Consider the following 461373-nt stretch of genomic DNA (forward strand, 5'->3'; position numbering starts at 1 on the left):
CAACGGCCGCTACGCGGAAAGCAGCTACGCCCTGCCCAAGGAAGCCAAGCTGGGCGAATACACGCTGTATCTGGAACGCAAAGGCGCGCGCGGCCCGGACGACAAGGACAAACCGTCCAGCCCGGAGCTGGACGGCTACTCGCTGCGCAGCGGCAACTTCCGAGTGGAGGAATTCCGCCTGCCCACCATGACTGGCCGCGTGTCGACGGTGAAGAACGCCGGCATCGCACCCAAGCAGTTGCCGCTCAACGTATCCCTGTCCTGGGGCAACGGCGGCCCGGCCAAGGGCTGGCCGGTGGAAGTCAGCGCCATGCTGGCCGACGCCTACCAGCGCATCAAGGGCTATGAGGATTACAGCTTCTCGCCGCCGCAGCGCCAACGCGACCAGGCCGAATCCTCGCTGGACGGCAAAGTGCTGCTGGACAAGGCCGCGCTGCAACTGGACGCCAACGGCAACGGCAAGACCACGCTGGACAAGCTGCCCAAGCTGGACCGCCGCTATGACCTGGTCACCGAGGCCGCCTACCGCGACCCCAACGGCGAAGTGCAAACCTTGACCCGCCGCATTCCCCTGTGGCCGGCCGGCCTGCAAGTGGGCATCAGCGTGGACAGTTGGATCACCGCCGGCCGCGCCTTGCAGCTCAAGGCCGTGGTGCTGGACACCGCCGGCAAGCCGCTGGCCGGCAAGAACGTCAAAATCAGCCTGCGCGAACACCGCTACCTGTCCAGCCGCAAGCGGCTGGTGGGCGGCTTCTACGCCTGGGACCACAACGAAGAGACCGACGACAAGGGCAAGGTGTGCAGCGGCAGCACGGACGGCCGCGGCCTGATGTTCTGCGAAGTCAATCTCAAGGACGCCGGCGACATGGAGCTAATCGCCGAAGCCGCCGACGACAACGGCAACCTGGCGCAAAGCTCGCAATCCGTCTGGGTCAGCAAGCACGACGAGCTGTGGTTCGACGTGGACAACAACGACCGCATCGACATCCTGCCGGAAAAAATCAGCTACGCCCCCGGCGAAACCGCCCGTTTCCAGGTGCGCATGCCCTTCCGCAAAGCCACCGCCTGGCTGGCGATTGAACGCGAAGGCGTGATCGAAACCCGTGTGGTGGAGTTGGAAGGCAAGAACCCGGTGATCGAACTCAAGATAGAACCGGGCTGGACGCCCAACGTCTACGTTTCGGTGCTGGCGGTACGCGGTCGCGTGCGCGAAGTGCCTTGGTACTCCTTCTTCACCTGGGGCTGGAAAACGCCGGGCGAGTGGTGGGACGCCTATTGGAACGAAGGCGGCGACTACACCCCGCCCACCAGCATGGTGGACCTGTCGCGTCCGGCCTTCAAATACGGCATTGCCGAAATCCAGGTGGGTGACGCCGCCAAACGGCTGGATGTGACCGTGAGCCCGGCGCGCAAGAACTACGGCATCCGCGAAACGGCCGAAGTGGCCATTCAGGTCAAGCTGCCCGGCGGCAAGCCGGCGCCGGCGGGCACCGAAGTGGCCTTCGCCGCGGTGGATGAAGCGCTGCTGGAACTGCAGCCCAACCGCAGCTGGGAACTAATGCAGGCCATGTACCAGCGCCACAGCTACGGCGTGGAAACCGCCACCGCCCAGCTGGAAGTGGTGGGCAAGCGGCATTACGGCCGCAAGTCGCTGCCGCCGGGCGGCGGCGGCGGCAAGGCGCCCACCCGCGAGCTGCTGGACACCCTGCTGCTGTGGCAGCCGCGCGTGGTGCTGGACGCCAATGGCAGCGCCCGCGTCAAAGTGCCGATCAACGACGCGCTGACCCGCTTCCGCCTGGTGGCGGTGGCCGATGTGGGCAATGACCTGTTCGGCACCGGCGAAGCCGGTTTCAACGTCACCCAGGACCTGCAACTGAGCTCCGGCATCCCGCCGCTGGCGCGCGAAGGCGACCAGTTCAGCGCCAGCGTCACCGTGCGCAACGGCGGCGACAAGCCTCTCAAGGTCAAGGTTCAGGCCGGCGCGCCCGGCCTGCCGGCGCTGCCGCCGCAGGAAGTCAGCCTGCCGGTGGGCGAGGCGCGGCTGTTGAGCTGGCCGGTGACAGTGCCCAACGACGTCAAGGAACTGAAATGGAGCTTCAGCGCTCAGCAAGTGGACGGCAAGGCCGCCGACAAGCTGGCTGTGCGCCAGGAAATCGAACCGGCGGTGCCCATCACCGTGGAGCAAGCCACGCTGCAGCGCGTGGCGCCGGAGCTCGGCATCCCCGTCGCCTTGCCGCCGGGCGCCCTGCCCGGCCGCGGCGGCATCCGCGTCAGCCTGCAGGCCAAACTGGGCAATGAACTACCCGGTGTGCGCCGCTGGTTCCAGGACTACCCCTATGTCTGCCTAGAACAGCGCAGCTCGGTGGCGCTGGGCCTGGCCGACGCCAAGCGTTGGGATCAATTGATGAGCGAACTGCCGCTATACCTGGACGGCAGTGGCCTGGCCGCCTACTTCCCGCTGGCCGAAGGCGCGCCGGACCGCGGCAGCGACATCCTCAGCAGCTACCTTCTGGCCGCCGCCCACGAAGCCGGCGTTTCCATCCCCGAAGCCCAGCGCGCGCGGCTGCTGGACGGCCTTTCCGCCTTCGTCGAAGGCCGGCTCAAACGCGATCTGCCGCTGGGCCGCCAGGACGCCGACGCCCGCCGTCTGAACGCGATGGATGCGCTGGCGCGTTACGGCCGCTTCCGTCCGGCCATGCTGGACGTGCTGGACCTCAACCCGCAGAAAATGAGTACCGCCATGTTAGTGGACTGGCTGGCGCTGCTTAACCGCGCCGCCGACATCCCGCAGCGCGCCGCGCGGGTGAGCGAGGCGGAAAACCTGCTGCGCGCAAGGCTCACCTACCAGGGCACCCGCATGGGCTTCAGCACCGAGGCCAGCGACAACGCCTGGTGGCTGATGGGCAACGCTGACGTCAACGCCGCCAAGCTGCTGCTGGCTGTGCGCAAGCTGCCTGGCTGGCAGGCGGACATGCCCCGCCTGCTCACCGGCCTGCTGGGCCGACAGCAAAAAGGCCATTGGGGCACCACCACCTCTAATCTATGGGGCAGCCTGGCTGTCGCGCAATTCTCGCGTCAGTTCGAAACCACGCCGGTCAGCGGCCAGACCAGCGCCGCGCTGGGCAGCACCAAGCTGAACCTGGCCTGGCCGCAGGACGGCGTCAAGGCGCTGGGCCTGCTGCCCTGGCCTGCTGCCGGCGGCAGCCTGCAGCTCAAACACGCCGGCGGCGGCGCTCCATGGGCCACGGTCCAGGCCGAGGCCGCCATTGCGCTCAAGGCTCCGCGCTACGCCGGCTACAGCATCAAGAAAACGCTAAGCCCGGTCAGCCAGAAAACCAACGGCCAGTACCAACCCGGCGATGTGGTCAAGGTCACGCTGGAGATCCAGGCGCAAAGCGATATGACCTGGGTGGTGGTCAACGACCCGATCCCAGCCGGCGCCACCATCCTGGGTTCCGGCCTGGGCCGGGATTCGGCGATCGACGCCAAGGCGGACAAGGACGGCGACCCCGCCGACTATGTGGAGCGCCGCTTCTCCGGCTACCGCGCCTACTACGGCTACGTGCCGCGCGGCAGTCTTAAAACCAGCTACACCATGCGTCTGAACAACCCCGGCGTCTTCAAGCTGCCGCCGACGCGGGTGGAAGCGCTGTACGCGCCTGACGTGTTCGGCATGTTGCCCAACCCGGCATTCAAGATAGTCGATGGCAAATAGAGCGGGATGGACCTGGCTGGCGGCTCTGGCTTTCAGCGCCGCCGCCGCGCCGGGGCTGGCTCAGCCCAGTTTTCAGCAGGTTAAAGCGGAGTGGCGTCCGTCGGACGTTGTGGTACTGGACCGCAACGGCCAACCCATGCAGCGACTGCGAGTGGACAAACAAGGCCGGCGGCTGGACTGGGTGGGCCTGGCGGACACCTCGCCGGCTTTCCGCCACGCGCTGGTGGTATCGGAAGACCAGCGCTTCTACCAGCACAGCGGCGTGGACTGGTCCGGCGTGGCCGCCGCGGCCTGGGGCAATTTGTGGAACACCCGCACCCGCGGCGCCTCCACGCTGACCATGCAACTGGCCGGTCTACTGGATAGTGATCTCAAGGTGGGCCGCAACGGCCGCAGCCTGTGGCAGAAGATGGGCCAGGGCTGGTCCGCCGCTTGGCTGGAAACCCATTGGAGCAAGGCTCAGATCCTGGAGGCCTACCTCAATCTGGTGGGCTTCCGCGGCGAACTGGTGGGCTTGTCCGCGCTGTCCGCCACCTTGTTCGGCAAGATGCCGGCCGGCCTTAACCTGGAAGAATCCGCCATCGCGGTGGCGCTAATCCGCGCGCCCAACGCCGCGCCGGACAAAGTGGCCACCCGCGCCTGCCGCATCCTGCAAGACATGCGCCGCCAGCCCAACTGCGCGGCGCTGGCGGTGCGTGCGCGCCAAGCGCTGGCGCAAAGCCGCGCCGCCAATCCGCTGGCCGAGCAGGACGCGCCCCACTTCGCCCAAAAACTGCTGCAGCGTCAGCCGCTGGCGGCCGGCAGCCGCATCGGCTCCACACTGGACCTGGGCCTGCAACGCTACGCGGCGTCGGTGCTGCGCCGGCACCTGGCCGCGCTGGCGCAGCGCAATGTGCAGGACGGCGCGCTGGTGGTGCTGGACAACGCCAGCGGCGACATCCTGGCCTGGGTGGGCTCCAGCGGCCGCGGCCTGTCCAGCGCGGCGGAAGTGGATGGCGTCACCTCGCTGCGCCAGGCCGGTTCCACGCTCAAGCCCTTCCTCTATCAACTGGCGCTGGAACGCCATTACCTGAGCGCCGCCTCCTTGCTGGGCGACAGCCCGCTGGACCTGCAAACCGGTTCCGGCCTTTACGCGCCGCAAAACTACGCCAAGGACTTCAAGGGCCTGGTGTCGGCGCGCACCGCGCTGGCCTCCTCCCTCAATGTGCCTGCGGTGCGCGCCATCGAAATGGTGGGCCCCAACGCACTGCGCGACCGCCTGTACCGGCTGGGCCTGAGCAGCCTGCAACAGGACGGAGATTACTACGGCTACAGCCTGGCGCTGGGCGCCGCCGACATCCGCCTGCTGGAACTGGCCAACGCCTACCGCACCCTGGCCAACCAGGGCCTGGCCAGCCCGACCCGCTGGACGCTGGCGGACCCCAAACCCAAGCCGCAGCGTCTGCTGAACGCCGCCAGCAGCTTCATCATCGCCGACATCCTGTCCGACCGCACCGCCCGCGCGCGCACCTTCGGCCTGGAAAGCGCGCTATCCACCCGCTACTGGAGCGCGGTCAAGACCGGCACCAGCAAGGACATGCGCGACAACTGGGCGGTGGGCTTTTCCCGCCAGCGCACCGTGGCGGTGTGGGTGGGCAACGCCGCCGGCGAGCCGATGTGGGACGTGTCCGGCATGCACGGCGCTGCGCCGGTGTGGCAGGCGGTGCTGGACCGTGCCCAACAGGGCGCGCCGGCCTCCCTGCCGCCGACTCCGCCGCCCGGCGTGGTGAGGCAGAACGTGCGCTACGAGGGCGATGTCGAGGCCAGCCGTCGCGAATGGTTCCTGGCCGGCACCGAGCGCGCGCTGATCGTGCCGGAACGCGGCGGCGCCGCCAGCCAGACGCCGGGCATCGCCGCGCCAGTGGACGGCAGCGTCTACGCGTTGGACCCGGACATCCCGCCGGCCAACCAGCGCCTGCTGCTGCGCGCGCGCGGCGTGGCCCGCCCGCAATGGTGGCTGAACGGCAAACGCCTGGGCTCCGGCGCCAACCTGCCCTGGTTCCCCTGGCCCGGCCGCCACGCGCTGGAACTGCGTGACGCCAAAGGTCTAGTGGTGGAGAAAATCCGCTTTGAAGTGCGCGGCGCCGTGATTACCCCTGGCCAGAAGACCGGTAAAATGGGCTCTGCCGCCAAAAAATAGCAGCAAACATTGCTCCATGCCATAAACATAAACGGCAGATCGTTTTTACCTCAACGACAAGGAGCAACACATGAAGTATCCATTCGAAAACCTGGCCCTGTCCGGCGGCGGCGTCTGGGGCATCGCCTATCTGGGCATGCTGGAGGAACTGGAGAAGGCCGGCGCGCTGGGCCAAATCCAGCGCGTGGTCGGCGCCTCCGCCGGCGCCATTTCCTCCATGCTGATCAGCTTTCAGCTCAGCGCGGCCAAAACCAAGGAGCTGGCGGACACCCTGGACTACCGCAAAGTCCCGCAAAAGACCACCGAGCCGCGCTCGGTGCAACTGGACGCCGCCTACCACGCCTTCCAGACCCATGCGCCGGGCATCACACCTGAAGACTTCATCTGCCTGCTTCGGCTGATCAACAAGAAGGGCTGGTACTCCAGCGAATATTTCTACGGCTGGCTGCAAGGCGTCGTCGCCAGCCAGTTCAAGGACGGACGGCCGGGCAAGAAATACACCTTCGCCGACTTCGCCAACCCCGCACTGCACAAGAACGAACAAGCCTTCCGCCAGCTCCATGTGATCGGCTGCGACGCCAACACTCACCAGGCCAAGGTGTTCTCCACCGAACTAACCCCGGAGGTGGAAGTGGCCGAGGCAGTACGCATTTCCATGTCCATCCCCTTCTTCTTCGAGGCGCAGAACTTCATCTACCCCCCGGAAGAGAAAGCCGACGTGTTCGTGGATGGCGGCACCATCTGGAACTACCCGATCAACTTCTTCGACGACAAACATCGGCCGGAGGCCACCTTAGGCGCCCGTTTCGATTCGCAAGAAAGCAAGCCGTCCCGCAACAAGGACAACAATCTGCTCCAGCACATCAAGGACATCACCCAAAGCGCCTGGCAGGCGCAAAACCTGAATTATCAGCACTCGCCGCTGGATCAGAAGCGCAGCATCAGCATAGACACCGGCTGCATCGACGCCACTGAATTCAACATCAGCCCCAACGACGACGACTATCAGCGGCTCTACCTGGCCGGCAGGGCCGCTACCTGCGCCTTCCTCTCGCGCTGCGAGCGCTAAGAACGAGTCTACGATCTCGCGAGCCTGAGCGAGACAAGGCGAAAACGGCTGAGAAAGCGGAATGTACGCGTGGTACATGAGCATTTCGAAGCGGTACTCACCGTGCGTGCAGCAGAAACAGGCTCTCAGCCGGTCCCCCGCGCCCATGGCTCTTGAGCGCGGGGGTATTCGCTCACTCCGCAGCCAGCAAGCGCCAGCGCTGATTCGCGCCGCCGTGACAGGCCCATTGAATCAGCTGCTGGCCGGCCTGGACCGAGCTGTTGGCGACATCCACGCATTTGCCAGCCTGCGCGCCCACCAGGCTATAACTTCCCGCGCCGTCCGCCTTCAGGCTGAAACGCTGATTGGCCAGACCGCTGCACGGCCACTGAATCAACTTGCCCCCGTCCTGCTTGGAGCCGCCCTCCACGTCCAGGCATTGCCGGGAATGCGCGGCCGTCAATTGATAGCCGTCCCCGTTGGCTGCCAACTGCCATACCTGGCTCTGACCAGTCGCCGTTTGCTGGACAACCGCCGTTCCGGAGGCCGCGCTATTACCCTTGACCGTCAGCCACAAGCCGCTGCTCAAGGACTGCAACCGGTAAGACTTGCCCAGCTGCGGCCCAACGGCGTTGCTGTCTATGACTTTGGCCGCGCGCGCGTCGCTGCGGTCCAACACGTCGGTCAGCGTCAAGCTCACCTGCAGCTTGGCCGGCGTCGTTGCTCCCGCCGGCAGCTTCAAGCTGGCCGTGCGGCGCTCGCCGGAGATTTCGCCGCCTTGGGCCAAGGTCTTGCCGCTGACCGCGTCTCCGACGCTGAGCTGGTATTTGAACTGCGGCGCCCCATAAGGGCTGGTTTGCCAGCTCACCGTCACCACGCGCGCGGCGGCGTCGTATGCGGCGTTCAGTTGATCGATCTTGGCAGGGTCCGCTTCCGGCGCGGCAGGGCGCCGGGCAGTGGAAATGAGCGGCGATTGAAACCCTGCTAGCGGCGCGCCCTGCTGCATCACGAAGCGCCCCAGCGCGGACACCGCATGCTGCTTGGCCTGCGCAGGCGTCAATTCTGTGACGGTGGGCGTGGCTCGGTTAATCGCCTGCCAGCCCTGCGTGCCGCGCGCCCATACATCGTAGTACTCGGCGGTGCGGGTCACCTCCTTGGCCTGACCGCTCCAGTTCTCGATGAAGCTGTTGGCGGACTGAGCCGCGAAATCGACATTGGCCACCGGGAAATCAAAAGTGGCGTGATGGGTCCAAACCCGCGTGGCCGCGTCCCGCGTCCACATGCCAAAGTAAGTGTGGCCGTTTTGCTGCCAGTTGCGCACCAAGGACGTCACCGGCTGGCCCAGCGTCCACTTGGTCTGCAAATCGAAATATTTCAGCCCCTCGCCCTCGCCGCCAAAGCGCTCCACCTTGGCGCCGGGCTTGGCATACACAGCGCGAATGGGCACGCCATGCACCGACACCGGGTCCCAAATCGAAAAGATATAGGCCGGCGCGCCGTTGTTGTGGCTCTGAATGCCGGTGTAGCCGCCCGCATCGCGGCCGCCGTTCCAGCCCAGTGTTTCGTAATACGTGTGCTGGTGGGTATTCAATACCTTCACCGTCATCATCAGGATGTCGGCGGAAACGTTGGGGTAATTGAGATGGGCGGAACCCGTGCCGGCCAGCGCCGACGCAACGGGAATACAGGACAGGACCAAGCCGGCGACGCCGCGGCTGAATGAGTACATGGCAACACCTCTATTCAATGAAGGGAAACCAAGGCCGGCCGCATACGACAACGGCCTGCCGCCAAAACACTTAATAAGTGAGTGAACGACAGGCCGCCCGGTTCCGCCTCCACGGCGGAATGGCACTATTTACACAAGCTCAACGCTGGATCAGATAGCGTATCGTCGGGCCGTCCTGCTGGATTTCCAGCACGGTGTAGCCATGGTTCTTGGCATCCAGCGGGATGTTGTTGATGGACTGCGGGCAATCGGTCACCACTTCCAGAATTTCTCCCGGCTGCAGCTGCGGCATCGCCTCCAGCGTGGCCACCGCCGGATAAGGGCAAGGCTCGCCCATCATGTCCAAACGGTAATTCGGGGTATAACTCTGCTTGCTCATGCCGCCTCCTTGCTGAATCTAGCCGCCTGCGCCTTATTGGCGAAGAAGCGCTTTTCCCACCACATTACCGCCAGCATCGCCAGCGCCAACATTCCGTAAGTCAACACCAGGCCGCCTTGCGGGCCAAACACCGCCAGCAGGTTCACCTTGGCGTAATCAGTCGCCACCGCCGGCGCAATATCGTCCCACCACGCCGCCAGCAAGGTGGCGCCGACGATATTGCCCAGCCCCACCCACCAGTAATGCACCTGGCCCTCCACCGCGCGATACATCCAGCCGGTTTCGCAGCCGCCGGCCAGAACGATGCCGAAGCCGAACAACACACCGCCTATCACCGCGTTGGGGCCTGCCCACAGGATCTTGGGCGGCACGCCCAACTGCACATAGCTGTACACGCCGATCACGCTCACCGCCATGCCGGCAATGATGGCCTTGGCCATCTGGGTGCGTCCGGTCAGCCACAGGTCGCGGAAGGCCGAGGTAAAGCACACCTGCGCGCGCTCGATGATCAAGCCGAAAGCCAGACCGAACAAGGCCGCCAGCCCCAGCTTGGGCATGGAGAAGGTGCGGGCCAGCGCCCACAGCGTGAAGGCGACGAAAATCAGCATGCCCAGGCGGAAGCGCCGCCGCGCCTGATCCTCGCGCTGCTGCAAGGGCTGCGGCGCGTTCACCTTCTGCAGCTTCACCGGAATGCGGAACACCGGCAGCATGGTCACGCGCGCGCCAAACCAGGAACCCGCCGCCGTGGCCAGCGCAAACAACCAGGCATGCAGGGAAAACTGCGGAATGCCAGTGAAGAAGGCCGCCAGATTGCAGCCCATGGCCAAGCGAGCGCCAAAACCGGCGATCAGGCCGCCCAACACCGCCTGCGCGATGCGGATACGATGATGCGGCATGCGCAGCTTGACGTTGTTGGCCCACAAGGCAGCGGACAAACAGCCGGCGAACATGCCGATGATCATCATGCCGTCCACTCGGTCCAGCGGCGTGCCTTCAAGATGGATCACCTTGAAATAACCCCAGGTTTCCGGATGAAAGCCAAACAACTGCAAGACGTGGCCGCCCCAACGCGTGAACTCCCCGGTCACCGCCCAGAAAGTGCCGGTAATGCCGAAATAATAAGCGGACAATACCCCAGCGGCGATCACCGCCGGGACCGGCGCCCAGAAGCGCACCAAGTATTGCGTCTTGAAATCCTGCCAAGTCATGGCTCAGGCGTCTCCCAATAAAAAAACCTGCTCGCAAGCAGGGTCAAAAGCACAAGGCTGGCATTGTAAAACAACACGCCGGCCTTTTCAGACGTGAATTGTCGCACCGGGCCGCCATCCGCGGCAAACCTTATATAGAACCGGCTCATGATTGGATACGCATCGACAACCCGTAAATGATTTCAATTAAAACCAAATTCCTTTGGCATCAAAGTCTTTGTGCCAAGCAGTAAAAACACATAGAATAAGCTCGCTTTTTAATAATAACTATCAACAGCTATCGCGTAAGCCACGATGCCGCCGCTACGGCGCCTGAACACTTACTCGCAAACCTTCGCCAGATAGAGCCCTGAACCCATGGACTTAAGCACCCTGCTCGCCAGCTTCGCCTCCGCCTTCAACCAAGACCAACGCCTGCTCACCCTCAGCCTGGGCGACGGCAGCGTGGCGGCCGAGCAACTACTGCCCCTGAGCCTGGCCGGCGAAGAAGGCGTGTCCCGGCCCTACGCCTACCTGCTCACCTGTCTGTCCCCGGACGGGGCCATCGAACTCAAGACCCTGCTCGGCCTGCCGGCCCGCATCGGCATCCTCGACGCCGCCGGCGCCGAGTCCTTGCGTTGTGGCGTGGTCTCCAAAGTGGAAAGCCTGGGCTCGGACGGCGGTTTCAGCCGCTATCAGCTCACCATCGAGCCGCCGTTCGCGCTGCTGCGTCATCGCGTCAGCTCGCGGGTGTTCCAGGACCTGACGGTGCCGGACATCGTCAAACAGATTCTGGCCGAGCATCAGCAGGCCAACCCGGTGTTCGCCCGGGTGCAGACGCTGGAATTCAAGACCGGCGCGGCGTCCCCGCGCAGCTACTGTCTGCAATACCGCGAATCAGATTACGACTTCATCGTGCGGCTGCTGCACGAAGAGGGCTATGCCTGGCGTTTCGATCACCTCGACGGTGACACTCCCCAGGTGCAACTGGTCGCCTTCGACGACCCCTACAGCCTGCCGCCGGCCAGTGTGGCGCGGGTGCGCTTCCACCGCAGCGACGCCACCGAGGCCGAAGACGGCCTGACCGAGTGGAACGCCCAGCGCCAGATCGTGCCCGGCGCGGTGGCGCTGGCCAGCTTCGACTACCAGCCGGTGCAAACTCAGCACAGCGGCGACGACAGCCGCATTGATCAAGGCCAGAACGGCAAGGCGCTGCAGTCTTCTTTGCACGACTACGACCCGCAATCGCTGTACTACGCCGGCGACGCCGACCAGCTCAGCCACTACGCCCAACTGCGCCAACAAGCGCATGACCTCAAGGCCAAGCAATTCAGCGGCGGCGGCAGCGTGCGCGGCCTGGCCGCCGGCCAATGGTTCCGCCTGGACGACCACCCGGCCCACGACGGCGACAGCAGCGAACAGCGCGAATTCGTCGTCACCCGCCAAACCCTGAGCGCGCGCAACAACCTGCCGGCGGACCTCAAAGCGCTGGCGGGAGAGAAAGACGCCCAACCCTTCCGCGCCGAGTTCGACGCCCAACGCCGCGGCGTGCCGCTGACCCCGGCCTACGCCCACACCGAGCTGGCCAAGCCCAAATCCCGCGGCGTGCAGACCGCCACCGTGGTGGGGCCGCAAGGAGAGGAAGTCCACACAGACCAGCACGGCCGCATCAAGGTGCAATTCCACTGGCAACGGCCGGACGAACACCCGAGCATCGGCGCCAACCTGGACGACACATCCTCCTGCTGGCTGCGCGTGGTCATGCCCAGCGCCGGCGCCGGCTGGGGCCACCAATTCATCCCGCGCATCGGCCAGGAAGTGCTGGTCGATTTCATCGAAGGCGACATCGACCGCCCGGTGATCACCGGCGTGCTCTACAACGGCAGCCACCCGCCGCCGGACTTCAGCGGCGCCGGCGCCTTGCCGGCCAACAAAACCCTGTCCGGCATCAAATCCAAAGAACACCAGGGCGGCCAGTACAACGAACTGCTGTTCGACGACACCCCCGGTGAAGTCAGAACCAAGCTATCGAGTGAACCGGGCAAAACCCAACTCAACCAGGGCTTCCTCACCCACCCGCGCAGCAACGGCAAGGCCGAGCCGCGCGGCGACGGCTTCGAACTCAGAACCGACCAGCACGGCGCCATCCGCGCCGGCCACGGCCTGCTGCTGAGCACCGAAGCGCAGAACGGCGCGTCCGGCAAACAGCTGGCGCGCGAACAGGCGCAAAGCCAGCTGGACGCGGCCCTGGCCCTGAGCCAAAGCCTGGGCGACACCGCCACTGGCCAGCAGGCCGACACCATGGAAACCGGGCCGGAAGGCATAGGCGACGACAATAAGCGGGAAGGCAAGCAGCTGATCGGTCATCTGCAGCATCAGCAAGCGGCGCTGAAAGCGTGGGAGGCGGAAACCAATACCGACAAAGAAGGTAAAACCGGCCAGGACATCTCCGGCCGCCAGCCCTTGCTCATCCTGTCCGCGCCGGCCGGCATCGCCAGCCTGAGCCAACAGAGCCACACCCTGGCCGCGGAAACCAATCTGGACCTGGTGGCGCAGCGGGACACCAACCAAACCAGCGGCCGGCGCTGGATTCACAACGTCGGCGACAAGATCAGCCTGTTTGTCACCGGCCTGCAAGACAAGATCGCGCTGAAGCTGATTGCCGCCAAGGGCAAAATTCAAATGCAGGCGCAAAGCGACACTATCGAAGTGACCGCGGACAAGGACGTGACCATCACCTCCTGCAAGGAACGCATCGTCATCACCGCCAAGGAGGAGATCCTGGTCACCGCCGGCGGCGGCTACATCCGGCTCAAGGGCGGCGATATTGAAGTGCACTGCCCCGGCACCGTGACGGTGAAAGGCGCCAGCCACAACCTCAGCGGCCCCACCAGCCTGAACGCGCCCTTGCCCAAATTCAACAAAGGCTGCGAGCAAGCGCTGGACAGCGCCGCCGCCACCCAATCCGCTACCGTGCGCCTGGGGTAAGCCATGCAAACATCCAATCAACACGCCGCCATTCTGCGGCAGTTGCAAGCCCGCCAGCAGGCCGGCGCGCAACTATTGCTGGCCTTGGACGCACCCAGCCGCCCGCTGGCGGGAGCCGAGGCCGAACTGGACGCTCAAGTCCGGCAGCAAGGCCTGCCCGTGCCGCTGAAACACACGCAACTGGACCCGGCGCGCCAGCCGGCCTGGCTGCCGCTGATCGCTGGCGCGCCGGCGCTGGCCGACAGCATCGCCCAGGCGCAGGCGGAAACCGAGCCGGACGCGCTGACGCAGGGGCAAGGCCGGCGCGTGGCCGGCTGGCTGGAAATCGCCGGCTCCGCCAAATTGGCAGCCGCCCATATCGGCCGGCAAATGATACGTCGCACGCCCAATGGCGAAACCCATCTCTTGCGCCTGCACGACCCGGCGGTAAGCTGGGCGCTGTGGCCGCTGTTGAACGCCGCGCAGCAGCGCGGCCTATTGGGCTCGGTCAGCCGCTGGTGGCTGTTGGACCCAGCCGGCGAACTCATTTGCCTGGAGCCGACGCAAACTGTCGCGGGCGCGCCGCGCCCGCTCTCGCGCTGGGAACCCGACCTGTGGGAAGACATCGCGCGCATCGGCCCGCTCAACCGCGCGCTGCTGGCCTGGCGCGAGCTAGCGCCGGAGTGCGACGACGGCAAGCTGGAAAGCGCGCGCCTGCACGCCTTCACCGCCTTGCGCCATGCCAGCGCGCTAGGCTTTGACGACGAGGAGGACTTGTCCCGCTTCGCCCTGCACGCCATCACCGTTCATCCCCGTTTCTATCTGCACCCCCGCGTGCAAGCGCTGCTGGCGGGGCGCGAGGCGGACGACTTCTACAGCGGGCTGACGGATTCGCTCAGCGAAACGGACTGGGCGGCCATCGCCGCCAGCGCCTGAGCGCAGCCAACATCACGCACCCCATATCCCGGACCACAGCCAATCATGAGCCAACTGTGTAAAGCCTGTCAGGCCAGCGGCCTGCCCATCATGCCGGTACGCTACGCGCCGGTGCCCAAAACGGTAAAAGCCACCCTGCCCGCCTGGGCCTGTGCCGACAAAGTCAAAGACATCGCGCTGGACGCGGACTTCCATTACGCGCTGCGCACCCTGCGCGCCGGCTTCGTCTACTTGTTTTATGCTAAGCACGCGCGTGGCTCCAATCTATGGGAATGCTATAGCGTCACCGAAGACGGCGTTCTGCTGAAACAGCCCTCGCCCAAGGCGGCGAAAGCGGCCGGGGAAAGCGTGGTTTGCAGCACCGCCGGCCACAGCAATAGCCGGCTGCACCACCTGATCATCGAACAGCCGGAAAAATGCGGCCCGACTTGGATCGCCTTCAGCGAATACAAATGGGGTGACCTGACACTGCAGCGCTACGCCCAGGACGCCAAGCTGCGCGCCGCCCGCATGCAGGCGATAGACCCCAAGGCCATGGCCACCGGCAGCTCCAACGCCCACGGCACCACCGCCAGCAAGGCCGCGATCGAAGCGGTGATGGAATACCACCCTGGCTACCAGCCCGCCCAACTGGCCTACAACCCCAAGACCGAAGCCTTCAGCAAGGAAGACGGCAGCTACGACAAGGCCCGGGTGGACAAAAACTATACACGCTACCCCATCCACGCGCGCCGCGGCAAGGCCGAGGAAAGCCTGCAATTCATGCAGGCGCGCGCCAAGAAAAGCGGCGGCAGCAATACCCCGCACATCCTGGCGTTGTGGGACGCCATCGGCACCGCCCAGGAGCTTAACGGCTATGTCAACGACAGCGCCGGCCTGGCATTGCTATTTGCCGAGGAACGCGGCTTCCAATTGCACACAATCCAGGCATTGGAAAACATCCGGCAATCACTGAGCGCCCAGGCCCAGGAAGGTCAGGAGAAATTCCAGGACGACATGATGCGGCGCGATACCTCCACCTGGTACAACCCGGCCGTTATGGCTCAGCGTCGCTCCGCCATCGCCAAACTGCAAGACCCGGTGCTGAAGCGCCAGCGCCTGGAAGTGTGCAACCTGCTAGACCAATGGGCTGGCTGGCAAATCCCGGCCTCTATCGCGCCCAACGAACTGGACGCCATCGATCTGCGCCGCGTCCCAGAACCGCAACGCAGCCAGCAGATTGCCGCGCTCAAAGCCAAGGTGGCCGCCTTCCGAAGCAAACGCGGCGAAAACTACGACAATAACATCGAACAAGCTGGCGACCGCAGCTGGCCCAAATATCGCAAGAAAATCGACCCGGACCGCCTGTCCAACTTCCAGAAATTCCAAAACGAGCTGGACACCGCCATCCGCGAGCGCCAGAACAAAACCGTGGGCGCCCTGCTGCGCTGGCTGCAAGCGCCCTTGTTCCTGGATACGCTGGAGGACTACCACGACGCCGATCCCAAGGACGGCATCGAGTTCGAAGCCGTCATCGGCCACGCCATCAGCGGCATCAACGTCACCATCAGCGGGCAGGCCAAACTGGAAGCCTGGGCCAAGGACGTGGCGATAGCGCGCAACAATGTGCTTTATCGCGCTCTGGCGCTCAATCAGAAGAAAATAGCAACCGAGCTGAAAACCGCGCTGAAGGACGCCAAGCAGAACCAGGACACGCCGTATAGCGACGCGGCGGTGCACACCATAGAAACCACCAAGAACTATTTCCAGAAGCTGCTGGACATGTACAAGGAAAATGCCGCCTTGTACGAGAACAACCTTGAAGCCCGCAGCCCCCAAGGCAAAACCGCCTTCGGGGTCAGCCTCCTCACCGCGCGCACCGGGCAGATAGACCACGTAATCGTTACCGCCGGCAACTCCATCATCAAGGCCTTCGCTCCAGCCGCCGGCCGCGCCGGCGCAGCCCTAAAACTGGACAAGGCCGAGATCTATCTGGGCGAAAAGCTGCTGCAAATGGTGTTGGCTTGCCGCGCGCTGGTCAGCACCGCCGACATCAAGGCCTTGGTGGCCGCCGAGTATGCGGATTTCCGCCAACGCGCAGACCTCAACAGGAAAAAAGAGCCAAGCCAACGCACCAAGAACAAACGCTTGCAAAAAGCATTGCGCAAAGAGGCTGAATACCGCCGGACTCAGGGGGCCAAACTGCAGCAGGCCTACAATAAGCTGCGGGTGGAGAAGCCCAAAGACCATCTGTCCGTGGTCAAGGACGCCCGCCTGACTCTGCTCGTGATGATGATAGAAGGGGTCTACCTGGGACGTTTGTTGCTGCAAAACGAGAAGGACGGCGCTGTCTACGCCAGCCTGGCCGCCTCTGGCCTGGCCTTGACGGCCCAGGCCATCGATATCATGAGCCTGCCCCTGAGCAAGGTCATGCAGGGCGGCGAGCAAGCCCGCAGCATACAGCGCCTAAAACTGATGGGCGGTTTGTTGATGGCTGCAGCGAATGGAATCGGAGTCATTCAAGATGCACAGGGAGCAGAAAGCGCCTACAAGAAGGGACAAAATTCAATAGCCTATCTTTACACATTTAAGGCATTTATTGGATTTGCCGGACTAAGCGTATCTGCCCTATCAACATTCACCTATGCAGCGCCTATAGTTATGCGAGTAAGCAGCAATGTTGCGATTGCAGAAACTTCTGCAATCATTGGAGCACGGGCTACCGCAATACTGGCGAGCCGCATCATCTTCATGACTGTAGGAAGTTGGATCACATTAACTGTTTTTGTTGTACAAGGTATCATTTGGGCATTAGAGGAGGATGATCTACAGATATGGATCAGCCAAACACCATTTGGTGTTGATCACAAAAATCCCAAAGCACCAAACAATATTACCAACCTAACTCAGTCTTTGGACAAAATCCTCACCAAGCCAAAGACAGCTGAACAAGTTTAGGATAAATCATCATGCTTGTAGATAGCACTATCAACCACAACCCAGACACTGGGCTAAGTAAAATCAGCGGAAAAATTTCCCACTACAGAAAAACCAGAGACCTAGCCAACTTCTTTTTTACCGACCATGATCGCAGCATCATGGGTTTAGCCGCCATAGCAGGGGCTCTAGCTGGCGCAGCTGGCATGGCGGCAAACACGGCTAGAGATGCAGCAAATCTACGCGAAGAGGCTGACTATGTTGAAATGAACGTTGATGGCCAGCTGGCGAAAGGCTGGGTCTGGTTTAGCCCCTTTCAAGCAGGAGATGAAGTAGAAGTCATTGGAACACAACAGGAGGGTTATTTTGAAATTATCGCCATCTTAAGGCCAAAAGATCGGATCATTGCACTCTACCCCCATTGTTCCAGAGGGAAAAATTCACATATAAAAAATATTATAAAATGGTGGGCGCTCTCTGTATCTTTTATGTTATGGATCGCATTCCCGGCCTTCCTCTTTATTGTCGACCTCTTTATCTCATCTGAGCTGTTTAAATCGCTCATCAACTTTAATTACATATACATCGGCATTGCTTCCTATGCATTATTTGGGATATATTCATTTGTGACTGGAAAAAAATTCATGATGTTTGTCAAAGCCGCAACACAAGTTTTTAAAACAATGAAACTTCCAGACCCCGATAACACGGACTTACCCAAGCTCACTAAACGTAAACCAGGTGATCCTGGCGCATTCGGCGTGATGTATTTCAACTACTAAGCCCCAGATATGGCTGCGTCATCACCCAACAGCTTAGCGCCCCTTACCTCCTCTACAGAGCTAGGCAAAATCCGCGGTAAAATTTCCCGCTACAAAAAAACGCGAGAGATGGCCAACTTCTTCTTCACCGACCGCGACCGCAACATCATGAGCCTGTCAGCCATTGCAGGAGCCTTGGCAGGAGCTGCTGGCATCGCGGCCAATACCGCCAGGGATGCAACCAACTTACGCGAGCAGGCCGACTACGTTGAGATGGAAGTTAATGGGCACCCCGCAAAAGGCTGGGTATGGTTTAGCCCATTTAAAAATGGAGATGAAGTAGAACTAATCGGTACATTCCAAGAGGGCTACTTTGAAATCATCGCCATTGCGAGACCTCAAGACTGCACCATTGCCTTATACCCACATTGCTCTCGCGGCAAAAAATCTCACATCACCACCATCAACAAGTGGTGGTTTCTAGCAACAACTTTCTTGGCGACCATATTTATCCCGATATTATTTACAATATTTGATCTTATCGGGGGAAAGAGAAACTGTTCTCTTTTTTTGGAGCAGAGTATTTGTATGCGACTATATTTATGTATTATCTATTCCTAGGAACATACTCGCTCGTCACTGGAAGAAAATTTATGATGTACGTGCACGCGGCCACGCAGGTTTTTAAAGCATTAGGATTGCCAGACCCCGACAATATCGACCTCCCCAAACGCACAAAGCGCAAACCAGGTGACCCTGGTGCATTTGGCGTAATGTATTTCAACTACTGAACCCAATCTAGACGGGCATGACGTCCATTACTCCCTCACAACCATGGAATATACCGGCTTATATCAAAAATACGCCATCAACCGCCCCTTGACCCGTTTAGAGCTTGAGCACGCTCTGAACATCCACCAAAAACTGGATTTACCACTGGCTTATCAGTTGGCCGTAATCAGGATCAACAGCACTTATCTAGAACTGGTGGACAAGTATTTCCGCTGGAAGGGCGTGATGAGTAGCGTGCTGCTGGCCATCTTCTACATCGTTCCCATAGGCTGCGCTACTATCGCGCTGGATTTCATCCTGATTGCCAGCGGCGCCAGTACCAGTCCCTATTATTCCCAGCAACAAGCCTGGACCCAGGCGGTGTTGCTGCTGCTGTTTGGCCCCGGCTTGATAGGCAGCATCTTGATCTGGCTGTTAAGAAAAGAGGCCTTCGCGCTGACCCACTACCCGATCCGTCTAAACAGGAAATCCAGGAAAATATTCGCGTTCCAACCCGGAGGAAAGATCGTGGAGTTTGACTGGGACCACAGTTTTTTTGCCTGGGTCTGGGCAAAAGCAATACCTGGGAGATTCAGGCCCACAAGCTGGATGCGGAAGGCAAGGTGTCCGCCACTTTCGCCTTCTCAGAGTTGGCGGTAGGGGCGAAAGACCGGGAGCTGCTGAAACAGCATTGGGAGTTCATCCGCCGCTATATGGAGGATGGCCCCGCCAGCGTCATCCAGGAAGTCAAAGCTTGCCTGCCGATTGCTAAGCAAAGAGAAGCATTTTGGTTTGGTGTGCAGCGCAATGATTTTTATGTAAACACCATGCCCTTGTCGGTGAGGCTGGCGTTTTTATTGATTTATATAGCTACCTATCCTGATAGATGGCTTGCAATGCGAACAAGTAACATCCCTGTCTGGCCCGAGAGTGTGGAAAAGCAATGCCTAGTCCCCCCTGACGACCCCTATTATCGCGATGCCTCAATGAACCCATGAACCTATACAATCTTTTAAACATTAATGGCTAAACAAAAAAACATAAGGCCATCGCCAAACGCGCCTTCCAAGGCGGCAATATTTTTTTCATGGCTGATGGTTCCCTCTGCTCTGGCCATGACCTATAAGGCGAGTCATTCAAACGTCAAAACCTCATGGACCATAGCCTCAGTCTACCTCGCCATCGCCATAGTTCTCACAGGAGTTAATCTCTGGGTCATGAAGGCTCAGAAAAAAACCATTGTCGCCAGAGCTATTTCCTTCGTTACACTCGCTCTATCAGCGCTGCTTTTTCCCAGCATTTTCATTATTTCCGCCTACTACATTGGCAGACCCTCCCTGTCCGCCATGGCTTGCTGGTTTTTGTTTTTACTCATTCCCATTAATAGCCTTAAGATCCACATTCAAAAGTTTAACGAAGCCGTCATACTGACCACCAGCGAGTTTTCTAAAAAGGGGGCGCGTCTATTTTTCTCATTGTCAACACCATTACTGATCGCAAAGCCTTTTTTATCAATAAGCTAAGCCAGAGCGGGCCAAGTATCGCGATGCAGCTTATATTTTTTGTCTCGATACTATCCGGGTTTTTATTAAGAAACTATCACCCTACCGCTTCCTCACATCTTGTTGCATTAGGGATGTCTTTTGCCTCCGCCCTGATTATGGAAGGCTTATTCGCCGCCTTGTTTTACTGCGTAGTGTTCATTTCCGCTCAGAATAAGCTCGCTTGCCGCATACCCCCACTTTTTCATTCCCCCAAACAAGAAAAACAGCTACTCAAGAACGTGGCCCTGGCTCACTTCAAGATGAGGCCCTGAACAGGCTTCAAGGCCGCCCGTCATCTCATCGTCACCATTCCGTCATTCGCCGCGCCTAAGCTGAGTTGTATTCCATCATGTCGGCCGCGCGCCATGAACCACACCATTACCCAGCAGCAATACGGCTCGGACCAGGCCGGGCTGATCTGCGGCTTTCGTTTTCATCCGGATTGCGCCGGCGAAGAGATCGATTCCGCTCAGGCGCAAGCCTGGCTGCGCGCGCCGCCGGACGGCGACGCCTTTCTATGGCTGCATTTCAATCTGGCCAATGCCGCCAGCGAGCGCTGGCTGCGCGCGGCCTTGCCGCTGCAGGAGGATTTCTTCGAGGCCTTGCGCGGCGGTTCCAACTCTACCCGCATCGAGTTGCTGGATCTGGCCTTGCTGGCGGTGATCAACGATGTGGCCTTCAGCTTTGGTCTAGCCTCGTCGGACATCGCCACCCTGTGGGCGCATGCGCAGCCGCGGGTGCTGATCACCGCCCGCGTCAAACCGCTGCATTCGGTGGACCGGCTGCGCGCGGCGGTGCGCGGCGGCGCGGTTTTCCGTTCGCCGGCGGCCTTGCTGGTGCATTTGCTGCAGAACCAGGCGGATGCGCTGGCGGGCATCGTGCGGACCAGCGGCGCGCAAGTGGATGTGCTGGAGGACCGGCTGCTGGCGCAAAGGCTGGACGATCAGCGCGCGCAGTTGGCGGCGATGCGCCGCTCGCTGGTGCGCTTGCAGCGCCTGCTGGCGCCGGAGCCCAGCGCGCTGTTCCGCCTGCTGAACCGGCCGCCGGCCTGGCTGGACGCCGCCGATGCGCAGGCGCTGCGCCAGTCGTCGGAGGAGTTCGCGCTGACGCTGAACGACCTGTCAGCGCTGGTGGAGCGCATCAAGCTCTTGCAGGAAGAGCTGGCCGCGCGCCTGAACGAGCAAAGCAACCGCACCCTGTTCACGCTGACCTTGGTGACGGTGCTGGCGCTCCCCATCAATATCGTCGCCGGCTTCTTTGGCATGAATGTGGGCGGCGTGCCCTTGGCCAATCACCCGCACGGTTTCTGGGTGCTGGTGCTGCTGGTGGCCAGTTTCAGCCTGCTGGCCGGCTGGTGGGCGTTCCGCCGTCAGCGCGGCGTGTAGGCTTCGCGGCCGCGGTTCCGTCCGGCGGCGCGAACAGCCGCTGGCATAGAAAATCGACAAAGACGCGCAGCTTGGGCGACAGCTGGCGGCTGGATGGCCATACCACGTGAAACAGGCCGGTCTGGTTCAGGTAAGGCGCCAATACGGTTTGCAGCCGGCCGGCGGCCAGCGCGTCGCGCACGATGAAATCCGGCAGGTAAGCCAGGCCCTGGTCCTGGCTGGCGGCGCAGATCAGCGCCTCGATATTGTTGCAGCTCATGGCACTGCTGGGCGGCCAGTCCTGACCGGACGGCGTGCCGTCCAGCGCCCAGGTTTGCAGCTTGCCGGTACTGGGAAAGCGGTAGCGCAGGCAGGCGTGCTGTGCCAGCTCCTCCGGGCTTTGCGGCGTGCCGCGCTCACGCAGATAGCCAGGCGAGCCCACCACCAGCAGGCGGAACGGTCCCAGCGGCCGCGCCATCAGCCGGGAATCCGCCAGCGGACCGCTGCGCACCACCGCGTCCCAGCCCTCTTCTATCACGTCCACCATGCGGTCCGAAAAGTCCAGATCCAGCTCCACTTCCGGATAGCGCTGCATGAAGTCCGGCAAGATGGGCAGCAGCATCCGATAGCCTATCACCGGCAGGCTGACCCGCAGCTTGCCGCGCGGCGTGGCGCGGCTTTGCGCCAATTCGGCCTCGGCGTCGTCAATGTCGTCCAGAATGCGGCGGCAGCGTTCGTAGAACAGCTCGCCCTCCGCCGTCAGCCGCACGTGGCGGGTGCTGCGCTGGAACAGCCGCACGCCCAGCTTCTCTTCCAACCGCGCCACGCTCTTGCCCACGGCGGACGAGGACACCCCCAGCGCGCGGCCGGCGCCGACGAAGCTTTGCGCCTCGGCGGCGCGCACAAAGGCGGCCAAGCCGCTCAAACTATCCATGAAACGCCCTTATTGCGGAGTTTTTGTCCGCCTAGTTTGGACGAATAGCCTATTTTTCGTCAATTGCCGCCAAATTATCATGTTTTCGCCCAATGACCATCCGTATCCGCCCGCAAGCAGCGCGCGGGCGCTTGTCCCACTCTTTGAAAAGGCGAACTCATGCAGCTTTCCAAACCGGCGCCCTCCCAAGGCGCCCATCTTCTAACCCTGGCCGCCGTATGCCTAGCCGCCTTGACCATGCCGCTCAGCTTCACCGGCCCGGCGCTGGCGCTGACGGCGATAGGCCGTGAGCTGGGCGGCGACGCGCTGGCGCTAACCTGGGTCACCAACGCGTTCATGCTCACCTTCGGCGGCAGCCTGATGGCGGCCGGCGCGCTGGCCGATCAATACGGCCGCAAGCGGGTGTTTCTGCTGGGCGTCGGTTTGTTCTCGCTGTCCTCGCTGGGCTTGTTCCTGGTGGGCAGCCTGCTATGGCTGGATATATGGCGCGCGGTCCAGGGCCTGGGCGCGGCGCTGTCCTTCGCCAGCGGACTGGCGGCGCTGGCGCAAAGCTTCGCCGGCGCGGCGCGCACGCGCGCCTTCAGCCTGATAGGCACCACCTTCGGCATCGGCCTGGCCTTCGGCCCTTTGCTGTGCGGTCTTCTGATTCAGGCCTTGGGCTGGCGCGCGATTTTCGCGCTGGCCGGCTTGGTGGGGCTGCTCGCCTTGGGGCTGGCCGCTTATTGCATGCGTGAATCGCGCGATCCGCAGGCCACTGGCCTGGATTGGCCGGGCGCGCTCAGCTTCACGCTGGCGCTGAGCCTGCTGACTTACGGCGCGCTGGCCGCGCCGGAGCGGGGCTGGAACAGCCCGCTGGTGATTGGCCTGCTGCTGGGGTCCGCGGCGGCGTTCTGGCTATTCGTGACGCTGGAGCGCCGCGCGGCGCGCCCGATGCTGGACCTGAGCCTGTTCCGTTACCCGCGCTTCGTTGGCGTCCAATGCCTGGCCGCCGCGCCGGCTTACGCCTTTGTGGTGTTGCTGGTGCTGTTGCCGCTGCGTCTGGTGGCCGCGGAGGGCGTTAGCGAGGCGGAGGCCGGCCGGGTGATGCTGGCCTTGTCCGCGCCCATGCTGGCGCTGCCGTTGTGCGCGGCCTGGCTGACGCGCTGGTTTTCTGCTGCGGCTTTGTCCGCCGGCGGCTTGCTGCTGTGCGCGCTGGGGTTGTGGTGGCTGAGCCGTTACCCGCAACTGTCCGCGTTGCAGCAGACGCTGTGGCCCTTGGTGCTGATAGGCGTGGGCATCAGTCTGCCCTGGGGCCTGATGGATGGCCTGGCTGTCAGCGTGGTGCCCAAGGAGCGCGCCGGCATGGCCGCCGGGATTTTCAGCACCACGCGGGTGGCGGGCGAAGGCATTGCGCTGGCCCTGGTGGGCGCGCTGCTGGCGGCGCTGCTGCAACAGCGGCTGGCCGCTGTGTCCACGGTGGAGCCGCAGACTCTGGCCGCGGCCGCCAGCCAGGGCGCCTTGGGCAAACTGTCCGCCACCGGCAAGCTGTTGCCCGGCCTGTCGCCGGAAACCTTAAGCCAGAGCTACGCCGCCGCTTTCCAGCGGCTGTTGACGGTGCTGTCCGGCCTCACCGTGCTCAGCGCATTGGTGGTGGCGCTGTTCCTGCGCGGCGCCGGCCAGGCGCAAGCGGAGCAGACGGCCACGGATCCGGCGCTGGATTCCGCCGGCTCTTGAGCGCGGGCGCCGGTTTGCTCGCCCATGAACCGGCGCTCAGAACGTGTTTACGATCTCGCGAGCCAAGGCGAGACAAGGCGAAAATGGCTGAAGAAGCGGAGTGTGCAAGTGGCGCATGAGCATTCTGAAACGGTACTCCCCGTGCCACGTCTCACAACGCTCAGCGGTTCGTAAACAGGTTCTCAGGCCATTTCATTGACAATGGCGATGGAAAACCCGTCCCAACCCTTGACGCCTACCGTCTGCAGCGCGGTTGCGGTCAGCCGCGGCTCGGCGCCCATGTCTTCCAGGAAACGGCGTACGCCGCGCACGCTGGGGTCCTGGCTGACCACATTGGCCACCGCGCCGCCGCGCGCCACATTGTCGCCGACGATGGCGGCGCCGGGCCGCGCCAGCCTCAAGGCCCACTCCAGATAAGCCGGATTATTGGGCTTGTCGGCGTCGATGAAGATCAGGTCGAAGGGTTCGCCCCCGGCCAGCAGCGGCAGGCTGTCCAGCGCCGGCCCTTCGCGCAGCTCAACCTTCTCCGCCACGCCGGCGGCGGTCAGATTAGCCCGCGCCGTGTCCGCATGCGCGGGATTGGCTTCCAGCGTCACCACCCTACCGCCGGGCGGCAGCGCACGCGCCAGCCAGATGGTGCTATAGCCGCCCAGGGTGCCAATCTCCAGCACCCGCTTCGCCTGCATCAAACGCGCCAGGATGTGCAGAAAGCGCCCTTGCAGCGGCGACACGTCCTGCGCCGGCAGGCCGGCGGCGGCGTTGGCCGACAAGGCGCTGTTCAAGGCGCTGTCCTCTACCTGCAGCGCCGCGGTGTAATAGCGGTCCAGGCCGCTCCATTCTGCTTGCATCGGCTTCTCCTCTCGCAGCCGCCCTGGGCGATGGCCCGTCTTGGCCGCGCATGGTTGAAGCCACATGATAAGCGCATTGCGGGCTCAAGCAACGCCGAGCCTGTCATTGCGCCCAGGGGGTTTTCCCTCATGGGAAAGGCTATGACCGATATCAAGGCGACGAGGATCGGCTAGTCCTGGAGCAAGGGCGCGCAGGCGCGCAATTGCGCGCGCAGCCAATCATGGGCGGCGCTGCGGCCGTGCCGGGCGTGACTATAGACCTTGAGGGTGTAGGACGGAATATCGAAAGGCGCGGGGTGGACGACGATGGGCGCGGCCTGGCTCAAGGCCTCAGCCGCCAGCCGCGGCAGGGTCATGACCCAGTCTGACTCCGCGATGATGAAAGGCGCGGCCAGCACCGACGGCAGTTGCAGCGCCACGTCGCGGCGCAGGCCCCGCCGCTCCAGCGCCCGATCGATGCCGCCGCGGGTTTCGCCCCACGGCGTCACCACCACGTGGCGCGCCGCCAGGTATTGCTCCAGGCTGAGGCTGCCGCGAATGTCGGGGTGGGCGCGGCTGACGATGGCCACGTAGCGGTCCTCCAGCCAATCGAAGCTTTCGATCCCGGCAGCGGGTTCCGCGATGTCTTCTACATAGCCCAGGGCGAAGTCGATGCGTCCAGCGGCCAGATCCTCGGCGGACTCGCGGCCGCGCGAGTGCACCAGCTTGAATCGCAGCCGCGGCGCGGCCCGCTGCAAACCCGCCAGCAGGCGCGGCATCACCGCGAAGGCGGTGTAGTCGGTCACCGCCATCACGAAGGCGCGCTCGCTGCGTTCCGGCTGAAAGCCGCCGGCCTGAGCCAGCCCTTGCGACAGCGTTTCCAGCGCGGCGCTCACCGCGCCGGCCAGCCGCTCGGCGTAGGCCGTGGGCTGCATCGCATTGCCGATGCGGACGAAGAGATCGTCGCCCAAGGCGGCCCGCAGCCGCGCCAGCGCGTGGCTGAACGCGGACGGACTCATCGCCAGTTCGTCGGCGGCGGCGCTGACCGAGCGCTGGCGCAGCAGCGCGTCGAAGACCAGCAGCAGGTTGAGATCCAAACGGCGCAGATCGGAATGCAAAATGTTCATCATGAATTGAAAACAATGCAGCACATGCAGTTTGTCTTGGCCGTAGTATAGCGGTTTATCCGTTCACTACGATTCAGGCCCTGCCCATGTCCATCCACATCCGTCCCGCCCAGGCCCAAGACACCGGGCTGATTCTGCGCTTTATCAAGGAGCTGGCCGTTTACGAACGCGCCGGCGATCAGGTTGCCGCCACCGAGGCCGGCATCGTCGCCAGTCTGTTTGGCGCGGACAGCCCGGCGCGGGCGTTGATCTGCGAAGTGGACGGCGAGCCGGCCGGCTACGCCGTCTACTTCTTCAGCTACTCCACCTGGCAAGCCAAGAAGGGGCTGTACCTGGAGGATCTGTATATTTCGCCGCGGCAGCGCGGCGGCGGCGCCGGCAAGCTGATGCTGCGCCGCCTGGCACAGCTGGCGGTGGAGCAAGGCTGTGGCCGCTTTGAATGGAGCGTGCTGGACTGGAACCAGCCGGCCATCGATTTCTACCTGTCCATCGGCGCCAAGCCGCAGGCGGAATGGGTGCGCTACCGGATGGACGGCGCCGCCCTCTCCGACTTCGCCTCCGGCTAAATCTGCCCAATAGAACGCCTTTAGCTCTCGCGAGCAAGAGCGAGGCAAGGCGTTCTACGCGAAGCAGACCGTGAACGGGTTCTCAGCCGCTTACCGCCAGCACGGAGCAACCGGCGCCGCCCGCGCGGCTGACCCGGATCTGCACCGGGATGCGCTCCTTCAGCGCCTCCACATGACTGATCACGCCTATGGTTTTGCCGCCGGCATTGAGCGCGTCCAAAGCGTCCAGCGCCAGTTCCAGCGTTTCGCCGTCCAGGGTGCCGAAGCCTTCGTCCAGAAACAGGGAATCGATCGAGGTTTTGTGACTGGCCAGGTCGGATAGCGCCAGTGCCAGCGCCAGGCTGACCAGGAAACTTTCCCCGCCGGAGAGGGTACGGGTGTCCCGCGCCGCATCAGCCTGCCAGCTGTCTACAATTTCCAACTCCAACTCGCCGTCTGCGCGGCGGCGCAGCCAATAGCGGCCGTGCAGCCGGCTCAAATGGCGGTTGGCCAGCGTGACCAGATGCTCCAACGTCAGGCCTTGAGCAAAGCGGCGGTATTTGTCGCCGGCGGCGGAGCCGATCAAGCCGTTCAGCCGCTGCCAGACATCCGCCTCGTCGCGCAGGCCGTCGATGCGGGCAAACAGCTCTCGCTGGCCGTCACGGCGCGCGGCATCGTTGTTCAGCAAGGCGCGCAAGGCCCCGTCCTCGCCGGCCAGGCGTTGCCTCTCGGCGTCCAGCGCCTCCATTCGCTGGCGCAGCTCCGGCTCTGGTTGGTCTGAAACGTTTTCCCGCTCCAGCGTTTCCAGCCGTTCCGCTGCCTGCTGCCGCAACGCCGCAGCGCGTAGCCGCTCCTGTTCCAGTTGTCGGCTCAATGCGCCCAAACGCTCGCGCTCCTCCTCCGGCAAGGCCGCCGCCAGGAAGGCGGCGGCGTCCGCAAACGGGCTGGCGTCCAAGGTCCTGTCCCAAGCCTGCTCCGCCTCCTCCGCGCGTTGCCGTTGGCGCACGGCGTCGCTTTCCGTCCGTTCCAGCGCACCCCGATTCCGGGCCAAGCTCCGCGCCAGCGCCTCGCAATCCGCGACGGCGGCCAGCCAAGCGGCCTCGACGTCGGCATCGTCCGGCAAGGGCGCGCCGTCCGGCAGCTCCAGCTTCCGCCAACGCGCTTCCCAATCCGCAACGCGTTCGCCGGCCAACCGATGCGCGGCGGCCTGGACCTTCGCGTCTGCCTCCCCTTGCCGGCGGGCCTGCTCCAAATCCTTCCAGGCTTGCCAGTCGGCGGCGCGCTGTTCCAGCCAGCCCGCCTCCCGTCCGGATTCCGGCGCAACAAATCCCGCGGCGACGATGTCGGCGTCGCGCCCATCGGCCAGTTCCCGCAACTCGGCCTCGCGCTGCGCAAGCTCGCCCCGCAGCGTGTGCAGGCTTTGCTCCAGATTCTGCAGACCTTGTTGTTGCAACACCCGCTCCTGGCTCAGCGCCTGGACGGCCTCGCTCTGACGCCGCGCGTCCCCGCGCGCCTGTTCCAGCGCCGCTTCCGCCTGTTCCGCGGCGCGCAGCGCGCTTTCCTGCCGCTGTTGCAGCCGCTCGGCATCCTGGCTGACTTGTTCCAGCCTGGGCCCGCTCCAGTCCCCGTCCGTCAGCCCCCAGGGCGCGCCCTCGCTCAGCCATTGCTCAGCCAAACGCTCGCGGCGCGCTTGCTCCTGTTCCGTCGATTCATCCAACTGCCGCAGCCGCGCTTCGTCTCGCGCCAGTTGCGCCGCGGCCTGCTGGCCTTGTTCGCGCAGGGCTTCAAGCGCGGCCTCCTTGGCGTTCAAAGCCGCCTCGGCGGCGCCGATGTCCAGGGACTGATAAGCGGCCACCGCCGGGTGCTCGCTGGCGCCGCACAACGGGCAGGGTTCGCCCGGCCGCAAAGCGGCCCGGTGCTGCTCCAGGCTGAGAATACGCCGTTCCTGTTCCAGCAACCGCCGTTTGTCCGCCGCTTGCTCCTGCGCCTGTCGATAATCGGCGCGCAGCCGCTGCAAGTCCGCGTCATGGCGGGCATGTTCGGCTTCCAGCGCAGCCCTCTCCTCGCGCCGGCCGGCCAGCCGCGCTTCCAGCGGCTTCAGTTCGGCGGCCAACGTCGCCAGGCCGCGCAAAACCGTGGTTTGCCGCAGCGTAATCTGCCATTGCTCGCGCCATTCGGCCAGGCTGCGGCCGTCCAGCGCCGCGCGCCCGTTCTCTTCCACCCGCCGCAGCTGGTCGGCGGCCTCGAGGCCTCGCCGCTCCTGCGCCTCGACTTCCGCGCTCAAGGCCGCCAGATCCCGCCGCTGGCGCAGTGTTTGCGCGTCCAATTCCGCAATGCGCGCGGCGCAGCCGTCGCGCTGTTGGCGCAACCGTTCCTGTTGTTCGAAGCCGGCGCGCCAGCGTTCCAGCAGTTCGCCCAAACAAGCGTGATGCCCCAGACGCCGGGCGGCCGCCTCTTGCTCATCCGCCACGGCCTTGAGCGCGTCCAGACGCGCGCCTTCAGTCCGCTCCAACCGACGGGCCAGGCTCAAGGCTCGCCAGTGGCCGGCCTGCCAGTCGGTGTTCAACGCCGCTTGTTCTTGCCGCAGCGCCTGGCTCTCCGCCTCCAGACGCCGCAGTTCCGCCCGCGCCTGTTCCATTTCGCGCCACTGCGGCTGGATGCGCCGCGCCGGTTCGTCGCCACGCAAACGCGCCAGCTCCGGCTCCGCCTGCGCTTCTCGCTCGCAGGCTTCCCGCCATTCGCCGTCGGCTTTCGCGCTCTGACGCCGCGCCTGCTCAAGAGCTTCGCGCCACTGCCACTGCTTGCGCGCCAATTCCCAATCCGCCTGCGCCTGGCGCGAGGCCGCGCCAAGCTCGGCCAGCCTCGCTTCCATTTCCTCACGCTGCTCCGGCGCCAACAGTTCCACCCCGTCGGCGCGCGCCTGCCATTGCTCCAGGGTTTGACGGGCATCGCGGGCGCGTTCAAACACCTGTTGCGAGATCAACCCGTAGATTTCGCTGCCGGTCAGTTCCTCCAGCAATTCGGCCCGCGCATTGGAGTCGGCATTGAGGAAGGCGGCAAAGCCGCCTTGCGCCAACAACATGGATTTGGTGAAGCGCTCGTAATCCAGCCCGGTGATGGCTTCGATGCGCTTGAGCTTGTCCGCCACCTGGCTGCTGAGGATCTCGCCGTCGGCTTCGGCCAGCTCCACCTTGGGCGCCTGCAGCGCGCCGTCCGGCTTGTCGCGCGCGCGGCGCTGACTCCAGAAGGCGCGGTAACGCCGGCCTTTGACTTCGAACTCCACCTCCGCCAGGCAGTCCGCGGTGTGCCGGCTCATGATGTCGTTGCTGCCCTGGGTCACGGCGTCCAGCCGCGGCGTCTTGTGGTAAAGCGCCAGGCAGATGGCGTCCAGCAATGTGGATTTGCCGGCGCCGGTGGGGCCGGTGATGGCGAAGAGCCCGCTGCCGGCGAAGGGTTCGGCGCTGAAGTCCAGCTTCCACTCTCCTTGCAGCGAATTGAGGTTTTTCAGGCGCAGGGTCAAGATTTTCATGCCTGTTCCTCCTGCAGCGAGGCCAGGATTTCGCGGTAGCGCAAGCGCAATTGCTCCTGTAACGGCGGCTCCAGCGTTTCCAGCGCCAGCCGGCGCTCGAACACGTCCAGCGGCGTCAGCTCTGCCAGGGTTTCGCCGGCGGTCGAGGCTAGTCCTGAGGCGGCCTGCCCGCGCTCGCGCCGCACGCGCAACAGCTCTAGCGGCAGTTCCGCGCACATTGCCTGCGCGCGGGCGGACAGGTCGCTCAAGTAGTCGTCGGCGCTCACCACGACTTCCAGCCACACCGGCCGTTCGGCGGAGCCGGCTTCAACCGCCTCGGCCAACAGCGCCGGCAGCTGCGCCAGGCTGCCGCGCACCGAACGCAAGGGCTGGAAGCAAGGCACCTCCAGCGGCGTCACGCCGCGCAAGCCCTGGGCGTCCAGCTCCACCAAGAGCACCTCCTTGCCCTGGCCGGCTTCGTCGAAGCTCAGCGGGATGGGAGAGCCGCTGTAACGAATATGTTCGTGGCCGCCCACTTTCTGAGGCCGGTGGATGTGGCCGAGGGCAATGTAGTCAGCAGGCGGGAAGGCGTTGCTGGGGAAGGCCTCCAGCGCGCCAACGTAGATCTCGCGAACGGATTCGCTGGCGTTGGCGCCCACCGTGGTCAGATGGCCGCTGGCAATAATGGGCAGCGGCCGGCCCAGCCGCTCGCGCAGGCGGAGCGCCTGCCCGTACACCTGCTGGTAGCGCTCTCGGATGGCGTCCTGCAAGGATTGCTGCTTTTGCTCCGCGCTCTGGCCCGCCTGGCTGCGCAACACGTCGCGCGGGCGGATATAGGGCAGCGCGCACAGCAACGCGCCCGGTTCGCCGTCTCGGCGTTTGAGGATCAACACTTGTTCTGCAGGGTCTTCGCTCAGGGCCGGCACCACGCAAGCGGACAGATAGGACAGCAGCGCGCGGCTTTCCGCCAGCGTGGCCACGGAGTCGTGGTTGCCGCCCAACAGCACCAGTTGCACGCCGGCACGGTGAGCCTGGGCGATCAGGCCGTTGTAGAGCTCGCGCGCATAGCTGGGCGGCGCGCCAGTGTCGAAGATGTCTCCGGCCACCAGCACGGCATCGGCCTGGCGACTTTCCGCCTGCTCCAGCAGCCAGTGGATGAAGGCCTGGTGCTCCGCCAGGCGGGTTTTGCCGATGAAATGCTGGCCCAGGTGCCAGTCCGAGGTGTGGAGAATGCGCATGCCGGCCGCTCAATGGAATCAATGCCCGGCAGTTTACCCGCTTGCCGGGCCTCGTCCAGCCCTGGGCCTCGGCTCAGTCGCCCCACTTGAGGCTGAGACCCAGCCCCTGGCAGTTTCTATCGTCCGGCGCGCAATTGCTGCTGCGGGTGTGCAGCTGCAACGCGCTGTCCGCGCACTGCGGCGCATAGGGGTCCTGGTCGCAGTGCTTTGCGCTGCCCATGGGCGAGCGCGGAGCGGGAATGTGGCTGCGTTCCGCGTTCTTGGGCTCGCAATAGGCGTAGCCGGGATGGCTTTGGCAATCCACGGGCGTCTTGGGCTCCTGCTTGCTTTGCAGCGCCTGGTCCGCCAGCCTGCGGGTTTGTTCGGACGGCGGATAGCTGAAGCGCTTGCTGTCATACCCCTGGCTCCAGCCCGGCAGCGGCTTGACCGCCGGGCTGGGCGCTTCGGTCGGAGCCGGTTTGAGATCCAGGTCCAGCGCCAGGCTGGGGCCTGCCAGGCCCAGCGCGGCCAGCAGCAGACCAAGGGTAAGGGTGGGAGATGCTCTCATTGGAACCTTTCCCCGTTCCGCGATATTGATTTCCCGCGCCATAGGCGCGACGGGAACGGTGTGAATGAAGACAGGGGACGGGCAAGCAGAATAGAGCCATGAAACACCGCCAAGTTCCGCCCGAGCGCGCGATCCATACACACAGACGCCATGCTGTAGGCATGGACAGCGACAGCCATCGCGCCCAGAATGCCGCTGATTCTTCAACTACCCTTGCCCAGCGCCATGCATCAAGCCGAATCCTTAGCCCTGCTGCGCCGCATTGATCGGCGCGTGCGTCAACAGTTGGCGCCGCAGGCGGCCGCCATCGACCAACAAGCGCTCTACCCCCAGGCCATGCTGCGCGGCCTGGGCGAGGACGGCGCCTACGCCGCCCTGTTGCCCGCCGAGCAAGGCGGCAGCGGCCTGGGCCTGGCCACGCTGATGGCCTCAATCTCCGAGGTGGGCGCGGCGTGCGGCAGCACCGCCTTCCTCGCCTGGTGTCAAAGCGCTTGCGTCTACTTGCTGCGCCATGCCGCGCCGCGGGAGGAGTTGAGCGCGATGCTGTCCGAGCTGGCCGCCGGCCGCAGGCTGGGCGGCCCCGGCCTGTCCAACGCCATCAAACACCTTGCCGGCCTGGAAGCTATGCGCTTGCGCGCCGAGCTCTGCCCTCGGGGGTATCGGATCAGCGGAGAACTGCCGTGGGTGTCCAACCTAGGCGCCGGCCATCTGTTCGTCGCGGCGGCAAGCTGCTCCGACGGCGGCAAACTGGTTTTCCTCGCAGACTGCGATGCCCCAGGGGTACGGTTGAACGCCGGCCCGCCCATCGCTGGCATGAGCGGTACCCGCACCTTGTGCGTGAAGCTGGATCAGGTGTTGATTCCTTCGGAACGCGTACTGGCAGAACCGGCGGCCTTCGTCGGCTTCATCCGCCGCGTGCGCCCCGGCTTCGTACTGGCTCAAGCGGCGGTAGGCCTGGGCATCGTGCAGGGTTGTCTGGACGACATCCAGGCCGCCAACCTGCGCGATGGCGAGCAAAACCGCTGGTTGGATCATTCTTATGAGGAGTTGGCGGCGGAACTGGCCGCGCTGTGGCGCGAGGCAAAAACGCTGGCGCCGCTGGCGGAGGCGGGCCAGGCCGCGCCTCCTCGCGTGTTGCGGCTGCGCGCAGAGGTCAGCGAACTATGCCTGCGCGCGGCGATGTCGGCCCAATTGCACGCCGGCGCCGCCGGCTATTTGCTGTCGAGCCCGGCGCAACGCCGGCTGCGCGAAGCCAGCTTCATCGCCATCGTGACGCCTACGCTGAAGCAGCTGCGCCGCGAGATTCACCACGCGGAACAGCCGCAGCCGGCTTAGAACTGGTTCAATGTCAGCCGCACATCGACGGCGCAGGCTTTGCGCTCAAAATGTTGGGTTGGCGCTTAGAACCTGTTCATAGTCTCGCGAGCAAGAGCGAGACAAGGCGAAAACCAGCGAAAAAGCGGAATGGCCAATTGGTACATGAGCATTTTGAGCTTGTACTCACCGTGCAACGCTTCACGAAGCGCAGCAGACTTTGAACAGTTTCTTAGTGGCGCAGGTAAGCAAACAGCGCCACCAATGCGATACAAGCGATCAGCGCCGCATGCAGCAAAACTTCCTCTTGCCGGGCGCTGAGCCTCCATTTGGCCTGGCGCTTGGCGCCAGCCAAGGATATATGAGGCGAAAAATGCTGATAAAACGCGTTGGGACTTCGATCCGCGGAGTCGGAATGGCCGCTTTTCATGAGAAATAACTCTGAAGTTGTCGGGTGTAAGCAATTTTACACCCGCCACTCTATGCTTTTTACATTTTTTTCACAAGCTCGGCTTGCCGACAGCCCGTCCAGCGCTTTATTCGCAGCCGGACTGACCCAGGTCAAACACCAACACCGCCCGCCTGGAAGCCCGCCAGCACATTCACCGCGTTGACGCCGATGTCGTCCACCATATAGCCCCCCTCCATCACAAACAAGGTCGGCAGACCCAGTTCGGCTATGCGCGCTCCCAAACGCAGGAAGTCCTCGCTCTCCAGACGGAACTGACTGATCGGATCATCCTTGAAGGTGTCCACGCCCAACGAGACCACCAGCGCATCCGGCGCATAGGCGGCTATCCGACCGCAAGCATGGTTCAAGGCTTCGCTGTAGGCCGGCCAACCGGTGCCATGCGGCAGCGGGTAATTGTGATTGAAGCCCAGGCCGGAACCCGCCCCGGTTTCGTCGCGATGGCCGGAAAAATACGGATAGGAATATTTGGGATCGCCGTGCAGGGACAGGAACATCACGTCCTCACGCTGGTAGAAAATGCTCTGCCCTCCGTTGCCGTGATGGTAATCCACATCCAGCAAAGCCACCTTGCCGGCACCGCCGTCCAGGCAGGACTGCGCGGCGATCGCCGCATTGTTCAGATAGCAATAACCGCCCATATACTCCGCCGCCGCGTGATGGCCGGGCGGCCTGCACAAGGCGAAGGCGCTTCTCTCGCCTGCCAGTAAAGCATCCATTCCGGTCAAGGCTACGTCGGCGCTGGCGCGCGCCGCTTTCCAGGTTCCCGCGGTGATCGCCACCCCGGCGTCCATCGCGTAAAAACCCAATTTGCCATCGATAAACTCCGGCTCGATATCGCCGCGCAGATCGCGCACCGGCCAAATCAACGGCAGCGCATCATGGCTGCGCCCGCTTGCTGTCCACTCATCCCAGGCCCGCTCCAAAAAACGAACATAGCGCGGGCTGTGAACCCGGGCGTAGCGCGCGCTGTCGTATTCACGCGGCGCGGCCACCGGGCCCAGCCCCGTCGCCCTCACGCGCGCCAAGATGGTATCCGCCCGCCCCGGTTGCTCAAAACAAGGCATCAACACCCCATCCTTCAACTCGCAACCGTGATGCAGATGGTGCGCGTCACTGTAAATTGTCAGCATCGTCAGCCCTCCTTGCTTGCTTTTCGAATAAATAAGGAAAGACCCAGTATGCGCCGCGGCCGCTGGAATAGTTTTGCTTTTACGCCGCCTCAGGCGCTAATCTGGAGCAAGAAATCAACGATATTGTCGGAAATTGAGTATGAACAGACTCAAAAATTCACTAGATGAAACGGATCTAACTCTTCTAAGGCTGTTGCAACAGGATGGCGCCATGTCCAATCCCAAGCTGGCCGAGCGGCTATCCCTCAGCGTAACTCCATGCTGGCGCCGCCTGAAACGGCTGGAGGAAGCCGGCTACATCAAGGACTATCAGGCCAATCTGGACCGCCGCAAACTGGGCTACGACGTACTGGCCTTCGTCCGGCTCAGCTTCGGAGAACACGCCGATGATGCCCCCAACCGCTTTGAAGATCAGATGCGAGAGCGCCCGGAAGTGCTGTCCTGCCACAAAATCACCGGCGACGCCGACTACCTGCTGCAAGTAGTCGCGCCCAATCTGGACGCGTACAGCGACTTCATCGAGACCGTGTTGCGCCGCACGCCGGGCCTGCACTCCATCCATTCCAGCCTGGCGCTGCGCGAAGTCAAAGCCGGCAGCCGGCTCCCCATCTAACAAGGAGAACCGCCCATGATTACCGTCCATCACTTGAACAACTCCCGCTCGCAACGCGTGCTCTGGCTGCTGGAGGAGTTGAATCTTCACTACCAAATTCAACACTACCAGCGCGATCCGTACACCTGCTTGCTCCGCCGGAACTCAAGGCGATACATCCGCTGGGCAAGTCTCCGGTGATCAGCGACGGCGAACTGAGCTTGGCCGAGTCTGGCGCCATCGTCGAATACCTAGTGGACACCTACGGCTCAGGACGGCTCAAACCCGCCTCAGCCGCGCCGGAACACAGCGATTACCTGTTTTGGCTACATCACGCCGAAGGCTCGCTGATGCCGCCGCTGGTGATGAGCCTGGTGTTCTCGCGCTTGGACCAGCCGCCGGTGCCTTGGCTGCTGCGGGCATTGGCGCGCAAATTGGCAGACGGCGTCCGCCACGCCTATTTGAAGCCTCAATTGGATGCGCTGTTGAGTCATGCCGACCGCAGCCTGGCTCGCAACGGCTGGTTTGCCGGCCCCGTTTTCAGCGCCGCCGACATCCAGATGAGTTTTCCGCTGGAGGCGGCGCGCGCGCGCGGCCTTCTGACGCAAGAGCATCCTCATGTGCTGGACTTCCTGCAACGCATCCACGCCCGCCCGGCTTATCAAATCGCGCTGGAAAAAGGCGGACCTTACGCTTACGGCGCCGATTGAAGGCGTGATATTAATTAACGTCAAAGCCAGAGAATATCTCCAACATGGGCCGGCTTGCTCAAGACAATGCAGCCCGCGTTTTCATTTCCCTCCATGCTCACGGCTTATTTAGTGTTGCGGCGCACACAAAAATGTAAAAAAGTCTGATTAAGGATTGCCTATCCTCTCAAAGCCCCCTATAATCCGGGCATCTCAAATACTGCAAAGGTTCATCGTGGACAACGACGGAAGTAGTCGATCTTGTATCGCAACGCCGTCTTGCAGGATTTAGCAGAACCTTTTCTCTGCCACATCCTGCAATGACAGGGTGTGGTGTCTAAAAATTCGGCAACAACGCACATCAGCGGCGCGCCTATTGCGCAGTCCAGTGCGAGCCGGAACCCAGGCCAAACGGCCTCCCATTTCAGACATCCCCAGATTCGCGCCGCACGGGCGGTTTGCCGCCTCATTGCGCACGGATTCCCTTTGACGGCGCTTGCCTTCGGATCTTCGTCGCGTCCTCCTTGCATCGCCAACGGGAGGAATCATCATGCGCTTGATCACCAAACTGGCAGCCTTGCTGCGCCCAGGCAAAACCATCGCCCCGGCCGCCGTTTATCAGTTGAACATTTTTTGCGTCCATGCGGACCTGACCATGCTGCGCGTACAAGCAGCCAAACAGCTGCACGCCCGCGGCCTGGAAGTGGAACGCATCGCCCTGACCGCCGGCGACAACGACCTGGCCTGTTTGAGCGTGCTGTTCGCTTGCCCCGATGTGGCTAGCCGTTGCCTGAATCAGCTCGCCGCGCATTTTTGCCAGCTGCCGCAGGTGAACCGAGTTCACTGGGCGCGCCACGCACAGCGCCCGCGCGTGCCCAATCGCGCCTTTTTGCTGGCCCAACGTGCCCACTTGGCACACTGACCAGCCCCAATTCTTTCCGGGCGCGGGCAAATCCGCGCGCATTCTTGAAACGCACACGCTGCCAGCCAGCAGGAGGTTCTGATGTTGATTGAAGACCCTGAACCGCGACCGCGCCGGCCTTTGGCGTATTGCTGATCTGAGCCTCTCCCTTATTGCGACAGCGGGACCGGCCAATTAGCCGCCGCCGACCATCGCAATCGACCCTTGAATATATTTTCATTTCTGCGTCTATAAAACACAGAAAGGGAATAATGCTGTCTGTCGCATTTTCAAAATGAAAATGAGGGAGTGAAACATGCGCCACAATAAACTGGCTTGGTTATTTAATTATCTCGCGCGCACCCCAAGCAAACGCCAAGACGAAACCAGCTGCCATCTGAATGTGATTTGCGACATCCCGGTGATTACCGCGCTGCGCAAACAATTATTCTGGGAAATGCACACTCTGGGCCTGACGGCGACCCACGTCACCATCACACCCGCCTCCGCCGCAGGACAAGCCTGCCTGAGCGTACGGCTGGATTGCCCTGTGGCCCTGCGCCGCGCCTTCAACGAAATGGCGCTGCGCCTGAGCAAAATACCGGAAATCCATCGAGTGCGCTGGGGCCGTCGCAAGCCGGAGACGCGGGCAACGCCCCGTCGCTGGGCGGCCAGCGCCTGAGCATTCGATCAATGTCCGCCGCGCTGTTGCGCGCCGTTTAACCCTCTTCGCCACGAAAGGCCAGCCATGTCTGAAGAACCGGAACCCCGATCTTGCAGACCCGAGGCCGCCCGCACCGCCTGATCTCCCCCGCCTGACGGCGGCGAGATAGGCTCGCGCGCCTCGCCACCGTCAAACACAACCCTGTCATTGCCTGCATGCCGTAAGGCAGGGACCGGCACGTCCTCACACGACGGAAGCCGGATTGCAAGGAGATCGCCATGAACGACATCATCCGCCACAACATCCGGCCGCAGCGTTATCAGCTGTCGGTCATCTGCCCCACGCAAGCGGTGAAGGCCGCCCGCCGGGAAATCCGTGCCGCCGCGCAAGGGCACGGGCTGAAAGTGTCCAGCTGGAACGAAACCCTGCTGGTGGGCGAGTGCCAGGCCTCCGGCGCGCCCGCCAACTGGATGCTGGCCACGGAGTTCCGCTCCCGCAGCGACGCCTCCATGCACTTTCTCGAGGCCATCATGCAAAGGCTAGGCAATCTGCCGCTGGCCCGGGTCCGACTGGACATTTTGCCCGGTCAGGTCCGGCCAGAGTGGTCCGCCGGGGTCCGCCCTCTGGCTCAACCCTGATTCATCGTCCCACGCCGGCCTCCGCTCTTCCGCGGCGGCGCGGGATTTTCAAGCTCCCATTTCTTACAAGGAAACACCATGACTGACGACAGTTACCCGCGACCGCCCGCCCTGCACACACAGACAACAACGCAGGCGGGCGCCCACCTCGAACCTAGAACACCCGCAACACCCCCCGTGCTGCGTCCGCCAGATATCCGGCCGGCCTGAAAAGCCCCAGCCGTACTGCGCGGGACACGCGCGCAGGAGACGAAACAATGACGAAACACACTAGCAGCCGACACAAGCTGAAAGGCTATGTAGCCACCCCTAGCGCAAAACAGGAAAAACCGGTCATCCGCGCGGTACAGGAAGCCGACAGCTCCGTAGAAGAAACCCTGCAACGCGTACGCGGCCACCAAGACGGCCTGACCATGGCGGAGGCGCATCAGCGCTACGCCCAGTTCGGCCCCAACGAAGTGGCTCACGACAAGGCGCCGCACCCGCTGATTCAACTGGCGCAAGCCTTCAAGAACCCCTTTGTCGTCGTCCTGATGGTGCTTGCCGCCATCAGCTATTTCACCGACGTCTATTTCGCCACCCCAGGCGACGAAGAGTGGACCGGCATCATCATCTTGCTAACCATGGTGGGCATCAGCGGCCTGCTGCGGTTCTGGCAGGAATTCCGCTCCGCCAAGGCGGCGGAAAAGCTCAAATCGCTGGTGCGCAATACGGCCACCGTACAGCGCCGCCCGGCCAACGGCAGCAGCCCCATTCGCCAGGAAATCGCGATGAGCGAACTGGTGGTCGGCGACATCGTCCACCTGCAAGCCGGCGACATGATCCCCGCCGACATCAAGTTGCTGGAGTCCCGCGACTTGTTCATCAGCCAGGCAGTGCTGACCGGCGAAGCGCTGCCGGTGGAAAAGTACGACACCCTGGGCGCGGTGGCGGAGAAGTCCGCCAACGGTCAAGCCAATGGCGATACGGACCTGCTAGACCTGCCCAATATCTGCTTCATGGGCACTAATGTGGTCAGCGGCAAGGCCTCCGCTCTCGTAGTGGCCACCGGCACCGATACCTATTTCGGCTCGCTGGCCCGCAGCGTGGTCAGCCACAAACGCGTGGAAACCAGCTTCGACCGCGGCGTCAGCAGCGTATCCTGGCTGCTGATCCGCTTCATGCTGGTGATGGTGCCCGTGGTATTCATGATCAACGGCTTGACCAAGGGCGACTGGATGTCCGCCCTCACCTTCGCGCTGGCGGTGGCCGTGGGCCTGACCCCGGAAATGCTGCCCATGATCGTGTCCGCCAACCTGGCCAAGGGCGCGGTGGCGATGGCGCGGCGCAAGGTTGTGGTCAAACGCCTGAACTCGGTGCAGAACTTCGGCGCAATGGACGTGCTGTGCACCGACAAGACCGGCACCCTGACCCAGGACAAGATCATCCTGGAGCACCATTACAATATCCATGGGCTCAAAGACGAGGGCGTGCTGCAACTGGCCTGGCTGAACAGCTTCCACCAGAGTGGCATGAAGAACCTGATGGATATTGCCGTGGTGGAACACGCCGACGAACTGGGTGACCGCGTCAAACCCAGCGGCTACAGCAAGGTCGACGAAATGCCGTTTGATTTCGTGCGCCGCCGGCTGTCGGTGATCGTGGAAAACCAGCGCGGCCGCCAGTTGATGATCTCCAAGGGCGCGGTGGAAGAAATGCTGGCCGTCTCCAGCCATGTTCAGGACGGCGAACAGATCAAACCGCTGACCGCCGAGGAGCGCGCCGCCCTGCTCAAGCGCAGCCAGGACTATAACGCCGAGGGCTATCGCGTGTTGCTGGTCGCCACCCGCGACATTCCGGCAGAAGAAGCCAAGCGCAACTACAAAACCAATGACGAAGCCCAATTGGTGGTACGCGGCTTCCTGACCTTCCTCGACCCGCCGAAGGACTCCGCGGCTCCGGCCATCCGCGCGCTGAAGGAATACGGCGTGGCGGTCAAAGTCCTGACTGGCGACAACCCCATCATCACCGCCAAAGTATGCCGCGACGTTGGCCTCAGCCCCGGCGTGCCCTTGGTAGGCAAAGACATCGAGGCGATGGACGATGTGGCGCTGTGCAGCGCGGTCAAACACACCACTATCTTCGCCAAACTGACCCCGCTGCAAAAGTCCCGCGTGGTCAAAGCCCTGCAGGCCAACGGCCACACCGTGGGCTTCCTGGGCGACGGCATCAACGATGCGCCGGCGCTGCGCGACGCCGACGTCGGCATCTCGGTGGACAGCGGCGCGGACATCGCCAAGGAAACCGCGGACATCATCCTGCTGGAAAAGAGCCTGATGGTGCTGGAAGAAGGCGTGATCAAGGGCCGGGAAACCTTCGGCAATATTCTCAAGTACCTGAACATGACCGCCAGCTCCAACTTCGGCAACGTGTTCTCGGTGCTGGTTGCCTCGGCCTGGCTGCCGTGGGAGCCGATGCTGGCGATGCATCTCTTGATCCAGAACCTGATCTACGACGTATCGCAGATGGTCCTGCCGTGGGACAAGATGGATCCGGAGTTCCTGAAAAAACCGCGCAAGTGGGAAGCCAACAACATCAAGCGCTTCATGCTGTGGTTGGGGCCCACCTCCTCGGTATTCGACATCACCACCTACACGCTGATGTGGACGGTGTTCGGCGCCGGCGCGGCCTACTACGCCGGCCTGGCCCACGGCGTCAGCGACGGCGGCGCCAACATCATGCACTCCGGCTGGTTCATCGAAGGCCTGGTCTCGCAAACCCTGGTGGTGCACATGCTGCGCACGCGCAAGATCCCCTTCCTGCAAAGCACCGCCTCGCTGCCGGTCATGCTGTCCACCTCGGTGGCCATCGCCATCGGTTGCTACCTGCCGTTCTCGTCGCTGGCGGAAAGCATTGGCTTCATCAAGCTGGACACCAGCTACTTCTGGTGGTTGCTGGCCACCATGATGGGTTATATGACGCTGACTCAAATCGTCAAAACCATTTACATCAAACGCTACGGCCGCTGGTTCTAAGAACGCGCTTACGATCGCGAACAGGCTCTAAGCGCCTTGACCTCGTAACTCCAGCCCCGCTCTCGCGGGGCTTTTTTACGCCGTCTCCCGCCATTCCCAGCGTCTTGCCACACTGGCACAATCCCTTATCCCCACCATAAGGAAACCCCATGCGCCTCCCCTCCCTGCGCCGCGCCCAGCAATGCTTTAAAAGCCTGCTCGCGCTTTCCATCGCCTTGTTCGGCTTGCTGGCCGCCAGCGGCAACATTCTGGACTACGACAGCAACTGGCAGTTTGTCCGCCACGTGCTGGCCATGGACAGCATGGAACCCTGGTTTAACGGCCAAGCGCTGAAAGGCCGCGCCGTCACTCACCCGGGCTGGCAGCAAGCCGCTTACCTGGCCATCATCGCCGGCGAACTGGCCTTCGGCTTGATATGCGCCTGGGGCGGCGGCGCCATGCTGCGCGGCGCGCTCTGCGGACGCGAGGAAGCTTATCTGCGAGGCAAGACGCTGTTCACGCTGGGCTGCATTCCGGCGCTGCTGGTCTGGTACACCGGTTTTGCGGTGATAGGCGGCGAATACTTCGCCATGTGGGCCAGTCAATGGAACGGCCAGATGAAGGCCTACGCCTTCATCGGCTTCATCCTGCTAAGCCTGGCCTACCTGTCGCAGCCGGAAGCCGCTGAGCGCTAGCCCTCCCGGCAACGGCGGCGGCCCTCGTATATCATGAACCATGCCGACTCCCCCATACGCGCCATGATGTCCCGCCGCCTAACCCTGCCCGCCCGCATCAGCCGCTGGCTGTTGATCGGCGTCGCCGCGCTGCTGCCGCTGGCCGTCATCACCCCCATTGTCTATTGGCAGGAAAGCAACCGGCTGCGGCAGCAGGCCACCTTGCAAACAGGCCAAGCGGAAAGCATGCTGGACTTGATGCTGGACTATGCGGCTCAGGCCGCCGACAGCGTGGCCCCGCTCACCAACCAGCCATGTCCGCAAATAGAACAGGCGCTGCGCAAACAAGTCACCGTGGTGCCCTTCATCCGCAGCGTCACGCTGGAGCGCGGCGGCATTCTCTACTGCTCCTCGTTGTTCGGGGTCTACCACAGACAGATCTCCTCGCCGGACAAACCCCGCCCGGAAACCGAGCTGCGCCTGAAGTCCGGCAACGAGCTGACCCCGGGCCGTCCGCTGATCATTTACCGCAAGCAATCGGGGCCGACGGCGATCTACATCGCCATTGACGGCGTGCACCTGCAATTCAGCCTGGACATGGCCAGCGACTACAGCCCGGTTTACATGCGCGTGGGGCCGCTCTGGATAGGGCCGGATCACGCGGTACACCCCAACCCCAGCCCGCCCTTCGACCTGCTTACGATAGAACGCGCCTCCTCCCGCCATCCCTATACCCTGATTAGCGGCTTCAACCGCCGCGACCTGTACCACCAGATGGCCAGCAGCTATGAACTGGTCTTCCTCAGCATGGCTGCGCTGGGGCTGGCGCTGGCCGCGGCCCTGCGCTGGCAGCTAAGCCGGCCGGCGTCGCCCACCGTCGAACTGCAACGCGCGCTGGACAACGGGGAATTCGAGCCCTTTTTACAACCAGTGGTGCGTTCCGACGGGCTGGGCTGGCAAGGCGCGGAAGCGCTGATGCGCTGGCGTCACCCGCGGGATGGACTGATCCGGCCGGACCTGTTTATTCCACGCGCCGAGGATTGCGGCATGATCGTGCCGATGACGCGTCAAATGATGCGCCAGTTGGCGCGTACCCTGGGACGGAGCCGACTGCCGCCTCAGTTCCATCTGGGCATCAACATCACCGCCGCGCACCTGCGGGACGACGCCTTACTGGCGGACTGCCGACAGTTTCTCGCCCACTTCCCGCCTGGGGAACTGAATCTGGTACTGGAACTGACGGAGAGGGAGATACTGGAGCCCACCCCCGAAGCCTGCGAACGGCTGGCTCGGCTGCGGGAACTAGGTGTGAAGATAGCGATAGACGATTTTGGCACAGGCCACTCCAGCCTGATCTATCTACAACAGCTGCCGCTGGACTGCATCAAGATAGACAAGAGCTTCACCGCCAGCATCGGCGCGGACGCGCCGTCCAGCCACATCGTCGACAGCGTGACCGAGCTGGCGCACAAATTGGAACTGGAAATCGTGGCGGAAGGGGTGGAGACCGAAGCCCAACGCGCCTACCTGACCCGTCTGGACGTGGGCTGGCTGCAAGGCTATCTGTTTGCGCGGCCAATGCCGCTACGCGAGTTCCTGCTGCGTCCGGAACTGGACGCCGCGCGCGCGGCGGCGTCCGACACCGGTCCGGCGCTTTAGCGGCGGCTCTCCTTGCAGTCGTCCAGCAAGGCCTTGTCGGTGATTTCGTCACGCAACGAACCTTCCGGCCCCTTGGTCCACCAGCTGTATTGCTCGGCCGCGTATTTGGCGCCGGAACCGGACACCACATTGCTCAACAACATGGTCTTGCCCTTGATCGGCAATACCGCGAAACTCTGCCCGTTTTTGACGTTGTAATACTTGACCGTCAACTTGGCGCCATCGGCGCAAACGTAGCGGACGACCTGCCGCTGACCAGCCGGGATATCCGGCAAGGTCAGCGGCTTGGCCAGCGCGGCGGCGCTGCTCAAGGTCAGTACGGCGAACAAGATGGATTTCATGTTTTAACTCCTAGAATGACGGACTGCGGCTTGCTCTTGGCAAATGGGGATAGACCGGGCTCCCTCGGTTTTGTTCTGCGCAGTTCAGCGGGCGCCCGCCTCCGCCAGCAAGGCGGCAACGCCGGTCAGCCCTCGGCGGCGAGCATGCTGCAAGGCGGTTACGCCGTCGCGATCCGCCAGATTCAGATCCGCCTTGGCCGCGATCAGTTGCCGGACGATGTCGCGATGCTGCGCGCTGTCCGTTCCCAAAATCGCCACTTCCAGCAAGCAGGTCCAACCCAGCCGGTTCACGTGATCAAGCTTGACCCCGGCTGCAATCAATTGCCGCGCCGCTTCCGCGTGCCCTCGCTCGCAGGCGGGGATCAACGCCGTGCCCTGATAACGGTTGGTGCTGGCCAAGTCCGCGCCGTGCCGCAACGTCATGCTCAGGATGTCATTCCTGCCCTGAGCGCCGGCCAACAGATAGGGGCTGTCCTGCTGTTTATCCTTGGCGTTCACATCCGCGCCGCCCTCAATCAACAAGCGCGCCGCCTCCGGATGATTGCCCCAAGTCGCCAGCAGCAAGGGCGTGCGCTGACTGGCATCGCGGACATCCACCGGCGCGCCCGCGCGCAACAAGCGCCGCACTTCAGGCGCGTCTCCGCGTCCGGCCGCCGCCAGCAAGGCTTGGCCGCTGCCGGCTCCTGCGGGGATGGAGACGGCCAAAACCGTCGATAACAGGATTTTAGCTTGCCAATGCATTGCCCTCTCCTCGCTCCTTGCAAACGATTCAAATGGAAGCGCCACCGTAGCATGGCATGCCGCGCCAAGCCAGCCGGACAAAAACAAAGCCCGCCGACCGGCGGGCTATGACAGAACTGCAGCGAAAACTCAGCCGTGCATGCGGGCGAAGTCCTGCATGAAGTTGGCCAGCGATTTGACGCCCTCTATCGGCATCGCGTTGTAGATGGAGGCGCGAATGCCACCCACCGCGCGATGTCCCTTCAGCTGGATCAAGCCGTTTTTGCGCGCTTCCAGCAGGAAGGTTTCTTCCAGCCCCTCATCCTTGAGCCGGAACACCACGTTCATCCGCGAACGGAACGGCGCGTCGATATGGGTGTGATAGAAGCCCTCGCTGGACTCGATCACATGATTGAGCAGGCCGGCCTTCTCCTCGTTGCGGGTGGCGATGGATTTGACGCCGCCTTGCTCCTTCAACCATTTGAACACCAGGCCGGAGATGTAGATCGGAAAGGTGGGCGGAGTGTTGTACATCGAGTCGGCGTCGGCGTGGACCTGGTAATTGAGCATGGTGGGCAGATCGGCGCGGGCCTTGCCCAGCAGATCCTCGCGCACAATCAGCACCACCAGGCCGGACGGGCCGATATTCTTTTGCGCGCCGGCGTAGATCAGACCAAACTGGCTGACGTCCACTTCCCTGGACAGGAAGTCCGAGGACATGTCGCAAACCAGCGGCACGTCCGGCAGGCTTTGCGGCACGAAGGGGAATTGCAAGCCGCCTATGGTCTCGTTGGAGGTGTAGTGCAGATAAGCCGCCTTGGGGTCGCGCTGCCAGCCGGCTTCGTCCGGCACGTAGGCGAAGTTGCGGTCCTCGCTGCTGGCCGCCACATTGACCTTGGCGTAGCGACGCGCTTCTTTGATCGCCAGCTTGGACCAGTGGCCGGTATTGACGATATCCACGCTGTCGCGCTCGCCCAGCAAGTTAAGCGGCACCTGGGCGAACTGCTGCGATGCGCCCCCCTGCAGGAACAGCACTTTGTAGTTGGCGGGAATGCCCATCAACCCACGCAGGTCGTGCTCAGCGTCATGGATGATTTCCATGAATTCCTTGCCGCGATGGCTCATTTCCATCACGCACATGCCGGAGCCGTGCCAATCCAGCATTTCGCTTTGCGCTTCGGCCAGCACCTGATGAGGCAGCACGGCGGGGCCGGCGGAGAAGTTGTACACTTTGGCCATGTTCATCCTCTATTTGCGTTGACAGCCCTTGGCGCCCGCACCGGCGAACTCCGGGCCTTGGTATGCGAAGGCCCGATCGCTAAGCGCCGGGCCTTTGTTATAGTTTACTGACTGAGCAGGAAGTGGGCTCTCGCCACGGCAACCGGCTTTCGCCGGTCTTCTTGCCAGGCTTCGATCAGCACATTGGCCACCCGCTTGCCCTGCTTGGTGATCTCGCACTTGGCGTACAAGGTTTGCGGCCGGCCCGGGCGCAGATAGTCCAGCGAGAAGTCGACGATCTTAGGCGTTTCCTGCGACTCCCGTATCCACATTAGATGCAGCATTGCCGCGCTTTCCAGAAAACCGCCGATCAGCCCGCCGTGCAATGCCGGCAGAGCGGTATTGCCGACATTGCGCTCGGAGAACGGCAACTGGAACAGCAACTCGCCGGCGTCGTCCTCGCCCAATTCCACCCCCATCAGCTTGATGTAGGGCAGCTCGTCCACGATGAGCGCATAGGCTTTTTGATCGCGCAAGGCGTTGAAACGTTCCATGAAGCGGCTCATGCGGCGGCCTCCGGCAGCATCGGCGTCCGGCTGGATTCCCGCATGAAGGTGGCCACGCCGTGGGCGATCGGATCGCTGGGCGATTCGTGATAACACACGGCGCGGGTAAAGGCGATCTGGCTGGCCAGGCGATAGCATTCCGCTCGGCAGAAGATAGGCTTTCCCGGCGTGGCCGCCCTCAGATAGTCGATGCGCAGATCCAGCGTGGCGATGGTTTCCAGCTCAGGCAGATGCGCCATCACCGCCACCGCGCTGCAGGTATCCACCAGCGAGGTGATCACCCCACCGTGCAAAGTGCCGGTGACCGGGTTGCCGACCAGATCCTCGCGCCAGTCCACCTTCAAAGTGGGCCGGCGTCCCTCGGTTCCGATGTATTGGAAACCCAGAGTGCGACAGTGCGGAAAGGAGACGAAAAGCTGGCTCATCGCCTCCAGCACTTCGGGATTGGCCGGCGTTGGAATCATGCCTCGCCGCCCTCATCCGCGGCCTCGACGCCGTCCTCGCCTTCCAGCGCCTCCGTCTCGTCGTCGCTATCGCCCTCGGCCACTTTTTCCAGGCCGATCAGCTGCTCGCCTTCGTCCAGATTGATCAGGCGCACACCCTGAGCGGAACGGCCGGTTTCGCGCACTTCGGACACCTTGGTGCGGATCAGCACGCCGCCGGTGGTGATCAGCATCACATCGTCGGTTTCTTCCACCAGGCTGGCGGCCACCAGCTTGAGGCCGGTTTTGTCGGTCAGATCCATGGCGATCACGCCCTGGGTGCCGCGGCTGGTCAGACGGAAATCGCCAATGCGGGTGCGTTTGCCGTAGCCGCCGTTGCTGGCGGTCAGCACCATCTGGTCTTCGGAATTGGTCACCAGCAGGGAAATCAGCTTCTGGCCTTCGCCCAGCTTCATGCCGCGAACGCCTCTGGAAGTGCGTCCCATCGGCCGTACCTGGCTTTCGCTGAAGCGGACCGACTTGCCGGCGTCGGAGAACAACATGACCTGGTCGCCCTCAAGCGGCAGACCATCCTCGATCAGTTCGCCTTCGCCTGCGATGTCCTCCTCGACGATGGCCTCGTCATCTTCATCGCCCTGGCCTGCCACGCTCTTGCCGCAGGTCAGCGCCACGCCCACCAGGTAATTGCCCTCGTCCAGATTGATGGCGATGATGCCCGCCGCGCGCGGCTTGGAGAAGGCGCGCAACGGCGTCTTCTTCACCGTGCCGTCGGCGGTGGCCATGAACACGTACTGGTCGTCGCGGAACTCCTTGACCGGCAGCAGCGCGTTGATCTTCTCGCCCTCTTCCAGTGGCAACACGTTGACCATGGGCTTGCCGCGGCTTTGACGGCCGCCCTGCGGCAGGTCGTAGACCTTGCGCCAGTAGCAGCGGCCGCGGCTGGAGAAGCACAGTACGAAGTCGTGGGTATTGGCCACGAACAGAGTGTCGATGAAATCGTCGTCCTTGGTGGCCGCCGCCTGCTTGCCTCGGCCGCCGCGGCGCTGGGCGCTGTAGTCGTCGATGGGCTGGGCCTTGATGTAGCCGGTGTGGGAAATGGTCACCACCATGTCCTGCGGGGTGATCAGGTCCTCGATATTGATATCGCCGCCGAAAGGTTCGATCTCAGAGCGGCGCGCGTCGCCGAACTGGGCTTTAACAGCGGACAACTCATCGCTGATGATCTGGTTGATGCGTTCCGGCTTGGCCAGGATGTCCAGCAAGTCCAGAATCACCGCCATGATGTCGCGGTATTCGGCGACGATCTTGTCCTGCTCCAGGCCGGTGAGGCGCTGCAAGCGCATTTCCAGGATGGCCTGGGCCTGGGCGTCGGACAAACGGTAGCCGTTGGCCTTGAGGCCGAACTCTTCCGCCAGCCCGTCTGGACGCGCCTTGTCCTGATCGACGCGGGACAGCATTTCCTCCACCAGAGGCGAGCGCCATTCGCGGTCCATCAGCGCGATCTTGGCTTGCGGCGGAGTTTCCGAGGCTTTGATCAACGCGATGATTTCATCGACGTTGGACAGCGCCACGGCCAAGCCTTCCAGGATATGGCCGCGTTCGCGCGCCTTGCGCAGTTCGAAGATGGTGCGTCGGGTCACCACCTCGCGACGGTGACGCAGGAACTCCACCAGGATCTGCTTCAGGTTCAGCAAGCGCGGCTGGCCGTCCACCAGCGCCACCATATTGATGCCGAAGCTGTCCTGCAGCTGGGTCATCTTGTACAGGTGATTGAGCACCACTTCCGGCATTTCGCCGCGCTTGAGCTCGATCACCACGCGCATGCCGGACTTGTCGGATTCGTCGCGCAGGTCGGAAATACCTTCGATCTGCTTGTCGCGCACCAACTCGCCGATGCGCTCCAGCAGACGCGCTTTGTTCACCTGATACGGGATCTCGTCGACGATGATGGCCTGGCGATCGCCCTTGCCGATGTCTTCGAAATGAACGCGCGCGCGCATGATCACGCGGCCGCGGCCGGTGCGATAGCCTTCCTTGACGCCGGCGGTGCCGTAGATGATGCCGGCGGTGGGGAAGTCCGGCGCCGGAATGATGTCGATCAGCTCGTCAATGGTCAGTTCGCTGTTGGCCAGCAAGGCCAGGCAGGCGTCCACCACCTCGTTGAGGTTGTGCGGCGGAATATTGGTGGCCATGCCCACGGCGATGCCGGAGGCGCCGTTGATCAGCAGATTGGGGATTTTGGCCGGAAGGATCAACGGCTCGTGCTCGGAGCCGTCGTAGTTGGGACCGAAGTCCACGGTTTCCTTCTCGATGTCGGCCAGAAGCTCATGGGCGATGCGCGCCATGCGGATCTCGGTGTAACGCATCGCGGCGGCGTTGTCGCCGTCCACCGAACCGAAGTTGCCCTGACCATCCACCAAGGGGTAACGCAGCGAAAAGTCCTGCGCCATGCGCACAATGGTGTCGTACACCGCGGTGTCGCCGTGCGGGTGGTATTTACCGATCACATCGCCAACGATACGCGCCGATTTCTTGTACGCGCGGTTCCAGTCGTTGGACAGCTCGTGCATGGCGTACAGCACCCGACGGTGCACCGGCTTCAGGCCATCGCGCACATCAGGCAAGGCGCGGCCCACGATCACGCTCATCGCGTAATCCAGATAAGAGCGGCGCATCTCCTCTTCGAGGCTGATGGGGATGGTTTCCTTGGCGAACAGGTTATCGGTCATAGTTTCTTGATTCGTAAGGATGAACAGGCCGCCCTGCGATTGCGGGTGCATTCACGCGCCCGCCACAGGGCGGCCAGCATAGGTAATGACAACTCGTATTCTATCACGAAACGGTCATCTCCAACCGACTTCCGTCAGTCCGGGCCGGGCTCTCCCGCTCCTTCCTCGCCCTCGTCTTCCATCGCGCCCAGTTTAAGATGCTGCTGTAGTTGCTTGTTATTGCGCACCCCCAGCTTGCGCAGACGCTCGGCGCTGGCCACCAGATTGCCGCGGCCTCCGGACAGCTGCTTCATCGCGTCGCCAAAACTGTCGCGAGCCACGTCCAACTGCTTACCCAGTTTTTCCAGATTGGCGGCGAAGCCGACGAATTTGTCGTACATCGCCCCGCCCTGGCGGGCGATCTCCTGCGCGTTTTGATTCTGGTATTCGTAGCGCCAGATGCTGGCCACTGTGCGCAGCGTCGCCAGCAAGGTACTGGGGCCGACGATCATGATGCGGCGCTCGAAAGCCTCGTTGAACAAACTCATATCCTGCTGCACCGCCAACAGGTAGGCAGGCTCCACCGGAATGAACATGAACACGAAGTCCAGGGTGTTCAAACGATACAAGTCCTGGTAACGCTTTTCCGACAGCGTGCGGATGTGGTTGCGGATGGCCGCGACATGGGCCTTCATTTCCGTCGCCCGTTCCGCCTCGCCCTCTGCGGCGGTGTAGCGCACATAGGCGTTCAGCGATACCTTGGAATCCACCACCAGCTGCTTGCCTTCCGGCAGGTCTATCACCACGTCGGGCTGATAGCGGCGGTTGCCGCCTTCGCCGGCCACCACGTCGGACACTTGCACCCGGTACTCGCGATCCTTCTGCAGGCCGGAGGTTTCCAGCACCCGTTCCAGCACCATCTCGCCCCAAGAGCCCTGCGCCTTGCTGCTGGCGCCGGTCAAGGCCTTGGTCAGCGCGATGGCGTCGTCGCCCAGCCGGCTATTGAGTTCTTGCAAGCGCTTGAGCTCCGCCTCCAGCGACAAGCGCCCCTGACTGTCTTTTTCATAACTGTCCTGCACCAGCTTGCCGAAATCTTGCAGCCGCTGCTGCAAGGGCCCGAGCAGATGACCGAGGTTCTGCTGATTCTGCTCGGTGAAACGCTTGGCCTTCTCTTCCAGGATGTCCCCGGCCAGCGCCTTGAACTGCCCAGCCATGCTTTCGCGCGCCTCGGTCAACAAGGCCAGCTTCTCGGCGTTCTGGCCGCGCTCCTGCTCCAACAGCGTCATCAGCTCCTGCTCGCGGGCAGTGAACCGGGTCAACTCCGTGTTCAGTTGCTCCAGCCGTTCCGCCTGCCTGCTACGCTGCTGACGCATATCCTCCAGTTGCTTGACATGCTCCTGCATCGCCGACCAATAGGCGGCCGCCTGCTGTTGGGCCTCCGCCAACTTCCCTTCCTTATGCCGCGCCTCCTGCAACAACTCCTTGCTGCTTTCCAGCTGCGCCGTCAGCGTAGCCAGACGCTGCATCCAATCCTGTAATTCCGATTCGCGCCTGCGTGCGTCCACAATCCTGGCGGCGGCCCAGCCCCCCAAACCAGCGACTAGCGCAGCCAATATCGCTACCAACGGCATGCTCATTACCGCGCTCTCCATAAATGAATCAAGGCGGCGCCCCAGAACAACAATGCCAGAACGAGAAACACGCCGAATAGTTGCAAGGGCTGGCGCCAATTGCCCTCGGCCGAGGTGAACCACACACAAACGCCGAAAGCTGTGACAAGAACGCCGCCCCCCCATTTAAGCGCCGCGCCGAACCGCCCCCTACTCAGCAAACCCCAGGCCATCAGCAAAAGCAGAATAGCCAGCACCAACGGCCAAGCCAGGAAGGCAAGCATCCACACCAATTCCCAAAGGGCTAGACCGCTAAACACCCAGCCCCTCCCTCTCCAAACCCACCGCCGACCAATGCTGCAAATACACTTGCAACTCCTTGCGGCCCTGCCATTCATTAGCGATCAACTGATACACCGCGTCGACATTGTCCGGCAGCCATTCCACCTGATTGAACAACATGGCGTCGAACTCCTCTCCGTCGCGCGCCAAGCGCAGCTTCAAGTGCTTGTCGCCAACCACGCGCTGGCTCATCACCGCGAAACGGTCGTGGAAGTAAGGTACGGGGAAGCCCTGGCCCCACACCTCGGCCGCCAATTGCTCGGCGAAGACCAGGTTCAATTCGCGCGGAGCCAGGCTGCCGTCGGTTTCTATGGTGCGGGTCAGATGGCGCTCTTCCAACAACTCGCGCGCCACTGCCTCGAAGGCGTGCTGGAACTCGTCAAAGCGCGTCTGTTGCAGGCTAAGGCCGGCCGCCATCGCGTGGCCGCCGAACTTGAGAATCAGGCCGGGATGCCGCTTGAACACCAAGTCCAGCGCGTCGCGCAGATGGAAGCCGGGAATCGAGCGGCCGGAGCCCTTGATCTCGCCGTTGTCTCCGGGCGCGAACACGATGGCCGGCCGATGGAAGCGCTCCTTGAGCCGGGAGGCGACGATGCCGACCACGCCCTGATGCCAGTCGTCGCGGAACAGAGTCAGCGTGTAGCGGTTGTCGGCATCGATGCCGGACAACGCCGCCAGCGCCTCGTCCTGCATGCCGTGCTCTATGCTGCGCCGTTCGCGGTTGAGCTGGTCCAGCTGTTGCGCCAGCCGCATCGCCTGTTCCTCATTGGCGGCCAGCAGGCAGGCGATGCCCAGGCTCATATCGTCCAGCCGGCCGGCGGCGTTCAAACGCGGGCCCAGCGTGAACCCCAGGTCAAAAGTGTTGGCCTTGTAATGCGCGCGGCCGGCGACGCGGAACAAAGCGGCGATGCCTGGCGCCATGCGGCCGGCGCGCATGCGCTTGAGGCCGTTTTCCACCAAGGTGCGATTGTTCTGATCCAGCCGCACCACGTCGGCCACCGTGCCCAGCGCCACGTAGTCCAGCAGCTCTCCCAGATTGGGCTGACTACGCTCGTCAAACACTCCGCGCCGGCGCATTTCGGCGCGCAGCGCCAGCAGCACGTAGAACATCACCCCCACACCGGCCAGGTTCTTGGACGGAAATTCGCAGCCGGGCTGATTGGGGTTGACGATCAAGGCCTCCGGCAACACGTCGCCGGGCAGGTGGTGGTCGGTGACCAGCACTTCAATGCCGAGCGCCTTGGCGGCGAGCACGCCGTCCACGCTGGCGATGCCGTTGTCCACGGTGACAATGATGTCCGGGTTTTGACGCGCGGCCAGTTCAACGATCTCCGGCGTCAGGCCGTAACCGTACTCGAAGCGATTTGGCACGATGAAGTCAACGCGCGCGCCCAGCATGGACAAGCCCTTGACCGCCACCGCGCAGGCGGTGGCGCCGTCGGCGTCGTAATCCGCCACCACCAACAGGCGTTGACGGCCGGCGATGGCGTCGGCCAGGCGCTCCGCCATCGGCTGGATGTTTTTCAGGTTTTGATAGGGCAGCAGCGCCTTGAGGCCGTAATCCAGCTCGGCGCAGTCGCAAATGCCGCGCGCGGCGTACAGCCTCGCCATCAACGGGCTCAAGCCCTGACGCAGCAATTGTTCATGAGTATCGGCGGGAATGCTTCGGGAAACGATTTGGGACATGTTTTCTCAATACAAGGCGGACAACGGCAGCGGCCGCTTCCAGAATTTCCACAGGTCGTTGCGGCGCACCTTCAGTTCCAGCCCGCCGTGACCGTGCGTGCGCAAGACCAGGCTATCGATCCGGCCCTGACGCAGCGCCCGCAACAAGGGAGCGAACCAGTCGCGCTCCAGTCGTTGCAACGCTTCGCGCCAGCCCCAGGCGTCGCGGTACTGCGCCGCGGCCTGCAAGGTGTCCAGCGCCACCAGGCAGTCGCGGACGCAGGCCTGCTCGACGAAGCCGGCGAAGTCGTAAGGCGCCGGCAGGCACGACGCGCCGGCCTCGGCCGCGATCCAGCCCAACCAGTCCTCGTCGGCGAACACCTGTTCCGCCGGCGCGCGCCAGCCCGGCTCTACGCCGCCGCCCCACAGCCATAAGCTGTTGACGCCGAGTTCCCCGCGCGCCTCGCGCTCATCGTTCAGCGGATGGGCGTACAGCAGCATCTGCAACTCGTTCAGCAAGCGGCTCCAGTCCAGGCCGCGCTCGCCCTGCGGCAAATGCGCGTTAATGTCCTCGCCCACCACATCCGGCAGCGGGCTGAAGCTGGCCGCCGCGGGCGCGTCCAGCTGCAACAGCCAACGGCCCGGCTCCAGCGGATGGATGCGCCAGCCGTCATCGGCGAAATGGCGATTCGCCGCGTCGGCCAAGGTCTCGGCTTCGGCCTGGCTCAAGCTCATCACGCCGACATCAGCCAGCAAGGCGCGGTCGCGATCCACGCGCACATGCACCGGATCGGCCAGCAGCCAGTCCCCTTGTTCCGCCGGCAAGCCGGCCTGGCGCGCCCGAAGCCTCGCCAGGCCGCCCACGGAGCCGCGCCACGGCGCGGTCAAGAGTTCGCTCAGCGTCGCCGGTCCGGCGGCGCGTTCTCCCTGGCCCAACAAGCGCTGCAGGGCGGGAAGTTCCAGCCCCTTGCACACATCGGCGCCGTCGTGGCCGTCCAGCCAAAGCAGACCGGGCAACAACAATGTCAATTTCATTTATCGCTACACTTGGATGACGAGATCGAAGTAATATCAAAGCCTTGCAAAAACGCCCTGGCATGGGCGCCCGACAAAATCAGGCGGATAGCATCCGGAATCGCGGCTATAATTTACAGTTTGCACAGGAACTTATGCCGCGCAAGCTCCCCAAATGTTGAGACGCGGCCGCAAGGCCTGTGATTGGCAAATACGGAATTTACAAAGGTTGGCCCAAGGCCAGCCTTAATTATTGTGAACGATGGATTATCGCAAACTGCTACATATCCCGCAAAAATGCTTCCACAAGCTGATGAACCACCATCTGAGCTTGATCGGCGCGGCGGCCTCCCTGCCCTTGTTCGGCATGGCCACCGCCTTCGCCGTGGCTCAGAACGGCGCCCAGCCCGCCAAGCCGGAAGTTTTGCAAAAAGAAGTGACCGAGCAGCTGACCCTGCCGGCTTTTTCCTTCAATGAGAGCGCCACCCGTTACTGGCGCGACGAGGCGATCAAGCGCGGCGACACCATCGCCCGCGTGCTGAACCGGCTGGGCATTCGCGACAGCGAAGCCAACCGCTTTCTGCACTCCAGCCCCCTGTCCAAGGACCTCCTCAAGCTGAAGACCGGCGCCACCCTGTCGGTGCAAACCAACGACCTGGGCGAACTGTTCGGCCTGCGTTTTCTCAATGACGACGAAAACGGCGAGCAAGTGCTGGTGGCCATCGAAAAGGTCAACGGCGAATGGCAGGCCAGCGCCGACCCGATCGCCACCGAAGCGGTGCAGACGGTGCGCTCGCTGCTGATCACCCGCTCGGTCGGCGCCGCGCTGGCCAAAGCCCAAGTGCCGCGCGACATCCGCGCCCAGTTGACGGAAATCTTCGCCGATCAATTCAACATCAACTCTCTGGGCAAGGGCGACCGCATCAATCTGGTGTACGAAACCCTGCTCTACAACGGCGCGCCCATCGCCGCCGGCAACCTGCTGGCGGTGGAAATTCAACGCTCCGGCAAGCTTCACCAAGCCTTCTACTTTGCCCACGACAGCGAGTCCGGCGCCTATTACGACGCGCTGGGCAAGCCCATCAAACAGGGCTTCAGCCATCAGCCGGTGGCCAACGCACGCATCAGCTCCGGCTTCGGCTTCCGCAAGCACCCGATACTGCGCTCCTTGCGCCTGCATTCCGGCGTGGACTACGCCGCCGCCAGCGGCACTCCCATCATTGCCCCTGCCGACGGCACCATGGTCAAGGTGGAACGCCAAAACGGCTATGGCAATATGGTGGAAATCCGCCACAATCAAAAAATGACCACGCTGTACGCGCACATGAGCCGCTTCGCCCCTGGCGCCCGTTCCGGCAAAAGCGTCAAGGCCGGCGAGGTGATAGGCTACGTCGGCAGCACCGGCCGCTCCACCGGCCCCCATCTGCACTTTGAGGTGCGGATCAACGGCCAGGCGGTGGACCCGGCCACCAACGCCTTGCCGACGCCGGGCCTGAGCGCCACTCAGCTGGCCGAATTCAAATCCGGCAACCAGGCGCTGACCGCGCACCTGAAACTACTGCGCGAACTGCCCACCAACATCGCATTGCTAGACTGATGAATCAACGCTTGATCGGACTGATGTCCGGCACCAGCCTGGACGGCGTCGACGCCGTGCTGGTGCGCTTCAACGAACAAGGCGCGCTCCGCGTCGAAGCCGACTACTTCGTCGCCTACCCGCCGCGACTGCGCGAACAGGCGCTGGCGCTGCAGGCCATCGGCGACAATGAGCTGGATCGCGCCGCCCGGCTGGCCAATGAGTTGGCCGAGCTCTACGCCCAGGCGGTTAACGGCCTTCTGGCCGCTGAAGAGCTGAAGCCGGCAGACATCGCAGCCGTCGCCAGCCACGGCCAAACCATACGCCACGCCCCGGACGCCGGCTACACCTGGCAAATAGGCAATATGGCCCGCCTTGCCGAGCTGACCCACATCGATGTGATCGCCGATTTCCGCAGCCGCGACCTGGCCGCCGGCGGCCAGGGCGCGCCTCTGGTGCCCGCCTTCCATCAGGCGGTGTTTGGCGCGCCGGAGCAAAACCGGGTGATTCTCAACATCGGCGGCATCAGCAACCTGACCCGCCTTCACCCAAACCAAGCGGTGATCGGCTTCGACTGCGGTCCCGGCAATATGCTGATGGACGCCTGGTGCCTACGCCATCAAGGCCATCCTTACGATGCCGACGGCCAATGGGCAAGCCAGGGCGTGGTGGAGTCTTCTCTGCTGCAGGCGCTACTGGACGAACCCTTCTTTCGTCAGCCCCCGCCCAAAAGCACCGGTCGCGACCTGTTCGACTTGCCCTGGCTGGAGCAAAAACTGCTGGGCCGCCATGTGCCCGCCGTCGACGTGCAAGCCACGCTGCTGGAGCTGAGCGCGCGCGGCATCGCTCAGGCCATCACCCTGCATTGCCCGGCAAACCAGGCTATCTTCGTCTGCGGCGGCGGGGCGCGCAACGGCGCGCTGATGCGTCGCCTGAGCGCCTTGCTGCCGGAACAACACATCGCCGGCACCGCCGCGCTGGGCTTGCCCGAACACCAAGTGGAGGCCGCCGCCTTCGCCTGGCTGGGCTGGCGCTTCCTGCGCCGCCTCGCCGGCAACCTGCCGGAAGTGACCGGCGCCGCCGGCGAACGCGTACTCGGCGCGCTATACCCCAAATAAGCGCCTCAAAGCCTGTTCTAAAGCCTTGCGTGTCAACACAACAGACTTTGATACACAGTCTCTAAAGGGAACGCCATCAAGACTTGTCAGCAAAGCTGAATACATTCCGACACGCTTAAACGAGGCGTGTCAGGCTATAATCAGCGACAGTCATAGCCGAACATGAGAAAAATGCGACTTTTCAAGCGCAAAGCCGTAGTCAAAAACAGCCAGACCCCGTTGCCGCCGCAGCTGGCCTCGCTGCTGCGCGAGGCGTGGTGGTTGCTGATGGCCGTATTGGCCGTCTACCTGGTGCTGGTGCTGGCAAGCTACTCCCCGCAAGACCCCTCCTGGTCCCATAGCTCCTCAGATCCCACCGTGCGCAATTACGGCGGCGCTTTCGGCGCTTGGCTGTCCGATATGTTGCTCTACGTATTCGGCTTGTCGGCCTGGTGGCTGGTGGTGTTCTGCTTGGTGGCCATCGCCTGGGGCTATCAGCGCATGGAAACACTGGGCTTCAAGCTCAACCCCATCACCGTCGCCGCCATCGGCGGCTTTCTGCTGCTGCTGTTTTCCAGCGCCAGCATAGAGGCCATCATCCTGGCGGAAAAAGCGCTCAATCTGCCCCTGTCCGCCGGTGGCATGCTGGGGCATTTCATCGGCCTCGGCATCGCCCACGGCCTGGGCCTATCTGGCGCCTACCTCTTGCTCAGCGTGCTCGCCGCCATCGGTTTTTCCCTGTTCACCGGCCTGTCTTGGCTCGACATCATGGAGCGGCTGGGCGGCGCGCTGGAAGACGGCGCCTTGAAACTGTGGCACAACTGGCAGGCGCGCAAAGATCGCGAAATCGGCAAAGAGATCGCGCAAAAGCGCGAAGCCAAGATCACCACCGAGAAAAAGAAGAACGAGGAGAAAATCCCGCTGCGGATCGAGCCTCCAGTGCTGGACGTGCCGCTGTCCACCAAGGCCCAAAAGCCAGTGCAGCAATCCTTGTTCGCCGACCCCAAGGACGGCGCGCTGCCCGGCCTGACACTGCTGGAAGCGCCCAAGGAACAACAGGAACCGGTGTCGCAGGACACGGTGGAATACACTTCGCGGCTGATCGAACGCAAGCTGGCCGATTTCGGGGTTGACGTCAAAGTGGTGGCGGCCTATCCCGGCCCGGTGATTACTCGCTACGAGGTGGAACCGGCGGTGGGCGTAAAGGGCGCTCAGGTCGTCAATTTGATGAAGGATCTGGCGCGCGCGCTGTCACTGGTTTCCATCCGGGTGGTGGAAACCATTCCCGGCAAAACCTACATGGGCCTGGAACTCCCCAACCCCAAACGCCAGATCGTGCGCCTCTCGGAAATCGTCGGCTCCGACGGCTACCAGAACATGGCTTCCAAGCTGACCATGGCCTTGGGCAAGGACATCGCCGGACAACCCGTGTCCGCCGACCTCGCCAAGATGCCGCACGTGCTGGTGGCCGGCACCACCGGCTCCGGCAAATCAGTGGCCATCAACGCGATGATCTTGTCGCTGCTGTACAAGTCCACGCCCAAGGAAGTGCGGCTGATCATGGTCGACCCAAAAATGCTGGAGCTGTCGATCTATGAAGGCATTCCTCACCTGCTGGCCCCGGTGGTCACCGACATGAAACAAGCCGCCAACGCGCTGAACTGGTGCGTGGCGGAGATGGAGCGCCGCTACAAGCTGATGTCCAAGCTGGGCGTACGCAACCTGGCCGGGTTCAACCAAAAGATCAAGGACGCGGACAAGGCCGGCGAAAAGATCCCCAACCCCTTCAGCCTGAGCCCGGAAACCCCGGAGCCGCTTGACACCCTGCCTTTGATCGTGGTGGTGATAGACGAGCTGGCCGATCTAATGATGGTGGCCGGCAAGAAGATAGAAGAACTGATCGCGCGCTTGGCGCAGAAGGCCCGCGCCGCCGGCATCCACCTGATCCTGGCCACTCAGCGGCCGTCCGTGGACGTGATCACCGGCCTGATCAAGGCCAATATCCCGACGCGAATCGCCTTCCAGGTGTCCAGCAAGATAGACAGCCGCACCATTCTGGATCAGATGGGCGCGGAAACCCTGCTCGGTCAAGGCGATATGCTCTATCTGCCGCCGGGCACCGGCTATCCGGTCCGGGTCCATGGCGCCTTCGTCGCCGACGAAGAAGTCCACCATGTGGTGGAGTTCCTGAAAAGCACCGGCGGCCCGGACTATGTGGAAGGCATTCTCACCGGCCAGAGCGACAGCGAAGACGGTTCGCCCTCCGGCCTTGACGGCGAGGCGAACGGCGAAGCCGACCCGCTTTACGACGAAGCCGTCGCCATTGTGCTCAAGACGCGCAAGGCGTCGATCTCCTCTGTGCAGCGCCATCTGCGCATAGGCTACAACCGCGCCGCGCGACTGATTGAGCAGATGGAATCCGCCGGCCTGGTTTCGGCGATGGAAAGCAACGGCAACCGCGCAGTGCTGGCGCCGTCCCGCGAAGACTAAGAACAGTTTACGATCTCGCGAGCTGAGGCGAGACAAGGTGAAAACCGCTGAGAAAGCGGAGTGTGCACACGGTACATGAGCATTCCGGATGGCGCACTCACCGAGCCTCGTTTCACGACGCGCGGCAGATCGCAAACAGGTCTTAAGATCACCCGGCCGCTGCCCCCCTAAAAACCCAACCGGGCGCAACGCCGCCCGGCACCAACCAAGAGGTCACGCATGGCGGATTTCAAGCCCGAACCCCCTTTTCGCCACGATTACACGCCCAAAACCGGTGTGCTGCTGATGAATCTGGGCACGCCGCAAGCCCCCACCGCCAAGGCTCTGCGCCCCTACCTGAAAGAGTTTCTTTCCGACCGCCGCGTGATCGAAATCCCGCGCGCGCTCTGGTGGCTGATCCTCAACGGCGTCATCCTGAACACCCGCCCCGCCCAATCCGCCAAAAAATACGCGGCGATCTGGGAGAAGGACGGTTCGCCGCTTTATACCCACACCCGCAAGCAGGCTGCGTTAATCAAAGGCCAGTTGGGTGAAATGGGGCTGCGCGACTTAGTCGTGGATTTCGCCATGCGCTACGGCGAACCCTCGGTGGAAAGCGTGATCGCCCGCATGCGAGAACAAGGCGTGGAACGTCTGCTGGTGGTGCCTTTGTATCCTCAATACGCGGCCTCCTCCAGCGCCACTGCGCTGGATCAGGTATTCCGCTCCCTGATGAAACTGCGCAATATGCCGGAGCTGCGCACCGTTCGTCATTTTCACGACGATCCCGGCTATATCCGCGCGCTGGCGGAACAAGTGCGCTCGCATTGGCGCCAACAAGGTCGCGGCGACAAATTGGTGATGAGCTTTCACGGCGTCCCCCGGTTCACCCGCGACAAAGGCGACCCTTATCACTGTGAATGCCAGAAAACCGGCCGCTTATTGGCGGAAGAATTGGGCTTGTCGCAACAGGAATACCAAGTGTGCTTCCAAAGCCGATTCGGTCGCGCGGAATGGCTGCAGCCTTATACCAGCGAAGTATTGACTCAACTAGGCAAGGAGAAGACCGGCAAGCTGGATATTCTCTGCCCCGGCTTTATCGCCGACTGCCTGGAAACGCTGGAGGAAATCGCGATGGAAGGCAAGGAAACCTTCCTCAGCCACGGGGGCGGCGAATATCGATACATTTCGTGTTTGAACGAAAACCCGCAATGGATTCTCGCAATCTCGACTATGATCAAAAAGAATCTGTCGGGATGGTGCGAAGCGCCGGAGGAAAACGCCCTGCTGCGCCAGCAGCGAGCCCAGACGTTGGGCGCCAAGGCCTGAAACAAGACTGCCGGCAAAAATCCGAACAAGTCTTTTAAATTCAAAAACTTGAAATACAAGAAACGCCCCCTGGCAATTATTCCAGGGGGCGTTTGCGCTTTAGACACACCATTGGCGAAGAAGTTTACAAATAGTTGCATCCCTCCCCGGTTTTGACATTGACACTCGCGCAAACAGCTACCCATAATCAAACGCAACCAACGGTCATTTCACCAAAATGCCGTTGGCCACAAAGAGATGACTAGAGTCTACAGAATAGAGAATCAGGGGATACATCACATGAACAAATATGTCCGCCTCAGCGTCATTGCCGCTGCCGCCATGACCCTGGCCGCCTGCGGCAAGCAGGAGCAACCAGCCGCCAATCAGGCGGCTTCGGCCCCGGCTCAAGCCGCTGGCGACGGCGCCGTCGTCAAGATCGGCCAGGTATCGCCGATGTCCGGTCCCATTTCCCATTTGGGCAAGGACAACGAGTACGGCGCCAAACTGGCCATCGCCGATCTGAACGCCGCCGGCGTGGAGATAGGCGGGAAGAAGCTCAAATTCGAACTGGTGTCGGAAGACGACCAAGGCGACCCGAAAATCGGCACCCAAGTGGCGCAGCGCCTGGTTGACGCCGGCGTCGCCGGCGTGGTGGGGCACTTGAACTCCGGCACCACCATCCCCGCGTCCAAGATTTACTCCGACGCGGGCATTCCTCAGATCTCTCCCTCCGCCACCAACCCGGACTACACCAAGCAAGGCTTCAAGACCACCTTCCGCGTGATCGCCAACGACGTGCAGCAAGGCCGCGCGTTGGGCGAATTCGCCGCCACCGGGCTGAAGGCGAAGAAGATCGCCATCATTGACGACCGCACGGCTTATGGCCAAGGCCTCGCCGATCAGTTCGAGGCAGCGGTCAAGGGCAAGGGCGCCGAAGTGGTGAAACGCGAGTTCACCACCAACACCGCCACCGACTTCAACGCCATCCTGACCTCGATCAAGGCCAGCAAGCCGGACCTGATTTTCTACGGCGGCATGGACGCGCAAGCCGGCCCCTTGGCCAAGCAGATGCAGCGCCTGGGCCTCAAGGCCAAACTGATGGGCGGCGACGGCTGGCAGACGCCGGAATTCATCAAACTGGCCGGCGAGGCCTCCGACGGGCAATACGCGTCCAGCTGCGGTGTGCCGCGCGACAAGATGCCCGGCTTCGCGGCGTTCAACGATAAGTTCAAGAAGCAGTTCAACACCGAGGTGCAGATCTACGCGCCGTATGAATACGACGCGGTAATGGTGCTGGTGGACGCGATGAAGCGCGCCAAATCCACCGACCCCAAGACCTATCTGCCCGAAGTGGGCAAGACCGGCTACACCGGCGTGACCGGCAAGATCGCCTTTGACGACAAGGGCGATATCAAGAACGGCGCCGTCACCGTGTATCAGGTCAAGGGCGGCAAGTGGGAAGTGGTGTCCACCGTCGGCGGCGAAGCCGCCGCCGCGCCGGCCGCCAGCGCCGCTCAGTAAGCGCTGCCGAACCCGCTTGACTCAAAAAGAGGCGCTCCGCGCCTCTTTTTCTTTGCCCGCCGCCAACGACAATGGCGCCCGCAGGCGCCATTGCGAACAGACAACCCGCGCTCAGTCGCGGAACTGCGCCGCGTGGCCGGTCAGGATGGCCATGCCGGCCTTTTGGATATCCTCGGAGATCAGCATCGCCGCGTTCCAGCTCGCCACATAATTAAGGCCGTCCGCCACCGAATGGTCGCGGCTGTAGTTAAGCACTTCCTTGCAGCCGCGCATCGCCAGCGGCGACTTGCCGGCGATCAGCCGCGCCGACTCCAGCACCGCTTCCAGCACCGCGGCCGCATCCGGCAGCACGCGGTTGACCAGACGCATCGCCAGCGCCTCTTCCGCGGCCACGTCGCGGCCGGTCAACGCCAGTTCGCGCGCCATGCCCTCGCCCACCACGCGGGGCAGCCGCTGTAGCGACCCCACGTCCGCCACCATGCCCACGTCGATTTCCCGCACCGAGAACACCGCGTCCGCGGCGGCGAAGCGGAAATCCGCGGCCAGCGCGATATCCAGTCCGCCCCCGACGCAAGCGCCGTGCACCGCCGCGATCACCGGCTTGCGGCAATGTTCCAGGCTATTGACGCAGTCCTGCAGCTCCAGAATCAGCCTACGCAGCTTTTCGCGCTTGCGCGCCTCGCAATCGTCGGCGATCTCCGCCTGCACGCCCATCAGCATGCCCAGGTCGATGCCGGAACAGAAATGCCTGCCCTCGCCGGCCAGCACGCCCACGCGCGCCTCGGGAGTGTCGTCCAGCCACTCGAAAGCGGTGCGCAAATCCCGCCACATTTGCCGGTTCAGGGCATTGGCCTTATCCGCGCGGTTAAGACGAATCAGCGCCACATGTTCGTTCAGTTCGATCCGCATCGTTTCCAGATTGATCATGCCGCCGCTCCTTGTTCCGGGCGCTTCTTGGGAATCCACGCCCACAGCATTTCGCATTCGATCGGCGATTCGCCGGATTCGTCGGTGACAAGCACCGGCACCAGCACCTCGCCCTTTTCCGTGTCGTGCATCAGTTGGATCTGTTCCGCGTTCAGGCTGGCCACCGCACGCATATCGCCTTGCGAGCGACGCACGTAGTTGACCTTCATCGACTTAAGCAGCATCAGCTTATCGTCCGGCATGTTCATGCCGACGACAAAGCCGGTTGAAGTCTCCGCCAGCAAGGCCATCGCCGCGGCGTGCACGCCGCGAATGTGGTTCTGCACCTTCTTGCGGTTGCGGATGGACACCGTCAAACGCTGATGGCCCACTTCCTCGAAACGCAGGCCGGCCGTGGATAGAAACGGCACGATCTTGCCGAACATCATACTCAATACGGTGCTGCGCATTCCCGCCGGCAACTTGCCCACTTTGTCGGCAATACGGCTCATGCTGTTTTTCTTGTACTCCATGTAGCGCCCCTCTGTTGTTGTCGTGATTCCGGCACTCAATGCCCGTCCAGCCCCAGCACCGAGCGCACCTGCTGCTTGATGGTCTCCAGCGCGTGCTGGTCGATGCGCGCCAGTTGCAGCGCGCCTTGCAAGGCGGAAAACAACATCATGCCAATTGCTTCCGGCGTGCCGGCGTAACGCATCTGACCGCAGGCCGCCCCCCGCCGGGTGATGTCCACCGCCCATAGCCGCATCTCGTCGATGAAGGCCGCCGCCTCTTGCTGCATGTCTTCCGGCAGCGTCAGGAACTCCGTGCTGAGAATGCCACTGGGACAGATCTGCCGATGCTGCAGGTAATAGCTGTCGCTCAAGCCGAAGTAGGCCTCCAGCTGCGCCCGGGGATCCAGCTCCGCCTGCTGGTCGATGAAGCGTTGGAAACGCCGGCGGTAACGCTGGATCAAGGCCACGCCCAGATCGCTTTTCTTGGGAAAGTGATAATGAATGGCGGCATTGCGCACGCCCAGCTCCGAGCTGATGTGCTGGTAGCTGAAAGCGTTGAAGCCCCGGCTGAGCAGCAACTGCTCGGCGATGTCCAGAATGCGCTTGCGGGTGTCGGTCTTGGGATCGGAGCTTTGAGTCATGCGAAGCACTCTACTTACTGGTCAGTAAGGTGTCAATTGCGTGATTTTGCAAGCAAAGCTGGAAACTGAATCAATCGTCCCCATCTCTAAATCCCAATGCCGATTCCACGCGCCTCGAAGCAGGCGCTCGCGCCGCGCCGGAAAATCCAGCCGCTTGCGCCTACCATTAAGGTCGTAGGCCGGAGTCGCGCCCCCCACCACTCACTTTCATCCAAACCAGCACCCTAGATGAGCGAAAACATTCAGTCCCCCAGCCTGGAACAGGCCTTGCGCCAGATCAGCCAAGCGCCGGCCCAGCTCGACGCCCTGTCCGCCCTGCTGCAGTGCCTGCGCCCCGACGACGCCGGCAAACCGCAACAAGCGGTGGTCAATCTGCAAGCGCTGTCCTATCTGCTGGAGCACCATTCCGATTACCGCGCGGCCTTGCGCAAGGCCTTGCTGCAATTGCTGACCGAAACCCGGCAGATTCCGCTGTATACCGAATGCGGCATCCTGGCCAACGAAGGTTTCGGCTCCACCTTGCTGCGCCGCGTCGGCGAGCGCATCCTGCCCATGCCTTATAAGGCGGATTCGCTGCAAGACCGCTTCAGCCGGCTGTTCAGCTGGAAACAAGACTACATTTGGCTGGCGGCCATCCCCAACGCCACCTGGCACGCGCTGTGGCGGGCGATGGCCTGGCAGGAGAACGACAACGCCGATGGCTGGCAGCAGACCCGGCTGCAATTGTTGGAGTCGGTGCAAGTGCTGTCGGCCCAGATCACCGCCATCGGCCTGGAGCCGGAGCTGGTGCGCATCAATCCGGACATCGAGCGCTTCGAATCCCCTTTTCTCAACCTGAACGCCGAGGTTCAGCGCTATGTCGACGGCTACCGCCGCGATCTGGTGGAGGGCCTGCCGCGCGCCGAGGACGACAAGCACGTGCTGGTGCTGCTGGACCAGTGTGAAAGCATTCTCAACAAGGTGCGCAAGAATGCGCGGCGCTTCGGCATCTCGGTCAACCTCACCTACCACGGCCTGCGGCTGGCGCAGAGCATCGCCCGCATCCGCGCGCTGCTGGCGATACTGGACCCGGAACACGACCCGTCCGCAGAGCCGCATTTGTTCCAGCTCATCGTGACCTTCGCGCGCGCGGAGAACCGCAAATACAGCCTGCGCGATCTGTTCAAGTCCAATGTGGAGCTGCTGGCGCTGCAAGTCACCGAGCACGCCGGCCGCCACGGCGAGCACTATATCGCCGAGAGCCGCCAGGAGTGGTCAACCATGGCCAAGGCGGCGATGGGCGCCGGCCTGATCGTCGGCTTCATGGCGCTGATCAAGCTGATGCTCAGCCGCGGCCATTTGCCCCCGCTGTGGGAAGGCATCGCCTTCGGCCTCAATTACGCCATAGGCTTCATCATCGTGCAGATCCTACACCTCACCATTGCCACCAAGCAGCCGGCGATGACCGCCGCCCGCATCGCCGCGGTGCTGCATGAAAACCACGGCCAGAAGAAGCAGCTGGAAGACCTGGCCGACTTGGTGGTCAAAGTGATGCGCACTCAGTTCGTCGCCATCCTCGGCAACGTGTTGCTGGCCATCCCCACCGCCGGCCTGATCGCCTTCGCCTGGCAAGCCGCCTTTGGCGCGCCGGTGGTGAACGTGGCCAAGGCGCAAAGCCTGCTGCACGATATCGACCCCATTCACAGCCTAGCGCTGCCGCACGCCGCCATTGCCGGCGTCTTCCTGTTTCTGTCCGGCCTGATCGCCGGCTACTACGACAACAAGGCGATCTACCGCCGCATCCCGGAACGCATCGCCTCCCACGCCGGCCTGAAGCGGTTGCTGGGCGAGCACCGCGCCTGGAAGCTGGGCAGCTATATCGAGCACAATCTAGGCGCGTTGGCAGGCAACTTTTACTTTGGCATGTTCCTGGGCCTGACCGGCACCATAGGCTTCATCCTCGGCCTGCCCATCGACATCCGCCACATCACCTTTTCCGCCGCAAACCTGGCCTTCGCCACCGTGGCGCAGGACTTCCAATTGCCCTTGGCCACCGTGCTGCTGGGCTGCGCCGGCGTGGCGCTGATCGGCCTGACCAACCTGGCGGTCAGCTTCTCGCTGGCGCTGTGGGTGGCGCTGCGCTCGCGCAAGCTGTCCGGCAGCCTGCTGTGGCCTCTTGTGCCCATGCTGTTCAAACGCTTCCTCAACGCGCCGCTGTCCTTCTTCCTGCCGCCCAAGAGCCCTCCGCCGGAAGACGGGGGCGAAACCGGCGAAGCCGCCGAACTCAAGAACGGTTCGTGACGGCTCGAGCCGCGGCGACGTCAACCCGCCGCCGCGGCCCGCGTTATGACGGAAACCGCCCCGCCGGCTCATTCACGCGCGCCGCGCTAAAGTCCGGATGGGAATGGTCGATAAGGTTTCATCAACGCGCAGCGCGCCGCCTTCTACAATGGAAGTTGCGGCGCAAGCTCGCGCCGGCCTGGCAGCCGGAGGCTCAACCGTGACGGACGCATTACGACAATAAAACTCTTGAATCTCTAGCATTGCAGCGCGCCCATGGCAGCGGATCGCGCGGGGAGAAGTCGTCATGGCATCCATTACCACCAGCGTTGGGCCGCTGGACGTTCAAAGCATCGTCAGCCAACTGATGTCGATTGAGTCCCGGCCGCTGGCCCAAAGCCAAAGCCGGGTCAGCAACTATCAGTCCCAGCTCAGCTCCATCGGTCAGATCAGCTCGGCGCTGTCCGCCTTGCAGACCTCGGTCACCGCCATGGCCTCGGGCAGTTTCCTGCAACAATTCCAGGTCACCTCCACCGACAACACCATCGCCACCGCCAGTGCCACCTCCGGCGGCGTGGCCGGCAATTACGCGCTTAACGTCACCCAACTGGCACAGCCGCGGCAACTGGTGTTCGACCAAACATCCGGCGGACAAGCCATCACCGACCAGAACGCGGCGCTGGCCGGCGCCCCCAGCGCACTGAGCTTCACCGTCAACGGCACCACCAGCACGGTGCAATTGGGCCAGAACGGCTCCACCATCTCGCTCTCCTCAATCGCCGACAACATCAACAGCGCCGGCATCGGCGTCAACGCATCGGTGGTGCAGTACAACAACCATTACTCGCTGGTGCTGGCCTCCTCGCAATCCGGCCCCGCCAACGCCTTCAGCATTTCCGCCGGCGGCAGCGATAGCGGCGGCACCTCGGGCAACACCCTGGCCGGCCTGGGCCAGAGCAGCGCGGCCGCCAGCGAATCCGCGGCCGCTCAGGACGCGTTGCTGACCGTCAACGGTGTCAACGTGTCCAGCAGCAGCAACACCCTGAGCAATGTGATCAACGGCGCCTCCGTCAACCTCAACAAGCTGGGCCAGGTAACACTGAACATGAGCCAGAACACCGCCAATGTCACCTCGACGCTGCAAAGCTTCGTCAGCGCTTACAATCAGGTGATAAGCGCCAGCAATTCCGCACTGGGCGGCAGCATGAAGAACAATAGCGATGTGATCGGCCTGCAAGAGCAATTAGCCGGCCTGCTCAGCACCCCGGTGCCAGGCGTCAACGCCACCTCCTCTTACGCTTACCTGGCCCAGGTCGGCATCACCCAGCAGGCGGACGGCACGCTGAAACTGGACTCCACAGCCTTCACCTCCGCGCTAAAAGCCGACCCCGGCGCCGTGGCCAATCTGTTTGGCAATGCCAAGAACAACGGCTACGCCAACACCTTCAATACCGCCATCAATAACCTGCTGGGGCCCAACGGCATGATCACCACCGAACAAGGCGACATCAACACCAAGATCAGCGACGAGAACAATCTCCAGTCCCAGCTCAACAACCAGTTGGCCAATGAGAAAAGCTCGCTCCTGCACCAGTACACCTCGCTGAACAGCGAACTGTCCGCCATGCAGCAGTCCACTTCCAGCCTGGCCAATCTGCTTGCCTAAGGACCTGTTCATAGTCTGCTGCGCTTCAGCGATACGGCGTTAAAAACAAGCTCAAAACGCTCAAGTACCACTTGTGCATTCCGCTTTCTCAGCCGTTTTCGCCTTGTCTCGCTCTAGCTCGCGAGATCGCAAATAGGCTCTATGAGCCTGTTCAAAGTGCATCACGACGGCGGCGCTCAGCATCGTCGCCGCGTTTGCCGTATACTGGCGCAACTCACGCAGCCTAGCGCTGTCGAACCTCGTTTGCACCAGCCCTTACCGGCCCCGGACTCAATGACTGCCCGCATTCAATACTCTCGTCGCCAACTACTCCAGATGGGCGCGCTCAGCGCCGGCCTTGGCCTCTTGCAAGGATGTCGCACCATGGTTGACCAATCGCTTCCCGCGCCGGCCGCCGCCGGCAGCAGCCTCTATTTCACCGCCTGCTCCGGCCCGCTGCCGGACGCGCGCCAAAAACAGCAAGCCGTGGAGCGGCTGCGCTTGGCCGGTTACCAGCTTGAAAACGTCCAGGCCTTGGACCGCCGCTACCAGCGCTTCGCCGGCAGCGACGCGCAAAGGCTGGGCGACCTCAATCAGCTGATCTCGCGCCGCCGCGCGCCGCAGTTGCTGGTGGCCGGCCGTGGCGGCTACGGCGCCACGCGGCTGCTGCCTCATATCGACTACGGCCGGCTCTGCCCGCTGCTGCGTGAATCCGGCAGCCAACTGATCGGCTACAGCGACTTCACCGCCATCCAGCTGGCCTTGCTGGCCAAGGGCGGCCTGGGCAGCTTCGCCGGCCCCATGGTCAGCGACTTTGGAGCCAAGCAGCTCAGCGCCTTCACGCTGAATGAGTTCTTGACCACCACCACCACGCCCAACCGCCAACTGCGCGTCGACACGCCGCAACGCCACAACGCCAGCGGCGAAGGCATTTTCTGGGGCGGCAACCTCAGCGTGCTCAGCAGCCTGGTCGGCACCCCCTACCTGCCGGAGATCAAAGGCGGTCTGCTGTTCCTGGAGGATGTCGCCGAACAGCCCTACCGCATTGAGCGCATGCTGCAGCAATTGCATCTCGCCGGCGTGCTGGCTAAACAACGCGCCATTTTCATCGGCGATTTCAATATGAACCGCCAAGTCGACATTTACGACCCCGGCTACACCCTGGACGCGGTATTGGAAGAAATCCGCCGTCTGACCGGCGTTCCGGTGCTGACAGGCATTCCTTTTGGTCATGTCCACGACAAGACCACGCTGCCTCTGGGCTTCCCCGCCCGCTTCAGCGCGGACGGCGGCGGCCTGACGCTGCAGTTCTTCGACTACCCGGTGACACCGGCAAATCCGCAGCAAAAAGAACTGCTTAGTACCGCCTCGCCGCTCTAGCGCGCACTCGGCCGCCGCCGCGCGCGCGCGGCGCGCCTTGACGCTCCGGCAAGACTAGGGCAAGTTTTTTGACTTGCCCGCCATTCTTCGCCAGGAGTCCCGCATGTCCCTTCGTTCCCCGCTGTTGACCGGCGCGCCGCTCATTGTCGGACTGTTGGCCGCCGCGCCGCTCAGCGCCGCCGAGCACGGCTATCAAACCCCGCCCGCGGAGCTGCAAGCGCTAGTGGACGCGCCGCGCCCTCCCTTGCAAAGCCTGGGGCCCAAACGCCGGAACTTGCTGCAAATCCATCGCCCCGGCCTGCCCGGCATCGCCGACGTCGCTCAGCCTGAACTCAAACTGGCCGGCTTGCGCCTGAATCCCTCGATGCGCGCCGCCAGCCGTTTCGACTTTGGCAACGCGCTGACCCTGCTGGATGTGAAACAAGGCCGTGCCCGCACGGTGCGCGGCCTCCCGGCCGGCGCCCGCATCGCCGATACCGCTTGGTCCGCCGACGAAAGCCGAGTGGCCTTCAGCCTATGGGGCGTCAAGGGCGTGGAGCTGTGGCTGCTGGATGTCGCCGACGCCCGCGCCCGCCGGCTGGGCGATTTCCACCTCAACGCCGCCACCGGCTCCGGCTTCGCCTGGTTCGGCGAACAATTGCTGATCAAGCGCGTGCCCGCGAAGCAAGGCCCCGCGCCGCAGCAACCCCAAGCGCCCAGCGGCCCCAACATCCAGCAAAGCGAAGGCGGCATCCTGTCCCAAACCCGGACCTATCCCGATCTGCTCAAGACCCCGTACGACGCCGACTTGCTCGACTATCAACTGCAAAGCCAATTGGCGCTGGTCGGCCTGGACGGCAAGCTCAGTACGATCGGTCAACCGGACCGCTATCTCAGCGTCAGCGGCTCTCCCAATCGCCAATACCTGCTGGCCACCCGCCTGCAGCGCCCCTACTCCGGCCTGGTGCCGATATCCCGCTTCCCTAAACGCATCGATGTGCTGGACCGGCATGGCCGTATTGCGCACACCGTGACTCAGCGGCCGCTGCTGGAACGCATGCCGTCCGGCAACGACGCGGTGGAGGCTGGTCCGCGCGAAATCGCCTGGCGCGCCGACGCTCCAGCCTCTCTGTTTTGGGTTGAGGCGCTGGACGGAGGCGACCCCGGCCGCGCAGCAACCGAACGCGACGCGCTCTATTTGCAAGCCGCGCCGTTTCAACAAGCCCCGCGGCTGCTGCTGCGGCTAGCCAGCCGCTTCGCCGACGTCCGCTGGGGCCGCAGCGACCTGGCTCTGGTGCGCGAGCACTGGTGGAAAACCCGTGAACTGAAAGTCTGGCGCGCGCGCCCGGATCAGGATGTCGCGCCGGAGTTGTTGAGCAGCCGCAAATCGGAAGACCGCTACAGCGACCCAGGCGAGGCGGCCATGGTCAGCAACGCTAACGGCCAATCCGTGCTGCAAACCACGCCGGACGGCAAGTCCGTCTATCTGCTGGGCGAAGGCGCCGGCCCCGACGGCGACCGCCCCTTCGTCGACCGCTACGCTCTAGCCGATAAACGCGCCACGCGGCTATGGCAATCGCAAGCGCCCTGGTTTGAACAGCCGGCCGCACTGCTGGACGACGCCGGCCAAGAGCTTCTGCTTAGCCGCGAATCCGTCGACCAGCCGCCCAATCTCTACCGTCTGACGCTGGGGCACGCCGCCGAACCGCTGGCGCTAACGCATATGCCGCACCCAACACCACAGCTGAAAAACGTCTCCAAAAAGCAGCTGCGCTACCAACGCGCCGATGGAGTGAAGCTGACCGCCACCCTCTACCTGCCGCCCGGCTACGAGGCCAAACGCGATGGTCCGCTGCCGCTGCTGATGTGGGCCTATCCCACCGAGTTCAAAACAGCCGCCGCAGCCAGCCAGGTGACGGAGTCCCCTTACCGTTTCAACCGCGTCAGCTATTGGGGGCCGCTGGCCATGCTGGCGCGCGGCTACGCGGTGATGGACGACCCGGGCATGCCCATCGTCGGCGAAGGCGACAAAGAGCCGAACGACAGCTACCTGCCGCAACTGAAAATGAACGCCCAGGCCGCCGTGGACGAAGTGGTTCGACTGGGCGTGGCCGACCCGGCCCGCATCGCCGTCGGCGGCCATTCCTACGGCGCCTTCATGACCGCCAACCTGCTGGCTCACACCCGGCTGTTCCATGCCGGCATCGCCCGCTCCGGCGCCTACAATCGCACGCTGACACCCTTTGGCTTCCAATCGGAGGAACGCAATTTCTGGCAGGCCAAAGAGGTCTACCAAGCCATGTCGCCGTTTAACTTCGCCAATCAGATCAAAGACCCGCTCTTGCTGATTCATGGCGAGATGGACAATAACCCCGGCACCTTCCCGCTACAGAGCGAACGGCTGTATCAAGCGCTGCAGGGGCTAGGCGCCACGGCGCGGCTGGTCACCCTGCCGGCGGAGAGCCACGGCTACCGCGCGCGCGAATCCATACTGCACATGCTGTGGGAGCAGGACCGCTGGCTGGAGCGATACCTGGGCCGCGCCGGCACCGCGCGGAGGCCATCCTAAGTACCCGGTTCAAAGTCTCGGAACGAGACATGGCGAAAACCGCAGAAAAGGCGAAATGCACATGGGGTACATGCGCATTTCGCAAGGAGCACTCGCCGCGCCACGTCTTACGATGCGCCGCGGACTTCAAGCCGCTAACCAAACCTCGCGGAGAACCTGAGCCTAGGCGCGCGGACGCAGGCAACGACAAAGAGGCGCAAGGGAGGATCAGATGTTTGCTTAGCGGGTCCTAGAACCTGTTTACGATCTGCTGCGCATCAGCGATACGGCGTTGAAAACCGCTTCAGAATGCTCATGTACCACTGCACACTCCGCTTCTTCGGCCATTCGCCTTGTCTCGCCTTAGCTCGCGAGATCGTAAACAGACGCTTAGAACAGGTTCTAAGCGACCAGGCCGCGCGCGGCTTGCGCGGCCATCGCCAACCCAACCAGCAACATCAAACCGGCAGATAGATAGGGCGCGCGCCGCGCCCATTCGCCCAGCCCGCCAAAGCGGGCACTCGCCTGACGCACGCCCCAGGCCGCCAACACTCCAACGCTGACCAGCGCCAAGGCCAGACCCAGGCTGAACGCAGCCACCATGGTAGCCCCCAGGGAAAAGTGCTTCAGGTGCAGGCATAGCAGCAAAATAGTCACCGAGGCCGGGCACGGTATCAAGCCCCCAGTCAGGCCAAACAACGCAATCTGAGCGTTGCCAACCTCCTTGCCAGCAAAGCGCCGCTGAATCTGTTCCGCGTGCGCGCGTTCGTGCGCGTCTTGATAAACGGGCAGCGCCGCCGACGCGCGACGCGCTCGTTGTGTCGACCCCGCGCCCTCCGCCCGACGGTAGGGCCCGGCGCGCTCGGCGCCGCCCATTGCCTCCAGCTGCAAAGGGTAGCGATGAGCGTGACCGCCGTGACTCAAGAGCAAAGCGCTTACAAACGCTCCAGCGGGCAAACACGGGCTGAGCAGATACTCCCCCTCAGTTTCAAAACCTAGCACTCCTTGCTCTTCGCCGCGCCGCCAAGCCAGCGACAAGCCACGTCCATCAGGCTTCAGCCGTCGCAAACCGGTGTCGTACTGGTACAAGGCCACGCGCAGCCCCTCCTCACGCATGGACAGCGCCTCCATCAAGCCATGGCCGGTGTTTATCATGCGGCCGCCCTGAGGCGGCTTCAGCATGGCCCGAGCGGCTAGATTGTCTCGCCAAGTACGCCATAGCATCCAGGCTGCCACCACCATGACCACGACAGCCGAAAACAGCATCAGATAAGGCTCCGCCTGCTCGGCAATCAACTGATTCCCGTACTTGAGCGCCAGCGCAGCCAGCAGCCAAACGATCAGCGAATGCGACAAGGCCGCGCACAGGCCAAGCAGCACGGCCTGGCCGATGCTGCCGCGGATAGCAATGATGAAAGAAGCCATCATGGTCTTGGAATGCCCGGGCTCCAGCCCGTGCAGCGCCCCCAGCAGGATGGCGGAAGGAATGAACAACCAGAGATTAATACTTCCTTGTTGAATCAGCTCGGCGATTGGCGGCATCTTCAGCCTTCTTTTACAATACGTTCATGCCGGCCTCCCCGCTCTCGGAGGGACAAACCGGCGACACCGCAGCAAAGCTGCGCCCATATACTATACCCCAGTATATTATCAACAATAAGGGACGTCCACTCGCATGCCGCATACCGTGAAAGACAAGAAGAAGTTATTGACCCGCGTCCGGCGCATCAAAGGCCAGGCGGAAGCGTTGGAACGCGCACTGGAACAGGAAGTTGATTGCTCGGCGATTCTGCAACAAATCGCCGCAGTACGTGGCGCTGTCAATGGACTGATGATGGAAGTGATCGAGGGCCATCTGCGCGAGCACCTTGGCCCGGAGGCTGTCGACCCCGCACAGCGCGGCAAAGACTTGGAACAGGTGACGAGTGTGCTGCGCTCCTACCTGAAATAAGAGCTCCTAAGAGCCTGTTCAAAGTCTCGCGAGCAAGGGCGAGACAAGGCGAAAACGAGCGAAAAAGCGGAATGGTCACGTGGTACATGAGCATTTTGAGCTTATGCTCACCGTACAACGCCCCACGAAGCGCGGCAGACTTTGAACAGGTTCTAAGCGCGCAAAAAAATAGGGAGGGCTAAGCCCTCCCACCAAGTCTTGTAGCCAGGAGTGTTACAAGAAATCCTGCGCCGCCGGCCGTTGGCCGGCGCGCGAATAACAATCTCGCTTACTTCCAGTTCTGCGGAAGCTTGTAGCCAGCGTATTTCTGCTTGGCGAAAGCCTTGAACTCCGGCGAGTTGTAAGCCGCCACCACGTCCTTGGCCCAGGGCTTGCTCAAGTCAGCCGTGCGCACCGCGCCCCAGTTGACATAGGCGTAGCTCTTCTCCTGATAGACCGCCTCGGTCAGCTTAATGCCGGAACTGGTGGCGTAGTTGCCGTTGATCACCGAGAAGTCGACATCACTGCGCGAACGCGGCAATTGTGCGGCCTCCAGCGGAATAATCTTGACCTTCTTCACATTGACGGCGATGTCGCGCTCGGAAGCGGTCAAGGGGTTGATGCCCGGCTTCAGCTTGACCCAGCCCAGATCGGCCAGCATCACCAGTGCGCGGGCAAAGTTGGACGGATCATTGGGGGCAGCCACGGTGGAACCCACTTTGACGTCTTTCAGCGCCTTGATCTTGCCAGCGTAAATGCCCAGCGGCGCGGTCGGCACTTGGAAAGCCTCTTTCAGGCTCAATTTGTGCTCTTTGACGAAGTTGTCCAGATAGGGCTTGTGCTGGAACACATTCACATCCAGCGCGCCTTCCTGCAAAGCCAGGTTCGGGCGGACATAGTCGGTGAACTCCACCAGCTTGACCTTGTAGCCCTGCTTTTCCAGAATCGGTTTGATCGACTGCTTGACCATGTCGCCGAAATCGCCGACGGTAGTGCCAATCACGATGTCCTTCTTGGCCGGGTCCGCCGCCAGCGCCGCGCCCGCCGCCGCCAATCCCAATACCGAAGCCGCCACTGCCTTGATCACGAATCTACGCATTTTTTTCTCCTGCTTTGTCCATTGATAGGTAAAAGGTCCACCATGCCGGCGCCAAGCGCCGGCGAATGTCAACGTTTGTCGAGCTTGGCCGCCAGCCGGTTGCCCAGCAGTTGGATGATCTGTACCAGCACCACCAGCATCAGCACCATGGCCACCATCACATCGGTCTGATAACGGTAGTAGCCATAGCGGATGGCCAAGTCGCCAATGCCGCCGCCGCCCACCACCCCCGCCACCGCGGTATAGCTCAGGAAGCTGATGGTGAGGATGGTCAGACTGGAAATCAGGCCGGAGCGCGCCTCGTTGAGCAGCACCTTGCAAATGATCTGCAGCGGGCTGGCGCCCATCGCTTCGGCCGCCTCCACCACTCCGCGAGGAATCTCGCGCAGCGTCTGCTCGACCAGACGACCAAAATACGGAATCGCGGCGAAGGCCAGCGGCACCGAAGCCGCCACCGGACCGATGGTGCTGCCCACCAGCGCCCGCGTCAGCGGCACCAACGACACCATCAGAATGATGAAGGGGAAGGAACGCACCAGGTTCACCACCCAGCCCAACACGCCGTTCAACGCGCGGTTGGCGAACTGCTGGCCCGGCTGGGTCAGGTAGAGCACGATGCCCAGCGGGCCGCCCAGCAAGACGGCCGCGCTCAGGCCTATGCCCAGCATCACCAGCGTTTCCTGGAAGGCCTGCCAGATTTCCGGCCCCATGCTCGTCAGGTTTTGCAATGCTTCGTTCAGGGTTGCGGCATCCATTACGCGGCCTCCAGCAGCGAGCGCGCCAGATCGGAATCCGCCGCCACTTCGTTATCCGACACATCCACCACTTCCACCACTCGGCCGGCGTCCAAAGCCGCCGCGCGATGGCAGATCGCCCGCACCACGCCCATCTCATGAGTGACGATGACGATAGTGACGCCAAAGCGTTGATTAATGTCTTTCAGGCACTCCAACACGGCTTGAGTGGTTTTCGGGTCCAGCGCCGATGTGGGCTCATCGGCCAGAATCACCTTGGGGCTGGGCGCCAGGGCGCGGGCAATGCCGACGCGCTGCTTCTGACCGCCGGACAATTGGGCCGGGTAGTGGTTGGCGCGGTCCAGCAAGCCCACCACTTCCAGACATTCGTTGACGCGCTTGTCTATGTCCGCCTTAGCCCAGCCCGCCACTTCCAGCGGGAAGGCGACATTGCCGGCCACGGTGCGGTTGGCCATCAAATTGAACTGCTGGAACACCATGCCGATATTCTGGCGCGCGCGACGCAAAGCCTTGGCGGACAAGCTGGTCAGGTCTTCGCCATCGACGATGACCGCGCCGTGGTCCGGGCGCTCCAGTAAATTGATCAGGCGCAGCAAAGTGGACTTGCCGGCGCCGGAAAAGCCGATCAGTCCGAAGACTTCGCCCGGACGAATGGTAAGAGAGGTGTCCGTGACCGCGTCGAACCAGCCACCCTCGGGATGACGGAAACGCTTACGAACATTTTGCAGATGAATCATTCCAAACACTCCAAAAACACAAGGCCCGCCAATGAACTTGGCGGGCCTTGCATGGGAATCTTCGGAATCACTGCTGAATCGAGATTACTGTAAGCAGATGCTGGTTTGTTTCCTGGGTCTGCTTACCCACGCTTTAGCTGTTTTACGCCCGCAAGCTGTGTTCAAATCGGCGACTAAATTTGTTTATGATTGAACATCTTTTTTCGTTTTCAGTCAATAGCCCCGCCCCAAAAAACATTGAAATTGTCTCATCCAGTTCAAAAAAACGTCTCTCTTAGCGGGAATAGCTATAAACAAATCAGCGCAAAACATATGAAAAACCGCCGCCAGCAAGCGCTGACGGCGGCGATGAGACAACTCCAACACGGGTTTATTGAGCGTCGGACAAACCCTGCTTGCCCATCGTCACGCTGTACTTCTGACGCAGCGTGTCGAGATAGCTGGACAACTGAGCGTTGGCGTTCATCTCGCCCAAAATGGCGCTCAGTTGGCCGCGTTCGGCCTCGCTGGCCGCCGGCGCAGGAATCACCTTGTCGATGCGATAGAGCGCGTATTCTCCGTTATCACGCTTGGCGCCGGCGAAGGCCGGCAGCTTGCCCGCCTGAGCGGCGAACACGGCGCGCGCGTCGGCAATCGGCAACCCGGCCGGATCGCGGCGCAGCAGGGTCTTGGATTCGCCCCAGGCCTTGCCATCGCCCTTGCCCGCCTTCAGCTCAGCCAACAGGGCCTGGCCCTTCTTCTCGGCCAGCTTGGCGCCTTCCTTGGCCACCAGTTCGGCCTTGATTACATCGCGCACTTCGTCCATCGACTGCTGACGTTCCGGCTGATGCTCGGCCACGCGCACTACCAACAGGCGGTTGTTGCCGATATCCACTGGCTCGCTATTGTGTTTCTTCTTCAGCACGTCCTCGCTGAACGCCGCTTCAAGCACCTTGGGGCTGTTGAGCAGAGGGTCCGCCGCCGGCTTGCCGCGGCTCAGCCAATCCGAATGCTGCGGCTGCAGCTTCAGTTGCTCCTGCAGAGCCTTCAATGAGTCGCCCTGCTGGTAAGCCAGCTCGGTCAGCTTGTCGGCCTGGCTGCGGAACAGGCTGCCCGCCTGCTGACGCTGCAGCTTCTCGGAGATAGCCGCCTTCACTTCGGCGAAGTCCTGCGCCTTGACCTCGTCCAGCTTGATGATGTGATAACCGAACTCGGTCTCGATCACTTCGCTGATCTGGCCCGGCTTCATCCGGAACACCGCGTCGTCGAAAGGCTTCACCATCATGCCATGGCCGAAGAAGCCCAGATCGCCGCCATTGGCCGCGGAACCCGGGTCTTGCGACTTGGCCTTGGCCAACTCCGCGAAACGAGCCGGATTGGCGCGAACATCCTTCAACAACGCCTCGGCTTCCGCCTTGATCTTGGCCTTCTGCTCCGGCTTGGCGTCCTTGGCCACCGTCAGCAAGATGTGAGAAGCACGGCGCTGCTCATTGCTGAACTCGGCCTTGTGTTCTTCGTAGTACTTCTGCAGCTCGGCGTCGCTGGGCTTGACGCCTTGAGCCAACGCGTCCTGGGACAGCAGCACATAATCGAGCTTGACCCGCTCCGGCACGCGGAAACGCTTCAAATTAGCGTCGTAGAAGGCCTTGAGCGATGCTTCGTCGGTTTTGACTTCAGCGGCGAAGTCCGCCGGCTTCAACAGCAAGGAACGCACTTCGCGGCCCTCGCCCAACAGGCCGGCCAAGCGATTGACCACCGTGCCCGCGACGAACTCGGTTCCGGCGATGCCGGTCAGCTGGCTTTGCAGCACGAGGTCGCGTTTGACCTGGGTTTCGAATGCCTCAGGCGACGGGTAGCGGTTTTGCAGGAACTCGCGATAACGTTCCGGGCTGAACTTGCCGTTGTCCTGGAAGGCGGGAATGGAGGCAATGACTTTGCGCAACTGCTCGGGGCTGACGGTGACGCCGCGGTCGTGTGCGTCGGACAGCAGCAGCTCTTGACGAATCAGGTTTTCCAGCGCGGCCTGACGGCTGGCCGGATCGGTGGGCTGGCCTTCCAAGGCTCGATCCAGATCGCGCTTGTAAATCTTGGAGGAACCTACCTTGGCGAGATAAGGGTCGTCGGAAGCTGCTTCATAGCTGCCCACGCCGAAGCCCACGAAGGTCAACGCAACAGCTCCCAATACAACCTGAATGAAGACTTTATTGTTCTGGACAAACTCGAACATGGCGATTGGCTTGAGCCACCCTTGTCAAAAAAAAAGGTGAACGCTGAATTTCGTTCACCTTTTTGTGAGTTCTGGCGGAGCGGACGGGACTCGAACCCGCGACCCCCGGCGTGACAGGCCGGTATTCTAACCAACTGAACTACCGCTCCGGACTGTGGTGGGCGTTGACGGAGTCGAACCGCCGACATTCTGCTTGTAAGGCAGACGCTCTACCAACTGAGCTAAACGCCCCTCGAAACACCTTGCCAGCCGCTAGGGGCTGCCAAGGCCGCTAATTATAGCGCGTCTTTCAGTGCCTTGCCAGCACGGAACTTCGGCGAACGAGCTGCCGGGATCTTGATGGTGGCGCCGGTCTTCGGGTTGCGGCCGCTGCGTTCAGCGCGTTCGCCAACGTAGAAGGTGCCGAAGCCCACCAGGGTCACGGTGTCGCCCTTTTTCAGAGCGTCGGTTACAGCGGCCACCATGCCGTCCAGCGCCTTGGCGGCGGCGGCTTTGGAGATATCGGCCTCAGCGGCAATAGCGTCAATCAGTTCAGACTTGTTCACGTAAGTCCCCTTTCGTCGTTCTCGGTCTACGTAATTCGGATAAAAACCGCTTGCTTTATAGCAAGGGCGAAATCCTTGTGTCAAGCGGCTTTGACGGGCATTTTGCCATTTCGCAAACACGCTGGAAAGCCGCTTGCACACAAGTTATTCAACGTTCGGCTAAGGCCATGATTCTTAATGCTTCATCACGGACACGCCTTGCGCCGCTTCCTGCGTCGCTCGCAACTCCTCCGCCGGCTTGTCCTCCTCCGGCAAAGGCTCCGGCTGCCGCTCCAACGCCAAGGTCAAGACCTCGTCTATCCACTTAACGGCATGGATTTCGATTTTATGCTTGATATTGGCGGGAATTTCAACCAAATCTTTTTCATTGCCTTTGGGGATCAACACATGCTTGATCCCGCCGCGGTGAGCGGCCAGCAGCTTCTCCTTCAGGCCACCGATGGGCAACACCTCGCCTCGCAGCGTGATCTCGCCGGTCATCGCCACGTCGGCGCGCACCGGAATGCCTGTCAGGATGGACACCAGGGCCGTGGTCATCGCAATGCCGGCGCTTGGCCCGTCTTTGGGCGTCGCGCCTTCCGGCACGTGGATGTGCATATCGCTCTTCTCGTAGAAGTCCGGCTTGATGCCCAGCGAACGCGCGCGGCTACGCACCACGCTCATCGCCGCCGTGATGGACTCCTGCATCACCTCGCCCAGTTGGCCGGTGCGGATGATGTTGCCCTTGCCCGGCAGCGACACCGCCTCGATGGTCAACAGTTCGCCGCCCACCTCGGTCCAGGCCAGCCCGGTAACCTGGCCGATGCGATTCTCGTCCTCGGCAATGCCGTAGTCGAAGCGACGCACGCCCAGGTATTTGTCCAGATTGCGGCCGCTGACCGTCACCTTGGCCGCCTTGCCCGCCTTCAGCGAGGCGCTGGTCACCACCTTGCGGCAGATCTTGGCGATCTCGCGGTCCAGACTGCGCACGCCGGCCTCACGGGTGTAATAGCGCACGATGTCGCGCAGCGCGGACTCCTGCACCGCCAGTTCGCCCTCCTGCACGCCGTTGGCCTTCATTTGCTTGGGCAGCAGGTATTTGGTGGCGATATTGACCTTCTCGTCCTCGGTGTAGCCGGCCAGGCGGATGATCTCCATCCGGTCCAGCAGCGCCGGCGGAATGTTCAGCGAGTTGGCAGTGGCCACGAACATCACGTCGGACAAGTCGAATTCGACTTCGGCGTAGTGATCGATGAAGGAATGGTTCTGCTCCGGGTCCAGCACCTCCAACAGCGCCGACGACGGATCGCCGCGGAAATCCGCGCCCATCTTGTCCACTTCGTCCAGCAGGAACAACGGGTTTTTCACCGCCACCTTGCTCATGTTCTGCAGCACCTTGCCCGGCATGGAGCCGATATAGGTACGGCGATGGCCGCGGATCTCGGACTCGTCGCGCACCCCGCCCAGCGCCATGCGCACGAACTTGCGGTTGGTGGCGCGCGCCAGGGACTGACCCAGCGAGGTCTTGCCCACGCCCGGCGGCCCCACCAGGCACAGGATGGGCGCCTTGAGCTTGTCGACGCGCTGTTGCACCGCCAGATACTCCAGGATGCGTTCCTTGACCTTTTCCAGACCGAAGTGATCCTCGTCCAGCACTTCCTCGGCCTTGGCCACGTCCTTGCTGATCTTGGTTTTCTTCTTCCACGGCAGTTCGAGCAGGGTGTCGATGTAATTGCGCACCACGGTGGCTTCGGCCGACATCGGCGACATCATGCGCAGCTTTTTGAGCTCGGACATCGCCTTCTCGCGGCCTTCCTTGCTCATGCCTGCGGCTTTGATCTTGTTTTCCAGCTCGTCGAGGTCGCTGACCTCGTCCATTTCGCCGAGCTCTTTCTGAATCGCCTTCACTTGCTCGTTCAGGTAGTACTCGCGCTGGCTCTTTTCCATCTGCCGCTTGACGCGGCCGCGGATGCGCTTTTCCACCTGGAGAATGTCGATCTCCCCTTCCAGCTGAGACATCAGGTGTTCGAGGCGCTGCTGCACATCGAACATCTCCAGCACTTCCTGCTTCTGCTCCAGCTTCAGCGGCAGGTGGGCGATGATGGTGTCGGCCATGCGGCCGGCGCGGTCAATGCCGGCCAGCGAGTTCAAGACCTCCGGCGGAATTTTCTTGTTCAGTTTGACGTACTGCTCAAACTGGGCAAGCAGCGCGCGGCGCATTGCCTCGGTCTCGGTCGATTCTTCGGCTTCCGGGCTCAGCGGCTTGAAGGCGCCGACAAAGCACTCGTTTTCCTCGCCTACGGATTCGATCATCGCGCGCTGACGGCCTTCGACCAGCACCTTGACGGTGCCGTCCGGCAGCTTGAGCATCTGCAACACCGAAGCGATGGTGCCGACTGGGTACAGATCGTCGGCGGACGGTTCGTCCTTGGAGGCGGAACGCTGCGCCACCAAGAGGATTTGCTTGCCCTCGTCCATCGCCAGCTCCAGCGCTCGAATGGACTTGGCGCGGCCGACGAACAGCGGGATGACCATATGGGGGAAGACCACCACATCGCGCAATGGCAGCAATGGCAGCGTGGATTCTTCTTTGAGTTCTGCGGGTTGCGGCATATCACCTAACCTTGCTTGTGAAACAATGCTTGGGAGATGGGGGGCGGACAGTAAAATTCAACACCCCCATACTAAATCAGATTTCCGGCTCTACAAATAAAAAACCGCCCGGTTTGGGCGGTCTCCGGATTCGCGGCGAACAATCAGGCCGATTGCGCCTTGTCGTCCTTGTCGCGATAGATGAACAACGGCTTGTCGCCCTTGTCGATAACCTTTTCATCCACCACCACTTTTTCCACATCGGCCATGGACGGCAGCTCGTACATGGTGTCGAGCAACGCCCGTTCCAAAATGGAGCGCAAGCCGCGCGCGCCGGTCTTGCGGATCAGCGCCTGCTTGGCGATCACGCGCAAGGCGGACGGACGAACCTCCAGCTCCACCGACTCCATCGAGAACAGCTTCTGATACTGCTTGATCAGCGCGTTCTTCGGCTGGGTCAGGATGGTGACCAGCGCTTCCTCGTCCAGCTCCTCCAGCGTTGCCGCCACCGGCAGCCGGCCGATCAGTTCAGGAATAAGACCGAAACGGATCAGATCCTGAGGCTCCACCTCCTGGAACAACACGGACAAGCTCTTGCCATCGTCCTTGGAGCTGATGTCGGCGCCGAAACCAATGCCGCCCTTCTCCGAGCGCTGGCGAATAATCTTCTCCAGGCCGTCGAAAGCGCCGCCGCAAATGAACAGGATGTTGGTGGTGTCCACCTGAATGAATTCCTGATTCGGATGCTTGCGGCCGCCCTGCGGCGGAATCGAGGCAACGGTGCCCTCAATCAGCTTCAGCAGCGCCTGCTGCACGCCCTCGCCCGACACGTCGCGGGTGATGGACGGGTTTTCCGACTTGCGCGAGATCTTGTCGATCTCGTCGATGTAGACAATGCCGCGCTGGGCCTTGTCCACGTCGTAATCGCATTTTTGCAGCAGTTTCTGGATGATGTGCTCGACATCCTCGCCCACGTAACCCGCTTCGGTCAGCGTGGTGGCGTCGGCGATGACGAAGGGCACGTCCAGCAGACGGGCCAGCGACTGGGCGAGCAAGGTCTTGCCGGAGCCGGTCGGGCCGATCAGCAAGATATTGCTCTTGGCCAGCTCGACATCGTTCTTGCTTGCCGGGCTGCTCAGGCGTTTGTAGTGGTTGTACACCGCCACCGACAGGGTTTTCTTGGCGAAATCCTGACCAATGATGTACTGGTCGAGATCCGCGCGGATTTCCTGAGGCGTGGGCAGCGGACTGTCTTCGGGGGCGGACGCGGCATCGCCGACGCCCTTCTCCAGCTCCTCGCGAATGATGTCGTTGCACAACTCGACGCATTCGTTGCAGATGAAGACCTGCGGCCCGGCGATCAGGCGCTGGACTTCATGCTGGCTCTTGCCGCAGAAAGAGCAGTAGAGAAGCTTTTCATTGCTGTTCTTGTCAGCCATTGGCGGATTCCATCACTCCTTAAGCTTTCACGTCCTTGTGGGACGTCAGCACTTTGTCGATCAAGCCGTAGGCCTGTGCCTCGTCGGCGGACATGAAGTTGTCGCGCTCGGTGTCGGCCATCACCCGCTCCAGCGGTTGACCGCTGTGCTTGGCCAACAGCTCGTTCATCTTGGCCTTGACCTTGACCAGTTCGCGAGCGTGGATCTCGATATCGGTGACCTGGCCGGACAGACCGCCGCCGTACAGCAGCGGCTGGTGAATCATCACCCGGCTGTTGGCCAGCGCGAAGCGCTTGCCCGGCGCGCCGGCGGCGAGCAGGAAGGCGCCCATGCTGGCGGCCTGGCCGATACACAAGGTGGAAACATCCGGCTTGATGAAGTTCATCGTGTCGTAAATGGACATGCCCGCGGTAATCGACCCACCCGGCGAGTTGATGTAGAAGTGAATATCCTTGTCCGGATTTTCCGATTCAAGGAACAACATCTGCGCCACAACCAGGTTGGCCGACTCATCCGTGACGGGGCCCACCAGGAAAACGATGCGCTCCTTCAGCAGACGCGAGTAGATATCATACGCGCGCTCGCCGCGGCCGCTTTGTTCCACCACCATGGGCACCAGGCCCAGACCTTGAGGTTCCATCATCGATTTCATCGGCCACTCCAGCTGTTATCAGGCGTTGTTGCCCATCAGGGCGTCGAAGGACAGTTCTTTCTCTACAACATTGGCCTTGGACAGCACAAATTCAACCACATTGTCTTCCAGCACCATGGAAGTCGGGCCTTCCAGGCGGTCCGGGCTGGCGTAGTACCAGGTCAGCACTTCAGCCGGATCTTCGTAGCTGTCGGCAAACTCGGTGATCATGGCCTTGACCTGCTCCGGCTTGGCTTCCAGCTTGTTGGATTCCACGACTTCAGACAGGATCAGGCCCAGAGCCACGCGGCGCTCGGCTTGTTGAGCGAACAGCTCCGGCGGGAACGGCATGTCCTTGACGTTCATGCCGCGTTGCTGCATGTCGCGACGGGCTTGCTCGACCAGACGGCCGATTTCCAGGCTGACCAGGGCTTTCGGCAGTTCGATCTCGGTGGAGTCCAAGAGCACCTGCATCACGTTTTCCTTGGTGCGGGCCTGCAGGCGGCGCTTCACTTCGCGCTCCACGTTCTTGCGGATTTCAGCGCGCATTTTCTCTACGTCGCCGTCGGCAATGCCCAGCTGCTTGGCGAACTCTTCGTTCACTTCCGGCAGCACGGCTTCGGCCACATTCTTCAGCAGGATTTCGAACACGGCGGTTTTGCCGGCCACGTCCTTGCCGTGGTAGTCCTCGGGGAAGCTCACTTCCACGCTCTTGATGTCGCCTTCCTTCATGCCGGCAACGCCCGCTTCAAACTCGGCCAGCATCTGGCCCTGACCCAGCACGAACGGGAAGTTCTCGGAGGAACCGCCTTCGAAGGCCACGCCGTCGATGGCGCCCTTGAAGTCGATGATCACGCGGTCGCCGGTAGCGGCTTCGCGCTCAACGCGGTTGTAGCGAGTGCGCTGTTTGCGCAGGATATCGATGGTTTTCTCGATTTCGGCGTCAGTCACCGGGGTCAGCGGCTTTTCCACTTCCTTGCCGGCCAGTTCGCCCAGCTTCACCTCCGGGTAAACCTCGAAAGTGGCTGCGAACTTGAAGTTTTCCTTGTCGTCGCCAGCGGCTACCGGCTCGAAACGCGGGTAACCTGCGACACGCAGCTTCTGCTCGCTCACGGCGGAGTAGAAACCCTGTTGAACCTGCTCACCCATCACTTCTTCACGCACCTGGGCGCCGTAGTTCATTTCCACGATCTTCAACGGAGCCTTGCCCGGGCGGAAACCTTGAATCTTGGCGTTGCGGGCCACGCGCTTCAGGCGCTCGGCCACTTGCGTGTCGATAGCCGCCATCGGCAGGGCGATATTCATGCGGCGCTCAAGATTGCTCAATGTTTCCAGCTGTACTTGCATGTTAAATCCTTAAGTGTGTGACAGGTTTAGTCATCTGGGACGGTACGACGCCACGGATCGGCAGACTCGAAGGACATTGCCTCACCTTAGACTGGCGCTGCGTGGAGTTACACCACGCACCCAACGCGAAAGCGGACAGTATAGCACGCGGCCGGCGCTGGCAAGTAGCCGCCACGCGGCCGCGGCGGGCCAAGCGGACCCAGCCCCGCCACGAATTCCGGCATGAGGACGGCCCGAGAAACGGCAAGCTTTTGAATCAACGCGTGAATGCGCAAATGATTTTGACCTGGACCAAGCCCGGCCAATAGGACGGCCTGGACGGGCGATAAAGGATTTCAATCAGCAATGTTGAATATTCCAATCACGCCGGCGCTTAACCTTGCCTCGCCGCTCTTGTATATTGTCAGCCGAAACGGTCGCCGCCGCGCAGGCGCGGCCGACGCCGGCGGGCGTCAGGAGCTTGGATTCCGCCGGCTTGGCTCCATACTTCAGTACTGAACGGCGCGTTCTCGGCTCCAAGCACTCCGCCCCGGACCGTCGCCATCGGTTCTCTTACCGCTTCTCACACAGGAAAACATCATGACCACGACTCGCCACAGCCCCCTGCTGATTCTTGGCTCCGGCCCCGCCGGCTACACCGCCGCTGTTTACGCGGCGCGCGCCAACCTGAAGCCGGTGCTGATCACTGGCCTGGCGCAAGGCGGCCAGCTGATGACCACCACCGATGTGGACAACTGGCCCGCGGACGCCGCCGGCGTGATGGGCCCGGAATTGATGCAGCGCTTTCAGCAACACGCCGAGCGCTTCGGCACCGAAATCCTGTTCGACCACATCCACACCACGCATCTGCACGAAAAACCGATCCGTTTGGTGGGCGATGCCGGCGAATACACTTGCGACGCGCTGATCATCTCCACCGGCGCTTCGGCCAAATACCTGGGCCTGGCGTCAGAAGAAGCCTTCAAGGGCAAGGGCGTGTCCGCCTGCGCCACCTGCGACGGTTTCTTCTACCGCAACCAGGACGTGGCGGTGATCGGCGGCGGCAACACCGCCGTGGAAGAGGCGCTGTACCTGGCCAATATCGCCAAGCACGTCACCCTGATCCACCGCCGCGACACCTTCCGCGCAGAGAAAATCCTGATCGACAAACTGATGGACCGCGTCAAGGAAGGCAAGATCAGCCTGAAGCTGAACGCCACTCTGGACGAAGTGCTGGGCGACGACTCCGGCGTCACCGGCCTGCGCCTGAAATCGATGCAGGACGGCGCCACTGAAGAAATCAAGGTGATGGGCCTGTTTGTCGCCATCGGCCACCAACCCAACACTGAAATCTTCAAAGGCCAGCTGGAAATGGACGCTACCGGCTACCTGATCACCAAGAGCGGCCGCGAAGGCAACGCCACCGCCACCAGCGTGGCGGGCGTATTCGCCGCCGGCGACGTGCAGGACCATATCTACCGCCAGGCGGTGACCAGCGCGGCCTCCGGCTGCCAGGCCGCCCTGGACGCGGAACGCTATCTGGACAGCCTGAAGTAAACGCTTGAAAGCCTTCAAGAAAGCCTTGCAAGGCATGCGCCAGCAGGTGCGCGACTCCCGCGCGCCTGCTGGCGTTTCCGTTTCCGCCGCGCCGCAGGCCGAGCCGGAGCCGGATTTCCGCCAGCTGTTTCGCGACGTCAAGCCCATGAAGCCGGATGGCCGTCACGCCAGCCCCCGCCCCAAGCCCAGCCCGCATCCGCGCCGCCGCCATCAGCACGGCCAAGCGTCGGAAGCAGTGCAGCAGGCCTTGTTGCAGCACATGGTGGGCTGGTTCGAACCCGCCGAGGTCGACGCCCATTTCGCCCGACCCGGCATGCCTTCGGCCACGCTGAAGAAGCTGCGCGCTGGTTTCTGGCCGGTGACGCGTCAGCTCGACTTGCACGGCTGCGACCGCTATCAGGCACAGGACGCGCTGGCATTGTTCCTGCACCAGGCGCGCCGACACGGCCCCTGTGTGCGGGTGATACACGGCAAGGGCTTCGGCTCCAACGGCCAGCCAGTTCTCAAACGCATGGTGCGCGCCTGGCTCAAGCACCACCCCGACGTGCTGGCCTTCTGCGAGGCCGGCGAAACCATGGGCGGCGCCGGCGCGCTTCTGCTGCTGCTGCGGCGCGAACACGCGCCGTGAAAATTTCGTTACCCATTCCCATTGTCTAACCGGGCGGGAATCCGCTAATCTCAAAACAAGGCGGACGCACCACCCAGTTCCACCACAGGAGTTACTGCATGTCCGGCACTGCTTGCCCCGACTTCACCCTGCCCGGCACCGCCGGCGTCACGTTTCAGTTGTCCTCCAGCCCCAAGCCGCTGGTGATCTACTTCTACCCCAAAGACAACACTCCCGGTTGCACCAATGAAAGCATGGACTTCCGCGACCTCCATGCCGAATTCGCCGCCGCCGGGGCCGCCATCGTCGGCATTTCCCGCGACAGTCTGAAATCCCATGAAAATTTCAAGGCCAAGCTGGAGCTGCCGTTTGAACTGCTGTCCGACACAGAGGAGACCGTCTGCAATTTGTTTGGCGTCATCAAGATGAAGAATATGTATGGCAAACAAGTCAGAGGCATTGAACGCAGCACCTTCGTGATTGACGGGAACGGTGACATCGCGCGCGAATGGCGCGGCGTCAAAGTGCCCGGACACGCCGCGGCGGTGCTGGACTTCGTTAAGACGCTCTAAAAACCGCGTCGGGGCGGCCGGCCACCGGCCCGCCCCGCGATAAAACCAGGGGATCATTATGGCCAGCCGCAAAAAAATCAGCGCCAGCAAGCTGTTTGTTCTCGACACCAACGTGCTGCTGCACGACCCCACCTGCTTGTATCGTTTCGAAGAACACGATGTGTTCATCCCCATCATCACGCTGGAAGAATTGGACACCCACAAGAAGGGCATGTCCGAAGTGGCGCGCAATGCGCGCCAAGCCAGCCGTTTCCTCGATGAGATCGTCAGCGGCGCCGAAGCCAAAATCGAATCCGGCATTCCGCTGAAGAACGCCAGCCGCGACGCCGCCACCGGCAAGCTGATCCTGCAGACTCAGGCGATACACAGCGTGCTGCCGCCGTCGCTGCCGGTGGGCAAGGCCGACAATCAGATCCTCGGCATCGTGATGGCGCTGAAGGAACTGCAGCAGGGCCGCTCGGTAATCCTGGTATCCAAAGACATCAATATGCGCATCAAGGCCCGCGCGCTGGGCCTGGACGCGGAAGACTATTTCAACGACAAGGTACTGGAAGACACCGACCTGCTGTACACCGGCACCCGGGAGATTGACGAGAGCTTCTGGGAGCGCAACGGCAAGGACATGAAATCCTGGCAGGAACAAGGCCGCAGCTACTACCAGGTCAAAGGCCCGGACGGCCAGAATCTCTACGTCAATCAGATGCTGTGGCAGGAAGGCGCCCAGCCGCTGCAGGCGCGAGTGACTCAGGTGGAAGGCAAGACCGCGGTGCTGCAGACGCTGAAGGACTACAGCCACCACAAAAACAATGTCTGGGGCATCACCGCGCGCAATCGAGAGCAGAACTTCGCCCTCAATCTGCTGATGGATCCTGAGGTGGACTTCATCACGCTGCTGGGTCAGGCCGGCACCGGCAAGACGCTGCTGACGCTGGCCGCCGGCCTGGCGATGACGCTGGAACAGAAGCTGTACTCCGAAATCATCATGACCCGGGTCACCGTGCCGGTGGGCGAGGACATCGGCTTCCTGCCGGGCACCGAAGAGGAAAAAATGGCGCCGTGGATGGGCGCGCTGGAGGACAATCTGGACGTGCTCAACAAGAGCGATGACGACGGCGGCGACTGGGGCCGCGCCGCGACGCGCGATCTGATTCGCTCCCGCATCAAGGTCAAATCGCTGAACTTCATGCGCGGCCGCACCTTCCTCAACAAATACCTGATCATAGACGAGGCTCAGAACCTGACGCCCAAGCAAATGAAGACGCTGATCACCCGCGCCGGCCCCGGCACCAAGGTGGTCTGCCTGGGCAATATCTCTCAGATCGACACCCCCTACCTGACCGAGGGCAGCTCCGGCCTGACTTATGTGGTGGACCGCTTCAAGGGCTGGGGCCATTCCGGCCATATCACACTGCAACGCGGCGAGCGCTCGCGGCTGGCCGACCACGCAGCAGAAGTACTATGATGCACCCCCGCCTGGAGCTGCTCCATCAAGCCCCAGCCACAACGGCGGCGCGCCATGCGCCGCCGTTGTTGTTCATTCACGGCGCCTTCTGCGGCGCTTGGTGCTGGCGGGAAAACTTCATGCCCTGGTTCGCCCGGCAAGGTTACGATTGCTGGGCACTAAGCTTGGAAGGCCACGGCGGCAGCGAGGGCCGGGACTACCTGGCCGCCATCGGCATCGACGACTATGTGCGCAATCTGGACTTCGCGCTCAAACAGTTGCCGGCCGCGCCAGTGATGGTGGGCCACTCCATGGGCGGCTATGTGGTGCAGCAATATCTGAGCCGCCACAAGCTTCCGGGCGCGGCCTTGCTGGCCTCGGTGCCGCCCACCGGCCTGGCCTCTTCCAGCCTGAGGCTGCTGACGCAGGCGCCCGCACTGTTTCTCAAGCTCAATATGTACCAGCACGGCCTGTACGACCCGGAGTTCATCGAACTAAAAGACATGCTGCTATCGCCGGACGCGCCCGAATCGGCCGTGGAGCTGCTGATCAGCCGTTGCCAACAGGAAAGTCAGCGCGCATTAATGGACATGACCCTGGTCAACCCGCTGACCAACCGGCCGCTGACGAGGCTGCCGGCGCTGGTGCTGGGCGCGGCGGAAGACCGGCTGGTGGGGCCTGAGGACGTGGTGGCCACCGCGCGCCGCCTGGACGTGGCGGCGGACATCCTGCCCCATCTTGGTCACATGATGATGCTGGACACCCGCTGGGAGAGCGTGGCCGAATGGCTGGCAAACTGGCTGGAACGCCAATTCCCCGAGGATTGGGATCAGGCGCTCAGCGCTTGAACGCCCACAATCCGTAATAAAAAAAGCGGCCAAGGCCGCTTTTTCAGTTCCCGCGCCGGATCAGGCGCGGGTATCGATGTTCTGCCCCAGATGGGCGGGATTGCTGGCCTGGGCCTGCGCCATATTATCGGACGCGCCCTGCACCAGGCTCAAAGCCGACTGCGCCGACGCCGACATGGCTTTTTTCAATGCGTAGATCTGGAGGCTGTTGGATACGCCTTGCCCGCTGATCTGACTCAATCCATCCATACTTTGCCTCCCTTTGAAACACGCACAATGCGCATGGCTATAGTCTAGACGCATTGCCTCAGGCTGTCATCGCAGAATTTAGTCTTTTGTATCCAATACACTACAGCGCCGAGCACGCCTCGCCATTTCCGCGCACAACCATCGCTCCCCTCATTCTCCCCCATCCATGCGCTTGCACAGCCTATACCTGATCGATTTCCCGCTCATCCATCCAAGCGTTTCACTGGCGTTCCGCGATGACTCGCCGCTCATGCAAGTGAATGAAGAACAAGAACAGCCGGTCGCCATACTGCCTCAGCGCGGCCGGCGTGATCACCGTCTCATCTGCCCGCGACTATCTCCATGGGAAGTGCGCCGCCCTTGACCCGCGACATGCCAAAGCAGTAATATCGGACAAATGTTTGCAAAACGGACAAATGTTTGATGACAGAGCGGGAACAACAAATCCTCGCCCTGCTGCGCCGCGATCCGCTGATTCCGCAGCAGGAGCTGGCGGATCAGCTGGGCATCAGCCGCTCGGCAGTGGCTGGGCATATCATGAATCTGGCGCAGAAGGGTCACATCCGCGGCAAGGGTTACATCCTGGCCGAGCAGCGCTATGTCGCCGCCGTCGGCGGCGCCAATATGGACATTGTCGGCAGCGCCGCCGCCGCGCTGCGCCACGGCGACTCCAATCCCGGCCAGGTACGCTGTTCGCCCGGCGGCGTGGCTCGCAACGTAGCGGAAAATCTGGCGCGCTTGGGCGCCGACTGCCGGCTAGTTTCGGTGGTGGGCGACGATATCCACGGCCGCTCGCTGTTAGAAGCCACCCAGCGCGCCGGCGTCGACGTCCGCGGCTGTCTGACGCTGCCGGACGCGGCCACTTCCACCTATCTGTCCATCCAGCAGGCCGACGGCGACATGGCGCTGGCCATCAACGATATGGACATCCTCAACCGGCTGACACCGGAACGCCTGCAAGCGCAACGCGATCTGGTGCGCCATGCGGGCGCGGTGGTGGCGGACACCAATCTGAGCGCAGACGCGCTCGCTTGGCTGATAGCCGAAAGCGGCGAGAAGCCGCTATTTGTCGACCCGGTATCCGCGTTCAAGGCGGAACGCATTCGACCCTGGCTGTCTCGCATACATACGCTCAAACCCAATCGCCTGGAAGCCGCCGCCCTGTCCGGCCTGCCGCTGGAGCGGGCGGAACACGCGCCGGATGCGGCGCGCTGGTTCCATGGCCAAGGCGTACGCCGTGTGGTGCTGAGCATGGCCGGCGCCGGCATCTATTACAGCGGCGAAGCCGGCGACGGCTGGCTGGACGCGCCGGACTGCGCCATCGTCAACACCACCGGCTCCGGCGACGCGCTGATGGCCGGCCTGGTCTGGGGCTGGCTCAATGAATTGTCGCTGGCGGACAGCGTGCGCTTTGCCCGCGGCTGCGCCGCGCTGACACTGTCCTGCGCCGCCACCAACAACCCTTCTCTGTCGCGCGCGGCAGTGGATGCCTATCTGAACGCCTGATCTCGTCATCAACAAGGAGCACGCAATGCACAACGCCCATCTCGATATCCACCCCGAAGTAGCCGCGGCACTGGCCGCCAACCGCCCGGTAGTGGCCCTGGAATCCACCATCATCTCCCACGGCATGCCCTATCCGCAGAACGTGGAAACCGCGCTGCAAGTGGAAGCGGAAATCCGCGCCCACGGCGCGGTGCCGGCCACTATCGCCATCATCGACGGCCGCTTGAAAGCGGGCCTGAGCGCGGAGGAGATCGAATACCTGGGCAAGGGCGGCCGCGACATCGCCAAGGTCAGCCGCCGCGACCTGCCCTTCATCGTCGCCGGCAAGCGCAGCGGCGCCACCACGGTAGCCTCCACCATGATCATCGCCGCAATGGCCGGCATCCGCGTGTTCGCAACCGGCGGCATCGGCGGCGTGCACCGCGGCGCCGAACGCAGCTTCGACGTTTCCGCCGACCTTCAGGAACTGGCGCAAACCCCGGTAGCCGTGGTCTGCGCCGGCGCCAAGTCCATCCTGGACCTGGGCCTGACGCTGGAATACCTGGAAACCCACGGCGTGCCGGTCATCGGCCACCGCTGCGACCACCTCCCGGCCTTCTTCACCCGCGACAGCGCCTTCAAACTGGATCACCGTCTGGACGAAGCCGCCGACATCGCCGCCGCAATGCAGGCCAAGTGGAGCCTGGAGCTGCGCGGCGGCATGGTGGTGGCCAACCCGATTCCGGAGCAGTACGCGATGCCGCGCGACAAGATAGACGCCGCCATCGAGCAGGCCTTGCGCGAAGCCGAGGAGCAAGGGGTAGCCGGCAAGGAGTCCACCCCCTTCCTGCTGGCCCGCGTCTGCGAGCTGACCGGCGGCAACAGCCTGGCCGCCAACATCCAGTTAGTGCTGAACAACGCCCGCCTGGCCTCCGCTATCGCCGCGCGCTACTGCGAGATGAACGCAGGCTAAGCACCTGCCAAGAGCGGCTAACAAACCCCTGATGCTGTGTTGCGCCGACTTGCCGTACTCAAGTACCGCCTGCGTCGGCGCGCCTTGCCTCAGCCGTAAAACTGATTTTTGTTAGCCGCTTTAAATGGCCAGCTTGACGACAACGCGGATTGGGGCTGTAATCCCATGCCCCAATCCTTGCCGCCGCCATGAACGCCATCCTCCCCAATGCGACTATCGACGTCTGGCGCGCCCGCCTGATCGACCTGCTGCAACAACAGCCGGGCGACGACGACGGCGCCCACGACCTGAACCATTTTCACCGTGTCTGGGCCTGCGCCCGGCAGTTGCTGGACGCCCACCCCGCCGCTGACGCGCTGACCGTGCTGGCCGCCTGCTATCTGCACGATCTGGTCAACTTGCCGAAGAACCACCCAGAGCGCCACCTGGCCTCGCGCCAGGCCGCCGCGCGCGCCCGCGCGCTGCTGGCCGCCAGCGATTTTCCGGCGGACCGGCTGGACGGTGTCGCCCACGCCATCGAGGCGCACAGTTTCAGCGCCGCCATACCGCCGCAAAGCCTGGAGGCCCGCATCGTGCAGGACGCCGACCGCATGGACGCGCTGGGCGCCGTCGGCTTGGCGCGGCTGTTCTATACCGCCGGGCGCATGGACTCCGCGCTGGCCCACCCTCTGGACCCGCTGGGCGAGGCCCGCGAACTGGACGACCGCCGCTGGGCGCTGGATCACATCGAGGTCAAACTCGCCAAATTGCCGGCCATGATGCAAACAGAAGCCGGCAGAAAAATGGCGGAACTGCGGCTGCAATGGTTGCGCGACTTCCGCCGGCAATTTTGCCAGGAATGGCTAACCGGCTAGCCCAGACGGCGCCGAACTCGGTAAGCCATTGATAGTCAAATCAAAACAATTCTAGCTTTGAAACTATCAACTCAATGACAAAACCATGGGCATGGCGCAAAATAAACGCACCCCACCCCCGAGTTCAAGCATGATTCTGAAGCTGCAAAGCAATACCCATGGCCGAGACTGGGCGGTTGGCGACATTCACGGATGCTTCCGCCAATTGTCGCGCTTGCTGAAAATGGCCGCGTTCAATCCCGAATGCGATCGTCTGCTGTCGGTTGGCGACATGATAGATCGCGGCGCCGACAGCGCAGCAGTGCTGGAGTGGCTGGCGCAACCCTGGTTCTATGCGGTGCGCGGCAATCACGAGCAACTGGCGATTGACTCGCTGCTGGGGGACAAGCAAGCCGAAGTCCGCCATGTGAACAACGGAGGCTCCTGGTTGCTGACGCTGCCGGCCCCTCAGCGGCAAGCCTGCCTGACTGCTTTTCAGCGCCTGCCATACGCCATTGAAGTTACCGATGCGGACGGCGGCAAGATCGGCGTGCTGCACGCCGACTGCCCGGACAACGACTGGGAAGCGCTGACTTCCGGCCTGGAGAACGGCACCCTGCCGGAGACCAGCCGCAACGTCACGCTATGGTCTCGAGAACGCGCGCGCCACGGCCGCGGCGGCGTCGTGCGCGGGGTGGACCTGCTGCTGGTGGGCCATACCCCGCAAACCAGCGCCACCCGCTTTGACAATGTGCTGAACCTGGATACCGGCGCCGTCTACGGCGGCAAACTGACTCTATTCTGCCTGAACGACTTCGTCGAACTGTCTCTGCCCAGTGAAGACGACGCTCTGCTAGGTTTCCACCTGCACGAATAGCGCGACGGTGGCGCGCCGCGGCCGGGATGGCTAGAATGCGGCGCTCTGTCTTTTATCCCAGGAGTTCAAGATGGCCAGCAAGAAAGCCGCGACCAAGCCCCAGGCGCAGCAACGCCAGCAACAGGACAAGCGCTGGAACGCCGCGGAACAGGCCTGTCGCGAAATCATGAGCTTGCTGGAGGCTTTGGAGCCCAGCTTGGCCGCACAGCAAACCTCGGCCCAATACGCGCAGATGGCGGCCGTATACTACAAGAAAATCCGGAATGGCCGGGTGATGTCGCCCGGCGACTTCAATCTGGCCGCCGATGTCGCCGCCAGCGCCCGCCGCGCCTTGCAGGCCTTGGCCCCAAAGCTGGACTTTGCTCCCTTGCCGCAAGCGGCCGACTGCCAGCGCATGCTGACGCTGGCCGACGGCGTCTTGGCGGCGATGAGCGAATTGAAGGCTGCCGGCCGCCGCCAGCCCTGAGCCTGTTCAAGACCCCACCACCGGCACGCGGCAGACTCTGAACAGATTCTCAGGCCTCGTCGGCCGCCGGCTGCTCGGTCTGCTGCAAGCGCCACATCTCAGCGTAGCGGCCGCCGCGCTCCAACAGTTCCCGGTGCGCGCCCTGCTCCAACACACGCCCGGCCTCCATCACCAGGATCTGGTCGGCGTCGACAATGGTCGACAACCGGTGGGCGATGATCAAAGTGGTGCGGTTGGCGGAGATCTCCGCCAGCTCGCGCTGGATCGCCTTCTCGGTCCTGGAGTCCAGCGCACTGGTGGCCTCGTCGAAAATCAGAATGGGCGGGTTCTTCAGAATAGTGCGCGCAATCGCCACCCTTTGCTTTTCCCCGCCGGACAGCTTTAGCCCTCGCTCGCCCACCATTGTGTCGTAACCATCCGGCAGACCGCTGACAAAGTCATGGATATGCGCGGATTTGGCCGCCTCTATCACCTCTTCGCGGCTGGCTCCCGGCCGGCCGTAAGCGATGTTGTAATACACTGTGTCGTTGAACAGCACGGTATCCTGCGGCACGATGCCGATATGGGCGCGCAGGCTGTCCTGAGTCAGTTCGCGAATGTCGCGGCCGTTGACCAGAATCCGCCCCTGTCCAACGTCGTAATAGCGGAACAGCAAGCGCGACAGCGTGGATTTGCCGGCGCCGCTGGCGCCGACCACAGCCAGCGTCTTGCCGGCCGGAATCTCGAAACTGACTTCGCTTAGAATCCGGCGCTTGCTTTCATAAGCGAAACCCACCTGCTCGAAGCGCACCCCGGCCGCCCGCGCGGCCAAGACCTCAGCCCCTGGCGCGTCCGCCACCTCCTCGTTGGCGCTCAGCAGCGCGAACATGCGCTCGATGTCGGCCAGAGAATGCTTGATCTCGCGATAGACAAAACCCAGGAAGTTCAAGGGCGCGTACAACTGGGTAATGAAAGTGGCCACCAGCACCACGTCCCCCACCGTCATCCTCCCGGCCACGACCTCGCGCGCGGACAACACCATGATCAAAGTGACGCCGCTGGCGATGATCAGGCCCTGGCCGGCGTTGAGCATGGACAGAGATACCTGGTTCTTGATCGCGGAAGCCTCCCAGGCCGCCAGATTCTTGTCGTAGCGCTCCGCCTCATAGCCTTCGTTGTTGAAGTATTTCACCGTCTCGTAATTCAGCAGCGCGTCGATTGCCTTGGCGTTGGCCTTGGAATCCAGATCGTTCATGCTGCGGCGGTAAACGGTGCGCCACTCTGTCACCACCAGAGTGAACGCAATGTAGACGGCGATGGTGCCGAAAGTCACCAACGCGAACGGCCAGGCGTAACGGTGTAGAAGAATGGCGGTGACCATGCCGATTTCCAGCAGCGTGGGCAGGATGTTGAACACGGTGAAATTGAGCAGAAAGCCTATGCCCTTGGTGCCGCGTTCGATGTCGCGGCTCATGCCGCCGGTCTGGCGCTCCAGGTGAAACCGCAACGACAGCCGCAGCAGATGCTGAAACACGCCGCCAGCCACGCTGCGCACCGCGCCCTGTATCACCCTAGCGAACACCGCGTCGCGCAGTTCCCCCAGCACGCTGGACAACAAGCGGGCGCAGCCATAGCCGGTCAGCGCCAACACCGGCAACGCCAAGAGGGTGGCCGGCACCGAAAGTTGATCAACGATGTCTTTCAGATACAAGGGCACACTGACCGCGGCCACCTTGGCCAGCACCATACAGGATAGCGCCAGCAGCACCCGCCACTTGAACACCCACAAATAGGGCAAAAGCGTTTTGAGGGTGGCGACATCGTTTCGGCGGCTAGGAGCCGGGCCGGAATGGGTAAAGCGCATATTCGGGATTGCCTGTTGGGTCAAGCTGTTCCAAAGTGAGAGTTGAGCTGTTTTGCAAACATCATCAACGCTCGCCAGGGGGCGCGGACATGTGGATATTATTGCTGGAAGCGGCGATTGCCGGCGGATTGGCCACCTTCATCGTCTGGTGGACCTGGCCAAGGGAAAAATAACGCCGCCGGCTTTGTGAAGCCCCGGCGCCGGTTCAAAGTCTAGCGAGATGGAGCGAAGCAAAGCGTTGAGGCTGACGGAAACGGCATGGTCAAGCGACGCATGAGCATGCCGGCTCCGGCTTCAACGCCGCGTCGCCAACGCGCAGCGGACATGGAACGGACCATCAATGCAGCACGCGCGGCGCCACCAGGTTCATCTCGGGGATTTCGGCCTCGAAACGCTTGCCGTCGTCGGCCAGGAACTGATAGCTGCCCTTCATTGAGCCGTAGGGCGTTTTCAGATGGGTGGCGCTGGAATAGTCGAAAGACTGCCCCGGCTCGATGCGCGGCTGCTCGCCCACCACGCCCATGCCCCGCACTTCCTGCACCTGCTCGTTGGCGTCGGCGATGATCCAGTGGCGGCTGACCAGTTGCGCCGGTTCGCTGCCGGTGTTGGTGATGCGGATGCGATAGCCGAACACATAGATGTCGTTGGCCATATTGGACTGTTCTTCGATGTAATGCGGTTCGGCTTCCACTTCGACACGGTAGGTTTTTTCCGCCATGTTCAGCGCTCCTTTTGTTGTTTGTGCTTCATTTTATCCCGCCGGGACGCTTTTGGCGCGGTAGAATGTGGCCATCCCGTGTTCATCCTTGCCCAAAGCAACGCCCTATGCGCACTTTCCGTATCGCTCCCAGCATTCTTTCCGCCGATTTTTCCTGTCTTGGTCAAGAGGTTCGCGATGTCATCGCCGCCGGCGCAGACATCATCCATTTCGATGTGATGGACAACCACTACGTGCCCAACCTGACCATAGGGCCTATGGTGTGCGAAGCCATCCGCCCGCACAGCGCCGCGCCCATCGACGTCCATCTGATGGTGAAGCCGGTGGACAGCCTGGCCGCCGCCTTCGCCAAAGCCGGCGCGGACATCATCACCTTCCACCCGGAAGCCTCCGAGCACGTGGACCGCACGCTGGGCCTGATCAAGGACGCCGGCTGCAAAGCCGGCCTGGTGTTCAATCCGGCCACCTCGCTGTCCTATTTGGATCACGTGATGGATAAGATAGACATGGTGCTGATCATGTCGGTGAACCCGGGCTTCGGCGGGCAGAAATTCATCCCGCACGCGCTGGACAAGGTGCGCGAGGCGCGCCGCCGCATTGATGAATACACCGCCAAGCACGGCGGCGAAATCTGGCTGGAAGTGGACGGCGGCATCAAGGCCGACAATATCCGCGCGGTGGCCGAGGCCGGCGCCGACACCTTCGTCGCCGGCTCCGCCATCTACGGCCAGGACAACTATAAAACCGTGATCGACGCGATGCGCGCCGAGCTGGCCCAGCTTAGCTGAAGCCGCCCCCCTTCCCAGGAGCACAGAATATGCATGCCTTCATCGTGACCGGCGCTTCCCGCGGCCTAGGCTTGGCGTTGACCGAAGCCCTGCTTGCCGACGGCTACCGCGTCGCCGGCCTGGCGCGCGGCGCCGTGGACGCGCTGGCCCCGCTGGCGCGCCGCTATCCGGAACGCCTGATCGCCCTTGACGTCGATCTCTCCGACGCCGCCGCGGTGGCCCCGGCCATCGCCGCCGCGGTAGAACAACTGAAACCGGCCGATTGCGCCAGCCTCAACCTGATCAACAACGCCGGCGTGGTCACCCCCATTGCCCAAGCCGGCCATTACCCGGCCGAGGACGTGGTACGCGCCTTGGCGATCAACCTGGCGGCGCCGATGCTGGCCACCGACGCGCTGCTGCGCGCCAGCGCCAGCCTTAAAGCTCGCCGCCGCATCCTCAACATTTCCTCCGGCGCCGCCGCCAAGCCCTATCCGGGCTGGAGCGTGTATTGCACCACCAAGGCCGGGCTGGACCACTTCAGCCGCAGCGTGGCCGCTGAGCAGGCTGGCCAGGACAATGCCGCGCAAATCGTCTCGCTCTACCCCGGCGTGGTGGACACCGACATGCAGGCCAGCATCCGCGGCAGCGACGCCAAACAGTTTCCGCAAAAAGCACGTTTCGACGCGCTGAAAGCCGACGGCGAACTGAGCACCCCGGCCGCCGCCGCGCGCCGCATCGTCGACCACCTGCTGTCGCCGGCCTTTGGCCTGCAAGCCGTGGTGGATATCCGCAACCTGGGCTAAAGCCTGCTCACGATCTGCCGCGCAAACGCGCGCGGCAAGCACCAAACAGCGGCCAAGGCCGCCGCACTGAAACGCATATGAACCTGAAACACATCAAAGCCGTCGCCTTCGATCTGGACGGCACCCTGGTAGATTCCATCCCAGATCTGGCCGCCGCCGCCAACGCCATGCGTGAGCACCTGGACCTGCCGCCGCTGCCGGCCCTGCGCATTCAAGAACATGTCGGCGACGGCATCGCCAGCCTGGTCCACCGCGCGCTGACCAATGAACGCGACGGCCAGGCCGATGCCGCGCTGTGGGAACGCGGCTATGTTTTCTTCATTCAGTACTACCGCGAACACCTGAGCGACCGCACCACCGTCTACCCCGGCGTTAGCGAGGGCCTGGGCCTGCTGCGCGCGCTGCAATTCCCGCTGGCGGTGGTGACCAACAAATCCGAGCGGCTGGCGCTGCCGTTGCTGGAGCAGCTTGGCCTGCGCGACCACTTCAGTCTGGTCATCGGCGGCGACACCCTGGCGGAAAAGAAACCGTCGGCGCTGCCGCTGCAACATGTATGCCAGGTACTGGGCATCGCACCGGAGCAGATGGCGATGGTGGGCGACTCCGCCAACGATGTGCTGGCCGCTCGCAACGGCGGCTGCGCCGCCATCGCCGTCAGCTACGGCTACGCCGACGCGGCGAGCCTGGGCGCCGACTTGATAGTGGCTAATATTGCCGAACTATACGATTTGATGAAGAATAGCTGATCAGCTGATAATTTCTTTTATGGATGACGTCTTCATGAAAAAGCAAGGATACCGGCGTGGATGCCGATGGCGTCGCTCAATGCCTGTTTAACAAGCCGCATTCGACCTCACCACGACCACAAAAGCGCAGGACCCGCCATGACCCATGAAGAATTCAACCGCCTGGCCGCCGCCGGCTACAACCGCATCCCGGTCAGTCTGGAGTTGTTCGCCGACCTCGACACCCCCATGTCGGTCTATCTGAAGCTGGCCAACCAACCCTATTCCTATCTGTTGGAATCCGTCGTCGGCGGCGAACGCTTCGGCCGCTATTCCTTCATCGGCCTGCCCTCCACCACCCGGCTGCGGGTCAGCGGCCAACAGGTACAGGTGGAATACGGCGACAAGGTCATCGAGCGCCACAACGGCGACCCGCTGGCCTTCATTGAAGCCTTCCAACAGCGCTTCCACACCCCGCCTCAACCCGGCCTGCCGCGCTTCACCGGCGGCCTAGTGGGCTATTTCGGCTACGACACCATCCGCCATATCGAAAAACGCCTGGCGGTGACCAGCAAGCCCGATACCATAGGTACGCCGGACATGCTGCTGATGGTGTCAGAGGAGTTGGCGGTGGTGGACAACCTGTCCGGCAAGCTTTATCTGATCGTCTACGCCGACCCGGAAGTGCCCAACGCTCTGCTCAAAGCCGAAGCGCGGCTGGCGCAACTGCGCGCCCGCCTGCGCGCGCCGCTGGAAGCGCCCTTGTCCTTGCCCGGCCAAAGCACGCAATCGGCGTCCGAATACGGCGAACAGGCCTTCAAGGACGCGGTGTCCGCCTGCAAGCGCTACATTCAGGACGGCGACATCATGCAGGTGGTTTTGTCGCAGCGCATGCAGATGCCGTTCGCGGAGTCCCCGCTCAGCCTCTACCGCGCGCTGCGCAGCCTGAACCCATCGCCCTATATGTTTCTTTATCATTTCGACGACTTCCACGTGGTGGGCGCCTCGCCGGAAATCCTGGTCCGCCGCGAGCAAGACACCGTCACCGTGCGTCCTATCGCCGGCACTCGCCCGCGCGGTCAAACCCGCGAGCAGGACGAGGCGCTGGCCGCGGAACTGCTGGCCGACCCCAAGGAAATCGCCGAGCATGTGATGCTGATGGACCTGGGCCGCAACGACGTGGGCCGCGTCGCCGCCACCGGCAGCGTGCGCGTCACCGACAATATGGCTATCGAACGCTATTCCCACGTGATGCACATCGTGTCCAGCGTGGAAGGCAAGGTTGGCCCGGAAGTGTCGAACATCGATGTGCTCAAGGCCACTTTTCCGGCGGGAACCCTGTCCGGCGCGCCCAAGGTGCGGGCGATGGAAATCATCGATCAGTTCGAACCCAGCAAGCGCGGCATCTACGGCGGCGCGGTCGGCTATCTCGGCTTCAACGGGGACATGGACCTGTGCATCGCCATCCGCACCGCGGTGTTGAAGAACCGCATGCTCTACGTGCAAGCCGGCGCCGGCATCGTCGCCGATTCCTCGCCGGAAATGGAGTGGCAGGAAACCCAGAACAAGGCGCGCGCGGTGCTGCGCGCCGCGGCGCTGGCCCAGCAGGGGCTGGACGCCTGAGCCAAACGGCCCGCCAAGGCGGGCCGTTTTAGCTGGCGCTAAGCAATGAAGCCATGCTCCACCACCCACGTCCTGCCGACTTCAGGAGCGAAACTCTGAGCCAGCCCACCACCTTACGCCCTGTCCAGCTCGCGGACCTCGCCTTCCTCCTAGCTCTGCGCCGCGCCAGCATGGGCCCGCACCTGCAAGCGGCGAACATGCCCAGCGATGAAGACGCGCACCTGAGCCGCATCCACTACGGCCTCCAACATGCCCAAATCATCATGGAGGGCGAGCGGGACATAGGCCTGCTCAAAGTCGCGCGCCAGCCTGCCGCCTGGCAGTTGATCCAGCTACAATTACTGCCGGACCGGCAAGGCCACGGCCTGGGCTCACAATTACTACGCGGCTTGCAGCGCGAGGCTGAACATGCCGGAGCCGCTTTGGAACTCCGCGTGCTGGAGCGCAACCCGGCGCGGCGGCTCTACCTGCGCCTGGGATTTGTCGACATCCAACACGCCGACGGCGAATTCCTGATGCGCTGGAGCGCCAGCCCGGCCTAGGCCGCCGGCCACAACACCGGAAACCAATCCTCGCGCAGCCTCTGGCCCGGCTGCATGCCATGATCCGGATAAGGCGGCGAGGTGCGGCCCGGGCGCTCGACGTAGCGCGCATCGTCGCCCAGCCAGCGCAATGACAAGGCTCGCCGCCTACCGCCGCCGGGATTGCCCCGCGCGCCGTGCACAGTGCGGAAGTCGAACAGCACCGCGTCGCCGGGTTCCAAAGCCCATTCCAGCACCTCCATGCCCGGCTCGCGATCCGGGTCCGGCGCGTCTCGATATCGGCGCGCGTCGCCTTGATAAAAACTGGATTCATCTTTCCAGCGCAGCGGCCGCACCCACTCCTGCCAGCGGTGCGAACCAGCGATCAAGCGCAGCGTCGCCTCGCTCACCGGGTCCACCGGAATCCAGAAACTGACAGTCTGCTCGCCGTCGACAAAGTAATACGGGATGTCCTGATGCCAAGGCGTGGGTTTGTGCGTGCCCGGCTCTTTGACCAGCACATGTTCATGGAAGAATTGCGCGGTGGCCGAGCGCATCAGCGCGGCGGCGCCGGCCGCGGCCGGCGATTCCGTGACCACCGCCTGGAATTCAGGAATCCGCCGCCAGTTGCAATAGTCCTCAAAGAAGGAACCCGGCTCGCCGGCGGCCACCACATTGCCGGCGTACGGCCCCGGAGCGCGCAAATTGCGCTCGATGCCGGCGGCGATGACATCGACCCAATCGCGGAACAGCCCGCGCAGGCAAACCGCTCCGTCGCGCTGGAAGGCGGCGATGTCGTCGGCGGAAATCTCGGGACAGGCAAGCATGGCGTTCTCCTCTTTCCAGGGTTCAAAGTCTGTCACGCCTCGTGAAGCGTTGCACGGCGAGTACAAGCTCATTTTTCGCTCGTTCTCGCCTTGTCTCGCCCTCGCTCGCGAAACGTTGAACAGGCTCTAAATGCGTGTGGGCGCCGCCGCTGCGGGCGCTTGTCCTCACTATCGCCGCAAACCCATGCCAAAATAAAATAATATGTTTTGATTATCCTCCTCGGAAAAAGCGATGAAGTTGACCCTGCGCCAATTGCGCTACGCGCTGGCCGTGGCCCGCCACGGTGGCATCAGCGCGGCGGCCGAGAGGCTGAACGTGTCTCAACCTGCCGTGTCCGCCGCCGTTGGCGAGCTGGAAAACACCCTGGGACAAGCGCTGTTTGTCCGCACCCGCGGCGCCGGAATGGCGACGACGCCGTTTGGCAGGCAGGCCTTGGCGCAAGCGCGACGGACCGTGGAAGCCGCAATGGCGCTGGAGGGGCTGGCCAATGGCGCGGACGCGCTGGCCGGGGAGTTGGCGCTAGGCTGCTTCGAGGACTTGGCGCCCTACTGCTTGCCGCCTGTGTTGCGCGCGCTGCGCGAACGTCACCCCTCTCTACGCGTGGAGGTGCGTGAATGCGGGTTCGACCTGATCGGTCCACAGCTGCTTCAGGGCGGGCTGGACGCCGCCATCAGCTATGATCTGGCGCTGCCACCCACGCTGGCCTTGACCGAACTGCGCACGCTGGCGCCCCACGCGCTGCTGGCGGTTGACCACCCGCTGGCGCAAACCGAAAAGGTGATGTTGAAGGAGCTGTGCGAATGGCCGCTGCTGCTGACCGAACAGGCGCACAGCGGCCCGCACTTTCTGGACTTGCTGCGCATGCACGGGTTGCGACCGGCGCGGCTGGAGTCGGTCCGCAGTTTTGAACTACAGCGCGGCATGGTGGCCCACGGTCTGGGCGTGGCCATCGCTTACACCCGGCCCAGCGGCGACCACAGTTACGACGGCCGGCCACTGACGCTGCGGCCCATCGCCGAACCGTTGCCGGAGCAACGCATTGTGCTGGCCTGCCTGCGCGAGCGGGCGGAGACGCCGGCCATTGCCGCGCTGCGTGAACGCGCGCTGGACTGGTTCTCGGCCAGGCCCGCTTTTGGGGTCGGCGCGGCCGGCAACGATACATGACAAGACATTTAAAGGCGGTGTTCACTCTGTCGCGTGACCGCGAAGCGCGGCAGATCAAAAACAGGTTCTCGGAACGTGTTTACGATATCGCGAGCTAAGGTGAGACAGGGCGAAAACGGCTGAGAAAGCGGAGTGTACACACGGTACATGAGCATTTCGAAGCCGTATTCACCGTGTAACGCTCCACGACGCGCAGCAGATCGTAAACAGGTTCTCAGCCAGCCTGGGCCTGCAAGTACTGACTTATCTTGGCGGCGCTGATCTTCTGCATGCCGCACAATTGGCTGTGATCGGCCAGCCGCGCGCCGTAGCGGCGGCTGAGCTCGCCCTGCAAATGGCACAACAGTTGCGCGGCCATTTCCGCGTCGGCCAGCGCGCGGTGGGCGCGGCCGGTGTCCGGTAAGCTCAGCCAGCGCGCCAAAGTGCCCAGCTTGTGGTCCGGCGCCTGCGGCAGCACCCGGCGCGACAACAACAGGGTGCAGGCGAAGTCCTGCTTGCGCGCCAGACCCAGTTGGGACAGCTCGTAATCCCAAAACTTGCGGTCGAAACTGGCGTTGTGAGCGGCCAGCGGCGTGTCGCCGACGAAGCGCGCCGCTTCGGCCATCGCTACCGCCGGCGGCGGCGCGTCGCGCAACATCGCGTTGCTGATGCCTGTCAGGCGCTCGATCATCGGCGGAATCCACACGCCGGCGTTGATCAGGCTTTGATAGCGGCCGACGATGCGGCCGTCCTCCAGCAGCGCCACGCCGATTTCGGTGGCGCGGCAATCGCGCCCCGGAGACGCGCCGTTGGTTTCGAAGTCGATGACGGCGATGCGTCTACTCATTTCAGCGCCGCCCGCGCCGCCTCTTCCGGGCTCAGGCCATCGTAGTACTGATCGGTGTACCACTCCGCCTGTTCCTCGATATGCTCCTGCGCCTCCGCCACGGTGGCGCCGGCCGCCACCAGGTGAGTCTCCACCTCGGCGCACCATTCCAGCAGCGCGCGGGTTTCCTCGTCCAACTCGTCTTGTTTTTGCTTCTTGGCCATGGCCGTATCCTCACATCGCTTCCGCGTGCCGAAAACTGCGCATTCTACCCGCGCAGGCGGCAGCGGCCAAACCGCTCACACCCGCATATGGCGGATGGATTCGCTCAGCTCGCCGAAATGGCCGCGCAGTTGCACCAATTCGTCTTGCACTTGTCCCACCGAACGGCTGGTAATGCCGGCGTGCTGGGTTACTTCGTCGACGTTGGCCAGGATCTGCGCCCCGGCCGCCTTCTGGTTATCCAGCAGCCGGGAGATATTGCGGATGCGCTCCTCCGCTACGCCGGCCTGGCTGCCGATCTGATCCACCATGCCGCCCAGCTGCTTCACCAGTTCCACGCCCTGCTCCACCTGGCCCACACCGTTTTCCATGCTGCTGACCACTTGCTCCGAGGTGGCCTGCAACTGGGAAATGACGTTGACGATGTCCGCCGTCGCCTGTGCGGTGCGCTCCGCCAGCGCGCGCACCTCGTCCGCCACCACGGCGAAGCCGCGGCCGGATTCGCCTGCGCGCGCGGCTTCGATGGCCGCGTTCAAGGCCAGAAGGTTGGTCTGATCGGCAATACCGCGGATTGCATCCACCATGCCCCCTATCTTACGGATGTCGCCCTCCAGCAATTGCACACTGTTAGCGCTGTGATGAATGGTTTCGGCCAGGTTGCCAATATTGCCCACGGTCTGCTGCACCGCCTTGCTGCCTTCGCTTGAGCATTGCCCCACTTCGCCGGCGATGCGCAAAGTGCTGTCGGCATGCTCGGCCACGCTGGCCAGATGGTCGGCTAGTTGCTGAATGGCGCCGGCCATGGACTGCGCCGAATCGGTTTGCAACCGGCTGGCCTGTTCCACGCTTTGGGTGAGTTGGGCGATCTCGTCGACCGACTCCCCAAGCGCGCCTGAGGTCTGGCCCACTTTGCCCACAATGCCCTGTAGGGTGTCCATCAGGGTATTGAATTCTCCAATGGCGGCACCCAGCTCATTACGCCGCCCCACATGAGCGCGGATGGACAAATCGCCGCTGCGTTCGATACGTTGAGCCGCATCCTTGAAACGCTCGATAGGCGGCAGCACCGATCGCGCCACCCACCAGCACAGCAGGGCCATCAGCAAAGCCGCGGCCAGCGCCGCCACAATGATTATCACGGCGGCCACGCCCACCTGCGCCACCGTGCTGTCATTCTGCCGGCGCGAACCGCTGTCGATGGCGTCAGCCAGTTTTTCCATCTTGTCCTCCAGCAGCGCGAAATCCTGCTGGAAGTCCTTCAGCTTGGCCGCGGCCTGCTCCGGCTGGTCAAAGCCAGCGGCTACGATGGCGGCGGCCGCTCCGGTATAGCGTTCCACCACCGGCAGAATTTGCTGCAGCAAGGAACGGGCCTCGGGATCACTGATCTTGTCCTGGTTTTCCTTCATCGCACCGAGAAAGCGCTTGCTGTGCTCGTCCACGTCCTTGCGGATTTCGGCCAGCGCGGCGCGATCGCCATTTTTCTGCGCCAACATCAGCGCCAGAACATCGCCGTGCACCGCGTCGTGCATCATGTCGGCATCCATCTGTCGCCGCACCTCGCCCTGGCTGTCCAGCAATTCATTGATACTGCGCACCAAGTGCACTGTACTTTGGTAGCCAACCGCGCCGATCAGCAGGCAGGATACCACTACGCCGAAAGCCAGCAGCTGCAGCTGCACCCGAATCGTCAAGCCTTGCATAGCGGTCCCCTTGCCTTAGCGCTCATGTCTATAGCATTAACACTAATACATTCCCAAGATTCCGCCGAAGCCGTTGCTGCCGGCTACAGATCCACCTTGCCGCGCAGGGACTTGACTTCGCCGCGCCGCGTCTTGCCGGCCAGCCGGCGCTGCTTGGAGCCGTAAGTGGGTTTGGTCGCGCGGCGCGCCTTGGGAGTGTGGCTGGCGGCGTCGACCCAGGCTTGCAGGCGCTGAAGCGCGTCCGCGCGGTTCAATTCCTGGGTGCGGTGCTGCTGGGCCTTGATCACCAGCACGCCCTCTTTGTTCAGGCGCTGGTCCGGCAAGGCCAGCAGCCGCTCCCGCAGCCATTCCGGCAGGGAGGAGGCCCGCACGTCGAAGCGCAGATGCACCGCCGACGACACTTTGTTGACGTTTTGCCCGCCCGCGCCTTGCGCGCGCATCGCGCTGAATTCCACTTCGCGCTCGCTGATCGGATACCGCGGCTTATCCATGATGCAAACCAACAATCAAAAGAAATAATTGTAGCGCACGCGCCGCATCCCTTGGCATGGGGCGGCGTTTTATTTCAGAGTGAAATTGTATGAATATCAATAGACTGCTATTGTCGTCGGCTTGCCTGGCCGATACCCTGCCGGACGCTCTTTGCCCATAGAACACGATGTCACTTTTTCTCGACCCTCGGACTACACTGGCTTGCACCGCCGGCTACAGCCTGGTCATCTCCCTGGTCACTTTCCTGTTCTGGCAGCGCAGCCAGCGCCAACCCGCGGTGCTGGCGCTCGCCATCGGCGGGTTGCTGGACGCGGCGGCCGGCCTGCTCTACCTTGCGCCGCTGGATCTGGACCCGGCCTTGATTTCCATCAGCGCCAAGCTGCTGATCCAGTTGGCGGCGCTGCACGTTCTGATCAGCATTGAGCGTTTTTACAAGCACTCCAGCCACTACAGCCTGCCCTTGGGCCTGGCCCTGGTCTTCATTCCCCTGCTGCTGTTCATCCACGAAGGCCTGGCGCATTCGGCACTGGCCCGCCACGCCATCTTTTCGCTGGGCGCCTGTCTGCTATGGGGCTTGATCGCCTGGCGGCTGTGGCAGGCGGAACAGGACTCTCCCCGCGCCGGCAAATCGCTGGCCTCGGCGCTGGCGATGCTGACCCTGCTGCTGGAGCTGGCGCGGCTGGCGCTGGCGCTATCCGCCATACAACCGGACATCGAAGTCGCCGGACAGCGTCAGAACCTGCTGCTGCTGATGACACAGTGGTCCGGCTACGGCGTGGTGGTATGCCAACTCTATCTGGTGTACGAGCGGGCGATGGATCAGTTGTTGCAGCAATCACGCAGCGACAGCCTGACCCGCTTGCTGAACCGGCGCAGCTTCGATGAAGAGGCGGTGGCCGCCTTCCGTCTGGCCCAGCGCGAGCGGCGGGCTCTGTCCTTGATCGTGCTGGATCTAGACCATTTCAAAAGCATCAACGACCGTCACGGTCACCTGGCCGGCGACCAGGCGCTGACCGCGCTGGCCGACTGCCTGCGACGCCAAGCGCGTCAAACGGATCTGATCGGCCGCCACGGCGGCGAGGAGTTCTGCATTCTGCTGCCGGATACCGGCAGAGAGCAGGCGGGCCAGGTGGCGGAGCGGCTGCGCGCCGCCATCGCCCGCATTGAACTGCCGCTGCCGGACGCCGGCGCGCAGCTGCGCTTCACCGCCAGCTTGGGCGTGGCCTGTCTGAACAGCAGCCACGCTTCGCTGGAAAGCCTGTTCTGCGAGGCCGACGCCATGCTGTACCAAGCCAAGCACCACGGCCGCGACAAAGTGATGCTGTCTGCGCTGCCGGCCGCCGCGGCTTGATTCAAGACCGGGCGGACTGCGCCAAACCCTCGCACACCGGCTTTTGCGGATCGCCGGCCGGCAGCTTGCCGCACACCTCGTCCAGCTGTCCGGCCAAGCGCGCCAGCGTCGCCGCCTGCTGTTGCTGCCGGCCCCAGGCCTTGAGCCGGTTTACGGCTTTTTCCAGCGAGCGCCGGTTGCGTTCGTAGAAGGCGCTGGGCGTGCTGCCCGCTTCCTTGAAGATTGCGCTGGCGGTGCTCTCTATTCGTTTTTCATCCCCCGGCGCCAACTCAATCGCCCCGCTCAAATAGCTGACGCCCCATTGCAGACGCGTAGCCGGGCCGTTGGCGGCTTCGTAGGCCTGGCGATACCAGTCCAGCGCCGCGGCCTTGTCGCCTCGCTGCTTAGCGTTGGAAGCCAGGATCAGCATATGGTAATAAGGCGCGTGCGAACGGCCCAGCTCCGCCTTGAGCAGCGCGTCGGATTCGTCCAGCCAGCCCGCTTGCGTCAACAGATCTGCGCCTGCGGTGATGACCGCTTGGCGTTCGTAGGGATTTCCGGTGGCTTTGTCCGCCGCCGCCACTCGCTGTTTTACCTCCTCGCGCAAGGCGCGCGGCAATTCGCCCTTGGGCTGGTTCAAGCGAGCCAACGCCAACCGCGACGACAATGCGCCCAGGCGATCCGCGGTGGACAAGCCCGCGTCCACGGCCAGTTTGTCCAAAGCGGCGTCCCATTGCGCCGCCAGCGCCAAACGCTCAGGCCCCTCCGCGCTCAAGGCCTTGACGATGTCGGCGGCGCTGTTGATCAAGATGTCGGCGTTGACGCGCGGCTGGGCCAAGGCTGCGCGCGCGACTGCCAGCCCTTGCGCGCGCTCCGTCACCGGCGTCTCCTCGCCGGCCGCGGCGGCCAGCGCTTTCAACTTCAACCGCAAGGCAGTGGCCGTCGGCCGGGCCGGAACCTTGTCCGCCAGCCACGCCAAAGTCGCCGCCACTTGTTTCTCCGGCACGATCTGCGCCTGATCCGTGTCCCAGGAATAGTCCGCCAGCAATTGCCAGTCCCCATCCGCCAACACATCGCCGGCCAGGGCAGACTGCAGCAAGACTTTCACCGGCCGCGCCGCCGCCAGGCCCAGTTCCAGCGTGCGCAGATAACGCTCCGGGTCCACCTCGCCCGGCAGGCGGGTGATCTCCGCGCCGTCCGGCCGAAACAGAATCATGGTTGGATAGCCGCGCACTTTGAACTCGCTGCCCAGCTTTTGCGCGTCCGGGCTGTCGCCGTCCAGGTAAACCGGCACGAACTGGCGAGTGCGGGCGATGAAATCCTGGCGGTTGAAAATGGTGGCCTTGACCTGGTTGCACGGCGGGCACCATACCGCGCCCCAGTACAGGAACAACGGCTTGTTTTCCGATTTTGCCTTGGCAAAAGCGGCCGGAACGTCGCCCTGCAGCCAGGCAATGCCGGGAGGCAGCGCGTGGCCGTCCGCAGGGGCGGAGGCGGCTTCTGCCGGCAGCGCCAGGCTGGCGGCGACAAAGGCCAGCGAGATCAAGGTAAGCTTCATCGCAGAATTCTCTTATGGTTGGGTTGTCGAACCATGCTAACGCAATTATTCGAACGTAATAAAGTGCGATCGCTTCTGTGCTTAGCGATAAAAAATCCAATGTCGCGTTTCCACTGCGCGACACCGCCCCTTTCGCCGCAAGGACACCACGCATGACGACTCCCCCCGCTTACTGGCTTGGCCCTCTATTGCTGGAAAACGGCTTCGAACGCGACGCCGCCGGCCAAGTCGTCTCCACCGCCGCCCGCCGCGCCCATCTGCTGATCGCCGACGGACGCATCGCCGAAATGCGCTTCGACTCCCCTCCTGACGACGGCCGGCCGCGACGCGACGCATGCGGCTGGCTGGCGCTGCCGGCCTTCGCCGACATGCACATCCACCTGGACAAAGGTCATTACGGCGGCCCCTGGCGCGCCGCGACCCCCTTCATCAGCGTGGCTGAGCGCATCCGCGAGGAACAGGGCTTTCTGCTCGATTTCCTGCCGGACACCCGGCGCCGCGCCGAAGCGCTGCTGGACCTGATTGCAGCCAGCGGCGTCGCCTTCGCCCGCGTGCACTGCAATGTGGACCCGGTGGCCGGCCTCGCCACCATGGAGCAAGTTCGCCTGGCGCTGGACAGCCGCCGGCATTGGCTGGATTACGAACTGGTGGCCTTTCCGCAACACGGCCTGCTGGCCGGCGACACGATCAAACTGATGGACCAAGCGCTGGCCTCCGGCTTCGACGTGGTTGGCGGAGTGGACCCGGCCAGCGTGGACGGCGACATCGAACGCTCGCTCAACGCCACGCTGGAGCTGGCGGTCAAACACGGCGCGCCGGTGGACTTGCATCTGCATGATCGCGGCGAACTGGGCGCCTACACGCTGGAACGCCTGGCGCGGCTGAGCGAATCCGCCGGCCTGGCCGGCCGAGTCAGCGTCAGCCACGCCTACTGCCTGGGAGAACTGGAGCCGAGCCGGCTGGATCAGGTGTGCGCGGCGCTGGCCGCCAGCGGCATCGCCATCGTGTCGGCCGCGCCCATCGATGTGCCCATGCCGCCGCCGCAAGCCCTGGCCGCGCACGGCATTCCGCTGAGCCTGGGTAACGACAACATCAACGACCACTGGACGCCGTACAACAGCGGCAGCATCGTCGAGCGCGCCAGCCGCTTGGGCGAACGCCACGGATGGAACGACGAATACGCGCTGAGCCGCGCGCTGCGCCATATCACCCGCGGACTGTCGCCGCTGGACGACGCCGGCCGCCGCGTATGGCCGCAGGTCGGCGACGCCGCCAACCTGACACTGGTGGACGCCTGTTGCTCCGCCGAGCTGATCGCCCGCCGCAAACCGGTGCGCGGGGTGCTTCGCTGCGGCCGGCCCGGCTGGTGGGCCGAGGGCTAGGCCCGGCCTAGCTTCGCCGCCTGAAAAGCGGTTAGAACCTGTGTACGATCTTTCGTCCGTGCTTTGAAACACGGCTTGATACACAGGAAGCCACGTATCCGACGCGCCCCAGGCCTCTTCAAACCTGCCGTCGGGTGGCAGGCCCAGGTCTTAAGCGGCTGCCCTGTTTGAGCGATTTGACGGCGGATTCAGCCTTGGGTCATGACCCCTCTCGAAAAGATCGTGAACAGGCTCTTACAGCAACTCCAGCGCCATCGCGGTGGCCTCGCCGCCGCCTATGCACAAACTGGCCACGCCGCGCTTGCCGCCGCGCTGGCGCAACACCGACAGCAGGGTGATGATGATGCGCGCGCCGGAGGCGCCGATGGGATGGCCCAGCGCGCAGGCGCCGCCATGCACGTTGACCTTGTCGTGCGGCAGGCCCAAGTCGTGCATCGCCGCCATCGTCACTACGGCGAAGGCTTCGTTGATCTCGTAGAGATCCACATCGCCGGCGCTCCAGCTCGCCTGGGCCAGCAGCTTGCGGATCGCTTCCACCGGCGCGGTGGTGAACCAGCCTGGTTCCTGAGCGTGGGTGGCGTGACCCACGATGCGGGCCAGCGGACGCAAGCCGCGGCGCGCCGCCTCCTCCGCCGTCATCAACACCAGCGCGGCGGCGCCGTCGGAAATGGAGCTGGCGTTGGCCGGCGTCACCGTGCCGTCCTTCTTGAACGCCGGCTTCAGCGTCGGGATCTTGTCGACGTTGGCCTTCAAGGGCTGCTCGTCGGTATCCACCACCTGCTCTCCCCCGCGGCCGCTCACCGTCACCGGAGTGATTTCATCGCGGAACAGGCCGTCGCGGATCGCCGCCTGAGCACGATTCAGCGAGGCGATGGCGAAAGCGTCCTGAGCCTCGCGGCTAAAGCCGTACTTCTCGGCGCACCATTCGGCGAACACCCCCATCAACTTGCCCTTGTCGTAAGCGTCCTCCAAGCCGTCCAGGAACATGTGGTCCTTGATCTCGCCATGGCCCAGCCGCAAGCCGGCCCGCGCCTTGGTCATCAGATAGGGCGCGTTGCTCATGCTCTCCATGCCGCCGGCCACCATCACCCGCGCGCTGCCTGCGCGCAGCAGATCATGGGCCAGCATGGCCGCCTTCATGCCGGAACCGCACATTTTGTTGACCGTGGTGCAGTTCACCGCCAGCGGCAGGCCGGCGCCCAGCGCCGCCTGGCGCGCCGGCGCTTGGCCCTGGCCGGCCGGCAACACGCAGCCGACGATGGCTTCGTCGATGTCCGCCGCAGGCACGCCCGCGCGCTCCACCGCGGCCTGGATCGCCGCCGCGCCCAGCTCCGCCGCCGTCTTGGCCGCCAAAGCGCCCTGGAAGCCGCCCATGGCGGTGCGCGCCATGCCCACGATCACGATGTCTTGCTGTTGCATTGCTTACTCCTCATGTCGATTGCCGGGCATCCGTGCCGCGCCTGTCCAGCGTTTTCTCGCACTGATGCCGTAATTGGGAAATTTCGCTCAATACCACCTTGATGTCTTCCATCTGCTCCAGCAACTGCTGTTCCTTGCGCTGCAGGATGCGGATGAATTCGTGCAGCTGAGGCGCGTCGTCGCTGGCCGCGTCGTACAGCGCGAAGAGCTCGCGGATTTCCTGCAGGGACAGGCCGATGCGCTTGCCGCGCAGGATCAGCATCAGCCGCACCCGGTCGCGCCGGCTGTAGATGCGGCGCTGCCCCGCCCGCAGCGGTTCCAGCAGTTGCTGATCTTCGTAAAAGCGGATGGCGCGCGTGGTCACGTCGAACTCCTGCGCCAACTCGGTAATGCTGTAAGTCTGCTCCGCCATCTCCCTCTCCCGCCCTCCCCGGCGCCGCCGGACCATTCGCGCAACATTCGCCGTTGCGCTTGTCATTGTTGATTGACGTTAACGTAAACGTCAAGCTATCTTGAATACAGCATAGAGCAAATAGTCGAGGAAACAACATGCAAGCCAAAATCGCAGTGGTGGGCGCCGGCACCATGGGCAACGGCATCGCCCAGGTCTTCGCCGCCCATGGTTACGAAGTGCGCCTGGCCGACGTCAGCCAGGCCGCCCTGGACAAGGGCCTGGCCGCCGTCGCCTCCAGCCTGGCGCGGCTGGTGAAGAAAGGCCAGTTGGCCGAAGCCGATGTCCCCGCCATTCTCGCCCGCATCCAGACCACGACCCGCCTTGCCGACCTGGCCGACCGCGATCTGGTGGTGGAAGCCGCCACCGAGAACGCCGCCGTCAAGGAAAGCATCTTCCGCGAGCTGGCCGCCGTGGTGCGCCCGGACGCGGTGCTGGCGTCCAACACCTCTTCGATTTCGCTAACCCGCATCGCCAGTTGGGTCAGCCAGCCGGAACGCGTGGTGGGCATGCACTTCATGAACCCGGTGCCCGTGATGCAGTTGGTGGAGATCATCCGCGCGCTGCAAACCGGCGACGCCGCTTACCGGCTGGTCTATGAATTGAGCCAGGCCTTGGGCAAAACCCCGGTCACGGTCAAGGACGCCGCCGGCTTCGTCTCCAACCGGGTGCTGATGCCGATGATCAACGAGGCCGCTTTCACGCTATACGAAAACCTGGCCAGCGCCGAGGACATCGATACCGTGATGAAGCTGGGCATGAACCACCCCATCGGCCCGCTGGCCTTGGCGGACCTGATCGGCCTGGATACCTGCTTGTCCATCATGGACATCCTCTACACCGAATTCCGCGACAGCAAATACCGCGCCTGCCCGCTGCTGGCCCAGCTGGTGCAGGCCGGTCACCTCGGCCGCAAGAGCGGCAAGGGTTTTTACAGCTACGCCTGAGCCGGCGCCGTCGGCAACGGGCTTTCATCAAGATCAGACGGAGGCAGCACCATGACCCAGGCAGTCCCCACCATCAAATTGCTGATAGGCGGCGAATTCGTCGAATCCCGCAGCGCCGAATGGCGGAACGTCGTCAACCCGGCCACCCAGGAGGTACTGGCGCGGGTGCCGATGGCCACCCAGGACGAAGTCGACGCCGCCGTCAGCGCCGCCAAGACGGCCTTCGCCAGTTGGAAGAAAACCGCCATCGGCGCGCGCGCGCGCATTTTCCTGAAGTATCAACAGTTGATCCGCGAGCACATGAAGGAACTGGCGGCGCTGCTGACCGCCGAGCAAGGCAAGACTCTGGCCGACGCCGAGGGCGACATCTTCCGCGGCCTGGAAGTGGTGGAGCACGCGTCCGCCATCGGCAATCTGCAACTGGGCGAATACGCGGAGAACGTCGCCGGCGGCGTGGACACCTACACCGTGCTGCAACCGCTGGGCGTCTGCGCAGGCATCACCCCGTTCAACTTCCCGGCGATGATTCCGTTGTGGATGTTCCCGATGGCCATCGCCACCGGCAACACCTTTGTGCTCAAACCCTCGGAACAAGACCCTATGGTGACCATGCGCCTGGTGGAGCTGGCGCTGGAAGCCGGCATCCCGCCCGGCGTGCTCAATGTGGTGCACGGCGGCGAACATGTGGTCAACGCCCTGTGCGACCACCGCGACATCAAGGCGGTGTCCTTTGTCGGCTCCACCAAGGTGGGCACCCATGTGCACCATCGTGCCAGCCTCAACGGCAAGCGCACCCAATGCATGATGGGCGCCAAGAACCACGCCATCGTGTTGCCGGACGCCAATAAGGAACAGGCGCTGAACCAGTTGGCCGGGGCCGCTTTCGGCGCCGCCGGCCAGCGCTGCATGGCGCTGTCGGTGGCGGTGCTGGTGGGCGAGGCCCAACAGTGGATTCCGGAACTGGTGGCCAAGGCGCGCGGCCTGAGCGTGGGCGCCGGCAAGGACAACCCGGACCTGGGCCCGCTGATCTCCTGCGCCGCCCGCGAGCGCGTGGCCGGCCTGATCGCCCGCGGCGTGGAAGAAGGCGCGCGTCTGGAGCTGGACGGCCGCGATATCCAGGTGGCCGGCTACGAGCGCGGCAACTTCGTCGGCCCCACCATCTTCTCCGGCGTCAAACCGGAAATGAGCATCTACCACCAGGAAATCTTCGGCCCGGTACTGTGCCTGATGGCGGCGGACTCGCTGGACGACGCCATCGCCATCGTCAACGCCAACCCCAACGGCAACGGCACCGCGGTGTTCACTCAGAGCGGCGCGGCGGCGCGCAAATTCCAGGAGGAGATCGACGTCGGCCAGGTGGGCATCAACGTGCCCATCCCCGTTCCGGTGCCGCTGTTCAGCTTCACCGGTTCGCGCGGCTCCAAGCTGGGCGACCTCGGCCCTTACGGCAAACAGGTCGTGCTGTTCTACACCCAGACCAAAACCGTCACCAGCCGCTGGTTCGACGACGCCGCCAGCGGCGGCAAGGTCAACACCACCATTTCGCTGCGCTAACCGGGAGCCCGCCATGGATTTCGCACTGACTGAAGAACAGATCGCTTTTCAGGACAGCGCCCGCGACTTCGCCGCCAGCGAACTCGCGCCGCGCGCCGCCGAATGGGACGAAGAGGAAATCTTTCCGCTGGAGGTGATCCGCCGCAGCGGCGAGATGGGCTTTCTCGGCCTGTACACCCCCGAAGCCTACGGCGGTCTGGGCCTGCCGCGGCTGGACTCCGCCATCATCTTCGAAGAGCTGGCCGCCGGCTGCACTTCCACCGCCGCCTATCTGACCATCCACAATATGGTGGCCTGGATGATAGCCAGCTTCGGCAGCCCGGAGCTGGCTCAGCGCTGGGTGCCGCCCATGGTCAGCGGCGAACTGCTGGGCAGCTACTGTCTGACCGAGCCCGGCGCCGGCTCCGACGCCGCCTCGCTGAAGACCCGCGCCGAGCGCAAGGGCGACCATTACGTGCTCAACGGCTCCAAGATGTTCATCTCCGGCGCCGGCAGCACCCAGGTGCTGGTGGTGATGGCGCGCACCGGCGGCCCCGGACCCAAAGGCGTGTCCGCCTTCGTTGTACCGGCGGACGCGGCCGGGGTGCAATACGGCAAGAAAGAGAAAAAAATGGGCTGGAACAGCCAGCCCACCCGCGCCATCACCTTCGACAATGTGGAAATCCCCGCATCCAACCGGCTGGGCGAGGAAGGCCAAGGCTTCGCTTTCGCGATGAAGGGACTGGACGGCGGCCGCATCAACATCGCCACCTGCGCGGTGGGCACCGCTCAAGCTGCGTTGGCCGCCGCCCAGCGCTATGTGCAGGAGCGCCAGCAATTCGGCCAGCCGCTGGCCGAGCTGCAAAGCGTGCAGTTCCGGCTGGCGGACATGCTGACCGAACTGGTGGCCGCGCGGCAGATGGTGCGGCTGGCGGCGTGGAAACTGGACCAGGCCAGCCCGGACGCCAGCGCTTATTGCGCCATGGCAAAGCGGCTGGCCACCGATTTGAGTTTCAATGTGGCCAACAACGCGCTGCAACTGTTCGGCGGCTACGGCTATCTGAAGGACTTCCCGCTGGAACGCCACGTGCGCGATCTGCGCGTGCACCAGATCCTGGAAGGCACCAATGAAGTGATGCGGATGATCGTGGCGCGCAAACTATTGCAAGACGGCGCGCTGGAAACACTGCGCTGATCGAAGCCGGAAAATCCAAGATGCGGCCTTGCGCCGCCTTGCCTCAGCCGCTTCGCTGGATTTTCCCGGCCTCGCTCAATCAAAACCGAATCCATAAAGGCAAACGCCATGAACAACTACTCCCACCTGAACGTGGAAAAACGCGGCCACACCGTCGTGGTCACCATAGACAATCCGCCGGCCAACACCTGGAACCGAGATAGCCTGAGCGCGCTGAAACGACTGGTGGCGGACCTGAACGCCGACCGCGACATCTACGCGCTGGTGATCACCGGCCAGGGCGAAAAATTCTTCTCCGCCGGCGCCGATCTCAATCTGTTCGCGGACGGCGACAAAAAGGTGGCCACGGAAATGACCATGCTGTTCGGGGAGGCCTTCGAGGCGCTGTCCGCCTTCCGCGGCGTCAGCATCGCCGCCGTCAACGGCTATGCGATGGGCGGCGGCCTGGAGTGCGCGCTGGCCTGCGACATCCGCATCGCCGAGGAGCAGGCGCAAATGGCGCTGCCTGAAGCCGGGGTCGGCCTGCTACCCTGCGCCGGCGGCACCCAGAACCTGCCCTGGCAGGTGGGCGAAGGCTGGGCCAAACGCATGATTCTGTGCGGCGAGCGCATCGACGCGCGCACCGCCGAGCGCATCGGCCTGGTGGAAGAAGTGGTGGCCAAAGGCCAGGCGCTGGACGCCGCGCTCACGCTGGCGGCAAAAGTCGACCGCCAATCGCCATCGTCGGTGGCGGTGTGCAAGCAGCTGGTGCAACGCGCGCGGCTGCAGCCGCCGGCTCACAATCTGATCCACGAACGCGAAGGCTTCATCAAGCTGTTCGACACGCAGGATCAGGGCGAAGGCACCCGTGCCTTCCTGGAAAAACGCGCCCCTCAGTGGAAGAACGCCTGACCTTCACCCAAGGACGAATCCGCCATGTCCCACCTGGTACTGTTTGAAGAACTGCCGGTCCGCGGCGGCCAGCGCATCGCCATCGCCACGCTGAACGCGGAAAAATCGCTGAACGCGCTGACGCTGGAGATGATACGGCTGCTGGACGCGCGCTTGAACGCCTGGGAGAACGACGACGCCGTGGTGGCCGTGCTATTGCGCGGCGCCGGCGACAAGGCCTTCTGCGCCGGCGGCGACGTGCGATCGCTGCGCGCCGCGCTGCTGGAAGACGGCGACGTCTATCCCAACCCGCACGCCGTCGCCTTCTTCAGCGAGGAATATCGGCTCGATTATCACATCCACCGCTACCGCAAGCCGCTGATCGTCTGGGGCGGCGGCATCGTGATGGGCGGCGGCCTGGGCCTGATGGCCGGCGCCAGCCACCGCGTGGCCACCCCGGCCACCCGCATCGCCATGCCGGAAATCACCATCGGCCTATACCCGGACGTGGCCGGCAGCTGGTTCCTGCAACGGATGCCGGCCAAGCTCGGCCTGTTCCTCGGCCTGACCGGCGCGCCGCTGAACGCCGGCGACGCGCTGCTGTGCAATCTGGCCGACCACGTGCTGCCTGCCGACGGCCAGCCGGCCTTGCTGACGGCGCTGCGCGAACTGGCCTGGGAACAACCGGCGGAACGCCACCACGGCCTGGTCAGCGCCTTGCTTAACGAGATGGAACGCGGCGTGGCGTTGCCGGAAGCCAACGCCGGCCGCAACCTGCTGGCGGTTCACCAACTGATGAACCGCGGCAGCCTGGACGCGGTGGCCGCCGCGCTGCACGACACCGCCTTCGAAGACCCGTGGCTGGCCGCGGCCGCCAAGAGCTTTACCCACGGCTGCCCCAGCTCCGCCGCGGTGTGTTGGGAAATCTTCCAGCGCGCCAAACACCTATCCTTGGCCGAGGTCCTGCGCATGGAACTGGCGCTGTCGGTCAACTTCTGCGCCAAGCCGGACTTCCGCGAAGGCGTGCGCGCGCTGCTGGTGGACAAGGACCGGGCGCCGCAATGGCACTACCGCGAGCTGGCCGACATCCCTCCAAGCTGGGTGGACAGCCATTTCGATTCGCCGTGGACGACGGCCGAACACCCGCTGGCCGCGCTCCAATAACAATAGAGGAGACAGAATATGCAAACCATCGCCTTCATTGGCCTGGGCAATATGGGCGGGCCGATGGCCGCCAATCTGCTGAAACACGGTTATAAGCTGAACGTCTTCGACCTGTCCGCCGACGCGCTGGCCAAGTTGGCCGCCGCCGGCGCGCGCTCGGCCTCCTCCGCCGCCGACGCCGTTCGCGGCGCCGACGCGGTGATTTCCATGCTCCCGGCCGGCCGCCACGTGGAAGGCTTGTACCTGGGCGAGTCCGGCCTGTTCTCGCAACTGCCGGCCGGCACCCTGGTGGTGGACTGCAGCACCATAGACGCCGCCACCGCGCGCAAAGTGGCCGCCGCGGCCGACGCCGCCGGCCTCAAAATGCTGGACGCGCCGGTGTCCGGCGGCACCGCCGGCGCCGCGGCCGGCACGCTCACCTTCATCGTCGGCGGCGCCGCCGCCGAGCTGGAACGGGCGCGGCCCTTGCTGCAAGCCATGGGCAAGAACATCTTCCACGCCGGCGCCGCCGGCGCCGGCCAAACCGCCAAGATCTGCAACAATATGCTCTTGGGAATCCTGATGGCCGGCACCGCCGAGGCGCTGGCGCTGGGCGTGAAAAACGGGCTGGACCCCAAAGTGTTGTCCGATATCATCAGCCAGAGCTCCGGCCGCAATTGGGCCACCGAGCTATACAACCCCTGGCCCGGCGTGATGGAGAACGCGCCGGCCAGCAGAGGCTACAGCGGCGGCTTCATGACCGAACTGATGCTGAAAGACCTGGGACTGGCCGAGGAAACCGCGCTACACAGCCACGCGGCCAATCCGCTGGGCTCCTTGGCGCGCAATCTGTACGAGGAGCACGCGCAAGCCGGCTTCGGCAAGCTGGATTTCTCCAGCATCCTCAAGCACTTCCACCCGCTGGATTGAGTTAGACCGCGCGGCCCCTAAGCTGGTGGCCGCCGTGGACCACGCTTAACTGTCCTGAGAACCTGTTTACGATCTCGCGAGCTAGAGCGAGGCAAGGCGAAAACGGCTGAGAAAGCGGAATGCACACAGGGTACATGAGCATTTCTGAAGACGTACTCACTGGGTAGCGCTGCACGACGCGCAGCAGATCGTAAACAGGTTCTGGAAAACTTGGCCCAAGGCCGTAATGGGTCAGTGCTTGGCCAAGCCAAAGAAGCGTCTGATCTTGTCCACCAGTTCCGCCCGTTGCGGCAAGCCGTTGCCCTCTTGCCAATCCTGCGGCAGCTTGCGAGTTCGTTCCGCCAGCCGCTCCGCCAGAATCGACGAAATCGCCTCCGCCAACTCCTTGCGCGAGCTCAGAATCGCCTGAAAAGCTTCTTTATCCAGCCGCAGGCACTCCACATTGGAACGCGCGATCACGGTGCCGCTGCGCGCCTCTCCGGTCATCAAGCCCATTTCGCCGAAGAAGTTGCCGCCCTCCAGCACGTCCACCAGCTTTCGGCTGCCGTCCGGCAGATTCACCCACACTTCCACCTCGCCGTTGAGCATGATGTAGAGCCAGTGCGCCACCGCGCCCTGGTGCATGATGATGTCGCCGGTGACGAAGGGGGTGAACTTGAGTTGATCGGCCAGTACCACCAGCTCCTCGTCGTTGAGGCTGGACAGCAGTTCCACCTTGCGCAACGCCTGCACCCGTTCTTCCAGGTGCTTCTTCATGCGCGCTTCCATGTACTTTTCATTGTCCTTGATGGTCAGCACATTGTAGTGCGGCGAGGACATTTTCAGATTATGGCGGCGCAAGGCGGCGTCGATATGGGTGCGCACCACGGAATCAGTCAGATCGTCGGCTGCGAGGTCGGTCAGCCAGTAACGCACTGCGTACTTGCTATAGCCGTTCTCGAAACCCATCAGAATGCAGTTGGGCTCCGGCGACAAGGCCACGCCGGGCAACTGGGCCTCGCGCAAGGAGCGTTCCACCACGGTGATGATCTGATTGGGCAAGGTATCCCAGTTAATGTTGAACCACACCCAGCGCCGCCATTGCAACGGCGCGCCCTGGTGCTTGCCCAGGATGGCGAACTGCCCCTTCATCAGCTGGCTGTTGGGAATCACCACGGTTTCCCAGTTGCGGGTTTCCACCAAGGTGGCGCGCCAGTTGATTTCCACCACCCGCCCGGACAGCTCGCCGGACTTGATCCAGTCTCCCACCTCCACCGAATTGTCCAGTTGCAGCGACAGGCCGGCCAGAATATTGCCCAGCGTATCCTGCATGGAGAACGCCAGCACGCCAGTGATCACCGCCGAAGTGGTGACGATGTGGCTCAGATCCAGGCCAGCCAGACGCAGCAGCGCCAACCCCCAGCCCACGCAGCCCAGCACCAGCAGGATGTCCTCCAGAATGCGCGGCGGATGCAGGCGGAGCAAGGGCAGGAACAGCCGCATCAACATCATCGCCCATAGCCGGATCAAGGCCAGTCCCAGTACGATGACGGCCACCTGCTTGATCCACTCCGCCACCGCCTGGCCGTCCTGAGGCCCCAGATTGATCGCCACCAAGGCTAGGGCGGCGGCCAACAAAGAGCGCAGCGTCGATTTGCGGGTTTCCGGCCGCAGCAGGTAGAGCAAGGCGGCGCAGGCGGCGGTCAACGCCACAAACAGCGTCAAGCTGTCGTGCCACGCCTGAGGGATCAGCTTTTCCAGCCAGCTAACCGTCGGGGCCGTATCCATGCCGCCTCCGCGATGAAGTCTTGATGGGAAACCGCCGATGGCGGCGCCGCTGCGGCAGGGAACAAAGAGGAAACAACAGGCCGGCCGCTTTTCATTGATAGTCCATCGCGGCGGATAAAAAAAATCCCTCCCGTATAGGGAGGGCTGCAAGGTATCGGGGAAGTGTAATCGCCGGAGCTGGGGAGCCGCCGGAATCACAGCGCCCTGCTATACCAGTGCAGCGCGCAATTGAATGCTACACATTCCCATAGCATTTAGATATGAGTACATTTACTTAGCAAGCATGTCTCGCAGTACAGGCTCCACTTCGTCCGGCGTGGTCAGCCTGCGGATGCGCTCAAACAAGGCGCCGGCCTCCGGCCAGGTTCGTTTCAGTTGCCCCAGCCATTGCTTGGTGCGCGCCACCGGGTAGCGTCCATCCTCGGACTGGACGCGGCCCTGCAGGAACAAGTCCAGCACCCAGGGCTGCATCTCGTTCCAGGGCATGGGTTCGACACCGTCCTGGCGCTTGATGCGCAAAGCCAGGTCCGGGCAGGCAACCAGGCCCCGCCCTATCATCACCGTGTCGCAGCCGCTTTGCTCGCGGATGGCGCGGTAATCGTCCAGCGTCCACACTTCGCCGTTGGCCACCACGGGCACCGCCACGCTCTCGCGGATGCGGGCGATCCAGTCCCAGTGCGCCGGCGGGCGGTAGCCCTCCACCTTGGTGCGGCCATGCACCGCCAGTTCCTGCGCGCCGCCGGCCTCCAACGCCCGCGCGCACTCCAGCGCCCGGCTCTTGTCTTCATAGCCCAGCCGCATCTTGGCGGTAACCGGTATTTCGGCTGGCACCGCCGCGCGCACCGCTTGCACGATCTGGAACAGCAGTTCAGGGTCGTTAAGCAAAACGGCGCCGCCGCGATGGCGGTTGACAGTGGGAGCCGGACAGCCGAAATTCAGATCTATGCCCGGCGCGCCCAGGCTGGCGGCCTTGGCCGCGTTCTCGGCCAGGCAAACCGGGTCCGAACCCAGCAATTGCACTCGTACCGTAACGCCGGCGCGGGTCTTGCCGCCGCGCGCCAGCTCCGGCGCCAGCCGCATGAAGGTGCGGGAGGGCAAAAGCGCCGAGGTGACGCGGACAAACTCGGTCACGCACAGATCAATGCCGCCCACCCGGGTCAGCACATCGCGCATCGCCTCGTCCACCAGGCCCTCCATCGGGGCAAGAACCAATTTCATTGCAAACATCGCCGGAAAAAAGGCGAATATTGTACCGCAAAGCGGGGAAAGGCATTCAATGCAAATCGCTATTCGCCAGGCCGACGCGGAGTCCGTCGGCTCATGGCTGCCCTTATTTCTGGCCTATCTCGATTTTTATCGGACAACGCAGCCGGCGGAGGCCTGCGCCGCCTTTCTGGAACAGCGGCTGCGCAAGGGCGAAGCGGTGGTTTTCCTGGCCGAAGACGCGGCCGGCGTCCAAGGCTTCGCCCTGCTCTATCCTGGTTTCTCCTCGCTAGACTTGCGTCCGCACTGGTTGCTGCACGACTTGTTCGTATCGCCGGCCTCTCGCGGAGGCGGCGTCGGCCAATTATTGCTGGAACATTGCCAGCGCCATGTCGCCGCGCTGGGCGGCGGCGTCACGCTGCAAACCGCGCACGACAACCTGAACGCGCAGCGGCTGTATGAACGATCAGGGTTTAAACTGGATACCGAATTCAGAGTCTATGAATGGAGCGAGCCCTCGTCGTCAGCGCCGGCCGCGCCTTGACGCGCCGCCAAGCGCTGCGGCATCCTTCGCCCCCTTGATGACATTGCCCATTGGAGCCGACATGAAACAGCACCGCGTCATTTTCGATACGGACCCCGGCCTGGACGATGCGGTCGCCATCCTGTTCCTGCTGGGCGCGCGCGCTGACATCGAGCTCTTGGGGCTGACCACGGTGGCCGGCAACGTCGGCGTGGAACTGACCACCCGCAACGCCCGCATGGTCTGCGAATGGGCCGGACGCGGCGACGTGCCCGTCTACGCCGGCGCAGACCGGCCGCTGGTCCAGCCCTACCAGGGCGCCGAACATGTGCATGGCGCCAGCGGCCTGGACGGCGCGCCGTTGCACGAACCCGTGATGCCGGTGCGCTCAGAGCATGCGGTGGACTTCATCATCGACACGCTGCGCCGCGAACCTCCGGGCAGCGTCACCCTTTGCCCGGTGGGGCCATTGAGCAATATCGCGCTGGCCCTGCGCCGGGCGCCGGACATCGCCGCGCGCATTGGCCGCATCGTACTCATGGGCGGCGGCTATTTCGCCGGCGGCAATATGACCCCAGCGGCGGAGTTCAACATTCATACCGATCCGCACGCGGCGGACATTGTGTTGCGCAGCGGCGCGCCCATCGTCATGTTGCCGCTGGATGTCACCCACCAGGCAACCACCACTCCGGCGCGCGTGGCGCTGCTGCGCGACCTCCCCAACCGCTGCGGGCCGCTGGCGGCCTCGCTGCTGACGTCTCTGGAGCGCTACGACGTGCAAAAGCTGGGCCAGGACGGCGCGCCGGTGCACGACCCCTGCGTGATCGCCTACCTGCTGCGCCCCGATCTGTTCCGCGGCCGCATCGTCAACGTGGTAGTGGAACTGGCCGGCCACTACACCACCGGAGCCACCGTGGTGGACTGGCACGGAGAATCCGGCCGCGAGCCCAACGCGCTCTACCTGACCGAGGTGGACGCCGACGGCCTGTTCCAACTGATGGCCGAGGCCCTCGCCCATCTGCCGTAAACCCAAGGAGGCCCCATGAAAATCGCTCCCGGCATTTATCGCCATTACAAAGGACCGCTCTACGAAGTATTGGGTACCGCCACCCACTCCGAAACCGGTGAACTGCTGGTGATGTACCGCGCGCTTTACGGCGAGTTCGGCCTGTGGGCGCGCCCGGCCGGCATGTTCGAGGAAAGCGTCGCTCACGAGGGCCAGACCCTGCCGCGTTTCGCCTTGGTCAAAGCCTTCTGAGCGCCGCGATGCGCATTTTCCGCACCGATCAATTTCCGCTGCCGCTACCGCCCGGCCATCGCTTCCCCGCGCAAAAATACGCGCTGCTGGCGCAGGCGGTGGCGAGGTTCGCCGCCGAAGCAATGGACGCCGCGCCGGCGGCCAGCCGCTACGAGTTGGCGCAGGCCCACGACGACGCCTATCTGGACAAGGTGTTCAACGGCGCGCTCAGCGCCGCCGAGCAGCGCGAGATCGGCTTGCCCTGGAGCCCGCAACTGCTGGAACGCAGCCGTCGCTCGGTGGGCGCCACCATCGCCGCCGCCCGCTGGGCGCTGGCGCGCGGCTGCGGCGTCAACCTGGCCGGCGGCACCCACCACGCCGGCCGCGCGATGGGCAGCGGATTTTGCGTGTTCAACGACATCGCCGTGGCCGCGCGGCTGATGCTGGACGAAGGCCTGGCCCGACGCGCGCTGGTAATAGACCTGGACGTGCACCAGGGCGACGGCACCGCCGCCATCACGCGCGGCGACGACCGCATCTTCACCTTCTCCATGCACGGCGCCGGCAACTTTCCCTTCCGCCGCGAAGCCAGCAACCTGGACATAGAACTGCCGGACGGCGCCAGCGACGAAGCCTATCTCGCCATTCTGGCCGAGCAACTGCCGCGCCTGTTCGCCACGGACCCGGACCTGGTGTTCTACCTGGCCGGCGCCGACCCCTACGCCGGCGACCGCCTGGGCAAGCTGGCGCTAAGCTTCGACGGCCTGGCCGCACGAGACCGCATGGTGCTGGAAGCCTGTCGTCAGGCCAAGGCCGCTGTCGCCGTCGTCATGGGCGGCGGCTACGCGGTGCCAATTGAGGACACCGTGGCGATCCAGACCGAAACCGTGCGCCTGGCTTGGCAAATTTTCGGCGCCGAGGGACAGATCCCTCTCCCCGACACGACTCATACTCATCCCACCCGTCAATGGAGCCAAACATGAAAACCGCAACCTTCGCAGGCGGCTGCTTCTGGTGCATCGAAAGCGCCTACAACCGCTTGGCCGGCGTCCACAGCGCCATTTCCGGCTATACCGGCGGCCCCGGCGCCAACCCCAGTTACAAGGAAGTCTGCGGCGGCCGCAGCGGCCACGTGGAAGCGGTGCAGATCCGCTACGACCCGGCCCAGATCGATTACGACACCCTGCTGCGCGCCTTCTTCGCGTTGCACGACCCCACCACCCTCAACCGCCAGGGCAACGACGTCGGCCCCCAATACGCGTCGGTGCTGTTTTACCACGACGAAGAACAGCGTCAGGCGGCGGAACGAAAGCTGGCGGACCTGGCCGGCGACTACCCGGCGCCCATCGTCACTCGGCTGGAGGCAGCGGCGCCTTTTTATCCGGCGGAAGACTATCACCAGCAATACTTTGATCAACATGGCCACGAGCCCTATTGCCAGATGGTTGTAGCGCCAAAATTGGCCAAGTTTCAGCAACATTTTTCTGTTTACTTGAAGAAATAAGCCACACCCTGCCAGGGGCGAACCCAGCTCCCGGCTTGGTTCGCGCGCCCCGGGCATCGCCGCTATAATCCGGCACAGTAGCGGCGATGCCCAGATTGGCTGCGCGCCGGACGAACCCAACCTCCCCATGGCAGACAAGCACAGCATCATCACTGCATTCCGCACCGCCTTCACCCGTCACCTGGACCTGTTGCGCACCGCCTCCCCCCGCGGACGCCTGGCCTGCGCCGTGTTGTGGCTGCTCACCTTCGCCCTGTTGCTGGGCCAATCGGTGGCGCTGGACCTCAATCAGCAGCATCAGGAACACCAACAGGTGCACAGCCTGATTCTCTCCGGCCTGCAGACCCGCCTGCAGGAAAGCGAGATGCTGCAACAAAGCGTGGTCGACATCGTCGATCAGGAAAACAGCCTGCGTGAAGCGCGCATCCGCCTATTGGTGGAGTCTCTGGCGCGCGAACAGCCTCAGCTCTACTTCATCGGCTACCAGCCGCTGGTCAGCCACGCTTACCGCCGCGAATTCGAACGCATGCGCAGCCAGCTGCAAGGCCAGCCCTACCGCATCCGCGACTACCAGCACCAGCAGGACAACGCCTGGGACCAGCAACAAGCCTGGCGGCTGGCGGCTAAACGGCCGCGCTACCTGCCGCTGAGCATGGCCGAGCCCGGCCTGGCCTCCGACGATTGGCGCGAAATGGGCCTGGACCTGCTGGCCGACACCGTGCTGGCGCCCACCGTCCACCGCGCGATGGGTCAGGGCGAGGCGGTATCCCCGGTGCTGCGCCTCAACAACGGCAAGCAGGCCCTGGCTTTCTTCTCCGCCATCTACAATACCGAAGCCCCCTCGCCAGTGCCGCTGGTGCGCAGCGAGCAGACCGCGGGCATGGTGGTGCAGGTGCTGGCGCTGGACAAGCTGGTCAGCCTGACCCCCAATATGGCGACGCGCTACAGCGTGGCCTTACAGCGCAAGGACAGCGCGCCCAGCGGCTACGACCCGCTCATCTACCGCCATCAGCAACAGGACCAGCCCGGCTGGCTGGCGCAATGGCTGCTGCCGGCCCTGGAAATCCGCAAGAGCCTGGACACGCCCTACCTGCCCTATGAACTGACGGTGCGCCGCCAGCTCAGTTTCGACCGCACCGCTCCGCTGGAACTCCTGCTCAGCGCCGTCTTCTCCATGGTGCCGGCCTACCTGTTGCTGGTCATCCTGGCGCTGCGGGCGCAAAACCGCCAGGCGCAGGAACAGGCGCAAGACAAGCTCCACCGCGAGCGCGAATACGCGATGGTGGCGCTCAGCGGCATCAGCGACGCTGTGATCAGCATCGACATCGACCTGAGCATCCGCTACCTCAACCCGGCGGCGGAAACCCTGCTTGGCCTCAAAGCCCGGGACGCCGCGCAACGCAAGCTGCATCAAGTGGTGAGGCTCAACTACGAGTTTGCGCGCCAGGTAGAGGAGGATCCGGTGCACAAGGCCATCCAGCGCCGCGAAACCGTGCTGCTGGCGCAAAACTGCTATCTGATGCGCAGCGACGGCGAAAAACTGCTGATCGAAGGCTCGGTTTCCCCGCTGCCTGGCCGCGACGGCCGGCTGATGGGCGCGGTGCTGACCTTCCGCGATACCGCGCCGATCCGCCGCCGCATGCTGGCCGCGCTGGAAGCCAGCGAAACCCGCCTGCGCCAGCACGAAATGGAGCTGGCCCGCGTCGCCCGCATCAACACCATGGGCGAGATGGCCTCCGGCATCGCACACGAGATCAACCAACCGCTGTCCGCCATCATGAGCTACTGCCAGGCCGGCCTCAGCCTGCTGGAAGACGAAGAGCCGGACATGGCCATGCTGCGCCGCGCGCTGGATTCCTCCGTCACCCAAGCCAGCCGCGCCGGTCAAATCATCCAGCGCCTGCGCGAATTCGTGATCAAAAAAACCCAGCAATTCACCCCCATTGATCTGAACCAGGTGGTGGACAATGCGCTCAACCTGCTGGAATACGAACTAAAAACCCACGATATTCATATTGAGCAGAATATTTGCCATGATCTGCCCTTGGTCTACGCTGACAACATACAACTGGAACAAGTGGTGCTGAACCTGATGCGCAACGCGCTGGACGCCATGGAAACCGTCGCCCCCTGGGGGCGGCTCAGCATCGCCACTAGCCTGAACGGCCGCTGGATCCGGCTCAGCATAGGCGACAACGGCGCCGGCATCGCGCCGGAATTGCTGGATCGCATCTTCGCGCCCTTCTTCAGCACCAAAGCCAGCGGCATGGGATTGGGCCTGGCCATCTGCCAGACTGCCATAGAAGCGTTTGGCGGCAAGCTGAGCGCACGCAACAAATCAACCGGCGGCGCGGAATTCATCATTGAACTGCCGCAAAGGGACGCGCCGCCGTCAACGGGGTAACCGGCAGGAGTCAAAAACACAATGCAAAACACCACGCCAACCGTCTACATCGTCGACGACGATCCGGCCGTACTGGATTCGCTGGCCATGCTCATCGCCGCGCAAGGCATGCGCACCGTCACCTTCCCCAACGCGATGGAATTTCTCGCCCACTACGGCGGCAACGACATCGCCTGCCTGGTGCTGGACATCCGCATGCCGCAAATCAACGGCCTGGCGCTGCAGGAGCAACTGATCAATAAAAACGTGACCTTGCCCATCGTTTTCATCACCGGCCACGGCGACATCGAACAATGCCGCCGCGCCTTCCAAACCGGCGCCATCGACTTTCTGACCAAGCCGATAGACCAAGCGCGGCTGATCGAAAGCCTGCGCAAGGGCATACGCCTCAGCATCCTGCAACACCGCAAGGAAGAAGAAACCCAGGAAGTGATGGGCCTGCTCGCCCGCATCAGCGGCCGCGAGCGCGAAGTGCTGGAACTGGTGGCGGACGGCATGTCCAGCAAGGAAATCGCCCGGGTGCTGGACCTGTCTCCGCGCACCATAGAAGTACATAGGGCCAACCTGTTCAACAAACTCGGTGTAGACTCTCTGGCGGACCTGGTGCGCTTCTACCTGAAAGCGCTGGAAGCCACCGGCAAGAAACCCAACGACGACAGTTTTTTGAACGATACGCCCACCCCTTACTGAAACAACGCCATGGAACGACTGTTCAAACACGTCTGCCTGGTGGCGCGGCACAGCAAGCCCGCCATCGTCGAATCCCTGCGCCGGCTGGCCGACCACCTGTCCGCCTCCGGCGCCACCGTGCTGATCGACAAAGACAGCGCCACCCAGCAAGAAGCCGGCCCGCACGCGCTGATAGACCGCAACGACATGGGCAAGCTGGCCGACATCGTCATTGTGCTGGGCGGCGACGGCACCATGCTGTCCATCGCCCGGCTGCTGGCCCCCTATCGGGTGCCGCTGATCGGCATCAACCAGGGGCGGCTGGGCTTCATGACCGATATCCCGCTGCACGAGATGTTGGACTCGGTGGACGCCATCCTGCGCGGCGATTTCGTGCCGGAAGACCGCATCCTGCTGCAAGCCGCGGTGATACGCGAAGACGCGGAGGTGGCCAACGCGCTGGCGTTCAACGACGTGGTGTTCAGCCGCGGCGCGATGGGCTCGATGATAGAATTCGAAGTCTTCATCGATAACCAGTTCGTCTACAGCCAACGCTCGGACGGCCTCATCGTCTCCACCCCCACCGGCTCCACCGCCTACTCGCTGGCCTCCGGCGGCCCCATCCTGCACCCCACGCTGCAGGCCATCGCCTTGGTCCCCATCTGCCCGCAATCGCTGAGCAACCGCCCCATCGCGGTCAATGACTCCTGCGAAGTGGAATTCATGCTCACCCGCGGCCTGGACGCGCGCGTGCACTTCGACGGCCAATCCCATTGCGACCTGATGGAAATGGACCGCGTGCTGATCCGCCGCTACCGCAACCCGCTGCGCATCCTGCATCCAGTGGGTTACAACTACTACGACATGCTGCGCCACAAGCTCCACTGGGGCGAGCGCCTGCTCTGACACCTGACGCGAACACCCATGCTCCTATCGCTGACTGTTAAAGACTTCGTCATCGTCGACAGCATCTCGCTGGACTTCCAAGCCGGCTTCACCGTGCTCACCGGCGAAACCGGCGCCGGCAAGTCCATACTGCTGGACGCCTTGAGCCTGCTGCTGGGCGACCGCGCAGAAGGCGCCCAAGTGCGCGAAGGCGCCGAACGCGCCGAGATCACCGCCGAATTCGACACCCGCGGCCGCCCGGAAATCGACGCATGGCTGGAAGAAAACGGCCTCAACGGCGACGACGACGTGCTCCTGCTGCGCCGGCTGCTGGATAAATCCGGTCGCTCGCGCAGCTTCGTCAACGGCCAGGCCGCCACCCTTAGCCAACTCAAGCAGCTGGGCGAATTTTTGGTCGACATCCACGGCCAGCACGCCCACCAGTCGCTGATGAAAGCCGACGCCCAGCGCCAGCTGCTGGATGCCTACGCCGGCTCCACCGCGCTGGCCCGCGACGTGCACAAAGCCTGGCAGGACTGGCAAGCCGCCCGCCGCGCCCGCGCCGACGCCGAACGGCTGTCGCGCGAATCCGAAGTCGAGCGCGAAAGGCTGAACTGGCAGATCAACGAACTGAGCGAACTCAATCTACAACCGGACGAATGGAGCGCGTTGAACCAAAGCCATTCCCGGCTGGCCAACGCCGCCGAACTGGCGCAAAGCGCACAGCTGGCGGTGGACACCCTGTCCGAGATGGACAACAGCTGCCTGACCATGCTGTCCCAGGTGCAAACCCGGCTCAGCAAGCTGGCCAACCTGGACCCGCGGCTGGCGGACACCCTGTCGCTGTTGGACTCCGTGGACGCCGAACTGCGCGAAGTGGTCTACAGCCTGCGCGACTACGCCAGCGACATCGACGAAAACCCCGGCCAGCTGGCCGAAGTGGAAAGCCGGCTCGACGCGCTGATGAGCATCGCGCGCAAATACCGGGTTCAGCCGCAAGACCTGCAGGAAAAACTGGACGACTGGCAGCAACAGCTGCAAGCACTGGAAGCCTCCGCCGACATCGAAGCGCTGTCCCTGGCGGAAACCTCCACCTTGGCGCGCTACCGCACGCAGGCCGAAGCGCTGTCCGGTAAACGCCGCCAAGCCGCCAGCGAGCTGTCCGCGCGCATCGGCGCGGAAATGCAGCACCTGGCGATGAGCGGCGCGCGCTTCGCCATCGAACTGGCGCCCCTGTCCGAGCCCAGCGCCCACGGCCTGGAATCCATCGAATACCTGGTGGCGGCCAACGCCGGCACCAGCCTGCGCCCGCTGGCCAAAGTGGCCTCCGGCGGCGAACTGTCCCGCATCAGCCTGGCCATGCAGGTGGTGATCAGCCAAGTGGCCAGCGTGCCCACGCTGATCTTCGACGAAGTGGACGTCGGCATCGGCGGCCGCGTCGCAGAAGTCATCGGCCACATGCTGCGCCAGCTGGGCCAGCGCTACCAAGTGCTGTGCATCACCCACCTGCCGCAAGTGGCCTCCTGCGGCAGTCACCACTGGCAGGTCAGCAAGAGCGAGCACAAAGGCCGGGTCAAGAGCCACATCGAACCGCTGGACAGCGAACAGCGGGTGCTGGAAATCGCCCGCATGCTGGGCGGCGTGGAGCTGACCCAGACCACGCGCGAGCACGCGGCGGAAATGCTGGCGTCAAATGCGCCGGCCCTCTAGTCAAAGCGGCTAAGACCCGCTAGAATTGCGCCCTCTTACCGAATCGGGAAGCGTGGCAGAGTGGTTTAATGCAACGGTCTTGAAAACCGTCGTGGGTGCGAGCCCACCGTGAGTTCGAATCTCACCGCTTCCGCCAAAACAATGGCCCAAGCAGATGCTTGGGCCATTGCCGTTTCAGAACCACCAGATCGTTGATTTCGCTGGCCACCCTGGCCTTGGCACACATGATCCGCCGTCGGCTACACTCAAAGAGCATTGCCTCGCCGGAGAACCCGATGTCCACGCCGCCGCGCCACCTCAGCGTCAGCATCGCCTGTCCTTTTGCCCGCGCCTACGCCTTGCTGGCGCCGCCGGAAAATTTTCCTCTGTGGGCGTCCGGCCTGGCCGGGGCCTTGCGCCGCGACGGCGATGGCTGGCTGGCGGAAACGCCTCACGGCGTGATGCCCTTGCGCTTTTCGCCGGCCAACGCCTACGGCGTGCTGGATCACTGGGTGTCGCCGCCCGGTCTGGCGGAAATCTACGTCCCCTTGCGCCTGCTGGCGCGGGACGAGGGTTGCGAGCTGCTGTTGACGCTGTTCCGCCAGCCGGGTATCGACGACGCGCAATTCGAAGCCGACGCCGACTGGGTGGCGCGCGATCTGGCCGCGGCCAAAGCCTGGCTGGAGCGGGACTGAGCGGCCGCGTTCAGTGCGCCGCCCGCGCCGCTTCGGCGGTGAAGCAGTGCAGCACGTGCCGGCCTATGCTGCCCGCCAGATATGTGCGCTCGGTACTCATAGAGGTCGGGACGGCGCTCCAGGCGGCGCGCCCACTCTGAAAACGTGTTTACGCTCTTGCAAGCAAGAGCGAGGCTTTGAACGGACTCATGAATATTATTCGGAACGCATGCAATGCGCAGTCTGTTTTCAGACCAAAGGGGCATGAAAAGTGAAAGTTCCGGCGCAAAAACCACACGGACAGCCACGAAAAACTTGGTTGCGGCTACCTTTTAGCGGCTTTGATCGAATACATCAGTTCATCGCCCTCCGCCAGTAAGGCCTCGATGGAGAAATGGCGCTCCGCGTCCAGCTCCACGATGCCGACGGAAAACGCCAGCGGATACGGCTGCCCGGAGCTGGCGTTGTAAGCGTCCAGATGGCGTGCGAATTTGGCCATCGCCGCCTGCGCCCGCTCCTGCCCGACATCGGACAGCAACACCACGAACTCGTCTCCGCCTAGCCGCGCCAGCAAGTCCGCGGATCGAAAAGAGCCATGCATCAGCTCAGCGAAGGCCGCCAGCGCCTGGTCGCCGGCGGCGTGACCGAAGCAATCGTTGATCGCCTTGAACTTGTCCAGGTCCATAAAAGCCAGGCTGACCGGCAGGTTTTGCCGCGCGCAGAAATTGAGGCTGTACTGCGCCAGCAGCCGGAAACCTCGCCGGTTGGAAAGGCCTGTCAGTTCATCCGTAGTGGCGGCCTGAAAGGCAATCAGTTCCGCCTCCACCATGCGCGCCAGATCGTGCAGCGCCTGTGCGTCGTCGTGATCGAACTCCCGCGGCTGGACATCGATCACACACAGAGTGCCCACCTTGGCACCGTTGGCGGCATGCAGCGGACAACCGGCGTAGAAACGGATATGCGGCGCGCCCGTCACCAGCGGATTGTCGGCGAAACGTTCGTCCGCCAAGGCGTCCGGGATGTAGAAGATGTCATCGCCCAGAATGGCGTGGCCGCAAAAGGAAATATCGCGCTCTGTTTCCACCGTCGACATGCCGACGCAGGACTTGAGCCACTGGCGGTTTTCGTCCACTAGGCTGACCAAGGCGATAGGCACCCGGAACAAGCGCTTGGCCATGCGGGTTAGCCGGTCGAAACGCTCCTCCGCCGCCGTGTCCAGCACGCCCAACGCGCGTAGGGTCGCCAAACGCTGCGGCTCGTCCGCCGGAATGTCCGGTGTCTTCATGCCCGCCTCCTGCACGTCGATTCGCCGCCGGGGCGGCCACACAATGATAATAGCATCACATGGCGCAAACCCAATGCAGGAGCCTGACGGACCTGCGGCTTAGAGCCGCTAACAAAACCTCGCAGAGAACCTGAGCCAAGGCGCGCCGACGCAGGCAGTACAAGTAGTACGACAAGGAGGCGCAACGCAGGATCAGGGGTTTGGTTAGCGGGTCTTAACGCGGACGCCAGCCGCTTTCCCTCAGCGCGCTCAGCAAGCGCTCGGCCTTAAGTCCATGCGCCGCGTGACCGTGGTTGCCCGTCAGATCTCCCGCCGCCAGCAAGGCGTTGACGATGGCCTCTTCCACCGCTTCCGCCGCCGCCTCGAACAAGGGCGACAGATGGTCCGCGTTCACCATTTCCACCGCGCAGGTCAACTCGCCCTTGCCGGCGTAATCGGTCATCGGCAAGCCCTGATTGCCAGTGGCGAAGGCCACGAAGATGTCGCCGCTGGAGTCCTCGGTGCCGCCGCCAGTGCGGGCGATGCCGATGCCGGCGCGCTGCGCCAGCCGCCGGCATTGATCCGGCAACAAGGGTGCGTCGGTGGCCAGCACCGCCACGATGGAACCCATGCCGGGCTGCGGCAGCCGTCCGGTTTCAAACGGCGAGGGAATCTCCATGCAACTCAGCTGGCGGCCTACCGGGTAGCCCTCCACCAATAGCGAGCTTCGCTTGCCATGATTGGCCTGCACCAACGCCCCCACGGTCCAGCCGCCCGCCTCCGCCGGCAGCCGCCGCGAGGCGGTGCCGATGCCGCCTTTGAATTCGTGGCAGATCATGCCGCTGCCGCCGCCCACGCTGCCCTCGGCAGGCAAGCCGCCGCTGGCCGCCTTTTGCGCGGCGCGCGCGTGCTCCGCCGTCACGTGGAAGCCGTTGATGTCGTTGAGCAGGCCGTCAAAGGTTTCCAGCACCACCGGCATGGTCCAATACAGCTGAGGCTCTCCGGCCACCGCCTCGCGCTCGCTGGCGATCAAGGCGTCTCGCACCACGCCCACGCTGTGGGTATTGGTCAGCGCGATCGGCGTGCTCAGCACGCCGGCCTCGCGCAGCCACTCCAGCCCGGTGGCGTCGCCGTTGCCGTTCAAGACATGCACGCCGGCAAAGCACGGCCTGCGCCGCGCCAAACCCGGCCGCGGCTCAATCACCGTGACCCCCGTGCGTGCGCGGCGGCCGTCGTCGAAATCCGCCCAGGCGGCGGCATGCCCCACCCGCACGCCGGGCACGTCCGTAATCGCGTTCAAGGGGCCGGGCTCGCCCTGGCCGATGCGAATGCCCAATGCCCTGGCTCGTTTCAACATAATCACCTCTCTTTCTGTTCTTCAACGATCAATACCGCGACGGGCTGCTTACGGCCCGCCAGCAAGAGCCCGGTCAGCGCGATGCCGCCGATAATCCACCAGTCGCGCGCCGGCGCGTCCCGCAGCACCGCCCACAACAGGGCCAGGCTGCCAACCGCCGCCAGCAAGGGCGGCCACGGCCAGCCCGGCATGCGGTAAGGGTGAGGGTGCAGGCCCAGGCGGCTGCGCAAGGCCGCCAGCGCCAGCAATAAGTAGTTCAGCATCAGGATGATTACGGTGAAGGAAGCCAGATCGCCCAAGCTGGAATGAAAGGTCAACAAGGCGGATGGGATGGCCAATGCCAGCGTGGCCACCCAGGGCGTGCCAAAGCGCGGATGGATGCGCTGCAGCGCCCGGCTCGCCGGCGCCGGCCATAAGCCGTCCCTGCCGCTGGAGTACAAAAAGCGGCCGCTTTGCACCACGATGGCGATGATGGCGTTGAATACCGATAAAAAGATGCCGCCGCTGATCACCCGCGCCAGCGTCGGGCTGCTCAAATGACTCAGCACGTAGTTGATGGGGTCAGCCTGCCGGCTCATCTCCGCCAGCGACGGCGCCCCCAGGATCAAGGCGGTCACCGGTATCAGCTCCACCAGTACCACGATGGACAGCGCAGCCAGCACCGCCCGCGCCACCGGCCGGCCGCTTTCTCGCATGTCCTCGGCAAAGTACACCGCCCCGCCAAAACCGTTGTAAGCGAACACGGCCGTCCCCACCATGGCGAAGATTGTCGCGGCGGACACCGCGCTCGGGCCGCCGTCGGCCCCCGCCTTTACCGGCTGCCACAGCACCGTCGCCGGCTGTTGCGCCTCGCTGAAACCCAGCCAGGCGATCAAGGCCAAGGCGGCCAGCTCCAGCAGCAGGAAGGAGCCGGTCAGCCAGGCGTTCAGCTTGATGTCCAGCACCGCGATGCCGAAGCACAGCACAATCATGGCCAGCGCCACTTCAGCGCCGTCCAGCCGGGTGCCCAGCGCGGAATTCAGATAGGGCGCGGCGCCGGTGGCCAGCACCGCGGGAATGAACAGCAGCAGACACAGAATCAGCAGATACATCTGCAGGCTGAGCGCTCGGCCGAACACCCGTTCGATGATCACGTATTCTCCGCCGGCGTTGGGGTGGGCCGCGCCCAGCTCGGCGTAGCAAAGCGCGAACGCGACGGCCAGCGCCGCCGCCAGCGCGAAGGCCAAAAAAGCCCCGCTGCCGGCGCCTTGCAGCGCAAACGGCGCAATCACGAAAATGGAACTGGCCGGCGTCACGCCGGATACGGTAATCAACACGACATCCGTCACGCTCAACGAGCGGCGCAATCCCGGACTGCTTGCTTCTTGGCTCATGCTGTTCTCCTCTTGTCGCTATGGTCTTGTAGTCAGACTTGCGGAAGACAGTGTATTTTGACGCGAGAAGGTGCCCAATCACCGTGATGGGTTACCCCAAGCGGGGATTGCCGGATGGAAGCTTTGTTGAAGGAACTGCCGCTGCACCATCATCTGGCTCAGCTGATGGCGCAAATTGGCCTGCCCGGGTTTTGGCGTCAGATGGTTTTGCTGTTGCGCGGCGGCGTGCCGCTGGACAATGCGCTGGCCGCCTGTTACCACACGGATGCGCCGCCGCGGATTCTGGAAGAGTGCGATTTTCAACATCAAGCCGCGGCGTCGCCGATGGCGCTTTACTGCCAGGGGCTGTACCTGCTGGACCCCTTCTATCAATACACCCAGCACCCCTTTGTCGACGGCATCCACCACTTACCCGACATCGCGCCGGACCACTTCCGTCAAAGCGAATATTTTCAACGCTACATGAGCGGCGAAGTCGGCGTGGACGAGGTTCAGGTGCTGCTGCGCGTCGATGCGGGACAGGTCTTGTCATTGTCGCTGGGCAAGGCCAGCGAGTTCGAGCCGGCCGACATCGGCAAGCTGCGCGTGATGCAGCCATGGCTGCTGTCCGCAATGCGGCGCCACTGGCAGTTGAGCTCCGCGCCCGCACCGCCTTCTGCCCGCCTGTCCGACCAACTGACTCAAACGCTGAGTCATTTTGGCCACGGCAAGCTGTCAGAGCGCGAAGCCGAGGTGGCGCGGCTGACGCTGTGCGGCCTGTCCAGCAAGGCCATCGCCCAGCAATTGGCCATTTCGCCGGAAACGGTCAAGGTGCACCGCCGCAATCTGTATCTGAAGCTCGGCGTGGCCAGCCACGCCGAGCTGTTCAATTGCTATATCGAGCAACTACGCGGCAGTGAAACTTAGGACCTGTTCACGATCTGCCGCGCGTTGTGAGACGTGACACGGTGAGTACCCCTTCGAAATGTTCATGTGTAGCGCTTGCACATTCCGCTTTCTCAGCGGTTTTCGCCTTGTCTCGCCCTAACTCGCGAGATCGTAAACACATTCTTAGATCCCGCTTAGTTTCCCAGCCACTTGGCCGACAAGCCGGCGAACTCGCCGTTTTGCAGTGTCTGGCTCAGCCACTGGTCCACCCAGGCTTTCCAGCGCCAGTCATTGGGCAGCAGATAGGCTTTTTGCGAAAAGTCGAACGGCTTGTCCGGGTGTACCGCACACAGCTCCGGGTGCAGCTTTTGCTGGTAACGGGTTTCCACCGCATCGGTCACCATCAGATCCGCCTTGCCGTCCATGATCTGCTTGAAAATGGTCACGTTGTCCGGATGCACGGTCAACGCGGCCGCCGGCAGGCGGGCGCGAGCGAACTTTTCATTAGTGCCGCCCGGGTTGACGATCAGTTTGACCTGAGGCTGGTTGATCTGGGCGATGGTCTGGAAACGCTGGACGTTTTCGCAGCGGGTGATCGGCGTCTTGCCGTCGTTCAGATAAGGCAAGGAGTACAGCGCCCTCTTCTGCCGCTCCAGATTGATCGACACCCCGCTCATCGCGATATCGAACTTGCCGGCAGCGTGGTCGCGCATCAGCGTCGGCCAGCTGGTGGCCACCAGCTCCAACTTGACGCCCAGCGCCCGCGCCAGGCTCTGGGCCATTTCGATATCCAGGCCGCGGTAGTCGCCGCCGGAATCGCGTTCGCTGAACGGGCGGTAGTCGCCGGTGGTGCCCACCCGCACGCTGCCGCGTTGCAGGATGTCGTCCAAGCGGTCCGCCAGCGCCGGCTGGCCCGCCATCAGGCTGCCCACCAACAGGCCGCCCAGCATTTGTTTTTGCTTCATCATGGTCGTTTTTTCTTGTGATGTTTACTCGGCGGGCGCTGCCAGCACCCGGCTCGAGCTATCTGCTGGCCCGCAGCAGATCATGAACAGATTCTCAATAAGCCAGCGGGAAGGCGAAGACTTCGCGCTGATAGGTTTCCACCACCACGCTGAACGGCGCGTTGTCGCTGCCGCGATACAGCACGGCGCGGTGTTGCAGCACTTGCTGGGCGATATCCAGCCCGGCGGCGGCGGTCTCCGAAGCAGCGGCTTTCATTTCCCAGCCAGCCGGCAACGGAGACCACAGCAGCTTGACCTCCTCGGTCTGCCTGCGGAAATTCAGCGCGGCTACCGCGCGGCCAAACGGCACATCGCTGCTGTCCAGCAGGCGGTTCATTTCCGCGCTCAGCTTGGAGGGCAGATACCAGTTATCGGCCTCGGACAGCACGTGTTCGCCGCAGGCCAATTGCACGCGGCGGTAGGCGATGCGTTCGCCCGGCCGCGCCTGCAACTGGGCTCGCACTTCCGCGCTGGCGTCCTTGTGGTCCGCCGGATTGCGCAAGGCGCGAATCTGGGCCGGCGACGCCATCCGGTGATCGGCGCACCACTGCTGCAAAGTGCGGGTGGCGCTGCTATTGCTCAGCAAGGTGGCGTTCAAGGTTTGCAACAGAGCCAGCGCCTTGACGCGGGTGTCGCGGCCATCCTGCCAGCCGGGATAGGACCAGGCCTCCGCCAAGACCGGTCCGGCGGTCAGCCACAAACAGCCTGCGGCCAGAAGCGTTTTTTTATGCATTGGGATTCCCAAGTCAATCATGGAGCGGAAAATAATAAAGCAAAAACTTTAAGTTTGATAGCAAGCGGTCGCTGAGCATTCTGTCTTCATTTGCGCGCCGCCCCGCCTGCTTCCCGGTGCGCTCCCGCCGCCCGCAACTGGGCGAGAAAAGCCGGCGCTTCCCGTTGCCGTTCCAGTTCCGCCCAGATTCTGCCCGGCAGGCCCGGCTCGCGGTACGCCAATTGGCGAGACAGTATCAGAAAATAAGGCTTCTCCTCCAAAGGCAGCCGGCAGCGCTCTATCGCCTCCGCCAGTTCGGGATGGTCGTGCAGAATCTGCTCCGCGCGCGGCGTTTGCAGCGCCGCGCCGCTTAAGCGCCGCAAGCGCAACATTTGCAGGATGGCCAGCGGATCGCGGTTGCTGTCGTCTATCGCCACCTGCTGCTTGCGCAGGAAAACACCGATGGAGAAATCGGTCTGCATGCCTATCGGCGCCATGCCGCTGGACAGACGCGCGCCGTCCCAGTCCACCGTGGTGCCCTTGAGCCGGTACAGGGAGTAAGTGGCGCTATGCAGCCGCTGGCTGGCGTCCGGCTCGCCATCCGACAACATGGGGTACACGCCCCATTGCAAGCGCTCGGGCAGGAAGCTGGCGGCGAAAGCGCCGTCCATCTTGCCTTGGCGCAGCATATTGATGCAGCGCCGCCACGGCATTGGATGCAGGGACAGCTCCCGTTTCAACCCGCTCTGCAGGTGTTTGATCAGTTGAATGTCCAGCCCGCCGCCGCGGCCGTCCAGCCAGGGATAGGAGGCCTGGTCCTCATAGCAGAGCAGCAAGGGCTCCGCCGCCGCCGCGCTCAGCGGCCAGGCCAGCGCCAACACCGCTCCCGCAAGACTTAATCCCCGCCTCTTCATTGCCTTGTCCATTAATGAGCGATGGTTCCTTTATCGCTCATGCCGCCGCCGCATGCCAAACCGCCTATTTCCGGGGCAAGACCTGCTGGCGCTCCAGCAAGTCGAAGATGCCTGGGCGCGCCGGCTCGCCATCGTAATACGGCGCGCTTTCCAATCGCCCCACTTGTTTCAGATGGCGCACCAGCACCTTGCCGCTATCCGGATACACGCAAACCTCGTGCGGGTCGTTGACGCCGATGCCGAGGTAGACCAGGTCTTGATCGAAGGGATTAGCGATCTGATGCGCGACGCCGGTGCCCGCAGGGCAGGAAATACAGTCTCCTGGACCGATTTCCTGCAGACTGTCGCCCAGGCGCAGCACTCCGCGCCCGGACAACACATAGAAGATTTCATCCTCGCGGGCATGGGAATGAAAGGGACAGCCCGCGCGCCCGGGCGGCAGGCGGGTCAGATTGGCGCCCAGCCGGCCGGGCAAGGCGTCCAGCGCCGGCGTCAACGGCTGATAGCTGCCGCCCCACCCATCCCCTTCCCGATAGTCCACGGCTTCCACCTGGTCGATATTGACCACATGCGACGGCTTGCTCATCTTGCGCTCCTTAAAACCGCTCACAAAACCCCTGACCCTGCGTTGAGCCTTCTTGTCGCACTCAAGGCCTGAGTCGGCGCGCCTTGGTGCAGGTCTCCGCGAGGTTTGCTTAGCGGCTCTTAGAACCTGTTCACGATCTGCTGCGCGTCGGCGATACGGCGTTGAAACCGTCCTCGAAATGCTCATGCACCACGCGTACATTCCGCTTTCTCAGCCGCTTTCGCCTTGTCTCGCTCTTGCTCGCAAGACTTTGAACAGGCTCTTAAAATGGCCCGCCGCCGGTAAATGTCATCATCATCCTGTAAATCCGTTCCGCCAGACAAGCGTCAATCCAATCCGCGCAGCAAATCCGTCATGGCTCGCACGGTTTCGACACAAGTTTCCATCCTGTCATACTCGTCCATGCCCGCCGCCCCCATGCTCACCCCGGCTTGGCGATAGCGCATCGCGCTGCTCACCCGGCTCCGAGCAGAGGCGTGGAATTCACGACAACCAGTGGCCCGCGCCAGCTCGGCCAACGTGTCCGGTCGCACGCCGCTGCCCGGCATCAGGATCAAGCGCTCTCCGGCCTGACGACGCAAGCGGCCGATCAAAGCCGCCCCTCGCAGCGCGTCCGGCGCCTGACCGGAGGTCAACACGCGCCGGCAGCCGCTGGCGATGACCTGCTCCAGCGCCAGTTCCGGATCTCGCGCCATATCGAAGGCGCGGTGGAAGGTGGTTGTCATCGGCCCCGCCAGCCGCACTAGCTCGCGCGTGCGCTCCACATCCACGTCGCCGTCCGCGGTCAACAAGCCCAGCACCACCCCGTCCGCGCCCAGTTCGCGGCAGGCCAGCACGTCGCGGCGCATGACTTCGAATTCGTCGTCGGCATACAGAAAATCACCGCCGCGCGGACGCACGATCACATGCAGGCCGATGTCCAGCCTCTGCCGCGCCAGTGCGATCATGCCCGGCGACGGCGTGACCCCTCCGGTTTCCAGGCTGGCGCATAATTCCACCCTGGCCGCCCCGCCCCGCGCGGCCGCCAGGCAGGACGCCAGCGAGCCGGCGCACACTTCCAACTGTCTATCTTGCGACAAAATATCCCCCTTGCCAGGCTGAATGCCTTGCGGATTTTGACCCGTTTCGCCGGCCGCGTTAAGCTGCGCGCTCGAGGTGACGCGAACGTAAGTCGATATGCTCTATTTTGAAGATTTGAAAGCGGGACAATTGTTCCACAGCCCCACCCACGTACTGAGCGAGGAAGAGCTGATCGGCTTCGCACGGCAGTATGATCCGCAGCATTTCCATACCAACCCGCAAAGCGCCGCGGACAGCCTGTTCGGCGGCCTGGCCGCCAGCGGCTGGCAGACCAGCAGCCTGAGCATGCGGCTAGTGACCCAGACCGAGCTTGGGAAGATGGCCAACGGCCTGATCGGCATGCAGATCGACAAGATGCGCTGGCCGCAGCCCACCCGCGCCGGCGACGCCTTGCGCGTCGCCGTGGAGGTGTTGGACAAGCGCCGCTCCAACAGCCAGCCTGGCTTCGGCGTGGTGAAAGTGCGCTGGACCACCCTCAATCAACGCGACGAGGTGGCCATGCAACTGGAGTGCTCGATCTGGGCGCAATGCCGCGCCCAGCCGCAAGAAGACGCGCCCCGTCCGACGACGCAGCACGCCTGAGCCGAGCAGCCCGGATCAGCGGCGAACCTGGATCAGCTCGGCGTTGCGCAAGGCCTGCAAGGTGTTGCCGCCGGCGTAGCTGATCGACGACTGCAGGTCTTCCTTCAGTTCGCGCAACAGCTTGCCGATGCTACCCTTGTACTCCACCAGGATTTTCTTGCCTTCGACGTTGACGTAGGCGCCCTTGTTGAACTGAGAGGCGCTGCCGAAGTATTCCTTGTAGTGTTTGCCGTTGATCTCAACGATCTCGCCGGCGGATTCGTCGTAACCGGCAAACAGCGAGCCCGCCATGACCATGCTGGCGCCGCAGGCCAGCGCCTTGGCGATATCGCCGTGCTCGACGATGCCGCCATCCGCGATCACCGGCACTTTGACCGCGGCCACGCAGTCCTGCACCGTGGAAATCATCGGACGATGGAAGCCGGTCTTGTTCTTGGTGATGCAGACGCGGCCGCCGGCGATGCCGGCCTTGATCGCATCGCAGCCCCAGCTTTCCAGGTCGCGCGCGGCCTCGGCGGTGGCGATGTTGCCGCCGATCAGGAAAGTATCGGGGAAGAGCTGCTTGATGTGCTTGATCATGCGCTCCGCCTTCACGCACCAGGCGTTGGCGATGTCGAGCGTCATGTACTCAGGGGTGAGCCCCGCTTGCTTGAGCGCGTCCAGTTGTTCGAGGGTGTCTTCGTTGACGCCTACGCTGATGGAGGCGAACAGACCTTTTTCCTGCATGGCGCGGGTGAAAGCCACCGCGTCCACATTGAAGCGGTGCATGGTGTAGAACCAGTTCTGAGCGGCGAAGAGCTCGCTGGTCTCGGCGCTGACCACCGACTTCATATTCGACGCGTAGACCGGCATGTCGAAACGGCGCGGGCCGAACTGCACCGAGGTGTCGCACTCCTTGCGGCTGTCCACTACGGTTTTTTTCGGCACCAGATAAACGTCGCCGTAATTGAGTTCTGTCTTGATCATGCGTGTGCTCCCAAAGCGGAAATAGAGTCAAAAAACGAGGGGCCCCAAATATAAACGGGAGCCCCGACGGCTCCCGTTTACAGTGTCCCCTGCGACGCCTCGTTTGGCTCGCACGCACTTACCGGCACACCTTACGCCGCCGGTTTCTTCACGTCAAGCCATTTTATTTCAGATCAAGACAAAACATTTCACTTGTCGCACCAGCTTTCGTCCCCCTCGCCCAGCCAGTTGAGCAGCGGCTGCCAGGCTTCTCGGTCGCGCTGGGTGCGCGACGGCGGCAGATCGAACAGGGACAGCCCGCTGGAAGCCGCCTGCACGTAAAGTTGGGTGTCGCGCAACCAGGTCAACACCGGCACTTCGTGGTCCGCCAGAAATTTCTCCAGCTCGCGCGCGGAGCGAGTGCGAGGGTCCACCCGCATGCCCACCACCGCCATAAAAGCCTTGTTCTTCCGAATGGCCTTCTCTTCCAGCAGTTGCTCGAAAAAAACCTCGCTCGCCCACATATCGAACGGCGACGGCTGAATGGGCACCAGGATGCGGCTTACCCGGGACACCAGCGCCGCCAGCTTCTTGCCGTGCAGGCCCGCCGCGCTGTCCAGCACCACCACCTCGGTGCCCTTGGGCGGCCGCGCGGCCTCGCCGGCCTTGACCTCCCAACCCGCGATGGAGGGCAGCGCAGCGTCGCGTTGCGCCAGCCAGCCCAGCGAGGATTGCTGCCGGTCCACATCGCCCAGCATCACGCGTTTGCCGCGCGCGGCGTAATAGCCGGCCAGATTGGTCGCCAAGGTCGATTTGCCGCTGCCGCCCTTGGGATTGGCTACCAATACCGATTGCACATCCGCCTCCTCTGCCGTTTGCGATGGGACACTATACCAGAGGGCGAGCGCTTGCCGCAGCCGGGCTATAGGCGTATGGTCGAAGCCCGGAAAAGGAGTCCGCATGCCGCAAAATTATGACGCTATTCTGCTCGACATGGATGGCTTGATGATAGATACCGAGAGAATTTCCATGGAGTCCTGGCGCCGAGCCGCCGACGAGCTGGACATGACGCTCAGCGATCAGCTGCTACTGGACATGGTGGGCCTGTCCATGCGCCGCTGCACCGAATTCCTCAGCGAAAAGCTGGGCAATCAAGACGACGCCGTCGCGCTGCAGAACGTGGGCCGCAGGCATTACTGGCAGATGCTGGAACATGAAGAGATTCCGCTGAAGCGCGGCATCGAGGCGCTGTTGGACTGGGCGCTCGCGCAGAGCCTGCCCCGCGCGGTGGCTACATCCACCCAGCGTCAACTGGCGGACATCAAGCTGGGCCGCACCGGGCTCTCGCGTTATTTCGACACTGTGGTGGCCGGCGACGAAGTGGCCCACACCAAGCCGGCGCCGGACGTCTACCTGGCCGCCGCGCGCAAGCTAGGCGTCGACCCTCAGCGCTGCTTAGTGCTTGAGGACTCGATTTACGGCCTGCACGCCGGCGTTGCCGCCGGCATGCGCGTGATTCTGGTGCCGGACCTGGTGGCCCCGCCAGCGGACCAGACCCATCACGCGCTGGCAGTGTGCCAAGACCTGCATCAGGCCCTGGACGTACTGCGCCAGCTGGCCTGACGTTTAGCGCCTGTTCAAGATCTGTTGCGCTGGCTCGCGCTTGCTCGCAAAGTCGTTGATGGGCGCCGGCGCCCGTTTTCTCAGCCGTGGCCGCGGATGCGCGCGATCAACTCATCGCGCACGTCCTCGGCCTGGTCGTTGCCCACCTGGCAAGTGCCGGCCGCCTCGTGTCCCCCGCCGCCGTACTGCAGCATCAGCGCGCCGACATTGGTGCGCGAAGTGCGGTTAATGATGGACTTGCCCACCGCGAACACCGTGTTCTGGCGATTGACGCCCCACAGCTGATGGATGGAGATATTGCAGTCCGGGAACAGCGCGTAAATCATGAAACGGTTGGTCGGGTGAATCACATCTTCATGCAGCAGATTCAACACCACCAGGTTGCCATAGACGCGGGAACAGCGCCGGATCTGCTCCTTGGCCAACGCCTCGTGTTTGGCGTATAACTCCACGCGCTCCTGCACATCCGGCAGGGCCAGGATCTGATCGATGCTGTGATCTCGGCAATAACGGATCAAGTCCAGCATCAACTGATAATTGCTGATGCGGAACTCCTTGAAGCGCCCCAGACCCGTGCGCGCGTCCATCAGGTAATTGAGCAGCACCCAGCCGGACGGGTGCAGCACTTCCTGCAGCGTGTACTGCGCGGAATCGGCCTTGTCCACCGCCTCCATCATCTCGTCGCTGATATTGGGAAACGCCTGCTTGCCGCCAAAGTGGTTGTACACCACCCGCGCCGCCGACGGCGCCTTGGGGTCTATCACATAATTGTCCGCGCTGGAGTTGCGCAGGGTTTCGGAAAGATGATGGTCGATGACCAGATGCGCCGCCGCCACGTACGGCAGGTTGGTGGTGATGTCGTTCTCGGTGATCTCCACCTTGCCGTCCTGCATGTCCTTGGGGTGGGCGAACTTGATCTCGTTGATCAGATTCAGCTCGTTGAGCAGCACCGCGCACACCAGTCCGTCGAAATCGCTGCGCGTCACCAGGCGATATTGCTGTTGCGACATGAGTTCCCTCTCTCCAGCTCGAAGGGCCGGCGCGGCCCCGCCCGCGCCGTACGGCGCCTCAGTCGACCGGCGACACCTCCAGCGCGCCGGCCATCCCGTCCGTCAACGCCGCCAGCAGGGCCTCCGCCTCGGCGAGAGGCAAGCTCAGCCTCAAGCTCACCCGCTCGCCGTAACTGGGGGCCGACACCGGCACCCCCAGCTCTTGGCATAAATGGCGCAGACGCGCCTCGCCGGCGAAATCCACCGTCGCCTCGTAATCTCCGCGCGGCACCACCGCCACCAGGCTGGCCGCGTCCATCGCGGCGTTAACAGCTTGAGTGTAGGCTCTGACCAAGCCGCCCGCACCCAATTTTATTCCTCCGAAATACCGCACCACCACCGCCAGCACATCGCAGACGCCCTTGTGCCTAAGCACGTTGTACATTGGCCGCGCAGCAGTGCCGGAAGGTTCGCCGTCGTCGTCCAGCATGGAGTCCGCGCCGCATAGCAAGACCGCGCAGTAATGACGCGCATCCGGCCATTGGGCGCGGATCTCCGCCAGCCGCGCCTGCGCCTCTTCCCGGCTGCTCACCGCTTGCACAATGCCGATGAAACGGCTCTTCTTGATTTCAACCTCGGCCTGCGCCAACGCTTGCAAATGGAACATTCCGTCCCTCTGGGTGTCTGAAGGGGTGGATTGTACCTCTATCGCCGGCAAAGCACCGGGGCAAGCACTACAATGAAAACGGGAATGCGCCTTGTTCACCTTAAAGGAGCCAAAGCCATGATCATCCTGCTCGTCGTGCTCGCTTCGCTGCTTGCCGTAGTCTGGGTCATGCTGGACAAATTCTGGCTGGATGACGAGGAAGAGGCTCGCCTGTCCCATTATCTGCCGGACAAAGATCATGTCTAAAGAACCGGTTTGATGTCCGCCGCGCTTCGGCAACGCGGCATTGAACCGACTCTTGAGAGCGCATTCGTTTTTGAGGAGCGCGCTCCCGCTCGCTTGTCATTCCGCGGCGATGGCATGAAAATGAGCGCATTAATTTGACAAGGGCATCGTCTTGCCGCTAACCGCCATCTGGATTGCCAGCGCGCTGATCGCGCTGATCGCCGAGTTCTACTCCGGCACCTTTTACCTGTTGGTCGTCGCCGTCGCCATGTTGTGCGGCGGCGTGTCCGCCTGGCTGGGCGCGCCCGAAGCCAGCCAATACGTGATCGCCAGCATCGCCGGCGTGGCCGGCGTGGCGCTGGTCTACGGCTACAAACGCCGACATCCGCCCCTCCCCGCCCAGCCGCGGGCCGACGACCCGGACCTGGGTCAGCCGGTGCAAATTCTCCACGCCCCCGCCTCCGGCCACGCCCGCGTGCAATACCGCGGCGCGGCCTGGGACGCCGCCCCGGTCGACGGCGCGCCGCTGGAAACCGGCGCCACCGCCTACATCGTCGGCCGCGACGGCAACCTGCTCAAAATCAGTTCAACCCAACCGGAACAATAAGACCCATGGAACTCCTGCCCCTGATCCTGCTCGCCGCCGTCATCGTCTTCGTGTTCAAATCACTGGCCGTGGTGCCGCAGCAGAACGCTTACATCGTCGAGCGCCTCGGCCGCTACCACGGCACGCTGGCTCCCGGCCTCAACATCATCATTCCCTTCATCGACCGCATCGCCTACAAGCACAGCCTGAAGGAAGTGCCACTGGACGTGCCCAGCCAGGTCTGCATCACCCGCGACAACACACAGCTGAAAGTGGACGGCATCCTCTACTTTCAGGTAACCGACGCCCAGCGCGCCTCTTACGGCACCAGCAACTTCATCATCGCCATCACCCAGTTGTCGCAAACCACGCTGCGCTCGGTGATCGGCAAGATGGAGCTGGACAAGACCTTTGAGGAACGCGACGAGATCAACCAGACCGTGGTGGCCGCGCTGGACGAAGCCGCCGTCAACTGGGGCGTGAAAGTGCTGCGCTACGAGATCAAGGACCTGGTACCGCCGCAGGACATCCTGCACGCGATGCAGGCGCAGATCACCGCGGAGCGGGAAAAGCGCGCGCGCATCGCCCAGTCCGAAGGCTTGAAGATGGAGCAGATCAACCTGGCCAACGGCTCGCGCGAAGCGGCGATCCAGAAATCCCAGGGCGAGATGCAAGCCACCATCAACAATTCCGAGGGGGACAAACAGGCCGCCATCAATAAAGCGCAGGGCGAGGCCGAGGCGCTGCGCCTAGTGGCGGACGCCACCGCCGACGCGATCAAGCGCGTGGCCAGCTCCATCCACACCGAGGGAGGTCTGGAAGCGGTCAACCTGAAAGTGGCGGAGCAATATGTCGCGGCCTTCGGCAAACTGGCCAAGGAAAACAACACCATCATCCTGCCTGCCAACGTGGCCGACGTAAGCTCGCTGGTGGCCAGCGCAATGAGCGTGGTCAAGCAAACCCAGCGCTGACGCTGCCTTGCAACAGGCTCGCCCAACGCGCGGACGCCGGGCGAGCCACCGTTTCGCATTGAACTCTTCAACCCTTGCCCGGCTTGAATATCCGCCGGGCCGCCCCCATAATCGTGCGCATGAAATTCTTCACTGACCTATTTCCCGTCGTCCTGTTCTTCGCCACTTACTGGCTGAGCCGCGACATGTTCATCGCCACCGGCGTCGCCATCGCCGCCACCACCTTGCTGGTGGGCTGGACCTGGCTGCGCCACCGCAAGGTCGACACCATGCAGTGGGTCAGCCTGGGCCTGATCGTGGTGCTGGGCGGAGCCACCCTGCTGTTGCACGACAAGCACTTCATCATGTGGAAGCCCACCGTGCTGTACTGGGTGATGGGCGCCGGCTTGCTGATCAGCGACTTCCTGGGCAAAAACGGCCTGAAGCTGATGATGGGCCAACAGTTGCAGCTCCCGGCGCCGGTATGGCGCAAACTGACTTGGGCCTGGGTGGGCTTCTTCGCCTTCATGGGCGCGCTCAATCTGTTCGTCGCCTATCGCTTCAGCGAAGACGTATGGGTCAATTTCAAGCTGTTTGGCGGCCTGGGCCTGATGCTGGCCTTCGTCATCGCCCAAAGCCTGTTCCTCTCCAAATACATTGAGGAAAAGAAATAATGCTTTACGCCATCATCGGCCAAGATCACGAAGACTCGCTGCCACGCCGGCTGGAAGCCCGTCCGGCCCATCTGGCGCGCTTGCAGGCGCTGCAGGACGCCGGCCGCCTGGTGCTGGCCGGCCCCTGTCCCGCCATCGACAGCGCCAGCCCCGGCCCCGCCGGTTTCAGCGGTAGCCTGATCGTCGCGGAGTTCGAATCACTGGATGCCGCCCAGGCCTGGGCCGACGCGGATCCCTATGTGGCGGCCGGCGTCTACGCCGGCGTCAGCGTCAAGCCCTTCCTCAAGGTATTGCCTCAATGAGCGCCACGGTTGAACTCCTCCGCGCCGCCTTGCAAGCCTTAACGCCGGAACACCTGGACATCCAGGACGACAGCGCGCTGCACGCCGGCCACGCCGGCGCGCGCGACGGCGGCGGACATTACACGCTTACCATTGTCAGCGCCCGCTTTCAGGGGCTGAGCCGCGTGCATCGCCACCGGCTGATCTACGAAACGCTGGGCGACTTGATGCAAACCAAGGTGCACGCTCTGGCCATCAGAGCGTTCACGCCTGAAGAAATCTGAATTGATTCCATCCAAGGGGTACCCCATGAAGCTTTCCCGCATCGCCGCCGTCGTGTTGGCCGCCACCATCGCCCTGCCCGCCGCCGCGGAATCCATCGCCGTGGTCAACGGCGTAGCCATCGACAAGAAAGAACTGGACGCCGCAGTCGCCAACATCGTGCAAAGCAGCGGCGGCAAGGCTCAGGACAATCCGGAATTGCGCGAGCAGTTGAAAACCTCGCTGATCACCCGCGAAGTCATCCTGCAGGAAGCGCGCAAGCGCCAGTTGGACAAGCAGCCGCTGTTCACCCAGCGCCTTGATGACATCCGCAATGAAATGCTGCGAGAAGCGCTGTTCGCCGACATCGCCAAACAAGCGCCGGTGAGCGACGCCCAGATCAAGAGCGTCTACGACAAGCTCGCCGCCCAACAGACCGGCAGCAAGGAAATCCACGCGCGCCAGATCACGCTGAAGAGCGAGGCCGACGCACAGAAAGTGATCGCCGATCTGAAAAAAGGCGCCAAGTTCGACGAACTGGTGAAAACCCGCTCTATCGACCCCAACGCCAAGCAAAGCAACGGCGAAATGGGCTGGGGCAACCTCAACCGCATGGACCCGCCGCTGGCCGCCGCGCTGAAAGACATCCGCAAAGGCCAGACCAGCAGCAAACCGTACCAGTCCCCGCTGGGCTGGCACGTGTTCAAGGTGGAAGACATTCGTGACGCCAAGCTTCCGTCGCTGGATGAGGCCAAGCCGCAAATCGGCCGCCAACTGCAAGAAGAAGCCATCGCCAAGGCAGTGGAAGACCTGCGCGCCAAGGCCAAGATCCAATAAACCAAACCTTCAGGACACCTAAGAATATGCGTAAACTCCTGCTGACCAGCGCCCTCGTCGCCGCCTTCGCCGGCAGCGCCATCGTGGTTGCCGGCCCGGTCGTCAACGGCCAGGCCATTTCCGACGCCCGCATCGACGCCGTGGTCAAGATGATGGAAGCCCAGGGCCAGCCGGCCAACCCGCAAGCGCGCGACATGGTCAAGGATCAACTGGTCACTGCCGAAGTGCTGCGCCAGGAAGCCGTGAAGAAGGGTCTGGACAAATCGCCGGAATTCGCCGCCGAACTGGCTAATATGCAGGCAATGGCGCTGGCCAACCGCCTGATCAAGGACTATGAAAAGTCCAACCCGGTCAGCGACGCCGACCTGAAAGCCGAATACGACAAGCTGGTGGCCAGCGTGCCGGAAACCAAGCAATACCACGCTCGCCACATCCTGGTGAAAACCGAAGCCGAAGCCAAGGCGGTGATCGACGCGCTGAAGAAAGGCAAGGCCTTCGACAAGCTGGCCAAGGAGAAATCCCAGGATCCGGGCAGCAAGGACAAGGGCGGCGATCTGGACTGGCAGGAAGCCGGCACCTTCGTAGCGCCGTTCTCCGAAGCCATGACCAAGCTGTCCAAGGGCGAAGTGACCGCCAAACCGGTGAAAACCGAGTTCGGCTGGCACGTGATCAAGCTGGACGACGCCCGCGTGCAACGCAATGTACCGGCGCTGGACGACATCCGCCCGCAACTGACCCAGCGCATCATGGGCGGCCGCGTGGAAAAGCTGATCGCCGAGCTCAAAGCCAAGGCGCAAATCCAGAAGTAAGCCGCGCGCCGCGGCAAAGCAGATCAAGCGGACCCCGGTCCGCTTTTTTCATATCTTTCGCATAATCCGCGCCGCCAGGCCGCGCCCCCACCCGCCTTGCCTTCGCCTGCTTCATGCCCATGGTTTTCCGCAAGGTAGCAAAAACGTCTCCAAAAATTTTATCCGCTGTCCTATAAGTAATTATTCACTTTTTGATCACTTCATAAATATATTAAATTGGAAGCACCACAATAAAGACACTACGGGACAAACTGATGAAAAACCTGCGCATTGGACAAAGACTCGCCCTCGCCTTCGGCGCGCTGATCGCCCTGGTGCTGATCATGAGTGTGGTCATGCTCAACGGACTCTCCTCCATCAGCGACGGCATGGAGGACATTACCGACAACCGGCTGGAGTCCCTGCTGATAGTCGCTCAGCTGGACCACCACTTGCAGCAGCAGCGCATCGGCGCGCGCGATCTGATCATTGAAACCGATCCAGCCAAGATGGCCGAGATCAAGGCGCAGACCGACCAAACCATCAAGGCCTTCAACAACGCCGAAAAAGCGCTGGAAGACCACTTCACCAAGTTTCCGCCCATGCCCGCTACCGCCGCCCTGCTCAAAGACGTGGGCCAGGCACAGGAAGCGCTGGACGCGCCCACTAAAAAGCTGATGGCGCTTGCAATGGCCAACCAGAACAAGGAGGCCGAAGCCTTCATGGTCAACCAGCACCGTCCGCTGATCCACCAATTGGAACAAAAGGTGGAAGCGCTGAGCAAGGCGCTGGCGGACCGCGCCCAAGACAGCCGCAAGGACGCGGAGGCCAGCGCCACCGCCGTGCGCGCCACCTCGCTGACCATCACCGCCATCTGCCTGGTCGCGGCCGCGCTGATAGGCTGGCTGCTGACCCGCTCCATCACCCTCCCGCTGAACAGCGCCGTAGAGGCCGCGCGCGAAGTGGCCGCCGGCAATCTGCGCATCGAGTTGAAGCCGGACGGCAAGGACGAACCCGCCCAGGTGATCGCCGCGCTGGCCGATATGCGCGAGCAGTTGGTGCAAGCCATCGGCAACGTCCAGCAAGGCGCGGAAGAAGCCAATAGCGTGGCCAGCCAATTGTCCGAATCCGCCGAGCAAGTGTTGACCGCTTCCCACCAGCAAAGCCAGGCCGCCGCCAGTTCCGCCGCCGCGGTGGAAGAACTGACCGTCAGCATCAGCCATGTGGCAGAAGCGGCCCAGGAAGTGCGTGAGCACGCGCAAACCAGCCTGGTCACCGCCAAGAACGGCACCGCCCAACTCAGCTTGCTGGTCAAGGAGGTCAACAATGTCGAAAAAGCCGTCAACGGCATTGCCGAAGCGGTGAAGAACTTCGTCGCCAACACCCGCAAGATCACCAGCATGACCAGCCAGGTGCGCGACATCGCCGACCAAACCAACTTGCTTGCGCTCAACGCCGCCATCGAAGCCGCGCGCGCTGGCGAACTGGGCCGCGGCTTCGCGGTGGTGGCCGACGAAGTGCGCGTACTGGCCGAACGCTCGGCTGAATCCGCCAAGGAAATCGACCAGGTCACTCATGTGCTGGGCACCCAGTCGGTGGAACTGGAAGACGCCATCACCAGCAGCCTTGCTTCGCTCAGCAGCAGCCAGGCCTTTGTCTCCACCGTGGAGAACGCCTTGCAGGAGGGCGAACAAGCGGTGGCCAAGTCCACCGACAGCACCGGCACCATCGTCAGCGCCGTGCAGGAGCAGAAGCTGGCCAGCACCGAAATCGCGCAGAACATGGAAAAAGTGGCGCAGATGGCAGAGGAAAATACCGCCATCGTCAGCAATGTGGCGGACAGCTCCCACTCCATGTCGGACATTGCCCAGCGCCTGCATCAAGCGGTGCGTTTCTTCCGCATCTGAACCGCCGCGCCGACCCAGTCGAAGCCGCCCTCCCGGGCGGCTTTTCATTTGCGCGCGCTCAGATTTTTTCGTCGAAGCCGAACACCGGCGTGCCCTTCTTCAATACCTCGCCGCGGAAAAAAGCTGGATATTTACGATACATGTACAGCATGACCAGCAAGCCCGTCAGCGCCACTGTCACGCCCAGAATGAACACCAGGCCCAGGCCGCCGATATGAGAACCGCTGCCGAAGGCCGGGTCCATGCTGTCCAGCGTGGTGCGAACCAGCGCGACGAACAGCAGGATGCCGCCCAAGCCCGGACACAGGCCGCGCAACAGGAAATGGCGTGCCGAAGTCAGCGCCTGCTTGCGGAAATACCAGACGCAGGCAAAGGCCGTCAGGCCGTAATAGAAGCACACCATCATGCCCAGCGCGGTAATGGTGTCGGACAGCACGTTCTCGCTCACCACCCGCATCACCGCATAAAACACAGAGGCCACCAGCGCAGACACCACGGTGGCGTAAGCCGGCGCCTTGAAGCGGGACTCCACCACCGCGTACTTGGCCGGCAAGGCCTGGTAATGGCCCATCGCCAGCATGGTGCGCGCCGGCGACATAAAGGTGGACTGCAAGGACGCGGCGGAGCTGGACATCACCGCCAGCGACAGCAAGATGGCCGCCGGCCCCATCACGGGCCCGGCCAGCGCGGTGAACACATTGGCCGCGATAGCCGGGTTGGCGAGACCGGTGGCGTCGGTGCCCACCCCGGCGAAGGACACCACCGCCGCGCTAATCAGCACATAAGAGCCCACCAGCAGCACCATCACCAGCGTGGCGGCCTTGCCGGATAGATTGGCGCGTTTGTCGCCCGTGGTTTCCTCGCTGATGGTCACCACCGTGTCCCAGCCCCAATAAGCGAAGATGGACACCGCCACCCCGGCGGCGAATTGGGAAAAGCTCTCCACCGCGAAGGGGTTGAACCAGCTCCACTCCACCGGTATGGAATACGGATGGCCGCCGTCGGCGGCGGCGCTGAACGCCGCCCAGGCAAACCAGGCCAGCACCAAGGCCTGGAACGACACCAACACATATTGCACCCGCTTGGTGGATTGCAGACCGCGACAGGAAATCCAGGTGGCCACGGCCATGAAGCTGAGGCAGGAGGCAATGTTCACCACCGCGTCGTCAGGCAGCGCTGCGATGTCCGGCCGCTCCAAGGCCTGTCCCAGCGCCAGATACATGAAGTCCACCGCCACCGCGGCGGTGTTGGACAGAACCAGCACCGTGGACACCACCAGCCCCCAGCCCGCGACCCAACCTATCCATGGCCCAAAAGCCCGCGTTGCCCAAGTGAAGGAGGTTCCGGCGTCCGGCATCTCGCGGTTCAGCTCGCGGTAACCTATGGCCACCAACAGCATGGGAATGAAACTGACGAAAAACACCGCCGGCATCTGCTTGCCCACCTGAGTGGCCGCGGGGCCCAGGGAGGCGGTCAGCGTGTACGCCGGCGCGCATACGGAAATCCCAATCACCACCAGTCCGAGAATGCCAATGGAACCGGCGGGCAAGCCCTTGGCGCTCAAGCCTCCCCCGTCCGGGGCCGGCAGCGCGTTGTCAACATTACGCATGGTGCATCTCCTTTGCTCCGGGACCCCGCCGCAACGTCGGCCCTCGCCTTGTTATCTTTGTCCGCGCCGGCACACAAGCACCGGCGCGAATGCGCGCGTCCCGCCGTGTCCGCCGGCCGGCCCCGCTTATGACAGGACCGCGCGCGTCAGGCGTGGTTGCATGGAGTACGCAGATAATTAACACAAAAACATCAAATGGCAAAAATAATAGACGCAACTCGCATGGGGCGATATGCTGGCTCGGCAAGATCCGGCCCGCGCCGGCGCCTTGCGCTAGAGCCGGGCTCACCGGCCACCGCATAAGAACCCGTTCAAAATCCGCGGCGCTTCGTGAAGCGTTGCACGGTGGGTACAAGCTCAAAATGCTCATGCACCCCTTGTGCACTCCGCTTTTTCGCTCGTTTTCGCCTTGTCTCGCCAGTGCTCGCGAGACTTTGAACAGGCTCTAAAAGAACCACGCAAAGAGAGAGAAGGAAGAGAATATGAATACCTGGAAGCACTGCCTACTAGCGCTCGGCCTCGCCGCGGGCGCCCATGCCCAAGCCAATACCGTCAACGTCTACAACTGGTCCGACTACATCGCCCCCACCACCGTGCCAGGCTTTAGCAAGCAAACCGGCGTCAAGGTCAATTACAACGTCTACGACAGCATGGAAACCCTCAACGCCAAGCTGATGACCGGCCGCTCCGGCTTCGATCTGGTGGTGCCGTCCAACAATGTGCTGGGCCTGGGCATCAAGGCCGGGCTGTTCCAGCCGCTGGACAAAACCAAGATCCCCAATTACAAGAACATAGACCCCGCGCTGCTGAAAATGATGGAAGTGTCGGACCCCGGCAATAAATACGCGGTGCCGTATTTCTGGGGCGTGATCACTCTGGGCATCAATGAGGAAAAGGTTAAAAAAGCGTTGGGCGGGAAGCTGCCGGCCAACGAATGGGACCTGCTGTTCAAACCGGAATATGTATCCAAGCTCAAATCCTGCGGTGTCAGTATCCTAGATTCCCCATCCGAATTCTTCCCGATGGCGCTGCACTACTTCGGCAAGGATCCGGGCAGCACCAAGGAGGCCGATTACCGCGCTATCATGCCCCAGCTCAACGCCATTCGCGCCAGCGTGACCCGCATTTCCTCTTCGGGCTACATCAACGATATGGCCAGCGGGGAAGTCTGTCTGGCCATGGGCTACGGCGGCGACCTCAACATCGCCAAGCGCCGCGCCGTGGACGCCAAGAACGGCGTCAAAGTGGTGCCGCTGATGCCCAAACAGGGCGTGGCCATCTGGGTGGACAGCATGGCCATCCCCAAAGACGCCAAGAACGTGGCCAATGCGCTGTCCTTCATCAACTACAGCCTGGATCCCAAGATCGCCGCGGACAACGCCAACACCGTGACCTTCGCCCCCGGCAGCCTGCCGGCGCGGCAGTTCGTCAACAAGCAGTACTTGAACGACCGCTCCATCTTCCCCAACGCCGAAGACTTGAAAAACAGTTTCATCCAAAAGAGCGTGGGTCAGGAAACCCTGCGCATCTACGGCCGCTTGTGGCAAAACTTCAAGCTGGGCCGCAGCTGAATCCACGCCGCGCCGCCAATGAACAACAGCCGCTTTGAGCGGCTGTTGTTCATTAAGCGCCGTTCAAAATACGGCGCTCAGGCCAGCAACTGCCTCAATACATAAGGCAGGATGCCGCCGTGTTGGTAGTAATCCACTTCCACCGGCGTGTCGATGCGCAGCAGCAAGGGCAGTTCACGTTCGCCTCCGGCGGCGTCGCGGATCAGCAGGCGCACCCGCTGCCGCGGCTCAATGCCGTCCTCCAGCCCGCGCAGCTCGAAGGTTTCGTCGCCCTTGAGGCCGGCTGCGCTGTCGCCGTCCAGGAACTGCAGCGGCAACACCCCCATGCCCACCAGGTTGGAGCGGTGGATGCGCTCGAAGCTCTTGGCCACCACCGCGCGCACGCCCAGCAGCCGCGTGCCCTTGGCGGCCCAGTCGCGGCTGGAGCCGGTGCCGTACTCCTCGCCGGCGAAGATCAGCGTCGGCGTGCCGGCGCGCACATAGGTCATCGCCGCATCGTAAATCGACATCTGCTCGCCCTCCGGCTGCAACAGGGTCAGGCCGCCTTCCACCGGCTTGCCGTCCGCATCCGGCGCCAGCATCAGATTGCGGATGCGCACGTTGGCGAATGTGCCGCGCATCATCACCTCGTGATGGCCGCGGCGCGAGCCGTAACTGTTGAAATCGCCGGGCGTGATGCCCTGCGCCTGCAGATACAGGCCGGCCGGCGAGCTGGGCTTGATCGAGCCGGCCGGGCTGATGTGGTCTGTGGTCACCGAATCGCCGAAGATTGCCAAGGCGCGCGCGCCGCGGATGGGCGGCTGCGCCGTGGGCTGCATCGCGAAATCCTGGAAGAACGGCGGCTCCGCGATATAGCTGGACGGCTCCCAACCGTAGACCTCGCCCACGCTGGCGGCGATGTCGTTCCACAAGGGGTTGCCGCTGGCGAAATCCTGGTACAGCCGGCGGTAAGTGGCCGCGTCCGTAGCTTGCAGCAAAGCCTCTCCCACTTCCTGCTGGCTGGGCCAGATATCGCGCAGGTACACCGGCTTGCCATCCACGCCAACGCCCAGCGGCTCATGTTCCAGATCGATGTCCACCCGGCCGGCGATGGCGAAGGCCACCACCAGCGGCGGACTCATCAGGAAGTTGGCTTTGATTGCCGGATGGATGCGCGCCTCGAAGTTGCGGTTGCCGGACAAGACCGAAGCGCAGATCAAATCCTGACCGCTGACCTCGTTCTCCAATTCCGGATCCAGCGGGCCGGCGTTGCCGATGCAAGTGGTGCAGCCGTAGGCGGCCACGCGGAAACCCAGTTGCTCCAGCGGCGCCAGCAAATGCGCCTTGCCCAGGTAGTCCGTCACCACCCGCGAGCCGGGAGCCAGCGAGGTCTTGATATGGCTGGCCACGCTCAGCCCTCGCGCCACCGCCTTTTGCGCCAGCAAGCCGGCGGCCAGCATCACCCCCGGGTTGGAGGTGTTGGTGCAGGAGGTGATCGCCGCGATCAGCACCGAGCCGTGGCGCAGCTTGCCGCTGAAACCGCCTGCCTCGTTCTTGCCGTAGCCGCCGGCCTTGGCCGGCTGATGCAAGAGCTCGGTGAAACGCGGCTTCAGCTCCGGCAAGGCGATGCGGTCCTGCGGACGGCGCGGCCCGGCCACGCTGGGCACCACCGTGGCCAGGTCCAGTTCCAACACGCTGCTGTAATCAATCTCGCCCTCTTGCGGCATGCCGAACATCTGCTGCGCCTGGAAATAGCGGCGGAACGCGTCCACCTCCGCTTCGCTGCGTCCGGTGGCGGTCAGATAGGCGGCGGTCTGCTCGTCCGGCGGGAAGAAACCCATGGTGGCGCCATACTCCGGCGCCATATTCGCCAGCGTAGCCCGGTCCTGCAAGGTCAACGAGGCCGCGCCTGCGCCGTAGAACTCCACGAACTTGCCCACCACCTGCGCCTTGCGCAGCAGCTCGGTGACGGTCAGCACCAAGTCGGTGGCGGTCACGCCCTCGCGCAGCCTGCCCTTCAAATGCACGCCCACCACGTCCGGCGTCAGGAAATACACCGGCTGGCCCAGCATGCCGGCTTCCGCCTCGATGCCGCCCACGCCCCAGCCCACTACACCCAGGCCGTTGATCATGGTGGTGTGCGAATCCGTGCCCACCAGGCTGTCCGGGTAATACACGCCGTCCTTGCTCAACACCCCGCGCGCCAGATATTCCAGGTTCACCTGATGCACGATGCCGATGCCCGGCGGCACGACCTTGAAGGTGTCGAAGGCCTGCATTCCCCATTTGATGAAACGGTAGCGCTCCGCGTTGCGGCGGAATTCCAGTTTCATGTTAAGGTCCAAAGCGTTGTTCTCGCGGAAGTGGTCGACTTGCACCGAGTGGTCCACCACCAGATCCACCGGCACCAGCGGCTCGATGCGCTTGGGCGGCTTGCCGAAGCGCTCGGCCACCGAGCGCATCGCCGCCAGATCGCACAGCAGCGGCACTCCGGTGAAATCCTGCAGCACGATGCGCGCCACCACAAAGGGGATCTCCTCGCTGCGCGGCGCCTGCGGCCGCCAGCCCGCCAACTGGCGCACATGTTCCTCGCCGACGCGCTGGCCGTCCAGATGGCGCAGCAAGGACTCCAGCACGATGCGCAGCGACACCGGCAGCCGGCTGACATCGCCGATACCCAGCTCCGCCAGGGCCGGCAGCGAATGAAATTGACAGGACTGGCCCGAGGCCAGGGTAAAGGAACGCAAAGTGGATTCGGAACGAAGCGACATGGTGGACTCCTGTTGAAAGCCAAGATGCAAGCCAAGAACCTGTTTACGATCTGCTGCGATTCGTCAGACGCGACACGGTGAGTACAGTGTCGAAACGCTCATGTACCCCATGTACGTGCCGCTTTCTCCGCTGTTTTCGTCTTGTCTCGCTTTTTCTCGCGAGATCGTCAACACGCTCTCAAAGGCCAAAACGATGGGAGCACCTCGAAAAGCGGCCAGTCCGAGGTGCTCCGCCTTGTATTCAGACCCTGAAACAGGTCAATGGTTCAGCCCTTGCCTTGCATTTGGCATACAATCGAAACCTCATTCCCGTGCGAAAGGCATGCCATGACACACAGAATAGAACACGATTCCTTCGGCGACATTGAAGTTCCGGCCAATGCGCTGTGGGGCGCGCAAACCCAGCGCTCGCTCGGCCACTTCGCCATCTCCAACGAAACCATGCCGCAAGAACTGATCCTGGCGCTGGCCCAAGTCAAGCGCGCTGCCGCGCTGACCAACCGCGAGCTGGGCAAGCTGCCGGCGAACAAGGCCGACGCCGTCGTCGCCGCCGCCGACGAAGTGCTGGCCGGCAAACACCCGGACGCTTTCCCCTTGTCGGTATGGCAAACCGGCTCCGGCACTCAAACCAATATGAACATGAACGAGGTGCTGGCCAACCGCGCCTCGGAACTGCTGGGCGGCGAGCGCGGCCCCGGTCGGCTCGTCCACCCCAACGACGACGTCAACCGCGGCCAATCCTCCAACGACATTTATCCCACCGCCATGCACGTGGCCGCCGCGCGCGCGGTGCATGACCGGCTGCTGCCGGCGCTGAGCCGGCTGCGCGCCGCGCTGGTGGACAAAGCGGCCGCCTTCGCCGACATCGTCAAGATCGGCCGCACCCATTTGCAGGACGCCACTCCGCTGACTTTGGGCCAGGAGCTGTCAGGCTGGGTGGATCAGCTGGAGCAAGCGGAACACGCCGTCCGCGCCGCGTTGCCCGGCCTCTACCAACTGGCCGTGGGGGGCACCGCCGTGGGCACCGGCCTCAACACCCACCCGGAGTTCGGCCCGCGCGTGGCGGCCGAACTCAACCGCGCTTGCGGCCTGCCCTTTGTCAGCGCCGGCAATAAATTCGCCGCGCTGGCCGGGCACGACGCGCTGGTGCACTCGCACGGCGCGCTCAAACAACTGGCCACCGCCTTGATCAAGATCGCCAACGACATCCGCTGGCTGGCGTCCGGCCCTCGCAGCGGCCTGGGCGAACTGCTGATTCCGGAAAACGAACCGGGCAGCTCCATCATGCCGGGCAAGGTCAACCCCACCCAGTGCGAGGCGATGACCATGCTGTGCTGCCAAGTGCTGGGCAACGACGTGGCGCTGTCCATCGGCGCCGCTTCCGGCAACTTCGAGTTGAACGTGTTCAAGCCGCTGATCGCGCACAACTTCCAGCAGAGCGTGCGCCTGCTCGCAGACGGCATGGACAGCCTCAACCATCATTGCGTGCGCGGCATGCAGGCAAACCGCCCTCGCATCGAGCAATTGCTGGAGCAATCGCTCATGCTGGTCACCGCGCTCAATCCGCACATCGGCTACGACAAGGCCGCCGCCATAGCCAAGCTGGCCCACGCCAACGGCGGCACCCTCAAGCAGGCGGCGCTGGAGCTGGGCTATGTGACAGCGGAGCAGTTTGACCAGTGGGTGGATCCGAAGGCGATGATCTAAGAACCTGTTTACGATCTTTAGAGCAGCAGGACGACGAAGGCTAAATGGATGAACTGCAAGCTGGTATTGAGTTTCCGCTCGCAGTTCATCCATTTAGCTGTAGAAGTTCAGATCAAGTCTGAACTTCTACACATCAGCAGGTACGTTACCCGCCCAATTGGCGCGCTTACTGGAGCAGTCGAGGCTGTTTGTGCTGCCACCACGCAGACCAGACCGACATTGCCCGCGAGTCGTGAAGAACAGGGCGCACAAATATCCAACGAAAAATGCCAGTCAGCGTTAACTGACTGGCATTACGCCTTGGCGGGCTTTTCATTGATTGCGCGGTCAGACAGGCCAAAAACCCAACACACCAATTACGCACCACTTTCCTCCAACTCAGCACTGCCCGCGCTATGATGCAAATCCACAACATCTGGTGGCCCGCGCCGCTCACTGCGCTGCGGCTTGTTTCAACAAGGTTTCTTGGCTACAGAATGAAATGTGTCGGCCGGCCAAAAAAAATCTCACGCCCCGCAAAGCCAGCAACCACGGGCTTTCGCCCGCCATCCTCTCCAAAACAGCCATTAAATCTTCCGCTGTCAAGACTTGTACTGCCCCATACTCAACACTAGAATTTGGGTGTTCCGCGAGCTACAAACAATACATATTGTGTTTACCCACAGCTCGCGCACAGCTTTTCAACAGATTTGTCCACAGCCGGCCTGCCCCATGGGAAACGCAGTAACGGAAGGACGCAACCACCCACCTTATCGAGGGCTACATGCAATTGACCACCTTTGAAGGGCAGACCGCCGCAGAACTCGGCCGCGCAGCCGCGCCCAAAGCCGATTTCAGCCAGTACAAAACCATCCGTCGCAACGGTGCGGTGGTGCCGTTCGAACCCGTCAAGATCTCCATCGCCATGACCAAAGCCTTCCTGGCGGTCATGGGCCACCAGGGCGCCACCTCCGCCAGCCTGCGCGAAAAAGTCGCCCAGCTGAGCGAACAAGTGGCCAGCGCCCTGATGCGCCGCAAGCCGGAAGGCGGAGCCATCCACATTGAAGACATCCAGGACCAGGTGGAACTGTCTCTGATGCGCTTTGGCGAGCATGATGTAGCCCGCGCCTACGTGCTGTACCGCGAACAGCGCTCCCAAGAGCGCGCCGCCCGCGGCGAAGCCCTGACCCAGGTGCAGATCAACGTGGTACGCAAAGACGGCCGCAAGCTGCCGCTGGACGTGGCCCGCCTGCGCGCCACCATCGAATCCGCCAGCCAAAACCTGGCAGGCATCGATATCGACGCCATCCTCAGCGAAACCCTGAAGAACATTTACGACGGCGTCAGCGAAGACGAAGTCAACAAATCCGCCATCCTGGCCGCCCGCTCCATGATTGAGCAGGACCCGGCTTACGATTACGTGACCGCCCGCCTGCTGCTGAACAACATCCGCCTGGAAATCCTGGGCGAAGCCGTCAGCCAGGAAGAAATGGCCAAGCAGTACGCGCTGTACTTCCCCACTTTCATCAAGAAAGGCATCGACGCCGAACTGCTGGATGAAAGACTGGGCGAATACGACCTGAAAAAAATGGGCGCCGCGCTGGACGCCAACCGCGACCTGAAGTTTGGCTACCTGGGCCTGCAAACCCTGTTCGACCGCTACTTCCTGCACGTGGACGGCACCCGCATCGAAATGCCGCAGGCCTTCTACATGCGCGTGGCCATGGGCCTGGCGTTGAACGAAGTGAACCGCGAAGAGCGCGCCATCGAGTTCTACAACGTGCTCTCCAGCTTCGACTTCATGTCGTCCACCCCCACCCTGTTCAACTCCGGCACCCGTCGCAGCCAGCTGTCCAGCTGCTACCTCACCACCATTGCCGACGACCTGGACGGCATCTACGAAGGCATCAAGGAAAACGCCCTGCTGTCCAAGTTTGCCGGCGGCCTGGGCAATGACTGGACCTCCGTGCGCGCCATGGGCTCCCACATCAAGGGCACCAACGGCAAATCCCAGGGCGTGGTGCCGTTCCTGAAAGTGGTCAACGACACCGCCGTGGCGGTGAACCAGGGCGGCAAGCGCAAAGGCGCCGTCTGCGCCTATCTGGAAACCTGGCACGCGGACATCGAAGAATTCCTGGAGCTGCGCAAGAACACCGGCGACGACCGCCGCCGCACCCACGACATGAACACCGCCAACTGGATTCCGGACCTGTTCATGAAGCGGGTGATGGAAGGCGCGGACTGGGCCCTGCTGTCCCCGTCCGAAGCCCCGGACCTGCACGACCTGTACGGCGCGGCCTTCGAGAAGCGCTACAAGGAATACGAAGCCATGGGCGAGCGCGGGGAGCTCAAGGTGTACAAGCGCATCCCGGCGCTGTCCCTGTGGCGCAAAATGCTGACCATGCTGTTTGAAACCGGCCACCCGTGGATGACCTTCAAGGACCCGTGCAACATCCGCAGCCCGCAGCAGCACATGGGCGTGGTGCACAGCTCCAACCTTTGCACCGAGATCACCCTCAACACCAATGAGGACGAAATCGCGGTCTGCAACCTGGGTTCCGTCAACCTGTCCGCCCACCTGAAGGCAGACGGCAGCCTGGACTCCGAAAAACTGCAGCGCACCATCCGCATCGCCCTGCGCATGCTGGACAACGTGATCGACATCAACTTCTACCCGGTGAAGAAGGCGCGCAACTCCAACCTGAAACACCGTCCGGTGGGCATGGGCATCATGGGCTTCCAGGACTGCCTGCACCAGAAGCGCGTGCCCTACGGCTCCGACGCCGCGGTGGAGTTTGCCGACGAATCCATGGAAATGGTGGCCTACTACGCTTACTGGGCTTCCACCGAACTGGCGGAAGAACGCGGCCGCTACCCGTCCTACAAGGGCAGCCTGTGGGACCGCGGCATCCTGCCGCACGACAGCATCAACCTGCTGGCGGCCGAACGCGGCGGCTTCCTGGAAGTAGACCGCAGCGAACGCATGGACTGGAACGCGCTGCGTGAACGCGTGAAAACCCACGGCATGCGCAACAGCAACTGCCTGGCCATCGCACCCACCGCCACCATCGCCAACATCATCGGCGTGTCGGCAAGCATCGAACCGACCTACCAGAACCTGTTCGTCAAATCCAACCTGTCCGGCGAATTCACCGTCACCAACGAATACCTGGTGCGCGACCTGAAAGCCGCCGGCCTGTGGGACGAAGTGATGGTGGCCGACCTCAAATACTTTGACGGCAGCCTGGGCCAGATCGACCGCGTGCCGGCCGAACTGAAAGCCATCTACGCCACCGCATTCGAGCTGGACCCGCGCTGGCTGGTGGAAGCGGCCTCCCGCCGTCAAAAGTGGATCGACCAGGCTCAGTCCCTGAACCTGTACATGGCGGGCGCTTCCGGCAAGAAACTGGACGAGCTGTACAAGCACGCCTGGTTGCGCGGCCTGAAAACCACCTACTACCTGCGCACCCTGGCCGCCACCAGCGCCGAGAAATCCACCGGGCGCGGCGGCGAACTGAACGCGGTGTCCAACAGCCACAGCCAACCGGCCGCGGCTCCGGAAGCCGTGGTGGACAACACCCCGGCCACCGACGCCAAGTTCTGCAGCATCGACAACCCGGATTGCGAGAGCTGCCAGTAAGGCGGAAGCAGCCATCCTGGCTTGAACGGCCGGCCCCTCGGGGCTGGTCTAGCCTGGCCCCGGCCAGGCTCCATCTCACAGCCCTCTGCCCGCAGCAGGCTGTGAAATGGCCCCACAATCCGGCCGCCCCACCCATTGGCCAGCCGCCTGCCCGTCCAGACGGCTGGCCAATGGGGAACGCAGCAACAAACCGCGCCAGACCGTAACGGCAGCGGACGCAGCACACATGCAAAACCAGGGGAAACCGGATGAATATAGAAGAATTTTTCAACAGCTACGCAGTGGGCTACAGCCAGCTGGACGTGCCCCAAGTGACCGCGCACTTCACCGTGCCCTTCACCGCCATCCATCAGGGAGACCTGAGCAGCTGGGACAACATGACATCGCTGCGCGACACCACCACCGCCTTGCTGGAGTGGTACCGCAGCCAGGGCTTCATCAGCGCCAGTCACCAACTGGACAGCGTGCTGAATTTTGGCGAAGACGCCGCCAGCGCCCGCGTGCGCTGGACCGTACAGCGCCAGGACCAGCCGGCCTGGGAATACTGCACCGGCTACCACCTGAAACGGGTGAACGGCCAGTGGAAGATTTACGGCCTGGTGCAGTACCAGGACGCGCCGCAGCAGTAAGAGCAGCTAACAAAAATCAGTTTCACGGCTGAGGCAAGGCGCGCCGACGCAGGCAGTACTTGAGTACGGCAAGTCGGCGCAACGCAGCATCAGGAATTTTGTTAGCCGCTCTAAATAGTGCCCAGCCTCAAGCCGCTTGCTCCCAGGCGGCTTCGGGATGGAAACGCCGGCCGGCCCGCGATGCGGACGGACGGAAACAGCTCAAGACCAAGCAAGCGAGCGCGGCGGGTGTTGAGCGGGTTCCAGGAAGACGAGGCCCACGGCCCCGCCGCCACCAGCAAGGCTTCAGCAGGAGGTCAGATGCAAGCGTTTGAAAATATCCGGATCAACGGGTTTTGCGAACAAAGAACCCACAACCCCGACAAGCAGTTTGTGCTGTTCAATATGTACCTGACGCTGAACCAGGCCCCGCCCTGCGAATGGAAGGACCTGTTCAACGAAGCCCGCCGCCTGCCGCGCCAGAAAGTGTGGCGCAAAGCCTGGGTGGAAGCGGACGCGCTGGTGGTGTACTGCCAGCCGGAAGAACTGCAGCAGCAAATAGAGCTGCTCAAGCAAGACATAGAACAAGCCAACCGGCAATACCGCCAGTTGCTGAAGCTGCGGCAGCCGCGCGGCAGCCAGGTGGAGCAGGAGGAAAGCAGCGAACGCCAGCTAATCCACCGCCTCAGCCAACAGCTGCGCTTCTGAAAGGACGCCGCTCATGAGCGCCACCGCATTCTGTATCGCCCGCCATGGCGAACATGGCAAAGACGCAGGCTACCGAAAACTAGGCAGCCTGCACGTGGACCTGGACCCGGTGCCGGCACTTGCCGCCGCGCCGCGCCAGATACAAATACTGCGCAAAAGCAGCCTGCCGCTCAGCCCCAGCCTGGCTGGCGACAAGCAGCCGCTGCCGCCCCAAATCACCGCGCCGGACGCGGAATAAATCCAAACAGGAGCCCTTAATGCTGAACTTTGACGACACCATCGAAACCAAACCGGCCGCCCCCTCCGCGGGCGCCATCGCCGCCGGCCGCGTCAACGTGGTGGACAAAAAAGTGATCAACGGCACCACCGACGTCAACCAACTCGTGCCCTTCAAACACAAATGGGCATGGGAAAAATATCTGGCCCAATGCGCCAACCACTGGATGCCGCAAGAAGTGAACATGCAGCGCGACATCGAACAGTGGAAAACCGGCCAGCTGACCGAAGACGAAATGCGCATCGTCAAGCGCAACCTCGGCTTCTTCGTGACCGCGGACTCCTTGGCAGCCAACAACATCGTGCTGGGCACCTACCGCCAGATCACCAGCCCGGAATGCCGCCAGTTCCTGCTGCGTCAGGCCTTTGACGAAGCCATCCACACCCACGCCTACCAATACATCGTGGAAAGCCTGGGCCTGGACGAAGGCGAAGTCTTCAACGCCTACAACGAAATCAAATCCATCCGCGACAAAGATGAATTCCTGATCCCCTTCATCGACGTACTGTGCGACCCGGCCTTCAAGACCGGCACGCTGGAAAACGACCAGAAGCTGCTCAAATCCCTGATCGTGTTTGCCTGCATCATGGAAGGCCTGTTCTTCTACGTGGGCTTTGTGCAAATCCTGGCGCTGGGCCGCCAGAACAAAATGACCGGCGCCGCGGAACAGTACCAGTACATCCTGCGCGACGAGTCCATGCACTGCAACTTTGGCATCGACCTGATCAACACCATCAAGCTGGAGCAACCGGAAATCTGGACCGAAAGCTTCAAGGCCGAGATCACCGAACTGTTCAAACACGCGGTGGAACTGGAATACGCTTACGCCGAAGACACCATGCCGCGCGGCGTGCTGGGCCTGAACGCCAGCATGTTCAAGGAATACCTGCGCTTCATCGCCAACCGCCGCATGCAGCAGATTGGCCTGGACCAGCTCTACCCCGGCGTGAACAACCCCTTCCCGTGGATGAGCGAAATGATCGACTTGAAGAAAGAGAAGAACTTCTTTGAGACGCGGGTTACGGAATATCAGACGGGTGGGGCGTTGAGCTGGGATTGATAGCTGTTGTCAGAAATCGGAAAGGTTGAAATTTTGTAGTCAAAATTTGCAATTTCCGATAGCCAAAGCATGAAATTCCGCTTGGCATCAAAAAAAGGGCCACAGTTGCAGGGCCTTTATCATGCGCTGGAGATGTAGACGACGCCGACACGCAGGAGGATTTATGGCATTGCATGGTGAACTTCCTAAAGGAATCCATCGTTTTATCAAGCTTCCATCGCAGGAGTTGGGTGAACTCTGGGATTCCATCGTCTTGAATCAGGCTATCAAGGACCAGTTGGTCGGCCAGGCCATTGTCAATTTCACCGTCCGCCAGTCGGTACCGCGTGATGTGCTGCCCCTGCACGGCACTATCTTGTTAGTTGGAGAGCCCGGCACCGGCAAAACGTCTCTTGCCAGAGGGCTGGCGCACAAATGCGCCGAATGCTTCTCTGGAGCACCGTTCACCCTGCTTGAGGTTGATCCTCATGCACTTGGTAGCGCGATGATGGGAAAGACACAAAAGGCGGTGTCGGACCTGTTTGGCCAGACCATCGCAGAAGCGGCCATGTCTGGTCCGACCATTGTGTTGCTCGACGAAGTCGAAACGCTGGCGGCTGATCGCAGCAAACTCAGCCTGAGCGCGAACCCGGTGGACATTCATCGCGCCACCGACGCCGTGCTGGTACAGCTGGACCTGCTGGCTGAAACGCATAAGAACCTACTCTTCATCGCGACCTCGAACTTTCCCCAAGCGGTGGATGAAGCATTCATGTCGCGTTGCGACCTGGTGCTGGAAATTCCACCACCGAACCCACAAGCCTGTGCGGAAATCCTCACTTTGTGCTTGAAAGGCTTAGGTGCGCAGTTCAGCGCCATTGGCAAGTTGCCGCAGGCAAGTGGCTTCGACTCATTGGTGCAAGAGGTCTACGGTCTGGACGGTCGGGCGATCCGCAAGGTCGTTGCCAGTGCGCTCACCTTGAGGAAGGACGTGGCGGTGAACCCCAATGGGTTGCTCATTCCCGATCTGCTACAGGCTGCAAAGGCCGCAAAGGCTGCGAAAGCCGTCTGGACGGAAGGGAAGCAATGAGCACTGTTGTAAGTCGAGTTGTGAGGAGTTCGCCCCACCGAAGCACCAGCGATACGTGGGCCTTCATTGTTGACCTGCTCACGCAAGGTAAGGATGGGGAGGCAAAAACAGAGCTGTTATCGGTGTCCGGCATCGCCAGTTCTGTCATCGCCGAACAGGCCCCGAAGGATGCCGCCATCGTTGTCACGTGTGAAGGGCCACGGACACGCGTCTACTGCTTGTATGACGACGATGCAATCGAAGGTGGCGATGCCAAAGAAGACGCGCTCGGTTATGAGGCCCTCAAGGGGCAGTGGGCCGTCTCGTTGCCATGCGCGAAAGACGACCTCGAATGGGTGCAGCGAACTCTGAAAGTCAAGAGCAGCCGTATCACCGCCCGTGACCAAGCGCAAAAGCTCGGTGAAGAAGCTGAGACGACCAAGGCCGCTGCCGGCGGCCTGACGTTGAACGTAGAAAGGTTCCTAAAGTCATGAGCTCGGTAGCCGTCTACTCCTACACCCAGTCGGTCACTTATGTAGCCGACAACATCCTCAAAAGCTTGAAAGACATCATTCGACTGAGCGGTCTTGACCCCTCAAAGCTGGTGGGAGAGTGGGAGGTCCTACTGCGCGGCATCAGTTCTTGGATCGAGTCCAAACATCTTGAAACGGTAAAGCTCGAAATCTATGACCCAAAGTCAGATGGGCTGATTACACGGTGGGACATCTCAGTTTCATACACCTGGGACATCTCCGCCGGCACCTTCTGGACCGACACCGACCAACTACGCTATGCCATCAAGAAGGCTGGGCTTGCCCCTTCCGAAGCTGCGTACCGTGTGGTTGTGACCAACAAGCCTGGCCGGCCTGATGTCACCGGTTGGAGTACGTGTAGCCTGCGATCTACGGACGGCATGGTCCGCCAAAGCCTGGGAACAACCATCGAACACGGCGGGTTGGGGGCCAACTCGGCCTACTGGAGGAAAGCGTAATGCTGACCATCGACGAAGCATTCCGGAAGTTCAAAAGCCGTTTGGAACTCAACGAAAAAGAGCAGAAGAACGCAACAGACCGGCATACGGAAATACGAACTTACGTGCGCACGAAGTTTAGCATCGACCGCGATTTTCTGACCGGTTCGTACGCGCGCTACACCAAGACCAAGCCATTGAAGGATATCGACATCTTCTTCGTGATGAAGGACTCGGAGAAGCACTACCGTGACAAGGCTGCGGGTGTAGTTCTTGATGACTACAAGAAAGCCCTTGTCGAAAAATATGGCGAACAAGCAGTTCGCCGCCAGAGCCGCTCTATCAACGTGGACTTTGGAGTGCAGATCCAAGACGAAGACAAGACAGACTACAAGGTGCTGAGTATTGACGTCGTTCCCGCCTTCGCCTGCGGTGACAACTACGAGATTCCAGACGGGGACACTGGTAAGTGGATCAAGACGAACCCTGAAAAACACGCCGAAAAAGCAACTCAGGCTCACCAGGCCTATGGCAACGAATGGAAGGGTCTGGTGCGCATGGCCAAGTATTGGAACAACAACCCCAAGCACGGTGAGAAGCCGGTGAAGCCCTCATTCCTCATTGAGGTCATGGCACTGCAATGCCTGTACGGTGGATGGGGTGGCCAATTCGATCGCGAAATGCAGAGTTTTTTTGCGACGATGGCCGATCGCGTCGGTGATGTTTGGAACGACCCTGCCGGCTTGGGCCCGCCGATTAGCAATTCGATGGACGCACAGCGGGTTGCTCGAGCAAAACAAGCATTGAACCAAGTTGTCGCTCAATCAAACGAGGCCATCCATCTTGTCCGACAGGGGCGCAACGGGGATGCGCTGCGAAAATGGAGAGAGATCTTCGGTCCGATGTTTCCACTGAGTTAAAAACCGATGACACAAGCCGTTGTCACGCGCCGGGATGGCGACGTTTTTCAGGCCCGGATGTTTTGGCTGCACGCTGCTCGACTCCTTGATGATGGGGGGCCTGTGGTGCGTGTCGGGTTTGAGTCCGGGCCTAGGGGATTCGACGACGTGTGGGTTGAATACGATCCTGCAAAAGCCCCTCAGGACCACCTAGGCAATTCAGTCATCATTGATCGCATGCAGTGCAAGTGGCATGCGACACCGGGAATGTTTACCCATGAGGATCTGACGCGTCCGGAATACATCAACGCCACCTCGACATCCATGTTGCAGCGCGCGTTGGCAGCCCACAGAGCAGACAGGGCGACAGGCCTTGTGTCTCGGCTGACTTTAGTGACCAACCACACCGCTAACCCCCAAGACACACTCTATCCCTACATCCGCTTAAAGCATCTCACCTTGGATGTAGGCGGCATCTTTGGCGGCAAGACTGCTCGCAGCGCCACAGGCAAGTTGCGCAAGCTCTGGCGGGAGCATTTGGCGGTTGACGATATCGAGCTCCGTTCTCTGTGCAATTGCCTGGGTTTCAATCTCACCCGCGATTCACTTGACGCACTGCGCAACTTGCTTGACGACGCATGCCGTGTCAATGGCCTTGTCCGCCCGGCATCGAACGCAAGTTCAATCATCTACGATTCGAACATCTTCGAGTGGGTCGGTCAGAAACGTATGGTTTTTGACCGCAAGACCTTCAAAGAGAAATGCGCTCAAGAGGGGTTGCTTGTAGAGAAATCGCACGGCAATAGGCAACTCTTTGGTGTAAAGACTTTTGAACACACACTGGATCGGTTAGAGAACCGCTGCGTGGACGTGCTTAACTTCCTTTCCGAGTTTGATGAGCGGACCATCCTCGATACCAACGCATGGCGGAATACGCTGCTCCCGCGACTTAAGGAGTTCTTGCTGCGGCTACCCGCTCCAGATGGCCGACTGCGACTAGCCATTGAAGCTCACGCCACCATGGCGTTTGCTGCTGGGGTCGTACTCGACACCAAGTCTGGCAGGGTCGTTGAACTAGAACAAAGGGCACCCGTTCTCAAAATTTGGGCTCCTGATGACCAGCTGCTACAGAACGACAGCCCAACATGGGCTTTCGAAGAGCATGAACTTGACCCCTCCGGCGAGGGGACAGCATGTGCCGTCAGCATCACAAGAGACACTGGGGGCGCGATCAGGCATTACTTGCAGGCAAATCAACTGAAGTTCAGGCGACTGTTGGTGGCCCAACCAACCTGCGGGCCTTCTGCTAGCGCTGTCATATCCGGTTCCCACGCAAACGCATTGGCCGAGCAGTTAGCTGCGCGGATCAAGCTAGACCGAGAGGCTAATGCCGCAGCAAGAGCAGAGCGATACCACTTGTTCATTTCTGCTCCTAACGCATTCACGTTCTACCTTGGGCGCCAAGCCGCTATGATGAAACCTTTAACGTTGTATGAGTTCGATTTTGGATACCAAGTCGATGGATCTTATAGACCTTCGCTCTCATATCCAGACATTGTCCCCACTGGCACAACGTCTGGCTCAGGGGCTTGACGCAAAGCGGCGCCGTACACTGCTTGCAACAACGGTGTTCGGCTCGGCTAGATGCTGAGTGGGGTACTTGTCGAGTCGTCGGACGAGCTGTCGGCATCGCCGGATTTGGTGGTGGGTTGGAATCGGACTGCTTGTCGGCATTGAGCCAGATTCAGTGGCGGAGTTGGGGGGGACTAAGAGCCGCTAACAAAACCTCTTGATGTCAGATGCGTATGCCCTCACCTGGCGAAGATGCAACGAAAAGTCGTCAGCCAGAAGCTTTGGAAGTCATTGCAGCCGCTACTCTCCCCGCCGCCGCGTTCCCGCCGGGGTGGGAGGCCGCGGCTGGATGATTTTGCTGCCCTCAACGGCATCTTGTTTGTTCTCACTACCGGCATTCCTTGGGAGGACCTCCCGCAGGAACTCGGTTTTGGCAGCGGGATGACCTGCTGGCGAAGGCTGCGGGATTGGCAAGCGCAAGGCATTTGGGACCGCCTACACCTGGCTCTGCTGATACAACTGCGCCAACACGATCAAATTGATTGGAGCCGGGCCAGCATTGATGGGGCTAGCGTTGCCAGCCCCCGGGGGGCCAAGAGACCGGCCCCAACCCCACCGATCGAGGTAAATGCGGCAGCAAACGGCACATCATCGTAGATCGCCGAGGTTTGCCATTGGCGCTGAGCATTACCGGCGCCAATCGGCACGACTCCATGGTCTTCGAAACTTTGGTCGATGCGATTCCTACCGTTCCTGGCTTGCCAGGACGGCCCAGACAAAAGCCTTACAAGCTGCATGCTGACAAAGGCTATGACTACCGCCGTTGTCGTGCACACCTGAGCCGACGCGGAATCTTGGTGCGAATTGCTCGGCGCGGGGTGGAAAGCAGCGAGAGATTGGGCCGCCACCGTTGGGTGGTGGAACGCACCCATTCTTGGCTAGCTGGCTTCGGCAAGTTGCGCATCCGCTTCGAACGGCGGCTGGATACGCATTACGCCTTGCTCAAGCTGGCTTTCTCATTGATATGTCTGCGATTTATCGACAGGTTTTGTTAGCGGGTCTAAGGCTTTTTGCAGCCGGGGAGCCCGTGCCGCATACAAATGCACCTGACGCACGGCTGGGCAGTCTGCTGGGCAACTACAAGAAATCAGAGGACCTTATTGGTGAGAACGGCTTGCTCAAGCAGCTCACCACGCTGCTGCTCAAGAAAGCGCTTGATGCCGAGATGGCCACCTCGGCCACACACAGTAAACATGGGCAGGAGCTCAACCCCGCCGGCAACACTCGTAACGGTAAGAGCGGCGCCCCCCCCAAGGGCGAGTTCGGCGAATTCCCTACCGAGGTGCCACGAAACCGCCAGGGCACCTTCGAGCCACAACTCATCCCCAAGAACCAGACTCGTTAGACCGGTTTCGACGACAAAGTCATCTCGCTTTACACCCGGGGCATGACTGTTCGGGAAATCCAGGTCCATCTGGAAGAGATGTACGGCACCGAAATATCATCCAGCCTGATTTCCTATATCACCGATGCTGTCAGCGAAGGGGTCAAAGCATGGCAGGCTCGCCCCCCCCCATGGGTTCGCTCTACGCGATCATCTACCTCTACTGTTTCCAAGTGGTGCGTGAGGGGCCATGCGCGTGAAGACCGTCTTTCTCGCCATAGGCATTACCCTGACTGGAGAGAAGGAGGTACTGGGGATGTGGCTGGCTCAGACGGAAGGAGCCAAGCTCTGGTTTCAGGTCGTGACCGAACTGCGTAACCGGGGCGTACAGGACATCTTTATCGCCTGCGTCGATGGCCTGAAGGGTTTTCCGGAAGCTATCGAAGCTGTCTTCCCGAAAGCGGCTACGCAGTTGTGCATGGTGCACATGGTGCGGCACAGCTTTAACTACGTATCGTTAAAGCAGCGTCCTGAAGCCGCCGATCTGAAGCGAATCTACCAATCGTCCACTCTCGACAAAGCAGAGCAAAGACTAGGCGAATTCAAGGCAAAGTGGGATGGGGAGTATCTGCCAATTGGCCAGTCCTGGCGGCGCAACTAGGCCCGGTTGACCATTCAGTTCGAGGAAGGCATTCCCACAGGCGTAACCCAAACCCCTTTTTCACAAAAATTAGGACAGGCCCAACTTAGACAAGTTAAATTTTTCTCAACGATATCCAGCGTGACTGGGTGTACGCTTTCGTGCCGTAATGAGGGGATAACCGTGGCTCAAGGACCAAGCCTCTAGTGTGAATGATTACTTTTCACCTGATGAAAAAATGGAATGCAACGCAGCAACCATGCGTTCCACCTCGTCAGCGCCAGCAGCTTGCGCGCTACGCATAATCTGACTTCGCATCTCCTCCACGGAGGGGCGGCCGTCGAAATCGAAGAAATCCTTCAGTTCCAGCTTCATAGCGTTGGCCAACCGCTCTAGCGTCTCAATGGCGGGGTAATGCGCGCCGCGCTCTATGCGGCTCAGCGATTTAGCGTCAATGCCCACCATCTCTGCCAAAGCATCTTGGGACAGACCTTTGCGCTTGCGCAAAATCTGAACTTGCCTGCCAATCTTGATTTTTGTGTCCACTTTTCTACTCTACGTGTACTTTCTCCTTATTTAATCAACGCACACTGTTTACAATAACCACGTACAGGGTAGAATTAATAAAAAAGTAAACCGAAAAATCACAAAGAGGCATACAATGACTCACTTCCGCAGTCCTGCCCCCCACCCCCCGCCATCCCAAACCCTGGCCGCCTGCGCTCTGGCCTTGAACTGCCTTGCCACCCTGCGTCACGCGCTTGACGCCTTCCAGTTCCACGCCACACAAACACTGCAGCCCCGTTTGGGGCATCTGGCCTGTGCCACCACCACGGTGCTGGACGACTTCGCCAGTCAGTTGCACAGCCTTTGCCCCGACGCCGCTCCATGCCCCCCGACCGATAGGTGTCCAACGCTGACTTGGGGACCGAAATGACGCCTTCCCTCTTTTTCTCCACTGCGACAAAACCGCCTCCAGCAGCCCCTCCTGCCGGGCGTCTGCCCCTGGCTGTTTCGAAACGATATATTTTTAACAAATTAAGTTGTATTTTTTGCCACCCAATGGTTCCATCCGCTGACGACAGGCCAAGCCGTCAGGTTTTTTTGTTTTCAGGATGCGCGCTATGAAAATCAGCAAAGTCTTGAACAACAATGCCGCCCTCGTGTTGGATGAACACCAGCATGAGCTGGTGGCCATGGGCTGCGGCCTGGGGTTTCAAAAGCGGCCGGGCGACGCGCTGGACCCTGCGCTGGTAGAAAAACTCTTCGCCTTGCAAAACCATGAGCTGATGTCCCGCTTGAGCGAAGTCTTGAGCGCCATCCCCACCGAGGTGATGGCGGTCTGCACCGACATCCTCAACCTGGCGAAAAATCAATTGGGCAGGCTGCCCGAGGAGGTTTACCTGGCTTTGCTGGATCACTGCCATTTCGCGCTTGAACGCCATCGTCAGGGCATTGCCCTCCACAACGCGCTGCAATGGGAAATGCGCAGGTTCTACCCGAAAGAATTCGCCATTGGCCTGCAAGCGCTGGCGCTGATAGAGCAGCGATTGGGACTGACCCTGCCGGAGGATGAGGCCGGTTTCATCGCCTGGCATTTGGCCAACGCCCAAATGAATAGCGAGGCTCCGGAGATGCAAGCCATTACCCAGCTGATGCAGCAGGTGCTGCGGATCGTCACCTATCAGCAAGGGCATGAGCTTGACCAGCAAGCGCTGAGCTACCACCGCTTCATTGCCCACCTGAAGTTTTTTGCGCAACGCGTGTTGTCCCAGCAGTCATTGCCTGCTGGAGACACCTGTTTGCATGCGGCGGTGAAGGCAAGCTACCCGCAAGCATGGCGCAGCGCGGAGAGCGTTGGTGCTTATGTTTGGGAGCAGCACCGGAAGGAGCTTGAGTTGGACGAGATGATGTTCCTCGCCATTCATATTAGCCGTCTATAAGCCTGATCTTTACTCACCGGCTGGTTTGACCAGTCGAGACATCAACAGGGTTGTTACTGTCTAGAACAGGCAAAACCTGGCCATGCCTCCCCCGTTTCGGGTAGGCGCGGTCAGGTTTTTTTTGAGCGTTTGCTAGCCATAGGGAGGAGAACCATGGACACACTTGCCAAACAAATCGTCGCGGGAGTGGGTGGCAAGGACAATATTCTGAGCCTGGTGCATTGCGCTACCCGGCTGCGCTTCAAGTTGCGCGATTCCGGGCGGGCCCAGGCGGAAACCTTGAACCGTCTGCCCGATATTCTGATGGTGCTGGAGAGCGGCGGGCAATTTCAGGTGGTGATCGGGAACCTGGTGGCTGAAGTCTACCAAGCCATTTGCCGGATCCTTGAACAGGACGACGAGGCTCCGCCAGCGGGCGAGACCAAGAAAGAGGGGCTGCTGAGCCGTTTCATTGACGTGGTCTCCGCTATTTTCACGCCCACCCTCGGCATCCTGGCCGCCTCCGGCATCCTGAAAGGCTTGTTATCGCTGGCGCTGGTGAATGAATGGTTGAGCGAGACCGGCGGCACCTATTTACTGTTGTTTGTGGCCAGCGATGCCCTGTTTTATTTCTTCCCCTTGGCCTTGGGGTATACCGCCGGCAAAAAGTTTGGCGGCAACCCTTTCACGGCAATGGCCCTGGGCGGCGCGCTCACTCACCCGCTCTCCATCGCGGCGTTTAATGCCGCTCAGCAGACTGGCGCGGCGTCCTTGGACTTTGTCGGCATTCCCATCGTTTTCATCAATTACAGTTCTTCGGTGATCCCCATCATTCTTGCCGCTTGGGCCAGCAGCCATCTTGAAGCCCGCTGCAAGCGGATCCTGCCCGCCGCCATCAAGAACTTCCTGACCCCGCTGCTGTGCTTGAGTCTGATCGTGCCCATGACTTTCCTGCTGATCGGACCAGCCGCCACCGGGCTAGGCCGCTTGCTGGCCAATGGTTTTCAAATCCTCTATGACTTGGCTCCGATGTTGGCCGGCGCGGCGCTGGGCGGCTTGTGGCAGGTGTTGGTGATCTTTGGCCTGCATTGGGGCCTGGTGCCGCTGATGTACAACAATTTGAGCCTGCTGGGCTATGACACCATGGGCGCGCTGTTGCTGCCGGCGGTAATGGGGCAAGTGGGCGCTACGCTGGGGGTTTTCTTGCGCACCCGCGATGCGCGCCTGAAATCATTGGCAGGCTCCGCGGTGAGCTCTGGGCTATTCGGCATTACCGAACCCGCCATCTACGGGGTGACGCTGCCGGCAAAACGTCCCTTCCTCTTTGGCTGCATCAGCGGCACCTTGGGCGGCTTGATCCTGGGTTACGCGCGCAGCAGCGTCTACTCGCCAAACCTGCCCAGCATTTTTACCTTCCCCCAAATCATCCCTCCCAGTGGCGTCGATTTCTCCGTCTGGGGCGCGATTGCCGGCAGCCTGCTGGCAGCCGGCCTCGCCGCCCTGCTCACCTTCTTTTTTGGCCTGCCCAAAGCCGAACCAGCCACAGCCGCCACGGCGGCGGATGAAGCGCCGGCCGCAGCTGAGGACCCCTCGTCTTATCAAATCCCTTTACCTATCCACGGTCAGGTTCAGCCGCTCAGCACGGTGTCGGACCCCGCTTTTGCCAGCGGCGTGCTGGGCAATGGCGTGGCCATCCTGCCGCACAGCGGCCGGGTGGTGGCGCCGTTTGGTGGTCAGGTCAAATCCCTGTTCCGCGCTTGCCACGCCTTGGCGCTCGTCGCCGACGACGGAACCGAAATGCTGATCCATGTCGGCATCAATACCGTCAAGCTCGATGGCCGCCACTTCCGTGCCCATGTGCGGACAGGCGACTCAATCGCGGCCGGCGATCTGCTGTTGGAGTTTGACCGCGCCGCGATTACCGAGGCCGGCTTCGATATGACCAGCCTGGTGCTGATCTGCAACCCCGGCTGCACGCAAGTGCGGCCCATTCCCACGGCCGAGGTGGAGGAGTTGGCTCCCCTGCTGGCCGTCAGCCGTTAACCACCGCAATCAGGAGATGAGAGATGACATTATTTCCCGCTGATTTTCTATGGGGCGGCGCCCTGGCCGCCAATCAGGCGGAAGGCGCTTACCTGGCCGATGGCAAAGGACTGTCCACCTCGGATGTGCTGCCGCAAGGCGTTTTTGGCCCCATCGTCGAGCGCGTGGCCGGCGACAGCGGCCTCAAGGACCAGGCCATCGATTTTTACCACCGCTATCCGGAGGACATCGCCCTGTTCGCTGAGATGGGTTTTAGCTGCCTGCGCGTGTCCATCGCCTGGAGCCGCATCTTCCCGCAAGGCGACGAGGACGAGCCCAACGAGGCCGGGCTGGCGTTTTATGATCGCCTGTTCGACGAGTTGACCAAGCACGGCATTCAGCCGCTGGTCACGCTGTCGCACTTCGAAATGCCTTACGCGCTGACTCAGCGTTACGGCGGCTGGGCCAGCCGCCAGACCATCGCCTTTTTCGAGCATTACGCCCGCACGGTGTTCACCCGCTATCGCGACAAGGTCAAATACTGGCTGACCTTCAATGAAATCAATATGGCGCTGCACGCGCCGTTTACCGGGGTCGGCCTGCCGCCGGGCAGCGACAAGCAAGCGGTTTACCAAGCCCTTCACCACCAGTTGGTGGCCAGCGCGCGCTCCGTTACAGCCTGCCATGAGCTAATCCCGGACGCCCGGATCGGCAATATGTTGTTGGGGGGCGTTCGTTACCCGCTAACGTGCCGGCCGGAAGACGTTCAGGAGGCCCTGCGGCAAAACCGAACATGGCAGTTTTTTGGCGATGTGCAGGCAAGGGGCGCTTACCCAGCCTATATGCGGCGTTTCTTTCGCGAGGCCGGCATTGAGTTGGACATCCGCGCGTCCGACCGAAAAGACCTGCGCGCCACCGTGGATTTCATCTCCTTCAGCTACTACATGTCCGGCTGCGCCAGCGCCGACCCAAGCTTGACGGAACAAGCCGGCGGCACGCTGGGCATGGTGCCCAACCCTCACTTGCCCAGTTCGGAATGGGGTTGGCAGATCGACCCGCAAGGCCTGCGTTATCTGCTCAACCTGCTCTACGACCGCTACCAGAAACCGCTGTTCATCGTGGAGAACGGTCTTGGCGCGCGCGACGAAGTAACGCCGGACGGCCGCATCCACGACCCCTACCGCATCCAGTACTTTAACGATCATCTGATCCAAGTGGCCGAGGCCCTGGACGACGGCGTCGAAATCCTCGGCTACACCAGCTGGGGGCCGATTGATCTGGTCAGCGCGTCCAAGGCGGAAATGTCCAAACGTTACGGCTTCATCCACGTCGATCTGGACGACCAGGGCCATGGCAGCCTGGAACGACGGCGCAAGGATAGCTTTTACTGGTATCGCGACGTGATCCGCAGCCGGGGGCAGACGCTGAAGCCGGCCGGCTAAGCCCAACTGCAAAAACCCCTAGGCCTGCCAGCGGCAGGCCACACCCACAACAGGCGCTGTCATAGGCCAGGGGCTGGTTTTGCCTGCGCCTATGCTGCCGCCTGAGTATCAGGAGACCAACATGCCTATCCTGTTCTCTACTACCGACCCGCGTTCCCTCCCGCTGGCCTTGGGCCTGACCATGGGCGTTTTGCTAAGCCCGGCCATCGCGCAAGCCGATAACGGCCGCGATGACATCCCCGCATGGGATGGCACGGTGCTTGGCTTCGAACCACAGGCCGGCGATTTGCTCAGTACCGATACCGGCATTCGCAACTGGCTGGAACGATATGGTTTTCGCTATCGCCTGGCCCACGTCAGCCAAACCGCCTACAACGCCAAAGGCGGTTACAACACGGACAAGAAAGCCGAATACATCGATCAGCTTTCGCTGACCTTCACCCAAAGCCTGGAAGCGCTGACCGGCATTCCCGATGCCGTGATTGAGGGCAATATCATCAACCGTAATCATGACAACAACCTGACCACCTCGCGGCTGCAAGACCCCCGTATCGGTTTTAACGACCTGGCACAGGAAAGCTGGGGCGGCCAGTCCATTACCCGGCTGGGCTGGCTGAATTTCAGGAGAAGCTTTCTTGACGGCAAGTTGCAGTGGCGGATAGGACTGATGAACAAGGTGCAGGACTTCGACCAGATCATTCCCTGCGACTTCCAGATGCTCAGCCTGTGCGGCGGCAAATCGGCGGACTCCGGCACCTGGTACAACTGGAACGTGCATTACTGGGGCAGCACCTTGCAGTACCGACTCACCCCGGAACTGACCCTCTTGACCGGCTTGCTGGAGCAAAACCCGCAAGCGCCGTCGCGCAGCCACGCCTGGAGCGTGTCCACCGACGGCAGCCGGGGCATTCTGCTGCCGCTGGAAGCCGAGTGGCGCACCCGGCGCTTCGGACTGCCGGGCATTTACAGCCTGGGTCTGCTGTACACCAATGCCAAGCAAACCGACCTCTACCTTGGCCAGTCCGGCGGCCCCGGCACCGTTGATCCAGCGGGCTATCGCCAGTACCGCAACACTTGGTTCCTGTATACCGGCTTCAACCAGCAACTGACTCGCCACGCCGATAGCGCCAACCGGGGCTTGAGCCTGGCCTGGAGCCTGGGTTTAGCGGAGCAGCGCAGCAATAAGTCCCGTTATTCCACTGCTCTGGCCCTGCGTTATCGTGGCCCTTTCGACGCTCGGCCAAACGACTGGCTGGCGCTAGGCGTAGCCAAAATGCAAGGCAGCTCCAATTTTCGCCGTAGCCAGAACTTCCTGAACCAGCAAAGCGGAGTCGAAGACTATAGCGATCCGCGTTATGCACCGTTGCTGGAGTCTTCCGTGAATGCCGAGCTGTACTACCGTTTCAAGGTGACCCCATGGCTGGAGTTACAACCCTTGATCCAGTATTGGGGACGCCCTGGCGGCATTGCCCAAACTTCCGACGCCTGGGTAGTGGGCCTAAAAACCGCTATCAACTTCTAATTCAAGTTGGTCAAGCCAAGGGAATACCGCGATGAATACTGCCTTGCCCGCCATGGAGCAATTAAAGCTGTTGAACCAGAAGCTGTTCGACGCCCAGGATCAGACCACATTGCCACACTTGGGCCAGCAATTGGCCCAACAATGCGAAGAGATGGACGCCAGCCTGATGCAAGGCTTGATCGACATCCGCGCAGCCCATATCAGTCTGCAAGCCATCCTGACTCTGCTGCAACGCCGAGACGAACCCTTGCTGTTGAGCAGCGAGGACGCCGCGGCACTGTTGGAGCCGGTGCTGCAACGCCTGTGTCAGGGCTTAAGTTGCATTAACCACTTGGTGTAGGCTGAGGCCCCAAGAAGCGCCCGCGCTCCTTGGGGCGCTGTACGTCAAGAACCGGCGCTGCGCAAACGCGGCCGCCTTAACGACTGCCGGCTTTTTTAAGCCCTTCGGCAATCATTCCCAGTTCATAAATGGACTTCACCGCTTTCATGAAGGGCATGCCCCACACATTGGCATGCGCGGCGCCATTGAATGGCTGCGCAAACACATACTCCTCTTGCATCATCACATTCCACACAATCCCGCCAAACCATGCTCAGTTATGAATCGGCGTATAGACACCATGCTTCAAGAGTTCGATTACGCCGCCCCGGCGCCAGCGGACATCCCTTCAAAACAAAGCTGCAGCATGTGCTTGATGATGTCTTCATCCTGGTATTTCCCGTACACGCGCAGGTACTCCACCGCTGGGTCACAGGTTCGAGAGTAGTAGCTGAAAAGGATGACATCCGTTGGCATCTCCGCCTTCAATTCACCTTGTTTCTTGGCCTGCTCAACGATGCCTTGCAAGGTCTTGTGCAATTTAATGACCCGACCAACGTAAGTCATGCTGCGCGTCAACATGCTGCGCACTTGCGGGCTAGCTGACGGCAAGAAGGGCAATCCGCCAGCCAGCCGCACCCTTAGCGCCCAGTCCAAGAGGTCTCGCAGGCGGGCCAGTGGGCTCAACCTTGAGTCTTGTCGCGCCAAATAGCGCAGGGCATCGTCCAGCAAACGGATCATCACCTCGGTGGCCAGCTCATCTTTGGATTTGAAATGCTTGTACAGGCTGGGTTTGGAAATACCCGCTTCGTTCGCCACATCGTCCATGGTCATGAGATCGAAGCCCTTGCTCGCCAGCATGCGCGTCGTCGCGTCCAACACCGCCTGTTCACGCAGCTTGAAAGCCTGATCTTTAAAGCTGAGCCTGCCCAAAATACCCATTGGTAACACCTTTTACTGATTGGTAGCATTTTTTCCAAACCGGTTATATCCTGAATATAAAGCACCGCCCAGCGGCTGCCAAGTTATCCCGCTCAACCCATACGCCCACAGGACGCATCGGTGAATACTCAGCAGCGACAACACATCGCCGTCATTGGCGCCGGCATCTCCGGTTTGGCCTGCGCGCACTTTTTGGCCCGCGGTCACAACATTACCCTATTCGAAGACGCCGATTACCTGGGCGGCCACGCCCATACCGTCGACATCACGATTGACGGCGTCCGCTTTGCCGTGGACACGGGCTTTCTGGTGTACAACGATCGCACCTACCCTAACCTGATCGCGCTATTTGCCGAGCTGGGCATCGTCAGCCACCCCAGCGACATGTCATTCAGCGTTTCACTGGACCAGGGCCAGCTGGAATGGGCGGGCAGTAATCTGGACACCGTGTTCGCCCAACGCCGCAATCTGTTGTCGCCCGGATTTTGGGGCATGCTGACCGACATTATCCGTTTCAACCGCGCGGCGCCCCGCAACCTGAAACGGGCCGTCGAATCACCGCTCACGCTGGGCCTGTTGCTTGAAGCGGACCGCTATGGCGCACGCTTCCGCGATCACTATCTGCTACCGATGGCCGCGGCCATCTGGTCCAGCCCCTGCCGCGATATCCTGTCCTTCCCCGCGGAAACCTTTCTGCGTTTCAGCCTCAACCACGGCCTCTTGCAGTTGAGCAACCGGCCGCAGTGGCGGACGGTGCGGGATGGCGCGCGCCAGTATGTGGAAAAAATAGCGGACGGGCTGGATGATATAAGGCTGTCCACCCCGGTACTGCGCGTCTGTCGGGAGGATGGTCAAGTGCGCGTGCAGACCGCGCATGGCGAGGAATGCTTCGACAGCGTGGTATTCGCCACCCACGCCCCTCAAACGCTGGCGCTGCTGGCCGATGCCGACGAGCGCGAACGGTCGCTGCTATCCGCGGTGCGCTACCAAGCCAATGAGGCCGTGCTGCACTCCGATGTCTCCTTGCTGCCGCGCAGCCCTCGCGCCTGGGCGGCCTGGAACTTCTTGGCCGAAGGGAAAGACGATGGACGCGCCGTGGGCGTGAGCTATCTGTTGAACCGATTACAGCCGCTACCGGTGGAAACCCCGGTGATGGTCACGCTTAATCCAACACAAGAGCCGGATCCGGCCAAGGTGCTGGGCCGCTACCATTACGAACACCCGCTGTTGGACAACGCCGCCATCGCCGCGCAAAAAGCGCTATCCAAAATCCAGGGGCGACGCGGCTGCTGGTTCACCGGCGCCTGGACGGGCTACGGCTTCCATGAGGATGGCCTGAAATCGGCTTTGCGCGTGGCACAGGATTTTGGCCTGGCACCCGCCTGGGCGAGGCTGTAAACATGAGCACAGCCTATCTGTTGACCGGACACGTGATGCACCATCGCCTACGCCCGGCCGCCAATCGCTTCGTCTACCCTGTGTTTTGCTTGCGGCTCAAGCTATCCGCGCTGGAAAACATGCGCGGGCCATGGTTTGGCGTGGACTGCCGCCGGCCGCTGTCGCTGCGCACACGCGACTACGGCCCCCGCGACGGCTCGCCGCTATTGCCCTGGATACGCGCGCGCCTGGACGAAGCCGGCCTTCCCTGCGATGGCGAGGTCTGGCTGCAAACCTTCCCGCGCGTGTTCGGCTACGTTTTCAACCCGGTTAATTTCTGGCACTGCCACAACGCCTCTGGCCAGTTGATCGCCGTGCTGGCCGAGGTGAACAACACCTTTGGCGAAAGACATAGCTACCTGCTCAGCCAAACCGACGGAGGGCCCATTAGCGCCTCCAGCCAGTTGGTCTGCCGCAAACTGCTGCATGTCTCCCCGTTTTGCCAAGTGGAAGGCCATTATCGATTCCGCTTCGTGGAACAAGCGGGCCGCGCGCTGACACGGATCGATTATCACGACGCCAACGGCGCTCTGCTTCACACCTCGATATCCGGCCGCTTGCGCGCCTTGAGCTCGGCCACAGCGGCGGCCGCCTTGCTGCGCCAGCCTCTGCTCACCCTGGGCGTCATCGCCCGCATTCACTGGCAGGCGCTGAAGCTTTGGCTAAAACGCGTACCCTTTTCCCGCAAACCCCATCCCCCCGCCACCGCCCTCAGCCGTGGCCAGGAGCTGAAACCATGAGCGCGAGCCAACCCCTCTCCTTGTCCCACCCCAAGTTTCCGGCGGCGGGGCGCGCGCTGCTCGCCATACTGGCTCAATTGCGCCACGGCAGCCTTAAAGTGGTCACGCCAGATGGCGAGACCTTATGGTTTGGCGCGGCCCAAACGCACGTCAGCGCGGAGTTGACGCTGCGGGACTGGCGCGCCTGCGCCCGCATCCTGTCCGGCGGCGACATCGGCTTTGCCGAGGCCTACCGCGACGGCTGGTTGGACTGCCCGGACCTGACAGGGCTGCTGCAACTGATGCTGCGCAATGAAGACGCCTTGCAATTGGGGGCGCTGGGCCGTTGGGCCGCGCGTTTGTGGCACAGGCTGCGCCATCTCCTGCGCGTCAACAGCCGCCGCGGCAGCCGCCGCAACATCCATGCCCATTACGATATTGGCAACGATTTTTACAAACTGTGGCTGGACCCCAGCTGGACTTACTCCAGCGCATGGTTCGACGGCGACTACAGCCAGCCCTTGGCCCAAGCGCAGGCGCGCAAGTACCAACGCATCTGCGAGCAGTTGCAGCTACGCCCCGGCATGCGGGTGCTGGAAATCGGCTGCGGCTGGGGAGGATTCGCCGAACACGCAGCCGGTCTCGGCGTCTCCGTGCACGGCATCACCATTTCGGATGCGCAACTGAGCTTCGCCCGCCGCCGCCTGGCCAAGGAACCGCTGGTCACACTGGAACACCGCGACTACCGCGACCTGAGCGGCCAATACGACGCCATCGTGTCGATCGAAATGTTCGAGGCGGTGGGCGAGCGCTACTGGCGCGGCTATTTCGACACCCTGCGCCGCTGCCTCAAGCCGGGCGGCCAAGCGCTGGCGCAAAGCATCACCATTGATGAATCCCGTTTCGAGGCCTACCGCGCCAGCACCGATTTCATCCAGGCCTTTATCTTCCCCGGCGGCATGCTTCCTAGCCGCGAGCGTTTTGAACGCGCGGCGCATCAAAGCGGACTGACTTGCCGCAAGCGCCTGGATTTCGGCGCGGACTACGCGGAAACGCTGCGCCGCTGGCGCGAGGCTTTCGAGACCCAACTGGACGCCGTTCGCGGCCAAGGTTTCGACGAGGCCTTCATTCGGCTGTGGCGGCTTTACCTGTGCTACTGCGAAGCGGGTTTCGATGCGGGACGCATCGGCGTGTCGCAGTTTCTGCTGCAAAGGGGGTAACCATGCGCGCCCCCCTCTGGCTCGCCGCCATGCTCCTGCTGGCTGGCTGCGCCGCTCCAACGGTTGGAGATTACGCCGCCAACCGCCCGCCGCTGGACCCCGGCCGGTTTTTCCTTGGCCAAACCAAGGCCTGGGGCATATACCAGGACCGGCAAGGCCGCCTGCTCAAGCGCTTCACCGTCGACATGGACGGCGAACGCCACGGCGACGAGTTGGTGTTGACCGAGCGCTTTCTTTACAGCGACGGCAGCCGACAACAACGCGTCTGGCGGCTCAAGCCCATCGGCCAGGGCCGCTGGCGCGGCCTGGCCGACGACGTGGAGGGAGAAGCCATTGGCGAGACGGCCGGCAACGCGCTGCGCTGGCGCTACACGCTGAAGTTGCCGGTGGAGGGCGAGGAATACCTGGTCCAGTTCGATGACTGGATGTTCCTGCAAGACGAGCGCAGCCTGCTCAACCGCGCGGTCATGAGCAAGTTTGGTTTCCGCTTGGGCGAGGTCACGCTGTTTTTCCACAAACCGGAGTCAGGATCATGACACTCCGCCTTAACCCTCGCATCGCCGATTGGCGCGCGCGCCGGGTATGGGTGATAGGCGCGTCCAGCGGCATCGGCGCGGCATTGGCCGACGAGCTGCTATCGGCCGGCGCCCAAGTCATCCTCTCCGCCCGACGCGCCGAGCCGATGCGCATGCTGGCGGCAGAGCGCCCAGGCGCACAAGTGGAAACGCTGGACGTGACCGATCCGGCCGCCTGGCGGGCCGCTTGGTCGCGCCTGGAAGCCGCCGGCGCGCAGCCCGACCTCGTGGTGTTCTGCGCGGCGGACTACCGTCCGCAAACCTGCCTGGATCTGCACGCCGATGAAACCCGCGGCCTGCTCGACACCAACCTGCTGGGCGTCTACCACGGCCTGGAAGTGGTGTTGCCGGCGCTGGCGGAGCAAGGCCGCGGCGGCGTGGCGCTGATCGCCAGCGTGGCGGGTTATGTCGGCCTGCCGGGCGCCGCGGTGTACGGCCCCGGCAAGGCGGCGCTGATCAATCTGGCGGAAATCCTCTACGCGGAACTCAAGCCGCATGGCGTGGCGGTTTATCTGATCAACCCCGGCTTCGTGGCCACACCGCTCACCGCCAAAAACGATTTTTCCATGCCGGCCCTGCTCACGCCGCGTCAGGCGGCTCGCGACATCATGCGCGGGCTGGCCAGCGGCGCGTTTGAAATTCACTTTCCGTGGCGCTTCACCTTATGGCTCAAACTACTGCGGCTGCTGCCTTACCGGCTGCGGCTGCCTTTGCTCGCGAGGTTGGCTCGACCATGAAACGCATCCCCACTCAAGCCGATTGGCAAGCTTTGCTCGACTGGTATCAAACGCTGACACCGCAAACCTTGCCGGACATCGCTCGCTTTTACACTGAAAACGCGCGCTTCAAGGACCCCTTCAACGACGTGCGCGGCGTGGCCAAAATCCAGGCGGTGTTTCACCACATGTTCAAGACGCTGGAACAGCCCCGCTTCACTGTCATCCACGCGCTACGGGATGGCGACCAGGCATTCATCACCTGGGATTTCGATTTTGCCTATGCCGGACGCAAGGTCAGCATTCACGGCGGCAGCCATTTCCAGTTCGATGCCGACGGCAAAATCATGCTGCACCGCGATTACTGGGACGCCGCCGAAGAATTGTTCGAGAAAATTCCCCTGCTTGGACTGCCGGTGGCCTGGCTGCGCAAAAAACTGAAGGTAGCGTGATGGCGCGGATATTCAAGGGGAATAAGGCGGCACTGCCATCCAAACGCTGCGCCGCCTGCGGCCACCCCATGAGCTGGCGCAAAAAATGGCGCAATAATTGGGATGCCGTCCAATACTGCTCAGAACGCTGCCGCCGTCAGAAGGACATGGCCCAATGACTCTCTTGCGGCTGATTCTGGGCGACCAGCTCAACCCCAACCATAGTTGGTTCACCGCCCCCGACCCCGAGGTGGTGCATGTGATGATGGAAATCCGCCAAGAGACGGATTACGTACGCCACCACGCGCAGAAAATCCTGGCCATCTTCGCCGCGATGCGTGATTTTGCAAGCCAACTGAAGGCCTTGGGGCATCGAGTGCGCTACATTGCCATCGACGACGGAAGCAACCGCCAATCGTTAATCGGCAATTTGGATGCGCTGATCCGCCACTACGGCGCGACGAGGGTGGAATACCAGGCTCCGGACGAATGGCGGCTGGACCATCAACTCGCCCGCTGGGGCGCGGATTTATCCATTCCATGCCACATGGCGGACAGCGAGCACTTCTACACCGCTCGCGGCGATGCCGCCGCGTTCTTCGGCGCGCGGCGGCAATGGAGGCAGGAGACCCTATATCGTCACCTGCGGCGCAAGCACGACATTTTGGTGGACGAGAACGGCGAACCCGCCGACGGGCGCTGGAATTTCGATGCCGAGAACCGTCAGCGCTGGTCCGGCAGCCCGCCGGAACCCAATGACTCTCGCCCTGAGCATGACCACCGCGGGCTGTGGCAAACCATAAACGACGCCGGCGTGAACAGTTTCGGTCAGCCTCAGGCCGAAGCGCTGCGCTGGCCGCTCAAGCGCGCCGAGGCGCAGGCCCTGCTGTGCGACTTCATCGAGCGGACGCTGCCGCACTTTGGCGCTTATCAGGACGCAATGAGCCGGCATGCGCGGCGCTTGTTTCACTCCCAGCTTTCCTTCGCCCTCAATGTAAAAATGCTCAATCCGCGCGAGGTGGTGGACGCCGCCATCGCCGCCTGGCGCGCAGGCCGCGCTCCACTGGCCGCGGTAGAGGGCTTTGTGCGGCAGATACTGGGCTGGCGCGAATACGTGCGAGGCGTCTATTGGGCCAAGATGCCCGGCTACCGCGACAATAACGCTCTGTCGCACAACCTGCCGCTGCCGCGCTGGTTCTGGGACGGCGAAACAGGCATGCGGTGTCTTGCTCACGCCATCGGCCAATCGCTGGAAGACGCCTACGCCCACCACATCCAGCGGCTGATGGTGATCGGTAATTTCGGACTGATAGCCGGGCTGTCGCCGCAGGAGCTGCATGAATGGTATTTGGGCGTCTACATCGACGCCTTCGAATGGGTGGAGTTGCCCAACACTCTGGGCATGAGCCAGTTCGCCGACGGCGGGCTGCTCGGCAGCAAGCCCTACGCCGGCAGCGCCGCTTATATCGGCCGCATGAGCGATTACTGCGCCGGCTGCCGCTACCAGCCCAAACTGCGCATTGGCCGGGACGCCTGTCCCTTCAATGCCCTGTACTGGAATTTTTTCCAGCGCCACCGTGCGCGGCTGGCGGCCAATCCGCGACTCAGCCTGGTCTATCGCCAGCTGGACAAGCTGCCGGATGCCGAACAAGCCGCTATCGCCGCTCACGCGGCGACGCTGCAAACCAATCTCGACACACTGTGAGTCTGATATGTTGAAAAAACCTTTGGTCCTGCTGGCTCTTACCCTATTGCCGCTCACCGGCTGCAACACTCTGCCGCCGCCGGACGTCACCCCAGTGCAAAGCTTCCAACTGGAACGCTATCAGGGGCGATGGTATGAAATCGCCCGCCTGGACCACCGTTTCGAACGGGGCCTGCAAGCGGTGAGCGCCGACTATAGCCGCAATACCGACGGCAGCATCCGCGTGGTCAACCGCGGCTTTGACACCGCCGCCGCCAGCTGGCGCGAAGCCGTGGGCAAGGCCTGGTTCAACGGCCCCGCCGACGTCGCCTCGCTGAAAGTGTCCTTCTTTGGCCCGTTCTACGGCGGCTACCACGTGGCGGAGCTGGACCCCGACTATCGCTGGGCGGTGGTGGTGGGACCCGACAAGAACTACTTGTGGCTGCTGTCGCGCGACAAGCAGCCCGCCCCCGAGGCCAAGACCGCTCTGCTGGCGGTGGCGGCCAAGTTGGGCATACCCGCGGAGAAGTTGATTTGGGTGAGTCAGAATCGTGGCGACAACTAGGCGGCTCAACCCGGAAAAATTGCTGCTGAGCAAGTGGACCGCCGCCGTGCCGCGCGACAAGGAAAAACACTTCCTGGTGGTGGCGCTGGGACGGCCCGCGCCCGACAGCCCGGTAGACACGGTGACGCTGGAGGCGGTGTACACCCGACGCCAGCAAACCGTGCCGTGGCAGGTTCTGCGCGACGACAAGCAATGGCGGCAAGGATGGAAATAAACGCCTAGTCGTAATCACCAGGTTGACGCTTGCCTCATGCCGGCAATCTTTTTATCTTTAGAGTGGCTAACAAAACGCAGTTTCACGCGTGAGCACCTGTTTACGATCTCGCGAGGCAAGGCGAAAACCGCTGCGAGCTTGTTCAAGGTCTGCTGCGCTTTGGCGATGCGGCGTTGAAAACGAGCTCAAAATGCTCATGCACCGTGTCACGTCTCACAACGCGCAGCAGATCGTAAACAGGTTCTCCGCCGCTCTTGATGTCTATCTTCGCGTCCATTGTCATGGAGTGTTGCCGTGGAGTTATTCGATACCTTGTCCGCTCAAATCCGCCATATGCGCCTGCCGCTATTCGCGGTCAGTCTCAGCGCGGTGCCCTTTCCCGATACCCCCTTGCTGTTGATGCTGCATTGGCATGGTTTCCGCCGCCCTGAGCCCGACCGCGGCCAAAATGGCGAGCCCTTGCTTCGGCAAGTGCCGGCATCGGCCTTGCAACTGACGCGCAGATGGGACGCCCTCTCCCTGATAGAAGAAGACATTCTGGACGCGGCCTGGCAGCTGGGCGCCTGGAACCTGCTGCGCGACGAGCGGCGCGGCTGCAACACCATAGGCGCGGCCGCGGGGGAAGAGCTGGCCTGCCGCCAGGCTTTCGGCGATCTGCCACCTATCGCTGGAGAGGAAAGTGTCTTGATGGAAGCGCCCGACGGCCCGGACCTGATGCGGCTGGCCTCCCGCCGAGGCTATGTTTCCTGGCAGTTCCGCCCTGTACACGGCGGGCTATGGCGCGACCTGGCCGAAGACGACACCCTGGGCGAGGAAGGCCTGCGCAAACCACCCTGCCCCCTTAGGCCGCGCGTCTGCCATGGAGGCAAGGCAAGCAGAACTGAGTACCGTTTTGGCCGTGTCGAGCGCATCATTTTGTAGTCTCGTTTTTTCTGCAAAAAACCTCTTGAAAAGTTTTTGGCCCGCCCTTACTTCGTCTTTGGTCAGCCGTACCGGCTGACTTTGACCGGTAAGCGTGGGCCATTTCGCGCCTGCCGCTCGGTCTTACCAACCGTTTCCAATGATCTGAATCGCACAGGAGATTGATATGCAAATCCGTCCTCTGCACGACCGGATTATCGTCAAGCGGATCGAGAAAGTCCGCCAGACTGCTTCCGGCATCGTCATTCCCGATAGCGCCGCTGAAAAACCGGAACAAGGCGAAGTTCTCGCCGTGGGCCCTGGCAAGCGTCTGCAAGACGGCACATTGTTGCCGATGCAGGTACAAGTGGGCGACCTGGTTCTGTTCGGCAAGTACGGCGGCCAGACCGTCAAGCTAAACGACCAGGAATACTTGGTGCTTCGCGAAGAAGATGTCTTCGGGGTCGTTGAAGACGCCCCTCAATCCGGCCGCAAGGCTGCCTGATTTCCTACAATCATCACAGGAGTTAAACCATGGCTGCGAAAGAAGTCCGCTTCCACGACAACGCCCGTGAGCGCATCGTCAACGGCGTCAATGTGCTGGCTAATGCCGTCAAAGTCACCCTGGGCCCGAAAGGCCGCAACGTACTGTTGGCGCGCAGTTTCGGCGCGCCGCACATCACCAAGGATGGCGTGTCGGTTGCCAAGGAAATCGAACTGAAGGACCCATTCGAGAACATGGGCGCCCAGATGGTAAAAGAAGTGGCGTCCAAAACCGCCGACGTGGCGGGCGACGGCACCACCACCGCCACTGTGCTGGCCCAAGCCATCGTGCAGGAAGGCATGAAGTACGTCGCTTCCGGCATGAATCCGATGGACCTGAAGCGCGGCATTGATAAAGCCGTCCAGGCCGTAGTGAAAGAGCTGCAAACCCTGTCCAAGCCGGTGACCAACAGCAAGGAAACCGCCCAAGTCGCCGCGCTGTCCGCCAACTCCGACGAGTCCATCGGCAAGATCATCGCGGATGCCATGGAGAAAGTGGGCAAGGAAGGCGTGATCACTGTGGAGGACGGCAAATCCTTGGACAACGAGTTGGCCGTCGTCGAGGGCATGCAGTTCGACCGCGGCTATCTGTCGCCCTACTTCATCACCAACCCGGAAAAACAGACCGCCGTTCTGGAAGACCCGCTGGTGCTGCTCTACGACAAGAAGATCAGCAATATCCGCGATTTGCTGCCGGTGCTGGAGCAAGTGGCCAAGGCCGGCAAGCCGCTGCTGATTGTAGCCGAAGACGTGGAAGGCGAAGCGCTGGCCACCCTGGTGGTGAACAGCATGCGCGGCATCCTGAAGGTGGCCGCCGTGAAGGCGCCTGGCTTTGGCGATCGCCGCAAGGCCATGCTGGAAGACATCGCCATCCTCACCGGCGGCACTGTCATTTCCGAGGAAACCGGGCTCACGCTGGAAAAAGCCGGCCTGCCGGAGTTGGGCAGCGCCAAACGCGTGGAAATCGGCAAGGAGAACACCACCATCATCGACGGCGCGGGAGACAAGGCCAAGATCGATGCTCGTGTTCAGACCATACGCGCCCAGATCGATGCGGCCACTAGCGACTATGACCGCGAGAAACTGCAAGAACGCGTGGCCAAGCTATCTGGCGGCGTGGCGGTCATCCGCATTGGCGCGGCCACCGAAGTGGAAATGAAAGAGAAGAAAGACCGCGTGGACGACGCACTGCACGCCACCCGCGCCGCAGTGGAAGAAGGCATCGTTGCCGGCGGCGGCGTCTCCCTGCTGCGTGCTCGAGCCCACATCAGCGGCTTGAAGGGCGACAACGCCGACCAGGATGCAGGCATCCAGATCGTGCTGCGCGCGCTGGAAGCGCCTCTGCGCGCTATCGCCGCCAATGCCGGCGACGAGCCCTCGGTGATCGTCAACAAGGTTCTGGAGGGCAAGGGCAGCCATGGCTACAACGCTGCCAGCGGCCAGTTTGGCGACTTGGTGGAAATGGGCGTGATCGACCCCACCAAGGTGACTCGCACCGCGTTACAAAACGCCGCTTCCATCGCCAGCCTGATCCTGACCACTGACGCCACCGTGGCCGAAGCGCCGAAGGACAGCAAGGAGAAAGTGCCGACCGAGTTGGATTATTGATCCGCTGACCTGGTCCTCTTCCATCATTTGCCCGCGCTCACGCGCGGGCTTTTTTATTCCCAAAATCTCAGTGCTACCGTGGGGTCTGATCGATATCTGCGCAGCTCGTATCGGCCAGCATGCCATCCCGCCCCTGCTGCCGCGCCTGTGTCAGGACTTAAGCCACATCAACAGTCTGCTTTAGAGCTGTATAACCATGCAGGGCATTGGTGCTATGTTGCCGCATGATCCTGGCCGCGCGGTATTTACCCCACTTCTCACCACTCCCACGCAAACCACCCAACTCCCGGCAAAAGCCAGACACCTCGCCACTGGCCCGCCATGAGTCGCGAATGAATACCAACAACCCGACATCATCTGCAGTGCTTCACTCGGCCCCCTGGCAAAGTCGCGTCCGAGTTAAGCCAAACCCTGCCCCACTGGTACGGCTGTAGCCGCCCCCCTCGTCGCGCGGAAACCTCCGCTACAGAGTCCGGGCTCTCGATGATCTGTTTGACGGCTGCTTCTTTGAATTCAGAGAGGAACGCCGTGTGCTCCTGAACCTCCACTCATGCCCATAGAGCAGGAATGCCTACGGAATCGGAAGAATCCACCTATGTTCACAAGCAGCGCAGAACACGGCGAGGCGCATCTTTTTAGGATAATTCCTATGTAGAAGCAAACAGCCCATTTCTACCATAGGGACTTTTATCGACGAGCCCCCAATGAAAATTCCTTCATCATTTATAGGCATATTTGCTGTAGACAAATCAATACAGGATCGGCCCAGCCACGCAGTCACATTCATCAGTGGACATTCTGTAGTTAACGACATCATGCCCCCCGAGAAACTTATCGCTCCCTCTGTTCTTCATCCTGTATTTCACGATGAATGCCATATGAGATTTTGGATAAACACACCAGGCATACCTGCCGCATCACAATAATCGCCCACCTCAAAAATGACAATGCAGTGCCAAATAATGGCATGAAAAACCATAGTCATTATCATTCACCGTTCGCAAACAAGGATTGGCAGATTGTGAGATGGGGTGACTTTTTTACATTACGGTCTACCCACGCCACAAACCCAATAAAAACGTGCGAAAACCTCCAACCCAATAACTCCAGTAACCAAAAAGAAAACGATATGAATAATATAAATGTAATGATAGTAGATGATCACCCATTGGAAAGCGCGCATGTTTGCCGCATTTTTCAGGACTGCGGCATTAACCAGACATTCAACGTCAACCACATATCAGATGCAATTAATATTATTAAGCGAGAGAATGTAGATTTATTGATATGCGATATTCTGATGCCCAATGGCGGCGGCGCAAAATTAATCTCACAGCTGCACAACCTATTGAAGCAACAAACCATATCTTCATTACCCATTCTTGTTTGGCTGAGTTCAATGAATAAAGTGCTACTGCACTCGCACACCCAATTGGCGTATGAGGCCAATTTTCGACACGTCAATTCAATAAGCAAGCCATTCAATAAGCAAAATTGCATGCACATTCTCTCGCATGTCAAAAATGTATTCAGCCTATCGTCCCGCTCTCCATCTGCACCAACAGCCTATGGCTTTAAGGAGCAGGAAATCATAGAGGCACTATTTTCTAAAAACAGCATTTCAATTGCCCTACAGCCTCAGGTTCGCCTCGCCGATCGAAAGATCGTTGGAGCGGAAGCTTTAGCACGCTGCCGGCATCCTATACTGGGCAATATCGCACCGGATGTATTTTTGCCCATCATTAACAAACTGGGGCTAGATCTACTTCTATTTTTCCACGTACTTAGTCGCATCATCGCCACTCAACAGGTGCTGGCGCGAAACGGAGTTTTTCTACCTATCGCAATCAACGCCTCCGCCAGCACCCTAATTTCTCCCAGCTTGACGGAAGAAATCATTAAACGCTGGGATCTGACAGGACTACCCAGATCACTGCTGGTAATTGAGTTGACCGAGAATGTTGAACTTGAACACGGCTTGGACCTGATGGTGGCTCTTAATCAGCTGCGTGCCAATGGCTTCGCCATTGCCTGTGATGACTACGGAATTGGCATATCAACCCTAAAGATTGTTTCCCGTATGCCATTCACCGAATTGAAACTTGACCGGGAATTTGTCGCAGCCATGCCACGCAGTGCCAAACACCGGGAAATAGTGCGCTCATCGATTTTATTGGGAAAAAAATTAAAACTAAAAATCATCGCGGAAGGCATTGAAGACGAGGCCTGCGCCGACTCTCTACTGAAAATGGGCTGTGAAATCGGCCAGGGCTTTGGCTTGCACTTTCCAATGCCACCAGAGAAATATTTAGAACACATCCTACATCAGCACGAGAAGCTAGAGGAAGTGGCAGAAGAATGTACAGAACTGGTGCATATCATGCACAGAATCGAATTTAAGAGCACCTGATTCAGATTTGTACCATATTGAAAGCACGAGGCGCAGCGAAACGCTTCTCGAGTCAGTCACTTTATGGCAATGTAATTTAAATTGACAAAAGCATGCGGAAAAAAATAAGTATAATCATACTAGATGATCATGATTTGATCCGGATTGGGTTAGAAGTAAAGTTAATGGCATACCCAGATCTGAAAATTACGGGAAGCTATGCGAGCAGCCAACAGCTACTGGCCGCATTGCGGGAATCTATACCAGATGTATTGTTGATGGATTTTACGCTGAGCGACAACGAGATAGATGGCTTGAATCTAATTCAATCCATCAGAGTGCGCTATCCCAGTTGCAAAATCCTCGTCCTCTCCGCCAGTGATCTACCCGGTACCATCAACATTATGCTAAAGGCTGGCGCACGAGGTTTTTTCAGCAAATCCCAACCCGTGGAAGCTTTGGCTGCCGCCATTCGCACCGTCAATGCCGGTCGCATCTATCTAACTCCACAGGTCATGAGCGAACTCAACATTCTGCTCTCCGACACCATCTTTAAAAAAGATGTTTCCACGCTAGTTAAAAAAGATGTTTCCGCTCTAGACCCTTTTGCCAAACTATCACCTCGCGAACGTGAGGTAGTAAGGTGCTGTCTGGACGGAATGGGCACTAAACAGATTGCGGAGAAGTTTTCACGCAGCATTAAAACCATCAGCACGCAAAAGCATGCTGCATTTCAAAAGCTGGGAATCCAAACTGATCAGGAGTTGTTTGTCCTGAATGCGAAGCTGAGGTGATGGTGCAAAAATACTACCGGGGTCTGTGCTTTATTCTACTGACTCAATTACAAGCCTGCGGAATAGATGGACTGCATACCAACCTCAATCAAGAAGAAAAAGACTGGATAGCCCAGCACAGGGAGGTCGAGGTTTACCTGCTCCGCACCACTCCGGTTCTCCGCAACAAAAGCGGAGAAGTACGTTTCCGCGGCATTGAATACTATTACCTGAAACACATCGAGCGTCAAACTGGGCTACGTTTCAAATTCACCCTCCAACCTTCAGCCAAGGAGTGGGTAACGACGCTTGCCAGCAGCAAGCCCCCCATGCTTGCCAGTGTCAATCAAGACACAATAAGCCAGCTTAGCCTGAATAAGAACTACTATTTCACTCAACCCTACTCCACGCAGTCATTGATGGTGATAAGCCGACGCAATCAAAAGCCCATCTATAATGCCAACGATCTACAAGGTCTGACTCTGGCTTTTATCTTCAACGACAACTCGCGCTCATGGATGGCACGCGATGGCCTAAATGTGAGTTTCTATCCCGTTGATACTTCGACCATGACTCTTCGCTCATTGGTTGACATGAAAGCAGATATTGCCCTAGTTCCAGAAACCTATGCACGCTTCATGCTCAATCACCGTTTCCCCGAACTCAAAAGCTCGGGGTCAATGCCTGGCTATTATGCAATCTATAGCTTTGGCATCAGTAAAAGTCAGCCGCTGCTGTACCGTATCATCCAGAAAACCATGGATAACATGACCGCGGATGACGTGGATGATGTTCGCACCGACTGGGAAAACGAAATTGCGACAAGACCTACCGCTTACACAGTGATGCGTACTTACGCTGGAGAGGGCGCCATACTATTACTCGCCTTTTTCTTGCTATTGTGGACCGTGCGTCGCGCCAATATTTTGATGCGCAAAGCACAAATGGGCGAGGAGGCAAAAAGCGAATTTCTTGCCGTGATTAGCCACGAAATCCGCACGCCAATGAATGCCATCATCGCTGCGGGTGAATTGCTGCATGCCATGCCAATGAGCGAGAAACAGCACCAGCTGGTTGTACAATCCAACTTGGCCGCAAATAGTCTACTGCAACTATTGAATAATATTTTGAGCACCTCACGGCTAGACGCCGGACAGGAAACGCTGGAACTGTCCTTTGTGGATGCTGGCAATATCCTAAATGGTCTCTCAACCTTGTATCGTCTGGCAGCCGAGACCAAGGGGCTGCAGATGCACTACGCAACCGAGCTACCCTCCTGTACGCTGCTACTGGATCCTTCTCATCTTCAGCGTGTGCTGCACAACCTTCTGTCCAACGCGATCAAATTCACAAAGCAAGGCAGCATTACTTTGCAAGCGTGTTTCCGCATGGATAGCGCGAAGCCAACGCACGGAATGCTCATCTGCCGGGTTAGCGACACCGGTATTGGCATTAAGGAGGAGGCTCAAAAAGCGGTATTTTCCCCATTTGTACAGGCGGACCCCAGCATCAATCGCCAGTTTGGCGGAAGCGGTTTGGGGCTGGCCATCAGCAAGCGCCTAGTCGAACTGATGAAGGGGCGGATTAGTCTATACAGCGACGGGCACTCCCGCACGACGTTCACCATTGAAATTCCAACGGAAATCGGTGGGCCTTTGAACAAGGAGCCTATCGTTCCCCTTGGTGAATTAAGTGGATCAGAGATCGGCTACAACCAACGAGTGTTGGTAATAGAGGACCATCCCGCCAATCAGCAGCTGATACGTGATCAACTGTTAGAGCTAGGCTGCGAGGTCTCCATTGCCAGCAACGGCATGAGCGGATTGTCAATCCTGCGTGAGCTATCGGACGTCAAGCTGATCCTGCTGGACTGCCACCTACCTGATGTGAATGGCTACGAGGTAGCGCAACGGATTCGAGCAGAAGAAAAAGCGGAGAACTTACCGTTGACTCCCATCATTGCCATTTCCGCCACCAATGATTATCAGCATCAGGAAAAATGCATGTCCAGCGGTATGAATGGCCTGCTGGTGAAACCGCTAAGGCTGGCTGATCTGCAAAAAATTCTTTCCATGTGGTTAACGGATGTTTCGGTAGAAAAAATAGCCAAACCGCCCTCCTCTTATGATGCCAACCTGTGGGATCTGTTCATCGAGTACAACGAGGCAGACTTTGCAGGTGTGGACTCCGCCATCAAACAACAGCAATGGGACGTTGCCCGCCAACACGCTCATCGAATTTACGGCTTGGCACTCAGCATGGACGTTCCTGAATTAGTCACTGTCGCCGGCAAGCTGGAACAGCTCCTAGTGGAACACCAAGTGGATGCCTTGGCTCCCGCCTTAGCTCAACTACGCGCCGCACTGGATGCCATTGCCAAGAACATCTCGGAGGGTGAAAGCTAGCCTTTCATTTCCTTGCCGGTGAAAGGCCTGCCAAATCATCGCTCACACCTACCGATAGTTAATCAGAAAAGTTGCCGTAGCATTGATCTGCCCCGGCGTCACCACCGGTTTGGTCTGACGCATGCGCGCATGAAAAGACAGCACGGTCTGCTTGGCATTCGACCTGATACCGGTATCCAGCCAGTTCGTGGTCAAATCATTCGCACGCAACAGCGTCTGTCTAGTATTGGCATTACTTTGCAACAGCTCCACAGCCACGCCGCTGGCGTTCCCTGCACCCGCTAAATTACCGATCAGATCTAGACTGGAGGAGTCGGCATAGTCGGTTGAGAAACCATAGTACACCCGGCCCGTGGTTGGCATTGACGGGCAATTGATGCTCACCGTAAACGGCACGCTGGGCATGACCGTATTCACCCCAGTGAAACGCTTCAGCGGGTATGACCCCAGATCCAGAACAGGTCGAGAAATGGAGACAGGATCGCATGGCGCGATCACTGAGCGTGTCGCGGACAAACGAAACAGCCCCAACAGCTGGCTGCCAGTAGAAGTGGCCCCCCAATTGGTATGCTGCATTCGCATGCTGACTCGATCGTAACCACCAAAATTGGCGGCGCTACCTGTATTCGCGTTCTTTTCCAGTTCCACCGTCACCACCATCGGCGTCAACGCTTTCAGCTTGTTGATGGTGACACTGTAAGTTCCTGGCGCCCCCACCGTGTTAGGGGCGCTGGGATTCAACGCCTCTCCCTGATCCCCCACAGTCACCGCATTGGGAATCAGGATCGTATTGCCGGGACTTTTCACCGACATCCACATTGAGCTATTACTGGTGTCATACCCGTAAACAAAGCGGACATTAACCGCATTGGATAGCGTTTCTATGAATCCCGACGAACCGCGTGGGTTCGGAGCTGTCCGATCCGCCATTACCAGCAACTGCAGGTCCCCCGGTTTTCGGCATAGCAAGATCACTTTGTCGCCATCAGTCATGCCGGTGGGAGCGGGCGCCGACCACTGCGCGGTTTGGAAGATACTGTACAGCGGCAAGCTATAAGGGATAGACACCGTGGATGGCATCTGCACCACATTGGTGGTATTGGAACCCTTCCAGGAACACTCCGCGAGGGCCGCGTGACAGCTACTTGAAACCAGCAGCAATAGTACGCCGGCAAGTTGATATCGGCCTATGCCTTTGTTTTGCGAACTATTCATCAATTCACCTTCTCTGGGGCGCAAATCGCTGAGGCAAGTGCTAATGCCCCACGGTTTTCGGCATGCGCCAAGTCATAATCCAGTACACAGCGCTGAGCGAGTTGCTCACCCCATTTGATCCTCAGCCGGCCATGGTCTGCGCTCGCCCGGAAATACGCGCGACTACCCTGCCCCACCACTCCGATAATCGCACCACCCTCATCTAAAACATCTGAGCCGATGGGCAGCGGGTTGCCCGAGGCCTGTTGAAGTTCCAGCAATACACTGCGACCACTCTGGGTTTCAAACTTAACGTGGACCACCGCGCCTCCCAAGGGGACCGCCATTTTGCTGGTCTGTTTCAGTTCAATCTCACTGCCCATGCCTTCCGGCGACAAGGCAACCTCATTCATCCGAAATGGAGTCAAGTACGGCACGATAGCGAATCCCCTGCTATCCACCTGCACATTGCGCGTATTCAGCACGCCGGCACCCGCGGCACCCGGCGCCTCGACAATGGCGAATGATTCACCCAGTGATTGCCCGAAAGAGAGCCCACCGCGATGCGCCACCACGCTGCCAGCCGCACCTGCCGAGTACTGCTTATAGCTACCGGACTGAGAGAGTGAGCCCTGTAAATTGACGCTACTGAACTGCTTCTGCGCATTCGCTCCCCAGTTGGACTGTCGACCTTGGCTGTCGTAGCCGGCGTAAGCCCCGAGCGTCACGCTATCGTCTTGCGGCAGGCTGCCATTCAAAGCGGTCTGTAGCGTAAAGTCCCCCCCATTGCTGCTTACGCTGCTGACACTGTTCAGCTTGGAGCCGGACGAATGGTCGAATGGAATCGTCACCCCAACGAATAATTGATTAGCCGCTTGATTGGCATCATTTAATGTTCGCCCAATACTGGCTGTAAAATTGTAGTGTTTATACGACCCAGAGTAGCCAAGCTGGTACTGTGTGCTCCTTCCAGAACCCGCCCACTGGGTTTGCGTGCTGCCTGAAAGGTAAAGCTGTCCGTTGCTACCCAAGGCCTGACTCATAGTGATATCAAAACGATTTTTCTGGCGGGGAAATTGCAAAGCCATATCTCTATTGGCGATAGAATCGTTGGCGTAAGCGAAGTCGCGCAAGGACAAATACCGTTCAGTGGAGTAACGGTATGCCGCCAGGGAAAAACTGGTGTCCGTCGCCGTGAGACGATAGCTGTGACTCAATTTAAAACTCATGCCACTGTAGGCTTCGCCATTCCATAACCGCGCTTGTGAACTAGTCACATCAGCCGAAATCGCCCCCAGAAAGGTATTCCAGCCCACCCCAAGCAAACCGGAGGCATAATTTTGGGCTAGTTGACCTGCCCCATAAGCGGTGACAAAGCTGTTCACTCCAACGCTATATGACAACTGAGCGAAATAGGGTTGGCTCCGTATGGAAGGGTCGCGCAACTGGCCTGCTGTCAGGCTGTAGCGACTCACCCCCTCACGCAACATATCTGGAACCGCTGAATATGGAATGGAGTAGACGCGCACCTTGCCGTCCGCCTCAGTGATTTCCACTTGCAAATCCCCGCCGTAACCAGTCGGGTACAAATCATCAAACTCAAACGGCCCAGGCGGCACCGAGGTCTCGAAGAGAAGATAGCTGCCCTGGCGAACAGCCACTTTCGCCTGGGTCATCGCAACTCCTCTCACCACCGGCGCGTAGCCCCGCTCCGAATCCGGCACCATGCGCTCGTCTCGGCTCAACTCCACGCCAGTGAACCCCACAGCATCAAAATATCGGCCGCTGGTGAAGGCTTGCCCAACAACATAGCGGCTCTGCCAATTTGGCAAACTACCTTGCAGATACGAGCGCACACTCTGCCAACGATGGTCGCCGTTCGAACGTCCCGTATAGCTCGCCTCAGAACGAAGCTGCATTCCCGCCAGATTGATGCCACCGGTCAGATTAAGATAATCACTGCGTGAGCTACCGCCACCTTGCAGTTCGGAATAGTAGGTATTCGCGCGGTAGTTGGCGAAGGCGACATTCAGACCAGTATCCCATTGCGACGGGTCCACATAACCACGGCTCCGCCTGGACAGCGCCATCTGTGGCAAGCTAAGGTTAAGCCTTTGCTGCGCGCTGTCATATTCGCTGCTAGCGTCAGGCCACAGCGAATTAATGGCTACACAGTCATCGGCTTTGCTGAACAGAGCCTTTTGATCCGCGTTGAATTTTTCTACCGCCACACCCAATGCCTGCAAAGTGCTTTGCGAAAAACAGGGATAGGCATTGCTCTGTCCTGGCTGCTTGACGAAAAGAATATCTCGAGTCTGCATGCCGACGTTGTTTACATAGAGTTCAACACGATGCAGGCCCGGTTCAATCGGGGTTTCCGTAGCGAACCGGCTGACGTCCACTTTATCGCTGCCAAACAGGAAAACATCATTAAATATGACGGCCTCTTGTTTATTTTCAGCCTGAGGCGGGGAATTCCGCGCGGAAGCATCACCACAAGCGAACACAATAAGACAGGCGGATATTTTACGGTGAGCAGGCTTCATCTTCCGGTCTTTCAATTCTTATTTTTATCCTGCAGCGTAAATATACTGAAAGCGTTCGCCCCAATATCGTTTATCAGGTTAAATTCCACTTTCTCCATATCCACGTTTCCAGGCACCTGCGAGGTGAAATGAAAGATACGCGTTTCTCCTGGACCCAACATATTGGTTTCCAAGCTGTGCCGCTTGCCCTTTGCCTGAACACTCGCATTCGCAAAAGACGCATAAAAGCCAGTAGGGTTAAGCACCTCCAAGGCGGTAGCCCCATTTTCTTTGACCAGCCGCCACTTCAGCTTGCCACCCAAATCTTTAGGCCCTTCGGCCAAGGCTATTGGACGAAAGAATACTTTCACGCGACTGCGCAATGCCAGTTGCAAGGTATTCTGTCCATTATCAATTTTTGGCTTGGGAGGTATTTCCAAAACATTCAAATAGAAAACCGATTCACGATCTTCCGGCAAGGCCTCTCCCGTATATTGCATACGTAAAACTTGCCCCTGCCGTGCAGACATGCGAAATACCGGCGGCGTAAGAATGAATGGCACCTTCTGCTCCGCAACTGCCTTTTCCACCCCATCATCCAGCCAAGCCTGAATCAATAAAGGGCTGTCGCTTTCATTGCTCAAGCGGACTAGTTGCTCCCGCTTTCCCGCATCATAAATGACACGGGTGCCATACAGCATGACGGCTGCCGTGGCAGAATTTGCGTGCAGAAAAAGCAGAATCAACCAGACGGCACCACTAAGAACTTTCATTTTCAAACCTCTCCGGACCTCACAAGCGCATTCCGCGCATACCTATTCCTTCCAACACAGATGTGTGGCGATCAATACCAATGTCAGCGAAAAGGCTGCCCAGCCTAATAGCGCGTGATGGCAGCCTCGGCTTACGCCGTGAAGCATCCGTTTAGATCATGGAAGCGCCTTATTCATACGCCAAGGTATAAGTCGCCGCAGCATTGGCAGTGCCCACCGAGGCCACTCCGGTGGCAACGTACCACGCGCTATAGCGCAGGGTGGCGCTGCCGCCGATGATGTCCTGATAAGAAGAGGTTGGCGGCGCTTGGCCAAACTTGTTCTCCGCGTCAGCCATATCGTAGATGGCGATCTGTACGTTCTTCGCCTGATTAACATCAGCGGTTAGCCCTAGTCTGCCCGTGCTCAAATCCGCGGTTCCTGATTCAAACTTGGCGGCAACCTTAGCCACGCCTTCCGTACACCCCGTCAGCGCAATCTCAAACCGTGTCTGGCCTGCACGCGCGCCCGGAGTTGCCAGCGCACTGGCAGGTACGTCGCCCATGTCGATAGTCAGATCAGGAGAGTTAATCACGCAGGTATTGGCTGTCACATTGCCGGTAAAGCTCATGTTCCCATCCGCGGCCAAGGCCAGACCGGGAACCATTGCGCCAGAAATCAATGCGAGAGCTACTGCCTTTTTCATATCGTTACCTTAAAAGTGTTGAACTCAATGCCAACCTGAACTCAGGAGGCAACAGACCAGACGCAATCGCTACCGGTTCTGCATAGGCGGATACTATCCAGACCCTTACTTTGGCCACATAGGATTAATCCTAAAAACAGCCCATGCCGCAGAGCCCGTTTGGGGCTGTCTTCGCCCCGGATATTCGTTCTGCGCTTGGTTTTCGGAGGGTTTTGTCCGCTAATTCCAATGACATACATGGAAGCTGCTTCTCTACACGAGAGGTGCACGAACCACTGGAAGTCGCTGGCTGTTGGCGCCACTTGGCCGTGGCGCTGGATTTGTTCGCTCGTCGGGTGACGAGCAGGGAGAGGGGTGGTCGGATACAGACTTCATCCACGCGCTTGAGCATGCGCATAGATAGCTTGGCGGTCCCAAGCCCGTGTTGCTTCATTTCGACCAAGGCGGCCAATACGGCAGCAAGAAACTCGACCAGCTATTTTGGCGTTATCAGATGAACCAGAGACCACCGCGCAATGGGATAACGGCGACTATTTGATGAGCGGATACAACTAGCGACGGCCCCTCCGTCGCAATGCCGGTTTGCCGCCGGCGGTCTAATCACCACCGGGATCTCGCTACAGCTCTTTTGCACCTAGATAACCGCCGCGCCTAACTTATAAGCCACAGAACCGGCTTCTTCAGTAAATTGGCTATTGCGAGGAGAACGACTGATATGGTCCGATAGCATTCCACCATACCGCCATGTCATGACCTTCTTCCTTGATCGATTTGCACGCCTAGACTGCTCCGTTGATAACGGATGAAGCGACCACTCAAATAGCTAGCCTGCGGAGGGCTTGATCGGCCGCGTGGAAGCACCGAAGAGAAAGAGCACGACCTAGAACTGGTGTCGGGCGCGCGCGGGACGCTGCGGGCGGCTCTCCTGCCTGCGCCCGATAAGCATTGCCCCCAGATACCACGCTGTCTTTATTGCGTACGGTGACCATCCCGAAAGGACGGTACGAAAGCTCCGTACATCGAATTATGAACAAAGGGTCCAAACAGCATGAAGCTCCTCGATCTGACGCGTTTCGATCTCAACCTTCTGGTTGTCCTTGAGGCGCTGTGGGCCGAAAGGCACGTCGGCCGTGCTGCCGCAAGGTTGCATTTGTCTCAATCTGCAACCAGTCACGCCTTATCGAGGTTGCGTACTGCCTTTGATGATCCGCTTTTCACTCGTAACCCACGTGGGATCGTGCCGACGCCTCTGACTATAGAGCTAATGCCAAGAGTGGCGGCGGCACTCGAGTCGGTCAGGCTCGTTGCCAGCCCACGCGGCCCGTTCGACCCAGGCCGTTTGCAAGCGACGCTCTCCGTAGCGGCTACCGATCATGCCATCTTGACCGTCATCGCCCCTGTTCTCGCCATGATCCAGGCCGCGGCACCGGACGTCGTACTGAAGCTCAGGCCGGCCGATCGCGAATCCGCCTTGCGCATGTTGGACGCCGGTGAACTCGATATCGTACTGGGGTCGGGCTCTTTTGCTCAGATCCCGCAGCGCTTTGATTGCCAGCTTGTTCATAAGGAGCGTTTTATCGGCATCGCACGCAAGGGTCATCCAGCTCTGATCAAGCGAGGCAAGACGCTGCACATGGATCTGGATGACTTCGCTCGCCTGCCTCACCTTCTGGTATCGCCGCGCGGCGATACACGGGGCGCTGTCGACGATGCTTTGGAGCGTCTCGGTCATACCCGCAAGGTGAGCGCCGTCTGCACGAGCTTTCTGGCTGTTCCGTTCATGGTAGGCGCTTCGGAATCGATTGCCGTTGTTGCCGAGCGGGTCGCAATACGGATGCAGGAGACCGCCCAGCTTAGCCTTTTTGAGCTGCCCTTGGCGCTACCAACTTGGGAGGTGCTCGTTATTCGAGCCCGCGGGCGCGCCAACGAGCCCTCCGTTGAGTGGATTACAAACATGATGATCGCCAGCTAGACATCGGCGGGGGCTTGCTGCGGCCGGTGCCGCGCCATGAATCTCGTGCATCGACATGATGCGTAGATGCCATTGGATCGAATGCCGTAGTCCTCCTAGAGTTGGGTCGTCGTTTATTCAACTCGCCAGAACACCCCATGAAAACTGAGCCCACCTTGGTCATGATCCCTTGCTTCGCAGGGGCCCCGTGGCAGCTTAACCAACTGACCTGCTTGCGGGGTCGCGCCATGCGCACCCTGCGCTTGCCGGACGATGTCTACGAACTGGAAACATTGGCCGATTTTATTATTGACCAGGTGAAGGACTTGGAGAGCTATGTCTTAGTTGGCGACTCCTACGGCGCAGTCTCCTCAATCGCGGTGGCGACGCAACAGCCGAAGGGCCTTAAAGGTCTGGTGATCTCTGGCGGTTTTGCAAAGAGTCCGATCACGTCGCCCTTGCTCAAGACGCTGGCAGCGCTTGCTCCATTCTTCCCCGGACCGTTTTACCGACTGATAACCCTTCGGGTTCACGCAGCGCAGCTGGCTTCATCGTTTGACAAGGAGGGGGAGATTCCCTGGTCTACCGGGAAGACTCGCGCCTTCTTCGTCAAGGAAACGCCTCACAAAGCCTACGTCAATCGCATGCGCTCAATCGAAAAGGCGGACTATACGGCACGGCTGAAGAAGATCAAGGTCCCCACGCTGATCCTGACGCCCGGGGAAGACAAGCTGATCGGCGAAGAGGCCGCGAAGATCCTCCTCAACGGCATAAAGGGCTCGCAGGAAGTCATCATGCCGCACACCGGCCACATGTTCAGGTTCTCGCATCCTGGCGCCTACTCGCTCGAGATCAGGAAATTTCTGGAACGGGCTTCGCTTTAAAGCGTATGTATATCCTGCGTTCCTAGGACTCAGTTCTGGTATGGATGATGGACTCGAAGCGCCGGGCTCCAAACGGGAAGCCTTCCGACACTATGGCGCCTGGAAAGAGCGTATCCAGGCGGCAAACGCCTCCGCCGGCATTGGCGAGGCGATGAAGAACCCCTGCGCATAATCACAGCCCATTTCGCGCAGGCTCTGCCAATCCGCAGCGGATTCCACGCCCTCCGCTACCACCAGCCGCCCCAGATCGTGCACAAGTTCGATGGTGGATTTCACGATCATGGCTGAGTCTTTGTCCTGGGACATGTTCATCACAAAGGACTGATCAATCTTGATGTAGTCCACCGGCAATTTTTGTAAATAGCTTAACGACGAGTAACCTGTGCCAAAATCGTCCACATACAGTGCGGCGCCGGCGCATCGCAGCTCTTGCAGCAAGGCCAGCGCCAACTCCGGATCCAGCATCATGGAGCTTTCCGTGATTTCCAGCTCCAACAAACCGGTGCGAATCGAACGCTGCTCCTGCCAAAGTCGCAGCTTGTCCGGCAAGGTGTCATCCTGCAGATTGCGCACCGACAGGTTCACCGCGATGGGCAGCATTAGCTGCTGCCGCTGCCAAACTTGGAGCAAATCCAGCGCCGCGGTCACGACCCACTCGGTCAACGGGTGGATTAGGCCGGATCGTTCGGCGATATCGATGAAGGCGCTGGGCGCCAACAAGCCGTGCCGCGGATGCTGCCAGCGCACCAGCGCCTCGGCGCCACAGACCTGGCCGTCGGCCAGGCTGACCTTGGGCTGCAGATAGAGTCGCAGTTCGCCCTGCACTATGGCGTGGCGTAGCTCTCTGGCCAACACCAGCCGCTCGGCTTGCGTCTCGGCCTTGCCCGGTTCGTACAAGTAATAAGCCACGCCTCGCTGCTTGGCCTGCTGTGTCGCCTTGTCCAGGTGACGCAGCAAATCGTGTACATTCCTCCCATGTTGAGGGAACAGCACCATTCCCACTCTTACGGCAACATCCAGCGTCAGCCCCGCCACTTCAAAAGCGGTAGTCATCGCCCAGTTGACCGCAGTGACCAATACCAGTGCCTCCTGTCCATCCGCGCCGGGAAGCAATACCGCAAATTCGTCGCCTCGCACGCGCGCGGCCAACGCGGCAGCCGGCAGGCAGGCCGTCAGGCGCGCGCCGAACTCACGCAAGATTTGATCTCCCTGAGCAAAACCAAGCACCTCATTGATTTCTCCCAGACGTTCGATATTGAATTGCAGCACGGCCAGCGTGCGGTCCTCCTGGCTTGCGTGCACAAGCTCCAACGTCAGCGCCTCTTCAAACTGCAGCATATTGGGCAAGCCAGTCAGTTGATCATGGCGCAGCATTTGCTGCATGGCGATGCGGGCCTGCTCTCGTTCCCTCTGCGCCCGCAAGGAGCCGATGCCGAATGCCAGGTCGGCACTGGCTTCGATCAGCAAGTCGATCTCGTCGTCGTCAAAGGTATCCGCCTGCCTGTCGTAAATGGTCAATGCGCCGATAACGCGGCCATCCACCTGCAACGGGCAAGCCAAGCCGGATGCCGCCCCATGCAGCAGGGCCCGCAGCGCCTCATACCGGATATCGCTTTGCATATCGCGCGCCAGTTGAACCTTACCGGTGCGCACCGCAGTGGGCGTGATGCTGATGCCGCCAGCAGCGTCCGCCCTGCCCAGAACGATGCCCGCCAGCTCAGTCAGCTCACCGGCAAAACCGCATTGAGCCATCGGCTGTATGCCTTGCGCATCTGCGTCGCCATACCAGATCACCGCCGTGCTATAACCGCCGGCCTCAACGATGGCCCTGCAACTGCTATCCAGCAATTGCTGCTCATCCTTGGCCCTCAGCATGGCGCGATTCCCCGCGCTCAGGGTGCGCAGGGCGCGGGAGACATGCTCTAGCTCATGCACTTGCCGCGATAGCTCGCTGTTCAGCTGCTGGATATGTTCCTCTGCCGCCTTGCGCTCGGTCACATCGATACCCAGCACATAATAACCAACGACCTCCTCCCGCTCGTTGCGCTTGGGCACATAGCGGATGTTCTGCCAAATCCCTGGAAAAGGCTGCCAATCATAGTTAAGCGGCTCGCCGGCCAGCACTTTGTCAATGCATGGACAGGCTATGGCATAACGTTCCGCCCCTAGAATCTCGCTTACTGCGTAGCCGGTGATGTCCGCATGCTGGGGGGCAAAGCGCAGCCGATACTGCTCATTGACATACACATAAAGGCGATCGACATTGACATAGGCGATCAGCACCGGCACGGCGCTGAGGATGGCGTCCAAATGCGCTTCGCTTTCGCGCAAGCGCAAGGATCGGTCCTGGACCCGCTCGGCAAGCAAGGCATTATGCGCAAGGATGGTCCGCCGGACATCCCGCTCCGCAGTGCAGTCGCGGAATACAACCACCACGCCGTTCACCAGGCCGCTGCTGGCCATAATCGGCGCTACGGTGTAGCTGATCGGACGCTGCTGGCCATCGCGCGCCACCAGTTCCCCATTCCAGGACTCCGGTATGTGCTGGGCCTGCGCCACCATTCTTGTCCCGCATGCGAACAAGTCGATAGACCGTTCGTCTTTATCCCGGCATACGGTTAATACGTGTGACAGCGGCAAACCGGCAGCCTCGGCGGCAGGCCAGCCTGTGAGGAATTCGGCTACCCGGTTGCAATGGGTCACCAAGCCACTGGCATTAACGGAGATTACCGCATCTCCAATCGAATGCAGCGTGGCGGCCAGGTTTTCCTCGCTGGAGGCAAGCGCTCTTCGGCTAATGCTGAGGGCCCGCCATTGCCGCCGCACCATGAAATAAGTCCCGCCCAACAACAAAAAGAGCGTGATGCCGCTCAGGCTGTTCCACCATATTTGCCACTGCTGTGAATGCTCGTAATCAACCAGCCGCCCCTCTAGCACGCGGTGCTCTTCATTGTCCATTTCGTCCAGTAAGCTATATACCTGCATGCGAGTGGAGCGTAGCGGCGCGCTCGTAGCGTAGGCGTTGGCGGCGGTTCCACCGTACTGACGGTACAAACGCTCCACCTCACGAGAGATCGCCACCCGCTGAGTGACAACCCTGCGCAGCGCCATCCACCGATCAAGCTGCCTGGGGTTGTCGCCGATTAGGGTGCGAATCTGCGTCAGCAACCGTTCGCGCGCCTCAATTGCCCTATCGCGCTCTTTTAGATTGGACTCATCACCTGTCAGGCGAAAATTCTGGGTGCTGATTTCCGCATGCACGGTAAAGCCGCGGATGTGCGCCAGCTTGTCCGCGACCATCACGCTGTTCGTCAGCCAGTGCGCTGCTTGCTTAGCGCTATCCACAACCTTCCAGATAGAAAACGACAACGTGGCTACAAACAACATGGAGACGGTAATGGCTACCCGCAGCTTGGCTTCAAATCGGTCTGGCAAGATATCCACTCCGGCATGCATACACCTATCGATATCTTCTATAGATAGTAAAGTTCACCCCGCTAAAACAAGACTCCGGGTAGAGGTTTTGGACGGCTCAGGCTCCCGTGGGCACCCCGGGTATCAGCCTTGGAGGCATTCACTCTCCACGGGCAAAATCTAGTCACTGTAGTTGCCAAAGCAGCGCTAGATTCCCGCATTGCGCGGGGCGGCGGATAGAATAACCTTCCTGCACAACGCTGGTGCGACAATGCCTGCATTGTCTATACCGGAGAAAAGCCCCTGCGGCTCATTGGCACAGCGTGAAGAAGCTATTGAAAATGGGGAGGTCATGCTCAGCTCGTTTTTCATTGACGCTTACCAGTCCTATTTGTTTTTGCCAACCAGATACAACTTGTGGCTGGTGGCGCTCTCCTTACTGGTAGCCATATTTACCTCCTGCTTGGCGCTGCAGATAGCCGGCCTGGCTCGCGAAGCCAGCGAGCGCTGGCTGCGCTGGGTCGCTCTGGCCACCGGCTCTTGCGCGATGGGCGGCGGCATATGGGCCATGCATTTTGTCGGCATGCTGGCCTTCAGCGTTTGCAGCACAATCCAGTACGCGCTGCTTCCCACTCTCTTGTCCATGCTGCCCGCCGTCGCCGCCTCGTTCATTGCCCTGCACTTGCTGTCTCAGCCCACAATCAACGGAAAACAGCTGTTGATCAGCGGAGTGCTGGTGGGAAGCGGCATCGGCACCATGCACTACTCCGGCATGGCGGCCATACGCATGACGCCGCTGCTGCGTTACGATCCCTTCTGGTTCGCCGTTTCCATCTTGCTCGCCGTGCTGCTAAGCACCTTGTCGCTGTGGATACGTTTTGGCCTGGACAATAAGAAAATCGGCAAGGGAGGGATGACGCTGCTCAGCGGCGGGGTCATGGGGGTCGCCATTGCGGGCATGCATTATTTCGGCATGGAGGCAGCCCGCTTCATCGGCACGCGGGACCCGGCTTTCCGCAGCCCCTTTGAAGACAATGCGGGCTTGGCGGTCGCCATCGCCATCACCGTGCTCATGCTTGGCAATATCGTCTTCGTGTGCAATGTGTTGTTGCGGTACCGCCCCTTGTATCAAAGAACGCTGAGCAACGAACTGAAGCTGCAAGCCACGTTCAACACCTCGCTGGACGGCATCATCACCTTCGACGAGAAAGGCGGCATCTTGAGCGCCAACCCCGCGGTGGAGCGGCTATTTGGCTGGAAGGTGGAAGAGTTGCTGGGCAAGAACATCAATTTGTTGATGCCGGAGCCGTACCACTCCAAACATGATCGCTTTCTTGCCGATTACATGGAAACCCAAATCGCGAAATTGATTGGCCAGGAACGCGAGGAGATGGCGCTCAAAAAGGACGGCAGCCAGTTCCCCATCCGCTTATCGATAGGCAAGGTATTGCTGCCCGAGCAGGTGATTTACGTCGGCTTCATCAGCGACATCAGCGCGCGTCACCGCATCCAGCAGGAGCTGGAAGAACGTGAAAGTCAGTTTCGCACCTTGATCGACAACATCCCCGGCGTCGCCTTTCGCAGCCACTTCCAGGAGCCGTGGAAAACCATATTCATCAACGAGAACATAGAAAAACTATGCGGCTGGCCAGCAAAATCCTTCTTGGACGGCCGCATTCAGTTACTGGACATCGTTCACCCGGATGACAAGGAAAGGGTGCGTGAAACCATTCGCTACGCTTTGGAGCAGCATCAGCTTTATGTCGTCGAATACCGCCTGCTCGGCCTGAATCAAGAAGAATGCTGGGTATTGGAAAGCGCCCGCGGCGTATACGACGACGACGGCGCGCTGCTGTTGATTGACGGGGTGATACTGGATATTTCGGAGAAAAAAGCGGCGGAGTTCGCTTTGATTGAAGCCAAAAACCGCGCGCTTTCGGCCGTTAAATCCAAAAGCGCCTTCCTGGCCAATATGAGCCATGAAATCCGAACGCCGATGAACGCCATCATCGGTTACACCGATTTATTGCAAGACACGGAGTTGGACGACAAGCAGAAAGGCATGCTCAAAACCGTCAACCACTCCGCCAAAAGCTTGCTGGGCCTGCTCAACGATGTTCTCGACACGGCAAAGCTGGAGCAAAACGCGCTGGAGTTGGAAGAAGCGCCCTTCTCTTTGCGCGAAGTGGCGGAACAGGTGATCGATATTCTGCAACTAAGCGCCAGCAAAAAGGGCATCTCCCTGCAGCTGAAATACCCGGACATTATCCAGCAGACCTTTATCGGCGACGCTTTCCGGGTGCGGCAGATCTTGATGAACCTGGTGGGCAACGCCATCAAGTTCACCGTTCAGGGCGGGGTCTGGCTGACGGTGTTGTCCACGGAAGAGAACGTGGTGATCATTATCCGGGACAGCGGCATTGGCATGAGCCAGGACACCCTTGCCAAGTTGTTCGAACCCTTTTCCCAAGCGGACGCCTCAACCACCCGCCGCTTTGGCGGCACCGGCCTGGGCACCACCATCGCCTTGCAGTTGACCCAGAAAACGGGCGGCCGGATAGAGGTGCAAAGCGCCCTCAACAAAGGCTCGGTCTTTCAGGTTTACCTTCCCCTGCGCCCGGCGCCGCTTGACGCCTTGCCCTGCCTGGAGCCGCAGGATGCGAAGCCCATGCCCGCCCCTCCGTCTCCCTTGAACATCCTGGTGGCCGATGACGATTTAATCAATTTGGACATCGTCACCATCCTGCTCAAAAAACACGGGCACCGGATTTACACCGCATCCAATGGGAAAGAAGTGATCAACGCGTGGCAGCACCATGATATAGACCTCATTCTGATGGACGTTCAAATGCCGGTGATGGACGGCATCACCGCCTGCAAGTTCATCCGTCAGGTGCACGCCGACAGCGACAAGCGCGCCACGCCCATCATCGCGTTGACGGCCGGGGCGTTTCAGGAGGACCGCGAAGCGGCCATGGCCGCCGGCATGGACGGGTTCATGACCAAGCCCATAGACGTTGTCCGGCTGCAGGATGAAATCGAACGCGTGATGAAGCGCATGGCGGGCTAGCCGCCGGCATTCCGCCGCCACTGCGCGGTCTCCCCGCCTGGCACCGGCTCACAAACCGCCCAGCGAGCCGTCGCGCAGGCTCTTGGCCATGGTTTTGGAAGTATGTAGAAAAGCCGCCACCGCCGGGCTGACGTGCTTCCGGCTGGGCACCGCCAGACCCACCGCGCGCTTGACCTTCGGCGCCAGCGGCTTTTTCACCACTCCGGGACACAACGCCAGCAAAGGCGCTGGCACCGCGAGATCGGCGACGATGGACACACCCGCCCCGTTTTCCACCATTTTGACGATGGTGATGATCTGGGCATAGCGATGCTTGACCATGGGCCGCAATCCGGCGTTTTCAAACAGTCTCTCAATCAGCGTGGTATTGCCCGCCAAGGTCATGATGAAAGGCATGTCGCACAAATCCGCCAGCTCCACCGCCGGCTGGCCGGCCAGCGGATGGTCTGCCGGAATCAGGGCCACGAACTGGTCCTCCACCAGCGGCAAGGTGTCGAAGCGCTCGTCCGGCAGCACCACGAAGCCCACGTCCACCCGGCGCTCGCTAACCCACTGCGCCACTTCGTCGTCCTCGCCCTCTTCCACGAACACGTCGATTTCCGGATAGGCGGCGCGGAACTGTTCGAGAATGCGCGGCAACAACAACAGCGACGATGTCGTGCCGAAGGAGCCGATGCGCAGCACGCCGCGGTTCAAGCCGCGCGCCGCCGACGCTTCCTGACGAATCGCCTCGGCCACGCCCAGCAGCTCGCGCACGCGCAACAACAGACTGTTTCCGGCCTCGGTAGCTTCTATGCCGGCCTGGCCGCGCGTCAGCAGCGTCAGCCCCCATTCCTTCTCCAACTGCTTGATCGCGTGCGATACCGCCGATTGGCTAATGCCCAATTTGTCCGCCGCCGCGGTAAAGCCGCCCAGCTCCGCCACCAGCGCAAAAATTTCCAACTGCGTAAAGGTCATGACCGTCTCACCCGCCCATGAGCAAAAGCTCATTTTTCCATGAATTGAAACAATCAATAGTATATACGCACCCACATAGCATCAGGAGGCCGGACGTCTTGCCCGGCGCCCACCATGACCCACCCAAGCTCTATCGCCATCGCCGCGCAGCCGGCGCGCGGGCACGCCGCTCTCAGACCGGCCCTGACTTTTAAACTGGCGCTGACCGCGCTGTTCTGGGGCGGCACCTTCATCGCCGGCAGAGTGCTGGCGCAGTCCATGCCCTTGATGACCGCCGCCTTCGGCCGCTTCCTGGTGGCCGCTCTGCTGCTGGTACTGGTGGCTTACAGGCTGGAAGGCGGGCTGCCGCGGCTGAATCGCTCTCAGATCGCCGTCACCGCGTTTCTGGGCTTCACCGGCATTTTTCTCTACAACGCCTGTTTCTTCGGCGCGCTGGCGCGCATACCCGCCGGCCGCACCGCCTTGTTCGTCAGCCTCAATCCCATCATGACCGCGCTGGCCGCTAGCCTGATTTTCCGGGAGCGTCTGGGTCTGCGCCGCTGGGCCGGCATCGGCGTGGCCTTGCTTGGCGCCATGGTGGTCATCACCCGCGGCGATCTTGCCGGCACAGTCCACGATTTCAGCCAGTCCTTCGGCGCCGGGGAGGCGCTGATGAGCCTGGCGGTGCTGAGCTGGGCGGCCTACACGCTGGGTTCGCGCAAAGCGATGGAAACCCTGAGCCCGATAGCGGCCACCACCTACGCCACCCTGTGGGGGCTGGCCTTCCTGTCCCTGGGCGCGGCCGGCGAAATCGGCTCCGTTCCGTGGGCTTCCTTTGGATGGCGGATCTGGCTGTCCATGCTCTACTTGGGCGCCATAGGCACCGTGGTGGGTTTCATCTGGTATTACCAGGGCATCCGGGAAATCGGCCCGTCGCGCGCCGCCGTGTTCACTAATCTGGTACCCGCCTTCGGCGTGATCTTGTCAGCGGGGCTGCTGGGGGAACCCATCTTGGCGTCCATGCTGGCGGGCGGCGCGCTGGCGGCGGCGGGCGTGTCCTTGACCAATCGAAAATGAGCGCCCGGCCGCCTCCGTTCGCGTCGGGCGCGGCCATCGGGCAAATCCTTAGTACGAATACCTAAGCCAAGGCATTTGACTTGCAAAACGAATAAAATCACATTGACAGTCAAAGTCGCGCTGCTAGGCTTCAATTCCCAAACCCCTTAGGGAGAAGCTCATGGCCAGCCCGCTCACTCTGCTGATGCCGGTCGTCCCCGGCACCAGCTTGCAAGCCATCGCCGCCACCTTGGCGGAATACCAGCCTAAATTGCATGAGGCGCTGACCTCCATCGGCACAGTCCATTACGCGCGCACCCTGCTGCTGGACCGCTCCGCCGCCAATTTGCAGCCCACCGGCCAAGCCGGCGACAACTACGTCATCGCGGTGATCACCGAATACGACGGCAACTTCGACGCCTACATCAACGACTTCGTCGCTCAGGTGGGCACCGTCTTCGACGCCTTGCTGCAATTCGTGGTGGGCGGCAAAGCGCTGACTCCGGTGGCCAATAATGTGGCGGCCTTCCAGGCCTTCGTCACCAAGAACGACGCCTCCCAGCAACCGCCCAACAACGGCGACGGCACTCAGAACGACAACGGTTTGTACCAGGCCTACCCGTACACCGTGCAGACCATACTCGCCGCGCTCGGATAACCCACCTTCGCCAGGCGCAGGCGGCCCCCGCTTGCGCCGCGCGCGGCCCGGTCCACGCCCGCCCTTGCTGAAAGGCCCGCCATGAACAGCCCCGTTCTCCAATACGACGATATCCAAGGCACGATTTTGCGCGGCTACCGCGTGGACCTGGCACGGCACTTCGTCCTGAGCATTCGCGATCCGGCCGCCGCCGGCCGCTTCATCCGCAAACTCGTGACCGGACAGGACGGCCTGCCGCGCGTCACCACCGCGGAACGCTGGCTGAAAAAACCCGGCTGCTTTCTGAACATCGGCTTCACCTGTCCCGGGCTGGCCGCGCTGGGCGTCGACGCGGAACAGTTGGCCAGCTTCGATCCGGCCTTCCAGTTGGGCGCCACCAGCGCGGCCTCCGCCAGCGCCGTCGGCGACGTGGGCGACAGCGCGCCGGCACAGTGGATAGGAGGCCTGGCCGATGGCGGCCGGGTGCATGTTTTGCTAAGCCTGTGGGTGGCCAAGGACCCGGCGCTGCTGGAAAGCCTCAGCGCGCGCCTGCGCCAGAGCTTCGACGGCGGTTTCAGCGAGCTGTCCGCCCACGACGCGCAAGCGCTGCCGGACAACCAGGTGCACTTCGGCTATCGCGACAGCATTGCCCAGCCCACCATCGCTGGCGCGCCGGCGCGCAAACGCCAAGCGCCGGATGATCAGGAGGTCGTCGCCACCGGGGAGTTTCTGCTGGGCTACCTCAACCAAAGCGGCGGCGTGTACTCGGTCAAGCCCGAACAGCTCAGCCGCAACGGCAGCTACGCCGCCTTCCGCATCCTGGAACAGGACGTGGCCGGCTTCGACGCGTTTCTGAACGAGTACGCGGCCAAGGCGGGCATAGACCCCGAGCTGCTGGCGGCCAAGGTCTGCGGACGCTGGCGCAACGGCAACCCGCTGACGCTGCGGCCGGACGAGGCCGGCGCCACCTTGCCCGCCGACCAATTAAACGACTTCAACTACGTCAACAGCCAACCGTCCCAGGACGACACCCTGGGCCTTAAATGCCCGATAGGCTCGCATATCCGCCGCAACAACCCTCGCAACGGCGCGGTGGTGGGCACAGACAGCGCGCATCACCGCATCGTGCGTAGGGCCATGCCTTACGGCCCGGCTTACGACCCGCTCCGCCCCACCCAGGCGGCGCGCGGGCTGATCGGCTACTTCATCAACGCCAGCCTGAGGAATCAGTTCGAATTTCTCAGCAGCCAGTGGAATCTGCTCAGCGACTTCGTCAAATCCGCAACCGAACCGGGCAACCCTGACGCCGGCAACGCGGTGTTCAATATCAGCGGGGAAGATGTGTTCCTAGGCGTCAACAACACTGCGGACAGCAGCTTCACGCTGGCCGCGCCCGGCCGCATGGGCAAGAACAACACCGTGCTGAAGGGCTTCTCGCGGATGGTCACCACCCGCGGCGGCGCATATTGCTTCTTCCCCGGCATCGGCGGCCTGCGCTATTTAGCGGACCTGGCCGCGCCCTGAAGCTTGGCCGGCCTGCCGTATTGCTCGCGGATAAAGTCCGTCATATGCGCGGCCAGGATCTGGTGCACCTCCTGACTGGGGTGCACCTCGTCGTGGAACAGGTGGCGGTGCGAGCTGTCCAGCGGCCTCGCGTCGCCTGTGAAGCCAAGCACGCGCGGCAGGTCGATATAGCCCTCGTGCTTATTGTGCATTGTGTCGTACTCCACCTGTTCCGCCAGCTCCATCAGGTCATTCAGTTTGGCGCTGATGTCGAAGAAACGGATAGTCACCCCGTCATTTATGCTGCTTGCCTGTAGCGTGTCCACCGCCTCGCCCAGCAGCCGGTTGTGCTCCTGCGACAATAACTTCAACTTGGCGGCCTCCTCTGACGGCTGCTTGCGTGCGTTCACGGTTTTCGACAAGTCCGGCGCGCCCACCACCAGAATGTCCTTCACCCCCTTGGCCAGCAGCTTGTCCACTTGCTGCTTATACGTCCGGATCACCTTGCCCACATCGGTCTTGCCGAAGGTCATATAGTCGTTGGAGCCCAACGCCAGCACCGCCATATCGCCCTGCTGGAAGTCATGCTTGTTGATCTGGCGCTCCATATGGGAAATGAACATGAAAACGGGGTTCCACTTGGAGTATTTGCCGGCTACCGCGCCGCCTTCGGCGTAGTTCACCAGCGGTTTGCCCAGGTAGGCCTTGGAGGCCAGGAAGTCCGGCCAGGCGAAGCCATTGGTGAAACGCCCTTCGTAATACTGACGCGATGAGGGCATCACCCCCAGGCTCTTGCTGAGCATGCGGCCTTCGGAATCAGACAGGCTGTCGCCTATCACCACCAGCCGCTGGATATGATCCAGGTGCTTGCCTTCTCCGGCTGCGCTCACCGGCGTCTTGCCCGACACCGCCTTGTTCTGTTCCAGCTGACTCTTCAGCGCCAACGCGAACAAGGCCTTCTTGTCGACACCGCCCGAATCCACCGAATCCACCCGTGACAGCGTGGCGGCATCATGCCGCCATTGCCGCAGCTGCTTGATCAAGTTGGAGGCCTCGGCAAGCCTTAGCTCTTCACGCTGGGCGCAGTTTCTGGGCACTAGCAATTTACCGGGGGGAGCGACTCTCATGGCGTGTGATTTCCTGTGCGTGATTCAGTGACGCACAGAGTGCCAAACATCAATGGCATGGTCTTGCGCAAAACGATCATGCCAAAGGCTTTAGCGCCATGAAACACGCCGTTCAACGGCCCTTGCCATGCTGAAACGCCAGTAGCTCGCGGACATAGCGCCGCTGTTCCAGCAGAAAAATCTGTATTCCCTGCCGCATCGCCACCGCCATCTCCGGGCGCTGCTGCGGCTTGCAGATATAGGTCCACAGGAAATCTTCCTGCGTATCGGGCTGGATATCCTCCATCTGCGCCTCCTCGAACGCCTGCTCGCTTGAGGCGCCGTCCACGTCGAACCGCACCGTCAGCGGCATCGCCAGCAAGCGCTGCTTGCAATGCACCTCGTACAGCGACTGCCGATAAGCGTAAGCCTCCACCGGCTTGCCGCGCTCGAAACGAGGCGCGCACAAGGCCCAGAACTTGACCGTGCCTTCGGGCGTTTCGGCAATGCTGTCGCTGTCGATGAACAAAGCGCCCTGATCGGGATTGAAATAAGTGAAATCCCAGCTTGAGGCATGGGCAGAGGAAACGAACAAGGCCAAAACAAACGCAATAACTCTCAACATTTTGATTCCCAATATTTTTCCAGCCGGCACGACTAAAGCCCCAGCGGCCCGGATCATACCAGTTCCTGTTTTTTCTTGGGAAATGCCGGACGCGGCCGCCCCTGCCGCTGGCGGGGCGGAGGGGAAAGCCTTCACACCTGTTCACGATCTGCTGCGCGTCGGCGATGCCGCGTTGAAAACGGCTTCGAAATGCTCATGTACCACGCGGACATTCCGCTGACGCGGACGCTGCGCGTCGCCGATCTACAGCCGCAATCCTTCAATGCCCGTTGGAAAAACCTGGGCAGGCTGGGCGCATATTACAGCTGGGGATTCACCCTGAAGACGGGCCGACAGGCCACAATGGACAAGCTGCTGGTCCTGCTCGAAAGCGCGGCCCACAGCACAACGCCGGCTCCGGCCACGACATCCACAGCGAAAGCCTGGCCCTGGATGAGCAAGGGCGGCCGGATGCGCCGGTGTTCGGAAGCATCATCGGCGCCACCCGCACCATGCGGGAACTGCAAATCAAACTGGACCCGGAACTGAAACGCGCCATCGTCTCCTGCTCGCTGCAAGGCAAGGCCTCGCCGGCCTTGATCAGCGCCTCTCCCTCTCTGGGCGAGCGGATGGAGAACAGGCTCTCAACGCCAATACACCCGCTTGGGCTTTTCCCACGCGCTCTTGGTCCACACCTTGACGCCGAAGCGGCGGGCCAGTTCCAACGCATGTTGCTTGTCCGCCGCAGCCAGCCGGTGGTAGCGCACCGGGATATCCTTGGAGCCGCAGCGCAATAACGTCATCCAGTGCGCTTTCCACAAATGACGCACCACCACCGCGCTGGGCGCCTGCCGGGTCAATACCCACTCGTCGCCCAATAGCATCACCCCGTCCACCTGCTCCACCGGCATCGAATGCCAGGCCTCGGCCACCGCCCGCCAGCCCACCAACAACAAGATGCCGGCGGCCATCACATAACCGGGAGTCTCCCTGCCGTCGCTTTCGCCACTGGCGATGAACAACAGAAAAAAACCCATCAATAACAGCGGGCTGTTCTTCAGCAACAAACCCGGCAGCAAGGTGCTCACATCCACCGCCGGGCGCACCAGCAAACGCGCGCCGGCGGCCTCCCGGCCTTGGTCCCGCTCATTATCGTCTTGCAAACCATCCCCCCTGTTCTGAAGCGCGCCCCAGACCGAGCCCCGATGCGGAAAGCCCGCATTCTACGATCAGCCCGTGCTCAGCAAGGCAAACAGCGACAGCGCCGCCTTGCCTTTGCTCAACATCACCGCGGCTCCGCCTCTGGCGCGGCTTACTGGTCCAACCAATCGTCCAGATGGCAGGACTCGCCAGAACGGATCGCCTCGATTTCCTCCACCCTCAAGGCCGGCTTGCCGTCCCGTTCCTCAAACTCGCCCAAGATCCGGGCCGAGGTTCTGGCCCTGTCGTCCAGCGCCTGCGGCGACACGCCCGGCCATTCCGTCAACGGCCGGCCTTCCCGGCTCAGCAGCAGATAGACAGGCTTGCCGATGCTGCAGCGAGTCAAGCGCATGGCCCCCTCGTTCATGCTCAACATGCCGATATAAATATCCGCCGCCATTGCGGCAAACGGCGTCAGCGCGCCCAAAACCGCCAGCATCACCTTTCGCGAAAACATGCTTGTCTCCTTGCGGCCGCCATTGGAGCGACGGCCAAAAAATCGATCGGCATGTTAACCGTTCCCTCGCGAATAGACCAGTCTCGCCGGGAGCGCGGCTAGCCGTCGCCGGCCGCTCTTGCTATATTGGCGGCCTTCCGTCCTAAGCCCACTCGCCGCCCATGACCCTCCCCGCCCGTTTCCTCTTCGCCAGCTTGGCTCTGGCTCTGACGGCCGGCTGCAAGCCGCAGGCGATGCAGGCCAGCTACCACTGCGCAGATGCCACCCGCTTTCACTTCAGCCGCCAGAGCCAGACGGTGGAGTTGATTCGCGGCGAACAGCGCTTTCAGGGTTATATGGATGAGCGCGGGCTCCTGACCTGGCCGCGCGGCAACACCGGTTTGCCACTGCCGGACAGCTTCTTCATCACCCGCAAGCAGCCGGACCAAATGAAGCTGTACGGCGGTTTCGCCGGCACCGGCCTCGCCTGCGAACTGGATAGATGACAGTTTCCCGTTTTGACGGCGCCCGATTGTCAACTCAAGCGGTAATCCGCCCCACACAAAGCACCGCACCCGGCCAGCTTCTGGTTCCGATCACGCCTATCCACATGGTTCTCAAGAACAGTTTCCATGCAACGACAGGTCATGCTGACGGCCCCGCCGCAGCGCAGCGGATCGTGAACAGGTTGAAAGCCGGCAGCCCCGCTCAGGGGCCGCTGCCCTCATCCGCGCCCCTTCCCCAACGCCAGCCTCCCCCCCGGAACCGCCGCTTTTCCTACAGCTTCGCCCTCAATGCTGCGCCGCCAACCAGGCCAGAGCAGCCTCCCTACCGTCAAACACGCGAAACTGCCGGCCCTGGCGCGCTTCGTTCAGGTACTCGCCAAATCTCTCCCCATAAGCGGCGCTGTCTGCGAACATGCCGGCCACGGCGAGGCGGTAGTTGACCAGCTTCTGGATGAACTCCCCGGCAAAACGGCTGCTCAAGTCAAAAAAGGCCGGCGGCAAGGCTTCTTCCGCCAGCAGCACGCACGGCGCGTCGTGCTCCGCGCATAGCGCCACCAGTTCCAGCGCCTGATCCAGGCTTTCCACGCCGGCACGGCATTCAATCCACCTTGCCTGTTTGACGGTCATCACTTGAGCTTGCATTTCCGCTGCCTCGCTTGCCGGAAAAGACAAATAATGCCAAATCAATATACGGTGCGGCAAGCGCCATTAGATCATTCATGCGGATTTTCAATATCGTGGTAGTACCTATATCGGCAGTCTGATCCTTAAACCATATTGATGTCTGTCCGACCGAAAAAGGAACGGGCCAGCGGCCTTCCCGTCCGGCCCGCCGCGGCGCGCACTCAATGCCAGCAAGGGGTCCTGCTCATGAATCATCTCAGCCATATCATCATGCCAGTCCTGCGGGATTTGCCCGCCTCCCACCTCAAACGCGAGCTGCTGGAAGCCTTTGAACGGCACGGCCGCCACTTTGAAGCAATCGAAGCCGGCTTTGCGCGCCTGACCGCCCAGCGGCAAAGTCCTGAGACCTTGCGCCGCTTTTTTCAAAGCTGGAGCCAGACCAACAATAGCGCGATGACGGTGGCCGGCATCAGCAACCGCATGACCTTGCTCATTCACACCGGCCGGCCGGTGGCGGACCGCGAAGCTTTATTGGCCGCCATGGTCTGCTTGAACCGCATCGTGGACGAGGATCTGGCGGTCACGCACAAGATTCTGCACGCCCAGATGTACTACAACATGGCCACGGGCATTGTCGGAGATGACCAGTGGCTGTCCCATGCCTACCTCCACCCCAGCGCCAAGGCCTTCAAGAGCTGGAAGGACCATCAGTCGCTGCGCGAGCCGGACCTGGCCATTGCGCTGCTGACCACGCTGACGCACGAGATCTACACTCACGGCGAAGTGGAGTTCATCCTGCCTTTGTTCCGCCGCTGGCTGACTCAAACCCTGGGCTTCGCCGAGCGCGACGCCACTCGTACGCTGGGCTGGATCAGCGTGCACTGCGGCCCCACCGAGAAAAACCACTTCTTTCACGCCATGAACGCCATCCGCCACTACGCGCGGGCCATGGCGCTGGATTTGGAACGCTATAGTCTGGACGGCATCGTCGGCGCTTACCTGGAGCAAAAGGCGGCGGTGCTGGAAACGGTGGCGCTGGACGTCGCGGTGGAAGCGCTGTGAGCGGAACCGAACCGCCGCTCTTGCGGCTGGCGGACCAGGCCGCCGCCGCGCCGCCCGCCTGGCCGCCGGGCACGCCGCCGCTATTCGCCCCGGAGCAGCTGGCGCGCGCCCGCGTGGAGGTATCCGCCGGCTATCTGAGCAGCCTGCATCGTCTGAGCGCGCTGCTGGACGCCGCGTTCCGGGCCATCGTCGGCCGCTATTTCCTGGACCCTCGCATCCGGGCGCTTTATCAGTTGCCCAAAGCGATGGAGGCGCTGCTGCTGCACGCTCACGGCCGGCCTTACCGCGTGGGATTTTACCGCCCGGACTTCATTTACGACCGCGGGGGCCTGCCGCGCATCTGCGAGGTGGGCGCGCGCTATCCAATGAACGGATGGATGATCAGCCACTGGCTGGGCCAGGCTGAGGGAGACGACGCCTTCTTGCAAACGCTGCGTCAATGGCACCCGCCCGGCTGCGTGGTGGCGCTTGTGCACGCCCGCGAGCCCGGCACCGAGATTTTTCTGCTGGCAGAAACGCTGCGGCGCGACGGCGCTCACTTTCTGTCCGCCCGGCCGGAAGCGCTCAGCGTCCGCAACGGCAAACTGTGGCTGAACGGCCGCGCAGTGGATCGCTGCATTCTGGAAATGGACCGTAGCGAACTGCCACTACTGCCGGACAAAGCGCTGGATCAGTTGCTGGATAGCGGCGCTTATTTCAACGACATCCGCACGCTGATCCTGGTGCACGACAAGCGTTCTCTGGCGGTCCTTAATCGGGAGGACATCATGCGGGACTGCCTGGACACCGATGATTACGCCGCCCTCCGGCCCTTTCTGATCCCCTCCTTCGCGCCGGCTTCGCAGGAGGAGGCCGAAGCCCTGTTGGCGCTTCCCGGCGATTTCATCGCCAAGCCCAGCAGCGGCGGACGCGGCCTGGGCTCGCTGGTGCGCTCCGCCTGCGGTGAAGCCGCCTGGCGCAAGCTGGTGCGGGAGCAATGGCCGCGGTACATGTTTCAAAACTATATTGAACAAAGCGAATTCGAGGACCCGGAAAGCCGACAGCTCATCCGGCTGGTGGGCATGCAGCTATGCCGCGACGCGGAAAGTTACGGCCCCGGCGTGTTTCGCGGTTCGGACGAGTTGATCATCAATCTGCACCAACGCCGCGGCAAGCTGTACTCCGCCGCCGCCGCGGCCTGAACCGGTTTGCACAGGGGGCTTCATGCGGCATTCCGTCATTATTCCGCTGTACAACAAACGAGCCTACATCGGTGAAACCATCGCCTCGCTGGCGGCGCAGGAGAAAGCGCCGCACGAGATCATCATCGTTGACGACGCCAGCACCGACGACAGCGCCGAGGCGGCGGAACACGCCTTGCGCCACCACGCTCAGGATTTAAGCCATACCCGCAGCGTGCTGCTGCGGCTGCCGCGCAACAGCGGCCCCGGCGCGGCGCGAAACGCAGGGCTGGCGCTGGCGGGCGGCGAACTAGTGAGCTTTCTGGACGCGGACGACTGCTACCGCCCGGACTGCCTGCGCTTGCTGGAGCAAAAAATGAACGAGCACCGGCTGGACCTGGCGGTGCTGGGCTATGACAGCGTGCCGCAGGAGGAGCGCTTCCCGCAACTGGACGCCCTGCGCGCGGAGTGGGAGCCCCTGGAGGACGAAGTTTTCCTGCTTCCGCGCCCGCTGCGCACCGCCGGCCATCCTGATTTTTTCATGGGCCGGGCCAGCAATGTGGCCGCGCGGCGGCAATGGCTGCTGACGCAGCGCTACGTGGCCGGCGCGCGCTTGAACGAGGGCATCGATTTCTGGTATCGGGTGCTGAAGGAGATTGTCGCGCACGGCGGGCGCGCCGGAGTGCTGTCCGCTCCGCTGATTCGCTTCCGCATTCTGGCGGACAGCCTGTCACACCGGCCGTGCCGGGATTGGCGGCTGCTGGCCACCCCGCCCACCGTGCTGCGCTATGCCGGCAGCCAGGACGCGGACGAGCTGCGCCTGGCTCGCATGCTGGCGCAGCGCTGGCTGGATTACGCGCAAGAATCGCTGCCGGACGCGGCGCAGCGGCGCGCCTTCCTAGCCCGCCATCGCCCGTTGCTGATCCAGCTGGGACTGCCGCAAACAGACGCGGCGAGGCTGCCGGCATGAACGCGCCGCTGACCCAGCCTTCCGCGCCGGCCCGTCAGCAAGCCTTGTTGCGAGAGTGTTTCGAGCTTGCCCGCGCCCATCCCTTCTATCAGACGCTCTACCGCGGCGTAGACTGCGCCGACGCCGCGCAGCCGCTGGAAAAAGCGGTTCTGCAAGCCGCGCTGGCGTCGTTTGCGCCGGAACGGGAAGCTTCCGGCCTCTATCTGGTGCGCTCCGGCGGCAGCACCCAGGCGGCGCTGACCTTCCCGGTGGATATCGCGGAAAACCTGGCCCAACGACAGGCGCTGGCGGACCGGCTGCGCGCCGACGGGGTGTTCGGCCCCGCCAGCATCGCCCTGAATCTGTTTGGCTACGCCAACCTCTACCGCACCGCCGCCATCGTCGACGATGTGCTGGAGCGCTGCCAGGCCACCACCCTGCCGATGAGCGCCCACGCCGCCGACGCCGACATCCTGGCCGCGGCGCGGCAGTTCCGCCCCAGCCATATATTGGGCACCCCGTCGCGGCTGGCGCTGTTCGCCGCCCACCTGGAGGCCGCGGATGAGCGTTTGGAGATTCCGCAACTGCTCTACGCCGGTGAAACCCTGCACGCATCCACTCTCGCGCGGCTGCGCGCCGCTTTGGGCGCGGGTCAGGTCTGGTCACTATACGGCGGCGCGGAAACCGGCATCTGGGCCTGGAGCGACGCCAGCCGCCGCCCCGGCCTGTTTCGGGTGCTGCCGCGGGTGGCGGTGGAGATCCTGCAGCCGGACAACGCCGGTTACGGCCGCATTGCAGTCAGCAACGCCTGGCGGCGGCGCTTTCCGGTGTTTCGCTACTGCGTGGGCGACATCGGCCGCTGGGTGGAGCGCGACGGTGAACGCTGGCTGGAATTGCGCGGTCGCGACGGCCGCTCCTTCCGCCTCAATGAAACCACTTACGAACTGGACGACTTCGCGAAGCTGGCCGGCGCGGAAGACGGCTTCCAGATCCAACTGGACCGCGACCCAAGCGGCCGCGAGCGGCTGACCCTGCTGCTGGCCGGCCCGCTGCCCGCCCCCGCGGAGGCGGCCTTGCGCTCGCGCCTGACGGCCTTGCTCGGCCAGGCGGACGCCTGCGCCGTCGCGCTCATACCGGCGACGCGAGCACAATGGCGGCTGGACCCCATCACCAGCAAAACGCCGCCCATCGTGGACCTGCGGGCCTGAACGCCTGTTCAACATCCACCGACTTCGAACAAGCTGCCCCCGGCGGACCGCCATCCCGGCCGTCCGCCGTCCTCGCCCGCCCCCTCACAAGGTCTGGAAATAGAAGCGGTAATCGCCCTGCCCGAACAGCATCGACATACTGGTCAGATTGCTGTTGGCCGGCGTGCCCACCAGGGTCAGGATGGGAATGGAGTCGTGACCATATTGATACGCCTGGGTCTGCGGGTTGTAGCCGAACTGGTAGAAGGTGTCCACGCTGCCCACCTTGAAGGCGTACAAGCGATAGGTGCTGCCGTCGAACAACATCGACCAACGGTGGAAATCCGTATCTCCCGGCGCGCCGGTGACGTTCAAAGTGGGAATGGAGTTATAGCCGTACTCATAGTGGTTGGTGGAACGGTTGAAGCCAAACTGGTACAGCACCGTGGGCGCGCCCAAACGCCGCAAATACAGCCGATACGTGCTGGTGCTGCCATCGTAGAGCATGGACACGCTGCTGGCGTCCGCGTCCGGCGGCGCGCCGGTGATCTTCAACTCCGGGATGGAGTGGAAGCCGAACTCGTACTTGGACGTGGCCGGATTGAACGCGGCCTGATACAGGGTATCCGCGCTGCTGCCCTTGAAGAAATACATCCGGTAGTACTCACCGTCGTTGAGCATGGTCCAACGCGCCCAATTGGTATCGTTGGGCATATTGGCAATCGCCATATTGGGAATGGACCCGCCATAGGCGAATTTGTAAGTGCTGGTATTGGGCACATAAGCAAACTGATTGACTGATGGCATGACACTTTCCTCCATAAAGGTAAGTCAGCTGCCCCAACGCCGGCGCAAAGCCGGCGTCCTCCATACGGCAACAGCAGCTGGCAAAACCTGCGCAAACGACAACGCGCCGCACCGCCTCAGGGCGCGGGCTTGCACGTTCAAGCGGGTTTTGCCAGCGGTTCTACCTCTTGCTCTGCATGTGATAGAGCATGAGTCTCTCCTCCTCTCCGTGCAGCGGCACGGGCGAAGCGGACGAACAAACAGCCACTAAGTCGTCAATCAGGGGCGGGCGCCTTGGCGCAGACGAGGCGGGGCCGATAATGGCGGCGATAGGGACTTCAACTAGCCAGTAATAGCACCTCAAAAACCGGGCACGCCTGTACTTTTGGACTAGACCGTCTCAATCGGTTACAGCCGTTACAGATTGCGCGCTATGCCGCCGGCTTCCGCCGCCCATAAAATGCATGCCATCGACAGCGCCGATGATGCGCAGCCTCACCCAAGGGAAGCACGATCAATGAGAACAAAGGGATTCATCAGCCTGGCCCTGGCCGCCCTGCCGGCCGCGAGCCTGGCCGCCATGCCCATCGCCCAACTAAACCAGCACGCCGAGCGCATCTTCAAAGACAGCCAGGCGGTGGGCATGGTAATGGTGGTGATAGACAAACAAGGCAGCCTGCAACGTTTTTACGGAGAAACCCGCCCCGGCAGCCGCCAGACGCCGGACGCCAACTCATTGCTCCGCATCGCCAGCCTGAGCAAACTGATGACCAGCGAAGTACTGGCGGCCATGGTGCTGGATCAGCGGCTCAAACTGGACGACCCGTTGCAAAAGTTCGCGCCGGCCGGCGCCCGGCCAGCCAAGGCCTTGGGCGGCCAGCCCATCACCTTGCTGCACCTGGCCACCCACACCAGCGGCTTGCCCCGCGAGTTGCCGGGCGTCAAACCGCGCGACACGCCCGTATTCGTCTGGCCCAATCAGCAACAGCGCTGGCGCTGGCTGGTCAAGACCAAGACCCGATTCGCGCCAGGACAGAGCGCCCAATACTCCAACCTGGCTTACGATTATCTAGCCGACGCGCTGGCAGTCGCTGCCGGCAAGCCCTATCCGACCTTGCTGCGCGACACCGTCACCGGGCCGCTGGCCATGCGCGACACCACCTTCAGCCCCAGCCCCGCCCAGTGCGCGCGCCTGCTGCGCGGCGTGGAAACTAGCCCCTGCGTCAATACCAGCGCCGCCATAGGCAGCGGCGGCGTCTATTCCACCGCCGCCGACATGCAACGCTGGCTGCAAGACTTGGTGCGGCCGCAGAACGAGCAACGCAAACGCCTGTATCAGCAAACCTTCCAGATGCGCTATCAGCGCGCCGAGCTGCGCAGCCTTACCGGCATGGACGTGCCCGGCAAGGCCGATGCGTTGGGTCTGGGCTGGGTGGCTCTGCGCGAACAGCCGAACGCCCAACCTTTCCTGCAAAAAACCGCCGGCGGCGGCGGCTTCTTCAGTTATGTCGCCATTGATCCTCAACGGCAGACGGCGGTATGGGTGGCGCTGACCCGCGGCAAACAGACGCGCTACCAGGCCATGAGCGACGGCGTCAATCAATTGCTGCTGGCACTGAACCGCTCCTGACCACCTGTTTACGATCTCTGCTGCGCGTCGGCGATACCGCGTTGAAAACGCCTTGTCTCGCTAGATCGTAAACAGACTCCAAGCCCTGGCCCAGACAAGCCGGAACGGCAGAGGCGGCGACCGCGGCCCGGCCTCCGTCGCGTCCGACGCGCCGTTCTTTCTCTTCCCATATCTTGATGGAGGCATCGTCATGCCCTTAATCAATCGCCGCATCCTGCCGCTGTTCTGCGCCGCACTATCCGCTCACGCTCTGGCAGCCGCGCCTTCGCCCCAGGCCGCCGTGGACGCGGAGATCCCGGCGCTGATGCGCAAAAACGGCATACCCGGCATGGCGGTGGGCCTCGCCGTCGACGGCGGCGTCCAGGTCTACAACTACGGCGTCGCTTCTAAAACCGACCAAAGGCCGGTGACGAGCGCCACGCTGTTCGAGATCGGCTCGCTCAGCAAAACCTTCACCGCCGCGCTAGCCAGCTACGCCCAGACCGAGGGCCGGCTCTCGCTGGCCGATCCCGTGACCCAGCACCTCCCGGCACAGAGCGGCGGCGGCCTGGAGCGGGTCACGCTGCTGAACCTGGGCACTCAGACCTCCGGCCTTCCCTTGTTCGTGCCGGACAACGTCGACAACGCCGGCCAGTTGCGGCGATTCATGCGGCGCTGGCGTCCCAAACAGCCAGTGGGCAGCCAACGGATCTATTCCAATATCGGCATCGGGGTCCTGGGCCAGATCGCCGCCGCCAGCATGCGCATGCCCTATGCGGCGGCGGTGGAAGGCAGACTCTTCGCCAAGCTGGGCATGGACAACAGCTTCGTCAACGTCCCTTTCCAGAGAATGCGCGACTACGCACAGGGCTACGACAAGAACGACCGGCCCGCGCGGCTGACTCCGGCCGTGTTGGCGGATGAAGCCTACGGCGTCAAGTCCAGCGCGGCAGACTTGGCCCGCTTCCTCAACGCCAATATGGGCCTGTTGCCCATGGCGCCCAAGCTGCAAGCCGCGCTCGAGGACACTCATATCGGCTACTACCGCGCCGGAGAATTGACCCAAAGCCTGATCTGGGAACAATATCCGTATCCGGTGGCCTTGCCCCGGCTGCTAAGCGGTAACTCTCCCGCCTACATCTATCAGGGCATGCCGGCACAGCGCCTGGATCCGCCGCTGCCGCCGCAACCGCGGGCCTTCATCAACAAGACGGGTTCCACCAACGGCTTTTCGGCTTACGCCGCCTATATCCCGGAAAAGCGGCTGGGCATCGTGCTATTGGCCAACAAGTCCTATCCGCTGGCCGAACGAGTGAGCGCAGCTTACCGCATCCTGGCTCGGCTGGACCGCGGGCTGGCGCCGGGCGCCCAACCATGAGCGTGCGATAGCCGGCGGTCTTGAGCGCGACGATGGATGCGACCAGCGGCGACAGAGAGGCAAACTCCTTGTGGCTCTTTTTATCGCCCCAAAACAAGATGCCGGTCACCACCGTGCCCACCACGCCAATCCCGGTATACGCGGTATCGACAATCGACATTTCCATGGTTTTCATCGCCAGATAGAGTAGGAATAAGGAGCTGCTCAGGCCCAGCGCATACAATGCGCAGCCTCTGGCATGGCGTTTCAACGCAATGTCCCGGACACCCACCACTGCCAGGATTTCAAGCACGCCCGCCGCTAACAGATAAAACTAATCCATATCAATCTTTCACTTGCTTGAGTTGCACCACTGAAAACAAGATCGCCGCGATCGCCAGCATCGCGGCCAGACGAACCGGCTTGCCGAACAGGGCGACAGCGGCGTGATGGCGACAACCGGCCGCTCTGATTGCGCCGCACTGACCGTGGGCGGATCGCCCAAGAGGCTCTGCGCGCAAACACCAAAGGCGTCCACAAGAGCGAGCAAAGGTTGGACGACATTCGCGCCGCGCTGCTCAAGGCATACGCCGGCGTGGCGCCACCAACGCCATGAGCCACCTCCCCATCTCGCCCTCCCTCATCCTCCGTTCAAGCCCTCCTCGCTTCGCGGCAAAGCCGGCTCGGAGATGCATCCACGTCCCTCTTTGCAACTTCCTTCGATTTATCCGACGCTTGAAAGCCCAGAGCCAGGTAATGGACATTCCATCCCTTCTTGCGAGTCCATATGCTATAAAACAGCAAAATATGATTGCTTCATAAACACGAAATCCGTTGATGGATGGAGCTTCGACATATGCAGCAAACGCCCGCCTCCGGCAACGACGCATTCGAATTTCTATCCACTCTGCCGCCCAGCCCGACGCAGCGTCGGATGGCGCTGGCCGCCATTCTGGTATCCATACTGGTGTTTCTCTGCGTGCTGCCTTTCACCAAATTGCCCCTGCCCAAAGTGCCCGCCTTCATTCCCGCGTATCAGGCGGCGATGGCGGTGTGCGATCTGGTCACCGCGGCGCTATTGTTCGGCCAATACGCGATCTTGCACGCCCGCGCCTTATTGGCCCTGGCCACGGCCTATCTATTCACCGCGCTGATGGCGGTGGCGCACGCGCTGACCTTTCCCGGCGTGTTCGCGCCGGGCGGCCTGCTGGGGGCCGGCCCGCAAACCACGGCCTGGATGTATATGTTCTGGCACGGCGGCTTTCCGCTGATGGTGCTGGCTTACGCGCTGCTAGCCCAACGCGACGACGGCCCAAAACGCTTTGCCAGCCCGCTGCCGGCGGTACTGGGCTGCGTCGCCGGCTCGCTGGCGCTGATGGTGGCGCTGACGGCGCTGGCTACGCTGGGCCACCCCTGGTTCCCCCCCATCATGCAGGGCAGCCGTTACACGCCCATCATGTTTGGCGTGGTGTCCGCCGTTTGGGGCTTCAGCGCGCTGGCCTTGCTGCTGTTGTTGCGGCGCTGGAAGCGCACCTTGCTTGATGTCTGGCTGGTGGTAGTCATGACGGCCTGGCTGTGCGATATCGCCTTGTCCGCCATGCTAAACGCCAGCCGCTTCGACCTGGGCTTTTACGCCGGCCGCGGCTACGGCCTGCTGTCCGCCAGCTTTGTGCTGATCATTCTGCTGCTGGAAAACGGCCTGCTCTACGCGCGCCTGGCGGACACCGCAGGGCAATTGCGCGTGGCCAAGCAGCAGGCGGAGCACGCCACTCAGGCCAAGTCGATGTTCCTGGCCAATATGAGCCACGAAATCCGCACGCCGATGAACGCCATCATCGGGATGTCTTATCTGGCCCTGAAAACCAAGCTCACCGGGCAGCAGCGCGACTACGTCAGCAAAATCCACAACGCCGGCACCTCGCTGCTGGGCATCGTCAACGACATTCTGGACTTTTCCAAAGTAGAAGCCGGCAAGCTGGAAATGGAAGCCGAACCGTTCTGGCTGGACGATATATTGGAGGCGGTGTCCCCGCTGGTGGCGCAAAAAGCAACCGACAAATCTCTGGAATTGCTGTTCGAAGTGGGCTCTGACGTGCCCAAAGGCCTGGTGGGCGACGCCTTGCGGCTCAGCCAAGTACTGATCAATTTGAGCAATAACGCGATCAAGTTCACGGACAAGGGCCAAGTGGCCATCATCATCCGCCGGCTGGAACAAGTGGGCGACAAGGTCCATCTGCGTTTTTGCGTGCACGACACCGGCATCGGCATGAGCGAGGAACAAGCTGCGCGGCTTTTTCAGCCTTTCAGCCAGGCAGACGGCTCCACCACGCGCCGCTTTGGCGGTACCGGCCTGGGGCTGACCATCGCCAAGCGGCTGGTGGAACTGATGGGGGGCTCGATCCGGGTGGAATCCGCGCCCGGCTGGGGCAGCCTGTTCATGTTCAACGTCTGGCTGGGCGTGTCCTCCGCCGTGGACACCCGCCGCCAGGGCCTGCCCCGAGAGATCAAGGGCTTGCGCGTGCTGGTGGTGGACGACAACGCGTCGGCGCGAGACATCTTGTCCGACCAACTGCGGTCTTTGGGCTTTTTCGCTCAAACCTGCGCCTCCGGGCCGGAGGCCGTGGCCGCGGTCGCTCAGGCCAATCTGGATCGGCCGTTCGACGCGGTTTTCGTGGACTGGATGATGCCGGGCATGAACGGGGTGGAAACCATCTCCCAGATTCGCAGCATCAGCCGCAGCATCAAGATCGTCCTGGCCACCGCCTTTGGCCGCGACGACGTTCGCGCCCAAGGCGAGCTGAGCGGCTGCGACGCGGTCCTGATCAAACCCGTCAGCCTGTCTTCGCTCTACGACGTGGTGCTGGCGATGTTCGGGCCCCATCATAACAAAGGCATAGTGGCGCTCACCGAGGAATTGCCGCGCCTGGACGGCGTGCGCCTGCTGTTGGTGGAAGACAACCTGGTGAATCAACAAATCGCCGTAGAGCTGCTGGGCGACGCGGGCGCGCTGGTGACCTTGGCCAATCACGGCGGCGAAGCGCTGGCCCGCCTGGCCGCAATGGGCCCGCAGGGCTTCGACGCGGTGCTGATGGATGTGCAAATGCCAGTGCTGGACGGCATATCGGCCACCCGGCAAATCAAGGCCGACCCGCGTTTTTCCTCCTTGCCGGTGCTGGCGATGACGGCAGACACGCTGTCGGAGGAGCGGGAAGAGTGCATGAACGCCGGCATGGACGACTACATCGCCAAGCCGATTGACCCGCATGCGATGTTCCAGACCTTGCTGCGCTGGGTCAAACCGATACCGCCGGGCACGGAGCTCCGTCACGCCGTCTCGTCCGCGCTGGCGCTGCCGGACATCCCCGGCCTGGATCAACAAGCCGGCTTGAAACGCGTAGCCGGAAAACGCGAACTCTACCTGCATCTGCTGCGCCAATTCGTCGCGGAAGAGGCGGACGCAGCCGCCCGCCTGTCCGCAGCGCTGGCAATTGGAGACTACGTCCAGGCCGAACGCACTGTGCATACGCTAAAAGGCGTCAGCGGCAATGTGGGATGCGTGCAACTTCAGGATGCCGCCACCGCGGTGGAACGCGATTTGCGCTCGCGCGGCGCCGTTCGGCTGGCCCCGCTGGAAAACGCTCTTGAACAGGTGATGACGGCGCTTCGCGCCTGTCTGGAGGCGGAAGACCGTTTATCCGGCGCCATCGCGCCGAATGCGGACGCGCCGGCCGGTCCGGCGCTGCTGCGGCGGCTGGCGGCCCTGCTGGCCGCGAGCGACGGCGACGCCCTGGAACTCTTCCTGCAACAGGCGCCGGTCCTGCGCACTCTACTCGCCCCGAATGAATTCGCCGATTTCGAAAAAGCGCTGAATCAGTTCGACTTCGTCAGCGCTCTGACCTTGCTTCGCCACGCCGCGGCTGCCCAGCGCATCCCTTTGCCGGAGGACATAAGATGACGGACTCCGCACCGGCTGCGCCGCGCCAGACTGTTCTGATCGTGGACGACATGCCGGAAAACCTCACTTTGCTTTACGGTTTGCTCAAAGACCAGTACCGAATCCAAATCGCCAACAGCGGCGAACGCGCGCTGGAACTGTTGGAGGCCGAAACACTGCCGGACCTGCTGCTGCTGGACATCATGATGCCCGGCATCGGCGGTTTTGAAACCTGCCGCCAGGTCAAGGCCAACCCACGCACCGCGCGGATACCGGTGATCTTTCTGACCTCAATGGGCGAAAATGAAAATGAACAAGCCGGCTTCGACGCCGGCGCGGTGGATTACATCATCAAACCCATCTCTCCTCCCATCGTGCTGGCCCGGGTCAAAACCCATCTGCGGCTCAAAGCCGCCGCGGACTTTCTGGAAGACAAGTCCGCTTTCCTGCAAAGAGAGGTGGAGCGCCGTACCCACGAAGTGCAAGTCGTCCAGGACGTCACCATCCTTGCCCTGGCCTCGCTGGCGGAAACCCGCGACCATGAAACGGGCAACCATCTGCGCCGGACGCAAAACTATGTTCTCGCCTTGTGCACGCAATTGCGCAACCACCCGCGCTTCCAAGCCGCGCTGGATGAGGAAACCATTCAAGAACTGTTCAAATCCGCGCCCTTGCACGATATCGGCAAGGTGGGCATTCCGGACCATATCCTGCTCAAGCCGGGCAAGTTGACGCCGGAAGAGTTCGAAATCATGAAAACCCACACCACGCTGGGGCGCGATACCATCGCCTCCGCGGAGAGGCTGCTGAACTCTCCCAGCAGTTTTCTGCGCCACGCCAAGGAAATCGCGTACAGCCATCAGGAGAAATGGGACGGCAGCGGCTACCCTCAAGGCCTTGCCGGGGACGACATCCCCGTCTCCGCCCGGCTAATGGCGGTGGCGGATGTTTACGACGCCTTGATTTCCCGCCGCGTCTACAAGCCACCCCTCCCCCATGAACAGGCAGTCTCCATCATCCGCGAAGGCTACGGCAGCCATTTCGACCCGGACATCGTCGCCGCCTTCCTGGCCCTGACGGAAACTTTCCGCGCCATTGCCGAGCGCTATACCGACTAAGCATGCCTAGCGAGCAAGCAAAAACGCGTCGACATTCACCCGACAATAAGAAAACAGTCCGCGTCGAATAAACGACAAGAACTGTTTTACATTCAAATCAAAGCGCCAAGGCCGCCATCAGCGCTTTTCATTCACGGGAGCGCCGCTTAGGAAAGCAGGGATTTAACGGTGCTGCTGGTTTTATGCTCCACCAGCAAAGGCTCCATGCTGTCTCTTTTAGTCACGTCCAGATCATGCTTGGAAATAATTTCCTTCAACTGACAAGCCAATTCCGACATGCTGTACGAGCCTGCCTCAATATCAATCAGCAGGCCATCCACCCGGCTGCGGCTCAAGCGGTTGCTTTTCCACTTGCGCTCAAACCCCCCGGCGGCGGCCAAGCTGGACAAAGCCGCGGCGATTGAAGTCAACACGGTGGAATAACCTTTGAGATCATGCCCTTGCACCTGCAGCAAGCCCCCCACCACCACGCTGCAAAGAATCGATCCGAAGATGGCCGTATGATGGGCGAAGCTCCAAAGCCGCTGACCTTTGCTAAACCAGTTTCGCCATCTCATGGCTTCCTGCCTGAGCGCCTCTTTATCCATCATATTTCCTCCTCGCTGAGAAGTACGCATTTGCGGCCAGTCATGAAGTCAACATAGTCAATCCAACTGAAGTTGCAAATGTTCACGCGTAAAAAGGCCATTAATTTGAAATTGGCCTCTCCACATTCAGCCCTGATGGAAAAACCCTTAAACACTAAAGTTTTTTGGAAAGCGCATTCCGCTCATGAAAACAGGATAAACGAAACCCGGAGCGTTTCAGTCCATTGCTCATCAATAAAACTATCAATCTAGACTACCGTCTTGGTTTCCGACAGCCTGACTTCGCCTTTTCTTTAAGACATTGGCTTGCGCAAGAGAAACGCTAAATCTGTTTCAAGCAGAGCCATATGACAGGCATCATCCCTAGCCGACCTGGCCTTCCTCCCCGCCCGACAGCGGTTGAATTCGTACAAAAAAGGCCGCGGAACTAGCCTTGCGCGCCCATTGTCTATATAATCTGAATTCTTATCTGGGGGCGACCTGGTTTCGACGAGGGTTGCGAAGCAGATGAGGGCATACCGGGATTTCAGTCACCCCGTAAAACACTGAGTTTATTTAGTCGCAAACGACGAAACTTACGCTCTGGCAGCCTAAGGGCTAGCTAGACACTACAACGGTTCGCAGATGGGCCGGGGGCGTCAAAACCCTGTAGTGTCACTTTACATCTGCTAGTGCTATGTCGGGTTACTTGGCATAGTGCGAAACAATAGGTAACTCGCCAAAGTCCAGCCTGTCCGTCGGCGTGGCAGCGGTTAAATCCAAATGACACGACTAAGTATGTAGAACTCACTGTAGAGGACTTTCGGACGCGGGTTCGATTCCCGCCGCCTCCACCACAACACCATTTCATGACGCGTCATGAAAACTTGAAAACCCCGATAGCTCACGGCTTTCGGGGTTTTTTGTCGGTTTGCGCCACCCTTTTCGCAATGCGCCCCAATACGCAGCCAATCTATAACCCTATCGTCCCTCCCCCCGCCTACGTCCAGCGCGTCAACGACAATTTCGGCCCCTCCGGCGCGCAACCCGAAGCGGTGGTGAAGCGCGCCGGCCAGGCACTTTACCGCGCCAAGGCCAATGGCCGGAACCAAGTTGCGCTGGACACAAAGAGCGGAGCACCTTGAAGCCCCCCCAGCCGATACCATGACAAAGACATCACAATCGGCGTAGACTGCCCTCCGCCTCCATTCCAAGGATGTGAACATGAAAGAGCAAACGCTATCCGCGAAATACCGTGTTGAGGTGGGACGCGGCGACACGGCCATGCCGGCCGGCATGGCCAAGGTGCTGGACATGCTGGGCGCCTCCATCCAGCCGCCGGCGAACAAAGCAATGGGCGTCGAAGAGGCCGATCCGGCGGCGGACGCAAGCAGAGAAACCAAGGTCGGCAAAGCACCCGCCGCGCCTTGAACGCCCCCGCCATCCCCGGCCCCCATGAAAAATGCCGCCGGCGCGAAGCGCGGGCGGCATGCTTGAGCCGGAAAGACCGGTTTACATCGAATCCAGCACCTTGATGCCCAACAGATCCAGACCGGTTTTCAGCGTCTTGGCGGTCAGCGCCGACAACTGCAGACGGCTGGCGCGGACGTCGCCCTCGCTCTTCAGGATGGGGCAAGCCTCGTAGAAACGCGAGAACAGCGTGGCGATGTTGTACAGATACTGGGACAAGTAGTGCGGATAGCAGCCGTCCACCACCGCCTGCAAGGTATCCTCAAACTGAGCCAACGCGGCGGCCAGGTGTTTCTCCGCCGGCTCGGTAATGACGATGGCGGCATTGGCGTCGTAGTCGCCGGCCTTGCGGAATACGCTTTGCACTCGGGTGTAAGCGTATTGCAGATAGGGCGCGGTATTGCCCTCGAAGGCCAACATGGTGTCCCAGTTGAAGATGTAATCGCTCATCCGGTTCTTGGACAAGTCGGCGTACTTGACCGCGCCGATGCCCACGGCCGCGGCGATCTCGCGGCGCTCGGCTTCCGGCAGGTCCGGATTCTTCTCCGACACCAGCGCGAACGCGCGCTCTTCGGCCTCCTGCAACAGCTCGATCAGCTTGACCGTGCCGCCGGAGCGGGTCTTGAACGGCTTGCCGTCGTCGCCCATCATCACGCCGAAACCGACATGTTCCAGCTTCATGCTGTCCGGCGCGAAACCGGCCTTGCGGCAGATGGAGAACATCTGGGCGAAGTGCTGGCTCTGGCGCGCGTCCACCACGTAGATCACGCGGTCAAGGTTCAGAGTTTTATGGCGATAGCGCACCGCGCCCAGATCGGTAGTGGTGTACAGATAGCCGCCATCCTTTTTCTGGATGATCACGCCCATGGGCTTGTCTTCCTGGGTGCGGAACTCTTCCAGGAACACGACTTGGGCGCCGTCGTCCTCGGTCAGCAGGCTGGCCGCGCGCAACTCCTCGACGATGACCGGCAGATCGTCGTTGTACGAGGATTCGCCGCGCACATGCTCGCGCTTGAGGCCGACGTTGAGCTTCTGGTACACCGCTTCGCAATGCTTCAGCGATACGTCGACGAACTGCTCCCACAGCTTGAGCACTTCCTGGTCGCCGCCTTGCAGCTTGACCACGTAGTCGCGGGCGCGGTTGGCGAAATCTTCGCTTTCGTCAAAACGCACTTTGGCGTTGCGATAGAAGGTTTCCAGATCGGACAGCTGCAGCTCGGCGTCGCCGGCGTGGCTGGTTTCCACCAGGTAGGCGGTCAGCATGCCGAACTGGGTGCCCCAGTCGCCCACGTGATTGGCGCGCACCACGTCGTGGCCGACAAATTCCATCACACGGGCCAGCGCGTCGCCGATGATGCTGGAACGCAGGTGGCCGACGTGCATTTCCTTGGCCAGGTTGGGCGAGGAGTACTCCACCATCACGCGCTGCGGCGCAACGCGATGGATGCCTAGCTTGTCGTCTTTCAGGGCGGCTTCGCTTCGTCGGGCAAGATATTCAGGGGCTAAATGAATATTGATGAAACCCGGACCGGCGATTTCCACCTTGTCGGCGATGCCGGCAAGATCCAGCGCGGCAACCACTTTCTGGGCCAGTTCGCGCGGGTTGGTCTTAAGCTGCTTGGCAGCGCCCATCACGCCGTTGGCTTGATAGTCGCCGAATTCCGGCTTGGACGCCGGCTGCACCACGGCGGGCGCGTCCGGCGCGCCGGCTGCCGCCAGGGCGGCCTGCACCCGTTGATTGATCAGTTGAAGAATAGTCATTAGAGCCCCAAGAATTGCCGCGAAAACGAAAATTAGTCTTCGCTTCTGAAAAAAACTACCTGTTGATTGTATTCCCGCTTGCCATCAGGGGCAATGCTTGCAGCCAAGCCGCATCGGTAAAATAAGCCTCAAACGACGACGTTTGGGATTTACTGCCAAGATCGGACTCAAAACCAGCGTGTTTCGCCCATGGCCGGCCGTTGAAAGACCTCCGGCGAGATATTCCATAGCGCTAGCGCGGCGGCAAGATCGTCCTGCGGGCGATCCAGCGGCTCGTCGGTAAGGATGAAGCTGCCCCAATGCACAGCCCAGGCGGCTCGCGCCCCGGTGTCCAGCAAAATTCGCACAGCCTCCTCCGGATTCACGTGCTGCGGGCTGAGAAACCAGCGCGGCTCGTAAGCGCCTATCGGCAACAAGGCCAGATCCACCAAGCCGATGCGTTCGCCTATCAGCCGGAACAGCTGGTCCTGATAACCGGTGTCGCCTGGATACCAGAACTGCAGCCCATCGCCGCGCACGGCGAAGCCGCCCCACAGCGCGCGGTTTTCGTCGCCGAACATCCAGCGCTTGCTCCAATGATGGGCCGGCGTCAATTCCGCTTCCACGCCGTCCAGACGGTAACACTGCCACCAGTCCAGCTCATGGATGTGCGACACAGGCACGCCAGCGCGCCGCAAGGTCGCCCCCACCCCCAGCGGCGCGGCGAAATGCGGGCAGCTTGCCGGCTGGCGCGCCAGCCGGCTGACGGTGTTGAAGTCGAGATGGTCGTAATGATTGTGGGTAATCAGCACCAGATCGATCGCCGGCAGTTCCTGCAAAGCCATCGGCGGCGGCAACTGCCGTTCCGGTCCCGCCCACTGGAGCGGCGAGGCCCGCTGCGACCAGATCGGATCGATCAATATGTTCTTGCCGCACAATTGGATGAAGCTGGTGGCATGGGCCACCCAGGTCAGCGACGGCCGGCCCCGGTTGGCGTTCAGCGCGGCCAAGTCCGGTTCTTGGCGCGGAATGCGTTCCAGCCGGTGACGCACCACCGGCATGCGGCGGCGCTGCCATTCCCAACGCAGCACGTCCAGCAGCCGCGGTTGCTGGAAAGGAAATAGATTGTGGTAGCCATCGGCCCCATGATGGGCTTGCCGCGGATCGGGCCGATAACGCGGTAGCGGCCAGCGGTCTTGCAGCCAGGGTTTCAATCGCGACATGACATGGCGGTAACGAGGAAGGGATGGGCATTGTCGCCCATGGCCGGGCAAAACAAAAGGCGGCCCGCGCCGGGCCGCCCGTCCTCGCTCCTAATCAGAAGCTGTACACCGCCTGCGCGCCCAACATATCGTTGCTGCGACGGAAGCGACCGTCGTTGCGCAGGAACACGTCCTGGCTGGCCCAGTCGTGCCGGTACTCGAACTTCAGCGTCAGTTGGTCCGTCGGATAGAACAACAAGTCCGCGGTCAAGGCCTGGCGATTGGCGCCCTTGCAGTCGGCCACGCCGCTGGCCACGCAAGCCTGCGACACGCCAAAGCCGTTGACGCCGTCGTAGCCGTTGGCATTGAGCGCGACGCCGCCGCCGCCGCCTCCGTTCTTGCTGTTGTTCAGGTAGTCGTAACGCAAGGTGGCGCCCATCTTGCCCAGGAGATCTGTCACCCATTTGCGGTGCCCAAGCAACGAGACCCCATACCATTGCGCCGCGCCGCCGTTCCAGGCGGCGTTCTGCTGCCGTCCGTAATCGAACTCGGCGTTGTACTGGATATCGTTCAAGGTGTAGCTGGCGTCGACTTCGGTATAGAAGTAATTGCTGTATGGGTCCTTGCTGACGCACTGGTAGCCAAAGCCGCTGTTGCCGGCCAGACAACCGTTGCTCACCGGAGCGGGATTGCTGGCGGACTGGGCGGCGCTGGTCAGCAGCGTCTGGCGGCCGGCGTTGAAGGACCAGCCCAGGTCCAGCGCACTGCTCCAGGTGTAGTCAACCCGGCCGGTGAGCGTGGGCGTGTTGTTGCTTTTGACGATGGGGTTGCCGGTATCGCCATTGCTGCCGGTGGAGGCCAGATTAGCATGAGTGCGGTATTGCTCATTGCCCAGCATGAACTTCCACGCCCAGTCGCCGTGCGCCCAGTTGAAGCCGGCGCCGACATAGGAGCCCGGCACGCTGAAGTCGTACAGCAGGCCGTGGGTCAGCGTGGTCATCTGGTTGGATTGCTGCATTTCATAACCGCCGAAGCTGTTGACCAGGCCGGCGGTCAACGACCAGGTGTCCGACAGCGGATAGGTGAACTGCGCGGTGTTGATAATGTTGTTGCCGCTGCCGCCATCCAGCAGGGTGTTGCCGGAACCGCGGTTGGGCATGATGCTGATTTCCGCGCTGGGGGCGGTGGGTCCCACGCCAAAGGTCTTCTTGATGTCGAGATAGACGTCGCCAAAGGTGCTGTTGCTGTAGGCATAGGTATTCTGATGATTCAGAAACTGGAAGCCGGAGCTATTGTTGGCGCGGTTGTAGATATAGGTTGGGTCCAGGTAGCCGGTGACGCTAAGTCCGGCCAGCGGGCCGTCGGTGGCGGCGTTGTTGAGCTTGTCCACCTTCAGCTCCATGCCGGCCACCCTCTCCTTCAGGTCTGCGTTGGCCTCGTCCGCCGGCGCCTTGGCCTCGGTCGCCGCGGCCACCGCTTGCTGCAAGGCCTGCATCTGGCTCTGCAGCGCTTGTAGTTGCGCCTTGAGCTTGGCGAGCTCGTCCGCCTTGGCATCGGCCAATGCCATGCCAGGCAGGCCGGCTATCAGCGCGCTGATCAGTATTCTCTTCATTTCCCACTCCCTTGTTGCATGACTTTGGATACAACATTCGAGAACCGCCTGCGCTCATCCACGGACGCTCCGGCGCGGCAACGCCGCGCCGGCATGCGTGTTTTATATTTTTATGCAACGCCAGGCTCAGGCCTGGGCAAAGGCCAGTTTCATCTCGCGCTCACGCTTGCGCTCCGCCATGCGCATATAGATGTTGGCCACCACCACCCCGGCCGACACCAGCACGATGAACAGCGTTGCCAGCGCGTTCATCTCCGGATTCAGCCCCAGGCGCACCCGCGAGAAGATCACCATGGGCAAGGTGGTGGAACCAGGGCCGGACAGGAAGGCGGTCAGCACCAGGTCGTCAAGCGACAGCGTGAACGACAGCAGCCAGCCCGACACCAGCGCCTGCGAGATCAGCGGCAGCGTGATCACGAAGAACACCTTCAGGGGACGCGCGCCCAGATCCATCGCCGCCTCTTCCAGCGACAGATTCAATTCGCGCACCCGCGACTGCACCACGATGGCGACATAGGACACACACAGCATCACGTGGCCTATCCAGATGGTGAACACGCCACGTCCTTCCGGCCAGCCGAAGGCCTGTTCCATCGCCACGAACAACAGCAGCAGCGAGATGCCCTGAATCACCTCGGGAATCACCAGCGGCGCGTTGATCATGCCGGCGAACAGGGTGAACATCCGGAAGCGCCCGAAGCGGGCCAGCACGAAGCCGGCCCAGGTGCCTATTACCACCGAGGCGGTAGCGGTCATCAGCGCGATCTTGACGCTGAGCCAGGCGGCGTTGATTAGCTCGTCGTCCTGCAACAGCGCGGCATACCACTTGGTGGAAAAGCCGGACCATACCGTCACCAGTTTGGACTCGTTGAAGGAGTACAACACCAGCAGCGCGATCGGCAGGTAGAGAAAGCCGTACCCCAGGCCCAGCACCAGGAAGGACAGCGTCTTGTTGGGCTTGATCATCTCGCGGCCTCCATATTCTTGACCTGGTAGTGCTGGAACAGCGCCATAGGCACCAGCAAGAGCAGCACCATCGCGCAGGTCACCGTCGCCGCCATCGGCCAATCCATATTGTTGAAGAACTCATCCCACATCACGCGGCCTATCATCAGCGTGTCGGAGCCGCCCAGCAGTTCCGGAATCACGTACTCCCCCACCGCCGGAATGAACACCAGCAGGCTGCCGGCGATGATGCCGTTCTTGGACAACGGCAAGGTCACTTGGACAAAGGCCTTCCACGGTCTGGCGCCCAGGTCGTAGGCCGCTTCCAGCAGCCGCAGGTCCATTTTCACCAGGTGGGCGTACAAGGGCATGATCATGAACGGCAGGTAGGAGAACACCATGCCGATATAGACCGCCCAGTTGGTGTGATAGAGCCGCAGCGGCGTATCGACCACGCCCAGCCACAGCAGGAACTGATTGAGGAAGCCGTCGTTTTTCAGGATGCCGATCCAGGCGTAGACGCGGATCAGGTAGGACGTCCAGAACGGCAGCATCACCATCATCATCAGAGTGTTGCGCGCGCTATCCGAAGCCCGGGCGATGTAATAAGCCATCGGATAGCCGATCAACAGACACAGCACGGTGGAGACGAAGGCCATCTTCACCGAACTGATATAGGTGGCGAAGTACAAATCGTCACCCAGCATGAACTTGTAATGGCCAATGTTCAGCGCAATGGTGAAAACATCGTTTTCCAGCTTGGTGAGCGGGGTGTAAGGCGGAATGCCCAGTTGTTGCTGCGAGAAGCTGATGCCCACCACCAGCAGGAAGGGCAGCAGGAAGAACACCAGCAAAAACAGGAACGGCATGCCGATGACGGTGGTTCTGCCCGACGGCAGCCAACGGCTTAGCTTAAGACTTTTCATGTCAGCACCACATGGCCGGTTTGATCCGGCTCGCTTGCATTGCTTTTGCGCCGTCCCCCAGGCCCGTCTTGGAAGCGGTTCAAAGTCCAGCCAGCTGGAGCGAGGCATGGCGCAAACAGCGGAGAAAACGAATGGGCATGGAGTGCATGGACATTTCGAATTCGGCGCTCGCCAAGTCGCAGCTCACTACGCGCAACAGAATTTGAACAACTTATAACGCGGGCTGCCGGTTGAACGGCCTCCTCTTGAACTCTTCTCCCGGATACCCACGGCCGCGGCGGCCGGACATCGCGCCTTCCCTCCTCCTGTCACATACGAACCGGCCGCGCGCGTGCCCGCCGGCCTGACTGGCCAGCGGCGCGCTTGCGCTCGGATAGACTCAGGACAGCCGCCGGCCCGGTTCAGGCTGGCGCGGCGGCGTTGTTGGATACCTGGCTCAGCGCCCTGTCTTCAACTGCGTCCACAAGCGGTTTTGCAGACGCATGATGTCGGATGGCAGGGGCTTGAGCAGGAACAGCGTTTTAACGACGGACTCCGGCGGATACACGCCCGGGTCGTTAGCGATTTCCGGCTTCACGTATTTGCGCGCGGCGGCGTTGGCGGTCGGGTAGAACACCTCATTGGTGATCGCGGCGTTGACTTCCGGCGACTGGATGTAGTTGATCCACTTAAGCGCGGCCTCGGGATGCGGCGCGTCCTTCGGCACCACCATCACGTCGAACCAGAGCGGCGCGCCGCTCTTGGGAATCACATAGGCCAGTTGGTACGGCCGCTTGGATTCCTGAGCGCGGTGCTTGGCGATGTTGACGTCGCCGGAAAAGCCCAGCGCCATACAGATGTCGCCGTTGGCGAGGTCGTTGATATAACCGGAGGAATTGAACTGGGTGATGTAGGGGCGGATTTTCTTCAGCGCTTCGAAAGCGGCCTGGTAGTCGGCGGGGTTCTTGCTGTTGGGGTCTTTGCCCAAGTGGTGCAAGGCGACGGCGAACACGTCGTTGGCCTGGTCCAGCACCGATACGCCGCAGCCCTTGAGCTTGGACACATATTTGGGATCAAACAGGATGTCCCAGCTGTCCAGCGGCGCGTCCTTGCCCAGCACCGCCTTGACCTTGGTCAGATTGTAGCCGAGACCGTCGGTGCCGTAAGCCCAGGGCACGCCGTGGGCGTTGGCCGGGTCGGCGTCCACGATCTTGGCCATCAGCGCCTTGTCCAGATTGGCCAGATTGGGCAGCTTGGACTTATCCAGCTTCTGGTAGATGCCGGCCTCGATCTGCTTGGCCATGAAGTTGGAGGTGGGCACCACGATGTCGTAACCGGCGCGGCCGGTCAGCATCTTGGCCTGCAAGGTGTCGTCGCTGTCATAGACGTCGTACTTAACCTTGATGCCGCTCTGTTTTTCAAATCCGGGAATGGTGGACTTGGCGATATAGTCCGACCAGTTGTAGACATTGAGCACCTTGTCTTCGGCTTGCGCCGCCGCGACCGGCAGCAACATCAGCAACGAACACAGCGCTTTGCGAACCAGCTTATTCTGCATGACAGGCTTCCTAATGGAACGGACCGCGCTGTCCGATGCCGGGCCTGCGGCCAGCGAGCATCGGGCGACCCGATAACGGCAACCTCAGCGCCACGCTTCCCGCCCGTTGCCGGGCCATGGCGCTGCTCCATTTCCCCCGGCCGCCTGGGCGGACCTGGGTCGAATGCGGCACGAGCTTGCGGCTGGCGGACCGGTTCCGGCGCCGCCCATCGCGTGCTGCTCATGCCAACTTACACCCCGCAGCGCGTCATGCCATCTGTCCGCGCGTAACGGTTTGCAACTTTCGAGGTGCTAAGGGTCGTGATTCAGGCCGTTGCGCCCCGCGTTCTAAGTGGCGGGTGTCGATAAACGGCCAGGGAAACCTGCATGCGAAGCCTGAGCCTCCATGCCGATGCGCGACCGCCAGGCGGCCATTGCTGCTCACATCGTCTCCTCTTGTCTCCACGCTCAGCGAATGTTTAATAAAATTTACATTTCTCTCTGATACGTCACTACTTTTTAACCATATTTTTTTATGCACGCAACTTTTATTGATCTTGCAGTGCAAAAAAATAAACACTTACGCCACACACCAATTCCAAACGTTCACTATTATCAACAATCCGAGGTGAAGTTCACCCAATCCACAGCACTCAAAACGCACGATCACGGCATAGAGTTGACCGAAAACGTCGCAATCACGAAAAAAAACAGGCGGCCATTAGCCGCCTGTCTTGCTCCATTGCTCCCTTCTGGGTCAGAACAGCCGCGCCAGCAGCGCTTTCTCCTTGCCCTGCATGCCGGGGATCTTGACCTGCATGCCGTTGCCGGCCGCCACGCTCACCGGCTGATCGTTGCGGGTCATCTGGGCCAGTTCGATGATCTGGTTGCCGCTGGGATGAATCACTTCGATGCGGTCGCCCACCGCGAAGCGGTTTTTCACCTCGATCAGCGCCCAGCCTTCGGCATCCACGGACAGCACGTCGCCCACGTATTGGCTCTGCTTGGCCTTGGAATGGCCGGTGATGTAATTCTGATATTCCTGCGTCTGGTGGCGCTCCAGGAAGCCCGGGGTGTAGCCGCGGTTGGCGAGGCCGTCCAACTCAGCCAGCAAGCCGAGGTCGAACGGGCGGCCGGCCACGGCGTCGTCGATGGCCTTGCGGTACACCTGAGCGGCGCGCGCCACGTAGTACAAGCTCTTGGTGCGGCCCTCGATCTTCAGCGAATCCACGCCGATCTTGGCCAGCTTCTCCACCTGCTCCACCGCGCGCAGGTCCTTGGAGTTCATGATGTAGGTGCCGTGCTCGTCTTCAATGATGGGCATCAGCTCGCCGGGGCGGCTGCCCTCTTCAATCAGATAGGTCTTGTCCGCCAACGGATGACGCTCGGCGCCGCCGCAGGAGGCGAAGCTCTGGTTGGCCTCTTCCAGGGCCTTGTTGAAGTCGAACTTGATGGTCTGCACATCGCCGGCATCATCGCCCTGGGTATCATGCACCTTGTAATCCCAGCGACAGGCGTTGGTGCAGGTGCCCTGGTTCGGGTCGCGATGGTTGAAATAGCCGGACAGCAGGCAGCGGCCGGAATAAGCGATGCACAGCGCGCCGTGCACAAACACTTCCAGTTCAATGTCAGGGCATTGCTGGCGAATCTCGGCGATTTCGTCCAGGCTCAGTTCGCGCGACAAAATGATGCGCGACACGCCCAGCTTCTGCCAGAACTTGACGCCCATGTAGTTGACGGTATTGGCCTGTACCGACAAATGGATGGGCACTTCCGGCCACTTCTCGCGCACCATCATGATCAGGCCTGGATCGGCCATGATCAGCGCGTCCGGCTTCATCGCGATCACCGGCTCCATATCGGCCATATAGGTCTTGATCTTGCTGTTGTGCGGCAGGATGTTGCTGGCGACAAAAAACAGTTTGCCGCGCGCGTGGGCTTCGTCTATGCCCTGCTTCAGCTCTTCCAGCTTGAAATCGTTATTACGGGCGCGCAGGCTGTAGCGCGGCTGGCCGGCGTAGACGGCGTCGGCGCCAAAGTCGTAGGCGGCGCGCATCTTGTCCAGCGTGCCGGCCGGCAGCAGAAGTTCCGGTGCTTTCATTGTTTATTCTGGTGGGGTTCGTTGAGCGTGGGCTCAGTGCAGCAAACAGGACATCGGCAACGGCTCGCGGTCCGGCTCGACAAAGCCTTTGCGCGCCGAATCGTCGTCCAGGCGCTCTGAAGAATAGTGTTGCAGGATCACCGCGCGGGGGTCGGCCAGCATGTCCGGGCAGTGGCTGGCGAACGCTTCCCAGTCTTCCAGCAACTGCGGCTGGCTGGCCATCCGGCTGTACAGAATCACCAGGATGGCCATGGTCAGGGTGTGGTGGTACTTCATCGCCGCGCCGTTCACCATGGCGAAACGGGACAGCGCGCGCGCGCAACGGGCGGCAGCCTCCGGCGCCGGGTATTGGCGACGATAGGCCCAGGCGGCGTACAGATGCGCGCGATGGTTGAAGTCGGATGCAGGCAGCGCGTTGGTTTCCAATTGGCGCAGGAATGCCTGATGGTCCATGACTCGGTTTCTCCGAAAATTCCAAAAAGCAAAGGCTCCACCCAATGTGGAGCCCTGACCCTTATCGATACGGGGGCGATTATGCGCGGCCTGCCGATGCCAGTCAAGTCCGTGCGTGGTCCGCAATCAACACTTTAAGCCGCTGTTTTAAAAATCCTTTTTTGGTTTAAGGTCTTTTCGCCAATGCCAGCAAAGCGCTGAACTGGCAGATCAAGGCCAGCAGCATCGCCAACGGACACAAAATGGCCAGCAACGGGCCCGGGCCGCCGTCAAAGCCGCGCCACAGGGCCGAGCTGAGCGCGAAGATCAAGGTGCTGAGCAGCAGCACCGTCATGGCGAAGCGCCGCTGCTTTTGCATCTTCTTAAACAAATTCAATAGCATGTTTCGTCGTTCCAGGTAAGGCCGCCGGCAGTCTAGCCGGCTGAAGCGGTGTCGTCTTCACACAAGGCGCGCAGCGCTTCCAGCTCCCTGGCTGAAAACCCCGCCCGCTCGCGAGCGGCCAGATTATAAGCCCCGCGGTAAAGCTGGACATCGTGGCGTCGCAGCAGTTCCTGAAAACAGGTCTCCGGCTCCAGGCCGCGCTGTCGGCACAGCCGGCCAAACCAAGCGTTGCCGATGCGCACATGCCCCACTTCCTCGCGCAAGATGATGTCCAGCACCGCTACGCTCGCGTGATCGCCGATGCCGGCCAGCCGACGCTGTATGCCCGGCGTCACGTCCAGGCCGCGGGCTTCCAACACTCTGGGCACCAGAGCCATGCGCGCCAGCGGATCGTAATCGGTCTTGCAGCTCATCGCCCACAAACCGTTGTGGGCCGGGAAATCCCCGTAGTCGTGCCCCAGTTCCCGCAGACGCCGCAGCAACAGGGAAAAGTGGCGCGCCTCTTCCGCTGCAACCTGCAGCCAATCGCTGACGAAAGCATCCGGCATCGCGCGGAACCGCCAAGCGGCGTCCAGCGCCAGGTTGACGGCGTTGAATTCGATGTGGGCGATGGCGTGGAGCAAGGCGGCATGCCCCTGGCGCGTGGACAGGCTGCGCTTGGGCACCTTGGACGGATGCACCAGCTCCGGCAGCGGAGGACGCCCAGCCTCGGGCAACGGGTATGGCGGCGGCGCATCCGCGCTGCGCGGCAGCGCGTCGACGCGCCAGCCGTGCAAGGCCTCAACCGCCAGCGCCATCTTGCGCTCAACGTCGCGGCACAGCAGCGCCGCTTCCAACTGTGGGTAAAGTGATGTCGGCTCGCTCATGGCTGGACATTTTAGCCGACCTTGGCGCGCCTCTGTACTTGTTCAAAGTCTAGCGAGCAAAGGCGAAGAACGACGGACAGAGCGGAGCGGGTAAAGCAGCTGTTCTCGATCTCGCGAGCTAAAGCGAGACAAGGCGAAAGCGAGTGAAAAAGCGGAATGTACGAGTGGTTGATGAGCATTTCGACACGCTACTCATCGCGCCATATCTGACGAAGCGCAACAAACGACAGACCCTCATGCCAAATTGGTTTCATTCTGCCGGGCCATCCAGGCGTCAAACTCGGCCAGCGCCGCGTCGAAGGCCGGCATCAGAGCCGTCACCTGCTCCAGCGACTGGGCCTTGCCCGCCTTTTCCACCGCCTCGGCGGCAGCGCCCAAGGCATTGACGCCCACCATGCGGCTGGCGCCCTTGACTCGGTGGGCGGCAAAGCTGACGCGGTCGCTCGAGCCTTCTGCGATGGCGCTGCGCAACTCGCCCACGTCCTCGGCGTTGCCTTGCTGGAAGTCTCGCAGGATCTCCAGCTCAACTTGCAGGTCGCCGTTGCTGTACACCTGCAGAACGGAGCGGTCCACCGGCCCGTCCTCAGGCCCTGCCGCGGCAGGCGGCGGAGGCGCGGCTTCCGGAACGCTTCCCGTCGTCGTCCATTTTTGCAGGGCAGCGGACAGCTCCGCGATCGACAACGGCTTGGTCAGAAAATCATCCATGCCCGCGTCACGGGTCTTGTCCAGCTCCTCCTTGGCGGCGTTGGCGGTGCAGGCGACGATGGGAATATGACCCCGCGCCGGCTCTTCTTGCTCCTGTGCGCGCACCAGCCGCGCCAGTTGATAACCGTCGATGCCCGGCATGTGGCAATCGGTCAGAATCATCGAGTAGCGGCCGGTTTGCCATTTGGCGAAGGCCTGCTCGCCGTCCTCGGCCCACTCCGCCGAATAGCCCAGCTTTTCCAGTTGCTTGAGCGTGAGCTTGCGGTTGGTCGGGTTGTCCTCGGCAAACAGAATGGGCAGCACGCTTTGCTCCGGAGAAGGCGCCGCGGTTTCGATCTCCTCTTCGCGCGGCGTCTCCGCCGGCACGTGAACCTGGGGCAGGCTGACCGGCGCCACCACCTGTTCCGACCACTCCGCTTCCAGCAACAAGCGCGCGCAACTGCCCTTGCCCAATTCGCTTTCCAGCTCCACGTGACCGCCCATCAGTCCGGCCAGCCGTCGGCAGATGGCAAGCCCCAGACCGGTGCCGCCAAAGCGCCGGGTAGTATCGGAGTCCGCCTGGGTGAAAGGCTGGAACAACCGGGACAAACTCTCCTCGGTCATACCGATGCCGCTGTCCTCCACTTCAAAACTGAGCGACTGATAATTGGCCATGGTGCTAAGCACCTTGACGCGGATGATCACGCCGCCCTGCGCGGTGAACTTGATCGCGTTGCTGATGAAGTTCTGCAGAATTTGCCGTAAGCGCAAGGGATCCAGCACCAGCGTCGGCGCCAGTTGATCATCCACTTCCAGCTGAAAATCCAAGCCCTTCTTATAAGCGTTTTCCTGATACAGGCTGCGAACGCTCTCCAAAAACGGCCGCATCGCCGTGGGCGCGGTGACAATCTCCAGTTTGTCGGCCTCGATCTTGGAGAAATCCAGAATATCGTCGATCAAACGCAATAACGTATGCGCGGAGTCGTGTATCGTGGCCACCGCGTCCCGCTGCTCGCCGTCCAGCCGGGTCATGTTCAACAACTCCAACATGCCCAGCACTCCGTTCATCGGCGTGCGGATCTCGTGGCTCATGGTGGCCAGGAAGGCGCTCTTGGCGCGGTTGGCGGCATTGGCCTGGTCTCGCGCCATGCGAAGCTCGAACTCGGCCATCTTGCGTTCGGTGATGTCCAGGCAGGCCAGGATCATCACCCCCTCCACCGTTTCCGTCGCCACCATCTGGCCTTCGAACAAGACCCAGATCGGGAGGCCGGCGCCGGTAAAACACTCCAGCTCACAATGAACGCGCGTACCTTGCCGCATTTGCTGCAAATGCTCGGTCAGCTCGATCCAGCCCTGATCCGAAGCCATCAACTCCATCAAGTGCATGCCAACCAGGCCGTAAACCCCAACATCGAAAATCATTTCCGCCGTTTGATTGGAGCGGGAAATCTGCAATTGCTCGTTCAGGCGCAGCAAGCCCACCGGGGACGAGGCGAACACCGCCTCCTCTTCCTGAAGCACGGTGCGCAACTGCGCTTCCGACACCTTGCGCCGCGCCTCCTCATCGTAAAATCCCAGAATATTGGCGTAAGCGCCGATCAGAGGCTGCATGCCTACGCCCAGCCGGTACACGTCCGGCTGTTGCATGCACACCGCGGCGGCGACATCGCCGCCCAGCATCACCGGCAGGGAAATCCAAGTGGATCGCTCGCTGAGCAGTTGGAACAATTGACTGAGCGGGGCGGCCGCATACGCCACTTCCGACAACGGCGGCAACTCCGGCGGCCATTGGCCGGCCTGCAAGCACAGGGACTGCCCGCCCTCGTCCAACGGCGACCAAGCCACCAGCAGACATTCTCGAGCGCCGGTGTGGTGGCAGAACACGCGATGCAGTTCTTCAAACACCTTGTCCCGCGGCTCTCGCGCCAACAGCATGCCTTCCACCACCGAAATCGCGGACAACAATTCGACGCTGCGCTCCAGCGTGGTTTCCGCCTGCCGTCTCTGCTGTTCGTTGCGCACCGTGAGCATGCGCCAGCCGTGGTCCCGGCTGTTGCTGAACTGGCTGAGGGAAATCGTCACATAGAAACGCTCGCCGTTGGCGGACAAGCCCTCCCCGGCCAATGCTACCGTTTCCTGATCGTTCAAGGCCTGGGTCAGATGCGCGGCCCCGCCCGGCACCTCCAGCAAGCTGTAGACCGACATGCCATGCAGCGCCGCCTGAGGATAAACGAACATTTTGCCGGCCCCGGCGTTGGCGATCTCGATCCGCCCGTTGCTATTGACGATCAGCACCGCGTCGCCGGAGGCGTCCAACATATGTTTCAAGGCGGACAGCGGCCGCAGCACCCGGCGCACCATGTAGTACAGCAACACCACCATCAGGCCAAGCGCCAACAAACCGAACAAGCCGTCGCGCACCATGCGGAACAAATTGACTCGCCGGCTCTCGTCAATACGATCGGCCGTCATCTGTTCCACCATGTCGAAGACGCGCTTCAACTCGCCGTCCAGTTCCGCCAAGCTGGCCCGAAAATTCGTGGCCTGACTAAAGGGCTGGGCTCCGTCGATCTGCTCAAGCTGCAGCTTGACCACTAACTGCAGCTTCAGCGTCAACGTGGCCAGATTGGTGAACTCGGCTTTCAATGCGTCGTCGCGCACCCCCAAAATCACTGGCCGCAGCTGCTCCACCATCAACATCGCGGAGCTTAGCCGGAAGGCCAGGTCGTCCTCGATGTCGCGGTTCATTCGATGTCCCAACTGCTCCCGCATGATCAACGCCACCACGTTGCCGCGCAATTGGCCGCCCAACTGCCACAAGCTTTGCTTGATCATCATCAGGCTGTTGAGGGTGGGGTCGCCCTGGCTTGCCAACTGCGCCGTGTCCGCGGCCAGAATGCCGCCGGCCTCGTTGCGCATCCGCGCCGTGACCAAATACAGCAAGTTGCTCAAAGACTCATTCTGAAAATCCGGACGGCGCAATTCCGCGTAAGACTCCTCTCGCAGCACTTTGAAATCGTGGGCCAGATTGCGCATGCGTGTCTGGCTGGAGGCATCCATCCCGGTCATGACGGGAATGGAGGCCAGCGCCACACTGAACTTGGCGTCCGTATTGCGGGCCAGCCAGCTTAGCTCTTCTCGCTGTTGCGGCGTAGGCGGGGATTTCGCCGTCAACAACAAGCGCAGCTTGCTGCTTTCCAGGTTTTCCGAGCTAACCGCCTGATACAAGGCGGAAATATCGCGGTTGAGTTCGGCCACGTGCCTGGCCGTGCGATAGGAGTCCCAGGACTCGTTCAACAAACGCAGAATGGCCATCGCCTGCAGCACGCCCAGCAACAGCACGATCAGGATGACCGCTCGGCGGATGGATTTGATATGGTCCTGGCGCGGCCTGGCGAACTTCATCGACGGCACTCAATGTTCTCGGGACGACTCGGCTTCGGTCTCGGAAATCTCCTCGACGAAAAGCCGCAACACGCCGTAGCGATCGCTGAAATCACGCAATACCGTGATCTGGTTGGCGGAAATGGCGGCGCCGCGCGGCAGCAACAAATGGCCGTGCTTGCTGAACAGATCCTGGGCCAGCACCGCCCCGGCCTTGACCGTCAGCAAGCTCACCGCCGTGCCCGACGGCGCCTCCGGCAACGCAGGAGCGTCGAACAGCCGGCCAAAGACCTTGCGGTCGTATTCGGTGCCGGTGGCCACGCCGTAGTAGCTGAACGGGTCGATTTCCGGCCGCTTGCGCTGCATTGCCGCCACAATCGCTTTCTCGACATCGGCAGGCTTAGGCGGTTTGACCACAAAGCCGTCGGCGTGGAGCTGACTGGCCAGCACCACATTGCTGCGGTCCGCATGGCCGGACAAAAACACGAAAGGCAGGTTGGAAGGATTCATGGTATGCCCGCAGCGCAATTCCTTGAGCAAGTCCATGCCGTTCATCGGCGCCATCTGCACATCGCACAGCACCAGGTCCACCATGCGGATGTCCAACAACCGCATCGACGCGGTGCCGTCCGCAGTTTGAAAAATGGCGTCCGAACGCATGCCCATGGTCTGCAAGGCCTGGCTGATCAATGAACGCACCAGGGTTTGATCGTCCACGACCAATATCCGCATCCGCGAAAAATCCACTGCCGCAACGCTCATCCCGCGCCTCCTTCCGCCGCCGCGGTTTCTTGGCTCCGCCGCAAATAGTCGCTTAACTCGTTTTCGCGTACCGGCAAGGCCATACAAGCGCCCTGCACGCGAGGACATCCCATCTCCTGAGCCAGCGCGACGTCCTCCTCCTCATCGACGCCGCTTACGGTAATCGCCCCCGGCGGCAAGCCGTAAATACGCAAAAAGCGCAACGCCTGCGGATCCGCTCCCAGCATGGTTCTTATCCATCGCAGGGATTCGATGGGGATGTTCACATGGTCGAACGGCAGCTTGAGCATATTGCTCTGGGTCAACGAGCCGGTGCCGAAGTGATCGGCGATCAGGCGAAACCCCAGATACTTGATCTTGGCGACGTTCTCGAAAGCCTGAGCCGGCGATTGCGGTCCCAGGCCTTCGGCCAACTCGAAGCCCAGCAAACGCGGCGGCACGCCTCGCTGCTGCAACAGGGAATGACAGTGATCAAACAGGTTTTCACTCTCCAGGCAGGCTTTGTCGATGCGGGCGTTGAAATCGCACTCCTCACCCAGCCCTTGCTGGCGCAAACCAGTCAGCAAATTGGCGATGCGCGCCACCAACTCCTCCAGCACCAGGGCGGAGATTCCCTTACGCCGCGCCAGCACATTGAACAGCCCCGCGCTCCACTCCACCCGCCCTTGCGGGCGGATCAGCGCCGTCACGTCGAAGCCTGCAAGCCGGTGGCCGGGCAGGCTCAAGACCGGCTCAAGCTCCAGCTTGAACTCCCCGGAACACACGTCGGCGAAAAAGCTCTCCACTTCCAGTTGCTGCACCTGATAGGCGCGCTCCAGATCGTTGAAGATACTGTTGAGCGCGGTGAGAAAGGATTCCGCCGAATACGGCTTGGATAGGAAACGGGTACTGCCTATGCCCAGGCTGCAGGCCATCTCGCTGATGGTGTTCAGAGTCTTGCCGTCATAGCCGGAGATGATCAGCAGCGCCGCCCGGTAACCAAGCAAGGCCACATGTTTGATGAAGTCGATGCCGTTCATGCCCGGCATGCCGATATCGGTGACAATCAGGTCGTAGCGGTTTTCTCCGATGCTGCGCAACGCCTCAGCCGGGTCGCTGAACTCATCGATGGCCACTTCGTAACGGCTAAAGAAGCTGGCCTGACGAGAAATCAATTTCCGCAATACCAACTGATCTTCAAGAATCAGAAACCGCTTTGCTGGCAAGCCCATGGGATCTCCCCCTTAGCATCGCGCGCGGGCACTCTGCCGGCCGGCCGCAACCCAATTAAAATACGACATTCGAGTAATATTGATATAGGTTGTTAAACCCGCGGCCACAACCACAGCTTGCAATCTTCTCCACCGGCGGGGTTCCGCTTGTGCAATTGCCGCCGTCGCCATGCATAATGAGAACATTGTCACGCCAGGAGGCACGCCATGCGGTTCCAGTCCAGCCAGCTCGGCCAAGTCGATATCGACGAGAGCACCGTCATCACTTTCCCGCGCGGCATTCCCGCGCTGGAAAACTGCACCCGTTTCAAGCTCTTTCACAACGCCACTCAGGCGCAGCCCCAGGTATTCTGGCTGCAATCGCTGGACGACCCTGGCGTCATCTTCAGCATCACCACGCCGGAAGCGCTGGACATCCGCTACGAGATCGAACTGGACGACGCCGAGGTGTCCGAACTGAAATTGCAACAGCCGCAGGATGTGGCCATCCTGCTCATGCTGAGCAATCAGGCCGACGAACAACATCCCGCCTTATCCACGATGAAGGCGAACATCCGCAATCCTCTGGTGATCAACCTGCAAAGCCGCACCGGCTTGCAAAAAATGGGGCTGCAGTGCGACATCCTGCTGCATAACCGCTGATGCCCGCCCCAACCCGCTGCGCCTGGTGCGGCGACGATCCCCTCTACGTCGCTTATCACGACGAGGAATGGGGATGTCCTGAACACGACGACCGCAAGCTGTTCGAGATGCTGATTCTGGAGGGCGCTCAGGCCGGCCTGTCCTGGATTACCATCCTGCGCAAGCGCGACGGCTACCGCCGCGCCTTTCACGGCTTTGACCCGGTGAAGGTGGCGGCGATGGACGACGGCGACGTTGAGCGCCTGATGCAGGACACCGGCATTGTGCGCAACAGGTTGAAGATCCAGAGCGCCATCCGCAACGCCAAGGTGTTTCTGCAGATGCAACAGCAACACGGCAGCTTCGCAGATTGGCTGTGGGGGCATGTGGACGGCCGGCCCATATTGCGCCGTCGCGACGACGAGAGGGTGCTCGCCAGCACCGAACTGTCCGACCGCATCAGCAAGGCGCTGAAGAAAGCCGGCATGAATTTCGTCGGCAGTACGGTGATCTACGCCTATCTGCAAGCCTGCGGCGTGGTCAATGACCATATGTCCGCCTGCTTCCGCCACCCTGATCGCGGCTGACGTCGCCGCGCAAAGAAAAAGCCCGGATAACCGGGCTTTTTTCATGAGCGGGACATGCTCAGGCGAAGCTCAGACGGCCGTCGCGCGCCTCCACCATAATGGTGGATTTCGGCGGGTACTCTCCTGCCAGGATGGCTTTGGCCAGCGGATTCTCCAACTCGGACTGGATAGCCCGCTTCAAGGGCCGCGCGCCGTAAACCGGATCGAAGCCGGCTTCGGACAACAGCGCCAACGCCTCCTCGCTGATCTGCAAATCCAGATCCAGCTTCGCCAGCCGGCCTTCCAGGCTCTTAAGCTGGATGCGGGCGATGGACTTGATATGCTGCTCGCCCAGGCCGTGGAACACCACCACCTCGTCGATGCGGTTGATGAACTCCGGCCGGAACTGGGTTTTCACCTCCGCCATCACCGCCAGCTTGATCACCTGGTAATCATCGGTGTCCATTGCCTGTATCTGCTGGCTGCCGATATTGGACGTCATCACCACTACCGTGTTCTTGAAATCCACAGTACGGCCCTGTCCGTCGGTCAAGCGGCCGTCGTCCAGCACTTGCAACAGGATGTTGAACACGTCCGGGTGCGCTTTTTCCACCTCGTCCAGCAGGATCACGCTATACGGCTTGCGTCGCACCTGCTCGGTCAGATAGCCGCCCTCCTCGTAGCCGACATAACCCGGCGGCGCGCCGATCAGCCGCGCCACCGAATGCTTCTCCATGTACTCGGACATGTCGATGCGGATCAGGTGGTCTTCGCTGTCGAACATGAATCCGGCCAATGCCTTGCACAGTTCGGTCTTGCCCACGCCGGTCGGCCCTAGGAACAGGAAGGAGCCGTAAGGCTTGTTGGGGTCGGCCAGGCCGGAACGGGAGCGGCGGATGGCGTCGGCCACCGCGCTGACCGCTTCGTCCTGCCCCACCACGCGCTGATGCAACACGTCCTCCATGCGCAGCAGCTTGTCGCGCTCGCCTTCCAGCATCTTGGACACGGGAATGCCGGTGGCGCGGCTGACCACTTCCGCGATCTCCTCCGCCCCCACCTGGGTGCGCAGCAAGCGATTGGGCTTGGCCTGCTCGCCGGCGCCGGCGGCCTCCGCGTCCTTCAGCCGCGCCTCCAGCTGCGGCAGCTTGCCATACTGCAGCTCCGCCAGCTTCTGCCAATCGCCCTTGCGCTTCAGGTCCTCCATTTCCACCTTGAGGCGCTCGATTTCCTCCTTGATGCTCTGCGAGCCCTGTTGCGCGGCTTTTTCCGCCTTCCAGATTTCGTCCAGATCCGCATAAGCGCGCGACAACTCGGCGATCTCGTCCTCGATCAACTTCAGCCGCTTTTGCGAGGCTTCGTCGCTTTCCTTGTTCACCGCCTCCCGCTCGATCTTCAGTTGAATCAGCCGGCGGTCCAGCCGGTCCATTTCCTCCGGCTTGGAATCCAGTTCCATCTTGATGCGGCTGGCGGCCTCGTCGATCAGGTCGATGGCCTTGTCAGGCAGGAAGCGATCGGTGATATAGCGCTGCGACAGCTCCGCCGCGGCGACAATGGCCGGGTCGGTGATGTCCACGCCGTGATGAATCTCATACTTTTCCTGCAAGCCGCGGAGGATGGCGATGGTGTCCTCCACCGACGGCTCGCCAACCAGTACTTTCTGGAAGCGGCGCTCCAGCGCCGCATCCTTTTCAATGTAACGACGATACTCGTCCAGCGTGGTCGCGCCGATGCAATGCAGTTCGCCGCGCGCCAGCGCCGGCTTCAGCATATTGCCCGCGTCCATCGCGCCGTCGGCCTTGCCCGCGCCCACCAGAGTGTGGATTTCGTCGATGAAGATCAGGGTCTGGCCATCGTCCTTAGACAGATCATTCAATACCGCTTTCAGCCGCTCCTCAAACTCGCCACGGAACTTGGCGCCGGCGATCAGCGCGGCCAGATCCAGCACCAGCAGGCGTTTGTTTTTCAGGCTTTCCGGCACTTCGCCGTTAACGATGCGCTGAGCCAGACCTTCGACGATGGCGGTCTTGCCGACGCCGGGTTCCCCGATCAACACCGGGTTGTTCTTGGTGCGCCGCTGCAAAACCTGGATCGCGCGGCGGATTTCGTCGTCACGGCCGATCACCGGGTCCAGCTTGCCCTGACGCGCGCGTTCGGTCAGATCTTGGGTGTACTTTTTCAAGGCTTCGCGCTGGCTCTCCGCATCCTGACTGGAGACGTTCTCGCCGCCGCGCACCGCGTCAATCGCAGCCTGAATCGCCGCTGGCTGGCCTCCATGCTCTTTCAACAGCCGAGCGGCCTCGCCCTTGTCCTGGCTCAACGCGGACAGGAACAGCTCGCTGGCGATGAACTCGTCGCCCAGCTTCATCGCGGCCTTATCACTCAGGTTCAACAGATTGGCCAAATCCCGCGACACGGTGATCTCGCCGCCGTTGCCCTGCACCCGCGGCAAACGCTGTAAAGATTGGTTTAGCGCGCCCTTCAGGCCGGGCACATTGACCCCGGCGCGCGCCAGCAGGCCGGCAATGCCGCCGTCGGCGTCGTCTAGCATGGCCAGCAGCAAATGCTGCGGCTCGATATAGGCATGGTCTTGAGACAGGGCCAGGCTCTGGGCATCCCCCAGCGCCTGCTGGAACTTGGTGGTCAGCTTGTCGAATCGCATGGAGTGGCTCCTTCGGAACGTTGATATGCACTATTTGGGCATGGCCAGTTGCTTTTCAAGCCTCTCTATTGTCGATCTTGAACCCAATTTTCAACTTGGCGTCACTGCCCCATGGCATTGCCGAAAAACTTAACTCATGCATTAAGAGCGGTATCCAGCCAGGCTATGACAAAAGGCCTCGAGTCTTGAGCCGCCCGCCCGATGACATCGCCTAACAAATTCTAAAACAGCCAATGCAGCGGGAAATATGGAGACTTCAACGGAGAAAACCCTGGCCTGGGGCTGGAATGGTCGCCCGGCAAGGCTAGCGCAGCGAGCGCACCACCGCGCTGACCACGCCCCAGATCTCCACACCGGCCTCCACCGGCAAATCGGCGCAGCCTGCTTGCGCGGCGCGCAAGCAGGCATGAGCTGGGCTCAGATGCAGCCGGCGCACCAGAAACTCGTCGCCCACCACCGCCACAACCACGTCGTTGTGGCGCGGCGGCGGCAGGCGATCGACGATCAACAGATCTCCGTCGAAAATGCCGGCCCCGGCCATGGCGTCGCCGGAAACGCGCACAAAGAAACTGGTGTCCGGATGCTGGATCAGAAAGTCGTTGAGATTGAGCGAACGCTCAAGATAGTCGTCGGCCGGCGACGGAAAGCCCGCCGCCACGCTGCCGTCGAACCACGAAACATGAGTGTCGCCGGCGGCGGGGCCGCGCGCGGCGCTTACCCGGCCCGGCGCAAGCCGGGCCAGTTCCGTCAAAGGCCGGTCGCGGGCAACCAGCGACGGGCTCTTCGGCTTTTCGTCGTTCATCTCGCGCCGCTCAGCGGACGATGACGCGAGCCTCGCCCGCGGCCAGCCTGCCGATCTTGGCGGCATAGCCGAAGCCGGCGCGTTGGAAGCGCACCAAAACCTCGTCCGCCTGCTCCGGCGCCACCGCGGCCAGCAAGCCGCCGCTGGTCTGCGGATCGGCCAGCAGGCACAGTTGCCACTCCGGCAGATCCGCGCCGAAGTCAACGTGCTCGCCGAAACTGGCCAGGTTGCGCTCAATCGCGCCGGGACCGCAGCCTTGTTCCGCAAAAACGCGGGCTTCCTCGATCACCGGCACGTCGGTCATATCGATGTGCGCCGCCAACTTCGCGCCCTTGCATACTTCCAAGGCGTGGCCGAGCAGGCCGAAGCCGGTCACGTCGGTCAGCGCGTGCACCCCGTCCATGGCCGCCAACTCCGCTCCCACGGTGTTCAACTTAGTGGTGGAGGCGATCAAGGCCTGGTAGCCCTTGTCGTCCAACTCCCCTTTTTTCATCGCCTGCGCCAGCACGCCAACGCCCAGGCCCTTGCCCAGAATCAGCACGTCGCCATCTTGCGCCTCGCTGTTGCGCTTGAGCTGGTCCGGATGCACCACGCCCAAAGCGACCAGTCCGTAAATAGGCTCGGGGGAATCGATGGAATGACCGCCGGCGAGCGGAATGCCCGCGGCATGACACACCGATTCGCCGCCAGAAAGAATGTCGCGGATGGTCTCCACCGGCAACACCTTCACCGGCATGCCCACAATGGCCAGCGCCATGATGGGCGTCGCTCCCATCGCGTAGATGTCTGAAAGCGCGTTGGTGGCGGCGATGCGACCAAAGTCATAAGCATCGTCTACGATGGGCATGAAAAAATCAGTGGTCGCCACGATCGCCTGCGAGGCGTTCAATTGATACACCGCGGCGTCGTCGCTGGTTTCCGCCCCCACCAAGAGATTGGGAAAGGCCATTTTTTCCTTGGCCGTCGACAAAATGGACTCCAGCACCGCCGGGGCAATTTTGCAGCCGCAGCCGCCGCCGTGAGACAATTGCGTCAATTTGATTTCAGCCATTTGCGGACTCCGCCATATTTATGCTTTTCAAGGTCGCGAACGTATCACAGCTAGGGCAGTTTGACGAGATCATCGACGTCCGTTCCCCGGCAGAATTTGCCGAGGATCATATTCCTGGCGCCATTAACTGCCCGGTTCTGGACAACGATGAGCGGATTCGCGTCGGCACGCTGTACAAACAGGTTTCTCCATTCGAAGCGCGCAAAGTCGGCGCGGCGCTGGCCGCCAAGAATATCGCCCGGCACATCGAAGAGCGCTTCGCCGACCGCCCCAAATCCTGGCGCCCGCTGATATGCTGCTGGCGCGGCGGCCAGCGCTCCGGCTCCATGGCGCTGATTTTCGCACAGATAGGCTGGCCAGCGCATCAGTTGGAGGGCGGCTACAAAGCCTACCGCCGCCAAGCGCTGCAATGGCTGGATGAGCTCCCGGGACAGCTCAAACTGCGCGTGATCTGCGGCCCCACCGGCTCCGGCAAAAGCCGCTTGCTGCATGCCTTGGCGCGCGCCGGCCACCAAGTGTTGGATCTGGAGCAGTTGGCCAATCACCGCGGCTCGGTGCTCGGCCGCCTGCCGGACTTGCCGCAGCCGTCGCAAAAATGGTTCGACACCTTGCTGCTGCAACAGATTCGCGGCCTGGACCCCATGCGGCCCGTCTTCATCGAGTCGGAAAGCAAGAAAGTAGGCTTCGTCACCCTGCCCGACGCGCTGTATCGTCAGATGCACCAAGGCGACTGCCTGCTGATCGACGTGCCCTTGGCCGAGCGTGTGCGCTTTCTGCTTGAGGATTACGCCTTCTACCTGCAAGACCCAGAGACCTTGATCCGCCAGTTGGGTTTTTTGAAGGGTTTGCACTCAGGGGAGCAAATGGAGGCCTGGAACCAGATGATCCTAGACCGCCGCTTTGATGCGCTGGTAGCGGATTTGCTGGCCAAACACTACGATCCGCTCTACTACCGTTCGCTGGGCAAGCATTACCCGCAACTGGCCGAAGCCGTGCCTCTACAGCTGGACAGCCTGGCACCGGAACAGCTGGACCTGGCCGCTTCTCGCATCGCCTGAGGCACAACGCTCCACGAAGCGCAGCAGGCTTTGAACAGGCTCTGAGAGCCGGCTCAGCCGCTGTCTCGAGGAGCGGCGCTGATCGCAGCGCGAAACTACGGTATCATCAGAACATCCTAATTCATCAGCGGCGCCGCGCCGCGCCCCGACTCCGCGCGCATGACCCCACACGCTCAACTTGACTGGCAAGACGGTCAACCGGTTTCCCTCGCATTCGGCGATGTCTATTTCTCCCGCGCCTCCGGCCTGGACGAAACCCGCCATGTTTTCCTGCGGCACAACCGCTTGGCCGAACGTTTCGCCGAACTGCCCTCCGGCGGCCACTTCACCATTGCGGAAACCGGCTTCGGCACCGGACTGAATTTCTTGTGCGCGTGGGAATGTTTCCTGCAATACGCGCCGGCCGACACGCGCCTGCACTTCATCAGCGCGGAGAAATTTCCACTGACCCCGCGCGATCTGACCCAGGCGTTGGCGCTCTGGCCCCAGCTCGCCGGCCTGGCCCAACAATTGCTGGCCCAATACCAGGCCCTGCCCCCTGGCTGGCACCGCCTGCTGCTGAATCAGGGACGCGTCACGCTGACCTTGCTGATCGGCGACGTTCTGGAAGTGCTGCCGGAGGTGGACGCTCGCGTCGACGCCTGGTTCCTTGATGGCTTCGCTCCGTCCAAGAACCCGGACATGTGGCAAGCGGAGCTGTTCCAGGCCATGGCGCGGCTCTCGGCGCCCGGCGCCACCTTCGCCACATTCACCAGCGCTGGTTTTGTGCGCCGCGGTTTGAGCGAAGCCGGCTTCGCCGTCAGCAAAACCGCCGGTTTCGGCCATAAGCGGGAAATGAGCCACGGTCATTTGCAAACCCTGCCCGCCGGAGAGTGGTCGCCGCCGTGGTTCGCGCGCCCGGCGCGGCGTCATGGCGAACGCAGCGCCATTGTCATCGGCGGCGGCATCGCCGGGGCCGCCAGCGCCTACAGCCTGGCTTGCCGCGGCTGGCAAGTCACCGTGGTGGAACGCCTGCCCGAACTGGCCCGCGGCGCCTCCGGCAACCCGCAAGGCGTGTTGTACACCAAGCTGTCTCCACACTTCACCCCGCTGACCCGCCTGATCCTGTCCGGCTACGGCTACAGTCTCCGCACGCTGAAAACCCAGTTGCCGGAAGACGACGCGAACTGGCGCGGATGCGGCGTATTGCAATTGGCCTATGACGCGGCCGAGGTGGAACGCCAGCAAGGCCTGGCCTCAGCCGGTTTTGGCGCCGATTTCCTGCGGCCGGTCGACGCCAGCGAGGCCAGCGAGCTGGCCGGCGTCGAACTGCAGCACGGCGGCCTGTTCTTTCCGGAGGGCGGCTGGATCAACCCGCCCGCCCTGGTGCGCAAACTGGTGGAACATCCCAATATCCAGGTTCGCACCAGCCGCACCATCGTGGAGCTGGATTACAACCCGTTGGACAAAAGCTGGGTCGCTATCGGCGATGAAGGCTCGGTGGCCATCGGCTCCGTGGTCATTCTGGCCGGTGCGGCGGAAACCGGCTCCTTCGACGCCACCCAGCACCTGCCCTTGAAAAAGATTCGCGGCCAAGTCACGGTGGCGCGCGCAACCGAACACAGCGAAGCGCTGCGCACCGTACTGTGCGGCGAGGGCTATATTTCCCCGGCCCGCTTCGGCGAGCACTGCCTGGGCGCCACCTTCAAATTCAATACCGAAGATCTCGGCGTCAATCTGTTCGAGCATCAGGAAAATCTGCAAATGCTGGCGGGGCTCGCGCCCAGCCTGTACCAGGCTTTGGGCGGAGAAGGCCTGCTGGACAAAGCCCTGGCCGGGCGCGCCGCGCTGCGCTGCACCAGCCCGGACTACCTGCCCATCGTCGGCCCCGTCGCCCACGCGCAAAGCCTGATCGACGCCTATTTGCCCCTGAGCAAGGACGCCTCGCTGAAACTCAGCGCATCAGCGCCCTGGATAGACGGTCTCTACGTCAATACCGCCCATGGCTCGCGCGGCATGATCACCGCGCCGCTGTCCGGCGAAATCCTCGCCGCCCTGCTGGAGGACGAACCCGCCCCGGTGGCCCGCAGTCTGATGCAGGCCACCCACCCCAGCCGATTCCTGATCCGCGACCTGATGCGCAACAAAGCCCCCCAGCAAGGCTGACGCGGGTCACCAGGCAAAAGCCCCCGACGCATCAGAGCGCCGGGGGCCAAGAACAGCGGCGGGAGTCTCAGAGCTTGTTCAAAGTCTGCTGCGCTTCGTGGAGCGTTGCACAGTGAGTACAAGCTCAAAATGCTCATGTACCCCTCGTACACTCCGCTTTTTCGCTCGTTTTCGCCTTGTCTCGCTCTTGCTCGCGAGACTTTGAACAGGGTCTCAGACGGCGGATTTGGCCGCCGTCTCCACCGCTTCGCGGATGTCGTCGGGAATGGAGACCGACTTGCCCGCCTGGTAGTCCACCCACACCAATGTTACCTCGCCGCTGGCGTACACTACGCCGGGATCGTCGCGCCGATAAAAATGATGGCGCAGCTTCAAACTGCTGCGTCCCAGCTTTTCCAGTTCAATGGTAATGTCGAGCGTGGCCGGATAGGTGATCTCCTTGCGAAACACGCAGGAAGTGCCCGCCAGCACCGGCCCGCAGCCGGAAGGATCGATCCCGTGCCCCAGGCTCTCCAGCCAATCCAGGCGGATCTGTTCCAGATAACGGAAATAATAGGTATTGTTCAAATGCCCGACGGCATCCATATCGCCCCAGCGCATCACGATGCTGCGAGTGTCGATTACCGGGTAATGCTTGTCCACGCTGTTCCCCTTGAAAGACGAGCCGGCGCGGCGTCCATCAAGCGCCGTTCACGGCCGGCGCGCCATGATTGTTTGCACTGCGTCATGATAACGGCCAATCCCTTCCGGGTCACATAGCGTCACATAAAACACAACAAATCCAAATATCCGCCTTCGAAACAAAACGGCATACTGGTTTCCGTCAGCAGCCAGGGCTCGCGAGAGTCCTGATCTGGCATGATCAACGCGCGGGTTCTGTTGGAAATTACCTACCCCTTCTGGCCAGCGCGTTGGTCTCCTGAGCGAAGGTGCAAATTGGGGCCCCATCCGGGGCTCTTTTTTTATGCGCCGCGGCCCCGCATCAATACAAAAGCGCAAATTCATTGCGCAAATGTTAAGCCTACCCCGATTTCATCACAGCCCGTCACACAAGCCCCCAATAATCACTCTATTTGACCCGTTCCGGCAGGCGCATACTGCCTCCATCGAATTCGCTCTCCCCCGAGGGCGGTTTGATACGATCGAAGCGCTGTTCGCTGTGGATACACGCCCTCCGGCAGCTGCGTAGATCACCTGAGCGAAGGTGCAATTCAGAGCCCCCTTACCGGGGCTCTTTTTTTATCTTTCCTCCACAGCGGAGTGACCCCACCTCCCCTATGCTTTTGTGATAAACTCCCGGAAGCGAAGCAAAAAAAGAGGCCGCACGAAGGCGGCCCAAACGGGGATCTCAATTCACTAAAGTGTCCAAATACAAGCTTGGCGCGTCAAAACTAAAGCACAGACGGACGACGTCTACATAACACAAGCTCAATCGAAGGTCCTACAAGCGGCTTGAAGCAAGAAGTAAAAACCCGCCTGCCGAACCCTCATGCCAGCCTTGAAGCTGCATGGCTCGTATACTAGCGGCTACGCCGCCGGACAAATATAAGATTTTTCTTAAAATTTTCGTGTTTTATTCCAAAGCCCTGAAGGCGGCCCGCAGCCTTTCTTGACAAGCGCGGCGAACGCTTTTCTAATCGCAAATTTCCCGCCTTTGGGCGCCCCCTCGTTCACTATCACAGGAAACCTCCATGACCATTCGAGTCAACGGCATCGAAATCACCGAAGACATGGTGCAAGCGGAACAAGCCCACTACGCTGACGCACCGAACCCGCACGATGCCGCCGTTCAGGAGCTGATCCTGCGCGAACTGCTGCTGCAGAAAGCCAAATCCATCGGCATCGACACCGCCGATCAAGGCACCGCCATCGGCGCCCTGCTGGAACAGGAGCTGCAGGTTGACGCTGTCGACGAAGCGGCATGCCTGGCGTTCTACAATCAATACCCCGAGCGTTTCAGCAGCGGCGAATCCGCCGTGGCCAGCCACATTCTGTTCCCGCTGGGCGAAGGCCTGGCCGGCAGCCTGGCCAAGGCCAAGGCGGAAGGCGTTCTGGAGGAAATCAAAGCCAACCCGGCCCGTTTCTCCGACCTGGCTCGCGAACACTCCACTTGCCCGTCCGGCCAACAAGGCGGCAGCCTGGGCCAGTTCGGCCGCGGCCAGATGGTGCCGGAATTCGAACAGGCGGTATTCAGCACCGACGCCGGCCAGATCGCGCCGGACCTGGTGCAGACCCAGTTCGGCTACCACATCATCCAGGTACAGGAACGCCACGAAGGCGGCAAAGTGAGCTTTGAAGAAATCAAGGACCGCTTACAGCAATATCTGAACGACATGGCCGGCAACAAGGCGATGCAGGCCTATCTGGGCCAATTGGTAGCCGCCGCCCAAATCGAAGGCTATGCGATGCCGGCGCTGTAAGAACCCTCTCGATCCAAGACTTTGAACAGGCTCTCAAGCCCGGTCCAAGTCCATCAAAAACCGAGGCGCAGTCGCGCCTCGGTTTTTTTCTGCGCCTCAGTTGCGACCGCGCAGAGACGCCGCCACCGGCCGCGAGAATGGGAAACCGTCCTTGCGGTCCCAATTGATCGACCAGCTCATCACCCCACGGAAGGTCGGGTAGGCCTGATCTGGTTTGACTACGCCGCAGTTCTTCAAGGCCATCAGGCAATCCAGTGATTTGACGACGGTATCCGCGCTGACAAAACCAGAGTTGGCGGAACTACGTCCGGAAGGCACGCCAAAGGCCACTTGATCGGGCCTCAAGCCCTTGAAACTGCCCGAAGCGCCGTAAGCCAGGGGAAAGCCTTCAATCAACATCTTGCTGCCTCCCACCAGCATGTCCACGCTACCTTCCGCCAAGGCGGCGGTGGAATACGGCGTGTTCAGCCCGCCGTTGTTGTAGTACTGGACATGAATCACGCTCAAATCGTCGCGCAAGGCGTCAATGATGGGCAGATAAGCGCCCCAGATGCTGCCGTAGGCTACGTAGCCGCCCTGAACATAGGGATGTTCCGGCGCCATAGACAGGTAGAAACCCGCACCCACCTTGGTTTTCAACTGTTTCACGGCGCTGATCAGGTTGCCGATGATGGGCGCGCCCTGCGACACCCCGCTTTCCAGATCCAGATCGATGCCGTCGAAACCGTATTTGACGATGATGGCGTGGAGGCTATTGACGAAATTCTGCGCCTGCGCCGAAGTGTTCAGCGTGACCGAGCCATTTTGTCCGCCCAGCGACAGCACCACCTTCTTGCCTTTGGCCTGCTTGGCGCGAACATCCTGGATGAACTGCGCCTCGGACCCGGCCTTGGGATCCAGCGTGAAGCTGAGATTGCCGTTGCCGGCATCGTCGGCAAAGGCGACGACGATCACATCCCAATCGTCGCTAACCTGGCTGAGCGGATAAGTGTCGCCGCTGGGATTGGCGAAATTGTGCCAATACCCAACCAGCGCATGCTTGGCGAACGGCGCGGACGGGCCCGGGGATGGAGATGGCCCTGGGGACGGAGTCGGCTCCGGCGCCGCGCCGCAGCTTCCCCCAGCCTGCCACAGCGTGGGCGTGGACGGCGGATTCCAATTGGCGCCCACATAGGCGGTATGCGCCGCGCGCGCTGTGTAATTGGCCGCCGCATAGGCCACCACATCGCCCGCCTGGTAAGTTGAGCCCTCTCTCCAATCCGGACACGCGGCGGCCAAGACCGGCCCTGCGCCCAACACCATTGCGCATACCGGCGCCAACAGCACGGCTTTCCCCTTCGAGTACATGCGGCATCCTCCTTTGCGATACGACAACACGCGCTGCCGGCGGGATGCCGGACTGGGCGCAAGCTGGTATTTGATTGGTATTACATCAAACACGCAATGTCAAAGGCATTTTTGAAACCGCTCCGGCAGCCGGGTCAATTTTCTACAATACGCCCCTCCCCGGCCCAGCTACTTTGTCCGCGACAGCCAAAGGCGGATATCCGGCCGCCGCGCTGCCCACCTCAGGAGACATCATGAATCAGACTCTCGCCATGGCCGGCTTCGCGCTGGCCGCCTCCATCACGCCGGGCCCGGTCAACCTCGTCGCGCTCAGTTGCGGCGCCCGCTACGGCGCGCGCGCAGGCATGCGCCATGTCGGCGGCGCCACCGCCGGCTTCACCCTGCTTCTATTGCTGACCGGCCTGGGCCTGGAGCAGACCTTGCGGCAATGGCCGGCGCTCACCCAGGCTTTGCAATGGGCCGGCGTGACCTTCTTGCTCTATATGGCGTATCAATTGGCTCGCAGCGACGGCTCGCTGGATATGGACAAGAACGGCGCCCGGCCAAGCTGGTGGCGCGGCGCGGCGATTCAATGGCTGAACCCCAAGGCCTGGATCGCGGCGCTGGCGGGCTGCGCGGCCTTCACCTCCGGCCAAGACGCGACGGCGTTATGGCGCTTCGCCGGGCTCTACTTTCTGATTTGCTACGCCTCAGTCGGAGCTTGGGTGGTGACCGGAGCCTGGCTAGGGCAAAAGCTGGAGTCGCCCAAGCGGCTTCGGCTCTTTAACCAGACAATGGCTTTATTGCTGGGGCTAAGCGCGCTGGGCTTGCTGAGCTGAGCCGGCGCGGTACTGCCCCGGCGTGGCGGCAACATACTGTTTGAAGATTTTCTGCAGATGGGCCTGGTCGGAAAAACCAGCGGCCTGCGCCACTTGCGCCAAGGGCAGCCCGCCGCGCACCAGCCGACGCGCCAGCTGCACTCGCTGATTCAGTAAAAAGTCGTGAGGCGTGACCCCGTAACGCCGTTTGAACGCGCGAATCAGATAGGAGGCCGACAAGTCGGCCGCGGCGCAGATCTCCTCCAGGCGCAAAGCCTGGTCGCAATGCGCCGCAATATACTCCGCCGCGCGCGCCAAACGCTGGCTAGACTCCGCCGCCGGCTCTACGGCCAAGCCCAAGACTCGGTGCGCGCCGCCGAAAAAGGCCGTAGCCGCCGTGTCCTTCTCCAGAAACTCCCGTCCCTCCGCGCACAGCAAGTCGAACAAAGCGTTGAATCCGGCGAACAAACGCGGATCCTGGCTCGCCGTGTCGCCAAAAGGACGAAAGCCGCCGCCCTGATCCAGGCCAAGCGTTTGCTGCAAACCCCCGAGCCAGGCTACATCCACATACAACATGCGATAAGACCAGGCCTGTGCCGCCACGGGGTTGCAGGCATGGGTGTCGCCCGGGTTCATCAACACGAGGGAGCCTTGCTCGCTACGGCGCACTTTGCCGTTGAAGTAGTCGCAGGCGCCCGCGGTGATGACGCCAATGGAAAACGTCTCATGCGCGTGTCTGGCGTAACAGACGCGGCGGCCGTCAGCCACCGAGCGAGCCTCGAACTGCGGCAAAGCCGCATCTCGCCAGAAGCGATGATCCACCTTATGTCTCCCGGCCGGGAATAGGGACGCGGCGAGTGGTTCCGGCATCGCTCTACTCTCCTTTCATCCGGTAAAACAAGATGCCCAGCCACTCCCGCAGCGCGGCGTGACATTCCTGCATCGACCGTCCGCTGGGCAAAAACCAGGCCACGCCGCCTCCATCGTAACGGATGAAGGCGGTTGGGGCGGCCGTCACGTCCAGAGCCTGGCGCTGGAAAAACGGCAAGGCCCGGCGCAAATGCCAGCCCTGGCTGACCAACGCAATCCGCTTGACCCCGGCTGCATGCAACAGGCCGGCGGAATATCGAGCGTTTTCCAGCGTAGTGTTGGCGCGCGCCTCCACCCAACGCGGGGCAATGCCGTACTCCTCGCGCAGAACCCTGGCCATCACCTCGGCCTCAGCTTCCCCGCCCATCGGCGCGCCGCCGGTCAGCAGGATCGGCTTGCCGCTTTGACGCGCCAACCGCGCGGCGTAACGCAGCCGCGCCAACGAATCCGCGCCGGGCTCCATCCCGCCGTACTCGGGCGCCGGCTTCTTGCCGCCGGACAACACCACAATAGCTTCCACCCGGTTCAGTTGCTCGGCGCTGATCACCGGATAACGTTCCAGGCTGCGGTTCAGCCACATCGCGGTTATCGGCGTGCTCAAGGCGTACAGGCCGACCATGCCCAAAGTCAGCAGGCAGGCCCCCAAGCGCCGCCAGCGGCGACGCAGCCACAGTCCTAGCGACATCAGCAGCAACATGTTCAGCGGCGGCAATAACAAGGAGCCCAAGACCAAGTGGACCAATACTTGCGTGGAAATCGAGGAAACCATGGGAAATGACAATGCGTTGACTTGGCGCCAGTTAAACATGCGATGCCCGGCAAATCAATGCCGCGGAAACCAGATGGCCGCATAGGCGCGGCGGTAACCGTTGTCCGGGTCGTAGCCAATGCTCAGATAACTATCGCGTATCGTCCGTTTGACCAGCAAATGCGGCTGGGTGATGTAAAGACTGGGCGGCTGCCCGGCAAAGGCCCGGTTCAGCTCGTCGGCCATCTGCCAACCATGCAGATGCAAGGGTTCAGCAATGGTCGCCTCCTGCATCAAGCCCGCTCGAATCCGTCTCATCGCACTCAGCGAGCCGTCCCCCAGCGAGATATTCACGACGGAGGCGTTAAGCTTCCCCAGCGGATGGCCGATGGAATCGTAATACAAGTCGTTGATGCCGATGCTGTGGGTCCAGGCCTTGCCGTGGCGCTGGTACAGCTCGGCCACCTTATCCGGCAGCAGCTGCTGGACCTGGGCCAGCGAAATGTCCTCCACCGCCAAAACCTTGCAGCGCTGGCACGCTTGCAGTTGCCTCACCGCTTGCCTGGTTTTGGCGGTGGCGATGGCGAAACGGCTATCGGTGAACAACACCACCCCGACCGGGCCGCGGCTGCTGGCCACGATGTAGTCGGCGGCGGCTTGCGCCGCGGCCAAGGGGCTGGTTGAGATATTGGTGAACAACACACCGGGCAAGGGGCCGGGCTTCTCGCCGGCATGCCAGCCAAGCACAATCACGCCTTGCGCATGCAAGCGTTGGATCTGCGGCAAAAACTCCTGAGCGTCGAAGCCCCCCAAGGCCACGGCGGCCGGCCGTTCCCGTTGCGCGCTTTCCAGAAACTGGAGCAGCGAACTCCGCTGCCCCTGACCATCCAACAGCGTCAAGCGCCAACCCAATAAACGTCCGGCCTCGGCCAACCCCCGGTACACCCCAACCACGCCGCCGTTGCGCAGATCCGAGGCCAAAAACCAGACGCTGCGGCCAGGCTCTGCCGCCGGGCCGCTGACCGGACCATCCCACTCGATCCACTCCCGCGCCGGATTTTCCCTCGCTTGTGGAGCGTCAACGCCGGCATCCGTAGAGCCGCCGACGGCGAAGTCCACGCTAAGCAGACACAGAAGCAGCATGAGAAGGCGCAACATGGACCCACTATAGACCACAGCCGGGTCAAAACGGCACGCCATTCCCCGCCAGCAATTGACCGGCCACTTCCGCCGCCACGGCAAACAGCAGCGGCGACAGACGCTGCGCCTGCAAACCCGTCGCGCCATGCCGGCTGATCGCCAACCCGCTCCATGGCATGCGCTCGCCGATCAGGCAGGCGGTTAGCTTGCCGCCCCCTCGCTCAGCCGCGGCCTCAATCTCCGGCAGACGCCGACGCAAGGCGCGACACACCTCCCCCTCCGCCACAAAGGCTAAAGCCACCCCGGCCGCCACGCGCCGGATGCGCAGGCAGAATGCGCCGATTCCCGGCACCGTCAGCCATAGCAGCAGGTCCAATTCGTCCAACTCCGGCTCGGACTCGCGCTCCAGCGCATCCTCCACGCTCAGCGTCAGCGCCGGTCCGCCCCATAGCCAGAATGGCAGCGTCAACGGCAGGGGCGGCTCGCCAGCGGCATTGCGCACTCCGGCCAAGGCCAGCTCCGGCAATTGTTGCAGCAAGGCTCCAGGCAAATGGCTGCCGCCTGCCTGCTGGAATTGCGCCGCCGCCTGCGTCAGCCGTCCCAGCAAAGCCTGCCGCCAGGCTTGGGCCAGCTCTGCGGCGGCCGGCTGCGGCCTCTCCAGCCTGGGCATGGCGGCCTGCTCCAGCTGCCAGGCGCGCGCCGGCGTTTCGCCTTCAGGCGCCGCGCCCTGACGCTCCAACTGCAGCGACAGCTTCAGCTGCGGCTGGGTGGCCAGCACCAGCACTTTCAGCACCGTGCCGGGCGTCAGCTCGGCCGCGCCTTGCGGCCAGGCCGGCAGCGCCAGTTGGATGCCGTCGCCGCTCAACAGCGGCCGGCCGTCGGCCGCTCGGCTCAGCACCGCCTGCCATTGCCGGCCTGGCGTCAGTTCCGCGCCCGGCTGCGCGCCGTTCGAAATCGGCGCGCTCGGCGTGACCGGAGCCGCCGCCGTGATCGCTCGGATTGAAATAGCCTTGCTCCTTCAAAAAAACCGCTCACATGACGCAAAAAAGCCAGCCGCATACGCAGCTGGCTTTGGATACGCGCCGGATAATCGACGCGGAGTCGCGATTACTGCAGCAGGGACATGGCCAGGCTGCTCATGCTGCCGCTTTGCTTCAGCATGGAAGTGCCGGCTTGCATCAGCATTTGCTTGGAGGTCATGCTGGCGCTTTCGTTGGCGTAGTCGGTGTCCATGATACGACCCTTGGCGGCCAGGGTGTTATTGTTCACGTTGGACAGGTTGTTGTTCACGTGGTCCAGACGGTTGGCGTTGGCGCCCAGCGCGGAGCGAACAGTGCCCACGGAAGCCAGCGCGGTGTCCAGCAGGCCGATGGCGGCGGAAGCGCCGCCGGTCAGCTCGGTGCCGGGACCGGCCGCGGAGGTATCGTAAGTCTTGGCTGCGGCTTTGAGCGCGGTTTCCATCGCGGCCATACCGGCGGAAACGTCCATGGTCATTTTTTCAGCGGCAGTAGCGCCGATCTGGAAGTCCACGGCGGCGGACAGTTTGCCCGGAGTGGAGGCACCGGCGGCTGCCAGCAGCTTCTCGCCGCCGAAAGAGGTGTTGCCGGTGATATTGGCCAATTCTTTGCCCAGCGCGTCGAATTCGGCCTGGGTGGCGGTTTTGTCGTTGGTGGTGGCGGTGCCGTTGGCGGACTCGGTGGCCAGGTCCTTCATGCGCAGCAGGATGTTGGACACTTCGTTCAGCGCGCCTTCGGCGGTTTGCAGCATGGAAATGCCGTTCTGCGCGTTCTTCATCGCCACTTGCATGCCGCGGCTTTGCGCGTCCAGACGGGTGGCGATCTGCAGGCCGGCTGCGTCGTCCATCGCGGAGTTGATGCGCAGGCCGGTACCCAGACGGGTCATCGAGGTGGACAGACCGCTCTGGGTGCTGTTCAGGTTGGCCTTGGTGTTCAAGGCGGCGATATTGGTGTGCAGGCTCAGCATGTCTATGTGCTCCAGTATTCGTTGGTTGGTCCGGCATCGCTGCCGTCATCCTCACAAGGCGGCCACCGCGCGACAAACTTAAACCCGGCGGCCGTGAATAATCCCATCGCGCACCCGCATCCAAATAAAAAGCCAGCCGCATACGCGGCTGGCTTTGGATACGCGCCGGATAATCGACGCGGAGTCGCGATTACTGCAGCAGGGACATGGCCAGGCTGCTCATGCTGCCGCTTTGCTTCAGCATGGAAGTGCCGGCTTGCATCAGCATTTGCTTGGAGGTCATGCTGGCGCTTTCGTTGGCGTAGTCGGTGTCCATGATACGACCCTTGGCGGCCAGGGTGTTGTTGTTCACGTTGGACAGGTTGTTGTTCACGTGGTCCAGACGGTTGGCGTTGGCGCCCAGCGCGGAGCGAACGGTGCCCACGGAAGCCAGCGCGGTGTCCAGCAGGCCGATGGTGGCGGAAGCGGTGGCAGTCAGTTCAGTGCCGGCGGAGCCCGCGTCGTAGGACTTGGATGCGGCTTTGAGCGCGGCTTCCATCGCGGTCATACCGCCGGAAACGTCCATGGTCATTTTTTCAGCGGCAGTAGCACCGATCTGGAAGTCCACGGCGGTAACCAGTTTGCCGCCACTAGCTGCCAGCAGCTTCTCACCACCAAAAGAGGTGTTGCCGGTGATATTGGCCAATTCTTTGCCCAGCGCGTCGAATTCGGCCTGGGTGGCGGTTTTGTCGTTGGTGGTGGCGGTGCCGTTGGCGGACTCGGTGGCCAGGTCCTTCATGCGCAGCAGGATGTTGGACACTTCGTTCAGAGCGCCTTCGGCGGTTTGCAGCATGGAAATACCGTTCTGCGCGTTCTTCATCGCCACTTGCATGCCGCGGCTTTGCGCGTCCAGACGGGTGGCGATCTGCAGGCCGGCTGCGTCGTCCATCGCGGAGTTGATGCGCAGGCCGGTGCCCAGACGGGTCATCGAGGTGGACAGACCGCTCTGGGTGCTGTTCAGATTGGCCTTGGTGTTCAAGGCGGCGATATTGGTGTGCAGGCTCAGCATGTCTATGTGCTCCAGTATTCGTTGGTTGGTCCGGCATCGCTGCCGTCACCCTCACAAGGCGGCCGCCGCGCGGCAAACTTAAATCCGCCACCACTGTGAAAAATCACATTGCTTGACGAAGGGGCGCGGGCTGTTGAAAGATCAATGTCATAAGCACAGCCTCCCCACCGCCATGACCACACTGAACGGCCAACAGGCCCTGGCCCAGCTCTGGGCCGCCGCCGCCCTCGACCCCTCCGCGCTGGAGCGCGCCCAGTTGCCGACTGGCCCGGCGCCGTTGCCTTCCTCTTTCGCGGTCGGCGCCTTGGCCCAGGCCAGCATTGCCGCCAGCGCGCTGATGGCGGCGGAGTTCTGGCGTCTGCGCGGCGGCGCGGCTCAAACCGTCACAGTCGACCTGGCTCACGCCGCCGCCGAATTCCGCAGCGAACGCTATCTGCGCGTCGATGGCGCGCCGGCGCCTGAACTATGGGACGCCATTGCCGGCCCCTATCGTTGCGGCGATGGCCGCTGGGTGCGCATCCATACGAACTTCCCTCATCATCGCGATGGGATCCTGCGCTTGCTGGGTTGCCGTCATGACAAGGACAGCGTGGCCGCCGCCTTGCAAGGCTGGCGGGCTTTCGAGTTTGAACAGGCGGTAGCCGAACGCGGCCTGGTGGCCACGGCGATGCGCAGTTTCAACGAGTGGGACCGCCACCCGCAGGGGCAGGCCGTCGCCGCCTTGCCCTTATTTGACATAGAGCGCATCGGCGATGCGCCGCCGCTGGCACGTCCCTTCGCGCCACGCCCCTTGCAGGGCATACGCGTGCTGGACCTGACCCGCATCATCGCCGGCCCGGTAGGCGGCCGGGTGCTGGCAGCGCATGGCGCCGACGTGTTGCGCGTCACTTCGCCGCGGCTGCCGTCCATCCCGCCTCTGGACATCGACACCGGCCGCGGCAAGCGCAATGCCGAGCTGGACTTGCGCCAGGCCGCCGATGGCGAACAGCTGCGGCGCCTGCTGGCCGAGGCCGATGTCTTCATCCAAGGCTATCGGCCCGGCGGCCTCGCCGTGCTCGGTTTCGGCCCGGAACAGGCCGCGCGCCTGCGTCCGGGCATCGTCTACGCCTCGCTGTCCGCCTACGGCCACACCGGCCCCTGGGCCGAGCGGCGCGGCTTCGACTCCCTGGTTCAGACCGCCAGCGGCTTCAATCACGCCGAGGCGAAGGCTTTCGACGACGAGCGGCCGCGCGCGCTGCCGGCTCAGGCGCTGGACCATGCCGCCGGCTATCTGCTGGCTTTCGGCGTCATCGCCGCGCTTGCCCGCCAAGCGCAAGAAGGCGGCAGTTGGCAGGTTAGGGTTTCACTAGCGCAAACCGGACACTGGCTGCGACAGCTTGGCTCAGACAGCGCCGGCTGCGCCGCCGCGGACCCCGGCCTTGAGCAGATCGCGCCCTTGCTGGCCGACTACCCGTCCGGCTTCGGCGCCTTGCGCGCCGTCCGCCATGCCGCCCAACTGTCCTTAACGCCGGCGCATTGGGTGCTGCCTTCGACGCCGCTGGGCAACCACGCCGCAGAATGGCTGCCGCGCTAAAACGACGGTGGCGCTCGCCACCGCAACTTGTTATCGTCGGCGCACCAGCCTAAGCGCCAATGGAGCATGCATGGATATCTCGTTCGCCGAACTGATCAGCCGATACTGGTCTACCCCCAAGTGGGAAATCAATCTGCTCATCACGCTTAACTTGCTCGGCGGCCTCCTGCTGGGCTGCTTGGTGGGTTACGAGCGCTGGTTCAACGGCCGCGCCGCCGGCATGCGCACCTATGGCCTGGTGTCCATGGCCTCCGCCGCGGCCATCAGCATCGTCGGGTATTCCGGCTACTGGTACGGCGGGCTCTACCCCGACATGACCCACGGCGACATGACCCGCGTGGCCCAAGGCGTCCTGACCGGCGTCGGCTTCCTGGGCGCCGGTATGATCATGAAGGAAGGCCTGTCCATCAGCGGCCTCACCTCCGCCGCCTCGATCTGGATGTCCTCGGTGATTGGCATCCTGGTCGGCGTCGGTTTCTATGCCGCCGCCATCGCCATTACTTTACTGTGCGTGCTGTGCATGCTCTCCATCAATCAGATGGAAAACCGGCTGCCGCGCCGCTTCAGCCTGTTCATCGTCATCCGCTTCAAGCCGGAATACCAGTGGACGGTGCAAACGCTGAGCGCTGGCCTGCTTCGCTTCGGCGTGCGCCTGCACGAGGACAGCATTGCGCTGAACGCCGGCCCGGACGCCACCGAATGGAGCTTTCTGGTCTCTGCGCAAAACCGGCGGGACCTGGTCAATGTCGTGGACCTGTCGCGCGAGATCATGCAGATCGACCATATCGAAACCCTGAGTATCCAGCCCGCTCGCAATTGAAACCCCTGACCTAGCCGCCCCTCCGCCGGCTAGGTATTTTCACGCCATCAAGTTCCGTTCCGGATTGACGATATCAGTTCACCTACACTTCCGTTCCGGAGCCTGCAATGCGAGTCGCGTCCATGGCGCTGTCGATGAGCAGCCAATACAGTTTCAGCCAAAGCCTCAGCGTTCAACAACAAAGCCGCGCCTGGGCCCAGCTCCCCCCCACCCCGCCGCCGTCAAAGCCTTCCTCCGATGTCAGCCTGAGCTCCGACGGCGTCAACGCCAGTTCTCAGGACAAGGCGTTCTCCGATGGCATGACGCCGATGCTGGGGCTGATCAAGGACATTCTGGAAAAAGTGCTTGGCGTTAAATTCAAAGTGGTCGACGGCACTCTGCAAAGAGACGACGGCAAGGACGCGCAATCCGCCGACTCCCGCCCTGTAGGCTCCGGCCAATCTTCGACTGCTCCACAGCAGTTGCTCTCCGGCGGCGAACTCAAACAAACCGTCGACTACCAAGAAAGTGAAAGCCTGGCGTTTTCGGCCAAAGGTTCGATCAAGACCCAAGACGGCCGCGAGTTCAACTTCGCTCTGGACGTGCAAATGAGCCGCAGCTTCGAATACCACAGCAGCAGCACTCTTCAGTTTGGCAACGGCCACGCCACCGACCCCTTGATGTTGAGCCTGGGCAACGACGCCGGCAGCTTCAGCGGCGCCAGCGTCAGCTTCGACCTGCAAAGCAACGGCAAACAAAGCCAACTGCCCTTCATCAACAACGGCGGCTGGCTGGCGCTGGACCGCAATGGCGACGGCAAGATCAACGATGGCAGCGAGTTGTTCGGCACTCAGTCGGGCAACGGTTTCGCCGATCTGGCCAAGTTGGACAGCAATGGCGACGGGGTACTTGATGACGGCGACGCGGCGTTCGCTCAATTGAAGCTCTGGTCCGGCCGAGACGGCGACAAGGATCAATTGATGGGCTTGAAGGAGTTGGGCATTGGCGCCATTCTGCTGCCCAGCGTGGACAGTCCGTTCAGCATCAAGAACGCCGACAATCAGTCCCAGGCCGACATCCGCCGTTCCGGCGTCTATCTGACCGAAGACGGCCGCGCCGGCCGTGTCAGCCAGGTGGATGTCTACGGTTGAATCCGCCAGCGGAAAATAGCAAAAGGCCGCTTGCGCGGCCTTTGTCGTATCCGGCGGACGCCGGTCAGGAGATATAGTTGAACAGCGAGAGCTGAGTCACCTTGTTATAGGTCAGCTGGCTGTATTTCAACGAAGTCTGCGCCAGGGTGAAATCCGAGATCGCCTGCGGCATGTCCAGATCCTGCAAATCGCCAATACTGCTGGCGTACTGCAGCTTCAGGCTCCCACCTACATTCTGCATATTGTCGTTCTGCTGACCGCGGGCGCCGATGGACGCCAGGGACAGAGAAAACTGCTGCTGGGCCGAATCGATGGCGTTGATCGCGCTGTTCAGCTGCGTGCCGAAGTTGGCCGGCTTCGGGTTTTGGCCCAGCAGGGTGTTTAGTTGCAGCAAGGCGTCGAAGGCAGCCGTAGGGCTGCCGCTAGGCGTGCCGAACACCGTGCTGCCCGGATCGGAAATCGTCATTTGCTGCGAAGCGCTGATCTGCACGCTGCGCTGGCCGGTATCGCCCTGGTAAGTGGCCGGCGGCACCGCCGACAGGCTCACCACATAAGGCACCGTGTCGGTCTTGTTGCCGCTGAACAAATAGTTGCCGCGGCCGTCGGTGGAGTTGGCGTAGGTGGTCAGCTCGGTGATGCCTTCCTGCAACTGCTTCTGAATCGCCTGCAGTTCGGTTGGGCTCAACGCGCCGCTGCCGGCGGAAATCGCCAGGCTCTTCATGCTGGCCATCAGGTCCGACGAACTTTTGATCGCAGTCTCGGACAGCGACAGCCAAGAGCTGACCGCCTGGGTATTGGTGATGTACTGGCTGTTCTGGCCCTGCGACTGACTGAGCAGCAGGATACGCGCCGCGGCCACCGGATCGTCGGCCGGCGTTACCACCCGCTGCTGATTGTCGATCTGCATGGTGAGCTTGTAAATGCTGGCCTGCAAGCTCTGCATATTATTCAGGCCGGACTGATAGATGGTGTTGGAGCTGATACGCATCGGTCTCTCCTTAGCCCATCAGGTTCAGAATGCTGGAGAAGGTGGTTTGCGCCACTTGAATCACCTTGCTGCACGCCTGATAGGACTGTTGATACTTGATCAGATTGGCCGCCTCCTGATCCAGGCTCACCCCGGTGACATTGGACAGGCTTTCCGTGGTTTGCTTCAACGTGTTCAGCATGGCCGCTGACTGCAATTGCGCGGTATTGGTCTGATTGCCCACCGAGGCCACCAGAGTCGAATAATAAGAACCGTAAGACTGATTGCCCATCAGTTTAAGGTTCTGCTGCGCCAGCAACTCGCGCAAATTGGTGTTGTCGCCCGGAGGCGGCTTGGTACCGGCCGGGGCCGGCCCCACGGTAAAAGTCTGGCCGTTGATCGGCGCGCCGGACAGCTGAAAGCTGACGCCCACGTCCACCGGAGGCACCGCCGTTGTCTGCAACTTGAAGCTGTTGCTGGCCCCGCCACCCACCGGAACCACATTGTAAGGTCCGCCGCCGTTGGGGCCGGCAATGGTGGCGGTCATCGTCGCCGGAGTACCGGTGGCGGTAATGGTCATTCCGGTCATGCCGATGGAGGGGTGCGTGCCGGTGCCGGGAAAAACCGGCGGCACGCTATTGAGGCTCCCCGCGTAACCGCCCGGCAGCGTGGCCCACACGCCGCTCATGGTGACGCCGTTGCCGCCGGCGCCGCCGGTGGACACCATATTGGACGCGGTAGCCAGTTTATTGGGGTCGCCCATCAATACTTGCAGATTGCTCGCCGCATTCTGCGGATTGGAGGCGTAGCTGCTCAGATCATTGAAAATGGGCTGGCCGGCCCCGCCTGTGTTATCCACGCCCAGCTGATTTTGATAATTGATTGAAGCGGCAAAATTGATCGCCATCGTGCCCAACTGCTGCCGGGCCTGCAACAGGGGCCCATCGCGAAAGTTCAGCAAACCGCCTAGTTGGCCGCCGGAGACCAGATTGTTCGGAATCGCCGTCACCGTGCCGTTGGGGTTGTTGAACACCAACTGCAAGGTAGTGGGATCGCTGGGCAAGGGCTGCGTGGCCAGGGTGTTGGTCTGGCCGCCGGTCACCAGGGTCTGACCGTTGCCTATGTACACCGAGTAAGTCCCGTCCGCTTGCGGCACAGCCTTGGCGCTGACCAACTTGTTCAGCTCCAGCATGGCCTGATCGCGCTGGTCCATCAGCGTGTTGGGTTGCGCGCTCAGTTGATTGCCGCCGGTCAATGCGGCGATTTCGGTGTTGAGGCTGGCGATCTGCGAGGCCAGCGCGTTGATGCTGTCCACCGTGCTCTTGATCTGACCGTTGGCGCCGGACTGCAGCTGTTGTAACTGTCCGTCGATGGTGGCGAACTTGGTGCTCAAGGCCTGAGCCATGTTCAACACGGTCTGCCGGCTGGGAAGGGCGTCCGGCTGCTGCGACAGCGTCTGCATCGCGCCAAAGAAATCCTGCAAGGCCGGAATGATGGAAACATCGGTGGACGCCATCAGATTGTTGATCTGATTCAACTGCTTGACCTGGGTGCTGTAATAGCTGCTGTTGGTCTGCGCGGTTTGCACCTGGCCAGACAGGAATTTGTCATAGGTGCGCAGCACATTGGTAACGTCCACGCCCTGCCCCAGAAAGCCGAAGCCCGCATATTGCGGCGCGCGGCCGGCCTGGGTGATGTATTGAACGTTGTAACCCGGCGTGGAGACGTTGGCGATGTTATTGCCGGTTACCGACAAAGCCGCTTGAGCCGCATTCAGTCCGCTCACGCCGATCGAGAAAATATTGGAGCCCATGATTTACCTCTGTTTGCTTTATCGGCCCGGCGCGCGGAAACTTGACCCTAAAACACAAGTTCCGCCGCCGCAGCCTTGTCCTCAACTGCGCGTGGTTTGCTGCGCCAATGTCGCCGCCACGTCCACCAGCTTGCGCGCGTAGCGCGGATCAGTGGCGTAACCGCCGGATTGCAGCGCATGCGCGAAACCATACATGTTCCGTCCCTGGTTCAACGCGCTCTTGTAGCGAGGCGAATCCTTCAGCAGACGGGCATAGTCGCTGAAAGCCTCGGCGTAAGAACCGTAGGCTCGGAATTTTTCCACTCGCTTCTGCGCAACCCCGCCTTCGTATTCGGTAGTCATCACGCTAACCGTGCGCCCCTGCCAATCCCCGCTGGCCTTGATGCCGAACAGGTTATGGCTATTACTGCCGTCCGGGTGGCGGATCGCCCGCTTGCCCCAGCCGCTTTCCAGCGCCGCATGCGCAACCACGGCTTCAGGCGCCACGCCCAACTGCGCCGCGGCCGTTCGGGCGTGCGGCAACATCTCGGCGGCGAAATCGCGGCCGCCGCCCTTGCCGGCCGCTTCGGCCTTGGCCTGAACCGCCGGGGCCGTCAAGGTCAGCGCCGCGCCTGCGATCTGCTGCGCTTCCTGGTAAGCCTGCAAGGCCTTGGCGCCGCTGGCCGGACGCGCGGCCAGTTGCGGGCCGGGAGCGGCGTAAATCGTGTGCGTGCTTTTGTCGTCCGGATCGAAATTCGACTGTTTGGCGATCTGGCGATACAGCATGTCGCCCAAGCCCAAACCGCCATTGGAACTCAAGGCCTGAGTCAGTTGCTGGTCGTACAAGCCCTGGTAGGTGCTCAAGCCGTTGGACTCGCCTTCCGGGTCAAACTTGGTCTCGCGCATGTTCTTGAGCAAGGTATTCATCAATAAGGCCTCGAACTGAGACGCAACTTGCCGGGCCGCGCCCTTCGGGTCCTTGATCGCCTGTGCCCGCAGTTCATTCAGCTGGCTCGGATCCACAGCCAACTGCCGGTTTAGCAAATCGTTGGCGCTCATGGCGCCCGCATTGATGGACTGAATCGTCATTTCTCGCTCCTGGAATTCATCCAAAAGCAAAATTCGGGCCAGAAAAAAAAGACGGCCGCTTGGCCGTCTTTTTCCTTCACTCCCAAAGCTCAGATGATCTGCAAGTCCGCTTTCAGCGCGCCGGCGGACTTCATCGCCTGCAAAATGGAAATCAGATCTTGAGCATTCGCCCCCAGCGCGTTCAGCGCCGCCACCACTCGCGACAGATTGGCGCCGTTGGGCACGTTGATCAGCTTGCTTCCTGGGGTATTGATGCTGATGTCCGTCTGATTGGTCACCGTGGTCTTGCCTCCGGACAGCGGGTTGGGCTGGCTCACTTGCGGCGTGTTGCTGACGGTCACGGTCAGGTTGCCGTGCGACACCGCGCACGGCGCCAAGGTCACCGCCTGATTCATCACGATGGAGCCGGTACGGGCGTTGATAATGACGGTGGGGGAAACATCTGCCGGGTCGACGGCAATATTTTCCATCTTGGCCAGAAACTGCACGCGCTGGTCCGGATCGAACGGCGCGCGCACTTCGATCAGCCGGCCATCCACCGCTCGCGCAGTGCCCTGCCCAAACGATTTGTTGATGGCCTGCACCACACGGTTGGCGGTAGTGAAGTCGGACTCGCGCAACTCCAGATTGATGAACTCGCCGGAGCCCAGCGCAGTGGGCACTTCGCGCTCCACTGTGGCGCCAGCCGGAATGCGGCCCACGCTAAGCTGATTTATCTGGGCAGAGCTGCCGCCCGCCGAGGCACCGGCGCCGCCGACAACCACGTTGCCCTGCGCCATCGCGTAGATCTGACCGTCCGCGCCTTTTAGCGGCGACAGCAACAAGGTGCCGCCGCGCAGGCTTTTGGCATCGCCGATCGACGAAGCCGTCACGTCTATCGCCTGCCCCTGCCGCGCAAACGGCGGCAAGGTCGCAGTCAGCGTGACCGCGGCGACGTTCTTGGGATCGAGCTTGGTGCCAGGGGGCACTTGCACGCCCAACTGGTTCAGCATATTGGACATCGCCTGACCGGTAAACGGCGACGAGGTGACCTTGTCGCCGCTGCCATCCAGGCCCACCACCAGGCCATAGCCTATCAGTTGGTTGGGACGCACCCCGCCGACATTGGTCAGATCCTTCAAACGTTGCGCCGCCAAGGCCGGGAACAACGCCAGCGCCAACAACATCCCTAACATCAATCGCTTCATTTTCCGCCCGCTTTCAGCCCGCCGCGCCCGCCAAGCGGCCGCGCCCGGCCGGTAATCCGTTAAATCGGCAATATACTCATGAAAAACTTGGTGAGCCAGCCCGGCTCATTGTACAGCCGGTGCGTGCCCTTGGTCTGCTGTTCGATGCGGGCGTCCGCCACCTTGAGCGAAGACACGCTGCGATCCGCGCTGATATCGCGCGGGTTGACCACGCCGGACAGGCGGATCGACTCGGTATCGCTGTTCACGCGCACGACTTTCTCGCCGCTGATCGACAGATTGCCGTTGGGCAACACCTCCAACACCGTGACAGTGATGGAGCTGACAAAGGAGGTAGCCACCTTGTTGTCGCCCTTGCCGGTATTGTTGGCCGAGCCCGTGCCGCCAAAATTGGCGCCGGCCAAGCCACCGGCGGCGCCGCTGGGCAGGAAGGGAATCTTGATCCCGGCGTTGATGCTGCTGTTCAGACCCGAAGTGCGGGTATTGGTTGTCTGCTCCGATGCCGACGTGGACGAGTTTTCCTGGATGTTCACCGTCAAGGTGTCGCCGACATAAGCGGGCATCCGGTCCTGAAACAACGGCCTGTAGCTGGCCACCTGGAAAATCGACCCATTGGTGGGCATGCTGACCGGCTGCGGTTGCGGACGCGCGCTGGTGGGTTGCTGCACAAGCGGCGGCTCCTGGGTCACGCAAGCGCTTAGTAGTGCGGCCAGCATCGCCGCTATCGCCATCGCCTTCATCAAACACCTCGTCAATTCAAATCTCGATCGGCCGCCTTCCACCGGCGGCCCGCTTCCGCTTACAGCTGGCTCAGTTTCTGCAGCATCTGGTCCGCAGTGGTGATCGCCCGCGAGTTCATTTCAAACGCGCGCTGCGCAGTGATCATATTGACCAGCTCCTCGGTGACGTTAACGTTGGACGCCTCCACGAAACCAGAGCGCACCGCGCCTCGGGTATCGGTCTGCGGATCCCCATCCTGCGGATCGCCGGAGGATGCGGACTGCAAATACAGGTTGTTGCCCACGCTCTCCAGGCCCTGCGGGTTGATGAAGGTGGTGAGCTGGATGGTGCCCGCGGTTTGCGCCGCCGGGTTATTGGGCAAAAAGTACTGCACCACGCCGGCAGTGGACACCGTAATCTGGTTGGCGGTGCCGGGGATGTTGATATTGGGATTCAGCGGATAGCCGTCCGGATTCACCACGTCGCCGTTGGAGTTGCGCTTGAACTCGCCGTTTCGGGTATAAGCGGTGGTGCCGTCCGGCAGCTGGATGCGGAAGAAGCCCTCGCCGGCGATCGCCATGTCCAGCGGCTGCCCGGTCTGAGTCATATTCCCCTGGGAGTGGATGCGGGCGGTGGCTACCGCCGCCGAGCCGGTCCCCACCTGCAGACCGGTGGGCGTGGTGTTGCCGTTGGCCAACTGCGCGCCGGGCTGACGCAAGGTCTGGTAATACAAGTCCTCGAAAATGCCGCGGCTGCGCTTGAAACCCACGGTGTTGACGTTAGCCAGGTTATTGGACACCACGTCCAGTTGAAACTGGCTGGAATCCATGCCGGTCTTGGCGATGTACAGTGCGCGCATCATGGCTTGTTTACCTCGTCTCCAGAACCGCGCAGCCTCTACCGGGCCGCCGCGGCGAAATCTTGTCTTATTGGTTTAACCGTTTGTGGACAACAACTGAGCCGCCTGCTGATCGCCTTGCTGCGCGGTCTGCATCAATCGGACGTTGAGGTCGTACTGGCGGGCGTGGGAGATCATCTGCACCAGGCTTTCCACCGAATTGACGTTACTGGCCTCCAGCATTTCCGGCACCAGCTTGACGTTGGCGTCGGCTGCCGCGTTGCCGCCGCCGTTGATGCGAAACAGACCGTCCTCGCCCTTGTACACGTCCTTGGGGCCGGGGTTGACCATCTTGATCTGCCCGACCAGCTGCGGCGTGCGCACCACGCCGGACAGCGGAATCGCCATGACCGAACCATCTTCGCCCAATTGAATGCGGGAACCTGTAGGGACAACGATGGGGCCGCCGTCGCCCATGATGGGGAGGCCGGAGCGGGTGCGCATCATGCCGGTGGCGTCGAGCACATAGCCGCCGTCGCGCGTATAGGCTTCGGCGCCGTCCGGCGCCTGTACCGCGAAGAAGCCCTTGGAACCGATGGCGAAGTCGCTGGCGTTGCCCGTGTGCATCAAGCTGCCCTGGCTCAGGTCGTGGCCCACGGTGTTGTCCACCACATAGGTCCTCGTCGGCGCGCCCTCGCCCACCACCGGCAAGGCGCGGAACGCCACCACGTCGGCCTTGAAGCCGTTGGTGTGCACATTGGCCAGATTGTTGGCGGTGGTGGCTTGCTGCCACATCACGTGCTTGGCGCCGTTCATCGCCAGGTAAAGCATTCTATCCATCGCGCGCGCTCAGCTCATCAGATGTTCAGCAAGGTCTGCACCAGGGTGTCCTGGGTTTTGATGGTCTGCGCATTGGCCTGGTAATAGCGCTGCGCGGTAATCATATTGACCAGCTCCGAGGTCAGGTCGACGTTGGAATCTTCCACCGCGCCGGCCTGAATGGTGCCGGTATTGCCCGCGCCGGGCGCGTTGTAGGAGGCGATGCCGGAATCGTAAGTCTGCGCCCACAGATTATTGCCCTTGGACTGCAAACCTTGCGGATTGATGAAGTTGGCGAGAGCAACCTGACCTATGGTTTTGGTCTGCCCGTTGGTATACGTCGCCTGAATGATGCCCGAGGACGAAATATTGATGCCCTTCAGATTGCCAGGAGCGGAACCGTCGATGATAGGCGGGGTGGTCACGCCGAAGTTCTGCCCCACCTGAGTGGAACCGGTAAAGCTGAAGGCCACGGTCTGCGGCACCGCCGAACCGTTGAGCGGGTTGGGGGAAAAATTGATGTTGAACGGTCCGGGCGTGGTCAGCACGCCGGAGGTGTTGAAAGTCAGCGAGAAATTGTTGCTGTTGGGCGGCGTGTTATTGGCCGGATTGCCGTCGACATAAGCGGTCGCGGTCCAGGTTCGGCCGGTGGCGGTGGGCGCGCCGGCGACATAGTACATGGTCACCTGATGCGGATTGCCCAGCGAATCGTATACCGTATTGGTGTTCGACCAGTTATAGGAGGATGAATTGGTCGGGTCCAGCGGCGTAACGGTCGGCACCGTGCTGCGAGAATCCAGATTGACGCCGAGGGTGGCCTTGGTGGTGGCCTGCGGCGACACCAAGTTGGAGTTCAGCTGTATTTTGCTCACCGGCCCCTGAGTGATGTTGCCTGCGGCATCCGCCTGCCAGCCCTGCAGGAAGTTGCCGTTATTGACCACATACCCCTGATTGTTGATCTGGAATTGGCCATTGCGGGTATAGGACAAGGTGCCGTCCGGCTGGGCCACGGTGAAAAAGCCGCCATTGTTGATCGCCAAATCAAGGCTGCGACCGGTGGTGGTCACGTTGCCGTTGCTCATGTTCTGCGTCACCGCGGCCACCTTGACGCCAATGCCCGGCGTAGTGGTGGCGATGCCGTACAAGGTATTGCCGTACATGTCGGCAAACTCCGTGCGCGAACTCTTGAAGCCCACGGTGTTGGCGTTGGCTACGTTGTTGCCGATGGTATCCAGTTGGGTGGAGGCGGCGTTCAAGCCGCTCAAACCTTGTTGAAAGCCCATGATGTCAGTCCTTGAAGTCGAATGAGGTCAGCAGGATCAGGCGGTCATTTGCGCCACGTCGCCCAACTGGGCACGGCTGCCGTCCGGCAGCACCAGCTCGGGAATGCCCTGATCCCAGGCCACTGCGGTTACTGTCTGCGTGTTGTAGGCCACGGCCTTGGTGCTGCCGTTGGCGCTGGCTTGCGTCACGTCGGCGCTAAAGCTGTATTTGCCGGCCGGCACCACTTCGCCCTTGTCGTTCTTGCCGTCCCAGCTGAAGGTGTTGACGCCGGCCACCGGCTTGTCGATGGTCATGGTGCGGACCACATTGCCGTTGGCGTCCTTTACGCTGACTTTCACCGTCTGCGCCGGGCCGTTCAACAACACGCCGGCCGGGGTGGTACCGCCATCCGGCGGCTTGGGCAGGCTGCTGCCGGCCACCAGCACTTTTTTGCCTATCATGCTGGACGCCATCAGAGACTGTGACGCCGCCTGCGCGCCGATCAGCGCCTGCATAGACTGGTTCAGCTGCTGAATGCCGCCCACCTGGCTGATCTGCGCCATCTGGGACGTCATCTGGCTGTTGTCCATCGGATTCATCGGGTCTTGGGAACGCATCTGAGCCACGAACAGTTTCAGAAAAGTGCTCTGAATGTCGTTGGCGCTGGAGCCGACCACGCCGGAATTGCTCTTGCTGCCGTTGACGCTGCTGTTCGGGTTGGTCTGAGTCTGACTATTCAGTACGTCGTAAGGATTTGCGCTAGCCATTGCCGTTACTCCTCTCGCCTTACTGGCCCAGCTGCAGCACTTTCTGCTGCAGCGTCTTGGCCGTATTCATGATTTCGACATTGTTCTGATAGGCGCGGGAGGCGGCGATCATGTCGGCCATCTCCTCCACCGGGTTCACATTGGGCATCGTCACGTAGCCGCGCTGGTCGGCCAGCGGATTGCCCGGGTCGTACTTGAGCCGCGGCGGGGTCTGGTCTTCTACCACCGCGGTCACGCGCACGCCGGCCACCTGCGGCTGCGCGGCCGTCACCGGGATCGCGGTGAACACCGCGTGACGCCCCTTGTAGGGTTCGCCGGTGGAGCTGGTCGAACTTTCCGCGTTGGCGATATTGCTCGCCACTAGGCTGAGGCGCATCGACTGCGCCGACATCGCCGAACCGGAAATGGCAAACACATTGGACAAAGACATCAGCTATTGCCTCCCTGGCCCTGGATCGCCGAACTCAGGCCGCTGATCCGCTTGTTCAGAAAAGTCAGCGTCGACTGGAAGCGGACCGCGTTGTCGGCGAAAGCCGCGCGCTCCACGTCCATGTCCACGGTGTTGCCGTCCACGCTGGGCTGCACCGCCGCGCGGTACTGCAGGGCGGCGCCGTTGTTTCCCGCGCCGCCGGCGCCTGCAAGATGCCGGGCATCGGTCAGGTTCATCGCCAAACGACCCTGCGCATCCGTTTGCGCCTGCAAGGCCTTGCCGAAGTCGAAATCCACCGCTTTGTAGTTAGGGGTTTCGTCATTGGCGATATTGCTGGCCAGCACCTCGGTGCGATAGGCCCGCAAATTCAGCGCTCGCTGCTGAAAGTCGAAATGTTTGGCGATTTTGTCTAGCATGTCAGCCTCCTTGAGGCGACGTTAAAGCAGGAAGTGTGCCAAGCCACCGAACCCCGACAGCCCTTTGATTTTCCTGATCAATACGCCACGCCCTCGGCCACAGCGGCCCAAACGGCAACAATGAGCGGCAAGATTTGCCGCCTCCGGCCCAAGCGACAGATTTTGCTTGCCGCACCGCGCAATTCGTGCCAAACCAACATAAGAACCATTGAAGACGCGCCTGGGATCGCCGACACTTACGCATTGGCCGGCGGTCGCGGACGGCTTTGACAAAATAGAGAATACAGGCGGGGGAAGAGGCATGCTGGAAGTACAACATTTAATCATCTCGCTGGCTGAGCCTTCGCATGTGCAGGCGCAGATCATCAGCAAGGCGCTGGGGGAGATGGGCATCTCCAAAGTGGAGGTCCACCCCAACGGCGAAGCGCTGCTCAGCCGTGCGCGCGAATCGCGCCCCGACTTAGTGATCAGCGCCTATTACCTGCCGGACATGACGGGCCAGCAGTTACTGCAACAGATGCGCGAAAGCGCCGACCTCAGCGGCATGCCTTTCATTCTGGTTTCCAGCGAAACCAATCCGGAACGGCTGGAACCCATCCGCCAGGCGGGCAGCCTGGGCATCCTGCCCAAGCCCTTCACCAATGGCCAACTGGACGAGGTGCTGGCCAACGCGCTGGACTTCATCAACACCGAGAGCCTGGCCATGGAGGTGGACACGGATCTGGCCAATGTCCAGGTGTTGATCGTAGACGACAGCCATACCTCGCGCCGCCATGTGCGCGCCGTGCTGGAGCGCCTGGGCTTCGAACACTTCACCGAAGCCGCCAGCGGGACCGACGCGCTGCCGCTGCTGGAGAGCGAAAGCTTTCAGTTGATCATTGTCGACTACCACATGCCCGGCATGGATGGCTGCGAACTGGCTCGCCACATCCGACAAAACAGCACTCAGGGGCGCACCCCCATCCTGATGATCACCAGCGAGACCGATCACGACCGGCTGGCCGAAGTGGAGGCGGCTGGCGTCTCGGCCTGCTGCGACAAGCCCTTCTCCACCAACAAGCTAAGAGACACCATCCGCGAACTGCTGCAGGAATACTGAGAATCTGTTCAAAGCCCTTGCTCGCGAGACTTTGAACAGACTCTAAGCCGTCCTTTCTTACTTGGGCGCCACCCACACCAGCCGCGAATTGGCCTTGGCTTCGCCAAACGCCTGCCGCCGCCAGTAACCCTGAGTCGCGTAAGCCTGCGCGGCGTCCAGCTCGGGAATGCGGCAGAAGCTCACCTCGCTGAAGCCGGCCTTCAGCAATTGGCTGCGGCCGCGCTGCCGAGTTTTGGCGCAAGTCGGCGCGCCGGCCTGCTCCACCCATGACTCCGGCGCACCCGACTGCCAGGACAGCTCTCTCTCCAGCTTGGGCTGAGTCATCATGGCAAGGCCATTGAGCACCGCGGCCAACAAGGCTTGCCAGCGCTCCGCCACCTCCGTTATCTGCGGCGCCAGTTCGCCCGGATAGGTGACCAGCAAAGCTTCCACCGCGTCGGACTCATGCAGCCATTGCGCGGCGTCGCGCGAAAACCCTTCCTCCACCAAGGTCAGCAGCAAGGCCTTGCGCTCCGGCTGATGCGAGACGAAAGCCCCGCCGCCTCCGGGCACATGCAGAAAGAAGGCGTCGGCCGGCAAATTCAGCGTATCCGGCAATTGCGAGGGCAGCCGAGTGTGGGCCAAGGCCCGCACCAAGCAGTCGTCCAGATGGGAAATCACGCGGCCATGACGGGCGAAACAGCCCCAGGACTCCGCCAAAGCCAGTTCAGCGACGATGGTCTGCTGCCTCACTGCAAATACCTGGGCGGCGCGCTCCAGTTCGCGCTTGATCACTTCCTTCATTTCCTTGCGCGCCGCGGACGGCTGCAAGGCCTGAACATACAACTGGCTGACACGCTTGGCCCAAGGACGGGAGGCCGCATAACGCTGCACGGCATACATCATTCCCTACTCCTTTCCTGAAACAAAAAAGGGCGCATTGTAACAAAGCGCCCCCGCGTCCCCAAGCCGCGAGCCGGCCTCACCCATCGCCGCCCCTCTTGCCCGCCGGGCGGACCCGGCTTTCCGCAATGCCTGAATACAGCCACTGCCGGAAATGATTCAAGGTCATCGGCTTGCCAAAATAAAAGCCCTGTAAATACTCGAAGCCCTTCACATTCAGATAGCTTTGCTGACCCTGGGTCTCCACCCCTTTCACAATGACCTGCACCCCCATCTCGTTGGAGGATAAAAGCAGGCCATCCAGAATATTCCCTTTCAGGCTGTCCTGGCCCAAGGCCGACACGTAACCTTTCTCAACCTTCAGATAGTCAAAGCCCCAACGGCTCAGATAAGCCTTGTCGGCATAGCCGGCGCCAAAGTCGTCCAAGGCTAGCCTCACGCCCATCTGCCGTAAGCCGTTGATCACCTTTTGCGCGCCGGAAGCCTCTTGCAATGGAGCCCTCTCCGACACCTCCAGCACTAGTTGAGCCTGCTTTTCACGCAATAGATTAACTAGCGGCCGGCAATCTTCCAGCAGTTCGGGCAAAGCCAGGTGATCTGTAGAGATATTGACCCCAACCATAAAACCGGGAGGCAATACGATCTGCTTCAACTCCTCGGCCACCCTCCGCAGCATATAGCGCGTCAGCGGCACAATCATGCCGGCCTCAATCGCGGTCTGAATGAAGAGTTCAGAGCGCACATTGCCCTGCACCGGGTGCCGCCAGCGCGCCAGCACCTCCACTCCGACGCATTCGCCGCTGGCCGCGGTGACGATGGGCTGGTAATGGGCGAAAAACTCTTTTTGCCGAATCCCCTCGGATATCTCCCACCCCGTCGCCTTGCGCCCGCCGGAACCGCGGCGCGCTCCCCAAGCGACGCCGCCCCCCAAGGCTGCGGCCGCCAACAAAGCCAACCATTGAGTTTGCAGCGCCAATAAGGGCGCGGCCGCCCACTGCGGCGCCGCCAGCACGCCTATGCGCGCCGGCGCGGACGGCACCCACGCCACCTCTCCGCCCGTGTCCGCTCCCTGATCCCTCACCTCGCCGTTGGCGGCCAGCGCCCGCCCCCCGGCCAGCAAGCTCACTTTCAAACCATCACGCTCGGCCAACGCCAATTGAGCCACCAAGGGCCCTGCGTCCAACTCAATCACCCCTGCGGCATGCCCCAACCGCAACCCCGGCAACAGCTGGCCATTGCCGGCCGGCAACAAGCTCGCCCCATTCTCAAACCCTGCCGCCCCCTCCGAAACGCCGCGCCGGGAGGCACACTGCGCGCCGCCGGCGCCGCGCGCCAAGGCGAAGCGCGCCAGCGACGTGCGCTGAACCAATTCAGCCAAAGCCTGGGTTTGAGCGCGGCAATCCGGCTCCGGCGGCGGCAGCCCGTCCAATCGCGTCAGCGCGGCGAACGCGGGCGACAACTGCCAGGTCAGCTGCCCGACAACCAACTCGGCCCTCTCCCTGGCCGCCGACTGCATCCGCCACGCCGTCAACGCCAGCGCCAAGACCATCGTCAGCGCCAAGGCCAAACCGACGCAAACGGCATAGGCCGCGCCAGAGGAACTGGACATCAGCCAGGCATGCGTCCGGTCCGTGCTTGCGAATCTGTTCTTTCCACTCATTGCCAGCCCTCAACGAAGGTGTCACGCATGGCCCGTCATCGTTGAAGTGTAGTTAGAACCTCGCAAATCTCCACAAGCCAACGCCGCGCTTCCGGAGCCGAGTCCTCACCCGCCATCGCAGGCGGGCGACAGCTTTTTTGGAAAACCGTCACGGCAAGCGGCAAACAATCAAATACTTAGCCGGCATGTTTTTAAAAAACAGTTGTAAAGCTGTCCGATTTACCGTATAGTCCGGCCTCTTGTGTTTCCACCGGGCATTCCAAACCACGCCTCAGCCCGAGTGAGATTGCTTCATCGTCCCTGACCATTTCCAGGCTTCGTCCACGCTTATAATGTCGCATCAGACTGGACCGCTGTTCGCCGCTTGTCAGGTTAGTGCCGATGATTTACGGCTTAAAGGCGCCGTATAACCGACCGCCACCAACCTGGCTATTAAGTGACGCCGGCAGTAACCGGCCTGAAAGGACATCATGCATTTTTCCGATCTGGGCATCGCCCCGACCATCCTGCGCGCTCTGGAAGCCGCCGGCTATTCTTCCCCTACCGAAGTGCAGGCTCAAGCCGTGCCCGCCGCCATCGCTGGCCGCGACCTGCTGGTATCCGCCCAAACCGGTAGCGGCAAGACCGCAGCCTTCCTGCTGCCGGCGCTGACCAAGCTGTCCGAGCGCTCCACCGGCAAGGGCCAGGGCCCGCGCGTGCTGGTATTGTGCCCAACCCGCGAACTGGCTCAGCAAGTAGAAAAGAACGCGCTGGAATACGGCAAGGACCTGCGCTGGATGAAGACCGCCTGCTTGGTAGGCGGCGCATCCTTCGGCTACCAAACCCGAGCGCTGTCGCGCCCCATCGACCTGATCGTGGCTACGCCCGGCCGTCTGATGGATCACATGCGCTCCGGCCGCATCGATTTTTCGCGCCTGGAAATGCTGGTGCTGGACGAAGCCGACCGCATGTTGGACATGGGCTTCATCGAAGACATCGAGACCATTGTCAAAGCCACTCCGGACACCCGCCAGACCGTGCTGTTCTCCGCCACGCTGGACGGCACCGTAGGCCGCATGGCTGAAAAGATGACCCGCGATCCGCAGCGCATCGAAATTGCCCGCACCGAAACCTCGGGCGGCACCATCGAAGAACACCTGCTGTACGCCGACGATCTGAACCACAAGCATCGTCTGCTGGATCACATTCTGAAAGAATCCGGCTTCGACCAGTGCGTGATTTTCTCCGCCACCAAAGCCTACTCCGAAGAACTGGCCGACAAGTTGTCCGACCAGGGCTATTCCGCCGCCTGCCTGCACGGCGACATGCCGCAAAGCTGGCGCAACCGCACGCTGAACGATCTGCGTCGCGGCCGTATCAAGATCCTGGTGGCCACCGATGTGGCCGCCCGCGGCATCGACGTGCCCAGCATCACCCACGTGGTGAACTTCGACCTGCCGAAACAAGCTGAAGACTACGTGCACCGCATCGGCCGCACCGGTCGCGCTGGCCGTGACGGCACCGCCATCACTCTGGCGGAGTCCAAGGAGTTCCACAAGGTTCGCCGCATCGAGCAATACCTGAAGCGTCAAATCACCGAAGGCGTGATCGAAGGCATGGAACCGACCCGTCGCCCGCCGAAAGGCCCGCGTCGCAACACCAGCGGCAAAGGCGGCTACGGTGATCGCCGTCCGGGCAGCGGCGGCGGTCGCGGCGGCTACGGCAATCGTCGCGAAGGCGGCTACCAAGGCCAACGCCGCGAAGGCGGTTATCAGGGCAACCGCGGCCCGCGCAGCACCCAACAGCAGTAAACGCAGGCCGCCCCCGGCAACGGGGGCGCCGCAACAGAACGCCATCGGCTTGCCGATGGCGTTTCACATTTCAGCCTTCATTCGCCCGCCGGCGCAAAGCCAGGGCCAGAAACAGCCAGGCGCCATGCGGCAACCATTGTTCCGTCCAACGCCAGGATTGGCCGATATCGGTTTCTTTTGGGCTCAGAAAAGCAATACCTTCATCCGCGCCCGGCGCGGCGGTAATCCCATTGCACACCCCTCCGCAGGCATTGTAATAGCCCGGCTCATAGCGCGGATTATTACGACCCCAGCCCTGCAGCATGCAAACGTCGAAGGGATTGCGTCCCAAAATCCAGTCCAGCGCTCCCTGGGCATAAGCCCGCAGGGGCTCGCCCTCCTCTGGCGACTCCTGTTGCGCCAGGCCGCAGGCCGCCGCCGCCAGCGAGGCCAGCCGCGCATTTTCCCCCTGCCACCAGTAGCCGCTGCCATTCTGCTGCGGCATGAAAAAGCGCGCCACGCCCTCCTCGCCGTTGCGGGCCACCCATTGCCGCGGATAAGCGAAAGGGTTTCCCGCCGCCGCCGTCAGCGTCATTTCCGCCTCCATCCCGCGCCGGACCGCCCGTCGCGCATCGCTTGCCAGCGGCGACGCCGGCAATACCGCGGCGAAGCGCAGCAAGGCCAGATAAGGCAGGCCGGCTTCGACCGCGTGAAAATAGCTATGCCGCCGCTGCGCGTCCATCCAGAAACGACCAGCCTCGTCCTGCTGCGCCAACATGCGCCGCGCGCGGCGGTCGGCGGCATCGGCGAACACCGGCTCGCCGCTAGCCGCGTATAGTTCGCAGGCGGCCAACAGCGCGCAGTAATCGTCGATCAGGTTTTCACAGCCATCGTCCAGATAACGCGCGTTGTATTGCTGTAGATGGGCGAAGCCGCGCCGCGCCGCGGCCAGATAATCGCCACGGCCGAACTCCCCGTCGCGCGGCAGTTCCGCAGCGCGCGCCAGCGCGGCGATCGCCAGGCCTCCCCCCTGGCGAAAACCGGCCTGGAAGGCGCCTGATCTGACACCGCGCTGAGTGGTGAAAGCACACAGCTCGCGCTGCTCCGGCGCCTTGCTCCAGCCATCGAACAAGGTCATGTAGAAAAAGCCGGACGAGTGCTGCATGCGCAACAGAAAATCCGCTCCGTGCAAAGCCTCGTCCACCATGCGCTCGTCGAACCAGCGCGGCTGCGGCGGCAAAGCGTCGCGGCCCGCCATCAGGCACCAGGCCAGCAGCGGCGTCTGCTGAGGATTCATGAAGTTGGCGTAGGATAGATGGGACAGATATTTGGAACAGTCGCCGGAAGCGTCGAACCAACCGCCGCGCGCATCCCGCCGCGCCTCTCCGCCCCACTCCGGCGCGGTTCGATCCGCCTGGTCGTAAAGACCGGTGCAACGCTGCGACTTAAAATAATGCAACAGATCGGACAGCATCTGGCTGCCCAGGCAATCAGGCCCCACCTCGAACTCGTGACTGATCACCGGCGGCGCGCTGTCCCGTAACCACAGCCGGTAACGTCCCGGCTGCGTCCAGCCGCTGAAATCCGCCAGCCAGTAGTGCCATTCCGGCCAGCCCTCCGCCATGCCCTGCGGCCTCAAGGGAATGTCGGCCGCGATCCGTCCCTCCCCATCCAACAGGGCTAGCGTCGCAGGCCCAGCCCCGGCAGGCGCTTGCAACAAGGCCTGCTTGGGGGCTTGGGGTTCAAAACCAACATGATTCAGCAGAATCTTCATGGCGCGTCTCCCGGCTAATAAGTAAATCGTTTTGCCTTAATGACGGGCAATATTTACGCGCCGAGACGTCCAGGTCAAGCCATTGACATAAAAAGACGCCGCATCAAACCTTGAGCAGCACTTCGTACTGCGGATTGAATTCATCAAAGATGGGCAGCGCCGCCGCGCCCAGCGCCACCGTGTCGCGGCCGGCGCTCCCCAGCAGCACGCGCGGGCCGCAGCTTTGCCGGATAGACCCCGGCAGCGGATGCAGCCGTTGCTCCAGTTGCTCTAGCAAGGCTGGCGGCAGGAAACCGCCTATCACCACCGCCTCAATATCCAACAGGCTCTCCAGGATATTGATCGCCTGGCGTAGCGGCGGCGCGGCGGTGGCCAGCCAGCGTTCCATGCCGTAGCAGATCTCCGGCGTCGGCCGCTCCAGGCTGAGCGCAGCCAGCTCGGCGTCGTCGGCCAGCCCCAAGGTTTCGTACAATGCGCGCAGCGATACATAACGCTCCAGACAGCCATGGTTGCCGCAATCGCAAGGCCTTCCATCCGGCATCACGATCATGTGGCCGATCTCGCCTGCGTTGTGGCGGACGCCCGCGTACAGCCTCCCGTCCAGAAACAAGCCCGCGCCCAGCCCGGCGCCGATGAACAGATAGACGAAATTGCGCAGCGCGGCGGCGCGGCCGTACAGCCGCTCCCCGATGGCCGCGGCGGTAGCGTCCTTTTCAAGCAAGACCGGCAGATCCAGCCTGCGCTCCAGTTGCGCCGCCGCATCCACCTCTTCCCAGCCCGGCAAGGTGGTAGGGCCCACCGAACTCATGCCCTCAACGCCGAACGGACCCGGCATCACCAGTCCCAAGCCCAATACCCGCCCCCAGTCTATTCCGGAGTCCGCGCGCAACCGGCCCACCACCTCTTCGATCAAGGGCAGGGCCAGCTGCGGATCCGGCCGCTGCACCGGCGCCTCCACCCGCGCGCGGCATTGCCCGGCCAGGTCCACCGCTACCGCGATCAGCGACTGGGTATCCAACTGAATGCCCAGCGAGTAGGCGCCGTCGGGATTGATGCTCAGCGGTATCGCCGGCTGGCCGCGCGCGCCTTCGCGCATCGGCTCCCCCGCCAACAGCATGCCGCCGTCCAGCAATTCCGCCGCGATATTGGACACCGTTTGCGGCGTCAACGCGGTCAGCCGAGCCACCTCGGCGCGGGTCAGCTGCCCGTTCAGGCGTATGGTTTCTATCACCGCGCGGCGGTTGTGCGCGCGGGCGTGTTCCAGATTGGTCCCCGCCACCGTGCGCGAGTCCCGACCTGCGGGAATGGATTTCATGGAGGCAGTATGGCGACCCGGCGCAGGGCGGACAAGCGCGCCGGCAAGGCCTGTTGCATCGGCGGCGACTGCCGGGCCGTGTCGTCGACACAATTAAATAAATCAACTTGACGAAATGCCATTGTAATGATTGAATTTCCAAAAACGCCAATGGCATCGCATCGCGACAATGCAAATCACTGATGTTTCAGTGATTTGCGCCGAACGCACGCATTTGACCAAGGACAGCATCGTGACTGAAGCTTTTGAATATCGCTTGGGCGTCGATGGCGGCGGCAGCGGCACCCGCGTCTGTTTGAGCGACGCGCGCGCCCGCCCGCTGGCCCACGCGGAAGGCAGCCCCTCCGCCTTGTCGCGCGGCGTGCCGCAAGCCTGGGCCGCCGTGAACGAAGTCATCGCTCGCGCCTTCGGACAGGCCGGCCTGCCGCTGGCCCCGCCGGCGCAATGCGCGATCGGCCTTGGTCTGTCCGGCGTGCACAACGCAGGCTGGGCCGACGCCTTCCGCGCCGCCGATCCCGGCTACGCCCGCTTGCGCCTGGCCACCGATGGCTACACCACTTTGCTGGGCGCCCATGGCGGCCGCCCCGGCGTGATCGTGGCGCTGGGCACCGGCAGCATAGGCGAAGCGCTGTATCCGGGCGGCGGCCACCGCGAAGTCGGCGGCTGGGGCTACCCCAGCGGCGACGAGGCCAGCGGCGCCTGGCTGGGCCAGCGTGCCGCCCAGTACGCGCAGATGGCGCTGGACGGCCGCATGGAGCCGACGCCGCTGACGCGGGCGGTGCTGGAGCATGTGGGCGGCGACTGGCAGGCGATGATGGCCTGGAACGGCCGCGCCACCCCGACGCTCTTCGCACAGCTGGCGCCGCTGGTGGTGGCCAACGGCCGCCGGGATTCGCTGGCGGCCGAACTGCTGCGTCAGGCCGGTCGCGACGCCTGGTCCATCGCCAAGGCGCTGGACCCGGATGAAAGCTTGCCGGTGGCGCTGTGCGGCGGCCTGGGCCAAGCGCTGCGCGACTGGCTGCCGCCGGAATTCGCCGCCCGGCTCAGCCCGCCGCAGGGCGACGCCTGCGCAGGCGCGCTGCTCTTGCTGGCTGCCTGATCTCCCTCTCTCCGAAAAGGACTCCCCATGCGCCTTTCCCCGCTGCTGCTCGCCGGCTTGCTGGCCCTGGCCGGCCCGGCCCGCGCCGACAAAATCGTGGTCGAATACTGGACCGACTCGCTCAAGCCGCAATTCGACGCCTATTTCGCCGCCGCCAAGAAACAGTACGAGGCGCAAAATCCCAATGTCGAACTGCGCTGGGTGGATGTGTTCAACGAGGGCTTCGAGACCAAGCTCAACGCCGCCATCGCCGCCGGCCGGCCGCCGGCGCTGATTAACCACGACGTGCCCCGCTTGTATAAATACGCGCAGAAAGGCGCGCTCTTGCCGCTGGACAGCTCACTGACAGCGGACAAGGTCGCTTATCTGCCCAATGCGCTGGCCGACCTCAGCGTGGGCGGCAAGCTCTACGCCTACCCTTGGTACAACAACGTTAATGTGCTGGTGCTCAACGGCGAGCTGTTCCGCAAGGCCGGCCTGGATCCGGCGCGCAAGCTGGCCAGCCTGGAGCAGCAACTGGCCGCCGCCAAAGCCATCCGCGTCAAGACCGGCGTGCCCGGCCTGCTGCCCCAGTTGGGCCAGATCGACGGCATCATGCTTGGCCGCGGCTTGCCTCTGCTGCAAAACGGCAAGGCGGTCTTCAACAGCCCGGCGCATGTGGCCTTGCTGCGCCAGTACGCCGACGCTTACAAAGCCGGCGCGCTGGCCAAGGAGAACCTGTTCGCCGATGACAACTACCAGGCCAGCGTCAAGCTCTACAACAGCGGCCGGCTGGCAATGATGGAAACCGCGCCCACCGCGGTGAGGCGCACCCAGACCGACGCCCGCGCCATCTTCGAGGTCAGCCGGGTACAACCGGCGCCGCTGGGGCCCACTGGCGTGACACAGGGCGGCTACCAGTTCGGCTGGGCAGTATCCAAAGGGCTGCCTGCGTCCACTCAAGCCGAAGCGATCAAGTTCGCTCGCTTCCTCACCAGCGACGCTCAGCAGCTGGCGTTCTCCAAAGTCACCGGAGCCACCTTCCCCTCTACTCGCGCAGCGCTGCGCGACCCTTATTTCACCCAGGCCGGCGGCAGCCTGGTCGACGTCGCCCGCGCCCAGGGCGCCAAGGCTGCGCCGGACATCCGCACCTTCAGCCTGAGCGGGGTGCCGCGGCTGGCGGACCTGAAGAAAAAACTGGTGGACAGCGTGGAAGCCGCGGTCACCGGCCGCAAGGACGCCCAGCTGGCGCTGGACGAGGCGGTCGTGTTCTGGAACCGGCAGTTGAAGTAAGCGTGCGACAATGAAATCCAGCGCCCGCAACGCTTGGCTGTTCCTGGCTCCGGCTCTGTCGCTAATGGCGTTGTTCACCTTCTGGCCCTTGCTGTTCGGCGCTTACCTGGCCTTTACCCGCTATGACCTGCTGTCGCCGCCGCAGTGGGCGGGCCTGGAAAACTTCGAATTCCTGCTGCAGGACGAGGTGTTCTGGCGCGCGATGCGCAACTCCCTACTCTATCTGCTGGTGGTGCCGGCGATCCAGCTGGCCGCCATTGCGCTGGCACTGCTTGCCAACCGGCCCTTGCGCGGCATCAAGTTGTTCCGCGCCGCCGTCTACCTGCCGGTGATCACCACCGTAGCCGTGGTCGGCATCATGTGGAACTGGATGTACGCCGATTACGGCGTGCTCAACAGCGCGCTGCGCTGGCTGCGGCTTTTGACCGCGCAACAGGAGATCGGCTTTCTCAGCGATGAGGACATCGCCCTGTTCTCGGTGATGTTCGTCACCTTCTGGCGCGGGATCGGCTACTACATGGTGCTCTACCTCGCCGGCCTGCAGGCGATTCCGGCGGAGATGCAGGAAGCGGCCGTGCTGGACGGCGCCAATGCCTGGCAGCGTTTCTGGCGCATCACGCTGCCGATGCTAAGGCCCACCATCTTGTTCTGCAGCCTGATTTCCACGCTGGACGCATTGAAAGCCTTCGAAGAAGTGTTGGTGATGACGCGCGGCGGCCCGCTGAACTCCACCTACACCGTGTTGTATTACATGTTCCATCAAGGCTTCGATCAGTTGGACTTTGGCCGCGGCGCCGCCGCCGGCTTACTGCTGACCGGCGTGTGCTTATTGCTGGCCGGCCTCAACTTCCGCCTGCTGCGCCCCGCCCACCGCTAGCTTTCAGGACACTCACCATGACCGCAGCCTCAAGCCTACTCGCCCGCCCCGCCCGGCAAGCCCGCGCGCGCGCGCTCCGGCGCTTGCCGGACTACCTGTTGCTGCTAGCGCTGGCCTGCGCCGCCTGTTATCCGTTTGGGTGGACGCTGATGATCGCGTTGGGCAACGGCGAACAGGTGTTCGACTTCCCTCCGCGCTGGCCGGAGCCCTTGTCGCTGACCCACTTCCGCGAAGTATGGGATCAGATCCCGATGGGACGGTTTTTATGGAACTCCGCTTTGATCTCCGGCCTCTCCACTGCCGGCACGCTGCTGGTTTCAAGCTGCGCGGGCTTCGCACTGGCGCAGCTGCGCTTTCGCGGCCGGCAATGGGTGTTTTACGCCATCATCGCCACCTTGCTGCTGCCCAGCGAAACCAATGTGCTCAGCAATTACGTGACCCTGTCCTGGCTGGGGCTGGACGACAGCCGCGTCGGAGTAGCGCTTCCAACATTGGCCGGGGCTTTCGGGATTTTTCTGATGAAGCACGCCTTCGAGGAAATTCCCGAAGAAATCATTGCCGCCGCGCGCATGGACGGCGCCGGCGACTGGCAACTGTTCTGGCGCATATGCCTGCCGCTGAGCCGGCCCTATCTGGCCACCTTGGCCATCTTCACCCTGGTATGGTCCTGGAACAGCTATGTCTGGCCCAGCGTGGTGCTGAAGACCCCTGACCTCTACCCGCTGTCCGTGGGCGTGCAGTACTTGAAAGGCGCTTTCGCCACCTCCACGCGGATGGTGGCCGCCGGCGCGGCGCTGACCATCGCGCCGGTATTGCTGGTATTTCTATTTTGTCAGCGCTATTTCATGCGCGGCATGGACGGCGCGGTCAAATAACGCCGCCCGGCCGCGGCGCTCAAGCTCCGCACAGCTCTGCCAAGCGCTGCGGCTCCGCCACCAGGAAATTGCCCTCGCCCTGCAATTGGACGATGCGCGCGTCGCGACGTCGCTCCCAGGCGTTCACCGGGTACTGGCGCGCCCAGGCGCACATGAGTTGCTGGTCCTGCCGGCTCATGCGCAGCTGATAGCGCGCATGCATGTAAAGCGTGATGCGCGCCGCCACGCCGCGCACTTCTTCACGCGGCTGGAAGCGTTTGTTGCCGAAATCCGTTACCGATTGGCATTGACCGTACATCGTCGTCGGCTTGCGACTCCACGCGCCGTAGGCGAAGTTGGCTCGATCGCCGTTGACCTCGCCCACCGCCGGCACCAGATTGTTCAAATCGCCTTCCGCCATGCGGAAGACAGGATCGCTGGCCGCACAGTTCTTGCGGCCGCCTTGCTGCCAGCATTGACGCTGATGGCCCAGGTTCCAGGCCGGCACCACGTGCTCCCACTCGATGCGGCTGGCGCGGGTTTCCGATTTTCGCGGCACATAGCCGCAGGAGGCCCAATCCACCGCCTTGCCGCGGTAGTCGCAGCCGCAATAGAAATCCTGCTCCATGCCGGCAAACACCCGCGGCAATACTTTCTTGGCGTTGGAAAAATCACGGTGTCCTACTTGCTTGACGCCGCTCACCAACTGCGCGGCCTGTACCCGGCCCGGCGCGCCCGTGTCGGCGGCTGGCCGCGTCACCTGTTCCAGCTGGCGCACCACGGCCGCTCCGGCCTTGGCCAGGATTTTGACTTCCGCTGATTGACTGATTTTGGAAAATTCGGCCGCATCGCAAGCGGCCAGCAACAAAATAACGGGGAGGAGGATGGGATAACGCATGGCGGGCAGTGTAAGTACCCGCCGTGTTCACGACAATAAGATCCAAAAAATATTACAAATGATAATCCATATAAATTTCAACAAAAACAACAACGTCATTAACCGGGACGCAAGGGCTGCCGGTGCAGCCGGACGATGGCCTCGCCGGTAGGCGCGGCCATCATATCGCGCAGCGTATACTGGTCCAGCGTCCGGAAAAACGCCGCCAAGGCTTCGTCCAGCGCGCCCTTGAGTCTACAGCCTTGCCGAAGCGCGCACGGCGGATCCGCACAATCTATCAACTGCGACAGCCCTTCCAGCTCGCGCACCACCTCGCCCACCCGGTACTGCTCCGGCGCGCGCGCCAGCGCCAGGCCGCCGCCCTTGCCGCGGCAGGTCTGCAGCCAGCCCTGCTGCGCCATGAAATGGACAACTTTGACCAAGTGGTTGCGCGACACCTCGAAACGGGCGGCGATTTCCGGAATGGTGGCCAACTGCCCCTCTTCCTGCCAGGTCAGATACATCAGCACGCGGAGGCCGAGGTCGGTAAAACGGGTCAATTGCATGGTCTTAAAACCTGTTCCAAGCCTAGCGATCAAGCACGAGACAAGGCAAAAATGACTGAAGACGCGAAGTGTACACATGGTACACGAGCATTCTGAAACTGTTTTAAACGTCGTATCGTCGACGCGCAGCAGACATTGAACAGGTTCTGAAGCGGAGCCCGGCGGCAAGCGCCGCCGGCTCAATGGCTTAAGCGCCGACGGCGTTGGAGCCGAACACTTCGAAATGAATCCGCTCCACCGCCACGCCCAGGTCCAACAAGCTGGAGCGCTGCGCCAGCATGAAGCCCACCGGGCCGCACAGATAGTAGTCAGCATCCGGCAACAGCGTCATTTCACGCAGTTGGTTCAGCTGTAGACGGCCTTGTTGCTGATAGTCCCGGCCCAGTTTGTCCTCCGCGCGCGGCGCTTCATAGCAAACATGGGCGCGCAGCTGCGCGTGGCGTTCCTGCATCTGCCGCAAACCGTTGCGCATCGCATGCACGCCGCCGTGGCGAGCCGCGTGCAAGTAGCGGATTTCCCGGCGGCTGCCGGTTTTCAGCAGGTGCCACAGCATGGACAACATCGGCGTCTGGCCGACGCCCGCGCTGATCAGCACCACCGGACCGCTACGCTCTTCATGCAGGAAAAAATCGCCCTGCGGCGCGCTCAGTTCCAGAATGTCGCCCTCCCGCTTTTCCGCATGCAACAGATTGGACACTCGTCCCGCTGGCTTGCCGTCACCGCCCGCTTCTCGTTTGACCGAAATCCGCAGATGTTCGCGATTGGGCGCGTCAGACAGGCTGTACTGGCGCGGCTGAGCCAGCCCCCATTCCGCAACAAAGCACTTGACCGAAACATACTGACCGGGACGGAAACCCGGCACCGCGCCGCCGTCGGCCGGCACCAGATAGAAGGATGTGATTTCCTCGCTCTCGTCCACCTTGCGCGCAATGCGGAACGGCCGCCAGCCGGCCCAGCCGCCCTCGGTGTTGGCGGCGGCAAGATACAGCTCGCGCTCCTCGGCGATCAAGATATCCGCCAGTTGGCCGTAAGCGGCGGCCCAGGCGTCTATCAACTCAGGCGTTGCCGCCTCGCCCAGCACCTCCTGGATGGAGGCCAGCAAATGCTTGCCGACGATGGGGTAGTGCTCGGCCCGAATGCCCAGGCTGACATGTTTGTGCGCCACTCGGGTCAGCACAGGCGCCAACGGCGATGGGTCGTCGATGTGCTGGGCGTAGGCCAATACCGCCATCGCCAGCGCCTGCTGCTGTTGACCGGAATGCTGATGCCCTTGATTGAAGATGTTTTTCAACTCCGGATTGTAAGTGAACATGCGGCGATAGAAATGGCTGGTCAAAGCCAGGCCGTGTTGCTGCAACGCCGGAACAGTGGCTTTGACAAGGGCGCGGATTTCGGGATTCAGCATGGAAGACCCCTAAAGATGTTTTTTACATACATTTTAAAGCGGGTAAAAAATGCCGGTTGATCCCCGGTCTCCTTTAAAGATGTAAAAACTATACATCTTTATCGCGGTATTGTCATCGTCCTGGGCAAACATTCGCTCTGGGCAGTCTTGACCCAAGTCAACACCCCAACCATACCGCTTGCATAAAATCTTCACATTCTTACGGCATAACCTGGCGGCGGCGCTTCCATTGCGCAGCCGGCTTGATGAGGCGGCTTATGGCATTGGTGCTTTACGACGACGGCAATCACAAATGCGTCGCCTTCACCGAACTGGTGCAAGGCGAAGGCATACAATCCAACCAGTTCGCCATCATCGACCAAGGCGAGGGCATTTTGCTGGATCCGGGCGGCAACCTCACTTACAAGCACCTGATCGCGGAACTGGCCGACTACTTCCTGCCCTCGCACACTCGCTACATATTCGCCTCTCATCAGGACCCGGACATCATCGCCTCGGTGGGCGGCTGGCTGCTCATCACCGACGCTCAGGTGATCATCGCCGAAGAATGGACCCGCTTCTTGCCCCACTTCTGCATGCGCGGGGCCACAGCCGGCCGGCTGGTGGCGATTCCGCCGCGCGGCATGTGGCTGAGGCTGGGCGGCGCGGAACTGCAAATCGTCCCGGCCCATTACTTGCACACCGTCGGTTTTTTTCAGATCTACGATCCAATCAGCAAAATCCTGTTTTCCGGCGATATCGGCGCCTCGCTGATGGACGGGCACGCCGCCGGCTTGCCGGTCAGCGATTTCGATGCTCATCTGCATGACAGCCACATGCTCGCCTTTCATCGGCGTTATATGTCCAATAACAAGGCTTGCAGGCTATGGGTGGAAATGGTCCGTCAGTTGGACATTGAGTGGATCGTGCCGCAGCACGGCGCTTCCTTTCAGGGCAAGCCTATGGTGAAGCGCTTTCTGGACTGGTTCGAAACCCTGGAGTGCGGCACCGACCTGATCAGCCCCGCCGATTTCACGCCGCCGCCTCGCGAGGTGCCCTCTCATGACTGACTGGCTGCCGCAGAGCAATTTCGACCTTGTCGCCGGCCTGGCGCTGATCATGGGCCTACTGAGCTTGCTGGCCGCGCTGCGCTGGCAAGCGCGCCGCGACCGCGCCGCGCAAGCGCGGAACGCCGACATCCAGATGGCGGAACCGGAGCCTGCGGACACCGGCGACGCCGAGCTGCCCTATCAGGTGGATGAGCTCGATTCGCTCGCCGAGGTCGACATCTTCATCGAGTTCGGCTATCTGGAACAAGCCGCGCAAGCCTTGCGCCACTACGTGGACCGGCTGGCGCCGCACTCCGGCAAGCAGCTTCAAAGGCTGGCCGGCCTATACCTGCAAACCGGCGCGCTGGACGACTACGCCTTGATGCTGGAACGCCAGCACGATCTGGCGCTGATAGGACGGGAAGCCCTGGAGCAGGCGGTGGAGGCCGGGCTGCGCGTCGAGCGCAACCACCTGTCCCTGCGAGTATTGGCGGAGCAGCGACTGGGCTGGGGGCCGGAGGAGATCGGCCTGCGTCTGGGCGACGACGCGCCGGACCTGTCGGAAGAAGCCACGGAGGAGACAACGGCGGCCATCCTCCCCTCCCGCCCGTCGCCGTCGCCATCCATCGATGCCAAACGGCCCCAAGCCTTGCTGCATGGCTGCGCCCCGCTGTTCCCGCTGAACGAAAGAGAGAAAGACGTCATCGCCGCGCTCTTGCCGGCCGAACGCCGGGCCAAAGTCTGGCTGCGCTGGCAAGAATACGCTGCCGCAACCACGGCGTTAGAGCAGACGCTGGCCTTGCGGCCTCACTCGCTGACGCATCTACTGGACCTGCTGTATGTGCATTACCGACAGCGCCAATTACCGCGCTACGCGCGGACGCTCTGGCGCTTCCACTTGGCGCTGGGCGAGCATGGCGTAAGCCTCAAAGAACAATTGATCCACGCGGGTTGGCTGCTCGGCGCCCACCCGGTGCTGGATCTGCTGGCGCAACGCCCCGAACGGCCGGAGCTGGAACGCATCGGCCGCAGTTTCGGCTTCAGCGGCGCGCGGCGAGGCGGACGCCTACCTCAGCGAAGGTCAGGTCGATATGGCTATCCAAACCTTGGAGCAGGCTGTGCTAAGCCAGCCGGAGGACGCCGCCAACTATCCGCCTTTGCTACAGCTTTACCGTCGACAAGACGACCGTGCTCGCTTCCATTGGCTTTTACAGCAGCTGCGCTCGCATGTGACGCGGCTGCCGCTGGAGGTCAGCGCGCAACTGGCCGGTTTCGATGCCGACGCCGACGCCGCCCATCGGCGCATGCTGGCCGCCTGAGCAAAACGCCCATGCCGCGCCCCACCCCGCCCGCCTCCGATATCGCCGTGCTCGCCGTCGGCATGGACGACCGCAAGCTGGCCCTGCTTCGCATGGCTTTTCGTTTGCACCACAGCATACGCTACCGCTTGCTGGAGTCCTCGTCCGGCGAACACCTGCCGGACCTGGCCATCGTCGATATCGACAGTCCAATCGGCTGGCAAGCCTGGGAAGAGTTCCGCCTCCGCCACCCAGAGCTGCCCGCCTTGATCGTCGCCTCTACGCCGCCGGAACACGCCCCGGCTCCGACGCTGACCAAACCGCTGCGGGTGGAATCCCTGTTTCCCCAACTGCAAGCGGCGCTGAGGCCCGCACCTATTCCGACACGCGCTCCGGCGACGGACCCGCTTCCGGCTACGGCGCCCCGGTTCGAACCGGCCGCCGCGCCGGCTCCTCCGTCTTCCATGCCGCCGATCTCCATCGCCCGTTTCGACCCTCGCCGCGGCCTGCTCGGCGCGACCACGCGGCTGGCCCGCCAACCGCGGCCGGCGCTATTGCTGGTGGAGGGCCGGCCGCTGCTATGGCTGCGTCCGGACCGCGCACAAGCGCAATGCCTGCAGCCCGCGGAGCAATTGCGCGAGCTGTGTCGGCAGGATGCGCCCGCATTGCAGGCGCAGGCCGCCGGCGCCAGCGCCGGCGTCGTCACCCAGCCGTTACCGGCGCTGCTATGGCAACTGGCGATTTGGAGCAGCCAGGGGCGGCTGCCCGCCGGCATCGGCGCCGACACCCCCCTGCGGCTGAGGCAATGGCCCAATCTGACCCGGTTGGAGGCGCTGCCGGATGCGACGCGCCTGAGCGCGCTGCTGACCAAAACGCCGGCCACGCTACGCATCATCATCCGGCTGCTTCGCGTGGACCCCGAACACGCCTGCACCTTCCTGGCCGCGGCCCATGCTTTGGGCCTGCTGGACTGGCGCAGCGATGCGCCGCCTCTGAAAGTGATATCCAGCGCGCCGGTGCGGCCCGGCTCGACGCCGACCGGCCCCCTGCGCCCAGACGGCGCCGGCTTATTGTCCCGACTCCTGCAAAAAGTGACCCGCTTGTGAGCCTCTCGACCTTCCATCATGCGCAGCCCCGATAACAAAATCCTCTTCGCAGGCCCCGTGGGCGCAGGCAAGACCACCGCCATCGCCGCCATCAGCGACATCGCCCCGATCCGCACCGACGCCAAGGCCAGCGACATGACCCTGCATCGCAAGGACCACACCACGGTAGCCCTGGACTACGGCATGCTGCGCCTGGACGCCGACACCAAGGTCCACCTCTACGGCACCCCCGGCCAGGAACGCTTCGACTTCATGTGGGACATCGTCAGCCGCGGCAGCATCGGTCTGATCCTGCTGTTGGACCACAGCCGCGCCAACCCTCTGCAGGATCTCAGCTTCTTCCTGCGCGCCTTCGAACCGCTGCTGCGCCGCGCGCCGCTGGCGCTGGGCGTCAGCAAGACCGATCTCGCGCCGCTGTCCGCCACCGACGTCTACGCCGAAGCCCTCGCCGCGCGCGGCTTGAACGCGCCGGTGTTCGAAGTGGACTGCCGCCGCCGCGAAGACATCAAACAACTGCTGCTGGCGCTGCTGTACTCGATAGACCCTGGTCTGGGAGAACCGCAATGAACGAAGAACTGCGGCTGAGCGGGCCGCTCTACCCGATGGCCACGCCGGCCGGCGCCTTTTACGCCGTAGCGGGAGCCGAAGCCGACCTGACCCGTCGCCTGCTGTTCAACATCCTGCGGCTTGGCCATGCGGTGCCGCTGAGCGAACCCTTGCTCAGCGAATGGTGCGACGACGAGTTGGAACAGGCGCTGGCCACCCTTTATCGATTGCAACGATTGGAATTCGTGCACGGCACAGCGGAACCGCGGCCTGCCCTCGCCGGCAACCTGGAAAGCCAGCTGCCGGAGCTTCTGGAGGCTTTGTCCGGCAGCGGTCAGGCCTTGCTGGCCGACGATAACGGCCTCTATTACGCCACCGCAGGCTTCCACCACGAAACCGCCGAGGAAATCGCCGCGCTGGCCGGCGATTTGATGTCATTGAGCCGCCGGCATCATCTATTGCTCAAGAACCATCTCAATCTGGGCAGCGCCGCCTGGGCCGCGGTGGACCCGGCCGGCCGCAGCCAACTGGCTTTTTACCCCCTGCACGTGGCGCAGCAGGCCTTCGCGTTGATCATAGGCGGCGAACCTCGGCTGCAAAGCGAAGCCTTTGTGGGCTTGGTGGAGTTGCTGGCGCGCCGCTACGCCTGAACCCCGGCCGCGCTACGGCCGGCGCATTGAACAAAACCCTGGAGAACACCATGCGTGAACAGATGCTCAAATCCATCCTGAGCGACCTCAACGGCGCAACCGCCGACATAGAAGCATCCGCCATCATTTCCGCCGACGGCCTAACCATGGCGGCGCTGCTGCCGCAGGAGGTTGACGAAGACCGGGTCGGCGCGATGGCCGCTGCGATGCTCTCGCTGGGCGAGCGCACCGCGCGAGAACTAGCGCGTGGCGGGCTGGAACAAGTGATGGTCAAGGGAGAGCACGGCTACATTCTGATGAGCCACGCCAGCCCGGACGCGGTGCTGACCGTGATCGCACGGCGCGAGGCCAAGCTGGGTCTGATTTTTCTCGACGCCAAACGCGCGGCGCGCAGCATTGCCGAAATTCTCTGAGAACCTCGCGAGCAGGGTCGAGACAAGGCGAAAACGAGCGAAAAAACGGAATGGTCGGGTGGTACATGCGCATTTTGAGCTTGTACTCACCGTGCAACGCACCACGAAGCGCAACAGACGTTGAACAGGTTCTAACAAGCAGGCCTATGCTTGGCGGCACATGGCCGGCACAATACGGTTTTGCTTCCGCGCAAGACTCGACTCCATGTGGAAAACCATACTCGCCATCTCCGTCGGCGCAGCGTTGGGCGCCTTGTTGCGCTGGGCGCTGGGCGTCAAGCTGAACAGTCTATGGCCCAGCCTGCCGCCAGGCACGCTGGCCGCCAATCTGATCGGCGGCTACATCATCGGACTAGCCGTCGCCTTCTTCGCCAGCGCGCCGGGGGTGTCGCCGCTATGGCGGCTACTGGTCATCACCGGCTTTTGCGGCGGCCTGACCACCTTCTCCACCTTCTCCGCCGAAGTCATCGCCTTGCTGCAGCAACAACGGCTGTTGCCGGCGCTGGCCGCCGTCGCCGTTCACGTCGGCGGCTCGCTGCTGGCCACCCTGACCGGCATCGCCAGCTGGCACTGGCTGCGCGCGCTCAAGGGATGATGCCGTCTAGTGCGTCGCCCCGCCCGTCTCGACAATGTCCTCCGTCGCGGTCAAAGCCGTTTCCAAGGCCAGCCGCAGACCCGCGACTATCATCTCCAGGCTCATGCTGGGCGCGCCCGGATGCGCGGCGGCCTGCTCCGGCAAATAGGGAATGTGGATGAAACCGCCGCGCGCGGGCGCGCCGGTCAAGGCGTGCATCAGGCCGTAGAACACATGGTTGCAGACAAAGGTCCCCGCGCTTTGCGACACGGCCGCTGGAATGCCGGCGGCGCGCAAGGCCGCCGCCTGCGCCTTGATCGGCAAAGTGGAAAAATAAGCGGCTGGCCCCCCCGGCACCACCGGCCGGTCTATCGGCCGATGGCCGGCATTATCCGCGATGCGGGCATCGTCCACATTGATCGCCACCCGCTCCAAGGATAGCTCGGGGCGTCCGCCCGCCTGACCCACCGCCACGACCAGCGCCGGCCGCAATGCGGCCATTTCTCCGCGCAAAACGCTCAAGGCCTCGCCGAACACGCATGGCAGCCGCCTCGCAGCTACCACCGCGCCCATCAACGACTCTCCATCCAGCCGGCTCGCAGCCTCCCATGACGGATTCACGCTCTCGCCGCCAAACGGTTCGAAACCCGTCAACAACACGATCTTGCTCATTCAAGCTCTCCCTCGTCCAAAGCCAGCAAGGCGAAAGTCCCCAGCCAATGCTCCCCAGTGTAATGACCACTGACCACGTGCGGCAGGCCCGCGTCCAGATGCGCCCGCGCGCTTTGGCCCAACAAAGCCCCCCAAGCGTCGTCCGCCGGCAGCGCCGCCGTCAACTGGCGCAAACACCAGGCGCGGCTCAAATTCAAGCCGATGAGATGGCCGATCTTGGGGTCCGAGCCGTTACTGACCTTTACCGGACTCAGCAAGACAGCGTTTCGCGGCAAATCGGGCAAGAAAGCGCGCAGCCAATCGCGAAACGGCTCCGCCAGCAACAGCCGGCTAAGCAACAAAGCCTGGCATAAGCAGGGCGACAGGAAATCATCGCCGTTTGGCTCCAAGCGCGCCGGATAATCCGCATCGGACAGGAAATAACGCCGGGCTGCCGCCTCCAGCGCCTGCGCCAGCTCGGCATCGTCGGCGGCGCGTGCATAGTCCAGGCTCAGCAACAAGGCAAAGGCAGTGTTGGCGTGCCCGCCGCTGCGGATCGGATAATCCTGCAAAGGGAGAAACGTAAGCCAGCGCTGACGGATCAAAGTCAGCAGCGGCCGCATCGCCTCGCGCCATTGACCGGATTGAGGCGCCTCCCAGGCCTCAAGCTCTTGCGCCAAGGCCAGCAACCAGGCCCAGCCATAAGGCCGCTCATAGCTTGTACGGCCCGGGGCGGCGAAGTAGTCCGCCTCTGCCTGGAAAGCCTGCGGCGAAAAATGGCTGGCGAATAGAGCGGCGATATCAGCCTGCTCCGGCAAACGTGGAAAACGACGCGCCAGGCGCGCCAACAGCCAGAAGCCATGCACGGCCGAGTGCCAGTCGTAGCAACCGTAGAACACGGGATGCAGGCTGCGCGGCGTGCGCGCATCATCCGGCCCGTTCAGCAAGTGGCTCAGAAAGTTCGGATACTCCCGAACCAGGCCGGCCAGCGGCAGCGCCGCCAGCGCGGAAGCTTGTTGCGGATTCATTCAGCCTCCTTTAGGCCTGTTCACGATCTCGCGAGACAAGGCGAAAACAGCTGAGAAAGCGGAATGCACACATGGCACATGAGCATTTCGAAGGGGTTTTCAACGCCGTATCGCCACCGCGCAGCAGATCGTGAACAGGTTCTTAGCGAAACACGATGAAATACATCAACAGAATATTCACGCCCAGCAAGGCCAGCGCGGTGGGAATCTGAGTCTTGATCACCAGGTATCTGTCCTTCAGTTCCAGCAAGGCCGCTGGCACGATATTGTAATTGGCGGCCATGGGCGTCATCAGCGTGCCGCAATAGCCGGAATACATGCCGATGGCCACCAACGGAGCGGCGTCGGCATGCTGGCCGACGATCAGGAAAGGCAGCGCGATGCCGGCTGTCATCACCGGAAACGCTGCAAAGGCGTTGCCCATGATCATGGTGAACAGCGCCATGCCGATACAGTAGATCGCCACCAGCAGAAAACGGTTGTCCGGATCGACAAACAGGCCCACCACCTCTTGCACCGCCTGGCCGGTCTTGGCGGCGACGAACACCCCTCCCAGCATCGCCAGCATTTGCGGCAGGATGGCGGCCCAACCAATGGAGTCCACCAGACGACGCGATTCGCGCACCGCCTGCAGCGGGGTGCCTCCAGTCAGCTTCCATCCCAGCAACAGCGCGCAGACGCAGGACACCGCCAAGGCGGCCAAGGTCAAATGCTTCTGATCCAACAAGGCCGCGCCGCCAATCCCGACATCCTTCAGCAACACCGTGCAAGCCACAGTCAACAGCGGAATCAACAAGGCGGGCAGGAAAATCTTGTTGCCCAGGCGGCTGGCGGCCTCCCGTCGCTGCTGATCGCTGCTTTGGCTATAACTGCCGGACGCCAAACAGCCGGCTCCGGCCAACAGGGCGAGCGCGATCACGATGAGGCCCACCAGGCGATAGGCCATCGCCTTGCCCAGAACCGCCGTTATCAAGTCGCCGAACAAAAAGGTGGAACCGAACAAGAACCAGAACAAGGCGGTGGTATAGCGCTTGGGATTGCCGCGGTCGCGCAGCGTCATGCCCACCAAGAGCATCACCACAATGCCGATCAGATAATAAATGTCATTGATGCTGAACCATGCCTTCATGCCGCAGCCTCCTGTTGAGCGCGCCAAGCGGCGATATCGCTTTGCAATCTGGCGTCAAGCCGCGCCAAGCGCGCCATATGGATGATCAACGCGCTGACGGCGGTGGGAATCGCCCACAGGCCGATGTGCAGCGGTTCGATATTGGCGATGCCGTTTTCCTTGAGGAAGGCATCCATCAACAACACCGCGCCAAAGGCGATGAAGATGTCCTCGCCGAAAAACACCGCGATATTGTCGCAGGCGGCGGCATGGGCGCGGATGCGGTCGCGCAAGACCGGCGGCAGCTCCCCCAGCTGATTGGCCGCGGCGCCCTCGGCCATCGGCGCCAGCAAAGGGCGCACAGTTTGGGCGTGGCCGCCCAGATTGATCAGGCCCAGCGCGGCGGTCAGCTCGCGCACCACGAAGTACAGCATCAGGATGCGCGCGGTGGTGGCGCTGCGAATGCCGGCTATCCATTGCTGTGCGCGTTCTTTCAGGCCATAGCGCTCCAACAGGCCGATCACCGGCAGGATCAGAATAAAGGTGGCCAATTGGCGGCTATTGAGGAATTTTTCGCCGAAGGTTTCCAACAGCGCGCCCAGATCCATGCCGACCGCCAGGCCGGTGCTCAGACCTGCGGCGGTGACCACCAGCAGCGGATTGAAGCGCAACGCGAAGCCCGCCACAACCACGGGAATGCCCACCAGGGGCAGGTAGGATGCAAGATCCATGCAGTTTCTCCTTTGTATGATGGAAATGGCCGCCTGCGGACGGCTCTAGTTTCCGGATAAGGCTCACAAAGCCATGATGCCCACGCCCTCCTGTTCCAAGCGCCGACGCAACAACCTCGCGAACTCCAGCGCGTGCGCGCCGTCTCCGTGCAGGCAAACGCTGTCGGCGCGAATCTCCAACTCCCCGCCGTCCAGCGTGGCGACTCGTCCTCGCAACACCAGCTCCAGAGTCTGGCGCAAAGCCTGCTCCGCATCCTCGATCACCGCGCCCGGCATTCCGCGCGGCGCCAGACTGCCGTCGGCCAGATAAGCGCGGTCGGCGAACACTTCTTCTATCGCTTGCAAGCCGTGACGCCTCGCGGCGCGGCCGGACTCTCCGCCGGCCAAACCCACCAGCCGCAGTTCGGGATCGAAATCCCTCACCGCTCGGGCGATGGCGTCGGCCAGCGCCGGATCGCGCGCCGCCTGGTTGTACAGCGCGCCGTGCGGCTTGACGTGGCGCAGCCGCGTTCCGGCTGCCCGGGCCATCGCATCCAGCGCGCCCACTTGGTACAGCACGTCCTGATATACCCGTTCCGGCGCGCGCTGCATCGTCTTGCGGCCAAAATGCTCGCGGTCGGGAAAGCCTGGGTGAGCACCCAGCGCCACCCCGCGTCGCGTCGCGTCCCGCACCGCCCGCCACATGGTTTCGGCGTCGCCCGCATGCCAGCCGCAGGCGATGTTCACCGAGCTGACCTGGTCCATGATCGCCGCGTCGTCGCCGCAACCCTCGCCGATGTCGGCGTTCAAATCGATCTGCATGCCTGACTCCAATCCTGTCCCTGCAACCACTGCCGCAGACGTAAGCGCGCCGCCGCCGCCTGTTGCGCGTCCACCATCTCGAAACGCAGCTTGGCCCCCGGCCGCGCTTGCGCCAGCTTCCACAAATCCGCTTCAATCACGCAGGCGATGCGCGGATAGCCTCCCGTCGCCTGCGCGTCCGCCAGCAAAACAATGGGCTGACCGCCCGGCGGCGCCTGCACTACGCCGGGGAGAACCCCGTGGGACGGCAAATCTCCGGCGGCCTCCCGCGCCAAGGCCTCGCCCTGTAAGCGATAGCCCATGCGATTGCTCTGCGCGGACACCGTCCACTCGCCTTCGCTGAACGCCTGCCGCGCCGCGCGGGAGAACTGCTGCCATTCCGGGCCCGGCAACGCGCGCAACAACGGCGTCCAGCCAAGATTGCGCCGGCCCAGCCGGCCAGACAGCGCAAGCGCCGGCCCCAAGGGCAATTGGTCCCCGGCCTCCAGCGCGCGCCCCATCCAGCCGCCAAAACCCGCTTGCAGATCGGTGGCGCGCGCGCCCAGAACCAGAGGCGCGTCGATGCCTCCGGCCAAGGCGAGATAAGCGCGCATGCCGTGACGGCAGCCACGCAAGAGCAAATGCTGACCCGCGCGGGCCGGATAGCGCCAGCCGCTCCACACCGGTTCGCCGTCCAGCTCCGCGCCGAAGTCCGCCCCCATCAACGCGAACCAGCCATCGCGCAGAAAGCGGACGCCAAACGGCCCTAAAGCCACCTCGATGCCAGCCGCGTCCGCGGCGTTGTCCAACAGACGGTTGGCCATGATCAGCGCCGGCGCGTCCAGCGCTCCGCTCTGCGCGACGCCGAGGTGACGCAAGCCACGCCGGCCCAGGTCCTGCACCGTGCTTTGAATGCCGGCCTGCGTAACTTCAATCATCTCCGTCCTCCCGCGGCACAAAACGCACGCAGTCGCCTGGCAGCAACAGAGACGGCTCCGCGCGTCGCGAATCGAATAATGTCAGGTGAGTCCGGCCTATGATCTGCCAGCCGCCGGGACTGGTCGCCGGATAGATGCCGGTCTGCCCGCCGCCAATGCCCACCGAGCCGACCGGCACCGCCAGCCTGGGCTCAGCGCGCCGCGGCGTGGCCAAACGCTCGGGCAGCCCCCCCATATAGGCGAAGCCGGGCTGAAAACCGAGGAAGTACACCACGTAGTCCGCCGAAGCATGAGCGGCCACCGCTTCCACCTCGCTCAAGCCGGCATGCGCCGCCACCACCGCCAGATCCGGACCGTGGCGACCGCCGTAGCGCACCGGCACATCCACCCGCCGCACACGCGGCGCGACCTCTTGCGCTTCCGCCCAGCCGCGGCGCAAGCGTCCCAGCCAAGCCTCGCCGTCGTCGGCGTCCGGGTCGAAGATCAGGGTGAGATTGTTCATGCCGGGCACCACGTCGATCAGCCCAGACGCACCCGTCAAGGTTTGCGCCAGCCACCAAATGCGTCGCTGACACGCCAGATCGGCCGGCCTAACGCTTTCCAATACAGCGGCCCGCTCGCCCAGCAGGTAATAGCGCATTGAGTTCGATGCCAAACCATTCTCCATTTGCAGCCGCCCGTCTCGCGGTGCGCATATTTGTTATTTTGCAGATAAAACATCTATAAATTATTTGTATTTATTGACTATGTCCAGCGCAAATGACGTTTTGTTATACTGGCCGGCCAAGCCACCTCGTCTCCGGACCCGTCCATGAACGCTCAACGCAACATCGTCTCCTCATCGCATCTGGTCTCCGAGCGTTGCGCCGAGCTATCCGAGTTCGAATTCGGCTTGATCGTGGCCAACAACGCTTTCAATCGCTGGATGACCCGCTGCATGGCGGCCGCTGGAGAGAGCGATATGACCGCGATGGAAGTGTCCCTGCTGCATCACGTCAACCACCGCGGCCGCAGCAAGAAATTGGCGGACATCTGCTTCGTGCTGAACATCGAGGACACTCATGTGGTGTCCTACGCGCTGAAGAAGCTGGTGAAAATGGGCTATGTCGGCAGCGAAAAAGTGGGGAAGGAAGCCTTGTTCGCCACGACCCAGGCCGGCATTGAACTGTGCCAGCGCTACCGCGACGTGCGCGAGCAATGCCTGATCAACGCGCTGATCGACAACGGCGGCCAACAGGCCGATATCGGCGACAACGCGCAATTGCTGCGCATGCTGGCCAGCTTGTACGACCAGGCCTCGCGCGACGCGGCCTCTATGTAAGCGCTGGTTGATCTGCGAACCGCCGCGCCTGGAGAAAAACTCGCGCGGCAAGCGCGGCACATGCTTGCCTCGCCATTTTGGGCGAACGCCGCCCTTGCCGCCGGCCTCGCCATGTCGCGCCGGCGCAGACTCTTCCCGTTCCCAGATACCAATCCAATCAAGCCAACGGCAAGCCCAGAGAAATTAGGCTATTCATTTATTATCAAACCTTCTCATCTAAAATAAACATTCGATATAGTTGTAAAAAATATTGAATAATTTCGAATGGGATGATAAAAACGCCATACACCAGCACTTAGACCGGTGAAATACCGCCCGTTGGCGGGTGCGCCGCGACAGGCAGACTCCGAATTCAACTGCGGCGTCGGCTCGCCGCTCGGGCCAGAGACGTCGGCGTCGGCGCTTGATGGGGACCATTTAGCCGCATAGTTACCATATTCATCAGCCGGAACCGCCATGAGGTCGAATACCGCCAACCGACAGCTGCTCTTTGTCGTGCTGCCCTTCTTGCTCATCGTCGTCATGCAGGTGGCGCTAAGCGCGTTCAGCCTCTATGTGGTTTCCACCGCCCGAGCCTACGTGGCGGGGGAAGGCTTATGGTCGAAAGCGCAGAAGGACTCCATCTACCATTTGACCCGCTACGCCCAGACCGGGTCCGACCACGATTTCCAACGCTACCGGCTGGCGATCTCCATCCAGCTGGGCGACCACCGGGCCCGGCTGGCGCTGGATCGCAAACCGCCGGATCTGGACACCGCGCGCCAAGGCTTCCTGGACGGCGGCAACCATCCAGACGACATTGAAAACATCATCCGCGCCTATCTGTGGTTTCACCGCATCAGCTACCTGGCCGAAGCCATCCGCTATTGGAAAATAGGCGATTACTACCTGCAGGAAATTCAGACCATCGGCGAGCAGTTGCGCCAAGGCTACGCCGACGGCTCCTTGAGCCAGGCAGACAAAGCCGCTCTCACCTCTCAGATCGTCGAAATCAACGAAGCGGTGAAAGCGCCGGCCCAGGGCTTTTCCCGCGTGCTGGGCAACGCCTCCCGCGAAGTCAGCCAGGCGGTCTGGAGCGCCAATCTGATGGCGGGGATGCTGCTGGTGCTGCTGACCATTTTGCAGATCCGCCGGCTGATTCAGGCCTCGGACAATTACAAAGCCGCCTTGCAAGCGGAGCAGCAACGCGCCGAGATCACGCTGCAATCGATAGGCGACGCGGTGATCACGCTGAACATGCAGGGCGAGGTGATCTATCTGAACAACAGCGCCAAGCACATGCTGAGCCACGTAGAGACGGAAAGCCTGGGCCTGCACTTCGATCAACTGCTCAGCCTGATCAAACAAGGGCAAGAAACCGACAGCACGCTGCGCTTCGCCGAGCTTTGCCGCCAGGACGAAACCAGCCGCACCTATCCCAAGCTGAACATGCTGCGTCACAACGCGATTCCGCTGCAGGTCAGCCTGGTGGCCGCGCCGATTCGCGACCGCCACGGCGAGCAATACGGCATCGTGCTGGTGCTGCATGACAATACCGCGGAGCAGCAATACATCAACGAATTGTCCTGGCAGGCCAGCCACGACGCCCTGACCGGCCTGGTCAACCGCAGGGAGTTCGAAACCCGCGCCATCAAGGCGATCAAACAACTGGACCAAGCCGAGGCGTCGCTGGCGCTGATGTTCATTGACCTGGACCAATTCAAACTGATCAACGACACCTACGGCCACGCCGCCGGCGACGAACTCCTGTGTCAGATCAGCCGCTCGGTGGCGCGGCGACTGCGCGCCTCGGACACGCTGGCGCGGCTGGGCGGCGACGAGTTCGGCGTCTTGCTCGGCAACAGCTCGGTGGAATCCGCCATCGCCAAGGCCAATAATCTGCGCCAGGCCATCATGGAATGCAGCTTCCAGTGGGAAGGCAACCAATTTTCCATCAGCGCCAGCATCGGCCTGGTCTGCGTGTCCGACGCCGACACCTCGCTGGCCGAGGTGATGCGTTCGGCTGACATCGCCTGCTACATGGCCAAGGAAAAAGGCCGCAATCGCATCCAACTGCACATTCCTCACAATTCCGAAGTGTCGGCGCGCTTTCACGAGATGGACTGGGTGCAGCGGCTGCGCCAGGCCCTGCGCGACGACAGCTTCACCCTGTACGCTCAGGACATCGTCCCCCTGGCCGCCCATCCGGAGCGCGGACGCTATGTCGAGGTGCTGCTGCGCCTCAACGCCGACGACGGCAGCCAGGTGCCCCCGGGCTTGTTCGTGCCAATCGCCGAGCGCTATGGCCTGATGACCGAAATCGATCGCATCGTGGTGGAAAAAGTGTTTCAGGAGCTGGCGCTCCTGCGCCGCGCCGGCAATCAGGACATTAGACACTGCGCAATCAATCTATCCGGCTCCACCCTGTGCGACGACGGCTTCCTCGCCTTCGTGCAGCAGCAGTTCCAACGCAGCGGCGTCCCCCCGGAACTGATCTGCTTCGAAATCACAGAGACCAACGCCATCGCCAACCTGGAAGCCGCACAGCGGCTAATCCACGAACTGCGCCGAATCGGCTGCCTGTTCTCGCTGGACGATTTTGGCACCGGCATGTCTTCCTTCGCTTACCTGAAGCACTTGCCGGTGGACTTCCTGAAAGTCGACGGAAGCTTCGTCCGGGAGATGGCGACGGACCCGATAGACCATGCCATGGTGGAGATGATCAATCACATCGGCCACGTCACCGGCAAGCGCACCATCGCCGAATTCGTGGATACGCCCGAGATCGTGGCCGAGTTGCGCAAACTGGGCGTGGACTACGCCCAGGGCTTCCACCTGAGCCGGCCGGAGCCCTTCGGCTTCCGTCATGCGCGCGGCGATCACCGAATGCGACAGCAATAGGCTACCGGCCTGATCGTCAGGCCGGATCAGGGCGGCCTACAGGCCGCCGCGTCTGGCCGGCTTGGCCCGGCCTTGCTTCTAAGGAAAGGGGACACGATGAGTAAAGAGATCGGTTTTGTCAGGAGCGGCCCGCTGATGGACCTCCACAGCTATCCGGAATGGACACGGGAGATGGTTCGTCACTGCGACGCCTTCAAGCGCCAGGTGGTGGAGCACGAGCTGTTCCGGCAGATGCGCGACGGCGTGCTGCCCGTCGCCGTCCACCAGGCCTTTCTGCGCGGCGGCTGGCCGGTAATCGAACAGTTTCCGCAATACATGGCCAAAAACCTGCTGAAAGTGCGCTACGGCCAACATCGCGGCCACGATATGGCGCGCCGCTACCTGATCCGCAATATCCGCGTGGAGCAAAACCACGCAGACCACTGGGTACAATGGGCCGCCGCGTCCGGCGTGGACGCCGACAGCCTGCTGCATAACCCCCAGGCTCTGGAAACGCTGAGTCTCAGCCACTGGTGCAATCAGGTCTGCGAGCGTGAATCGCTGGAGGTGGCGATGGCGGCCACCAATTACGCGATCGAAGGCGCTACCGGTGAATGGTGCGCCGCCGTTTGCTCCAAAGAGGATTACGCCCGGCAGTTTCCCAAGGAAAAGCGCGCCAAAGCGATGAAGTGGCTGGCGCTGCACGCGCATTACGACGACGAGCACCCGTGGGAGGCGCTGGAAATCATCGTCACGCTGGTGGGCGAAGACCCAAGCTCGCGGCAAGTGGCGGAACTGCGCCACGCGATCTGTCAGAGCCACCGCTACATGCGCCTGCTGCTGGATCATTACATGAGCCAGCCCGCGCAGGAAACTTGCCCGCGCGCCTGCGCTGAGCCGGCGCTGGCCTGACAGCCTGTTCAAAGCATCGCGAGCAAAGAAGGGGAAGGCTTTTAGGCAGCAAAGGCGGAACGCGCAAGACCGGCGCAAACATCCCGCAACCGTACTCGCCAAGCACAGCCGCCCCCGCGCAGCGGGCAATGACCGGAAACAGCGCCAGCCGTAAAACAAACCGCCCCGCAAGTCAAAACTTGCAGGGCGGTTTACTTTGCCTCTATGGACCGGTTTAGCCGCGCAGGCGACGCAACACCTCATCCTTGCCGATCAAGGCCAGCACCGCGTCCACCGAAGGGGTCTGGGTGGTGCCGCATACCAGCACGCGCAGCGGCATGCCCAGCTGGCCCATCTTGATGCCCTCTTCCGCGCAGAAAGGCTTGAACAGTTCGTGGATGGCTTCCGCGGACCAGGTGTCCAAACCCGCCAGCTTGTCGGCGAAACGCCCCATGCGCGCCACGCTGTCGCCGGACAAATGCTTGTCCACGTCGGCCGCCGCGGCTTCCCGCTTGCGATAGAAGTAGTCCACTTCCAGCGCCAGCGCGTTCAAATCCTGCACCCGCTCCTTGACCAGAGCGATCACGTCCTCGATGGCAGGCCCGCCGGACAGCTCGACGCCGGCGGCGGCCAAACGCGGCGCGATCAGTTCGGCCAGGCGGCCGTTGTCGGCGGTTTTGATGTGCTGGGCGTTCAGCCACATGAATTTTTCATGATTGAAGCGGCTGGCGGACGCGCTCACCGCCTCCAGGCTGAACCACTCGACGAACTGCTCCATGCTGAAGAACTCGTCGTCGCCGTGGCCCCAGCCCAGGCGCGCCAGGTAGTTCAGCAGCGCTTCCGGCAAAATGCCCTTGTCGGCGTAGTCCACCACGCTGACCGCGTCGCGGCGCTTGGACATCTTCTGGCCGTCCTCGTTGAGGATCATGGGCAGATGGCCGTACACCGGCAGCGGCGCGTTCAAAGCCTTCAGGATATTGATCTGGCGTGGAGTGTTGTTAACGTGATCATCGCCGCGTATCACGTGGGTGATCTGCATATCCCAGTCGTCCACCACCACGCAGAAGTTATAGGTCGGACTGCCGTCCGGGCGGGCGATAATCAGATCGTCCAGTTCCTGATTGGCGATCTCGATGCGGCCCTTGACCGCGTCGTCCCAGGCCACCACGCCGTCCAGCGGGGTCTTGAAACGCACCACAGGTGCCACGTCCGCGGGGATCGCCGGCAAGGTCTTGCCGGCTTCCGGACGCCAGCGACGATCGTAGCGCGGCTTCTCCCCGCGCGCTTCCTGCTCTGCCCGCATCGCTTCCAGCTCGTCCTTGCTGCAATAACACAGGTAAGCGTGGCCGGAGGCCAGCAGCTGCTGGATCACATCCTTGTAACGGTCGAAACGATGGGTCTGGTAGAACGGGCCTTCGTCGTAGTCCAGGCCCACCCAGTGCATGCCGTCCAGAATCGCCTTCACCGATTCCGGCGTCGAACGCTCCAGATCAGTGTCTTCGATGCGCAGCACGAACACGCCCTTGTTCTTGCGGGCGTAGGCCCAGGAAAACAGCGCGGTGCGCACGCCGCCGATGTGCAGATAACCGGTGGGGCTGGGAGCGAAACGGGTACGGATCATGGTGACTCAGGCTCGAAAACGTAAAACGGCTATTGTACGCCGGCTGACGAAGCGGCAGCAAACCCCAGGGTTTGTGGGAAACGCCCTCCCTGCCAGCGCAAGCCCCTTAAGAACGTATTTACGCTCTCTCGGGCTAAAAGTAGATCGCAAACAGGTTCTAAGCCAGCCAACGCCGGTGCAGACTGGCCGGCACCAAGGACTCCGGCTCGGCCAGGGCCTGACCTTCCAGCAAGGCCAAAGCCAATTCCAGGCTGCGCGCCGCCATCTCGCGGCTGTCCTGCACGATGGCGTCGACGCGCAACGGCAAGCAGTCTAGCAAGGAGTGATCGTCGAAGGTCAGCAGGCGCAGCGGCGCGTTGGCCAGGCCGCAGTGCTGATTGAGGAAGGCCAGCGCGCCCTCCAGCAAAGAGACCGAGGCGGTGAACAGCGCCTGCGGCAAGCGGTGATGCTGTTGCCGCCATTGCTGCATCAGTTCGAAACCGGAGCGGCGCAGGTAGTCTCGATGGCACACCCAGCCCGGCTTTTCCTCCACGCCATGCAGCGTCAAGGCCTGGCGGTAGCCTTGCAAGCGATCGCGGCTGGGCGACAACTCTGCCTGGCCGCCGAAGAACACCACTTCAGACACGCCCTGCTCCAACGCGTCGCCCACCAGCCGCTCCACGCTGGCGCAACCATCGGTCACTACCGACGGAATGCCGCTGCCGTCCACCCTGCGGTCGACAAACACCAGCGGCAACCGCCGCACCCATTTCTGGTAGGACTTGGCCTCGTGCGTGCACGGCACCACGATCATCGCGTCCACCTGCCGCGCCACCAGATGGGCCATGACCTCGGCCTCGCGCCGCGGGTCTTCGTCACTGGTCACCAGCAGCATCTGGTAGTCGCGCTGGCGGCAAAGCTCTTCCATCGCCTGGGCCAGCGCCGCGTGAGCGGAGTTGGTCAGATCCGGAATCACCAGCCCCACCGAATTGCTGCGCCGCGAACGCAAGGAGCGCGCCGACTGCGAAGGGTTGAAATGCTGCTCGCGCGCCACCTTCTCCACGCGCTCCACCGTCGCCCGGGAAATACGATAACGCTCGGCATGGCCGTTGAGCACCATGCTGGCGGTAGTGCGCGACACGCCGGCCAGTTCGGCGATGTCGTCTATGGTCAAACGCTTGTAGCCGCTCATCGACAGCCTATTCCTCATGCGGCGGCGCCATGCCCGCCGCCCGAAACTCAATTGCAAAACAGCCCCGGCCTGCGCAAGCGCGGGACGGGGCCGCCGATTGCTGGCAACCTTACCTCAAGCGGGCCGCCGTCGCCAGAGCGATGGCGGCCTCCCCGGCTTACTGCTTGACCAGGTTCAAAGGCACCGGGATGAATTTCTCCACCTGCTGACCGTCGATCAGCTTCTTGGCGGTCTGCACGCCGTACTGACCAATCAACTCCGGCTGTTGCTGCACAGTGGCCGCCAGCCCCCCCGCCTTGACCGAAGCCACGGCGTCGGCGGTGGCGTCAAAGCCCACCACCACAACGTTCTTCAGGCCCGCGGCCTGAATTGCTTTCAAAGCGCCCAGCGCCATTTCGTCGTTATGAGCGAACACGCCTTGCACGTCCTTATTGCCCTGCAGAATGTTTTCCATCACCGACAAGCCCTTGGCGCGGTCGAAATCGGCCGGCTGCTTGGCCACTACCTTAACCTCGGCCTTGCCGTCCGCCACCGCGTGGAAACCCTGGCCGCGCTCGCGTGCCGCGGAGGAGCCGGGGATGCCCTCCAGCTCTACCAGCCGGCCCTTGCCGCCCAGCTTCTGCAGCAGGAAGTCGGCCGCCATCTTGCCGCCGGCCACATTGTCGGAGGCAATATGAGCGCTGACTTCCGTGCCGTTGACGCTGCGATCCAGCGATACCACCTTGATGCCCTTGCTTACCGCTTCCTTCACCACATTGGCGACGGCGGAGGAGTCAGTGGGGTTGATCAGGATCACGCTCACCTTCTTCTGGATCAGGTCCTCAACGCTGGCTTGCTGCTTGGCGGAATCGTCCTGCGCGTCCACGGTGATCAGGCGCACGCCCTCTTTGGCCGCCTCGTCTTCCGCTCCCTTGCGCAGCGAGACGAAGAACGGATTGTTCAGGGTGGACACCGCCAGGCCCACCACCGGTTGGCCGGAGGCCGCGGCCGGCGCGCTGGCGCCAGCCGACGCGCCGTCGGCCGGACCCTGCTTGGTGCAGGCGATCAGACTGGCCGCGATGACACTGAAAACCAAAGGCTTGATTAAGCGTTGCATATCGGAACTCCCCTTGTGTAATGGTCGCTTGCGCTACGCGCCCGCCGGCGGCGGGCCCGTTCTCACTTCTTGCCGCTGCGGTCCAACAGCACCGCCAGCAGAATCACCACGCCCTTGATCACTTGCTGGTAGAACGAAGACACGCCCAGCAGATTCAGGCCGTTGTTCAATACCCCGATCAGCAAAGCGCCGATCAGCGTGCCTACAATCCAGCCGCGGCCGCCGGTCAGGCTGGTGCCGCCCAGCACCACCGCGGCGATGGCATCCAGCTCATAGCCGGCCCCAGCGGTGGGCTGCGCCGAATTCAAGCGCGAAGTCAGCACCGCGCCGGCCATCGCCGACAGCGCGCCGGACAAGGTGTAGACCCAGATCTTGACCCGATCCACCTTAACGCCGGACAGGCGCGCGGACTCCTCGTTGCCGCCGGTCGCGTAAACATGGCGGCCAAAAACGGTTTTCTTCAACATGAACCAGAAGCCGGCGAACATCAGCAGCATCCACACCACCGGCACCGGCACCACGCCGGCCACATAGCCGCCGCCCAACATGGAGAACATATCGCTGCCGAAGCCGGTGATCGGGCTGCCGTTGGACGCCACCAGCGACAGGCCGCGCAGAATCGTCATCGACGCCAGCGTGGCGATGAAGGGGGCCACCTTGCCCTTGCTGATCACCAGACCGTTGCAGCAGCCCATTAGCGCGCCGGACAGGATGCCCAACAGGGTGGCCAGCAGCGGATCCACGCCGGCCTGCAGCAGCATCGCGGTCAGCACCGACGACAACGCCAGGATGGAGCCCACCGACAGGTCAATGCCGCCCAGCAGGATGACCAGGGTCATGCCGAAGGCGATCAGCGCGTTGATGGAGACCTGGCGCATCACATTGAGCAGATTGCCCATGGTCAGAAAGTCGGCGCTCATCACCGACAAGCCGGCGCAGATCGCCAGCAGGGCGATGAAAGGCCCGAGTTTTTGCAGCGTTGCTTTTTGTTGCGGGGTCATCTTGCTTACCGTTTCCCTTGCTTGCGCCCAATGGGCGCGACCTGAATATTCAATGCGCGGCGGCGCTCAGTCCGCCGTCGCGCCGGCCGCCGCGGCCATGATGTCTTCCTGCGTCGCCGAAGCGGCTTCAAACAGCCCGGCCCGGCAGCCCTCGTGTATCACCAGGATGCGGTCGCTCATCGCCATTACCTCCGGCAGTTCGGACGACACCATGACGATGGCCACGCCGGCGGCGGCCAGTTGGTTGATGATGTGGTAGATTTCGGCCTTGCCGCCCACGTCGACGCCTCGCGTCGGCTCGTCCAGCAGCAGCAGCTTGGGCGGCTCCGCCAGCCACTTGGCGAACACCACCTTCTGCTGATTGCCGCCGGACAAGGATTTGACATCCAGTTCAGCGTCGCGGGTGCGGATGCGCAATTGCTCAATCAGCCGCTGCGCCTCTTCGTTCTCGGAGCGGCGGCTCACCACCCCCAGTCGCGCGTGGCGGCGCAGATGAACCAAGGTGGCGTTTTCCCGCACCGACATGCCCAACACCAGGCCCTGGCTCTTGCGGTCTTCCGTGACGTAGGCAATGCCGGCGGCGATGGCGTCGCCGGGACGGCGGATGTCCAGCTCCGCGCCGTCCAGCCGCACCCGCCCCTGCCGACGCGGTTTGACGCCAAACAATACGTTGAGAATCTCGCTGCGCCCAGCGCCCATCAACCCGGCCACACCCAGCACCTCGCCCGCGCGGACGTCGAAGCCGATGTCCCGAATCCTGCCGTCGTCGGCCAGACGCTCCACTTCCAAACGCACCGCGCCCGGCGCGGACGCGCGCTTGGGAAAACGGTCGCCGATCTCGCGCCCCACCATCAGCCTCACCACCTCGTCGAAATCGGTGGCGGCGATCTGACGCTCGCCGACGAAACAGCCGTCGCGCAACACGCTGATCTTGTCGCAAACGCGGAAGATCTCCTCCATCCGGTGCGACACGTAGACAATCGCCACGCCGCGTTGCTTGAGCTGCTCCATGAAGACGAACAGCGCTTCAATCTCGCGCTCGGTCAATGCGGCGGTTGGTTCGTCCATGATCAGCACCTTGGCGTTCAGGGACATCGCCTTGGCGATTTCCACCATCTGCTGCTGACCAATGGACAATTGCCCGGCCTCCGTCTCCGGATCGATCCGTCCGGCGCCCAGCTGCTGCAGAATCTGGCTCGCCTCGCGCCGCATGCCGGCGCGATTGATCACGCCAAAGCGGCTATGCTCGCGCTCGCGACCCAAAAACAGGTTCTCCATCACCGACAGCTGCGGAATCAGGTTCAGTTCCTGGTGGATGATGGCGATGCCGTGGGCCTCGGCCTCGGTGGTGGAGCGGATCGTCACCGGCCGATCATTGAGCAGCACTTCTCCGTCGTCGGCCTGGTGCACGCCGGATAGAATCTTCATCAGGGTCGATTTTCCGGCGCCGTTTTCGCCCATCAAGGCATGCACTTCGCCGCCCTTCACGGTGAAATCCACCGCCTCCAGCACCTTGACCGGACCAAAGGCCTTGCTGATGCCGCGCATGCTTACCTTCATTACCCGCCCCTTCAAAAGATCACGCCGGAATACAGGATCACATTGGCGTACGGCGTGCATTCGCCGGTGCGGATCACCGCCTTGGCCTCGCGGCAGCGGCGCTTGAACTCCTCATGCGGCACGTACTCCACCCCCACGCCGTGCGCGGCCATATCGTTGGCCAGCACTTCCACAGCCGGACTGTGTTCCAGGCACTCGGCGGCGAACAGCGCACGCTCCGCCTTGAAGTCCGCCAGGATGGAGTCCAACACGCTGGGGAACTCCGGCACGCCCAAGCGCAGGCTCAGGTCTATGCACTCTACGCCGGGCGGAATCGGCAGGCCGCAATCGGCGATGACTAGGCTGTCGGTATGACCCATGCTGGCCAATACCCGCGCGATATCGCGGTTCAGATGTCCCAGCCGCTTCATGCCTGCTCCTTCAACATCTGTTGCAGCGCGGCCAGCGTCGGCATGCCGCTTTGCGCGCCCGCGCGGGTCACGGACAAGGCCGCCGCGGCGCAGGCCAGTGCCATCGCCGCCTCGAGACCCTGCGGCCAGAACGCGGCCAAGGCGCCGTTGAAGGTGTCGCCGGCGCCGGTGGTGTCCACCGCGGACACCGCGAAGCCGGGTTGGTGATGCAGGCTGCCGTCGGCGCGGCAGAAATAAGCGCCGTCTTTGCCACGCGTCATCGCCACCCTTCCCGGCAGTTTGCGCATCAGCGCCTGCCAGTCCCCGCCACGTTCGTCCAGAGCCTGCGCCAACTCATGCTCGTTCGGCGTCAGCAAGGCGGTGCGCTCCAGCAAGCTGGGCGGCAGCGGATGGGCCGGCGCCGGATTCAACAAGAAAGGCTTGCCGTGGCGCTGAGCCAGTTCGGCCGCGCGCTCCACCGTGGCCAGCGGCACCTCCATCTGCGCCAACACCACGTCGGCATCGCAAAACGCCTGCTCGTCCTGATCCAGATGTTGCGGCAGCAACTCATGGTTGGCGCCGGGCACCACCACGATGGCGTTGTCCCCCTCGGCCAGGGTGATCGTCGCCAGCCCGGTGGCCACGTCCGTTTCGCGCAGGCGACCAATATCCACGCCCTCGCCCTGCAACGTCTCCTTGAGCTGAGAACCGAACATATCGCGGCCCACACAGCCCAGCAAAGTCACCTGCGCGCCCAGCCGCGCGGCGGCCACTGCCTGATTGGCGCCCTTGCCGCCCGGATAGGACGCAAAGCGCTTGCCAAACAAGGTTTCACCCAGCCGTGGATAGCGTTCCGCCTCCACCACCAGATCCATATTCACGCTGCCCACAACCAGGACCCGGGTCATAATTTCCTCATCGTTATCAAGCGACGCGCGCCTTAGTCGACGGCATCCATTGCTAAAACGTAATCAGCTGACGCTTTATAGCAGAGCTGCCTACAGGCAGGAAGCGATAAACTCAATCTGTTCAGCAAATGCAACAGTCCTCGCGAAGCGCATCGGCGACGCTTGACGGCGGCCGTGCTTCGATGTAGCGAGGCAACTACACGTCGAACGCTTAGTCCAGACGCAAAAAAAGCTCCCCTCAGGGAGCTTTTTTCCTGCCGCCGCAGCGGCGCTTGGAACGTGTCTACGATCTCGCGAACTAGAGCAAGCCCTTGAACAGGCTCTTAGTCGTCCAGCACCGCGGAAGTGTAAACATCCTGCACATCGTCCAGGTCTTCCAGCGCGTCCAGCAGTTTTTGCATGCGCACGGCGTCATCGCCGGACAATTCAGTCTCGTTCTGCGGCTTCATCGTCACTTCGCCCATTTCCGCCTTGAAGCCCTTGGCTTCCAGCGCGCTCTTGACGTCGGAGAACTCATACGGACCGGTGATTACTTCGATGGAACCATCGTCGTTGGCGACCACATCCTCAGCCCCGCTTTCCAGCGCGGCTTCCATCAAGGCATCCTCATCCACGCCCGGCGCGAACACCAGGTAGCCGCAATGGCTGAACTGGAAAGACACGCAACCGTCGGTGCCCATATTGCCGCCATACTTGGAGAACGCGTGGCGCACATCGGCCACCGTGCGAGTTTTGTTGTCGGTCAGGCAGTCCACCATCACCGCCGCGCCGCCTATGCCGTAACCCTCGTAGCGGCACTCAACATAATCGACGCCCTCCAACTGGCCTGTGCCGCGCTTGATCGCGTTATCGATATTGTCCTTGGGCATGGACTCGGCCTTGGCCTTGTCCACCGCCAGGCGCAGGCGCGGGTTCATATTGGGGTCCCCGCCGCCCATCTTGGCCGCAACGGTGATTTCCTTGATCAAGCGGGTAAAGATCTTGCCACGTTTGGCATCCTGACGACCTTTGCGGTGCTGGATGTTAGCCCATTTACTGTGACCTGCCATAGTTGCCTCTGTCTGTTGTCCGGTCCACTACGGACCTTTCAGTCAAAATTGGCGCCTATTCTATCAGAACTTGAGGGGACCTCGAATACCGTCGCAAGCGTCTCGAGAGCAAGGCGCACCGCTCACAGAGGCCTAAACACAAGGGGTACGGCGAACGAGCGCGGAATCAACGCTGCCAGCAGGCTTTTCGAATCCCCTGGAGTCTGGACAGGGGCGGCGGCCCCCGCTACTTGGCCTTGAGCATGGCCAGCATCATCTCGAAACCGGCGCGATACATCTGCTCCAGCACCGGCACCATCATCGGCAAGGTCAGGTAGATGCTGATGAAGCCTATCATCAGGGTCAGCGGAAAACCGAAAGTGAAGATATTGAACTGCGGCGCGGCGCGGGTCATCACCCCGATCGCCAGGTTGGTGATCAGCAGAGCCGCAATCACCGGCATGGCCAGCCAGACACCCCACTCGATCAGGTGCCCCCCCCACAGGGCAAGCGACTTGATGCCCTGGTCCGGCATGCTCATGCCTATCGGCAGCACCCGGTAACTTTCCACCAAGGTGGACAACACCACTTGGTGACCGTCGAAGGCCAGGAATAGCAAGAAGGTGAACAGGGTCAACAGCTGCGACACCACCGGCACTTGAGCCGAGTGCATCGGGTCGAAGAACATGGCAAAACCCAAGCCGGTTTGCGAACCCATGATGAAACCCGCCACTTCCACCGCGGAAATCACGATACGCATGACGAAACCCATCGACAGGCCAATCAACAACTGTTGCAACAGAATGGCCATTCCCTCCGCCGATACCAGCGGCACCGCCGGCAACGGGGGCAGCAAGGGCGCCAGCATCACGGTGAGGATCAGCGCGAACCCGGCCTTGAAGCGGCGCGGCACGCCGCGGTAGGCGAACACCGGCTCCACCAGCAGCAGGCCGACGATGCGCGCGAACGGCCAAACGAACATGGCCACCAGCGCGTTGATCTGCGCATCGGAAATGCTCAGCATCAGCCGATCACGTGCGGAATGCTCTGGAACAGCCGCGTGGTGTACTCAATCAGCGTGTTCAGCATCCACGGTCCGGCCAGCACCAGCACCAGAAACATCGCCAGCAGCTTGGGAATGAAGGTCAGCGTCATCTCGTTGATCTGAGTCGCCGCCTGCAGCACGCTGACTAGCAAACCCACCAACAGCGACACCAGCAGCACCGGCGCCGCGACGATGATCAGGATGTACAGCGCGTTCTGCACGATATTGATGATCAGCTCCGGACTCATGCCGCCCGCTCCTCGCCTAAAACGCCGGGCAGCGCCCGGCGACGTTTCCAGTCACAAACCATCATGCCGCCTCAGCCAGTATAGAAGCTCTGCACCAGCGAGCCCATCAGCAAGGTCCAGCCGTCCACCAGCACGAATAGCATCAACTTGAACGGCAGCGAAATGGTGACCGGGGACACCATCATCATACCCATTGCCATCAGGATGCTGGCCACGACCAGATCGATGATCAGGAAGGGAATAAATACCATGAAGCCGATCTGGAAGGCGGTTTTCAGCTCGCTGATCACATAAGCCGGCACCAGGGTCTTCATGGATACATCGGCCTTGGTCTGCGGCTTTTCCGATTGAGAAATCTCGATGAAGAAGGCTAGGTCCTTCTCCCGGGTTTGGCGCAGCATGAAAGCCTTCATCGGCTTGCTGGCCTCGTCCACCGCCTGTTGCAGGGTGATCTTATCGTCTGAGAACGGCACCCAGGCTTTGGCGTAGACTTGGTCGAAAGTCGGCCCCATCACAAACAGAGTCAGGAACAGCGACAAACCGACGATCACCTGGTTGGGCGGCGACTGCATGGTGCCCATCGCCTGCCGCAACAGCGACATCACGATGATGATGCGAGTGAAAGCCGTCATCATCAGCATCATCGCCGGGATGAAGGTCAACCCGGTCATGAACAGCAGCATCTGCAAGCTGAGCGAATAATTCTGCCCGCCGCCGGCCGCCGGAGTGCTGCTCATCAAAGGCAAGCCGCCGGCCGCGTCCGCGATCAACGGCGTCGCCAACAAAACCAGGGCGCCGTATCGGAAACAAGGCCTCATCGCGGCCCCGCCTTGCTATTGCGGCTCTTGTCCATCGCCGCCTTCAACCAGCGCGCGAAAGGCTCCGCCGCCGGCGCCGCTTCGATTTCCGCGCCTTCCGGGCGCGGCAGCTTGCTTAGCAGATTGACTTGCTGCGGCGTCACGCCCAGCACCAGCCACTCCCCCTCCAGCTCCACGATCACCACGCGCTCCTTGGGTCCCACCAGGGTTCCGCTGACCACCTTCAGGCGGTTGGAGGCGCCCAGCATGCCGCCGGAAAGCCGTTTGAACAGCCAGGCCATGCCAACGATGGCGCCCAGCACCACCGCCAGGCCGAACAAGACCTGCAGCAAACTCATGAACGGCGACGGCGCGGCCGCCGGAGACGGCGCTGCCGTGGCCGTGGCCGCAGCGGCCAGACCGGACGCCGCCAAATAAAAAGCGCCCTGCACAGCACGGCGCGTCATCGCAAACATGGCTGACCTCGTCATTTTTGCAAACGGCGAATGCGTTCCGCGGGCGTGATGATATCGGTCAGACGAATACCGAACTTGTCGTTGACCACCACCACCTCGCCCTGGGCGATCAGACAACCGTTGACCAGCACGTCCATCGGCTCCCCGGCCATGCCGTCCAGTTCCACCACCGACCCCTGCGCCAATTGCAGCAAGTTGCGGATGGCGATCTTGGTGCGGCCCAACTCCACGGTCAATTGCACCGGGATGTCCAGAATCATGTCCAGATTCTGCGGGACGCCCGCGCCGGAGGTGCTCGCGCCCAGTTCTTGGAACAAGTTTTGGGCCGGCACCGGCTCTGGGGCGGAATCCACCACTTCCTGCTCGGCCATTGCGGCGGCCCAGTCGTCCATCGACACTTCTTCCTCGCCGCCGGCTCCGCCGGCAGCGGCTGCCGCGGCGGCGGCCGCTTCGGCCTCCATCTGCGCGGCTTGCAATTCTTCTTCGCTCATTGCTCTTTATCCCCCAGAGGCTCGTGAAAATCATTCGCGCCGGCCAACACCTGCTCCACCTTCAGCGCATAGCGCCCCTGCACGGTGCCGTAACTGGCTTCGAACACCGGAATGCCCGATACGTCGGCTTCCACCCGCTCCGGAATCTCCAGCATCACCACGTCGCCATTCTTCAAATTCAAAATCTGACCCAAGGTCACCTTGGTCTTGCCCAAGGTCGCCACCAGTTCCACTTCCGCCGCCTGCACCTGATGCGTCATCAGGTTGACCCAGCGGTTGTCCACCTCGGTGCGGTCCGCCTGCATGGTGCTGGACAACACATCGCGGATAGGCTCCACCATTGAATACGGCAGACAAATATGGAAATCGCCGCCGCCGGCGCCCAGCTCAATATGGAAAGTCATCGCCACCACCACCTCGGTGGGCGTGGCGATATTGGCGAACTGGGTGTTCATTTCGGAACGCAGATAGACGAACTCGATGGGATGCACTGGCTCCCAGGCTTTCTGGCACTCGACGAACACCACATCCAGCAAACGGCGGATGATGCGCTGCTCGGTGGGAGTGAAGTCGCGGCCTTCCACCCGCACATGGTAGCGCCCGTCGCTGCCGAACAGGTTATCGACGATCAGAAACACCAAGTCCGGATCGAAAATCAGCAGCCCCGTGCCGCGCAAGGGCTTGACGTGCACCAGGTTCAGGTTGGTGGGCACCACCAGATTGCGGATGAACTCGCTATACTTTTGCACCCGCACCGGCCCAACCGAGATTTCCGCGTTGCGGCGGATAAAGTTGAACAGGCCGATGCGCAGATTGCGCGCGAAACGCTCGTTGATGATTTCCAACGTCGGCATGCGGCCGCGCACGATGCGCTCTTGCCGACCGATGTCATAGCCGCGGACGCCTTGGGCGTCGCCGCCGCCGGCATCATCCTCATCCTCCCCGGAGACGCCCCTGAGTAGGGCATCTACCTCTTCCTGGGAAAGAATATCGTCGCCCATGCCGCTTACTGCTTCTGGATGATGAAGGAAGTAAAGAGCACGCTTTCCACCGGCTGCTCCTCGCCGGCGTCCATCGACTCATTGATGATCTGCTTGACCTGGGCCTTCAGGCGAACCTTGCCGTCAGGCGTGGCCAATTCCACGGCGGACTTGGACGACAGCAGCAAGATCAGCGCGCTGCGAATTTTAGGCGCGTAATCGGTGAATTTCTTTTTGGCTTCCTCGTCGGCCAGCTCCGCTTGCATGTCCACCTGCAGCAAGGAGCCGTCGTTACCGGCCAGGTTCACCACGAAAGTATCCAGTTTTTCGAAGATCGGGGGACCTTCTTTTTTCTTCTTGGGTTTTTCCTTGGTCTGCTCGGCGTGTTCGCCGGCCGCCGCCGGCTTATTCATATTGGTGAACATATAGGCGGCCAAGCCCCCCACCGCGGCCAAGACCAGCACCAGCAATATAATGACGATCAGCATCAATTTACCGCCGCCGCCCCCTGCTTTTTTCTCTGCTTTTTCCGCTTTTTTATCTTCTGCCATATATCTGCCCTGTTCACTGGGTGTTCATAGTGAAATCTTAAACGATTTCTTCACTATATTTTCTAATTTTAGATGCAAATTGAACAGGGGAGATTATCACAAATGATCAGGCGAAAATGCTGAGAATGCCGCGAGCCGCCTTGATGCTGCTCAATGCATCCATCGGCTCGGGCTCGGCGTTCTCGTTCTGGCGCTGCGATTGCCCGCGCTGGAACGCCTGCTGTTGCTGTCCGGATTGTCCGCTGGACACCTGCGCGTCGGTTAGCTGAATGCCGCCGGCGGCCAGCATGGAAGACAGACGATGCATATTGTTTTCCAGCGCCTCGCGCGTGGCCGGCACCGCAGCCGCGAACAACACCTGCGCCTGGTCGTTGCCGTTCATCTTCAGCGTCACCTCGATCGGCCCCAATTGCGGCGGGTTCAGCTGAATCTGCGCCTTGTCGGCTTTGAGGCTGACCATGCCCATCACCTGCTCGCTCATGGCCTTGGCCCAGTTGGGATCGGTCACAGGCTGTTGCACGGTGAACACCGGCGTGGGCGCAGTCGGCTTGGCCGCCAGCTGCTCATGCCCCTGAAGCGGCAAAAACTGCGGCAAGACTTTTCCGTCTTCCGGCAAATTTTGCTGCGCCGGCAGCGACAGATTACGGGCTTTGGCTAGCGAAGCGGGCAGCGCCGCCGCGATGTCGGGCTTGAGTTCAACGGGCTTGGCGCCGGTTGGCAGATCGCCATTGGCCCGCGGCGAGGTCGTCGCCTGCTGCTGAACGGGCTGCTGCGCGGCGCCCATCAGCGACATCCCCGGCAACGGCATCGCCGAAGTCTGATCATCCTCGCTCTTGGCCGGCTTATCCTTGTCCAGGCCTGCGTCCGCCAAAGCATCGGCGTTGGCGCCCGGCAAGAAGGAACTGCCCAAAGTGCTCATCTGCAGCCCCAGCAGGCTGGCGAACAGATCGCCGGCGCCGGTGTCGCCGGCAGTGGCCAGATTGCCCCCCGGCATATTGGCTTTGCCGCCAACCGGATTGGCCGCGGCTGCGTTCACAGGTGTCGTCATGGCCGACTCTCTACAAGTAAGACGCAAACAGTAAAGCAACTAGCGTGCCACGAAGCTTGAACAGGCCCTTAGCGCCTGTTTGCCACCTGCTGTAAACACGCTCTTACTCTTCGCCGTGGGTGCTGTCCCAAAACCGCCGGGTGGCGAATTCATCGCTGACCTTCTGCTGCACCCGCGCCTCGCGCACGGCGGCGCGCTCTTGCTCTCGCTGCAACAGCTTTTCATAGGCCTTGAGCTTCTTGTATTCATGCTGCCAGGCCTGGCGCTCCAGCAAGAAGCGCTGAGTGCAGCGCTCCACATCGCCCTGCTGCTGCACCATGGCCTCGTCCAGCCGAGCGAGAAAACGCTGGAAATCCTGATATTGCAAAGCACTGATGCCCTGCGCGCCGCGACTGGTCAGCCGTTGCCGGTACTCGCCGCGAAAAGCGTCCAGTTGCTCCTGGCGCGAACGGGCCTCCGCCAGCCTGCTTTGCGCCAGCCGCATGCGCTCGGCCGCCGCTTTCTGCTTGTCGTCGGCCAAGCGAATCAACAACAGGTATTTGCTTTCCGCCACGCCTCAGCCTCAGGACAACACGCCCTGCAATTGTTCGCAGCTGGAAGAGAAATCCTGCGACTCATGCATCGGCTGGGTCAAAAAACCGACCATGGGCAGCTGGCGCCGCATTGCGTCGTCCAGCACCGGATCCGAGCCTGGCACGTAGGCGCCGACGCTGATCAGGTCGCGGTTACGTTGATAGCGGGAATACAGCTGCTTGAATTGCCGAGCCAGGGCCATCTGCGCTTGAGGCACCACATCCACCATGACCCGGCTGATGGATTGCTCGATGTCGATGGCAGGATAGTGGCCAGACTCGGCCAGTTCTCGCGACAGCACAAAGTGGCCGTCCAGAATGGCGCGCGCGGAATCGGCGATCGGATCCTGCTGATCGTCGCCTTCTGACAGCACCGTATAAAAGCCCGTGATGGAACCGCCGCCCTCCGCGGCGTTGCCGGCGCGCTCAATCAATTGCGGCAGGCGCGCGAACACCGACGGCGGATAGCCCTTGGTCACCGGCGGCTCGCCAATGGCCAGCGCGATCTCGCGCTGCGCCATCGCGTAGCGGGTCACCGAATCCATCAGCAGCAACACGTCCAGGCCTTGAGCGCGGAAGTATTCGGCCAGCGCCGTGGCGTAGGCCGCCCCGTGCAGACGCATCAGCGGCGGCATGTCCGCCGGCGCGGCAACCACCACCGAGCGGGCGATGCCTTCGTCGCCCAGGATGTTTTCGATGAAGTCCTTAACCTCGCGGCCGCGCTCGCCAACCAAGCCCACCACCACCACATCGGCCTTGGTGAAGCGGGCCATCATGCCCAGCAACACCGACTTGCCCACGCCGGAGCCGGCGAACAGACCGAGGCGCTGACCCCGCCCCACCGTCAACAAACCGTTGATGGCGCGCACGCCGACATCCAGCACATCGCGCACCGGCGATCGGTCCAGCGGGTTCATCGGTTGGCTGTGCAACGGGAACCAGGCGTCCGGATGGATGGGGCCTTTGCCGTCCAGCGGCCGCCCCAGCGAATCCAACACCCTGCCCAGCAGGCTGAGCCCCACCGGCACCATGCGGCCGGACGCGCCGTCGGTGGCGGCCTGGGCTTGGGTCTTGCCGAATTGCGGCGGGTGCCGCGGCGTCAGCGGCATCACCGGCGTGCCCGGCAACAGGCCGTGGACGTTGCTCAATGGCATCAGGAACACTTTGTCGCCGGAAAAACCCACCACCTCGGCCTCCACAAGCTTCCGGTCCGCCAAGGCCACCTGACAAGCGCTGCCCACCGGCAGCTTGAGGCCCACAGCCTCCATCACCATGCCGGTAACGCGAACCAGCTTGCCGCAGGGCTGCCACAGCTTGGCGGCGCGCGCGCTGTCCGCGCAGTCGCGCAGCCATGCGCGTTGGCGCTCAATCAGCTGCGGGTGGCTCATCGTCCATTCCCAGCGCTTTGCGCATGGCGGCAATACGGGTGCTCATAGTCAGATCCAACCGCAGCGCGGCGGTGTCTATCACGCAGCCACCGCGCTCCACCTCGGGGTCTTCAATCCATTGCCATTGGGTTTCCGGCGTTTCCTGCGCCAGAAACTCTCGCGCCACCTCCAGATCCGCCGGGTTCAGACGCAAACGCGCCTGCGCCAGCGTGGCCGGCAAGTCCTCCAGCGCCTCGCGGAGCAGCTCCTGAATCAGCAAGGGGTTCTGCCGCGCCAGCCCATGGCTCAGTTGGCTGGCGAGCTCCAACGCCAAGGCCAGCCAATCCGCGGACAATTCAGTTTCAAAACGGGAAATCTGTTGCGCCAGCCCTTCCGCCAACTGCTGCAAGGGCTGCCAGGCCTCGGCGAAGCGAGCCTCCTGCTCTGCGCGCACCTCGGCCAAGCCCTGCTCTCTCCCGGCGGTCAAGCCTTCTTGGTAACCGGCCGCGCGGCCGGCTTCCTGCCCAGCCTCATGGCCGGACTGCCAGGCTTCCTGATGGATAGCCTCCAGTTCGGCAGCGGTGGGATAGCCGCTCACCGCGCGCTCGCCGTCCGCGGCGTCGGCAGCCTCCTCCGCCCCGGCCGAAGCGGACTCGACGGCGGACTCGGCCTGCGCCTGCTCCTGTTGACGGCGACGCTGTTGCGCCAGCTCCATCAGCTGCACCGGCGTCAGCCTCTGGGTCAGGCCGTCCAGCGCGTTGGGGCTCCAACTGCTCCAGCCCTCCAACTCTTCGCCGGGAATGATGGGATTACTCGACGAGACCTTCATCACCGCCCTTGCTGCCTAGCACGATCTGGCCGTCGTCGGCGAGCTTGCGCACCACCTTGAGAATCTCCTTCTGCTCGGCCTCCACTTCGGACAGTTTGACCGGCCCCTTGGACTCCAGATCGTCGCGCAGCATTTCCGCGGCGCGCTGCGACATATTGCGGAAAATCTTGTCCTTGAGCTCGGCGCTGGTGCCCTTGAGCGCGATCACCAGGGAATCGGATTGCACTTCGCGCAGAATGGTCTGGATCGAACGGTCGTCGATTTCCAGAATGTTCTCGAACACGAACATCTTGTCCTGAATGCGCTGCGCCAGCTCCGGATCGTATTCGCGGATATAGTTGAGCGCCGCGGCTTCCACGTTGGACCCCATGAAGTTGAGGATTTCCGCGGTCAGGCCAATGCCGCCGGCCGCGCTCTTCTTGATGCGGTCGGAGCCGGACAAGAGCTGGGTCAACACATCGTTCAACTCGCGCAGCGCCTGCGGTTGCACGCCTTCCAGCGTGGCGGTGCGGATCAGCACTTCGTTGCGCATCCGTTCCGGGAAGTAGGACAGGATGGAGCTGGACAGGTCCGGCTCCAGATGCACCAGAATGGTGGCGATGATCTGCGGGTGTTCGTTGCGGATCAAGTCGGCGGCGGAAGAAGGATCCATCCACTTCAGACTTTCGATCCCGCTGTGATCGTTGCCCTGCATGATCTTGTCCAGCAGGTTGGCCGCCTTGTCCGGCCCCAGCGCCTCGATCAGCACATTGCGCAAGTATTCGTCGGACGCGCCGATGCTGGCGCGCGCCGCGCACTCGCCCTTGAATTCGCTGACCACCTCGTCAATCTGCTCGTAGCTCAGATTATTGATCGCCGCCATCGCCAGCGAAATCTTCTGCACTTCCTTGGGGCCAAGGTATTTAAACACCTCGACGGCTTCCGCCTGACCCAGGCTGAACAGCAACACCGCGCTCTTGCGCACTCCGTTCTCACTCATCGGCGCTTATCCATTCCTTGATGATCTGAGCGGCCATGCGCGGATCGGATTTCACCATTTCACGCACCGCTTCCAGATTGGTGGTGTATTGCCGCATCTGCGCTTCGCGCGGATCGCCGCCGCCCGCGGCGCCGCCGGCGTGACCGGCCGCGCCTTCTTCGCCCTCTTCCCCGGCTACGCCCAGCAGGCGGCCGCCCGCGGCGGCGGCCTGCGCCGCGGCCTCTTCTTCGCTGCCCTTGGCTGGGGCCGGCGGCTTGACCAGGTCGCGCATGATGGGGCGCACCACGCCGAACAGCAGGTAAAGCACGGCAATGGTCAGCAGGCCATACTTGATCAGGCTGGAGCCGTTGCTGGTCACGTAGTCTGTGACTTTTTCCTGCAACGTCGCCGGCACTTCGGCGTCTGCGAAGGCGGCGTTGACCACGTTCAGGGTGTCGCCGCGCTGGGTATTGAAACCCATCGCCTCCTTGACCAGATTATTGATCTGCTGAACCTCCTGCGGAGTCAGCGGCGTCGGCTTCATCTCGCCGTTCTTGTCCGGCATGCGCCGGTAGTTGACCACCACGGCGGCGGACAGACGCTTGACGCCGCCCTGCGGCATCTTGGTGTGCTGTATGGTTTTGTCGACTTCGTAATTGGTGGTGATGTCGCGTTGCAAGGCGCCGGACGCGCCCATGGTCTGCCCGGACAGCGTGGCCGTGCCGGGCGCGGCGCCCGGCGGCAGCGTGATCGGCGCGGAAGCGGCCGACGGGGGCTGATTGGACAAGGCTCCCGGCACCCCGGACGGCAGCGCCGCGCCGTTATTCAGCTTTTCGCTGATCTGCTGGCTGCGGGTAGCGGATGGATTGGGGCTGGAATTGGGCTTGAAGGTTTCCGAGGTCTGCTCCACCTCGGCGAAATCGACGCTGGCGGTGACCTGAGCGCGCGAGTTGCCCTTTCCGAAAATGGGCTCCAGGATATCCTCAATGCGCTTGACGTAGCCCTCTTCGATCTGGCGCACGTAACCCAGCTGCCGCTGATCCAGACCAGAGTTTTCATCCGGGCCGCTCTGCTTGGATAGGAGATTGCCGTCCTGATCGACGATGGTGACGTTCTTGACCGGCAGATTGGGCACCGAACTGGACACCAAGTGCAGAATGCCGGCGATCTGCCCGGCGTCAAGCAAGCGGCCGCGGAACAGGGTCAACATCACCGAAGCCGTCGGTTGCTGCTGCTCGCGGACGAATACGCTTTGCTTGGGGATGGCGATATGAACCCGCGCGCTCTCCACCGAGCCCACCGCCTCAATGGTGCGCGCCAGCTCGCCCTCAATCGCGCGCTGATAGTTGACTTGCTCGGCAAACTGACTGATGCCGAACTTCTGATTGTCCATCAGTTCGAAGCCGACGCCGCCGGCCTTGGGCAAGCCTTGCGCAGCCAGCTTCAAGCGCGCGTCGTAAACCTTGTCCGAGGGCACGGAGATGGTGCCGCCCTCGCCCAGTTGGTACGGCACGTTCATCTGCTGCAGCGAAGCGGCCACTTGGCCGCCGTCGCGGTCGGAGATATTGGAGAACAGGATTTTATAGCTGGGCGTGCGGTTCAACACCACCGCGCCCACGATGACGGCGAAAATAGCGGCCACCGCCGCGAGGAACAGGACTTTTTTATTGTTGGGAAGCGCTTTGAAGCGATCGGACGCTTCATTCATGCGGCTTCGCCAAACGGGCGTAGCGTTTTCTTCTGCCAGGTCAGCCATACAGTGGTTTTAGGTTCGAGCCCACCGCCGCCGGCTGGTCGGGTCCGGCAGCGCTAGACTTGGGTATTCATGATTTCCTGATAGGCGGTGACCAGCTTGTTGCGCGCCTGAACCATGGTCTGGAACGACAGGCTGGCTTTCTGCAGCGACACCATTACGTCCTGCAGGTTGACCCCCTCGTCACCCAATTCAAATTGCTTCTGCATCTCCTGCGAAGTCTGCTGCGCCGAGTTCACCTGCTCCAAGGTGGACTTTAGCACAGCGGAGAAGTCCACCTGGGACGCTTCCGGGGCCGTAGCGGCGGGCTTGCCCGCGGCCAGGGCCGAGGCGGTGCGCAGCTCGCCCAACAGTTGATCGATATTTGGCACTGACATGGTTACTCCAAGCCATTTCCATCTGGAACCTCCTGACATCCGTCGGCAGCGTCTTCATCACGGTAACGCTGCAATTTATAGCGCAATGTGCGCTCGCTGATGCCCAGTTTTTCCGCGGCCAGCTTCTTGACGCCGCCCACCGCGGTCAAGGTTTCCAGAATATGGCGTTTCTCTAGCGTTTTCATGTCGGTTTCATCCGACACGGAATTGTCTTTTTCAGACGCTGTCCGGGTAACCTGAGCCGCGACGGAATCGTGATCCAGCAGTAGATCGGCGGCAAAAATTTCCGCCCCGGCGGCAAGAATGACCGCCCGCTGCACCACATTCTCCAGTTCGCGGATGTTACCCTCCCAACTATAGGCCGTCAAATGACGTTCCGCATCCTCGGACAGGATCAGATTGCTTCTTCCGGCGGCCTCTGCGTACTTTTTAAGCATGATTCGTGCCAGAGGCAGAATATCGTCGCGGCGCTCGGCCAGCGCGGGGATGCGCATCGGAAACACGTTCAGGCGAAAATACAGATCCTCGCGGAATTGGCCCGCATCCACCGCGGCTTGCAGGTCGCGGTTGGAAGTGGCCAACACGCGGATATCCAGCTTCAAGGTTCGCGTGCCGCCGACCCGCTCCACTTCCCGCTCCTGCAGCACCCGCAGCAATTTGGCCTGCAGCGACAGCGGCATCTCGGTGACTTCGTCCAGCAAAATGGTGCCGCCCTGGGCCTGCTCGAACTTCCCCGGCAAGGCCTGCGCCGCGCCGGTGAAGGCGCCGCGCTCATGGCCGAACAAGGTGGACTCCAGCAGGTTCTCCGGAATGGCCGCGCAGTTGACCGCAACGAAAGGCCCTTCGCAACGCTTGGAGTGCCGGTGAATGTAACGCGCCAGCACCTCCTTGCCTACGCCGCTGGGGCCGGAAATCATCACGCTGACGTCGCTGCCGGCCACACGTCCGGCCAGCGCGAACAGTTGTCGCATCGCGGCGGACTCGGCCACCACTTCGCCGCTCGCTTCGCTAGGCATGCGCAGCAGGTGCTTTTCCACTTCGGCGATCAAACTGGCCGGCTCGAACGGCTTGAGCAGGTAATGCGCGGCGCCCGCGCGCAGCAATTCAATCGCCCTTTCAATCACGCCGTATGCGGTCATCAAAATGAAAGGCACGCCGGGGTAACGCTTTTTCGCCTCCTCGAACAGCGTGTAGCCGTCCATCGGCGCCATTTGGGCGTCGGATACGATCAATCCCACCGGCGCTTCTTTCAATTTGGCCAGGGCCGCGGCGCCGTCGCCGGCCTCCAATGTGGGGTAGCCGGCCAGGCTCAAAGTGTCGACGATGGCTTCGCGCAAATCGGCGTCGTCTTCCACCACCAAAATAGGGAGATACTTCATGTTTTCTTGTTCTATCAGAGGGTTAAGCCGACCCGCCGGCTTGGTGTTGCTTTTGCGAGGCCAGCACCGACAGGCGCGTGGCGATGCTCTCCAAGGCCAGCACCTCATGCGCGCCGCCCATGGCGATGGCTTCCTTGGGCATGCCGAACACGACGCAGCTGGCTTCGTCCTGGGCAATATTCCAGGCGCCTGCCTGCTTGAGCTCCAGCATGCCGCTGGCGCCGTCCCGGCCCATTCCGGTCAGGATGACGCCGATGCAGTTCTTGCCCACCAGATTGGCGGCGGAGCGGAACAGCACGTCCACCGACGGCCGGTGCCGGTTGACCGGCGGCCCGGCATGCAGGCCGATGGCGTAGCCTATGGTGGGCGCGGGCTTGATCAGCAAATGGGAATGGCCCGGCGCGATATAGACGGTGCCGTTTTGCAGCCGCTCATTGTCTTCCGCCTCTTTCACCGTCAACTTGCACAAGGTGTTTAAGCGCGTGGCGAAGGAATGAGTGAACATTTCCGGCATGTGCTGAGCGATCAGAATGGGCGGCATCGAGGGAGGCAGCGCGGTCAGCAAGGTGCGCAAGGCCTCCGTGCCCCCGGTGGAAGAGCCGATGACGATCACCGCCTGGCTGGCCAAGGGCATTTTACCGGCCTGCTTGGGCAAGATGATATCCGCATTATGGCTGGGCACTACGTCCAGCGGCTTCTTGGCGGAGGCTCCCCTCGTCATCTGCCCCATACGCGTCCTTGGCTTTCTATGGTTATTGTAAAAACAGCCCGCGCGCGCGGCGTTTCCGTGTCAAACGGCTTCATGGCGCCGGCTCCGTCTCTGTGTCCGCAATGCGGGCCAGCCAAGCATCGCAAGCCGCTTCCACTAGATCCAGCACGGTATCGAAACCGCCAGCGCCGCCGTAATAAGGGTCAGGCACATCGCGGGGAGCGCCGGGGAGCGGCTCAAGTAGCAAATGCAGCTTGCCGCGATAGGATGGCGGACATTGAGCATTTAACAAAGCCAAATTTTGCCGGTCGGCGGCCAAAATCCAATCGAAACGCTCGAAATCGCGCCCATCCACCTGCCTTGCCCTCAAATCGGACAGGTCATAGCCGCGGCGCAGCGCCGCCTGACAGGTACGCCGGTCCGGTGCTTCGCCGACATGGTAGTCGTGCGTGCCCGCCGACTCCACTCGCATCCGCGCCTCCAGGCCCGCGCTCTTGAGCTTGGCGCGCATCACCCCTTCCGCGGTTGGCGACCGGCAGATGTTTCCCATGCAAACAAACAAAATGGACAAGCAATCGTTCTGGCTCATGGACGGCTTCGGCTCTCTATTTTTATTCAGTATGGGATTCAAGCACTGACTCGCCTCGATCTTATCACTTCCACCGCCGGCTACGCGCCCACGAGAGGCGCGCCGGCGATTTTCACGCAGCTTCCGCGACTAACGCAACGCCGGCAAGTCCATGCCGGCCAGATAGCCGGCCGCGATGCAGGCGCTGCGCGTCGAGTCGAACAGGAGCCCCACCCTTTCCGCCTCGTCGGCCAAGCCTTCCTCCTCCGCCAAGGCCAAACGCTCCAGTCCGGCGCAGGACCCTCCCAACGCGCTGAAGCCCAAAGTCAGCGCGGCGCCCTTCAAATTGTGCGAGTGGCGCCTCACTTGATCCCGCTGACCGGCCAGCGCGGCGGCCAGCAATTCGTCCACCCTGCCGACCTTGCCGGAGAAGAATTGCGCCACTAGCTCCCGGTATTTTTCCAGGGTCAGCATTTCCGTCATTTTTTCTATCATCGCCACGTCCAGCAAGGCCGGCAAGGTGGAGGGCTCGGCGCTGCGCTCCGGAGCCGGCCCATCGCCAAACTGGCGCTCCAGCATGGCTTGGAAATCTTCCACATGCAGCGGCTTGGCCAGAAAATCATCCAACCCGCCGGCGAGCGCTTTATCCCGCGTTTCCGCGAGCACGTCGGCCGTCAAAGCGACGATTTTCATCCCCGGCGTCATCGCGCGTTCGCGCAAATGCCTTGTCGTCTCGATGCCATCCATCTCCGGCATGTGCAAATCCATCAAAACCAAATCGAAAGGTTGCCGGGTTGCCGCCTCCACCGCTTCCGCACCCTCCTGAATCACGGTGACGAGATGCCCTTGCTTCTGCAGCATCGCTTGCATGTATTTGCGATTGACCGGGTTGTCGTCCACCACTAAAACGCGCAGCTGACGCCCCGGCTCTGCCGGACTCGCCCCGCCTCCCGGCTTGACCCGGCCTTCCGGCGCGCTCATCGCCTGCAAGGGCAGCGACAGCACAAAAACGCTGCCCGCACCCAGCGCGCTGTGCACGGTGATGCCACCGCCCATCAGTTGCGCCAGGTTTTGGGAGATCTCCAGGCCCAGGCCGCTGCCGCCGTACTGACGCACAGTGGAACTGTCGCCTTGAGAGAAACGCTTGAACAAACGCGCCAGGGTTGCGTCGTCCATGCCTATGCCGGTGTCCCTTACCGTGATCCGCAACACCGCCCCGCCTTCCGAGCCCGATTCCGCCGCTTCAGCCTGGATGGTCACTGCGCCTATCTCGGTAAACTTGATCGCGTTGCTAAGCAAGTTGAGCAGGATTTGCCGCAGGCGTGTCGGGTCGCACAGCACCCACTCGGGCACGTTCAAATCCAGCGCCATGCGCATGGCCAGCCCCTTCGCCACAGCCTGTCCGCGCATGAGGCTTTCGCATTGCAATAACAATTGCCGCAAATTGCACACCGTGGGCAGCAGGTCCAGCTTGCCCGACTCCAGCTTGCTGGCGTCCAGCACGTCGTTCAGCAAGGCCATCAGATGGCGAGCGGACTCTTCGGCGGTCTTGATGTAGTCGGCCTGCACCGGCGTGGGGGTGCAGTCTCCCAGCAAGGAGAGCATGCCCAAAACGCCGTTGAGCGGCGTGCGGATTTCATGACTCATATTGGCGAGAAACACACTTTTCGCCATGCTGCCGGCCTCGGCCTGCACCCGCGCCTGCTCCAGCACGTCGGTCAGTTCTTCCAGCTCGTGCCGCCGCCGCTCCAATTGCCGCAACTGCCGAACCACGATGGTGGCGAAGCCGAGAATCAGCGCCCATTCGAAGGCCATCAACCAATTGCTGACCACAATGTGTTGCTGCATGCTTTTGTTGCGCGCGTCCACTTGCTCCGCCATGCGCTGATTAGCCACCAGCGAGAGGTCGTGCAACGGTCCGTTCAGCAGGTCCAGCTCGGCGTCCAGCCGCCGCAAGCCGTCCAGCTCCAGCGCCGCTCCGGATTGGCGGCTGAAATAGGCGTCGGCCTTGCGGATGAAGGCGTCCAGCTTCGGACGCGCCTGCTGATATTCCTGCGTTCCATCCAGCAAACTGGAGTACAGGCCGTGGTCGACCACTCCCACGCGGCTGACGAAGATGTCGTAGCGCTCTTGCAGTTCCGCCCTGTCCTGCTGATGGTTCAGCACATGTTCTATCGTCGTCTGCAGCCTCATTGCCTCGGTTTCGAGCTGAAAATAGGCCCAGACGATGTTATCGCCTTCGTAGCGCGCGGCGGTGTTCAGCATATCCGCCTGACGCACCTGGATATAAGCCACCCCGGCGAACACGCAGGCCAGCGTCGCTCCGATCAAGATCAGGCTCCGCCAGGAGGAGTAGCTTCGCTGCGGCGTGTTCATCGCGCTCAATGTACCAGCAGGGATTTGAGCTGCCAGGCGGAACGGTTGTAATACAGTTCCGAACGCAACTCTTCTTGCGAGTCGTAGGGGTAAACGATGAACAAGGGACCTTTCTCACGCACCGGCATTGGCTTGCCGTTCATTTGCGTCGCCAGAATCACGTCGAATCGGCTGGCGTCGTCAAAGGGGATATCGGTCTTGTAATCGTTCAGCGCCACCGCTTTCAACAATTTGCCGTGAGCGCCGGCGGCGGCCAACACGTCGCGCAGCAACGGCCCGGAGAAGCGGGTCAATCCAGGGTACCAGGGGGTGTGGGTGCTGAAACTGCGCTGCGGCAGCTTGGCCAACATCGCCATATCGAAGGCCGCGGCGTCACCCTGGTTCTTTTGGCTGATGTTGCCGCTGATCACTAGCACCGCCTTGCCGGCGGGTTTGGCCAAAGCGTCGGCCGCCATGGCCAAGGGCGTCGCCACGGCCAGGCCGAGCAGCAGCAATAGGGTTCCCAATCGTCTCATGATTTTCTCGCTTAGGTAGGCGTTGCAATGAATATCCAATCCCGCGCTGACTGCGACACATCTCCCCCGCAACTCGCCAACCATTCCGCGAAAGAGGCCTCGTCTACCGGCGGGGAGATCAGGGAACCTTGAGCGGCTGACACGCCGAACTCCCGGCACAAGGCCCATTCGGCCTCGGAAGCCACGCCTTCGGCCACCACTTTCAGCCCCAGCCTGCGCCCCAGTTCGACGCTGCCGAGGAAAATGGAACGGTTGGTGGCGTTGCCCGCCGCGTCGATGACGAAACCTTTGTCTATCTTTAATTCTGTGAACGGGATGCGCGTTAGCCGGTCCATGCTGGCGAAACCGGTGCCGAAATCGTCAATTGCCAGGCCTGCGCCCTTCAAACGCAAGCGGGTCATGATTTCCAGCGCCGAGGCCGGATCCGCCATCACGCCGCTTTCCGTGACTTCAAACGTCACCCGGGACATCTCCAAGCCGGTTTCGCGCGCAATCGACACCAAGGAAGTCACCAGGCTGGAGTCCTTCAAGGACTGCATGGAAAGATTGACCGACATGTTCAGGCGTTTCCGCGCGTCCAGACGCTTCAACGCTTGCGCCGCATCCGCGAACAAGCGCTTGGTCATCTGCGTGATCAGGCCGCTCTGTTCAGCCAGTTCGATGAATTGCAGCGGGCCCAGCAAGCCCAGTTGAGGATGCAGCCAGCGCGCCAGCACCTCCACGCTCAACACCCGACCACAGGCCACGTCCACCTGCGGCTGGAAAAACGGCACCACCTCGCCGCGCTCTATGCCCAGGCGCAACTCTTCGCTGTTGATCCGCTCCATGGGCAGACAAAGCGCCTCTCCCGCTGCAATGGGCGCGGCCAGCATCGCCCGCAATTGCTCCGGATTCACCGGTTTGGGCAAGACGCCGCACAGACGCAGCGCGTACATCCGCGCCAGATCGGCCACGCTGTCCAACACCCTCTCGTCGAAACCGCTGGTGATCAGCAATTTGCCTTGGTAAGCCCTCTCCCCCAAATGACGCACGAATTCAACGCCATCCATCCTCGGCATATCCAAATCGCAAAAGATCAGGTCGAAAGCCCGGTCTCCTGCATCCAGCTGCATCAGCGCGTCCAGGCCGTCCACCGCCTCGGATATCTTGCTCATGCCCATTTGGCGCAGCACCGCGGTCAGGAACTGCCGGGATATGGCTTCGTCGTCAACCACCAAGATTTGCGGCATCGTCTTCCCCATCTAGCCCATCTCCTGCTGGCTGTTATCACGACCGGCACCCGTGCGAGCCTCCGCAACCAAGCCTCTCTGCGTTGTTTTTCGCCGCGCCACGGCTCAGGGCCGTTTTTGCTCCTGCTAGTATCTAAATAGCCTGCGGCCTTCGTCTTTTCCAGCAGGCGTCCCCGGCCATGACCGGCAAACTCAGCCGCCCCAAGCGGCGGGTCGTGCCACGGCGGCCAGTTCCGCGCGCATTTCCAGCGCCAGCTGCCAAACTTTCCGCGCCAGCGGCGACAAGGAACGGTTCGGTCGTTTGATCAACACAATGCGGCGACTTTCCACCGGCAGCAGCGGCAACACGCTCAAACCGCCGCCGGCGGGCAGCGGCATGGCCAGCCCCGGTGTGACGCTGAGGCCCAGGCCGGCCGCCACCATCCGAAACACCGATTGCGAGTGCCCCAATTGCTGCGTCACTTCGCACGCCAGGCCATGCTTGACCAGCAGTTCATCAATCAGCCGGCGGCTGCCGGAGCTGTGGTCCAGCAAAACCAGCGGCAGGCCGTCCAACTGCGCCCAATGCGCGGCCTCATGGGCGGCCAAATCGTGGTCGCTGCGGCACACCAGCCAGAAGTCGTCCTCCAGCAAGGGTTCGCTTTCCAGCGGAACAGCCGCGTCGGGCTCCACCACCAGGCCGAAATCCACCTCCCCGCTCGTGACCGCCTCGATGTTCAATCGTTGCACCTGATCGTGCAGTACCAGCGTCAATTGCGGGTAGCGCTGCCGACAACGCGCAATCAACAAAGGCATCAGACTGGCTGACAAGGTAGGGCTACTGGCCACTCGCACCACGCCGTGGGCCTGCGCACCCTCCATCCGAGCTTCGCTCAGCGCCTCTTGCAGCGCTTCCAGGACTCGCGTCAGCTTCCCCTGCAGACGGCGAGCCGCCGCGGTGGGTTCTACCTCCCGCGTGGTGCGGTCGAACAAACGCAAGCCCAAGGCCTGTTCCAACTCCCTCACCGCGCGGCTGACCGCCGGCTGAGTCAGGCCCAGCGCGTCGCCTGCGCGGCTGAAACCGCCCAGTTCGATCACGGCCTGGAAAACCCGCAATTGACGCAAAGTTACATTCATATCAATTACTCATGAATAGATCAGACAAATGCATTTGTATTCTTAATTGCACTGCGGTTCAATAGCGGTTTCTCCTGCCATCGCCGCATTGACGCACGCCCCATGCCCAAACTACTCGACGCCTTCACGCTGTCCCTGCTCGCCACCGTCGCCTTGGCCAGCGCGCTGCCCTGCTCCGGCGACGCCGCTGTCGCGCTCAACGTCATCACCAATCTGGCAATCGCGCTGCTGTTCTTCTTGCACGGCGCCAAATTGTCCCGCGAGGCCGTGTTGGCCGGTGCCTCCCACTGGCGCCTGCACCTGCTAGTGCTGGGCTGCACCTTCCTGCTTTTCCCGATTCTCGGCTTGCTACTGCAACCGGTGCTGCAGCCGCTGCTGACGCCGCAGCTCTACTTAGGCATCCTTTACTTATGCATGCTGCCTTCCACCGTGCAGTCGTCCATCGCCTTCACTTCGATGGCGCAGGGCAATGTGCCGGCAGCCATTTGCAGCGCCACCGCGTCCAACATCCTGGGCATCTTCATCACCCCACTGCTGGTCAGCCTGCTGGTGGTTAAACACCATGGCGCGGGCCAGGGCTGGGGGCCGGTGCTGGACATCGTGATGCAGCTGCTGCTGCCCTTCGTCGCCGGGCAGTTCGCCCGCCGCTGGATAGGAGACTGGGTGGACCGTAACAAGGGCTTGCTGCGCTATGTCGATCAGGGTTCCATCCTGTTGGTGGTCTACACCGCTTTCAGCGCCGCGGTGATCAGCGGGCTATGGCGGCAAACCCCTCCCCAGGCGCTGGCGGCGCTGCTGCTGGTCAACCTGGTTCTGCTTGGACTGCTGCTGGGCATCACCATGCTGCTGAGCCGCAAGCTGGGCTTCTCCCGCGCGGACCAGATCACCATCGTGTTTTGCGGTTCCAAGAAAAGCCTGGCCAGCGGCGTTCCCATGGCCAAAGTGCTGTTCGCCGCGCCGGCGCTGGGCTCCATCGTGCTGCCGCTGATGCTGTTCCACCAGATCCAGCTGATGGCTTGCGCGGCGCTTGCGCAGCGCTATCGCCGGCAGCAGCAGGCGGCAACGCTTCATTAAAAAGACGACGCCCCGCTCGAACTCGAACGGGGCGCCGCGCAGACAAAACAGCAAGACTCTTACAAGCGGTTCAAAGACTCGCGAGCAGGAAAAAGCCAAGGCGAAAACGGCGGAGAAAGCGGAATGCAAAGCCGGTGCATGCGCATTTCGACGCCGTGGCCCCGCAGCGCGGTGGACTTTTTAACAGGCCTTATAGGTCGTTGATCCAGGCCTGCTCCTTCAAATGCTTTAGTTGGTCGCGCAGGCCTGCCGCTTTCTCGAACTCCAGATTGCGCGCGGCCTCCATCATTTCCTTCTCCAGACGCTTGATTTCCTTGGCCAGGGATTTTTCGTCCATCATCGCCACTCTGGCGTTGTCCACCAGTTTCTTGCGCTCATTCTCCACGCTGTAGACGCCGTCGATGATGTCCTTGATCTTTTTCTCCACGCCTCTGGGCACAATGCCGTGTTCGGCGTTGAAAGCCATCTGCTTGGCGCGGCGGCGTTCGGTCTCGTCCATCGCCCGCTTCATCGAGTCGGTAATGCGGTCGGCGTAGAGCAAGGCCTTGCCATTGAGGTTGCGCGCGGCGCGGCCGATGGTCTGAATCAAGGAACGATCCGAACGCAGGAAGCCCTCCTTGTCCGCGTCCAGAATCGCCACCAGGCTGACTTCCGGAATGTCCAGGCCTTCGCGCAGCAGGTTGATGCCGATCAACACGTCGAACACCCCCAAACGCAAGTCGCGGAGGATTTCCACCCGCTCCACCGTATCGATGTCGCTGTGCAGATAGCGCACCTTGATACCGTGCTCGGTGTAGTAATCCGCCAGCTGTTCAGCCATGCGCTTGGTCAGCGTGGTGACCAGCACGCGCTCGCCCTTCTCCATCCGCAATCGGATCTCGGACAGCAGATCGTCCACCTGGGTGGCCACCGGCCTCACTTCCATTACAGGATCCACCAGGCCGGTGGGGCGTACGACTTGCTCCACGACCTGTCCAGCGTGTTCCTTCTCGTAGTTGGCCGGCGTGGCGGACACGAATATGGTTTGCGGCATCAACAATTCGAATTCGTGAAATTTCAACGGCCGGTTGTCGGTCGCCGACGGCAAGCGGAAGCCGTACTCCACCAGATTGGCTTTGCGCGCGGCATCGCCCTTGTACATAGCGCCCACCTGAGGCACGGTGACATGCGATTCGTCGATGAACATCAACGCGTTTTTCGGCAGGTAATCGATCAGCGTGGGCGGAGGATCTCCAGGCCCCCTGCCGGAGAAATGCCGAGAGTAGTTTTCGATGCCTTTGCAAAACCCCATCTCGTACAACATCTCCAGGTCAAAACGGGTGCGCTGTTCCAGGCGCTGAGCCTCCACCAGCTTACCTTCCTTCTGATACCACTCCAGTCGCGCGCGCAGCTCTTCCTTAATGTGCTCGCAGGCCCGCAGCACGGTGTCGCGCGGCGTCACGTAGTGGCTGGAGGGAAACACGGTAAAACGCCCCACTCGCTGTTTGGTCGTTCCGGTCAGCGGGTCGAACAGAGTCAGCGTTTCCACTTCGTCGTCGAACATGCTGACCCGCAGCGCGGTATCGCTGCTTTCCGCCGGATAGATGTCGATCACATCCCCGCGCACTCGGAAGGTGCCGCGGCCGAAGTCCATGTCGTTGCGGTCGTACTGCATAGTGGCCAGCCGGCTGATGATGTCCCGCTGCGCCAGCGTCTCCCCTTCTTTCAGATGCAAAATCATCTGATGGTAATCGGAAGGATCGCCAATGCCGTAGATGGCGGAGACGGTGGCGACAATGATGCAGTCCGGCCGCTCCAGAATGGACTTGGTCGCCGACAAGCGCATCTGCTCGATATGCTCGTTGATGCTGGAATCTTTCTCGATGAAAAGATCGCGGCTGGGCACATAGGCTTCCGGCTGATAGTAGTCGTAATAAGAAACGAAATACTCGACGGCGTTTTCCGGGAAAAACTCCCGCATCTCACTGTAGAGCTGCGCCGCCAGCGTTTTGTTATGCGCCATGATGATGGCCGGACGCCCGCTCTGGGCGATGACGTTGGCCATAGTGTAGGTTTTGCCGGACCCGGTCACCCCTAGCAAAGTCTGATAGGACAGACCGTCGCTGAGCCCTTCAAGTAATTGAGCGATGGCGCCCGGCTGATCGCCGGCCGGCTCGAATGGTTGATGCAGTTTGAACGGACTGTTGGGATAGGTGCGCAGCATGGGTCGAGACATCGGAGTAGATAGCCTGATTCTACGCGGTTCGCCCTTGCTTCACACCCCCGATGCGACCGCATATAAAAAAGCTGCGATTCAGGCTATACACAGTCAAAACATTGTTTAAAATACAGTCAGACCGAGCATAAAACACGGCTTGCGACGCAGACGTCGCGAGCCTATTTTTCGGTCCGAGATTTCGTTAAATCCGCTCTCCCTGGAGTGAAGCATGATCAAGAAAATTGCAAGCCTGCTGGTATCCGCGGCGTTAGCCATGCCGGTGCTGGCAGGTTCGCCGTCCAGCGTGATGGTGGCCTCGCAAATGGCCGACCAGTCCGTTCCGCGGCTGAATTCGCATTCGGTATTGGTGCTGAACGGCATCACCGGCGAACCCTTGTACCAGAAGAACATTCACCAACGCATGCCGATCGCTTCCATCACCAAACTGATGACGGCGATGGTGCTGCTGGATTCCGGAGCGTCGCTGGACCAAGAAGTGACTGTGTCCGACGCCGAGATCGACCGGGTGAAAAACACCTCCTCGCGCCTGGCGGTGGGCACCACTCTCAGCCGCAAGGAAATGCTGCTGCTGGCGCTGATGTCGTCGGAAAACCGCGCCGCCGCCACGCTGGCCCGCACCGCGCTGCCCGGCGGCACCGCCACCTTTGTGGAGCGCATGAATCGCAAAGCCCGTAGCCTGGGCATGAGCGAAACCATTTTTTACGACGCCACCGGCCTGGATATGCGCAACACCTCCACCGCCGCGGACCTCGCCCGCATGGTCCGCGCCGCGCACGGCTACCCGCTGATTCGCGCCTTCACCACCACGGAGAAACACCAGATTCAATCGGTGAGCCGCCGCGTGCTGCAATATAAGAACAGCAACGCGCTGGTGCGCGAAGGCGACTGGGAGATTTCGCTGCAAAAAACCGGCTACATCCAAGAAGCCGGCCGCTGCATGGTGTTGCAGGCCACGGTGGGGTCCCAACCTCTGATCATCGTGTTGCTGGCCGCCGGCGGTAGCGCCGCCCGCGTCAACGACGCCAAAAGCATCAAAACCTGGCTGGAGGCGCACCCCGGCAACTGGTTGGCCGGCTGAGCTTGCCGTTCCCAAATGAAAACGGCCCTTCCGTCAAATGACGGAAGGGCCGTTTTCATTACATCCGCTCACATATAACGCAAGTCGAACTGAGCCAGGCCGTTGGCCGAGCCAGGCTTGATCCCGCCTTCCTGCCCTTGCGGCACGGGTGCGCGGGTGGATTCGTACATCGCGTTGAAGCGCAGCGTGTTGCTGCCGTTGGTCAAGCCCACCAGCGGCGAATACTGACCCAGCACAATGTCCCCGCCGCCCGGCCCCATCAGGCGGATGCCCACGCCAGCGGCGCTGCCGTTGATCGCCATCAGTTCGCCGTTGTCGCGGTCGGCCTCTCCGTTAAAGCGGACCGCCACCGTTGTCATGGTGTCGATGGAGCACTCGGTCAACCGGATGTCGAAGGCCACCGGACGGGAACGGTCGCCGATTTTGCGAAACATTTGCGAGGACACCAGGCCCAGCCCCACTTCCAGGCTTTGTGAATTGGGATCCAGACCGCAGGCGCTCAATACCAGCTCGCCGAAAACGTTCAAGGTGCCGTCAGCCGCGTGCGCCAACGGCGCCGCCAGCGCCAAAGCCAGCACCATCGCCTTGAATTTCATTGCTCCACTCCTTACGCCACTTCAGTTAACCGTCTGATCATCAGAAGACCAGACGGCCCAAGCCGCTTAGATATAATCCAGATCGATATTAATCATGCCCTGAAATGGGCCCTCTTCTACTTTACCCATATTAGTGGGAACAATGGTTCCGTACATCGGCACGGTTTTCTGGCGATCGCCAAAACTAAAATCAGCCAGAAACTCAGATTGTCCAAAACGTAGTTGACGACCGTCATTAAAGAATAACTGCAAGCCTAAACCGCTATCAGAGCTATCCTTCTTTTTAACCAAAGTAGCCGTATAAGTATCCGTCAAGCCATTCTTCCCAGTGAAATAGCCATTAATTTTTACTGGGTCATCACAGGTTTTAACCAAATTTAGCCGGAAATCTTTTCGAGGCACAGCGGGCACGAGGCCTTTGACACTTCTGACAATACGACCAAAATCCAATGTATTGGAAGCAGGGTCTAAGCGCACTTCTACAGCGCATTGGATCGGCGTAATTTTACCCAACCCCACCACCTTGTAGACCAAGTTGGAATTTTCTTTATTATTAATACCCAGCTCGCCATCAAACTGAAGCACCTGAAACTCAGACATCCCTATACCACTTGTGGGAATCGTGCCCTGCTTAGCTATTACAACTTGAAAAGTAAGTGAAAAATTCACCTCCTTGCACTTATCGTAATTCCCTCCAAGATTACACTCGTCAATATAATAACCGGTTGGGATTCTATCACTAGCGTTAACCCCCCAATAAGTTCTGCCATTATAAACTACACCAAACTTTACACCTTTGGCATTGTTGTTATTACGAGGATTCGGATAAAAATAAACCTGTTCCCTCATAGAAACACTATTATCTTTGTAACATGTTACATTGACAGTCCTATCTTCGGAGTGCCAAATCTCTCTTCCATCCGGCAAGGTCACTGGAACCTTAATGGTAGAGCCAATATCCCTCGTAATCATGGCGGAGCCATTGCGCCCCCCTTCCTTGCACGCCAGAGCGTGGCTCAAGGCCGGCAGCATGGCCAGCGCGGCCATCAATAGCAAACGCGGCAAACGACGATTCAACATTGGCTCTCCCTGCGCTGTGCGCTTGCGGAATTATTTCTTGTCTTCGCGGTACTGGCATTGGCCGTCCGCGCAAACGAAGGTAAAGGTATCCTGAGCGCCGAAATCATTGATGTTGCTCAGCTTCAGGCTGGCCGGCAGCGCCTTCAGCGCAAAACGGGCCTCGCCCTTGGGCGGCACCATCAGGCCGTCCATATCGCGCGGCTTCTTGTCTCCCGGCAGCTCCAGCCCCACCAGGGTCAGGTGATACGGGCTAGGGTTCTTGAACACCAGCTTGCCGGCGGCGGCGTCGAAGCTCAGCTGCAGCTTGTTGGCCGGGTTTTCGCCACGCGGCAATTGAGCCTCCTTGGGACGGTAGAACACCTTGATGCGCGACTTGATCGCCAGTTGCAGCACATTGTCCTTGTCGCTCTTGGGCGGCACTTCCTGCACGTTCAGATAAAACAGCGATTCCCTGTCGGACGGCAAGCTGGGATCCGGAATGCGGCTCAAGCGCACTACGCCCTTCTCGCCGGCCTCGATACGCTGCAAGGGCGGCAACACCAGGAAGGGCGAAGCCAGGCGCTTGCCTTCGCCGTCGCTGAGCCAGGACTGAACCAAATAGGGTTGCTCAGGGTTCTTGTTGGTCAGCACCATGCTGACGTTCTTGTCCTGCTCCAGATAAATCATCCGGGTACGGTCCAGCAATATGTTGGCCTGGGCCGTTAGCGGCGCGGTCAATGTGGCCAAAACGCTCGCCAGCCCCAGTGCGCGATGAAGAGTTTTCATATCGATTCCTTATTCTTTATTCTGCGAGAGGCGTGCATGTCATGTCGCGGCCGCCCTGGCTCAGCTCGTAATCGGCCGGCAGCGGGTCCACGCGGCAACGCGTCTTGCCCCAGGAAATTTCCAGCTTGGGTGTCGGACTCAAGCCAGTGACGAAGGTCAAGCCGCCATCGCCCACCATGCCGACATCGCGCTTGCCGGCCACATCGCTCACGGTGGCGCCCAAAGGCGGCATTTTGCCATCTGGCAGCCTCACCGTCAGCAAGGCCTTGCGTCCCACTTTGACCGGAAACTCAGTGCGCCCCACCGCGCCTTCAGTCAGCACCACGCGGCGCACCACGGAACTGGCCTCTACGGAGTCCGGCATATTGTCGTCGTCCAAGCGCACGTCCTGGCTGTAGTACGGCGCCACGCTGCTCAGCATGGCGAAGCCGTTGCGGTCGGTTAGCGCCGGCACGCCGTACACCGGCACGCCAGCCACGCCGTCGGTATCCACCAACATGCGGGTTTCACCGCCGTAGCTGTTGCCCATGGTCAGGCCGCCGGCGTGCAATACCAGCGAGCTACCCATCCCGGCGGACACGCTGCTGTAACCGCCCTGCTGCTTGCTGGCCGAAACATCGGCCTGCATGACGCGGCCGGTGTAATGATAGTCGCCGGACACGAGCGGCTTGCCGGAGCGGGTATCCGCGCTCATCGCCACGTTGTAGCTGTGGTTGGGGGTGCTGCTGTCCGAATAGCGCACCGTGTGGCTGGTATTGCCGGCGCTGCCCTGAATGTCGTAGCCGATGCGGCGGTTATTCTCCAGCGGCATGCTCAAGCCCAGGTAAACACGGTTGCTGCTGCCGGTCTGATCACGCAGATTCTGCACCGACAAGTTGAGGCTGACGTTGCGCAAGGAACCGATATTGACGTCGCGGCTTAGCGACAAATCCACCCGCTGGGTGGCGGTGGCGTTCCAATAAGTGGATTTTTCCGCCGACAGAAACACATTGGTCTGGCCGAAAGTCTTGCTGGCGGTCATACCCACCCGCTGTTTGTCGCTGATATAGGTCTGGCCGTCCAGATCGCTGAGGAATTGACCGAAAGATCGGAAATTACGGTCCGAAAAGCGATAGCCGAACAGGCGGATGTCCGCGTTCAGGCTTTCAAACTTCTTGGCGTAGTTGAAACGGTAAGAGCGGCCGGCCATGTTCACGCCGCCTCGCATTTGAGCGTTGGCCTGCGTCATGTCGGCGGACAAAGCGCCCCAGCTGCCGAGATCCTTGGCGAAGCCCATCGCCAGCGAGCGATAGTCCGCGGACGCGATGAAGCCGCTGTACAGCGACAAGGTCTGCGTCAGGCCGTAAGACGCCTCGGCGCTGGCCACATTAGGGTGGGACACGCTGCCGTTCTGATCCGCCTGACCGATGGCCGCCTTATAACGCCACATGCCGTTACGCGTCAGGAAGGGGACCGAGGCGGTATTGACGGTAAAGGTCTGCTGGCTGCCGTCGGCCTCCTCCACAGTCACATCCAACTGCCCTTGCGTGCTGCTGTTCAGATCGCGAATGGAAAACGGGCCTGGCGGCACATTGGTGGTGTAAAGCACCCGCCCTTGGTTGCGAATGGTCACCTTGGCATTGGTTTTGGCCACGCCGTTGACCTGTGGCGCGTAGCCGCGCAGGCTTTGCGGAATCATGCGGTCGTCGCTGTTCAGCGTGGCGCCGCGCATGGAGAAGGCGTCGAAAATCTCGGAAGTCTTGAACACTTCGCCCAGGGTCAGACGCGCCTGCATGCCCCGCAGATCGCGATAAACCTGGGTATTGTTCCAGCTCAGGCGGCTGCGGTTAGTCGCGCTGTCGTCGTACTGGTAATTGGAACGCAGCCGCCAAGGGCCGGCGTTGGCGCCGGCCACGCCGTAGCTGGTGGTCTTGCTGCTGCTGGCGCCAAGGCCGTTGTCGGTGCGCTGATAGAACACTCGGTAATCCAGCATCGCGGCAGGCACGCCGTCGTTCCAGGTTTCCGGCGGCGCATAGTCTTCATCGCGATAAGCCAGTTCCGCTTGCGGCACCGAGATATCCAAGCGCGCATTGCTCTTGCTGTAACGCACTTTGGCGGCGCTGACCGCAGACAGATCAACGCACTGCTCGTTCTGCGGCCAGACAATGCCGGAGCGCAGGCCAAGCTGACGGATCAAATCCGGCGGCAGACAGGGACGCACCGCCTGATCGGGGCCTTCCGGGCGGAAATCCAGTTCCAACTGCTGCAAAAAGCGCTGGTTCAGGTATACATCGGCGATATAGCGGCCCGGCACGATATAACCGGCCTGCTCGAACTGCTCCAGGCTGACGCTGCTGCTCGGGTCCAGCTGCAAAAAGGCGTCGTTGAACTCCACCGCATGGGCAATGCAAGGGCCGAGCGTCAGCGCCACTGCCACACTGTAAATGCGATGTTTGTTCATGCCTGCGGATATCCCGATTAAGTGCATGCGCCGCCTCACGGCGGCTCTGCCAAAACACGCCGTCGCGTCAGATCGCGCCGGCCTTGATTCTGTCCCGCCAAGGAATGACGAAGCCGCGCCCATTTTCAGGCGCAGGTGTATGCCTTGGGGAATACTTGCAGATGACTATCCTCATGCCCTGGTTTGCAGACTACTCATTGCTGACAGCGGACAAACCAGGCCTGATCATCGCCTAAGCGAACAGACCGTCAGGGCACAAGGAGACAGGGGTCGGAACTTTGCTTGGTTCCGTTTTTGAATCGAACTGCGGATTACTTGTACTGCAGATCGAATACGGCGAAGGCATCAGCCTGACCCGGGGTCACGGTTACTGCGTCGCCGGCTTTGGCGCCGTCGGCTTCGTATGCGGCGCTGAAGTTCAGGGTGTTGTTGCCGTCAACCAGATTCACAGCGGTGCCGTACTGGTTCAGCTTGATCTGGTCGCCATTGTTGGTGTTCACCAGACGAACGCCCACGCCCTTAGCGCCGCCGCTCTTCAGAGCCATCAGTTCGTTGTTGGCGCCAGCGGTGCCCGAGAACATCACAGCCACGGTTTTCAGCGTGGTGGTGGTGCAGTCGGTCAGGGTCATCTGGAACGGAGTCGGAGCCGAACGGTCGCCCACTTTCTTGAACACATGGGTCGGCACTTTGCCCAGGCCAACTTCAAGGTTCACGCTCTTGGAATCCAGGCCGCAAGCTGCGGTAACGATTTCGCCCTTAACATCCAGGGTGCCAGCGGCGGCGAAAATAGAGGAAGCGGCAACAGCCATCAGGGAACCGGCAAATACAAATTTTTTCATTCTTGACTCCGACTAATAGGTAATCATTTTCAAACCGCATTGCAGCCTGGCATGCCACGTCGCGGACTATCCGCCAGTGCTGACATGCAGTACTGGAACGCAGACGAATAGTAGCAAGCAGACCCATTGAGTAGGTTTTTTTGTTTCATATTAAATTTTTTCTTTAAAATGAACGCAAAAAACCGCCTCGCTGACTTTAAACGATTTGATGAATCAATCTTGAATATTTGTTTTATTTCAGGGATTTGTTAAGGATTGAGCGATATTTGCAATAAAACAACACTTCAAATAAAGAAAACCCACACAATTCATGCCGTGTGGGTTTTTTGCTGATTTATTGAACAGATATGGGCTGAAATCAGAAGTAGTTGACCACCAGATTCACTGCGCCTGCCCGGGCGGTGGCACTGCGCAACAGATCGCGGCTGCTGAACTGGTTCTCGCCTTTGCGCACATTCAGACTAGCGATCTTGCCTTGCTGGGAGGCCGCCGCGCTGTCCAGCGTCAACGTGGCAGGGCTGGCGCATTGGTTGAGTTCCAAAGCGGGCTTGGCGCGGGCTGCGTCGGCGCTCGCCACTTCGTGAGTCTGGGCGCTGCAGCCGCCTTCAACGATGGCGCCATAAAAGTGCACCTGGCCGCCTTGTGCCATTGCAGCGGAAGAAAGAACGGAAAGCAGGGCTGCCAGTCCAAGTGCGTGCAGACGTTTCATTTTCGACCTTCCTTTCTAAATCCCGCCATTAGTAATCAAATGCTTTTAGGTTTTGGCTTTTTTTGTAAGCCAACCTAGTTCAATTGCATTCTAGTACAAGTGACATTTAAATTGAAAGGGCTATTTGATAGTTTTTCTTACAAGTTATTTTGTTTTAGAATTAACAAAAACTTACTAATAAATGCATGTTTAATTAGGTTTTAGTTAAACATATCAAATAACGACGTCTGACTATCGTTATGGCACAAACTTAGCGCGGTCGCCGTCAATACAATGGATGGGCGGAGCAGTCCCCCTCCCGCCTCCTGAAAAACAGTGATAAAAAAAGGGACGGCATGCCGTCCCTTTGATCCGCCGGCCTGCCGCCGGCGTTAATGACAAAATTATGCCAAGAGCCGCTAAGAAAACCTCGCAGAGAACCTGAGCCAAGGCGCGCCGACGCAAGCAGTACAAGTAGTACGACAAGGAGGCGCAACCCAGGATCAGGGGTTTTGTTAGCGGGTCTAAGAGCAGGTCCTAAGGCATCAGCGGCCAGGTATCGCTGCCCTTTCCATTGTCTTTTTTCGGCGGTGCGGCCGGCTTCGCCTCCAGCGCCCGTCCAGGCCGCGTCCGGTTAAAGTACTTTTCCAGCAAGGCGTCCAGAATCGCGGAAGTTTCGGTATCCGGCACGCCGTCATAACGCGCAGGCCGGAAATGCATCTGGAAAGCCGCCACCACCTCCTGGGTCTCTTTATCCAGCGCGCCGGTTTGCGGCGCTTCATAGCCGTAATCCAGCAAGCGTTTCTGCAAATCCCGTATATCTCCGCGATAAGGCACTTGCCGCAGGTAGAACTCCACCGCCTCGCGCTCCGGCCAAGCCCCGATGTTGTAGTCGCGGTACAAGCGCTCCCACGGGAACTTGGGGCCGGGGTCCACTTTGCGCCCCGGCGATACGTCGGAGTGCCCCACGACCTTGTGCGGCGGAATCTGATGCCGCGCGATAATGTCCGCCGCCAACTGCGCCACCACCGAGACCTGCGCCTCATCGAAGTCAAACCACTGCCGCCGCATCAGGGGCAGTTCGTCCTCTTCCGGGGATGGATAGCCCAGATTCACAATCTCGATGCCGATGGAACTGGAATTGATCAGCCGGTCTCCTTGCCAGTAACTGCGCCCGGCGTGCCAAGCTCTGCGCTCTTCCGGCACCAATTGGTACACCTTGTTGGACATGCCCAGCAAAGCGGCATCCGGCACCAGATAATGCGCACTGGCTCCGTGCTGGCCCTGCGTGAGCATTTCCAGCGCCAGAGCGTTGGGCACGGCGGTGTAATGGAATACCAGGTTGCGAACCCTGGAATCCTGATTTTCGGAAACCACGCTGGCGTCTATCCGATAGCTTTTGGCTGCTCCCGCCGCGCTGACGCAAGCAGAACTCAACACGCTGGCCGCCAACGGCGCCAGCAGGGGCAAAGCCCCTGTCCAACCCAAAATGTGTCTTCTACTGATCATTTTCCATTCAACCTTATCGTCAAGTATGCGCGCGGTCGTTTTCCCGGCGCACACTGCAAAGGTAGAGTTTTTAAACTAATAAATAGTTCCAATTAAGATATTGGCATGATAGATGCCATTTAATTAACATGGAAATACTCAGTTTCAGCGCTAAACCACGCATACAGGCTTGCCAACCTGCAGATCCTGCTTTAGATTGCGCAGCGACTCATGGGAAACCTGCATTGAGACTATCGGCATTCAAATCCATTACCCGGCTGGCCCTGCTGCTGTTCATTCTTTGGCAGGCCCTATCCTTGGCCAACGGCGCGGTTCGCGCCGACGACGCGCTTGGCCGCGCCAGCCCATCCTATGCCGCCAGCCAAGACATAACCACAATGCAAATCGCGAGCGGCAGCCATGTCCACTGCGGCGGCGAACAGGGCGGATGCGGAGAGTGCCAGGCTTTGCCATCCGCATGTCCAGGCTTAGCGGCAAACACGGTGGAGTCAGGCTGGCCCGGCTTCGCCACCGTCCTTTCACTGCGCCACCCGCCCGCACCTCCGCGCCGGCCGCCCCGCGCCTGAGCTCCTGTTTACGATCTGCTGCGCGTTGTAAGACGTGACACGGTGAGTGCTGCTTCGAAATGCTCATGTACCGCTAGCACACACCGTTTTCTCCGCAGCAACGCCTGGCCCCTCTCTCGCGAAAGCGAGGGCAGGCTCCAAACATTCCGCCTTCTTTAATCTCGCAAACGCGCCGCTCCCTCCGCGGCCCAAATCGCTTGGGACTCCTTCCTATGAATGTAATCATCGGCTACGTCGTCGTGATCGGCATGATCTTCGGCGCCTTCCTGATCCACGGCGGCGCCATCGGCGCCATTCTCTCCGCGATGCCCACCGAGATGATGGCGATTCTAGGCGGCGCGCTGGGCGCCTTCATCGTCGCGAATCAGACCAAGAACCTGAAAGCGGTGGCGCGCGCGCTGCCCGCCGCGCTCAAGGGATCGCGCCATGACAAGGCCCGCGCGCTGGATCTGCTCAGCCTGCTGTACGAGCTGCAGGTCAAGGCGCGCAAAGAGGGCATGATGGCCCTGGAGGCCGATGTCGACGCGCCGCAGCAAAGCCCTATCTTCAACAAGTACCCGGCCATTGCCGGCGACCACCACGCGCTGGGCTTTATCCGCGACTACCTTCGCATCATGGTCAGCGGCAATCTGAACGCCTTTGAAATTGAGAACCTGATGGATGTGGAGCTGGAAACCCACCATCAGGAGGGCATGGCGCCCATCGCCGCCATCCAGCGCCTGGGAGACGCCTTGCCCGCCTTCGGCATCGTCGCCGCCGTGTTGGGCGTGGTCAACACCATGGCCTCGGTCGGCGCGCCGCCTGCGGTGCTGGGCGGCATGATAGGTTCCGCCTTGGTCGGCACCTTCCTAGGCATCCTGCTGTCCTACGGCATGGTGACGCCGTTGGGCTCGCTGCTGGAACAGAAGCTGGACGAGGACAGCAAGGAATTGCAATGCATCAAGACCGTGCTGCTGGCCGGCATGCAGGGCTATCCGCCGCCCAGCGCCATCGAGTTTGGCCGCAAGGTGCTGTTTTCGAGCGAACGTCCGGAATTCGAAGAACTGGAAGAACGCATCAAGAGCCTGCGCTAAGCTCGCCCGGCAAGGGGATCAGCTCCTCGGCGTTCACCCCCAGGCCAAACTGGCCGCCTAGCCGCAACTCCGCGCCCAGGCTCGCCGCCTCGCGCGCGGACAGGCTCAGACTCAGACGCCCCGCCTGCGCGGCCACTTCCACGCGGGCGCCGTCCGCCAGCCAGGTCAGCGACTCAATACGCGCCGGCGGGTACTGCGGCCCCAACCGCAGCGCGCGGCCTGGCACCACAGCATGCTCCAGCACGTTTTCATAACCGATGAAGCGTGCCAGCCATGCGTTTGCAGGCCTAGCCAGCAGATGCCGCGGCGCGTCGCATTGCACGATGCGCCCCTGATGCAAGACGGCGGCGCGGCTCGCCATCGCGAACGCCTCCTCCCGGTCATGCGTGACCAGAATCGCCGGGATCCCCGACTCCGTCAGCAGCTGCGTGAACTCCCCTTGCAACTGGCCTCGCAAGTGCGCGTCCAAGCTGGAAAACGGCTCGTCCAGCAGTAATAGCCGCGGCCGGGTCACCAGCGCGCGCGCCAGCGCCACCCGCTGTTGCTCACCGCCGGACAAGGTCCAGACCTTGCGCCGCTGATAACCGCCCAACCCCAACCGCTCCAGCATCGCTTCCGCCTCGCGAGCGGCCTGGGCACGGAACTGCCCGCGCTCGATCAGACCGAACATCACATTGCCCGCCACGTCCAAATGCGGAAACAGAGCGAAATCCTGGAACATCAGCGCGAAGCCGCGCCGCTCCGGCGGCAGCCGGCTGATGTCCTCGCCTTCAAAACGAACGGCGCCGCCGTCCAGCGGCAGCAGGCCGACGATGATTTTGAGCAAGCTGCTCTTGCCGCAGCCGGACGGTCCCAGCAGGGCCAGAGTCTCCCCGGCCGCCACCTCCAGCGATACGCCATCCGCCGCCACCCGCGCGCCGAAACGCTTTTCAATTCCTATGAGCTCAAGCACACTGGTCTCCTTTCTCCGGCTCCCCCGGTCTAGCCGTCCCGCTTTCAATCACGGCAAAAGCCAGTGTGGCCAGCACCATCAGCAGGCCGGACAACAGCATCGCCGCGTCCGCGTTGGCCTCACCGGGCCGGCCCAGCTTTTGATAAATCAAGGTGGTCAAGGTCAGCCATTCCGGCCGGGACAGAAACAAGGTAACCGCGAACTCCCCCACCGCAGTGGCGGCGGCGAAGGCCAGCCCGCGCCGCAAAGCAGGTTGCAGCAAGGGCCAAACCACCCGCCGGAACACCTTCCAAGGGCTGGCGCCCAGGGAGCGCGCCGCCTGCGCCAGATGTTCAGGCATGCCGTCCAGCGCCGCGCCGGCGGCCTTGGCCACAAAGGGATAGGCCAACAAAATGTAGGCCGCCAACAGCATGGCCAAATTGGCGCTCCAGCTTGGGTACAGCAGCAACAGGCCAAAAGCCACGCATACCGGCGACACCACGAAAGGCAGGAACGCCAAGGCCCGCAGCCACAACCAACGCCCCGCCGCCAGTGCGTGGCACAGGCCCAGCAGCCCGGACAGCAGCACGGTCATCACAGTGAAGCGCGCCGAATTGAACAAGGCCAGCCGCAGTTCCTCATCCCACAGCGCGGGCAGCCCATCAAGCGAGGACAGCGCTTTCCACAGCACCGCCAGCAAGGGTAAGCCTGCGAAGATCAACAGGATGGCGAGGGCCACCGTCAGCCAGGCGCGGTCCACCCAGGTCCGCGCGGGCGCGGGGAGCAGCGGCTCGCAGCGCGCCGGCACGCCCAAACGCGCTTCCAGCCAGGCGTAGACCGCTGCGACGCTGCCGGCCACCAGTAGGCTCAACAACGCCAACGCGCCGGCGTCGGCCAGGTTCAGCTCATACGCCACCAGCGTGTAGATCTCGACTTCCACCGTGGCGTAACGCTGGCCGCCCAGCAACAAGGCCAGACCGAAGCCGGAGAAACAGTAGAGAAAGACCAAGCAAAGATTGGGCAGCAGCCAGGGCAGCGCCGCCGGCCATTCCACCCGCCAGAACGCGCGCCAGCGGCCGGCGCCCAGGCTGCGGGCAGCGGCCAGCCGGCTGGCGGGCACCTGAGCGAAGCCATCGGCGGCGGAGCGAATCACCAGCGGAAGATTGAAAAACAGATTGCCGTACAGCAACAGCCAGGGCGAGTCCTGCAGATTCAGCCCGCTCAATCCTCGCGGGCCGAACAGCGCCAGCACTCCTACCCCAGCAACCAAGGTGGGCATCACAAAAGGCAACATCAACAGGCGCAGCGCCAAGCCGCGCCCAGCGAAACGGAATCGAGCCAGCGCCCACGCCGCCGGAACGCCTAACAACAAGGCCAGCAAGCAAGTCGCGCCGCCCTGCAGCACCGACCACAACATGCGCCAGCGCAAATAGGGATCGCTCAGCAAACCGAAGGACAGCGGCTCTCCGCCCTCCTGCAACAAGCGCGCCAACGGCAAGGCGGACATGGCCAGCAAAAACAGCAAGGGGGGCGCCGCCAGCAATAGGCGGCTCCTACCGGTCAGCATCAAGACTGCGTTCCCTTCAACGGCCAACAGGCGGTCAACACATCCTCCACGCCATCCTCGTCCTCGCTTTGGCCCGCCTTGGCGAAGCCCAAAGCCTCAGCCAAACGTTGCGAAGGCAGGTTATCCGGCGCGATGGACAGCACCAGCCGCGGCGCGCCGGCCCGGGCCGCCCAGGCGCCCATCGCCAGCACCGCTTCGCGGGCGTAGCCTTGGCGGCGATACGCCGGGTAAATCGTATAGCCCAGTTCCACATCGCCGTAGCCGCCCAGATAAGGATGGCCGGGCAAGGAGTGAAAGTTGGCGTGGCCCACCATCGTCAGATCCTCGCGACGCAGCAAAGCGCGCACCGACCAGGGCGCGTAATCGGGCTGGCGTTCGATATCGTCCAGCCGCAAAGCCATCAAGTCCTGCTCGTTCAGCCATTCCGTCGCCAGCGGCGCGCCCAGCAGCTCGGCCGCCGTTTCCGGTTGGCCGGCCAGGCACAGCCACAGCGTTTGCGGGTCCAGATGACGCAACAGCAGCCGCGGCGTTTCGATGTCCGGAATCATTGCCCGCCCTTCAATACCACCCGAGTCCAGCGCGACACCCATTGGCGGGAGCGCTCGGCGATCACCTTGCTGTCCGGAGTGTCGTGCGCGGTCGGCTGCTCGGCGAAGCGGTAAACCGGATCCAAGGCCACCTTGTCCATCACCGGGTACATCCACATAGTAGTGGTCACATCCTTCTGCACCGCCTCGGAGCGCAGGAAGGCGATGAATTTCTCGCCCAGCGCCGCTTCCTTGCCGCCCTTGACCAGAGCCGCTCCTTCCACCTGACGGAACACGCCGCCTTTCAAGGGCAGATTGCCGGTGGGCGCGTCGTTCAGCTTCTGCTTGCTGTAGAACACCTCCGCGGCCGGGCTGGTGGCGTAGCTGACCACCAGCGGCCGGCTGCCGCCGTTTTTGGAAAAGTCTGTGTAATAGGATTCGCTCCAACCTTTGCTGACCTTCAGCCCGTTGTCGCGCAAGCGGCCCCAGAAGGCGAAGGCCTTGTCCTCGCCCATCGCGGCGACGGTGGACAGCATGAAAGCGAGCCCAGGGCTGGAGGTGGCCGGATTCTGCACCACCAGCAGGTTCTTGTAGGCCGGCTTGGTCAAATCCTCCAAGGTCTTGGGCAAGGCCAATTGACGCTGAGCGAACCAGGCCTTGTCGTAATTGAGCGTGACGTAGCCGTAATCTATGCTGACAGCGCCCGGCAAAGTGGCCTTGCCGTCTTGAGCCAGCGCCGCCGGCACCGGCGCCAGTACGCCGGCCTGCTGAGCTTTGCCGATCAGGCTGTTGTCGATGCCGAACACCACATCGGAGATGGGATTGGCCCGGGTCAGGATCAGCTTGTTCAGCATCTCGCCGGCGTCTCCGGCCTTGATGATGGACACCTTGGCGCCGTTCTGCTTTTCAAACTCCGCGAGCAGAGGCTTGGACACCGTGAACGAGCTATGCGACAGCACGCGCAGTTCGGCCGCCGACGCGGCCAGACTGACCGTCGCCAGCGTAACGGCGATCAAAGAGGGAAAACACTTCATGGACATCTCCGTACACAATGGCAATTGGCCGGAGCAAGCGGAATGCGGGCAGCGCCCGCGCATCACGCTCCCTCCGCTGGCATGACCCAGATCAGGTTGCAGGGTATTTTCTCAGCCCGCGCGCGGACACCCCTGGTGACAGCCGGCCAGTATACCCCAGCTGCCGCCCGCTGACAGCCAACACTCTTTAACAGAGTCGGCCGGCGCCTTAACACACCGATGACAAGCGCCTTCTAAGCTGAATAGGCTTGCGCCCGCTCCGGGCGCGTCGGGAGACCATGCTTGAATCCCATGCAAATCCTTTGCCGGCCGCTGACAAAAGCGGCGGGCGCCATTCGTGTCATCGCCAAGGCTGGAGTCTTGCTGGCCGTTCTCAGCTTGCCCGCTCTAGCCCAGGCCGGCATCGGCATCGCCGGCGCTCGCCACTTGCTGTCTCGCACCGGCTTCGGCGCCAACCCGGCTCAAATCGCCGTGTACGCGCCGCTGAGCAGAGAAGCCGCGGTGGACCGGCTGCTGGCCAATACCCGCGCCAGCGCCGACACGCCGCCGCCGGCCTGGGTGAACGAAGCCTTCGAGCGGCCGGGGCAGCCCAATCTCAGCGAAGAAGAGAAAAAAGCCTTGCAAAAGGCACGCGCCGAGCACGCGGTGGAACTACGCGGCTGGTGGCTGAACGAGATGCGCTACACCACATCGCCGCTCAGTGAAAAAATGACTCTGTTCTGGCATAACCACTTTGTCTCAGCGCTGGACAAGGTGCGCTCGCCGCAAATGATGTACCAGCAGAACCTGCTGCTGCGCCGCTACGCCCTAGGCAATTTCGGCGACATGCTGCACGCCATCGCGCGCGATCCGGCGATGATGCGCTACCTGGACACCGCCAATAATCGCAAGGGCCAGCCAAACGAGAACTTCGCTCGCGAGGTGATGGAGCTGTTCACTCTGGGCGAAGGCCATTACAGCGAACAGGATATCCGCGAGGCCGCCCGCGCCTTCACCGGCTGGGGCTTGGACCGCGACGACCGTTTCGTCAACCGCCCCAAGCTGCACGACGACGGCGATAAGTTGATCTTCGGCCAGCGCGGCAACTTCGACGGCGACGCCGTGCTGGACCTGCTGCTGCAACAGCCGGCCACCGCCGAATTCATCACCGCCAAACTGTGGAAAACCTTTATCTCGCCCAAGCCGGACCCGGCCGCCGTCAAGCGGCTGGCCAGCGGTTTCCGCAATGGTCGTTACGAGATCAAACCCTTGCTGCGCGCCTTGCTGCTCAGCCCACAGTTCTGGAACAGCCAGGGCCAGTTGGTGAAATCACCGCTGGAGCTGACCATAGGCATCCTGGTGACTTTCGACCTCAGCCCACCGGACTGGCGCGCGCTGGCCGGTCTTAATCGCCAGTTGGGCCAGGATGTGTTCGCGCCGCCCAATGTCAAAGGCTGGCCAGGCGGAGAAACCTGGATCAACAGCGCCACCTTGTTAAGCCGCAAGCAGTTCCTGGACCGTATCGCCCACGACGCCGCGCCGGCCCGCAACGCCTTTGCGCTGCCGGACGGCGGCATGGACGAAATGAAGGGGCGCGAGGCGCGCATCAACCGGCTGGCCGCAGCCGGCCTGCGCTCACTCAAGCTGCAACCTGACGAATGGAGCGCCATCTATCAGGTGCGCAGCGCTCAGGACACCGCCAGGCTGCTGCTGGCGCTGCCTCCGGCCAACCCTCTGCCCGAATCCCTCAGCGGCGCGCAAGCCATCGCACCGCTGCTGCTGGATCCGGTCTACCAAATTCACTGACAGGAGCCCAGCCATGTTCCAACGACGTCAATTTCTCAAGGCCATGGCCGGCGGCCTGATGGTATCGGTGCTGCCCAATCTGAGCTGGGCGCTGGCTCCCGCCGGCTATCGCCGCCTGCTGGTGCTGATCGAGCTCAAGGGCGGCAACGACGGCCTCAACACCGTGGTGCCCTACGCCAGCGCCGACTACTACCGGTTGCGCCCTGGCATCGCCATTCCCCGTGAACAAGTGCTGCCGCTGGACGAACGCCTGGGCTTGCACCCGGCCATGACCGGGCTGCTTCCGTTATGGCAACAGCGGGAGTTGGCGGTATTGCAGGGGGTTGGCTATCCCGACCCCAACCTGTCCCACTTTCGCTCCATCGCGATCTGGGAAACCGCATCCAATAGCCAGCAATATCTGAGCGAGGGCTGGCTGAGCCGGCTGTTCCGCGAACAGCCGACACCGCATGACTTCGCCGCCGACGGCGTGGTGCTGTCCAGCCAGGCGCTGGGGCCGCTGGACGGCGGCGCTCGCGCGGTGGTGCTGAGCAATCCTCAAGACTTCGCGCGCCAGGCCAAGCTGGCGGCGGACCAAGGCCACGCCGGCAGCGGCGCGCTCGGCCATATTCTCAAAGTGGAGGGCGACATCCGCCAGGCCGCCGCCGAGTTGGGGCAGCCGGCCAAACCGTTGGCCGCGGCGGATTCGCCGATGGCAGCGCCGCGGCCGACCGGAGCGTTCGCCCAGGCCGTCGCCACCCTGGCGGATACCCTGTCGCGCGGCGTGTCCATCGCCGTGGCCCGCATCACCCTGACCGGCTTCGACACCCATGGCAACCAGCCGCCCACCCAGGCGCGGCTGCTGGGCGAACTGGCAGATGGCATCGCGCTCTTGCGCACGCAATTGCAACAGCAAGGGCGCTGGGACGACACCCTGGTGCTCAGCTACGCCGAATTCGGCCGGCGGCCGCGCGAAAACGGCAACCGCGGCACTGACCACGGCACCGCCAACGTCCATTTCGCCAGCGGCGGGCGCGTGCGCGGCGGGCTGTACGGGCAAAGCCCGCAACTGGCCGGCGTCAGCGACGGCAACCTGCCCTACGCCATTGACTTCCGCCAGGTCTACGCCACCGCCATCCAGAGCTGGTGGGGCAAGGACGCCCACAATGTGCTGGGCGGCCGCTTCGCCCCCCTGCCCCTTCTCAAGACATGAGAAAGCCGGCCCGTAGGAACCTGTTTACGATCTCGCGAGCAAGGGCGGGACCAGACGAAAACGCCTGAGAAAGCGGAGTGTACACACGGTACATGAGCATTTTGAGGGCGTACTCGCCGTGTCATGCTCCACGACGCGTAGCAAATCGCAAGCAGGTTCTAAGGCGTAAAAAAAGCGGCCCGCCTGATTGGCGCGCCGCTTTCCATGTCCATTTGGAAGAGGTCCCTAGTCAAGGCATTCAATCATGCCTCAGCCGTACTTTCCAACTCCGGCAAGGCGATGTGGTGATCCTTGCTGTATTGATAGTCGTGAAACACGTGCTCGGCGCTGAGCAGTTGATAGCTGCCGTCTGCGCGCTGGACGGTGGTGTCTTTGAGACGGTAGGCGTTGTGGCCGCAGGTCCAGCAATCGAAATTGCGCATCTGCGTGCACAAACAGGTCTTGTCCCACACTTTGATGCGGCGCTCGCCGGGATGGGCGGCCACTTCGCGGTTGTAGGCCTCGATATAGGAACAACCGCCCTTGGCGTCCAGCAGGTAGCCGTAGGCTTCGCAATTAGGGCGAATGCCGTCGCCGATGGCCGGACAGTGCTTGATCATGCGCATCGGATAGCCGGTGGGCGACAGTTGGTTGACTTCGATGTCGTCCTCATTGGCTTTGAAGTATTCCTGCTGCACTTTCTCCGGCAAGCCGCATTCTCGCGCCACGGTGAAGCGAGTAGCCACCTGCACCGCGCAGGCGCCCATCTCCAGGAATTGAGTCGCATCGCTGCCGGTGAACACGCCGCCGGCGGGAATCAGCGGGATATCCAGTTGCTCGGCCCGCAGCCAGTCGCGGATTTCGGCCACGATGACGGCCAGGTCGTATTGCGCCCAATCCATGCCGAAGCCCAGGTGGCCGCCGGCCAGCGGGCCTTCCACCACCACATAGTCCGGCAGGCGGTTGCTGCGCGCGCTCTTTTTCAGGAACAACTGCAGAGCGCGCAGCGAGGAGACGATGATGCCGAGTTTGGCGTCGCGGAAACGCGGGTGATCTTCCATCAACGCGAAGGAGCCCAGATGCAGACCCGCGGCCAAAGTAATGCCGTCGATGCCGGCGTCCAGCGCGGCGTGCATGCGCGTGCGCAAGGTTTCCTTGGGCGCGTTCATGGTCAGCTTTTCCATGCAGTTGATGAAGACCAGGCCATCGCCGCGTTTGGCTTCCATGGTCTTGCCCACATGCATGCGGGTGGCTTCCGCCAGCAAACCCAAGTCGAACTGCACGACGGATTTGTCGCTGTTCTCGACATTGAATTTGTACTGCTTGAGCTTGTCTTTGACGTATTTGGTGTTGAAGCGGCGGTCGGTGACCGTGGGCACCATGGCGTCGGAAATATGCCCCACGCCGCCCAGTCTGGCTGCTTCCAGCGCCAGCGCCGAGGTGGAGATGTCCACGCCCATGCCGCCAATCATGATGGGCACCAGCTCCTGCTTGCCCAGCCGCAGTCTGAAATCGTCAACGCACTTCATTAAATCAGCCTATCTCTCCTGAATGCTGGCCGGCATTATCCCCCGGCCTTATGGGAAAATCCATTTTTTTAGAGTTTTTGCTCCGAGGACCCAGCCAAACCGCTCCCGTCAGCCCCAGCCAGTTCAAGCGCCCAGCCCTGGCCACTATGCGCCCGCCATATTGCAGCCATGCTACGCGCCGGCTCATTGAAAAAGCCGGGGGGTCCCGGCCTTTCCCTGCATGCCGGCGCGTGGCAGGCCGCAAACTACGGTCTTACCAAATACGGATGCGCTCGTCTTTCGGCTTGAACATCTTGTCGCCGGGCTTGACTTCGAAGGTTTCGGCAAAGGCGTCGCTGTTGCTCGCCGCGCCGATAGCCCGGAACTCTCCGGGCGAATGCGGATCGCTCACCAAGCGCGACAGCAAGGCCTCGTCGCGAATCTTGTTGCGCCACACCTGGGCGAATCCATAGAAGAAGCGCTGGTCGCCGCTCATACCGTCTATTGTAGGCGCCGGCTTGCCGCCCAAGGACAGTTGGTAGGCCTTATAGGCGATTTGCAGGCCGGCGTTGTCCGCGATGTTTTCGCCCAGCGTCAACTCACCGTTGATGTGCTTGCCCGGCAAGGGCTCGTAGCCGCTGTACTGCGCCACCAGCTTGCCGGTCAGTTGATCGAAACGGGCGCGGTCCTCCGCCGTCCACCAGTTGCGCATATTGCCGTCGCCGTCGAACTGGCTGCCCTGATCGTCGAATCCGTGGCTGATTTCATGGCCGATCACCGCGCCTATGCCGCCGTAATTAGCTGCGTCGTCGGCCTTGGCATCGAAGAACGGCGGCTGCAGAATAGCGGCCGGGAATACAATCTCGTTCAGCGACGGGTTGTAGTAAGCGTTGACGGTTTGCGGCGTCATCCCCCACTCCTCGCGATCCACCGGCTTGCCCAGGCGGGCCAGCATGCGGCGATATTCAAACAAGGAGCCGCGCTTGATATTGCCCACCAGATCGTCTCGCTTGATCGTCAGGCCGCCATAGTCGCGCCACTTATTGGGGTAGCCTATCTTCAGCATGTATTTGGACAGTTTGTCCTGCGCGGCCTTCTTGGTGGCCGGGCTCATCCAGCTTAGCGTGTCTATGCTCTGGGCGTAAGCTTTCATCAAATTGCCCACCAGCGCTTCCATCTTGGCCTTGGACTCCGGCGGGAAGTAAGCCTGCACGTAGAGCTTGCCCAGAGCCTCCCCCAGATTGCCCTCTACCGCTTTCACCCCGCGCTTCCAGCGCGGCTGCTGTTCCAGCGTGCCGGCCAGCGCCTTGCCGTGAAAGTCGAAACGGGTTTGCGCCAGGGCGCTGTCCAGATAGGGCGCGTAGGCGTCCAACGTCTGCGCCGTCAGATAGTCCTGCCAGTCTTGCAGCGGCCACTCGGCCGCCAGCTTGGCCCAGGCCTGAGCATAGCTGGGCTGGTTGACGTTGACCGCGCTGACGCCGCCGGCCCCGGCCGCCTCCAGGAAAGCTTGCCAGTCAAAGCCCGGCGCCCGCTTTTTCAGCTCGGCCACGCTCATCTTGTTGTACGTCTTTTGCGGGTCTCGGTTCTGCACCTTGCTCCACTGGGCTTCTGCCAGCCTGGTTTCCAGCGCGAACACGCGCTGGGCGCGCTGCTCCGGTTCGGCGTAGCCGCCCAGCTTGAACAATTTTGCGAGGTAGGCCCGATAGGCCTGGCGAGCTTTCTCGAAGCGCGCGTCCTTGCCCAGATAATAGTCGCGGTCCGGCATGCTCAGGCCGTTCTGATACAAGCCGGCCAGGTATTGACGCGCGTCCTTGGCGTCCGCCTCAACGTAAAAAGCCAAAGGCTGTTGCACGCCCAGACCCTGCGCCGCGCCCATCCAGGCCGCCATCGCCCGCTTGTCCTTCAAGCCGGCGATCTCCGCCAGATCGCCGCGCAGCGGCGCCAGGCCCAGTTTGTTCAGCGCGGCCTCATCCATAAAGCTGTGATACAGGTCGCCGATCTTTTGCGCCTCCGGCGATGCATTCGGCTTGGCTGCGGCCTCTTCTATCAGCTTGCGGCTGCGTTCCAGGCTCAAGTCGCGCAATTGCTTGAAGGCGCCGTCGCTGTCTTCGGACGCCGGCAGCACCGCGTGTTTGATCCAGCCGCCGTTGACCGCGTGATAGATATCGTCCTGCGGACGCACCGCGTTGTCGAAATGCTGTGTGTCGATGCCGGACACGACGCCGGCTTGTGCGTGCCAGGCCAGCAACAGACTTGCGGCCATCAGGGCTAACTTCATTTTCATCGGGGGTTCCTTTCACTCCATTTCTCTGCGGCCCTGTTTTCCTTGTTTTGGTTCCGGTGAAAATGCCGGGCCGGCTCACAACGACAAGAGAAAGGCAGCCCAAAGGCTGCCTTTTCCTCACAACGAGTCAAACATCCATTTCATGACAAAGACAATATATATCAACACAAGACATATATAAGGAATGGCTTGGTCAGGCCCGCGGGATCACTGCACAAACTGCTCGGACCCCACGATGCCCAGCTTGGTTACCCCCAAACGCTGCGACTCCGCCAGCACCATCGCCACCGGCTCGTAACCCGCATCCTTGTTCGGCTTGATGTGAAACTCCGGCTGCGGCACCCGCGCCGCCGCTTCCGTCAGCTTCTTCTCCAAAGCCTCCCGGTTCGCCAAACGCTCCCCGTTCCACAAGATACCGTTGTCCGGCCCAATGTCTATCTGCACCACCACCGGCTTCTCCATCGGCTTCGCCGGACTGCTCACCGGCATGTCCAGCTTCACCGCGTGCGTCTGGATCGGAATCGTGATGATCAACATGATCAGCAGCACCAGCATCACGTCGATCAGCGGCGTGGTGTTCATCTCCACCATCAGGTCGTCGTCGGACGAGCCTACGTTCATTCCCATCTTCCTGCCCCTCCTAGTTCCGCGGCGGCGGTTCGGTAATAAAAGCGATCTTCACGATACCCGCCTGCTGCACCGCCAGCACGATGCGGCCTATCGGGCTGTACTTCGCCCCCAGGTCGCCCCGAATGTGCACTTCCGGCTGCGGGTCCTTCTTCGCCTCCTTCACCAGCCGCGCCAGCAGCTCTTCCTGCGTCTTCACCGGCGTGGTGTTCCAGTAAATAGTGTTCCCGGTGTCCACCCCCAGCACGATGTTCTCCGGCTTGGTCTGCGTCGGAATGTTGCTTTCCTTCGGCAGCGCCATCTTCACCGTCTGCGTCACCACCGGCACCGTGATCAGGAAGATGATCAGCAGCACCAGCATCACGTCCACCAGCGGCGTGGTGTTGATCGCGGACATCACCGCGTCTTCGTCGCCCTTGCCGTGGCCTTGGCCGAATCTTGCGTTGCGCCCTTTCATCGTCGACGCCTCAGCGCGCGTTCAGCAGGCTGGCGTGCAGGCGGCCCGCCACCACTCGCACCATGTCCAGCACCAGCTTGTTGCGACGCACCAGCCAGTTGTAACCCAGCACCGCCGGCACCGCCACGCCCAGGCCGATCGCCGTCATGATCAGCGCTTCGCCCACCGGGCCCGCCACTTTGTCGATCGACGCCTGACCCGACATGCCGATCGCCGTCAGCGCGTGGTAGATGCCCCACACCGTGCCGAACAGGCCGACAAACGGCGCGGTCGAGCCGACGGTGGCCACCACCGACAGGCCGTTTTGCATGTGGTGGCTGGCGGAGTCCACCGCGTCGGAGATGGCCATCGACACCCAGGTGTTGAGGTCCACGCGCCCGGCCAGCTCGCCCTTGTGCTCGGCCGCCGCTTCAATGCCGGCCACCGCCACCGCGCTGAACATGCCTTCGTCGGCCAGTTCGCTGGCGCGCTTTTGCAGCTCCGCGCCGTGCGATTCCAGCAGTTCGCGGCCTTGCTTGAGCAGGCGGCGCTGTTCCAGCAGTTTGACGATGCCGACGTACCAGGTGGCCGCGGACATGATCAGCAGGATGATCAGGGTGCCGCGCGCCACGATATCGCCTTGCGCCCACAGGGCGTCGATGCCGTACGGGTTGCTGGTCACGTGCGCGGTTTCGGCGGCCAGCGCGCTCAGGCTGCTCAACAGGGCCACGGCGGCGAAGGCGGTGCGGGTGATTTTGCTCATGTTCTGGTTCTCCTAGAGATTGCTTGTTCCGGTCGAGGCGCGCTCGCGCTCATTCGCCGGAATCGAGTTTGAAGCCGAATTCCTGGCTCAACAGGCTGTTGGGTTTGCAGCTGTAGCCTTGCAGCGCGGCGCTGATCGCCGACTGGAAGCCGCTGCGGTAGCGCGGCGGGATGCCGCCGTCGAACGAAATATTGGCGATGTGACTGAAGCGGCCGTTGTCGCCCACCTGGAAGGCCACGCGCACCACGCCCTGGATTTCGTCCTGTTGCGCCTTGCTCGGATACTCCGGCGCTTGCAGCTGGCTGCAGTTGGCCTTGGCCGACACCGGTCCCTTGGGCGCTTCCACCGCCGGGGCGGGGGTGGGCGCGGGCTGCGGCGCTGGGTCCGAGGTGGTGGACTGGATGGCGTTGGCCGTGGAGGTGACCGGCGGTGGATTGACCACCGGCGGCACGTAGGCCTGCGGCTTGGGCGCGGCGGTGGGCTGCACCACTTTCTCGATCTTGGGCGGAGGGGGCGGTGGAGGGGGCGGCGGTTCGCTGATGACCGCCACTTCCACTTTTTGCTGGATCACTTTGACCACGCCCTGGGCCAGGCCCGAGACCAGCGCGTAGATCAACAGTGCATGGAAGACGACCACGCCGACCAAGCCCGCGATGCGGCGCTTGGGCGGGGGACCGCCGATTCCTCTGGCTGTGATGCTCGTCATGTTTATATCCACTGTCTTCTGATTCGCCCGGCGGCGGCGCGCCGCCGGGCCCGAGAACGGAGCGGAAACCAGTTCCGCTCCATCCAGTTTCCCGCCGCCTTAGAGCTTGTAATTAGCCCGGAGGAAGAAGGAACGTCCCATCGGATCGGTAAAGCGCGGATCGTAGTTTTGCTGCGTGGTGCGCGTCATCTGATTGGAGTACGGCGGCTCTTGATCGAACAGGTTCTTGATGCCGGCGGTCACCGTCAGTTGCTTGTTCCAAGCGTAGGTGCCGGACAGATTCCAGGTGGAATACGGTCTGACCTGATGGAACGGCTGCCCCTGCTTCAGATAGGGATTGGAATCGGTGTAGCCGGACTTGTAGTTCTGCGCCAACATCGTACTCCACGGACCATAGGACCAGCCCAGCGTCAGGTTGTGCTGCCAGCGGAAGGTAGGGGCACCATCCAGGAAAGTACCCAGATTGCTGTAATACGGGCCGTTCTTCTCGGTCTGATAGGAGTACTTGGACAGATAGGTGCCATCCAGCGTTGCCGTGAAGGTACCCACCGAAGTTTTGGGCAAGACCCAGTTCAGCTTGATGTCGACACCCGCGGCGCTCAGATTGCCCAGGTTGTCGTAGTCGTCGATGATATAGGACAGATTGCCGCTGCCATCCCGTACAAAACGATTCGCGTACTTGGCCGGGTCGGCGAAGATGGCGGTTTCGTCCAGGAAGCTGATCTGGCCCTTGATCATGGTCCACCAGAAGTCGGCGCTGGCGGTGAAGTCCTTGACCGGCTCGATCACCATGCCGAAGGACAAGGAGGACGACTTTTCCGGTTCCAACTTCTTGTTGCCGGCGATTCGTTTATTGCGCTGCATCTTGGTGCAAGCGGAACCATCTGCGCCCGGTGCCGGGTTGACGCCGTCCGGACAAGCGCCGTAATCAACATAGCTGCTGCTGGTCAGCTGCAACTGGTTGGGACGGTAGATGTTGTACAGCGACGGCGCGCGGAAGCCGGTGCTGGCGGAGCCGCGGAACATGACTTGCGAGCTGGGCTGGAACTTGAACGCGACCTTCGGATTGATCGAGCTGTCGGTATCGCTGTAATGGTCGTAGCGCACAGCCAGTTGCACGTCCAGGTTCTTCAATACCGGAATGTCCGCTTCGCCGTAGAAAGCGTAGGCGGAACGGCTGCCGCTGGAGTCTTCGGTCTTGTCCTGGCCAGTGCTCAAGGCATCACGAGTCACCGCTTTGTTGTAGATCGTGCTCAAGGACTCGCGGCGCACTTCCGCACCCAAAGCGATAGCCATCATCCCCGCCGGAAGCTGCAACACTTCGCGGCTGGCCTTGATGTCCGCCATGTCGATGGTGGACTTGGCTTCCTTGGTTTGACCGGTCATGCCCACCGAACGCCAGGCCGCCAGATTGTTGCCGGACAGATCGAACGGATCCAACGCGCCGCTGTTGACCGCGGACTGCATCTTGCTCTTGCTGACATAGCCGGAAGTCAGGTTTTCCTTGATCAGGTTTTCCGAACGCCCGATGCCGGCGCGGTAATCCCAACCGGCGATCAGGCCTTCCATATTCAACATCAAGCGCTGCGTCACCGAGTTGGCCTCGGTCTCGCGATTGCCCAGCGGGATGGTGCGCACATAGAGCTTGTCGAGCTTGGTCGGGTCCACCGCGTTGACGCGGGTGATGTCGCCAGCAGTGGGCAGCGGCGCGTTCTGCGCAGTGGTGATGGTCTCGGTGCGGGTGTATTGCAACGACAGTTCGTGATTATCGCCTATGCGCTTGGTGGCCTTGACCAGGCCGGAAATCTGCTCCACCTGCGGGATGATGCTGGGGTACAGAGAATAGTACTCCAAGCATCGGTTACCAAGCTTAGAGTCACTAACGTATTGGGAAAACGGCGGACGGCAATTTGGCGCGGACGGAGCCACCCACTTGCCGGTGACGCCATCGATATAGTTGCCCGGCCATGCACTAGAGCTGGTACCGGTGAATTTGTTGACTTGGTGGGCGTAGTCGCGCTGCCCCGCCATCACCATGTCCTGCTTCATGTAGTCAATGGCGCCATAGACGTTGAAACCGTCCTGGCCCAGATCGCCAATACCGTAGGAAGCATTGATGCGCTTTTCATCACCGCCGCCATGCTGCGGATTGGCCAGGCTGCCGCCGATGCTGAAACCCTTCAGGCTTTTCTTGGTGATGAAGTTCATCACGCCGCCGATGGCGTCGGTGCCGTAAATGGCGGAGGCGCCGTCCAGCAATACTTCCACGCGCTCAATGGCGGACAGCGGGATGGCGTTCAGGTCGGCGGACGTGCCGTCGATCGCCTGGTTGGCCATGCGGCGGCCATCCAGCAGTACCAGCGTGTATTGATTGCCCAGGCCGCGCAGGCTGGCGAAGGAACCGCCGCCGGAGGAGGAGCCGACAGAGGAGCTGGCGCCTTGCGACGACTGGTTGGCTGCGATGCTGTTGACCACCTGTTCCACGGTGGTCAGGCCTTGCTTGGCCAGATCTTCGGTTTTGAGAATGGTGACGGGCAGCGCCTTTTCCTGCTTGATGCTGCGCTTGATATTGGAACCGGTAACCTCTACCCGATCCAGCTGACCGGAGTTCGCCTCAGCGGCGAATGCGAACGGCGCATGGCTCGCCATGCCGGCCATGGCCAGGGCAAGCACTAGCTGCTTCTTTTGACTTCTCAACTTGATTTCTCCTTAACTGCACACGGAAACCAGCAGCGCTTCTGGCGAACGTTTGCTGGATACTGCAGGTCGTCGACAATCGAACGTCATGACCATGTTTCGAGTGTGTTAAGGATTGTTGCTTCTCGTCAATATTTGTTGAGGGACGATCCACGGTGTCCGGCGGTTTGTTCCAGCTCCCCGTTTGGCGGAGAAATGCGTAAAAATCATGTTAGCGCTTGAAAATCAATAGACTATCCCCCTGATTTTTGCCAGCAGCTTTTACAATCACCTGCTAATTCCATGTCATTTTTTATAGTGAACACCCCTTGCCATTGTTGCTTTTTTGCATTTTTACGACAATTTTGTACAAGAATTTCAGATTAGACTAATTTTGCAAAAACTTATGCATTCGTTTTTTTAATGGCTGGTATGAAAAAAGTCTTCCTCTCATAATCAAAGCCTCCCTGCCTGCCTCCCGCTCAAATAAGAAAAATAACTCTAAAAGCATAAAACCCCGCCACACCAGATGGTGCGACGGGGCTTGATCAAACGACTCTTGGCGAGGATTAGAGTTTGTAGTTGGCTTTCAGGAAATAAGCGCGCCCCACCGGATCCGCCACCACTGGATCAAAGCCATACTGGAAGGTTTTGGTCTGGTTGCTGTAAGGCGGCTCCTGATCGAACAGGTTGCGGATGCCGGCGGTAATGGTGAGCTTCTTGTCCCATACATAGCTGCCGGACAGGTTCCAGTTGGAGTACGGACGCACGTTATGACCTTCATCATTGGGATTCAGGTCGGTATAGCCGGACGAATAATTCTGCACCAGCACTCCGCTCCACGGTCCCCGCGCCCAGTTGAACGCCAGGCTATGCTTCCAGCGCAAGGTCGGCTGCAGAATATCCTTGTACCACCCGCCCAGCGAGCTCAAATAGGGTCCCTTCGGCTCCAACTGCTGCTGGTACTTGGAAGTGTAGGTGCCATCCAGGTTGACGCTGAAATTGCCCAAAGCATTCTTGGGCAAGCGGAAGGCCAGGCTGATGTCCACGCCGGCCGCGCTCAAGGTACCCAGGTTCTGAGTGGTGGTGATCACATGGTTGAGCGAGCCGTCCGCGTTGCGCACGAACTTGTCGGCGTACTTGCCCGGGTCGGCGAAAATCACGCCGGGGTCCAGCGAGTTGATGGTGTCTTTCACCGTAGTCCACCAGAAATCCGCGCTGGCGGTGATTTCCTTGATCGGCTCAATCACGATGCCGAAGGTCAGCGAACTGGCCTTCTCTGGCGACAAATTGTTGTTGCCGCCCTGCAAGGCTTCGAACTGGGTGTTGCAATCGTCCACCTTGTTGCCGCCGTTGGCCGGCGTGCCGCCCGGGCAACGCAAGGGGTCGTTGAACTTGTTGGCGGTGTAGGTCTTGCTGTTGGGCGTGAACACATCGTACAGCGTCGGCGCGCGGAAGCCCTTGCTGGCGGAGGAACGGAACAAGACCTGCGGGATAGGCTGGTACTTGACGGCGACCTTCGGGTTGAAGGAGCTGCCGAAGTCGGTATAGCGGTCGTAGCGCGCAGCCAACTGGGCGTCGAAGTTTTTGAAAATCGGAATATCCGCTTCCACATAGGCCGCGGTCACGCCGCGGCTGCCGCTGGTGGACTTAGAATCGGCGATGCCGGACCCCAGCGCGAACTGGGCGATGTCCTGAATCTGGCTGTCCAGTTTCTCGCGCCGGGTTTCCACGCCGAAAGCCGTCGCCATCATGCCGGCCGGCAGCTGCAACACCTCCTTGCTGACCTTGAAGTCCGCCATCACCGTCTGGTATTTGGCGATCCAGCCGTCGCCCTTCAGTTCAGTGCTCTGCCAAGCGCCGGGCGCAGAATCTCCAAAGGGATTGATGGTGCCGTCCTGGAAAGCGGCGGCGATCTTGTCGCCGTGCACATAGCCGGACTTGTAATTGATGGTGGTCTTGTTTTCGGAGTAAGCCACCCCGCCGCGGTAATCCCAGCCCGCCAGCAAGCCTTCGGCATTGAAAGCCAGCCGCTGCGTGGTGGATAGACTCTCGGTCACGCGCGGCCCCAGCGGCACCGAGCGCGAGTTGATCACCACGGCGCTGCCGTCGGTGGGCGTGCCGTCCGGCAAATGGGTGGGATAATACTTGTCGCCCGCCTTCAGGGTGGCGATCTTGCTTAGCGGCGCCGGCGAGATATGCGTGGTGCTGACGTTGCGCGCGCCCATGTACTGCAGCGACAGCGTGTGATCCCCAATCTGCTTGGTGCCCTTGACGAAGGCGGTCAGTTGTTCCACCTCCGGCGTCAGATCCATGTAGAGGTTGGCGTTTTCGCCACAGGAGTTGGCGTCTATCGGCTTGGCGTACGGTGGTTTGCAATTGGGCGCAGCCGGGTTGTAGGCGTTGCCCTTGTAAGTGAAGTTGGATGGGAAGACTCGGCCGCTCAGGTTGTCCGCGGTCAGGTATTTGTTGGCGAAGGAACGGTTCAGCGTGGTGATGGCGTCCAGCTTCTGGTAGCTCAAGGAGCCGTAAACGTTGTAGCCGTCCTTGTTCAAGTCGCCGATGCCGGCGGTGATGCTGGCGCTGCCGGTATTGCCGCCCTTGTGATCGGTGGACACCAGTTCGCCCCCCACCGTCACGCCTTGGTAACTCTTCTTGGTAATGAAGTTGATCACGCCGCCGATGGCGTCGGTGCCGTAGATGGCGGAGGCGCCGTCGCGCAGTACCTCGATGCGCTCAATCGCCGACAAGGGAATGGCGTTCAAATCCGTGGCGTAACCGCCAATCGCCTGGCTGGCGACGCGACGGCCGTCCAGCAGCACCAGCGTGTACTGCGACCCCAGACCGCGCAGGCTGGCGTAAGAAGCGCCGCCCGACACGGACTGCACCGACGAGGCGCCCACCATGCTGGACTGGTTGCTGGCCAGCGAATTCACCACCTGCTCCACCGTGGTGAAACCCTGCTTGCTCATTTCCTCGGTGCGCACCACCGTCACCGGCAGCGCCTTTTCTTGCTTGATGCTGCGCTTGATGTTGGAACCGGTGACTTCCACCCGATCCAGGGTGCCGCTGCTGGACTCCGCCGCCCAGGCGCTGCCGGCTTGGCCGCCCAGGCCTGCCAGGGCCAAGGCAAGCACCAACTTCTTCTTGCTAGTTCTCATGATTTCTCCAGTCATGTGCCTAACCTGCTTAGCGCGCTTCTCTAGACACGCTTTCAGCAGATCATCCAGCCACAGACTATTTGTCATATGGCCTGACACGATGCTTGAAGCATTTATTACAGACGGTCAATCAGCATCACGATTCGTCACATATGGCCTTCCCGCCCATGGCTGCCTCCAAAGCGGAAAACACCATGCCCCAACCTTCCGTAAAGACCGCCGGCAAAGGGTTTCATGCCATGAGCAAGCATGAGCCCTCGTTGTGAAAAGCGCAGCGGCGCGTTGCCTTTTTGCCAATAGGCTGCGCCGCGCAACACTTTCATGACATGTGTAAAAATCAGAAAGACGATTAAATCAATGCGTTTAACTCATATCTGTAGAGGACAGCGCCAAACACCGGCTCATGGCGCAAGACCCGGCTTGCAGTCCTCTAAAGAAACCGTGCGCTCCGGCTGTCCGGCCAACTGCGCTCGCATCGCCTGGCCGGCCAACTCGCGCCCTTCAAGCAAGCGCGGCTCCGCGCTGAAATTGACTGTCAGCCGGCTGCCGTCGGCGAAACGGGTCTGTTGAGCTAGGCGATCCGGCGTCAACCAGGCAAAGCCGGTCATGGCCTGAGTCGCCAGTTGTCGGTGCAAGGGCCGAAACACCTGATCCGCGCAACGCATCAGCGGCAGCCGCCTCGTCAGGCTTTCCGCGCTCACATGCCAGAGCGGCGGCGTGTTGTACAACCATTGCGCCAATAGATTGTCGGCATAGGCGTTGCTGAACTTCAGGTTGTCGTACAGCCAGTGATTGGTGGTGACGATGGAGTCGTGGAACACCGCCTGATAGAGCGGCAGCCGGTAGCGCGGCTGGTAGTAAATGTTCAGATAGGGTTGCTTTAAGGGTACCGAGCGGAAAAACACCTCGGGCTGATCCGCCGGAAACCAGCGGCCCAGGAAGTACGGCGACTTGGGGTTTTTCTGCAAATCGGGATCGCCCCACCCCAGCACCGGCACCTGCATGCCGTGCGCGAAGGCGATTCCTCGCGAGGTGGCCGCGTTGCCGTTCTCAGACCCCACCGGCACGCCGAAACGATCCCTCACCCAGGCCATGCTGCGTTCGTTGCCGGCCGCCACGTCGGCCTGGCTCATGCGCCGGCCCGGCGTGTAATCGTCAAACACCATGCCGGTGGCGTAGGCATCCAGAAACCAGCTGTTGAAGCCCAAAGCCTTATGCAGCGCCTGGCTGCGCTGACGCAACACAGGCCGCACGCATTCCGGATTGGTGTAATAACCGGACTGCTGGAAACCGCTCTTGCGCCGGCCGCTGGCCAAGGTGATGCCACAGTCTCGATACGCGGCGGCGCCCTGCTGCGCCGTCAGCCAGTCCTCGCGCTTCCCTGGCGGCGAGGCGGTTTGGTAGGAGTCGTAGGACGCCATCAGGTAGCCGGCGCGCACGCCCTCAGCCATCGCTTGCGGCTGCCACAAGCCCCCTTCCCAATTGTCCACCCCCAGCCATAGCCGCTCCAGTCCGGCCGCGCTCAAAGCCCGGAGCGTGCGGCGTGATAAGCCGCCGCCCCAATCGTCCGGCTGAGCCAAGGCTGCGCCGAACACCGCTCTCACCTCGCGCCGCAAGCGGCGGTAAGGCGCGGCCAGCTTGCTCCACTCCGGCGCGGCGCTCAGCCAATCGGCCCGCGCCTCCGCCGCGGCCGCCTGGTTGAACGCCGTCAACAAGACCCGACGCTGGTAAGCATCCGGCCGAGCCGAAGCCGCCCGCAGCGCCGCGACGGCTTCCGCGTCGAAGCGCCCTCTCAAGCGCCGCGCCAGCGCGCTGTCGCCGCGCAACAGGCTCACCCAGCGTCCCCAGTCGCGCACATCGGCCGCACCCAGCAAATCGTTGCCCCATAGATAGACATGACTGGCGCCCACCAGCTTGGCGGTTTCCGGCTGCGCGCGCATCTTGTCCGCCAGGCTTTCGAAGCGCCCCGCCTCGAACAACCATTGCCGATAACGTTTGGCTCCGGCCAAGGGGTCCCCGTCCGCCAAGTGCAACAGCAGCGTCATCGGTTCTTGTCGGTTCAAGACGTTGAAGTCATGACTCAGCGCCAGCCCCAGACCGGCGCCATCCCGGCTGACCTTCAAACGATTGTTGAAGGGGTTCAGCAGCAGCCAATGCAAACTGCTTGCGCCGTAATCCATGCCCCACAGAGGCAGGCTGAGATTTTCCGAGGTGTTGAGCCCGTCGCCGGCGAAGCGCGGCAGGAAATCCAGCCACAGCGGATCGCCGGCCGGCGCATAGCTGCCCTCCGCCAAGGGCAGCAGCAAGCCGCGCCCCATCGCCGCCGCCGGCTGCCGCAGCAGCGGCATGGTTTCCGCTGCTCCGGTCCCGGCCTGCACCGTCAACGTCAGGTCCGGACCATCCAGGCGCGCGCTCAAGCGATAACGATCGTGCTCCCAGGACCATGCCGCCCCGGCCGCGTCCGCGCTCAGGTTCGCCACTTCCCGCGCGGGGCCACCCGTCGACACCTCCAGCGGCGGTTGTCCGGCCGGCGTCGCGGTCACCGCCAGGGTGGCCGGGTCCAGCGCCACCCGCCACTGGGCGTTTTCCAAGCGGATCTGCGCCCAGGCGCTCAAGGGCAGGCTCATTGCCGCCAGCGCAAAAACAAGGGAACGGGGGGATATCGACATCGCGGGCACTCTCCATATTCGAATCAAGATGAAGAGATTAGAAAGGCAAAGGCCGTCGCGATTGTCAGGCGAATGTCAGGATTTCAACGCGGCCCGACCTGGCGGTGCGCCACCCTCAGAACCAATTGACCGCGCGCCTCGACGCGAACCAAGGCCACGCTCTGCCATAGCTCGCCCGGGCTGGACGGCCAGCGCAGCGCCTCGCCCAATTCCCGCCGCCGCCACCAGACAAAACCGTAATCGCTGCGCCTCAGCAGCGATTGCTCCAGCCAGGGCTGCGCGCAAGCCGCGCGCGGCGGCGGCAAGCGCGATACCGCCAGCGGGCTGCGCGACAGCCAGTCCAGATTGGCCACCTCCGGCAACGCCAGCTCGGCCTGCCATTGCCGGCCGGCGGCGCTAAGCTGCAACCGATAGGCCCCCGCCGCCAGAGGCCGGCTCAAATCCGCGCTTTCCAAGCGGAAATCTTGGCCGTCCTCCCGCTCCAGCAAGCCGCCGCGCAACAGATCATGCCCGTGCGCGTCCAATAAGCGCGCGTCCTCCAGCGCGCCGTGCCCGCTCAGCACGATCCGGTACGCGCGCGAGAGCGGCATGTCGCGCTGCGCCAGCTCCAGCGTCAAACGCGGCAGCCAGGCCGGCAGCGTCAACGGCGCGTCCTTGCCACAATGCTCGGCGCTCAGCGCCGCCAAAGCCTGGGTCCAAGCCCGCCGCTGCGCCTGGCTGCGCAGAGCCGGCCAGCTTTCGGACAGCGCGCGCCAGGCGGCGTCATCGTCCGCCCCCAGCAAGGCTCGGTTAAAAACAGCCAACGGATCGGCGCAGGCCGGCGCGGCCAGCGCCAGCCACAAGCACAATGCGCGCCGCATCAGAGCTTCTCCAGCCGGTAACCGACGCCGCGCACGGTTTCGATGCCAAGGCCGGGCAGTTTCTGCCTCAGTTGCAGAATATGCGTGTCCACGGTGCGAGTGGATGGGAAATGCTCATAACCCCAGACCTGGTTCAGCAATTCGTCGCGGCTCATCACCCGCCCGGCCATGCGCGCCAACAACGCCAGCAGTTCGAACTCGGTGCGCGTCAAGGCCACTTCCCTTCCCCGCCAGTTCGCCGACTGCCGGGCGGGCTGCAAACTCAAGGCTCCCAGGCTCAGGCTGCCGTCACCCAAAGGCCGCAGCTGAGCGCGAATCCGCGCCAGCAATTCCGCATGGGCGAAGGGCTTGCTCAGATAGTCCCGCGCCCCCGCCTCCAGCCCGGCCACCCGGTCGCCCACCTCCACCCGCGCCGTCAGCACGATCACCGGCAAGGCTTTCTGCGCCAGCCAGCCGGGCAAATGCCGCAGGCTATCGCCGTCCGGCAAGCTGCGGTCTAGAATGACCAGATCGGCGCGCAGCCACTGCGCGGCGGCCTCTTCCGCCCGCCGCAGCCACAGACAGCGATAACCGGCGTCCTCCAAAAAACGGCTCAGGCCATCGCCCAGCGTTGCGTCGTCTTCAATCAGCAGCAAAGTATTCATAAAGGGGAGTCCTGTTGCGGCGCTCGTTTGGCAGGCAGTTGCAAGCTAAACCGGGTGGGCGGCCCAGACAGGCGCAAGCGTCCGCCCAGCCGCGCCAGCACCCGCCTGACAATGGCCAGGCCCAAGCCCATGCCCTCGCCGCCGCTGCCCCGCCGCGTCAGCCGACGCAGCCGGTAATCCGCCAAACGGCCGCCGTCGCACACCGTCAGCGTCAGGCTGCGGCCGTCCCAATTCGCCAGCAATCGCCACGGCGGCCGGCCATGCCGACGCGCGTTGACCAGCAAATTGTCCAAGCACAGGCCCAACCAATAAGCAGGCAGCAGCAGCGTCGCGTCCTCGTTCAGGCAAAAAGCGGCCTGATGCCGCTCCGCGATCGCGTCCAGCCATTCCGCCAGCCGCACCGCTTGCCGTCGTTCGTCCAACCTGTCGGCGGACAAATAATGACGGCTGGCTTCGGCCAACTGGCGCAGGCGGCTGACGCCGCCGGCCAAATGTCCAAAATGATCTTGAGCGGAATCCGGCAAGCGATCGAAGTCCCGTCGCAGCCCTTCCACCACGCCGGCCAGGCCGGCGATAGGCGTGCGCAGCTCATGGGTCAGCATCTGCAGGGCGAAACGCCGCTCCCGCTCCAGACGCCGCCGCTGCCAAGCCAGCCAGCCGCCGCCGGCCAGCGCCAGCCCGGCCAGCCCCGCCCATAGAGCCCGCCAAGACCAGGCCGACGCCGGCGCGGGGTTCAAACACAAGCCGTCCAAACGCTCCACGCAGGCGCCCGCGTCCGCAGACACCCTCACCCCAACCGCTTCCGCTCGCTCCCGCCAGGCCGCGGCCGGGTAAACCCGCCAGTAGCCGTCGCGCAGCCGCCACAACGCGCCGTCCTGCCACAACCAGTGCGCGCCGGCCAGCAAAGCGTCCAGATTGTCGTCGGACAAGGCGCCCAACAGTCCCAGCTCATCGTTGCGCTCGCGCACATGCAGCCAGTCCGTCGCCTCCGCCTTAGGCCGCCCTTGCCGCCAATGCGCGGCGCTGCTGCCGCCCAGGGGGTGGACCGGATGCCGTCGCAGCCAATCATCCGGCAAACGCCCGTCCGCACAGCGTCTGCGTTCAAAATCACGCCATAGCGCCGGCACGGACGACACCTCGCCCTCGCAGCCGCGCTCGTGCGCCGCCAATTGCCGCAAGGCGCGCAGACCGTAGCGGGACCAGGCCGGCTGCAAGGAGGCCGGATCAATCAAGCCTTCGTCCAGCGACTGAATCCGAGCCAGCGCCAAAGACCGCGCCGGTGCGGATTCCGCCAAGACGGCGTCCAGCCTCGACGACAGCTCCCCGGCCCAGGCCGCATGACAGATCAGCAAGCAACAACACAGACGTAGCATCATGCGCCGCATTATACGGAAAACCCTCCACCGCTCGGCTGACAGCCCGTCGCGAATCCGCTAGCATGCGTTTCCGGCTCATGACACAAGATCGGCATCCACGTGAAAGCAGGCTTTTCCTTCTTCGCCACCCGGCGCTTCTTTCCGCTGTTCGGCACCCAGTTCCTGGGCGCGTTCAACGATAACCTGCTGAAAACCGCCATCGTGGTGCTGATCAGCTTTCACGGCCTCAGCCTGGCCGGCCTGCCGCCGGAACAGCTGGTCAACTTGGCCGCTGGCGTGTTCATCCTGCCCTTCTTCCTGTTTTCCGCCACCGCCGGCAAGTTGTCCGAACGCTACGACAAAGCCGTCATCGCCCGCTGGATCAAGCTGGCCGAAATCGCCATCATGCTGTTGGCCGGCGCCGGCTTCTTCCTTCACTCCGCCGGCCTGTTGCTCGGCGCGCTGTTCCTGATGGGCGCTCACTCCGCGTTTTTCGGTCCGCTCAAGTATTCTGTGCTGCCGCAATATCTGAAGGAACACGAATTGGTGGGCGGCAACGGTCTGATCGAAATGGGCACCTTTCTCGCCATCCTGATCGGCCAGATCGGCGGCAGCATGCTCACCACCGGCGGCCCCTACCTGATCACCGCCACCTTGCTGGCCACCGCCCTGCTCGGTTACGGCGCCAGCCGCGCAATGCCGCCGGCCCAGCCCGGCGCGCCAAAGCTTAAGCTGTCCTTCAATTTCCTCAAGGATTCCGTGCTGCTGATGCGCGACGCCTGGCGCATCCGCGACGTGCGCTGCGCCATCCTCGGCATTTCCTGGTTCTGGTTGATGGGCGCGGTTTACACCACCCAGTTGCCCACCTTCACCCGCCTGCACCTGGGCGGGGACGCCGGCGTCTACACCCTGCTGCTGGCGCTGTTCTCCATCGGCATCGGCCTGGGCTCGGTGGTCTGCGCCAAGTTGTCGCAAGGCAAGCTGCAACTGGGCATGGTGCTGGTGGGCAGCGCCGGCATGACGCTGTTCGGCGGCGATCTGGCGCTATCGGCCATGCAGCACTATCGCGGCGAGCTGATCGGCCTGAGCGAGTTCCTGGCTCGCGCCGGCAGCTGGCGCAATATGGTCGACGTGGCGCTGCTGGGCTTCTTCGGCGGTTTCTTCACCGTGCCGCTGTACACTTGGCTGCAAACCGCCAGCCCTGACGATTTCCGCTCCCAGGCCGTGGCCGCCAATAATATCGCCAACGGCTTCTACATGGTGGCCGCCGCCATCGGCAGCGCGCTGGCGCTGAAGCTGTACGACAGCATCGCCATCCTGCTGCTGGCCACCGCCGCGCTCAACATCCTGGCCACGCTGCATCTGCTGAGTGCCGCCCCGGTGATTTGGCGACAGCGGCTGGACTGGCTTCGGGCGCTGCGCGGCTGATTAGAGAAAACCACGCGCCTCTGCCCCCTCTCGCTCAGCCTCGTTGATCCCATGAAAAAAACCGCCCCGATGCCTCGGGGCGGTTTCACAATACGCTAGGCTTTCATTGCGGCGCACAGTAAGTCGGCTCCGCGGGACAATAAGAGCGAGGAAGACAACGCCCATCCCAGAACCATCAACCCGATTCCCGCCACGCACAGCGCCATACGTTCATGGTTCATGCATTTCTCCAAATAATTCACCGGCGATCTTGCCTGGCTTGGGGAGATGCACAACAGGCGCTGATAATCCGCTGCCTTTCACCAAACAGCGAGGCAAGGCGAAAACGAGCGAAAAAGCGGTTTGAGATGGTTTTCAACGCTCTTGCCTAAAATCTCGCTGAAGCACAGTGGACATTGAACAGGGTCTTAACGGCGGCGCCATAAAAAAGCCCGCCATGGCGGGGACCATAAGCGGGCGTGCGGTGCCGGATGCGGACCGAAACCGGGGCATCCAGCGCGGCAAGCTTTAAGCAAGCACCTTGGCCGCGGCGTCGCGCAGCGCGGTGCGCAGGCCTTCCTCTATCACCGGGTGGTAGAACGGCATCTCCAGCATCTGGGCGATCGTCAGGCCTTGCTGATGGCTCCAGGCCAGCAAGTGGGCCAGGTTCTCGGCGCGCGGGCCTATCATTTCCGCCCCTATGAAGCGGCCGCTGGCGCGATCGGCGTAAACATGCAGCAAGCCTTGGTTGACGCCCATGACCCGGCTGCGGCCCTGATCTTCGAAACTGACTTCGCCCACCACGAATTCGCCCTCCGGCAAATCGGCGAAGCGGCTGCCCACCATCATCATTTGCGGGTCGGAAAACACCACGGCGATGCTGGAGCGGCGCAGGCCGGGCCGTACCGCCGGATACAGCGCGGCATTGTCGCCGGCGGTCTTGCCTTCGTCCGCGGCCTCGTGCAACAGCGGCAGGATGTTATTGGCGTCGCCTGCGATGAAAACCGGCGAGTTCCCGCACTGCAGGGTCCGCGGATCAAACTTGGGCACGCCGCCCGCATCCAACTCCAGACCGGCGTTCTCCAGCGCCAGGCCGCGCACATTGGGCGCGCGGCCGGTGGCGGCCAGCACGTAATCGAAACGCTCGCAAACCTCCTCGCCGTCCAGGTTGACGTAGCGGATTTGCGCCTTGCCGTCGGCCAAACCCATTTCCAGTATCTTGGCGTCCGGGTCCAGATAAAACTCCCGGCCCAGCGTCAGGCTGGCGTAGTCGCGCACCGCCGGATCGGACAGCGGCCCAACGCCGCCTCCGCGACCGAACACGCGTACCTTGACGCCCAGCCGGGACAGCGCCTGACCCAGTTCCAGACCAATGACGCCGGGACCGAACACCGCCACGCTTTCCGGCAGCGTTTCCCAGTCGAACACATCGTCGTTGATGATCAATTTGTCGCCGAAGGCCTGAAACGGCGGCGGGATCAACGGCGAAGAACCGGTGGCGATCACGACGCGGCGCGCTTGCACCAACGTGTGTTCGTCTACCTGCAAAGTGGTGTTGTCGATAAAGCGGGCGTAACCGCGCAGCCGGTCTTGCGGCGGAATGCTTTCCACGCCATTGAGCACGAAGCCGACGAAACGATCGCGCTCCCGCTTGACTCGGTCCATCACCTCGCGGCCGTCGATGCGCACTTCGCCATCGATATGCACGCCGAAGGGCGCGCTGTGGCGCGGCTGGTGCGCGGCCTCGGCGGCGGCGATCAGCAGCTTGGACGGCATGCAGCCGACGCGGGCGCAGGTGGTGCCGTAAGGGCCGCCTTCAATGACCACGGCGCTGGCGCCGCGAGCCTTGGCGGCGCGGTAGGCTGCGAGGCCGGCGGTGCCGGCGCCGATCACGGCGACATCGATGTTCAAGGTATGCATCTCATTCCTTTCGGTATCGGGATACGGCACGGCACGCTGGGCATGCCGTCTCGTATCCCGGTAAAAAAAGGGCCGGACGGAGCATCCGGCCCGCAACAACTCCGGAGGCGTCAGGGCCCGAGCCACCGGGGGACGAACACGGTTGAGGCTTACTTGGAGAAGTACTTTTCCACTTCGTCGGCGGAGCCGATCAGCTGGCCGTTGATGAACACCTGCGGCGCGGTCATCTTGCCGGCTACGGCGCCCAGCACCTTGCCGCGCACCTTGTTGTCCAGCGGCACTTCAACGAAGTCGTAGCCGTTTTCGCTCAGCACCGCCTTGGCGCGCGCGCAGTGCGGGCAGCCCGTCTTGGAGAACACCACCACTTGGTCCGGCTTCTTGGCGCTGGGGTTGATGTAATCCAGCAGGGTATCGGCGTCGGACACCTTGAACGGATCGCCCGGCTCTTGCGGCTCGATGAACATCTTGTCCACCACGCCGTCCTTCACCAGCATGGAGTAGCGCCAGCTGCGCTTGCCGAAGCCCAGGTCCTGCTTGTCCACCAGCATGCCCATGCCCTCGGTGAAATCGCCGTTGCCGTCCGGAATCATCACCAGGTTCTGAGCTTCCTGGTCCTTGGCCCATTCATTCATCACGAAGGTGTCGTTGACCGATACGCACAGGATGGCATCCACCCCGTTGGCGAAGAAGGCCGGCGCCAGCTCGTTGAAGCGCGGCAGGTGGGTAGAAGAACATGTGGGGGTGAACGCGCCCGGCAGCGAGAACACCGCTACGGTTTTGCCGTCGAACAGCTCGGCGGTGCTGACATCTTTCCACTCGTTGTTGTCACGAACACGGAAAGTGACATTCGGTACGCGTTGGCCTTCACGGTTTTGCAACATGGCGAGACTCCTTGTTTGGATTGACTGACAGGTTTAATAAATCGATTGGTGCATTCTGATAGCTGACGGCAAATTCGTCTAATTGATTGTGCCAAGGCTGCTGATTTGCTTTTTTAATCGACAAGCAAGCGGCCTCACTAACCGTTAAAATTGCATAAACAAACCAACAATCAGGCCAACGCGGTGAAGATTCTGATTCTCGGCGGCGGACAGGTCGGCGCCAATGTGGCGGAGAACCTGCTTTCGGAAAACAACGACATCACGGTGGTGGATCAAAATGCCGCGCGGCTCAAGCAGCTGCAGGACAGGCTGGACATCCGCACCGTGGCCGGCAACGCCGCTCACCCGCAGGTGCTGGCCGAGGCCGGCGCGGCGGACAGCGACATGGTGCTGGCGCTGACCCGCGACGATGAAACCAATCTGGTGGCCTGCAAGATGGCCGAAGCCTGTTTCAACATCCCCACCCGCATCGCCCGCATCCGCTCCAGCGACTACTTGGCGTCCGAGCACGGCGACCCGCTCGCCCATTTCGGCATCGAGTCCGCCATCTGTCCGGAACAGATCGTCACCGACCACATCTATCAGCTGTTCGCCTACCCCGGCGCGCTGCAAGTGCTGGACTTCGCCGACGGCAAGCTGCAGCTGGTGGTGTCGCGCGCCCACTCCGGCGGACGGCTGCTGGGCATGCCGCTGCGCAATATCCGCGAACACATGCCGGACGCGGATTGCCGCGTCTGCGCCGTCCACCGCCGGGACAAACTTCTGGTGCCGGACGGCGACACCGTGCTGGAGGAAGGCGACGAGGTGTTCTTCGTCGCAGCGCGCGAACACGTGCAGGCGATGCTCAAGGAGCTGCGCTTCAGCGAGCGGCCCTTGCGACGCATCATGATCGCCGGCGGCGGCAACATCGGCTACCGGCTCGCCAAACTGCTGGAAAACGATTTCAGCGTCAAAGTGATAGAGACGCGGCCGGAGCGCGCTCAGTGGCTGGCGGAACGGCTGGAGCACGCGCTGGTGCTGCGCGGAGAAGCCACCGACGAAGAGCTGCTGGACGCCGAGAACGTGGACGAGATGGACGTGTTCTGCGCGCTGACCAACGACGACGAAGACAACATCATGTCCACGCTGCTGGCCAAGCGCATGGGCGCGCGACGGGTGGTGGCGCTGGTCAACCGCACTAGCTATGTGGACCTGCTGGAAGGCCATCGCATCGACATTGTGATTTCTCCCCACCTGTCCACCATCGGCTCCATCCTGGCCCATATCCGCCAGGGCGACGTGGAGGCGGTGCATCCGCTGCGCCGCGGCGCGTCCGAGGCGATGGAGGTCATCATCCACGGCGACGCGCAACAATCAAGGCTGACCGGCCGCCGCATCGATCAAATCGACATGCCCCACGGCAGCCACATCGTGGCGGCCATCCGCGGCGAACAGGTGCTGATGGCGCATCACGATCTGACGGTGGAAAACGGCGACCATCTGATCATCTTCCTATCGCGCCGCCGGGTGATCCGCCAGGTGGAAAAACTCATTCAGGTCAAACTGGGCTTTCTGTGACCATGCACCTCACCGGCTTGCACCACGTGGCGATCATCGCCTCAGACTACGCCCGCTCGCGCGACTTCTACCACCGCATACTGGGCCTGCCAGTGCTGGCCGAGCACTGGCGAGCGGAGCGCCAGTCCTGGAAGCTGGACCTGGCGATACCGGGCGGCGGCCAGCTGGAGCTTTTCAGCTTTCCGTCTCCGCCGCCTCGCCCCACGCGGCCGGAAGCCTGCGGCCTGCGCCACCTGGCCTTCGCCTGCTCCGACATCGCCTCCTGTCGCCAAAACCTGCTGGCCGAAGGCGTGGCGGTGGAGGATATCCGCGTGGACGAATACACCGGCGCTCGCTTTTTCTTCTGCGCCGATCCGGACGGCTTGCCGCTCGAGTTCTATCAGCCGCGGGACTGAGACATGCGCAAGATACTCGCCATCCTCTACGTGCTGTCCAAGCTGATCATGCTGTTTTCCTGCACCTTCCTCGCGCCGGCGCTGGTCTCCATCTTGTACCGCGACGGCGCGCTGGACACCTTCGTCACCGCCGCCGTGGCCGGGCTGGCCATCGGCCTGACGCTGTGGTCCGCCACCCGGCGTTACCAGCGAGAACTGAAGCCTCGCGACGGCTTCATTCTGGTGACAACGCTGTGGGTGGGGTTTGCCATTACCGCCTCCTTTCCCTTCATGCTGGCGCGTCCGGACATGCCGTTCAGCCATGCGTTCTTCGAAGCGATGTCCGGCCTCACCACCACCGGCTCCACGGTAATCAGCGGCCTGGACACCCTGCCGGCATCGCTCAACTTCTGGCGCCATTTCCTCAATTGGATGGGCGGCATGGGCATCATCGTGCTGGCGGTGGCGATACTGCCCATTCTCGGCATCGGCGGCATGCAGCTGTACAAGGCGGAAACGCCGGGGCCGATGAAAGACAGCAAGCTGGCGCCGCGCATCACCGAAACCGCCAAGAACCTGTGGCTGGTCTACAGCGGCTGGACGCTGGCGGTGGCGTTGGCGCTGAAAGCCGCCGGCCTGAGCTGGCTGGACGCGGTGTGCCACGCCTTCGCCGCGCTGTCGCTGGGCGGCTTTTCCACCCGCGACAGTAGCGTCGGCGCCTTCGACTCGCTGCCGGTGGAACTGATCCTGAGCTTCGGCATGATAGTCGGCGCGATGAACTTCGCCACCCACTTCCTGGCGCTGCGCCAGCGCTCGCTACGCGCCTACCTGCGCGACCCGGAAGCCAAGGCCATGCTGTGGCTGCTGCTGGGCAGCATCCTGGCGATGAGCGTCTACCTGTGGGCCCACCATGTCTACGACTTCCCCACCGCGTTGCGCCACGTCAGCTTCAACCTGATCTCCATCGCCACCGACAGCGGCTTCGCCAGCGTGGACTACGCGCGCTGGCCCATCTTCGTGCCTTTGTGGATGCTGTTCCTGTCCAGCATCACCGCCTGCTCCGGCTCCACCGGCGGCGGCATCAAGATGGTTCGCACCCTGATGCTGAGCAAGCAGAGCATCAACGAAATGACGCGGCTGCTGCACCCGGCAGCGGTGCGGCCGGTGAAAATCGGCGGCAAAGTGGTGCCGCAAGACGTCATGCTGTCGGTAATGGGCTTCATATTTGTCTACTGCATGTGCATAGTGATATTAAGCTTCGCGCTGATCGCCAGCGGCCTGGATTTTCTCAGCGCCTTCACCGCGGTGATCGCCTCGATCAACAACGCCGGGCCAGGGCTCGGCGTGGTCGGCCCGGCGTCGAACTATGCGTCGCTGTCCGACTTTCAAATATGGATTTGCAGCCTGGCCATGCTGTTGGGCCGGCTGGAAGTGTTTACCCTGCTGATCCTGTTCACGCCGGCCTTCTGGCGCAAATAGGACGCGAAGAATTTACCCGCCGCGCGCGGGTCTGAACCAAAGCGGCGCTCAGCGCCGGATAATAAAGACGAAACCGGATCATGAACCCTATGACATTCACCGCCCCAAGCCGCATGCTCGCCCTCAGCCTGGCGCTGACGGCCGCCCTGCCCGCCTTTGCGGGCGCCGACGACGAACTGATCGCCGCCCGCGACGCCTTTCGCGGCAACAAGCTGGGGCAGCTGGCCAGCCTGGCGGGCGGCATGCCGTCCAACTACCCGCTGAAGGACTACCCGGCCTACTGGCTGGCGCTCAAGGCGCTGGACAGCGACGACGACGGCCCGGCCCAAAACTTTCTGGCCCGCGTGGACGAAGGCCTGATGCCCGAGCGCGTGCGCAACGAATGGCTGAAAAAGCTGGCAGCTCGCGAAAGCTGGAGCCGCTTCGCCGCGGAATGGAAAAAACTGCCGCCGGAAGGCCGTGACGAAGAATCCAGCTGTTACGGCCAGCTCAACGAACTCAATCAGGGCAAGACGCCCACCGACCTGGACCGTTTCCTGGAAAGCCGGCCGCTGCCTGAGGGCTGCAACCGCCTGATCGCCGAGGCGGCGCGGCGCGGCGTCCTGAAACGGGACTGGCTGTGGCAACGCGCTCGCCTGCTGCTGGCCGGCAACTACCTGAGCCAGGCCCGCCAGCTGGCTTCCAATACCGGCTTGCCGCTGGACAATGCCGCGCTCAGCAAACCCGCCACCGCCGACCTGTCCACCCCCGGCGGTCAGGAAGCGGCCGTCTACGACATCGTAATCAAGGGCAAGGCCAATATCAGCAACGGCCTGGGCAAGCTGCTCGAACACGAAAAATCCTTAAGCAAGGAGCGCGCCGGCTTCGCCTGGGGCCAGCTGGCGCTGCTGTCGGCACGCAAACAGCAGGCGGCTCAGGCGCTGCAATGGTTCGACAAAGCCGACGCCGATCAACTGACCGCCGAACAATGGGAATGGTGGGCGCGCTCCGCCCTGCGTCTGGAGCAATGGACCCAGCTGGAGAAAATCATCCGCTCCATGCCGGCCAACGTCGGCGCCAAGCCGGCCTGGCGCTACTGGCGCGGCCGCTCGCTGCAACAGCTGGCCCGGCAGAACGAAGCCACGCCGCTGTTCAGCCAGGCCAGCGTAGGCCACAACTACTACGCGCTGCTTTCGCTGGAAGAGCTAGGCAACAGCCTGTCCACCCCGGCCAGCAAGAGCGGCCCCAGCAAGGACGACATCAAGCAGATGAGCGAGGAACCGGCGGTCAAGCGCGCGCTGGCGCTGCTGGAGCTGGCCGAACGCCACGTCAAGCCTGAATTCCGCGCCGACGCGCAGCGCGAATGGCGCTGGGCGATGCGCAACCGCAGCGACATCGAACTGCTGGCCGCCGCCGAAGTGGGCCGCCGCGCCAGCTTCTACGACATGGCCATCTACAGCGCCGAGCGCACCAAGGAAGAACACGATTATTCGCTGCGCTATCTGACGCCCTACCGCGATGTCACCCAGCGTTACGCCAAACAGTTGGATATCGACGACGCCTGGGTCTACGGACTGATCCGCCAGGAAAGCCGCTTCATCACCATGGCGCGCTCCGGCGTCGGCGCATCCGGCCTGATGCAACTGATGCCGGCCACCGCCAAATGGGTGGCCAAAAAAATCGGCCTGGGCCAGTACGCGGTCAACGACATCGAAACCAATGTGCAACTGGGCACCTGGTATTTGCGCTATGTGCTGGACAGCCTGTCCAGCAACGAAGTGATGGCCACCGCCGCCTACAACGCCGGCCCCGGCCGCGCGCGCGCCTGGCAAGCGGACCGTACGCTGGACGGCACCATCTACGCGGAAACCATCCCCTTCACCGAGACCCGCGACTACGTGCAGAAGGTGATGGCCAACGCCGCTTACTACTCCAGCACCTTCGGCCACGCCAACATCTCCTTGAAGAACCGCATGGGCGTGGTGCCGGCGCGCTGAAAACCTGCGCCGCCCCAAGGGCGGCGCCCTCTCCCACAAGCACCATAAAGAGCCTGTTCAAAGGCTAGCGAGCTAGAACGAGACAAGGCGAAACCATTGAGAAAGCGAAATCTACATGCGCTGTATGAGCTTTTCGAAATCGTTTTTTAACGCCGTATCGCCGACGCGCAGCGGGCTTTGAACAGGCACGAAGAAAGGGAACCCATGACGTATCAACGCATCTGCATCATCGGCGGCAGCGGCTTCATCGGCAGCTACATCGCGGAACGCCTGACCGAACAAGGCTGCCAACTGACTATCGCCACCCGCCGGCGCGAACGCGCCAAGGCCTCGCTGCTGGTACTGCCCGGCGCGCAGCTGGTGGAGGCGGACATTCACCACCCGGAAGCGCTGAAATCATTGATTTCCGGCCACGACGCGGTGATCAATATGGTGGGCATCCTGCACGGCAACGCCGCGCAGTTCGACAAAGCCCATGTGCAATTGACCGAAAAAGTCATCGCGGCCTGCCAAAGCCTGGGCGTGCGCCGGCTGATCCATATCAGCGCGCTGGGCGCCGATGAACGCGGCCCCAGCCTGTACCAGCAAAGCAAGGGCCGCGCCGAGGCCCGCGTGCGCGAGAGCGGCCTGGAGTGGACCATACTGCGGCCGTCGGTGGTGTTCGGCCATGGCGACAGCTTCCTCAATATGTTCGCCAGCCTGCTGCGCAAAGCGCCCTTTCTGCCGCTGGCCGGCGCGCATACGCGCTTCGCGCCGATCTGGGCCGGCGACGTGGCCCATGCGGTGGAGGCCAGCCTGTCGCGCCGCGCCGCCATCGGCCAGAACCTGGACTTGGCCGGCCCCGGCGTCTACACGCTGGCGGAACTGGTGAGCCTGGTGGGCCGCCACATCGGCAAGCCGCGGCCGGTGATCGCGCTGCCGCAAAGCCTGGCCATGCTGCAGGCCGCGTTAATGGAATGCCTGCCCGGACCTACGCTGATCAGCCGCGACAATGTGCGCTCGCTAAGCGTGGACAACATCAGCGATCAACCCTTCCCCTCCGCGTTGCTGGGCTTCAGCCCCACCGCCCTGGAAGCCTTGGCGCCGGGCTTGCTGGGCAGCGATGAATTCAATCTGACAATGTCCGCCTACCGCCGCCAGATTGCGCGCTGAACGGAAAGAATCAATGCAATGCTATATCGTCGGCGGTGCCGTGCGCGACCGCCTGCTGAAACTACCGGTAAAAGACCGTGACTGGGTGGTGGTGGGCGCCAGTCCGCAAGAAATGCTGGCGCTGGGCTACAAACCGGTGGGCAAGGACTTCCCGGTGTTCCTGCACCCGGACACCCACGAAGAATACGCATTGGCCCGCACCGAACGTAAAACCGGCAAGGGCTACCACGGCTTCGCCGTCTACGCCGCGCCGGACGTGACGCTGGAGCAGGACCTGGCGCGGCGCGACCTGACCATCAACGCCATCGCCGAAGCCCCGGACGGCAGCCTGATCGACCCCTACCACGGCCGGCGCGACCTCGAAGCCGGCGTTTTGCGCCACGTCAGCCCCGCCTTCGCCGAAGACCCGGTGCGTATTTTACGGCTGGCGCGTTTCGCCGCCCGTTTCGGCTTCACCGTGGCCGACGACACCATGGCGCTGATGCGGAAAATGGTGGCGGACGGCGAAGCCGACGCCCTGGTGGCGGAGCGGGTATGGCAGGAATTAGCCAAGGGTTTGATGGAGGAGCGGCCATCGCGCATGTTCCTGGCCCTGCGCGCCTGCGGCGCCCTTGCCCGCGTGCTGCCGGAAGTGGACGCACTCTTTGGCGTGCCGCAACGCGCCGACCATCATCCGGAGATAGACACCGGCGACCACGTGATGCGGGTGCTCGACTGCGCCGCCGCCGAAGGACTGCCGCTAACGGCGCGCTTCGCCGCGCTGACCCACGACCTGGGCAAGGCGCTGACGCCGGCGGAGGTGCTGCCGCGCCACATCGGCCATGAGGCCGCCGGCGAAGCGCCGCTGCTGGCCTTATGCCAGCGCTTGCGCGTGCCGGCGGACTGCCGCGACCTGGCGCGCATCACGCTATTGAGCCATACCAAAGTACACTGTGCTTTCGAATTAAAGCCAAGCACAATACTACGATTGTTCAAGCAAACCGACGCCTTGCGGCGGCCGGAGCGCTTCTTGCTGATGCTGGACGCCTGCCGCGCGGACGCGCGCGGACGCTTGGGTTTTCACGACCGGCCCTATCCGCAGGCGGACTATCTGTCCGCGCTGCTGGACGCGGCGCTGGCGGTGGATGCCGGCGGCATCGCCCGTCAGTGGGAAGACAAGCGCACCCTTCCGGAAGCGATAGACCGCGCCCGGACCCGCGCCATCGCCGTCCGCAAGGAGCAACTGGAGACGCACTGACATGGCCTCGATCTATCGCCTGCCGTCCACGCTGATGCGCGGCGGCACCAGCAAGGGTCTGTTCATCCGCGCCGACGTGCTGCCCGAGGATACCTCAACCTGGGAACGCATGTTGTTGCGCGCCATTGGCAGCCCGGACCCGCACGGCAAGCAGATAGACGGCCTGGGCACCGGCCGGGCCAGCACCAGCAAGGTGATGATCCTCAGCCCGTCGCGGCGCGAAGACTGCGACGTCGATTGCCTGTTCGGCCATGTGTCGATAGAACACGCCTTGATAGACTGGTCCGGCAACTGCGGCAACCTCAGCGCCGCGGTGCCGCTGTTCGCGGTCATGGAAAAACTGGTGGAGCCGCGCGACGGCGTGGCCTCCATCGGCATCTGGCAGGCCAATGTTGGCAAGCGCATCATCGCGGAACTGGAAATCATGCACGGCCAGCCCGTCTGGCAGGGCGACTACCACATCGACGGCGTCGCCTTTCCCGGCGCGCCGATCCGGCTGCGTTTCCTGGACCCTGCCGGCGGCAGTTCCGGCGAACTCTACCCCACCGGCAAGCTGGTGGACGAACTGGCGCTGCCGGACGGCAGCCGAGTGGAAGCCACCCTGGTGGATGCCGGAAACCCCACAGTATTCGTTCGGGCCCGGGATTTCGGCCTCAAGGGCGATGAGGAAATGGCTGCCCTGCAGGAAACCGCGCGCCACCGGCTGGAATGGGCGCGGGAAATCGCCGCCGTGGTCATGGGCTTGGCCCCCGACATCTTCGCCGCCCGGCGCGAACGGCCGGGCTCGCCGCGAATCAGCCTGCTGTCGGAAAGCCGGGACGAGGATTGCCAGATCAACGCCCGCATCCTGACCTCCGGCCGCTCGCTGCACCACGCCTTCACCGGCACCGGCGCCATCGCGCTGGCTTGCGCCTGCTCCACCGAGGGCACGCTGCCTCAGCAATTGGCCGGCGCGCCGGTGCGCGGCATGCCGCTGACCTTCAGCCACGCCAGCGGCAAGCAAACCGTGGAAGCGGTGCTGGGCCACTCCGCCGAATACGGCTGGACCATCAGCGAGGTGGTGATGACCCGCACCGCCAGGCCGCTGATGCGCGGCGAAGTTTACATTCCGATGGATTAGCGGCTTGCAGCGTCAAGGCTGCGCGGGCTCGGCGGCCTGCTGTTGACGCAACTGCGCCGCCAGCTCGCTCAAATCTTCGGAACCCAACGCTAGGCTCGCCTGATGCGCGCCAAGCGCCGCCGCCCCGGCCAGCGCGATGAACATCAACAACCGTTGCAGCGGACGCCGCTTCAATCGGTCCAACCAGCCCAGCACGCCCAGCGGCAGGCCGGCCAACAAGCCACCGATATGGCAGGCCTGGTCCACGCCGGACACCATGAAGCCCATGCCCAGATTCAGCAGCACCACTTGCGCCAAGGCCTTGCCCTGCGAACCGCCCATGTCGGCGTCGCTGAGGCCGGCCACGCACAAGGCGCCGGCTAGGCCCATCAGGGCGCCGGACGCGCCCACGCTGGCCACCAGGCGGATGCTGCTCTGCATCAGCAGATTGGTCACCGGATGCGTGCCGTACCACCAAGCGCTGACCAGGCCCGCCGCCAAGCCGGCGGAAAGATAAATCGCCAGGAAACCAACACCGCCAAAGCGCTTTTGCGCCAAGGGGCCAATCAGCAGCAACATATACATATTGAGCAACAAATGCATGGCCCCGCCATGCACGAACATGCTGCTCAACAGCCGCCAGCTATCGCCGCTCAAAGTGAACGGCGCCAAATTGGCGCCCCAGCTCACCAAGTGCTCGGGGTCGGGCTCGGTCCAGGAGACGCCAGAAGCGCCCATCCAGATGTATACCATCAGGTTGGCGAGGACTAGGGCGATAGTGACCCATTGTTGCTGCACAAGAGAGGACAGCCCGCCAAGGCGGGATGCGGAAGAGTCAAGCGCGGATTCATTCATATGTACTGGTTTCCCGTCTTTCAATTTGCCGTTTAAATATCACCGACGCATGATAAAGCAAACCAGCCAAAATAAAAACCAATCGCTACTCAATATTCATACGCGAAGACTCAAGCCATTGCCTCGCCGCGCAACAACTCCCGCTCCACCTGCCGCAGCATGCGCAGACGGATCAGGCCGCTAACCGGCCGGATCAAATACCAGTAGGGAGCAAACCGCAAACGGGTGGCCGCGTCGGGGCAATGCACGCGGGTTTGAGTCGATAGGCGAACACCCTCTGCGACGGTTTCGCAATGGAAACTCAACAACAGCCGGGCCACGCCCGGCTCGTTCAAAGCCATGAAATCCTCAAGGCCGCCGGTCTCGCGCAGACCGAAGTCCGCGCGCCAGAACGCACCCGCCAGACCCAGCGTCAATTCCCTATCGCCGTCGCGCGCCAGCGGCGTGAAACTGTGCATGCCGAACGGCGGCCGGTTGCCGGGCAAGGCGCCGCTCAGGCGGCCGGGCAGCTCGCGCAGCGCCATGAAGCGCCGCGCCCAGGGATCGTCCGCCGGCGCAATGCGCTGCACCGCGTCCAACACCGAACCCGACACCGCCGGCAAAATCCGGGAGTGGGTTTCAACATACTGATAGCTCGGCAGAATCCGCTCCGCCAACGCAAAACGCTCCACACGTCCCTCTCTATTTCTAGCGGCGGAGGGTGCGGCTCAACCGGCCGCCACTTCCAGCTGCCGTACCCGCTCGAATAAGCACACCGTCGCCGCCATCGCCACATTCAGCGATTCCGCATGGCCCGGCATCGGAATCCTCACCCGCGCATCGGCCAGGGCCAGCGCCTCGGCGCTGACGCCGGCGCCCTCGTTGCCAAACACGAAAGCCACCGGCCCGCGCAAATCCTGCGCGTACAGCGAGGTGGAGCCCTCCAGATGAGTCACTAGCTTGCGGCCGTCGTAGCGCGCCAGCTCCGCGCACAAATCGACTTGTTCATGGATGTTCAACACGAAGTGCGCGCCCATGCCGGCGCGAAGCACCTTGGGCGAATACACATCGACGCAGCCCTTGGAGAGCACCACATCGCGGACCCCCGCCGCGGCCGCGCAGCGCAAGATGGTGCCCAGATTGCCCGGGTCCTGTATATCCTCCAGCATCACCCGGGACGCGCCCGCCGGGCTGGGGCGCGGCTGCGGCCGTGGGCACAAGGCCAGCAACTCCCCGGCGGTAGCCAGTGCCGTGGCCTTGGCGAGCACGGTTTCCGGCACCGTGATCACGACAGTCGGCGCGCTCAGACGCCGCAACAAGGCTTGTACCTCCGGATGCGCTGCCGCCACCTCGTTGAGATACACCCGCTCGGGCACGATGCCGGCGTCCAGACAGGACTCGGTCAGATGAATGCCCTCCAGCAACATCGCTTGTTGCTTGCGGCGTTCGCGCGGGCTCTGCGCCAAGCGCGCCAATTGCTTGATTTCGTCGTTATGGGCGGAGGTGATGGTTTTGCTGATGTACGACATGTGTCCTATTGCGGCAGCAGGGTCAGGCGCGCCACTAAATCCTTAAATCGGTGATAACTGTCCTCGTCGATCGCCTGGCCGCTATGGCCGTTGTCGACATAGAACACGCCGGACAGCGCGTGCCCGACAAACAGGGTGATCAGGGCGAATTCATTGTCCCCGACATGCTCGAAAAACAGATCCTCGTAGCGCCGCTCCAACTGCTGGCGCACCGAGGCCGGCGCGTGAAAACTTTGCGGCTTGCTGGTCAACACCGCGAAGAAGGAGCCCGGCTCCAGCCCCAAGGACAGCTTGCGCAACGGGTGGCTATCGCCCAAGCCCAACTGATAACGCAGTTTCAACGCATGCGCGTCCTGATCATAGCGGTAATACAGTACCCGCTCGAACTTGAGGTCGTTGGCCAGGTGGCGGATGGATTCGCGTATCGCCTTCTCCATCTGCTCGACGTCGCTCAAAGCGGCGGTTTTCTGCAAACTTGGGCGCTTATACTCGCCTTCCAGCATCAACAGGCTGCGCACCGGGTATGTATAACCCACCGCCCTGGGGTGGCGCGCCACCGACAAAGCCGCGTGCACCACCGCCTGATGCGCCAGATACGGCGCGCAGCCTATCAGCTTGGCCGCGGCCTCCACCCCCACCTGCCAGGTGCTGCGCCAAGTGCCCTGCTCCAAAGAGTTGGCGGTGGCCATCGCCAGGCGCAGCAACTGGCGGCGCTTGGTCTGGCTGCCCGGCCCCAGCAAGGCGTTCAGGCCGGTTGGCAAAGGCATCAGCTTGATGAATTGCTCCAGCACCTGAGCGTAATCGCAATCGAAGGCGTTGGACATTTCCTGCAGCAGCGGGCGGTCCGGCAACTGATTGCGCTGCATCATGAACAAGCAGGCGGGCAGATTGTACAGCAAGGCGGCCACGAAACAGTCCTCCACCTTGTGATCGCCCTGCAAAGAGAGCCACTCCTTGATCAGCAAGGCCGCCACCCGGGAGCGGCCCAGCCAATCCTCCACGGCCTCCAACACCTCCACGTCCAGCTTGTCCGGCACCGCTTCCAGCGCCGCGACGCGGCCAAAGCGGTTGGTGACCGCCTCCAGCCCCATCAGCAGCAGCGTCTGCTCCACCGAGGGGATGCTCTCATTGCGTTGCAAGGCGCGCGAACCGCCCACCACCCGGACCAAGTCCAACAGCAGGAAGGGATCGGACAAACAGAGATTGGCAAGGTCGGTGAAATTGATCAGATCGCTGTGGCGAGCGCAGATGTCCTTCAGCTCGCCCAGCGTATTGGGCAGAATCGGCCAGCGCCGTTCGGCGATGGACTTGATCCAGTTAGCAAGCTCCATGAGGGTGGCGCCAGATCAGTAGTTCGGTTTGCAAAGCGCCTCCCAGCGGGATGCGTTCATCGGGTTCGACATCGGGAACGGCGAAAGTATTGCTGACCAGCAGGCTGCCGGGCCGTCCCTCAGCCACAAACTTGCGCCAGACGCGCGCCATCGGCTCCGGGGACAGAAACACATAGACCGCATCGTACTCTCCCCACGGCTCCCGCCAAAAACTGCGGCAGGAGAACTCCAACCGCCGCGGCCGCCGGGCCAACCACCAGCGCGCGCGGGCCAACAGCCAACTGCCCCAGGCGCTTTCCAGCGCCCTCACCCGGAGATCCGGCCGCAACCGGCACAGCCAGACCGCCAGCCTGCCGTCGCCGCAGCCGGCCTCCAGCAAGGCGGCCCGCCCCGGCAGGAGTTCGGCCAGGCGCTCCGCCGCCTGGGCCGAGGAGCGATACAAGGGCACACGCTCCAGCACGGCGTTGCGGCCCAGCGCGAAAGTCAGCGCCAACCCCAGCAAATACACCCAGGACGGCAAGGCCGCCTGATGCATCAAGGCCAGCGCGGGCACAAACAAGCCGTGCAGCAAGCGCTGCCAGCCGGGCAAACGCATGAAAATGGCCAAGGCCGCCGCGCACAGGCCTTGCAGGATCGCCCAACCCAGGGGCTGGGCGGCGGGCGCGACGAAAAACATCGCCGCCAACGCAGCCAGCAGTTGCAGGCCAAGATGACGCAAGCGGCTCAACAAGGCAACGCTCGCATCAGGATTATTTGGCCGGCGTTTCCGCCGGCGCGGCGGCTGGCTCGGCCCCGCTTTCCGCGGGCCCGCCGATCACTTCCTGGTTCATCTGCGGCTTGTAGCCGTCGTTGAGGATATTGCTCTCCGCTTCCTTGTTCAGCACCACGATGGCGATGCGCCGGTTTTCCGGGCTGAACACATTGGTTTTGACCAAGGGGTTGGCCGAAGACAGGCCCACCACGCGCAACACCTTGTTGTCCTGCAGGCCGCCGGCCACCAGTTCGCGCCGCGCCGCGTTGGCACGGTCCGCGGACAGTTCCCAGTTGCTGTAACCGCCCTGGCCGCTGCCAAAGGGCTTGGCGTCGGTATGGCCGGAGATGCTGATCTTGTTCGGCATCATGTTCAGCTCTTTAGCCAGTTGCTGCAGCAACACGCGAGTATGCGGCAGCATGCGCGAGCTGCCGGAGTCGAACATCGAGCGGTTCTGCTCATCGACGATCTGGATCTTCAACCCGTCAGGTGTGATCTCCAGCTTGAGCTGATTCTTGTACTCCTTGAGCAGTTCGCTGTGATCCACCGTGCTCTGGATCTTGTTCTGCAACTGCTCCATTGCCACTTTTTCCTGCTGCTTGCGCATGATCTCGTCCTGCGGCGAGCCCGACTTGTTGACCTGGCCGGTCTGTTTGGTCAAATCGTTGCCGCCGCCCTTGATCACGGAGGTGGCGTCGCCGGCGCCGGCGCCGCCGGACAGCGCCACTTTCAGCGGCGTCTTGAAGTATTCGGCGATGCCGTTCAGCGTGCCCTGCGAGGCCGAACCCAGCAGCCACATCAGCAGGAAGAAGGCCATCATCGCGGTCACGAAGTCGGCGTAGGCAATCTTCCAGGCCCCGCCATGGTGGCCGTGGCCCCCCTTCTTGATGCGTTTGACGATAATGGGCCGTTGCGATTCGTCAGCCATGATCGCGCCCCCGCTTATTTCTTCGCCTGTTTCACATGATCTTCCAGTTCCTTGAAGGACGGACGATCATGCGAAGCCAAGACTTTGCGGCCAAATTCCACCGCCACTTGCGGCGCGTAGCCGTTGAGGCTGGCCAGAATAGTCACCTTGATGGTCTGGTACACCCGGGTGCCGTCTCCCAGTTTGTGCTCCAGAATGGTGGCCAGCGGGCCGACAAAGCCGTAAGCCAGCAGAATACCAAGGAAGGTGCCCACCAGCGCGTGGGCGATCAGCATCCCCAGTTCGGACGGCGGCGCGCCCACAGACTCCATGGTGTGCACCACCCCCATGACCGCCGCCACGATACCAAAGGCCGGCAGGCCGTCGGCCAGGCCTTTAACCGCGTTGACGGGCACTTCGCCTTCGTGATGGTGGGTTTCGATCTCCACATCCATCAGGTTCTCGATTTCGAAGGCGTTGAGGTTGCCGCCCACCATCAGGCGCAGATAGTCACAGATGAACTCCACGACATGGTGGTCGTGCAGAACGGTGGTGTATTTGGAAAAGACAGGACTGGCTTCCGGATTCTCGACGTCGGCCTCGATGGACATCAGGCCTTCCTTGCGCACCTTGGTCAGAATCTCGAACAGCAGCGAGAACAACTCCATGTAAAAGGCCTTGCTGTAAGGCGAGCCCTTGAACACGGTGGGGAAAGCCTTCATCGTGGCCTTGAGCGGCGCGCCGCCGTTGGCCACCACGAAAGCGCCGAGCGCGGCGCCCGCGATCATCACCACCTCCAGCGGCTGCATCAACGCGGCGAGGTGCCCACCCGCAGCGACGAATCCCCCCAGCACGGAGCCAAGAATAATGAGGTACCCGATTCCGACGAACATGCGTCAAGTCCTGTCTTTGTGATTTTTCGGATCGCTGCGATTTCCATTACAGCACGACTTTTATTCTATTCATAATAGAAAAAGCGGATTGAATTGTATCAACCCGCTTTCCCAGCTGCAAAAAACATGGAGGGTGATATTCACTAGCGCTGAAAAATGACGAAACCAAGTCGAGACACTGCCTTTAAACCACTAAGACAAAGTCATTTTCAGGCAAGCGCCCGCCAAGCGCCGCAAGAAAAAAGCCGGAGCTTACCGCTCCGGCTTGATCCCAGCGCATGCGCGACCCCGGCTCAGACAAGGCCGCTGTCCTTCAGCTTGCGTTCGAATGTCTCCATGCAACGCGCGGCCACGCCCAGCATTTCATCGATTTCAGCCTTGCTGATCACCAGCGGTGGCGCGGACACGATGTGGTCGCCGCAGGCTCGCATGATCAGGTTGTTGCTGAAGAAGATGTCGCGGCACATCAGACCGACGTCGCCGAACTCCGGGAACAGCTCGCGCTTGCTCTTGTCCTTGACCAGGGTGAACGCCTGGATCAGGCCGACGCCGCGCACATCGTCCACGTGCTCGAACTGGCTAAAGGTCTCGCGCCAGCGCTTCTGCATATAGGGACCGGTTTCGTTCTTGACGCGGTCGATGATGCCTTCGTCGCGCAGGAGTTCGATATTGACGCGCGCCACCGCGCTGGCCACAGGGTGGCCGGAGTAGGTGAAGCCGTGGTTGAAATCGCCGCCGGCGATCAAACCCTGGGCCACGCGTTCGCCCACGAACACCGCGCCGATGGGCAGATAACCGGAAGACAAGCCCTTGGCGGTGGTGAAAATGTCCGGGCGGAAGCCGAAGTGTTCAAAGCCGAACCATTCGCCGGTGCGGCCAAAGCCGCAGATCACTTCGTCGGCCACCAACAGCACATCGTATTTGCGGCAGATGCGCTCCACTTCCGGCCAGTAAGTGGCCGGCGGAATGATCACGCCGCCGGCGCCCTGGATGGGTTCGCCCACGAAAGCGGCCACTTTTTCCGGACCGATTTCCAGAATTTTCTCTTCCACCCAGCGCGCGGCCACCACGCCGAACTCGTCCGGGCTCAGATCTTTGCCGTATTTGTACCACCACGGTTGCTCAACGTGGGCCATGCCCGGAATCGGCAGGTCGCCCTGCTCGTGCATATACTTCATGCCGCCCAGGCTGGAACCGCCGATGGTGGAGCCGTGATAACCGTTCCAGCGGCCAATTAGCGTCTTCTTGTCCTTCTTGCCTTGGACGTCCCAGTAATGGCGCACCATGCGTATCATGGTGTCCACCGCCTCGGAGCCGGAGTTGGTGTAGAACACATGTTCGTAGCCGGCCGGCGTCACTTGCGCCAGCAGGTGGGACAGCTCCACCACGGCCGGGTGGGTGGTCTTGAAGAAGGTGTTGTAGAAGGGCAGTTCGTCCATCTGGCTCTTGGCCACCTCGGACAGTTCCTTGCGGCCGTAGCCGATATTGACGCACCACAGGCCGGCCATGCCGTCGATGATCTTATTGCCCTCGGAATCCCACAGGTAAATCCCCTCGCTGCGAGTCATCACCCGCGCGCCCTGCTGGTTCAACGATTGGGTATCGGTAAACGGATGCAGATGATGCGCGGCATCCAGTTGGCGCCATTGTTCGGTCGTGCGTTGTTGATTCTGCATAGGACTTCCTTCCAGTATTCTCCAACGGGGCGTAGATGTTCTCTGCCGCCCCTCCTTCGCCATTGGCGTATTTTCAGTGCTTATCCTGGCTGTCCGGGCTGATTCTAACGGACAAATCAACCCAATGTCATAGCTAAATCACACGTGCAGCAGCAGGAACTTGCGCTCCCACGGGCTGATCACGCGGAAGTATTCGGAGAACTCCTTCTCCTTCATTCCCACGTACATGCTGACGAAGCGTTCGCCCAGCACCTCGGCCATTTCCTTGCAGGAAGCCAGTTGCTCCAGGGACTCCTCCGAGGAGTTGGGGAACTGGTAAGGTAGCTCATACGCGTCGGTCTGGCGCGGCTCGCTGGGTTGCAGCTTGTTGATGATGCCCAGGTAGCCGCAGGCCAGCGTCGCGGCCATGGCGATATAAGGGTTGACGTCCACGCCGGGCACGCGGTTTTCAATGCGGCGCGCCGCCGGCGAGGAATGCGGCACGCGCAGCCCCACGGTACGGTTGTCGTAACCCCATTCGACGTTGGTCGGCGCCGCGGTATAGCGCGACAAACGGCGGAATGAGTTCACGTACGGCGCAAACAACGGCATGGACTGGGGCACGTATTTCTGCAGGCCGGCGATGTAGTGGAAGAACAGGTCGGACGGGCTGCCGTCTTCATTGGTGAACACATTGCGGCCGGTGTTCTTGTCCACCAGGCTCTGGTGCATGTGCATGGCCGAGCCCGGCTCGTTTTCCATCGGCTTGGCCATGAAAGTGGCGTACATATTGTGGCGGAACGCCGCCTCGCGCACGGTGCGCTTGAACAGGAACACCTGGTCCGCCAGTTCCAGCGGGTTGCCGTGCAGAAAGTTGATTTCCATCTGCGCGGTGCCCACTTCGTGAATCAGGGTGTCCACTTCCAGATTCTGCGCGTGGCAGTAATCGTAGATGTCCTCGAACAACGGGTCGAACTCATTGACCGCATCAATGGAATAAGAACGGCGGCCGAACTCGGCGCGGCCGGTTCGCCCCACCGGCGCGGCCAGCGGGATATCCGGGTCCGGGTTGGGGGACAGCAGGTAGAACTCCATTTCCGGGGCCAGCACCGGCTCCAGACCCATCTCGTCAAACAGGCCGATCACGCGTTTGAGCACATTGCGCGGCGCCACGTCCACCGGGCTGCCGTCGGCGCGCTGACAGTCATAGATCAATTGCGCGGTGGGGTCGACGGCCCAGGGCACGAAGCGCAGGGTGTTCGGGTCCGGGGCCAGCACCATGTCCGGGTCGGTCAGGTCCAGCATGCTGTCGTCGGGGTAGTCCCCGGTCACGGTCTGGATCAGCACGACTTCGGGCAGGCGCATTTCCGGGTCGGACACGAATTTGTCCTTGGGCACGATCTTGCCGCGCGCCACACCGGTCATGTCGGGAACGATACACTCGACTTCAGTGATTCGGTGCTCTCGCAGCCATTCATTGATCTGATGGGTCATGATGTTCTTCCTCTGTGTGTGTTATTCCGAGTGGTGACACAAGGTCTCGGTTAATTGCGGCCCGCGTTGCCGCTGGTTGCGGCGTTGGCGGCAGGCGTCGCCAAATGCCTTGAAGATGGCCATGGACAGCGGGTTGTCCCAGTACTTCCATTCCGGATGCCATTGCACGGCGAAGGCGAAGCCCTTGGCGTCGCGCACGCGGTAGGCCTCCACCAGGCCGTCGTCGGCCACCGCCTCGCAGATCAAGCGATCGGACAGCCGCTTGATGCCCTGCTGGTGCAGGGAATTGACCATGGCGGAGTCCTGGCCGGTCCATTGCCGCAGCAGGCCGTCATCGGCGAAACGCACCGAGTGGGACAAGGCGTACATCGCGTCCACGTCCGGCGTGTCCGGCTCGCGGTGATCCCGCTTGCCCTCTTCTTCCTGCACGTGCTGGTACAGTTCCCCGCCCATCGCCACGTTGATTTCCTGAAAGCCGCGGCAGATGCCCAGCAGAGGGATGCCTTGCTCCAGCACTTGCTGGATCAACGGCAAGGTGGTGGCGTCGCGCATCGGGTCGTGCATGGTGCCGGGCCGGCTGGGCGCGCCGCCGTAACGGTGCGGTTCGACATTGGACAGCGAGCCTGGCAGCAGCACGCCGTCCACCAGCTCCAGCACGTCCTTCAGCGCGGTCTTGTCGCCCAGCGCCGGCAGCAGCACCGGCACGCCGCCGGCGCCGCCGGCCGCCGCGGCGATGTATTTTTCGCCTGCGGCGTGGAACGGCAACGGGCCTACCATCTTGATGTCACAGGGTATGCCGATGATAGCTTGCAACATTTCGAATCCTTGATACGGGTTAGGAAGCCGCCTTGATGGCTTCTATCGGGTCGATGAACGGGTGACCCAGCGCCTGAGCCACCGCCTGGTAAGTGAGCCGGCCGCGACAGACGTTGAGGCCGTTGCGCAGATGAGCGTTGTCCAGCAAGGCCTGGCGCCAGCCCTTGTTGGCCAGTTCCAGCGTGTACGGCAGCGTGGCGTTGGTCAGCGCCTGAGTGGAGGTGCGCGCCACGCCGCCGGGCATATTGGCTACACAGTAATGGACGATGCCGTCCACCACATAAATGGGGTCTTGGTGCGTGGTGGGCCGGCTGGTTTCAAAGCAACCGCCCTGGTCTATGGCCACGTCCACCAGCACCGCGCCGGGCTTCATGATCTTCAGCATCGGCCGCGTCACCAGCTTGGGCGCCGCCGCGCCCGGAATCAGCACCGCGCCGATCACCAGATCGGCCTCGCGCAGGCAGTCTTCGATATTGGCGGAGTTGGACACCAGCGTCTTGATGCGGCCGCCGAACACCATGTCGATTTCTTTCAAGCGCGGCAGCGATTTATCCAGGATGGTGACCTCTGCGCCGGCGCCCATGGCCATGCGCGCGGCATTCAAACCCACCACGCCGCCGCCTATCACCACCACTCGCGCCGGGGCTACGCCCGGCACGCCGCCCAACAGCACGCCGCGGCCGCCCTGGGCTTTTTCCAGCGCGTGAGCGCCAGCCTGTATCGCCATGCGGCCGGCCACTTCCGACATCGGCGCCAGCAGCGGCAGGCCGCCGCGTTCGTCGGTGACGGTTTCGTAAGCAATGGCAATAGCATCCGATTCCAGCAATAATTTGGTCTGTTCCGGATCCGGCGCCAAATGCAGATAGGTGAACAGGATCTGATCCCGGCGCAGCATGCGGCACTCCACCGGCTGCGGCTCTTTCACCTTGACGATCATGTCGCTGCGTTCGAAGGTTTCTTCGGCGCTGGAAGCAATGGAAGCGCCGGCCTGGATATACTGTTCATCGGTGAATCCGATGGCGAGGCCGGCCTGGGTCTGGACCAAAACCTTGTGACCGTTGGCGACTAACTCCCGGACTCCAGACGGGGTTAGGCCAACACGATACTCGTGGTTCTTGATCTCCTTGGGAACACCGATCAGCATGTCGCTCTCCTCACTTAGATTTGTTGCGGAAGTGCCGCGCAAGCGTTTAAGAAAATTCACAACACGCTTGCCCCTTGTTTCTGATTCTGACTATAAACCCCCAACGATGCAAAGATATTCGATTTTGCGTCGCAGCAAGTAGTGCAGAGTCCGTACAAAATAATTATCATAAAGCGTCTAAAATTATTAACATACTGACGGAGCAGGAATCCATGGACGTTGGCGCGAGATTACGCATGGTCAGGGATCGTTTCGGGCTGTCTCAGCGGGAGCTGGCCAAACGAGCCGGAGTCACCAACGGCACCATTTCGCTGATAGAGCAAAATCGGGTCAGCCCTTCGATCAGCTCGCTGAAAAAAGTGCTGGAAGGCCTGCCGATGACGCTGGCGGATTTTTTCACCTTCGATTCCGACCCGGAACAAGCCCGAGTGTTCTACCAAGCCCACGAATTACCCAATCTGGGCAATGAACAGATCCAGCTGCTGCTGGTGGGCACCGCCCACGACAAGCGCGACATCGCCATCCTGCGCGAAGTCTACGAAACCGGCGCAGACACCGGGCCGGACATGTTGACGCACGAAGGCCAAGAGGGCGGCGTCATCATCAAAGGCAGTATAGAAGTGACCGTGAACAACGAGAGCCGCATCCTGGGACCGGGCGACGCGTATTACTTCGACAGCCGGTTGCCGCATCGCTTTCGCAATACCGGGGCTGAAACCTGCGAAGTGGTCAGCGCCAGTTCGCCCCCCACATTCTGAGCATCATTGAGAACAAGAAGCGCCGGCAAGACCGCATCCGGCGACCAGCAGGCCATAAGGCCAGGCCGGGGAGCTTTGCCCGCCGCGCCGGCTCCAAGCCCACGACAGACGACAACGCAGTCAAACCCGCGTCAAGCGATACCGGCGCCGCCAACGAACGGCGCAGGATCAATCATAAGGAGAGAGTAAATGGCTAGAACGCATGCCGAATGGAAGCAATTCGCCGCTCAACTGAAGATCGAAGGGCGCGCCTTCATCGCCGGCGAGTACTGCGCGGCGCAAGACGGCAAAAGTTTTGCCTGCAACAACCCCGCCAACGGAGAGAAGCTGGCCGACGTGGCCTGGTGCGGCGAAGCCGACGTGGAGCGCGCGGTGCGCGCCGCCCGCCAAGCCTTCGACTCCGGCGCCTGGTCCGGCCTGCCGCCGCGCGAGCGCGGCCGCATCCTCAAGCGCTTCGCCGCGCTGATCCACGAGCATGGCGATGAGCTGGCGCTGCTGGAAACCCTGGATGTGGGCAAGCCCATCAGCGACACCCTCAGCGTGGACCTGCCCGGCAGCGCCTACTGCGTGGAATGGTTCGCCGAAGCCATCGACAAGATTGGCGGCGAAGTGGCGCCGGTGGACCCCAAGGTAGTGGGCCTGGTCACCCGCGAAGCCATCGGCGTGGTGGCCGCCATCGTACCGTGGAACTACCCCATCATGATGGCCAGCTGGAAGTTTGGCCCGGCGCTGGCCGCCGGCAACCCGGTGATCATCAAGCCTTCGGAAAAATCCCCGCTCACCGCCATCCGCCTGGCGGCGCTGGCCAAAGAAGCCGGCATCCCCAGCGGCGTGTTCCAGGTGCTGCCCGGCGCGGGCGACGTGGGCAAGCTGCTGGCGCTGCACATGGATGTGGACTGCGTCGCCTTCACCGGCTCCACCGGCGTGGGCAAGCTGATCGCCGGCTACGCCGCGCAATCCAACCTCAAGCGCGTCTGGCTGGAACTGGGCGGCAAATCGCCCAACATCATTCTGCCGGACTGCCCGGACATCGCCCAGGCGGCGCGCGCGGCCGCCGGCGGCATCTTCTACAATATGGGCGAAGTCTGCACCGCCGGTTCCCGCGTGCTGGTCCACCGCGACATCAAAGCGCGCTTCCTGCAGGAACTGGAAGCGGCCGCGGCCCGCTACTATCCGCAAGATCCATTGGACCCGGCCACCAATATGGGCGCCATCGTGGACCGCATCCAGTACGACAAGGTGCTGTCCTACATCGGCAAGGGCGACAGTGAAGGGGCCAAGAAGCTGTTTGGCGGCAAACCGGCCCACACGGATACCGGCCTGTTCATCGAACCGACGGCGTTTGACTGCCCCAGCGCGGACCTGACCATCTGCCGCGAAGAAATCTTCGGCCCGGTGCTGTCCGTCATCACCTTCGACGACGTGGAAGACGCCATCCGCATCGCCAACGATACCGAATACGGCCTGGCGGCCGCGGTGTGGACCTCCAACGTCAGCACCGCGCACCAGGTGGCCCGCCGCCTGCGCGCCGGCACGGTATGGGTGAATTGCTATGATGAAGGCGGGGACATGAACTTCCCCTTCGGCGGCTTCAAGCAATCCGGGAACGGCCGCGACAAGTCGCTGCACGCGCTGGAAAAATACACTGAGCTGAAGAGCACGCTGATCAAGCTGTAAACCGCGTTTACAGCGCCGCCGACAGGCTGCCCCTCCGGCAGCCTGTCTTGTTTTCATCTCCCTCGGCAAAGGATGCGACATGATCAAGTGCCTGACCGCCCTCCTCTGCCTTTACGCCGCGGCGGCGGCGGCCGGTTCCGCGGCGCCCGCCTGCCCGGCGGAAGGACTGAAGATAGGGTACTACCCAACGGCCACCGCCTATGAAGGCGGCAAGGGCTACGATGTGGATCTGGTCCACGAACTGGCGCGCCGGCTGGGCTGCAACATCCGCGAAGAGCGCGAATACCCGCGCTTGCGCGTGCTGTTGCTGGTGCAGCACGGCAAGCTCAACCTGGCCACCTCCACCATCCCGCTGCAAAAGCGGCTGCGCTACGCCTGGGTACTGCCCTACACCCGCGACCGCAACATGACCCTGCTCAACCCGGCGGTGCAAGGCAAAACGCCGGAGCAATGGCTGAACGACCCCAAGCTGAAATGGGGCGCCGTCATCGGCTACCGCAACAGCCCGCTGCAGGACTATTTCCTGCAACAGATGGCCAAGCGAGACAAGCTGATCTGCGCCTCCAACGAAGAAGACCTGCTGGACATGCTGCGTAGCGGCGCCATCTCCGCCGCCTTTTCCCAGCCTCAGATTTACGACCACTGGATCAACGGCCAACCGCGCGGACGGCTGCAAGTCAAAGTCATGGACCCCTTCCACGACAGCAGCCTGGAAAACGGCCTGGTCCTGTCCCACCGCAGTTTCAGCGAGGTCCAGATGCGCCGCTGGCAGGCTGAACTGGACAAAATGCGCGCTGACGGCAGCCTGCAACGCATTCTGCGCAAATACCTGAGCGAAGACAGCGTGCGCAGCATGCTGGAATAACCCTCCCCCTCTCGCGGCAAGACTCGGCGAATCCGGCTATAGCTAAACGGAACGCGTACGGGAGAACGGCATGAAAGCACACTGGGCGGCGCTGCTTGGCGGCGCGCTGGCCTCGATGGCGGCGCTGGGCGATTCGCCCTGCCCGGCGGATGGCCTGAAAGTGGGTTACTACCTGATTGGCAGCGCCTATGAAAACGGCCACGGTTACGACGTGGACCTAGTGCATGAGCTGGCGCGCCGGCTGGGCTGCAAAATCGTTCAGGAAGACGTTTACCCTCGCATCCGCGTGCTCAAAATGCTGGAACACGGCCAACTCAACCTGGGCACCTCCACCGTCCCCACCCCGGATCGCCGCAAATACGCCTGGATCTACCCCTACTTCTACAGCAAGAACATGATCTTGCTATCCAACCAGATTGGCGCGCGCACGCTGGACCAACTGCTGGCCGAGCCAGCCGTTAAATGGGGCGTGATCCGCGGCTACCGCCACAGCCCGGAACAGGACGCCTTTATCGAACAACTGACCAAACGCGGCAAGGTAGTGATGGCCAACGACGAGCGCGACCTCTACGCCATGTTGTCCCAGCGCATCGTCACCGCCGCCTTTGCCCACCCTTTCAGCTACGACAACTGGCTCAACTCCCCGGCCCTGTCCGGCCAGGTTGCGGTACTGGACCTGTTCCCCAGCTCGGAACGCATCGCCGGTGGCCTGATGCTGGCGCATAGCGCCTTCAGCCAACAACAGGCGGAACAATGGCAGACCCAGCTACAGCAAATGGCCAAGGACGGCTCCCTGCGCAAGATCTTCAGCAAATACTTGAGCGCGGACAGCGTGGCCCAACTGCAACTGCAGCCCTGACCCTAGGTCCAGCTTGCCGTCTGGCGCAAACGCGCGCGACACTGCGCTATGCTCACCACAGGAGTTATCCGATGAAAACCCTGAGTCGCCTCGCCCTGCTGCTCTTGCTTGCGGCCTCCCCCGTCCATGCCGCCAACGATGACGGCACGGTGCAAACCCTGGTCATGATGCGCCACGGCGAAAAGCCGGAAGGCGGCTACGGCCAGCTAGACTGCAAGGGCTTCAACCGCTCGCTGGCGCTGGCCAAGGTGCTGCCGCAGCGCTTTGGCAAACCGGACCAGATCTACGCGCCGTCCACCGCCAGCCAGGCCAGCGACCCGGCCGGCACCTTCAACTACATCCGGCCGCTGGCCACCATCGAACCCACCGCCATCTCCCTGGGCCTGCCGGTCAACACCAACTTCGAAACCGCGGCCATAGACGGCCTGCAGCAGCAATTAATAGACCCGCTGCACCATGGCAAACTGGTCTTCATCGCCTGGGAACACAAGCTTTTGCAAGTCCTCGCCAGCAACATCATGCGCCAGTACGGCGGCAAGAACGGCGCGAATCAGGTGCCCAAGTGGGACAAGAATGACTTCGACGGCCTCTTCATTCTCACCCTCGACTACAGCCACACTCCGCCCAAGGCGAAGTTCCGCCGCGAGCAGCAAGGACTGGATAAATTGTCGTCCACCTGCTGGCTGCCCTGAGAATATTTTTACCATCAACTGAGCATTGTGAGGCGACACAATGCGTACGTCTTGTCTCGCCTTCTGCGAGCCTGTTCAAAGTATCCTGAACACGAGCGAAGCAAAGCGGAGACGGCGGAGGAAACGGCATTTACAAGTGATAAACGAGCATTCCGAATGCCGTGCTCACCGTGTCACATCTCGCAAAGCGCAGTAGATTATGAACAGCTTATGAGAAGCTGCTGACGCAAAAACAGCCGGCCCATCCAGGGCCGGCTGTCTTCGTTTGCGTCTGGAGGATTACAGCGCCAACTTGGCAATGGCGTCCTTTGCCGCGTGAATGGCGGTGGCGCGCTTGTCTTCGCCCATGTTCACCGCTTCTGCGCGGACAAAGGCCACGTCGTTCACGCCCAGGAAGCCCATCACCGTCTTCAGGTAGTCTTCCTGGAAATCCATCAGTTGACCTTGCTCGGTGCTGTAAACGCCGCCGCGCGAGGACACCACGATCACCTTCTTGCCGCCGGCCAGGCCCACCGGGCCGTTTTCGGTGTATTTGAAAGTGCGGCCGGAGGCGGCCACGCGGTCCACCCAGGCTTTCAGCTGCGACGGAATAGAAAAGTTGTACATCGGCGCGCCGATCACCACCACATCCGCGGCCAGGAATTCTTCGATCAACTCATTGCTCAGCGCGGCTTCACTGCGCTGAGTGGCGGTCCAATCCGCCTCGGCGGTGAAGTTGGCGCCGATGATTTCGCCGGACAGATGGGCGATGGGCTGGCTGGCCAGATCGCGGTAGGAGGTTTCCACATTGGCGTGACGCTGGCGCAGGGTGTCGGCGACAACGGCGGTCAGTTGGCGGGAAACCGAGTTGGCGGCGAGGATACTGGAGTCGAGATGCAACAGTTTCATGGTCGGGTCCTTCGTGTCTTGGTAGAGAAAGTGATTGCATGATAGTTTTCCGCACCAATCCGCACTAGACTGCAAAAACCGGAAACATTGTTCCATCAGCGAGACAATCATGCAGGACCTGAACGATCTGCTCTACTTCGCCAAAGTGGTTGAGCACGGCGGCTTCATGGCTGCCGGCCGCGTACTGGGCATCCCCAAGTCCCGGCTTTCCCGCCGCGTGGCGGAACTGGAACAGCGGCTGGGAGTGCGGCTGCTGCAAAGGACCACCCGCCGCCTGTCCTTGACCGAAATCGGCCAACAGTACTACCAACACTGTCAGGCGATGCTGGAAGAAGCCGAGGCCGCGGACGAGGCCATCGCCCGCAGCAGCGCCGAGCCGCGGGGCCTGATCAAGGTCAGTTGCCCGGAGCTGCTGTCCAAGACCCTGCTGGCCCCGGCGCTGCCGCGCTTCATGGCTCGCCACCCGCTGCTGCGAGTGCAGCTGGATTCCAGCAACCGGCGCGTGGACCTGATAGAAGAAGGCGTGGACGTCGCCATCCGCGTGCGCAACGTGATAGAAGACAGCGCCAACCTGGTGGTGCGCCGGCTGGCCACCGCCCTGACATCCCTGGTGGCCAGCCCGGCCTTGCTGGCCGAGCGCCCCGCCCCCAGACATCCGGCCGACATGGCCGGCTGGCCGGCGCTCACCATGAGCCGCCCCGACGGCCGCGGCCAATGGGCCTTGCTGGACCAGGCCGGCCACGCCTACACCGTACAAATAGACAGCCCAAGGCTGATGACCGACGACCTGATCGTCCTGCGCGACGCCGCCATCGCCGGCCTGGGCGTGGCCGCGCTGCCGGAGCTGGTCTGCCACGAGGCGCTGCAGGCCGGTCAACTAGTGCGGCTACTGCCGGACTACGACATCCCCTGGGGTATTCTGCACGCCGCCTTCCCCACCCGACGCGGCCTACTGCCGGCGGTGCGCGCCTTCATCGATTTCCTCGCCACCGAACTGATTCCGCCGGACCACCCGGTTTATCAGCTGGCGCCTTAAGCCTGCTCAAAGTCTCGCGAGCTAATGAGCATTCCGAAGTTGCACTCACCGAGCCACGTTTCACGACACGCATTTACGATCACGCGAGCAAGGGTGAGACAAGGCGAAAACGAGCGAAAAAGCGGAATGTACACGTGGTACATGAGCATTTTGAGCTTGTACTCACCGTGCAACGCTTCACGACGCGCAGCAGATCGTGAACAGGTTCTTAGAGCCGCTAACAAAACCGCGCAGCGCACCTGAGCCAAGGCGCGCCGACGCAGGCAGTACAAGTAGTACGGCAAGGAGGCGCAACGCAGGATCAGGGGTTTTGTTAGCGGGTCTTAGCGCGCCTTGCCGGGCATACTCTCCAGACACGCCAAGGCCCGTGCCGCCAGCGGGGTCAACCCGCTCGCCGCGCCGGCAGCGCGCCAATGCCCGAGCAAGCCTTCCCGCATGGCGGGCGTCCAGAAACGCTTCAGATGCTGAGCAATCTCGAACGCTGCGTCGCCGCTCTGGGCATCCTCGAAAAAACGCGCGATCTCATTAAGCATCTTCACCAGCGGTTCCGGCCTCATCCCGCCTCGCTCCCCGCGCGCCGTCCGGCATCCAACAACCTTAGCTGCTCATCGCCAAAGCCCCGGAAATGGCGCTGCCAGTCCGATGGACTGGCAGTCTTACCCACTTCCACCGCAGTCACCTTGTACTCCGGGCAGTTGGTGGCCCAATCCGAATTGTCGGTGGTCACCACATTGGCGCCGGACTCCGGGTGGTGGAAGGTGGTGTACACCACGCCCGGCGCTACCCGCTCCGTCACCTTGGCGCGCAAGGCGGTGTCGCCGGCGCGGCTGCGCACCGCCACCCAGTCGCCGTCGACGATGCCGCGCGCTTCGGCGTCGGTCGGATGGATTTCCAGCCTGTCCTCGGCGTGCCAGACCCGATTCTCGGTGCGTCGCGTCTGCGCGCCCACGTTGTACTGGCTGAGAATACGTCCAGTGGTCAGCAGCAGCGGAAAGCGCTTTCCCGCCCGTTCCGAAGTAGCCACGTAACGCGTGACGACGAAGCGTCCCAAGCCGCGTGAGAAGGCATCGACATGCATCACCGGCGTGCCCTCGGGTGCCTCCTCGTTGCACGGCCATTGCAGGCCGCCCAGCCGGTCCAGCTTGGCGTAGCTGACCCCGGCGAAGCTGGGTGTCAGCCGCGCGATCTCATCCATGATCTCGGATGGATGACGGTAGGCCATCGGATAGCCCAAGGCGGCCGCCAACGCCGAGGTCACCTCCCAGTCCGCCATGCCGGCCAGCGGGCGCAGCGCCCGACGCACTCGCGAGATGCGCCGCTCGGCATTGGTGAAGGTGCCGTCCTTTTCCAGGAAGGAACTGCCGGGCAGGAAAACGTGGGCGTATTTTGCGGTTTCGTTCAGGAACAGGTCCTGCACCACCACGCACTCCATCGCCAGCAGCGCGGCGGCCACATGCTGGGTATTGGGGTCGCTCTGCACGATGTCCTCGCCCTGGCAGTACAAGCCCTTGAAACCGCCGTCCAGCGCCGCATCCAGCATATTGGGAATCCGCAGCCCCGGCTCTGGCGACAAGACGACACCCCAGTCCGCCTCGAAGCTCGCACGCACCGCGTCGTCGGACACATGGCGGTAACCGGGAAGCTCGTGCGGAAAAGACCCCATGTCGCAGGCGCCCTGCACATTATTCTGACCGCGCAACGGGTTGACGCCGACGCCGACGCGGCCAAGATTGCCGGTGGCCATGGCCAGGTTGGCGATGGCCATCACCGCAGTGCTGCCCTGACTGTGTTCGGTAACGCCCAGGCCGTAGTAGATGGCGGCGTTGCCGCCGGTCGCGTACAACCGCGCCGCCTCGCGGATCAGATCCGCCGGCACGCCGCAGAGCGCGGCGACACGCTCCGGCGCGTTGTCCGGCTCGACGACAAAATCGCGCCAGCGTCGGAAAGCCTCGGCTTCGCAGCGTTGAGCGATGAAGTCCTGATCCAGCAGCCCCTCGCTCACCACCACGTGAGCCAGCGCGTTGAGCACGGCCACATTGCTGCCGGGCCGCAGCGCCAGGTGCAGCGCCGGCCCCGCGTGCGGCGTATCGGCCAGGTCGATGCGGCGCGGGTCGATGACGATCAGCCGCGCGCCCTCGCGCAGCCGCCGCCGCAGCAAGGAGCCGAAAACCGGATGAGCATCGCTTGGATTGGCGCCTATCACCAGAATCACGTCGGCGCTCAGCACCGAGTCGAAATCCTGAGTCCCGGCAGACTCGCCCAGCGTCTGCTTCAGACCGTAGCCGGTGGGCGAGTGGCAGACCCGAGCGCAAGTGTCGATATTGTTGTTGCCGAAGGCCGCGCGCACCAGCTTCTGCACCAGATAGGTTTCCTCATTGGTGCAGCGGCTGGAGCTGATGCCGCCGATGGCGTCTCGGCCGTAGCGCAATTGCAGGCGGCGGAACTCGCTGGCCACATGTCCCAGCGCTTGCTCCCAGCTCACCTCCCGCCAAGGTTCGTGGATGCCGGCGCGGAGCATGGGTTTGACGATGCGGTCCGGATGGGTGGCGTAGCCCCAAGCAAAGCGGCCCTTGACGCAGGAATGGCCATGATTGGCGCGGCCGTCCCGGTCCGGCGTCATTCTCACCACCCGCTCGCCCTTGAGTTCGGCGCGGAAGCCGCAACCCACGCCGCAATAGGCGCAGGTGGTCGCCACGCTGCGCTCCGGCTGCCCCAGCTCCACCACGCTTTTCTCCACCAGCGTGGCGGTGGGGCAGGCTTGCACGCAAGCGCCGCAGGACACGCATTCCGAGCCGAGGAAGTCCTCGCCTCCTGCGGCGCGGACGCGGGAATCGAACCCCCGGCCGACGATGCTCAGCGCGAAAGTCCCCTGGGTTTCCTCGCAAGCGCGCACACAGCGGTTGCAGACGATGCACTTGGCCGGGTCGTAATCGAAATAAGGGTTGGACTCATCCTTGGCCTCAGCCAGATGATTAGCGCCGGTCAAGCCGTAACGCACCTCGCTCAGGCCCACCTGGCCGGCAACGGTCTGCAATTCGCAAGCACCGTTGGACGCGCAAGTCAGGCAATCCAGCGGGTGGTCGGACACATACAGTTCCATCACCCCGCGCCGCAGCCTGGCCAGCGTCTCGCTCTGCGTACGCACCGCCATGCCTGCGCTCACCGGCGTGGTGCAGGCGGCCGGGTAGCCGCGATGCCCATCGATCTCCACCATGCACATACGACAGGAGCCAAACGGCTCCAGGCTGTCCGTGGCGCACAGCCGGGGCAGGCGCACGCCCTGCAGCGCGGCCGCGCGCAACACCGAGGTGCCGGCCGGCACGGTGATCTCGACGCCGTCTATGCTCAGACTCACCGGCGCACCGGTACGCATTGGCGTGCCCAGGTCCACCGTGGGGGCAAGCTTGGGGTCAAACTGGCAGCTCATGGCGCATCCTCCTCGACGATGGCCGGGTCCAGGCCGAAATCCGCGGGAAAACCCCGCGCCGCGCTCAGTACCGGCGAGGGGGTCAAACCGCCCAGCGCGCACAGCGAACCGTGGCGCATGGTCTCGCACAAATCCCGTAGCAAAGTCCAATGCCGGCCCCGCTCCGTCGAGTCGCCTGCCGCCAGCAGCCGGTCTATCACCTCGACACCGCGGGTGGAGCCGATGCGACAGGGCGTGCACTTGCCGCAGGATTCGGCGGCGCAGAACTGCATAGCGAAACGCGCCATGCGCGCCATATCGGTGCTGTCGTCGCACACCACCACCCCGCCGTGGCCCAACATGGCGCCGACGGCGGCGAAAGCTTCGTAGTCCAAGGCGGTATCGAACTGCTCGGGCGTCAGCCAGGCGCCCAGCGGCCCGCCCACTTGCGCCGCCTTCACCGGCCGGCCGCTCGTGCAGCCGCCGCCGTAGTCCTCGATCAGCTCGCGCAAGCTCAGGCCAAAAGCGCGCTCCACCAGGCCGCCGCGCCGCACATTGCCGGCTAGCTGAAACGCCATGGTGCCGCGCGATCGGCCAACCCCGAAATCCCGGTAATACGGCGCGCCGCGGGCCAGGATGGCGGGCACCGACGCCAGCGTCAGCACGTTGTGCACCAAGGTGGGACGCCCGAACAGGCCGCTGATCGCGGGCAACGGCGGCTTGGCCCTGACCTCGCCGCGTCGGCCCTCCAGCGATTCCAGCATGGACGTCTCCTCACCGCAGATATACGCGCCCGCGCCCAAACGGAGCTCCAGCTCCAACTCGCGGCCGGAGCCCTGCAGATCTGGCCCCAGATAACCCCGCTGGCGGGCAATCTCCAACGCCCGCCTCAGCGTCTCCGCCGCAGCGGCGTATTCCGAGCGGACATAGATATAACCACGATTCGCCCCCACCGCCAGCGCCGCGATGCTCATGCCCTCGATCAACAGGAAGGGGTCGCCCTCCATCAGCATGCGGTCGGCGAAGCTGCCGGAATCGCCCTCGTCTGCATTGCACACCACGTACTTGCAATCCGCGGCCGCCTCACGCACGGTGCGCCATTTGATACCGGCGGGAAAGGCCGCGCCGCCCCGGCCGCGCAGGCCGGACTCCAGCACACACTCCAGCGTGCCCTCTCCGCCCAGTTCCAGCGCATGGGCCAGGCCGCGATAGCCGCCGTGGGCCAGGTAATCGTCCAGCGACAGAGGGCGGGTCAGCCCCGCACGCGCAAACAACAGCCGCTGCTGGCCGGCAAGGTAGGGCAGCCGTTCCAGCAGGCCCAATGCCAGCGGATGCTTGCCGTCCGCAGTCAACACGGCGTCGAGCACGCTGTCCGCCTGCTCCGCCGGCAATGGTCCAAAACCAGAGCGGCCTTGCGGCGTATCCATTTCCAACAAGGGCTCCAGCCAGTACAGCCCGCGCGAGCTATTGCGCCGGATCTCCACTTCCAGCCCGCGTCCCGCCGCCGCCGCGGCCAACGCCCGCGCGGTTTGGTCAGTACCCAGCGCCCGCGCAACGGAATCACAGGATAGATGGAAGGTCAGCATGCACCGCCCTCCTCCAAACAGCCGGCCAGCAAGACGTCCAGCGCGGCGGCGTCGACGCGCGCGTGCAATTCGCCATCCAGCAGCAGGGCCGGCGCGCAGGCGCAAGCGCCCAGGCAGTACACCGGCCGCAGCTCCAGGCCGCCGTCGGCGCTGCGGCCCGCGTCGTCCAGGCCGGTGCGCGCGCGCAGCCTTTGCGCCAGCGCCTCCGACCCCATGCTCTGACAGGCTTCCGCTCGGCATAGCCGCAGTTGGTGGCGCGCCGGCGGCTCGCTGCGGAAATCGTGGTAGAAGCTGAGCACACCACGCACCTCCGCCTGGCTCAGGCGAAAAGCGCGGGCGATGGCCGGTGTCACGGCGTCCGGCACATAGCCCAGTTCACCCTGCAAGGCGTGCAGCAAGGGCAGCAAACCGCCCGGCTGCGTTTGGTAATCCGATACCAGCGCGGCGATGCGCGACTGTTGTTCCGCGGTCAAGGACATGGCAACTCCAAGCAAGTGCGAACGGGTCTTCTGCGTCGCTTATCTGATCTGCTCGGCCAAACGCAGCAGCCAAGCTGAATTATAGGTTTGCCGCGCATCTGGGCCGGCCTCGTCCCATACTTTGAGGCTGTAAAGCTTTTGTCGGCTGGCCCAGCTCAACTCGGACACTCGCCTACCGGAGCGCGTGTTCCGGAGCTGGAAGCGGCCCGGATGGCCCCGCACTGTCGCGTTCATTTCTTCCTGCAGCACCAACACGCCGCCGCGGTCGGCGACAAAGGCCCATTCGCTCAACACCAGCAATACGCCGTCGGGCCGGGTGAACACCCAGTCGAAGCTGCTCCATGGCCCGCTCCGACCCCGCCCCTGCGGGATGATGCCTTCGAGACGATAAGCGCTCAGCTCGCTGGCGCTGATATCGCTGAGCCTGGATTTAGCCTGCGCCCGAACCACCTCGGGACTCAAGAGGCCGCTCCGGTAGATGTCGGCGTCCAGCGCGGCTTCGTCGGCAGACGGAGAGGCCCCGCTCGTCAACGACGTTTCGGGCAGCCCGGGGCCCAGGCTGGCTCCAGGCGCCACAATGCGCTGCCCGGGCGCAATGCCGCCGGGCAGCGGGCTGGTCGCGGACAGATCCCAGGCCTGCGCGTCCAGGGCCAGGCCGCCCATCCCCAGCCAACAAAGCAGCCTAACGCAACTGCCCATGCGGATCGATGACGAATTTCTTCGGCGCGCCGCCATCGAATTCGGCATAGCCCCTGGGCGCGTTGTCCAGACTGATGATCTCCACCCCCACCACTTCGGCGATATTGATGCGCTCCCACAAAATCGCCTGCATCAGTGCGCGGTTGTACTTCATCACCGGGGTCTGTCCCGTGAAGAAGCTGTGCGACTTGGCCCAGCCCAGGCCAAAGCGTACCGACAAGCTGCCCTGCCTGGCCGCCTCGTCCATGGCGCCGGGGTCGTCGGTCACGTAGAGCCCGGGAATGCCGATGCGACCGGCCTCCCGCGTCACCTCCATCAAGGCGTTGAGCACGGTGGCCGGGGCCTCCTGGCGCGAACCGGCGTGGCCGTGCCCGCGCGCCTCGAAACCGACGGCGTCGATCGCGCAATCCACTTCCGGCGCCCCCAGGATGGCGGCGATCTGCTCGCCCAGCGTCGCATCCTGCGATAGGTCCGCGGTTTCAAAGCCGACGGCGCGGGCATGGGCCAGCCGCGCCGGATTGACGTCGCCGACGATGACCACCGCCGCGCCCAGCAGGCGCGCGGAAGCCGCCGCCGCCAAGCCCACCGGGCCCGCTCCGGCCACGTAGACCGTGCTGCCCGGCCCCACGCCGGCCGATACCGCGCCGTGATAGCCGGTGGGCAGAATGTCGGACAGTCAGGTCAGGTCGCGGATCTTGGCCAGCGCCTGGTCCCGGTCCGGAAATTTCAGCAGGTTGAAGTCGGCGTAAGGCACCATCACGTATTCGGCCTGGCCGCCCACCCAGCCGCCCATGTCGACGTAGCCGTAAGCGCCGCCGGCCCGCGCCGGGTTCACAGACAGGCACACGCCGGTATGCTGCTCCTTGCAACAGCGGCAGCGTCCGCAAGCCACGTTGAACGGTACCGACACGAGATCGCCGATGCGTAGCGTTTCCACATCGCCGCCTGTCTCTATCACCTCGCCGGTGATTTCATGTCCCAGCACCAAACCGGCAGGCGCCGTGGTGCGGCCGCGCACCATATGCTGGTCCGAACCGCATATATTGGTGCTCAGCACCTTGAGAATGACGCCATGGCCGAGCTTGCGCCCGGCCGGGGACGCCAGTTCCGGAAAAGGTATGGGCTTCACTTCCACCTGTCCCGGCGCCAGGTACACCACTCCGCGATTGCCTGTCATCATCGTCTCCTCGCAGCCACGCCGGCGGGTTATCCGGCGGCATCTGCTCCCGATGCTAGGAAAGAAAGCGGCGCCGGCCTTGAGTCAAAGCGACCCCTTTGCGATCAAACGCGCCATATCGGCTCAGAACCTGTTCAAAGCCGGTTGCGCTTCATCGATATGGCGTTGAGAACGGCTTCGGCTTTGCTCATTTGCCACTTCTAATCCCCGCTTCCTCAGCCGTTCTCGCCTTGTCTCGCTCTTGCTCAAAATTCTGAACAGGCTGTCAGCGCGCCAGCGCCTGGCTTACGACAGGCAGCCCCGGCCGGCCGTCGAAGGTATTCACCCCTGCCAGCCAGCTCGTGAGCACGGCCGGGTTCTTTTTCAAATATTCCCGCGCCGCGGTCTCCGGCCTGACCTTGTTCATGATCGGCCCCATCACCTGGTTTTCCATATCGGTGCTGAAGCGCAGATTGCGCAACAAGCGGCCGACATTGGCGCAACGCGCCTCGTAATCCGGCGGCAGCGCGGTGAAGACCTTGGCCGCGCCGAAATTGGGACCAAACACCGCGTCGCCGCCGGACAAATAGCGCAGCTTGTGCTGGACGTTCATCGGGTGCGGCTCCCAGGCCAGGAACACCATCCATTTCTTCCGCCGCTCCGCGCGTTCCAGTTCGGCCAGCATGCCGGCCTCGCTGGATTCCACCAGCTTGAAGCCGCCCAACCCGTACTGTTGCTTGCGGATCATGCCGTCGATCAGGCGGTTGCCGTCGTTGCCGGCTTCGATGCCGTAGATCTTGCCGTCCAGTTGCGCCTTGAAGCGGGCGATGTCCTTGAAATCGCGCAAGCCGGCGGCGGCCACGTAGTCCGGCACCGCCAGCGTATATTTAGCGCCGCTCAGATTGGGCTCGGCCAGCACTTTGATCTGGCCCGCTTTCAGATAGGGCTCGATCAGCGGCGTCATCGACGGGCTCCAATACCCCAGGAACACGTCGATCTGCCGGGTCTTGAGCCCGGAGAAGGCGATGGGCACCGAGGCCATGGTCACGCTAGGGCGGTAGCCCAAAGCCTCCAATACCACGCTGGCCATGCCGGTGGTGGCCGCGATGTCCGTCCAGCCCACATCGGCGAAACGCACATTGCGGCAAGCGGCAGGCTCCAGAGCCGCCGCGCTGCCCGCGACGGCCAGCAGCAGCGCCGCGGACATTGCTTTGAATCGATTCATCCCTTCCTCCCGGGCAGCGATGATGGCGAGAGTCTGCCCGGCGGCCGCTGCCGCGCCGCCAACAGGTTCACTAATCCCGTTCAAAGTCTCGCAAGCCGGAGCAAGACCGGGCCTTGCGGCTGAAGAAGCAGACTGCTCTGTTGTGCCTGAATAGTCTGAAGCAGCACTCGCCGTACCACGTCTCACGCAGTGCCGCAGACCTTGAGATTTTCAGGCGATGGCCCCGGCCGCCACCAGGTATTGCTGCCGCTCGCGGCTGGGCGGATAGCCGAACAGCCCGCGGTAGGACTTGGAAAAATGCGAGGAAGACAGGAAGCCGCAAGCCACGGTGACTTCCATCACTGTCATATTGGTTTGCAACAGCAGCTCTCGCGCCCGCCGCAGGCGGAGGTCCAGATAATATTGCGCCGGCGTGGTGCTCAGATAACGCTTGAACAACCGCTCTAGATGGCGCAGCGACACGCCCAGCTCCGCCGCCAGATGTTCCAGCGAGCGGGGGTTCTCGATATTGCTCTCCATTGACAAGGCGGCGTCCAACAAGGCCTCGTGTCCGGTGCCAATGCGCGCCAGCAGCGGGATGTGCTGGCGGTCGCCATCGTCGCGCAGCCGGTCCACGATGAATTGCACCGAGACATCGGCCGCCAGACTCTTGCCGCCCTTGTGGCGAATCAGATGACACATGAAGTCCAGCGGCGCGGTGCCGCCGCTACAGGTGAAGCGGTCCCGGTCCAGCACAAACAGGTCCGAGGTGAATTGGGAGCGAGGGAATTCCTCACTAATGGACAGCAGGTTTTCCCAGTGGATGGCACAGCGGTAGCCGTTCAACACCCCGGCCCGGGCCAGCGCGAAGGTGCCGGTGCAGATCGATCCCAGCGGCACGCCCTGAGCCGCGAAACGGCGGATCAGCGCCTGCACCTTGTCTGTGGCCGCTTCGCGCACCTGACAGCCGCCACAAACGATCAGCATATCGTACTGCTGCGGATGGCCCGGCGCGGAGATCGGCGACAGACTCAGGCCGTTGCTGGCGCTGACCGGCTCGCCGTCCGCGGATAGCAAGCTCCAGCGATACAGCTTCTTGCGCGACAGGTAATTGGCCATGCGCAGCGGCTCCACCGCGTTGGAGAACGCGATCATTGAGAACTGATCCAGCAGCAAAAAGGCGATATGCGACAACGAGGCGATCTGTTGCGGTCCCATCACGACCTCCAGTGTGTGCGTTGCGAGGATTGTTGTTCTGCTCCAAAACGGTTCGCAGCCGGCCTTGAAAATCGCCGCGCATGCGTGTGTGCTTGTTTGTCCGTTGTTTCCGCCCTGTCCGCTCCCAGAACCTGTTCAAAGTCTCGCGAGCAAGAGCGAGATCGTGTACCGGCTCTCAGCCGTCGGCCGCGGCGCCCGCTTCCGGCGCGCGGCCGAAACTTTCTGTGATCCGGTCCAGGATGATGGCCAGCAGCACCACCGCCAGCCCGCTCTCGAAACCGAGGCCGACGTCCAGCCTCTGGATGCTTGCCAGGACATCGTTGCCCAGGCCGCCGGCCCCCACCATGGAGGCGATAATCACCATGGACAGCGCCATCATGATGGTCTGATTGACCCCGGCCATGATGGACGGCAGCGCGATGGGCAACTGGACCTTGAACAGCAATTGCCACGAGGTGCAGCCAAAGGCGTTGCCAGCCTCCACCTGCTCCCGATTCACCTGGCGGATGCCCAGGTTGGTCAAGCGCACCGCCGGCGGCACCGCGAACACCACGGTGGCCAGGATGCCCGGCACCCGCCCCAGTCCGAAGAACATTGCCGCGGGAATCAGATAAACGAAAGCCGGCATGGTCTGCATGAAGTCCAGCGCCGGCCGTACCAGGGCGTTGGCCAGCCGCCAGCGGGCGCAGCAGATGCCCAGCGGCACGCCCAACATTAGGCTGACGCAGGTGGCGGACAGGGTCAGCGCCAGCGTGGCGACGGTCTGGCTCCAGAAGCCGGTGGCCCAGATCAGGCCCAGCGCCGCGCAGACGAAGACGGCAAACTTCCAGCCCAGACGCCACAGGCCGATGCCAGCGAACAAGCCGGCTAGCGCCCATGGCGGCACGCCCTGCAATAACGCTTCCACCAGGGTAGCGAACCAGTCGATGCCGCCGCCGACGGCGTCGAAGGCGCCGGCATTGTTTTCCAACAGAAAATGGATGATCTGATTGACCCAGCTGCCTATCGGCAGCGGAGCCTGGGGGCTGGTGTCGGACATGCGGCGTGTTCCTCGTCTCGCCGGGCGCGCCAGGGACTGCGAGAGCCACGCCCCCGCGCCGGCGACGCCCGTTGGGGGTTCAGTGGTGGGAGGCCGCGCTTGGGCGGTGCTGGGACAACTTGCTGAGCACGCTGCTGGTGGTGATTACGCCCAGGCAGCGGCCGTCGCCGTCCCGCACCTGCAGCGGTTCGGCCTGTGCTTGAAGCCGCAACAGCACATCGGACAGGCTACAGGACGGCTCCACGTGCGACGCGGCAGCCAGGCGCGGCGGCGGCGCGGCTTCTATCAGGTCCTTGGCCTGCAGATAGCGCGAGGTGTCCACGCTTTTGAAGAAGTTGCGCACATAGTCGTCGGCCGGACATTCAATGATTTCGCGCGGGCTGCCCACCTGCACCAGCCGCCCGCCCTCCATGATGGCGATACGGCTACCGATGCGCAGCGCCTCTTCCAAATCATGGGAGACGAAGACGATGGTGCGGCGCTGCTCGCGCTGCAATTGCAGCAGCAAGTCCTGCAACTCCGCGCGCTTGAGCGGATCCAGCGCTGAAAAGGCCTCGTCCATCAGGATCAGCGAGGGATTGACCGCCAGCGCGCGCACCAGGCCCACCCGCTGCTGCATGCCGCCGGAGAGTTGATGCGGATACTTGCCGGCGAAGTCGGCCAGCCCCACTTGCTCCAGCACTTCCCGCGCCCGCGCCTCGCGGGCCTTGCGCCCGAGACCAGCCACTTCCAGGCCAAAGGCGGCGTTGTCCAGCACCGTGCGGTGCGGCATCAGCGCAAAGCTCTGGAACACCATGCTCATGTCGCGGCGGCGCAAGGCCACCAATTGCTTGGGCGACAGCCGGGTCAGGTCCTGGCCGTCCAGCCGGATCTGGCCGGCGCTCGGCTCCAGCAAGCGGTTGATCAGGCGAATCAGCGTGGATTTTCCGGAGCCGGACAAGCCCATCAGCACGAAGATTTCACCTGCGCGCACCGAGAACGATACGTCGTTAACGCCCACCACCGCCCCGGTGCGCCGAAACACTTCGTCCTTGTTCTCGCCGGCCCGCAGCAAGGACATCACTTCCGCCGGCTTGCCGCCGAACACCTTGTAGAGGTGGCTGACCTCGACCTTGATCGTTTGCATCCCCGCTCCCTTCGGCGCGACCGCCGACAATTCGAACAATGTTTAACGCAAATCAAGGTTCAAGATAGAAAGGAAGGGCCTCGCCAAGTAACGGTATTCCGACATCAAGCCGCTCAAATCCGACATCCGCGCGCAAAACCGGCTGGCATAGGCCTGGCCGCCGGCTCCAGTGCCGGCTTTCGTCTCCAGCCCGGCTGGCCGGTGTCGTAAAAAAACCGCAACCCTTCGTTAGAACCTGCTCAAAGCTTGCCGCGCTTCGGGGATACGGCGTTGAAAACAAAAACGCCCACCGTGGCCGGGCAGGCGTGGAGGACAGGGAGGCGACGGACGCGCGCTCAGACCTGTCAAAGGCTGCCGCGCTTCAATGGCGCCCTGTTGAAAACACACTCAAAACGCGCAATATCGCTTGTGCACCCCGCTTTTTAGCTTGCTCTCGCCTTGTTTCGCCGCGGCTCGCGAGACTTTGGGCAGACGCTCAGCGATCCACCACCAGATCGGTGAGCGGCAGGCTGCAGCAAGGCAGGAAATAACCCTGCTCCACTTCGCGCGGCCGGATGCCTCCCTGATGCCTCATGTCCACCCGGCCTTCCAACAGGCGGCTCTTGCAACTGCCGCACACGCCGCGGGTGCAGGACGCAGGCAGACGCATGCCCTTGGCCAACGCGGCCGCCAGCACGGTCTGTCCCGGCGCCACCGACAAATCGTCACCCGTTTTGGCGAAGCGCACATTGAAACCGCGGCTCTCGACGCTGGGCTGCGGCGTCCACCCTCCTTCGTCCGGCGGCGCGGCGCTGAGCTCGGCGAAATTGAAGCTTTCCTCGTGATAACGGCTCATGTCGAAACCGCACAGTTTCAGCAGCTCCCGCACCCCGGCCATATAGGGCGCGGGACCGCAGCAGAACACCTGGCGCGCGAGCAAGTCCGGCGCCATGCGCTCAATCAGCGTCCGATCCAACCGGCCAATCAGGCCGGCCCAATCCGGTTCGCCCGCCCGGTGTTCGCAAATCACCGCCTGGCTGAAGGTGGGATGGATGCTGGCCAGCAGGCTCAGTTCCTTGCGAAACACGATGTCGCGCGGAGAGCGCGCGCTGTGTACAAACAGGATGTCGGCGCCGGAGGCCAGGTCGGTCAACGCCCGGGTCATCGACATCAGCGGGGTGATGCCGCTGCCTGCGGACAAAAAGAGATAGGGCGAACCAGGGTGGCGCGCGTAGCTGAACTCGCCGGCTGGCCCCAATACCCGTAGCGCCATTTCCGGCCGCAAATGCTCATGCAGCCAAGAGGAAGCGACGCCGCCGGGAATGCGTTTGACGGTGATGGACACCCGGTCCGGCCGGGTGGGCGTGGACGACAGCGTGTAACAGCGGTTGACCGCAACTCCGTTGATGTCCAGTTCCAGCGTGATGAACTGGCCGGGCAAGTAATGGAAACGGCGCGGCGGTTCGGCGCGGAACACGAAGGTTTTCACATCGTGAGTTTCCTCCCGCGCCTGAACGCAGACGAGCAGGCCGTCCTCGCCGGCGCGCCACAGCGGCAGGTCGGCGGTTTGCGGAAGGGTGTCCAATAGGCTGACCGGCGGCGCGCTATTCATGGTCGCGCCGTTCCCGCTCCAGGCCGTCGCCCAGACGCTGCGTGTACCATTGAGTGAATTTCTCCACCAAGGACTCGGTATACGGCGAATAAGGACCGGGCCGATAGGCGGAGCCGTTGATGCCGCGCTGCGACTCCTCCACCAGCCGACGGTCCTGCTGATTGGTGGCCTTCCATACCCTGGTAAGGTTGTCCACTTCATAGTCCACGCCTTCCACCGCGTCCTTGTGCACCAGCCAGGTGGTGCGCACCAGCGTGCTGTCCACCGACAGCGGCAAGGCGGTGAAGGTGACGATATGGTCGGCCATGAAATGGTGCCAGGAGTTGGGCTGGGTCCAGAACGACAGCCCCCCGGACTCCGGATCGCTCAGATCGCCCAGCAGCTTGCGACAGGCCGCGCCGGTGTCCACGGTCTGAGACTGGCCCTTGCGGTCCAGCGGCATGCGCATCGCGCGGAAGCCGGACACCTCGGACAGGCGCTCGATCTCGACCGAGGGCAAGCCGCCGGCCTCCCAGCGCGCGTGGTGCTCGGCGACGACGCGCTGGTAGTCGGCCAACCCGGAGGCTTGCTCGGCCCGGGGCGCGAAGCCGTAGCTGTAGGCGTACAGCGAGACGGTCAGCTCCGGATGGTTGGCGGTACAGTGATAGCACTCGCGGTTGTTCTCCATGGTCAGCTTCCAGTTGCCGGCCTCGACGATGTCCACCTGGGCCGCCACCTTGCACTCGTCGATGCGGTGCGGCGCGATATAGGGCGCCATCCGCTCCATCATCTCGTCGATATCCTCCGGCGGCTGCTCGGCAAGGCAAACGAACAGCAGCCCTTCCAGGTTTTTCAACGCCACCGGCTTGAGGCTGTGATGCGTCGGGTCGAAGCCATCCTCCATATGGTCGGCGAAGATCAACCGGCCAGACAGATCGTAAGTCCATTGATGGTAGGGGCAGACCAGATTGCCCACTGAGCCCTGACGCTCGGCGCACAGCCGCGAGCCGCGGTGGCGGCAGACATTGTGAAAGGCGCGAATGGCCATATCGTCGTCGCGCAGGATCAGGATGGGGTCGCGCCCCAACTCCACGGTCAGGTAGTCGCCCGGTTCGGGTATTTCCGCGCTGACACCGACATAGATCCAGTGACGGCGGAAAATGTATTCAAGATCGGCCTCGAACACCTGCGGCGAGCGATAGAACGGCGCCTCCAGACTGTAACCGGGACGGCGGCGGGCCAGCAGTTCGCGCAGCGGCGCCGTGGTCGCAGCCGGGAAGGGAATGACGCTATGGGACATGTCTCGCTCCTCTCAATGGCAGACGGCTCAGAAATCGACGAGCCGATATTGGCGCAGGTAATCCAGCACCGCTTGCGCTTTCTCGACGGAATCCCCCTGTTTTACGACGCGCCCTCCAGCCGCCGCGTCGTCGCCGGCAATCGCCCCCATCAGGCGCTCCAGGCCGCTGCCGCGCTGCGCCGCCAGCGCCCGGGCGCGTCGCGCCGGCTCCAGCCTGGGCGCCGGCATGGCCTCCCCCTCCGCCGCGCGGCGCGTCACCACGCCGCGTTGCAAACCGGCCCAGGACCAGCGCGGCTCCGCGCCGTCCGGCTTGACGCTGGCCAGCAGCGGCGCCTGGGCTGCCAGCCGTCGCCTCCGCCCCCTGGTCAGGCCTTGCAGCGCCCGCCATTCTCCACCCTCTTCCGTCAAGGACAGCACGCCGGGCAAGAGCGGGCGCTCCAGGCCTTCGGCCAATAGATACGGCAGCAACGCCGACGCCTCGCCGCCCCCGGAGCGTTCGCCGCACAAAATCAGTTCGAAATCGCCCAGCGCGGCGATCAATGCCGGCGTCGGATCGCTGTCGGCCGGCAACTGCAACACGGCGATGGCCGCCGCGCCCTGGGCCAGATAGTCGGCCAGCGCCGTCTTGTCCGCGTCGCCGGCGTGCAATACCACGAAGGCGCGGCCCAGACGGCGCGCCAGCGCCAGCGCGGCCAGATCGCCCGGTCCGGCGCAGGGCCGCCCGCTGACCGGGTGCGGCGCCGGAGCCACCAGCACCGCCGTTTTCGCCGCAACGGCGGCGGAGAAAACCGTATCGCTCATTTCCCCATCTCCTTGCCCTCAAGCTCCAGCAAGGCTTGCAAGGCGTGAATGAAGGACTGGCAGTCGTCGATCACGCTGAGGTCCGCCCGCTTGACCATGGGCGCGGCCGCGTCCAGATTGACTGCGATCACATGGCGGCAAGCCTTGATACCTTGCAGGTGCTGCACCGCGCCGGAGATGCCCAGCGCCAGATAGGCACTGGCCTGCACGCTGCGGCCGGTGGCGCCCACTTGCTGGTCGCGACGGAAGCGTCCGTCGTCCACGGCCACCCGCGAGGCGCCCACCGCCGCGCCCATGGACTCCGCCAGCCGCAGAAAGGCCGGCACGTCGCTGACCCCGTTGCCAGCGGCCAGGATCAGGTCCGCCTCTTCCAGCGCCAGTTGCGAGGCAGGGCTGGCGACGCAGCCCAGATCCCGCACCCGTTCCTCCGCCTCCTCCAACCGGCAAGCCAGCCTCGCCCCCAGCCCGACGAAGGGCAGACGGACATCGGCCACGCCGCGCGCGAGCAAGAGCGCCTGGGCTCGCGGATGCACGCTGAAGCCCGCGCCCGGCCGGCGGCGGCGCACGCCGTCGGCGGCGATTTCCACAACGTCGGTCAACACCGACAGGCGCTCGCGGCAGGCGAAGCGCCGGCCCAGGTCGGCGTCCTCGCCGCGGTCGGCGAACAGGACATGACGCGGCTGCTCCCGCCGCCACAGCCGCTGCAACAAGGCCAGCTTGGCTTCCGGCGCAAAGCCCGGATCAGCCGGCGTCAAGACGCGATCCAAGGCCAGTTCCGCCAGTTCGGCGTCGGCGCACCCCTCCATGCCGAACAGCACCGCCAACACCTCCTCGCTCGGACCGGCCAGCAGCGCGGCGGCGGCGATGGCCTCGCGCGCCGCTTCATCCAGCTGACCGCGCTCGGTGTGCGCCACCACCAACAACCGCCCATCGAACGGCCCGGCGCTACGCAGCGGCTTGAGCTTGACCGCGCTCGCCGGCGGCGCTTCGCGAAGGCCGCCGTCCTCGCCCAGCACAATGCGCTTGAGCCCGCCCGGCGAAAGTATCCAGGGCCGGCGCGGGTCCACTCGCGGGGCGGTTGGCTTCATCTTCATGCTTCCTCCTTCACGGCCTGGCCTTGCTGCGCCGCGCCCCGCCCTTGCCCGGTTTCTGGGCCGGTATCCAGACGTTCCGCCACCAGTTCCGCCAATTCCACCACCTCCGCCCGCTCGCCGCTGACGCCCTCAAGCATCGCGGTGCAATTGGGGCAAGCCACCACGACGCGGCCGGCGCCGGCAGTTCGGACGTCGTCCATGCGCATGTCCGGAATCCGGCGCGACCCCGGCACGTCGGTAAAGGCCGCCCCGCCGCCCCAGCCGCAGCAGCGGGCGTCGCGGCCGGAACGGCTCATCTCCACCACCTGGATGCCAATGCCCGCCAGCACGCGGCGCGGCGCGGCGTAGCCCTCGTTGTAGCGGCCGAGGTAACAGGGGTCGTGATAGCTCAGCGGCTCCGTCGAGTCGCGAGAGCGCACGCGAAGCGCGCGCGTCTCCAGCAGCTGGTCCAGCAGCCGGCTGTGATGCCAGACTTCGTAATGTCCGCCCAGCGCCGGGTACTCATTGGCCAGACAGTGAAAAACATGCGGGTCCGGCGTGACGATGCGGGCAAAACGATAGCGCCCCAGCGTGGCGATATTGGCCAGCGCCAGCCGCTGAAAGCCCGCCTCGTCGCCCAGCCGGCGCGCCAGATCGCCGCAATCGCGCTCGGCTTCGCCCAACGCCGCGACGCGCAGACCGGCGGCCTTGAGCACGGTCAGCAAGGCGCGCAAAGCGCGCTGGTAGCGCATGTCGAAAGCGCCCTCGCCCGCCAGCAGCAGCCAATCGACCGACTCCCCCTCGCGCAGCAGCGGCAGATCCAGGTCTGTTGCCCAGTGATAGCGGGCACGCAGCGGATGACCGCCGACGGTGTCGGTATGCCGCAGATTAGCCAGCGCCGCCGCCCCCTTGCCCGGCAGTTCGCCCCGCGTCAGGGTCAGGTGTCGGCGCAGGTCGATCACCGCGTCGACATGTTCGATCAACATCGGGCAGTTTTCCACGCAAGCGCGACAAGTGGTACAGGACCATAAGGTATCCGCCTCCAACACGCCGCCGACGATCTCTCCATCCGCGCTCGCGGCCACGGTCGCCGGCCGGCCCGGATGCGGGCTGCCGGCGTAAGCCGGACCGCCGCCGGCCATGGCCGTCACCAGGTCCTGGATCAGGCGCTTGGGGTTGAGCGGCTGGCCGGCGGCAAAGGCGGGACAGGCGGCTTCGCATTTGCCGCATTGCACGCAAGCGTCGAAGGACAGCAGCCGGTTCCAGGCGAAATCGGCCGCCCGCGCCGCGCCCAGCTCGCCGACGGCCAGGTTCAAGGGCTTCAGATCGGCGGACTTGCCGACGAAACGCTCGGCGCGCGGGTGGAAGGCCAGGTGCAGCAAACCGGCCATCGCGTGTTTCATCGGCCGGCCCAGGCCTATGCCCAGGGCCAGTTCCGCGCCGCCCAACGCCAGCAGTGATAAAGCGACGGCGGCCAGCCCTTGTCCTGCGGCGCTCAACCAGACGTCGCCGCCGGCCAAGACTGCCGCCAGCAGCGCGCCCAACGCGAAACAGGCCAGCCGGGCCGGCAACCGCTGCCACTCTCCCTGAGACAGCCGGGCCGGCGGCGCGCGGCGGCGCGCGCGCATCAAGGCCGCGCCGATCAGCATCAGAACGGCCGCCGCCGCCAGCAGCAGGTCCAGCCAGCGCTGATGCAGCAGCAGGCCGTAATTGAGCGCGATCAGCAACAGCGCCGCCGTCCCGCCGCCAGCCGCCGCCACATGGGCCCGCGCAGCGGCCGGATCGCGGGCCACCACGCGGTGCAGGTCCACGAAGTAACGCTTGGGCGCGGCCAGCAGGCCACGCCAGGATGCCGGAGCGGCACGCCCTCGCCGCCACAACCCCGCGCGCCGAAGCAGGCCAGCGCTCAGCAGCAGCGCGCCCAACCAGAACAGGCCGCTAAGGAGGTAGGGAAAACTCATGTCAGAAATCCTTGGCCAGCCGCAGAGCGTCGTAGAGCGCGCCGTGGATGTTGTGCATGGAGACGCAGTCGCCTACGCGGAACAGCAGGAATTCCCTGGCCGCGAGCGGCCAGTCCAGACAGGGCTGCGGCTCGGCGGCGAACAACGCCCGCACATCGGCCTGACCGCGGTTTCGCGACAAGGGCTTCAGTTGCCCGTACAGGGCGTCGTCCGGCAGAACGCCGTTGTCTATCACCACCTGGTCCACCGCCCGCTCTTCCAGCGCTTCGGTGTACTCGTTGCGCAGCACGGCGATTTTCTTGTCGCCTTCGGCGTACACCCCCTCCAGCCAGACATTGGGGGTGGGGATGATGCCTTGGGCGTACAGGCGGCGGTAGAAGATGGGGAAGGTGGTGCCGCCGGTGTCGTCGCCCACCTTCACGTCCGGCGTGGCGATTTCCACCGAGCTGCCGCGGCTGGCCAAATAGTCGGCGACGCCGAAGCCGGCGTGGGTGCCCAGCGCGTCGTAAACCAGCACATTGCGAGCCGGCTCCACCTGGCCGGACAAGATATCCCAGCTGCCGACGGCCAGCCCCTCCGCCACGCCCCAGGCCGGCATCTGGCCGGTATGCGGCCGGCCGCCGGTGGCCAGTACCACGATATCCGGCCGTTCGTCCATGATCATGGAGCGGTCCGCTGTCGTGCTCAGCCGGCGGTCCACGCCCAGGCGCTGAGTTTCCATGTCCAGCCAGCGCACGATGCCGGCCATTTGTTCGCGCTGCGGCGCGCGCGCCGCCAGCAGGATCTGACCGCCCACCTGCGGCTGCCTCTCGAACAGCACCACCTCGTGGCCGCGCTCGCGCGCCACCCGCGCCGCCTCCAGCCCGGCCGGCCCCGCGCCCACCACCACTACCCGGCGCTGCCGCGCCGCCCGCGAGATAAGATGGGGCATGGTGGACTCGCGGCTGGTGGCGGCGTTCTGGATGCACAGCACATCCTGGCCGTAGTACTGGCGGTCTATGCAGTAATTGGCGCCCACGCACTGGCGGATCTGGTCTTCCTTGCCGTCGCGGATCTTGATCACCAAATACGGGTCGGCCATGTGGGCGCGGGTCATGCCCACCATGTCCACCATGCCGGCGGCCAGGATGCGCTCCGCCTGCACTGGGTCGCGTATGCTCTGCGCGTGCATCACCGGCACCTTGGACACCGATTTGATGCCGGCGGCCAGATGCACGAAAGGCTCGGGCGGCAGCGCCATCGGCGGCATGCAGTTGGCCAGGCTGTTGTGGGTGTCCGCGCCGGAGCCTATCACCGACAGATAGTCGATCAGCCCGGTTTCGGACATGGCGGCGGCAATCTCCTTGAGCATGTCGTGACTAAGGCCGTCTTCGTGGAATTCGTCGCCGCTCATGCGCAGACCGACGCAGAAGTCCGCACCCACCTCGGCGCGCACCGCTTGCAGCACCTCCATGCCGAAGCGCAGCCGGTTTTCCAGGCTGCCGCCCCATTCGTCGTCGCGCTGATTGGTGCGCGGGCTCCAGAACTGGTCGATCAAGTGCTGGTGGGCGGCGGCGATCTCGATGCCGTCCAGGCCGGCGGCCTTGACCCGCCGCGCCGCCAGCGCGAAGTCCGCGATCACGCGACGAATGTCCTCCACCTCCATGATCTTGGCGTTGCCGCGGTGCACCGGCTCGCGCACGCCGGAGGGGCTGAGCAGATGCGGCCAGTGCTCGCCCTGGAAGCTGGAGCGCCGCCCCATGTGGGTAGCCTGGATCATGATCTTGGCGCCGTGGCGGTGCATGGCTTCCGCCAGCCGCGCCAGCGGTTCTATCACCGCATCGCTGGTCAGGTTCACCGATTTCCACCAGCCCTGCGGGCTGTCGATGGACACCGGACTGGAGCCGCCGCAAATCGCCAGCGCCAAACCGCCCTTGGCTTTTTCTTCGTAGTAGCGGATGTAGCGCTCGCCCGGCAGGCCGCCGGCTTCGGCGTAGACCTCGGCGTGAGCGGTGCTCACGATGCGGTTACGCAAGGTCAGCCGGTTCAGGGTGATGGGTTCGAACAAATGCGGGTAAGACATGGCCGGCTCCTGGTTACAAAGGGTGGACCGAAAACGCGCAATACGGCGCGCCCTGCCCAGCGCACTGGCTTTCGCGGCTGACGGTGCGGTAGTCGCGCCCCAGGCTTTCCCCCACCCAGTCCATCGCTCCGGCGAACCAGCCGGCGAAGAGATAGCAGGCCATGTGCTCGCTTTGCGGCGCGCCGGCCTCGCCCTGGGCCAGCACGAAGCAGGAGTGGTCCAGCCGGATGTGGGCATTGCCGCGGGCAACATCCGCCTCCAAAAAGCGGAAGCGGCCCCAGCCGCGCAAAGACAGCCGGCTCAGATAGTGCTCGAACACCGCCAGACCGGTCAGGCCGTGGGTGGCCGCTTCGCTGGCGCACCAGTAGTGGGCGGAACGATGTCCGGCCTGGTAGAGCGCGTCCGCGTACGGGTAACGGCCCAGCGCGGCCTCCATGGCCAGGTGGTTGTTGATGAAGAAATGACGCGGCACGTACAACATGGGCAGGCCATTGGTGCGCCAGACGCCGCTGTCGGGGTCCACATCGATGGGAAGTTGCGGTTGCATGCCGTTCTCCTGGAAACCTGTTCAAAACCTGCTACGGTTCGGCGATACGGCGTTGGAAACGACTTCGAAACGCTGATATACCAAACATATATCTCGCTTTCTCAGTGGTTTGCGCCTTGTCTCGCTCTTGCCCGCGAGACTTTGAACAGGCTCCGAGCAAGCCGGGCACAGCCCGCCATTGCCGGCATGTTGCCGCAGGTCATCCCAAGCCGGCGCCCTCGGCGCGACCGGTTTTTGCCCATTGCCGACACCACGCGGCGCGGTCGCAAAAAAGGCGGACCGCGGTCCGCCAAGGCGAGGAAGAACAGTGAACACACGATGACTCAGGGCGCCCACTCCGCCACCCGCTCCGGATGGGCCCGAATCCAGGACGCCGCCGCGGCGGCGGGCTTGGCGCCGGTCTCCACCTCCAGCATCAGCGGGCCGATCTCCTCCGGCCGCCAGCGAAAGCGCTGCAGGAAGGCCAGCACCCGCGGCGCCTTGGCGCTCAGGCCGGGATGGGCCACATTGTTGACGTGTTCGGCCTCTCCAAACACTTTTTGCGGATCGTCGAGAAAGCGCAGCTTCCATTTGGCGAATATCCAGTGCGGTACCCAGCCGGTCACCACGATGGGCTTGCGCGCGCTGATGGCGCGCGCCAGCTCCGCCGTCATGCCCGGCCCGGAACTGGGCATCAGCGCAAAATTCAGCCGGTAGGCCTTGATCGCCGCCTCGGCCTTTTGCATGACTCCGGCGCCGGCGTCTATGCCGACGATGCGCCCCTGGTACGCCGCGCGGGCGGCGTTGAGATCGCCGATGGAGCGGGCGTCGACATAGTCCGGCACGACCAGGCCAATGCGCGCGTCGACGTAATTAGGCCCCAAGTCCAGTACCTTGTCCTTGAACTGCCGGTAATACGCGCCCTGCGTCACCGGCAACCAGGCCGACAACGTGGCGTCCAGATCTCCGCGCGCCACGCCCTGCCACATGATGCCGGCGGCTACCGGCATCAGTTCCACCGGGTGGCCCAGCCGACCGCGAATAATCTGGGCAGCCACTTGGGTGGTGACCACGCTGTCCGCCCAGCCTTCGACATAGCCGATCTTGATCGCTGGTTTGCCGGGCGTGGCCTCGACCGCCTGGGCCGGCGCACACAAGAGCAGCAGTAGGATGCAGCACCATTGCCTCAACATATTTGTTTCCTCCCTTAGAACCTGTTCACGATCTGCTGCGCGTTGTGGGGCCTTACACGGTGAGTACACCTTCGAAATGCTCATGTACCAGGTGTACATTCCGCTTTGTCAGCCGTTTTCGCCTTGTCTCGCCTTAGACCCGCTAACAAAACCCCTGATCCTGCGTTGCGCCTCCTTGCCGTACTGCTTTGTACTGCCTGCGTCGGCGCGCCTTGGCTCAGGTGCGCTGCGCGGTTTTGTTAGCGGCTCTTAGCTCGCGAGATCGTAAATACCCGGTCAAAATCCGTTGCGCTTCGGCGATGCCGCCTGAGGCCGGCGTGAGAATGCCCATGCGCCCCATTCGGCGTCTTCAAGCGCTCATTGAATCTGCTCCGGCCTCACCACCAGCCAGTTGCGGTCCGCCGTTGCCGGCTGGCCCAACTTGCGCTGCTGCTTGGCCGCTTCGCGGCTCCAGTTCCGGATCTGATCCCAATAACCCGCTTTGCGGTCAACCCAGAGCCGCAAGCCGCCCTTGGCCGTATCCGTGCTGTTCAGCAGCATGTAGCCATCGGACTGCGGCGTGTCGCCAGCCACCAGCACCGGCTTGCGCCATTGGTCTATCCAGCCCAGGATGGTCCCGGCCTTGCCCTCGTACCAGGTCATCGGGTTCATCAGATAAGGGGTCAGTTCCAGGTCCAAATTGCGTTCCGGCTCATAGCCGCCGCGCTTGATCTGCAAACGCGAGGTGGTGAGCGCGCCGCTGCTTCGGTCCTTCAGCAACAGGTTGACGCCCAACACGTTCTGCGGCGGCACCTGGTAGCCATAACGCGGGTCGCTGGCCACCATGCGCACCAGTTCTTCGCTGGCCGCGGTCATCACGTAGACCGCGATGCCGTTCTCCTGCAGCTTGGTGTAAAGCTCGACCATGCCGGTGAACACGCGCGGCGCCTGCACGCTTCCCTCCACCACCTTGCCCTGATGGAAATACCTGACGGGCACCGGGGAGCCGCTGGCCATCAGGGCGTCCACCTGCGTCTTGAGTTGGCGCAGCGTCAGCCCGGAAAACACTTGCGCGGCCCAGGGGTAGCAGATCAATTCGTCGATTTCGCACAGCCGCAAATAGTAGCTGTACAGGCTTTCCAGCCGGCCCGGCTCGTCGCGGAAGGGGATCAGCTTCAACGACGGGTCCAGCCGCTCTCGGCTCAGCAAGCCCTTGGCCTCCATATAAGGCAGCAGCGCTTCTTCCAGATCGTAGCGGTAGCTGGTGTTGTCCATATCGAACACCGCGTATTCGCCCTTATGAGCATTGGCCTTGATCATGGAGTTCAGCCGCTCCGCGATTTTGGGCGGCCAATGCTTCAGCTCTGTCTCCGCCGCGGCCGGCCTGGCCCAAAACACGAGCGACAACAACAACGTCGCCAACACTTTAAGTTGCTTCATAAACCCTCCTGAATGCGCTTTAGAACCTGTTTACGATCTGCTGCGCTGCGGAGATAGGGCCTTGAAAACCCCTTCGAAAGGGTCATGTACCCTGAGTACATCCTTCCGCTTTCTCAGCCTTTTTCGCCTTGTCTCGCCCTTGCTCGCGAGAGCATAAACAGGTTCTAAGCCCCCCATACCTCGCCGAACACCCTCAACCAGTTCTCCCCCAGCACTTTGCGAATCTTGCTCTCGGACCAGCCGGCTCTCTGCATCGCCGCTGTCAGATTAGGCGTTTCACCTATGGTGCGAATGCCTTCCGGGTTGAGGATGGTGCCGAAATCGGTCAGTCGGCGATACCGGCCTTTGTCGTGGGTGATCCAGTCGAAAAAAGCCTGATCGTAGCCCTGGGTGAAGTCGGTGCCGTAACCGACGCAGTCTTCGCCCACCCGCGCGATCACGTAATCCATCGCTTCCACATAGTCGTCCACGGTGGCGGCGATGCCACGGCGCAGGAAGGGAGGAAACATGGTGACGCCGATGAAGCCGCCGTGATCGGCGATGAAGCGCAGTTCCTCGTCGCTCTTGTTGCGCGGATGCGGCTTGAGGCCGGAGGGCAGGCAATGGGAATAGCAGACCGGCTTTTTCGATTCCAGAATGGCCTCGCGCGAGGTGAGACCGCCCACGTGGGACAGGTCCACCATGATGCCGACGCGGTTCATTTCCGCAATGACTTCGCGGCCGAAGCCGGACAAGCCGCCATCGCGCTCGTAACAGCCGGTACCGATCAGGTTTTGCGTGTTGTAGCACAGTTGCACCACGCGCACGCCCATATCGGCGAAGGCTTCGATAGACTCCAGCCTGTCTTCGAAGGCATGGGCATTCTGAAAGCCCAGGATGACGCCGGTGCGCCCCTCCGCCTTGGCGCGACGGATATCCTCGACGCCGCGCACCAAGGTCAAGAGATCGCCGTGCTCACGGATCAACCCTTTCATTTCGGCGATATTGTTCACGGTGTCCTGAAAGCCCTCCCACACCGACACGGTGCAATTGGCGGCGCTCAAGCCGCCACGACGCATGTCCTCGAATACCGGCCGCCCCCATTTGGCGATGATCAGCCCGTCTATCACCAACGCGTCTGTGTGCAAATCCATTGCAATCTCCTTCCAGCTTGTCCGCGCCTCTGTCCAACCATTCCGCTGCAGTGCAGCAGGCCGTAAACAGGTTTTTAAGAACTCTCGGTCAGGACAGCCGCCGGCGCTGGCCGCGCCAATCCCCCCCACAGCGGATGGCCGGCGTCGTCTTCCGGCAACTCGCATACCGCGAAGCCGTAAGGCCTGGACGCTCGCCGCAGCAGCAGCCAGACGTAGTCGGCAAAGCTGCGGCGGCACACCACGAACACTCCGTCACCGTCTAGGCGCAGCACCTGAACCGCCGCTTTGCCCAGCAGGGTGCAGACGCCCTGGCCGGGACGCAGCGCCTCGAAATCGTAGCCCCCCAGATGGCGCAACACGGCCAGATGCGGTTCACCGCACAGGTAAATGGCGGTGAAGCCGCCGCTGACATCCAGCGCCTGGGCGAACAGGCGCTGCTCGGCGTAGCCCCGCTCCAGCGCAGGCAGCCAGGCGGCCAGCCGCTGGCGGCGGCTGATCAGCAGCCATTCGTCCGGCGACAGCCACAGCAGCGCGCCGCCCTCCCCCTGGCTCAAGGCCTTGGGCCTCCGCGGCGGCTCCAGCCCAGTGACACGCGCCGTCAGCTCGAAAAAACCGGTCTCGGCGCCGTCACCGCGCAGCACCGCATAGCCCAGATTAGGCGCTTCATTGCCCCAAACGCGGCCGTCGGCGCGGCGCGCCTCGGCCGCTTCCTGCAAATCCAGATGCCGCAAGGGCGATTCCAGCACAGGCTTGAACGCGGATTCAGACATGCTGACGTTCTCCTTCCTTGTCGACGAAGACCGCGGACGCCACCCGCGCCGGCACGCTGCGGCCCCGCCACCAGACTTGCACGGTGTCGCCCTCCCGCCGGCTGCCATCCTTCAACACAGCCATGGCGATGGAACGGCCCAGGCATTCGCTGTGGTAGCTGGAGGTGACATGGCCCTGCATCGCCGCCGGCGCGGCGTCGTTGAGGTCGTTGAGAATTTGCGCGCCTTCCGGCAACACCAGCCGCGGATCCTCCGTCAGCAAGCCTACCAACTGCTTGCGGCCTGCGGCGGCGGTATCGGCGCGCAGCAAGGAGCGGCGGCCGAGGAAGCTGAACGGCTTTTTCATCCCCACCGCCCAGCCCATGGCCAAATCGTTGGGGCTCATCGAGCCGTCGCTGTCCTGACCGACGATGATGAAACCCTTTTCCGCGCGCAAGACGTGCATGGCCTCGGTACCGTAGGGCGTGATGCCGAACTCGGCTCCAGCCCGCATCGCCTCCTCCCACAGATAACGGCCGTAGCCGGCGTCCACATTGATCTCGTAAGCCAGTTCGCCGGAGAAGCTGATGCGGAACACCCGAGCCGGCACGCCGGCCACCGTGCCGATGCGGCCCTCCATGAAAGGAAAAGCCTGCGCGGACAGATCTATGTCCGTACACAGCTTGCGCAACACCTCCCGGCTTTGCGGCCCCACCAGCGCCGTGGTGGCCCAATGATCGGTGATGGAACTGAACCTCACCTTGAGCTCTGGCCATTCGGTCTGGTGCCAGCGCTCCAGCCAGCTGTACACCCGAGCCGCGCCCCCGGTGGTGGTGGTCATGTGGAAATGGTCGTCCGCCAGGCAGGCGGTGACGCCGTCGTCCATCACCATGCCGTTTTCGTCCAGCATCAGGCCGTAGCGGCATTTGCCCGGCTCCAGCTTGCTCCAGGCGTTGCTGTAGACGCGGCCCAGAAACTCCCGCGCGTCCGGGCCGCGCACATCGATCTTGCCCAGGGTGGAAGCGTCCATCACCGCCACCCCCTGGCGAGCGGCACGGCATTCGCGGCGCACCGCCGCGTGCAGGTCCTCGCCCGGCCGCGGAAAATACCAGGGCCGCAGCCACTGCCCCACCAGCTCGTACTCGGCGCCGCGCGCCGTATGGCTGTCGTGCATGGCGGTGTAGCGACGCGGGTCAAAGGTCTCTCCGGCATTGGCTCCCGCCAGCGCGCCGAAGCTGACCGGGGTGTAGGCTGGCCGATACGTGGTGGTGCCCACCTCGGCGATAGGCTTGCCCAGCGCCTCGGCGGCGATGGCGAAGCCGTTGACGTTGGACAACTTGCCTTGATCGGTGCCGAAGCCCAGCGCGGTGTAGCGCTTGACATGCTCGATGGAGCGGTAGTTTTCGCGCACCGCCAGATGGATGTCGGCGGCGGCCACGTCGTTCTGAAAGTCGACGAAAGCCTTGGCGCCGACGCCTTCGTGCCGTCCGTCCGGCAGACGGAAGATTTCGCGCGGCGCGGCCACGTCCTCCGGCTCTACTCGCGGCGCGGCACCCAGGCCGACCGGGCTTCCCGAGCCAAGCAGCCCCAACATGGCGGCATGGCACTGGGCCAGAGCTTCGTCCAACTCCCAGCGCCCGGTGACCGCGCCCACGCAGACGACGCCGGGCCGGCCCTCGTCCGGGCAGACGAAGGACAAACGGTCCGGGCGCCACAGCGGACGGCCGCCGTTGTGGCAGAACAGATGCACACTGGCGCTGAGGCCGCCGGAAGAAAGCACGCCGTCCGCCTCCAGCCGCGGCCCCTTGCCGGCCACGCTCCGGCCATCCGCGCCCAGCTTCACCAGTTCCACGCCGCTGACGCCGGCGCCGCCGTTCACCCTGGCGATACCGTAGCCGGCCAGCAGTTCCACGCCGGCATTCTGCGCGGCGCGGCTGCGCCATGCCGCCGCGCCGCCTGGACGGGCGTCGGCCAGCGTCACCGCCACGCCGGACAAGGCCAGCTCCAACGCCGCGTCGTAGGCTGCGTCGTTCTGGGTCTGCAACAGCAGCCGACGCCCCACCGCCACGCCGTAACGGTTCAAATAAGTATGGCCGGCGGCGGCGGTCATCACTCCAGGCAGATCGTTGTTGCCGAACACCAGCGGCCGTTCGATGGCGCCGCTGGCCAAGACCAGTTGGCCCGCGCGTATCTTGTGCAGACGCTGGCGCGGCTGGGCCGGATTGCGCTCGGATGGCGTCAGGTGGTCCTGCAACAGCTCCACCGCCAAGGCCAGATTGCCCTCATGCAAAGCGAACACGGTGGCGCGCGGCAAGAGCTGGACATTGGGCAGCGCAGCCAGCTCCTGCAAGCGCTGGCGCGTCCAATCCATCGTCTCCAGGCCATCAATGCGCAGCCGGCGCTCGCTCAGCAGCCAGCCGCCCATTTCCGCCTGTTCGTCCAGCAGCAGCGTTTTCAGGCCAGCGCGCCCCGCCAGCGTGGCCGCCCACAAGCCAGCCGCGCCGCCGCCCACCACCAGCAAGTCCACATGATGGTGCAGATGATCGTAATGCTCCGGGTCCGGCAGCCGCGGCGCTTCGCCGTAACCGGCGGCTTCGCGGATGCGCCGCTCGTAAAACGGCCAGGCCCGCGCCGGCTGCATGAAGGTCTTGTAATAAAAGCCCGCCGGCATGAAACGCTCCAAGCGGCCCAGCGCGCCCTTGAGCCTCATGCCCCAAGACCCGTCCCCCAAGCCGCTAAAGGCCTGCAAGCCTTGGTACAGCTCCACCTGAGTGGCTTTGAGATCCGGCGTGGTCAAAGCGCCGGTTTCCAGCTGGATCAAAGCGTTGGGCTCTTCCGCGCCGAAGCCTACGATGCCGCGCGGCCGGCCGTACTTGAAGCTGCGGCCTAGAAGGCGTAGGCCGTTGGCCAGCAGCGCCGAGGCCAAGGTGTCGCCGGCGAAGCCGTGATAGGCCGCGCGGTCGAAGGAGAAAGCCAGCGGTCGATTGCGATCGATGCGCTCGCCGGTGCGGTGGATGCGATAGCCGCTCACGCCTGATCCTCCTGCAAATAGCGGGCCTTGCCCTCGGCCAGCGTCCAGCTGCCGGCGATCTCGTAGCTGACGGTGTGACGCCGGACGGCGAACACCTTGCGGCAGCCGGCGGCGTGCTGCCATTGTTCCCAATGCCAGCCGCGCGGGTTCTTGCGGCCAAATAGATAATCGCCCCAGGCCTCGTCGTCCACCTGCTCCGGCGCCGCCGGACGGACGATGAAGGCTTCCCCGGCGTAGGCGAACTCCTCCTCCTCCCGCGCCTCCCCGCAATGCGGGCAATGAATCAACAGCATCGGCGTCTCCCTCAATGCGCCACGGCGGCGGCGCCGTGTTCGTCTATCAAGCGGCCGGAAGCGAAGCGCTCCAGCGAAAAAGCCGCGTTCAGCGGATGCGGCTGGTCATGAGCGATGGTGTGGGCGAACACATGGCCGGAACCCGGCGTGGCCTTGAAGCCGCCGGTGCCCCAGCCGCAGTTGAAATACAAGCCCTGGATCCGGGTCTTACCGATGATGGGACAGGCGTCCGGCGACACGTCGACGATGCCGCCCCACTGACGGTTCATCCGCAGCCGCGAGAAGGATGGAAACAACTCGACGATGGCCGCCGCCGTGTGCTCGATCACATGCGGGCTGCCGCGCTGGCCGTAACCCAGATAGCTGTCGATGCCGGCGCCAATCACCAGTTCGCCCTTGTCCGACTGGCTGATGTAGCCGTGCACCGCGCCGGACATCACCACCGTGTCCAGGCAGGGTTTCAGCGATTCGGACACAAAAGCCTGCAAGGGGTGGCTTTCCAGCGGCAGGCGCAAACCGGCCATCCGCGCCAGCACGGCGCTGTTGCCGGCGGCCACGCAGCCCACCTTGTCGGCGCGGATCTCGCCGCGCCCGGTTTGAACCCCTCGCACCCGGCCGCCCTCGATCAACAAGCCGGTGACCTCGCACTCCTCGATGATGTCCACGCCCAACTCGCTGGCGGCGCGGGCGAAGCCCCAGGCCACCGCGTCGTGGCGCGCCACCCCGCCTCGCGGTTGATAGCTGGCGCCCAGAATCGGATAGCGGACGTCGCCGCCGATGGCAATCAAGGGCACCCGCTCCTTGATCTCCCGCGGGGTCAGTACCTCGGCGTCCACGCCGTTGAGCAGATTGGCGTTGACCCGGCGCTCGATGTCGCGCATGTCCTGCAGGCTGTGGCCCAGGTTCATTACCCCGCGCTGGCTGAACATCACGTTGAAGTTCAGCTCCTGGGACAGGCCCTCCCACAGCTTGAGCGCGTGCTCGTACAGCCGCGAAGATTCGTCCCACAGATAGTTGGAGCGGATGATGGTGGTGTTGCGCGCGGTGTTGCCGCCGCCCAGATACCCTTTTTCCAACACCGCCACCTTGCGGACGCCATACATGCGGGCCAGGTAATAGGCGGTGGCCAGGCCGTGGCCGCCGCCGCCGACGATGATGACGTCGTAGCTGGTTTCCGGCTGAGGGCTGCGCCAGGCCGGCTGCCAGCCCTGGTGATGCCCGAGCCCTTGCCGGATCAGGCTCCACAGCGAATATCGGTTTGCCATCTGCGCTCCCGCCGCCGGGCCGCCATGGGCCCGCGCCGCTGCTGTCGAGGTTGAGGAAGGCCTCATTCTCAGGGCGACGCCGACGGTGCGTTTGGCTGGAAAGGACGGTCTCTTGCCCGCACGCGACACGGCAATGTCCAAAATCCACGCAAAGCGGACGCATGGCGAACAGCGTGCGCGCGGGACACGGCCTAGATTGGCACATGCCGCCCAACAACCCAGGACACGCCAATGACCTCAGACGCCCCCTCCTACGTGCTCAGCTTTGCCTGTCGCAGCGCCTCCGGCCAGGTGGCCGGCTTCTCCACCTTGCTGGAGCAGCAAGGCTGCTATATCGATGAACTGGCCGTGTTCGACGACGCCCGCAGCCGGCGTTTCTTTGTGCGCTGCGTATTCCACCCGGAGCGGCCGGACTTCTCCCCGGCGCGGCTGGCCGACGGCATGGCGCGAATGGGCGGCCACTATCAAGACCTGCAATGGCGGCTGCACGACCGGAGCCAACGCGCGCGGGTGCTGATCATGGTGTCCAAACTGGATCACTGCCTGAACGATTTGCTCTATCGCCAAAAAATGGGGGATCTGGACATGACAGTGGTCGCCGTGGTCTCCAATCACCGCGACCTCGCTCCGATTGCCGAGGCTTACGGCCTGCCCTTCCACCATCTGCCGCTCACCCCGGACAACAAGCCACGCCAGGAAGCGGCGCTGCTGTCACTCATCGACGACAGCCAAGCGGAGCTGCTGGTGCTGGCCCGCTACATGCAGGTGCTTTCCAGCGCCACCGCCGCCCGGCTGGCCGGCCGCGCCATCAATATCCATCACTCTTTCCTGCCCGGCTTCAAGGGCGCTCGGCCCTATCAGCAGGCACACGAACGCGGCGTCAAATTGATAGGCGCCACCGCCCACTACATCACCGACGACCTGGACGAAGGCCCGATCATCGAACAGGTGGTGGAACGGGTAGACCATGCCTACAGCCCGGAGCAATTGCAGACCGTCGGCCGGGACATGGAATGCCAGGCGCTTGCGCGTGCGGTGCGCAGCCACCTGGAGCAACGCGTCTTCATCGTAGAGCGACGCACTGTGGTGTTGCGCTGACAGTTGGGTGCCTAATAGGAACTTTGTCTATTGCAACGCAACAAAAGGAGGGTACAGTAGCCAGTTATCCGTCATACCAACCAAGAGGTGCCGTATGTGGTCGCAAACAGCCGTCTGGTCCAAGCTCTTCTCCTCCAACCCGGTCGCCGACTACTGGCGCGACGCCTGCGAGCGCAGCATCCTCTACTGGGACGTGCTGCATGACCGCGGCGCGGACTACCTGCGGCACGTGCAAAGCGGCAAACCGCCGGTGTTGGTGTTCGACTACAAGATCATTCTGGACGGCCGCGGCCTGCCGGACCCGGCCAACTACGCGCTGGCCGCCATCCTGCCGCCGGCCGGCTGCCCGGCCACCAATCCGGCGCTGCGCCCCTTTGTGGTGATTGACCCGCGCGCCGGTCACGGTCCCGGCATCGGCGGCTTCAAAATGGACAGCGAGATCGGCATTGCGCTGCAGCAGGGCCACCCCTGCTACTTCATCATGTTCTTCCCGCAACCGGTGCCCAGCCAGACCATAGAAAGCGTCAGCCGCGCCGAATACGTCTTCCTCAGCAAAGTCAACGAACTTCACCCGGACAGCGACGGCAAACCCTTCGTCATCGGCAACTGCCAGGGCGGCTGGGCGCTGGCCATGCTCGCTTCCGTGGCGCCGGAACTGTTCGGCCCCATCCTGCTGGCCGGCACCCCGCTGTCCTACTGGGCCGGCGTCACCGGCAAAAACCCGATGCGCTACTCCGGCGGCATGATGGGCGGCACTTGGACCGCCTCGCTGGCCGGCGACCTGGGCAACGGCAAGTTCGACGGCGCCCATCTGGTCAACAACTTTGAAAAGCTGGACCCAGCCAACACCCTATGGAAGAAGCCCTACAACCTGTACGCCAAGGTGGACACCGAGCGCGAACGCTTTCTGGGCTTTGAACGCTGGTGGGGCGGCCACTACCTGCTGAACAAGCAGGAAATGGAATGGATCTCCCAGCAGCTGTTCGTGGGCAACCACCTGGTGGAGGGCAAGATCGTCAGCAGCGACCAGCACCGCGTGGATATGCGCAACATCCGCTCCCCCATCATCGTGTTCGCCTCATGGGGCGACAACATCACCCCGCCGCAACAGGCGCTGAACTGGATACCCGACCTGTACGAGAACGCGGAAGACATCCGCGACAACGAACAAACCATCATCTACTGCCTGCACAACAAAGTGGGCCACCTCGGCATCTTCGTCTCCGCCGGCATCGCCAACCGCGAACACAGCGAATTCGCCAGCGCGCTGGACCTGATCGACGTGCTGGCCCCCGGCCTGTACGAAGCCATCATCGAAGACGTGGCCCCCGGCACCCCCGGTCAGGAATACATCAAAGGCCGCTACATCATCCGTTTTGAAGCGCGCGAAGTGGCCGACATCCTGGCCCTGGACGACGGCCGCGAAGACGAGCAAGCCTTTGAAGTGGTGCGCCGCGTCTCCGAGATCAACCAAGGCATTTACAACCGCTTCATCTCCCCCGTGCTCCAGGCCGTCAGCAGCGAAGCCAGCGCCCAATGCCAGCGCCAGCTCAACCCGGCTCGGCTGGAACGCACGCTGATCTCCCCGCTCAACCCCTGGCTCAGCTGGCTCAAGCCCGCCGCCGAATACGTGCGCGCCCATCGCCACCCCGTGAGCGTGGACAACCCGCTGTGGCGGCTGCAAGAACAATGGTCCGGCTGGATGGCGCAAAGCCTTGACCGCTACCGCGACCTGCGCGACGCCGCCACCGAACACTGCTTCAAAGCCGTGTACGAATCCCCGTGGCTGGCCTCCATCGTGGGCGTCCAGCCGGCCCGCGAAGCCCGCGCCGCCCGCTGCGACAGCTGGGAGAAACGGGAACGGCTGCAACTCAAGCGCCAAACGCTGGACCCCGCCTACGAAACCGGCACCCTGGCCGACGGCTTCGTGCGCTTGCTCACCTACGTGGCGATCGGCCGCGGCATCATAGACGAGCGCCCGTTCAACGCCATCCGCCGCATCATGCGCGACATCCGCCACGAATACCCGCTGACCCTGATGCAGCTGAAAGAAATCGCCCGCAAGCAAGTCTTCCTGGTGCGGTTGGACGAAGCCCGCGCGCTGGCCGGCCTGCCCAAGCTGCTGCCGGAAGAGCACCGCCGCCGCCAAGCCTGGCAACTGGCGCACGAACTGCTGGCGCTCAGCGGCGACATCGCTCCGGAACAACAACAGCGGCTGGACCAAGTGGCCCACGCGCTGCAACTGGACACCCGCTCGCCGGCGGCCCCGGCCATCCTTCCGCCCACCGAGCCAATAGCGGCAACCGCAGCCGCTCCCACTCCGGCCCCCGCCGTCAAGGCCAGCGCGCCGGCCAGGAAAGCAACCGCGCCGCGCAAACCGGCCGCCAAAGCCCCGGCCAAAGCAGGGGCTGCCGACAAACCCAGCGCCGCCACAACCGCCAGCAACACGCCGGTTGCGGCCAAGCCGGCTTCAGGCAAGCCCACGGCGGCCAAAACCGCCAAAGCGTCTGTCGCCAAGTCCGCAGCCAAACCAGCGACCGCCGACAAGCCCAGCGCCGCCGCCAAAACCGCCAGCAGCACGCCGGTTGCGGCCAAGCCCGCCTCAAGCAAGCCCACGGCGGCCAAAACCGCTAAAGCGCCTGCCGCCAAGGCGTCCGCTGCCAAAGCCCCGGCCACGCGCAAACCCTCCGCCGGCAACGGCGCGGCCAAGCCCAAGACGCCTAGCAACTAAGAGCCTGTTCACGGTCTCGTGAGCAAGAGCGAGACAAGGCGAAAACGAGCGAAAAAGCGGAATGCACGAGTGGTACATGAGCATTTTGAGCTTGTACTCACCGTGCAACGCTTCACGAAGCGCAGCAGATCGTGAACAGGTTCTAAGAACCAGCCAGCGCAAAAACGCCCGGACAGCCAAGCCGCTGTCCGGGCGTTTTCGTGAAGATGGCGCACTGCAACATTTTTGCCTTCCCCCATGTATACAGTCGTTGACTGAACAATACAGCAAACGCTAATATCCTTGCCTGCTGCGGGAGAGAGGGGCATACGCCCCCGCCGAAGACGCAAACTCCCATAATCGCTCAGGCCACAGTACCGCAGCCCATGGATACCAGCCGATTGGAGAGAGGCCCTAAGCGCCCGTTCATCATCTGCTACGCTTCAGCGACAACGCGTCAGATTATGTAACCGGCCCTTAGCCGCCCACCGAAGGGGCAAGTGACGCCCGGCAAAGCCCGCACACAGGCAGCGCCCGTCATCTAACTCTCAGGTAAAAGGACAAGGGGAGAGGCAATGCCGGCAACGCCGCGCTCATGCGCGGCTCGCCGGCCATGCTCAGAACGTGTTCACGATCTCGCGAGCAAGGACGAGACAAGGCGAAAACAGCTGAGAAAGCGGAATGTACTCCTGGTGCATGAGCATTTCGAAGCGGTAGGCGCCGCGTCTCGCGAAGCGCAGCAGATCGTGCACCAGCTCTCAAGGAAAACCCGTGTTCGAAACGCTTGCCCAGGCTGTGCGCCACCTGGCATGGCCCGCCCATTGCCAACCTATTTTCCCACCCGGCTTCGCCGCTCACCTCGGCGCCAGCCTGTTTGACCACTGCAACTACATGCTTACCCTGATCTATCTGATCGCCATCACCGCGGAAGCGATGACTGGCGCGCTGGCGGCCGGCCGCCGCAATATGGACATCTTCGGCGTCACCGTCATCGCCTTCCTCACCGCCCTGGGCGGCGGCACAGTGCGCGATATCGTGCTGGGCCGCTACCCGATAGGCTGGACCCAACACCCGGAATACGTCGGCCTCGTCATTGCCGGCGGCCTGGCCGCCGTGTTCGTGGCCCGCTACATGAAGCGCCTCAGCCGCGTCTTCCTGGTGCTGGACGCGCTGGGCCTGATCGCCTTCACCATCATAGGCTGCGGCGTGGCCCAGTCCATGGACTACCATCCGGTAGTGGTGGTGATGGCCGGCATGATCACCGGCATTGCCGGCGGCATCCTGCGCGACGTGCTGTGCAACCGCGTGCCCGTGGTCTTCCGTCAGGAGCTGTACGCCAGCGTCTCCTTCGCCGTGGCCCTGCTCTACTTGGGCCTGATCAAGCTGGGCGTGCCGCATGATCTCAACGTGCTGGCCAGCTTCGCCGTCGGCCTCACTATCCGCCTGGCCGCCATCTGGCGCGAATGGCGGCTGCCGGTGTTCATGTACCGGCACGACCTGCATTAACTAACCCTAGCTGTTTCACCGCTGCGCCAGGGCATCAGGATTAAATATCCGCCAGCAGCAGGAACAAGGCCGCCTGGCTGGAAACGCCCAGCTTGGCGTACAGATGGCGACGATGCACCTTGGCCGTTTCCAGTGAAATGCCCAGTTCACGGGCCACGCCCTTGGTCGAGTGGCCGCCGAGTATCAGCAAGGCCACTTCCACCTCGCGCTTGGTCAGCGGCGAGGAGCCCTGCGAGCGCAGCGCCTCCTCCCACTGCCGGCGGCTCTGCCTGCCCGCGTTCGCAGCCGGCTGATGCCGCCCTTCGTCCAGACGCGCGGCCAGCCGTGACAGGGGCAGCAACCAGGGTGCAAACAGATTGCAGACACCCAGATCTTGCTCGCTGAAGCGATGCTTGCAGCCCAGCGACAGGGACAGCACCCCCTCCGGCAGCGCTTGCAGGAACTGGATTTCATCCGCCACCACATTGCGCGAAAAGTAACGCCGAAAGTATTCCGTTTCCCTGAAACGGTCCGGTGCCACCTCGTCCAGCCGGTACACCCCAGCCGCCGGACACTTCAGCGCAAAGCCGTAAAACGGGTCCAGCAGATAGAGGCCACGCCTGTAGTCGGCGAACAGATCGTCATGAGCGTAATTCGCCGCGTGATCCGCCAGCACCAAGGGCGGGGCCTCCTGGCGAAACAGCAACACCACCCAGGTATCGAAACTCAGGTGTTCTCGCAGAAACGCGGCCAGTTGCTGCCAAAAGGCCGCATTGTCGACGCAGCCCAGCAAACGTCCCAATTGCTGGTGAAAAACCAAGTCCGCCACATTCAGCTGCATGCCAGCTACCTCGATCAGGTTAGTTTTACCCTCTGCCCTAACGCTTTCGCGTGATATCCACCGCGAAAGGGGCTGACTAGTATGGCTTCACCTTGCGCGACAAGACCAGCCACCACGTGAACACCCCTCTCCACCCGTCGCGCTGGTTGAATAGGAGTGATCGCCATGCCCTTGCAAGATCTGTCCTACTGGCAACGCCGCGCCGCCGATTTGCACCCGCCGTGCCAGGCCTTCATCAATGGCCAGTTCGTCCCTGCCACAGACCAAGGCACCTTCACCGACACCAGCCCGGTCAGCGGCCGGCCGTTGGCCGAAATCGCCCGCTGCGGCGAGGCGGATGTTGAACTGGCGGTGCGGGCCGCCCGCGCCAGCTTCGAATCCGGCGCCTGGTCGCGCCGCCACCCGCGCCAACGCAAGGCCGTGCTCCAAAAACTGGCCGCGCTGATCCGCGAACACGCCGACGAACTGGCCCTGTTGGACTGTCTGGACATCGGCAAACCCATCGCGGATGCGCGCAATATAGATGTGCCGGGCGCCGCCGGCGTGTTCGACTGGTACGCCGAAGCCGCCGACAAGCTGTACGGCGAGGTAGCCCCCGGGGCGGATAACGCGCTGGCCCTGGTCACCCGCGAACCGCTGGGCGTGGCGGCGGCGGTGATCCCGTGGAATTTCCCGCTGGACATGGCCGCGTGGAAGCTGGCGCCGGCGCTGATGGCCGGCAATAGCGTCATCCTGAAGCCGGCCGAGCAATCGCCGCTGTCGGCATTGCGTCTGGCCCAACTGGCGCGCGAGGCCGGCCTGCCGGACGGGGTGCTGAACGTGCTGCCGGGCTATGGTGAAGAGGTGGGCCGGCCGCTAGGCCTGCACCCGGACGTGGATAGCTTGAGCTTTACCGGCTCCACCGAAGTGGGCAAAGCTTTCCTGCGCTACGCGGCGGACTCCAATATGAAAAGAGTCGCGTTGGAATGCGGCGGCAAAAGCCCCAATCTGGTATTTGACGACTGCGATCTGGACGCCGCCGCCCGACACGCGGCCTTCGGCATTTTCTTCAACCAGGGCCAGGTGTGCTCCGCCAATTCCCGCCTCTTGCTGCAACGCTCCATTGCGGACGATTTTCTGGAACGCTTGCTGAGCGAGGCGAACGCCCTGCAACCCGGCAATCCCCTAGACCCAGCCACGCGCAGCGGCAGCATCGTCGACGCCCGCCAGGCCGGGCGCATCATGGATCACATCGACAAAGCCCGCCGCCAAGGCGCGCGCCTGCTCTGCGGGGGCGAGCGCTTCAGCATAGACGGCAGCGATTGCTACATCCGCCCCACCATCTTCACCGAGGTCCGGCCGGACATGGCGCTGGCGCGCGAGGAGGTCTTCGGCCCGGTGTTGGCCGTCATTCCCTTCGACACCGAAACCGAGGCCGTGGCCATCGCCAACGACAGCCGTTACGGGCTGGCCGCCTCGGTCTGGACCCGGGACCTGTCGCGCGCCCATCGTCTTGCGCGTCGGCTACGCGCCGGCACCGTCTCGGTCAATACCGTGGACGCCCTGGATCCCGGTCTGCCGTTTGGCGGCTGCAAACAATCCGGCTTTGGCCGCGACCTCTCGCTCCACGCCATCGACCACTACACCCACCTCAAAACCACCTGGGTGCAATTACAAAACGAGTAGCCGCCTGAGATCGGCCGTCCCGGAGTCACCACAACAAGACAATAGGAGACACACCATGCACAAGCCGCAAGCCCACCTTGCTCCGCCGCGGGCCGCCGCCCGCTCCTCCGCTCCCTTTCGCGCCAGCCTGGGGCTCCCCCCGCTGCTCGCCGTCGCCATCGGCCTCGTCGTGTCCCAAGGCGTCATGGTGCTGATGCTGCAAGGCGCCGGCATGGCCGGCATCGGATTTCTGATCCCGCTGAGCATGGCTTTCCTGCTGGCGCTCTGCTACGCCGTATCCTTCTCCGAGCTGGCGCTGATGATTCCCCGCGCAGGCAGCCTCAGCAGCTACACCGAAGTGGCCCTGGGACAGTTCCCCGCCATCCTGGCCACCTTTTCCGGCTATGTGGTGGTGGCCATGTTCGCCCTGTCGGCGGAGCTCCTGCTGCTGGACCGCATTGTCAACCAGGTCTACCCCGGCGTCTTTCCCCTCAACAGCGTCGCCTACGGCGTGTTGCTGATCTTCACCCTGCTCAATCTGCTGGGCATCGATGTGTTCGCCCGCCTGCAATCGGCGCTGACACTGGTGATGATCATCGCGCTGCTGGCGCTGGGGACCACCGCACTGAGCGGCGACGGCCCTCCCGCCCTTGCCCAGGCCGCCAATAGCGACTGGAACCCTCTGGGCGTTGGCGTGCTGACGCTGGGAGCGCTGGCGATCTGGGGTTTTGTCGGCGCAGAGTTCACCTGCCCGCTGGTGGAGGAAACCCGCCGCCCAGAACGCAATATCCCGCTGGCGATGATGCTGGGCCTCAGCGTGATCTTCATCACCATCGCCCTGTACTGCGTGGGCGCGCTCTATCACCTGCCGCGCGCCACCCTGACTGGCGCACCACTGCCACACCTCGAATACGCCACCGCGCTGCTGGGCCAGACCGGCAAGCTGACGGTGGTGGTCATCGCCTTCACCGCCACCTGCAGCACGCTCAACAGCTCCTTGGCGGCAGTGCCGCGCATGCTGTACGGCATGGCGCGCAACGGCCAGGTCTTTCCCCAGTTCAAACAGCTGAGCCGGCGCTACCGCACCCCATGGGTGGCCGTGCTGTTCGTCGCCCTGATCACCGGCGCGCCGGTGCTGCTGATGGGCGACGACCCTGACACCATCGGCCGGCTGTTGCTGGCGGCGGCCATCGCCTGGCTCCTGGCCTACATTATCTGCCACCTGGACGTGATAGCCCTGCGCCGCCGCTACCCCAAACTGGACCGCCCCTTCAAAACCCCGTTCTACCCACTGCCGCAATGCCTGGGCATCGTTGGCATGCTGATCGCCATTTACCACGTGTCTCCCAGTCCGGACATGAGCGTCGCTATCTTCGCCAGCGCCGGTATCGTGCTCGGCATCGTGTCCTTGATCGCCGTCCTGTGGATCAAGCTGGTGATGCGCAAACCGCTGTTCAGCCCGGAATCACTGGACCAGGCACTGACCCGCCAATAACCGAAAGCCGGGCTCAGCCCGGAGCATTCCTCATCAGGAGACCAGCATGAACACGACCGCCATGCCCCGCCGCAGCACCCGCGACTACCAGCAACTAGACGCCACCCACCACATCAACGCCTTTCTCGACCAGAAAGCCCTGAACCAAGAAGGTCCGCGGGTGATAGCCGAAGGCCGGGGCGTGTATCTATGGGATACGGACGGCAAGCGCTATCTGGACGGCATGTCCGGCCTATGGTGCACCCAGGTGGGCTACGGCCGGCAGGAACTGATAGCCGCCGCCGCCCAGCAATTGCAACAACTCAGCTATTACAATGTGTTCTTCCACACCACCCACCCGGCGGTGAACGAGCTCTCGGAACGGCTGTTTTCCCTGCTGCCCGGCGACTACCGCCACGTGATCTACACCAACTCCGGCTCCGAGTCCAACGAGCTGCTGATCCGCTGCGTGCGCCGCTATTGGGACGTGATGGGCAAGCCGGACAAAAAAATCTTCATCGGCCGCCACAACGGCTACCACGGCTCCACCGTGGGCAGCGCCAGCCTGGGCGGCATGAAGTTCATGCACGAGATGGGAGACCTGCCCATCCCCGGCGTGGAACACATTGGCGAGCCATACTGGTTCGCCCACGGCGGCGGACTCAGCCCGGAAGCGTTTGGCCGTCAATGCGCGCAAGAGCTGGAAGACAAGATTCTGGCGCTGGGCGCCGACAAGGTGGCCGCTTTCGTGGCCGAGCCCTTCCAGGGCGCCGGCGGCATGATTTTCCCGCCGGACAGCTATTGGCCGGAAATCCAGCGCATCTGCCGCCAGTACGACGTGCTGCTATGCGCTGACGAAGTGATAGGCGGCTTTGGCCGCACCGGAGAATGGTTCTCCCACCAGCATTTCAACTTTCAGCCGGACACGCTCAGCATCGCCAAGGGCCTGACCTCCGGCTACATCCCGATGGGCGGCTTGGTGCTGTCTCGCCGCATTGGCGAAACACTGGTGGAGCAAGGCGGCGTCTTCGCCCACGGCCTGACCTATTCCGGCCACCCGGTGGCCGCCGCCGTGGCGCTGGCCAACCTGGGCGTGCTGCAAGACGAAGGCCTAGTCGAGCGAGCCAGGACGGACACCGGCCCCTATCTGCAAGCCTGCCTGCGCGAAGTGTTCGGCAAACACCCGCTGGTGGGTGAAATCCAGGGCGTCGGCCTGGTGGCCGCCTTGCAGTTCTGCCGGGACAAAACCACGCGCCAGCGTTTCTCCGACGAAACCGACATCAGCTGGCGCTGCCGCAGCATAGGTTTTGATGAGGGCGTGATCATACGCTCCACGCTTGGCCGCATGATCATGGCGCCGGCGCTGGTGATCAGCCGCAGCGAAATAGACGAACTCATAGACAAGACCCGCATCGCAGTGGATCGCACCGCGGAGGAGATAGGGGCGCGCTAGATGGACGCATGAGCGGGCGGAAGGGGCGGCCAGGCTGCTGCCTGGCCTTTTCGTTTGGAACCCTAAACAATCTGACGAGAAACCCGCCACACCAAGCTATGGCCGCTTGGAACAGCGTTGCATCAACCGATGTCGCCTGGTGAGCGCGCCTTCAAAAAGCTCATGCACTGTGTGTACACTCCGCTTTCTCAGCCGTTTTCGCCTTATCTCGCCCTTGCACGCGAGATCGTAAACACGTTCTCAGCCGGCAGCGCTGCCCAATAATTGCAAACACAGCTCGCGCACGGCCTCTGCCTTGCGCGTCAGCCTCAAGGCCTGCGGCCAGGCCAGCATGATGGGTAGCCGCGGCACCTCGTCGGCGATATCCAGACAGGCCAGCTTGCCGCCGCCGTAAGCCATATCCACCTCCGGCCGCAAATTAAGCAAGGCATAGCCGAACCCCGCCGCCACCAACCCGCGCGCCAGTTCGAAATTGATGGTGCGCAGCCCCACTTTCGGCTCCAGCCGCTGCTGCCGGAACAAGGACAGGAAGTACTCGCGGCTGTGCGGCAGATCCAGCAACACCAAGGGCTCCGCCGCCAGTTCCGCCAGCGACACCGCGCCGCATCGCGCCAGAGGATGATCCGCCGCCACCAAGGCATAAGGGCGCGCGCCGGACAGCGGCATCTTGTGCAAGCTCTCCGGCAAACCCAGGTCATAGGCCAAAGCCAGCTCGATCCGCCCGTCCGCCAGCGCCTCCCGCAACTGCTGGGCGTCGCCTTCCAGCAAAACCACCTCCAGCTCGGGATAAGCGTCGCGCAAAGCGGACAACAGCCGCGGCAACAAGATGGGCGCGATAGTGGAGAAACAACCCAGCGTCACCCTGCCGCGCAAGGACTGGCTGATCTCCTGCGCCTGCGGCGTCAAATCCTCCGCATGCTTCAACAACTGACGCGCGGCGGCAATGAAGCTGCGCCCGGCTGGCGTCAGCGACACGCCGCGCGCGTGGTGGCGCATGAACAGCTGCAGACCGAACACCTCTTCCAACTGAGCGATGGCGCTGGACACGCCGGGCTGCGACGTGTGCAACGCCTTGGCCGCCGCGGTGACACTGCCATGATCCGCCACAGCGACCAGATAAGCCAATTGCCTCAGGGTATATTGCATAACTTAAAATTATCCAATGCAGAAGATATAACTATTTTCCGTATTCAGACTGGCTTCGTAGACTGCCCCTTGTCAAGCACGTAACAGGAGGCGTCAAGATGACAATCGAAAAAACAGACACGCTGATCATCGGCGGCGGCCAAGCCGGCATCGCCATCAGCGAACACCTGAGCCGCAACGATGTGCCCCACATCGTACTGGAGCGCCACCGCATCGCCGAACGCTGGCGCAGCCAACGCTGGGATTCACTAGTCTGCAACGGCCCAGCCTGGCATGACCGCTTTCCCGGCCTGGAATTCGCCGCTCTGGACCCGGACGCCTTCGCGCCCAAAGAGCGGGTGGCGGATTACCTCGAGGCTTACGCCAGGAAGTTCAACGCGCCCATCCGGACCGGAGTGGACGTGCTGAAAGTCAGCCGCAACTCAGACCGCGCCGGTTTCACCGCGGAAACCTCGGCTGGCGCGTTTGAAGCCGCACGCGTGGTAGCCGCCACCGGTCCCTTCCAAAAACCCGTCATTCCCTCTATCGCCCCCAAGGACCAGCCGCTGCTGCAAATCCACTCCGCCGACTACCGCAAGCCGGAACAGCTGCCGGAGGGCGCGGTGCTGGTGGTGGGCGCCGGCTCCTCCGGCGTGCAGATCGCCGACGAACTACAACGCGCCGGCAAACGCGTCTATCTATCCGTCGGCGCCCACAACCGCCCCCCGCGCAACTACCGTAACCGCGACTTCTGCTGGTGGCTGGGCGTATTGGGCGAATGGACCGCCACCGCCCCCAAACCGGACGCCGCCCACGTGACCATCGCCGTCAGCGGCGCGCGCGGCGGCCACACCGTGGATTTCCGTGCGCTGGCGCAACAAGGCATCACCCTGTTGGGCAGCACCCAATCGTTTGAACGCGGCGTGGCCCGTTTCGCCCCTGACCTGGCCGACAACCTCGCCCGCGGCGATGCTAACTACCTGGCTCTGCTGGCGGCGGCGGACGCCTATATCCAACGCAACCGGCTGGATCTGCCGGAGGAGCCGGCCGCGCGCCATATGCTGCCGGACCCGGAATGCGTGACCCAGCCCACTCTGGAACTGGACTTAGCCTCGGCCGGCGTCGCCAGCATCATCTGGGCCACCGGCTTCGCCACGGACTACAGCTGGCTGCAAGTCCAGGCGTTCAACGACCAAGGCCAGCCGCAACATCAGCGCGGCGTGTCCAGCGAGCCCGGCGTCTACTTCCTGGGCCTGCCCTGGCTGTCCCACCGCGGCTCCTCCTTCCTCTGGGGGGTATGGCACGATGCCCGCTTCATTGCCGATCACATCGCCACCCAACGCCAATACGCCGCCTACCGGGACGCCGGCCAGCGCGCCGCCCGCTAAAGGACACCATCATGACCCACACCCGCATCCGCCCGTTCAACACCCGGGAAACCTATCCGGAGCAAAACCTGGACAACGACCTGTGCCAGGCCGTGGTGGCCGGTAATCTCGTGTTTCTGCGCGGCCAGATTGGCCAAGACCTGGACAGCCGCGAATCCGTAGGCATAGGCGACGTGGCCGCCCAGGCCGAACAAGCGATGGCCAATGTGAAGCTGCTGCTGGAAGAAGCCGGCAGCGAACTGGGCGATATCTGCAAGATCGTGATCTACCTCACCGACCCGCGCTACCGGGAAGCCGTTTATCTGGTGGTGGGCCGATGGCTGAAAGGCGTCTACCCGGTATCCACCGGCCTGGTGGTGTCGGCGCTGGCTCGGCCGGAGTGGCTAGTGGAAATCGACGTCACCGCCGTCATCCCCGAGGAGCGCCGCCAATGACCTTCTCCATCGCGGCCCGCTGTCAGGACAGCGGCATGGTGGGCGTCGTCATCGCCTCCTCCAGCATCTGCGTGGCCAGCCGTTGCGCCCATGTGCGCGCCGGCGTGGGCGCCGCGCTGAGCCAGAACGTGAGCAACCCGCTGCTCGGCCCGCTGGCGCTGGACCTGATGGCTGCCGGCAGCGGGGATGCCGCGCTGAGCGCAGCCCTGCGCTCGGCGGATCCTCACCTGGAATGGCGGCAACTAGTGCTGGCCCCGCTGCAAGGCCGCCCGCAAGTCATCACCGGCCGGCATGCGCTGGGCCTGCATGGCGCCGCCACTGGCCGAGACTGCGCCGCCGGCGGCAACCTGCTGGCAACGTCCGAGCTGCCCCAAGCCATGGTAGCCGCCTACGAAGCCGGCGACGGCGGCCTGCCGGAACGCCTGCTGGCGGCGCTGCAAGCCGCTGTGGACGCGGGAGGAGAAGCCGGCCCCATCCATTCCGCCGGCCTGCTGGCCACTGGCGATACCGCATGGCCGGCCATCAACCTGCGCATAGATTGGAGCGACGGCCAGCCGGTGGCGGAACTGGCCGAGCTGTGGCGGCGCTACCAGCCGCAGATGGACGCCTACCTTACCCGAGCGCGATCGCCGCAGCATGCGCCCAGCTATGGCGTGGCGGGAGACCCATAATGCAACGCTACAGTTCGTTGGCCATGCTGAAACGGCTGGTCGGCTTCGACACCGTCAGCCACCGCTCCAACCTGGAACTGATTCACTTCGTGCGCGACTACCTGGCCGGCTGGGGCATCCCCAGCCAACTGATTGCCAACGAAGACGGCAGCAAGGCCAACCTCTACGCCACCATCGGCCCCGCGGACCAG

401 protein-coding genes, 3 tRNA genes, 1 other RNA gene, 3 pseudogenes and 3 riboswitches (2 of these 411 running past the window's edge) are annotated in these 461373 nt (G+C 62.5%); of the genes and pseudogenes, 187 read left to right on the plus strand and 221 right to left on the minus strand.

Annotation, left to right across the window (positions count from 1 at the left end):
- The 3 genes from DXT74_RS15415 to DXT74_RS15425 all read left to right on the plus strand — a co-directional run.
- Positions 1-3715: the 3' portion of an alpha-2-macroglobulin gene (locus DXT74_RS15415; protein WP_231138195.1), read on the plus strand. It extends 1964 nt beyond the left edge of the window; the window shows 3715 of its 5679 coding nt (coding positions 1965-5679); its start codon lies off the left edge, out of view; the stop codon is at positions 3713-3715.
- Positions 3705-5894, plus strand: a complete 2190-nt coding sequence (pbpC, locus tag DXT74_RS15420; protein WP_194426405.1) for a penicillin-binding protein 1C — start codon at positions 3705-3707, stop codon at positions 5892-5894. Before DXT74_RS15415 ends, pbpC begins: the two co-directional genes overlap by 11 nt.
- A gap of 70 nt (positions 5895-5964) precedes the next feature.
- Positions 5965-6963 (plus strand): patatin-like phospholipase family protein, encoded by a 999-nt coding sequence (locus DXT74_RS15425; protein WP_194426406.1) that lies wholly within the window; start codon positions 5965-5967, stop codon positions 6961-6963.
- Between the two features lie 172 nt (positions 6964-7135).
- Here DXT74_RS15425 and DXT74_RS15430 read toward each other — a convergent pair whose 3' ends face one another.
- The 3 genes from DXT74_RS15430 to yedE form a co-directional block, all read right to left on the minus strand.
- A complete protein-coding gene (locus DXT74_RS15430; RefSeq protein ID WP_194426407.1) occupies positions 7136-8671 on the minus strand; it encodes an RICIN domain-containing protein in 1536 nt (511 codons plus the stop codon).
- 139 nt (positions 8672-8810) lie between these two features.
- Positions 8811-9050, minus strand: coding sequence for a sulfurtransferase-like selenium metabolism protein YedF (gene yedF / locus DXT74_RS15435; protein ID WP_019100738.1), 240 nt, complete (start codon positions 9048-9050; stop codon positions 8811-8813).
- Complete coding sequence (gene yedE, locus DXT74_RS15440; protein ID WP_043641423.1) at positions 9047-10258, minus strand: selenium metabolism membrane protein YedE/FdhT; 1212 nt, start codon at positions 10256-10258, stop codon at positions 9047-9049. The genes yedF and yedE overlap by 4 nt, the downstream gene beginning before the upstream one ends.
- Before the next feature lie 357 nt (positions 10259-10615).
- Between yedE and DXT74_RS15445 the strand changes: the two genes are divergently transcribed.
- The 9 genes from DXT74_RS15445 to DXT74_RS15485 all read left to right on the plus strand — a co-directional run bounded on the left by DXT74_RS15445 (position 10616) and on the right by DXT74_RS15485 (position 21517).
- On the plus strand, positions 10616-13225 hold the full coding sequence (locus DXT74_RS15445; RefSeq protein WP_194426408.1) for a type VI secretion system Vgr family protein: 2610 nt from the start codon (positions 10616-10618) through the stop codon (positions 13223-13225).
- Between the two features lie 3 nt (positions 13226-13228).
- Positions 13229-14140, plus strand: coding sequence for a DUF4123 domain-containing protein (locus DXT74_RS15450; RefSeq protein WP_194426409.1), 912 nt, complete (start codon positions 13229-13231; stop codon positions 14138-14140).
- 45 nt (positions 14141-14185) lie between these two features.
- Positions 14186-17077, plus strand: coding sequence for a T6SS effector BTH_I2691 family protein (locus tag DXT74_RS15455; protein WP_194426410.1), 2892 nt, complete (start codon positions 14186-14188; stop codon positions 17075-17077).
- 11 nt (positions 17078-17088) lie between these two features.
- Positions 17089-17838 carry a putative type VI secretion system effector gene (locus tag DXT74_RS15460; RefSeq protein ID WP_194426411.1) on the plus strand — a complete coding sequence of 250 codons (750 nt, stop codon included), beginning with the start codon at positions 17089-17091 and terminating at the stop codon, positions 17836-17838.
- Between the two features lie 9 nt (positions 17839-17847).
- Positions 17848-18438 (plus strand): putative type VI secretion system effector, encoded by a 591-nt coding sequence (locus DXT74_RS15465; protein ID WP_317647089.1) that lies wholly within the window; start codon positions 17848-17850, stop codon positions 18436-18438.
- A gap of 213 nt (positions 18439-18651) precedes the next feature.
- Positions 18652-19248, plus strand: a complete 597-nt coding sequence (locus tag DXT74_RS15470; RefSeq protein ID WP_194426413.1) for a DUF6708 domain-containing protein — start codon at positions 18652-18654, stop codon at positions 19246-19248.
- Positions 19212-19586 carry a DUF6708 domain-containing protein gene (locus tag DXT74_RS15475; RefSeq protein WP_194426414.1) on the plus strand — a complete coding sequence of 125 codons (375 nt, stop codon included), beginning with the start codon at positions 19212-19214 and terminating at the stop codon, positions 19584-19586. The genes DXT74_RS15470 and DXT74_RS15475 overlap by 37 nt, the downstream gene beginning before the upstream one ends.
- A gap of 24 nt (positions 19587-19610) precedes the next feature.
- On the plus strand, positions 19611-20111 hold the full coding sequence (locus DXT74_RS15480; RefSeq protein WP_194426415.1) for a hypothetical protein: 501 nt from the start codon (positions 19611-19613) through the stop codon (positions 20109-20111).
- 386 nt (positions 20112-20497) lie between these two features.
- Positions 20498-21517 (plus strand): transporter, encoded by a 1020-nt coding sequence (locus DXT74_RS15485; RefSeq protein ID WP_194426416.1) that lies wholly within the window; start codon positions 20498-20500, stop codon positions 21515-21517.
- Here DXT74_RS15485 and DXT74_RS15490 read toward each other — a convergent pair.
- Positions 21468-22430, minus strand: coding sequence for a LysR family transcriptional regulator (locus DXT74_RS15490; RefSeq protein ID WP_194426417.1), 963 nt, complete (start codon positions 22428-22430; stop codon positions 21468-21470). The two genes, DXT74_RS15485 and DXT74_RS15490, sit on opposite strands and share 50 nt — an antisense overlap.
- 159 nt (positions 22431-22589) lie before the next feature.
- Here DXT74_RS15490 and DXT74_RS15495 point away from each other — a divergent pair, with 159 nt between their 5' ends.
- Positions 22590-24143, plus strand: coding sequence for an MFS transporter (locus DXT74_RS15495; protein ID WP_194426418.1), 1554 nt, complete (start codon positions 22590-22592; stop codon positions 24141-24143).
- Between the two features lie 182 nt (positions 24144-24325).
- Here the strand turns inward: DXT74_RS15495 and DXT74_RS15500 are convergent, their stop codons facing one another.
- Positions 24326-24991: an O-methyltransferase gene (locus tag DXT74_RS15500; RefSeq protein ID WP_194426419.1), complete on the minus strand. Its 666-nt coding sequence runs from the start codon at positions 24989-24991 to the stop codon at positions 24326-24328.
- Positions 24992-25161: 170 nt separating this feature from the next.
- Entirely contained in the window at positions 25162-26100 is a 939-nt protein-coding gene (locus DXT74_RS15505) for a LysR family transcriptional regulator (protein WP_231138196.1), read from the minus strand.
- A gap of 83 nt (positions 26101-26183) precedes the next feature.
- On the opposite strand from DXT74_RS15505, the gene DXT74_RS15510 reads away from it, so the two are divergent.
- Positions 26184-26663, plus strand: coding sequence for a GNAT family N-acetyltransferase (locus DXT74_RS15510; protein ID WP_194426420.1), 480 nt, complete (start codon positions 26184-26186; stop codon positions 26661-26663).
- Between the two features lie 82 nt (positions 26664-26745).
- On the opposite strand, the gene sbcC is transcribed toward DXT74_RS15510, so the two are convergent.
- The 3 genes from sbcC to DXT74_RS15525 form a co-directional block, all read right to left on the minus strand.
- Positions 26746-30171 carry an exonuclease subunit SbcC gene (gene sbcC, locus DXT74_RS15515; RefSeq protein WP_194426421.1) on the minus strand — a complete coding sequence of 1142 codons (3426 nt, stop codon included), beginning with the start codon at positions 30169-30171 and terminating at the stop codon, positions 26746-26748.
- The gene (sbcD, locus tag DXT74_RS15520) at positions 30168-31388 is read right to left on the minus strand and encodes an exonuclease subunit SbcD (RefSeq protein ID WP_194426422.1); all 1221 of its coding nucleotides are present in this window, start codon (positions 31386-31388) and stop codon (positions 30168-30170) included. Before sbcD ends, sbcC begins: the two co-directional genes overlap by 4 nt.
- A gap of 73 nt (positions 31389-31461) precedes the next feature.
- Entirely contained in the window at positions 31462-31935 is a 474-nt protein-coding gene (locus DXT74_RS15525; RefSeq protein ID WP_194426423.1) for a hypothetical protein, read from the minus strand.
- A gap of 189 nt (positions 31936-32124) precedes the next feature.
- Between DXT74_RS15525 and DXT74_RS15530 the strand changes: the two genes are divergently transcribed.
- Positions 32125-33270, plus strand: coding sequence for an acyl-CoA dehydrogenase family protein (locus tag DXT74_RS15530; protein WP_114154391.1), 1146 nt, complete (start codon positions 32125-32127; stop codon positions 33268-33270).
- A 540-nt stretch (positions 33271-33810) separates the two neighbouring features.
- Here DXT74_RS15530 and DXT74_RS15535 read toward each other — a convergent pair.
- Positions 33811-34851 (minus strand): histone deacetylase family protein, encoded by a 1041-nt coding sequence (locus DXT74_RS15535; RefSeq protein WP_114152398.1) that lies wholly within the window; start codon positions 34849-34851, stop codon positions 33811-33813.
- 139 nt (positions 34852-34990) lie between these two features.
- Between DXT74_RS15535 and DXT74_RS15540 the strand changes: the two genes are divergently transcribed.
- From DXT74_RS15540 to DXT74_RS15575, 8 genes are all read left to right on the plus strand, one after another.
- The gene (locus DXT74_RS15540) at positions 34991-35464 is read left to right on the plus strand and encodes an Lrp/AsnC family transcriptional regulator (protein ID WP_176219467.1); all 474 of its coding nucleotides are present in this window, start codon (positions 34991-34993) and stop codon (positions 35462-35464) included.
- A gap of 176 nt (positions 35465-35640) precedes the next feature.
- Positions 35641-36153, plus strand: coding sequence for a glutathione binding-like protein (locus DXT74_RS15545; protein WP_231138345.1), 513 nt, complete (start codon positions 35641-35643; stop codon positions 36151-36153).
- Positions 36154-36682: 529 nt separating this feature from the next.
- Positions 36683-37054 (plus strand): hypothetical protein, encoded by a 372-nt coding sequence (locus DXT74_RS15550; protein ID WP_043641871.1) that lies wholly within the window; start codon positions 36683-36685, stop codon positions 37052-37054.
- 295 nt (positions 37055-37349) lie between these two features.
- Positions 37350-37715, plus strand: coding sequence for a hypothetical protein (locus DXT74_RS15555; protein ID WP_081554739.1), 366 nt, complete (start codon positions 37350-37352; stop codon positions 37713-37715).
- A gap of 260 nt (positions 37716-37975) precedes the next feature.
- A complete protein-coding gene (locus tag DXT74_RS15560) occupies positions 37976-38335 on the plus strand; it encodes a hypothetical protein (protein WP_043641870.1) in 360 nt (119 codons plus the stop codon).
- Between the two features lie 257 nt (positions 38336-38592).
- Positions 38593-41349 (plus strand): magnesium-translocating P-type ATPase, encoded by a 2757-nt coding sequence (mgtA, locus tag DXT74_RS15565; RefSeq protein ID WP_052370975.1) that lies wholly within the window; start codon positions 38593-38595, stop codon positions 41347-41349.
- 149 nt (positions 41350-41498) lie between these two features.
- Positions 41499-42023, plus strand: a complete 525-nt coding sequence (locus DXT74_RS15570) for a DUF2165 family protein (RefSeq protein WP_043641866.1) — start codon at positions 41499-41501, stop codon at positions 42021-42023.
- Between the two features lie 33 nt (positions 42024-42056).
- Positions 42057-43661 (plus strand): EAL domain-containing protein, encoded by a 1605-nt coding sequence (locus DXT74_RS15575; protein WP_194426424.1) that lies wholly within the window; start codon positions 42057-42059, stop codon positions 43659-43661.
- Here DXT74_RS15575 and DXT74_RS15580 read toward each other — a convergent pair.
- The 10 genes from DXT74_RS15580 to DXT74_RS15625 form a co-directional block, all read right to left on the minus strand.
- Positions 43658-44002 (minus strand): MliC family protein, encoded by a 345-nt coding sequence (locus DXT74_RS15580; RefSeq protein ID WP_081554736.1) that lies wholly within the window; start codon positions 44000-44002, stop codon positions 43658-43660. The genes DXT74_RS15575 and DXT74_RS15580 overlap by 4 nt on opposite strands.
- A gap of 84 nt (positions 44003-44086) precedes the next feature.
- Complete coding sequence (locus tag DXT74_RS15585; RefSeq protein WP_194426425.1) at positions 44087-44743, minus strand: ankyrin repeat domain-containing protein; 657 nt, start codon at positions 44741-44743, stop codon at positions 44087-44089.
- A 129-nt stretch (positions 44744-44872) separates the two neighbouring features.
- Complete coding sequence (serC, locus tag DXT74_RS15590) at positions 44873-45961, minus strand: 3-phosphoserine/phosphohydroxythreonine transaminase (RefSeq protein ID WP_043642033.1); 1089 nt, start codon at positions 45959-45961, stop codon at positions 44873-44875.
- A gap of 104 nt (positions 45962-46065) precedes the next feature.
- A complete protein-coding gene (locus tag DXT74_RS15595) occupies positions 46066-46506 on the minus strand; it encodes a PaaI family thioesterase (protein WP_019100433.1) in 441 nt (146 codons plus the stop codon).
- Entirely contained in the window at positions 46503-46970 is a 468-nt protein-coding gene (locus DXT74_RS15600) for a PaaI family thioesterase (RefSeq protein WP_043641856.1), read from the minus strand. Before DXT74_RS15600 ends, DXT74_RS15595 begins: the two co-directional genes overlap by 4 nt.
- Entirely contained in the window at positions 46967-49678 is a 2712-nt protein-coding gene (gyrA, locus tag DXT74_RS15605) for a DNA gyrase subunit A (protein ID WP_194426426.1), read from the minus strand. The genes DXT74_RS15600 and gyrA overlap by 4 nt, the downstream gene beginning before the upstream one ends.
- A 134-nt stretch (positions 49679-49812) precedes the next feature.
- Positions 49813-51294, minus strand: a complete 1482-nt coding sequence (rmuC, locus tag DXT74_RS15610) for a DNA recombination protein RmuC (protein WP_231138198.1) — start codon at positions 51292-51294, stop codon at positions 49813-49815.
- Entirely contained in the window at positions 51294-51551 is a 258-nt protein-coding gene (locus DXT74_RS15615) for a hypothetical protein (protein WP_146176101.1), read from the minus strand. Before DXT74_RS15615 ends, rmuC begins: the two co-directional genes overlap by 1 nt.
- Before the next feature lie 28 nt (positions 51552-51579).
- Complete coding sequence (recJ, locus tag DXT74_RS15620) at positions 51580-53295, minus strand: single-stranded-DNA-specific exonuclease RecJ (RefSeq protein WP_194426428.1); 1716 nt, start codon at positions 53293-53295, stop codon at positions 51580-51582.
- Between the two features lie 6 nt (positions 53296-53301).
- Positions 53302-54309: a hypothetical protein gene (locus DXT74_RS15625; RefSeq protein WP_194426429.1), complete on the minus strand. Its 1008-nt coding sequence runs from the start codon at positions 54307-54309 to the stop codon at positions 53302-53304.
- 241 nt (positions 54310-54550) lie between these two features.
- Here DXT74_RS15625 and DXT74_RS15630 point away from each other — a divergent pair, with 241 nt between their 5' ends.
- The 5 genes from DXT74_RS15630 (at position 54551) to DXT74_RS15650 (ending at position 62262) form a co-directional block, all read left to right on the plus strand.
- Entirely contained in the window at positions 54551-55885 is a 1335-nt protein-coding gene (locus DXT74_RS15630) for a M23 family metallopeptidase (protein WP_043641850.1), read from the plus strand.
- The gene (locus DXT74_RS15635; RefSeq protein WP_194426430.1) at positions 55885-56982 is read left to right on the plus strand and encodes an anhydro-N-acetylmuramic acid kinase; all 1098 of its coding nucleotides are present in this window, start codon (positions 55885-55887) and stop codon (positions 56980-56982) included. Before DXT74_RS15630 ends, DXT74_RS15635 begins: the two co-directional genes overlap by 1 nt.
- Positions 56983-57153: 171 nt before the next feature.
- Positions 57154-59451, plus strand: coding sequence for a DNA translocase FtsK (locus DXT74_RS15640; protein ID WP_081554729.1), 2298 nt, complete (start codon positions 57154-57156; stop codon positions 59449-59451).
- Positions 59452-59670: 219 nt separating this feature from the next.
- Positions 59671-60759, plus strand: coding sequence for a ferrochelatase (gene hemH, locus DXT74_RS15645; RefSeq protein ID WP_114152406.1), 1089 nt, complete (start codon positions 59671-59673; stop codon positions 60757-60759).
- A 279-nt stretch (positions 60760-61038) separates the two neighbouring features.
- On the plus strand, positions 61039-62262 hold the full coding sequence (locus DXT74_RS15650) for a branched-chain amino acid ABC transporter substrate-binding protein (protein ID WP_081554727.1): 1224 nt from the start codon (positions 61039-61041) through the stop codon (positions 62260-62262).
- A gap of 111 nt (positions 62263-62373) precedes the next feature.
- On the opposite strand, the gene DXT74_RS15655 is transcribed toward DXT74_RS15650, so the two are convergent.
- From DXT74_RS15655 to DXT74_RS15665, 3 genes are read right to left on the minus strand one after another with little or no spacing between them, the layout of a single operon-like run.
- Positions 62374-63189: a crotonase/enoyl-CoA hydratase family protein gene (locus tag DXT74_RS15655; RefSeq protein ID WP_194426431.1), complete on the minus strand. Its 816-nt coding sequence runs from the start codon at positions 63187-63189 to the stop codon at positions 62374-62376.
- Positions 63186-63680: a DUF4442 domain-containing protein gene (locus DXT74_RS15660; protein WP_227108215.1), complete on the minus strand. Its 495-nt coding sequence runs from the start codon at positions 63678-63680 to the stop codon at positions 63186-63188. The genes DXT74_RS15655 and DXT74_RS15660 overlap by 4 nt, the downstream gene beginning before the upstream one ends.
- 56 nt (positions 63681-63736) lie before the next feature.
- Positions 63737-64321, minus strand: a complete 585-nt coding sequence (locus DXT74_RS15665; protein ID WP_081554726.1) for a TetR/AcrR family transcriptional regulator — start codon at positions 64319-64321, stop codon at positions 63737-63739.
- A 228-nt stretch (positions 64322-64549) separates the two neighbouring features.
- Here DXT74_RS15665 and DXT74_RS15670 point away from each other — a divergent pair, with 228 nt between their 5' ends.
- The 4 genes from DXT74_RS15670 (at position 64550) to DXT74_RS15685 (ending at position 72153) form a co-directional block, all read left to right on the plus strand.
- Positions 64550-66601, plus strand: a complete 2052-nt coding sequence (locus DXT74_RS15670; protein WP_194426432.1) for a site-specific recombinase — start codon at positions 64550-64552, stop codon at positions 66599-66601.
- Between the two features lie 286 nt (positions 66602-66887).
- Entirely contained in the window at positions 66888-68246 is a 1359-nt protein-coding gene (gene fliD, locus DXT74_RS15675) for a flagellar filament capping protein FliD (protein WP_043641832.1), read from the plus strand.
- Between the two features lie 363 nt (positions 68247-68609).
- Positions 68610-69605 (plus strand): LD-carboxypeptidase, encoded by a 996-nt coding sequence (locus DXT74_RS15680; protein WP_231138199.1) that lies wholly within the window; start codon positions 68610-68612, stop codon positions 69603-69605.
- Between the two features lie 103 nt (positions 69606-69708).
- The gene (locus DXT74_RS15685; RefSeq protein ID WP_194426433.1) at positions 69709-72153 is read left to right on the plus strand and encodes a S9 family peptidase; all 2445 of its coding nucleotides are present in this window, start codon (positions 69709-69711) and stop codon (positions 72151-72153) included.
- A 381-nt stretch (positions 72154-72534) separates the two neighbouring features.
- Here DXT74_RS15685 and DXT74_RS15690 read toward each other — a convergent pair whose 3' ends face one another.
- Positions 72535-73674 (minus strand): sulfite exporter TauE/SafE family protein, encoded by a 1140-nt coding sequence (locus DXT74_RS15690; protein WP_194426434.1) that lies wholly within the window; start codon positions 73672-73674, stop codon positions 72535-72537.
- 133 nt (positions 73675-73807) lie between these two features.
- Between DXT74_RS15690 and DXT74_RS15695 the strand changes: the two genes are divergently transcribed.
- Positions 73808-74083 (plus strand): metal/formaldehyde-sensitive transcriptional repressor, encoded by a 276-nt coding sequence (locus tag DXT74_RS15695; protein WP_019101411.1) that lies wholly within the window; start codon positions 73808-73810, stop codon positions 74081-74083.
- Between the two features lie 268 nt (positions 74084-74351).
- On the opposite strand, the gene DXT74_RS15700 is transcribed toward DXT74_RS15695, so the two are convergent.
- The 11 genes from DXT74_RS15700 to tig all read right to left on the minus strand — a co-directional run bounded on the left by DXT74_RS15700 (position 74352) and on the right by tig (position 85392).
- On the minus strand, positions 74352-75161 hold the full coding sequence (locus DXT74_RS15700) for a MetQ/NlpA family ABC transporter substrate-binding protein (protein WP_194426435.1): 810 nt from the start codon (positions 75159-75161) through the stop codon (positions 74352-74354).
- Positions 75162-75229: 68 nt separating this feature from the next.
- Positions 75230-75916, minus strand: a complete 687-nt coding sequence (locus DXT74_RS15705) for a methionine ABC transporter permease (protein WP_019101409.1) — start codon at positions 75914-75916, stop codon at positions 75230-75232.
- The gene (locus DXT74_RS15710) at positions 75916-76653 is read right to left on the minus strand and encodes a methionine ABC transporter ATP-binding protein (RefSeq protein WP_107732257.1); all 738 of its coding nucleotides are present in this window, start codon (positions 76651-76653) and stop codon (positions 75916-75918) included. The genes DXT74_RS15705 and DXT74_RS15710 overlap by 1 nt, the downstream gene beginning before the upstream one ends.
- A 370-nt stretch (positions 76654-77023) precedes the next feature.
- Positions 77024-78859 carry a SurA N-terminal domain-containing protein gene (locus DXT74_RS15715; protein ID WP_114152777.1) on the minus strand — a complete coding sequence of 612 codons (1836 nt, stop codon included), beginning with the start codon at positions 78857-78859 and terminating at the stop codon, positions 77024-77026.
- Positions 78860-78931: 72 nt separating this feature from the next.
- Positions 78932-79008: transfer RNA gene (locus DXT74_RS15720), tRNA-Asp, on the minus strand.
- 6 nt (positions 79009-79014) lie between these two features.
- A tRNA-Val gene (locus DXT74_RS15725) sits at positions 79015-79090 on the minus strand.
- A gap of 44 nt (positions 79091-79134) precedes the next feature.
- On the minus strand, positions 79135-79404 hold the full coding sequence (locus tag DXT74_RS15730) for an HU family DNA-binding protein (RefSeq protein ID WP_019101406.1): 270 nt from the start codon (positions 79402-79404) through the stop codon (positions 79135-79137).
- A 174-nt stretch (positions 79405-79578) separates the two neighbouring features.
- Positions 79579-81996: an endopeptidase La gene (gene lon / locus DXT74_RS15735; protein ID WP_043641823.1), complete on the minus strand. Its 2418-nt coding sequence runs from the start codon at positions 81994-81996 to the stop codon at positions 79579-79581.
- Between the two features lie 143 nt (positions 81997-82139).
- On the minus strand, positions 82140-83414 hold the full coding sequence (gene clpX / locus DXT74_RS15740) for an ATP-dependent Clp protease ATP-binding subunit ClpX (RefSeq protein ID WP_019101404.1): 1275 nt from the start codon (positions 83412-83414) through the stop codon (positions 82140-82142).
- Positions 83415-83433: 19 nt separating this feature from the next.
- Entirely contained in the window at positions 83434-84066 is a 633-nt protein-coding gene (gene clpP / locus DXT74_RS15745; RefSeq protein ID WP_019101403.1) for an ATP-dependent Clp endopeptidase proteolytic subunit ClpP, read from the minus strand.
- Positions 84067-84084: 18 nt separating this feature from the next.
- Positions 84085-85392, minus strand: a complete 1308-nt coding sequence (tig, locus tag DXT74_RS15750) for a trigger factor (RefSeq protein ID WP_019101402.1) — start codon at positions 85390-85392, stop codon at positions 84085-84087.
- 579 nt (positions 85393-85971) lie between these two features.
- Between tig and trxB the strand changes: the two genes are divergently transcribed.
- The 5 genes from trxB (at position 85972) to DXT74_RS15775 (ending at position 90396) form a co-directional block, all read left to right on the plus strand.
- Positions 85972-86928: a thioredoxin-disulfide reductase gene (gene trxB / locus DXT74_RS15755; protein ID WP_019101401.1), complete on the plus strand. Its 957-nt coding sequence runs from the start codon at positions 85972-85974 to the stop codon at positions 86926-86928.
- 4 nt (positions 86929-86932) lie between these two features.
- The gene (locus tag DXT74_RS15760; protein WP_194426436.1) at positions 86933-87556 is read left to right on the plus strand and encodes a Smr/MutS family protein; all 624 of its coding nucleotides are present in this window, start codon (positions 86933-86935) and stop codon (positions 87554-87556) included.
- 98 nt (positions 87557-87654) lie between these two features.
- Complete coding sequence (locus tag DXT74_RS15765) at positions 87655-88107, plus strand: peroxiredoxin (protein WP_019101399.1); 453 nt, start codon at positions 87655-87657, stop codon at positions 88105-88107.
- A 58-nt stretch (positions 88108-88165) separates the two neighbouring features.
- Positions 88166-89569: a PhoH family protein gene (locus DXT74_RS15770; RefSeq protein ID WP_043593601.1), complete on the plus strand. Its 1404-nt coding sequence runs from the start codon at positions 88166-88168 to the stop codon at positions 89567-89569.
- Entirely contained in the window at positions 89566-90396 is an 831-nt protein-coding gene (locus DXT74_RS15775; RefSeq protein WP_043641813.1) for an alpha/beta hydrolase, read from the plus strand. The genes DXT74_RS15770 and DXT74_RS15775 overlap by 4 nt, the downstream gene beginning before the upstream one ends.
- A 60-nt stretch (positions 90397-90456) precedes the next feature.
- On the opposite strand, the gene DXT74_RS15780 is transcribed toward DXT74_RS15775, so the two are convergent.
- The gene (locus DXT74_RS15780) at positions 90457-90645 is read right to left on the minus strand and encodes a putative motility protein (RefSeq protein WP_043641810.1); all 189 of its coding nucleotides are present in this window, start codon (positions 90643-90645) and stop codon (positions 90457-90459) included.
- A gap of 423 nt (positions 90646-91068) precedes the next feature.
- Between DXT74_RS15780 and DXT74_RS15785 the strand changes: the two genes are divergently transcribed.
- The 5 genes from DXT74_RS15785 to DXT74_RS15805 all read left to right on the plus strand — a co-directional run bounded on the left by DXT74_RS15785 (position 91069) and on the right by DXT74_RS15805 (position 95279).
- Positions 91069-92151, plus strand: a complete 1083-nt coding sequence (locus tag DXT74_RS15785; protein ID WP_194426437.1) for a PfkB family carbohydrate kinase — start codon at positions 91069-91071, stop codon at positions 92149-92151.
- Between the two features lie 25 nt (positions 92152-92176).
- Positions 92177-93103, plus strand: coding sequence for a pseudouridine-5'-phosphate glycosidase (locus DXT74_RS15790; protein WP_194426438.1), 927 nt, complete (start codon positions 92177-92179; stop codon positions 93101-93103).
- Positions 93104-93291: 188 nt separating this feature from the next.
- Positions 93292-93957 (plus strand): HD domain-containing protein, encoded by a 666-nt coding sequence (locus DXT74_RS15795; RefSeq protein ID WP_043641807.1) that lies wholly within the window; start codon positions 93292-93294, stop codon positions 93955-93957.
- 130 nt (positions 93958-94087) lie between these two features.
- On the plus strand, positions 94088-94813 hold the full coding sequence (locus DXT74_RS15800) for a metallophosphoesterase (RefSeq protein ID WP_179140710.1): 726 nt from the start codon (positions 94088-94090) through the stop codon (positions 94811-94813).
- 70 nt (positions 94814-94883) lie between these two features.
- Complete coding sequence (locus DXT74_RS15805) at positions 94884-95279, plus strand: hypothetical protein (protein WP_194426439.1); 396 nt, start codon at positions 94884-94886, stop codon at positions 95277-95279.
- A gap of 49 nt (positions 95280-95328) precedes the next feature.
- Here the strand turns inward: DXT74_RS15805 and DXT74_RS15810 are convergent, their stop codons facing one another.
- Positions 95329-97122: an ABC transporter ATP-binding protein/permease gene (locus DXT74_RS15810; RefSeq protein ID WP_194428112.1), complete on the minus strand. Its 1794-nt coding sequence runs from the start codon at positions 97120-97122 to the stop codon at positions 95329-95331.
- Between the two features lie 337 nt (positions 97123-97459).
- A complete protein-coding gene (gene apaG / locus DXT74_RS15815; RefSeq protein WP_019101389.1) occupies positions 97460-97840 on the minus strand; it encodes a Co2+/Mg2+ efflux protein ApaG in 381 nt (126 codons plus the stop codon).
- Between the two features lie 107 nt (positions 97841-97947).
- On the opposite strand from apaG, the gene rpe reads away from it, so the two are divergent.
- The 5 genes from rpe (at position 97948) to DXT74_RS15840 (ending at position 102303) form a co-directional block, all read left to right on the plus strand.
- Positions 97948-98628, plus strand: a complete 681-nt coding sequence (gene rpe, locus DXT74_RS15820) for a ribulose-phosphate 3-epimerase (protein WP_043641803.1) — start codon at positions 97948-97950, stop codon at positions 98626-98628.
- A gap of 29 nt (positions 98629-98657) precedes the next feature.
- Positions 98658-99413, plus strand: coding sequence for an SDR family oxidoreductase (locus DXT74_RS15825; RefSeq protein ID WP_081554712.1), 756 nt, complete (start codon positions 98658-98660; stop codon positions 99411-99413).
- A gap of 77 nt (positions 99414-99490) precedes the next feature.
- Positions 99491-100159: a phosphoglycolate phosphatase gene (locus DXT74_RS15830; protein ID WP_081554711.1), complete on the plus strand. Its 669-nt coding sequence runs from the start codon at positions 99491-99493 to the stop codon at positions 100157-100159.
- A 138-nt stretch (positions 100160-100297) separates the two neighbouring features.
- Positions 100298-101761 (plus strand): anthranilate synthase component I, encoded by a 1464-nt coding sequence (gene trpE, locus DXT74_RS15835; protein ID WP_194426440.1) that lies wholly within the window; start codon positions 100298-100300, stop codon positions 101759-101761.
- A 197-nt stretch (positions 101762-101958) separates the two neighbouring features.
- Positions 101959-102303, plus strand: a complete 345-nt coding sequence (locus DXT74_RS15840) for an N-acetyltransferase (protein ID WP_196783776.1) — start codon at positions 101959-101961, stop codon at positions 102301-102303.
- Here DXT74_RS15840 and DXT74_RS15845 read toward each other — a convergent pair.
- Positions 102300-103109, minus strand: a complete 810-nt coding sequence (locus DXT74_RS15845) for a phytanoyl-CoA dioxygenase family protein (RefSeq protein WP_194426442.1) — start codon at positions 103107-103109, stop codon at positions 102300-102302. The genes DXT74_RS15840 and DXT74_RS15845 overlap by 4 nt on opposite strands.
- 232 nt (positions 103110-103341) lie before the next feature.
- Here DXT74_RS15845 and DXT74_RS15850 point away from each other — a divergent pair, with 232 nt between their 5' ends.
- A complete protein-coding gene (locus DXT74_RS15850; RefSeq protein WP_194426443.1) occupies positions 103342-104274 on the plus strand; it encodes a LysR family transcriptional regulator in 933 nt (310 codons plus the stop codon).
- Positions 104275-104488: 214 nt separating this feature from the next.
- Here DXT74_RS15850 and DXT74_RS15855 read toward each other — a convergent pair whose 3' ends face one another.
- The 4 genes from DXT74_RS15855 to arfB all read right to left on the minus strand — a co-directional run bounded on the left by DXT74_RS15855 (position 104489) and on the right by arfB (position 107492).
- Positions 104489-105100 carry a PolC-type DNA polymerase III gene (locus DXT74_RS15855; protein ID WP_043641791.1) on the minus strand — a complete coding sequence of 204 codons (612 nt, stop codon included), beginning with the start codon at positions 105098-105100 and terminating at the stop codon, positions 104489-104491.
- Positions 105097-105303: a hypothetical protein gene (locus DXT74_RS15860; protein ID WP_019101381.1), complete on the minus strand. Its 207-nt coding sequence runs from the start codon at positions 105301-105303 to the stop codon at positions 105097-105099. Before DXT74_RS15860 ends, DXT74_RS15855 begins: the two co-directional genes overlap by 4 nt.
- A gap of 75 nt (positions 105304-105378) precedes the next feature.
- The gene (locus DXT74_RS15865) at positions 105379-107001 is read right to left on the minus strand and encodes a methyl-accepting chemotaxis protein (RefSeq protein WP_114152791.1); all 1623 of its coding nucleotides are present in this window, start codon (positions 106999-107001) and stop codon (positions 105379-105381) included.
- An 83-nt stretch (positions 107002-107084) separates the two neighbouring features.
- On the minus strand, positions 107085-107492 hold the full coding sequence (gene arfB, locus DXT74_RS15870) for an alternative ribosome rescue aminoacyl-tRNA hydrolase ArfB (protein WP_043641787.1): 408 nt from the start codon (positions 107490-107492) through the stop codon (positions 107085-107087).
- A gap of 167 nt (positions 107493-107659) precedes the next feature.
- Between arfB and DXT74_RS15875 the strand changes: the two genes are divergently transcribed.
- Positions 107660-108844: a diguanylate cyclase gene (locus DXT74_RS15875; protein ID WP_114152792.1), complete on the plus strand. Its 1185-nt coding sequence runs from the start codon at positions 107660-107662 to the stop codon at positions 108842-108844.
- A gap of 1 nt (position 108845) precedes the next feature.
- On the opposite strand, the gene DXT74_RS15880 is transcribed toward DXT74_RS15875, so the two are convergent.
- Positions 108846-110381, minus strand: coding sequence for a thioredoxin family protein (locus tag DXT74_RS15880; protein ID WP_194426444.1), 1536 nt, complete (start codon positions 110379-110381; stop codon positions 108846-108848).
- A gap of 152 nt (positions 110382-110533) precedes the next feature.
- On the opposite strand from DXT74_RS15880, the gene DXT74_RS15885 reads away from it, so the two are divergent.
- Complete coding sequence (locus tag DXT74_RS15885; protein WP_194426445.1) at positions 110534-111763, plus strand: amidohydrolase family protein; 1230 nt, start codon at positions 110534-110536, stop codon at positions 111761-111763.
- 234 nt (positions 111764-111997) lie between these two features.
- Here DXT74_RS15885 and DXT74_RS15890 read toward each other — a convergent pair whose 3' ends face one another.
- Together DXT74_RS15890 and DXT74_RS15895 are read right to left on the minus strand one after the other, a co-directional pair.
- Positions 111998-113182 carry an acetyl-CoA C-acyltransferase gene (locus tag DXT74_RS15890; RefSeq protein WP_194426446.1) on the minus strand — a complete coding sequence of 395 codons (1185 nt, stop codon included), beginning with the start codon at positions 113180-113182 and terminating at the stop codon, positions 111998-112000.
- A gap of 10 nt (positions 113183-113192) precedes the next feature.
- Positions 113193-113594 (minus strand): MerR family DNA-binding transcriptional regulator, encoded by a 402-nt coding sequence (locus DXT74_RS15895; protein ID WP_114152795.1) that lies wholly within the window; start codon positions 113592-113594, stop codon positions 113193-113195.
- Positions 113595-113731: 137 nt separating this feature from the next.
- On the opposite strand from DXT74_RS15895, the gene DXT74_RS15900 reads away from it, so the two are divergent.
- The 6 genes from DXT74_RS15900 to mmsB all read left to right on the plus strand — a co-directional run bounded on the left by DXT74_RS15900 (position 113732) and on the right by mmsB (position 120251).
- Positions 113732-114580, plus strand: coding sequence for a 3-hydroxybutyryl-CoA dehydrogenase (locus tag DXT74_RS15900; RefSeq protein ID WP_043641775.1), 849 nt, complete (start codon positions 113732-113734; stop codon positions 114578-114580).
- A gap of 51 nt (positions 114581-114631) precedes the next feature.
- Complete coding sequence (locus tag DXT74_RS15905) at positions 114632-116134, plus strand: CoA-acylating methylmalonate-semialdehyde dehydrogenase (protein WP_081554700.1); 1503 nt, start codon at positions 114632-114634, stop codon at positions 116132-116134.
- Positions 116135-116147: 13 nt separating this feature from the next.
- Positions 116148-117308 (plus strand): acyl-CoA dehydrogenase family protein, encoded by a 1161-nt coding sequence (locus tag DXT74_RS15910; protein WP_194426447.1) that lies wholly within the window; start codon positions 116148-116150, stop codon positions 117306-117308.
- Between the two features lie 108 nt (positions 117309-117416).
- Positions 117417-118199, plus strand: a complete 783-nt coding sequence (locus DXT74_RS15915) for an enoyl-CoA hydratase (protein ID WP_194426448.1) — start codon at positions 117417-117419, stop codon at positions 118197-118199.
- 24 nt (positions 118200-118223) lie between these two features.
- Positions 118224-119342, plus strand: a complete 1119-nt coding sequence (locus DXT74_RS15920) for an enoyl-CoA hydratase/isomerase family protein (protein WP_194426449.1) — start codon at positions 118224-118226, stop codon at positions 119340-119342.
- An 18-nt stretch (positions 119343-119360) separates the two neighbouring features.
- Positions 119361-120251, plus strand: a complete 891-nt coding sequence (gene mmsB, locus DXT74_RS15925) for a 3-hydroxyisobutyrate dehydrogenase (protein WP_194426450.1) — start codon at positions 119361-119363, stop codon at positions 120249-120251.
- Positions 120252-120482: 231 nt separating this feature from the next.
- On the opposite strand, the gene DXT74_RS15930 is transcribed toward mmsB, so the two are convergent.
- Both DXT74_RS15930 and DXT74_RS15935 read right to left on the minus strand, forming a co-directional pair.
- Positions 120483-122018, minus strand: coding sequence for a mechanosensitive ion channel family protein (locus tag DXT74_RS15930; protein WP_043641760.1), 1536 nt, complete (start codon positions 122016-122018; stop codon positions 120483-120485).
- A 270-nt stretch (positions 122019-122288) separates the two neighbouring features.
- On the minus strand, positions 122289-123236 hold the full coding sequence (locus DXT74_RS15935; RefSeq protein WP_194426451.1) for a tRNA-dihydrouridine synthase: 948 nt from the start codon (positions 123234-123236) through the stop codon (positions 122289-122291).
- Between the two features lie 58 nt (positions 123237-123294).
- On the opposite strand from DXT74_RS15935, the gene DXT74_RS15940 reads away from it, so the two are divergent.
- The 11 genes from DXT74_RS15940 (at position 123295) to DXT74_RS15990 (ending at position 132827) form a co-directional block, all read left to right on the plus strand.
- Positions 123295-123765, plus strand: a complete 471-nt coding sequence (locus DXT74_RS15940; protein ID WP_043593569.1) for a GNAT family N-acetyltransferase — start codon at positions 123295-123297, stop codon at positions 123763-123765.
- Between the two features lie 61 nt (positions 123766-123826).
- Positions 123827-124771 (plus strand): nucleoside hydrolase, encoded by a 945-nt coding sequence (locus DXT74_RS15945; RefSeq protein ID WP_194426452.1) that lies wholly within the window; start codon positions 123827-123829, stop codon positions 124769-124771.
- A 15-nt stretch (positions 124772-124786) separates the two neighbouring features.
- A complete protein-coding gene (locus DXT74_RS15950) occupies positions 124787-125002 on the plus strand; it encodes a DUF1653 domain-containing protein (RefSeq protein WP_043593565.1) in 216 nt (71 codons plus the stop codon).
- Positions 125003-125010: 8 nt separating this feature from the next.
- The gene (locus DXT74_RS15955; RefSeq protein ID WP_194426453.1) at positions 125011-125964 is read left to right on the plus strand and encodes a histone deacetylase; all 954 of its coding nucleotides are present in this window, start codon (positions 125011-125013) and stop codon (positions 125962-125964) included.
- Positions 125961-126485 (plus strand): peptide-methionine (S)-S-oxide reductase MsrA, encoded by a 525-nt coding sequence (gene msrA, locus DXT74_RS15960; protein WP_043641752.1) that lies wholly within the window; start codon positions 125961-125963, stop codon positions 126483-126485. Before DXT74_RS15955 ends, msrA begins: the two co-directional genes overlap by 4 nt.
- 127 nt (positions 126486-126612) lie before the next feature.
- Entirely contained in the window at positions 126613-128889 is a 2277-nt protein-coding gene (locus tag DXT74_RS15965) for an ATP-binding protein (protein ID WP_194426454.1), read from the plus strand.
- 21 nt (positions 128890-128910) lie between these two features.
- The gene (locus tag DXT74_RS15970; protein WP_043641750.1) at positions 128911-129579 is read left to right on the plus strand and encodes a response regulator transcription factor; all 669 of its coding nucleotides are present in this window, start codon (positions 128911-128913) and stop codon (positions 129577-129579) included.
- Positions 129580-129588: 9 nt separating this feature from the next.
- The gene (locus DXT74_RS15975; protein ID WP_019103054.1) at positions 129589-130464 is read left to right on the plus strand and encodes an NAD kinase; all 876 of its coding nucleotides are present in this window, start codon (positions 129589-129591) and stop codon (positions 130462-130464) included.
- A gap of 18 nt (positions 130465-130482) precedes the next feature.
- The gene (gene recN / locus DXT74_RS15980; RefSeq protein ID WP_043641747.1) at positions 130483-132153 is read left to right on the plus strand and encodes a DNA repair protein RecN; all 1671 of its coding nucleotides are present in this window, start codon (positions 130483-130485) and stop codon (positions 132151-132153) included.
- A gap of 46 nt (positions 132154-132199) precedes the next feature.
- Positions 132200-132289, plus strand: a tRNA-Ser gene (locus DXT74_RS15985).
- A 139-nt stretch (positions 132290-132428) separates the two neighbouring features.
- Positions 132429-132827: an SRPBCC family protein gene (locus DXT74_RS15990; RefSeq protein ID WP_194426455.1), complete on the plus strand. Its 399-nt coding sequence runs from the start codon at positions 132429-132431 to the stop codon at positions 132825-132827.
- Positions 132828-133131: 304 nt separating this feature from the next.
- Here DXT74_RS15990 and DXT74_RS15995 read toward each other — a convergent pair whose 3' ends face one another.
- From DXT74_RS15995 to DXT74_RS16005, 3 genes are all read right to left on the minus strand, one after another.
- Complete coding sequence (locus DXT74_RS15995) at positions 133132-134091, minus strand: diguanylate cyclase (RefSeq protein WP_043641744.1); 960 nt, start codon at positions 134089-134091, stop codon at positions 133132-133134.
- Between the two features lie 214 nt (positions 134092-134305).
- Entirely contained in the window at positions 134306-135427 is a 1122-nt protein-coding gene (locus DXT74_RS16000; protein ID WP_161523612.1) for a P1 family peptidase, read from the minus strand.
- 2 nt (positions 135428-135429) lie between these two features.
- Positions 135430-136800: an APC family permease gene (locus DXT74_RS16005; RefSeq protein ID WP_194426456.1), complete on the minus strand. Its 1371-nt coding sequence runs from the start codon at positions 136798-136800 to the stop codon at positions 135430-135432.
- A gap of 114 nt (positions 136801-136914) precedes the next feature.
- On the opposite strand from DXT74_RS16005, the gene DXT74_RS16010 reads away from it, so the two are divergent.
- A complete protein-coding gene (locus DXT74_RS16010; RefSeq protein WP_194426457.1) occupies positions 136915-137706 on the plus strand; it encodes a LuxR C-terminal-related transcriptional regulator in 792 nt (263 codons plus the stop codon).
- 155 nt (positions 137707-137861) lie between these two features.
- On the opposite strand, the gene DXT74_RS16015 is transcribed toward DXT74_RS16010, so the two are convergent.
- The 5 genes from DXT74_RS16015 to DXT74_RS16035 form a co-directional block, all read right to left on the minus strand.
- Complete coding sequence (locus DXT74_RS16015) at positions 137862-138635, minus strand: transporter substrate-binding domain-containing protein (RefSeq protein ID WP_194426458.1); 774 nt, start codon at positions 138633-138635, stop codon at positions 137862-137864.
- 91 nt (positions 138636-138726) lie between these two features.
- Positions 138727-139404 (minus strand): hypothetical protein, encoded by a 678-nt coding sequence (locus tag DXT74_RS16020; RefSeq protein ID WP_043593544.1) that lies wholly within the window; start codon positions 139402-139404, stop codon positions 138727-138729.
- An 86-nt stretch (positions 139405-139490) separates the two neighbouring features.
- Positions 139491-140297 (minus strand): transporter substrate-binding domain-containing protein, encoded by an 807-nt coding sequence (locus tag DXT74_RS16025; protein ID WP_161523609.1) that lies wholly within the window; start codon positions 140295-140297, stop codon positions 139491-139493.
- 64 nt (positions 140298-140361) lie between these two features.
- Positions 140362-140883 (minus strand): cupin domain-containing protein, encoded by a 522-nt coding sequence (locus tag DXT74_RS16030; protein ID WP_052052229.1) that lies wholly within the window; start codon positions 140881-140883, stop codon positions 140362-140364.
- Positions 140884-141209: 326 nt separating this feature from the next.
- The gene (locus DXT74_RS16035) at positions 141210-141962 is read right to left on the minus strand and encodes a copper homeostasis protein CutC (RefSeq protein ID WP_194426459.1); all 753 of its coding nucleotides are present in this window, start codon (positions 141960-141962) and stop codon (positions 141210-141212) included.
- Between the two features lie 97 nt (positions 141963-142059).
- Between DXT74_RS16035 and DXT74_RS16040 the strand changes: the two genes are divergently transcribed.
- Positions 142060-142545, plus strand: a complete 486-nt coding sequence (locus tag DXT74_RS16040) for a MaoC family dehydratase (RefSeq protein ID WP_019100372.1) — start codon at positions 142060-142062, stop codon at positions 142543-142545.
- A 15-nt stretch (positions 142546-142560) separates the two neighbouring features.
- Here DXT74_RS16040 and DXT74_RS16045 read toward each other — a convergent pair whose 3' ends face one another.
- Positions 142561-143511 (minus strand): GMP reductase, encoded by a 951-nt coding sequence (locus DXT74_RS16045; RefSeq protein ID WP_194426460.1) that lies wholly within the window; start codon positions 143509-143511, stop codon positions 142561-142563.
- 188 nt (positions 143512-143699) lie between these two features.
- On the minus strand, positions 143700-144347 hold the full coding sequence (locus DXT74_RS16050) for a ParA family protein (RefSeq protein WP_231138200.1): 648 nt from the start codon (positions 144345-144347) through the stop codon (positions 143700-143702).
- Positions 144348-144450: 103 nt separating this feature from the next.
- Here DXT74_RS16050 and DXT74_RS16055 point away from each other — a divergent pair, with 103 nt between their 5' ends.
- Positions 144451-145113, plus strand: a complete 663-nt coding sequence (locus DXT74_RS16055) for an HAD family phosphatase (protein WP_194426462.1) — start codon at positions 144451-144453, stop codon at positions 145111-145113.
- An 80-nt stretch (positions 145114-145193) separates the two neighbouring features.
- On the opposite strand, the gene DXT74_RS16060 is transcribed toward DXT74_RS16055, so the two are convergent.
- A complete protein-coding gene (locus DXT74_RS16060; protein WP_019100376.1) occupies positions 145194-146123 on the minus strand; it encodes an exopolyphosphatase in 930 nt (309 codons plus the stop codon).
- A gap of 58 nt (positions 146124-146181) precedes the next feature.
- A complete protein-coding gene (locus tag DXT74_RS16065; RefSeq protein ID WP_043641726.1) occupies positions 146182-146769 on the minus strand; it encodes a YigZ family protein in 588 nt (195 codons plus the stop codon).
- Positions 146770-146886: 117 nt separating this feature from the next.
- On the opposite strand from DXT74_RS16065, the gene DXT74_RS23065 reads away from it, so the two are divergent.
- The 9 genes from DXT74_RS23065 to DXT74_RS16105 all read left to right on the plus strand — a co-directional run bounded on the left by DXT74_RS23065 (position 146887) and on the right by DXT74_RS16105 (position 153278).
- Positions 146887-147015: a hypothetical protein gene (locus DXT74_RS23065; RefSeq protein ID WP_019100378.1), complete on the plus strand. Its 129-nt coding sequence runs from the start codon at positions 146887-146889 to the stop codon at positions 147013-147015.
- 151 nt (positions 147016-147166) lie between these two features.
- Entirely contained in the window at positions 147167-147601 is a 435-nt protein-coding gene (locus DXT74_RS16070) for an NfeD family protein (protein WP_043641722.1), read from the plus strand.
- A gap of 5 nt (positions 147602-147606) precedes the next feature.
- On the plus strand, positions 147607-148551 hold the full coding sequence (locus DXT74_RS16075) for an SPFH domain-containing protein (RefSeq protein WP_043641720.1): 945 nt from the start codon (positions 147607-147609) through the stop codon (positions 148549-148551).
- A gap of 119 nt (positions 148552-148670) precedes the next feature.
- On the plus strand, positions 148671-149204 hold the full coding sequence (locus tag DXT74_RS16080; RefSeq protein ID WP_114153524.1) for a septation protein A: 534 nt from the start codon (positions 148671-148673) through the stop codon (positions 149202-149204).
- Entirely contained in the window at positions 149204-149506 is a 303-nt protein-coding gene (locus tag DXT74_RS16085) for a YciI family protein (protein ID WP_048414803.1), read from the plus strand. Before DXT74_RS16080 ends, DXT74_RS16085 begins: the two co-directional genes overlap by 1 nt.
- Positions 149503-149769: a BolA family transcriptional regulator gene (locus DXT74_RS16090; RefSeq protein ID WP_043641717.1), complete on the plus strand. Its 267-nt coding sequence runs from the start codon at positions 149503-149505 to the stop codon at positions 149767-149769. Before DXT74_RS16085 ends, DXT74_RS16090 begins: the two co-directional genes overlap by 4 nt.
- A gap of 25 nt (positions 149770-149794) precedes the next feature.
- Positions 149795-150583 carry a peptidylprolyl isomerase gene (locus DXT74_RS16095; protein WP_019100384.1) on the plus strand — a complete coding sequence of 263 codons (789 nt, stop codon included), beginning with the start codon at positions 149795-149797 and terminating at the stop codon, positions 150581-150583.
- 26 nt (positions 150584-150609) lie between these two features.
- A complete protein-coding gene (locus tag DXT74_RS16100) occupies positions 150610-151392 on the plus strand; it encodes a peptidylprolyl isomerase (protein WP_114153528.1) in 783 nt (260 codons plus the stop codon).
- A 254-nt stretch (positions 151393-151646) separates the two neighbouring features.
- Positions 151647-153278 (plus strand): methyl-accepting chemotaxis protein, encoded by a 1632-nt coding sequence (locus DXT74_RS16105; protein WP_194426463.1) that lies wholly within the window; start codon positions 151647-151649, stop codon positions 153276-153278.
- Positions 153279-153336: 58 nt separating this feature from the next.
- Here DXT74_RS16105 and DXT74_RS16110 read toward each other — a convergent pair whose 3' ends face one another.
- Positions 153337-154887, minus strand: coding sequence for an APC family permease (locus DXT74_RS16110; RefSeq protein ID WP_052370946.1), 1551 nt, complete (start codon positions 154885-154887; stop codon positions 153337-153339).
- A gap of 482 nt (positions 154888-155369) precedes the next feature.
- Here DXT74_RS16110 and DXT74_RS16115 point away from each other — a divergent pair, with 482 nt between their 5' ends.
- Complete coding sequence (locus DXT74_RS16115) at positions 155370-156458, plus strand: polyamine ABC transporter substrate-binding protein (RefSeq protein WP_043641713.1); 1089 nt, start codon at positions 155370-155372, stop codon at positions 156456-156458.
- Positions 156459-156535: 77 nt separating this feature from the next.
- Here the strand turns inward: DXT74_RS16115 and acnA are convergent, their stop codons facing one another.
- On the minus strand, positions 156536-159208 hold the full coding sequence (gene acnA, locus DXT74_RS16120) for an aconitate hydratase AcnA (protein ID WP_194426464.1): 2673 nt from the start codon (positions 159206-159208) through the stop codon (positions 156536-156538).
- 327 nt (positions 159209-159535) lie between these two features.
- On the opposite strand from acnA, the gene fumC reads away from it, so the two are divergent.
- The 14 genes and pseudogenes from fumC to DXT74_RS22910 all read left to right on the plus strand — a co-directional run.
- Positions 159536-160915 (plus strand): class II fumarate hydratase, encoded by a 1380-nt coding sequence (fumC, locus tag DXT74_RS16125; RefSeq protein WP_107732227.1) that lies wholly within the window; start codon positions 159536-159538, stop codon positions 160913-160915.
- A 48-nt stretch (positions 160916-160963) separates the two neighbouring features.
- Positions 160964-161314 carry a hypothetical protein gene (locus tag DXT74_RS16130; protein WP_194426465.1) on the plus strand — a complete coding sequence of 117 codons (351 nt, stop codon included), beginning with the start codon at positions 160964-160966 and terminating at the stop codon, positions 161312-161314.
- 364 nt (positions 161315-161678) lie between these two features.
- Positions 161679-164534: a ribonucleoside-diphosphate reductase subunit alpha gene (locus DXT74_RS16135; protein ID WP_194426466.1), complete on the plus strand. Its 2856-nt coding sequence runs from the start codon at positions 161679-161681 to the stop codon at positions 164532-164534.
- Positions 164535-164782: 248 nt separating this feature from the next.
- Positions 164783-165163, plus strand: coding sequence for a hypothetical protein (locus DXT74_RS16140; protein ID WP_194426467.1), 381 nt, complete (start codon positions 164783-164785; stop codon positions 165161-165163).
- A gap of 300 nt (positions 165164-165463) precedes the next feature.
- A complete protein-coding gene (locus DXT74_RS16145) occupies positions 165464-165850 on the plus strand; it encodes a hypothetical protein (protein WP_043631350.1) in 387 nt (128 codons plus the stop codon).
- Between the two features lie 13 nt (positions 165851-165863).
- Positions 165864-166088, plus strand: a complete 225-nt coding sequence (locus DXT74_RS16150) for a hypothetical protein (protein WP_043590482.1) — start codon at positions 165864-165866, stop codon at positions 166086-166088.
- Positions 166089-166107: 19 nt separating this feature from the next.
- The gene (locus DXT74_RS16155; RefSeq protein ID WP_043631347.1) at positions 166108-167187 is read left to right on the plus strand and encodes a ribonucleotide-diphosphate reductase subunit beta; all 1080 of its coding nucleotides are present in this window, start codon (positions 166108-166110) and stop codon (positions 167185-167187) included.
- A gap of 163 nt (positions 167188-167350) precedes the next feature.
- Positions 167351-168256 carry an AAA family ATPase gene (locus tag DXT74_RS16160; protein ID WP_194426468.1) on the plus strand — a complete coding sequence of 302 codons (906 nt, stop codon included), beginning with the start codon at positions 167351-167353 and terminating at the stop codon, positions 168254-168256.
- Positions 168253-168729 carry a hypothetical protein gene (locus tag DXT74_RS16165; protein WP_194426469.1) on the plus strand — a complete coding sequence of 159 codons (477 nt, stop codon included), beginning with the start codon at positions 168253-168255 and terminating at the stop codon, positions 168727-168729. Before DXT74_RS16160 ends, DXT74_RS16165 begins: the two co-directional genes overlap by 4 nt.
- Positions 168726-169226 (plus strand): HORMA domain containing protein, encoded by a 501-nt coding sequence (locus tag DXT74_RS16170; RefSeq protein WP_194426470.1) that lies wholly within the window; start codon positions 168726-168728, stop codon positions 169224-169226. The genes DXT74_RS16165 and DXT74_RS16170 overlap by 4 nt, the downstream gene beginning before the upstream one ends.
- On the plus strand, positions 169226-170125 hold the full coding sequence (locus DXT74_RS16175) for a CBASS oligonucleotide cyclase (RefSeq protein ID WP_194426471.1): 900 nt from the start codon (positions 169226-169228) through the stop codon (positions 170123-170125). The genes DXT74_RS16170 and DXT74_RS16175 overlap by 1 nt, the downstream gene beginning before the upstream one ends.
- A gap of 6 nt (positions 170126-170131) precedes the next feature.
- On the plus strand, positions 170132-171697 hold the full coding sequence (locus tag DXT74_RS16180) for an SAVED domain-containing protein (protein WP_194426472.1): 1566 nt from the start codon (positions 170132-170134) through the stop codon (positions 171695-171697).
- Between the two features lie 231 nt (positions 171698-171928).
- A protein-coding gene (locus DXT74_RS16185; RefSeq protein ID WP_194426473.1) for an IS5 family transposase occupies positions 171929-172731 on the plus strand; the annotation gives its coding sequence in 2 pieces (ribosomal slippage) (positions 171929-172256 and positions 172256-172731; 804 coding nt in all).
- Between the two features lie 32 nt (positions 172732-172763).
- Positions 172764-173718, plus strand: a pseudogene (locus tag DXT74_RS22910) (IS256 family transposase); the annotation flags it as partial.
- A 198-nt stretch (positions 173719-173916) separates the two neighbouring features.
- Here the strand turns inward: DXT74_RS22910 and DXT74_RS16205 are convergent.
- A complete protein-coding gene (locus tag DXT74_RS16205; RefSeq protein WP_052370233.1) occupies positions 173917-174246 on the minus strand; it encodes a helix-turn-helix domain-containing protein in 330 nt (109 codons plus the stop codon).
- A 578-nt stretch (positions 174247-174824) separates the two neighbouring features.
- Here DXT74_RS16205 and licT point away from each other — a divergent pair.
- From licT to DXT74_RS16230, 5 genes are all read left to right on the plus strand, one after another.
- Positions 174825-175643, plus strand: a complete 819-nt coding sequence (gene licT / locus DXT74_RS16210; protein WP_043631344.1) for a BglG family transcription antiterminator LicT — start codon at positions 174825-174827, stop codon at positions 175641-175643.
- A gap of 153 nt (positions 175644-175796) precedes the next feature.
- A complete protein-coding gene (bglF, locus tag DXT74_RS16215) occupies positions 175797-177665 on the plus strand; it encodes a PTS beta-glucoside transporter subunit IIABC (protein ID WP_194426477.1) in 1869 nt (622 codons plus the stop codon).
- A 23-nt stretch (positions 177666-177688) separates the two neighbouring features.
- Complete coding sequence (locus DXT74_RS16220; protein ID WP_194426478.1) at positions 177689-179086, plus strand: glycoside hydrolase family 1 protein; 1398 nt, start codon at positions 177689-177691, stop codon at positions 179084-179086.
- 121 nt (positions 179087-179207) lie between these two features.
- Positions 179208-180608 (plus strand): carbohydrate porin, encoded by a 1401-nt coding sequence (locus DXT74_RS16225; RefSeq protein WP_196783777.1) that lies wholly within the window; start codon positions 179208-179210, stop codon positions 180606-180608.
- Positions 180609-180639: 31 nt separating this feature from the next.
- On the plus strand, positions 180640-180948 hold the full coding sequence (locus DXT74_RS16230; RefSeq protein ID WP_043631335.1) for a hypothetical protein: 309 nt from the start codon (positions 180640-180642) through the stop codon (positions 180946-180948).
- Positions 180949-181024: 76 nt separating this feature from the next.
- Here DXT74_RS16230 and DXT74_RS16235 read toward each other — a convergent pair whose 3' ends face one another.
- Both DXT74_RS16235 and DXT74_RS16240 read right to left on the minus strand, forming a co-directional pair.
- Positions 181025-181171 carry a hypothetical protein gene (locus DXT74_RS16235; protein ID WP_156038757.1) on the minus strand — a complete coding sequence of 49 codons (147 nt, stop codon included), beginning with the start codon at positions 181169-181171 and terminating at the stop codon, positions 181025-181027.
- A gap of 74 nt (positions 181172-181245) precedes the next feature.
- A complete protein-coding gene (locus DXT74_RS16240) occupies positions 181246-181869 on the minus strand; it encodes a TetR/AcrR family transcriptional regulator (RefSeq protein ID WP_043631332.1) in 624 nt (207 codons plus the stop codon).
- Positions 181870-181989: 120 nt separating this feature from the next.
- Here DXT74_RS16240 and DXT74_RS16245 point away from each other — a divergent pair, with 120 nt between their 5' ends.
- The 16 genes from DXT74_RS16245 to DXT74_RS16320 all read left to right on the plus strand — a co-directional run bounded on the left by DXT74_RS16245 (position 181990) and on the right by DXT74_RS16320 (position 198048).
- Positions 181990-183267: an NAD(P)/FAD-dependent oxidoreductase gene (locus DXT74_RS16245; protein ID WP_194426479.1), complete on the plus strand. Its 1278-nt coding sequence runs from the start codon at positions 181990-181992 to the stop codon at positions 183265-183267.
- Positions 183268-183269: 2 nt separating this feature from the next.
- Positions 183270-184046, plus strand: coding sequence for a DUF1365 domain-containing protein (locus DXT74_RS16250; protein WP_081555162.1), 777 nt, complete (start codon positions 183270-183272; stop codon positions 184044-184046).
- A complete protein-coding gene (locus DXT74_RS16255) occupies positions 184043-185245 on the plus strand; it encodes a cyclopropane-fatty-acyl-phospholipid synthase family protein (RefSeq protein WP_194426480.1) in 1203 nt (400 codons plus the stop codon). Before DXT74_RS16250 ends, DXT74_RS16255 begins: the two co-directional genes overlap by 4 nt.
- 2 nt (positions 185246-185247) lie before the next feature.
- Positions 185248-185781: a DUF3833 domain-containing protein gene (locus DXT74_RS16260; protein WP_194426481.1), complete on the plus strand. Its 534-nt coding sequence runs from the start codon at positions 185248-185250 to the stop codon at positions 185779-185781.
- Positions 185778-186557: an SDR family NAD(P)-dependent oxidoreductase gene (locus tag DXT74_RS16265; protein ID WP_194426482.1), complete on the plus strand. Its 780-nt coding sequence runs from the start codon at positions 185778-185780 to the stop codon at positions 186555-186557. Before DXT74_RS16260 ends, DXT74_RS16265 begins: the two co-directional genes overlap by 4 nt.
- Positions 186554-186988 (plus strand): nuclear transport factor 2 family protein, encoded by a 435-nt coding sequence (locus tag DXT74_RS16270; RefSeq protein WP_107732639.1) that lies wholly within the window; start codon positions 186554-186556, stop codon positions 186986-186988. Before DXT74_RS16265 ends, DXT74_RS16270 begins: the two co-directional genes overlap by 4 nt.
- 68 nt (positions 186989-187056) lie before the next feature.
- The gene (locus DXT74_RS22915) at positions 187057-187146 is read left to right on the plus strand and encodes a DUF2256 domain-containing protein (protein ID WP_231138347.1); all 90 of its coding nucleotides are present in this window, start codon (positions 187057-187059) and stop codon (positions 187144-187146) included.
- Positions 187143-188672, plus strand: a complete 1530-nt coding sequence (locus DXT74_RS16280) for a cryptochrome/photolyase family protein (protein ID WP_194426483.1) — start codon at positions 187143-187145, stop codon at positions 188670-188672. Before DXT74_RS22915 ends, DXT74_RS16280 begins: the two co-directional genes overlap by 4 nt.
- Before the next feature lie 7 nt (positions 188673-188679).
- A complete protein-coding gene (locus DXT74_RS16285; protein ID WP_194426484.1) occupies positions 188680-189216 on the plus strand; it encodes a lipocalin family protein in 537 nt (178 codons plus the stop codon).
- Positions 189203-189430 (plus strand): TIGR02450 family Trp-rich protein, encoded by a 228-nt coding sequence (locus DXT74_RS16290; protein ID WP_043631305.1) that lies wholly within the window; start codon positions 189203-189205, stop codon positions 189428-189430. The genes DXT74_RS16285 and DXT74_RS16290 overlap by 14 nt, the downstream gene beginning before the upstream one ends.
- A gap of 294 nt (positions 189431-189724) precedes the next feature.
- Positions 189725-190351, plus strand: coding sequence for a hypothetical protein (locus tag DXT74_RS16295; RefSeq protein WP_019104383.1), 627 nt, complete (start codon positions 189725-189727; stop codon positions 190349-190351).
- Positions 190352-190517: 166 nt separating this feature from the next.
- Positions 190518-190835, plus strand: a complete 318-nt coding sequence (gene groES / locus DXT74_RS16300) for a co-chaperone GroES (RefSeq protein ID WP_019104382.1) — start codon at positions 190518-190520, stop codon at positions 190833-190835.
- Between the two features lie 29 nt (positions 190836-190864).
- Positions 190865-192481: a chaperonin GroEL gene (gene groL, locus DXT74_RS16305; RefSeq protein ID WP_114152272.1), complete on the plus strand. Its 1617-nt coding sequence runs from the start codon at positions 190865-190867 to the stop codon at positions 192479-192481.
- 1129 nt (positions 192482-193610) lie between these two features.
- Positions 193611-194891 (plus strand): EAL domain-containing protein, encoded by a 1281-nt coding sequence (locus DXT74_RS16310; protein WP_194426485.1) that lies wholly within the window; start codon positions 193611-193613, stop codon positions 194889-194891.
- 92 nt (positions 194892-194983) lie between these two features.
- Positions 194984-195664, plus strand: a complete 681-nt coding sequence (locus tag DXT74_RS16315) for a response regulator transcription factor (RefSeq protein WP_196783778.1) — start codon at positions 194984-194986, stop codon at positions 195662-195664.
- Positions 195664-198048: an ATP-binding protein gene (locus tag DXT74_RS16320; RefSeq protein WP_194426486.1), complete on the plus strand. Its 2385-nt coding sequence runs from the start codon at positions 195664-195666 to the stop codon at positions 198046-198048. The genes DXT74_RS16315 and DXT74_RS16320 overlap by 1 nt, the downstream gene beginning before the upstream one ends.
- A 48-nt stretch (positions 198049-198096) precedes the next feature.
- Here the strand turns inward: DXT74_RS16320 and DXT74_RS16325 are convergent, their stop codons facing one another.
- The 4 genes from DXT74_RS16325 to DXT74_RS16340 all read right to left on the minus strand — a co-directional run bounded on the left by DXT74_RS16325 (position 198097) and on the right by DXT74_RS16340 (position 203225).
- Positions 198097-199263 carry a fimbrial protein gene (locus DXT74_RS16325; protein ID WP_194426487.1) on the minus strand — a complete coding sequence of 389 codons (1167 nt, stop codon included), beginning with the start codon at positions 199261-199263 and terminating at the stop codon, positions 198097-198099.
- Positions 199263-201788: a fimbria/pilus outer membrane usher protein gene (locus DXT74_RS16330; RefSeq protein WP_194426488.1), complete on the minus strand. Its 2526-nt coding sequence runs from the start codon at positions 201786-201788 to the stop codon at positions 199263-199265. Before DXT74_RS16330 ends, DXT74_RS16325 begins: the two co-directional genes overlap by 1 nt.
- An 11-nt stretch (positions 201789-201799) precedes the next feature.
- Entirely contained in the window at positions 201800-202540 is a 741-nt protein-coding gene (locus tag DXT74_RS16335) for a molecular chaperone (RefSeq protein WP_194426489.1), read from the minus strand.
- 169 nt (positions 202541-202709) lie between these two features.
- Positions 202710-203225 carry a fimbrial protein gene (locus tag DXT74_RS16340; RefSeq protein ID WP_194426490.1) on the minus strand — a complete coding sequence of 172 codons (516 nt, stop codon included), beginning with the start codon at positions 203223-203225 and terminating at the stop codon, positions 202710-202712.
- 1048 nt (positions 203226-204273) lie between these two features.
- Between DXT74_RS16340 and DXT74_RS16345 the strand changes: the two genes are divergently transcribed.
- Both DXT74_RS16345 and DXT74_RS16350 read left to right on the plus strand, forming a co-directional pair.
- The gene (locus DXT74_RS16345) at positions 204274-205197 is read left to right on the plus strand and encodes a LysR family transcriptional regulator (RefSeq protein WP_194426491.1); all 924 of its coding nucleotides are present in this window, start codon (positions 204274-204276) and stop codon (positions 205195-205197) included.
- Positions 205198-205424: 227 nt separating this feature from the next.
- Entirely contained in the window at positions 205425-206060 is a 636-nt protein-coding gene (locus DXT74_RS16350; RefSeq protein WP_196783779.1) for an alpha/beta fold hydrolase, read from the plus strand.
- A gap of 90 nt (positions 206061-206150) precedes the next feature.
- On the opposite strand, the gene DXT74_RS16355 is transcribed toward DXT74_RS16350, so the two are convergent.
- Entirely contained in the window at positions 206151-209516 is a 3366-nt protein-coding gene (locus DXT74_RS16355) for an EAL domain-containing protein (protein WP_194426492.1), read from the minus strand.
- Positions 209517-209694: 178 nt separating this feature from the next.
- Between DXT74_RS16355 and DXT74_RS16360 the strand changes: the two genes are divergently transcribed.
- Complete coding sequence (locus DXT74_RS16360; protein ID WP_194426493.1) at positions 209695-212544, plus strand: MHYT domain-containing protein; 2850 nt, start codon at positions 209695-209697, stop codon at positions 212542-212544.
- Between the two features lie 48 nt (positions 212545-212592).
- Here the strand turns inward: DXT74_RS16360 and DXT74_RS16365 are convergent, their stop codons facing one another.
- Complete coding sequence (locus tag DXT74_RS16365) at positions 212593-213501, minus strand: LysR family transcriptional regulator (protein ID WP_043631279.1); 909 nt, start codon at positions 213499-213501, stop codon at positions 212593-212595.
- A gap of 114 nt (positions 213502-213615) precedes the next feature.
- On the opposite strand from DXT74_RS16365, the gene DXT74_RS16370 reads away from it, so the two are divergent.
- The 3 genes from DXT74_RS16370 (at position 213616) to DXT74_RS16380 (ending at position 216697) form a co-directional block, all read left to right on the plus strand.
- Positions 213616-214557: a DMT family transporter gene (locus tag DXT74_RS16370; RefSeq protein ID WP_043631276.1), complete on the plus strand. Its 942-nt coding sequence runs from the start codon at positions 213616-213618 to the stop codon at positions 214555-214557.
- 160 nt (positions 214558-214717) lie between these two features.
- The gene (locus tag DXT74_RS16375) at positions 214718-215194 is read left to right on the plus strand and encodes a hypothetical protein (protein WP_052370227.1); all 477 of its coding nucleotides are present in this window, start codon (positions 214718-214720) and stop codon (positions 215192-215194) included.
- Between the two features lie 81 nt (positions 215195-215275).
- Positions 215276-216697 (plus strand): hypothetical protein, encoded by a 1422-nt coding sequence (locus DXT74_RS16380; RefSeq protein ID WP_081556753.1) that lies wholly within the window; start codon positions 215276-215278, stop codon positions 216695-216697.
- On the opposite strand, the gene DXT74_RS16385 is transcribed toward DXT74_RS16380, so the two are convergent.
- Complete coding sequence (locus tag DXT74_RS16385) at positions 216670-217803, minus strand: SGNH/GDSL hydrolase family protein (RefSeq protein ID WP_194426494.1); 1134 nt, start codon at positions 217801-217803, stop codon at positions 216670-216672. The genes DXT74_RS16380 and DXT74_RS16385 overlap by 28 nt on opposite strands.
- Before the next feature lie 112 nt (positions 217804-217915).
- Positions 217916-218407, minus strand: coding sequence for a surface-adhesin E family protein (locus tag DXT74_RS16390; RefSeq protein WP_081556754.1), 492 nt, complete (start codon positions 218405-218407; stop codon positions 217916-217918).
- A 195-nt stretch (positions 218408-218602) separates the two neighbouring features.
- On the opposite strand from DXT74_RS16390, the gene DXT74_RS16395 reads away from it, so the two are divergent.
- Positions 218603-218935, plus strand: a complete 333-nt coding sequence (locus DXT74_RS16395) for a hypothetical protein (RefSeq protein ID WP_194426495.1) — start codon at positions 218603-218605, stop codon at positions 218933-218935.
- Positions 218936-219030: 95 nt separating this feature from the next.
- On the opposite strand, the gene DXT74_RS16400 is transcribed toward DXT74_RS16395, so the two are convergent.
- Together DXT74_RS16400 and DXT74_RS16405 are read right to left on the minus strand one after the other, a co-directional pair.
- Entirely contained in the window at positions 219031-219549 is a 519-nt protein-coding gene (locus tag DXT74_RS16400) for a hypothetical protein (protein ID WP_081556755.1), read from the minus strand.
- A gap of 149 nt (positions 219550-219698) precedes the next feature.
- Complete coding sequence (locus tag DXT74_RS16405) at positions 219699-220043, minus strand: hypothetical protein (protein WP_043631256.1); 345 nt, start codon at positions 220041-220043, stop codon at positions 219699-219701.
- A 161-nt stretch (positions 220044-220204) separates the two neighbouring features.
- Between DXT74_RS16405 and DXT74_RS16410 the strand changes: the two genes are divergently transcribed.
- Complete coding sequence (locus DXT74_RS16410) at positions 220205-220528, plus strand: hypothetical protein (protein ID WP_194426496.1); 324 nt, start codon at positions 220205-220207, stop codon at positions 220526-220528.
- 285 nt (positions 220529-220813) lie between these two features.
- On the opposite strand, the gene DXT74_RS16415 is transcribed toward DXT74_RS16410, so the two are convergent.
- Complete coding sequence (locus tag DXT74_RS16415; RefSeq protein WP_194426497.1) at positions 220814-221170, minus strand: DUF4180 domain-containing protein; 357 nt, start codon at positions 221168-221170, stop codon at positions 220814-220816.
- A gap of 228 nt (positions 221171-221398) precedes the next feature.
- Here DXT74_RS16415 and DXT74_RS16420 point away from each other — a divergent pair, with 228 nt between their 5' ends.
- The 4 genes from DXT74_RS16420 to DXT74_RS16435 are packed head-to-tail and all read left to right on the plus strand — an operon-like array spanning position 221399 to position 225531.
- Positions 221399-222214: a hypothetical protein gene (locus tag DXT74_RS16420; RefSeq protein WP_194426498.1), complete on the plus strand. Its 816-nt coding sequence runs from the start codon at positions 221399-221401 to the stop codon at positions 222212-222214.
- Positions 222211-223395 (plus strand): hypothetical protein, encoded by a 1185-nt coding sequence (locus tag DXT74_RS16425; RefSeq protein WP_114152249.1) that lies wholly within the window; start codon positions 222211-222213, stop codon positions 223393-223395. The genes DXT74_RS16420 and DXT74_RS16425 overlap by 4 nt, the downstream gene beginning before the upstream one ends.
- A gap of 22 nt (positions 223396-223417) precedes the next feature.
- On the plus strand, positions 223418-224344 hold the full coding sequence (locus tag DXT74_RS16430) for a glycosyltransferase family 2 protein (protein WP_194426499.1): 927 nt from the start codon (positions 223418-223420) through the stop codon (positions 224342-224344).
- A complete protein-coding gene (locus DXT74_RS16435; protein WP_194426500.1) occupies positions 224341-225531 on the plus strand; it encodes an AMP-binding protein in 1191 nt (396 codons plus the stop codon). The genes DXT74_RS16430 and DXT74_RS16435 overlap by 4 nt, the downstream gene beginning before the upstream one ends.
- Before the next feature lie 84 nt (positions 225532-225615).
- On the opposite strand, the gene DXT74_RS16440 is transcribed toward DXT74_RS16435, so the two are convergent.
- Positions 225616-226317, minus strand: a complete 702-nt coding sequence (locus DXT74_RS16440) for a hypothetical protein (protein WP_043631225.1) — start codon at positions 226315-226317, stop codon at positions 225616-225618.
- Positions 226318-226813: 496 nt separating this feature from the next.
- On the opposite strand from DXT74_RS16440, the gene ampH reads away from it, so the two are divergent.
- Positions 226814-227926: a D-alanyl-D-alanine-carboxypeptidase/endopeptidase AmpH gene (gene ampH, locus DXT74_RS16445; RefSeq protein WP_043631220.1), complete on the plus strand. Its 1113-nt coding sequence runs from the start codon at positions 226814-226816 to the stop codon at positions 227924-227926.
- 190 nt (positions 227927-228116) lie between these two features.
- Complete coding sequence (gene ampC / locus DXT74_RS16450) at positions 228117-229283, plus strand: class C beta-lactamase (RefSeq protein WP_194426501.1); 1167 nt, start codon at positions 228117-228119, stop codon at positions 229281-229283.
- Between the two features lie 64 nt (positions 229284-229347).
- On the opposite strand, the pseudogene DXT74_RS23225 reads toward ampC, so the two are convergent.
- A pseudogene (locus tag DXT74_RS23225) lies at positions 229348-229590 on the minus strand (SMR family transporter); the annotation flags it as partial.
- 528 nt (positions 229591-230118) lie between these two features.
- Here DXT74_RS23225 and DXT74_RS16455 point away from each other — a divergent pair.
- Positions 230119-233217 (plus strand): response regulator, encoded by a 3099-nt coding sequence (locus DXT74_RS16455; protein ID WP_194426502.1) that lies wholly within the window; start codon positions 230119-230121, stop codon positions 233215-233217.
- On the plus strand, positions 233214-234314 hold the full coding sequence (locus tag DXT74_RS16460; RefSeq protein ID WP_194426503.1) for a two-component system response regulator: 1101 nt from the start codon (positions 233214-233216) through the stop codon (positions 234312-234314). Before DXT74_RS16455 ends, DXT74_RS16460 begins: the two co-directional genes overlap by 4 nt.
- Positions 234315-234460: 146 nt before the next feature.
- On the opposite strand, the gene DXT74_RS16465 is transcribed toward DXT74_RS16460, so the two are convergent.
- Positions 234461-234904: a hypothetical protein gene (locus DXT74_RS16465; RefSeq protein ID WP_146176120.1), complete on the minus strand. Its 444-nt coding sequence runs from the start codon at positions 234902-234904 to the stop codon at positions 234461-234463.
- Positions 234905-235372: 468 nt separating this feature from the next.
- On the opposite strand from DXT74_RS16465, the gene ssrA reads away from it, so the two are divergent.
- Together ssrA and DXT74_RS16475 are read left to right on the plus strand one after the other, a co-directional pair.
- Positions 235373-235737: a transfer-messenger RNA gene (gene ssrA / locus DXT74_RS16470) on the plus strand.
- Positions 235738-236104: 367 nt separating this feature from the next.
- The gene (locus DXT74_RS16475; protein ID WP_194426504.1) at positions 236105-236311 is read left to right on the plus strand and encodes a hypothetical protein; all 207 of its coding nucleotides are present in this window, start codon (positions 236105-236107) and stop codon (positions 236309-236311) included.
- An 81-nt stretch (positions 236312-236392) separates the two neighbouring features.
- Here the strand turns inward: DXT74_RS16475 and argS are convergent, their stop codons facing one another.
- From argS to DXT74_RS16540, 13 genes are all read right to left on the minus strand, one after another.
- Positions 236393-238111: an arginine--tRNA ligase gene (gene argS, locus DXT74_RS16480; protein WP_114152242.1), complete on the minus strand. Its 1719-nt coding sequence runs from the start codon at positions 238109-238111 to the stop codon at positions 236393-236395.
- A 167-nt stretch (positions 238112-238278) separates the two neighbouring features.
- Positions 238279-239313, minus strand: a complete 1035-nt coding sequence (locus DXT74_RS16485; protein WP_081862495.1) for an MBL fold metallo-hydrolase — start codon at positions 239311-239313, stop codon at positions 238279-238281.
- A gap of 94 nt (positions 239314-239407) precedes the next feature.
- Entirely contained in the window at positions 239408-240904 is a 1497-nt protein-coding gene (locus DXT74_RS16490; protein ID WP_194426505.1) for a DUF3138 family protein, read from the minus strand.
- A gap of 126 nt (positions 240905-241030) precedes the next feature.
- Positions 241031-241870, minus strand: a complete 840-nt coding sequence (locus tag DXT74_RS16495; protein WP_043631195.1) for an ABC transporter permease subunit — start codon at positions 241868-241870, stop codon at positions 241031-241033.
- The gene (locus DXT74_RS16500; RefSeq protein WP_043631192.1) at positions 241867-242775 is read right to left on the minus strand and encodes an ABC transporter permease subunit; all 909 of its coding nucleotides are present in this window, start codon (positions 242773-242775) and stop codon (positions 241867-241869) included. The genes DXT74_RS16495 and DXT74_RS16500 overlap by 4 nt, the downstream gene beginning before the upstream one ends.
- Positions 242776-243211: 436 nt before the next feature.
- Positions 243212-244312 carry a polyamine ABC transporter substrate-binding protein gene (locus DXT74_RS16505; protein WP_114152239.1) on the minus strand — a complete coding sequence of 367 codons (1101 nt, stop codon included), beginning with the start codon at positions 244310-244312 and terminating at the stop codon, positions 243212-243214.
- A gap of 736 nt (positions 244313-245048) precedes the next feature.
- Entirely contained in the window at positions 245049-246392 is a 1344-nt protein-coding gene (gene yegQ, locus DXT74_RS16510; protein ID WP_019101452.1) for a tRNA 5-hydroxyuridine modification protein YegQ, read from the minus strand.
- Between the two features lie 33 nt (positions 246393-246425).
- On the minus strand, positions 246426-246845 hold the full coding sequence (locus tag DXT74_RS16515; RefSeq protein WP_043631185.1) for a hypothetical protein: 420 nt from the start codon (positions 246843-246845) through the stop codon (positions 246426-246428).
- Positions 246846-247011: 166 nt separating this feature from the next.
- The gene (locus DXT74_RS16520; protein WP_019101450.1) at positions 247012-247227 is read right to left on the minus strand and encodes a hypothetical protein; all 216 of its coding nucleotides are present in this window, start codon (positions 247225-247227) and stop codon (positions 247012-247014) included.
- Positions 247228-247259: 32 nt separating this feature from the next.
- Complete coding sequence (locus DXT74_RS16525; protein ID WP_114152238.1) at positions 247260-248093, minus strand: ferritin-like domain-containing protein; 834 nt, start codon at positions 248091-248093, stop codon at positions 247260-247262.
- A 234-nt stretch (positions 248094-248327) separates the two neighbouring features.
- Positions 248328-252182, minus strand: a complete 3855-nt coding sequence (locus DXT74_RS16530) for an ATP-binding protein (RefSeq protein ID WP_114152237.1) — start codon at positions 252180-252182, stop codon at positions 248328-248330.
- A gap of 9 nt (positions 252183-252191) precedes the next feature.
- The gene (locus DXT74_RS16535) at positions 252192-252923 is read right to left on the minus strand and encodes a response regulator (protein ID WP_052370219.1); all 732 of its coding nucleotides are present in this window, start codon (positions 252921-252923) and stop codon (positions 252192-252194) included.
- The gene (locus tag DXT74_RS16540) at positions 252920-254134 is read right to left on the minus strand and encodes an EAL domain-containing protein (RefSeq protein ID WP_114152236.1); all 1215 of its coding nucleotides are present in this window, start codon (positions 254132-254134) and stop codon (positions 252920-252922) included. Before DXT74_RS16540 ends, DXT74_RS16535 begins: the two co-directional genes overlap by 4 nt.
- A gap of 207 nt (positions 254135-254341) precedes the next feature.
- Between DXT74_RS16540 and fliW the strand changes: the two genes are divergently transcribed.
- A complete protein-coding gene (fliW, locus tag DXT74_RS16545) occupies positions 254342-254776 on the plus strand; it encodes a flagellar assembly protein FliW (RefSeq protein WP_043631175.1) in 435 nt (144 codons plus the stop codon).
- A complete protein-coding gene (locus DXT74_RS16550; RefSeq protein WP_114152235.1) occupies positions 254776-255342 on the plus strand; it encodes a DNA-3-methyladenine glycosylase I in 567 nt (188 codons plus the stop codon). Before fliW ends, DXT74_RS16550 begins: the two co-directional genes overlap by 1 nt.
- Before the next feature lie 58 nt (positions 255343-255400).
- On the opposite strand, the gene clpB is transcribed toward DXT74_RS16550, so the two are convergent.
- The 3 genes from clpB to selD all read right to left on the minus strand — a co-directional run bounded on the left by clpB (position 255401) and on the right by selD (position 259833).
- A complete protein-coding gene (clpB, locus tag DXT74_RS16555) occupies positions 255401-257980 on the minus strand; it encodes an ATP-dependent chaperone ClpB (RefSeq protein ID WP_081554942.1) in 2580 nt (859 codons plus the stop codon).
- A 304-nt stretch (positions 257981-258284) separates the two neighbouring features.
- Positions 258285-258782: a LexA family transcriptional regulator gene (locus tag DXT74_RS16560; RefSeq protein WP_194426506.1), complete on the minus strand. Its 498-nt coding sequence runs from the start codon at positions 258780-258782 to the stop codon at positions 258285-258287.
- Positions 258783-258792: 10 nt separating this feature from the next.
- A complete protein-coding gene (selD, locus tag DXT74_RS16565) occupies positions 258793-259833 on the minus strand; it encodes a selenide, water dikinase SelD (RefSeq protein ID WP_194426507.1) in 1041 nt (346 codons plus the stop codon).
- A 20-nt stretch (positions 259834-259853) separates the two neighbouring features.
- Here selD and mnmH point away from each other — a divergent pair, with 20 nt between their 5' ends.
- Together mnmH and mnmC are read left to right on the plus strand one after the other, a co-directional pair.
- Positions 259854-260891 carry a tRNA 2-selenouridine(34) synthase MnmH gene (mnmH, locus tag DXT74_RS16570; protein ID WP_114155402.1) on the plus strand — a complete coding sequence of 346 codons (1038 nt, stop codon included), beginning with the start codon at positions 259854-259856 and terminating at the stop codon, positions 260889-260891.
- A 159-nt stretch (positions 260892-261050) separates the two neighbouring features.
- Positions 261051-263036 carry a bifunctional tRNA (5-methylaminomethyl-2-thiouridine)(34)-methyltransferase MnmD/FAD-dependent 5-carboxymethylaminomethyl-2-thiouridine(34) oxidoreductase MnmC gene (gene mnmC, locus DXT74_RS16575; RefSeq protein ID WP_194426508.1) on the plus strand — a complete coding sequence of 662 codons (1986 nt, stop codon included), beginning with the start codon at positions 261051-261053 and terminating at the stop codon, positions 263034-263036.
- Positions 263037-263249: 213 nt separating this feature from the next.
- On the opposite strand, the gene DXT74_RS16580 is transcribed toward mnmC, so the two are convergent.
- The gene (locus DXT74_RS16580) at positions 263250-263678 is read right to left on the minus strand and encodes a thioesterase family protein (protein ID WP_019104189.1); all 429 of its coding nucleotides are present in this window, start codon (positions 263676-263678) and stop codon (positions 263250-263252) included.
- Between the two features lie 1049 nt (positions 263679-264727).
- Here DXT74_RS16580 and DXT74_RS16585 point away from each other — a divergent pair.
- Complete coding sequence (locus tag DXT74_RS16585) at positions 264728-265456, plus strand: peptidylprolyl isomerase (protein WP_194426509.1); 729 nt, start codon at positions 264728-264730, stop codon at positions 265454-265456.
- Positions 265457-265552: 96 nt separating this feature from the next.
- Here DXT74_RS16585 and DXT74_RS16590 read toward each other — a convergent pair whose 3' ends face one another.
- Positions 265553-266803: a chitinase gene (locus DXT74_RS16590; protein WP_194426510.1), complete on the minus strand. Its 1251-nt coding sequence runs from the start codon at positions 266801-266803 to the stop codon at positions 265553-265555.
- A gap of 233 nt (positions 266804-267036) precedes the next feature.
- On the opposite strand from DXT74_RS16590, the gene DXT74_RS16595 reads away from it, so the two are divergent.
- On the plus strand, positions 267037-267621 hold the full coding sequence (locus tag DXT74_RS16595; protein ID WP_194426511.1) for a LysE family translocator: 585 nt from the start codon (positions 267037-267039) through the stop codon (positions 267619-267621).
- On the opposite strand, the gene DXT74_RS16600 is transcribed toward DXT74_RS16595, so the two are convergent.
- The 6 genes from DXT74_RS16600 to DXT74_RS16625 form a co-directional block, all read right to left on the minus strand.
- Positions 267595-268470 (minus strand): AraC family transcriptional regulator, encoded by an 876-nt coding sequence (locus DXT74_RS16600; RefSeq protein ID WP_194426512.1) that lies wholly within the window; start codon positions 268468-268470, stop codon positions 267595-267597. The genes DXT74_RS16595 and DXT74_RS16600 overlap by 27 nt on opposite strands.
- 4 nt (positions 268471-268474) lie before the next feature.
- Positions 268475-269239, minus strand: coding sequence for a YdcF family protein (locus DXT74_RS16605; protein ID WP_194426513.1), 765 nt, complete (start codon positions 269237-269239; stop codon positions 268475-268477).
- A 54-nt stretch (positions 269240-269293) separates the two neighbouring features.
- Complete coding sequence (locus DXT74_RS16610) at positions 269294-270376, minus strand: sugar ABC transporter substrate-binding protein (protein ID WP_194426514.1); 1083 nt, start codon at positions 270374-270376, stop codon at positions 269294-269296.
- Positions 270377-270401: 25 nt separating this feature from the next.
- Complete coding sequence (locus DXT74_RS16615) at positions 270402-271256, minus strand: hypothetical protein (protein WP_194426515.1); 855 nt, start codon at positions 271254-271256, stop codon at positions 270402-270404.
- A gap of 209 nt (positions 271257-271465) precedes the next feature.
- Complete coding sequence (locus DXT74_RS16620) at positions 271466-272341, minus strand: flagellin (RefSeq protein ID WP_194426516.1); 876 nt, start codon at positions 272339-272341, stop codon at positions 271466-271468.
- 190 nt (positions 272342-272531) lie between these two features.
- The gene (locus DXT74_RS16625) at positions 272532-273389 is read right to left on the minus strand and encodes a flagellin (protein ID WP_194426517.1); all 858 of its coding nucleotides are present in this window, start codon (positions 273387-273389) and stop codon (positions 272532-272534) included.
- Positions 273390-273561: 172 nt separating this feature from the next.
- On the opposite strand from DXT74_RS16625, the gene DXT74_RS16630 reads away from it, so the two are divergent.
- The 3 genes from DXT74_RS16630 (at position 273562) to DXT74_RS16640 (ending at position 276912) form a co-directional block, all read left to right on the plus strand.
- Positions 273562-274962, plus strand: a complete 1401-nt coding sequence (locus tag DXT74_RS16630; protein WP_194426518.1) for a CoA transferase — start codon at positions 273562-273564, stop codon at positions 274960-274962.
- Positions 274963-275032: 70 nt separating this feature from the next.
- On the plus strand, positions 275033-275782 hold the full coding sequence (locus tag DXT74_RS16635; RefSeq protein WP_043631142.1) for an MgtC/SapB family protein: 750 nt from the start codon (positions 275033-275035) through the stop codon (positions 275780-275782).
- 107 nt (positions 275783-275889) lie between these two features.
- Entirely contained in the window at positions 275890-276912 is a 1023-nt protein-coding gene (locus DXT74_RS16640) for a hypothetical protein (protein ID WP_194426519.1), read from the plus strand.
- Positions 276913-276976: 64 nt separating this feature from the next.
- Here the strand turns inward: DXT74_RS16640 and flgL are convergent, their stop codons facing one another.
- The 11 genes from flgL to flgB form a co-directional block, all read right to left on the minus strand.
- Positions 276977-277900 (minus strand): flagellar hook-associated protein FlgL, encoded by a 924-nt coding sequence (gene flgL / locus DXT74_RS16645; RefSeq protein ID WP_043631139.1) that lies wholly within the window; start codon positions 277898-277900, stop codon positions 276977-276979.
- 10 nt (positions 277901-277910) lie between these two features.
- The gene (flgK, locus tag DXT74_RS16650; RefSeq protein ID WP_043631136.1) at positions 277911-279692 is read right to left on the minus strand and encodes a flagellar hook-associated protein FlgK; all 1782 of its coding nucleotides are present in this window, start codon (positions 279690-279692) and stop codon (positions 277911-277913) included.
- Between the two features lie 81 nt (positions 279693-279773).
- A complete protein-coding gene (gene flgJ, locus DXT74_RS16655) occupies positions 279774-280760 on the minus strand; it encodes a flagellar assembly peptidoglycan hydrolase FlgJ (RefSeq protein WP_231138202.1) in 987 nt (328 codons plus the stop codon).
- Positions 280761-280849: 89 nt separating this feature from the next.
- A complete protein-coding gene (locus DXT74_RS16660; protein ID WP_231138203.1) occupies positions 280850-281935 on the minus strand; it encodes a flagellar basal body P-ring protein FlgI in 1086 nt (361 codons plus the stop codon).
- Positions 281936-282006: 71 nt separating this feature from the next.
- Complete coding sequence (locus DXT74_RS16665; RefSeq protein WP_019100835.1) at positions 282007-282687, minus strand: flagellar basal body L-ring protein FlgH; 681 nt, start codon at positions 282685-282687, stop codon at positions 282007-282009.
- Positions 282688-282746: 59 nt separating this feature from the next.
- Positions 282747-283529, minus strand: a complete 783-nt coding sequence (gene flgG, locus DXT74_RS16670) for a flagellar basal-body rod protein FlgG (RefSeq protein WP_043593001.1) — start codon at positions 283527-283529, stop codon at positions 282747-282749.
- Between the two features lie 72 nt (positions 283530-283601).
- The gene (locus tag DXT74_RS16675; RefSeq protein ID WP_039754246.1) at positions 283602-284345 is read right to left on the minus strand and encodes a flagellar basal body rod protein FlgF; all 744 of its coding nucleotides are present in this window, start codon (positions 284343-284345) and stop codon (positions 283602-283604) included.
- Positions 284346-284362: 17 nt separating this feature from the next.
- Positions 284363-285607, minus strand: coding sequence for a flagellar hook protein FlgE (gene flgE, locus DXT74_RS16680; RefSeq protein ID WP_043631129.1), 1245 nt, complete (start codon positions 285605-285607; stop codon positions 284363-284365).
- Between the two features lie 36 nt (positions 285608-285643).
- A complete protein-coding gene (locus DXT74_RS16685; protein WP_019102823.1) occupies positions 285644-286354 on the minus strand; it encodes a flagellar hook assembly protein FlgD in 711 nt (236 codons plus the stop codon).
- A gap of 19 nt (positions 286355-286373) precedes the next feature.
- Entirely contained in the window at positions 286374-286784 is a 411-nt protein-coding gene (gene flgC / locus DXT74_RS16690; protein WP_043631128.1) for a flagellar basal body rod protein FlgC, read from the minus strand.
- A complete protein-coding gene (gene flgB, locus DXT74_RS16695) occupies positions 286784-287200 on the minus strand; it encodes a flagellar basal body rod protein FlgB (RefSeq protein WP_043631126.1) in 417 nt (138 codons plus the stop codon). Before flgB ends, flgC begins: the two co-directional genes overlap by 1 nt.
- 301 nt (positions 287201-287501) lie before the next feature.
- On the opposite strand from flgB, the gene DXT74_RS16700 reads away from it, so the two are divergent.
- Complete coding sequence (locus DXT74_RS16700) at positions 287502-288299, plus strand: response regulator (RefSeq protein ID WP_043631123.1); 798 nt, start codon at positions 287502-287504, stop codon at positions 288297-288299.
- A gap of 57 nt (positions 288300-288356) precedes the next feature.
- On the opposite strand, the gene DXT74_RS16705 is transcribed toward DXT74_RS16700, so the two are convergent.
- Complete coding sequence (locus tag DXT74_RS16705) at positions 288357-289184, minus strand: hypothetical protein (RefSeq protein WP_194426520.1); 828 nt, start codon at positions 289182-289184, stop codon at positions 288357-288359.
- Positions 289185-289260: 76 nt separating this feature from the next.
- A complete protein-coding gene (locus tag DXT74_RS16710; protein WP_231138204.1) occupies positions 289261-290790 on the minus strand; it encodes an EAL domain-containing protein in 1530 nt (509 codons plus the stop codon).
- A gap of 521 nt (positions 290791-291311) precedes the next feature.
- On the opposite strand from DXT74_RS16710, the gene DXT74_RS16715 reads away from it, so the two are divergent.
- A complete protein-coding gene (locus tag DXT74_RS16715; RefSeq protein WP_194426521.1) occupies positions 291312-292631 on the plus strand; it encodes a DEAD/DEAH box helicase in 1320 nt (439 codons plus the stop codon).
- Between the two features lie 70 nt (positions 292632-292701).
- Here the strand turns inward: DXT74_RS16715 and DXT74_RS16720 are convergent, their stop codons facing one another.
- Both DXT74_RS16720 and DXT74_RS16725 read right to left on the minus strand, forming a co-directional pair.
- Positions 292702-294384, minus strand: a complete 1683-nt coding sequence (locus DXT74_RS16720) for a glycoside hydrolase family 9 protein (RefSeq protein ID WP_043631114.1) — start codon at positions 294382-294384, stop codon at positions 292702-292704.
- Positions 294385-294487: 103 nt separating this feature from the next.
- Entirely contained in the window at positions 294488-295699 is a 1212-nt protein-coding gene (locus DXT74_RS16725; protein WP_194426522.1) for an ROK family transcriptional regulator, read from the minus strand.
- A 232-nt stretch (positions 295700-295931) separates the two neighbouring features.
- Here DXT74_RS16725 and DXT74_RS16730 point away from each other — a divergent pair, with 232 nt between their 5' ends.
- The 4 genes from DXT74_RS16730 to DXT74_RS16745 are packed head-to-tail and all read left to right on the plus strand — an operon-like array spanning position 295932 to position 299822.
- Positions 295932-296798 carry a BadF/BadG/BcrA/BcrD ATPase family protein gene (locus tag DXT74_RS16730; RefSeq protein WP_231138205.1) on the plus strand — a complete coding sequence of 289 codons (867 nt, stop codon included), beginning with the start codon at positions 295932-295934 and terminating at the stop codon, positions 296796-296798.
- Positions 296799-296825: 27 nt separating this feature from the next.
- Positions 296826-298070, plus strand: coding sequence for an ABC transporter substrate-binding protein (locus tag DXT74_RS16735; RefSeq protein ID WP_194426524.1), 1245 nt, complete (start codon positions 296826-296828; stop codon positions 298068-298070).
- Positions 298071-298080: 10 nt separating this feature from the next.
- Positions 298081-298947, plus strand: a complete 867-nt coding sequence (locus tag DXT74_RS16740) for a carbohydrate ABC transporter permease (protein WP_194426525.1) — start codon at positions 298081-298083, stop codon at positions 298945-298947.
- A 17-nt stretch (positions 298948-298964) separates the two neighbouring features.
- A complete protein-coding gene (locus DXT74_RS16745) occupies positions 298965-299822 on the plus strand; it encodes a carbohydrate ABC transporter permease (RefSeq protein ID WP_114155093.1) in 858 nt (285 codons plus the stop codon).
- A gap of 19 nt (positions 299823-299841) precedes the next feature.
- On the opposite strand, the gene DXT74_RS16750 is transcribed toward DXT74_RS16745, so the two are convergent.
- The 3 genes from DXT74_RS16750 to hmpA form a co-directional block, all read right to left on the minus strand.
- Positions 299842-300699 carry an endonuclease gene (locus DXT74_RS16750; RefSeq protein WP_114155095.1) on the minus strand — a complete coding sequence of 286 codons (858 nt, stop codon included), beginning with the start codon at positions 300697-300699 and terminating at the stop codon, positions 299842-299844.
- Between the two features lie 98 nt (positions 300700-300797).
- On the minus strand, positions 300798-301244 hold the full coding sequence (locus DXT74_RS16755; protein ID WP_194426526.1) for an Rrf2 family transcriptional regulator: 447 nt from the start codon (positions 301242-301244) through the stop codon (positions 300798-300800).
- A gap of 187 nt (positions 301245-301431) precedes the next feature.
- Positions 301432-302649: an NO-inducible flavohemoprotein gene (gene hmpA, locus DXT74_RS16760; protein WP_194426527.1), complete on the minus strand. Its 1218-nt coding sequence runs from the start codon at positions 302647-302649 to the stop codon at positions 301432-301434.
- A 257-nt stretch (positions 302650-302906) separates the two neighbouring features.
- On the opposite strand from hmpA, the gene DXT74_RS16765 reads away from it, so the two are divergent.
- The 6 genes from DXT74_RS16765 to crcB all read left to right on the plus strand — a co-directional run bounded on the left by DXT74_RS16765 (position 302907) and on the right by crcB (position 308285).
- Positions 302907-303698: an MBL fold metallo-hydrolase gene (locus tag DXT74_RS16765; RefSeq protein ID WP_043631101.1), complete on the plus strand. Its 792-nt coding sequence runs from the start codon at positions 302907-302909 to the stop codon at positions 303696-303698.
- Entirely contained in the window at positions 303691-306081 is a 2391-nt protein-coding gene (locus DXT74_RS16770) for a hypothetical protein (protein WP_194426528.1), read from the plus strand. The genes DXT74_RS16765 and DXT74_RS16770 overlap by 8 nt, the downstream gene beginning before the upstream one ends.
- Positions 306082-306099: 18 nt before the next feature.
- Entirely contained in the window at positions 306100-306648 is a 549-nt protein-coding gene (locus DXT74_RS16775; protein WP_019100998.1) for an ATP/GTP-binding protein, read from the plus strand.
- Positions 306645-307277, plus strand: coding sequence for a hypothetical protein (locus tag DXT74_RS16780; RefSeq protein ID WP_019100999.1), 633 nt, complete (start codon positions 306645-306647; stop codon positions 307275-307277). The genes DXT74_RS16775 and DXT74_RS16780 overlap by 4 nt, the downstream gene beginning before the upstream one ends.
- Before the next feature lie 50 nt (positions 307278-307327).
- Positions 307328-307690, plus strand: a complete 363-nt coding sequence (locus tag DXT74_RS16785; protein WP_019101000.1) for a roadblock/LC7 domain-containing protein — start codon at positions 307328-307330, stop codon at positions 307688-307690.
- Between the two features lie 205 nt (positions 307691-307895).
- Positions 307896-308285 carry a fluoride efflux transporter CrcB gene (gene crcB, locus DXT74_RS16790; protein WP_043592972.1) on the plus strand — a complete coding sequence of 130 codons (390 nt, stop codon included), beginning with the start codon at positions 307896-307898 and terminating at the stop codon, positions 308283-308285.
- 6 nt (positions 308286-308291) lie between these two features.
- On the opposite strand, the gene pcp is transcribed toward crcB, so the two are convergent.
- The 7 genes from pcp to pxpB form a co-directional block, all read right to left on the minus strand.
- Positions 308292-308936, minus strand: a complete 645-nt coding sequence (pcp, locus tag DXT74_RS16795; RefSeq protein ID WP_081554967.1) for a pyroglutamyl-peptidase I — start codon at positions 308934-308936, stop codon at positions 308292-308294.
- Positions 308933-309943, minus strand: a complete 1011-nt coding sequence (locus DXT74_RS16800; protein ID WP_194426529.1) for a DUF2891 domain-containing protein — start codon at positions 309941-309943, stop codon at positions 308933-308935. The genes pcp and DXT74_RS16800 overlap by 4 nt, the downstream gene beginning before the upstream one ends.
- A gap of 142 nt (positions 309944-310085) precedes the next feature.
- The gene (locus DXT74_RS16805; RefSeq protein WP_043631093.1) at positions 310086-311072 is read right to left on the minus strand and encodes a DUF979 domain-containing protein; all 987 of its coding nucleotides are present in this window, start codon (positions 311070-311072) and stop codon (positions 310086-310088) included.
- Positions 311069-311782, minus strand: a complete 714-nt coding sequence (locus DXT74_RS16810; RefSeq protein WP_019101005.1) for a DUF969 domain-containing protein — start codon at positions 311780-311782, stop codon at positions 311069-311071. Before DXT74_RS16810 ends, DXT74_RS16805 begins: the two co-directional genes overlap by 4 nt.
- A 63-nt stretch (positions 311783-311845) precedes the next feature.
- Complete coding sequence (pxpA, locus tag DXT74_RS16815) at positions 311846-312583, minus strand: 5-oxoprolinase subunit PxpA (RefSeq protein ID WP_194426530.1); 738 nt, start codon at positions 312581-312583, stop codon at positions 311846-311848.
- Positions 312568-313500: a biotin-dependent carboxyltransferase family protein gene (locus tag DXT74_RS16820; protein WP_194426531.1), complete on the minus strand. Its 933-nt coding sequence runs from the start codon at positions 313498-313500 to the stop codon at positions 312568-312570. Before DXT74_RS16820 ends, pxpA begins: the two co-directional genes overlap by 16 nt.
- Entirely contained in the window at positions 313493-314155 is a 663-nt protein-coding gene (pxpB, locus tag DXT74_RS16825; protein WP_370551728.1) for a 5-oxoprolinase subunit PxpB, read from the minus strand. Before pxpB ends, DXT74_RS16820 begins: the two co-directional genes overlap by 8 nt.
- A 156-nt stretch (positions 314156-314311) precedes the next feature.
- Here pxpB and DXT74_RS16830 point away from each other — a divergent pair, with 156 nt between their 5' ends.
- From DXT74_RS16830 to DXT74_RS16840, 3 genes are all read left to right on the plus strand, one after another.
- Positions 314312-314821, plus strand: coding sequence for a winged helix DNA-binding protein (locus DXT74_RS16830; RefSeq protein WP_043631083.1), 510 nt, complete (start codon positions 314312-314314; stop codon positions 314819-314821).
- 456 nt (positions 314822-315277) lie between these two features.
- Positions 315278-317701: a bifunctional diguanylate cyclase/phosphodiesterase gene (locus DXT74_RS16835; protein ID WP_052370212.1), complete on the plus strand. Its 2424-nt coding sequence runs from the start codon at positions 315278-315280 to the stop codon at positions 317699-317701.
- A 96-nt stretch (positions 317702-317797) separates the two neighbouring features.
- Positions 317798-318592, plus strand: coding sequence for a TenA family transcriptional regulator (locus DXT74_RS16840; protein WP_043631081.1), 795 nt, complete (start codon positions 317798-317800; stop codon positions 318590-318592).
- A gap of 214 nt (positions 318593-318806) precedes the next feature.
- On the opposite strand, the gene gltX is transcribed toward DXT74_RS16840, so the two are convergent.
- The 29 genes from gltX to DXT74_RS16985 form a co-directional block, all read right to left on the minus strand.
- Complete coding sequence (gene gltX / locus DXT74_RS16845) at positions 318807-320192, minus strand: glutamate--tRNA ligase (protein ID WP_081554974.1); 1386 nt, start codon at positions 320190-320192, stop codon at positions 318807-318809.
- 157 nt (positions 320193-320349) lie between these two features.
- On the minus strand, positions 320350-321381 hold the full coding sequence (locus DXT74_RS16850) for a LacI family DNA-binding transcriptional regulator (protein WP_231138206.1): 1032 nt from the start codon (positions 321379-321381) through the stop codon (positions 320350-320352).
- 139 nt (positions 321382-321520) lie between these two features.
- Complete coding sequence (gene rbsB, locus DXT74_RS16855; RefSeq protein WP_194426532.1) at positions 321521-322459, minus strand: ribose ABC transporter substrate-binding protein RbsB; 939 nt, start codon at positions 322457-322459, stop codon at positions 321521-321523.
- A gap of 62 nt (positions 322460-322521) precedes the next feature.
- Positions 322522-323460, minus strand: a complete 939-nt coding sequence (locus tag DXT74_RS16860; RefSeq protein WP_019099980.1) for an ABC transporter permease — start codon at positions 323458-323460, stop codon at positions 322522-322524.
- Between the two features lie 66 nt (positions 323461-323526).
- Positions 323527-325020, minus strand: coding sequence for a sugar ABC transporter ATP-binding protein (locus tag DXT74_RS16865; protein ID WP_194426533.1), 1494 nt, complete (start codon positions 325018-325020; stop codon positions 323527-323529).
- Between the two features lie 11 nt (positions 325021-325031).
- Complete coding sequence (gene rbsD / locus DXT74_RS16870) at positions 325032-325430, minus strand: D-ribose pyranase (RefSeq protein WP_194426534.1); 399 nt, start codon at positions 325428-325430, stop codon at positions 325032-325034.
- Complete coding sequence (locus DXT74_RS16875) at positions 325427-326317, minus strand: ribokinase (protein WP_194426535.1); 891 nt, start codon at positions 326315-326317, stop codon at positions 325427-325429. Before DXT74_RS16875 ends, rbsD begins: the two co-directional genes overlap by 4 nt.
- A gap of 323 nt (positions 326318-326640) precedes the next feature.
- A complete protein-coding gene (locus DXT74_RS16880) occupies positions 326641-327366 on the minus strand; it encodes a YebC/PmpR family DNA-binding transcriptional regulator (RefSeq protein WP_194426536.1) in 726 nt (241 codons plus the stop codon).
- Between the two features lie 226 nt (positions 327367-327592).
- A complete protein-coding gene (gene fliR / locus DXT74_RS16885; RefSeq protein ID WP_019099985.1) occupies positions 327593-328369 on the minus strand; it encodes a flagellar biosynthetic protein FliR in 777 nt (258 codons plus the stop codon).
- Positions 328369-328638 carry a flagellar biosynthesis protein FliQ gene (fliQ, locus tag DXT74_RS16890; RefSeq protein WP_019099986.1) on the minus strand — a complete coding sequence of 90 codons (270 nt, stop codon included), beginning with the start codon at positions 328636-328638 and terminating at the stop codon, positions 328369-328371. Before fliQ ends, fliR begins: the two co-directional genes overlap by 1 nt.
- Positions 328639-328709: 71 nt before the next feature.
- Entirely contained in the window at positions 328710-329456 is a 747-nt protein-coding gene (fliP, locus tag DXT74_RS16895; RefSeq protein ID WP_039753250.1) for a flagellar type III secretion system pore protein FliP, read from the minus strand.
- Positions 329453-329911 (minus strand): flagellar biosynthetic protein FliO, encoded by a 459-nt coding sequence (fliO, locus tag DXT74_RS16900; protein ID WP_231138207.1) that lies wholly within the window; start codon positions 329909-329911, stop codon positions 329453-329455. The genes fliP and fliO overlap by 4 nt, the downstream gene beginning before the upstream one ends.
- An 11-nt stretch (positions 329912-329922) precedes the next feature.
- On the minus strand, positions 329923-330372 hold the full coding sequence (gene fliN / locus DXT74_RS16905; RefSeq protein ID WP_143330203.1) for a flagellar motor switch protein FliN: 450 nt from the start codon (positions 330370-330372) through the stop codon (positions 329923-329925).
- Positions 330373-330398: 26 nt separating this feature from the next.
- Positions 330399-331403 (minus strand): flagellar motor switch protein FliM, encoded by a 1005-nt coding sequence (gene fliM / locus DXT74_RS16910; RefSeq protein WP_043631067.1) that lies wholly within the window; start codon positions 331401-331403, stop codon positions 330399-330401.
- 5 nt (positions 331404-331408) lie between these two features.
- Positions 331409-331933, minus strand: coding sequence for a flagellar basal body-associated FliL family protein (locus DXT74_RS16915; protein WP_019099991.1), 525 nt, complete (start codon positions 331931-331933; stop codon positions 331409-331411).
- A 106-nt stretch (positions 331934-332039) separates the two neighbouring features.
- A complete protein-coding gene (locus DXT74_RS16920) occupies positions 332040-332981 on the minus strand; it encodes a flagellar hook-length control protein FliK (RefSeq protein ID WP_194426537.1) in 942 nt (313 codons plus the stop codon).
- 103 nt (positions 332982-333084) lie between these two features.
- Positions 333085-333534 (minus strand): flagellar export protein FliJ, encoded by a 450-nt coding sequence (gene fliJ / locus DXT74_RS16925; protein WP_043631063.1) that lies wholly within the window; start codon positions 333532-333534, stop codon positions 333085-333087.
- A 9-nt stretch (positions 333535-333543) separates the two neighbouring features.
- Positions 333544-334941 (minus strand): flagellar protein export ATPase FliI, encoded by a 1398-nt coding sequence (gene fliI, locus DXT74_RS16930; RefSeq protein WP_043631061.1) that lies wholly within the window; start codon positions 334939-334941, stop codon positions 333544-333546.
- Positions 334919-335749, minus strand: a complete 831-nt coding sequence (locus DXT74_RS16935; protein ID WP_194426538.1) for a flagellar assembly protein FliH — start codon at positions 335747-335749, stop codon at positions 334919-334921. Before DXT74_RS16935 ends, fliI begins: the two co-directional genes overlap by 23 nt.
- Positions 335730-336728, minus strand: coding sequence for a flagellar motor switch protein FliG (gene fliG / locus DXT74_RS16940; protein WP_043592937.1), 999 nt, complete (start codon positions 336726-336728; stop codon positions 335730-335732). Before fliG ends, DXT74_RS16935 begins: the two co-directional genes overlap by 20 nt.
- The gene (gene fliF / locus DXT74_RS16945; protein ID WP_231138208.1) at positions 336721-338415 is read right to left on the minus strand and encodes a flagellar basal-body MS-ring/collar protein FliF; all 1695 of its coding nucleotides are present in this window, start codon (positions 338413-338415) and stop codon (positions 336721-336723) included. Before fliF ends, fliG begins: the two co-directional genes overlap by 8 nt.
- 101 nt (positions 338416-338516) lie before the next feature.
- On the minus strand, positions 338517-338837 hold the full coding sequence (fliE, locus tag DXT74_RS16950) for a flagellar hook-basal body complex protein FliE (protein WP_019099998.1): 321 nt from the start codon (positions 338835-338837) through the stop codon (positions 338517-338519).
- Positions 338838-338839: 2 nt separating this feature from the next.
- The gene (locus DXT74_RS16955) at positions 338840-340216 is read right to left on the minus strand and encodes a sigma-54 dependent transcriptional regulator (RefSeq protein WP_194426540.1); all 1377 of its coding nucleotides are present in this window, start codon (positions 340214-340216) and stop codon (positions 338840-338842) included.
- A gap of 22 nt (positions 340217-340238) precedes the next feature.
- The gene (locus tag DXT74_RS16960; protein ID WP_194426541.1) at positions 340239-340937 is read right to left on the minus strand and encodes a chemotaxis protein CheB; all 699 of its coding nucleotides are present in this window, start codon (positions 340935-340937) and stop codon (positions 340239-340241) included.
- 79 nt (positions 340938-341016) lie between these two features.
- Entirely contained in the window at positions 341017-341514 is a 498-nt protein-coding gene (locus tag DXT74_RS16965; RefSeq protein ID WP_043631055.1) for a hypothetical protein, read from the minus strand.
- A 129-nt stretch (positions 341515-341643) separates the two neighbouring features.
- The gene (locus DXT74_RS16970; RefSeq protein ID WP_052370210.1) at positions 341644-343869 is read right to left on the minus strand and encodes an ATP-binding protein; all 2226 of its coding nucleotides are present in this window, start codon (positions 343867-343869) and stop codon (positions 341644-341646) included.
- Positions 343870-343874: 5 nt separating this feature from the next.
- Complete coding sequence (locus DXT74_RS16975; protein WP_043631053.1) at positions 343875-344384, minus strand: molybdopterin-dependent oxidoreductase; 510 nt, start codon at positions 344382-344384, stop codon at positions 343875-343877.
- Positions 344385-344395: 11 nt separating this feature from the next.
- Positions 344396-345625, minus strand: a complete 1230-nt coding sequence (locus tag DXT74_RS16980; RefSeq protein ID WP_081554986.1) for an EAL domain-containing protein — start codon at positions 345623-345625, stop codon at positions 344396-344398.
- Between the two features lie 180 nt (positions 345626-345805).
- Complete coding sequence (locus DXT74_RS16985; protein ID WP_194426542.1) at positions 345806-346729, minus strand: LysR family transcriptional regulator; 924 nt, start codon at positions 346727-346729, stop codon at positions 345806-345808.
- A 102-nt stretch (positions 346730-346831) separates the two neighbouring features.
- Here DXT74_RS16985 and DXT74_RS16990 point away from each other — a divergent pair, with 102 nt between their 5' ends.
- Positions 346832-347803: a bile acid:sodium symporter family protein gene (locus DXT74_RS16990; RefSeq protein ID WP_194426543.1), complete on the plus strand. Its 972-nt coding sequence runs from the start codon at positions 346832-346834 to the stop codon at positions 347801-347803.
- 190 nt (positions 347804-347993) lie between these two features.
- On the opposite strand, the gene uvrB is transcribed toward DXT74_RS16990, so the two are convergent.
- Positions 347994-350006, minus strand: coding sequence for an excinuclease ABC subunit UvrB (gene uvrB, locus DXT74_RS16995; RefSeq protein WP_043631046.1), 2013 nt, complete (start codon positions 350004-350006; stop codon positions 347994-347996).
- A gap of 223 nt (positions 350007-350229) precedes the next feature.
- Between uvrB and DXT74_RS17000 the strand changes: the two genes are divergently transcribed.
- On the plus strand, positions 350230-351099 hold the full coding sequence (locus DXT74_RS17000; RefSeq protein ID WP_043631044.1) for a D-alanyl-D-alanine carboxypeptidase family protein: 870 nt from the start codon (positions 350230-350232) through the stop codon (positions 351097-351099).
- Positions 351100-351167: 68 nt separating this feature from the next.
- Here DXT74_RS17000 and DXT74_RS17005 read toward each other — a convergent pair whose 3' ends face one another.
- The 7 genes from DXT74_RS17005 to DXT74_RS17035 all read right to left on the minus strand — a co-directional run bounded on the left by DXT74_RS17005 (position 351168) and on the right by DXT74_RS17035 (position 359016).
- On the minus strand, positions 351168-351695 hold the full coding sequence (locus tag DXT74_RS17005; RefSeq protein WP_019103935.1) for a fimbrial protein: 528 nt from the start codon (positions 351693-351695) through the stop codon (positions 351168-351170).
- Between the two features lie 66 nt (positions 351696-351761).
- Positions 351762-352775, minus strand: coding sequence for a fimbrial protein (locus DXT74_RS17010; protein ID WP_194426544.1), 1014 nt, complete (start codon positions 352773-352775; stop codon positions 351762-351764).
- A gap of 30 nt (positions 352776-352805) precedes the next feature.
- Positions 352806-353540 (minus strand): molecular chaperone, encoded by a 735-nt coding sequence (locus DXT74_RS17015; protein WP_052370209.1) that lies wholly within the window; start codon positions 353538-353540, stop codon positions 352806-352808.
- Positions 353541-353556: 16 nt separating this feature from the next.
- The gene (locus tag DXT74_RS17020) at positions 353557-355980 is read right to left on the minus strand and encodes a fimbria/pilus outer membrane usher protein (RefSeq protein WP_043631039.1); all 2424 of its coding nucleotides are present in this window, start codon (positions 355978-355980) and stop codon (positions 353557-353559) included.
- A gap of 311 nt (positions 355981-356291) precedes the next feature.
- On the minus strand, positions 356292-356819 hold the full coding sequence (locus DXT74_RS17025; RefSeq protein ID WP_043631037.1) for a fimbrial protein: 528 nt from the start codon (positions 356817-356819) through the stop codon (positions 356292-356294).
- A 358-nt stretch (positions 356820-357177) separates the two neighbouring features.
- Positions 357178-357528 carry a hypothetical protein gene (locus DXT74_RS17030; protein ID WP_156038746.1) on the minus strand — a complete coding sequence of 117 codons (351 nt, stop codon included), beginning with the start codon at positions 357526-357528 and terminating at the stop codon, positions 357178-357180.
- 516 nt (positions 357529-358044) lie between these two features.
- Positions 358045-359016, minus strand: coding sequence for an N-acetylmuramoyl-L-alanine amidase (locus DXT74_RS17035; RefSeq protein WP_043631030.1), 972 nt, complete (start codon positions 359014-359016; stop codon positions 358045-358047).
- Between the two features lie 778 nt (positions 359017-359794).
- On the opposite strand from DXT74_RS17035, the gene motA (DXT74_RS17040) reads away from it, so the two are divergent.
- On the plus strand, positions 359795-360655 hold the full coding sequence (motA, locus tag DXT74_RS17040; protein ID WP_081554993.1) for a flagellar motor stator protein MotA: 861 nt from the start codon (positions 359795-359797) through the stop codon (positions 360653-360655).
- Here motA (DXT74_RS17040) and DXT74_RS17045 read toward each other — a convergent pair.
- Genes DXT74_RS17045 through DXT74_RS17060 form a run of 4 tightly spaced genes read right to left on the minus strand, consistent with a single transcriptional unit; the run spans position 360639 to position 364714 of the window.
- On the minus strand, positions 360639-361607 hold the full coding sequence (locus DXT74_RS17045; RefSeq protein ID WP_194426545.1) for an ABC transporter ATP-binding protein: 969 nt from the start codon (positions 361605-361607) through the stop codon (positions 360639-360641). The two genes, motA (DXT74_RS17040) and DXT74_RS17045, sit on opposite strands and share 17 nt — an antisense overlap.
- On the minus strand, positions 361600-363153 hold the full coding sequence (locus DXT74_RS17050) for an iron ABC transporter permease (protein WP_194426546.1): 1554 nt from the start codon (positions 363151-363153) through the stop codon (positions 361600-361602). Before DXT74_RS17050 ends, DXT74_RS17045 begins: the two co-directional genes overlap by 8 nt.
- On the minus strand, positions 363153-363701 hold the full coding sequence (locus DXT74_RS17055) for a GNAT family N-acetyltransferase (protein ID WP_081554996.1): 549 nt from the start codon (positions 363699-363701) through the stop codon (positions 363153-363155). The genes DXT74_RS17050 and DXT74_RS17055 overlap by 1 nt, the downstream gene beginning before the upstream one ends.
- On the minus strand, positions 363698-364714 hold the full coding sequence (locus tag DXT74_RS17060; protein WP_194426547.1) for a thiamine ABC transporter substrate binding subunit: 1017 nt from the start codon (positions 364712-364714) through the stop codon (positions 363698-363700). The genes DXT74_RS17055 and DXT74_RS17060 overlap by 4 nt, the downstream gene beginning before the upstream one ends.
- Positions 364715-364764: 50 nt before the next feature.
- Positions 364765-364858: riboswitch (TPP riboswitch) on the minus strand.
- A 216-nt stretch (positions 364859-365074) separates the two neighbouring features.
- Between DXT74_RS17060 and DXT74_RS17065 the strand changes: the two genes are divergently transcribed.
- Both DXT74_RS17065 and DXT74_RS17070 read left to right on the plus strand, forming a co-directional pair.
- Positions 365075-366499 (plus strand): DUF1800 family protein, encoded by a 1425-nt coding sequence (locus tag DXT74_RS17065; protein WP_231138210.1) that lies wholly within the window; start codon positions 365075-365077, stop codon positions 366497-366499.
- 13 nt (positions 366500-366512) lie between these two features.
- Positions 366513-367691: a DUF1501 domain-containing protein gene (locus DXT74_RS17070; RefSeq protein ID WP_194426548.1), complete on the plus strand. Its 1179-nt coding sequence runs from the start codon at positions 366513-366515 to the stop codon at positions 367689-367691.
- 242 nt (positions 367692-367933) lie between these two features.
- Here DXT74_RS17070 and DXT74_RS17075 read toward each other — a convergent pair whose 3' ends face one another.
- The 12 genes from DXT74_RS17075 to DXT74_RS17130 all read right to left on the minus strand — a co-directional run bounded on the left by DXT74_RS17075 (position 367934) and on the right by DXT74_RS17130 (position 385380).
- Positions 367934-369199, minus strand: coding sequence for a nitronate monooxygenase (locus DXT74_RS17075; protein WP_194426549.1), 1266 nt, complete (start codon positions 369197-369199; stop codon positions 367934-367936).
- A 253-nt stretch (positions 369200-369452) separates the two neighbouring features.
- Positions 369453-371462 (minus strand): M13 family metallopeptidase, encoded by a 2010-nt coding sequence (locus DXT74_RS17080; RefSeq protein ID WP_043631012.1) that lies wholly within the window; start codon positions 371460-371462, stop codon positions 369453-369455.
- A gap of 207 nt (positions 371463-371669) precedes the next feature.
- The gene (locus DXT74_RS17085) at positions 371670-372083 is read right to left on the minus strand and encodes a biopolymer transporter ExbD (protein ID WP_231138169.1); all 414 of its coding nucleotides are present in this window, start codon (positions 372081-372083) and stop codon (positions 371670-371672) included.
- A 19-nt stretch (positions 372084-372102) separates the two neighbouring features.
- Positions 372103-372546, minus strand: coding sequence for a biopolymer transporter ExbD (locus DXT74_RS17090; protein WP_043631007.1), 444 nt, complete (start codon positions 372544-372546; stop codon positions 372103-372105).
- A gap of 10 nt (positions 372547-372556) precedes the next feature.
- Positions 372557-373288 (minus strand): MotA/TolQ/ExbB proton channel family protein, encoded by a 732-nt coding sequence (locus DXT74_RS17095; protein WP_043631004.1) that lies wholly within the window; start codon positions 373286-373288, stop codon positions 372557-372559.
- A gap of 49 nt (positions 373289-373337) precedes the next feature.
- Positions 373338-373994, minus strand: a complete 657-nt coding sequence (locus tag DXT74_RS17100; protein ID WP_043631835.1) for a hypothetical protein — start codon at positions 373992-373994, stop codon at positions 373338-373340.
- Between the two features lie 99 nt (positions 373995-374093).
- Positions 374094-376691, minus strand: coding sequence for a TonB-dependent siderophore receptor (locus DXT74_RS17105; protein ID WP_231138211.1), 2598 nt, complete (start codon positions 376689-376691; stop codon positions 374094-374096).
- A gap of 548 nt (positions 376692-377239) precedes the next feature.
- Positions 377240-379831, minus strand: a complete 2592-nt coding sequence (locus tag DXT74_RS17110) for a TonB-dependent siderophore receptor (RefSeq protein WP_052370580.1) — start codon at positions 379829-379831, stop codon at positions 377240-377242.
- A 401-nt stretch (positions 379832-380232) separates the two neighbouring features.
- Positions 380233-382500, minus strand: coding sequence for a glycoside hydrolase (locus DXT74_RS17115; RefSeq protein ID WP_194426550.1), 2268 nt, complete (start codon positions 382498-382500; stop codon positions 380233-380235).
- 83 nt (positions 382501-382583) lie between these two features.
- Positions 382584-383360, minus strand: a complete 777-nt coding sequence (locus tag DXT74_RS17120; RefSeq protein ID WP_194426551.1) for a DUF2861 family protein — start codon at positions 383358-383360, stop codon at positions 382584-382586.
- Positions 383360-384004, minus strand: coding sequence for a response regulator transcription factor (locus DXT74_RS17125; RefSeq protein WP_043638643.1), 645 nt, complete (start codon positions 384002-384004; stop codon positions 383360-383362). The genes DXT74_RS17120 and DXT74_RS17125 overlap by 1 nt, the downstream gene beginning before the upstream one ends.
- Positions 384001-385380 carry a DUF3404 domain-containing protein gene (locus DXT74_RS17130; protein ID WP_194426552.1) on the minus strand — a complete coding sequence of 460 codons (1380 nt, stop codon included), beginning with the start codon at positions 385378-385380 and terminating at the stop codon, positions 384001-384003. The genes DXT74_RS17125 and DXT74_RS17130 overlap by 4 nt, the downstream gene beginning before the upstream one ends.
- 99 nt (positions 385381-385479) lie before the next feature.
- Here DXT74_RS17130 and DXT74_RS17135 point away from each other — a divergent pair, with 99 nt between their 5' ends.
- A complete protein-coding gene (locus DXT74_RS17135; RefSeq protein ID WP_194426553.1) occupies positions 385480-386787 on the plus strand; it encodes an MFS transporter in 1308 nt (435 codons plus the stop codon).
- Positions 386788-387294: 507 nt separating this feature from the next.
- Here the strand turns inward: DXT74_RS17135 and DXT74_RS17140 are convergent.
- Together DXT74_RS17140 and DXT74_RS17145 are read right to left on the minus strand one after the other, a co-directional pair.
- Positions 387295-388686, minus strand: a complete 1392-nt coding sequence (locus DXT74_RS17140) for a dihydrolipoyl dehydrogenase (protein ID WP_194426554.1) — start codon at positions 388684-388686, stop codon at positions 387295-387297.
- 149 nt (positions 388687-388835) lie between these two features.
- Positions 388836-389567 (minus strand): glutathione peroxidase, encoded by a 732-nt coding sequence (locus DXT74_RS17145; RefSeq protein ID WP_043593907.1) that lies wholly within the window; start codon positions 389565-389567, stop codon positions 388836-388838.
- A 183-nt stretch (positions 389568-389750) separates the two neighbouring features.
- On the opposite strand from DXT74_RS17145, the gene trkA reads away from it, so the two are divergent.
- The 7 genes from trkA (at position 389751) to DXT74_RS17180 (ending at position 398462) form a co-directional block, all read left to right on the plus strand.
- The gene (gene trkA, locus DXT74_RS17150; RefSeq protein ID WP_194428121.1) at positions 389751-391124 is read left to right on the plus strand and encodes a Trk system potassium transporter TrkA; all 1374 of its coding nucleotides are present in this window, start codon (positions 389751-389753) and stop codon (positions 391122-391124) included.
- A 2-nt stretch (positions 391125-391126) separates the two neighbouring features.
- Positions 391127-391519: a VOC family protein gene (locus tag DXT74_RS17155; protein WP_179140828.1), complete on the plus strand. Its 393-nt coding sequence runs from the start codon at positions 391127-391129 to the stop codon at positions 391517-391519.
- Between the two features lie 3 nt (positions 391520-391522).
- On the plus strand, positions 391523-392977 hold the full coding sequence (locus tag DXT74_RS17160) for a TrkH family potassium uptake protein (RefSeq protein WP_179140827.1): 1455 nt from the start codon (positions 391523-391525) through the stop codon (positions 392975-392977).
- Positions 392978-393057: 80 nt separating this feature from the next.
- Positions 393058-394953 (plus strand): lytic transglycosylase domain-containing protein, encoded by a 1896-nt coding sequence (locus DXT74_RS17165; protein WP_231138212.1) that lies wholly within the window; start codon positions 393058-393060, stop codon positions 394951-394953.
- A 204-nt stretch (positions 394954-395157) separates the two neighbouring features.
- The gene (locus DXT74_RS17170; RefSeq protein ID WP_194426555.1) at positions 395158-396105 is read left to right on the plus strand and encodes a complex I NDUFA9 subunit family protein; all 948 of its coding nucleotides are present in this window, start codon (positions 395158-395160) and stop codon (positions 396103-396105) included.
- A gap of 13 nt (positions 396106-396118) precedes the next feature.
- The gene (locus DXT74_RS17175) at positions 396119-397342 is read left to right on the plus strand and encodes a multifunctional CCA addition/repair protein (protein ID WP_081556735.1); all 1224 of its coding nucleotides are present in this window, start codon (positions 396119-396121) and stop codon (positions 397340-397342) included.
- Position 397343: 1 nt separating this feature from the next.
- Positions 397344-398462, plus strand: coding sequence for a 2-methylaconitate cis-trans isomerase PrpF family protein (locus tag DXT74_RS17180; protein WP_194426556.1), 1119 nt, complete (start codon positions 397344-397346; stop codon positions 398460-398462).
- 12 nt (positions 398463-398474) lie between these two features.
- On the opposite strand, the gene DXT74_RS17185 is transcribed toward DXT74_RS17180, so the two are convergent.
- From DXT74_RS17185 to ald, 11 genes are all read right to left on the minus strand, one after another.
- Positions 398475-399296 (minus strand): rhomboid family intramembrane serine protease, encoded by an 822-nt coding sequence (locus tag DXT74_RS17185; protein WP_194426557.1) that lies wholly within the window; start codon positions 399294-399296, stop codon positions 398475-398477.
- A 110-nt stretch (positions 399297-399406) separates the two neighbouring features.
- Complete coding sequence (locus tag DXT74_RS17190) at positions 399407-399967, minus strand: DUF2867 domain-containing protein (protein WP_196783781.1); 561 nt, start codon at positions 399965-399967, stop codon at positions 399407-399409.
- A gap of 36 nt (positions 399968-400003) precedes the next feature.
- On the minus strand, positions 400004-400804 hold the full coding sequence (locus DXT74_RS17195; RefSeq protein ID WP_194426558.1) for an RNA methyltransferase: 801 nt from the start codon (positions 400802-400804) through the stop codon (positions 400004-400006).
- A gap of 5 nt (positions 400805-400809) precedes the next feature.
- Entirely contained in the window at positions 400810-402135 is a 1326-nt protein-coding gene (locus DXT74_RS17200; RefSeq protein WP_194426559.1) for an HDOD domain-containing protein, read from the minus strand.
- Complete coding sequence (locus tag DXT74_RS17205) at positions 402122-402865, minus strand: class I SAM-dependent methyltransferase (protein WP_231138213.1); 744 nt, start codon at positions 402863-402865, stop codon at positions 402122-402124. Before DXT74_RS17205 ends, DXT74_RS17200 begins: the two co-directional genes overlap by 14 nt.
- 19 nt (positions 402866-402884) lie before the next feature.
- Positions 402885-403814: a flagellar motor protein MotB gene (motB, locus tag DXT74_RS17210; protein ID WP_043593929.1), complete on the minus strand. Its 930-nt coding sequence runs from the start codon at positions 403812-403814 to the stop codon at positions 402885-402887.
- Between the two features lie 14 nt (positions 403815-403828).
- Positions 403829-404686, minus strand: a complete 858-nt coding sequence (gene motA, locus DXT74_RS17215) for a flagellar motor stator protein MotA (protein ID WP_043638687.1) — start codon at positions 404684-404686, stop codon at positions 403829-403831.
- Positions 404687-404979: 293 nt separating this feature from the next.
- Positions 404980-406362 carry an aspartate aminotransferase family protein gene (locus DXT74_RS17220; RefSeq protein WP_043638691.1) on the minus strand — a complete coding sequence of 461 codons (1383 nt, stop codon included), beginning with the start codon at positions 406360-406362 and terminating at the stop codon, positions 404980-404982.
- A gap of 138 nt (positions 406363-406500) precedes the next feature.
- Positions 406501-407835, minus strand: coding sequence for a glutamine synthetase family protein (locus tag DXT74_RS17225; RefSeq protein WP_019104434.1), 1335 nt, complete (start codon positions 407833-407835; stop codon positions 406501-406503).
- Positions 407836-407856: 21 nt separating this feature from the next.
- The gene (locus tag DXT74_RS17230) at positions 407857-408651 is read right to left on the minus strand and encodes a gamma-glutamyl-gamma-aminobutyrate hydrolase family protein (RefSeq protein WP_052052263.1); all 795 of its coding nucleotides are present in this window, start codon (positions 408649-408651) and stop codon (positions 407857-407859) included.
- 19 nt (positions 408652-408670) lie between these two features.
- Positions 408671-409795, minus strand: coding sequence for an alanine dehydrogenase (gene ald, locus DXT74_RS17235; protein WP_019104432.1), 1125 nt, complete (start codon positions 409793-409795; stop codon positions 408671-408673).
- Positions 409796-410007: 212 nt separating this feature from the next.
- Between ald and DXT74_RS17240 the strand changes: the two genes are divergently transcribed.
- From DXT74_RS17240 to DXT74_RS17260, 5 genes are all read left to right on the plus strand, one after another.
- The gene (locus DXT74_RS17240; RefSeq protein WP_039756808.1) at positions 410008-410553 is read left to right on the plus strand and encodes a cupin domain-containing protein; all 546 of its coding nucleotides are present in this window, start codon (positions 410008-410010) and stop codon (positions 410551-410553) included.
- A gap of 189 nt (positions 410554-410742) precedes the next feature.
- Positions 410743-412230, plus strand: a complete 1488-nt coding sequence (locus DXT74_RS17245) for an aldehyde dehydrogenase (protein ID WP_043638698.1) — start codon at positions 410743-410745, stop codon at positions 412228-412230.
- A 79-nt stretch (positions 412231-412309) separates the two neighbouring features.
- A complete protein-coding gene (locus tag DXT74_RS17250) occupies positions 412310-413095 on the plus strand; it encodes an ABC transporter substrate-binding protein (protein ID WP_043638701.1) in 786 nt (261 codons plus the stop codon).
- A gap of 70 nt (positions 413096-413165) precedes the next feature.
- Entirely contained in the window at positions 413166-413954 is a 789-nt protein-coding gene (locus DXT74_RS17255; RefSeq protein WP_114153632.1) for an ABC transporter substrate-binding protein, read from the plus strand.
- 71 nt (positions 413955-414025) lie between these two features.
- On the plus strand, positions 414026-414646 hold the full coding sequence (locus DXT74_RS17260) for a histidine phosphatase family protein (RefSeq protein ID WP_194426560.1): 621 nt from the start codon (positions 414026-414028) through the stop codon (positions 414644-414646).
- Between the two features lie 279 nt (positions 414647-414925).
- Here the strand turns inward: DXT74_RS17260 and DXT74_RS17265 are convergent, their stop codons facing one another.
- Entirely contained in the window at positions 414926-415534 is a 609-nt protein-coding gene (locus DXT74_RS17265) for an FMN-dependent NADH-azoreductase (protein ID WP_019104426.1), read from the minus strand.
- Between the two features lie 109 nt (positions 415535-415643).
- Here DXT74_RS17265 and DXT74_RS17270 point away from each other — a divergent pair, with 109 nt between their 5' ends.
- Positions 415644-416570, plus strand: a complete 927-nt coding sequence (locus DXT74_RS17270) for a LysR substrate-binding domain-containing protein (protein WP_043638708.1) — start codon at positions 415644-415646, stop codon at positions 416568-416570.
- Between the two features lie 323 nt (positions 416571-416893).
- On the opposite strand, the gene DXT74_RS17275 is transcribed toward DXT74_RS17270, so the two are convergent.
- The 24 genes and pseudogenes from DXT74_RS17275 to DXT74_RS17390 all read right to left on the minus strand — a co-directional run bounded on the left by DXT74_RS17275 (position 416894) and on the right by DXT74_RS17390 (position 446859).
- A complete protein-coding gene (locus DXT74_RS17275) occupies positions 416894-417127 on the minus strand; it encodes a formate dehydrogenase subunit delta (RefSeq protein ID WP_081556366.1) in 234 nt (77 codons plus the stop codon).
- On the minus strand, positions 417124-419997 hold the full coding sequence (gene fdhF, locus DXT74_RS17280; RefSeq protein ID WP_194426561.1) for a formate dehydrogenase subunit alpha: 2874 nt from the start codon (positions 419995-419997) through the stop codon (positions 417124-417126). Before fdhF ends, DXT74_RS17275 begins: the two co-directional genes overlap by 4 nt.
- A complete protein-coding gene (locus DXT74_RS17285; protein WP_194426562.1) occupies positions 419994-421562 on the minus strand; it encodes an NADH-ubiquinone oxidoreductase-F iron-sulfur binding region domain-containing protein in 1569 nt (522 codons plus the stop codon). The genes fdhF and DXT74_RS17285 overlap by 4 nt, the downstream gene beginning before the upstream one ends.
- On the minus strand, positions 421556-422041 hold the full coding sequence (locus DXT74_RS17290) for a formate dehydrogenase subunit gamma (protein ID WP_194426563.1): 486 nt from the start codon (positions 422039-422041) through the stop codon (positions 421556-421558). The genes DXT74_RS17285 and DXT74_RS17290 overlap by 7 nt, the downstream gene beginning before the upstream one ends.
- Positions 422042-422080: 39 nt before the next feature.
- Positions 422081-422704, minus strand: coding sequence for a hypothetical protein (locus DXT74_RS17295; protein WP_194426564.1), 624 nt, complete (start codon positions 422702-422704; stop codon positions 422081-422083).
- Between the two features lie 19 nt (positions 422705-422723).
- Positions 422724-423917: pseudogene (fdhA, locus tag DXT74_RS23230) on the minus strand (formaldehyde dehydrogenase, glutathione-independent).
- 265 nt (positions 423918-424182) lie between these two features.
- Positions 424183-425121: a choline ABC transporter substrate-binding protein gene (locus tag DXT74_RS17305; RefSeq protein WP_194426565.1), complete on the minus strand. Its 939-nt coding sequence runs from the start codon at positions 425119-425121 to the stop codon at positions 424183-424185.
- Between the two features lie 210 nt (positions 425122-425331).
- The gene (locus tag DXT74_RS17310) at positions 425332-426318 is read right to left on the minus strand and encodes a GlxA family transcriptional regulator (RefSeq protein WP_194426566.1); all 987 of its coding nucleotides are present in this window, start codon (positions 426316-426318) and stop codon (positions 425332-425334) included.
- A 175-nt stretch (positions 426319-426493) separates the two neighbouring features.
- The gene (locus DXT74_RS17315) at positions 426494-427357 is read right to left on the minus strand and encodes a proline/glycine betaine ABC transporter permease (RefSeq protein WP_081556358.1); all 864 of its coding nucleotides are present in this window, start codon (positions 427355-427357) and stop codon (positions 426494-426496) included.
- 79 nt (positions 427358-427436) lie between these two features.
- Positions 427437-428483, minus strand: a complete 1047-nt coding sequence (locus tag DXT74_RS17320; RefSeq protein ID WP_194426567.1) for a glycine betaine/L-proline ABC transporter ATP-binding protein — start codon at positions 428481-428483, stop codon at positions 427437-427439.
- 475 nt (positions 428484-428958) lie between these two features.
- Positions 428959-430074 carry an FAD-binding oxidoreductase gene (locus DXT74_RS17325; RefSeq protein WP_194426568.1) on the minus strand — a complete coding sequence of 372 codons (1116 nt, stop codon included), beginning with the start codon at positions 430072-430074 and terminating at the stop codon, positions 428959-428961.
- The gene (locus DXT74_RS17330; protein WP_194426569.1) at positions 430067-431353 is read right to left on the minus strand and encodes an aromatic ring-hydroxylating dioxygenase subunit alpha; all 1287 of its coding nucleotides are present in this window, start codon (positions 431351-431353) and stop codon (positions 430067-430069) included. The genes DXT74_RS17325 and DXT74_RS17330 overlap by 8 nt, the downstream gene beginning before the upstream one ends.
- 27 nt (positions 431354-431380) lie before the next feature.
- Positions 431381-432154, minus strand: coding sequence for an electron transfer flavoprotein subunit beta (locus DXT74_RS17335; RefSeq protein ID WP_194426570.1), 774 nt, complete (start codon positions 432152-432154; stop codon positions 431381-431383).
- Positions 432151-433248 carry an electron transfer flavoprotein subunit alpha/FixB family protein gene (locus DXT74_RS17340; RefSeq protein WP_194426571.1) on the minus strand — a complete coding sequence of 366 codons (1098 nt, stop codon included), beginning with the start codon at positions 433246-433248 and terminating at the stop codon, positions 432151-432153. Before DXT74_RS17340 ends, DXT74_RS17335 begins: the two co-directional genes overlap by 4 nt.
- The gene (locus DXT74_RS17345) at positions 433245-435188 is read right to left on the minus strand and encodes a DUF3483 domain-containing protein (RefSeq protein ID WP_194426572.1); all 1944 of its coding nucleotides are present in this window, start codon (positions 435186-435188) and stop codon (positions 433245-433247) included. The genes DXT74_RS17340 and DXT74_RS17345 overlap by 4 nt, the downstream gene beginning before the upstream one ends.
- A 1-nt stretch (position 435189) precedes the next feature.
- Complete coding sequence (locus DXT74_RS17350) at positions 435190-437250, minus strand: NADH:flavin oxidoreductase (RefSeq protein ID WP_194426573.1); 2061 nt, start codon at positions 437248-437250, stop codon at positions 435190-435192.
- Positions 437251-437263: 13 nt separating this feature from the next.
- Complete coding sequence (locus tag DXT74_RS17355) at positions 437264-437797, minus strand: DUF5943 domain-containing protein (protein WP_081556351.1); 534 nt, start codon at positions 437795-437797, stop codon at positions 437264-437266.
- A 323-nt stretch (positions 437798-438120) separates the two neighbouring features.
- The gene (locus DXT74_RS17360) at positions 438121-438969 is read right to left on the minus strand and encodes a glycine betaine ABC transporter substrate-binding protein (RefSeq protein ID WP_194426574.1); all 849 of its coding nucleotides are present in this window, start codon (positions 438967-438969) and stop codon (positions 438121-438123) included.
- Positions 438970-439326: 357 nt separating this feature from the next.
- A complete protein-coding gene (locus tag DXT74_RS17365; protein WP_194426575.1) occupies positions 439327-440388 on the minus strand; it encodes a haloacid dehalogenase-like hydrolase in 1062 nt (353 codons plus the stop codon).
- Positions 440389-440552: 164 nt separating this feature from the next.
- Positions 440553-441521, minus strand: a complete 969-nt coding sequence (locus DXT74_RS17370) for a dipeptidase (RefSeq protein WP_194426576.1) — start codon at positions 441519-441521, stop codon at positions 440553-440555.
- A gap of 74 nt (positions 441522-441595) precedes the next feature.
- Positions 441596-442291, minus strand: a complete 696-nt coding sequence (locus DXT74_RS17375) for a sarcosine oxidase subunit gamma (protein WP_194426577.1) — start codon at positions 442289-442291, stop codon at positions 441596-441598.
- Positions 442284-445301, minus strand: a complete 3018-nt coding sequence (locus DXT74_RS17380; protein WP_194426578.1) for a sarcosine oxidase subunit alpha family protein — start codon at positions 445299-445301, stop codon at positions 442284-442286. Before DXT74_RS17380 ends, DXT74_RS17375 begins: the two co-directional genes overlap by 8 nt.
- Positions 445298-445594, minus strand: a complete 297-nt coding sequence (locus DXT74_RS17385; RefSeq protein WP_081556345.1) for a sarcosine oxidase subunit delta — start codon at positions 445592-445594, stop codon at positions 445298-445300. The genes DXT74_RS17380 and DXT74_RS17385 overlap by 4 nt, the downstream gene beginning before the upstream one ends.
- Positions 445595-445605: 11 nt before the next feature.
- Entirely contained in the window at positions 445606-446859 is a 1254-nt protein-coding gene (locus tag DXT74_RS17390; RefSeq protein ID WP_194426579.1) for a sarcosine oxidase subunit beta family protein, read from the minus strand.
- Positions 446860-447090: 231 nt separating this feature from the next.
- On the opposite strand from DXT74_RS17390, the gene purU reads away from it, so the two are divergent.
- The 3 genes from purU (at position 447091) to DXT74_RS17405 (ending at position 452173) form a co-directional block, all read left to right on the plus strand.
- Complete coding sequence (purU, locus tag DXT74_RS17395; protein WP_194426580.1) at positions 447091-447957, plus strand: formyltetrahydrofolate deformylase; 867 nt, start codon at positions 447091-447093, stop codon at positions 447955-447957.
- A 94-nt stretch (positions 447958-448051) separates the two neighbouring features.
- The gene (locus tag DXT74_RS17400; RefSeq protein WP_196783782.1) at positions 448052-450688 is read left to right on the plus strand and encodes a DUF3141 domain-containing protein; all 2637 of its coding nucleotides are present in this window, start codon (positions 448052-448054) and stop codon (positions 450686-450688) included.
- A 282-nt stretch (positions 450689-450970) separates the two neighbouring features.
- Positions 450971-451057, plus strand: a riboswitch (glycine riboswitch).
- A gap of 1 nt (position 451058) precedes the next feature.
- Positions 451059-451241: riboswitch (glycine riboswitch) on the plus strand.
- Positions 451242-451438: 197 nt separating this feature from the next.
- Positions 451439-452173, plus strand: a complete 735-nt coding sequence (locus DXT74_RS17405) for a trimeric intracellular cation channel family protein (protein WP_231138216.1) — start codon at positions 451439-451441, stop codon at positions 452171-452173.
- A 40-nt stretch (positions 452174-452213) separates the two neighbouring features.
- Here the strand turns inward: DXT74_RS17405 and DXT74_RS17410 are convergent, their stop codons facing one another.
- Positions 452214-452993, minus strand: coding sequence for a helix-turn-helix transcriptional regulator (locus DXT74_RS17410; RefSeq protein ID WP_194426581.1), 780 nt, complete (start codon positions 452991-452993; stop codon positions 452214-452216).
- Positions 452994-453158: 165 nt separating this feature from the next.
- Here DXT74_RS17410 and DXT74_RS17415 point away from each other — a divergent pair, with 165 nt between their 5' ends.
- Genes DXT74_RS17415 through DXT74_RS17425 form a run of 3 tightly spaced genes read left to right on the plus strand, consistent with a single transcriptional unit; the run spans position 453159 to position 457564 of the window.
- Positions 453159-454658, plus strand: a complete 1500-nt coding sequence (locus DXT74_RS17415; RefSeq protein ID WP_196783783.1) for an aldehyde dehydrogenase — start codon at positions 453159-453161, stop codon at positions 454656-454658.
- Positions 454659-454713: 55 nt separating this feature from the next.
- Entirely contained in the window at positions 454714-456132 is a 1419-nt protein-coding gene (locus DXT74_RS17420) for an APC family permease (RefSeq protein ID WP_194426582.1), read from the plus strand.
- A gap of 46 nt (positions 456133-456178) precedes the next feature.
- Positions 456179-457564, plus strand: coding sequence for an aspartate aminotransferase family protein (locus DXT74_RS17425; protein WP_194426583.1), 1386 nt, complete (start codon positions 456179-456181; stop codon positions 457562-457564).
- Positions 457565-457804: 240 nt separating this feature from the next.
- Here DXT74_RS17425 and DXT74_RS17430 read toward each other — a convergent pair whose 3' ends face one another.
- A complete protein-coding gene (locus DXT74_RS17430; protein ID WP_194426584.1) occupies positions 457805-458710 on the minus strand; it encodes a LysR family transcriptional regulator in 906 nt (301 codons plus the stop codon).
- Between the two features lie 98 nt (positions 458711-458808).
- Here DXT74_RS17430 and DXT74_RS17435 point away from each other — a divergent pair, with 98 nt between their 5' ends.
- The 4 genes in view from DXT74_RS17435 to argE are tightly spaced (at most 11 nt apart) and all read left to right on the plus strand, a layout consistent with a single transcriptional unit that may run on beyond the window.
- Complete coding sequence (locus DXT74_RS17435; RefSeq protein WP_081556338.1) at positions 458809-460077, plus strand: NAD(P)/FAD-dependent oxidoreductase; 1269 nt, start codon at positions 458809-458811, stop codon at positions 460075-460077.
- Between the two features lie 11 nt (positions 460078-460088).
- Positions 460089-460511: a RidA family protein gene (locus tag DXT74_RS17440; RefSeq protein WP_043638800.1), complete on the plus strand. Its 423-nt coding sequence runs from the start codon at positions 460089-460091 to the stop codon at positions 460509-460511.
- Complete coding sequence (locus tag DXT74_RS17445; RefSeq protein ID WP_194426585.1) at positions 460508-461182, plus strand: DUF1028 domain-containing protein; 675 nt, start codon at positions 460508-460510, stop codon at positions 461180-461182. Before DXT74_RS17440 ends, DXT74_RS17445 begins: the two co-directional genes overlap by 4 nt.
- Positions 461182-461373, plus strand: the start of a protein-coding gene (argE, locus tag DXT74_RS17450) for an acetylornithine deacetylase (protein ID WP_194426586.1). Its footprint extends 981 nt past the window's final position; only the first 192 of its 1173 coding nucleotides appear in the window; it begins with the start codon at positions 461182-461184; its stop codon lies beyond the right edge, outside the window. The genes DXT74_RS17445 and argE overlap by 1 nt, the downstream gene beginning before the upstream one ends.

This window comes from Chromobacterium sp. Rain0013, from assembly GCF_015291765.1.
Taxonomy (GTDB): domain Bacteria; phylum Pseudomonadota; class Gammaproteobacteria; order Burkholderiales; family Chromobacteriaceae; genus Chromobacterium; species Chromobacterium haemolyticum.

Bases quoted from the DNA above. Each gene is read 5' to 3' on its own strand.
- DXT74_RS16330 (WP_194426488.1), bottom strand. From the start codon at position 201,788: ATGAAGCCTGCTCACCGTAAAATATCCGCCTGTCTTATTGTGTTCGCT.
- DXT74_RS16585 (WP_194426509.1), top strand. From the start codon at position 264,728: ATGACCATTCGAGTCAACGGCATCGAAATCACCGAAGACATGGTGCAA.
- DXT74_RS16800 (WP_194426529.1), bottom strand. From the start codon at position 309,943: ATGAATCCGCAACAAGCTTCCGCGCTGGCGGCGCTGCCGCTGGCCGGC.
- DXT74_RS16155 (WP_043631347.1), top strand. From the start codon at position 166,108: ATGCTGAACTTTGACGACACCATCGAAACCAAACCGGCCGCCCCCTCC.
- yedE (WP_043641423.1), bottom strand. From the start codon at position 10,258: ATGACTTGGCAGGATTTCAAGACGCAATACTTGGTGCGCTTCTGGGCG.
- bglF (WP_194426477.1), top strand. From the start codon at position 175,797: ATGGACACACTTGCCAAACAAATCGTCGCGGGAGTGGGTGGCAAGGAC.
- fliO (WP_231138207.1), bottom strand. From the start codon at position 329,911: ATGTTTGCGATGACGCGCCGTGCTGTGCAGGGCGCTTTTTATTTGGCG.
- DXT74_RS15650 (WP_081554727.1), top strand. From the start codon at position 61,039: ATGAACAAATATGTCCGCCTCAGCGTCATTGCCGCTGCCGCCATGACC.
- DXT74_RS17245 (WP_043638698.1), top strand. From the start codon at position 410,743: ATGGCTAGAACGCATGCCGAATGGAAGCAATTCGCCGCTCAACTGAAG.
- DXT74_RS16430 (WP_194426499.1), top strand. From the start codon at position 223,418: ATGCGGCATTCCGTCATTATTCCGCTGTACAACAAACGAGCCTACATC.
- DXT74_RS15830 (WP_081554711.1), top strand. From the start codon at position 99,491: ATGAACCTGAAACACATCAAAGCCGTCGCCTTCGATCTGGACGGCACC.
- DXT74_RS15715 (WP_114152777.1), bottom strand. From the start codon at position 78,859: ATGTTCGAGTTTGTCCAGAACAATAAAGTCTTCATTCAGGTTGTATTG.
- DXT74_RS16170 (WP_194426470.1), top strand. From the start codon at position 168,726: ATGAGCTCGGTAGCCGTCTACTCCTACACCCAGTCGGTCACTTATGTA.
- DXT74_RS16180 (WP_194426472.1), top strand. From the start codon at position 170,132: ATGACACAAGCCGTTGTCACGCGCCGGGATGGCGACGTTTTTCAGGCC.
- DXT74_RS16770 (WP_194426528.1), top strand. From the start codon at position 303,691: ATGACTGACTGGCTGCCGCAGAGCAATTTCGACCTTGTCGCCGGCCTG.
- lon (WP_043641823.1), bottom strand. From the start codon at position 81,996: ATGCCGCAACCCGCAGAACTCAAAGAAGAATCCACGCTGCCATTGCTG.
- DXT74_RS15935 (WP_194426451.1), bottom strand. From the start codon at position 123,236: ATGAAATTGGTTCTTGCCCCGATGGAGGGCCTGGTGGACGAGGCGATG.
- DXT74_RS16960 (WP_194426541.1), bottom strand. From the start codon at position 340,937: ATGACGAGGGGAGCCTCCGCCAAGAAGCCGCTGGACGTAGTGCCCAGC.
- DXT74_RS15480 (WP_194426415.1), top strand. From the start codon at position 19,611: ATGGCTAAACAAAAAAACATAAGGCCATCGCCAAACGCGCCTTCCAAG.
- DXT74_RS17355 (WP_081556351.1), bottom strand. From the start codon at position 437,797: ATGCAACCGCAACTTCCCATCGATGTGGACCCCGACAGCGGCGTCTGG.
- DXT74_RS15705 (WP_019101409.1), bottom strand. From the start codon at position 75,916: ATGGATGCCGCAACCCTGAACGAAGCATTGCAAAACCTGACGAGCATG.
- fliI (WP_043631061.1), bottom strand. From the start codon at position 334,941: ATGAGCCACCCGCAGCTGATTGAGCGCCAACGCGCATGGCTGCGCGAC.
- DXT74_RS15530 (WP_114154391.1), top strand. From the start codon at position 32,125: ATGCCGCTGATTCTTCAACTACCCTTGCCCAGCGCCATGCATCAAGCC.
- flgB (WP_043631126.1), bottom strand. From the start codon at position 287,200: ATGCTAGACAAAATCGCCAAACATTTCGACTTTCAGCAGCGAGCGCTG.
- DXT74_RS15825 (WP_081554712.1), top strand. From the start codon at position 98,658: ATGCATGCCTTCATCGTGACCGGCGCTTCCCGCGGCCTAGGCTTGGCG.
- DXT74_RS16100 (WP_114153528.1), top strand. From the start codon at position 150,610: ATGCGTAAACTCCTGCTGACCAGCGCCCTCGTCGCCGCCTTCGCCGGC.
- DXT74_RS16355 (WP_194426492.1), bottom strand. From the start codon at position 209,516: ATGCATGCCGGAGTGGATATCTTGCCAGACCGATTTGAAGCCAAGCTG.
- DXT74_RS17070 (WP_194426548.1), top strand. From the start codon at position 366,513: ATGTTCCAACGACGTCAATTTCTCAAGGCCATGGCCGGCGGCCTGATG.
- DXT74_RS17225 (WP_019104434.1), bottom strand. From the start codon at position 407,835: ATGACCCATCAGATCAATGAATGGCTGCGAGAGCACCGAATCACTGAA.
- DXT74_RS15915 (WP_194426448.1), top strand. From the start codon at position 117,417: ATGAACAACTACTCCCACCTGAACGTGGAAAAACGCGGCCACACCGTC.
- DXT74_RS15860 (WP_019101381.1), bottom strand. From the start codon at position 105,303: ATGGCCAAGAAGCAAAAACAAGACGAGTTGGACGAGGAAACCCGCGCG.
- DXT74_RS15800 (WP_179140710.1), top strand. From the start codon at position 94,088: ATGATTCTGAAGCTGCAAAGCAATACCCATGGCCGAGACTGGGCGGTT.
- DXT74_RS15425 (WP_194426406.1), top strand. From the start codon at position 5,965: ATGAAGTATCCATTCGAAAACCTGGCCCTGTCCGGCGGCGGCGTCTGG.
- DXT74_RS15640 (WP_081554729.1), top strand. From the start codon at position 57,154: ATGCGACTTTTCAAGCGCAAAGCCGTAGTCAAAAACAGCCAGACCCCG.
- DXT74_RS16370 (WP_043631276.1), top strand. From the start codon at position 213,616: ATGACCCACCCAAGCTCTATCGCCATCGCCGCGCAGCCGGCGCGCGGG.
- DXT74_RS16095 (WP_019100384.1), top strand. From the start codon at position 149,795: ATGAAGCTTTCCCGCATCGCCGCCGTCGTGTTGGCCGCCACCATCGCC.
- DXT74_RS17080 (WP_043631012.1), bottom strand. From the start codon at position 371,462: ATGAAAATGAAGTTAGCCCTGATGGCCGCAAGTCTGTTGCTGGCCTGG.
- flgL (WP_043631139.1), bottom strand. From the start codon at position 277,900: ATGCGTATCAGCTCCAACACCATCTATCAGTCCGGCCTGAATAATATG.
- DXT74_RS15665 (WP_081554726.1), bottom strand. From the start codon at position 64,321: ATGACTCAAAGCTCCGATCCCAAGACCGACACCCGCAAGCGCATTCTG.
- DXT74_RS15630 (WP_043641850.1), top strand. From the start codon at position 54,551: ATGGATTATCGCAAACTGCTACATATCCCGCAAAAATGCTTCCACAAG.
- DXT74_RS17155 (WP_179140828.1), top strand. From the start codon at position 391,127: ATGCACCTCACCGGCTTGCACCACGTGGCGATCATCGCCTCAGACTAC.
- DXT74_RS17160 (WP_179140827.1), top strand. From the start codon at position 391,523: ATGCGCAAGATACTCGCCATCCTCTACGTGCTGTCCAAGCTGATCATG.
- DXT74_RS16860 (WP_019099980.1), bottom strand. From the start codon at position 323,460: ATGACCCCGCAACAAAAAGCAACGCTGCAAAAACTCGGGCCTTTCATC.
- DXT74_RS15780 (WP_043641810.1), bottom strand. From the start codon at position 90,645: ATGGATGGATTGAGTCAGATCAGCGGGCAAGGCGTATCCAACAGCCTC.
- DXT74_RS15550 (WP_043641871.1), top strand. From the start codon at position 36,683: ATGCGCTTGATCACCAAACTGGCAGCCTTGCTGCGCCCAGGCAAAACC.
- DXT74_RS17390 (WP_194426579.1), bottom strand. From the start codon at position 446,859: ATGGCAAACCGATATTCGCTGTGGAGCCTGATCCGGCAAGGGCTCGGG.
- apaG (WP_019101389.1), bottom strand. From the start codon at position 97,840: ATGGCGGAAAAAACCTACCGTGTCGAAGTGGAAGCCGAACCGCATTAC.
- DXT74_RS15490 (WP_194426417.1), bottom strand. From the start codon at position 22,430: ATGGATAGTTTGAGCGGCTTGGCCGCCTTTGTGCGCGCCGCCGAGGCG.
- DXT74_RS16435 (WP_194426500.1), top strand. From the start codon at position 224,341: ATGAACGCGCCGCTGACCCAGCCTTCCGCGCCGGCCCGTCAGCAAGCC.
- DXT74_RS16630 (WP_194426518.1), top strand. From the start codon at position 273,562: ATGACCACACTGAACGGCCAACAGGCCCTGGCCCAGCTCTGGGCCGCC.
- DXT74_RS15485 (WP_194426416.1), top strand. From the start codon at position 20,498: ATGAACCACACCATTACCCAGCAGCAATACGGCTCGGACCAGGCCGGG.
- fliD (WP_043641832.1), top strand. From the start codon at position 66,888: ATGGCATCCATTACCACCAGCGTTGGGCCGCTGGACGTTCAAAGCATC.
- DXT74_RS17200 (WP_194426559.1), bottom strand. From the start codon at position 402,135: ATGGAGCTTGCTAACTGGATCAAGTCCATCGCCGAACGGCGCTGGCCG.
- DXT74_RS16075 (WP_043641720.1), top strand. From the start codon at position 147,607: ATGGAACTCCTGCCCCTGATCCTGCTCGCCGCCGTCATCGTCTTCGTG.
- DXT74_RS17385 (WP_081556345.1), bottom strand. From the start codon at position 445,594: ATGCTGTTGATTCATTGCCCGCATTGCGGGGAGGCGCGGGAGGAGGAG.
- DXT74_RS15635 (WP_194426430.1), top strand. From the start codon at position 55,885: ATGAATCAACGCTTGATCGGACTGATGTCCGGCACCAGCCTGGACGGC.
- DXT74_RS16415 (WP_194426497.1), bottom strand. From the start codon at position 221,170: ATGCAAGCTCAAGTGATGACCGTCAAACAGGCAAGGTGGATTGAATGC.
- DXT74_RS16255 (WP_194426480.1), top strand. From the start codon at position 184,043: ATGAGCGCGAGCCAACCCCTCTCCTTGTCCCACCCCAAGTTTCCGGCG.
- DXT74_RS16060 (WP_019100376.1), bottom strand. From the start codon at position 146,123: ATGTCGCAACAGCAATATCGCCTGGTGACGCGCAGCGATTTCGACGGA.
- DXT74_RS17350 (WP_194426573.1), bottom strand. From the start codon at position 437,250: ATGTCTTACCCGCATTTGTTCGAACCCATCACCCTGAACCGGCTGACC.
- DXT74_RS15525 (WP_194426423.1), bottom strand. From the start codon at position 31,935: ATGAGAGCATCTCCCACCCTTACCCTTGGTCTGCTGCTGGCCGCGCTG.
- DXT74_RS16020 (WP_043593544.1), bottom strand. From the start codon at position 139,404: ATGCATAAAAAAACGCTTCTGGCCGCAGGCTGTTTGTGGCTGACCGCC.
- DXT74_RS17220 (WP_043638691.1), bottom strand. From the start codon at position 406,362: ATGCAGAATCAACAACGCACGACCGAACAATGGCGCCAACTGGATGCC.
- DXT74_RS17075 (WP_194426549.1), bottom strand. From the start codon at position 369,199: ATGAAGTGCGTTGACGATTTCAGACTGCGGCTGGGCAAGCAGGAGCTG.
- uvrB (WP_043631046.1), bottom strand. From the start codon at position 350,006: ATGCTGCGCACCTATCCCAACAGTCCGTTCAAACTGCATCAACCATTC.
- DXT74_RS16685 (WP_019102823.1), bottom strand. From the start codon at position 286,354: ATGGCTAGCGCAAATCCTTACGACGTACTGAATAGTCAGACTCAGACC.
- DXT74_RS15890 (WP_194426446.1), bottom strand. From the start codon at position 113,182: ATGCAACAGCAAGACATCGTGATCGTGGGCATGGCGCGCACCGCCATG.
- DXT74_RS15895 (WP_114152795.1), bottom strand. From the start codon at position 113,594: ATGGCGGAGCAGACTTACAGCATTACCGAGTTGGCGCAGGAGTTCGAC.
- DXT74_RS15460 (WP_194426411.1), top strand. From the start codon at position 17,089: ATGCTTGTAGATAGCACTATCAACCACAACCCAGACACTGGGCTAAGT.
- DXT74_RS16395 (WP_194426495.1), top strand. From the start codon at position 218,603: ATGTACCACGCGGACATTCCGCTGACGCGGACGCTGCGCGTCGCCGAT.
- DXT74_RS15680 (WP_231138199.1), top strand. From the start codon at position 68,610: ATGGTTGACCAATCGCTTCCCGCGCCGGCCGCCGCCGGCAGCAGCCTC.
- DXT74_RS16980 (WP_081554986.1), bottom strand. From the start codon at position 345,625: ATGGGGAAGACGATGCCGCAAATCTTGGTGGTTGACGACGAAGCCATA.
- DXT74_RS16025 (WP_161523609.1), bottom strand. From the start codon at position 140,297: ATGAAGAGGCGGGGATTAAGTCTTGCGGGAGCGGTGTTGGCGCTGGCC.
- DXT74_RS17185 (WP_194426557.1), bottom strand. From the start codon at position 399,296: ATGAATGAATCCGCGCTTGACTCTTCCGCATCCCGCCTTGGCGGGCTG.
- recN (WP_043641747.1), top strand. From the start codon at position 130,483: ATGCTCCTATCGCTGACTGTTAAAGACTTCGTCATCGTCGACAGCATC.
- DXT74_RS16715 (WP_194426521.1), top strand. From the start codon at position 291,312: ATGCATTTTTCCGATCTGGGCATCGCCCCGACCATCCTGCGCGCTCTG.
- DXT74_RS15770 (WP_043593601.1), top strand. From the start codon at position 88,166: ATGGCCAGCCGCAAAAAAATCAGCGCCAGCAAGCTGTTTGTTCTCGAC.
- DXT74_RS16345 (WP_194426491.1), top strand. From the start codon at position 204,274: ATGAAGCTCCTCGATCTGACGCGTTTCGATCTCAACCTTCTGGTTGTC.
- DXT74_RS16010 (WP_194426457.1), top strand. From the start codon at position 136,915: ATGGAAGCTTTGTTGAAGGAACTGCCGCTGCACCATCATCTGGCTCAG.
- DXT74_RS16850 (WP_231138206.1), bottom strand. From the start codon at position 321,381: ATGAGGAATAGGCTGTCGATGAGCGGCTACAAGCGTTTGACCATAGAC.
- sbcD (WP_194426422.1), bottom strand. From the start codon at position 31,388: ATGCGCATTCTCCACACCTCGGACTGGCACCTGGGCCAGCATTTCATC.
- DXT74_RS17420 (WP_194426582.1), top strand. From the start codon at position 454,714: ATGCACAAGCCGCAAGCCCACCTTGCTCCGCCGCGGGCCGCCGCCCGC.
- DXT74_RS15775 (WP_043641813.1), top strand. From the start codon at position 89,566: ATGATGCACCCCCGCCTGGAGCTGCTCCATCAAGCCCCAGCCACAACG.
- DXT74_RS16805 (WP_043631093.1), bottom strand. From the start codon at position 311,072: ATGAAGGCATGGTTCAGCATCAATGACATTTATTATCTGATCGGCATT.
- DXT74_RS17130 (WP_194426552.1), bottom strand. From the start codon at position 385,380: ATGATGCTACGTCTGTGTTGTTGCTTGCTGATCTGTCATGCGGCCTGG.
- flgC (WP_043631128.1), bottom strand. From the start codon at position 286,784: ATGTCTTTGTCCAATGTGTTTGCCATTTCCGGTTCGGCGATGTCGGCG.
- yegQ (WP_019101452.1), bottom strand. From the start codon at position 246,392: ATGAAAGCACCGGAACTTCTGCTGCCGGCCGGCACGCTGGACAAGATG.
- fliR (WP_019099985.1), bottom strand. From the start codon at position 328,369: ATGCTGAGCATTTCCGATGCGCAGATCAACGCGCTGGTGGCCATGTTC.
- DXT74_RS17365 (WP_194426575.1), bottom strand. From the start codon at position 440,388: ATGAAGCAACTTAAAGTGTTGGCGACGTTGTTGTTGTCGCTCGTGTTT.
- DXT74_RS17170 (WP_194426555.1), top strand. From the start codon at position 395,158: ATGACGTATCAACGCATCTGCATCATCGGCGGCAGCGGCTTCATCGGC.
- DXT74_RS15795 (WP_043641807.1), top strand. From the start codon at position 93,292: ATGAACGCCATCCTCCCCAATGCGACTATCGACGTCTGGCGCGCCCGC.
- DXT74_RS15510 (WP_194426420.1), top strand. From the start codon at position 26,184: ATGTCCATCCACATCCGTCCCGCCCAGGCCCAAGACACCGGGCTGATT.
- DXT74_RS16140 (WP_194426467.1), top strand. From the start codon at position 164,783: ATGAATATAGAAGAATTTTTCAACAGCTACGCAGTGGGCTACAGCCAG.
- rbsB (WP_194426532.1), bottom strand. From the start codon at position 322,459: ATGCAACGCTTAATCAAGCCTTTGGTTTTCAGTGTCATCGCGGCCAGT.
- DXT74_RS15685 (WP_194426433.1), top strand. From the start codon at position 69,709: ATGTCCCTTCGTTCCCCGCTGTTGACCGGCGCGCCGCTCATTGTCGGA.
- ald (WP_019104432.1), bottom strand. From the start codon at position 409,795: ATGCTGATCGGTGTTCCCAAGGAGATCAAGAACCACGAGTATCGTGTT.
- DXT74_RS17430 (WP_194426584.1), bottom strand. From the start codon at position 458,710: ATGCAATATACCCTGAGGCAATTGGCTTATCTGGTCGCTGTGGCGGAT.
- DXT74_RS16310 (WP_194426485.1), top strand. From the start codon at position 193,611: ATGAATAATATAAATGTAATGATAGTAGATGATCACCCATTGGAAAGC.
- DXT74_RS16590 (WP_194426510.1), bottom strand. From the start codon at position 266,803: ATGTACTCGAAGGGGAAAGCCGTGCTGTTGGCGCCGGTATGCGCAATG.
- DXT74_RS17250 (WP_043638701.1), top strand. From the start codon at position 412,310: ATGATCAAGTGCCTGACCGCCCTCCTCTGCCTTTACGCCGCGGCGGCG.
- fumC (WP_107732227.1), top strand. From the start codon at position 159,536: ATGACACACAGAATAGAACACGATTCCTTCGGCGACATTGAAGTTCCG.
- DXT74_RS15970 (WP_043641750.1), top strand. From the start codon at position 128,911: ATGCAAAACACCACGCCAACCGTCTACATCGTCGACGACGATCCGGCC.
- DXT74_RS17310 (WP_194426566.1), bottom strand. From the start codon at position 426,318: ATGGGACCGCAACAGATCGCCTCGTTGTCGCATATCGCCTTTTTGCTG.
- trxB (WP_019101401.1), top strand. From the start codon at position 85,972: ATGACCACGACTCGCCACAGCCCCCTGCTGATTCTTGGCTCCGGCCCC.
- yedF (WP_019100738.1), bottom strand. From the start codon at position 9,050: ATGAGCAAGCAGAGTTATACCCCGAATTACCGTTTGGACATGATGGGC.
- ampC (WP_194426501.1), top strand. From the start codon at position 228,117: ATGCCCTTAATCAATCGCCGCATCCTGCCGCTGTTCTGCGCCGCACTA.
- DXT74_RS16550 (WP_114152235.1), top strand. From the start codon at position 254,776: ATGCCCGCCCCAACCCGCTGCGCCTGGTGCGGCGACGATCCCCTCTAC.
- DXT74_RS16150 (WP_043590482.1), top strand. From the start codon at position 165,864: ATGAGCGCCACCGCATTCTGTATCGCCCGCCATGGCGAACATGGCAAA.
- DXT74_RS16420 (WP_194426498.1), top strand. From the start codon at position 221,399: ATGAATCATCTCAGCCATATCATCATGCCAGTCCTGCGGGATTTGCCC.
- DXT74_RS16265 (WP_194426482.1), top strand. From the start codon at position 185,778: ATGACACTCCGCCTTAACCCTCGCATCGCCGATTGGCGCGCGCGCCGG.
- DXT74_RS15920 (WP_194426449.1), top strand. From the start codon at position 118,224: ATGTCCCACCTGGTACTGTTTGAAGAACTGCCGGTCCGCGGCGGCCAG.
- DXT74_RS16515 (WP_043631185.1), bottom strand. From the start codon at position 246,845: ATGGACCATCAGGCATTCCTGCGCCAATTGGAAACCAACGCGCTGCCT.
- DXT74_RS15625 (WP_194426429.1), bottom strand. From the start codon at position 54,309: ATGAAATTGACATTGTTGTTGCCCGGTCTGCTTTGGCTGGACGGCCAC.
- DXT74_RS16955 (WP_194426540.1), bottom strand. From the start codon at position 340,216: ATGAAGTATCTCCCTATTTTGGTGGTGGAAGACGACGCCGATTTGCGC.
- DXT74_RS16865 (WP_194426533.1), bottom strand. From the start codon at position 325,020: ATGAAGGTAAGCATGCGCGGCATCAGCAAGGCCTTTGGTCCGGTCAAG.
- mnmC (WP_194426508.1), top strand. From the start codon at position 261,051: ATGACCCCACACGCTCAACTTGACTGGCAAGACGGTCAACCGGTTTCC.
- DXT74_RS17315 (WP_081556358.1), bottom strand. From the start codon at position 427,357: ATGTCCGACACCAGCCCCCAGGCTCCGCTGCCGATAGGCAGCTGGGTC.
- DXT74_RS16610 (WP_194426514.1), bottom strand. From the start codon at position 270,376: ATGTTGCGCCTTCTCATGCTGCTTCTGTGTCTGCTTAGCGTGGACTTC.
- DXT74_RS16785 (WP_019101000.1), top strand. From the start codon at position 307,328: ATGCGTGAACAGATGCTCAAATCCATCCTGAGCGACCTCAACGGCGCA.
- selD (WP_194426507.1), bottom strand. From the start codon at position 259,833: ATGGCTGAAATCAAATTGACGCAATTGTCTCACGGCGGCGGCTGCGGC.
- motB (WP_043593929.1), bottom strand. From the start codon at position 403,814: ATGGCTGACGAATCGCAACGGCCCATTATCGTCAAACGCATCAAGAAG.
- DXT74_RS17030 (WP_156038746.1), bottom strand. From the start codon at position 357,528: ATGAAACGTCTGCACGCACTTGGACTGGCAGCCCTGCTTTCCGTTCTT.
- DXT74_RS17110 (WP_052370580.1), bottom strand. From the start codon at position 379,831: ATGAGAACTAGCAAGAAGAAGTTGGTGCTTGCCTTGGCCCTGGCAGGC.
- DXT74_RS16315 (WP_196783778.1), top strand. From the start codon at position 194,984: ATGCGGAAAAAAATAAGTATAATCATACTAGATGATCATGATTTGATC.
- DXT74_RS16390 (WP_081556754.1), bottom strand. From the start codon at position 218,407: ATGTTGAGAGTTATTGCGTTTGTTTTGGCCTTGTTCGTTTCCTCTGCC.
- DXT74_RS17140 (WP_194426554.1), bottom strand. From the start codon at position 388,686: ATGCATACCTTGAACATCGATGTCGCCGTGATCGGCGCCGGCACCGCC.
- DXT74_RS16985 (WP_194426542.1), bottom strand. From the start codon at position 346,729: ATGAATGTAACTTTGCGTCAATTGCGGGTTTTCCAGGCCGTGATCGAA.
- DXT74_RS16505 (WP_114152239.1), bottom strand. From the start codon at position 244,312: ATGCAGAATAAGCTGGTTCGCAAAGCGCTGTGTTCGTTGCTGATGTTG.
- DXT74_RS16410 (WP_194426496.1), top strand. From the start codon at position 220,205: ATGACCCTCCCCGCCCGTTTCCTCTTCGCCAGCTTGGCTCTGGCTCTG.
- DXT74_RS17415 (WP_196783783.1), top strand. From the start codon at position 453,159: ATGCCCTTGCAAGATCTGTCCTACTGGCAACGCCGCGCCGCCGATTTG.
- DXT74_RS16750 (WP_114155095.1), bottom strand. From the start codon at position 300,699: ATGCGTTATCCCATCCTCCTCCCCGTTATTTTGTTGCTGGCCGCTTGC.
- DXT74_RS15555 (WP_081554739.1), top strand. From the start codon at position 37,350: ATGCGCCACAATAAACTGGCTTGGTTATTTAATTATCTCGCGCGCACC.
- fliQ (WP_019099986.1), bottom strand. From the start codon at position 328,638: ATGAGTCCGGAGCTGATCATCAATATCGTGCAGAACGCGCTGTACATC.
- DXT74_RS17325 (WP_194426568.1), bottom strand. From the start codon at position 430,074: ATGAATAGCGCGCCGCCGGTCAGCCTATTGGACACCCTTCCGCAAACC.
- DXT74_RS15940 (WP_043593569.1), top strand. From the start codon at position 123,295: ATGCAAATCGCTATTCGCCAGGCCGACGCGGAGTCCGTCGGCTCATGG.
- DXT74_RS17180 (WP_194426556.1), top strand. From the start codon at position 397,344: ATGGCCTCGATCTATCGCCTGCCGTCCACGCTGATGCGCGGCGGCACC.
- trpE (WP_194426440.1), top strand. From the start codon at position 100,298: ATGACCCATGAAGAATTCAACCGCCTGGCCGCCGCCGGCTACAACCGC.
- DXT74_RS16085 (WP_048414803.1), top strand. From the start codon at position 149,204: ATGCTTTACGCCATCATCGGCCAAGATCACGAAGACTCGCTGCCACGC.
- DXT74_RS17295 (WP_194426564.1), bottom strand. From the start codon at position 422,704: ATGGGCGGCCTGGCCCTGGACGCGCAGGCCTGGGATCTGTCCGCGACC.
- recJ (WP_194426428.1), bottom strand. From the start codon at position 53,295: ATGTCCCAAATCGTTTCCCGAAGCATTCCCGCCGATACTCATGAACAA.
- DXT74_RS16440 (WP_043631225.1), bottom strand. From the start codon at position 226,317: ATGCCATCAGTCAATCAGTTTGCTTATGTGCCCAATACCAGCACTTAC.
- DXT74_RS17290 (WP_194426563.1), bottom strand. From the start codon at position 422,041: ATGTCCTTGACCGCGGAACAACAGTCGCGCATCGCCGCGCTGGTATCG.
- DXT74_RS15875 (WP_114152792.1), top strand. From the start codon at position 107,660: ATGTCACTTTTTCTCGACCCTCGGACTACACTGGCTTGCACCGCCGGC.
- DXT74_RS15430 (WP_194426407.1), bottom strand. From the start codon at position 8,671: ATGTACTCATTCAGCCGCGGCGTCGCCGGCTTGGTCCTGTCCTGTATT.
- DXT74_RS16755 (WP_194426526.1), bottom strand. From the start codon at position 301,244: ATGCAATTGACCCGTTTTACCGACCTCGGCCTCCGCGTGCTGATGTAT.
- DXT74_RS16260 (WP_194426481.1), top strand. From the start codon at position 185,248: ATGCGCGCCCCCCTCTGGCTCGCCGCCATGCTCCTGCTGGCTGGCTGC.
- DXT74_RS16115 (WP_043641713.1), top strand. From the start codon at position 155,370: ATGAATACCTGGAAGCACTGCCTACTAGCGCTCGGCCTCGCCGCGGGC.
- DXT74_RS16280 (WP_194426483.1), top strand. From the start codon at position 187,143: ATGACTCTCTTGCGGCTGATTCTGGGCGACCAGCTCAACCCCAACCAT.
- DXT74_RS15850 (WP_194426443.1), top strand. From the start codon at position 103,342: ATGAAGTTGACCCTGCGCCAATTGCGCTACGCGCTGGCCGTGGCCCGC.
- motA (WP_081554993.1), top strand. From the start codon at position 359,795: ATGAATGTAATCATCGGCTACGTCGTCGTGATCGGCATGATCTTCGGC.
- DXT74_RS16660 (WP_231138203.1), bottom strand. From the start codon at position 281,935: ATGTTAGGGATGTTGTTGGCGCTGGCGTTGTTCCCGGCCTTGGCGGCG.
- DXT74_RS15840 (WP_196783776.1), top strand. From the start codon at position 101,959: ATGCCCAGCGATGAAGACGCGCACCTGAGCCGCATCCACTACGGCCTC.
- DXT74_RS17125 (WP_043638643.1), bottom strand. From the start codon at position 384,004: ATGAATACTTTGCTGCTGATTGAAGACGACGCAACGCTGGGCGATGGC.
- DXT74_RS15885 (WP_194426445.1), top strand. From the start codon at position 110,534: ATGACGACTCCCCCCGCTTACTGGCTTGGCCCTCTATTGCTGGAAAAC.
- DXT74_RS23065 (WP_019100378.1), top strand. From the start codon at position 146,887: ATGATCATCCTGCTCGTCGTGCTCGCTTCGCTGCTTGCCGTAGTCTGG.
- DXT74_RS17240 (WP_039756808.1), top strand. From the start codon at position 410,008: ATGGACGTTGGCGCGAGATTACGCATGGTCAGGGATCGTTTCGGGCTG.
- DXT74_RS15535 (WP_114152398.1), bottom strand. From the start codon at position 34,851: ATGCTGACAATTTACAGTGACGCGCACCATCTGCATCACGGTTGCGAG.
- DXT74_RS16745 (WP_114155093.1), top strand. From the start codon at position 298,965: ATGACCGCAGCCTCAAGCCTACTCGCCCGCCCCGCCCGGCAAGCCCGC.
- DXT74_RS16735 (WP_194426524.1), top strand. From the start codon at position 296,826: ATGCGCCTTTCCCCGCTGCTGCTCGCCGGCTTGCTGGCCCTGGCCGGC.
- fliM (WP_043631067.1), bottom strand. From the start codon at position 331,403: ATGGGCGACGATATTCTTTCCCAGGAAGAGGTAGATGCCCTACTCAGG.
- DXT74_RS16775 (WP_019100998.1), top strand. From the start codon at position 306,100: ATGCGCAGCCCCGATAACAAAATCCTCTTCGCAGGCCCCGTGGGCGCA.
- DXT74_RS17035 (WP_043631030.1), bottom strand. From the start codon at position 359,016: ATGATCAGTAGAAGACACATTTTGGGTTGGACAGGGGCTTTGCCCCTG.
- DXT74_RS17005 (WP_019103935.1), bottom strand. From the start codon at position 351,695: ATGAAATTCAAGGCGATGGTGCTGGCTTTGGCGCTGGCGGCGCCGTTG.
- DXT74_RS15790 (WP_194426438.1), top strand. From the start codon at position 92,177: ATGCACAACGCCCATCTCGATATCCACCCCGAAGTAGCCGCGGCACTG.
- DXT74_RS16495 (WP_043631195.1), bottom strand. From the start codon at position 241,870: ATGATCAAGCCCAACAAGACGCTGTCCTTCCTGGTGCTGGGCCTGGGG.
- fliE (WP_019099998.1), bottom strand. From the start codon at position 338,837: ATGTCAGTGCCAAATATCGATCAACTGTTGGGCGAGCTGCGCACCGCC.
- gltX (WP_081554974.1), bottom strand. From the start codon at position 320,192: ATGATCCGTACCCGTTTCGCTCCCAGCCCCACCGGTTATCTGCACATC.
- rmuC (WP_231138198.1), bottom strand. From the start codon at position 51,294: ATGAGCATGCCGTTGGTAGCGATATTGGCTGCGCTAGTCGCTGGTTTG.
- DXT74_RS15865 (WP_114152791.1), bottom strand. From the start codon at position 107,001: ATGCAAGGCTTGACGATTCGGGTGCAGCTGCAGCTGCTGGCTTTCGGC.
- DXT74_RS16350 (WP_196783779.1), top strand. From the start codon at position 205,425: ATGCGCACCCTGCGCTTGCCGGACGATGTCTACGAACTGGAAACATTG.
- flgK (WP_043631136.1), bottom strand. From the start codon at position 279,692: ATGGGCTCCAATATTTTCTCGATCGGCGTGAGCGGACTGAATGCGGCT.
- DXT74_RS15855 (WP_043641791.1), bottom strand. From the start codon at position 105,100: ATGAGTAGACGCATCGCCGTCATCGACTTCGAAACCAACGGCGCGTCT.
- pcp (WP_081554967.1), bottom strand. From the start codon at position 308,936: ATGAGCAAGATCGTGTTGTTGACGGGTTTCGAACCGTTTGGCGGCGAG.
- DXT74_RS16705 (WP_194426520.1), bottom strand. From the start codon at position 289,184: ATGATGTATGCCGTGCAGCGTTATGCGGCCTCCCGTCCTTGGGCCAAG.
- DXT74_RS15710 (WP_107732257.1), bottom strand. From the start codon at position 76,653: ATGATTCATCTGCAAAATGTTCGTAAGCGTTTCCGTCATCCCGAGGGT.
- DXT74_RS17120 (WP_194426551.1), bottom strand. From the start codon at position 383,360: ATGCGGCGCGCATTGTGCTTGTGGCTGGCGCTGGCCGCGCCGGCCTGC.
- DXT74_RS17085 (WP_231138169.1), bottom strand. From the start codon at position 372,083: ATGAACGTAGGCTCGTCCGACGACGACCTGATGGTGGAGATGAACACC.
- DXT74_RS15845 (WP_194426442.1), bottom strand. From the start codon at position 103,109: ATGCTTGCCTGTCCCGAGATTTCCGCCGACGACATCGCCGCCTTCCAG.
- DXT74_RS15455 (WP_194426410.1), top strand. From the start codon at position 14,186: ATGAGCCAACTGTGTAAAGCCTGTCAGGCCAGCGGCCTGCCCATCATG.
- DXT74_RS15900 (WP_043641775.1), top strand. From the start codon at position 113,732: ATGCAAGCCAAAATCGCAGTGGTGGGCGCCGGCACCATGGGCAACGGC.
- DXT74_RS17195 (WP_194426558.1), bottom strand. From the start codon at position 400,804: ATGTCGTACATCAGCAAAACCATCACCTCCGCCCATAACGACGAAATC.
- DXT74_RS16110 (WP_052370946.1), bottom strand. From the start codon at position 154,887: ATGCGTAATGTTGACAACGCGCTGCCGGCCCCGGACGGGGGAGGCTTG.
- DXT74_RS15570 (WP_043641866.1), top strand. From the start codon at position 41,499: ATGCGCCTCCCCTCCCTGCGCCGCGCCCAGCAATGCTTTAAAAGCCTG.
- DXT74_RS15690 (WP_194426434.1), bottom strand. From the start codon at position 73,674: ATGCCGCCAATCGCCGAGCTGATTCAACAAGGAAGTATTAATCTCTGG.
- DXT74_RS17060 (WP_194426547.1), bottom strand. From the start codon at position 364,714: ATGAAGTGTTTTCCCTCTTTGATCGCCGTTACGCTGGCGACGGTCAGT.
- DXT74_RS16460 (WP_194426503.1), top strand. From the start codon at position 233,214: ATGACGGACTCCGCACCGGCTGCGCCGCGCCAGACTGTTCTGATCGTG.
- clpB (WP_081554942.1), bottom strand. From the start codon at position 257,980: ATGCGATTCGACAAGCTGACCACCAAGTTCCAGCAGGCGCTGGGGGAT.
- pbpC (WP_194426405.1), top strand. From the start codon at position 3,705: ATGGCAAATAGAGCGGGATGGACCTGGCTGGCGGCTCTGGCTTTCAGC.
- DXT74_RS17050 (WP_194426546.1), bottom strand. From the start codon at position 363,153: ATGCTGACCGGTAGGAGCCGCCTATTGCTGGCGGCGCCCCCCTTGCTG.
- crcB (WP_043592972.1), top strand. From the start codon at position 307,896: ATGTGGAAAACCATACTCGCCATCTCCGTCGGCGCAGCGTTGGGCGCC.
- DXT74_RS17010 (WP_194426544.1), bottom strand. From the start codon at position 352,775: ATGTTGAATCGTCGTTTGCCGCGTTTGCTATTGATGGCCGCGCTGGCC.
- mgtA (WP_052370975.1), top strand. From the start codon at position 38,593: ATGACGAAACACACTAGCAGCCGACACAAGCTGAAAGGCTATGTAGCC.
- DXT74_RS16270 (WP_107732639.1), top strand. From the start codon at position 186,554: ATGAAACGCATCCCCACTCAAGCCGATTGGCAAGCTTTGCTCGACTGG.
- DXT74_RS16240 (WP_043631332.1), bottom strand. From the start codon at position 181,869: ATGGGTATTTTGGGCAGGCTCAGCTTTAAAGATCAGGCTTTCAAGCTG.
- DXT74_RS15805 (WP_194426439.1), top strand. From the start codon at position 94,884: ATGGCCAGCAAGAAAGCCGCGACCAAGCCCCAGGCGCAGCAACGCCAG.
- arfB (WP_043641787.1), bottom strand. From the start codon at position 107,492: ATGGATAAGCCGCGGTATCCGATCAGCGAGCGCGAAGTGGAATTCAGC.
- DXT74_RS16045 (WP_194426460.1), bottom strand. From the start codon at position 143,511: ATGATCAAGACAGAACTCAATTACGGCGACGTTTATCTGGTGCCGAAA.
- DXT74_RS17090 (WP_043631007.1), bottom strand. From the start codon at position 372,546: ATGAAAGGGCGCAACGCAAGATTCGGCCAAGGCCACGGCAAGGGCGAC.
- DXT74_RS15990 (WP_194426455.1), top strand. From the start codon at position 132,429: ATGTCCACGCCGCCGCGCCACCTCAGCGTCAGCATCGCCTGTCCTTTT.
- DXT74_RS16525 (WP_114152238.1), bottom strand. From the start codon at position 248,093: ATGAGCGAGCCGACATCACTTTACCCACAGTTGGAAGCGGCGCTGCTG.
- DXT74_RS16530 (WP_114152237.1), bottom strand. From the start codon at position 252,182: ATGAAGTTCGCCAGGCCGCGCCAGGACCATATCAAATCCATCCGCCGA.
- DXT74_RS15695 (WP_019101411.1), top strand. From the start codon at position 73,808: ATGCCGCATACCGTGAAAGACAAGAAGAAGTTATTGACCCGCGTCCGG.
- DXT74_RS16600 (WP_194426512.1), bottom strand. From the start codon at position 268,470: ATGCCGGAACCACTCGCCGCGTCCCTATTCCCGGCCGGGAGACATAAG.
- mnmH (WP_114155402.1), top strand. From the start codon at position 259,854: ATGCTTTTCAAGGTCGCGAACGTATCACAGCTAGGGCAGTTTGACGAG.
- DXT74_RS15505 (WP_231138196.1), bottom strand. From the start codon at position 26,100: ATGATGAACATTTTGCATTCCGATCTGCGCCGTTTGGATCTCAACCTG.
- tig (WP_019101402.1), bottom strand. From the start codon at position 85,392: ATGCAAGTACAGCTGGAAACATTGAGCAATCTTGAGCGCCGCATGAAT.
- DXT74_RS15880 (WP_194426444.1), bottom strand. From the start codon at position 110,381: ATGAAGCTTACCTTGATCTCGCTGGCCTTTGTCGCCGCCAGCCTGGCG.
- DXT74_RS15615 (WP_146176101.1), bottom strand. From the start codon at position 51,551: ATGCTTGCCTTCCTGGCTTGGCCGTTGGTGCTGGCTATTCTGCTTTTG.
- DXT74_RS17330 (WP_194426569.1), bottom strand. From the start codon at position 431,353: ATGTCCCATAGCGTCATTCCCTTCCCGGCTGCGACCACGGCGCCGCTG.
- fliP (WP_039753250.1), bottom strand. From the start codon at position 329,456: ATGAGGCCTTGTTTCCGATACGGCGCCCTGGTTTTGTTGGCGACGCCG.
- hemH (WP_114152406.1), top strand. From the start codon at position 59,671: ATGGCGGATTTCAAGCCCGAACCCCCTTTTCGCCACGATTACACGCCC.
- DXT74_RS16605 (WP_194426513.1), bottom strand. From the start codon at position 269,239: ATGGTTTCCTCGATTTCCACGCAAGTATTGGTCCACTTGGTCTTGGGC.
- clpX (WP_019101404.1), bottom strand. From the start codon at position 83,414: ATGGCTGACAAGAACAGCAATGAAAAGCTTCTCTACTGCTCTTTCTGC.
- DXT74_RS16665 (WP_019100835.1), bottom strand. From the start codon at position 282,687: ATGAAGGCGATGGCGATAGCGGCGATGCTGGCCGCACTACTAAGCGCT.
- DXT74_RS17410 (WP_194426581.1), bottom strand. From the start codon at position 452,993: ATGCAGCTGAATGTGGCGGACTTGGTTTTTCACCAGCAATTGGGACGT.
- DXT74_RS15930 (WP_043641760.1), bottom strand. From the start codon at position 122,018: ATGGATACGGCCCCGACGGTTAGCTGGCTGGAAAAGCTGATCCCTCAG.
- DXT74_RS16965 (WP_043631055.1), bottom strand. From the start codon at position 341,514: ATGAGCCAGAACGATTGCTTGTCCATTTTGTTTGTTTGCATGGGAAAC.
- DXT74_RS17100 (WP_043631835.1), bottom strand. From the start codon at position 373,994: ATGACGAGCATCACAGCCAGAGGAATCGGCGGTCCCCCGCCCAAGCGC.
- DXT74_RS16000 (WP_161523612.1), bottom strand. From the start codon at position 135,427: ATGTTGAAACGAGCCAGGGCATTGGGCATTCGCATCGGCCAGGGCGAG.
- DXT74_RS16250 (WP_081555162.1), top strand. From the start codon at position 183,270: ATGAGCACAGCCTATCTGTTGACCGGACACGTGATGCACCATCGCCTA.
- DXT74_RS16720 (WP_043631114.1), bottom strand. From the start codon at position 294,384: ATGAAGATTCTGCTGAATCATGTTGGTTTTGAACCCCAAGCCCCCAAG.
- DXT74_RS16540 (WP_114152236.1), bottom strand. From the start codon at position 254,134: ATGGGCTTGCCAGCAAAGCGGTTTCTGATTCTTGAAGATCAGTTGGTA.
- DXT74_RS16620 (WP_194426516.1), bottom strand. From the start codon at position 272,341: ATGCTGAGCCTGCACACCAATATCGCCGCCTTGAACACCAAGGCCAAC.
- DXT74_RS16105 (WP_194426463.1), top strand. From the start codon at position 151,647: ATGAAAAACCTGCGCATTGGACAAAGACTCGCCCTCGCCTTCGGCGCG.
- DXT74_RS16820 (WP_194426531.1), bottom strand. From the start codon at position 313,500: ATGATTGAAGTTACGCAGGCCGGCATTCAAAGCACGGTGCAGGACCTG.
- pxpA (WP_194426530.1), bottom strand. From the start codon at position 312,583: ATGCAGATCGATTTGAACGCCGACATCGGCGAGGGTTGCGGCGACGAC.
- DXT74_RS16475 (WP_194426504.1), top strand. From the start codon at position 236,105: ATGAAAGAGCAAACGCTATCCGCGAAATACCGTGTTGAGGTGGGACGC.
- DXT74_RS17260 (WP_194426560.1), top strand. From the start codon at position 414,026: ATGAAAACCCTGAGTCGCCTCGCCCTGCTGCTCTTGCTTGCGGCCTCC.
- DXT74_RS16915 (WP_019099991.1), bottom strand. From the start codon at position 331,933: ATGGCAGAAGATAAAAAAGCGGAAAAAGCAGAGAAAAAAGCAGGGGGC.
- fliF (WP_231138208.1), bottom strand. From the start codon at position 338,415: ATGAATGAAGCGTCCGATCGCTTCAAAGCGCTTCCCAACAATAAAAAA.
- DXT74_RS16920 (WP_194426537.1), bottom strand. From the start codon at position 332,981: ATGACGACACCTGTGAACGCAGCCGCGGCCAATCCGGTTGGCGGCAAA.
- DXT74_RS15465 (WP_317647089.1), top strand. From the start codon at position 17,848: ATGGCTGCGTCATCACCCAACAGCTTAGCGCCCCTTACCTCCTCTACA.
- DXT74_RS16810 (WP_019101005.1), bottom strand. From the start codon at position 311,782: ATGGATCTTGCATCCTACCTGCCCCTGGTGGGCATTCCCGTGGTTGTG.
- DXT74_RS16380 (WP_081556753.1), top strand. From the start codon at position 215,276: ATGAACAGCCCCGTTCTCCAATACGACGATATCCAAGGCACGATTTTG.
- DXT74_RS17445 (WP_194426585.1), top strand. From the start codon at position 460,508: ATGACCTTCTCCATCGCGGCCCGCTGTCAGGACAGCGGCATGGTGGGC.
- serC (WP_043642033.1), bottom strand. From the start codon at position 45,961: ATGGCCAAAGTGTACAACTTCTCCGCCGGCCCCGCCGTGCTGCCTCAT.
- DXT74_RS16135 (WP_194426466.1), top strand. From the start codon at position 161,679: ATGCAATTGACCACCTTTGAAGGGCAGACCGCCGCAGAACTCGGCCGC.
- DXT74_RS16080 (WP_114153524.1), top strand. From the start codon at position 148,671: ATGAAATTCTTCACTGACCTATTTCCCGTCGTCCTGTTCTTCGCCACT.
- hmpA (WP_194426527.1), bottom strand. From the start codon at position 302,649: ATGCTGAATCCCGAAATCCGCGCCCTTGTCAAAGCCACTGTTCCGGCG.
- DXT74_RS17400 (WP_196783782.1), top strand. From the start codon at position 448,052: ATGTGGTCGCAAACAGCCGTCTGGTCCAAGCTCTTCTCCTCCAACCCG.
- DXT74_RS16015 (WP_194426458.1), bottom strand. From the start codon at position 138,635: ATGATGAAGCAAAAACAAATGCTGGGCGGCCTGTTGGTGGGCAGCCTG.
- DXT74_RS16830 (WP_043631083.1), top strand. From the start codon at position 314,312: ATGAACGCTCAACGCAACATCGTCTCCTCATCGCATCTGGTCTCCGAG.
- DXT74_RS16225 (WP_196783777.1), top strand. From the start codon at position 179,208: ATGCCTATCCTGTTCTCTACTACCGACCCGCGTTCCCTCCCGCTGGCC.
- DXT74_RS15765 (WP_019101399.1), top strand. From the start codon at position 87,655: ATGTCCGGCACTGCTTGCCCCGACTTCACCCTGCCCGGCACCGCCGGC.
- rpe (WP_043641803.1), top strand. From the start codon at position 97,948: ATGCGCACTTTCCGTATCGCTCCCAGCATTCTTTCCGCCGATTTTTCC.
- DXT74_RS17175 (WP_081556735.1), top strand. From the start codon at position 396,119: ATGCAATGCTATATCGTCGGCGGTGCCGTGCGCGACCGCCTGCTGAAA.
- DXT74_RS16835 (WP_052370212.1), top strand. From the start codon at position 315,278: ATGAGGTCGAATACCGCCAACCGACAGCTGCTCTTTGTCGTGCTGCCC.
- DXT74_RS15965 (WP_194426454.1), top strand. From the start codon at position 126,613: ATGGCAGACAAGCACAGCATCATCACTGCATTCCGCACCGCCTTCACC.
- DXT74_RS16490 (WP_194426505.1), bottom strand. From the start codon at position 240,904: ATGAAGAGAATACTGATCAGCGCGCTGATAGCCGGCCTGCCTGGCATG.
- DXT74_RS15910 (WP_194426447.1), top strand. From the start codon at position 116,148: ATGGATTTCGCACTGACTGAAGAACAGATCGCTTTTCAGGACAGCGCC.
- DXT74_RS17340 (WP_194426571.1), bottom strand. From the start codon at position 433,248: ATGAAGATGAAGCCAACCGCCCCGCGAGTGGACCCGCGCCGGCCCTGG.
- DXT74_RS17165 (WP_231138212.1), top strand. From the start codon at position 393,058: ATGAACCCTATGACATTCACCGCCCCAAGCCGCATGCTCGCCCTCAGC.
- DXT74_RS15495 (WP_194426418.1), top strand. From the start codon at position 22,590: ATGCAGCTTTCCAAACCGGCGCCCTCCCAAGGCGCCCATCTTCTAACC.
- DXT74_RS15575 (WP_194426424.1), top strand. From the start codon at position 42,057: ATGAACCATGCCGACTCCCCCATACGCGCCATGATGTCCCGCCGCCTA.
- sbcC (WP_194426421.1), bottom strand. From the start codon at position 30,171: ATGAAAATCTTGACCCTGCGCCTGAAAAACCTCAATTCGCTGCAAGGA.
- DXT74_RS16165 (WP_194426469.1), top strand. From the start codon at position 168,253: ATGAGCACTGTTGTAAGTCGAGTTGTGAGGAGTTCGCCCCACCGAAGC.
- DXT74_RS17270 (WP_043638708.1), top strand. From the start codon at position 415,644: ATGCAGGACCTGAACGATCTGCTCTACTTCGCCAAAGTGGTTGAGCAC.
- clpP (WP_019101403.1), bottom strand. From the start codon at position 84,066: ATGAAATCGATGATGGAACCTCAAGGTCTGGGCCTGGTGCCCATGGTG.
- DXT74_RS16325 (WP_194426487.1), bottom strand. From the start codon at position 199,263: ATGAATAGTTCGCAAAACAAAGGCATAGGCCGATATCAACTTGCCGGC.
- DXT74_RS15785 (WP_194426437.1), top strand. From the start codon at position 91,069: ATGACAGAGCGGGAACAACAAATCCTCGCCCTGCTGCGCCGCGATCCG.
- DXT74_RS15445 (WP_194426408.1), top strand. From the start codon at position 10,616: ATGGACTTAAGCACCCTGCTCGCCAGCTTCGCCTCCGCCTTCAACCAA.
- fdhF (WP_194426561.1), bottom strand. From the start codon at position 419,997: ATGAGCTGCCAGTTTGACCCCAAGCTTGCCCCCACGGTGGACCTGGGC.
- DXT74_RS16635 (WP_043631142.1), top strand. From the start codon at position 275,033: ATGGATATCTCGTTCGCCGAACTGATCAGCCGATACTGGTCTACCCCC.
- DXT74_RS17305 (WP_194426565.1), bottom strand. From the start codon at position 425,121: ATGAATCGATTCAAAGCAATGTCCGCGGCGCTGCTGCTGGCCGTCGCG.
- DXT74_RS16175 (WP_194426471.1), top strand. From the start codon at position 169,226: ATGCTGACCATCGACGAAGCATTCCGGAAGTTCAAAAGCCGTTTGGAA.
- DXT74_RS17000 (WP_043631044.1), top strand. From the start codon at position 350,230: ATGATCAAGAAAATTGCAAGCCTGCTGGTATCCGCGGCGTTAGCCATG.
- DXT74_RS16560 (WP_194426506.1), bottom strand. From the start codon at position 258,782: ATGAACGACGAAAAGCCGAAGAGCCCGTCGCTGGTTGCCCGCGACCGG.
- DXT74_RS15670 (WP_194426432.1), top strand. From the start codon at position 64,550: ATGAGCGAAAACATTCAGTCCCCCAGCCTGGAACAGGCCTTGCGCCAG.
- DXT74_RS17320 (WP_194426567.1), bottom strand. From the start codon at position 428,483: ATGCAAACGATCAAGGTCGAGGTCAGCCACCTCTACAAGGTGTTCGGC.
- DXT74_RS17345 (WP_194426572.1), bottom strand. From the start codon at position 435,188: ATGAGTTTTCCCTACCTCCTTAGCGGCCTGTTCTGGTTGGGCGCGCTG.
- DXT74_RS17360 (WP_194426574.1), bottom strand. From the start codon at position 438,969: ATGTTGAGGCAATGGTGCTGCATCCTACTGCTGCTCTTGTGTGCGCCG.
- DXT74_RS16710 (WP_231138204.1), bottom strand. From the start codon at position 290,790: ATGTCCAGTTCCTCTGGCGCGGCCTATGCCGTTTGCGTCGGTTTGGCC.
- DXT74_RS17285 (WP_194426562.1), bottom strand. From the start codon at position 421,562: ATGCTGACCTTCCATCTATCCTGTGATTCCGTTGCGCGGGCGCTGGGT.
- DXT74_RS15600 (WP_043641856.1), bottom strand. From the start codon at position 46,970: ATGATTCCAACGCCGGCCAATCCCGAAGTGCTGGAGGCGATGAGCCAG.
- DXT74_RS15585 (WP_194426425.1), bottom strand. From the start codon at position 44,743: ATGCATTGGCAAGCTAAAATCCTGTTATCGACGGTTTTGGCCGTCTCC.
- DXT74_RS16220 (WP_194426478.1), top strand. From the start codon at position 177,689: ATGACATTATTTCCCGCTGATTTTCTATGGGGCGGCGCCCTGGCCGCC.
- DXT74_RS15975 (WP_019103054.1), top strand. From the start codon at position 129,589: ATGGAACGACTGTTCAAACACGTCTGCCTGGTGGCGCGGCACAGCAAG.
- DXT74_RS16340 (WP_194426490.1), bottom strand. From the start codon at position 203,225: ATGAAAAAGGCAGTAGCTCTCGCATTGATTTCTGGCGCAATGGTTCCC.
- DXT74_RS16365 (WP_043631279.1), bottom strand. From the start codon at position 213,501: ATGACCTTTACGCAGTTGGAAATTTTTGCGCTGGTGGCGGAGCTGGGC.
- DXT74_RS16740 (WP_194426525.1), top strand. From the start codon at position 298,081: ATGAAATCCAGCGCCCGCAACGCTTGGCTGTTCCTGGCTCCGGCTCTG.
- DXT74_RS17055 (WP_081554996.1), bottom strand. From the start codon at position 363,701: ATGATTCCGGACATCGAAACGCCGCGGCTGCTGTTGCGTCATCTGGAC.
- DXT74_RS16335 (WP_194426489.1), bottom strand. From the start codon at position 202,540: ATGAAAGTTCTTAGTGGTGCCGTCTGGTTGATTCTGCTTTTTCTGCAC.
- DXT74_RS15540 (WP_176219467.1), top strand. From the start codon at position 34,991: ATGAACAGACTCAAAAATTCACTAGATGAAACGGATCTAACTCTTCTA.
- DXT74_RS16030 (WP_052052229.1), bottom strand. From the start codon at position 140,883: ATGAGCAAGCCGTCGCATGTGGTCAATATCGACCAGGTGGAAGCCGTG.
- DXT74_RS16005 (WP_194426456.1), bottom strand. From the start codon at position 136,800: ATGAGCCAAGAAGCAAGCAGTCCGGGATTGCGCCGCTCGTTGAGCGTG.
- DXT74_RS16700 (WP_043631123.1), top strand. From the start codon at position 287,502: ATGCTGGAAGTACAACATTTAATCATCTCGCTGGCTGAGCCTTCGCAT.
- DXT74_RS16285 (WP_194426484.1), top strand. From the start codon at position 188,680: ATGTTGAAAAAACCTTTGGTCCTGCTGGCTCTTACCCTATTGCCGCTC.
- DXT74_RS17095 (WP_043631004.1), bottom strand. From the start codon at position 373,288: ATGAGCAAAATCACCCGCACCGCCTTCGCCGCCGTGGCCCTGTTGAGC.
- DXT74_RS16065 (WP_043641726.1), bottom strand. From the start codon at position 146,769: ATGTTCCATTTGCAAGCGTTGGCGCAGGCCGAGGTTGAAATCAAGAAG.
- DXT74_RS16520 (WP_019101450.1), bottom strand. From the start codon at position 247,227: ATGCTATTGAATTTGTTTAAGAAGATGCAAAAGCAGCGGCGCTTCGCC.
- DXT74_RS16055 (WP_194426462.1), top strand. From the start codon at position 144,451: ATGCCGCAAAATTATGACGCTATTCTGCTCGACATGGATGGCTTGATG.
- DXT74_RS16235 (WP_156038757.1), bottom strand. From the start codon at position 181,171: ATGATGCAAGAGGAGTATGTGTTTGCGCAGCCATTCAATGGCGCCGCG.
- DXT74_RS16145 (WP_043631350.1), top strand. From the start codon at position 165,464: ATGCAAGCGTTTGAAAATATCCGGATCAACGGGTTTTGCGAACAAAGA.
- DXT74_RS17145 (WP_043593907.1), bottom strand. From the start codon at position 389,567: ATGTTGCAAAACCGTGAAGGCCAACGCGTACCGAATGTCACTTTCCGT.
- DXT74_RS17370 (WP_194426576.1), bottom strand. From the start codon at position 441,521: ATGGATTTGCACACAGACGCGTTGGTGATAGACGGGCTGATCATCGCC.
- flgE (WP_043631129.1), bottom strand. From the start codon at position 285,607: ATGGGCTTTCAACAAGGTTTGAGCGGCTTGAACGCCGCCTCCACCCAA.
- ampH (WP_043631220.1), top strand. From the start codon at position 226,814: ATGAGAACAAAGGGATTCATCAGCCTGGCCCTGGCCGCCCTGCCGGCC.
- DXT74_RS16625 (WP_194426517.1), bottom strand. From the start codon at position 273,389: ATGCTGAGCCTGCACACCAATATCGCCGCCTTGAACACCAAGGCCAAT.
- DXT74_RS16230 (WP_043631335.1), top strand. From the start codon at position 180,640: ATGAATACTGCCTTGCCCGCCATGGAGCAATTAAAGCTGTTGAACCAG.
- DXT74_RS16595 (WP_194426511.1), top strand. From the start codon at position 267,037: ATGAATCAGACTCTCGCCATGGCCGGCTTCGCGCTGGCCGCCTCCATC.
- DXT74_RS17275 (WP_081556366.1), bottom strand. From the start codon at position 417,127: ATGAGGCCGGAACCGCTGGTGAAGATGCTTAATGAGATCGCGCGTTTT.
- DXT74_RS16465 (WP_146176120.1), bottom strand. From the start codon at position 234,904: ATGATGGATAAAGAGGCGCTCAGGCAGGAAGCCATGAGATGGCGAAAC.
- DXT74_RS16975 (WP_043631053.1), bottom strand. From the start codon at position 344,384: ATGAGACGATTGGGAACCCTATTGCTGCTGCTCGGCCTGGCCGTGGCG.
- DXT74_RS16970 (WP_052370210.1), bottom strand. From the start codon at position 343,869: ATGAACACGCCGCAGCGAAGCTACTCCTCCTGGCGGAGCCTGATCTTG.
- DXT74_RS16935 (WP_194426538.1), bottom strand. From the start codon at position 335,749: ATGAAGGTCTCGTCGAGTAATCCCATCATTCCCGGCGAAGAGTTGGAG.
- DXT74_RS17440 (WP_043638800.1), top strand. From the start codon at position 460,089: ATGACCCACACCCGCATCCGCCCGTTCAACACCCGGGAAACCTATCCG.
- DXT74_RS15995 (WP_043641744.1), bottom strand. From the start codon at position 134,091: ATGAAGACACCGGACATTCCGGCGGACGAGCCGCAGCGTTTGGCGACC.
- DXT74_RS15450 (WP_194426409.1), top strand. From the start codon at position 13,229: ATGCAAACATCCAATCAACACGCCGCCATTCTGCGGCAGTTGCAAGCC.
- DXT74_RS17335 (WP_194426570.1), bottom strand. From the start codon at position 432,154: ATGAGCGATACGGTTTTCTCCGCCGCCGTTGCGGCGAAAACGGCGGTG.
- gyrA (WP_194426426.1), bottom strand. From the start codon at position 49,678: ATGACCGATAACCTGTTCGCCAAGGAAACCATCCCCATCAGCCTCGAA.
- DXT74_RS16880 (WP_194426536.1), bottom strand. From the start codon at position 327,366: ATGGCAGGTCACAGTAAATGGGCTAACATCCAGCACCGCAAAGGTCGT.
- DXT74_RS15560 (WP_043641870.1), top strand. From the start codon at position 37,976: ATGAACGACATCATCCGCCACAACATCCGGCCGCAGCGTTATCAGCTG.
- DXT74_RS16455 (WP_194426502.1), top strand. From the start codon at position 230,119: ATGCAGCAAACGCCCGCCTCCGGCAACGACGCATTCGAATTTCTATCC.
- DXT74_RS15810 (WP_194428112.1), bottom strand. From the start codon at position 97,122: ATGCGCTTTACCCATTCCGGCCCGGCTCCTAGCCGCCGAAACGATGTC.
- DXT74_RS17015 (WP_052370209.1), bottom strand. From the start codon at position 353,540: ATGAAAACTCTTCATCGCGCACTGGGGCTGGCGAGCGTTTTGGCCACA.
- DXT74_RS16385 (WP_194426494.1), bottom strand. From the start codon at position 217,803: ATGAGAGTCGCTCCCCCCGGTAAATTGCTAGTGCCCAGAAACTGCGCC.
- DXT74_RS17020 (WP_043631039.1), bottom strand. From the start codon at position 355,980: ATGAACAAACATCGCATTTACAGTGTGGCAGTGGCGCTGACGCTCGGC.
- DXT74_RS15580 (WP_081554736.1), bottom strand. From the start codon at position 44,002: ATGAAATCCATCTTGTTCGCCGTACTGACCTTGAGCAGCGCCGCCGCG.
- DXT74_RS15950 (WP_043593565.1), top strand. From the start codon at position 124,787: ATGAAAATCGCTCCCGGCATTTATCGCCATTACAAAGGACCGCTCTAC.
- DXT74_RS15595 (WP_019100433.1), bottom strand. From the start codon at position 46,506: ATGAGCCGCTTCATGGAACGTTTCAACGCCTTGCGCGATCAAAAAGCC.
- DXT74_RS15660 (WP_227108215.1), bottom strand. From the start codon at position 63,680: ATGAGCCGTATTGCCGACAAAGTGGGCAAGTTGCCGGCGGGAATGCGC.
- DXT74_RS16320 (WP_194426486.1), top strand. From the start codon at position 195,664: ATGGTGCAAAAATACTACCGGGGTCTGTGCTTTATTCTACTGACTCAA.
- DXT74_RS16725 (WP_194426522.1), bottom strand. From the start codon at position 295,699: ATGAAATCCATTCCCGCAGGTCGGGACTCGCGCACGGTGGCGGGGACC.
- acnA (WP_194426464.1), bottom strand. From the start codon at position 159,208: ATGTCGCTTCGTTCCGAATCCACTTTGCGTTCCTTTACCCTGGCCTCG.
- rbsD (WP_194426534.1), bottom strand. From the start codon at position 325,430: ATGAAGCGGCTGGGACATCTGAACCGCGATATCGCGCGGGTATTGGCC.
- DXT74_RS17230 (WP_052052263.1), bottom strand. From the start codon at position 408,651: ATGTTGCAAGCTATCATCGGCATACCCTGTGACATCAAGATGGTAGGC.
- DXT74_RS17115 (WP_194426550.1), bottom strand. From the start codon at position 382,500: ATGTCGATATCCCCCCGTTCCCTTGTTTTTGCGCTGGCGGCAATGAGC.
- DXT74_RS17025 (WP_043631037.1), bottom strand. From the start codon at position 356,819: ATGAAAAAATTTGTATTTGCCGGTTCCCTGATGGCTGTTGCCGCTTCC.
- DXT74_RS16875 (WP_194426535.1), bottom strand. From the start codon at position 326,317: ATGACCCGGGTCCTGGTTGTGGGCAGCGTGAATATGGATCTGGTGGTG.
- DXT74_RS16375 (WP_052370227.1), top strand. From the start codon at position 214,718: ATGGCCAGCCCGCTCACTCTGCTGATGCCGGTCGTCCCCGGCACCAGC.
- DXT74_RS16840 (WP_043631081.1), top strand. From the start codon at position 317,798: ATGAGTAAAGAGATCGGTTTTGTCAGGAGCGGCCCGCTGATGGACCTC.
- DXT74_RS16090 (WP_043641717.1), top strand. From the start codon at position 149,503: ATGAGCGCCACGGTTGAACTCCTCCGCGCCGCCTTGCAAGCCTTAACG.
- DXT74_RS15700 (WP_194426435.1), bottom strand. From the start codon at position 75,161: ATGCGTAGATTCGTGATCAAGGCAGTGGCGGCTTCGGTATTGGGATTG.
- groL (WP_114152272.1), top strand. From the start codon at position 190,865: ATGGCTGCGAAAGAAGTCCGCTTCCACGACAACGCCCGTGAGCGCATC.
- DXT74_RS16405 (WP_043631256.1), bottom strand. From the start codon at position 220,043: ATGTTTTCGCGAAAGGTGATGCTGGCGGTTTTGGGCGCGCTGACGCCG.
- DXT74_RS17435 (WP_081556338.1), top strand. From the start codon at position 458,809: ATGACAATCGAAAAAACAGACACGCTGATCATCGGCGGCGGCCAAGCC.
- msrA (WP_043641752.1), top strand. From the start codon at position 125,961: ATGAAAACCGCAACCTTCGCAGGCGGCTGCTTCTGGTGCATCGAAAGC.
- fliG (WP_043592937.1), bottom strand. From the start codon at position 336,728: ATGAGTGAGAACGGAGTGCGCAAGAGCGCGGTGTTGCTGTTCAGCCTG.
- fliW (WP_043631175.1), top strand. From the start codon at position 254,342: ATGCGGTTCCAGTCCAGCCAGCTCGGCCAAGTCGATATCGACGAGAGC.
- DXT74_RS16040 (WP_019100372.1), top strand. From the start codon at position 142,060: ATGCTCTATTTTGAAGATTTGAAAGCGGGACAATTGTTCCACAGCCCC.
- DXT74_RS16500 (WP_043631192.1), bottom strand. From the start codon at position 242,775: ATGAAAAGTCTTAAGCTAAGCCGTTGGCTGCCGTCGGGCAGAACCACC.
- fliN (WP_143330203.1), bottom strand. From the start codon at position 330,372: ATGGAGGCCGAAGCGGCCGCCGCCGCGGCAGCCGCTGCCGGCGGAGCC.
- DXT74_RS16535 (WP_052370219.1), bottom strand. From the start codon at position 252,923: ATGAGCGTTGCGGCAGTGGATTTTTCGCGGATGCGGATATTGGTCGTG.
- DXT74_RS22915 (WP_231138347.1), top strand. From the start codon at position 187,057: ATGAGCTGGCGCAAAAAATGGCGCAATAATTGGGATGCCGTCCAATAC.
- DXT74_RS17375 (WP_194426577.1), bottom strand. From the start codon at position 442,291: ATGTCTGAATCCGCGTTCAAGCCTGTGCTGGAATCGCCCTTGCGGCAT.
- DXT74_RS17425 (WP_194426583.1), top strand. From the start codon at position 456,179: ATGAACACGACCGCCATGCCCCGCCGCAGCACCCGCGACTACCAGCAA.
- DXT74_RS16485 (WP_081862495.1), bottom strand. From the start codon at position 239,313: ATGTCGCGATTGAAACCCTGGCTGCAAGACCGCTGGCCGCTACCGCGT.
- motA (WP_043638687.1), bottom strand. From the start codon at position 404,686: ATGTTCGTCGGAATCGGGTACCTCATTATTCTTGGCTCCGTGCTGGGG.
- DXT74_RS16765 (WP_043631101.1), top strand. From the start codon at position 302,907: ATGGCATTGGTGCTTTACGACGACGGCAATCACAAATGCGTCGCCTTC.
- DXT74_RS16780 (WP_019100999.1), top strand. From the start codon at position 306,645: ATGAACGAAGAACTGCGGCTGAGCGGGCCGCTCTACCCGATGGCCACG.
- licT (WP_043631344.1), top strand. From the start codon at position 174,825: ATGAAAATCAGCAAAGTCTTGAACAACAATGCCGCCCTCGTGTTGGAT.
- argS (WP_114152242.1), bottom strand. From the start codon at position 238,111: ATGACTATTCTTCAACTGATCAATCAACGGGTGCAGGCCGCCCTGGCG.
- DXT74_RS15955 (WP_194426453.1), top strand. From the start codon at position 125,011: ATGCGCATTTTCCGCACCGATCAATTTCCGCTGCCGCTACCGCCCGGC.
- DXT74_RS16640 (WP_194426519.1), top strand. From the start codon at position 275,890: ATGCGAGTCGCGTCCATGGCGCTGTCGATGAGCAGCCAATACAGTTTC.
- purU (WP_194426580.1), top strand. From the start codon at position 447,091: ATGACCTCAGACGCCCCCTCCTACGTGCTCAGCTTTGCCTGTCGCAGC.
- DXT74_RS17265 (WP_019104426.1), bottom strand. From the start codon at position 415,534: ATGAAACTGTTGCATCTCGACTCCAGTATCCTCGCCGCCAACTCGGTT.
- DXT74_RS15905 (WP_081554700.1), top strand. From the start codon at position 114,632: ATGACCCAGGCAGTCCCCACCATCAAATTGCTGATAGGCGGCGAATTC.
- DXT74_RS15655 (WP_194426431.1), bottom strand. From the start codon at position 63,189: ATGATCAATCTGGAAACGATGCGGATCGAACTGAACGAACATGTGGCG.
- DXT74_RS17255 (WP_114153632.1), top strand. From the start codon at position 413,166: ATGAAAGCACACTGGGCGGCGCTGCTTGGCGGCGCGCTGGCCTCGATG.
- DXT74_RS16675 (WP_039754246.1), bottom strand. From the start codon at position 284,345: ATGGATAGAATGCTTTACCTGGCGATGAACGGCGCCAAGCACGTGATG.
- flgG (WP_043593001.1), bottom strand. From the start codon at position 283,529: ATGATGCGCGCACTGTACATCGCCAAGACCGGCATGGATTCCAGCCAG.
- DXT74_RS16160 (WP_194426468.1), top strand. From the start codon at position 167,351: ATGGCATTGCATGGTGAACTTCCTAAAGGAATCCATCGTTTTATCAAG.
- DXT74_RS15945 (WP_194426452.1), top strand. From the start codon at position 123,827: ATGAAACAGCACCGCGTCATTTTCGATACGGACCCCGGCCTGGACGAT.
- DXT74_RS16990 (WP_194426543.1), top strand. From the start codon at position 346,832: ATGCCCAAACTACTCGACGCCTTCACGCTGTCCCTGCTCGCCACCGTC.
- DXT74_RS15470 (WP_194426413.1), top strand. From the start codon at position 18,652: ATGGAATATACCGGCTTATATCAAAAATACGCCATCAACCGCCCCTTG.
- groES (WP_019104382.1), top strand. From the start codon at position 190,518: ATGCAAATCCGTCCTCTGCACGACCGGATTATCGTCAAGCGGATCGAG.
- flgJ (WP_231138202.1), bottom strand. From the start codon at position 280,760: ATGACGATTCAGTCCATCAATGCGGGCGCCATGAGCGCCAACGATTTG.
- mmsB (WP_194426450.1), top strand. From the start codon at position 119,361: ATGCAAACCATCGCCTTCATTGGCCTGGGCAATATGGGCGGGCCGATG.
- DXT74_RS16130 (WP_194426465.1), top strand. From the start codon at position 160,964: ATGAACTGCAAGCTGGTATTGAGTTTCCGCTCGCAGTTCATCCATTTA.
- DXT74_RS15500 (WP_194426419.1), bottom strand. From the start codon at position 24,991: ATGCAAGCAGAATGGAGCGGCCTGGACCGCTATTACACCGCGGCGCTG.